Raw genomic sequence first — 458,860 nt, forward strand, 5'->3', positions numbered from 1 at the left:
CACCGGCCTGGTCGCCGGCTACCTGCTGCTGGTGCAGGTGCTGATGATGAGCCGCCTGCCGGTGCTGGAACGGTGGATCGGCGGCGAACACATGGCCCGCTGGCACCGGGACGTCGGCGCCACCCTGCTGGTCACCGTGCTGGCGCACATGTCGCTGATCCTCGTCGGCTACGCCGACCTGCGGAACCAGTCGATCCTCGCCGAGGTCGGCACGTTGCTCGGCGACTACGAGGACATGGTCTCGGCGTTCGTCGCCACCGGCATCATGATGCTCGTCGGGTTCAGCAGCGTCCGGGCGATCCGGCGGGCGTTGCCCTACGAGCTGTGGCACCTGCTGCACCTGTCCAGCTACCTGATCCTGCTGCTCGGCTTCGGCCACCAGTTCACCCACGGCGCGCAGCTGTACAAGCCCGGCCCGGTGCGCACCGGCTGGATCGCGCTCTACCTGCTGGTGGTCGCCGCCCTGCTCTGGGGCCGTGTGATCGCGCCGCTGGCGTTCAACCTGCGCTACAAGCTGCGGGTCGCCGACGTGGTCGCCGAGAGCACCGACACCATCTCCATCTACCTCACCGGGGAGCGGCTCGGTCGGCTGGCGATGCTCGGCGGCCAACACTTCCGCTGGCGGTTCCTCACCCGGGGCTGCTGGTGGCAGTCGCACCCGTTCTCCGTCTCCGCCGCCGCCAACGGCCGCTGGCTGCGGGTCACCGTCAAGGTGGTCGGCACCCACACGGCCGACCTGCGCGACCTGGAGCCGGGCACCCGGGTCTGGGCCGAGGGCCCGTCGGGCACCTTCACCGCCGCGCACCGGCTCCGCGAGCGGGCGCTGCTGATCGCCGGTGGCAGCGGCATCACGCCGATCCGGGCGATGCTGGAGGAACTGCCGCCGGGCGCCGCGCTGATCTACCGGGCCCGCACACCTGCCGACGTGCTGCTCAGCCGCGAGTTGGACTGGCTGGCCCAGGAACGCCACACCTCCGTCTGGTACGTCATCGGCTCCCGCGACGACCCCGGCCCCCGCCAACTGATGAGCCCGGACGGGCTGCGTCAACTGGTGCCCGACGTGGCCCGACGCGACGTCTACCTGTGCGGGCCGCCCGGTTTGGTGGAACAGTCGGTGCGTGCGCTGCGGCGGGCCGGCGTGCCCCGGCGGCAGATCCATCTGGCCACGTTCGAGCTGTAGGAAGGGCATCCCCATGCGTCGCGCGTTCCTCGCGATCACCGGCCTGGCCGCCAGCACCACCGCGCTCGTGGTGTTCAAGGGTTCCCCGGCCACCAACCAGGTCGCTCAGAACCTGCCGAGCTCCCAGCCGGTCAACCCCACCCCGCAGGAGGTCGAGCCGAGCACCGACCCGGCGGGCGTCGCGTCGACGCCGTCGGTCGCGCCCAAGGCGCCCACGTCGCCCAAGCCGACAAAGAGCACCGCCCGCCCGTCCGGCACCCGAACCACCACGAAGGCCGCACCCCGAACCACCACCAAGGCGCCCCAGTCGACCACCCGCCGGGTCACCGGCAACGGCTTCGAGAACGAGTACGGGTACGTGCAGGTGCAGATCGTCGTCTCGGGTAACCGGATCGTCGAGGCCGTCGCGTTGTCGCTGCCCAGCGGGGGTGAATCCGACATCCACAGCGGCGACGTCCGCAACCGCTACGACGGCCGCGGCGGCGAGGTGGTGCAGAAGCAGAACGCGAACCTCAACACCGTCTCCGGGGCCACCGAGACCAGCAACTCGTACAAGCAGTCGCTGCGGTCCGCCATCGAGCAGGCTTTCTGACGTGCGGGCCACGCTGACCCGACCCGGGCTGTGCCGGGTCGAACAGATCATGGGTACGGCCATCACTCTGGACCTCGCCGACGATCTGCCACCGTCGACCCTGCGCGAGCTGGCGGATGAGGTCTTCGCCTGGATGCGCGAGGTGGACGCGCGGTTCAGCACCTACCAGCCGGACAGCGAGGTGTGCCGCTTCGACAGGGGTGAGGTGCTGCTGTCCGAAGCGTCCGCGGACCTGCGGTACGTGCTGGAGACCTGCGCAGACCTGTGGGGCGCCACCGACGGGTTCTTCGACGCGTACGCCACCGGTCGGCTCGACCCGTCCGGCTTCGTCAAGGGCTGGGCGGCCCAGGTCGCCTCGGACCGCCTCGTCGCCGCCGGTGCGGTCAACCACTGCGTGAACGCCGGCGGTGACGTACGGGTGCGGGGCCTGTCGCCGTCCGGGGAGCCGTGGCGCATCGGTATCCGGCACCCGTGGGACGCGATGGCGGCGTGCCTGGTGCTGACCGGGACCGACCTGGCCGTGGCCACGTCCGGCGTGTACGAGCGGGGCCGGCACGTGCTGGACCCGCGTCGGGGCGCGCCGGCCAGTGGGCTGCGCTCGGTGACAGTGGTCGGCACCGACCTGGGGGTGGCCGACGCGTACGCCACCGCCGCCCTCGCCATGGGCACCCCCGGCCTCAACTGGCTGGCCCGCCTGGACGACCACACCCACGCGGCGATCACCGACAACGCCCGCCAGTACCACTCCGCCGACCTCCCGCTGACCGACTAGCGGAGGGGGCGGTGGGTGCCGGCCGGTCGGGAGCCGGTGGGGCGGGGGCGGCCGGGGCGGGAGCCGGACGGTCGGGTGCCGGCCCAGCGTCGCCCTGGGTGGCTGCGCCGGGGCGGCTCGGTGCCGCCGGGGTGAGGCGCTCTGTCGTTTGTGGACATGGTTCCCCCGTTCGTGGCGCGCGTTCGCGCTCTTCCCCTGTCAACGAGGACCGGCGTCCTGGCGACGCTGTCGGGCACCGGATCGAATCGTCGACCGGGCCGGTCTCACATGCCTCGTCGGGGCAGCGGCAGGTGACCGGGGAGCAGATCGGGGGCGAGCGTCACCCCGCTGGCGCGCAGCGCCCCGATCAACGTGTTCTGCACCAGGTACGAATCCGGAAGTTGCCAGCGGGCCTGCTCCGGGGCGACCGCCCACCGGACGGTGCCCTCCGGCAGCCGGGTGGGCGGCGCGGGGATCCACGAGCCCGGCCCGTGCCGGACCACGTGGAAACAGTGCTCCAACTCCGGTCGGAGCGGGTCGCCGGGGCGGACCAGGAACATCCACCGTCCGGTGGGCGTGACCAGCACCGGCCCGCGTACGCCGGTGCCGGCCGGGTGGATCTGGACCGCGTCGAGCACGTGCCGGCCGAGGTGGGCGGGCACCTCCAGCACGTCGAAGGCCCGGCCGGTGGGCAGCAGCACCCCGTGCGGTCGGCTCCGCCACCAGGTCGCGACCCGGGCCGGGTCGGCGCTGGCGGCCAGTTCCCAGTTCTCCAGGGCGGGGTGGCAGCCCACTGTGGGACAGCCGGCTCGGCCGCACACGAAGCGGCTGCGGGCCAGGCAGGCGCCCGGCGTGACCTCCCAGCCGTGGATGGCGTACCGGATGGCGACCCGGCGCAGCCGTACCCGTTCCAGCGGTGACAGTTCGGCAACGCGCGGTCCGACATTCCCCCACATATGTGCCAACTCCTCTCGTCGGGCCCGGCGTTCGCCAGGTCGTATGTCGAGCACCGTCACTGCCGTAACCCACGATCGTTGAGGTTGACGAACGGCCCGTGCAACTTGCACGAAAAGTACGAGGACTAGCTGTACGGCTGACGTACATCCTGTGCGACCAGCTAAAACCTGAAAATGAACGGCAGTCGCCGCGCCCGCAGACATCGCCCCGACTCGATTGGTCGTCGGTGGCAGGGGAGGATGGGGAGATGGACGAGCTACCCATAGGACGGCGAGTTGCCTACTGGCGGGGGCGCCGCAAGATGTCGCAGCAGGTCTTCGCGGACCGGCTGGGCAAGTCCAAGAGTTGGGTGGACAAGGTCGAACGCGGCGTCCGCCGGTTGGACAAGTTCTCCGTCCTCTACGAGATCGCCGACATCCTCCAGATGGACGTGCAGCTGCTGATGGGCAAGGACCCGGAGCGGCGCGCCGACGCCCTCAACTGCATCGACCAGGTCGAGGTGCAGGAGATCCGGGCGGCGCTGGAGCGCTACGACTCGATGAGCGCCTACTTCGACGCGGTGCCGTACCCGCCGCCGATGGACGACATGCGCAAGGCCGTCAACCATGCCTGGCTCACCTACCAGTACGGCCGCTACGGGATGCTCACCCGGGCGCTGCCGAAGCTGCTGCGCGACGCCCAGGCGGCCGACGCCGCCTACGGCGGTGAGCGGGCCGCCGAGGCGGCCCACCTGCTCGGCCAGGTCTACCAGATCGCCTCCTCGGTGCTGCGCAAGCTCGGCGAGTGCGAGCTCGCCTGGCTGGCCGCCGACCGGTCGATGGCGGTGGCCCAGCGGGCCGACGACCCGCTGCTGGCCGGGATCGCCACCACCCGGGTGTGCAATGCCCTGGTCGCGATGGGGCGGGCCCGTCCCGCGCTGGAGCTGAACGTCCAGATCGCCAACCGGCTGGCACCGGGTGGGAGCAACGAGGTCTCCCCGGCCCGCCTCTCCGTCTACGGGATGCTGCTGCTCCAGGGCGCGATGGCCGCGTCCCGCATCGGGGACTCGGCCAGCGTGGACGATCTGATCAATTGCGCGCAGGAGGCAGCCACCCTGCTCGGCGGCGACCACAACCACTACTGGACGTCGTTCGGCCCGACAAACGTCGAACTGCACCGGGCCGCCGCCGCGGTGGAGCTGGGCGACGGGGGACGGGCCGTTGAGGTGCACCAGCTGCGCATCGCGGAGCCCGCCTTCAACGCGCTGCTGCCCGAGCGCCGCGCCCACCATCTGCTCGACATCGCCCGCGGCTACGCCCAGATCGGTGACGTGGCGAACGCCGGCGAGATGCTGCTGCTCGGTGATCGGCTCGCCCCGTCGGAGATCCGTTGCCGGCCGATCGCGCACGAGGTGATGTCCGACATCCTTCGTCGCACACGTGGTGCGCCGCCTTCTCCGGTAGCGGAGTTGGCTGAGCACATGGGAGTAGGGGTATGAGCGCGGAGCCGGTCTGATGGCCGGTGCAGCGCGCAACAGCGGGCACCGCGAGGTGCTCTACGTCATCGCCTGCGGTTCGCCGCTGGCACGGCACGTCGGTCGTCTGGTCGACCTCGCCCAACAGGACGGTTGGGACGTCTGCGTGATCACCACGCCGGACGGGGCGAAGTTCGTCGACCAGTCGGCCCTGATTCGGCAGACCGGCCACCCGGTGCGGACGCACTACAAGAATCCCGGTGACCCGGACGTCCTGCCGCCCGCCGACGCCATGATCGTCTGCCCGGCCACCGTCAACACTGTCAACAAGTGGGCGGCCGGGATCACCGACACCCTGGCACTCGGGCTGCTGGTCGAGGCGCAGGGCAAGGGCGTCCCCATCGTGGCGGTGCCGTACACCAACGCGGCGATGGCCTGCCACCCGGCGTTTCGTGCCGGGGTGGCCCGATTGGCCGAGTGGGGCGTCACTGTGCTCTTCGGCGACGACGTGATCGCTCTGCATCCGCCCGGAACGGGGGAACAGCACACCCACGCCTTCCCCTGGGCGCTGCCGTTGGCCGCGTTGCAGACCGTCTCCTGGAGCGCCGCGTAGGGCATCCGGCAGATCTTCCGCCCGACGCGGCCGGGCCGGGTGTCACCGCCCGGTGGCCTCCACGCCGGTAAGCTGGCCCGCCGTGAGCACAAGCGGATCCGCCCCCACAGTCAGCGACGTGGTGGCCGTGCTGGAACGGCGCTTTCCGCCGGCCTGGGCGGAGGAGTGGGACCGGGTGGGCCTGGTGCTCGGCGAGCCGGCCGCCCCGGTCCGCCGGGTGCTCTGCGTGGTCGACGTGGTGCCCGAGACGGTCGAGGAAGCCCTCGCCGCCGACGCGGACATGATCGTCTCGCATCACCCGTTGCTGCTGCGCGGGGTGTCGTCGGTCGCCGCGACGACCTTCAAGGGGCGGATCATCCACCGGTTGATCCGGGCCGGGGTGGCGCTCTACGCGGCGCACACCAACGCCGACGTGGCCTCCCCGGGCGTCTCCGACGCCCTCGCCGCCCGCTTCGGGCTCACCGGACTACGCCCACTCCAGCGGCCCGCACCCGGGTCGCCCGCCCACGGCGACGACAGGGGTTTCGGCCGGATCGGCGAGCTGCCCCAGCCGATGACCCTCGCCGAACTGACCCGACACGCCGCCGCGGTGCTCCCCGTCACGTCCTGGGGAGTTCGCGCGGCGGGGGATCCCGGGCGTATGGTTCGTACCCTCGCCGTCAGCGGCGGGTCGGGGGACAGCTTCCTCGGCGCCGCGACCGCCGCCGGGGTGGACGCGTTCCTCACCGCCGACCTGCGGCACCACCCGGCCGGCGAGCACCTCGCCGCCGATGGTCCCGCCCTGATCGACGCCGCCCACTGGGCGACCGAACGACCGTGGCTGGACGACCTGGCCGCCTTCCTCCGGGAGGCGCTGGACGTCGAGACGCTGGTGTCCGACCTGGACACCGATCCGTGGACCGTGCACGCCGCCGCACCCGTTGTGGACGACAAGGAGCCCGACCGTGAAGGCTGACCCTCAGGTGCAGCGCCGCCTGCTCGACCTCCAGGCGATCGACACCAACCTCGCCCAGCTCGCCCACCGTCGGCGAACGCTTGCCGAGCGGGCCGAGCTGGAGTCGCTGGCCCGGGAACTGTCGTCGATGGAGGACGAGCGGGTGCGCGCCCAGGTGGCCGTCGACGACCTGGACCGGGACATCGCCCGGTTGGAGAAGGACGTCGAGCAGGTTCGGGCCCGCAAGGAGAAGGACGAGAACCGGCTGGCCGCCGGCACCGGTCCCGCCCGCGAACTGGAGGCGCTCCAGCACGAGCTGGTTTCGCTGAAGCGCCGCCAGGGTGACCTGGAGGACGCCGAGCTGGAGCTGATGGAGCAGCGGGAGACCGCGCAGGGCGTACTGGACGGCGTGGAGCAGCGGCTGGCCGAGACCCGGGACAAGCGGGCCGCGACCGAGCAGCGCCGCGACGACGCGATGGCCGAGATCGCCAAGGAGGAGGAGTTCAAGCGGGGCGCCCGTCAGCCGCTCGCCGCCGACCTCCCGAGCGAGCTGGTCAATCTCTACGACAAGATCCGCGCGGACACCGGGCTCGGCGCCGCGCTGCTCACCGCCGGCCGCTGCGGCGGGTGCCGCCTGGACCTGTCCGGTGCCGACCTGGCCCGGATCCGCAAGGCCGCACCCGACGACGTGGTCCGCTGCGAGGACTGCCGACGGATCATGGTCCGTACCAACGAGTCGGGCCTGTAGGTCGTGGCGCCGCGCGTGGTCTCGATGGAGGCCGACGGTGGGTCCCGGGGCAACCCCGGCCCCGCCGGCTACGGCGCGGTGGTCCGCGACCCGGACACCGGCGAGGTGCTCGCCGAGCGCTCCGAGTCGCTCGGCACGGCCACCAACAACGTCGCCGAGTACCAGGGCCTGATCGCCGGGTTGACCGCCGCCGCCGAGCTGGGCGCCGCCGAGGTGGACGTCCGGATGGACTCGAAGCTGGTGGTCGAGCAGATGTGCGGCCGGTGGCAGATCAAGCACCCCGGCCTGCGTCCCCTCGCCGCCCAGGCCGCCGCGCTGGTCGGCCGGTTCAGTGCGGTCCGGTTCAGCTGGATCCCGCGCGAGCAGAACCGGCACGCCGACGCCCTCGCCAACGCCGCCATGGACGCCGCCGCAGGTCGCCCTGCGACGGCTGCGGCCCCCGGCCGTCCTGCGACGGCCGCGCCCACCGGCCAGCCCGCGACGACGCCCGCCGCCCCGATCATCGGCAGCGACCCGGCGACCGCGCCGGCCTCCTGGGAGCCACGGCCGACCTTCACCGCCACCCGACTGATCCTGGTCCGCCACGGCGAGACCCCGTACACCGAGCAACGGCGCTACTCCGGGCGCGGCGACGTGCCGCTCTCCGAACGTGGCCGGGCCCAGGCCCGCGCCACCGGCGCCCGGGTGGCCGAGCTGGCCCCGACCGTCGCGGCCGTGCTCAGCTCACCGCTGTCCCGGTGTACGGCCACCGCGGCGTCGATCGCCGGGGCACTCGGTGACGTGCCGGTCCGCACCGAGGACGACCTGATCGAGTGCGACTTCGGCCAGTGGGAGGGGCGCACCTTCGCCGAGGTGCGCCAGCAGTGGCCGGGGGAGATGGACGCCTGGCTCGCCTCACCCCGGATCGCGCCGCCGGACGGGGAGTCGTTCACCCAGGTCGCCGAACGTGCGCACCGCGTCATCAGCGGGCTGCTCACCGCGTACCCCGGTGAGACCGTGGTGGTCGTCTCGCACGTCTCGCCGATCAAGCTGATGCTGCGCGACGCCCTCGCGGCCGGCGACGGCTTCCTGCACCGGCTCTTCCTGGACGCGGCCGGCATCTCGGTGCTCGACATGTGGCCCGACGGTGGCGTGGCCGTGCGCACTGTCAACGACACCGCCCACCTCTCCACCCTCGACTGAACCGCCGCACCCTCCGTTGCCAGGGCCGGTCGGGCGCGCCGTTCGGCGCATCCGGCCGGCCGTTCGGCGCAGCGCCCTCCGGGCAGGTCAGGTGACCGCCATCACAGAGTCGTAGCCTCCGGCCGTTACATCGAGAGCCACGACTCCCCGGAGGTGTGTCAGATGGCTGCACCCGAACCGGAGGCGCCCACCACGGCGCCGACCAGGGCGAAGGACCACAGCCCCTGGAACTGGTTGCTCTTCATCCCCATCGTGGTGCCGCTGATCCCGGTCTTCTTCAATGGCGACTCGCCCCGGGTCTTCGGCTTCCCGCGCTTCTACTGGCTGCAACTGGCCTTCATCCTGCTCGGCGTCGGTACCACCACGTTGGTCTACCAGATGACGAAGAAGCGAGGTGATTCCTAATGTGGCGCGACCATCTCACCGAGATCATCGTCTTCTCCCTGCTGTTCCTCCTGGTCAGCGCGATGGGCTTCGTGGCCGCCCGCTGGCGGGCGCCGAAGGACATGGCGCACCTGGACGAGTGGGGGCTGGGCGGGCGCAGCTTCGGCGGCTGGATCACCTGGTTCCTGATCGGCGGTGACCTCTACACCGCGTACACCTTCGTGGCGGTGCCGGCGTTGATGTTCGGTGCCGGCGCGGCCGGGTTCTTCGCCGTGCCCTACACCATCGTCATCTACCCGCTGGTCTTCCTGGTGCTGGTGCGGCTCTGGTCGGTGTCGCACCGGCACGGGTTCGTCACGCCCGCCGACTTCGTCCGCAACCGGTTCGACTCGCCGGTGCTGGCGCTGCTGATCGCCATCACCGGCATCGTCGCCACCATGCCGTACATCGCGTTGCAGCTGATCGGCATCGAGGCGGTGCTCAAGACGATGGGCGTCACCGGCGACAACGCGCTGGCCCGGCACCTGCCGATCATCATCGCGTTCGCCATCCTGGCCGCCTACACGTACCAGTCGGGGCTGCGCGCGCCCGCGCTCATCGCGTTCGTCAAGGACAGCCTGATCTACATCGTGATCCTGGTGGCGGTCATCTACCTGCCGTACAAGCTGGGCGGCTGGGGTGACATCTTCGCCGCCGCGGACGCGAAGTTCGACGCCTCGCCCAACCCGAACGACGGCATCCTGCTCAACGGCAACAACCAGCTTCAGTACGTGACACTGGCGCTCGGCTCGGCGTTGGCGCTCTTCCTCTACCCGCACAGCATCACAGGTGTGCTGGCCAGCAAGAACCGCGACGTGATCAAGCGGAACATGTCGGCGCTGCCCGCGTACAGCCTGCTGCTCGGGTTGATCGCGCTGCTCGGCTACATGGCCATCGCCGCCGGCGTGAAGCCGCTGCCCGGCAACTCGGCCGGCTCGGTGGACAACAACACGATCGTCCCGCTGCTGTTCGACCAGCAGTTCCCGGACTGGTTCGCCGGTGTCGCGTACGCGGCGATCGGCATCGGCGCGCTGGTGCCCGCGGCGATCATGTCGATCGCGGCGGCGAACCTGTTCACCCGCAACATCTACAAGGAGTACCTGAAGCGGGACGCCTCCCCGGCCCAGGAGGCGAACGTCTCGAAGATCACCTCACTGGTGGTGAAGGTCGGCGCGGTGGCCTGCATCGTGTTCCTCGACCCGCAGTTCTCCATCGACCTCCAGCTGATCGGAGGCGTGATCATCCTGCAGACGCTGCCGGCGGTGGCGCTGGGCCTCTACACCCGCTGGTTCCACCGCACCGGTCTCATCGTCGGCTGGGTGGCCGGCATGGGGTTGGGCATGTGGATGCTCTACCAGGTGGCCAGCCCGACCCGGAAGCACTTCGGCGGCTCGGCGTTCCCGCTGTCGGAGTTCGGGTTCGACACCACCCGGACGATCTACGTCGGCATCGTGGCGGTGGCGGTCAACCTGGCCGTCGCGGCCCTTGTGACGCTGGCGCTGCGGGCCGCGAAGGTCGACGAGGGAGTCGACGGCACCGAGCCGGACGACTACTTCGCCGACGAGGGTGACCCCCGAGTCACCCCGGGCACCGACCGCGACGCCGACTCGGCCCGCGAGCCGGTCGCCTGACCTCGAGTACGCCCGGGTGCCGACGTGGGTCGGTGCCCGGGCGTACCTGTATCCGGGTCCTTGCGTGCCTCGCGTCCTCGCGTGCCGCTCGTCCTTGCGTGCCGCGCGTCGATCTTGCAGTTATGGTGCCCGTTCGGTGTCGATTCGCCCCTGTTTATTCCCACCGTAAGTGCAAGATCGACGAGCTGGGGGCGGGCTGGGCGGGCTAACGGGGGCGGTTGCGGTTTATCAGGGCCTGGTTGAGGCGGCTCAGGAGGGTCGCCAGGGTGGAGCGGTCCTCGGTGCTCCAGTCGGCCAGCATGTCGCCGTAGAGCCGGGTGCGGGCGGCCTGCACGGCGGCCATCCGTTGCAGACCGGCCGTGGTGGGGGAGATGACGGTGCCGCGGCCGTCGGACGGGTCCGGGGTACGGGTGATCAGGCCGTCCCGCTGAAGCGCGGACACCTGCCGGGTGACTGTCGAGCCGTCCAGGTTGAGTCGGGCGGCGAGCGCTGAGACGTTCTGCGGGCCGGCGTCGGCCAGGTGGCGCAGGATGACGTACGCCGCGCGGTCCAGCACCCGGTGCTCGGCGGTGCCGGTGGCCCGCCGGGTGGCCTCGCCGAAGCGCATCAGCAGGGCCACCTCGGTCTCGATCCGGCCGAGGGTGCTCTCGTCATGGTCGTCGCTCATAGCTGTATCATACAGAATAACTACCTGTACGATACAGCTATCTGAGGAGTCGGAGTGGATCGGCGTTCCGAACCGAACCGCAGTGCCATCTACGCCACCACGCTGGTGGCCTTCCTCGCCATCGCCGGCATCGCCGTCGTCGACCCGATCCTGCCGGCCATCGGCGAGGCGATCGGCGTCACCGCCTGGCAGGTCGAGCTGCTGTTCACCGCGTACATCGCGGTCATGGCCCTGGGGATGATCCCGGCGACGCTGGCCAGCGGCCGGTTCGGCTTCAAGCCGGTGCTCATCACCGGCGTCTCCGTGGTCGGCCTCGCCGCGATCCTCGCCTCGTTCAGCGACAACATCGTGCAGCTGTCAGTGCTGCGCGGCGTCTGGGGGCTGGGCAACGCGATGTTCTTCGCTACCGCCATGGTGGTGCTGGTCAACCTGGCCGTCGACCGAGAATGGGTGGTGGGTCTCTTCGAGACCGCCCTGGGCTTGGGCTTCGCCGTCGGACCGCTGATCGGTGGCCTGCTCGGCGAGGTCAGCTGGCGGCTGCCGTTCTTCGTCTGCGGCGTCTTCATGGTCCTCGCCCTCGGCGTGGCGTCCCGCAAACTCCGCGAGCCCACCAACCGCCAGGCACCGGTACGCGTCGGCCAGATCTTCGCCACCTACCGCCGGCCGGCGTTCATCGCCCTCTGTGCGGTCACCGCCGCGTACAACTTCGTGTTCTTCGTGGTGCTCGGCTACACGCCGCTCTTCCTCGGCCTGGACGTCATCCCGCTGGGGCTCGCCTTCACCGGCTGGGGGCTCGGCCTGGCCGCCGGCATCATGGTGATCGGTCACCGGCTGGCCCACCGCATCGGCGCGGTACAGACCGTCGGCGTGGCCATCGCCGGGCTGCTGATCTGCATGGTCCTCTTCGCCACCTCCACCAGCACCGCCGAGGCGCTCGTGGTGCTGGTGCTCGCCGGACTCTGCATGGGACTGGCCAACGCCAACCTCACCGACCTGGCGCTCGGCCTCGGCTCCAGCGACCGGCGCGTCGCCACCGGCGCGTTCAACCTGGTCCGCTGGGGCGCCGCCGCTCCGGCACCGATCATCTCCGGCAAGCTCGCCGAGCAGTCGCTGTCGCTGCCGTTCTGGGTCGGCTTCGGGGTGCTCGCCGTCGGCGTGCTCGTCTACCTGGCCTTCGCGCACCTGATGGCCGCCGGCTACGGCGAGCGGGTCCTCTGGTCCCGCTGGAACCGCGCCGCCGCCGATACCGAACACGAGCCCGTCGGCGAAACCTACTGAGCGGCGCGGGCCAGTCCCCAAGATCCGCGCACCTTCGGGGAACCTGCTGCCTCCGGGCTCGCTGAGGCAGCGCTTTCCCCGATGTTGCGCGGATCTTGGCCTTTGACGCCGCTCAGTTCAGGGCGCGCCAGAGCAGGTAGAGGCCGATCGTCGTACCGAACACCACGATCACCGTCTTCAGCACCACCGGCGGCAGCCGGCGGACGAGCCGGGCGCCCGCGTACCCCCCAATCAGGGTGGCCGGCGCGACCACCGCGACCGCCGCCCAGTTCAAGGGGCCGAACAGGGCGAACACCACGAGCGTCGTGCACCCCACCACCGCGGAGAGCAGATTCTTGATCGCGCTCACCCGTACCAGGGTCGCGTCCAGCACCAGGGCCAGCCCGGCCACCAGCATCACGCCGAGCGCCGCACCGAAGTAACCGCCGTACACCGCGCCGACCGCGACCATCGTCTGGACGGCGACCGTCCGCTGGCGTGGCGACAGGTCCCGGGGGTGGCCGACCAGCCGGCGCAGCGGGTCCTGGAAGGCCAGGACCGCTGTCGCGCCGAGAACAAGAAAGGGTACGACCAGCTCGAACGCGCGGGCCGGAGTCGCCAGCAGCAGCAACGCCCCGACAATCGTGCCGACAATGGTGGTAGGCACGAGCGTGGCCAGCGCGCGGGGACGTGGCAGGTCCTGTCGGCTGCCCGCCACGCTGGCCAGGTACCCGGGGAAGACGGCGACGGAGTTGCTGACGTTCGCCGGCACCGGGGGCAACCCGATCGCGATCATCGCCGGAAAGGTGATCAGCGAACCACCACCGGCCACCGCGTTGACAGTGCCAGCGGCGAGACCGGCGGCGAGCAGCAGCGCGGCGTGGGAGAGATCCATAGCCCCACGAGGCTAGCCGTCGCCCTACGACAAGCATTCGCCGGACCAACCTTGAGCTGCGCGATCTTGCCCAGGCGGGGCGGCAATACCGGCAGCACGCTCGTCGTTAGGATGAGAGCGCGACGGACGAGTCGACCGGGCGGCCGCGTCGGCGGGCTTCGGCCCGCCGCCGAGGAACGTCCGGACTCCACAGGGCAGGGTGGTTGTTAACGGCAACCCGGGGCGACCCGCGGGAAAGTGCCACAGAAAACAGACCGCCGACCCCAACGGGGACGGTAAGGGTGAAACGGTGGGGTAAGAGCCCACCAGCACCCCGGGTGACCGGGGTGGCTCGGTAAACCCCACCCGGAGCAAGGCCAAGCAAGGGCCGTCACCGCAAGATGACGACCCGGCGCAGACGCTTGAGGGCTGCCCGCCCGATGTCTGCGGGTAGGCCGCTAGAGCCTGTCGGCAACGGCAGGCCCAGATGGATGGCCGCCGCCGGCGCAAACCCCTCGGGGTACGCGCCGGGCACAGAATCCGGCGTACAGGTCGACTCGTCCGTCGCCCACCAGGTCGGAGCCGTGATCGAGGCTCTGAGCTGGCCGTTTATCTGTTGTCGTTGGTTGACCTTGGTCATCGTTGGGTGGCGTTTGACGGCCTGGCCACGGCCCGGGACGGCCTGGCCACGGCCTGAGTGCTGACTCAGTTGACCTCGGCTTCGGTCCGGTTGCTGTGTCGTCGCGGCCAACTCTCGGCCGGCGTTCGGTGGTCCCCGGAAGTCGAGCTGGCGGCTGCGGGGGAGGGGCGGGCACGTCTTGGCGGTGGTGCTGGCGCCGCGACCCGGTGACTCGGTGGCAAGCCAGTCCCCGGGGTTGGACTGGCGCGGCAGCCGGAAGCCCCGCCGCCCGACCAGGCCGACCCGCTGGCTTCCGTAGCGATCTTGGTGGTCCCATTCGTGGATGAGGTGGGACGACTGCGTGCCGGAGCTGCTGGAGCACCTGGGGGAGATGGGCCTGATCGGGCTGGTCAAGATTGACGGGGAGCGGGAGCGTAAGTCCTGGACCGTTGTGATCTCGGGTCAGCGGCTTGACGGCGCGTCGATCAGGGTCGACGGTCACAGCCTCGACTACTGCCTGAAGCAGGCGATCGCCGCGCTTCATAAGCGCTTCCCGGACGAACTTGCGCTGAGCTGAGATCCGACCGTGGGGCGGTGTCCCGGCGGCTGTCGGTGGCTTACCGCCCCGGCGCCGTAGGCGGCCGGGGCGGCTTGCCGCTGGACGGGCTTGCCGCCCCGCACCGCGCGGAGCGCGGTGCCTTGATTCAAAAAGAAAAATTCGGCAATGATGATCACCACGCAGCCATCAAAGATCATCAAAGACCCGGTTGCTGTCACTGTTGCTGTAAGGCGGCCGCTGGTGCCGGGCTGGAGTGCCCGGCGCTCCTGCCGAGTCAGTTTGCGTCTCTCTGCAATGATGAGGTCCCCTACTCTTACCCCGGAAGCGGTCATGCACTACGTGCTGCGCCACATTAGTAAATCCGATCCCTATGCCTCTATTCTGGCATGGTGGGGAGAGCCGCTGACTATCGAACTGATTCGGCGTGTCGAGAGAGCGCCCGCCCAGCATTTCGCGCAGTTCCATCGAGACCATGCTGAGTATTCGCCGAGTGGCGATGTTGTCCCGCTCGATGAGGGGGAACTGCGTCCACTGATGCTACCTTCATATTTGCACGATAGTGATCGTGGATACGGACTGCCTGGCTCTCCGTCTGGGTTGCTCAACCGTTACTTCGGCGCAGCCATGACCCTCCTGCTGTACTCGCATCAGGTCATGATGCAAGACCCGCTCATGAGCGTCGATGGCACACCAAGAGAAATTAAGCGGCGGTCACTTGAGGTTTTTGATGTGTTGCTGACGGCGAAGCCGCTGGCAGACGCCAACGCCCTGATTTTTATACAAAAGAGGTCGATCGCGCAGCACCCGTCAACGGCCCTTGGGCATTTCAAGGATGCCGACTGGCAATCGCCTGCGGGGGTAAAGTGCGACCGAGAGCTGAATAGATTGCGTGCTCTAAGGGCTGACCCGGCGTCTATGACCAGGGATGTTTCTGCTTCGCAGACGCTGATTGGAGCGGGAATCAATGTTTCCAAAAAATGGCCTGGGTCCTGTAGTCTTCTCGCTCGAAGCTCAGTTGAAGATGCTTTGCTTCGATTTGTTTTCGAGCGAGCCGGCACGGTGATTGACGGCAGGGAGAGGAATTTGCAGAAGTTGGCAGCGATATCGGTCCCGAACATTTCGATGAATGTTAGAGACTTGACGTCCTTGCGGGCTTCTAGCGACGAGTTTGCCGAATGGCGTGAAGTCCTGGCGGCGACATTACGAGAGATACATGGACTCCCTGACGGTGATGATGGCTGGGCGAGGGAGGCCAGGGGTATCGTCTATGGGGAACTGGCTCCTGCCAGGGAAAGGCTTCAAAAGGCCGCGATACAGTCGCCTGCAATGGCTGCTGCCAAGAAGGGTGTAAGAGACTTCACCCTATCGGGTATCGGAACCCTGGGGGGAGCAGTAGCCGGCGGGAAGATTGCGCCGGCTTTGATTGGTGCCGCGACGGGGAAAATCGCTGAAGTGGCGTTGGAGTACCTGAAGGCGAAGCGGGCGCAGCGACAGGCCAGGGCGATCTTAGACATCACAGTAAGTTTTGTGCAGCAGGCTTAGTCAGGATATGTGGACGTGCTGCCGCCTCTAGGGACGTTAAATCCTGGCGGTCGGCATGACTCGCTGATCCTGCTGGCTGTAGGGGCGTCTGAGGAACCCGTCCGCGTTTCTGGCTATTCGGGGCACTTGACTCCGCCATGTCGATTGCGCTCATTGCGTGCAATGAATTGTGCGAGATTGCGGCTATCGCCCTTAGGCTTACATGTCTGTCGACTTTCCACGCTGCTGGTCTTTATGTACTCAATGGTGCGTGGATTCTGTGTGAGTAGAGCGGACCATCTCTCGTCCACACGAAGCACAACTCCGACGATCTGTTTGCCGTCGCTAGTCCTCACCAACTCAGTGGACTGCCAAGGGGTCGTGGATGAGACCTGCGAGATGATTGACGGGATTAGGGAAGAGGCAAGCATTAGCCAGACGTGACTGTTCCTAACGGCCCTGTACTGAGGAATGTTAAGCCGTTTACCCGTTTTCCTCGCCCGCTTTCGTCCTCTTCTGTCTGCATAGGAGTAGACGGCGAAGACTGCAATCGACGCAAGGAAGAAGTACCAAACTGAAAAATTGAATAGCAATAGCCCTAGTCCAATGAGTGCTATGTGGCTCCAGTTGAATGCTTGCGACACTGGATCACCGCTCGCCCGACTAATCTCCTTCGTCATCCCGCGATACTCGATCAAGTAAAGCATGCTGTAAAGAACGGCGCTCGGGAAAGTGTCGATAAGGATCGCCGCAATTGGAGCGGTGTAACCGGACTCTCTGAGAATTGACACCGCCAACCGGCCGTCGCCGCCAGCTACCCCTAGCAGCCTTAGAACTCCCAGGCTTACGGCTAGAGCCACTGCCGCCTGAGCGACACCGGAGATTCCGATAGGCTCAAAGCTGATTGAAGCAGGAGTGACCGTTGGACGTGGTTTAGGTATGGGCAAAGCGGGCTCTGCGGCTCCCGTTGTTCCGGTTGAAGCCTGGAGCGGCACATCCTCGGCACGTGCGTCGCTGGACAATCGTTTCCCCTAGAAACGTCGGTCGAGGCCACCCCGGTGGCTCATCGGGAGCGTAGCAAGGCACTGCATATTTCCGGGCCACGTCCGCTCTTGGTTGGGACCATGGCGGGTCAACCTCTCGGCAGGGCGAGATCTTCGGCCTGGGCGTCGATGACATCGACCTCGACTCGGGCTGGGTGCACATCGTCCGGCAGCTCAAGGTGGTCCGTTCCCGGCTAGTCTTCGGCCTGCCCAAGAACGATCGGGACCGCCGCGTTCCGCTCCTGACTCGGTGGCTCAGTCACTCAAGGAACACGCCGAGAAGTACCCCCCGCTCTCGATCACCTTGCCGTGGGAAGACCCGTTCAGCGGCGAGCGGGTGACGGTGCCGCTGATCTTCACCACCACTCGGCGGGGTGCGATCAAGCGGGCGACCTTCGACGGCAAGAGTTGGCGTCCGGCGGTCGAAGCGGCCGGCATCGTTCCGACCAGGGCGACCGGGATGCACGCGCTTCGTCACTTCTACGCCTCGGCGCTGCTCGACGCGGGGAAGAGCATCAAAGCTCTTGCCTCGTATCTCGGGCACTCTGATCCTGGCTTCACACTGCGGGTCTACACCCACCTGATGCCCGCCAGCGAGGAACGTACCCGACGGGCCATCGACGATCTCTTCGCGGACGGTGGGGGTTGACCCGTCCCAATGTTGCTGGCAGTTGCAGGCAGTCGCCATGCCAAGGTTGGGCATCTTAAGGCCGCGTTGCGGTTGAGGTCGGCGATTCCCACTCGACACCCGTACGGCGGGTTGCCAAGGTGTAATCATGGCTACTAACGAGTCGGATGCGCGGAGTCGAGTGTGGAGCCGCCTTCTGGCGACAAATCCTCCCCTTCGAGTCAAATCGATGCGAATCATCGAATCGGATATATTTGAAGAGCAAGTGATTGAATTTGATTCAGCGAATTGTATCGTCGGATCTCATGGATCAGGCAAGACGCTGCTTCTGAGAATTGTCGAGGCGGCCTTCGGATACAACAGCCGAACCCCACCATTTGTTGGTGGTGGGAAGCAATTGGAGCATGATGCTGAGCCGGTTGGTGGTGTTGTTGAGCTGGTGGTTGCGGAGGGCGTGAACGAAGTAGCGCGCAGGGTGATCGACTTGTCGATGGGCGAGAGTGATCGTGCTGCGGCTTGGCCAGCTGCCCTAAGGTCGGAATATTGGCCTTCATTTGCTAGCTCGGCAGAATTAGCGAACAACTTTATTTGGTACTATCAGCAACTCCCGTTCAGTCTGAGCCACGTGCTTAGCGAGCGCACATTCAAGGCGAATGAGTTGTCGGCTCTCAGGGCCATCCTCGGCAAAAAATATGACGCGGTTCGTGTGCAGACCATCCTTTTGGACGATGACAACGGTGACAACAACTGGTATTCCCAAGGGCCTTTCGTGGCTGCGATGGCTGGAGATGTGTACACGGACAGTACCAAATTCAGCCTTGGTGAACTGTGGGTTCATCAAGCTCTGTGGGAGCAGAGCAGGCTCAGTGCGGGATGCCTGTTCATGCTGGACGAGCCAGAATCTTTCCTGGCTTTGCGTGGGCATCGTCCTTTCGTTGACGAGGTAGCGCGCCGTGCGCTTGAACAGAAGCTTCAGGTCATGGTGGCGACGCATTCCCCGCAGGTGCTCTCTCGCTTTCCAGCTCCAAATATCCGCATGTGTGTCCGAGGCGCAGCGGGTAAGATCAGGGTTTTGAAGCCGGATTCTCTCGCGCAGGTGCAGCGGGTTGTAGGAGTTGAGATTCCCCTGGCGGGTGTTGTGCTAGTGGAGGACCCATTTGCTGCTTCGGTCCTCGCAGGAATTTTCGGCTCCCTGAATATTTCAAGTGCGAGCCTTGAGATCGTCATCGCAGGCGGCAAGAGTGAGGTTGTTGCAGGGGTACGAAGCCTTTCTGGTGCATCGCGTATACGTGTCTCTGGAGTGTTGGATGCCGACCAACGAGAATTGGCCGACAGTTCTCGGAGGCTATTTGCGTTGCCTGGGAAGCTGGATCCAGAGCAGGAACTTCTACTCTTCGCATTACGGGCTCCCGTCGCGGTGGCAGCCTCTCTAGGGCGCAGTGAAGATTCTTTGCTGGCAGCCTTAGATGGTTATGAGTTCTACGATCACCAGTATTGGCTTGGTCGTCTTGCTGATGAACTCGGGCTCGATAAAAGCTTCGTCACTAATGTGCTAATTCAGCTCTGGTTGCAACAGGAAGAGATACGTCAGCAGGCAGTTGAGCTGGTTGCTGCCCTCGTGTGAGGCGGCTTCTATGCCTACTCGTTGACGGCCTGGCGACGGCCTCCAGCGTCTGTCGCCAGATCCCGCCCCTGGCCAACCGGGGTGCGAGGATCTTAATCCGGCGTACAGGTCGACTCGTCCGTCGCTTATCAGGTATCAGGTCGCAGGTCGCAGCCGCGATCAGGCTGCGACCTTCTCGTCTGGGTCGCCCGCCAGCGGTTGGTCGGGAAGCGTTTTCAATCAGCAGTTCGGGCCTCGACGTGGCGATCGGGTCGGCTTCCGATCTCCTGTTCTGGGTGACCACGAACACGCTAGTGCGGGGGCGAGAGAGATTTTTGGACGAGCGTGAGCACGAGCGGAAGAACTTTAGCGTTTCCACCGACTGTCGCAGTGGAGTTTGCACTGTGTGGCGTTCCGTCGACGTCGACCAGCTGGGCGCCAGACTCTTTTGCGATCACGACGCCGGCAGCCGTGTCCCATGGTTTGTTGTTCAGCATGATAAATGCATCGATCTTGCCATGGGCGAGCCATGCCAGGTCGATTGCGGCCGATCCGTGCATACGTATCCGTTGAACATTCCGCACTAGTTGATGCGTGATAGCGAGCCGCTGAACATTCTTGGCTACCGCATCAGTTCCTACAGCGTAGTCTCCAATAGCGACGACGGAATCTTTCAAATTTTCTGTCTGACTGCAATAGATGCGCTCTCCGTTGGCGAAAGCACCGCACCCTTCGGCGGCTTGATAACGAGTGCCAAGGAATGGTAGATCAATGATTCCTAGGACTGACCTTTTCTTGTGGATAAGGCCGAGAGAAATGGCGCACAGGGGTGAGCCGTGCACGAAATTGACGGTGCCGTCCACCGGATCCAGTGCCCACATGAGTTCCGTGGCATCGCCGCTCAGGCCGTGCTCCTCGCCGAGGAAGCCGATGTCGGGTGCCTTGGCAGCCAGGAGTTCGCGGACCTGTTGCTCGATGGCGTAGTCCACCTCGGATGCCATGTCGCGGTCACCCTTGCTAGTGAGGGTGCCAGGCTGAAGGGTCCGCATGATGTGATGCGCCAAGTCGACAGCCTCGTTTGCCAGGGGCAGGAGGTGTGCGAAGTTGCTCATAGCTCGCGGCCGCGTTCCCACAGCGACGTGAACATCTCGTCGAACACCGTGTAGAGGCCGGGAGTGATAGCGGTGCGCTCGACGACCATAGTCGGGGAGTCAACTCCGCGTATCTGCGGTAGGTAATGCTGGACAACGCAGAGCCGGTCGTCAATCAGGAGCACGTTGACACGGATGGTTTCGTCGTACACGCGTATGGTCAAGCGTTCGCGGGCATCATTCGGGAGCCGATTTCGGATGCGCCCGGCGAGGTTCTGGATGTTGAGTTCGGTGAGCGCGCTGAGGTGTCCGTCTGGATAGTCGTCCTCACGCTCTTGCCTCCTTATTGCGTCGCCAGCGGGGTCGAGAAACAGGCAGCGAAGATGGGTGCCGGTGGCCAGGAGTTTGAGGAGCTGGTTGTCGGCATACTGCTGGCTGAGGATGTTGAGCGACAGGCCGGCGGCCCGGATGTCCTTAGCGTCTTCGAGGAGGACGTGTGGCGGCATCTTCGCGGTGAACTCCGACCGGCTCAAGTAGATCGCGGTGACGTCGGCGTACCGCTCTCGGCCATCTTCGTCAACCTGCCGGCTCCGGTCGGCGCATTCTGCGTCGGCGGAAATTGCCGATGTGCGGTTGCCACCGTCGCCGACAGGACGCTGTGTGGCCTGGGAGGGGTGTTCGCCGAGAAGTAGTGTCATCCGCGCATGACCGGGCACGGCAAGGCCGGTGCAGATGCGGGTTAGTACGTCGATGCTGCTGACCCGACGGGTGCCGCTGATGATCTCGCTGACCTGAGCCTGACTGAGGCCCGTGGCAACGCCGAGGTGGGTTTGGCTGGCGCGGGTTGCGCGCTGGACCAAGCGGAAGACGCGTGCAATGTCGCGGGCGGCCAAAGCGTCGATCATGTCGGTGGTGTCCCAAAGTGAAGCTGGCACGGTGAACGCTGTGGCTGCCCTGACGCTCATTCGTGTGGCTCCTTCCCAAACCTGGGGTGGTGGTCAGCTTATCCGGTGGTCATATAGCCGGAACTGATCGACATCCAACGTGGATGAAAGTTATCTGCTCGGTTACTACCCGCTGTGATGGATTGGCGGTTGCTGCGCCTGACATGTTCGGTGCATGTCAGGAGAGGGATCAGCTAAGCGGACCATCTGGCGGGGGTCGCGGTGATCGGGACGATGAAGGCCGGCGACGTGATCCTCTTGACCACCGCGGCGAGCGTCCAGTTCCTCCACCCGATCTTCGTGCGCGTCATCCGCGAGTTGCCCGAGCGGCACACGTACGACGGTTGGCTCTGGTTTGAGGGGTACCAGCTGAACGCGGCCGGCGACGCGGTGGCGCACCGCGAGTTGTATGTGATGCGTGCGGGCGTGCGGTTGCAGGACCTGCCCGTCCAACCGACCAGCAAAGCCAAACGCCGCCGGCATCCGGCGCGGGTCGGATGACCGCCCGCCCTCGCCCGCACCTGCCGATGCGCCCGGCGTGGCTGTGCCGCAACTGCGCCGCGCCCTGGCCGTGTGGCCCGGCTCAGCTCGCCCTCATCACCGAGTTCTACGGTCATTCGATCGCGCTGGCGTTCTACCTGGCTGCGTCGATGCAGGAGGCGATCGACGACGTGTACGGCTTGGGGCTGCGCCCCGACCCGTCCGCGATGCACGCCCGGTTCCTCGGCTGGTTGTCGCTGGCCCGCCGGTCCCGCCGACACTGAGACCCGCCAACAGACGAACCGGCCGGGTGGGTTGCCCCACCCGGCCGGTGTCCGGATCCCTGCGAACAGGTTCTAGTGCTTCTTGAACACCGGCATGGTGTCCAGCGTGGTGGTGATGTTCTGCGTGGTGCCGCCCCGGTACGTCTTCCCGGTGAAGATGTCGGTCCAGCTGTTGCCCGGCGGGAACCACACCGACGTCGTGGCGGTGGTGCCGGGCGTCGTCACCGGTGCGACCAGGTAGTCCGGGCCGTAGAGGTACTGCGAACCGGCGGTGGCGTACGCGGCCTGCTCATTCGGGTACGCCAGGTACATCGAGCGGACGATGGGCGTACCCGTGCGGGTTGCCTCCTTGGCGGCGGCGTAGGTGTACGGCAGCAGCTTCTCCCGCAGGTTCAGGAACTTCTTGGCCGACGCGTTGGCCGCCGGGCCGTACTGCCAGGGCAGCCGGTCGCTGTGGTTGGAGTGCAGCCGGTCGATCGGCTGGAACGTACCGAACTGCACCCACCGGGCGTAGAGGTCGTCGGGCAGCTTGGTGCTGCCCGGTTCGGTGCCCGGCTCCTGGAGGCCGCCGGTGTGCCCGCCGATGTCGTGGCTGACCGCGGCCAGTCCGGTCGCGGCCGACTCGCCCGGCGTGTAGCCGACCTCCATCTGCAGGGTCGACCAGTCGGAGGTGGTGTCGCCGGTGAAGTGCAGCGTGGTGCGCTTGTCGGCCCACGGGCCGGTCGACACCGGGGTCGGGCTGCTGTAGCCGCCGGCCTGCAACGAGCCGTACGCGCGGGAGAACGCGAAGCCGGTCTTGTCGGCGTACTGCTTGTTGATCCACGCGTCACCGGTCACCCCGGCGAGGGAGGACTTCGTGTTGTCGCAGCACCAGTCCAGCCACCAGAGGTCCGGGCCCTTGCTGCCCTTGGGGATCATCCCGTCGTGGAGCTGCATGTACGCAGTGAGCTGGTCCGGGTCGCCGAAGTCGAACGCGTAGCAGTCGGCGCCGCCGTTGCAGCCGACGCGCTGGAGCTTGCCCTTGGCGGTGGCCTGCGCCTGCGCGAACTTCGGGTCCGAGCCGAGGATGCTCGGGTGGATGTTGATGCCGGTGTGCAGGCCCTGCTTCTTGGCCCAGTCGAAGAACGCCTTCGGGTCGGGGATGCGGGTGGGGTCGATGCTCCAGCCGTTCCACTTGTCCGGCGCCTTGACGTCGGTGTCGAGGACGAGCACGTCCAGCGGCACACCCTCGGCCTTGGCCCGGGTCACCAGGTTCTGGAACTCGGTGGCGGTGCGGTCGTAGTACTCGGAGTACCACACCCCGTACGCCCACTTCGGCAGCAGCTTCGTGGGCCCGGTCAGGGTCGACAGGTCCTTGAGAGCACGGGTGAAGTGCTGCCCGTACGCGAAGACGTAGCCGTCCTGCTCGGCGGCGGGCCGGGGCTTGGTGGTGCTCAGGGCCGAGGCCGAGTCGTCGAGCAGGTACCAGCCGTCCTGGTAGAGCAGGCCCGGGGCGGTGAGCGCGGAACCGGTCACGCCGTCCAGGCCCCGGCGGTAGCCGCCGAGCGGCGCGTGCGGGGCGAGCACCGGGGAGCCCTTGCTCGTGACGGCGACCGTGTCGACGTTGACGTTGCAACTGGCGTCCGTGGGGCAGCCCAGCGTCACGGTGTTGGTGCCACGGTTGAGGTGGACCGGGACGGAAACGGTGTTCCAGTAGTCCCACCCGCTGGTCGGCGGAAGGGTCGCCGTGACCGGCGCCGCGGTTCCGGCCGTGACCGACATGGTGCGCGTCTGGCTCGGCTGGGCGCCGGCCTGACCGTTGGCATAGCGGATCTGCACCCGGTAGTCACCTGCGGACGGAACATCAGTCACGGTGAGCGCGACGGCCGAGGTGGTGCTTTCCAGGCCGGCCAGGAATCCCGTACCCGAAGCGCCGTTGTGGTCGTTCGCGGACCTCGCGCCGCCGGTCAGCGCGCCGGTCTCGGCCTCTCCCAGCGTGCCGAACCGCAGGGGCTGCGGCTGAGGCGTGGCCGGTGCCGGGAACGCAGCACCCGGGTTGACCACCGCGAGGCTGTCGACGTTTACGTTGCCAGAGTCGTTGGGACCCCGTACGACGCTGATCTCGTGTCGGCCGGAGGTGAGGTCGACCGGCACGTTGGCCAGGCCCCAGGTGTCCCAGTTGGCGGTGGGCGGCAGCGTCAGCGTGTGGCCGGCGTCGCCGTCGACCTGAACGGTCAGGGTGCGGTCCACGTTCTGGCCGTCGCCGCCGGTGCTGTTCGCGTAGCGGACGGTGAGCTGCTTCGTGCCACCCTCGGGAGCGTCGAGGGCGAACGTGACCGAGTCGCCGGACGAGGCGAAACCGGCCGCGAAGCCGCGCCCGGTGAATCCCTGGTGGTCGGTGGCCACGCCGGGACCGTTCAGTTGCAGCGATTCGGCCTCGCAGAGCGCGCCGAACGCGCAGGCCGGGGCGGTGTGGCCGGCCCAGGGCTGGCCCTGCACGGCCTGCTTGCCGGTCTTGAGCTGCACGGAGAGGTTGTCGGCGGTGAACGCGCCCGAGCCGACCCGGTAACGCAGTGTCATCTCGCCGGTGTCGATGGTGAGCCAGCCGTGCTCGACACGCTTGGTGAAACGCGTACGGGGGAAGTCGTCGCGCCCGATGGCGTTGAACGTGGCGGCGTCGGTGAACCTGCCGTCCTTCTGGTACTCGGTGCGGATCAGGGTCGGGGACAGCACCTCGAAACGTGCCTGGCCCGACCGTACGGCTCCGTCTTGCGCCCGGTGGTGGCTGGCCTGGGCCGGCGCGGACGGGGCGAGTGCCAGCCCCGTGATGAGAATGCCGGTCGCGGCGGCCGCTGTCGCGCGGCGGCGCTGTGAGTTCCGATAGAGCAAGATGCGCTCCTCGTCTCATATGGAGGAAATGAGTCGATGACAACGCTGTCACTCGCTCGAAACGCCTGTCAACGGATCTTGGAGGGTGTCCCTTCTCTCACTCGTCTGCGGCGAGGAGGGCGTGGGCGCGGATCGCCACTGTGATCCAGCGGTGCGTTAGCGGGCGAGTTCGTCCTCGACGAACGCGGGCCTGGCGAGCGTGATCGCCGGGATGGTCGCCACGAGGGTGACAGCGAGCAGGAACAGCAGCGGCAGGGTCCACCCGCCGCTCACGTCGTGCAGCAGCCCGACGAGCAGCGGACCGAGCGCGCCGAGCGCGTACGCGACCCCCTGGGCGAAGCCGCTCAGCGCGACGGTGCCGCCGTGGGTTCGGGTGCGAACGTTGATGAGCACGAGGCAGACCGGGAACAGGATCGACCCCGAGCCGATGAGCAGCACCCAGAGCAGTGTGAGTGTGGCGGGCGCGAGCAGCAGACCGAGGTAGCCGAACAGGAAGCTGGCGACACCGGCGGCGATCAGCCAGCCGACATTGCGCAGCCGCTCGACGAGTAGAGGCGCGATGAATGCGCCGGGCACGCTGATGATGCCGGTGACGGCGAGCAGCACACCGGCCTCGGTCGGCGTCGAGCCGGCGATGTCGCCGAGGATCTCGGGCAGCCACGCGAAAGCCGCGTAGGTAAGGATCGTGCTGGTCGAGAACACGACGGTGATCGACAGGGCAACCCGCGACCGCCACAGTCGCGTGACGAGGGCGGAAGGCGGGGACTCGACGGCGACGGCATCCGAGCGTCGCTGGCGGCGCTCCCGCGCGATGATGACCAGCCACGGAACGAGCGCGACTACCGAGGTCACCGACCAGGTGCCGAGCAGGAATCGCCAGCCGACCTGCTCGGCGACCGGAGCGGCGACCGCGGCGGGCACGGCCGTGCCCACGCCCACGACGCAGACGTAGACGGCGGTCAGCAGCGCTACCCGGTCGGGGAAGTAGCGCCGCACGATCGGCGGCAGTAGTACATTGCCGATGCCCGTACCGGCGAGCGCGACGACACTGCCGACGAGCAGCACCGCGAAGCCCGGGGCAAACGCGCGTACGAGATGGCCGAGGGTCATGAGCAGCAGCGCGAGCACGATGCCGCCGTCGAGGCCGAAGCCACGAGCGACGCGCGGCGCGATGAACCCGGATGCCGCCAACAGGATCGGTGGCAACGTGCCGAGCAGCCCGACGCCGATGTTCGAAATCGGGATGTCCACTCGGATGTCGCCGAGGATCGGCGATATCGTCGCAACTGCCTGGCGCAGGGTGAATGCGACGAGCACGATGCCCAGCAGCGCGGCAGTGCGTCCCGCCCACAGCGGAAGGCTGCGGTGCTCGGACACCCCCCGAGTCTAGTACTCCATCCGGGGATGTTGACCTTGGGTCAGCCGACACGTCGGGTGGCCACGCGCGAACTGCCAGCTCAGACGTACGGGCTCCAGGGCTCGGGCTGTTCGGCGTCCCAGCCCAGCTTGTCGAGTGCGCGCAGTACCGCGCCCGCGCGGGGAGTCCAGAAGAGCAGGACCTGGTCGCGCCCCTCGACCTCGAAGGAGACGGCGGTCGCCGGCAACGGGATCCGTCGGTGAAACGGATGGTGCGCCAGCACGGACACGTTGAAGTGTTCCAGGGTGTCCGATCCGGAACGCGCCGTGAAGGTCAGCGTGCTCTCGTCGGCGCGCAGCTTCACCGTCGGCCAGGCCAGCCGTCGGGCAGCCCTGAGCGTGTTGCCTCGGGTGAAGTCGAGGCGGTCAACGTAGGTGAGCCCGCCGCGCGCATCGAAGGTCTCCGAGATCATCGTCGGATGGTACGGCGGGTATCACCCAGGTCCCGAAGGCAGAACCTCACGGGAGCATGAAGCGGGAAACGCCCTACTCGATTCCCTGCGGAACTCTTGCGGCGCTGCGAACGCCCTCGATCTGCGGCAGCAGCGCACACCACAGGGCGGCTTCATCCCGGAGGCTGACGCCTGGCTCCTCCCCGGTCCGCTCCAGCCCTCCCGCTCGCGGCTCCTCGGCGAGGCGCGACGCCAGTTCGCGGCACATCTGAGTCAGCGCCCCCCGGGTGCCGTCCAGCCAGCTCCGCGCGGCGGATACCGCCCGCAGGTCGCCGCCCTCGCCGGCCCGCACCCGCTTGTTCTCCCTCAGTGCGCTGGCGAAGGTGTCGAGGTAACGCTGGAAATAAACCTCCGTCGAGCCGCCGAGCGATGCGGTGAAGTGGCGGAACACCAACTCCGGGTCGCGCACCGGGTCCCCGGCGCACTCGCCGAAGTAGTGCATTGCCGCGATGCAGGCAATCATCCGCCGAAGGGCGGTCTCGCCCACTCCGAGCGCCCGCAAAGCGGCGACGTCCAGGGACTCCACCAGCACAGACGCCCACTCGTCTGCGTCCACCCGCCCCGATTCCGCGCCCACCAGCGCGGACTGACCGACCGAGATTACCGCTGACCACCAATGCGGGTCGTCGGGAAGGTCGCCCCGCCGGATCAGATCCCGCATCTCTGCGGCCGACTCGATCCGGTGCACCTCGCCGAATGTCGGCACGGTCATTGGTCGGGACCCAACTGAGGCTCGAACCCATCGGCCTCCGCCATGTCCACCTCGTGGGTGAGCGGCGCGGCCCGTGCCGGCAGGGCGAACGACACAGGTACGGCGTTACGCCGGGTTGCCTCGGCTCCGCCGCGCGAACGCTTGGTCCATGACGTGCGAACCCACTGCACCACAGCATCCACAAGGCGATGTTCGGCCGCTACCTGTCCTGACGCAACCCAGATTCGCTCTGCACGCCATCCTCCTGTGTCGATCCGCCTGCGATGATCTGCTGCATGACTCGGCGGCGCACGGACACGTTGGCGGACGCGGTCGGTCTCGTGACGCTCGGCTTCGGTGTGGTGTTGACGATCATGCCGCGACGTAGCGCGGTAGCCCTCGGGCTGGGTGACCGGCCCGCACTGGCCCGAGCGGTCGGTATGACTGATCTCGTCGTCGGTTCTGGCGTCCTGGCCGGGCGTCCCCGTTGGCCGTGGATGGCGGCGCGGGCGGCCTTGAATCTCGTGCTGACCGGCTGCTACGCGGCGGAGGCCAGCCGCCCGGACGGCAACCGTCGCGCCCGAGCGGGAGCGATTGCCATGGCGTCACTCATCGTCGTGGACGCCACGTTGGCCGTTGCCCTGGCAGCCCAGCGGGACAACGAAGAATAGCCACGCGATGCACCGCGGAGCGGAACGTGATGAGTCAGCAGCGGGGGCGGTCGAGGGGAGCGGCGGCACCGGCGAGCGCTTCGACAGTCGCCGTCGGTGCGACCGACTCGGTCGGGGTCGGCGAGGGCGGGGCGGCGTTGGGGCTCGGCGGGGCCGCTGGTGAACTGCTGGGCGTGGGGGAGGCGCTGGCGAGGACGGCCGTGCTGCGTTGCACCTGCTTGGTGACCATGCGGATGCCGGTGGCGGTCGCCTGGCGCCGCCCGGACGGGCCGACGGGTACGCCCTCGCCCTATCCAGGGTCGCGGGGCCAGGTCATGACCCGCAGAGCTCCTGGTAGGGATAGGCGGACGGCAGTTGCTGCCGCCATTCCTGCTCGCGAAGGCCGCCCCCGACGAGTCGACAGGCGTAGTTGGGTGCCTCGACGACCATCTGGGCGAGCTCGCGGACGGACCATGCGGTCGCCCGGCGATTGCCGTCCGTGGCGGTGAGCAGCAGCCCGGTGTGATCGAACGCTACTGACGCCACACCGTCGAGCGGTCCGTGCAGTGTTCCCAGCAGGCGAGGCTCCATGGTGTCCGACGAGTCCCACAGGCTGATCGTGCCGCCGCTGTCGGCGGTGGCGAGCAGGGGCGTGGCAGCACTGTACGCGGCGGCTCGGATGTCGCGTTTGGCGCTTTCGAGCGGTACTACTAGCGGCGTTACCTCGGCGGGCGGCAGCGGCGAGGGTTCGGAGCGAGCTGTTGCGGCCGGCGTTGCGGCGGTAGAGGCCTGCGACGGGCTTGGCTGGCTGGTCGTAGCCGTTGGGGTGGGCGCAGGAGCAGCGGGGATCTCGGCGCTGCGGTAGATCCACAACGGGCCGTTGCTGCTACCGGCAAGAAGGGCACTGTCGTCCGGACTGAAGCGAAGCGCCCGGACGGTTCCCCCCGGCCCGGTCAGGTGGGCACGCAGCCTCGGCTTGTGTACGTCGGTGATGTCGTACACATAGATTCCGGATTTCTGCGTGCCGACGGCGAGCATTTGCCGATCGTGGCTGAGGGAGACCTGCTCCAAGACGAACGACGGCAGCGTGGTCTGGCCGGCATCGAAGACGACGCCGAGGAACGGGTTGACCGCACCGAGCTGCTGGGGACGCCGGGGGTCGGTGAGGTCGATCAGCGATGCTCTGCCGGTTTCCGTGCCGACCGCGAGTAGCGTGCCGTCGGCGGTGAGGTCGAGCGCGGTGATCCTGTCCTGGTCTTTCAACTCCGCCAGCAGGCGGTTGTCCGGTTCCGTGGTCCACACGCCCAGCCTGGTGCTGCCGGTAACCGTGAGGCGTTTCTGCGGCGCTTCGGTCGCCACGGTCGGTGGCCCGTCTTTTGGGTAGTACTTCAGGGAGCTGTGTCGAGTGGGGTCGGCCGGCATCCAGGTCAGGCGAGCGCCTTCTGGAAGCAGGACCGTCGTCACCCGAGTAGCGACGCCCTCAGTGCGGTAGCGGGCGATGGCGCCGTCGGGCTGCCGGACGTACAGCGTGCGTCCGTCGGCACTGAATGACGGCACAGCCGCAGTGTCCAGGCCAGCGTTCGCCAACGTGTTCACGCGCGTGGGCCGGGCCGGTTCCGCTACCTCCCAGATGCTGATTGTCTGGTCGGCGCCGGTCATCGCCAGGAAGCGGCTGTCGTCGCTGAACGACAGTGCCTGCACGTCGGGGTTGTACTCCCCGAACAGACCCAGCACGCTTGTCGGCTTGTGGAGGGATCCATTGCCGGTGGCCGCGACGAGCATGGCAGAGGTGCTTCCGCCGATCGCCACGCTCCTGCCGTCCGGTGCCAGCCGCATTGCCTTGACGACGGGTTCGTCCAAACCTTCTGTGCTCGGCCTCCCGGCCGTCGACAGCGGCGGCAAGAGGCGCGTCCCGCTCGGCCTGATCCGGCCGGCGGCAAACACCGACCACGTGGTGGCAGCCCCGGATATGACGGATGGCACCTGCCCGCCGTCGCGCCGGCGGGCCCTGTTGCCGGTGGTCAGGGTGACCAGGGTCCGACCATCGGGGCGAACCGCCATGTCGGTCACCGCGGGCGTGTCGGTGGTGCTGCTGACGCTCATGGAACCGCTGTCCATGCTCGTGCGAGTCCGAACCCTGACTGCAGGGTCGCTATGGCTGACGGACAGGCGTTCAGGCGCCGCCTCACGCTCGATGGTCCACGCCGACACCGCGCCGTGCTCATCCCCGAGGAAGAGCTGGTTTCCGTCTGGACCGGCGGCGATCGCAGTGATCCCGTCGTCGGTCGCCCGGGTACTGACCAGTCTGGGGTGTGCCCGGTCGGCCAGGTTCCATAGCCGCAGGGTCCCGGTCGACGACACCAGCGCCAGCAGCTTGCGGGGTGGGACAAATGTGGCGACGGCAAAGTCCTTCAGGTCAACCCCGAGATCGAACCGCCGTCCACGATCCTCTTCGTCTCGCAGGGCCACGGTGCCGTCGGTCTCGATCGTGAGTAGCCAGTTCTGGCCTCCTGCTCCCACCATCGTGTGTCGTTCGGCACCGGGCACTGGGCCGCGGTAGCTCGACGCGGCGAGTGACGTGACGAGTTCGCGGCGGGCCAGGTCGAGCTTGTCCCGCTGCCCATTGCTGTAGGCCCAGTATGCGGTGAGCCCCCACCTGACGGCCTCGCCGGGCCGGTCCAACCGGCGGGCTTCGGCTCCCTCGATCAGCAGGTCACCGGCTGCCCTGACCAGCTCGGCACGTTGTTGTTCAGCCTTCTGCGCCGTGATGATCCCGGTCGCGGCGATGCCCAGCGTGACGACAGCTATCGCGGCTGTGGCCATCCGTCCTCGTCGGCGCCGGCGATGGCGGCGGCTCTGGTCGACCAGAGCCGCGAGACCGGGCCGCAAGCCGCCGCGGGCGCGCCACTGCTCAGCCTCGCTCAGGCGCCGACCCGTCAGCAGGAGATCGCGGCCTCGCCAGCGCCGGAACTTCGACCCGGGCTGGGCTTGCGTGTGGGCGAGCCAGTCGGCGAGCGCCGGTTCCACGCTGTCCTGCCACTCCAAGAATCGCTGATGATCGGTCAGCCATCCCCGAAGCTGCTGCCAGTTGGTGATGAGCGAGTCGTGGACCAGATCCACTACTGCGTCGCCGGCCGCGTTACGACCGGTGCCGACGATCCGTCTGTGGGTCAGGAGGTCGAGAATTCGGGCGGCGTCAACTGGAGGCGAAGCAGCTCGTTCACGCCGCCAGGTACGCACCCGATGCGAGTCCCCGGCGCCGATCTCTTGCAACTCGGTCATCGGCCGGGGCCGGCGCACCATGGGCGCGCCGGTCAAGCGGTCAGGGGAGCGCACGAGCGCAGTCAGCATCCGGGCGGCAGCCGTAACCGTGTCACCCGGCATCTCGGCGATTTCCGCCATCGTGTCGTCGCACCAGCGGGCCAGACACCCGGTAACGCCACCGAGTGCCTCATAGCCGTCAAGGGTGAGTAGGCCGTCGCGACTCCGGTCGTACCGGTCGTGCCACAACGTGGTCAACGTGAACTCAAGCAAGGGCAGGACCGTCGTCGCGGCGACCCCGGCGACCCCAACCGCTGGGCAGGCTGCGATGGCATCGCCGACGACCCGCTCGACGAGGCCTGGCTCGACAAGCTCGGCGACGCCGTCACGGCCACCGACGATGGCAGTCAGCTCGGACCGGGTCAGCGCGGCCGCGATATCGACCTTGGCCCGCGTCAACACCGGCGCCGCCGCGGTCAACTGAGCATAGAAGTCGTCCCGGACGACGAGCAGGATCGTCACTGTCGGCGCCTGATCGGCGAGGTCGGACAGTTCGGCGAGGAACCGCGCGGCGTCACCATCGACCGGCTGCGCCAAGAGTTCCTCGAACTGGTCGAGCACGATCACCATCCGGTCGTGCCAGGGATGCGCCGCGAGCCAGGCCCGCGCGGCGGCGGCGAGGCCCTGCCCAGCTGGATTGTCCAGCCCAGCCTCGGCGAGTCGGGCATACGGATCGTCGGTAGTCCGGACGACGACTCGACCCCAGCTTGAGCTGCCTGGCAACCCGTTCTCGGCCAGAGCGTGGCACACACCGGCGAGCGCCAGCGAGGATTTACCGCTGCCGGACGGCCCGAGCAGCGCAAGGACCTGGCGGCTGTGCCCGAGCGCTGTCAGGACATCGGACACCGCTCTGTCGCGGCCGACGAACCAGGCCGCACGATCCTCGGTGAACGCGTCGAGACCGTTGAACGGAGAGTGCATCTCCGGGACCGACAGGCCAGGCCACAGCTCCACCAAGGTCTGCACGGGCGTGACGTACGCCGTGGTTCTTCCCCGGCCCAGCGGATCGCCCCCCGGCACGCTGTCGACCATCCCGATGACGCGGCCGGTGATGCTGTCAACCACGGGACCGCCGCTGAACCCGCTGGTGACCTCGTGGCAGCCAGTGAGCTGGAGCAGGCGCTGACCTGCGTTTCCCGTGACGTCACCGCCGACCGTGCCGAAGCCGTGGTGACCGCGGTCGAGCGCTTGCATCGGGAAGCCGAAGAGAAGCACGCTCCGGCCATCGGCGGGCCGTCCACGATCGAGCAGCAGCGGCAGCATGCTGGCGGGCGCCCCGGTGACGGTGACGAACGCGACGTCCTCGTCGTCTGGCCCACGCCATGACGCCGGGTCCACGACACCTGCCAACGTCGACGTAGCCGGATCAGCGGAGTGGGGGTAAGCGCGCAGGAGGATGTCCCGGCCCGGGCCGCCGCCAGCCTGCGTCACCACGTGCGCACAGGTCACCATCAAGCCGGGTCCTGCCATCCACCCGGCCCCGACGACGGCGCCGGCAGCGTCAATCACCTGGACCACCCCAGGACGTACGTCAAATGCCTGTCGGCCCGGCGGCGTTGTCGTCATCGGGCGGCGAATTTGGTTCGGTCCCATTGCACGGTCACTGTCAGGTTCGCCTCAGCGCTTATCTTGCTGAGGATTACCCCGGACTCGGCGGTGAATTTCACACCGAACGCCACGCTGATCTGCCCGGGATCGGACTCTCGCAGCTTGTCAGTAACGCCGGTGGCCATTCTGATAATCGGATCGAGCGCATCCTGGAGGGTCTGCGCCGCACGGGCGACAACCTGCTCCCGCCCTACCTTGACCGGCCCAACGTCGGGCTGATCGATCTCTACCAAGATCGTTGTACCATCGTCAAGCGGCACCTCGAGTAACAACAGAAACGCCCCCTCGACTGACGCCACTCGCCACCGTCATTGCGGATAGTTTCACAGCGCGGGCGGATACTGCGGGGGTGAGTCGGTACCCCGACACCGACATTCCGCTGTCACGCCAGCCGCCTCTGAATGCCGAGGTGCGGGACTCCTAATCGTTACCCGGCTTTCGGGTTATGGGGGTGGTGGCACTGACCGGCTTCCCGCTGAATCATCCGGCTTGATACGGGCCGGCTGTTATGGAAGGCGATTCACGTTGCACCTCGTCGCGTCCCGCTGAGCTGCTTTAGGGACTCTCCGCAATTCAGTTAGAGGAATTGTCGATCAGTGACAGGCTCTGGCCGTGCCGCGCAGGAACATCAGGTCAGCCATCGCTCGCCGACGCGGCGGCTCGGTCAGCAGCGGGGGCGGTCGAGGGGAGCGGCGGCACCGGCGAGCGCTTCGACAGTCGCCGTCGGTGCGACCGACTCGGTCGGGGTCGGCGAGGGCGGGGCGGCGTTGGGGCTCGGCGGGGCCGCGGCTGAACTGCTGGGCGTGGGGGAGGCGCTGGCGAGGACGGCCGTGCTGCGTTGCACCTGCTTGGTGACCATGCGAATGCCGGTGGCGGTCGCTTGGCGTCCGTACACGTCGGTGACCCTGATGCTGTACGGCCCGGGGCCGATCCCGTCCTCGATGGTCCAGTGGTTGTCGCTCTGCCGGGCGGCCTTGCGGAAACCGCCAGCCGGGCCCTTCGCCTCGACCGAGCGCAGCGGGTTGCCGTGGTTGCCGACCTGCACCGCGAACCAGTATTTCGAGGCGCCGCCCTTCATCCGGAAGGTCAGCCCTCCGTCGAGCGGCGGGTTCACCACCGCCCGGTACGTCACGGAGGCGATGCCCTGCGACCGGTCGGCGATCCTGGTGAAAGCCTCGGTGGAGAGGTCGATCTTGCTGGTTCCGCAGCCGCCGCACTGGTCCATCACCATGACCCGGACCTTGCCCTTCGGGCCGCTCACCTCCAGGTAGCTGCCGCAGGCCGCCGATCCTGAGTACTGGGATGCGCCGAGGGCCACGTAGAGCCGGTCCGCCGGAGGGCCCGGGAAGGAGCAGTTGCCGCCGGAGCGGCCCGCGTCGTAGAAGCTGGCCTTTCCCTTGTGGACGGCGTTGCCGGTGGGTGGCGCGGCGCAGGCGGGGGTGGCGCCGCCGCGGACGGCGAGGACGATCCCGAGTACGGCGGCCAGGACGGTGACCCCGGCACCGGCCAACCAGTGTCTGACCCGCCGACTCGACCGGAGCGTGCCGTTGTTGCCGGCCGGGGTGTCGTTGTCGGAGGCCGTGCCTGGTGCCGTCACGGCGCCTGATGTTGCCGCACGATGCTGCGGCAACGCAAAGCCGTCCCAGCGATCGTCACTCGCCGGATCGGCGGGGGCGCAATCCGTTGCGGGCGGCGCCGACGACGAGGGCGGCGTAGTCGGGGAGCGTGATGGCGTCCGCCTTCTGGAACTGCCGAGCGAGGATGCCGCGCATCGGCCAGTGCCCCATCATCCGCATCGACTGGTTCCGTGCCCAGATCATGAGCCGGCTCTGGGGCGCGAAGCCGCCGATTCCGCCGGGCGGCAACTCCTGGCACTGGCGGACGTAGTCGCGCATGGTCTCCTGGTAGCGCGCGAACGCCAGCCCGTGGTCGTCGCGGGCCGAGGCCATCTCGCCGGCGAGTACGTACGCCCCGACCAGCGCCATGCTGGTGCCCATGCCGGTCAGCGGTGAGCCGCAGTACCCGGCATCGCCGAGCAGCGTCACCCGTCCCCGCGACCAGTTCGGCACGTGCACCTGGCAGATGCTGTCGAAGAAAAAGTCCGGGGCGTCCGCCAGCGCGTCCAGCAGCGCCGGCACCCGCCAACCCACAGCGGCGAAGGCGTCGGTGAGCAGGCGCTGCTGCTGGCGTACGTCGCGCCTGTCGTACTCCAGCGGCGGGGAGGTGAAGCTCAGCATGGCCTTCGCGGTGCCGCCCCGCTCGGGGCGGATCCCCGCAACCCGCCCGCCGGGCGCGTTGTACATGAGGAACCAGTCGTCGAGGTCGCCCGGATCCGGGACGGTGAAGTACGCGGTGTACCCGCCGAGCGGCCGTACGTACTCGTCCTCGGATCCGAAGGCGAGCCGGCGTACGCCCGAGTGCACCCCGTCCGCGCCGACGACCAGGTCGAACGTCCGCACCGTGCCGCTGGCGAAGCGGACCCGTACCCCCGTGTCGCCCTGGTCGAGTTCGGTGATCCGGTCGGCGAAGAGGTACTCGACCTCGCCCGCGGTGGCGTCGTGGAGGATTCGGGTCAGGTCGCCCCGCATGATCTCGATCTCGGCCACGATGCCCTCGCCGCCGAAGAGGTCGGCGGGCATCCGCGCCACCCAGCGGCCGTTCGCGTCGACGTTGGCGACACCGCGCTCGTCGACCCGATCCTCGCGTACCCGGGGTATGAGCCCCATCCGCTCGACCACCTCGCGGCCGGCGCCGCGTAGGTCGACGGCCTGACCGCCGGGGCGCAGGCCCGGGGCGACCTCCACGACGGTCGGAGTGAAGCCGTGCCGGCGTAGCCAGTACGCCAGCGCCGGCCCGGCGATGCTGGCACCGGAGATGAGGACAGTTTCGTTGGCCATGGGTCGTTCCCCCCGTTCGTGTACGGTGTACGTCATGTCGTGTGCAGGCTATGCGGGTCGTTCGGCGCGAGGCAATGCCTGCCCTGGCCAGGGCGTTGAGGACCGGGGCTGTACTAGTACTACTGCTAGTGCAGCCCACCTGCGCGTCGGGCGGCTGCCGCGCCGTCGCAGTGAAGTACCCGACACTGGCGTACTAGTACAGCGGGTGCGGGGGTGAGCCGACCGGAGGCGCCGTACCTGCGCATCGTCGAGGAGATCCGGCGCCGCATCGCCGCCGCCGAGTTGCGCCCAGGCGACCAGGTGCCGTCCGCCCGCCGGATCAGCCAGGAGTGGGGCGTCGCCATCGCCACCGCCACGAAGGTGCATGCCGCGCTACGGCAGCAGGGACTGACCGAGGCACGCCCGGGCGTCGGTACCGTCGTGGCCAGCGCCCCGGAGCCCGCGCGTGTCCCGGCGGCCGAACGCGCCCGACGGCCCCGCGCCGCGGCGCGGCCGGGAGGCGAGGGCGAGCTGAATCGGGAGCGCATCGTCGCCGTCGCGATCGCCGTCGCCGACGCGGACGGCATGGCCGAGCTGTCCATGCGCCGCGTCGCCACCGAGATCGGCGTCGCCACCATGTCGCTCTACCGGTACGTGGCGAGCAAGGACGAGCTGCTGCTGCACATGATCGACACGGTTCTGGGCGAGGAGGAGGTGCCGCCGCGGAGCACTGAGGGCTGGCGGGCCGATCTGGCGGAGATCGCTCGGCTGGAGTGGCGCTTCTTTCGCCGCCACCCGTGGCTGGCCCCGGCCATGTCGATCACCCGACCCCAGCTCACCCCGAACACCGTGGCGATCACTGACGGGGTGCTGAACGCGCTGGACGGACTCGGCCTCGATTCGGAGACCGAGCTCTACGTGCACCTCACGCTCTTCAGTTTCGGGCGCGGGTTGGCGGTGGCGATCGAGCCGGAGATCGAGGCGCAGCGCGAAACCGGCCTGACCAACGACGAGTGGATGACGTTCCAGGAGTCGCGGCTGGCCGAACTGGCCGCCGGGGGTTCGCCGCTGCTGCGGATGGCCCTGCGCAACGACGTCGACTTCGATCTGGACAGGCTCTTCGAGTTCGGGCTGTCTCGCCTGCTGGACGGGCTGGCCGGGTTTCTGCCGGACGGCCGCAGCCCCTGAAGGGTCGTACCCCCGGAGCGCTACCGGGGGCGCAATCCGTTGAGGGCGGTGGTGACGACGAGGTCGGCGTACTCGGCGGTGAGCGGCCCACTGCGTTGCAACCAACGGTTGAGAATCGGCCCCCAGATCATGTCCACCGCCACGGCGAGGTCGACGTCCTCGGCGATCTGACCCGCCCGCTGGGCGCTGCGCAGGCGCTGCCGCTTGGCCTCCTTCAACGGCCCGTCCAACCGTTCGGCGTACGCCGCCGCCAGTTCGGGGTCGAGCGCGATCTCGGTGGCCAGTGCGCGCATCGGTTGCTCGTACCGGGGATCGTTCATCTCCTCGACCGTCGCGCGCAGCACCACTGTCAGGTCCGCCGCCAGGTCGCCGGTGTCCGGCAGCGTCGGCGGCCCACCCTCGGCGGCCTCGCTGAGCATGAGGAAGGCGTCGAAGATGACCGCGCCCTTCGACGGCCACCAGCGGTAGATGGTCTGTTTGCCGACGCCGGCCCGCGCGGCGATGCCCTCGATGCTGAGCTTCGCGTACCCCAGTTCCTGGAGCAGGTCGAAGGCCGCGGTGAGGATGGCGCGCCGGGAGGTCTCGCGCCGGCGGGCCGTGTTGGGGGTCATGGGCAGAACGATACCAGCGTACGAGACGAACCGTCTCGTCTTGACGGCGGCGGCTGCACGTCCTAGTCTTCCGTCATCGCGAGACGAACCGTCTCGTCTCGAAAAGGTTGGGAGACCCGCATGCGTACCTGGTTCATCACCGGCGCCAGCCGCGGCCTGGGCCGCGCCTTCGCCGACGCCGCACTCGACCGCGGTGACCGGGTGGTCGCCGCCGCCCGGACCATCGCCACTGCCGACTTCGACGAGAAGTACGCCGACCGGCTGCTGGCCCTGACCCTCGACGTGACCGACCGGGCGGCGGTCATCGCCGCCGTGAACACCGCCGTCGAGCACTTCGGCCAGCTCGACATCGTCGTCAACAACGCCGGCACCCTGTCCATGGGCATGATCGAAGAGTTCACCGAGGCCGAGGCGCGGGCCCAGTTCGAGGTCAACCTCTTCGGCGCGCTCTGGGTCAGCCAGGCCGTGCTGCCGCACCTGCGCGCCCAACGGTCCGGCCACATCGTGCAGGTCTCCAGCATCGCCGCGCTCGGTGGCTTTCCGAGCACCGGCCTGTACAGCGCGAGCAAGTTCGCCCTGGAGGGCATGAGTGAGGCCCTGGCGATGGAGGCGGCGGCCTTCGACATCACGGTCAGCATCGTGCAGCCGGGCGGCTACTGGACCGACCTCTACACCAGCGTGCGCGCCACCACCCCGATGGACGCCTACGCGCCACTACGCGCCGAGCTGGAGCGGCAGTGGGCGGAAGGCTCCATCGACAGCGAACCCCGGCTGGCCGCCGAGGCGCTGCTGCAACTGGTCGACAGCGACGACCCGCCGCTGCGGCTCCTGCTCGGGAGCATGGTGTACGACCTGGCGTTCGACATCGCCCGCCGGCGGATGGACACCTGGGCGAGCTGGGAGCGGGTCAGCCGAGCCGCCGAACACGCCGTCACGGCCCCCGGATCTGGCCAATGAGAGGGCTGCTCGTATCGCCACGAGCAACCGGTGCGGCGATCTAGGCTCCGAGATATGGCGGCGGCGTGCCTATCTCGTTGGCACATAAGTCCGGGCAGAGCCTTCACCCCATGATTTCTCCTCGCGAGGCGCAAACCTAGACGGAGAGGAAACACGCATGGCTGTCAAAACCAAGACTCGTCCGGGCACCACGGAGATTCGGCAGTTCTCGGTCGACATTCCTCAGGCCGACCTCGATGACATGAAGAGGCGCATCAAGGCCACCCGCTGGCCGGACAAGGAAACGGTGGACGACCAGTCGCAGGGCGTGCCACTCGCGACGATCCAGGCCGTCGCCCGCTATTGGGAGAAAGAGTACGACTGGCGCAAGGTCGAGGCGCGAATGAACTCCGTTCCGCAGTTCATGACAGCCATCGACGGGGTGGACATCCACTTCATCCACGTGCGTTCGAAGCACGAGGACGCGCTGCCGCTCATCGTCACCCACGGCTGGCCGGGGTCGATCATCGAGCAGATGAAGATCATCGAGCCGCTCACCGATCCCACGGCGCACGGCGGCAGCGCGTCGGACGCCTTCCACCTGGTGATCCCGTCGCTGCCCGGTCACGGTTTCTCCGGCAAGCCGACCGAGGCGGGGTGGAACCCGCAGAAGATCGCGACCGCCTGGACGGAGCTGATGAAGCGTCTCGGCTACAACCGGTTCGTCGCGCAGGGCGGCGACTGGGGCGCGGTCATCGTGGACCAGATGGGCATCCAGGCGCCTCCGGAACTGCTCGGCATCCACACCAACATGCCCGGTGCGGTCCCACCCGAGATCGACCTGTTGTTCCAGGGCGACACCACCGGCGCGAACAACGCCATGGGCTCGCTGCCGTCCGGTCTCTCCGACGACGAGATGCGCGCCACCGAGGAAGTCAACTACGTCTGGAAGCACGTCGCCTACGCCCTCATGATGGCGACGCGCCCGCAGACACTGACCGGGCTGGCGGACTCTCCGGTCGGCCTGGCGTCCTTCCTGCTCGACCACGACGCGAAGAGTCTGGCCCTGATCGCACAGGTCTTCGACGGGGCCCAAGCGGGCCTCACCCGCGACGACATCCTGGACAACATCTCGCTCTACTGGTTGACGAACACCGCTATCTCAGCGTCCCGTCTGTACGCGGAGAACAAGCTGTCGTTCTTCGCCGCCAAGGGAGTCAAAGTCCCGGTCGCCGTGAGCGTCTTCCCCGACGAGCTGTACGAGGCGCCGCAGAGTTGGGCCGAGCAGGCGTACTCCAACCTCATCTACTACAACAAGCTCGACGTGGGTGGGCACTTCGCGGCCTGGGAACAGCCGAAGATCTTCTCCGAGGAGCTTCGTACCGCCTTCCGGTCGCTTCGCTAGATGGCCGTGCACCTGCCCCCGCTGAACGGGGCGGCCGAGTGGCTCAACTCCGAGCCACTCGGCCCCGCCGACCTGGGTGGGCGCGTCGTCCTGGTCAACTTCTGGACGCTGACCTGCATCAACTGGTTGCGTCAGGAGCCGTACGTGCGTGCCTGGTCGCAGGCCTACCGCGATGACGGGCTGGTCGTCGTCGGGGTGCACACCCCGGAGTTCGCGTTCGAGCACGACGTCGACTGGGTGCGGCGGGCGGTCGCGGCCCGATCGATCGACTACCCGGTGGCTGCCGACAACGACTACGCGATCTGGAGCGCCTTCGACAACCACTACTGGCCGGCGCTCTACTTCGTCGACACCGACGGCGTCATCCGCGACGAACACTTCGGCGAGGGACGCTACGAGCAGTCCGAGCGGGTGCTCCAGCAACTGCTCGGCATCGAGCGGGACCCCGTACCCGTCAAGGGGGTCGGCCCGGAGGCGGAGGCCGACTGGAACAACCTGCGGACGCCCGAGACGTACCTCGGTTTCGGTCGCGGCGAACACTTCGCGTCGCCGGACGGCCCCGCCCTCGACGAACGCCGCGCCTACCAGGTGCCGGAGAGCCTCGGCCTCAACCAGTGGGCCCTGGCGGGGGAGTGGACGATCGGGTCGGAGAACGTCGTGCTCGACCGCGCCGGCGGCGGCATCGCCTTCCGGTTCCACGCCCGCGACGCGCATCTCGTGCTGGCCCCCGGGACGGGACAGTCGATCCCGTTCCAGGTTCTGCTCGACGGTGACGCTCCCGGCCCGTCACACGGCGTCGACATCGACGGGAACGGCAACGGCGTACTCCAGGACGGCCGGCTCTACCAGCTCGTCCGCCAGGACGGCCCGGTCCGTGAGCGGACCCTCGAAATCACGTTCGGCGAGCCCGGCGCCGAGGCGTACGCCTTCACCTTCGGATAGGGCGTGTGTCGAATCCTGGCCGGGGCTTCGACACACGCCTGGGCCGCTCAGCGGCGCAGGTCGACAATGCTGACGGTGCCGGAGACCGGCGAGACGCTCTCCACCCGGGAGCCGGGGCGGAGTCGGGCGTCGCTGGCGTACCGGTCGGTGAGAACCTTCTCCGCGGCCTCGTCGCCGTCGTCGGCGGCGAGCAGCAACGCGGCGATCTCATCCACGAGAGTGAGGTCGGCGGTGGCGACATCGTCGGTCATCGCGTCGAGGCTGTCCCAGAGCAGCAGCTCGTCCTTCTGCCGGTGGGCCAGCTCCAGCAGGACGTAGTCGTGGATGAACCAGTCGCCTCGGATCGGCAGCTCCGGGCTCACGCCGTACACCTCGGGGTCGATCGTCCCGGCCCGGTACGCCGACCACACCCGCGCGGCCGAGTCGAAGAGGCCGGCCTTCGGGTCGATGTCGTAGCCGTCGAACCCCCAGTCGCCGGCCGGGTCGAGCTCCGGGTCGGCCCAGACCCACCGGTCGCCGTTCCAGTACTCCACAAGCACGTGGTCGTGATGCCAGCCGGGCACGAAGTACGAGGCGAACCCGACCCGGCTGCGGCTGGGAATGCCGTGCTGACGGAGCACCGCCACCGAGAGCAGCGTGTGGTCCCGACAGCAGCCGGCCACCCGATCGACGGCCGGACGCTCGGCGGCCAGGGGCAGCGGAAATCGGGACTGGTCGGTGTCGAGGATGCGATCCACCCAGCGGCGGTTGACCTCCTCCAGCCGGTCGGTGGGCAGGTCGACGCCGCCGGCCCGATAGTGGACGATCACGTTCCGGGCGGTCGCCGCCACTGTGGGGATGTCGGGTGACACGGCGTCGAGGAGCCCGCCGTGGCGACCCGGGTCGCTGTAGGGGGAGTGTCTCCGGTAGTCATCGAGGTTCATGGGACCAGTCTCCGGTCCGCCACCGGGTCAGGGGTCAGGGGCAAGGCGCCTTTTTCGATAATGTTGACTGCTGTGACAACGCCTGAGATCACCCTCGCCACGCCAACGGACCGCGATGCGGTGCTCGCCACGCTGGTTGCCGCGTTCGTCAAGGACCCCATCCTGCGACATCTGTTCCCGGACGAGGACACCTATCCGCAGTACGCCGCCGTCTTCTTCGGGGACCTTTTCGACAAGCGGGTGCACAGGTCGTCGATCTGGACGATCGGCGGAGGCGCCTCGGTCGCCATCTGGGAGCCGCCGGCCGGGCAACCGGCCGGGCAACCGGCTGAGCCGCCGGCCGCCGGGCACGGGTCGCCGGAGGAAGCGCGATACCCGGCCGACGTGCTGGCCCGCGTGCGGGGCTACGGCGAGGCCGTGCACGCGGCCCTGCCGACGTACCCGTTCTGGTATCTCGGTGTCCTGGGCACCCACCCGGACAGCGCCGGACGCGGTTGGGGCCGTGCGGTCATGCGTGCCGGGCTGGCCCGCGCCGCCGCCGACGGCCTGCCGGCGATCCTGGAGACCAGCTACCCGGCCAACGTCGAGCTGTACCGCCGCGCCGGCTGGGAGGTGGTGACCTCCCTGTCGGAGCCTGTCCCCACCTGGATCATGCAACAGCCGCCGCGCTGAAGTCGGGCCGCCAGATCTTGGACACTTTCCGTTAGCTCGGAACGGAAACTGTCCAAGATCTGCGCGCGACCGTCGGGCGACCCGAGGTCATCCGGCGGCGAAGATGCGCTCGTAGATCTCGTCGATGACGGTGTTCTTCGCCAGGCTGTAGTCACGGGGTCGGTGCGCGGTGTCCCGCGCGAGGCGCCGCTTGGTCGCGGCGTACAACTCCCGGTCGTGGGGATGCGAGCGCAGCCAGTCGCGGAAGAGCCGGTGCCGGACGGGTTCCGGCGCACCCCTCGGCCAGACGTGCAGGTTGACGTCCTCGGCGGGGCTGACGAGCATCCGATGCCCGTGCCACCAGGGCTCCCGTAGGACGAGCCGGTACCCGAGCCGTTCCAGGGCGGGGAGATAACCGGACTCCTCCGCGGTGTCCTCGATGGTGAGATCGACATCGATGACGGGCTTGGCCGCGAGCCCCGGCACCGCTGTCGACCCGACATGTTCCACCCCGATGATCAGACCGCCCAGCGCGTCGGTGAGCGACGACCGAACGACGATGAACCGCTGTGCCCAAACCCTGTCGTACTCCTCGATGACGACTGACTCCCACGTCCGTGGCGGGTTGCCCACCAAGCCGGCGTCGACCTGCTCGGGGCTGCCGTGGAAACGTTGCACGACGTCCTGCGGATACTCGGCCACGTCAACCTCCTCAAGAAGCAAAGTCCGCCAGGCTACGACACGACGACCGTGCGGTCCCACCCGACCGATGCGGGCATCGGATGTCGGGTGGGCCACCGACCCCGCGACCTAGCGTCAGTGCTCGAAAGGGAAGGAGGCCCGGGTGCTGGATCGGCTCAACGAGGCCATGGCGTACATCGAGCGCCACCTCGACCAGAAGATCGAGGTGGCGGAGCTGGCGCGGATCGGGCTGACGTCGGAGTACCACTTCCGGCGGCTGTTCTCCGCGCTGGCCGGGATGCCGCTGTCGGAGTACATCCGTCGGCGGCGGCTCACCGTCGCCGGTGCGGACGTGCTGGCGGGGGAGCGGACGTTGCTCGACGTCGCGGTGCACTACGGCTACGGCTCGGCGGAGGCGTTCGCCCGGGCGTTCCACGCCGTGCACGGCGTGGGCCCCGGAGAAGCTCGGCGTACGGGGGCAGTGTTGCGCGCCCAGCCCCGGATGTCCTTCCGACTCACAGTCGAAGGGAGCGGCAGCATGGAGTACCGAATCGTCGACAAGGACGCGTTCGCGCTGGTGGGGCGCAAGGCCCGGGTTCCGCTGGTACACGAGGGGATGAACCCGGCGATTGTGGCGTTCATCAGGAGCATCGACAGGGAGACGACCGGGCGGATCGAGGCGCTCTCCGATCAGGAGCCGAAGGGGATCGTCAACGTCAGCGACAACCTCGCCGACAGCCGGCAGGAGGGCACCGAGCTGGACTACTGGCACGGCGTGGTGACCAGCGCCGTGCCGCCGGAGGACCTGGACGCGCTGCCGGTGCAGGCGGGGTCGTGGGCGGTGTTCACCACGTCCGGCGCGTTTCCGCAGGCGGTGCAGTTCCTGTGGCGTGACGTGTTCACCCAGTGGTTCCCGTCCAACCCGTACCGCAGCCGGCCGGGACCGGAGATCTCCCGGGTGCGGGTGTCCGCGGACGGCACCCAGGCGGACGCCGAGCTGTGGATCCCGGTCGAACGGGTCCCCACCCCTATGTAGAGTTCCGATACAGTGGCCGGATGCGGATGACGATTCCGGTCGCGAAGGTGCTCGCGGCGCTGCTCGCCGAGCCCGACGAGCAGCGCTACGGGCTGGACCTGATGCGCTTGACCGGCCTGCCCAGCGGCACCCTCTACCCGGTGCTGCACCGGTTGCAGGCGGCCGGCTGGCTGGCCGCCGACTGGGAGGCGATCGACCCGGTAGCGGCCGGCCGGCCGGCCCGCCGCTACTACCGGCTCACCGCCGAAGGCGTGACGCAGGCCCGCCAGGCGCTCGCCGACCTGCGTGCCGCGCTCCCCGACGGTCGCCGCTCGTGGGGCGGCACCGAGCCCACCGGGGCGCCGGCGTGGTGACCCGCCGGGCCGCCGAACTGTTGCTGGAGCTGGCCGCGCGCCGCTGGCCGGCCGAGGTCCGCGACGACCTACGCCGAGAATGGGCCGCCGAGCTGCACGTGCTCGCCGAGAGCGGTCGTTGGACGAAGATGGTGGGCTTCGCGCTGAGCCTTGCCGTCAGCCGCGCCGGCGCCCCACTCGTCGACCGCACAGTGATGCGTGGTCGGGCCGGCCGCACCGCCGCCGCGCTCCTGCTGTCCCCGATCGCCTGCGCCGCGATCGTGTTCGCCAGCGCGGTGCTGATGAACGTGGTCCTGAACTGGTTGCTGCTGCGGCCGCAGTTCCAGCTACCGCTCTGGTCGTTGTCGACCGTCGGGCTGGCGGTGATCCTGGCGGTGTGCGCCACACGCTGGGCCCGGCACACCGCGCTCGGCGGCCCGCTGCGCATCGCGCTCGGGGTGGTGCTCCCCATCGGTGCGGTCGTGGCCCTGGCCGCGTACAGCCTCAATACCACCGGCATCGTCGCCGCGGCACCCGGTCTGCTGCTCTGGCTGGCCGGCCTGACACTTGTCCTCTGGGCCGCGGCGACCCTCAGCGCGCGGGGGCGGGTCCGGGCAGCCTGGTGGCTGGGCATTCTCGGCGCGCTCGTCGTCGCCGACCTCGCCGTGATCCTCTTCGTGGTCGGGAACATTCCCGGCTACAGCCCCGTGATCGAGGGAACGGCGGGAGACGCCGTCGACCGGATCTCGGCACCGCTGTGGCTCTTCGCCTGCTGGACCGACTGGAACTTCGGCCTGCCCCGGCCCACCCGTTGGGAGATCTTCCTGATCACCGACGAGGTGCTGGTGGAACCGATGTTCTATCTGGCCTGCTCGCCCTACGCGCTCGCGTACGCCATCCGGGCGGCCCGGTCGGCGCCCGCCGCACCGGTCGTCCTCGCCGCGACCCCGGCGTGAACCTCAGTCGGGTACGTCGTCCCACGTCGTACCCGGCTCCAGGTAACCGGTCAGCTGGTTCTCGCGCAGCGCGTACGCGATGACCAGCAGGGCGTGCTTGTCCAGCTCGGGCAGCCGGTCCAACGGGAACCACCCCACGGCCAGCGACTCGTCGTCGTTGACCCGGGCGGTGCCGGCCACCAGCCGGCACAGGAACCCCAGGTTCAGGTATTCGCACTGGTCCCCATTCGGGTACGTGTGCGGGTGTGACACGGCGCTGGACATCCGCACCGGGGCGACGTCCAGGCCCGTCTCCTCGCGCACCTCGCGGACCAGCGCGGTGGCCGGCTGCTCGCCCGGCTCGACGAAACCGCTGATCACCGACCAGCGCCCGTCGTCGGCGCGCTGGCCGAGCAACAGTTCGCCGGCGTCGTTGCGGACCACCGCGCTGACGCTCGGCAGCCAGAGCAGGTCGTGGCCGACGTGCTTGCGCATCCCCACGATGTAGTCCGGTATCGCCATCCGGCGATCATAGATGCGACCACAGCGGGGCTCACCTGCGCATCTTCTGGAGTTCCAGTCCCACGCGTTTCGCCATTTCGGCCCGACGGACGAAATGCATATCTACTGTGGAGATCGTCGGCGACTTGTGCGATCCGGTGGCGGCCGGCCGGATCGCGGTGCACAGTGATTCCCATGAGCGACAGCGGACGTGGTGGGCAGTTCTACTGGTGCACCCGGCATCACCGGGTCGAGACGGACGGCAACGTGTGTCCGGCGAAGCATGTACTCGGCCCGTACGACTCGGCGGCCGACGCGGAGAACGCCCTGCAACGTGTGCAGGAGCGGAACGAGGCGTGGGATGCCGAGGACGCTCGTTGGGCCGGGGAGGACAGATAGGCGGCGCGGGACGGCTCGCGCCGAGGTATTTCGTGCTCCGCGAGGACGCACGCGAGAGCACGTCCCCCGAGGAGGGAACCACGATGGCCGAAGCACAGCAGGCCACCAAGCGCCCGGCCGCCCGACGCACCACCGCGAAGAAGACCGCCGCGGCGGAGCGGAACACGGCAGCGAGCCGGACCACCCCCGTGCGCAAGTCCACCACGGCTGCCGCGAAGGCACCGGCGCGCAAGGCCGCCGGCGCGGCGGGCCGCGCCCCGGCCAAGAAGACCACCACGGCGGCGAAGAAGGCCCCCGCGAAGAAGGCCACGACGAAGACCACCGCCGCGGCCAAGAAGGCCCCCGCGAGGACCTCGACGACCACCCGCAAGACGACCGCTGCCGCCAAGCGGGCCCCGGCGGCCACGGCTCGCAAGACCACCACCGCCGCGAAGAAGACCACAGGTACGGCGAAGAAGACGGTGAGCGCGGCCAAGAAGACCACCGCCTCGGCGGCGCGGAAGACCACCGCCGCGACCAAGGCTCCGGCGCGGAAGACCACGACCGCGGCGAAGGCTCCGGCGCGCAAGACCACCACCGCGGCGAAGGCCCCGGCGCGCAAGACCACCACCGCGGCGAAGGCCCCGGCGCGGAAGGTCGCGACCAAGGCGTCCGCCGCCAAGAAGACGGCGGCGAAGAAGACGGCCGCGGCGAAGAAGACCGCGTCCACCCGCCCCAGCGGCGGCGCCCGCAAGGCCCCGGCCAAGAAGGCCCCGGCCGCGAAGGCGACAGGCACCTCGTCGACCACCGCCCGCAAGGCTGCGGCGAAGAAGGCCCCGGCGAAGAAGACCGTCGCGGCCAAGGCGCCGGCCCGCAAGGTGACCGCCCGCAAGTCGCCGGCCCGCCCGGTCGCCGCCCGAGCCACCGCCCCGAGGGGTACGCGCAGCGCCGCCCGGAAGGCGACCAGCTGAGAGCGGGCCACCCCTCGCCGGGCGGATTTCTCGGCCGGTCACCGGAAGCGGATCACCGATGGCGCTGTCAGGATTGACCCGTGGTCATCCGACGCGTACTCGCGCCCCGCATCGACTTCGGCGCGCTGCGCCGCGAGCTCGGCCTGCTAGAAGAGTTCCCGGCCGACGCACAGCGTGAAGCCGACGAGGCGGCTGCGGCACCGCCGCAGCCGCCCGTCGACCGCACCGACATCCCGTTCGTCACTGTCGACCCCGCCACCTCACGGGACCTGGACCAGGCGATGCACCTCGCCCGCCGCCCCGGTGGGGGCTACCGGGTGCGGTACGCGATCGCCGACGTCGCCGCGCACGTCACCCCTGGTGGCGCGTTGGAGGCGGAGACCTGGCGGCGGGGGCAGACCATCTACCTGCCCGACGGAAACGTGCCGCTGCACCCGCGCACCCTCAGCGAGGGTGCCGCCAGTCTGCTGCCCGACGACGACCGGGCCGCGGTGGTCTGGACCATCGACCTGGACGCCGACGGCGGCACCGTGGCCGTCGAGCTGGAACGCGCTCTCGTCCGCAGTCGCGCCAAACTCGACTACACAGGGGTGCAGGCGGCAGCCGAGGCCGGGCGGCTACCCGACCCGATCGCGCTGCTGCCGGAGATCGGCGACCGACTGACCGCGCGTGGGTTGCGGCGCGGGGCCATCAACCTGCCGCTGCCCGAGCAGGATCTGGAGCCCGACGGTGAGGGCTGGCAACTGGTGCTGCGCGCGCCGATCCCCATGGAGGAGCACAACGCGCAGATCTCCCTGCTGACCGGGATGGCCGCCGCCGACATCATGCTGGCCGGGCGGGTCGGCCTGCTGCGGACGATGCCGGCACCCAAACCGGAGGCGGTGCAGCGGCTCCGGGCCGCGGCCGCGCCGCTGGGCGTGCACTGGCCGGACGACGTGGGCCCGGGTCAGGTCATCGCCGGTCTGGACGCCGCCCAGCCGCGTGCCGCCGCATTCATCGACCAGGCGGCCGAACTGATGCGCGGGGCCGCGTACACCGCCTTCGACGGGGAGCTGCCCGAGCAGCCGGAACACGGCGGCGTGGCGGCCGCGTACGCCCACGTGACGGCGCCGTTGCGGCGGCTGGCCGACCGGTACGCCACCGAGGTCTGCCTGGCCCTGCACGCGGGCCGGCCGGTGCCCGACTGGGCCCGCGCCGCGCTGCCGCGGCTGCCCGAGGTGATGGCGAGCACCGACCGGGTCGCCTCGGCGGCCGCTCGGGGCGCCGTCGAGTTGGCCGAGGCGGCGGTGCTGGAGCACCGGGTGGGCGAGACCTTCGAGGCGGCCGTCCTCGACGTCGACGCCCCGCCCAACGGTAAGTCCCGGCCCCGGCCACCCGGTGGCACGGTCGCGCTGGACGCCCCACCGGTACGCGCACGCTGCCTCGGCCAACTGCCGCTCGGCGAACGGGTCCGGGTCCGTCTGGTCACCGCCGACCCGGCGGCCCGCACCGTCCTGTTCGAGCTGGCCTGACTGTGAGGCTGGCGGGGTCGGTCCGCAGGTGATGGGCTGATGTCGGCGGCAGCGGGGATTGTCACAGTGCTCGGCGCTGCTGACCCGCAGAGCGGTTTGCGAGGATGAGGCCATGGCATACGACGCGAGCACGCTGCCCGACGTGTCCGGGCTGACGGTCGGCATCATCGGCGGCACCGGCGACCAGGGGCGGGGCCTCGCCTACCGGTTCGCGCGGGCCGGCCAGACGGTGCTGATCGGGTCCCGGTCGGCTGAGCGGGCCGCCGAGTCCGCAGCCGAGATCGCCGCCCTGCCCGGGGTGCCGGCCGGCGGCAGCGTCACCGGTGCGGCAAACGACGAGGTGGCCCGACGCAGCGACGTGGTGATCATCGCGGTGCCGTGGGACGGGCACGCCGCCACCGTCGCCGCCCTCGCCGAGCCGCTAGCCGGCCGCATCGTGGTCGACTGCGTCAACCCGCTCGGCTTCGACAAGCAGGGCCCGTACGCGCTGACCGTCGCCGAGGGCAGCGCAGTGCAGCAGGCCGCCGCGCTGCTGCCCGACTCCCGGGTCTGCGCCGCGTTCAACCACGTCAGCGCTCCGCTGCTCGCCGACCCCGAGGTCGACCGGATCGATCTGGACGTGCTGATCTGCACCGAGGACCGCGAACTGGTCGACATCGTCGGCGCGCTCGCCGCCCGGATCCCCGGCATGCGGGGCATCTACGCCGGCCGGTTGCGCAACGCCCACCAGATCGAGGCGTTCACCGCCAACCTGATCGCCATCAACAAGCGCTACAAGGCGCACGCCGGCATCCGCGTCACCGACCTCTAGGCAGACGTGCCCACGCCCAGGGGCCGGCGAATCCGCCGGCCGACACATACGGTCGGGCCATGAGCACCGACGACGCTGTGCGGGTCTGGCTTCGCCGGCAAGGAGCTGAGCGGATCGCGCACCCCGGGGGCAACCTGTACGCCCATCTGTGCCGAGTCAGCGAACGACTCGCGCTGCTTGGCTGTGGCAGTGACGTGCAGGCCGCGGGCCTGACCCATGCCGTCTACGGCACCGACGGGTTCGACCTCGCCCTGCTTGATCGGGCCGATCGTGCGGTGCTCCGGGATCTCGTTGGTGCCGACGCCGAGGAGCTCGTCTATCTCTACGGCGCCTGCGACCGTGGCCGCAGCTGGCGGGAGCTGGCACAGACCGGCCAGGTCTTCGACCGCTTCGTAGGTCAGGTGAGAACGCCGGATGCGGCTCACCTTCGGTCACTCATGGACCTGAGCATCGTCAACGAACTGGACGTCATCGAGCACGATTCCGCGGTGGCGGACCGCTACGGCGCCTACTTCCGGGACCTGTTCGCCTCCTGGGCGTCACTGGCCTCCGAGCAGGTCATCCGCGATGCGCAGCGGGTCTTGCGGCAGTGACACCCGAACCCTCGGCAGGGCCACCTTCGTCGGCACGCACCCCCGGTCGCGTACGCGTGCGCGCCGTCTACCCCGGCAGCTTTGATCCTTGCTGCTCGACGCTGGTCCGGCGTGACTGGGCCGTCCCGGTGAATGCTGCGCCGGTCTGACCAGGAGGAATGGCCGCCTCCGAAGTGCTCACGTTCGTCGGTGGTAGTGGTTGCGGCGGGGGAGTTGTGTGGGATCGAGCCAGGTGGGCGGGATGAACTCAGGGTGGCCGTCTCCGCCGAGTCGCACGGTCCAGTCGCTGTGGTGGAGGTGTCGGTGGTGGTGGCCGCAGAGCAGGACGGCGTTGGCCAGGCTGGTGTCGCCGCCGTCGGCCCAGTGCCGGATGTGGTGGCCGTCGCACCAGCGGGGCGGACGGTCGCAGCCCGGGAACGCGCAGCCGCGGTCGCGCAGGACGAGGGCGCGGCGGAGGGGCCCGGTGATGAGGCGTCGTTGCCGGCCGACGTCGAGTGGTTGGCCTGCGCCGCCGAGGATGGCGGGGAGGACGGTGGCGTCACAGGCGAGGCGGCGCACGGTGTCGGGGGTGAGCTGCAGGCCGGTGTCGAGGGCGCCGCTGCCCAGCTGTCGGGTCAGCTCGTCGTAGCTCGTGGTGACGACGACCTGGGCGACGTCACCGCCGTGCTCAGGTAGGTCGCCGGTGCGCAGAGCGAGTCGGCAGACGTCGGCAAGGGCGTCGTGGCGGCGTTGGCCCGGGGTGCGGGTGTCGTCCGGGCCGGACGGTGCTGTCAGCGGGTCGATGGCGGCGCGGAGCGCGGCGGCGGCTTCGGTGTCGAGGATGCCGGTGAGTCGGAGTCGCCCGTCGGGCTGTTCGTTGATGGAGACGTGCCGGTCGCGTGCGGCCCGCGACTCGGCCGCCCGCAGCGCGGCGTCGGCGGCAGCGTCGGCGACCTCGGGGGCGACGTGGTCGAGGATGCGGGTGCCGAGTTTGCGCAGCAGGCTGGCGTCGAACTGGGCTGCCCAGTCGACGAGGACGCCGACGGCCTTGTCAGCCGCTTCAGGCCCCGCGGTGGCGTGCACGGTGGTGATGGTGTCGCCGATGACACGGACCTGCTCCACGTCGACCGCCCCGCCGGTCAACGCATCGCGCACCCCGGGCGGCGCGCTGTCGAGGGTCGCGGCAAGCTCGACCAGGCGACGGGCGGCACCGACCCCGAGACGTAACCGGCCGCGCAGCCACACTGCCGTCGAGGATGCGCCGTGCGCGGTCGCGGTGCCGCGGCCGTCCACCTCGCGCACCAGCACCAGTTTGACCGCCGCGAGGCGTTGCTCAAGGCGGTGTGCGGCGTGGAGCGCGGTGATCAGGTCATGCTCGGTGAGGGCCCAGGCGGCGGCACTGATGCAGGCGGCGACCGCCTCCTCTGCCAGCGCCAACTCCTCAACCATGACCCGAGACTAGAACACACGTACGACGAAATTGGTTTTGCCGTGATCGATTGATTCGTCGTCGTCGGCTGGCCGCCGCGCCGGCTCGGACCAGTCCGTCCGATGGGCCAGCCCGGTCCGTGGACCGAGCTGGCCGGTGAGACCGGACTAGAAGGTGTGTTCGGCGGCGGGGAACTCGCCGCCGCGGACCTCGTCGGCGAAACGGCGGGTGGCGTCGGTGAGGGCGCCGGCCAGGTCCGCGTACCGCTTGACGAAGCGTGGCGCCTTACCGGTCCGCAGCCCCGCCATGTCCTGCCAGACCAGCACCTGCGCGTCGGTGTCCGGGCCCGCGCCGATGCCCACCGTGGGGATCGGCAGCTCGTGGGTGATCCGCTTGGCCACCTCGCCGGGCACCATCTCCAGCACCACAGCGAACGCGCCCGCCTCCGCCACCGCCCGTGCGTCGGCCAGCACCTCGTCGGCGGTGTCGCCGCGACCCTGCACGCGGTACCCACCCAGGGTGTGCTCGCTCTGCGGCGTGAAACCGATGTGCGCCATCACCGGAATGCCCGCGCCGACGATCGCGGCGATCTGCGCGGCGTTGCGGCGGCCACCCTCCAGCTTCACCGCGTGACAGCCACCCTCCTTCATGAACCGGACGGCGGTCCGCAGCGCCTGGGCCGGACCTTCCTCGTACGAGCCGAACGGCAGGTCACCGACGACCAGCGCCTGCCGGGTCGCCCGCACCACGGCCCGGACCAGCGGAAGCAGCTCGTCGGCGGTGATCGGCAGGGTCGTCTCGTAGCCGAACACGTTGTTCGCGGCCGAGTCGCCGACCAGCAGCACCGGGACACCGGCCTGGTCGAAGATCGACGCCGTGTACTGGTCGTACGAGGTCAGCATCGGCCACCGCTCGCCGCGCTCCTTGGCGGCCATCAGGTCGCGGGTGCGGACCCGTCGGGTGGCCGGGCCGCCGTACAACGCGGTCACCTCGTGCGGAGTGGACTCCACCATCTCTGTCTCCCTTCCTCGAGGCCGCCTGCGCGGTCCCCGGGTTCCGTCGCGATCGTCGCACCGTGAGACGGGGTGACGGCAGGGCCCAGTGCAAGATGTCACTCCACCAGCGCGGGAACGCCGCGCAACGCCACTCGGAGAACGGACCGCGCGGCGGCGCCGGGCCGCGCCACCGACCCGGCACCCCCAGGGGTACGGCTCAGCCGTGCTCGCGCCACCGGTTGGTGATCGGCAGACGGCGGTCCCGACCGAACGCCTTCATGGAGATCTTCGTGCCCGGCGCCGACTGCCGTCGCTTGTACTCGGCGGTATCCACCAGCCGCAGCACCTTGTCCACGATCGCCGGGTCGTGACCCGACTCGACAAGCCCGTCGCGGCCGAGGTCGCCGTCGACGTAGCCGATCAGGATCGGGTCCAGGACGTCGTAGTCGGGCAGGCTGTCGCTGTCGAGTTGGCCCGGGCTCAGCTCGGCGCTCGGCGGCTTGCCGATCGAGTTCTCCGGGATCGGGGCGGTCTCACCGCGCCGAGCCGCGTCCGTGTTGCGCCACTTCGCGAGCCGCCAGATCAGCGTCTTCCAGACGTCCTTGACCGGGTTGAAGCCGCCCACCGAGTCGCCGTACAGGGTGGAGTAGCCGACCGCCAGCTCACTCTTGTTGCCGGTGGTCAGCACCAGGTGGCCCTCCTGGTTCGACAGCGCCATCAGGATCACGCCACGGACCCGGGCCTGCAGGTTCTCCACGGCCACGCCGGACAGCGACAGATTCGCCAGGAAACCGTCGACCATCGGCTGGATCGGCTCGACGCGGTAGTCCAGGCCGGTGCGCTTGGCCAGGTCGGCGGCGTCCTCCCGGGAGTGCTCCGAGGAGTGCTGGCTGGGCAGCGACACCCCGACCACCCGGTCCGGCCCAAGCGCGTCGACGGCGAGCGCGGCCACCACCGCCGAGTCGATGCCGCCGGAGAGACCGAGCACCACCGACGGGAACCGGTTCTTGTTGACGTAGTCGCGCAGACCCAGCACCAGCGCCTGCCACACCTCCGCCTCGTCGGCCACCGGCTCGATCAGCCCGCCGGTGGCGGCCGGGCCGGACGGCGCGGCCGGAATGGCGTCCAGCGTGCTGTGCACGATCCGCATGCCGTCCGCCACCGTCTCGGCGGTCGGCGGGGTGGCGGCGGCCGGCAACTCGACGTCGTGCACGAGCAGGTGCTCGACGAACTGCGGGGCCCGGGTGAGCAGCTCACCGTCGGCGCCCACGATCATCGAGTCGCCCTCGAAGACCAACTCGTCCTGGCCGCCGGTCATGTTGACGTACGCGATGGTGGCGCCCGCCTCGGCGGCCCGGCGGCGCACCAGCGGCAGCCGGATGTCGTCCTTGTTCAGCTCGTACGGCGAGCCGTTGATGTTGACGACCAGGCCGACGCCGGCCCTCCGGGCGGCGGCGAACGGGCCGCCGGCCTGCCACAGGTCCTCGCAGATGGTCAACGCGACGTCCACGCCGCCGATCCGCACCACTGTCAGCGCGTCGCCGGAGATGAAGTACCTGTCCTCGTCGAAGACCCCGTAGTTGGGCAGGTGATGCTTGAAGTAGCGGGCGGCCACGACACCCCGGTGCAGCAGCGCGGCGGCGTTGCGGGCACCCCGGCCCGGCTCGGCGTCCCCGCTGACCTGCGGCGGCCCGTCGGCGTCCAGGTAGCCGACCACGACCGGCAACTCGCCGAGACCATCGGCGGCCAGGTCGGCGGCCAGCCGCTCCACGGCGGCCCGGGACGCGGCCACGAAGGAACGCCGGAAGACCAGGTCCTCGACCGGGTACCCGGTCAACATCATCTCCGGGAAGAGCACCAACTGGGCACCGGCATCGGCGGCCTGGCGAGTCCAGCTGCGGACCAGGTCGGCGTTTCCGGCGATGTCGCCGACGCTCGGGTTGACCTGGGACAGGGCGAGACGCAGGGTGGGCATGCCTTCATCTTGCCCCAGCCTCCGCGCGACAATCCGTACCCTCGGACGAGATTGCCGCCACCCGTGGCGGCGGGCGCTCGTCGGGCGGGACACGAGGGGACGGGCGGCGGCAGTTCGCGTAACGTCTGCGTAACCAGGCCCGGGAACACTGGGCGGTCAGGTCGGGTACAGCCCGACCAAGGCGGACAAAAGAGTTGTCGCGAGGGGTTGGGGAAGTGGACCGTCAGCAGGAGTTCGTCCTCCGCACGCTGGAAGAGCGGGACATCCGGTTCGTCCGGCTGTGGTTCACCGACGTTCTGGGCACGCTCAAGAGCGTTTCGGTGGCACCCGCCGAGCTCGAGGCGGCCTTCGAAGAGGGCATCGGCTTCGACGGCTCGGCGATCGAAGGCTTCGCCCGGGTCTTCGAATCGGACATGGTGGCCATGCCCGACCCGACCACCTTCCAGGTCTTCCCCTTCGAAGGCGGGGTCAGCGGCGAGAGCGCCCGGATGTTCTGCGACATCCTGCTGCCCGACGGCGGCCCGTCCTGGGCCGACCCCCGGCACGTGCTGCGCCGCGCGCTGTCCAAGGCAGCCGAGAAGGGCTTTACCTTCTACACCCACCCCGAGATCGAGTTCTTCCTGCTGGAGAACGGCCCGCAGGACGGCTCGGTGCCCACCCCTGTCGACACCGGTGGCTACTTCGAGCACACCACCCACGCCGTGGCCCGGGACTTCCGCCGGCAGGGCGTGCTGGCGCTGGAACGCATCGGCATCTCGGTGGAGTTCAGCCACCACGAGGTCGCGCCCGGCCAGCAGGAGATCGACCTCCGCTACGCCGACGCGCTGACCACCGCCGACAACATCATGACCTTCCGGCACGTGATCAAGGAGGTGGCGCTCTCCACCGGAGTGCAGGCCAGCTTCATGCCGAAGCCGTTCACCGACCAGCCGGGCAGCGGGATGCACACCCACCTGTCGTTGTTCGAGGGCGAACGCAACGCCTTCCACGACAGCGGCGACCCGATGAAGCTGTCCAAGGTGGCGAAGTCGTTCATCGCCGGCCTGCTGGTGCACGCCCGGGAGTACACGGCGGTCACCAACCAGTGGGTCAACTCGTACAAGCGGCTCTTCCCGCAGGCCCTGCCGGACCGGATCACCGAGAGCCCGGCGTACGTCTGCTGGGGTCACCTGAACCGGTCCGCGCTGGTCCGGGTTCCCGCGTACGGCAAGCCCAACTCGGCCCGGGTCGAGGTCCGCTCACTGGACTCGGCGACCAACCCGTACCTCGCCTTCGCGGTGCTGCTCGGTGCCGGCCTGAAGGGCATCGAAGAGGGGTACGAGCTGCCGCCGGGCGCCGAGGACGACGTCTGGTCGCTGACCAGCGCGGAACGGCGTGCCATGGGCTACGAGGCGCTCCCGGAGAACCTCGCCGAAGCGATCGACGTGATGGCCGAGTCCGAGCTGGTCGCGGAGGTGCTCGGCGAGCACGTCTTCGACTTCTTCCTGCGCAACAAGCGGGCCGAGTGGGAGCAGTACCGCCGCGAGGTCACCCCGTACGAGCGGCAGCGCTACCTGGCGCTGTAGACGCGGGGGCTGACGCGATTGCGCGCTGCCGCTATCGTCTCGATCACCGCGCCGGTACCCCTCCGGGCGGAGAGTCGGGAGGCAGTCGGTGCTGGAGGATCTGCTCAGCGGTGCCTGGCAGAGCGTCGTGTTCGGGATCGTCGGAGTCGGGCTCATGGCCGCCGGCTTCGGGCTCGTCGACCTGCTCACCCCGGGCCGGCTACGAGACCTGATCTGGGTCGAGCGCAACGCCAACGCCGGGTTGCTGCTCGCCGCCAACCAGCTCGGCATCGCCGGGATCGTCTTCACCGCGATCCTGACCAGCTACAGCGACTTCGGGAGGGGCCTCGCCTCCACCGTGGTCTTCGGGCTGGTCGGGTTGGCGATCATGGCGTTGGCCTTCGTGGTGCTGGACCTGCTCACCCCCGGCAAGCTCGGCGAGGTCATCTGCTCGCCCGAGCCGCACCCCGCCGCCCGGGTCAGCGCCGCCACCCACTTCGGGGCCGCGTTGATCGTCTGCGCCTGCATCGCCTGAGGCGGCTGTCCGCGTCGCTGTACGGGCTGGTTGCCTGCGTCGCTGTGCGGGTTGGTTGCCTGCGTCGCTGTGCGGGCGGGGCCCGGCGGGCGGTTGCTGGAGGGCGTCGTACCTCGGTCGTAGCGTGCTGGGCATGAACCGCACGGACCGTCTCTACGCGCTGGTCGAGGAGCTGCGGGCGGTGTCACCACGCCCCCGCAGCGCCCGCTGGCTGGCCGCGCGCTTCGAGGTGAGCAGCCGGACCATCGAACGGGACCTCGGCGCGTTGCAGGAGGCCGGGGTGCCGATCTGGGCCGAGCCCGGGCGCACCGGCGGCTACGTCCTGGACCGCGCCCGCACCCTGCCGCCGGTCAACCTGACCGCCGCCGAGGCCGTCGCGATGGCGGTGGCGCTACACCGGCTCGCCGGGACACCGTTCGCCGGGCCGGCCGCCACCGCGATGCGCAAACTGGTGGCGGTGCTGCCGGCCGCCGACGCCGCCGAAGCACACCACCTCGCCGGCCGCGTGCACCTGATCGGGGACGGGCCGGCCACGCCCGTCCCGGCCACCGTCGCCGACGCGGTCGCCGCGCGGCGCGTGCTGCGCATCCGGTACGCCGACCGCGCCGGCGCCGACTCGACCCGAGTTGTCGAACCGCTGGGCTACCTCGGCAACGCGCGGCACTGGTATCTGCTCGCCTGGTGCCGGCTGCGCGACGAGCTGCGCTGTTTTCGCACCGACCGGATCCGGGCGGTCCAGGCGCTGCCCGAGGTGGTGGCCCGGGAGCTACGCCTGACAGATCTCGACATCCCGCACGAACGGGTCCGCCCGCTGAGCCTGGTCTGAAACGGGCTCGGCGCGGCGGGCCCGGGTGGGTCTCGTCGCTGGAAACCCCGCCGGGTGATCCGGAAACACCGACAGGACGCTGTCGCCAACGGCCCCGAGACTGCTCCAGACGACGGCCGAACGGCCGGCACGGAAATTCTGGAGGCAGTAGATGACCAGCTCCACCACGCCCATCACCTGGTTCGAGATCGGCACCGACCGACCCGAGGATGCCGAGCGGTTCTACGGAGAGCTGTTCGGCTGGACCTTCGAGGAGCAGGGCTCGACCAACGGCGGGTCCTACCGCGTGACCGGGGCCGGAGGCGACACCGGGATCGGCGGGGCGATCCGGGCGACCGACGGGACGTCACCGAACTACGCAGTGTTCTACGCCGAAGTCGCCGACGTGGCAGAAACCTGCCGCCGGGCCGAAGCAGCCGGCGGCCGGGTGCTGGCGCCAGCGCGTACGGCACCGAGCGGTCTCACGTTGGCCCACCTACTCGACCCGGCCGGCAACCACCTGGGCGTGTTCGCGCCCCCGCCCCAGCAGCCCTGACGCCCACCAGGGCCGGGCCGATAGCCGGTCCCGGCCTGCGCTTCCGAACTGGGCTGGCCTGGCCCCGGCTGGGTCTGGCACTGGGTTGGCCTGGTCCTGGCTGGGTCTAGCACTGGGTTGGCCTGGCCTCGGCTGGCCTGGTCCTGGTCCTGGTTGGCCTGGTCCTGGTTGGCCTGGTCCTGGTTGGCCTGGTCCTGGTTGGCCTGGTCCTGGTTGGCCTGGCCTCGGCTGGCCTGGTCCTGGTCCTGGTTGGCCTGGTCCTGGCTGGTCTGGCCTCGGCTGGCCTGGCCCTGGGTCGTGCTGGTCCTGGGTTGGCCCGGCCCCCGGCTGGGCTGGTCCTGGCCGGGCCTGGCCGCGGTTGTGCCTGGCCCCGGCTGTGGCTGGTCCCGGAGTTGGCCCGGCTCTGGGCTGACATCCCGAGCCGGTTGAACGGCTGAGCCACCCGACGGCACGTCCCCGGGGCGGTGATCGACTCGATTTTCATGATGTCGGGGTGTTCGAGTGCGTCGGATACCGCGACTTCATGAAAACCGAGTCGATCAAGCCGAGGACGGGGGCCCGGGCCTGCTCCAGGGAACATAGAAATCAGCGCTGTCTGGATATATCGGGGCGCACCGCGTCTTGGATAAGCGGCCCTCCCGTTGGTCACTCGGCGCTGAGTAGGTCAACCCACGCTGCCTCGTCGATCATGGAGTTGTGGTGGGTGACAAAGTGCCCGAATGACCCTAAGTCAGGCACCACGTCTCCATGATCGACGAGGTTCAGCCGCGCCCTTCCGCGGATCTTGCACTTACTGTCGCGGCATAAGGGGCATTCCGTGCATCTCGGCGACCGAAACTGCAAGATCGACGCGGGCGGGGGAAGCGATCCAAGGAGCCTGGTCAGGTCATCGTGATTCCGGCCGGCCCCGGCCTGCTGGTGCCTGGCGGGGCCGTGTCCGCCGGGTTACTTGCCGGGCGTACCTTCGCCGTGGTGGTTGCCCGGACCGCGGTGGCCGCCGGGGCCGGGGAAGACGCCTGCCTCGACGGCCTTGGTGATGGCGTCGGCCTGCTCCTGGGTGAGCTTGCCGTCCTTGACTGCCTGGTCCAGGCGCTGCTTGAGCGCGGCCTGTCGGTCCTCGGCGGACGGGCGCTGCGGTCGGTCGGCCGGCCGGTGCTGCTCGCGGATCTTCTCCAGTGCGGCGGTCACCTTGTCGGTGGGCACGCCCAGTTCCTTGGCGAGCGCCTCAGCGAACTTGCCCTGCCGGTCGGCCTTCGCGCCGGGAGCCGTGCCCGGAGCCGCGTCGGGGGCGGTGCTGGCGCTCGGTGCCGGCGTGGGAGTGTCCGCGGCGAACGCGATCGTCGGGGCCGCGATCCCGACGCCGAGGACGCCGGCGGTGGCCAGGCCGGCCAGCAGGTGCTTCCTACGGATGGTGCGGGACATGGTGTCCTCCAGAGGTTCGGTCATCCTGCGCTGTCGTCACCGACAGTGACCGGGCAGTCTGGGCGGAAGCCGTGGCGACCCTGTCAGCGAGCTGACAATCCTGGCCGGTGGTGGGCGAAATCGGTTGTGCCGTCGCTGGCTGAGCGGTCAGGGTGGACGATCCACCGACGGAAGGACACCGCGGAATGACCGTCGAGATTCGGGAGATTCCACTCGCCGAGCCGGGCGTCGGGCCGTACGGCATCACGCCTGGCCCGGACGGCGCGCTGTGGCTGACGTTGGCCCATGCCGGCGGGATCGCTCGGTTGTCACCCGACGGCGTGGTCCGGACCTACCCGCTGGATTCGGCCGGCGGCCGCCCGTTGATCATCACGGCCGGGCCGGACGGGGCGCTCTGGTTCACCCGCTCCGGAGACGACCGGATCGGTCGGATCACCGTCGACGGCGAGCAGCGCAACACCGCCCTGCCGGCCGGCACCGGGCCATGCGGCATCGCGGCCGGCCCCGACGGCGCGCTCTGGTACGCCGGGATGACCTCCGACACGATCGGCCGGGTGGAGACCGACGGCACCCACACCGCATTTTCGCTGCCGGTGACCGGCGGATTCGCCTCGATGATCACTGCTGGCGCGGACCGGGCTCTCTGGTTCACCCTCAACCAGGCGAACGCGATCGGCCGGATCGACCTCGACGGCAGGGTGACGTTGTACCCGCTACCCACAGTGAACGCGGGCCCGGTCGGCATCGCCCTCGGCGACGACGGTGCCATCTGGTTCGTGGAGATCACGGCCGGTCAGCTCGGTCGGATCTGCCCGGATGGCGAGATCGTCGAGTTCCCGCTGCCAGACCGGGCGGCCCGTCCGCACGCGATCGTGGCCGACCCAGAGGGCGGCGCGTGGTTCACCGAGTGGGGTGCCAACCGGATCGGTCACGTTGATCGAGCCGGACGGATCGAGGGCTACGCCCTCCCCACCCCCAACGCCGAACCCCACGGCATCACCCGCACCCCGACCGGCATCTGGGCCGCCCTGGAGTTCGGCGCGATAGCCCACCTAACCCCATCCCCCTAACCCCTCCGACCTGGCGTTGATCATGAAGTTATTGCCACGACACGCCGTGGCGAGTGACAACAACTTCATGATCAACGGCGCAAAGCGGGGGGTGGGGGTGGGTGGGGTTAGTGGACTGCGGGGGGTGCTGTGAGGGTGGCTGTTGTGGTGTCCACTGTGGCTTTTGTGCCTACCGGGACTGTTAGTTGGTTGGGGCCGTGGCCGATGGGGAGGCCGCCGAGGACCGGTACGCCCAGGTCTCCGAGGCGTTCGTTCAGTACGTCGACGATCGTGGTGTCCCAGCCGTCGCCGCAGTCGGTGAACTGCCCGACCGCCACCCCGGCCAGTCCGTCCAGTGCGCCGGCCCGGCGCAGGTGGGTGAGCATCCGGTCGACCTTGTACGGGGGCTCCTGCACGTCCTCGATCAACAGCACCGCACCGGTCAGGTCGGGTAGGTCCGGGGTGCCGATCGACGCGGCGATCATGCACAGGTTGCCGCCGAGCAGGGTGCCGGTGGCGCGACCCGGGACGCGTACGCCGAAGGTTTCCTCGGTGGGGTCCGCGGTGATCGACACCGGTTCGGTCGTCATCAACGCCGCGTGCAGGGACTCGGCGGACCGCAGCGGCGTGCGCTCGTCGCGCCAGGCAGCCCCGGGGCCGTGCACCCCGGCCAGGCGGGCGCCCCGCCACAGCGCGAACTGCAACGCGGTGATGTCCGAGAAGCCGGCCACCACCTTCGGGTCACGGCGGACGGCGGCCATGTCGATGGCGTCCACGATCCGTTGGGCGCCGTAGCCGCCACGAGTGCAGATCACGCCGCGCACCTCCGGGTCGGCGAAGGCCGCGTTCAGGTCGGCGGCGCGCCTGTCGTCGGTGCCGGCGAGGTAGCCGTGGCGGGCGTACGCGTTCGGCGCCGGCACCGGGTGCAGGCCCCAGCCGGTGAGCAACTCCATGCCCCGGGCCACCCGTTCCGGCGAGGTCGGCCCGGACGGTGACACCAACAGCACAGTGTCACCGGGGCGCAGCACGGGCGGGCGTACGGCGGCGCTGTCCTCGCTGATCACAACCGCAAAGCCTAACGACCGGCCGTGGCCGGGACCCGCACACGGGCGGCGGGAGGCCCAGCACGGGCGGCGGGACGCCGAGCACGGCGGCGGGAGGCCGCGCGAGCCCGTGCCGGGGCGTGGTGCCGCACGGCGTACCGGCTAGCCTCGACCTGTGGCAACCGCGCTGGTGATCGAGAACGACCCGACGGACGACGCGCGCCGGCTGGGTGAGTGGCTGACCGAGGCTGGGCTGGAGCTGTGGGTGGTTCGCCCGCACGCCGGCGACGAGCTCCCCGCCGACCTGGAGGGGTACGCGGCGCTGGTGGTGCTCGGCGGCGACCAACAGGCGTACCCACTGTCGGACGGCTCGCCCGGCGCACAGTGGTTTCCGGCCGTGGAGGGCCTGCTGCGAAAGGCGGTCCGGTACCGGGTGCCGACCCTGGCGGTCTGCCTGGGCGCTCAGCTGCTCGCCACCGCGCACGCCGGGTTGGTGGAGCGCAGCCCGTCCGGGCCGGAGATCGGCCCCGGCGTGGTCGGCCGGCGCGACGCCGCCGAGAACGACCCGTTGTTCCGGTACGTGCCGTTGATCCCGGACGTGCTCCAGTGGCACTCCGACGAGATCACCGAGTTGCCCCGGGGCGCGACCCTGCTGGCCGCGTCCACCCGCTACCCGCATCAGGCGTTCCGCCTCGGTGACCGGGCGTGGGGGTTGCAGTTCCACATCGAGTGCGACGCCGCGATGATCGCCGACTGGGCCACCGACTCGACCCAACTCGCCGAGCTGGGCTACGACCCGGAGCTGGTGGTCGCGGCCTGCGCCTCGGTGCTGGCCGACGTCGAGGAGGTCTGGCAACCGTTCGCCGCGCGGTTCGCCGCGCTGGCCCTCGGCGAGTTGGACGACAGCACGATGCGGCGCGGCCTGCCGCTGCTCGGGCACTGATGAGCCGGCCGACCAGGGCACCGGGCCGGCTCGCCCGGTACGGCTTCGGCACCGCCGAGGGCGACGGCGGCGCGCGCGCCGCGGACCTGCTCGGCTCGGACGGACTGCGGCTGTGGCGGCCGGTCGAGCAGGAACCGGTCGACGAGGCCGCCGCGGAGCTGCTCGCTGCGCTGTCCCGGGCCGCCGACCCGGACCTGGCGCTACGCCAGCTGCACCGCATCGTGGAGGCCGAGGGCCGCACCAGGGAAGGCCGCGCCACGGAAGGCGGCACCGGATCCGCGCTGCTCGCGGATCTGCACAACGACCCCGGGCTGCGGCGGCGGCTGATCGCGGTGCTCGGCGCGTCGGCGGCGCTCGGCGATCACCTGGTGGCCCACCCCGAGCACTACCAGGCGCTGCGGACCGCTTCGGACGGGCTCGCCCCGACCGCCGAGGGGCGGCTGGAGCCGGCCGACGGCGGCAACGCGGTGGCGGCGCTGCGGACCGCGTACCGGCTGGCGTTGTTGCGGATCGCGGCGGCCGACCTGACCGGCGGTCGCGGCCTGGAGCAGACAATGGCCGCGCTCTCGGCGCTGGCCGACGCGACGCTGTCCGCGGCGTACGAGATCGCTGTCGCCGAGTTGGCGGAGGGCACCGAGCGGCCCCGGCTGGCGGTCGTGGCGATGGGCAAGTGCGGCGGCGGCGAGCTGAACTACGTCTCCGACGTGGATGTCATCTTCGTCGCCGCCGAGGACGCCGACCTGTCCGCCGCGACCCTGGTGGCGACCCGGCTGATCTACATCTGCGGGTTGGTCGCCTGGCCGGTGGACGCCGCGCTGCGCCCCGAGGGCAGCCGGGGCCCGCTGGTGCGGACCCTCGCCAGCCACCTGGCCTACTACCGGCGGTGGGCGCGCACCTGGGAGTTCCAGGCCCTGCTCAAGGCCCGCCCGGCCGCCGGTGACCTGCCGCTGGCCCAGGAGTGGATCGACCAGCTCGCGCCGCTGGTCTGGCGGGCGGCCGAGCGGCCCGAGGCGGTCGAGGACGTCCGCGCCATGCGCCGCCGGATCATCGACCACATCCCGCCGAAGGAGTTGGAGCGCGAGATCAAGCGCGGTCCCGGCGGGCTGCGCGACATCGAGTTCGCGGTCCAGCTGCTGCAACTCGTGCACGGTCGCGGCGACGAGACGCTGCGCCCGCCCGGCACCATCCCGGCGTTGCGCGCGCTCGTCGCCGGCGGCTACGTCGGTCGGGCCGACGGCGAGGCCCTGCTGCGCGGCTACCGCTTCCTGCGCAGCGTCGAGCACCGGCTGCAACTCCAGGGCCTGCGTCGTACGCACACAGTGCCCGCCGAGCCGGGCGCGCTGCGCTGGCTCGCCGCCGCGCTGGGTTTCACGGCCACGCCGGGGCGCAGTGCCGTGGAGAGCTTCCGGGCCGAGTGGGTCACCCACGCCACCGAGGTACGCCGACTGCACGCCAAACTGCTCTACCGGCCGCTGCTGGAGTCGGTGGCCCGGGTGCCGGCCGACGGGTTGCGGCTCACCCCGGAGGCGGCCAGGAACCGCCTGGAGATCCTCGGCTTCGCCGACCCGGCCGGGGCGTTGCGTCACCTCCAGGCGCTCACCGGCGGGGTGAGCCGCACGGCGGCCATTCAGCGCACGTTGCTGCCGGTGCTGCTCAGCGAGTTCGCCGACGCGCCGGAGCCGGACCGGGGGCTGCTCAACTACCGGAAGGTCTCCGACAAGCTGGGCAGCACCCCCTGGTATCTGCGACTGCTGCGCGACGGTGGCCCGGTCGCCCGTCGGTTGGCCCGGGTCCTCGCCCTGTCCCGGTACGTCGCCGACCTGCTCGCCCGCGACCCGGAGGCGCTGCGGCTGCTGGCCGAGGAGAACGAGCTGGCGCCACGCCCGCCCGAGGTGCTGCGGGAGGGGTTCCTGGCGGCGGCGGCCCGGCACACCGACCCGGTCGAGGCCACCAGCGCGGTGCGCGCGCTGCGACGTCGCGAGCTGGTTCGGGTGGCCTGCGCCGACGTGCTCTGCCGGGCGGGCGCGCTGGCGCCCAGCCCCACCCGGCCGGACGGCGTGAACCGGTCGGCCCCCAAGCTGTCCGACATCACAGTGGTCGGTACGGCCCTCTCCGACGTCACCGACGCCACCCTGACCGCCGCGTTGCGGGCCGCCCAGGCCAGCCAGCCGGCGCCGGAGGGGCTGCGGTTCGCGGTCATCGGCATGGGCCGGCTCGGCGGGTACGAGTCGAACTACCTCTCCGACGCCGACGTGCTCTTCGTCTACGACCCGCCGCCGGGCAGCAGCGAGAGCGCCGCCAGCGCCGCCGCGCACGCCGTCGCCGAGGAGTTGCGCCGACTGCTCGGCGTGCCCGCCCCCGACCCGCCGCTGGGCGTCGACGCCGACCTGCGGCCGGAGGGCCGCCAGGGTCCGCTGGTGCGCAGCCTCGCCGCGTACGCGCAGTACTACGCCCGCTGGTCGCGGGTGTGGGAGGCGCAGGCACTGCTGCGCGCCCGGTTCGTCTGCGGTGACGCCGACCTGGGCGCCGAGTTCGAGGCGATGATTCAGCCGGTGCGCTACCCGGCCGACGGGTTGACCCGCGAACAGGTCGTCGAGATCCGGCGGATCAAGGCCCGGGTGGAGACCGAGCGGCTGCCCCGTGGCGCCGACCCGGCCACCCACACCAAGCTGGGTCGCGGTGGGCTCGCCGACGTGGAGTGGGCAGTGCAACTCGTCCAGCTCCGGCACGCCGGCGCGAACCCGGCGCTGCGCGGCACGCGTACCCTCGACGCCCTCGCGGCGGCCGAGCGGGCCGGCCTGATCGACCCGACGGACGCCGCGGAGATGGCCGCCGGTTGGGCCCTGGCCGCGCAGGTCCGCAACGCGTTGATGCTGGTCCGGGGCCGGGCCGGCGACCAACTGCCCCGGCACGGGGTGGAGTTGGCCGGGGTGGCCCGGCTGCTCGGCCGGGACGACCCGGGGGAGTTCCTCGACGAGTACCTGCGCACCGGCCGCCGCTCCCGCGCCGCGGCCGAACGGGTCCTCGATGCCTGACGCGTCGCCGCGCCCCACCGGGCTACGCGTCGTGGGCACGGTGACCGGGGTCGCTGTGGTGCTCGCCGTCGCGTTCCTCCTCGCGCCGCCGATGGGCAACGACCTCGCCGCCCAGGTGGCCCGTGCCGGGTTCACCGAGCGGTACGGGGCCGCGCCTGTCGACTTCGGCTGGTACGGCGGCGTCAACCAGTACGGCTACAGCCTGTTCACGGCCCGGTTGGGCGCGCTGATCGGGGTGCGCCCGCTGGGTGCGGTCGCCGCCGTGGCCGGCGCGGCCGCGCTGGGTTGGCTGTTCACCCGCAACCGGGCCCGCCGGCCGCTGCTGGCCGGCGTCCTCGGCGCCGTGGTGCTGGTCGGCAACCTGGCGAGCGGTCGGATCACCTTCGCGGTCGGGCTGGCGTTCGGCCTGCTGGCGCTCTGCGCGGTCAGCGCGGAACGCCCACCGCGCTGGCTCCGGTTGACGCTCGCCGCCGGCTGCGCCGCCCTGGCGACGGCGGCCAGCCCGGTCGCCGGCCTGTTCACCGGGCTGGCCGGCGCGGCGTTGCTGCTGGCCGCTCTGCGTACCGGTGACGGGCCGGGCCGCCCGCTGCCCGGAGGCTGGCGAGCCGAGCGCCCACTGGCCGAGGGGTTCGTCCTGGCCGTGGCACCCGCCGTCACGCTCGCCCCGATCGCGTTCGTCTTCGGCAACGGCGGCACCCAGCCGTACTCGGCCGAGTCGATGCGCATCAACGTCGCGCTCGCGGTGCTGGTGGGAGTCGTGCTGCCGCGTCGCCGCCGGGTGTTGCGCATCGGCGCGGCGCTCACCGTGCTGCTCCTGGTCGGGGCGTACTACGTGCCCAGCCCCATCGGGTCCAACGCCCTGCGACTGCCGATGCTGTTCGCCCTGCCCGTGCTGGCCGGGTACGCCGCGTTGCCCGGGCCGTGGCTGGCCGGGCTGCTCGCCGCGACCGTGTGGTGGCAGTCCCCGGTGATGGTGAGCGACGTGACCCGGGCCGGCGCCCCGGAGAGCGCCAGGAGCTTCTACCAACCGCTCGTCGCCGAACTCGACAGGCGGCAGCCGGCCGGGCGGGTCGAGGTGGTGCCGCTGCGCGACCACTGGGAGTCCGCGTACCTGCCGCCGACCGTGCCACTGGCCCGGGGCTGGGAACGCCAGGTCGACAGCGACCGCAACGCGCTGTTCTACGACGGCAGCCTGACCGCGCAGACGTACGAGCAGTGGTTACGGCACGAGGCGGTGACCTACGTGGTGCTCGCCCCAAACGCCCCCGCCGACCGGTGGGGCCGCGACGAGGCCGCGCTGATCCGCGCCGGCCTGCCGTACCTGCGGGAGGTCTGGAGCGACCCGACCTGGCGGATGTACGCAGTGGTCGACCCGACCTCGCTGGTCGGCGCCCCGGGTCACCTCGTCGCCGCCGAGCGCGGCGCGGTTCGGCTGACCGCCACGCCCGGGAACGTGCCGGTCCGGGTGCGCTGGTCGCGCTGGCTCTCGCTGAGCGGCCCGGACGGCTGCCTGCGACCGGGCGAGGACGGGTGGACGGAGGTGCGGGTCCGCGCCGCCGGTGACTACTCGATCTCCAGTGCGCTGGCACCGACGCGCCACTGTTGACCGTGCCTGCCGTCGGCCGCACACCGTCGGGCTGGCAGCATGTCCGGCGTGCCCTCCCACCTCGCGCGCTGGACCGGCCTGGCCGGCTCGCTGCTGCTCGCGTTGTCCGCCTTCCTCGGCGGCGCGTTCCCCAGCGGCCCCCTGCGCAGCACCCCGGTCAGCATCTGGCAGGAGCCCAACGGCCCGCTGATCCTCGCCGCCTGGGCGGTCGGCACCGGCCTGATGGCGTACGCCTGGTGGGCACTGCGTGACGGGGGACCCTCGACGCGGTGGGCAGTGGTCACCGTCGGGCTCTGGCTGCTGCCACTGCTGATCGCGCCGCCCTTCGGCAGCCGGGACGTCTACGCGTACGCCTGCCAGGGCGCCAGCTTCGTCGGCGGCATCAGCCCGTACGAGCAGGGCGTCTCCGCACTGCCCTGCCCCTGGCTGGACACGGTCTCGGTCATCTGGCGCGACACCCCGGCGCCGTACGGGCCGCTGTTCGTGCTCATCGCGGGCGCCGTGGTGAAGGCCACCGGTTCGCTGACCGCCAGCATCGTGCTGTTCCGCGCGCTGTCGCTGGTCGGTGTGGTCCTCACCGCCTGGGCCCTGCCGGTGCTGGCGCGTCGAGCCGGTGTGCCGGCGAAGCGGGCGGTGTGGCTGGCGCTGGGTTCCCCCCTGGTCGCCGCGCACCTGATCGGTGGTCCCCACAACGACGTGCTGATGCTCGCCGCGCTGGTCGGTGGGCTGGCCGTGGTGGCGTCGCACCCGGGCCGGCGCGGAATGCTGCTGGTCGGCGGTCTGCTCCTCGGGGTCGCGGTGGCGATCAAGGTGACCGCCGTGGTGGTGGTGCCGTTCGCCGCGCTGGCGGCCACCGCCGGGCCGTTCCGGATCCGAACGCTGATCCGCGACGGCGGCTGGGTGGTCGGCGGCACGGTCGCCGCCGTGGTCGGCGTGACAGTCGCCGGTGGGCTGGACTTCGGTTGGGTCGGCGGGCTGTCCGGGGGTGGCGCCGCCATCGCCTGGACCTCCCCGTCGACAGCTGTCGGGCAGACGATCGGGTACGTCGCGGCGCCGTTCGGCGGTCACATCGACGCGCTGCCGGTCACTCGCGGGATCGCCGTGGTGCTCCTGGCCGTGCTGCTCGTCTGGCTCTGGTGGCGGGCGCGCACCCGCGACCCGCTGTACCACGCCGGGATCGCGCTCGCCCTCACCGTCGCGCTCGCCCCCGTGGTGCACCCCTGGTACTGGGCGTGGCCGCTGTTCGTGCTGGCGGCCACCGCCCAGCGGACCAGATGGTTCATCGTGGTCGCCCTTGTCGCGTCGTTCCTGGTGCTGCCCAACGGCACCGGGCTGCCCCGGTACACCAAGACGGTCGGGGCGCCGCTGATGACGCTGTTGGTGATCGTGCTGGTCATCCGGTTGGTACGGTCGGCTCGGGCGGCCCGTCAGCCGGTCGCCGCCGACTGAGGGAAGGTGCGCCGGTGACCACTCCCGGCCCGCCCGTTCCGCCGCCTGTGTCGTTGGCGTCATCGGGTGCCCGGTACGCGGGCCTGGCCGGCGCCGTCCTGCTCGCCGTGGCCGGATACCTCGGCGGGGCGCTGCCCGCCGCCCCGCTGGGCGGGACACCCGCGTCGATCTGGCGGGCCCCGGGCGGCCCGGCGACGCTCACCTGCTGGCTGGTCGGCACCGCACTGCTGGTCGGGGCGTGGTGGTCGCTGCGCGGGGGCGCCCCGTCGACCCGTTGGGCGTACGTCACCGCCGGGCTGTGGGCACTACCGCTGCTTGTCGCGCCACCACTGGGCAGCCGGGACGTCTACTCGTACGCCTGCCAGGGCTGGACGTACGCACACGGCGTCGACCCGTACACAGTGGGGGTGGCGGCGGCGGGCTGCCCCTGGCTGGACACGGTGGCCCCGATCTGGCGGGACACCCCGGCGCCGTACGGGCCGGTGTTCGTGCTGCTCGCGGCGCTCGCCGTCGGCCTCGGTGGTGGGCTCACCGGCACCATCGTGGCGCTGCGCGTCATCGCCGTGGCGGGGCTGCTGCTGGCCGCGCTCTGCCTGCCTGCTCTGGCGCGGGCGGCCGGGACGCCGCCCCGGCGGGCGGTCTGGTTGGCGCTGGCCGGTCCGCTGGTCGGCGTACACCTGGTGGCCGGCGCGCACAACGACGCCGTGATGCTGGGCCTGCTGCTGTCCGGGCTGCTGATCGTGGTCCGTCGACCGGGTCGGCCGGCGGCGTTGCTGCTCGCCGGAGCGCTGCTCGGGCTGGCGGTCACGGTGAAGGCCACTGCCGTGGTGGTGGTGCCGTTCGCCGTGCTGGCCGGGATTCCTGACCGCTACACGGTACGGGCGTTGCTGCGCCACGGCGGTTGGCTGGCCGGAGGGCTGCTCGCCGCGCTGCTGGTCACCTCGGCGGCGTCCGGTCTCGGCTTCGGCTGGGTCGGCGGGCTGACCCACAGTGGCGACTCCGAGCAGTGGACGTCACCACCCACCGCCGTGGGCTTCGTGGTGGACTACGCAGGCGCGCTGGTCGGCCGGGACCCGCAGGCGGTGCCGGGAGTCCGGGCGGTCGCGCTGCTGCTGCTCGTCGGAGTGCTGACAGCGCTCTGGTGGCGGGCCTGGCAGACCCTGCGGGTTGCGGGTCCCGAGATTGCGGGCCCCCGGGTGGCGCTGCACGGTGCGGCGTTGGCGCTGGTCGCCACAGTCGTCCTGTCCCCGGTCTTCCACCCCTGGTACGCGACCTGGCCCCTGGCGCTGCTCGCGCTCACCGCCGCCCGTACGACGTGGTTCGTGCTGCCCGCCGCGGCGGCAGCCTTCCTCGCCCTGCCCGACGGCACCAACCTGGCCCGCGTCACGAAGGCCCCGGGCGCCCTGGCGATGACCGCCCTGCTCCTGACCGTGCTCGTACGCAGCCGCCCGCCGCCGACGTCGTCGATCATGAGGTTGACGGGTGGCAATCCGGACGGAACGCCTCGCTAACCTCATGATCGTCATCGTCGTGCGGTCAAGATCGTGCTCGAACGTGGATGTAGTGGTGTCCGACGCGATCGAGACCACTACATCCAGGATCGAGCATGATCTTGGGGTGGGGTGGGGTGGGGTCGGGTCGGGTCAGGCTCTTGCGCCGCAGGTGGGGCAGGGTTGGCCCGAGGGCTGGGGGGTGGGGGTTCGGCGGGAGCGGAACAGGATGGTCAGGAGTAGGACGGCGGGGCCGGCGAGCGCGACGGCGACAGCGGTCACGGCCAGTTCCGCGAAGGTGGCGGTGCCGTATGCCGGGCCGAAGCTGTCGGCGAGGCCGGGCACCGCGAGGAAGCCGGCGGGGGTGAGCAGTGTGACGAGCGCCCAGCCGCCGCGGGCGTCCCCGCCCAGTGCCAGACCCATGGCCAGCAGAGCCCCGACGACCAGCAGCAGCCCGCCGACGGTGGGCAGGAAGACGTCCAGGGTGGTGCCGTAGTAGGTGAGGACCGGGTTCAAGCCCACCACGAATTCCGTCGCCACCACCGCCAACAACGCGGACAGCGCCGGCGCGAGGCGGATCACCCGGGAGGGTTGGTCGGGCAGGGCCAGCCCCAGCAGGCCCAGGACCACCTGCGGCAGCAGCACCATCAGCGGCGGTCGGAGCGCGTCGAACGCCGCTGCGACCGGTGGCAGCGCAATCGTGAGCAGGAGCGCGAGGGCGATGGCCCACCGGGCGACCCGGCTCGGCGCGACGGTGATCACCACCGCCGCCAGCAGCCACGCCACCCACGTGACGACACCGAGCGAGACGAACGGGCCGACGCGCGGGACGCCCCACTCCACGGGCGGTGGATGCAGCTCCGCCGTACCCCAGACGCCGGCGAGGGCGCTCGCGGTGACCAGGGCGAGCAGCGCCGCGAGGCGTACCCCAGGGATCAGGTCGGTGACGCCCGCGGCCCGCAGCCGCTGGCGAAGGCCGCCGCGCACCAGGTCCGCGGCGTCCGCCGGCGCCGGCCAGCGTTGGTCGGGGGCGGCCAGGTCGAGGTAGGTACCGACGATTTCGGCGCCGCGGGCGCGCCGGTAGTCGGCGGGGTACGCGCGCAGCAGCCGGAGGTAGCGGCGTTCCAGGTCGCTCATGCCAAGCCTCCGGCCGTGCGCGGGATGGTCGGGAGGGCGGCGCGAGTCCGCTTGGACAGCCGGGTGGTGGCGGCTTCGACGTTGCGGCGCAGCCGCTCGGTCTCGGTGCTCAACGTGGTCTCCCCGCTGGGGGAGAGGCGGTAGTAGCGGCGTAGTCGGCCGTCCACCACCTCCTCCCTGTCGACCTCGACGAGGCCGGCGTCGACCAGCCGGTCGAGCGCCCCGTAGAGCGTTCCGGGGCGTAGCGACACCTGGTTGTCGGAGAGGGCGGCGACCTCGCCGATCAGCCCGTAGCCGTGCATCGGCCGGGCGGCCAGGGCGGTGAGGATCAGGAAGGTTGGTTCGCGCAGTGGTGTGTCCACCGGAGCAATATATCGGACGCGAAGGTATGCCGGGGGGCGGCGCAAAGCGAGCCGGGCCGGCTCCGCGATGAGCGGAGCCGGCCCGGCCGGTGTTCGAGCGACTGCTCAGCAGTCGTGGTGCGTCAGACTGCCTCAGCAGTCGTAGTACATGGCGAACTCGTGCGGGGTCGGGCGCAGACGCACCGGGTCGACCTCGTTGGCGCGCTTCCAGTCGACCCAGGTGGAGATCAGGTCGGGGGTGAAGACGCCGCCGTCGAGCAGGTAGTCGTGGTCGGCCTCCAGCGAGTCGAGCACGGCCGGCAGCGAGCCCGGCACCTGCTTGACGTCGCCCCACTCCTCCGGCGGGAGGTCGTAGAGGTCCTTGTCGATCGGCGTCGGCGGCTCCATCTTGCTCTTGATGCCGTCCAGGCCGGCCATCATCATGGCCGAGAAGGCCAGGTAGACGTTGGCCGACGGGTCCGGGACGCGGAACTCGACGCGCTTGGCCTTGGCGTTGCTGCCGGTCACCGGGATGCGGGTGCAGGCGGAGCGGTTGCGCTGCGAGTAGACCAGGTTGACCGGCGCCTCGTAGCCCGGCACGAGGCGACGGTACGAGTTGACCGTCGGGTTGGTGAAGGCCAGCAGCGACGGCGCGTGGTGCAGCAGGCCACCGATGTACCAGCGGGCCATGTCGGACAGGCCGGCGTAGCCGGTCTCGTCGTAGAACAGCGGCTCACCGTTGAGCCAGAGGCTCTGGTGGGTGTGCATGCCGGAGCCGTTGTCGCCGAAGAGCGGCTTGGGCATGAAGGTCGCGGTCTTGCCGTTGGCCCACGCCTCGTTCTTCACGATGTACTTGAAGAGCTGGAGCTGGTCACCGGCGTGCAGCAGGGTGGAGAACCGGTAGTTGATCTCGGACTGGCCGGCGGTGCCCACCTCGTGGTGCGAGCGCTCCACGTTGAAACCGGTGTCGACGAGCCGGCGCACGATCGAGTCACGCAGGTCGGCGTAGTGGTCGACCGGCGGGACGGGGAAGTAGCCGCCCTTGTACGCGGTCTTGTAACCGAGGTTGCCGCCCGCTTCTTCGCGGCCGGTGTTCCAGGCGCCCTCGATCGAGTCGATGTAGTAGAACGACTGGTGCGCCGAGGTCTCGTGGCGGATCGAGTCGAAGATGTAGAACTCCGCCTCGGCGCCGAAGTAGGCGGTGTCGGCGATACCGCTCGCCGCCAGGTACGCCTCGGCCTTCTTCGCCACGTTGCGCGGGTCGCGGCTGTAGGCCTCGCGGGTGAACGGGTCGTGGATGAAGAAGTTGAGCGCGAGCGTCTTCTGCGCGCGGAACGGGTCGATGAACGCGGTGGCGACATCCGGGAGCAGGAGCATGTCCGACTCGTGGATCGCCTGGAAACCGCGGATCGACGAACCGTCGAACGCGAGGCCGTCGGTGAAGAGGTCGTCGTTGACGGACTCGACCGGCAGGTTGAAGTGCTGCATCACGCCGGGCAGGTCACAGAAACGAACGTCGACGAACTTCACGTCCTCGTTCTTGAGGTATCGCAGCAGTTCCTCGGGATTGGCGAACACACATCCTCCTGGCACGTCCACGGGGTGGCTAGGCTTCTGGCGACGCTAGGGCCAAGCGGTTGCCCGGCCATGTCTTCAGTGTTTCTGCCGTGTTACGTCCCTCGCGGAGCGTCAGCGACGCTCCTGTCCACGCACTCAGCCTGCGCGAACGCCGTACCGGCTGGGCCAGTGTAATGACATCTGATGGCTTTGGCCCGAATCGGCACGCAGTGGTGGCGACACCCGGCAGCCCCTCATCCGGGCGCGGATACCCTTGATCGCTGTGAGCAATCCGCAGGCCCCGGCAGCGCCGGCCACCGACCCCACCTTCGCCCCACCGAGCCTCGGCAAGCGGTTCGGTGCGCTGATCATCGACTGGGTGCTCTGCCTGCTGGTGTCCAACTTCTTCGCCGACCCGGTACGCGACGGCTGGGCCCCGGTGCTGGTGCTGGTCCTGGTGTACGGCATCTTCCTCGGCCTGTTCGCCCAGACGCCGGGCATGTACATCACCAAGATCCGCTGCGTGAACTGGCACGACGGCGGCCGGATCGGGGTGCTCCGAGGGCTGATCCGTGGCCTGCTGCTGGCCCTGGTCGTCCCCGCGCTGATCATGGACGAGCACCGGCGTGGCCTGCACGACCGACTCGCCGACTCGGTGATCGTCGACGCCCCGCGCGGCTGAGCCCACCCCAGCGCCCAACCAGCACCACCTCGCCGATCATGGAGTTGTGGTGGGCAACAAAACACCCGTAAATGGCCAAAGCGGGCACCACAACTCCATGGTCGCCGGGATCGGACTCGCCTGCTTGCCGATCTTGCACTTTCTGTCGCGACCTAACAGGCATTCCACCCATATTGACGACCGAAAGTGCAAGATCGGCGCGATCTGGCCCGAGGCGGGCGGCGCGTCGAGGGTGGGCACATGACGGTGTACGCGAAAGAGCCGGACCCGCACGGGTCCGGCTCTTTTACGCGTACACCTGGGGGGTCAGCGGCCCCGCGACTGGCGGAAGGCGCCTGGCGGCCGCATGTTCTTCGGGATCGCGCCCTTGGGCATCTGCGGCCGGGCGGTGAGCGCCTTGAGTCGCTTGTCCAGCGAGTTGACGTCCTTGCCGGAGAGGGCGCGGGGCAGGCGCAGCAGCGTCGTCCGGAGCTTGCGGATCGGCAGCTCGCCCTCCTCCTGCCCGATCACGTAGTCGTGCAGGGGAGCGGAGCCGATCACCTTGGACAGCCGCCGCTTCTCCTGGCCGAGCAGGCCGCGCACCCGCTGCGGGTTGCCCTCGGCCAGCAGGATCACGCCCGGGCGGCCGATCACCAGGTGGATCATGTCCATCTGGGTGGTCGAGCTGACCGCCGGGGTCACCCGCCAGTCGCCACGCATGTTCTCCATGATCTGCGCCGCCGCGCCGGGTTGCCCCTCGGCGGCGTTCATCATCGCCTTGTTGGACCGCAGGTTGAGCACGATCAGCACCGCGAGCAGGATGAACAGGATGCCGATCGGCAGCCAGATCCAGCCCCAGAGGATGACGGCGACCACGGTGAGCGCGAGCGGGAGCAGCACCGCCGCGGCGACCAACGGCGCGAACCACCGGTCCTGCTTGGCGGTGAACTGGAACACCATCCCGATCTGCTTCAGCCGCTGGCCGAACGAGACCTTCTCCTGGGGCTTTGCCATGCCGCAGAGTCTAGTGGTCGCCGCTGGCCCGGTTGATCCGCGTCCGGGTGCCGGGGCAGCTGAGTACCTTACGTCGCCGTACGCGTCCGGACCGGCCGGGTAAGGAGGCTGTGGGCGGGGAAGATGAGGCACAGTGCCCATGCCCGGGTGGGGCCTTCGCGCGGAGAGTCGTCAGCAGAAGACGACGACGCCACGAAGGAGCCCGACATGTTCGGCAACGACGCAGATTTCCTGCTCACCCTGCACCGTACCCACGCCGCCGAGCTGCGCGCCGACGCGGCCGCGGACCGGCTCGCCCGGTCGCTGTCCCGTCCGGTCAGCCGCGGGTGGTTGGGCCGGCGCAGGCAGGCCGGTCGCGCCAGCGACGCCCGCCGGTGACCGCGCCCACGGCGGCCGCCGCGTCCACCGCGCCCAGCGCGGCCGCCGCGTCCACCGCGCCCACGGCGGCCGCCGCGCCCGTCGGGCCGGCCGCTCGACCCGAGCCGACCCCGCCGCCCGGCCACCGGCCGATCGGCGGGGCCGGCGGAGCGGGCCGCCATGGCATGCTCGAACACGTGACCGTACGCGCCGCCAGCTCCGTCCTCGTCGGGCGCCACCGCGAGACCGCGGCACTGCGGGACGCGCTGGGTCGCGCCCGAGCCGGTGAGCCGACCACAGTGCTGGTCGGCGGCGAGGCGGGCGTGGGTAAGACCCGGCTGCTGGAGGAGTTCGCCGGCTGGGCCACCGCCGGCGCCGCGCGGGTGCTCGTCGGGCAGTGCCTGGAGCTGGGCGAGGCGGGCCTGCCGTTCGCGCCGTTCGCCGCCGCGTTGCGGGCGGTGCTCCGCGCCGACGGCCCCGAGGTCTTCGCCGGCTACGAGGCGGAGTTCGCTCCGCTCCTGCCGGAGCAGGGCCGCGCCTCCGCGACCCTTGCCGCACCGCGTTCGGTAGCACTCAGCGACGCCCCGCGCGGCTACCTGTTCGACCTGGTCGCCGAGCTGTTCCAGCGGCTGGCCGACGCTCGACCGCTGGTCCTGATCATCGAGGACCTGCACTGGGCCGACCGCTCCACCCGCGACCTGATCGGGTTCCTCGTCCGGGCGGCGCGGCCGGGCCGGCTGCTGCTGGTCTGCACCTACCGCACCGACGAGTTGCAGCGCGGGCACCCGTTGCGCCCGTTCCTCGCCGAGCTGGATCGGGCCCGGGGTGTGGAGCGGGTCGAGCTGGGCCGTCTGGACCGCGACGGCACCGCCGCGATCCTCGCCGACCTGCTCGGCGCCGAGCCGCTCGCCCGCGCCGTCGACGATGTCCACGACCGCACCCAGGGCAACCCCTTCTTCATCGAGGAGTTGGCCGTCGCCGGTGACCCGATCGGCTGCGCGGCGCTCCCCGAGACGCTGCGTGACCTGCTGCTGGCCCGGGTGGACCGGCTCCCCGAGCCGACCCAGCGGGTGTTGCGGATCGCGGCCGCCGGCGGCACCCGTTTCGCCCACGACCTGCTCGCCGAGGTCGCCCGGCTGCCCGAGGCCGAGCTGGAGGACGCGTTGCGCGCCGCCGTCGCCGCCCAGTTGGTGGTGGCCGACCGGGACGGTGACTACGAGTTCCGGCACGCGCTGGTCCGCGAGGCCGTCCACGACGAGTTGCTGCCCGGTGAGCACGCCCGGCTGCACGCCCGCTTCGCCGCCGCCATCGAGGCCCAGCCGCACCTGGTCGCCGCCGGCCGGGCCCCGGCCGAGATCGCCCACCACTGGTACGCCGCGCACGACCACCCGCGTGCCCTCGTCGCCGCACGAGCCGCCGCACGCGCCGCCGCCGACAGGTACGCGTACGCCGAGCAGCGCCGACTGCTGGAACGGGCGCTGGAGTTGTGGGAGTTGGTGCCGGACGCCGCCGACCTGCTCGGCATGGACCACCTGGCGTTGCTGGAGCAGACACTGGACGCCGCGGTCACCGCCGGCGACTTCAGTCGGGCCATCACCCTGACCCGGGCCGGGTTGGCCGAGGTGGACGCCGACGCCGCACCGCTGCGCGCCGCCCGCCTCCTGGACCAGCGGGGTCGACTGATGGCCCTGCTCGGCAAGAGCGACGGCAGCCGCGAGCTGGACGAGGCGTACCGGCTGGCCGCCGGTGGCCCGCCCGGCGCGGAGCGGGTCCGGCTGCTCGCCGACATCGCCACCCACCTGGTCAAGATCGACCCGCAGAAGGCAGCCCGGGTGGCAGCCGAGGCCGCCACCGACGCCGAGGCGTTCGGCGTGAACGTGGCCCTGCTGTCGACGCGGATCGCGCTGCTCTGCCACGGCGAGCGGGACCTGACCGGAGGGCTTGCCGAGTTGAGCCAGGCCGCCGCCGCTGCCCGCGCGGCGGGGGACGCGCCAACCCTGGTGCTCGCCATGGTGTTCGAGTCGGACATGCTCTGCGAGTTGGGCCGCTACGCCGAGTCCGCGCAGGCCGCCGAGGCGGGGGTGGCCGAGGCGCGACGGGTGGGGATCAGCCGCTCCACCGGGGCGTACCTGCTCTCCAACCGGGCCGAGGCGCTCATCGCGCTGGGCCGGTGGGACGAGGCCGAGGCGGTCTGCGCGGAAGCCGCCCGGATCGACCTGTCCGGTGTCACCGGACTGCACTGGCTCCAACTGGGCGCCGGGCTGCGGCTGGCCCGCGCCCATCCGGGCGCCGACGAGCTGGTCGACCGGGCGCTCACCTTCCTCGGTCGGCCGTACCTGTGGCCGAACCACCGCCTGCCCCTGCACGAGCTGGCGATCGAGGCCGCGTTGGCCGCAGACGACAAGGTCGAGGCGATACGGGCGGCCCGCGTCGCGGTGGCCGACGAGAGCCTGCCGCAGCTGCCCCGGGAGGGTTGGCCGGTGCTCAGCGCCGCCGCGCGTACCGCAGCCCGGGTGAGTGACCGGGAGCTGGCGGCCGCCGTGGCGGCGCTCGCCGCCGACCTGCCGGCGCTTCACCCGGCGGCCCGTGCGCACGCCGCCCAGGTCACCGCGCTACTGGCGGTCGGCGACCAGGCGCTGCCGGCCTGGCGTACGGCGGTCGACGCGTGGCGGGCCGACGGGCAGCCCTACCCGCTGGGCCGGGCCCTGCTGGCGCTGGCCGAGGCGACGGCCGCCGCCGGGGAACGCGACGAGACGGCGGCGGCGGTCACCGAGGCCAACGAGATCGGCGGACGGCTGGGTGCGGCGCCGCTGGTCGAGGCGGCTGCCACCCTGGCACGGCGGGTCGGCCTGCGCGGCGCGGCCGGGGGCGGGGCCGGCGCGGCCCTGCTGACCGCCCGAGAGCGGGAGGTGCTGCGGTTGGTCGCCGAGGGGCACAGCAACAGCCGGATCGCCGAGCGGTTGTTCATCTCCCCGAAGACGGCAAGCGTGCACGTCTCCCGGATCATCGCGAAGCTGGGCGTGACCAACCGGGTGGAGGCCGCCGCCCTGGCCCACCGCCTCGGCCTGCTCACCGAGGCCGCCGTGCCGCGCTGACGCTTGTCCAGCCGGGGAGATCAGCGCGGCAGGTAGATGCGCCAGCCCTCGATCGTGACCAGGTCGAGGCTGCCCGGCGAGACCCGTTGCCGCTCGTCGAGCACCTCCGCCAGCGGCGAGCCGGCCGGCGCGACCCAGGCCGGTGCCGCCGCGCTGTCCACCTCCCGCCGGTACGCGGGGTAGCGGTCGAAGCCGGGGCGCAGGGTGTCGTCGACGACCGCGCAGACCACCTGCTCCGCGCTGGCGAAGGTGAGCCGGTTGCAGGTCCAGTAGCCGGCGCGTACGTGTCGTACGCCGAGTTGACGCAGGGTGCTCACCAACTCGCTGTGCCGGGCCTCGGCGGCCCGGGTCGCCGGAACGGTCTCCGCTGCCCGCCAGGTGGCGTGGGCGGCGGTGCCCAGCGTGGCGGCGAGCGCCACCACCGCGACCGACCGGGTCAGTGCCGACCCGATGCCGTGCCGGCCGGTTCCCGACCGACCCAGCCCGTGCCGGGCCACCGTCCACACCGGCCAGAGCAGCGCCGGCAGGGAGATGAGCAGGCAGGACAGGTAGCGGGAACTCTCCACCGGGGTGAGCCCGGCTGAACTGCTCACTGTGTACGCGCCGATAGTGGCCACCGCGGCCAGCACGAGCGCCAGCCGGATCGCCGCCACCACCTGGGGCGACACCGCGCCGGGGGCGACAGGGCCAGGGTCGGGGGTGCGCAGGGCGCGCCAGGCGGCGACGCCGGCGAGGACCAGCAGCAGCGGCAGGACGAGCGCCCACCACAGCTGCCAGGTGGCGCACCGCCCGGGGGAGCAAAAGCCCATGCCCAGCGACGGGCCGAGCACCAGGCCGCCGTGCAGCCGGTCCGCCCAGCCGGCGCTGGCGTTCGCGCCGCCGGCCGCGAGCACGGCGTGCAGCGGGTTACGCCCGGTCAGCAGGCTGTGCAGCAGCAGCGGGGCCGCCCCCAGCGCGGCCGCCGCCCCGAGTAGCGCCCCGGCGGCACCCCACAGCTCCCGGCGGCAGAACCCGACGAGCACCGCGCCGATCGCCGCGACGTACGGCAGCACGAGCGGGTCGACCCAGAGCATCAGCCCGGCCAGGAACCCCCACGTCGCCCAGCGCGCCAGCCGCCAGCCGGGTCGCCTGGTGTCGGCCGACCGGCGCTCCGGCCGACCGGTGGCCAGGTCCACGGCGAGCAGGGCCAGCGCCGCTCCGGCCGCGTTCATCTCGGGGTAGCCGCCGCCGGCGATCAACTGGTTCTTGACGATCCGGTCGGAGCCGAGGGCCAGCAGCGCCACCACCAGCAGCCCGAACCACCGGTCCCCGGTCAGCCGCAGCGTCAACCGCCAGGTCAGTAGCAGGAACAGCGCGTACAGGGCCAGCGTGGGCAACCGCAGACCGAGCAGCGACGGCCCACCGGCCACAGCGAATACCGGCGCGGCCAGGTACGCCTCCAACGTGCCCATGTACTGCTGGCCGTAGAACCAGACCGGGAAGCCCTCACCCCGGGCGATGTGCAGCGCGGCCAGCCCCATGGTGGCCTCGTCGCTGTTCGTCGGCGGCGCGGCGTGCAGCAGCAGCCACAGCCGGTAACCCACTCCGGCGAGCACTGCCAACCCGGTGAGCCAACCGACCAGACCGGGACGTGCGCCGGGTCGCGGGCGGGGCGAGCCCGCGCCGCGCGGCTGCTCGCGTACGCCGACGGTCATCACAGGATCATGACACCCGGGCGCCGAACGGCCGTGCGGCGCTGCCGGCGGAGTCAGCCGGCGGTGACGACCGTGGCGGCGGCGCGGGCGTCGATGGCCTGCTGGTAGAGCCGACCGGCCCGGTACGACGAACGCACCAGTGGCCCGCTCATCACCCCGGCGAAGCCGATCTCCTCGGCCTCCTCGCGCAGCTCCACGAACTCCTCCGGCTTGACCCAGCGGGTCACCGGGTGGTGCCGGGGCGAGGGACGCAGGTACTGCGTGATGGTGATCAGCTCGCAGCCGGCGTCGTGCAGGTCGCGCAGCGCCTGCGAGACCTCGGCCCGCTCCTCGCCCATGCCCAGGATGAGGTTGCTCTTGGTGACCAGACCGTCGGCGCGGGCCTGCCGGATCACGTCCAGCGAACGGTCGTAGCGGAACGCCGGCCGGATGCGCTTGAAGATGCGCGGCACGGTCTCCACGTTGTGCGCCAGCACCTCGGGACGGGAGCCGAAGACCTCGGCCAACTGCTCGGGGACGGCGTTGAAGTCCGGGATCAGCAGCTCGACGCCGCAGCCGGGCTGGAGGGCGTGGATCTGTCGGACGGTCTCGGCGTACAGCCAGGCGCCGCCGTCGGGCAGGTCGTCACGGGCGACACCGGTGATGGTGGCGTAGCGCAGCCCCATCGAGACCACCGACTCGGCGACGCGGCGCGGCTCGTCCGCGTCGAACTCGGCAGGCTTGCCGGTGTCGATCTGGCAGAAGTCGCAGCGCCGGGTGCACTGGTCACCGCCGATGAGGAAGGTGGCCTCCCGGTCTTCCCAACACTCGTAGATGTTGGGGCAGCCGGCCTCCTGGCAGACGGTGTGCAGCCCCTCGCGCGAGACGAGCCCGCGCAGCTGGGTGTACTCCGGGCCCATCTTGGCCTTGACCTTGATCCACGGCGGTTTGCGCTCGATCGGCGTCTCGGCGTTACGCGCCTCGATCCGCAGCAGGCGCCGCCCCTCGGGGGCCGCCGTTGCGGTGCGCGCTGCCTGGCCGGTCGTCGGCGCGGAGTGCTCGATCGTCACGAAAACGAGCCTACGCCGGACGGCAGGTGTCTATGTGCGTCAGGCGACCGGCGTCACGCCCCGAACGTTGTGACGCCGGACACCGCTCGGTCAGAAAAGGGCGTCATAAAGCGGGGGATCGGGTGCTACGGTCGCCGGCAACAGCGACGACGGAGCCGAGTAGCGCACCGCCCCGCCAGTGCAGAGAGCCGCCGGTGCTGAGAGGCGGTCTGGCGCCGGGGCGCGAAGACCCTCCCGAGCTGCGGGAAGAACGGCCGCGGGCCCCCCGCGCCCAGTAGAGCCCGCCCGGCTGGCCCCGGTCATCAGGCGACGAACGAGGCCCCCGCTTCGGCGGGGGCGAAGGTGTGGTGGCACCGCGAGGTTCCCGCTCGCCCACACCTCCCTGGGGCTGATGCGACGCTTCGCTTCCCCAGGGCGGCGACGGCGTGGCGATCAACCGAGGAGCAGCCCGCCATGCAACGAACCCTGTCCCACCAACTGCCCGCCAGGATCGGCACGACAGTGCGGATCGCCGGCTGGGTGCACCGCCGCCGACTGCTCAAGTCGGTGGCGTTCCTGATCGTGCGGGACGCCGCCGGCCTGGCCCAGGTGGTCGTCACCGACCTGGCCGTCCGCGCCGAGCTGGAGAAACTCACCGAAGAGACGGTCGTCGAGGTGGTCGGCACGGCAACGCCCAACGGCACGGCGCCCGCCGGGGTCGAGCTGACCGACCCGACGGTACGTCCACTCGGGCCGCCCGCCACGCCGCCACCGTTCGACCTGTACCGGCCGGCGCTCACCGCGAGCCTGCCCACCCAGCTGGACAACGCGCCCACCGCGCTGCGGCACCCCACCCGGTCGGCCGCGCTGCGGATCTCGGCGGCCGCAGTGGCCGGGTTCCGGGCCACACTCGACGCCCACGACTTCGTGGAGATCCACACGCCGAAGGTGGTCAGCTCCAGCACCGAGAGCGGAGCGAACGTGTTCGCGCTGGACTGGTTCGGCCGGCCCGCGTACCTGGCCCAGTCACCGCAGTTCTACAAGCAGCTGATGGTCGGCGTCTTCGAACGGGTCTACGAGGTGGGGCCGGTCTTTCGCGCCGAGCCGCACGACACCGTCCGGCACCTCGCGCAGTACACGTCGCTCGACGCGGAGCTGGGCTTCGTCACCGACCACCGGGACGTGATGCGCGTACTGCGCGACACAGTGGCCGGGATGCTGGACGCGGTGAACGGGCGGGCCGGCAGCGCTCTCGCGACGCTCGGCGTCACGCCGCCGCAGGTGCCGGCGGAGATCCCGGCCGTGCACTTCACCGAGGCGCTGACCATCGCCGGCGCGCCCGCCGACGAGCCGGACCTCGCGCCCGCCCACGAACGGGCTCTGGGTGAGTGGGCCCTGCGCGAACACGGTTCGGACTTCCTTTTCGTCACCGGCTACCCGATGGCGAAGCGACCCTTCTACACCCACCCGGACCCGGCGCGGCCCGCGTACTCGAACGGTTTTGACCTGCTCTTTCGCGGTCTGGAGCTGGTCACCGGTGGGCAGCGGCTGCACCGGCACGCCGACTACCTGGCGGCGTTGGCGGCCCGGGGTGAGCCGGTCGAGCCGTACGTCGGCTACCTGGACGCGTTCCGGCACGGCATGCCACCGCACGGCGGCTTCGCCATCGGCCTGGAACGGTTCGTGGCCCGGCTGGTCGGCGCCGCCAACGTCCGGGAGGTCACCGCGTTCCCACGTGACCTGCACCGACTGACGCCGTGAGCGCGGTGGCCCCCGACATCGCCGTCGGGGGCCACCGCTCAGACCTCGACGAGGGTGGAGAGTCGGCGCTCGACCACCGGCAGCACGTCGGCGACGGTGATCGGGCGGCCCAGCTCGGCGGTGAGCGAGGTGACGCCCGCGTCCCGGATGCCGCACGGCACGATCCGGTCGAAGTACGTCAGGTCGCAGTCGCAGTTGATCGAGAAGCCGTGCAGGGTGACGCCCCGGGCCACCCGGATGCCGATGGCGGCCACCTTGCGGGCCGGCCCTCGGTCGTCCTCGGGCACCCAGACGCCGCTGCGCCCCTCGACCCGTCCGGCGGTCAGCCCGACCTCGGCGCAGACGTCGATGAGCAGCTCTTCGGTCCGGCGTACGTAGGCGACCACGTCCACCGGGTCGGGCAGACGCAGGATCGGGTAGCCGACGAGCTGCCCCGGCCCATGCCAGGTGATCTTGCCACCGCGGTCCACGTCCACGACCGGAGTGCCGTCCATCGGCCGGTCCCACGGCTCGGTGCGCTTGCCCGCTGTGTAGACGCTCGGGTGCTCCAGCAGCAGCACGGTGTCGCCGCGCTCGCCAGCCACCACCGACTCGTGCAGGCGCCGCTGCTCGTCCCAGGCGGCCTGGTAGTCGAGCAGGCCGGCACGGACGGCCGTCAGGCCGGGGGTCGTCGTTGTCACGGCATCCAGCCTAGTCCCGCTACCGGCGATCATCCCTGGTGAGCCGCCTCACCGGGCTCGGTCAGGCCGCTGGGATCCGCCAGAGCCAGACGTCGTCGACCCGTTGCGGCTCGCCGAACAGGGCGGTGCCGGTACGCAGCAGCGCCTCCTCGTCGACCTCGAACTTCGCGCCGTGCACCTCGTCGGCGAGCACCACCGTCTCGATGCGCCAGTGCCGCAGGTCCGACTTGACCTCCCGGATCGTCCCGTCGGTGACGATGGGGACCAGCCCGGTGCGGCCGGCCTGGTCCATCAACGCGCTCAGGGTGCGTGGCACCGGGCCGATCCGGCCCCGCCCGTCCGGCCCGCCGGGGCCGAGAAAGAAGCCGCCGGGGATCTCGAACTCGCCCTGCCGGTGCGACAACGCGTACGCCTGCCACCGTTGGCCGTCCGGGTAGATGTCCACGGTCAGCGGCACCGGGGTCAGCACCCCGTCGGGTGAGACGTACTCCCGCCACGTGCCGGAGGTGATGAACCGCGGGATCGGTTCCCGCTCGTCGGTCAGCAGCGGGGTGGGCAGCAGCGGCACCAGGGCCACCGCGAACCCGACCAGCCAGGCCAACTCGGTGGAGCGGTGCCGGGGTGGCGCGGCGCGCAACTGGTCGACGGCGTACGCCAGCAACAGCCCGATCACCGGCGCGACCACGAGCGCCAGTCGGGCCGGTAGGGCGGCGTTCACCACCGGTAGCTGTCCGACCAGGTCGAACGGCATGGGGAGGTCGGTGCGTCGGCCGTCGACCTTGGCGATCGGCCCGAAGGAGAGCACCGTGAAGATCAGCGCGACGACGCCCAGCGCCCAGAGGGTCGCCCGGCGATGAGCGTCGGCCCGCCGCCAGAGCGCGACGAAACAGATCACTGTGAGCACCAGCAGTGGGATGCCGAAGAACGAGTTCTCCTCGGTCGGGTTCGGTGCCAGCGAGGTGCCCAACCCGGCCTCGCCGGCCAGCGAGCGGCGCGGGAAGGCGGCGAACGCCGCGATGTCCTCGGAGTGGATCACCGGGTCGAAGCCGGTGCCGTGGAACCGTTGTGGCCCAGCGAAGTGCAACCACAACGGGTACGACAACAGCACACCGGCGACCACTGCGGTCACCCCGAGCCCGCGCAGGAAGGTGGGCAGCACGGCGCGTGCCTCCACGCGGTTGACCGGGTGCAGCGCCCAGATGGCGACGAACACGCCCAGCGCCAGCGCGGCGAAGAAGAGCCCCTCGGCGGCGATCGAGAAGGCCACCGCGACCAGCACGCCGAGGATCACCCCGTCGCGTAGCCAGTGCCCCGCGCGGCGCAGCGCGAACAGCCGCCAGATCAGCAGCGGCACGAGCCAGCCGGCCGTCCAGTTCAGGTGCGCGTTGGCGTGCGACACCATGCCGGGGGAGTAGGCGATGAACAGGGCGCCGACCCCGGCGGCCAGTTGGCTGCGGACCAGGTGCCGGGAGAGCAGCCAGTACCAGACCAGCGCGGTGGCGAGCAGGTTCAGGGTGAGGATCACCAGGAACGTCGCCGGCGGCCCGATCAGGTACGTGAGCGGGGCGAAGACCACCGCGTACACGGTGATCGTCGTGTTGACCGCGAGGTTCACGCCGTCCGGGACGTTGATCAGGTAGGTGAAGAGCGGGTTTTCCCAGTGGGTGACCGCGTGCCCGCCGAAGGCCAGCAGCCACTCGAAGAGCGCCTGGTCGCTGGAGTTGACGGTGATGGTGCGGACGTTCGGGTCCCGCCACAGCCCGCTTGTCACCCAGACGGCGAGCGCGAGGGCCACCAGCACGACGATCAGGTCGGCCCGGCGGTCCCGGACGGTGCGCGGCGGTGACGCGGGTGCGGGCCCGGTGGCCAGCGACGGGGAGGACGGCACGCAGCGGACGTTACCAACCGGACCTGGACGGGCCGGTCAGACCTGCAAGGACGGGACCGTTGGGGACGGATTCGGCCGCCATGTCGACGGTCTGGCGTACACAGCGTCCGTCGTGAATGTGTGACTGTGCCCCATGTCATAGCGGCGACACATCGTCGTAACGTCTCGGCAACTCGACCGTGACCCAGTTCACAGTCCGCCCCTCCAGGAGGCCGCCGTGCGCCGCTCCTCGTCCACCCTCACCCGGCTGCTCGGTGCGGTCGCCGGGCTCGCCCTCGCCGTAGCGGGCGCGGTCGCCGTCGCCGCACCCGCCCAGGCCGCCACCCTCACCCAGGTCACCGGGTTCGGCTCCAACCCCGGCAACCTCGCCATGTACGCCTACCGACCGGACGGCCTGCCGGCCAACTCCCCGGCCGTCGTCCTGCTGCACGGGTGCACCCAGAACGCCTCCGGCTACTTCGCCAACTCCGGCTGGCAGAAGTACGCCGACCAGTGGAAGTTCACCCTGATCGTCGCCCAGCAACCCTCCGGCAACAACGCCAACTCCTGCTTCAACTTCTTCGAGGCGGGAGACACGACCCGGGGTCAGGGTGAGGCGCTGTCGATCAAGCAGATGGTCGACCACGCCAAGGCGAACTTCGGGGTGAACGGCTCCCGGGTCTACGTCAGCGGGCTCTCCGCTGGCGGGGCGATGAGCGCGGTCATGCTGGCCACCTACCCGGACGTCTTCGCCGCCGGATCGATCATCGCGGGGATCCCGTACCGCTGCGCCACCAGCATGGTCAACGCGTTCAGCTGCATGAACCCGGGCGCGGACAAGACCCCCGTCGCCTGGGGCGACCTGGTCCGTGGCGCGTACTCCGGCTACAGCGGCCCTCGCCCCCGGGTGGCCATCTGGCACGGCACCTCGGACCCCACGGTCGCCCCGCTCAACGGCGCCGAGTCCCGCGACCAGTGGACCAACGTGCGCGGCGTGTCGCAGACCCCGACCAGCACCTCGTCCCTGCCGGCCAACACCAGCCTGGAGGTGTACGGCAACGACGACGTGCGGCTCTACCGCGTCTCCGGCATGGGCCACGGCACTCCGGTCGACCCGGGTTCCGGGGCCGACCAGTGCGGCACCGCAGGGGCGTACTTCCTGGACACCATCTGCTCGACGTACCGTGACGCGCTCTTCTTCGGCCTGAACGGCGGCGGGACCAACCCGACCCCCACCCCGACCGCCACCCCCACCCCGACCCCGACGGCCACGCCCACCCCCACGGCCACCCCGACCACGCCGCCGACCTGTGTGACGGCCAGCAACTACGCGCACGTGACGGCCGGTCGCGCGTACCAGTCCGGCGGCTACGCCTACGCCAACGGCTCCAACCAGCGCATGGGCCTCTACAACACCTTCTACACCAGCGCCCTCAAGCAGACCGCCCCCAACCACTGGGTGATCGGCTGCTGACCCACCCCACCCCCTGACCCCTGTTGATCATGAGGTTATTGCCACTCGCCTCGGCGTGTCGTGGCAATAACCTCATGATCAACCCGGGCGGGGCCGGGGTAGGCGAGGCTGCGGGGTGGGGGTTAGGGGTTAGGGGGTTAGGGCTGCTTTTAGGGCTTGGGGGAGGGTTTGGTGGTGGTAGGGGTAGGCGGCTCGGGCCAGGACGCCGGGGAGGACTCGGGTGCTGGTCAGGGCCTCGTGGGCGAAGCCGCCGAGGACCACCTTGAGCGCCAGCGCGGGGATCGGGACGATTGCCGGGCGGTGCAGCTGCCGGGCCAGCTCGCGGGTGAACTCGGCGTTCGTCACCGGGTTCGGCCCCACCACGTTGACCGGGCCGGCGATGTCACTGTCGAGCAGGAAACGGATCGCGTCCAGCCAGTCGGCCATCGAGATCCACGGCAGCCACTGCCGGCCGCTGCCCAACCGCCCGGCGATGCCCAGCTTGAACGGCAGCAGCTGCGGCTTGAGCATCCCGCCTTCGCGGTCCAGCGGCAGGCCGGTGCGGAGCCGGACCACGCGTACCCCGGCATCCTCGGCCGGTCGGGTCGCGGCCTCCCACACCCGGCAGACGTCGGCCAGGAAGCCCTCGCCGGCCGGCGCGTCCTCCTCGACCGCCCGGTCGCCCGTGTTGCCGTACCAGCCCACGGCCGATGAGTTGAGCAGCACCCGGGGTCGGTCCTCGGCGGGGAGCCCGGCGATGGTGGTCGCCAGCGTGGTGGTGCTGTCCACCCGGCTGGTCCGGATCAACCGCCGGTAGTCGTCGTCCCAGCGCTTGTCGCCGACGCCCGCGCCGGCCAGGTTGACCACCGCGTCGGCCTCGGTGACCACGGCCGGGTCGAGCTGCCCGGCGGCGGGGTCCCACCGCCGCTCCTGCGGGTCGCCCGGCGACCGACGGACCAGCCGGGTGATCTGGTGCCCGTCCGCCGCGAGCCGGTCGGCCAGCCGGGTGCCGAGGAAGCCGGACGCGCCGGCCAGAAGGATGCGCATACCCCCATCTTCGTCCAGAACGCCGCCGATGGATGCGCGGGGCGGCCGACGTCACCGGCAGGCGAAGAAATGTGCGCCGGCACGCCCGACAATGGGAAAGCCCAGGTCAACAGGTGCCCCAGGCGCAGAAAAAAGCTCCGGGGCGCATTCGGTGGTTGGCGCGTTTCGGCAGGTCAGAGCGAACGTGAATGCGGTGTTCGCGATTGCTTCCCGCATCGATCTGGCTGACCATGAGCCATCCGAGAGCGCTCCCGTTTGGCGGGGTCGGCTCACCGTGCCCACCGTCAGGCGATTCCTGAGGAGGAACCATGCCGATCCTGGTGACCGGAGCGACCGGAACCGTCGGAGGCAGCCTGGTCCGGCAACTGGTGGCCGCCGGCCACGACGTACGCGCACTGACCCGCGATCCCGCGTCACCGGCGGCAGCCGCGCTGCCCAGCCGGGTGGAGGTGCTGGCGGGCGACTTCGCCAGGCCCCACACGCTGGCGCCGGCACTGCGCGGCGTGACGCGCATGCACCTGGTCGCAATGGACGGGTCCGGACCGCTGACCACCGGTGCGGAGATCTTGGAGCTGGCCCGGAAGGCCGGCGTCCGTCGGGTCACCCACCTCGGTCACAACGATCCGAGCCGGGCCGACGACGACCCGATCGAGGCCCCGCACCGGCCGCTGCACCGGGCGATCGAGAACTCGGGTCTGGAGTGGACGCACGTGTTCCCCGGCGAGTTCATGGCGAACACCCGGGACTGGGCGCACGCCATCCGGGCCGAGGGGGTGGTCCGGGAGCCGTTCGGTGACTGGAACAGCCCACTGGTCCACGAGGCGGACATCGCCGCGGTCATCCTGGCCGCGCTCACCCGTGGCGGCCACGCGGGCCGGGTGTACCAGCCGACCGGGCCGGAGCCGGTCCGCCGCCGGGACGCGGTCGAGATGATCGGCGCGGCGATCGGCCGTCCGGTGCGGTTCGACGAGCTGACCCCGGAGCAGGCCCGCGAGCACTGGAAGGACACCTATCCCGCCGAGGTGATCGAGTGGTTCCTGGAGATGGGCAGGTATCTCGACGGCAATGCCTGGGTCGCCCCGGACGTCGAGCAGGTGACCGGCCGCCCCGGGCGCACGTTCCGGCAGTGGGCCGCCGAGCACGCGGACGACTTCCGGTGACGGCGCCCGGGGCGTGGACCGGCCTGGTGGTCAGGCTGCGGGGGCCGGGCGCAGGTCGGCGAGCAGTCGTTCCACCTCGGCGTACGACTCGGCACTCAGTGGGCCGAGCGTCAGGGTGGCCAGGTTCTCGTCGGCCTGGGCCACAGTGCGCAGGCCGGGGATCGGCACGGTACGGGGGCTGCGCGCCAGCAGCCAGCCGAGCGCGCCCTGGGCCAGGGTGCGCCCGTCGGCGGTGAGCGCCGCGCGGACCTCGTCGACCCGGGCCGCCCAGCGTGGTGTCGGTCGGCCGTCGGTGAACCACTCCAACCACTCCGGGGCGCGCCCGCGCACATCGTCCGCCCCGACCGCCCGGGTCGACCCGGTGAGCAGCCCCATCGCCAGCGGCCCACGGTTGAGGCTGGCCAGGTCGTGTTTGTCGCAGACCGCCAGCACCGCCGCGTTGTCGCGCAGCACCGACTCGTCGTGCTGAATCGCGGCGCAGTGCGGGCCGGCGGCCGCGAACGCCTCCGCCGAGGCCGGGTCGTCGGTGCTCCAGCCGTACGCCCGGATCTTGCCCTGGTCGACCAGGGCCTCCAGGGTGTCGACCAGATCGAGCGCGGCGGGCACCGGCAGTGCGTTGATGTGCAGTTGGTAGAGGTCGACGTGGTCGGTGCCGAGCCGGCGGAGCGACTCGTCCAGGCTGCGCACCGCGAAGGCCGGGCTGGTGTCGGTGCCGAGCGCCCGCCGGGTGGTCTCCTCGCTGACGTTGCCGAACTTGGTGGCGATCACCACGCTGTCCCGCCGCCCGGCCAGGGCTTGACCGAGGATCCGCTCGCTGTGCCCGGCGCCGTAGTTGCTGGCGGTGTCGAAGAGGGTCACGCCGAGATCGAGCGCCCGGTGGATGGTGCGGATCGACTCGGCGTCGTCCACCTCACCCCAGCCGAACGGCTGCCCGTCGTCACCCCAGAGCGGGCCGCCGATGGCCCAGCACCCCATTCCGATCGCGCTCACCGTGATGCCGCTGCGTCCCAGCGTCCGTGTCGTCGTCATGGTCACCAGCCTCCAACCTGGAGCGCGCTCCAGGTCAAGCACTACGATCTCGCGACATGAGCGGTTACGCCCCCTCGGAGGCCGCCCGCCGCAGCGGCTTCAGCCTGGACACTCTGCGGTACTACGAGAAGATCGGCCTCCTCGCGGACGTGGAGCGGACGGCAGGCGGGCAGCGGGTCTTCACCGACGACGACCTCGGTTGGCTGGTGCTGTTCCGCTGCCTGCGCGACACCGGGATGCCGATCGCGCAGATGCGCCGCTACGCGCAACTGGCCCGCGACGGCGAGCACACCGCCGACGAGCGGCACGAGCTGCTGCGGCACCACGCCGCACGGGTCGAGGAGCAGATGCGGCTGCTCCAGCACCAGTACGACCACCTGCGGGAGAAGATCCGCTTCTACGAGCGCCTGCCCGGTGCCGTGCCGGGGTCGGTGGCTGGCTAGCGGGGACCGGGCGCGGTCAGGCCGAGCAGGTCCTCGGTCGTCCCCTGCCGACCGGTGAGCGCGTTCAGGGCGGTGACCAGCCGCTTCTCCTCGTAGCGGAAGTGCGACTCGAGCAGGGCGGCCAACCCGCCCAACTCGGCGCGCACCTGGGCGACCGGCACCGCCGCGTCGCCGCCCAGCAGTGCCTCGACCCGTTCCAGGATCCCCGCCACCACCTCGTGATCGGTGATCAGGTTCTCGATGACCGGGCGCAGCTCGGGGGCTTCCTCGGCCAGCAGCCGGAACGCGCCAGCGTCCTCACCGGTGTGGTGTCGGCCGAGCACGGCGCAGAAGGTCAGGCAGTGCGCCCGCAGGTCCCGGGCCGGGGTGTCGAGGCTGGCCTGGAGCCGGGCCAGTTCCGCGCTGAGCCAGAGGTGGATTTCGATCATCTGATTGCCGACGGCGGCGAGCCGGCCGGCCGGTGAACCGGTTGGGTGCACGTTCGTCCCATGCTGTCCCCGCGCCTCCATGCCCACGGCGGCCTTCGTGCCGGGTACACCGCGACGCTGCGCCGGAGTTTACCCCGACGCGGTCACGGCGTGGTCGGCTCGTCGGTCTCCCGGACGTCGTGCCAGCGCGCACGCCAGGCGGCCTCGTGGGCCTCGTGGGTGGTCCGCTCATGGAAGACGGCGGCCCGCAGGGCGTGCCGGGACTGCGCCATCACCGTCACCTCCACGGCCACCAGCGCCACGCAGATCACTGTCGCGAGGGTGAGCGCGCCCAGCGCCGGCAGGTGCTGGCCGATCGGGAGGGCCGCCGTGAGCACCACGATGACGCCGACGCGGGTCCACATGACGGTGTGCAGGGTGCGTAGCTGGAACAGCAGGTTGACGGCGAAGTAGCAGATCAACCCGCCGAACAGCATCGGCACCGCCGGTCCCTCGACCTTCTCCGCGATCCCGCCGGAGGGGTCAGTGATCTTGTGGAGGACCTCCTCGTTGCCGATCGAGAAGAGGATCACCCCGGCGATCATCGGCAGGTAGAGGTACGCGTACGCGTCCCGGGCCATCGCCACCCGGGGGGCACCCTCCGCCGCGTGCAGGGCGATCCGGGCGGCCGGCCCGATGAAGTCGAAGTGCGCCCACCAGAGGGTCGCGGTGACCACGATGCCGAGCGCGGCGGCCGCCACCGCCGGCCAGGTGACCGGCTTGCCGAGCAGGTTGCCGCCCACTCCGGTGGAAATGATCGACTCGCCCAGCGCGATGATCAGGATGAGGTCGTAGCGCTCAGTCCAGTGCTCGGCGCTTGTCACCCCCCAGCCCCAGGTGCCGACGATGAAGCCGGTGGCGTACTGCACCACGATCACGGTGATCCACAGCCCGTCGCGCACCATGGCGGCCTGGTCGGGGTCGGTGATCTGCGGCGGGATGAGCGCGGCGGCCAGCAGCAGCACGATGCTCACCGCCAGCTCCGGTGCGAACCGCCGCAGTTGCCGCCGCTCCTGCGGGCTGTCCCGCACCACGTGCTGATAAAGGATCATGTGTACGGCCCGGACCACGACGTAGCTGATGGCCACCAGCATCGGGCCGGCGGCGCTCCCCTTCGGGTCGCTGAACGCCTGCGGCAGCGCCAGCGCGAACGCGAACAGGGCGACCATCGCGATCACCATGAGCACCGGGACGTAGCCCTCGCCGAGCCGGACCCGGGTGGCGACCAGGCTGTGTACCACCCAGATCCACCAGAGCACGGCGAGCACCAGGCCGGCGTGCAGCAGTTGGCGGCCGGAGATGTTCGCGGCGGTGGCCCGGGTGATGATGAAGAACGAGAAGACGAAGACCAGGTCGAAGAAGACCTCGAACTTGTCCACCCGGGCGCCGGGCGCGATCGGGACGGCCGGTCCCAGCTGTCCACCCCGCCGGTAGCCGCCCACGACCCCACTCTGGCAGCGTCCGGGCTGGTCGGAGGCCCGAACCGCGATGGCGACGGAGTCCGGCGTTACCTCCGGTCCGGGTCGGGGAAGCACCGGGACCCACTGCCTCCCGCAGCGGGCCGGCCGGTCCGCCCTACCCCGGACAAGGATGGACAATGACGACGAACAACCCGATCACCACTTCGTTCGCCCATCACTCCACGGCCATGGACGTGATCCGGGGCGTGGACCTCGTCCGGCGGCGGGCCATCGTCACCGGCGGGTCCTCCGGGATCGGCGTGGAGACCGCCCGTGCCCTGGCCAGCGTCGGCGCGGAGGTCACCCTGGCCGTCCGCAACCCCGACGCGGGCCAGCAGGCCGCCAACGACATCACCGCCACCACAGGCAACGACCGCGTCCTGGTCGCCCCGCTCGACCTCGCCGACCAGGGTTCGGTCGCCGACTTCGTGGCCAACTGGGACGGCCCGTTGCACATCCTGGTCAACAACGCCGGCATCATGGCCGCACCCCTGTCCCGGACCCCGCAGGGCTGGGAGATGCAGTTCGCCACCAACCACCTGGGGCACTTCGCGCTCGCCACCGGGCTACGCCCGGCCCTCGCGTCCGGCGACGGGGCCAGGATCGTCTCGGTCAGCTCCGCCGCCCACCTGCGCTCGCCTGTGGTCTTCGAGGACATCCAGTACGACAAGCGGGAGTACGAGCCGTGGCAGGCGTACGGGCAGTCAAAGACGGCGAACGTGCTGTTCGCCGTGGAGGCGTCCCGACTCTGGGCCGACGACGGCATCACTGCCAACTCGCTGATGCCCGGCGCGATCCGGACCAACCTTCAGCGCTACGTGAGCCAGGAGGAACTGGACCGGCTGCGCGCGGGCAACGCGGCGGCCTGGAAGACCGTCGAACAGGGTGCCGCCACCTCCGTGCTGGTCGCGGCCTCGCCGTTGCTCGACGGCGTGGGCGGGCGCTACTTCGAGGACTGTCAGGAGGCCGCCCCCGCCCAGCCCGGCGGGCGGACCGGCGTCGCCGACTACGCGTTGGACCCGGAGGCCGCCGAGCAGCTCTGGAAGGTCTCGACAGCGCTGCTCAAGAGCTGAGGACCGCAGACGAAAGGGCGCCCCGGTCGACGACCGGGGCGCCCTTTCGGCGTTGCGGGTGGATCAGGCCAGGCCCAGCTCCGACTCGAAGTTGCCGGCCTCCAGCCGCTCCTTGACCGCGCTCAGGAAGCGGGCCGCGTCGGCACCGTCGATCAGCCGGTGGTCGTAGGACATGGCCAGGTAGACCATCGACCGGACCGCGACGACCTCGCCCAGGTCCGGGTCGTTGACCACGACCGGACGCTTGACCACGGCACCCGTGCCGAGCATCGCCGACTGCGGCGTCGGCACGATCGGGGTGTCGAAGAGCGCGCCCCGGCTGCCCGTGTTGGTCAGCGTGAAGGTCGCCCCGGCCAGCTCGTCCGGGCTGATCTTGTTGGTCCGGGTCCGCTCGGCCAGGTCCGCGACCCGCTTGGCGATGCCGCCCAGGTTGAGGTCACCGGCGTTGTGGATGACCGGCACCACCAGACCCCGCTCGGTGTCCACCGCGATGCCGAGGTGCTCCGCTGCCGGGTAGGTGATCGTGCCGCCGTCCAGGTCCAACTGAGCGTTGACGATCGGGTACGTCTGCAGCGCCTCGACGGCGGCCAGGGCGAAGAACGGCAGGAAGGACAGCTTCACGCCGTGCCGCTGCACGAACGATTCCTTCGCCTGCGCCCGCAACTTGGCGATCCGGGTGACGTCCACCTCGACCACCGTGGTTAGCTGCGCCATCTCGTGCAGCGACTCGTGCATCCGCTTGGCGATGGCCTTGCGGATCCGGGGGAGCTTCTCGGTGGTGCCCCGCTTGCCACTCGGCTGCGGCTTCGCGGCCGGCTTGGCGGGAGCGGCCGACGGCGCGGCGGCCGGCTGTGCGGCCGGCGCAGGAGCGGCCTTGGCGGCCTTCGCCTTCTCGGCGGCCTCCAGCACGTCCTGCTTGCGGATCCGACCACCCACGCCGGTGCCGTTGAGCGCGGCCAGGTCGACGCCGTGCTCACTGGCCAGCTTGCGCACCAGCGGGGTGACGTACCCGGCGGCTTCCTCGCCGGCACCCGGTGCCGGGGCGGACGGACGTGGCGGCGTCGAGGTCGACGCGGCCGGCTGCGCGGCCTGCTCGGTCTTCGCCGGCTGCGCCGAGCTCTCGGTCTCCGCGGCGGGCTCGTTGTACGACATGCCGGGGGTCGGCTCCTCGACCTTCGGCTCCGGCTTCGGCTCGGCCTTCGGCGCCGGCTTGGCCTCCGCCTTCGGCTCGGGCTTCGGCTCGGGCTTCGCCGGGGCGGGGGCCGCGCCGGCAACGCCGATGATCGCGAGGTCGGCGCCGACCGCGGCGGTCTCGTCCTCGGCGACCTTGATCTCCAGCACCGTGCCGGCGACCGGCGACGGGATCTCGGTGTCCACCTTGTCGGTGGAGACCTCCAGCAGCGGCTCGTCGACCTCGATGGTCTCGCCGACCTGCTTCAACCAGCGGGTGACAGTACCCTCGGTGACGCTCTCGCCCAGGGCGGGCATCTTCACCGCGGTGCCCTCACCCGACGAAGCGGCGGCCGGAGCCGGCGCCTCGGCCGGAGCCTCGTCCTGGGCAACCTCGTCGGCGGTACCCTCGGCGGCGGCCGTCGGCTCGGCGGCCGGCTCGACCGACTCGGCCGGAGCCTGCTCCTGCGGAGCGGCCTCGCCACCGCCGGTCGACTCGCCCTCACCGGCGATGACGGCCAACTCGCTGCCGACCTCGGCGGTCTCGTCCTCGCCGACCACGATCCGGCTCAGCACGCCCGCAGCGGGCGACGGGATCTCGGTGTCGACCTTGTCGGTCGAGACCTCGAGCAGGGGCTCGTCAACCTCGACCGTGTCGCCCTCCTGCTTGAGCCAGCGAGTGACGGTGCCCTCGGTGACGCTCTCGCCGAGCCGGGGCATGGTGACCGATACCGGCATTTTCTGAGACTCCTTCATTCCCCTGGTGGGATCTTCGCCCGTCGCCGGACGCCGCGGTTTGGATGATCAGGCGTGCGCGTGCAGCGGCTTGCCGGCGAGGGCCAGGTGCGCCTCGCCCAGGGCCTCGTTCTGGGTCGGGTGGGCGTGCACGAGCTGGGCGACCTCGGCCGGGTACGCCTCCCAGTTGTAGATGAGCTGCGCCTCGCCGATCAGCTCACCCACCCGGGCGCCGATCATGTGCACGCCGACGACCGGACCGTCCTCGACCCGGACCAGCTTCACGAAGCCGGTGGTCTTGAGGATCTGGCTCTTGCCGTTGCCACCCAGGTTGTAGTTGTACGTCTTGACCTTGTCGGCGCCGTACTGCTCCTTGGCCTTGGCCTCGGTGAGACCCACCGACGCCAGCTCCGGGTCGCAGTAGGTGACGCGCGGGATGCCGACCTCGTCGATCACGGCGGGGGTCTGACCGGCGATCTCCTCGGCCACGAAGATGCCCTGCTGGAAGCCCCGGTGCGCGAGCTGGAGGCCGGGCACGATGTCGCCGACGGCGTAGACGTTCGGCACGCTGGTGCGCAGCCGCTCGTCGGTCAGCACGTAGCCGCGGTCCATCTTGACGCCCTGCTCCTCGTACCCGAGGTTGGCGGTGTTCGGGCCGCGACCAACAGCGACCAGCAGCAGCTCCGCCTCGACGGTCTCGCCGCCCTGGATGGTCAGCTTGACGCCGCTCTCGGTCTTCTCGACCTTCTCGAACGGCTTGCCGACCTTGAAGTTGATCTTCCGCTTGCGGAAGGCCCGCTCCAACGCCTTCGACGACTCCTCGTCCTCGGCGGCGACCAGCCGGGGCAGCGCCTCGACGATCGTCACGTCCACACCGAAGGACTTCCACACGCTGGCGAACTCGACGCCGATCACGCCGCCACCGAGCACGATCACCGACGACGGCACCCGGTCCATCGTGAGGGCGTGGTCACTGGTGATGATCCGCTCGCCGTCGACGTCCAGGCCGGGCAGGCTCTTCGCGTACGAGCCGGAGGCCAGGACGATGTTGCGGCCGGTGTAGCGCTTGCCGTCCACCTCGACCACGTTCTTGCCGACCAGCTTGCCGGCGCCCTCGACGATCGTGATCCCCTTGTTGCCCTTCAACATGCCCTGCAGGCCCTTGTACAGGCGGGAGATGACACCGTCCTTGTACGCGTTGACCCCGGCCATGTCGATGCCGATCAGCTCGGCCTTCACACCGAACTGCTCCGACTCGCGGGCCTGGTCGGCGATCTCGGCCGCGTGCAGCAGCGCCTTCGTCGGGATGCAGCCGTTGTGCAGACAGGTGCCCCCGAGCTTGCCCTTCTCGACCAGCGCGACCTTCAGGCCCAGCTGGACGGCGCGCAGCGCGGTCGCGTAGCCGCCGCTGCCACCTCCGAGAATGACAATGTCGAAGGTCGCTTCGTTCGGCTCGCTCACGTCCAACTCCCAGGTCGCGTCGCTGCATCGGGGGTCACGGGGATGTAACACGGACACACCCCACCTCGGTCATCTTGTCACCACTGGGCACAGGGTGCGTACTGAGGTGCCCAACGACACGTCATCGACACGTACCCTTGGCACCGTTGTCGATGACGCAGGGTGGGGGAGAGATCCGGTGGGCTTGTTCCGGCGCCGCAAACAGGCGGCTGTGCCGAGCCATGACCGTGCCGCCGATCGTGGCGATCTGGACCATCTGGAGAACTTCATCCGGAGTCGGCGCGGCGTCGAGGCGTACATCGAGCCCCGGACGACCGTGACGGAGACCACTGTCATCCTGATCGCCGACGACGGGGAGTGGACCCGCCGGCGGATCGACGGCCCGGACGGGGCTCGGCGCTTCGCCCACCGGCTGGGCATCCCCGTCTACGACGTCCGGCTGATGGGCTACCCGCAGCGGATGCGCGACTTCAACGAGCGCCGCAAACGTCGCCCCGAGCGGTACTGAGATACGCGAAGGGGCCCCCTGGACAGGGGGCCCCTTCGCGTATCCGTCAGCCGTTGGCGGCGACGTCCTCGACGAGCTGCACCAGCGTGCGGACCGGGACGCCCGTGCCGCCCTTGGTCCAGTAGCCGGTCGGCTCGCCCGAGTGGTAGCCCGGCCCGGCGATGTCGATGTGCGCCCAGGCCACGTCGTCGGTCACGAACTCGCGCAGGAACACGCCGCCCTGCAGCATGTGACCGGCCCGGTCCATGCCGGCGTTGACCTGCGAGATGTCCGCCACATCCGACTCCATGCCCTTACGGACGTCGTCGGGCAGCGGCATCGGCCAGGCCGGCTCGCCGACGGCGTCGCCGACCACCTTCACCCGGTCGCACAGCTCCGGGGTGCCCATCACGCCGGCCACCCGCTTGCCCAGCGCGATGACCTGGCCACCGGTCAGCGTGGAGGTCTCGAACAGGTAGTCGGTGCCGTCCGCGCAGGCGCGGGCGATGGCGTCGCCCAGGACCATCCGGCCCTCGGCGTCGGTGTTGAGCACCTCGACCCGCTTGCCGTTGAACATGGTGATCACGTCACCCGGCCGGTAGCTGGTGCCCGACGGCATGTTCTCCGCCATCGGCAGGTACGCGCTGACCGCCACCGTCGGCTTCAGCGCGGCGATCGCCAGCATGGCCGCGCCCACCGCGGCGGCGCCCGCCATGTCGGACTTCATCTCCCACATGCCCTGCGCCGGCTTGATCGAGATACCGCCGGTGTCGAAGGTGATGCCCTTGCCGACCAGCGCGACCCGCTTGCCGTTGCCGCCGCCCTGCGGGGTGTAGGTCAGCTTCACCAGCCGCGGCGGGGCCTCCGAGCCCTGCCCGACCGCGACGATGCCGCCGTACCCGCCAGCGGCCAGCGCCGCCTCGTCCAGCACCTCGACGCCGAGGCCCGCCTCGCGCGCCGCGCTGGCGACCGCGTCGGCGAACGACGGCGGACGCAGCTCGTTCGGCGCGGTGTTCACCCAGTCCCGGCTGAGCCGGACCGCGCCCGCCACCGCCTGCGCCCGCGCGATTTCCGCCTGCGCGCCCGCGTCGCCGGCGTCCGGAACCGCGATGAGCACCTCGGCCACCGGCTCTCGCCGGGTCGGCTGGGGCCGGGTCTTGTAACCGGCGAACCGGTACCCACCCAGCAGCGCGCCCTCGGCGACCGCGCGCAGCTCCGCCGACGCGTCCGCGTCGTCCGGCAGCGGCAGCGCCAGCGCGACAGTGGGTGCGCCGGCCAGGGCCCGGATCGCCGCACCGGCGGCCCGGCGCAGCATCTCCGGGGCCGGGGCGGCACCCGACGGCTCCGGGCCGAGCCCGACGGCGGTGACCAGCGGGGCGGTCACGGTGCCCAGGGTGGCCAGCTTGATGACCTCACCCGGCCCGCCGGTCGCGCCGAGCAGCGCGAGGGTCTCGGTCAGCTTGCCGTCGAACGCGGCCGCGATGCTCTCCGCGCCGCTGGCGAGCAGCAGGGTGCCGGCGAGGCCGCTGGTGGCGCCCTGCTCTCCGGTCTGGCTGTGCACGCCGATCACGATCGCGTCGACGGCGAGCTCGGCCGGGTCGGTGTCGACCAGGCTCAGGTTGGTGGTGCGGGGTGAAGTCACTGAAGCTACTCCGGGCGGGCCGGGCCGGTCGCGGCGTCGCGTACCAGCGGTGAAGGTCTCCGGCGGAACCTACCCGCCGGACGTCATGGCTGTCCCGCCGACAGCGCCAGCGGGCTCCCGCCGATGCTAACCAGCGACGTTGCCCCCGGTAAGTTGCCACCCATGACCGACGTGACCTCCGACGCCGCCGCGACCCGGCTGCGTCGTTCCCCGCTGCACGAGCGGCACACCGCCGCCGGAGCCAAGTTCGCCCCCTTCGGGGGCTGGGAGATGCCGCTGGAGTACGCCGGCGGCGGGGTGCTCAAGGAGCACACCGCGGTGCGTACGGCGGTCGGGGTCTTCGACGTGTCGCACCTGGGCAAGGCGCGGGTGAGTGGCCCCGGCGCGGCCGACTTCGTCAACTCCTGCCTCAGCAACGACCTGGGCCGGATCGGCCCGGGGCGGGCGCAGTACACGCTCTGCTGCGACGACGCCACCGGCGGCGTGGTGGACGACATCATCGCCTACCTCTACGCCGACGACCACGTCTTCCTCATCCCGAACGCGGCGAACACCGCCGAGGTGGTGCGCCGGTTGCGCGCCGCCGCGCCCGCGCAGGTGACAGTCACCGACGAGCACGAGGCGTACGCGGTGCTTGCCGTGCAGGGCCCCCGCTCGGCCGAGTTGCTGGCCGCCCTGGACCTGCCCACCGAACACGGCTACATGAGCTTCTCCGCCGCGAGCCTGGCCGGGGTGGAGCTGACCGTCTGCCGTACCGGCTACACCGGCGAGCTGGGCTACGAGCTGGTCGTGCCGGCGGAGCACGCGGTCGCCGTCTGGGACGCGCTCTTCGCCGCCGGCGCGGCGTTCGAGTTGCGCGCCTGCGGGCTGGCCGCCCGGGACACGCTGCGTACCGAGATGGGCTACCCGCTGCACGGGCAGGACCTCTCCCTGGACATCAGCCCGGTGCAGGCCCGTTCCGGCTGGGCGGTCGGCTGGGACAAGCCGACCTTCTGGGGCCGTGACGCGTTGCTCGCCGAGAAGGCCGCCGGCCCCCGGCGTACGCTGCGCGGCCTGGTGGCCGTCGACCGGGCCATCCCGCGCCCCGGCATGACCCTGCACGTAGGCGACACCCAGGTGGGCACCGTGACCAGCGGCACCTTCTCCCCAACCCGCAAACAAGGCATAGCGCTGGCCCTGCTCAACACCAACGCCAACCTAGCGGACGGCAACGAGGTCGAGATCGAAATCCGAGGCCGCCGAGCCCCCCTGAAGCTGACGAAACCCCCCTTCGTAACCCCCTCAGTGAAGTAACCCCCACCCCACCCCCACCCCACCCCCGCCCTCTCCGGCGTTGATCATGAGGTTGACGGGACGCTGGGAGATCAAATCCCCCGCTAACCCCATGATCAACTGGGGCCGGGGCCGGGGCCGGGGCCGGGGCCGGGGCTGGGGCTGGGGCTGGGGCTGGGGTTGGGGTTAGCGGGAGGGGGTTGGGGGTTCGCCTGAGTCCAGGACTGCTTGGGTCCAGCCGCCTTCTGTGACGCCTGTCGCGTCCAGGATGGCCCAGTCGACCACTCCGGACGCTTCCACCACGACCGGGGCGCCGATGCGCACCGACGGATCGGTGGCCGCGTCGCTGGCGCTCACGCCGACGATGCGCTCCGGGGTCTCCCACGAGGTGACGCCCGCCCAGACGTACTCCGGGCCGTCGTCTCCGGGCAGGCCGTACTTCACCACGAGCTGCGACTCGGTGGGGAGCTGGCCGGCGACGAACCGGGCCCGCGCGTCATCCAGCGCGGCACGGGCGGTGGCGACCGCACGGCTCATCGCGTCACCGGAGCGGGCGTAGCGCACGTCCGGCTGGATCCCGGAGAACAGGGTCGCGCAGGCGGCGGCGTAGTAGCGGCCGTCCGGGCCGGGGTGCCCGGCCGGCGGGCGCAGGCTGAGGAAAGAGTCGGCCTCCGGGTCGGTCGCCGGGTCCAGTTCGAGGCGCAGCAGCACCGGGGCGGTGGCACCGTGCTGTTCCGGGTTGCCGTACGCCACAGCGATGTCGTGCCCGGTGACCGTGGCCAGCACCGGCAGTTGCACGAACGCCGGCACCTCCTCGCCGGTGAGCCCGTCGGTCCAGTCCCGCAGCAGCCGGCGGGCCGCCCCGGTCATCACCGCACCCCAGGCGCGGGTGAGGTGGTCGGGCACCCCCTGGGTCTGCAACTCCAGCAGGCCGAAGCGGCGCAGCCCCTTGGTGGTGAACCACAGGCCCTCGGTGTCGGACGAATACGGCACCAGCACCCAGTCGACGAGTCGGATGCGGCCCTGCTCGTCGGGGAGGGAGCGCAGCGCTGTCGCCGGGTCGAGGAACTGGAGACCGAAGACGTCCACCACGTCGCTGTCGACGGATTCCGCCACGGCGGCCGCGACCGCCCGGGCGGCCCACTCGTGCGCGGGCGGCCAACCGGGCCGGTACTCGGCCTGCACGACCACCAGGTGCGTCGCCGCCGCCAGCCGGGCCAGCTGCTCCTCGGTGGCGCCGAACGCGGTGAGCAGGTCCGGTGGCAGCTCGGGGAACTCGGAGATCGGCCGGGTGTCGACGCTCATCAGCGGACTGTCGAGCATCTGCCGGGCCAGCCCGTGCACCGGCTCGGCCAGTCGGCCGGTCAGGGCCGCCACCGCGGTCTTCGCACTGACCTTCGGTAGCCCCGCCATCGGCACCAGATAGGTCGCGCTGAGCGACTCCGGCACCGGTACGGGCAGGAAGTCGTCCGTGATGAGCATTGTGGGTTCCCCCGGTGGCCGTGCCGGTGTTGTCGAGCCGAACGCTACCCGGCCCGCCGTGCCCGGTTCAGCCGGACAGCACCAGACCCAGGTAGACCAGCGTGGTGACCACCTCGACAGTCGCGCCGAGGACGTCGCCGGTGATCCCGCCGAGCCGGCGTACCACGTGGGTGAGCAGCAGGAGCGCGACGGCGATCGCGGCGACGACGGCCAGCGGCCCCTGCCACGGACGGCCCGGCACCGCGGGCACCGCCAGCAGCACGACGGCGACCGCGCCGGCGGCCAGGGCCACCGGGCCGACCGTGCCGGCGACCAGCGCGCCCAGCCCGTCCGGCCGGGCCGCCGGCACTCCCCGCCGGCAGGCCACCGTGACACCGAACCGCCCGGCTGCGGTCGCCGCGACCACCGCCGCGAGACACGCCGGCCAGGACCGACCCGCGAGGTCGGCGAGCGCCGCCGCCTGCACCAGGAGTACGACCACCAGGGCGACCACCCCGAACGGGCCGACGTCCGGCTTCTTCATGATCTCCAGGGCGGCGGCGCCCCGCCGGTACGAGCCGAGCGCGTCCACGGTGTCGGCCAGCCCGTCCAGGTGCAGCCCTCGGGTGAGCAGCGCGGCGACGCCGACCGTCACGCCGGCCGCCACCAGTGGGGGAGCGAGGGCGCCGGTCAGCAGCAGCACACCGGCCAGTAGCGCGCCGAGCAGCGCGCCGACCACCGGGGCGAGGGCCATCGCCGTGCCGGCGACCGGGCGATCGATGCGCCCGGCCCGCACCGGCAGCGTGGTGAACGTGGTGACCGCCAGCCGGGCTCCCGCGAGCAGCCGTGGCTCAGCCGGCACGCCAGCCCGACGCCGGCTGCTCGTCCGCCCGGGTGCTGGCGGGGCCCGGCCCGGCCGGCTCCGGCTCGACGAAGTCGGGCTCGGTCGAGTCGGGCTCGACGAAGTCGGGTTCGGTGAGATCCGGGTCGGCGTAGCTCGGGTCGGTGGACTCCGGCTCGTCGGCGCCCGGGTCGGTGTCGTCCCCGCCGTCCAGCGACGGGTGCGCCGGCAGCCCGGCGGACAGCGCCAGCACCGAGCGCAGCAGCGGCAGCGCGACAAGCGCGTTCGCGCCCTCGCCGAGATCCAACCGTAGGTCGAGCAGCGGGGTGAGGCCCAGCACGTCGGCGGCGAGCCGCACGGCCGGATGCCTGCCGTGGTCGGCCAGCAGGCACCAGTGCCGGGCCTGCCCGGCCAGGTCACGGCTCACCATCCCGGCGGCCAACCCGACCGGGCCGTCGAGCAGCACCGGCACCCGGCGGGCGGTGGCGCCGAGCAGCACGCCGGTGGCCACTGCCACGTCGCCGCCGCCCAGCTCGGCCAGGATGTCCTTGGCGCCGCGTGACGAGCGTCGGGTGCGGTGCAACGCGTCGCGTACCGCCGCGCAGCGGATCATCCACGCCGCGTCGTCGATCTCGCCGGAGTCGGTGATCACCCGGCCCAGCACGGCGGGCGGCTCCGCGCCCGCGGTCGCCGCGAGCACCGCCGCGGCGGCCGCCTCGGTGCCGGCGCCGCACGCCCCGAGCACCAGCAGCTGTACGCCGGCGTCGGCGGCCTGCTCGGCCAACCGCCAGCCGTAGCGCAGCGCGGACTCCACCTGGTCCGGCGTGAGGGCCGGCTGGTCCTCGATCGGCGCGGAGGCCGGAGTGTCCACCACCTGCAGACTGGCGCCGCTCTCGGCGGCCAGTCGTGCCAACGCGCCCTGGCCGGCGCGGGCCTGCGCGGCGCGGCGCGCCGACTCCCCGGCGACGGTGCCGGCCGACGCCCCGCCGGCGTGGTCGCCGTGCAGCAGCAGCACCCGCACCGAGTCCCAGGCGGCGGGGATCGAGGTGCCCTGGGTGGCGGCGGCGAAGCCCACCACCCGGTCCAGCACGCCCAGCCCGGCGCCCGGTACGTCAAGCGTGGCCAGCCGGTCCACCGCCTGCGGGCCCTCGTACTCGTTGGGCATCGGCAGCTCCATGCCGGGCTGGATGACCAGCCCGGTGGCCACCATCGGCAGCGCCATGGTCGGTGCGGCCCAGGGGTTGCCCGCCTCCTGGGGCGGGGTGGCCGGCGGCGTGTGGGTCAGCACGTCGGGCAGTTGCACCTCGGGGGTCGGCTCGGCGTCGGCCGGGCTCGCCACGACCGCAGCGGTGGCGGTGGCCGTCGACGTGGTCGCGGGTGCGGCCTGCTCGATCGCGGTGGCGGCCGGCTTGAGCCAGACCGGCTGACCGGCGACGACCAGCACCACCGCGTCGCAGGCGTCGGCGACCGCGCGGTTGGCCGCGCCCAGCGCGTCGGTGAACGCCCGGCCCAGCGGGGTGGTCGGTACCAGCGACAGCCCCACCTCCGGGCTCACCAGCACCACCCGGGCGGCACAGCCGCGGATCGCCTCGGCCAGCTCGGCGATCGTGGCCACGTCGTCGGCGGGCTGGTGGTCCGGGTCGAGCAGCACAGTCACCCAGCCGCCCAGGTCGTCGACGAGCAACATCTCGTTGGGCTCGGCGGACTCGAGCACGTCGGCCAGCCGGCGCGGGTCCTCGGTGGTCTCCTCGGTGGTCCAGCTGCCCGGCCGCCGGGCGCGGTGCGCCGCCAGCCGGGTCGCCCACTCGGTGTCCTCCGGGTCGCCCTCGGGCGCGGTGGCGACGTAGCGGACCACCGGCGCGTCGGTGACCAGGGACTCGGCGAACTCGGACTTGCCGGACCGGATACCGCCGAGCACCAGGACCGTGTTCCACCCGTCTACGGACATGCCCGTACCTTAGTTCTCATCCTTCGGTGCCGGGCACGTCGCCCCGACCCTGCCGAAGATCGAAAGTCCGTTCCGCGTCCATTGCGGGAAAGCGTCCAGTTCCCTTGCCTGGGCCAGATGGTCGGGTGCGGCGCGACCTCGGGCCGCTTCACCCGGCGCCGCTGGCAATCTTGGACACTTTCCGTCAGCTCGGAACGGAAAGTGTCCAAGATCTACCCTGCCAACCCCGGGCGGCGTCGCTGCGGGAGCGCGGCTGGTCGTGACGGGGCCGGCGCGGTGGTCAGTCGCAGTGTTCGAACCCGCTGCCGTAGCTGACCCCGCCGGTGGCGCCGCCCCATTTCACGCACGCGCCGGCGGCGGAGGCCCGCACCGGCCCCGCGTAGTAGTCGAAGGAGCCGCTGTCGGTGCTGCGGGCCCGCCCCTGCACCTCCAGGTACGCCGACACCGCCGATTTCGCGCCGACCGCGGTGTCCTTGAGGGTGACCACGCAGTTGTTGCCGTTGCCCGCGTTGTAGAGCAGGTAGACCCGGCCCTGGGGGCGGCCGGCACTGGTCAGCGTCGCCGAGTCGATCACCTGGTAGCCGCTGCCGCACGCCTGGGCTGCCGTGTACGGGTTGGGCCGGCTCGACGGGGTGCGGGTGGGCGTCGGTCGGCTGCTGGTCGTACCGGTAGGTGTGCTGCCCGGCGTCGCGGTGCGCGGGTCCGGGGTGGCGGTCGGCGCGTCGGTTCCTCCGGCGGAGCCGGTCGGCGCGGCGGACGCGCTGCGGCTGGGCCCCGGGGTGCCGCTGGGCGTGGGTCCCGAGATGCTCGCACCTCCGCCGTCGAGCGCGCCGCCGTCCGGGGCCGCCGCCGATTCGCCGGCCAGCGCGGGCGGACCGTCCGTCCCACCCGGCTCCCCGTCGGGCCGCAGGGCCGCCACGGCCACGGCGATCAGCGCCACGAGAGCGACCGCGCCGACCCCGATCAGCAGTTGCCGGCGCCGGCCGGACGACCCCGTCCGGAACGCCTCCTCCCGGGTCGAGCCCGGCCCGGTCACCGGCGAGGCCGCCGGCATGGGCACAGCGGCGGCCCCGACCGGCGCGGGTGGCCCGGTCGGCGTCGGCCCGGCCAACGGCGTCGGCCCGGCCAACGGCGTCGGCCCGGCCAACGGCGTCGGCCCGGCCAACGGCGTCGGCCCGGCCAACGGCGTCGGCCCGGCCAACGGCGTCGGTCCGGCCAACGGCGTCGGCCCGGCCAACGGCGTCGGTGTGGGTGGCGGCGCGGGCGTCGGGACGGGCGGCGTGGCGGCCGGGGTGACCGGAAGGGCCGAGGGTGTCCCGGGAGTGGGTACGGCCAACGCCCACGGTGGGCGGGCCGAGACCGGGATGCTCGCCAGTGTCGCGTCGCGGGCATCGGCGGCGGCAGCGGCCAACTCGGCGGCGCTGCCGAACCGGTCCTCCGGACGCTTGGCCAGCGCGCGGGCCACCACGGCCGCGACCGCCGGCGGGGTGTCCGCCGGCAGCGCCGCCGGTTCCTCCTGGGCGTGCCGGAGCGCCACCGCGAGGGGGTTGTCGCCGTGGAAGGGTGGCTGCCCGGCAAGGCAGAAGTACGCCACAGCGCCGAGCGCGTAGATGTCGGTGGCGGCCGAGACCGGCTGCCCGGTGGCCTGCTCGGGGGACATGTACGAGGCGGTGCCGAGCACCATGTTCGCGGCGGTGAGCCCGGCCATGTTGCGGGACCGGGCGATGCCGAAGTCGACGAGCACCACACTGCCGTCGGCCTTGACCAGCAGGTTGCCCGGCTTCACGTCCCGGTGCACGATGCCGGCGAGGTGGGCGGTGTGCAGCGCGTCCGCGGCCTGGGCCAGCACCGACATGGTGGTGGCCGGATCCAGCCGCCCCACCGTGCGCACCCGGGCGGACAACGGCTCGCCCTCGACGTACTCCATGACCAGGTAGTCGACCCGGCTGCCGTCGTCGAGCGCGGCCTGCCCCACGTCGTGCACCGGGACCACGCCGGGGTGCCGCAGCGCGGCCAGCATCCGCGCCTCGGCCCGGAACCGGGCGGTGAACTCCGGGTCGGCGACCAGCGACGGCAGCAGCACCTTCACGGCGACCTCGCGTTCCAGCAGCACATCCGTGCCGCGCCAGACCGCGCCCATCCCACCCGTCGCCACCCGCTCGCCCAGCCGGTACCTGTCGCCGAGCAGCACTCCCCGTGTCAGCACCGAGCCACCGTACCGGCCGGTGTCGATCGGATTGATCCACCCCGGGGGTCCCGCCGAGGCGAGCGAGCGGCCGTTACGCGTCGGGCCGACTACGCTGGCGAGGGTTCGTCCCACGGGGACTTCAGCGGCGAGGGGAGACGCGGCATGGCGTGGAGCTGGCGGTACGAGGGCACGGACGGCCAGACGGTCGAGGGACCGGCGGAGTCGTTCGGCAGCCAGGCCGACGCCGAATCCTGGATCGGTCAGACCTGGCGGGAGCTCGCGGCGTCCGGCGTCACCTCGGTCGCGCTCGTGGTGGACGACCGGGTGGAGTACCGGATGAGCCTGCTGCCCACGGCCGAGTGATGGCCTACGACCGCCCGGGCGGCGACCGGCTGGTCCTCGGCGTGCCCAGGGCGGCGTTCCGGCCCAGCCCGGTCTTCCTCGGCCTGGTCGCCCTCTTCGCGGTGAGCGGGGCACTGACCTGGAACGGGTACGGCAGCGTCCGGTTCAACGTGTTCCTCTTCGTGGTGTCCGGGTGGCTGGTGTCGCTCTGCCTGCACGAGTACGCCCACGCTGTGGTGGCCTACCGGGCCGGCGACCGGGACATCGCGCATCGCGGTTACCTGACGCTCAACCCGTTGAAGTACACCCACCCGTTGCTGTCGATCGTGCTGCCCGTGGTGGTGGTGCTGCTCGGAGGCATCGGCCTGCCGGGTGGCGCGGTCTGGGTGGACCGGCATGCCATCCCGGGCCGACTGCGGCACACCCTGGTCAGCCTCGCCGGCCCGGCGACCAACGTCCTGTTCACGCTGGTGTTGGTGGCGGCGGTGCGGCTCGGCGCCCAGTCGGGTGGGCCGATCGAGTTTTGGGCCGGGGTGGCGCTGCTCGCCTTCCTCCAGCTCACCGCCAGTTTCCTGAACCTGCTGCCGGTGCCCGGCCTGGACGGCGGCAACATGATCCAGCCGTGGCTCAACCCGCAGTGGCGCAAGATGTACGACCTGTTCGCCCCGTACGGCTTCATTTTGCTCTTCGCGCTGCTGTGGAACCCGCGCATCGGGGGCTGGTTCTTCGACGCGGTCTTCGCGGTCGGTGACCTGCTCGGTCTGCCGTCCTGGCTCTACGCCACCGGCCTGGAGCTGATCCGCTTCTGGCAGGGCTGAGTTGCTGACCTGACCTGACCGGTCCGGTCGACGCGAAACCCTCGCGCCGACCGGACCGGAACGGCGTCAGGGACGCTGCGCGGGGGACTCGGTCTTCGTCGGGTCCCGCTCGACGATCGGCTCGACGATGTCGTCGATCGCCTTGAGCAGGTCGGCGTCGAGCTTCACGCCGGCTGCCTTCACGTTGTCGTGCACCTGCTCCGGGCGGGACGCGCCGATGATCGCCGACGAGACGTTCGGGTTCTGCAGCACCCACGCCACGGCGAGCTGGGCCATGCTGAGCCCGGCCTGCTCGGCGAGGGGCTTGAGCTGCTGGACCCGGGTCAGCACGTCGTCGTTCATGAACCGGGAGATGAAGCCCGCGCCCGACTTCTCGTCGGTGGCGCGGGAACCTGCCGGCGGCGGCTGGCCCGGCAGGTACTTGCCGGAGAGCACGCCCTGCGCCATCGGCGACCAGACGATCTGCCCGATGCCCAGCTCCTCGCTGGCCGGCACGACCTCGGTCTCGATGACCCGCCAGAGCAGCGAGTACTGCGGCTGGTTGGAGACCAGCGGGATGTGCAGCTCCCGGGCGAGCGGGTGGGCGGCGCGCAGCTGGGCGGCGGTCCACTCGGAGACGCCGATGTAGTGCGCCTTGCCGGAGTGGACGACGTCGGCGAACGCCTCCATCGTCTCTTCCAGCGGGGTGCTGCTGTCGTAGCGGTGGGCCTGGTAGAGGTCCACGTAGTCGGTGCGCAGTCGGCGCAGCGAGCCGTTGATCGACTCCATGATGTGCTTGCGGGACAGACCACGGTCGTTGCGGCCGGGCCCGGTCGGCCAGTAGACCTTGGTGAAGATCTCCAGGCCCTCACGGCGCTCGTTCTGCAACGCCCGGCCGAGCACGTCCTCGGCCCGGGTGCCGGCGTACACGTCGGCGGTGTCGAAGGTGGTGATCCCCGCGTCGAGAGCGGCCCGGACGCAGGCGAACGCCGCGTCCTCCTCGACCTGCGAACCGTGGGTGATCCAGTTGCCGTACGAGATCTCGCTGACCATCAGGCCGGAACGGCCCAGGTGTCGGAATTCCATGTACCGACCCTAGCTCCAGTGGATCACCGGTGGCGACCGGCGACTCAGAGCACCGGGTTGGCGTCGGTGAGTAGCCGGTCGATCTCCTCCAACACCTCGGCGCGATCGCGGTGCACCGGGTCGATGAGCGGCACACCGCGCCGGTCCAGCGCACCCCACCGCCCGTTGCCGCTCTCGACCAGGAACGCCACCGGGTGGATGACCAGCGTCGGGTGCGCCGGCGGGACCAGCACCGTGCCGGTGCGATCCACCACGCCCCGCCGACCCGCCACGTCGACCACGGCGAGCCCTTCGTCGGTGAAACCGTCGATCTGCTGGCCGTCGGCCAACTCGGTGACGAAGCCGTGGTAGCGGGTGGGCACGACGATCCGGCCCGTCCGGTCGACCGCCCCCCACCCCTCGCGCCGCACCGCGGCCAGCCCACGCCGGAACGGTCGTACCTCGGCGAAGTTGGGGGCGACCTGCACCGCGCCGGTCGCGTCGATCGCCGTCCACCCGTTCTCGCCGACCACCCAGGCCAGGCCGTCGCTGAACGGACGCGCGGCCCGGAAGGACGGCGGGATCACCGTCGTACCGAGCAGGTTGATCAGCGACCAGCGGTCGGTGTCCGGCCGGCGGACCCAGGCCAGCCCGTCGTGGAAGGGCTGCGCCTCCGCGTACCGGGCGGGGACGACCACGTCACCGTCGTGACTGGTGTAACCCCACAGCGGTCCGTCCCGGTCCGGCAACGGGGGCCGGTCCCGGTCGAGCACCTCGTCCCGACCCCGGCGGTACGGCCCGAAGCCATCCGCCTCGGCCCGTACGGTGACCGCGTCGAGGGCCACCCGGACCCGGTCCAGCAGTTCGGCGTCGGCAGCGCCGCGCAGGTCGAGCGCCTTCTCGAAGTGCTCGCACGCCTCCATGAGCCGACCCTGGTCGTAACACGACCGCCCGGCGTGCTCGTGCAGCGCGGCCCGCAACCGGTCGGGCAACTCGATCGAGTTGGCCTGGGCGAAGAGCTGGTCCGCCTCGGGGAAGTCGCCGCGCCAGCGCAGCACGTGGGCCAGCCGGGCCTGGGCCAGCGCGGTCCGGCGCAGTTCGCCGGTGGCCTCCGCGTAGGTGAGGGCGAGCCGACCGTCGGCCAGCGCGTCGTCCAGGTCGCCGAGAATCCGCGAGGCCACCGCCCGCAGGCTGAGCAGCCGGGCCCGGGCGCGGTTGTCGACCGCCGAACCCAACTTCTCGGTCAGTCGTCGCCGGATGGCCCGCAGGTCGTCCGGCTCCGTCAGCTCCTCGCGCAGGGTGACCGGGTCCAACCGCCAGCGGTACGCGGCCAGCACCTGCTCCGGGTCGCCCGGGTCGGCCAGCGACGGGCGGGTCACCACCGGTGGTGCGTCGTCGGGTGGCGCGGACACCGGCACGTTCTCCCCGTCCGAACCGCTCCTCGGGGCGGGTACGGCCGAGGCGGGTGGCCCGGACGCCGGCTCCACCGACGCCGGTGGCGCGGAGACGGGTGCTACCTCGGGCGCCGGCGGCGCGGAGACGGGCGGTGAGGTCGAGGCTGGTGGCGCCGAGACGGGCGCCGCGGAGACGGGCGCTGCGGCGGGCGCCGGCGGCGCTGTGACGGGCGGCGCGGAGACGGGCGCTGTGGCGGGCGCCGGCGGCGCGGAGACCGGTGCTGCGGACGGCGCTGGCGGTGCGGAGACGGGCGCGGTGGAGAGGGGTGGCGCGGACACGGGCGCTGTGGCGGTCGCCGGTGGCGCGGATGCGGGCGGGGCTGTTACCGGCGGTGCCGGGGGAGCGGATACCGGTGTGACCGAGGCGGGCGGTGCGGAGACGGGTGGTGCGGAGATCGGCGGGTTCGTGTCGTCCGCAGATGTCATGGACAGCGCGGCGTCGACCGGCCACTCGTCGGCCCGCGAGCCATCCGTCGGGCTCGTGCTCCGACCGTCGGTCGCGTCTGCCGGCCCGCCACGGGGCGCGAGTTCGTCCGACGGGTCGTACTCGACCGGGTCGGCGTCCTCGTTCGGCGACGCTGCGGGGGGCCGCTGGTCGGCCTCGCCCTCGGCTTCGAGGTCGGCTTCGGCCTGCTGGTGAGGAATCGCGACGACAGGTGCGCCAGAGACGGCACCATCCGCGGTTCCCGTGTCGAACGTCGGCTGCGGGTCGTCGTCCAGGTCGTCCGCCCAGAGACGGGGAGCACCGGAGACCGGGTGGGCGGGCGGCGCGGAGACCGGGGCGAACGCGTCGTCCGGTGTCGACCCGCTGGCGTACTCGTCGGCCACGTCGAGGTGGGCGTCGGCCGTTGACGTTTCCGTGTCCGGCATGGCCGGTGTCGTGGAGAGGTCGGGGTCGCTGGACGTCGACTCGTCGTCGGCCGGGTCGAACGACTGCTGATCCGTCGCCGGCTCGTCCTGGTCGGATTCGCCAGGCTGAGCGGGGCTGAACCACGCTGCCGGACCGCGGACGCCGGGGACGTCGTCCGGCTCGCGAACGGGCGTCACCTGCTCTTCCGAGGGCGGCGGGGGCACGTAGCGGCGCGGCGTGCCCGGGGCCAGCGGGAGCGCCGGCGCGACGTCCTCCACCGGTGGCTGCGCGGCCGCAGGGGTCGGGGCCGTAGGCGCCGGGGCCGCAGGGGTCGGGTCAACCGGAGTCGGGTCGGCCGGGATCGGGTCGGGGCGGGTTGCCGGCGGCTCCGGCGCCCGCCAGGTGGGCGGCGGGGCGACCGACGGGCGTGCGTCCGCCGTCGGGGCCGCCCGCTCCGGCGAGTACGGGCGCAGCGGCGCGACCGGGCGCTCCGGCGAGTGCGGCGGATCGGCGGAGTGCGGCCGCTCTGGGGAGTGCGGCCGCTCTGGGGAGTGCGAGCGGTCAGGGGAGACCGGTCGGCGGTCGGTCGGTGGGGTGCCGGCCAGCGGGTCGCCGACCCGACGGCGATCCGGGCCCGGCTCCTCGCCGCGCCGCTGGTCGGCCGGGCGGTCCCCGGTGCCTGGGCCGGGATAACGCGGCGGCGGGGTGTGGCGCGCCCCGGACGTCGGTGGCGGGTCGGCCAGCGGCCGGCGTTCCGACGCTGGCGGGGGATCCGACCGCTCGTCGGCGCCGGGCGGGTCCACCGGCGCCGGCAGGTACTCCAGCCGCAGGCGCGCGGCGGGAGGCTCCGAGACGGGCCGGTCGAAGGCGGGAGAGACCGGGGCGGCGGACACCGGCCGGTCCCAACCGGGCGCGGCGGGCGAGACGGGTGCTGGTGACACCGGCCGTTCCGGGGCGGCCGACACCGGTCGGTCCCACCTGGGCGCGGCGGGGGAGACGGGCGCCGGCGGCACCTGCCGCTCCGGGGAAGCGGGGGAGACCGGGGCGGCGGACACTGGTCGGTCCCAACCGGGGGAGACGGGGGCCGGTGACACCGGTCGCTCCGGGGACACCGGTGGGGCCGGCATGGCACGACCGGAGGCGGGCGGCGCCGACGCGGCCGGGCGTACCTGTCGCTCGTCGTACCGCGTCGCCGGTCGCTCGTCGGGCCGGGACGGCGTGGCCGCCGGCCGTTCGGACCGGGCGGCCGGCCGCGCCGCGACGCCCGGCTCGGCGCTGCGGTACGGCTCCGTGGTGCGCTGCGGGTCGGGTCTGCGCTGCGGGTCTGCGCTGCGCTGCGGGTCGGTGCGGTGTGGATCCGCGGTGCGGTGTGGATCTGCGGTGCGGTGTGGATCTGCGGTGCGGTGTGGGTCGGCGCGGCGGTCCGGCTCCCGGGTGCGGTCCGGGGTGCGGTCCTGACGTACCGGACCCGGTGCCGGCCAGGGCAGACTGCCGTCCGACCGTTGGCCCGGCTGCGGCCGGGGCTCGCGGTACGCGTCCTCACGAGGCGCGTCCTCGCGGTAACCGGTCTCGCGGTACGTGTCCGGGCGGGCCTGCTCGCGGGGTCGCCGGTCCGGGTACGCCTCGGCGCGGGCCGCCGCCTCACGAGGCTGCTGCCGGTGCGGGTCGGTGTCGGGCCGACGCCGGGCGTCGTCGAGGCGGGGCTGGTCAGGCTGATCCGGCTCGGGTCGACGCCGTCGTCCACCGTTGGGTGAGGGCGCCGCGCCAATCTCCTCGTCCGCGCGGTAGCGCGGCTCTGGGCGGCGCAGGTCGTCGGCGACCCGGTCCGGGTACCCGTCGGCGCGGTATCGCGTCCGGTCATCCGCGCGTGCCCACGGGTCGACCCCGTCGGCGATCCGGCCGTCGTGGTCGCGGGTGGGTCGGACGCCGTACCCGTCGTCGGGGTGCCGTTCGTAACCGGCGGGTGTTCGCTCCGGTGTGCCGCGCCGGCGTGGTGGGTCGTCCGGCTCGGGCACCCAGCCGGGTTCGGGCCGGGGCGCCGGGGAGACCGGCGGCGTGCCCCGGTAACCCCGATCCCGCTCGGTGGGCTCGGGCCGGGGACGGCGACTGTCGTGCCGCTCGGGGGTGGGCTGGTCCCGGTGCCAGGCAGCTTCCCGCGCGGGTCCTCGTTCGTCGGCGGGGCGTCGGTCCGACCAGGCGGTACGCCGGTCGGACTCGGGGGAGCGGCGTTCGTCGCGGCGGGGTGGTTCGGGCAGCGGACGACGGTACGGCTCGTGGTCGTAGTGGCGGGAGTCGGCGCTGTCGGGTCGGCCGTAGGTCGACGTGTCCGCCGAGCGCTCGTCACTGCGGAGTCGGCCGTAGGCCGGTGTCTCGCCCGGCTCGTCATCCACCCAGGACCTGCCCGGGGGTGTCTGGTCCTCCGGTGGTTCGTCGGACCACGAACGGCCGAGGTAGGTGCCGTCCGGGCGGGTGGGCGCGAGTGGCGGCACCTCGGCGCGGCCGGACACCGTCGCCCGACCGCGCGGTGGCGGCTGGTGCGGCATGCCGATGTCGCCGGGGTAGCGCTGGCCGGGGAACTGGGGGTGCCATTCGGTGGTCGGTTCGACCACCCAGGACGGTTCGTTCGGGTCCGGCCACCGGTCGGTGTAGCGGCCGTTCATCCGTCGAGCCCGTCGCCACACCCGGCCGCTGGGCCGATCCTCGCCGGGGGTGAGCTGTCCGCAGCCGCCGCCGGGTGACCGCTGGGCGTCCGGTCGCCGCCTGCCACGCCCCGGTGGCCGGCTCGCGTCCGCTCGCTCACGCGTTGTCACCTCGTTGCAAATTGTCGCGCTGGGGCCGCACATGCCGGTCAGGTCGCCGCTCCGGCAGGCCGTGGCTGCGGATGGAGGGTAACGGCGTGGGCTCGCTCACCGCCACTGTGGTGCCGCCAACCGGGCAAACGTTATCCCATTGGTTTCGGACATTTGGTCCTATAACCGAATCTGTTCTCCGACCCTACCGCACTCGGCGATCACCTGGCTCCGGCGGGTTCGCAGCGCTCGTTCAGGGATGCTCCATGATGAGGACGGCGAACGTGCCGGGAGCGAGCGCCTCGTAACGGTGCGGTGCGTCGCCGGGGAACGTGGCGTAGTCACCGGGGTCGAGCTCGACAGGCGTCGCGTCGGGCCCCACCCGCAGTCGGCCGGCGGCGACCACCACGTGCTCGATGCTGCGGGGGGTGTGTCCGTGGCCGGCTCGGACCGCGCCCGGTTCCAGCCTGATCAGGTAGACGTCCCGGCGCAGGTGCGCCGCACCGGCGCTGAGCAGCGTTCCGCTGAAGTCGGCCTGCTCGGAGCGGACGTGGGGCCCGTCCCCGGCCCGGATGACCCGTACGCCGTCGTCGACGGGCTCCACCAGCCGGCTGAACGGCACACCCAGTGCGACGCCCAGGGCCCAGAGCGTCTCCACGCTCGGATTGCCGGTGCCCGACTCCAGTTGGGAGAGGGTGGACTTGGCCACCCCCGCCCGGCGGGCCAGTTCGGTCAGCGAGATGCCGACCCGTTCCCGCTCCCGGCGCAGGGCGGCGGCGATGGTGGCCAGCGGGGCAGCCGGTTCCGAAGGCATGCCTTCGCTCCATTGGGTCGAACGTTCGGTCTGGCGAACAACGGCAACCCGTTCAGCATGGTGAACGCATGCCAGGATCCGCGCAGTTACGGCGAAACTGCTGCCTCTGAGATGGCTGAGGCAGCAGTTTCGCTGATGTTGCGCGGATCTTGGGGTGCGGTGCGGAGCCCGGGGTCAGACCTTGTCGCCGAGCTTGACCTGGGGCGCCGGAGCGCGCATCCGCCGGAAGGTGATCGACCGCATGACCGCGTAGAGGAAAAGCGAGCCCATCCGCTGGCCGGTCTTCGGGAAACGCTCCCGGACCAGCCTGCTGATCTTGCGGCAGATCAGCACCGAGTCGACGACCACGCCGAGCGCCAGTGCGCCCCAGAGCACGTTGGAAATCAACCGGACCAGCGGCGGCATGGCCGCGTTCGACCCGATCAGCACGATCAGCGCGCCGCCGAAGAACCAGGTGCCGACGGTACGACGGGAGTCGACCACGTTGCGGGCCAGCAGCCGCTCCGGGCCACGGTCGCGGGGGCCACCCTCACGGCGGAACTCCGAAGCGGCCTCGGCGCGCAGCTGGCGGCGACGCTCCCGCTCCTCCTCCTTGGTGAGGGGGCGGGTGGGGCCGGCCGGGCGACGGCCGACGGTCGGCCGCTTGGGCGTCTCCCGACCCTTGGCGGGGGTGTAACCCCGGGAACGCTCAGCGGTCTCCTCGGGGGTCACCGAGGAGACGGCCTCGTCGACGAGGTCGGTGGACTTGCGGCGAAAGAGCGACGGCACGCGGCAAGGGTAGCCAACGTCCCGCGCCCGGTGCACATCGCGGTGCAATGGGCGACGGCCCCAGGTCGCAGGGTCGCGAGCTGGAGCCGTCGTGACGAACGAAGAGTGACTGAGGTTACGGACGCTCGGCGTGCGCGCCCAGGTCGGCGAGCTTCGCCTCGAAGTCCTCGTAGCCCCGGTTGATCAGGTCCACGCCGTACACCCGGGAGGTGCCCTCGGCCGCGAGCGCCGCGATCAGGTGGCTGAACCCGGCCCGCAGGTCCGGGATGACCAGGTCGGCGGCGTGCAGCTTGCTCGGCCCGGCGATCACCGCGGAGTGCTTGAAGTTGCGCCGGCCGAAGCGGCACGGGGTGCCGCCGAGGCAGTCCCGGTAGACCTGGATGTTGGCGCCCATCGAGTTGAGGGCCTCGGTGTAGCCCAGCCGCTGCTCGTAGACCGTCTCGTGGACGATCGACAGGCCACGGGCCTGGGTCAGCGCCACGACCAGCGGCTGCTGCCAGTCGGTCATGAAGCCGGGGTGCACGTCGGTCTCCAGCGCCACCGCGTTCAGCTCGCCACCCGGGTGCCAGAAGCGGATGCCACCCTCCTGGCCGGGGTCGCCCAGCTTCGGCGCGCGGGCGTCGGTGACCTCGTACTCGCCGCCGACCGAGCGGAAGATGTTCAGGAAGGTCATCATGTCGGCCTGCTGCGCGCCGAGCACCTCGACGTGACCACGGGTCGCCAGGGCGGCGGCCGCCCAGCTCGCCGCCTCGATCCGGTCCGGGATCGGCCGGTGGGTGTAGCCGTGCAGCTTGGGCACGCCCTGAATCTCGATCACCCGGTCGGTGTGGACCTTGATGATCGCGCCCATCTTCTGCAGGATGCAGATCAGGTCGATGATCTCCGGCTCCACCGCGGCGTTGCGCAGCTCGGTGACGCCCTCGGCCATCACGGCGGTCAGCAGCACCTGCTCGGTGGCGCCGACGCTCGGGTACGGCAGGGCGAACTTGGTGCCGTGCAGCCCGTTCGGCGCGGACAGGTGCAACCCCTCGGGCCGCTTCTCGACAGTGGCGCCGAACTCGCGCAGCGCCTGGAGGTGGAAGTCGATCGGGCGCGGGCCGATGTGGCAGCCGCCCAGGTCCGGGATGAACGCGTGCCCGAGCCGGTGCAGCAGCGGGCCGCAGAACAGGATCGGAATCCGGCTGGAACCGGCGTGCACGTTGATCTGGTCGGTGCTGGCGCTCTCCACGTTCGCCGGGTCGAAGACGAGCTCGCCGTCCTCGGCGCCGTCGGTGACCTTGACGCCGTGCAGGCCGAGCAGACCCCGGACCACCTCGACGTCGCGGATCTTCGGCACGTCGAACAGTCGGCTCGGGCTGTCGCCGAGGAGCGCGGCGACCATCGCCTTCGAAACCAGGTTCTTCGCGCCGCGCACGCGGATCCGCCCTTCGAGCGGAGTGCCTCCGTGAACGACCAGGACGTCGTCGGTCAACGCAACCTCCAGCGCGTCGGTGCTGCAGTGTTATTGGTGGGGCGCCTGAGCTTTCTCGCTACCCCGGATGCGGCCATATCGAAACGGCCCGCGTGTGTCGTCGCTTGGGCAGCATAGCCCTCGGTGACGAAAAAGGACTCGGTCACATCGGCGTGTGTGGCATTAATCGGTGATCCGGCACTTTTGCGTACCAAGAGCGCTACGGATCGTGATCAGGGCATCGTCGGCGGCGGAGTGTCCGCACCGGGCAGGGCGAGCATCTGATCCAGCGCGACCCGGGCGTGGTGCGCGGTGTCCGCGTCCACCGTGATCTGGTTGGCGACCCGGCCCGCGACCAGCTCCTCCAGTGCCCAGACGAGGTGCGGCAGATCGATCCGGTTCATCGTCGAGCAGTAGCAGACGGCCTTGTCCAGGAACATGATCTGCTTGTCCGGGTGCGCCAGCGCGAGCCGGCGGACCAGGTTCAGCTCGGTGCCGAGCGCCCACGCCGAGCCGGCCGGAGCCGCCTCGATCGTCCTGATGATGTATTCGGTGGAGCCGACGTAGTCGGAGGCCGTCACCACCTCGTGCCGGCACTCCGGGTGAACCAGGACGTTGACCCCGGGCACCCGCTCCCGTATGTCGTTGACGCTGTCCAGCGTGAACCGGCCGTGCACCGAGCAGTGCCCCCGCCACAGGATCATCTTCGCGTCGCGCAGCTGCTCCGGGGTGAGCCCGCCGCCGGGCTTGTGCGGGTCGTAGAGCACGCAGTCGTCCAGCGACAGGCCCATCTCCAGCACCGCCGTGTTGCGGCCCAGGTGCTGATCCGGCAGGAAGAACACCTTCGACCCCTGCTCGAAGGCCCAGTCCAGGGCGCGCTTGGCGTTGGACGAGGTGCAGACCACGCCGCCGTTGCGACCCACGAAACCCTTGATGTCGGCCGAGGAGTTCATGTACGTCACCGGCACGGTCTCGCCGGCGATGCCCAGCTCGGTCAGCGTGTCCCACGCGGCCTCGACCTGGCCCAGGACCGCCATGTCCGCCATCGAGCAACCCGCCGCGAGGTCGGGCAGGATCACCCGCTGGGTGTCGGTGGTGAGGATGTCGGCGCTCTCGGCCATGAAGTGCACGCCGCAGAAGACGATGTACTCCGCGTCCGGGCGGGCCGCGGCCTCCCGGGCAAGCTTGAACGAGTCGCCGGTCACGTCGGCGAACTGGATCACCTCGTCGCGCTGGTAGTGGTGCCCCAGCACGAAGACCCTGCTGCCGAGCTTCGCCTTCGCGGCGGTGGCGCGGGCCACCAGATCCGGATCGCTGGGCGCCGGCAGGTCGCCCGGACACTCGACGCCGCGCTCGGTGTCGGGGTCGCTGCCCCGGCCGAGGAGCAGCAGAGCCGTCGCCGTGTTGGAGGGTTCCACCCAGGTCGAAGTCACGTAGCCCATGGTCCCACAGCAGGAGCGCGACGCAGCTCCGCTCGGTGTGGGCTGCCACACTGCTCGGCATGCGCGTGCTGCTCTGCCCGGACAAGTTCGCCGGCACCCTGTCCGCACCGGAGGTGGCCGCCGCGGTCGCCGCCGGTTGGCGCACCGTCACCGACGGCGACGATCTGCTGATCCGGCCGCTCGCCGACGGTGGGCCGGGCTTCGTGGAGGTGCTCGCCGAAGCCCTCGGCGGTCGGCGGGTGCCGGTGCCGACTGTCGATCCGCTGGGCCGGCCGGCGGCCGGTGAGATCCTGCTCACCGCCGACGGCGCGACCGCCTATCTGGAGAGCGCGCAGGCGTGCGGCCTGCACCTGCTCTCCGCCGCCGAGCGCGACCCGAAGACCACCACCTCGTACGGGCTGGGTCTGCTGGTGGCCGCCGCGGTGGAGAGCGGCGCCCGCACGGTGGTGATCGGGCTGGGCGGCTCCGGCACCAACGACGGCGGCGGCGGAATGCTCGCCGCGCTGGGCGTGACCCCTCTCGACCAGGGCGGGGCGGCGCTGCCGTACGGCGGGGCGGCGCTCGCCGCGGTCGATGCGCTGGATGGCGCGCCCCGGCTGCGTGGCGTCCGGCTGGTCGCGGCCACCGACGTGGACAACCCCCTGCTCGGCCTGCACGGCGCGAGCAACGTGTTCGGCCCGCAGAAGGGCGCCGACCGCGCTGACGTGCTGCTGCTCGACGCGGCCCTGGAGCGTTTCGCGGCGGTGCTGGAACGGGACCTGGCCGGTTGCCCGGCGGGGCTGGGCACGCTGCCCGGAGGCGGGGCCGCCGGCGGCATCGGGGCGGCGCTGCTCGCCCTGGGCGGCGACTGCGAGTCGGGGATCGGCCTGGTCACCCGGGCCACCCGACTCGACGCCGCGTTGGACACCGCCGACCTGGTGATCACCGGGGAGGGGTCGTTCGACCACCAGTCGCTGCGCGGCAAGGTCGTCGCCGGGGTGGCCGGCGCCGCCCGCGACCGGGGAGTCCCCTGCGTGGTGGTGGCCGGGCAGGTCAGCACCGGCCGGCGGGAGGCCGCCTCGGCCGGGGTGACCGATGCGTACAGCCTGGTGGAGCACTTCGGCGGCGAGGAGAGCGGCGGGCTCGACGCCGCGCTGAGTCGGCCCGCGGAGGGGCTGCGCGAACTGGGCGTCCGGTTGGCCCGGCAGTGGAGCCGCTGAGCATCCCGACCGCCCGTGTGCCCGCCGCCACTGGGGCCGACCTGGGGCGGGGGTCACGCCACGCGGGTGAGCCCGGCCAAGGCGGCGTACGATCGGCTGAGGACCACAACCGGGAATCACTGGACGGCGCGCGACGTTGGCCAGTGCGTCCGGACCCAAACCGCGCAGGGAGACTTCCACGTGACCACGCCAGCGCAGACCGAGTCGACCGAGGCCCAGGCCCCTACTTCCGTCGTCCTCACCGACGTCGCGGCGCAGAAGGTCAAGGCCCTGATCGAGCAGGAGGGCCGCGACGACCTGCGGCTCCGCGTCGCCGTGCAGCCGGGCGGCTGCTCCGGCCTGCGGTACCAGCTCTTCTTCGACGAGCGTTCGCTCGACGGTGACGTCGTGACCGACTTCGGCGGTGTAGGGGTCGTCGTCGACCGGATGAGCGCCCCGTACCTTTCCGGCGCGACTATCGACTTCGCCGACCGGATCGACGCCCAGGGCTTCACCATCGACAACCCCAACGCGGGCAGCTCCTGCGCCTGCGGTGACTCGTTCAACTGAGTCACACCACACACCAGCGACGATGGGGCCGTTCTTCGGGACGGCCCCATCGCCGTACCGGTCGGCGGTCGCAGCGGCCCGGGAGCGATCCCGGAGGGTGCCGTGGCGGGCTGGTTGCCGTTGTCCGACCGAGCGGTGACCATCGGGTTGCCGTCCCGGTAGGCTGACCGCGCCCTGCTCCCGACCCCGAGGGTTGACATGAAGATCGCCGTCACCGGCTCGATCGCCACCGATCACCTGATGAGCTTCCCCGGTCGCTTCGCCGACCAGCTCATCGCCGATCAACTGCACAAGGTGTCCCTCTCCTTCCTGGTGGACGACCTGGTGCTCCGCCGCGGCGGCGTGGCGGCGAACATCTCCTTCGGGATGGGTCAGCTCGGGCTGCGCCCGGTGCTGCTCGGCGCGGTCGGCGCCGACTTCGCCGACTACCGCTCCTGGCTGGAGCGCCACGGGGTGGACTGCGACTCGGTGCACATCAGCGAGGTGGCGCACACCGCCCGCTTCGTCTGCACCACCGACACCGACATGTGCCAGATCGCCTCGTTCTACGCCGGTGCGATGAGCGAGGCCCGCAACATCGAGCTGGCCCCGGTCGCCGACCGGCTCGGCGGTCTGGACCTGGTGCTGGTCGGCGCGAACGACCCGGAGGCGATGCTGCGTCACTCGGCCGAGTGCCGCACCCGCGGGTACGCCTTCGCCGCCGACCCGTCCCAGCAGCTCGCCCGGATGCCCGGCGAGGACGTGGTGGCGCTGATCGAGGGCGCCGAGTACCTGATGACCAACGACTACGAGAAGTCGCTGCTGCAGAGCAAGGCGCAGCTGAGCGACGACCAACTGCTGGACCTGGTCAAGGTGCGGGTCACCACGCTGGGCAAGCACGGCGTGGAGATCGCCGGGCGTGGCATCGACCCGATCCACGTACCGATCGCGCGGGAGATCCGGGCGGTCGACCCGACCGGCGTCGGCGACGGCTTCCGGGCCGGCTTCTTCACCGCGCTCTCCTGGGGTCTCGGCCTGGAGCGCGCCGCCCAGGTCGGCTCGCTGCTGGCCACGCTGGTCCTGGAAACCGTCGGCACCCAGGAGTACGACGTCCGCCGCGACCTGTTCGTCAAGCGCCTGGCCGAGTCCTACGGCGACACCGCGGCAGAAGAGGTCCGCCCCCACCTCCTCCCGGCGTAGTCCCCCCACGCCCACCCCATCCCAGGGGGTCAGTGGGTGCGGCGGACGTCGTAGGCGGGGCCTTCGGGGCCGTTGACGGAGCCGAGGAACTCCTGGCCACGCATCCGGCACCAGGCGGGGATGTCGACAGCCGCCGCCGGATCGTCGGCCAGCACCCGGACCACAGTGCCGACCGGCACCTCGGGCATCCGTCGCGCCGCCGCGATCACGGGCAGCGGGCAGCGTTGCCCCCGACAGTCGATCACCTCGTCCGGCATCGTCACAGCCCCACCACCCCGGCCTCGGCGCGCAGCCCGGCGACGATCCCGGGCAAGTCGGTCAGGAACCGCTCCACGTCCGCCTCGGTCGTCTCCCGGTGCAGGCTGACCCGCACGTTGCCGTGCGAGAGCACCCCCATCGCCTCCAGGACGTGCGACGGACGCAACGTGGACGAGGTGCAGGACGAGCCGGACGACACGGCGAAGCCGCGCCGGTCCAGGGCGTGCAGCAGCGCCTCCCCGTCGACGTACAGGCAGGAGAAGGTGACCAGGTGGGGGAGCCGGAGCACCGGGTCGCCGACCACCTCCACGTCGGGCACCTCGGCCGCGACCCGCTCCCGGATCCGGTCCACCAGGGCGGCCAGCCGGGTCGCCTCGGCCGCCGCGTCGGCCGCCGCCGCGCGCAGGCTCGCCGCCGCCGCCACGACCGCGGGCAGGTTCACCACCCCGGGGGTACGTCCGCTCTCCCGCTCGTCGGCCGGCCAGGGTGACTCCCAGCGAGTGCCCTTGCGGACCGCCAGCACCCCCACCCCGGGTGGCCCGCCCCACTTGTGGGCGCTCGCGGTGAGCACCGACCAACCGGCCGGCAGGGGCACCCGGCCCACCGACTGCGCCGCGTCCACGTACAGCGGCACACCCACGTCGGCGCACGCGGCCGCCGCCTCGGCGACCGGCTGCACCGTCCCCACCTCATGACTGGCGGTGATCAACGCGGCCAGCGCGACCCCCGGGGCCCGAACGGCTGTCGACCACGCGGTCAGGTCCAGTCGGCCCAGCCGGTCGACCGGCACCGCGGTGGCGGTCCCGCCCGCGCCGACGTGCCGTTCCGCCGCGTGCAGCACCGCCGAGTGCTCGATCGCCGAGTGCACAAGCGTCGACCCGACCCGCCGCCGCCCCGCCAGGCCCCCGAGCACCGCGCCGTGGGCTGCGGTCGTACCGCTGGGGGTGAAGGACACCTCATCGGCGCGGACGCCGAGCGTCAGCGCGGTGGCCTCGCGGGCGGCGTCGAGCAGTTGCCGGGCCCGGCGGGCCTGCGTGTACAGCTTGCCCGGGTCGGCCCAGCCGTCGTCGAGCGCGGCCAGCAGCGCCTGCCGCGCGACCGGATGCATCGGCGCGGCGGTCGCCGCGTCCAGGTAGACCGGGGATGCACTCACAGGCCCGCCTTCGTTCGCGGCTGCGGGGCTCGCAACCCCGGCTCACTCCTCGCACTCACAGATCAAGACGCTATCGCGGCGGTATGCCTAGGATCCCCCCGATGGGGGTCGGACAGTGACCCCACCACGGCCGAGTCCGTCATGGTCGAGTAATCTGCGACCGTCGGTGACGCCTTTGCCGCCGGTGCTGACGAAGGACGCACCGCGGCGCGCTAGGGAGGCAGGACCAGGTGGTCGCAAGGAGTTCGGAGGTACGGCCGTCGGCCGTACGGCACAGCGCTTCCCCAGGGGTTGGTGGACGCCGGGGGCGTGGTGCTGGTCGCCTGACCGGGCTCGGTCTCGGTGGCGTGGCGTTGCTGGTTCTGCTCACGGGCTGTGACGTCGGTCAGACGTTCCACGGCTTCGGCTGGCCGCAGGGCGGCATCTCGCCGGAGTCCAAGCGGATGTACGACCTGTGGATCGCCTCCTGCATCGCCGCGCTCGCGGTCGGCGTCTTCGTGTGGGGCCTGATCTTCTGGTGCGTCGTGCGTTACCGCAAGCGTGGCAACGCGCTGCCGGTGCAGACTCGCTACAACATGCCGATGGAGTTCCTCTACACCATCGCGCCGATCCTGATCGTCTCCGTGCTCTTCTACTACACGGCGATCGTGCAGACCGACGTCGACAAGTTGTCGAAGAACCCGGACGTCACTGTCGAGGTCGTCGCGTTCAAGTGGAACTGGCAGTTCAACTACCGCGACGGCCAGGGCACGGAAGCCCGCACCACCGCGTCGACGCTCGGCACCAGTGAGGTCATCCCGGTGCTGGTGCTGCCGACCAACCGGTCCATCCGGTTCGAGGAGACCAGCCGCGACGTCATCCACTCGTTCTGGGTGCCGGAGCTGCTCTTCAAGCGGGACGTCATGCCGGGCAAGATCCGCAACGTGTTCGAGGTTTCCAGCCTGGACGCCGAGGGTGCCTACGTCGGGCGCTGCGCCGAACTGTGCGGCAGCTACCACGCGTTCATGAACTTCGAGCTGCGGGTGGTCTCGCCGGAGAAGTACGACCAGTTCCTCGCGGCCAAGCAGAGCGGCAAGTCGACCCAGGACGCGCTGTCCGCGATCGGTGAGCAGCCGTACGCGACGACCACGCAGCCGTTCGACACGCGGCGGACGCAGGACAACTTCAACCCGGACAAAGTTCCGGCCCGCACCGGAAGCTGAGGCAGCGGCATGAAGACCGAGTGGCGTATCTTCCTGATCATCGCCGGGTTCCTCTTCGGTGCCACGATCCTCTACGGCGCGTGGACGCACGGCGAGTCGGGCGGCGTCGAGTGGGTCGGCACCGTCGCCCTGCTGCTGTCGTTCCTGCTCTGCTCGATGTGCGGTGGCTTCTTCTGGTTCGTCTCCCGCCGCATCGACCTGCGCCCGGAAGACCGCCCGGATGCCGAGATCGCGGACGGCGCCGGTGAGGTCGGCTTCTTCAGCCCGGGCAGCTACTGGCCGTTCGGTCTGGCGCTGGCCGCCGCGATCGCCGCGCTCGGCATGGTGTTCTGGCAGTTCTGGCTGATCGGTGCCGGCCTGCTGGCCGTTGTCTTCGCCGCCTGTGGGCTCCTGTTCGAGTACTACAGCGGCACCCGGCGCACCGCCGAGCACTGACACCCCGGTCGCCGTCGCGACCGACCCCGCACGACGAAGGCCCGTTCCCCGAGTGGGGGAGCGGGCCTTCGGTCATGGTGCCGGCAGGTCGGCGGGGCTGTGGTCGGGTGGCGCCGGGGTCAGGCTGCGCGGCGGCGGGCGGGCTGGCGGCGGCGGTCGGCCAGCCGGGTGACCGGGATGGCGAACGCGCTGACCACCACGGCGGCGCCGCAGTCGGTGCAGATCAGCTCTGGACAGTCGGTGCCGTGGCCGTCGACGCAGGGCGGCGCCTCGAACAGCGCCACGCCCTCGCAGACGTCGCAGTAGAGCTCGCGATGCGACACGGGCGTCTCCTCTCGATACCAGGCGAACCGCCCCCGGATGCGACAGTGACGCACCGACGGCAGCAGAGAACTACTCAGCTGTAGTTTCCCAGACGGGTCCGACAAATCTCCGCGCACCGTCGCCCGCCCGTCGCCCGCCCGTCGGCGTCCGGCGGCGGTGGTGCGGTCAGGCGTTGGCGGTCTCGATCCAGCGGTCCAGGGTCGAGGCGGCCGAACCGGAGTCGATCGACTCGGCCGCGCGGGCCAGGCCGGCACGCAGCGCCTCGGTCAGGTCGCCGTCCAGCGGGCCCTGGGTGGCCAGCGCCGCCGCCGCGTTGACCAGCACCGCGTCCCGCACCGGGCCCGTCTCGCCGGCCAGCAGGCGACGGGCCACACCCGCGTTGTACGCGGCGTCACCGCCGCGCAGGTCCGCGATGGTGGACCGGGGCACCCCCAGGTCCGTCGCGTCCAGCACGGCCTCGCGTACGGTGCCGCCCTGAGCCGCCCAGACCCGGGTCGGCGCGGCGGTGGTGAACTCGTCCAGCCCGTCCTCGCCGCGCATCACGATCGCCGAGTCGCCACGAGCCGCGAACACGCTGGCCATCACCGGGGCCATCCGGAGGTCGAAGCAGCCGACCGCGCCGGCCATGGGGCGGGCCGGGTTGGTCAGCGGGCCGAGGAAGTTGAAGAAGGTGGGCACCCCCACCTCGCGGCGGACCGGGCCCGCGTGCCGCATCCCCGGGTGGAACCGGGCCGCGAAGCAGAACCCGATGCCGGCCTCCTCGACACAGCGGGCGACCTGCTCCGGGCCGAGATCCAGCGGGATGCCGAGGAACTCCAGCAGGTCGGCGGTGCCGCACAGGGAGGAGGCGGCCCGGTTGCCGTGCTTCACGACCCGGACGCCAGTGCCGGCGACCACCAGCGCCGTCATCGTGGAGATGTTGACCGTGTGGGCGAGGTCACCGCCGGTGCCGACCACGTCGAGCGCAGTGCGGCGCAGCTCCTCGGGGAGCGCCACCGGGACCGCGCGACCCAGCATCGCCTCCACCAGGCCGGCCAGTTCCGCGGGGGTTTCCCCCTTGGCCCGCAGCGCCACGGCGAAGGCGGCGATCTGCGCCGCGCTCGCCGAGCCGGTCATGATCTCGTCCATGGCCCAGGCGGTGTCGGCGGTGGAGAGTTCGTCACCGCGCAGCAGCGCGTTGAGCAGGTGCGGCCAGGTCCGATCGCCCATGGCGGGCCTCCCGAGCATGCGAAGTGCGGGTGGGCTGGAACCGGCGCCGAGGAGATCCGGCGCCGTGGGGGTGCCGGAGGAGCGTGGGACGTCAGGCGGGTGCGTGCGTCCGCAGCAGCTCGGCCACCGTGCCGCCGGTGGTCACCGGGTCGAGCGGGTGCACGAGCGTCGCGTCGACCTCGGCGTACGCGGCGAGCCATCGGTCGGCGGCGCGGGCGATCACCAGGCAGGTCGGGGGAGCGTCGTCCCGGTCGTCCTTGATCTGTCGGGCGATGCCGATGCCGCCGCCCGGGCTCGCCTCACCGTCGAGCAGCAGCAGGTCGATCTCGTAGTCGTCGACCAGCCGGATGGTCTCCGCGTAGGTCGACGCCTCGACGAACTCGATCTGCAGACCGGGCGCGGGACGGGTGCCGACAGCCATCCGCATCCGATCACGGACCTGCGGGTCGTCGCTGTAGAGCAACACGGTGCAAAGACGATCGGTCATGCCGGAACTCCCACCTCGTAGCTGCCCGCAGATCGTACCGGTCGGCGTGACGTAGCCGACATCCCGCCCGGGGTGACGGGTCGGGGCGTACCGTCCGGGCAGCTCAGGCGGGCGCGGCGTCGGCGGCGCGCTCGCGGGCCTCCTGACGGTCCAGCTCGCGGTCCACCCGGCGGGCCTCCCGCTCGGACTGCTTGACCCACTGCACGACCAGCACCGCGAGCATGGTCACACTGACGAATTCGCCACCGGCCCAGAGGATGCCGCCGGCGACCACCTGGTCCTGCCAGGGGTCGACCCAGCCGAGGTTGAGCGACGGGTACCAGTCGCCGCCGAAGAGCGTGCTGCTCTGCATGATGGTGAGACCGAGCACTGTGTGGAACGGCACGGAGAGCAGCATCAGCAGCGCACGCGCCGGGTACGGCCAGCGGCCCGGCAGCGGGTCGAGGCCGAGCAGCGGCCAGAAGAACACGCAGCCGGTCATGATGAAGTGCGCGTGCACCAGCTCGTGCGCCCAGGCGTGTTCGAGGGTGTAGCGGTACAGGTCACTGAAATAGAGCACGAACGGGTTGACCACGAAGATGGCGAACGCCACAAGCGGGAAGCTGTAGACCCGGGCGACGCGGCTGTGCACGATCGCGAGCAGGCGCTTGCGCGGCCGGACCGGCAGGGTTCGCAGGGCCAGGGTCATCGGCGCGCCCAGCGCCAGGAAGATCGGCGCCACCATGGACAGCACCATGTGCTGGATCATGTGCACGGAGAGCAGCGCGGTGTCGTACGCGTGCAGCCCGCTGACCGTGACCAGCGCGATGCCGCCCAGCCCGGGGCCGAGGAAGAACACGGTACGGACGATCGGCCAACGGTCGCCCCGCAGCCGCAGCCGGTACACCCCATAGAGGTACAGGCCGGCGGCGAGCACCAGGCCGAGGGCCAGCCAGCTGTCCAGCCGGGTCTCGGTCAGCACCGCGCCGACGGTGAACGGTGGCGGGGCCGAGGTGGCGGCGAAGATCGGATCGACGTGCAGCACGCTTTTCAGGCTAGGCCAGGCGAACCGGACCTTGACGGCCGGGCCACGGAAGGCGCAGGTTTGCCACCCCGCTGATCGCCGGCCCCGGTCAGGGGCAATAATGACGGCGTGACTGCGGCCCCAGCCATTGACAAGAGCCGGATCCACTCTCTGACCCGACCGAACATGGTCAGCGTCGGGACGATCGTGTGGCTCTCCAGCGAACTCATGTTCTTCGCGGCGCTGTTCGCGATGTACTTCTCGATCCGCGCGGCTGCGCCGGAGCAGTGGGAGAAGCACACCGAGGCGCTGAACATCCCGTACGCGACCACCTTCACGGTGATCCTGGTGCTGTCCTCGGTGACGTGCCAGCTCGGCGTCTTCGCGGCGGAGAAGGGTGACGTGCACGCGCTGCGGCGCTGGTTCACCGTCACCTTCGTGATGGGCCTGATCTTCGTCCTCGGTCAGCTGAACGAGTACCGGCACCTGGTCGAGGACGGCATCAAGATCAACGGAGACGGGTACGGATCGGTGTTCTACCTGACCACCGGCTTCCACGGCCTGCACGTGACCGGCGGTCTGATCGCCTTCGTCATCTTCATGGTCCGTACGACCATGGGCCGGTTCACGCCGGCGCAGGCGACGTCGGCGATCGTCGTGTCGTACTACTGGCACTTCGTCGACGTCGTGTGGATCGGGCTGTACGCCATGATCTACTGGCTCCAGTGATCTTGCGCGTCACATTCCGCGCTGCTGCTCCGTCCCCTGAGACAGGTCCAACCGGTTAAGGACACCGCTCATGACTTCTGACAACGACCGCCGACGCGGTCTGCTCGCGCGGTTGCGTGAGCGGCCCGCCGCGCGCAGCAGGGGCCGCCGCCGGCTGGGCGCCGCGGTCCGGCTGATCGCCGCGCTGATGCTCGCCGGCGGCGCCTACACCGTCTTCGCCCCGGGCGCCCAGGCGCAGGACAACCCGCAGCTGACCGGCGCCGCCGCAGAGGGCAAGGCGCTGTTCGACGTGAGCTGCGTGACCTGCCACGGCCGCAACGCCCAGGGTGTCGAGGGCCGCGGGCCGAGCCTGATCGGCGTCGGCGCGGCATCTGTCGAGTTCCAGGTCAGCTCCGGGCGGATGCCGCTGGCCCGCCAGGAGGCCCAGGCGCACCGTAAGCCCCCGGTCTTCACCGACGAGCAGACCCGCCAACTGGCCCAGTACATCCAGGAGCTGGGCGGCGGTCCGGTCGTGCCCGAGGGCGACGACCTCCGCGAGGACGGCAACATCGCGTCCGGCGGCGAGCTGTTCCGGATCAACTGCTCGCAGTGCCACGCCTTCGGTGGCGGCGGCGGCGCGCTCTCCTCGGGCAAGTTCGCCCCGAGCCTGCACCCCGCGACCGACCGCCAGATCTACGCGGCGATGTTGAGCGGCCCGCAGAACATGCCGGTGTTCGGCGACAACCAGCTCCGGCCGGAGCAGAAGGCCGACATCATCGCCTACATCCAGGAGACGCTGAAGCACGACCAGGACCCGGGCGGGTTGAACCTCGGGCGGTACGGCCCGTCCACCGAGGGCCTGGCGATCTTCCTGGTTGGCATCGTGGCGCTCGTCTTCGCTAGCCTGTGGATTGCGGGTAAGTCGTGATCGAGCAGGGCATCCGATTCAGTGCCGTGGTGCCGCTCGGCGCCACCCGTAGCGAGGTGACGGCATGAGCACCCACACCGAGCACCCGGCCCCGCAGGGTCAGGAGCCGCTCGACGTGAACGACCCCAAGCTGACCCGGTTCGACATCGTTCGTGAGGGCGCGCGCAGGGACGACATCGAGATCGTCCACTACGAGCCGCAGGTGCTTCCGGGCACCAAGGCGGAGCGTCGGCTGACCCGGGTTGTCGCCGGCTTCTTCCTGATCACCGGCCTGGCCGCGACCGCATTCCTGGCCATCTACATCTGGTGGCCGTGGCAGTACGAGGCGGGCAGGGGTGGCGACAAGTTCTACACCCCGCTGCTCGGCTTCACCCTCGGCGTGGCGCTGCTCGCCGTCGGCTTCGGCATCCTGACCTGGGGCAAGAAGTTGCTGCCCAAGGAGGTCTCGATCCAGGACCGGCACGAGGGTCAGGTGGACTCCGAAGGCCGCACGATCACCGGCCAGACCATGCTCTACATGGCGGACGAGCTCGGCGTGAAGCGTCGCCCGCTGCTCGGCATCTCGCTGCTGGCCGGTCTCGCGCCGGTCGCCGCGGTCGCCGCGGCACCGCTGGTCGGCGGGCTGATCTCGCAGCCGCACAAGAACAACCAGATGTTCACCACCGGGTTCGCCATGCCCGAGGGCGGCCAGCGGATCCGCCTGGTCCGCGAGGACGGCCGGCCGATCCGCCCGGCGGACATCAGCACCGGTGGGCAGCTGACCGTCTTCCCCGGCATCGACCACGGCGTGAGCAACAAGCACGCCGACTCGCCGACGCTGCTGATCCACCTCCGCGACTCCGACGCGCAGGAGTCGCGCCGGGCCAACGAGCGGGTCGGCCACGGTGACTACATGTGGGGCAACTACGCGGCGTTCTCCAAGATCTGCACGCACGCGGGATGTCCGGCAAGCCTGTACGAGCAGCAGACCAACCGGCTGCTCTGTCCGTGCCACCAGTCCCAGTTCCTGATCACCGACAACGCCCGGCCCATCTTCGGCCCCGCCAGCCGGCGGCTGCCGCAGCTGCCGATCGAGGTGGACTCCGAGGGCTTCTTCGTGGCGAAGTCCGACTACACCGAGACCGTCGGGCCTGATTTCTGGGAGCGGCCATGAAGCGTCGAAAGTTTGACCTTGCGGCGACGCCGGGCAAGGCCGCGGTGGGAGTGGACGACCGCTTCGCGGTGGCCACCCCGTTGCGCAAGCTACTGAACAAGGTCTTCCCGGACCACTGGTCCTTCCTGCTCGGCGAGATCGCGCTGTTCTCGTTCGTCGTGCTGCTGCTGACCGGTGTGTTCCTCACCTTCTTCTTCGAGCCGGCGATGACCGAGGTGGTCTACGACGGCAGCTACGCGCCGTTGCAGGGCACGCCGATGTCCGCCGCGTACGCCTCCAGCCTGGACATCTCGTTCGACGTCCGCGGCGGTCTGGTGATGCGGCAGATGCACCACTGGGCGGCGCTGCTGTTCATGGCCGCGATCGTCGTGCACATGCTCCGGGTCTTCTTCACCGGCGCCTTCCGCAAGCCGCGTGAGACCAACTGGATCATCGGTTCGCTGCTGTTCTGGGTCGGCTTCCTGGCCGGCTTCACCGGCTACTCGCTGCCGGACGACGGCCTCTCCGGCACGGGCCTGCGGATCGCCTCGGCGATCATGCTGTCCATCCCGGTGATCGGCTCCTGGGTCACCTCGTCGGTCTTCGGCGGCGAGTTCCCTGGCACGATCATCATCAGCCGGTTCTTCATCGCCCACGTGCTGCTCATCCCCGGTCTGCTGGTCGCGCTGATCAGCGTCCACCTGGGCCTGGTCTTCAAGCAGAAGCACACCCAGTGGCCCGGCCCCGGCCGGACCAACAACAACGTGGTCGGCGAGCGGATGTTCCCCCGGTACGCGCTGAAGCAGGGCGGCTTCTTCATGGTCGTCTTCGGCGTCATCGCGCTGATGGGCGGTCTGTTCCAGATCAACCCGATCTGGCTGTTCGGCCCGTACGAGGCGTGGGTGGTTTCGGCCGCCAGCCAGCCCGACTGGTACGTCATGTTCCTCGACGGGTCGACCCGACTCATGCCGGCCTGGGAGATTCCCATCCCGATCGGTGACGGGTACGTCATCCCGCCGCTGTTCTGGCCGACTGTCGTGCTGCCCGGCATCCTGGTGGGCCTGTCGACGATGTACCCGTTCCTGGAAGCCCGGCACCTGAAGGACCGCGAGAGCCACAATCTGCTCGAGCGTCCCCGGGATGCTCCGGCCCGGACCGCCGTCGGCGCCATGGCCGTCTCGTTCTACATCGTGCTGACGCTCTCCGGCGCCAACGACGTGATCGCGGACAAGTTCCAGATCAGCCTGAACGCGATGACCTGGGCGGGCCGGATCGGCCTGCTGGTGGTCCCGCCGCTGGCGTACTACGTCACCTACCGGCTCTGCCTGGGTCTGCAGCAGCACGACCGGGAGGTGCTCGCCCACGGCGTGGAGACCGGCATCATCCGGCGCATGCCGGACGGCCGGTTCGTCGAGGTGCACCAGCCGCTCAGCGCGTCCAACGGGCACGCGGACGGCCACGGCCAGTTGGACTACGTCGGCTGGGTCGTGCCGAAGAAGATGAACCGGCTGGGGGCCCTCGGCCCGGCCATCCGGGGCTTCTTCTACCCGATCGAGAAGCCGGTCGAGGCGCCGGTCTCGCCGGGGCACCCGCCGGTCGAGGCCCGACCCGAGCGCGAGGAGATCGGCAGCGGCGAGAGCCGCCGCTGACCGCCCATTCGCACCGTTACGTGGCGCCCGCCGGATTCCGGCGGGCGCCACGTCGTTTTCCACACCCCCCGCCCATCCGACCAGGAGTCGGACGGCCACGGCGGGACCGGTCGACCCCGTGCGACGGGCGATCGCAGGAATAACCCCGGTGAGCCGGGTATCCGTGCGGTCCAACGTCTCAAGGGGGGGAAGCATGTTGGGTATCAAACGCCTCGGCCTGTTGGCCGCGCTGGTACTTGTCGGTGTCGCGCCGGCTGCGGCCGCGCAGGCCGCGGCACAGCCGTCGACGCAGGACACCCAGTACCTGCAGGCGGTACACCAGGTCAACCTGTTCGAGATCACCGCTGGTGACCTGGCCCAGCAGAAGGGTCAGGACCAGGGGGTCAAGGACCTGGGCGCGATGCTGAAGACCGACCACACCCAGCTGGACCAGACGGTGCAGCAGACCGCTTCGCAGCTCGGGGTGGAACTGCCGAACGAGCCCAGCGCCGATCAGCAGGCGGTCATCGACAAGCTGAACAACGCCAGCGGTGCGGAGTTCGACCGGCTCTGGGTGACCAGTGAGCTGGCCGGTCACGTCCAGGCCATCCAGGCCACCCAGACGGAGATCTCGCAGGGCTCCGAGCAGTCGGTGGTCCAGTTGGCGCAGACGGCGCTTCCGACGCTGCAGACGCACTACGACGAGTTGGTGGCGCTCGCCAACAAGCTGGGCATCCCGGTTCCGCAGACCAGCGCCAGCGGTACGCCCAGCCCGGGCGGCACCGGCACTGAGTCGCCGGCTCCGGGCGGCACCGGCACCGAGTCGCCGGCTCCGGGCGGTGGCAGCACCGAGTCCCCGGCTCCGGGCGGCGGCACCACTGAGGTGCCGGCTCCCAGCGAGAGCTGACGTAGCCACAGCAGACGGCCGGTCCACCCAACGCGGTGGACCGGCCGCCCTGTGCGCGTCAGGCGCCGTCGTGGGGCCGGCACGGACCCCGAAACGGCGGGCGGGTCAGTCGGCGCTGGCCAGGCCGATCGCGAACGCCTCCTCCAGGTCGTGCTGGGAGTACGCCCGGAAGGCGATGTGCGACTCGGTGTTGAGCACGCCCGGGACCTTGGAGATGCTGCCTGCGATGACCTGGGCGATCTGGTCGAACTCGCGGACCCGGACGATGGCGATGAGGTCGACGTGCCCGGCCACCGAGTAGACCTCGCTGACACCGGGAAGGTTGGCCAGGTTTTCCGCCACCTCGGGGATCGCATCGGTGGCGCAGTCGATCAGCACGATCGCGGTGATCACGGGGCATTTCTCCGTTCGTCGGCGTCGTCGCCCATGCTAGATGTTTCGGTCCGAGACCGGAGGCGGGAGCCGTCGGTGCTCAGCCCTGGGCGGGGCAGGGCACGGTCAGGTCGTTCCCGGCCCGGATCACGTTCCGCAACCGCTCGCCGGCGCGTACTGTCGCGCCCGGCCACACCACAGTGCGGAACACGTCGCCGTGCACCCGCGCCCCCGCGCCGACCACCGACTCCACGCAACGGCCGGTCACCGTCGCGGACTCCTCGACGAGAGCGCCCCCGGACGCGGCGTGCAGGTTGGCCGCCAGGTAGTCGGCCGGGGTGCCGGTGTCGAAGAAGGTGCCCGGGTAGGGCACCACCGTCAGGGCGCCCGCGGCCTCGGCCGGCCGCCACACGGCGCGGACCAGGTCCGAGAAGGCGACCGGCAGGTCCCGGACCAGCCGCCAGGGCAGCAGCGAGAAGCCGGTGAAGCAGTGCCCGGCGAAGGTGCCCGGCGCCGCCGGGTCCGCGGCCGGCTGGCCGAGCAGGCGCACGCTGCGCCCGTCCCAGCCGTCGAGCAGGGCGGCCACGTCCGGGCCCGGGGGAGCAGCCGGGTCGGCGAGGTACGCGTCGGCGTTGCCGACCAGCACCGGCCGTCCGTCGATCCAGTCCCGCAGGTTGGCCACCCCACCCGCGGTGCCCAGTGGGTCGCCCGGCTCCACCGACAGGTGCGCGCGGTCACCGACGTGCGCCACCACCTGGTCGCCGAGGTAGCAGGCGTTCACCGCGACCCGGTTGGGACCGGTCAGCCCCAGGCCGGCCAGCCGCGCCAACGCCCGATCCAGCAGGGGCACGTTGCCGACCGGGCAGAGCGCCTTGGGCACCCGTTCGGTGAGCGGGCGCAGCCGGGTGCCCTCGCCGGCGGCGAGCACCACAGCGCACAACTCGGCCGGCGCGGAGGCCCCGCCGGTCATGGCAGGTCGTCGGGGATCGGGGGCGGGAACTGCCCGGCCAGCGGCCCGATGTCGTAGTAGGCGAGCAGCCGGGCGGTCGGCCAGGTCAGCTTGGGCAGGTCGTCCAGGGGGTGCCACGCGGCCTCGAAGACCTCCGCGCCGTCGACCGCCAGCTTGGTGTCGGACGCGGGCACCTCGGTCTCGAAGACCATGTCCACCCAGCCCTTGGCGTGCACGATCGCGTTCGGCACCGCCGGGCGTAACCGGGACGGGGGGAGTCGGACGCCGGATTCCTCGAACAGTTCGCGGGCCGCACCCACCACCGGGGGCTCGCCCCGATCCAGGAGACCGGCGGGCAGCGACCAGCCCTTACCTGGCGGTTGGCGCAGCATCAGCAGCCGGCCCGCGCCCGTCGCCTCGGAATCGCGGACCAGGGTGACCGCGCCGACGATGTACTTGGGCATCGCCAGCTTGACCAGGCGCCGACGCACCGGCAGCGGCAGCCGGTAGAAAGCCTGGTAGAAGACGGCCCGACCGGTGGCGCGGGAACGGGGGATCATGGCTCCAGGCTAGTGGTCGCGAATGTCCCTCGGACGCGCTGGGCCGCCAGGGTCACTGTCGATGGTCGACCAGGTCGATGAGCTGGCGGACCACGGTGTCCGGTTCGATCACCCGGTCGAAGACCGCGACCAGCAGGGTCTCCAGGTCGGGGTAGCCCAACTCCTCGGAGAGGCGCAGCAGTGGCAGGTCACTGGCGAGGCCCCGGTTGTGCTGGCGCAGGGCGAGCCCGATGGTGGCCCGGCCGAGGCGCACCTTGTCGCTGATCGTGATGCCCGGCTCGGTGTGCTCGGCGAACCACCTGTTGATCTGCATCTGCGCGTGCGGCGACTTGACGAAGCTCAGCCACTCCCGGCGGGGGCCGCGTGGCGCCACACCTGCCTCGAAGCCGTTGTCGCCGTCGTTCTCGGTGAAGATCTCCACCACGTCGCCCTCGTCCAGCTCCGAACTGAGCGGGGCCAGCCGACCGTTGATGCGGGCGGCCAGGCAGTGGTCGCCCCGGTCGTTGCCCAGCTCGTACGCGAGGTCGACAGGTGTGGCACCGGCGGGCAGCACGACCTGCCGCCCGTCGGAGAAGACCTGGATCTGCCCCTCGGCGAGGTCGCAGCGCAGCGATTCGAGGAACTGTGCCGGGTCGGCGGCGTCCGGCTCCCAGTCGAGCACCCGGCGCAGCCAGTCCAACTGCTCGGCGCGGGCCGCGGCGCTGCTGCTGCCCGAGCGGGGGAAACGGAAGTCGGCGGCGATGCCGTACTCGGCCGAGCGGTGCATCTCCTCCGTGCGGATCAGCACCTCCACAGTGCGGTCCTGGGGGCCGCAGACGCTTGTGTGCAGCGAGCGGTAGAGGTTGTTCTTCGGTGACGCGATGAAGTCCTTGAAGCGGCCGGCCACCGGTCGCCAGGTGCCGTGGATCGCGCCGAGCGCGGCGTAACAGTCGGTGGCCGGGCCGTCGACCACCACCACGATGCGGGGCAGGTCGTACGGGGCCGTGTGGCCGCCGGCGATGGTGTCCTTCCAGATCGAGTAGAGGTGCCGGGGACGAGGGGTCACCACGGCGTCGACCCGGCCGCGGCGCAGCGCCACCCGGGCCTGGGTGACCACCGAGTCGAGGTACGAGTCCCAGCCCGGCCGGTCGTGCACGTGCCGGGCCAGCCGGGCATGCTCGTCGGGCTCAAGGTGCAGCAGCACCACGTCGTCCAGCTCGCGCTTGAGGGTCTGGATGCCCAGCCGGTCACAGAGTGGGACCAGCACCTCCTGGGTCTTGCGGGCGATCCGTTCCCGCGACGACGCGGAGCGCACCCCGAGCGTGCGCATGTTGTGCAGCCGGTCGGCGAGTTTGATGATCAGCACCCGGACGTCCTTGGCGGCCGCGACGATCATCTTGCGGATCGTCTCCGCCTCGGCGGCCTTGCCGTAGAACGCCTTGTCGAACTTGGTCACCCCGTCGACCAGGTGGGCCACCTCGCCGCCGAAATCCTCGGAGAGCGCCTGGAGGGTGTAGCGGGTGTCCTCCACGGTGTCGTGCAGCAGCGCCGCGACCAGGGTGGTGGCGTCCATTCCCAGCTCGGCGCAGATCTGCGCCACCGCGAGGGGATGGGTGATGTACGGTTCCCCGCTCTTGCGGAACTGCCCGCGGTGCATGTTCTCCGCGATCGTGTAGGCACGGCGCAGCACCGCAGGGTCGGTGCCGGCGTGGATGCCCCGATGGGTGCGGACCAGCTGGGTGACCGGGTCGGAGTCGGTGGTCGGCCAACTGAGCAACGACCGTAGCCGGCGGGCGAGCGGCAGCTCACCTGGCTGTGTCGGCAGGGCGCCCCCCAGGGCGGCGCCGTGTCCGGCGTCGACGTCCACGAGGGACACCTCCTCACCCCGGCTCCGCGTCGCCGGAACCCCGGCGGCGGGAGCAGGCCCACGAATCGGGCAGGACTGCACTTCTCTAACAGCCTAAGCGAGTCGACGTAGTCCGATCGGTCAGTTGGTCATGAGCGTTCGGTCGAGAGTTGGTGGGACGCGCCGCCCTCGGCCTTCGCCAGCAGGTCACGGAACCGACCCGCACCACTCGCCGGAGAGGACCAACCGGAGGACATCTCGACGAGTCGGGTCTCCGGTCGCTCCAACCAGGACAGGATCCGCTCGGACTCCTCGGCGGTGGCGGCCGGCACCGGACCGTGCCCGCCCGACACCGTCTCCGCGGTGGCCCGGATCGTGGCCAACGTGGGACGCGGGTGCACGCCCGGCGGGGACACCCCCGCGCCGGCCAGCCGGCCGTGCCGGACCAGCGCCAACTCCCAGCCGCCCCGGGCGGCCGGCCGGGCCGCAGCCAGCTCGACGATCCCGGTCAGCGCGGCCAGCCGCTGCATCCGCACGGTGGCCCGCAGCACGGCGGCCAGCCGGGACCGCACCACGGCGGCCTCCTCGTAGCGCTGGTCACGAGAGAGCGCGTCGATCCGCGCGAGGAGCGCGTCCACCACCGGCTGGGGGTCGCTGGCCGTCGCGGTCCGGAAGGGCGCGGCGGCGCTGTCGTCGTACTCCTCGGGGGTGATCTTGTGCTCGCAGGGCGCCGGGCAGCGACCCAGCTCGGCCAGCGCGCAGGCCGGCGTGACGGTGCGCAGCGAGAGCCGGTGCGTGCACTGGCGCAGCGGCACCGCGTCGTGGAAACCGGCGGCGGCCAGCTCGGCGGCTCGCCGGGAGGTGAACGGCCCGAGGTACGCGGTGTCGGTGGGGGAGAGCTCGCGGACGATCGACAGCCGAGGGTACGGACCGTCGGTCAGCTTCAGCCAGACCATCCGTTCCGGGTATTTGGACCGGCGGTTGTACGGCGGGGCGTGGGCGGCGATCAACCGCAGCTCACGGACCTCCGCCTCCAACGAGTGGGCGCACTCCACCGCCTCGACCCGTTCGGCCGCGCCCAGCATCTCGGAGATCCGGGCGCGCTTCTCGCCGGCGGTGAAGTAGCTGCGCACCCGGGTGGCGATGTCGACGGAGGTGCCCACGTAGAGCGGCCGGTCGTCGGCGGCCCGGAAGATGTAGACCCCGGGGACCTTGGGCAGCCCCTCGGCCAGGTGCCGCTTGCGGCGCTGGGTCGGGGTGACCGCGCGGGCGAACTCGATGGCGTCGCCGACAGTGTCCACCCGGTGCCCGCCGAGCCGACCGATCAGCCCGTGCAGCACGTCGACTGTGGCCTTCGCGTCGTCCAGCGCCCGGTGCGTGGGCTGGGTGGCGGTGCGGAAGTAGGCGGCCAGGGTGCCCAGCTTGCGGTTGGGCACCTCGTCGCGGGTCAGCACCCGGCGGGCGAGCGCAGCCGTGTCCAGTACCCGGGGGTTGGGCCAGCGGTAGCCGTGCTTCGCGCAGGCGGCCTTGAGGAAGCCCACGTCGTACGGGGCGTTGTGGGCCACCAGCACCGCCTCGTCGATGAACTCCAGGAAGCTCGGCAGCACCTGCTCGATCGGTGGCGCCGGCACCAGCATGGCCTGGGTGATGCCGGTCAGCACGGTGATGAAGGGCGGAATCGGCTGCCCGGGGTTGACCAGGGTCGCCAACACCCCCAACTGCTCGCCACCGCGCACCTTGACCGCGCCGATCTCGGTGATGCCGCCGCCGTCCGGTGCCCCGCCGGTGGTCTCCAGGTCGACCACCACGAAGGTCGTCGCGTAGAGCGGCAGCGCCGGGTCCACCCCGCCCACCGCCGGGTCGAGACCGGCCAGTGACTCCTGGACGTACTCCGCCTGTGCCATCGGCGGCACGCTAGCGCCACGGTCCGACACTCCCGTCGCAGCCGTCCCATCCGTCACCATGGGGCTAGGATGAGAGATCGGCTCACTCACCGGGCGGTGGGCCCGGTCGCGGTGGGAGACTTGCCACATGCCCCTCACCGAGCCGTACGACGACCACCTCCCGCAGGAGGACACGGTCGCGCTCGACGGTGCTCTGGGCAACCCGGACGACAACGTAGTCAACAACACATCGGGCGCATCGGACCCGACAACGACGGGCGACGACCCCGGCGCCGAGCCGGCGCCGACCCTGCCCGAGCTGGAGCCGACCCTGCCCGAGCTGGAGCCGACCCTGCCCGAGCCGGTCCGGCAACGGATCGTGACGCTTACCGCGGCGGTGCTGCCCACCCTCCCTCCCGACGAGGTCCCCGTGCCGTTGCGCCGGGTGGCCAAGTTCGCCCCCAACCGGCGTGCCCGGCTCGGCGCGCCGGTCATCGCCGCCCAGCTCACCGCCGACCCGCTGTTCCGGCAGCGGGTCACCGCGCGGGTCCTGACCGACGCCGGTGACCTCGGTGCGGCAGTGGTCGAGGGCACCGCGCCGGCCGCCGCCGACCCGGTCGAGGTGGCCGCTCTGGCCTACCTGGCCCGGCCCCGTGGCTGGCGGGAGCTGATCGACGCCAGCGGCGCCGCCGTGCGCGCCGAGGCGGACAGCGCCGTCGTCGCCGAGTTGGTCCGCGAGGCAGAGCAGCGGGCCACCCGGGCCGAGCACGACCGCGCGGTAGCCCGGGTCGAGGCAGAGAAGCTCCGCGACGAGCTGGCCCGCGTCCGCGAGGAGCTGGGTCAGCTCCGCGAGGAGTCCCGGCAGACCGCCCGCACCCTGCGGGAGACCCAGGCCCGCGAACGGAAGGCCACCGAGCTGCTGGCCACCGAGCGCGGCCGGGCCGCACGCGCCAGCGCCGACGTGGACGCCGAGCTGCGCCGCGCCCGGGCCCGGCTGGCCGAGGCCGAGGCCTCCGCCGGGGTGGCCCGGGCCAGCGCCAAGGAGGCGCGTTCGGTCGACGACGCCCGGCTCTGGCTGCTCCTGGAGACCATCGGTCAGGCCGCCGTCGGGCTGCGCCGGGAGCTGGCGCTCGACCCGGTGGACAAACTCCCCGCCGACTTCGTCGCCGACGCGTTCGCCGAGCAGCCGGGCACCGCCCCGGCCGGCCCCGCCGCCCGCGCCCGCGACACCGACGACCCGGCCCGGCTCGACCAACTACTCGCCCTGCCCCGGGCGCACCTCGTGGTCGACGGCTACAACGTCACCAAGCGTGGCTTCGGTGAGATGTCCCTGGAACAGCAACGCAAACGCCTCATCACCGGGCTGGGCGGGATCGCCGCGCAGACCGGCGACGAGGTCACAGTCGTCTTCGACGGCGCCGAGCGGATGCACGGGCTGCCGCCCGCGCCGCGCGGCGTGCGGGTGCTCTTCTCCCGCAAGGGTGAGACCGCCGACGAGCTGATCCGGCGGCTGGTCCGCGCCGAGCCGGCAGGTCGGCCGGTGGTCGTGGTCTCGTCGGACCGCGAGGTCGCCGACGGGGTACGCCGGCACGGGGCGTACCCGCTGGGCGCGGACTCGCTGCTGCGGCGGCTCGCCCGCTCCTGACCCCGTCTTGGCCTAACCGGTTGTCGTACCCGAACGTTAGCGTCGCTGCTGTCGCTGACGGGAGGGAGTCGCCATGGCTCAGGACGAGGTCACGGTCTTCGTCGACAAGGACCTGCGGGGTGCCCGGTTCAACAGGTCGACACTGGCGGGTGCGGTGATGCGGGGCGTCGACGTGGATGGCCTGGACATCGACGCGCCGTGGCTGGCCGAGGGCACGCTCCTGGTCAACGGCGTCGATGTCGTGCCGCTGGTCGAGGCCGAGCTCAACCGACGGTTCCCCGGGCGCGATCTCCGGCTGGCCAAGGACCCGGACGACCTGCGCCTGGCGTGGACGGCGATCGAAGGAGCCTGGGCGTCCGTGGTCGACCGGGTCCGGTCCATGCCGCAGGGCGCGGTCGACGTCTCGATCGACGGTGAGTGGTCGTTCGCGCAGACCTTGCGTCACCTCGTGTTCGCCGCCGACGCGTGGTTGGGCAAGGCGATCCTGCGCCTGCCCCAGCCTTTCCACCCGCTCGGTCAGTCGCACGTCGAGTACGAGACCGACGGCTTCGACATGTCGGTCTTCGCCACCGGGCAGCCGACCTTTGAGGCGGTCCTCCAGGTGCGGGCCGAGCGACAGGCAATGGTGCGCGACTTCCTCGCGACGGTCACGCCGGAGCTGCTCGCCGAGTCTCGGCCGAGCGCCTGGTGGCCGGAGCACGTCGTTTCCGTCCTGCACTGCCTTCACGTGATCCTCGGCGAGGAGTGGCAGCACCTCCGCTTCGCCCTGCGTGATCTCGACGCCCAGGGCTGAGACGTCGCCCCAGCGGCCGGGGGTTCCGGTCGAGTGGGATACCCCGATTTCGCTGATCTGGAGTGGATCTAGCCCTGAAACGGGCGGTCGGACGGGGTTCCTGTCGTACCCGGTGGTTAGTGTCGATGTCACCGACGGTGCTCGGTCGGCGACGAAAGGGCGTTTACCGAGCACCGAGAGCCGATCAGGAGGCACGATGCTCATCGACTGCGACGGGTGCGCGAAGCGGGCCGACGGCTGTTCCGGCTGCCCGCTGACTGCCCTGTTCGACGAGACGTCCCCGGCGGCCGGGCTGGTCGCCGCCGAGGTCGAGGCCATCGAGGTGTTCGCCCGGGCCGGCTTCGACGTGGAGGTGCTGACCGCGCCGGCGCGCCCGGAGGCGGCTCGCCGTCGTGCCACCCGCCGCGTCGCCTGAGCGCGACACCGCGCCCGGAAGCGGGCTTTTCGCGGGCCATAGGATGAGCGGTCACGGCGGGAGGAGCGGTGCGATGAGCGGGGAACAACGGGCGGTGACGCGGTGACCCCGCGCGGCTGGGCGCTTGTGGCCCTGGCCGGGCTGACCGTCGCCCTGGTCGTGCTGGCCGCCCTGCTCATCCCGTGGCACCGCCCGCCGGCGCCCCGGGCCGACCAGCTCGCCGCGCTCGGTGACCTGCCGGCCGAGCAGGTGGCCAAGGGCCGGGAGTTCCGGTCCGCGCTGCGCCCCGGCGGCTATGCCGCGCTCGCCGTTGGGCTGCTGATCGCCCTCGCGCTCGGGTTGACCCCGCTGGGCAGCCGCCTGGTCGAGCTGGTGGGCCGGCCGTTCGGCGGGCACTGGGCCGCGCAGGCGGTGCTCGGCGGGCTGGCGGTGGTGCTCGTCGCCGACCTGGTGACGCTCCCGTTCGCCGCCTGGCGGCAGAGCGTGCTCACCCGCTACGAGTTGAGCACCAACGGCTGGAGCGGCTGGGCCGTCGACCTTCTCAAGTCGTACGCGGTCAGCGCGGTGATCGGCGCGGTGGCGCTGTTCGGGTTCTACGCGGTCATCCGACTCGCGCCACGCTGGTGGTGGGCGTTCGGCGCGGCCGGCGCCGCGGTGCTGGTGGTGCTGCTGTCGTTCGTGCTGCCGGTGCTGGTGGAGCCGGTGTTCAACAGGTTCACCCCGATGGAGCAGGGCCCGCTGCGCACCGAGCTGATGAGCATGGCCGCCCGCGACGGGGTGCCGGTGCGTGACGTGCTGGTCGCCGATGCCTCCCGCCGCACCAGAGCGGTCAACGCGTATGTCTCTGGTCTCGGGCCGACCCGGCGGGTGGTCGTCTACGACACGCTGCTGCGCGAGGCGACCCCGGCCGAGGTGACCGCCGTCGTGGCGCACGAGTTGGGGCACGCGAAGGACTCCGACGTGGCGGCCGGCACGCTGACCGGGGCGCTGGGTGCTGCGGCGGCCGTGGTGGCGCTCTACCTGCTCGGCTCGTGGGGGCCGTTGCTGCGGCTGGCCGGTGTCGACTCGGTAGCCCAACCGAGAGCGTTCCCGCTGTTGGTCGCCCTGGTCACGGTGGCCGGGCTGGTCGCCGCTCCGGTCCAGGCGCTGATGTCCCGACGGGTGGAGGCGCGGGCCGACGCGCACGCGCTCGCGCTCACCGACGACCCGGAGTCCTTCGAGTCGATGCAGCGCCGGCTCGGCTCGGTCAACCTCGGCGATCCCGACCCGCCCCGCTGGGAATACCTCTACTCGGCCTCGCATCCGTCCACCGTGGAGCGGATGGCCGCCGCCCGCGCGTACGCCCGGGAGGCCGGCCGATGAACCGCACCCTGCTGATCACCAACGACTTTCCGCCCCGCCCGGGTGGGATCCAGTCCTTTGTACACAATCTCGCGGTCCGTCAACCGGCCGGCTCGGTGGTCGTCTACGCGTCGAGCTGGCGCGGGGCCGCGAAGTTCGACGCCGACCAGCCGTTCGAGGTGATCCGGGAGCGCACCCGGGTGCTGCTGCCCACCCCGTTGATCGCCCGCCGGGCGGCCCGGTTGGCTCGCGCGTACGACTGCGACACTGTGTGGTTCGGCGCGGCGGCCCCGTTGGGACTGCTCGCGGCCGGCCTGCGGCGACGGGCCGGCATCCGCCGGGTGGTGGCCCAGACCCATGGTCACGAGGTCGGTTGGGCGGCGGTGCCGGCCGCCCGGCCGGCGCTGCGGCGCATCGGTCGGGGTGTGGACGTGACCACCTACCTCGGCGAGTACACCCGTAGCCGGTTGGCCCGCGTACTGGACGGGGTGACCGAGCTGCGCCGCCTCGCGCCCGGGGTCGACGTGGACACCTACCACCCGACCGTGGACGGTGAACAGGTCCGGGCCCGACTCGGGTTGACTGACCGGCCGGTGGTCGTCTGTGTGTCCCGGCTGGTGCCGCGCAAGGGTCAGGACACGCTGATCCGGGCCCTACCGGAGATCCGCCGCCGGGTGCCCGACGCGGCGCTGCTGATCGTCGGTGGCGGGCCGTACCGGGCGACCCTGGAGAAGCTGGCCCGCCAGACCGGTGTGGAACGGGACGTGGTGTTCACCGGCACGGTGCCGTCGGTCGAGTTGCCGGCGCACTACGCGGCCGGTGACGTCTACGCGATGCCGTGCCGCACCCGCAACCGTGGCCTCGACGTCGAGGGGCTGGGCATCGTCTACCTGGAGGCATCCGCGACCGGCCTACCGGTGGTGGCCGGTGACTCCGGGGGCGCACCGGACGCGGTCCGCGAGGGGGAGACCGGCTACGTCGTACGCGGCCGGGACGTCGCCCAGCTCGCCGACCGGGTCGCCCGGCTGCTCGCCGATCGGGATCTGGCCCGCCAACTGGGCGCGGCGGGCCGGGCGTGGGTCGAACGGGAGTGGCGCTGGGAGGCGCAGGCGGAACGCATGACGGCGCTGCTCGCCGGCTGATCGCCGCCCACGTTCAGCTCTCCCGGGCGGGCGCGTAGTGCGGCACGTACTCCTGGCCGGTGAGTTTCTGGATCGCCGCCATCACCTCGTCGGTGACCGTCCGGATGTCGCGCGGCCCGTTGATCCGCTCGGCGACCGGGATCGGCGGGCCGAACCGCAGGGTGATCGGGTGTCGACGGGGCAGCCGCGCGTCGACCGGCAGCACTTCGGCGGTGCCGGTCACGCCGACCGGGATGATCGGCACCCCGGCGTCGCGGGCCAGCCGGGTCATTCCGACCCGGCCCCGGTAGAGCCGCCCGTCCGGGGAGCGGGTGCCCTCCGGGTAGACGGCGACCAGGCCGCCGGCGCGCAGCACCGGTATGGCGGCGTCGAGGGCGCGCAGGGCGGCCCGGCCGTCGGCGCGGTCGACGGGGATGGCGCCCATGCCGGCGACGATCCGCCGGTTGAGCCAGCCGCCCGGACCCCGACCGTTGAAGTACTCGACCTTCGCCCAGAAGGTGACGTGTCGGGGTGTCGAGGCGACGAGAAACAACTCGTCGGCCACGGAGAGGTGGTTGCCGGCGAGGATCGCGCCGCCGTCCCGGGGCAGATGCTCCAGCCCCTCCACACGCGGTCGCCAGCCAAACCGCAGCGCGGTACCGACGGTCAGCTTGGTGACGTCGTACAGCAGGGGCACGTGTCCTCCGGGGTCGAGTTTCAGGCGGGTGCCGGGCCGAGGTGGGCCTCCAACGCGGCGCGCAGCAGGGCGTCGTCGTCGGTGGCCCCGGTGGCGAGCGGCAGGCTACCCCAGGCCCAGAGTTGGGCAATGCCGTGCAGGTTCGCCCAGAGCGCGCCGGCGAGCACCGCCGCGGGCGCGTCGGTGGGCCGGCGCGTCCGCGCCACCAGGTCGGCCAGGATGGCGAACAGCGGCAGGCTCGTCTCGCGTAGCCGCAGCCGGCCGCTGTCCAGCAGGTCGTGACGGAACATCAGCTCGAACATGCCGCGGTGGGCCGCCGCGAAGTCCAGGTACGTCCGGGCCAGCGCGGTCAATCGGGTACGCGGGTCGGCGTCGACGTCGCGCATCGTCTGCTCGACCCGGGCGGTGAGGTCGGCGAAGCCCTCCCGGGCGATGGCGGAGAGCAGGTCGACGTGGGTGGGGAAGTAGCGGCGCGGTGCACCGTGTGAGACGCCGGCACGGCGGGCGATCTCCCGCAGTGACACCGCCGACTGGCCCTCGCGCAGCACCAGATCCACGCCGGCAGCCACCAGCCGCCCTCGTAGCCCCGTCTCGTCCGCGCGCATAGACAGTGTCTACCAGCAACCGTAGACGCCGTCTACCTCGGCGGTGGGGTTGGCTTGAGCAGGCCTGTCCTCGGCGGCCTGCCGTGCCTTGCCGGGATCAGCGTGATGCCTGTGAGTCATCACGATGACTCACAGGCATCAGGCTCATCGGAGTATCAGGCCCCGCGCTGTCTGCTCGCCCCCGGGTTGGGGCGTGGGCGGGCCCGAGGGTCAGCGGATGCGGGCCAGGATGCGATCGGCGGGGGCCGGGCGACCGAAGTGCCAGCCCTGGGCGGCGTCGCAGCCGATCGCGCGTAGCCGCTCGGCCTGCCCGGCGGTCTCCACCCCTTCGGCGGTGACGGTCAGGTCCAGCGCGTGCGCCAGCGAGACCAGGGAGGCGAGGATCCGCTCGTCGGTGCGGCCGACGGAGGGCGACCGCAGGCCGGCCACGAACTCGCCGGCCACCTTCAGTTCGGTCACCGGCAGGTCCCGCAGGTACGCCAGGTTGCTGTATCCGGTGCCGAAGTCGTCGATGGCGATGCGTACGCCGAGGTCGGCGAGGACCCGCAGGGCGCGGACCGGCTCCTCGGCGGTGCTCATCATCGTGCTCTCGGTGATCTCCAGTTGGAGTCGCTCCGGCGGCAGGCCGGTCTGCCGCAGAAGGGCACGGACCTCCTGCACCAACCCGGGCCGGTGGACCTGCCGTACCGCCAGGTTGACGCTGACGAAGGGCGCGGCGGCACCCCCGGCCGACCACGCCTCGGCCTCACGGCAGGCCTCGGCCAGCACCCAACCGCCCAACTGGATGATCAGGCCGGTCTCCTCGGCCAACCCGATGAAGCTGTCCGGGCGCAGCACCCCCAACTCGGGGTGCCGCCAGCGGACCAGCGCCTCCACGCCGACCAGGCTGCCGTCGCGGAGTGAGGTCAGCGGCTGGTAGTCGAGGTAGAACTCGCCCCGCTCCAAGGCCGCCGGGATGGCCGCGGAGAGCGCGTAGCGGGCCAGTTCACGTTGGTTGCGCTCGGCGTCGTAGAGCGCCCAGCGCGCCCCACCCGCGGACTTCGCCCAGTGCAGGGTGCTGTCGGCGGCCCGCATCAGGTCCGTGGGGTTGGCCCCGGCCACCTGGCGCTCGACGATGCCGATGCTCGCGGAGATCTGCAGCTCGTGCCCGTCGACAAGCGCCGGTGTGCGTACCGCGGCGAGCGCGGTCTCGGCCACCGCGACCATGTCGTCGGTGCCGGCGGTGCGTTCCACCAGGATGACGAACTCGTCGCCGCCGAGCCGGGCGACCAGGTGCTCACCCATGGCTTTGCGCAGCCGCTCCGCCACAGTGGCCAGCAGCAGGTCGCCGATCTGGTGCCCCAGGGTGTCGTTGACCACCTTGAAGCGGTCCAGGTCCAGGAAGCACACCCCGACCCGCTGCGCGCCCCGGCCCGGTTCGTTGAGCGCGGCGGTGAGCCGCTCGGTGAACAGCGTCCGGTTGGGCAGGCCGGTGAGCGGGTCGTGGGTGGCCTGATGCCGGAACCGGGCCTCGCTGGCCCGCAGCGCCCGCTCGGCCTGTGTGCGGGCCCGCATGGCGGCGCGGCGGATCGACTCCTGCTCGTCGAGCGTCCGGTCGCGCAGCGCGCGGGCGTAGCCGGTCGCCACGGCCGCCAGCAGCCGGGCCATCCGGTCCTCGACGTCCTCGGCCACCAACCCCAGGTCGCGCACCAGGCGGAGCTGGATGACCTCGACGGTACGACCCAGCCCCTCGGCGGAGGCGATGTGCGCGGCGACCAACTCGGCGCCGACCCGGTGCCCGGCACGCAGGTCGAACGGCTCGGTGAGCAACGCGCCGGCCAGTTGCCCGGTGAGCCGGTCCAGCAGGGACTCCAACTGGGCCTGGGTCATCGGTAGGTAGCTGGTGCCGGAGACAGCCTTCGCCCAGGCCCGAGCGAACGTGCCCGGGTGGGACGTCGCCCCCGGCGACTCAGTCACCGAGGCGCCCGACGCCGCCCATGAAGACCGCGCGCTCGGCGTCCTCCGCGCTCTCCGGAGTGTCCGGTCGCCACTCGGGCACCCAGACCACGCCGGGGTCGAGCAACTCGAACCCGTCGAAGAGCGCGGTCAGTTCGGCGCGGCTGCGTATCGACAGCGGGCTGTCGGTGCGCCGGTAGACCCGCTCCGCCTCGGCGCGTTCGTCCTCGCTGCGCCCGTCGTCGCTGGCCTGCGACAGCACCAGATAGCTGCCGGGCGCCAACGCGTCCCGCAGCGTCCCAAGCAGTTCCGCCGGTCGGTCGTCGTCGGAGACGAAGTGCAGGACGGCCACGACCATCACGGCCACCGGTTGGCTCAGGTCGAGCAGCTTGCGGACGTCCGGATGGGCCAAAATCGCCTCCGGGTGACGCAGGTCCTCCTGCACCACGGCGGCCTGCTCGTTGCCGGCGAGAATCTCGCGGCTGTGCGCCACCGCCACCGGGTCGACGTCCACATAGACCACTCGTGACCGCGGGTCGAGCTGCTGGGCGATCTCGTGCACGTTGCCGACCGTCGGGATGCCCGAGCCGATGTCCAGGAACTGCCGGATCCCGGCCTCGGAGAGGTGGTGCACGGCCCGGCGCAGGAACGCCCGGTTGGCCTGGGCCATCAACGGCGCCTCGGGCACCGCGGCGACCATCGCCTGCGCGGCAGCCCGGTCCGCGGCGAAGTTGTGCGAGCCGCCGAGGTAGTAGTCGTACATCCGCGCGACGCTCGGGCGCTCGATGTCGATGGTGTCGGGTGCCCAGTCCGGCCGCTGCATGCGTTTCACCCCTCGTGTCCGCGACGCGAGCATCGTCGCCCGCGCGGGTATTGTGCACCCGCCACGCACGCCAGACCATAGCGCGGCGGAGGTTGCCCGCAGACGTCGGTCGATGCGCGACGGTCCGCGCCGGCCGAAGCTGGCGCGGACCGTCGGTCGCGACGTCCCGCTCGACGAGCGGGAGACCTGTCAGAACTTCGGCGCGTCCGGTGCCTCGAGCAGGCCGAGCCGGAGTGCTGTCATCAGGGCCTGAGCCCGGTTGGCCGCGCCGAGCTTCTCGTAGAGCTTGGAGATGTGCGTCTTGGCCGTGGACTCGCTGACGAACAGCTGCTTGGCGATGCCCGCCACGCTCATCCCGTCGGCGAGCAGCCGCAGCACCTGCCCCTCCCGGGGAGACAACTGCGGACCGGACGGGGCGAGCCGGCGCTTCATCGCCTCGGCCAGGTCGGCCGCGGTGAACGCGCTGGGGGAGGAGGCGGCGTGCCGTGCGGCGGCCACCACCTCGTCGGCCGGTGCGGTCTTCGGCACGAAGGCGCTCGCGCCGGCCTCCAGAGCGCCGAAGAGCTGGTCGTCGCCGGCGTACATGGTCAGCACCACGATGCCCATCGACGCGCTGGACTTGCGCAGCGCGCGGGTGGCCTCCAGGCCGCTGCCGTCGGGCAGCCGCAAATCCATGATCACCACGTCCGGCTGCAGGGCGCCGGCCTGGCGTACTCCTTCCGCCGCCGTAGCCGCCTCACCGACGACCTCGAACTGGCGGTCGCGCTCGAAGGCGTGCCGCAAACCCTTGCGAATCAGGTCATGATCGTCGACAAGGAGGACCTTGGTACGGGTGGCCGGTATCGGACTTGTGGTCATCCTCGGGTTACTCCCCTTCTGGTGCTGCGCTGCCGCGCACGTTATCGCGCCGGGCTGAGGTGCCGAGAACCACCGCCACGGTTGTGCCGCTGGGTTGCCGCGGCCTGATCTCCAACCGGCCCCGGATACGTTCCGCCCTCTCGGCCATGATCGCAAGACCGTACCGCCCGTCCGGGCGCTGGTCAGCCATCCCCTGACCGTCATCCGACACTTCTATTTGCGCGTACGGGGGGTCGACCTCACACGTGACCCACAAATTCGACGCCCCGGCGTGCTTGCGCGCGTTGGTCACCGCCTCCTGCGCGATGCGCAGCAACTCGGCCTCGGTGGCGGCCGGCAGCCGCGCGGTGGACTCGTCCAGCGACAGGTGCACCCGCAGTCCGCCGGACGCGCCCACGGTGCGCGCGTACTCGGCGATCGCCGCGGCCAACCCACCCTGCCGGTCCACCTCGCTGCGCAGCTCGAAAAGGCTCAGCCGCAGCTCCTGGATCACCCGGGTCACCTCGCCGCGCAGCGTACGGAGGGCCTCGGCGGTCTCGTCGGCGTCGTCGAAGACGGTGGCCAGGGCGTTGTCGATGCCGTAGCCGACCATCACGAGTTCCTGTGCCACCCCGTCGTGGATTTCCCGGGCCAGCCGCTGCCGCTCCTCGTTGGTGGCCAGCGAGCGCACCTCGTCGAAGAGCAGCGCGGCCTCCAGCCGCAGCGCGGCCGGGCGGGTCAGCGCGGTCACGCGGGAAACCACCGGCGGCGGGTACGCGTGCGCGACGTCGGCCTCCAGTACCACCAGCCCCACCGTGCGCACCCCGGCGGCCAGCGGAACGATCAGCGCGGAGACGTCGCCGCCACGGTGTGAGCGGGACTGCGACCGGGCGGCAGTGGTGGCCTGCTGGGTGGCCCAGGCGTCGGCGATCGCCGAATCGGCGTCCAGCGTCGTCTCCCAGTCGACCCGGTCGACGCCGGCCTGGGCGAGCACCACGAGCCGACCGCCGCCGCTGGCCGACAGCACCGCGCCCCGGTCGGCCCGGGCCACCGTGCGCAGCTCCTCCAGCAGGTGCTCGGAGATGCCGCCCGGGTCGAGGGTCGCCCCGGGCAGCTGCCGGGCCACCGTACGCAGCTGGGTCAGCAGCCGGGTGGCCTCGGCGTACGGCTGGGGTTTGCCCTCACCGCGGACCGCCATCACCCGGTGCAGCGTGCCGGCGGCGTAGAGCCCCAGCGCCGCCAGGATCAGCCACTGCGCGCAGACCGCGAGGTAACCCAGCTGGCCGAGCTGGGGACCGCCGTCGACCTGGGTGAGCGCGCCGCTGACCAGCAGGGTGGCGGCGGTGACCACGAGCAGCGCGGCGCCCTCGGGGAAGCGGCGGCGCAGCGCGGTGACGGTCACCGGGACCGCCAGGTAGGGCAGTACCGCCGACGCGCCGAGGCCGTCGACAGTGCCGCCGATGGACGCCACCGCGGCGACGTGGCTCGCGGCCAGCCCCAGCGCCACCACCTCGGCCACCCGGCTCAGCGGGCCGATCACCCGGTGCTGCGGTGCCAGCAGCGACGGCAGCCCGGCCACCGCCAGCAACGCGATCCACCAGAGCTGGGCGACGTCGCGGGTGGCGAACAGGGTCAGGACGGCGACCAGCGCCAGCATCACCAGGCGAGCGGCTGCGGCGAGGGGATGCGGGCGCGGTGCGGTGGCTGTGGATGCGGGCACGTGACGGATGGTAGTCAGCCTCGGTAGATATCGGCGATCTCCGCCGCGTACGTCTTGTGGACAACCTGGCGCTTGACCTTGAGCGACGGGGTCAGCTCGCCGGTCGCCTCGGTGAAATCGTGGGGCAGGACCCGGAACACCTTGATCGCTTCGGCCTTCGACACGGCCTGGTTCGCGGTGTCGACCGCGGCCTGGATCTCCTTGCGGAGGCCCTCGTGCTCGCGCAGCTGCTCGATGGAGGTGTCGAGGGGCAGCCCGGCGTTCTCCAGCCAGGTCGGCAGCGCCTCCTCGTCGACGGTGACCAAAGCCGCGATGAACGGCTTCCGGTCACCGACCACGACACACTGGCTGATCAACGGATGCGCCCGGACCAGGTCCTCCAGCACCGCCGGGGCGACGTTCTTGCCGCCGGCGGTGACGATCAGCTCCTTCTTGCGGCCGGTGATGCTCAGGTAACCGTCGGAGTCGAGCTGGCCCAGGTCGCCGGTGCGGAACCAGCCGTCGGCGCTGATCGTCTCGGCCGTCGCGGTCTCGTTGCGCCAGTAACCCTGGAAGACCAGCTCGCCGGAGATCAGGATCTCGCCGTCGTCCTCGATCCGGACTGTCACGCCGGGCAGCGGACGGCCGACGCTGCCCATCCGGGTGCCGGTGGGCAGGTTCGCCGCGGCGGCGGGCGAGGTCTCGGTGAGGCCGTAGCCCTCCAGGACCGTCACGCCGATACCCCGGAAGAAGTGGCCGAGCCGGGCGCCGAGTGGCGCGCCGCCGGAGATCGCGTCCCGACACCGTCCGCCGAGCGCGGCGCGCAGCTTGCGGTAGACCAGCCGGTCGAAGACCACGTGCTGGGCGCGCAGCGCCAGGCCCGGCCCGCCCGGGGTCTCCAGAGCCTCGCTGTACGCGATGGCGACCTGCTCGGCGCGGGCGAAGACGCCGCCCTTGCCGTCCGCCTCGGCCTTCTGTTTGGCGGCGTTGTAGACCTTCTCGAACACCCGGGGTACGGAGAGCACGAAGGTCGGCCGGAACGCCTGCAGCTCGGCGACCAGGTTCTTGGTGTCGGCGCAGTGCGCCATGGTGGCCCGCGCCTGCACGACGCCGATCTGGATGAGTCGGGCGAAGGCGTGCGCCAGCGGGAGGAAGAGCAGGGTGCTCGCGCCGGCGTTGAACAGGTTCGGCAGCACCGGCACCGCGTTGGCGATGTCGGCGTACATGTTGCGGTGGGTGAGCACGCAGCCCTTGGGTCGGCCGGTGGTGCCGCTGGTGTAGATGATGGTGGCCAGGTCGCCGGCGCGGACGGCCTTGCGCCGCCGCTCGACCTCGGCCAGCTCGACAGTGGCGCCGGTGGTGACCAGCTCGTCGACCCCGCCGCTGTCGATCTGCCAGACCTGACCCAGCTCGGGCAGCCGGTGCCGGACACCGGCGATCAGGGCGGCGTGCGCGTCGGTCTCGACCACGACGGCGACCGCGTTGGAGTCCTCGAGGATCCACGCGGCCTGCTCGGCGCTGGACGTCTCGTAGATCGGCACGGTCACCGCGCCGACGGCCCAGATGGCGTAGTCCAGCAGCGTCCACTCGTAGCGGGTCCGGCTCATCAGCCCGACCCGGACACCTGGCTCGATGCCGGCGGCGATCAGTCCGCGGGCCACGGCGGCCACCTCGTCGCGGAACTCGAGGCAGGTCACCTCGGTCCAGGCGGTGAGGGTGCCGTCGGCGCCGGGGGTGGGGCGGGCGAACTGGACGCTGTCGGGCGCGACTTCAGCGTTGTCCCAGACCGGATCGGTGAGGTTGGCCGCATCGCCAACGGTGACGATCGGTGGGACGGAAAACTCGCGCACCTGCACTCCTTCGTGCTCGCACTGGCCGGACGGCCGCCGCCGTGGGCGTCGGCATGTGTCGAAACCTACCCGGCGGGCGGTCGGGGTGAGACAACCAGGAGGCGGGTAGCCTCCCCCCATGGCGGACTCCTCCACCCAGTCGATCATCGTCGGCGCCGCACCGGATCAGGTGACGGCGGTCATCTGCGACTTCGCGCGCTACCCGGAATGGACCGAGGCGGTGCGTCGGGCCGAGGTCGTGGAGGAGTACGAGGACGGTTACGCCAGTCAGGTGCGTTTCACCATCGACGCCGGGGTGATGGCCGACGAGTACGTGCTCGCCTACGAGTACGCCGAGGACCTGTCCCGGATCGAGTGGCACCTGGTCGCCCCCTCGAAGATGCAGAAGGCCCAGCGTGGTTCGTACGACCTGGTGGGTAACCCGGACGGCAGCACCACGGTGACCTACACGCTGGAGGTCGACCTGTCGGTCGGCATGCTCGGCATGTTTCGGCGCAAAGCCGAAAAAATGATCATGGATACCGCGTTGAAGCAGCTCAAGCGCCGGGTAGAAGCAACCGGCGCGGCGCAGTGACGTGTCCGGTGGCACGGTAGAGGAGCCGACGGTGGGCGGTACGGATCCGGGTTCGGCCCGGGAAGAGGCGGAGCGGCTGGTCGCCACCCTGCTGGCGGGAGCGCGACTGGCTTCCGCCGGCTCGGCGAGCGGCGCGTTCGGCTCGTTGGGCGGCATGCTGTCCGGTGTCCTCGGTCACAGCGCGGGCCCGGACGGGCGCCCCGGCGCCGGTGGTGGTTTCGCCACCGGTTCGGCCGAATGCTGCGTCTGCCCGGTCTGTCGGGGCATCGCCGCGTTACGTGATCCGAGTCCGGAATTCGCCGAACGTCTCGCGACCGGCGCTGGTGACCTCGCCGCAGGGGTCGCCAGCCTGCTCCGCGCGTTCTCCCCGGCCGAACCGACCGCGCCGACCCCCGCCGATCCGGCCACCGAGCCGAACGCTTCGCCGTCGCCGGCACCCACCGCGAGCACCGACGACGTGTTCCCCGAGCCATCCCCGAGCACCCCGTCCACCGCAAGCGGCGACAACCACGTGTGGCGCGATGCCACCCGTACCGGGCATGATTCTCAGCCGGCGCCGGAGCGGGATGTCTGGTCGGTCGCCACCCGGACGGCGGACCCACTCGCCCCGGCCGCCGTACCACCCGTCGACGAGGCCGGGCCGGCGACCGTACCGGCACCGACCACCCGTCCCGTGGTGCCCGCCTCGCGGGTGCCCGATGACGCCGACGCGGACGCATCGGGCGACGGCGCCTGAGCGCGGGACCTTCCGACCCGGACCGGCACTGGGCCGGGACCTGGTCGGACAGCACAGTTGAGGGGGGCGGTAGCGGTGACGCTGACCATCGGAGTCGACGTCGGTGGCACGAAGGTGGCCGGCGGTGTCGTGGACGACACCGGCGCGGTCCTCGTGCAGACCCGACGGGACACTCCCGCCGATGACGTCGCGAAGACCCGCGACGTCATCATCGAGTTGGTCGGCGAGTTGTCCGCCGGGCGGACCATCGAGGCCGTCGGCATCGGCGCGGCCGGTTGGATCGACGCCAGCCGTTCGACAGTGCTCTTCGCCCCCAACCTGGCCTGGCGCGACGAACCGCTACGCGAGTACGTCAGCGAGGCCGTCGGCCTGCCCGTGATCGTGGAGAACGACGGGAACGTCGCCGCGTGGGCCGAGTTCCGCTACGGCGCGGCCCGCGACGCCGACGACTCGATGATCATGTTCACCATCGGCACCGGTGTGGGCGGCGGAATCGTCCTCGGTGGCGATCTGATGCGCGGCGCGCACGGCATCGCCGCGGAGCTGGGCCACATGCTGGCCGTGCCGGACGGACACCAGTGCGGCTGCGGCCGGCTGGGCTGCATCGAGCAGTACGCCAGCGGCAGCGCCCTGGTCCGGTTCGCCCGGGCCGGCGCCCGGCAGGAGCCCAACCGGGCCACCGCCCTGCTGAAGTTGGCAGGCGGTGAGGTCGAGGCGATCACCGGCCCGATGGTGACCGCCGCCGCCCAGGGCGGCGACCCGGTGTCCGCCGAGGCGTTCGCCCAGATCGGCCGGTGGCTGGGCACCAGCCTCGCCGACATGGCGCAGATCCTCGACCCGCAGACCCTGGTCGTCGGCGGCGGTGTGATCGACGCCGGTGACCTGCTGCTCGGCCCCACGCGCCGCTCGTACCTCGACGCGCTCGCCCAGCGCGGTCGCCTGCCGGTGGCCGAGGTGCTCCCGGCAGAGCTGGGCAACAGTGCCGGGGTGATCGGCGCCGCCGACCTGGCCCGCCGGATCTGAGGCGGTCCGGGATGGGTGTGCCGCTGCGCGTGGTGTCGTACAACATCCACAGCCAGCGCGACGACACCGCCGCGCTGGCGGCGGTGGTCCGGGCCGCGACGCCGGACGTGGTGATCGTGCAGGAGGGGCCGCGCCGGTTCCGGTGGCGGCAGAAGTCCGCCACGTTGGCCGAGTCGTTCGGTCTGGTGGTGGCCGCCGGTGGGCTGCCCGCCCTGGGCAACCTCCTGCTGACCAGCCTGCGGGTCCAGGTGCGGGGCACCCGCTGCCAGCGCTTCCCGCTGACCCCCGGCCGGCACCTGCGCGGCGCCGCGTACGCCGACTGCCGGATCGGTGACGCCCAGTTCACCCTCGCCGGCTCCCACCTCTCCACCGACCCGGCCGAGCGGCCCGCCCAGGCCGCCGAGTTCAAGCGCGGCCTGGACGCGGCGACCAGCCCGGTGCTGGCCGGGGCGGACCTCAACGAGGGTCCGGACGGGCCGGCCTGGGCGACCGTGTCGCGCGGGTTGACCGACGCCGCGGTGGCGGCCGACCGGGCCGAGCGGCTCACCTACTCCTGCGTCGACCCGCGTCGACGCATCGACGCGCTCTTCGTCGACCCGCGGATCACAGTTGTCGACTACGACGTGGTGGACACCCCGCAGACCCGTCGGGCCAGTGACCACTTCCCGGTCCTGGTCGACCTGCTCCTGCCCGCCACCGGCTGACCCCCGCCGCCGGCTCGACAGTCGACGCGTCCGTTCCAGGACTGGACATCCGGCTCGGTTGTGGAGAGGATTTCGCGGCGACCGGCACGCCTGCCGTACCAAAAGGAGATCTCCCCGGTGTCCACCTCCACCGACCACGGCCGGCCCGACCCGGAGGCGACCTCGCCCGCGGCGAACAGCGACGGCCGCCCGGTCTCCGACCGGGGCGACACGGTCTGCGTCATCGGGGCCGGGGCCAGCGGCCTGACGGCCATCAAGAACCTGCGCGAGCACGGCTTCGGCGTGGACTGCTACGAGCGGGAGACGGGCGTCGGCGGCGCCTGGAACTGGCGGCACGACCGCAGCCCGGTGTACGCCAGTACCCACCTGATCTCGTCGAAGCCGTTCACCCAGTTCCCCGACTTCCCGATGCCGGACTCCTGGCCGGACTACCCGCACCACGGTCAGGTGCTGTCGTACTTCGAGCGGTACGCCGACCACTTCGATCTGCGCTCGCACATCTGGTTCGGCACCGAGGTGATCCGGGTCCAGCCCGTCGAGGGGGATCGGTGGGACGTGACCACCCGCTCCACCGGCGGGTACGGCCCCGAGCGCACCGCCCGGTACGCCGCCGTGGTGATCGCCAACGGCCACAACTGGTCGCCGAAGCTGCCCCGCTACGAGGGCCTGGAGGAGTTCCGCGGCGAGATCATGCACGCGTCGTCCTACAAGGACCCGGCGCAGCTGCGGGGCAAACGGGTGCTGGTGGTCGGCGCCGGCAACACGGGTTGCGACATCGCCGTCGAGGCCGCCCAGCAGGCGTCGCGCTGCTGGCACTCCACCCGGCGCGGCTACTGGTACGCCCCGAAGTACGTTCTCGGTCGCCCCGCCGACCAGGTCAACGACACCCTGCTGGCGCTGCGGGTGCCGCTGCGCGTGCGGCAGTGGCTCTACCACTGGACGCTGCGGCTGACCGTCGGCGACCTGACCCGCTTCGGCCTGCCCAAGCCCGACCACCGGGTGTACGAGACGCACCCGATCGCCAACAGTCAGCTCGTGTACTACGTGGGCCACGGCGGGATCGGCCCGGTGCCGGACATCGCCCGGTTCCACCCGTACGCGGTGGAGTTGGCCGACGGCCGCGAGATCGACCCCGAGGTGGTCGTCTTCGCCACCGGGTACCTGCCGCGCTTCGAGTTCCTCGACGCGTCGGTGTTCGGTGACAGCGCGGGCGCGGGCCGGCCCACGCTGTGGCTCAACGCGTTCACGCCCGGGCATCCGACCCTGGCCGTCGCCGGCCTGCTGCAGCCGGAGTCCGGGCTGTTCACCCTGTCGCACTGGCAGACGGTGCTCTTCGCCCGACTGCTACGGGCCCGTCGGGACCGGCCGGAACGGGCTGCGGCGTTCGCGCAGCGGGTGCGGGAGCGGGCCGGGGAGCGGTACTCCGGGCCGGTCAAGGAGAGCAGCCGGCACTGGTTCGAGGTCGGGCACGCCGACTACCTGCGCGCCATCCAGCGCGCCCTACTCGACCTGGAGGGTAAGTGAGCGCGAGGAGTGAGCTTGCGAGCCCCGCAGTCGCGAACGAAAGGCTGGCACGGTGAGCGCGAGGAGTGAGCTTGCGAGCCCCGCAGTCGCGAACGAAAGGCACACCAGTGACTGACCTGCGGATCATGCGGGGCCGGGAGTGGTCGCGCCCGGTCCGGCCGGCCCGGCGGGAGGTGCTCAGCGCGATCCCCGAGCTGGAGGAGGGGCGTCCGCCGCTGCTCTTCGTTCCCGGGTTCGGGCACGGCGCGTGGGCGTTCGCCGAGCACTGGTTGGGTCACGCGGCGTCGCGGGGGTTCCCGGCGTACGCGGTGAGCCTGCGCGGGCACGGTGGCAGCGAGCCGGCGCCGGAGGCGACGCTGCGGGCGTACACCCACGATGTGGTCCAGGTGGCCGCGAGCCTGCCGCGGCAGGCGGTGCTGGTGGGGCACGGCGCCGGGGCCCTGGTGGTGGCGCACGCGTTGGCCCGCTATCCGGCGCGGGGCGCGGTCCTGGTGGCACCGGTCTTCGGTGGCTGGGGAGTGCTGGGCGCGGCGTTGCGCCGCAACCCCGCCGGTACGCTGCCGGCGGTGTTCGGCGGGCCGTTGCGGCTCAACCGGGGGCAGTTGTTCAGCCGCGAGTTGCCCGACGAGGAGGCCCGGCGGTACGTCGGACGCCTCGGTCGGGCTGGTCGACGGGCGCAGTGGGCGCTGCTGGGTGAGCCGGAGGCCGAGGCGGCCGTGGGCGCGCCCCCGGTGTTGGTGCTGGGCAGCCCGGACGACCGGGTGGTGCCGGCGTCGACGTTGACCCGGGTGGCCCGCAGGTTCGGGTCGGCGCCGCTGCTCTTCCCCGGGATGGGCCACGACCTGATGCTTGACGCGCGGTGGGCGGAGCCGATCGACGCGATCCTGGACTGGCTGGAGAAGGAGCCCGCGGCGCACTGAGCAGCCAGGCCGACGGCCGGTCAGCCGCCGGCCTGTTGCACGGCCGGGCTGCCGGTCGTGGTGGCCGGTCGGGGCACCCGTACGGGCGCGTCGGAGCCGGCGTCGGTGCTGCTCAGACGACCGACCAGGGAGCCGCCCTCGTCCAGGGCGCGGAGGTAGGAACGGGCCCAGGCCCGGATGTCGTGCTGGTGCAGGTGGGCGCGCATGGCCCGCATCCGCTGGGTGGTGTCGGCCGGGCTGGCCCGCAGGGCCGCGCGCAGGCCCTGCTTGAGCCCTTCCAGGTCGTGCGGGTTGACCAGGTACGCCTGGGACAGCTCGGCGGCGGTGCCGGCGAACTCGCTGAGCAGCAGGGCGCCGGTGTCGTCGACCCGCGCGGCCACGTACTCCTTGGCGACCAGGTTCATCCCGTCGCGCAACGGCGTCACAGCCATCACGTCGGCGACCCGGTAGAGCGCGGCCAGTTCGGCCCGGTCGAAGGGTTGGGTGAGGTAGTGGATCGCCGGCTCGCCGACCCGACCGAACTCGCCGTTGATCCGGCCGACCTCGCGTTCGATGCGCTCGCGCAGGATCTGGTACTGGCCGACGCGTTCCCGGCTCGGCATGGCGACCTGCACCAGCACCGTGTCGCGGACCTTGACGTCGCCGCTGGCGAGCAACTCGCTGTACGCCTTGAGGCGCTGCTCGATGCCCTTTGTGTAATCCATCCGGTCCACGCTGAGGACTACCTGCCGGGGATCGCCGAGGTCCTGACGGAGCCGGCGGGCCCGAGCGGCCACGTCCGGGCGGTCGGCGAGCGCGGCCATCTCGGCGGTGTCGATGGAGACCGGGAACGCGCCGATGCGGACGACCCGGTCGTCGACGCCGATCCGCCGGTCGGTGGCCGGCAGCTCCAGCACCCGGGTCACCAGCTGGGCGAAGTTGTGCGCCGCCTGCACGCGCTGGAAGCCGACCAGGTCGGCGCCGAGCATGCCGCGCAGCAGTTCGGCCCGGCGGGGCAGCTGCATGAAAAGCTCCGGCGGCGGGAACGGCACGTGCAGGAAGAACCCGATGCGCAGGTCCGGGCGGAGCGCGCGCAGCTGACCGGGGACCAGTTGCAGGTGGTAATCCTGCACCCAGACCACCCCGCCGGGCTCGGCCGCCTCCGCGGTCGCCTCGGCGAAGCGCTGGTTGACCCGCTGGTACGCCTCCCACCACCGGCGGTGGTGCTGCGGCTGCTCCACCGAGTCGTGGTAGAGCGGCCAGAGGGTGGCGTTGGCGAACCCCTCGTAGTGGTCGCGCAGGTCCTCCGGGCTGAGCGCGACGGTGTGCATCCGCACGCCGTCCACGTCCGGCAGCGAAGGGGCCGGCCCGGTGCCACCGGCCCAGCCGACCCAGGTCGCCGGGGTGTGCCGCAGGAGGGGGTGCAGCGCGCTGACCAGCCCACCTGGGCTGCGCCGCCACTCGCAGGCCCCGTCGGGGGCCTGGTTGTCGTCGATGGGGAGGCGGTTGGCCACCACCACGAGAGAACTCTGTCGCATCTCGGGCATTCCGATCAGCAGAGGACTGACCGCCGCGAGCAAGGGAAAACCGGTCAGTCAGCGGGGGAAGTGACGTACAGCGGTATTCCTACTGACAGTAAGTTACACCACTGTTACGCCCCCGGCGGGGCGCTGCCGTCCCGGGATGCGGGCCGACCTCAGACGACGGCGCCGTTGTCCGGGTCGTCCTCGTCCTCGTCGCCGGGGCGCAGCCGCCAGATCAGCGTGACGAAACCGGCCAGGATGCCGGTGAACCCGAACAGTGTGACCGCCGAGCGGTCGATCGGGAGCAGCCACGGGAAGAGGAACAGCACGAACCCGACGACCACCCCGAGCACGCCGATCACCGCGTACTTGCTGACCCGCGGCAGCGGCGGCGGTGGCGGCGGGTGGTAACCCTCGTCGTCCTCGTCGTCGGGCAGGTCGGCGCCGAAGGTGTCCAGCCCGTCCAGCAGCGAGGGCTCGTCCGGTCGGGTGCCACGCCCCACCGAGATCCCGGAGATGTCCGTCGCGGACGGTAGCCGGCGAACGTCGGTGGCGGTCGGGCCGGGCTCGTCGGCGCCGGAGCGGGTCAGCGTCCCGGAGGTCGACTCGTCCCGGTTGTCCCGTTCGTCCACGTCCTCCGAGGCCGGCCACGGGTGGTCACCGGGCGTGGAGGTGGTGTGGAAGCCCGCCACGATCCGCGCCCACTCGGCGTCGATGTCCGGTTCGTCGCGAGCCGGCGGCTGCTCCGGAGCGGTCTCGTCGGCGAGTTGGGTCAAATAGTCCCGTGCGGTGGTCAGGTGCGAGCGGTCGACGTAGAGCCGGTCGACCGGCCGGGCCGGCACGGTGGTGGTGCGGGTGACCGGGTTGAGGTCGGCGGAGGGCTGGAGGTAGGCGGCGATCCCGCCGGCGGCCAGCACGTCGAGCAGGTGCTCACCGACGCGCGGATCGACGTCGCCGACGACGGCGTACTCGTTCGCGTCGAGCCCGTTGTCCCGCCGTCCCCGGCGGGCCCCACCCGCTGACACCCGGACATCCCCCTTAACGCGCCTTCCGGCGCGGCCACCTCTGCCCCTCGGCGCCCGTCCGCACGCCGTGCTCTGAATCGTGACACGTCAGGGCATGGTTCCGGGAGTGCGTTGTGTCGCGTCTTCCAAAGTCACGGCTGCTCCCGCAGGTCGCGGCGGGGCTCCTTTGTCCGTTCTTGCGCGACAAGTGCGATCTCGGTGATCGTCGGCAGCGGGGGTTTCGTCCGTTGTGGTGAGAGCGCTCGCTTCGTAGGCTCGGCGGCGACGACGGCTGGCGCTGTCGCGGGCACACCATGGAAAGGACGCCGGTGCTCTACTGGCTGCTGAAGTACGTCATCCTCGGTCCGCTGCTCAAGCTGATCTTCCGCCCGCAGGTGGAGGGCCTGCGCAACGTGCCCGCGACCGGTCCGGTGATCCTGGCGAGCAACCACCTCTCCTTCTCCGACTCGATCTTCACGCCGTTGATCACCGCCCGGAAGGTCACCTTCGTCGCCAAGGCCGAATACTTCACCGGCAAGGGAATCAAGGGCTGGCTGACCAAGATGTTCTTCGTCGGCACGGGCACGATTCCGGTGGATCGCTCCGGCGGCCAGGCCGCGCGTGCCGCACTGGACACCCAGTTGCAGGTGCTGCGCGCCGGGGGAGTGGCCGGCATCTACCCCGAGGGCACCCGCTCCCCGGACGGGCGGCTCTACCGGGGCAAGACCGGGGTGGCCCGGCTCGCCCTGGAGAGCGGCGCGGTGGTGGTGCCGGTGGCGATGCTCAACGCCGACAAGATCCAGCCGCCGGGCAAGCTCATCCCCAAGATCGACCGGGTGAAGGTCCGGTTCGGGCCGCCGCTGGACTTCTCCCGCTACGCCGGCCTGGCCGGCGACCGGTTCGTCGAGCGCGCGGTCACCGACGAGATCATGTACGAGTTGATGGAGCTATCCGGTCGGGAGTACGTCGACATCTACGCCCAGAAGCTCAAGGAGCCGGTCCCGGCGCCACTGGCCGCCTGACCGCCGCCGTGCTGCGCCGTCGACGGTCAGGGCAGGTGGAGCAGGGTGGGGGCCTGGTGACGGGTGGCGAAGTCGTGCAGGCGGGCGCGGGTCGCCGCGGCGGCCGGTGGGTTGGTCTCGGCCAGCGGGCCGATCGCCAGCGCCAGCGTGATGACCTCGTCTGTCACGTCGGTCATCCGGGCGTAGCTCGCCGCCGCCTCGCGCAGCAGGTTCGCCGCGGTCGAGGCATCCCCGGCGTGCCGGGCCAGCGTGGCGTCGGCGACCTGACCGGCGGCGTGAGCCCACGGGGTCATCCGGGGCGCCCGGTCGAGCATCTGCCGGACCAGCCGGGCGGCGTCCGCGCCGAGCACCCCGGCGACGTGCCCGACGGCCGGCACCCACTCAGCGAACGGAATCATCCGGGTCCGTCGCCAGTCCTCGTCCAGTTCGGTGAGCAGCGCCATCGCCTCGTCGCGACGGCCCTGCACCGCCCGGCACAGCGCGGCGTGCGCCAGGGTGGAGCGCAGCACCCGGTGGAATCCGCTGCGCCGCGCCGCGACTAGCGCCTGCTCGACCAGATCCCCACCCGTTCCGTCCGGCCCCGCGGTTCCGTCGGGCCCCACCGTTCCGGCAGGTCCGGCGGTCGCGACCAGCTCGGCCCCGGCCAGCCCGCGCATCCAACCCGAGACCGCCACGATGTGCAGATCCCACTCCGCGGTCGGCCGTCGGGTCGACTCCGCAGCCATCGCCAGCGCCGCCGTCCAGTCACCCGCGTAGTACGACCGCGCCCACTGGTCGGCGAAGCTGGTGGCCAGGCTGTGCTCCCCGCCCAGGTCGAGGGTGAGCTGCTCGTCGACCAACCGGGCCGAGCCGGCCAGGTCGCCCTCCTCCTGCAACGCCCAGGCCAGGTTCTGCACCGCCCGGCGTCGACTGGTCAGCCGTTCCACCCGGCAGTGCTCGGTCACCTCCGCCAGCTCCGGGAACGCCGAGGCGGAGCCGGCCAGGTAGCGCGCCACGGCCAGGGTGATCCGCGCGTTGGCCTGGACCTCGCGCAGCTGGAGCCGCTCGGCCAGGGACGCCGCCGCCCGTGCCGCGGTGCACGCCGGCTCGGTCTCCGCGTTGAGCATGTGCACCCGGGCCAGCTCCAACAGGGCGCCCGCCTTCTCCTGGCTGTCCGGTAGGTCGCTGTAGATGCCGATCGCCTGGTCCAGGCAGTGCAGCGTCGCCGAACGGTCGGCCCGACTCCACGCGGCGGTGGCGAGCAGGGTCCAGGCGCGTGCCGCCCCCGTCCGGTCGCCGCTCGTGGCGAGCCGCTCGGCCAGCCCGGTGAGAGTGCCCGTGCCACCCGCCACGAGGAAGGCGTCCCCGTCCCGGTAGAACGCCAGCTCGGCGTCGAACAGCTCCAACGCCGGGTCCGGCCCGACGTCCAGGGCCAGCGCCCGGCCGACCAGCGCGGCGGCGGTGTCCAGCGCGTGCAGCTCGTACGCCCGGCGGGCCGCCCGGTGCAGCGCGGCCCGCGCCGGCGGGGCGTACGGGGCGGTGTCCAACCCGACGGTCCGGGCGATCTCGTGTGCCGCCCAGCGATGGTGGGCCAGCACCTCGGCCAGGTCGTACTGCCGGCCGTCGGTGAGCTGCGCCATCCAGTCGGCGGTGCGTTGGTGGCGCAGCACCCGCTCGGCCCGGGGCAGCCGCTGGTAGCAGACGTCGCGCACCAGGATGTGCCGGAACCGGTACTCCGGCTGGCCGGGCATCGTCGACGTGCTCTGCTCGTACACCAGGTCGCGACGTTGCAGGCGGTCTAGCGCACGCTCCACCCACTCCACCGGCCGCCCCAGCGCCATCGCCACCGGCGCGGCCCAGAACACCACGCCGACCACGGCGGCGGCCTGGAGCACCGCCCGATCGGCCGGGTCCAGCAGGTCGAGCCGGTTCGCGATGACCGCCTGCACCGTGCGGGGCATCTCCGCGCCACCGTCGAGGTCGGGACGGGCGGCCGAACCGACCGCGTCGAGCAGCCCGCCGTCCAGCAGCATCCGGGCGTACTCCTGGGCGTAGAGCGGGTTGCCGTCGGCGAACTCGATCAGCGGGGTACGCGAGCCGGAGGGCAGCGTCGACTGCCCGAGGAGCAGCGAGTAGAGCGTGTCGATGTCGGTGTCGTGCATCGGCGGCACCGAGATGGACATCGCGCCACTGATCGTGCCGGTCCAGGCCGGGTGCCGTTCCCGCAGCTCCGGCCGGGCGGTCGCGACGACCAGCAGCGGCACGCCGCGCGCCGTCGCGCCCAACTGCTCGACGAAGGCGAGCATCGCCTGATCCGCCCAGTGCATGTCCTCGAAGGCCAGCACGGTCGGGCCGGTGGCCGCCAGGGCGAGCAGGAATCGCCGCCAGGCGGCCTCGGTCTCGCCGGGGGTGAGCCGCTCGCCGGGTACGCCGATCAGCGGCCCGAGCGCCTCGGCCAGCCGGGTCGCGTGCGGGTCGGCGAGCTGCCCCAGACGGGCCCGCAGCCGTTCGCGCAGCGCGGCCGGGTCATCGACCTCCGGCACGCCCACCCAGGTCTTCACGATGTCCGACAGCGCGGCCCAGGTGACGTTCTCGCCGAACGGCGGGCACTGCCCGACGAGCCAGGTGACCGGCGGGCCGGGCATGCTGCCGGCGTGCCGGGCCAGCTCGCGCAGCAGCCGGCTCTTGCCCACGCCGGCCGGGCCGAACACCGTCACCAACTGGGAGGTCCGCTCGGTCACCATCCGGTGCAGCGCGTTGACCAACAGGCCGCGTTCGTGCTCCCGGTCCACCATCGGGGTCAGCTCGGCGCCGCGCGGGTCCCGATGCGGTCGAACCTGGACAGCCAGCCAGATCCGGCTCACCGCGGACCGGCCGCGCAGGGTGACCGGTGGTTGGTCGGCGTACTCCATCTCGTGTCGAGTGGCCGACCAGGTGCTCTCGTCGACGACGACACCGCCCGGTGGGGCGAACCCCTGCAGGCGGGAGGCCGTGTTGACCACGTCTCCGGTCACGAAGGCCTGCCCGCCGTCGCGGGTGGCGGAGAGGTCGACCAGGGCCTCGCCGGTCGCGATGCCGACCCGGAAGCCGAGTGGCGGCTGTGGACCGGCGGGCTGGCGGGCCAGGTTCCGCTGCAGCTCCAGGCCGGCGCGGACGCACCGCAACGCGTCGTTGTCGGTGGCCACCGGCGCGCCGAACAGCGCCATCGCCGCGTCGCCGATGTACTTCTCGACGACCCCGCCGTACTGGTGCACGATCCGGCGCACCGTGGCGAAGTAGGTCTGCTGCAGGCCGCGGGCCTGCTCCGGGTCGGCCTGCTCCGCGTACCTGGTGAAGTCCACTATGTCGACGAAGAGCACGCTGACCTGGCGCCGGTCCTCCTGCACCGCGACGACGTGGTCCCGCAGCGGTTGGCCGCAGCTGGTGCAGAAGTTGACCTCGGTGCTGTTGGCGTGCCCGCAGTGCGCACAGTTGACCCCGAGCGGCTGGCCACACCCGCCGCAGAAGCGGTCGTCCGGCCCGGCCGCGCGTGCGCAGTGTCCACACTTGAGGTCGATGTTCAGCTCCGTGGGCGAAAGAGGTCAGTATCGCTTCCGGCCTGCCCAGTCGGGTACCCGACGTGCGGACGGGCAACGTCATCGATCGGTCGGGGTTAGTGTTCCGTACCAGGAAGTTTCATGTCAGGGAGAGTGCCGTGCAGGTACGACTGTCCGCCTCGTGGACCGATCCGGGTGGCACGCTATGGGCTCCGGGCGACACGATCGACGTCGATGCGGTCACTCTCGCCGAACTGGAGGAGCAGGGCATGGTGGAAGAGCCTGAGGGCCAGTCGGGCGGGTCGGGGGAGACCACGACCACCTCGTCGAGCACGTCCACGGCCGGTAAGCCGACCGACCCGAAGAAGATCGGTCCGGGGCCGGGTGCGCCGCCGGCCGACGGCAAGGAGAACTGATCGCCCGGGTGCGGCGGCGGGCCGACGGTCCGCCGCCGCACCCGTCGGGCCGCCTCACCCGTTGGCCGCCGCGAACCTGCCCGGTGTCGGCAGCCGCAGCCCCAGGGCCCGGGTGAGCAGGGGAGCGATCAGCCCCAGGGTGGCCAGCACCCCCAACCCCGAGATGACCAGCACCCATCGTGGCCCGACCACCGCCAGCAGCGGTGCGCCGACGGCATAGGCCAGGGCCTCCGCCGCGTACGGGAACATGTAGACGGTGCCGAACACCACGCCGAGCCGTTCGGCCGGCACGTTCTGCTGGATGAGGGTGTCGGCGGCGACGTTGTGCCAGCCTGCACCGACACCGGCCACCGCCTGACCGGCGATGGCGAGCGCGATCACCGGGCTGAGTCCGGTGACCAGCGTTCCGGCCCCGAGCGCCAGCAGGGCGCCGTAGAGGACCAGGTCCATCCGGATGCGTACGCCGGTTCTCGCCAGACACAGGGGACCGAGCACCATGCCGATGCCGTAGGCGGTGCCCAGCAGACCGATCGTGACCTCGGTGGCGCCCAGTTCGGCGCGTCCGAGGGGGACGATGGCGAGGTTGTCGAGCGCGGCGAACATCACCATCACCAGGAACCCGACCGAGACGGCGCGGACCACTCGGTGCCCCCGGACCACTCGCAGCCCTTCGCGCAGCACCGTGTGCAGTGGCTCGGGCCGGCGGCTGGCCCCGGTCGCCGAGAGCGTCCGGACTCCGCCGATCAGCAGCGCGGAGAGCACGAAGGTCGCCGCGTCCACGAGCAGCGTGGCGGTCAGCCCGAGGGTCGCGAGCAGGAGGCCGCCGAGGGCCGGCCCGGCAGCGATGCCGATGTTGACGCCAGTGGCGAGTTGCGCGTTCGCCGCGGGCAGTTGTTCGCGTTCGACCAGGCGGGGTAGCAGGCTGCGCCCGGCGGGAGTGAACGCGGTGGCAGCAGTGGTAGCCGCGGTGATCAACGCCAACAGGACGGGCAGGGGCGGCGCGAGCAGCGCGATGGCGAGGTAGGTCAACGCCTGGGCGGTGTCACAACCGATCATCAGTCGGCGCTGGTCGAACCGGTCGGCCAGAGCGCCGAGTAATGGTCCGAACAGCCGGGGCACCGTGGAGGCCAGCAGCAGCAGGGCGACCGCCGCGCCGCCGTGCCGGTCGTAGACGGCGATCAGCAGCGCCGTCCGGGCCAGCTGGTCACCGGTGTACGACACCAGGCGCGCGGACCAGTACCGACGAAATGCGACATTGCCGCGGAGTAATGACATGACCGGTGGCTCCTCACTGCTGCGGGTATGTCGGCACGGGCCCTGGAACAGGGGTGGGCGCGGCAACCTTGTCAGCGCGGCGGGGAGGCCAACAACAGCTCTTCAGCCAGTGATTCATGTCGATTTGTCCTATTTCGTCCCAACGTTCTACGCCGTAGCGTCCTCGGCAAGACAGGCACGACAGGCACCACAATCGACCAGGGGGACGACATGGCGACCACGACGACGACCACCACGACCGCGAGCGGCTGGGCCGGGCCGGGCATCTGGGCCGGGCCGGGATTCTGGGCGGGCCCCGGCTACCAGTCGGCCGCGGCCCGTTGGCCGGGCGCGACCCGCTGAGCCCGACGCGCTGAACCGCGAGAACGGTGACGCCGGCTGCCAATGGCAGCCGGCGCAGCCGTGCGTACGGGTGGAAGAGGAAGAGCGGGTGGCGGCGGGTGACGCGTGTCCAGATCGGATGCCCGACCGGCGACGAACCGGGCGGGCCGGTCGCTCAGCGGTCGGCCATGCCGGCGCGGCGACGCAGCGCGGCCACGTCGGTCACCACGATCCGGCGGCCCTCGGTACGCAACCAGCCACGGCTCGCGAACGAGCCGATCGCCTGGTTGACGCTCTGCCGGGAACCACCGGCCATCTCGGCCAGCTGGCTCTGATTGAGCTCGATCGTGATCATCGGCGCCTGGCTCTCGCCGGCCAACCGAACCAGCGTCTTCGCCACCCGACCTGGCAGGTCGAGGAAGACGTGGTCGGCATTCTGCTCGGTGAGCCGACGGATCAGCCCGCCCAGTGAGCGCATCACCGCGTCCAGGATGCGTGGGTTGGAGTGCACCAACTCCATGAACGCGCCCCGCGAGAGCGCGAGCGCCGCGCAGTCCTCGATGGCCTCCGCCGAGGCGGACCGGGTGGACGCGTCGAGCAGGGAGACCTCACCGAGCACGTCCGGTGGACGGATAACCGACAACACGGCCCGCTCGCCGGTGGGCGCGGTGCGGAACACGGCCACCGCGCCACGGCGCAGCACGATCAGCGACTCGCCGGGGTCGTTCTCCACGAAGAGCAGTTGGCCCTTGCGGTAGGTGCGCGGAACTGCGGCCGCGATGACGCGTTGCCGCACCTCGGGCTCCAGCCCGGCGAACATCTCAACACCCGTGAGCGCGTCACCCGGCTCTGGCAGGCGAACCTCCACGGCCCAACCCCTCCCCCGGTCATGGACCACAACTCGCTCACCGGGCGAACCTGATGGGCCCCGACAAGGTGAACTGACACCGATTCGGCGTCCGGTAGCGGTACACATCAGATCATGACGGTCCGGTCGCTTGCTGTACACCCCTCGAAGCACTTCCGTGACCGTCACGAGCTGCGACGTACCGTTCACGAGGTGTCGCTGCGGCTCCGCCCACCCTGGGGTGGGCCCCGCCGGGCACGGCCGTGCGGCCGTGGGCGAAGATGCCCGGAATGGTCTACCGCTACTTCTACGACTGCGAGTTCATCGAGGACGGCACGACCGTCGACCTCGTCTCGATCGGTGTCGTCGACGAGTACGGCCGCGAGTTCTACGCGGTCTCCACCGAGTTCGACGACTCCCGCGCCGTGCCCTGGGTTCGACGCAACGTGCTGGACAAGTTGCCCTCCCCGGCGGACCGGGCCTGGCGCTCGCGTGAGCGCATCCGCGACGACCTGTACGACTTCCTGATGGAGCCGATTCGGGACCGTCCGGGGGAGCAGTTGGAGCTGTGGGCCTGGTTCGCCGCGTACGACCACGTGGTGCTCGCCCAGCTCTGGGGTGCGATGCCGGCGCTGCCCCGGGAGATTCCCCGCTACACCAAGGAGCTGCGGCAGCTCTGGGACGAGCGCGGTCGTCCCCCCCTGCCGGACGCGGACGCGGCCCGGCACGATGCCCTGGTCGACGCCCGGCACAATCTGGCCCGCTGGCGGGCGATGACCGCCCGTTGAGTGGTGGCCGCGCCGCCGTAGGTTTGACCGGTTCTGTCCCGGGCAACGGTTCGACCAGCCGAGCCGAGGGAGATTGCCATGAGTGACCAGCCGACCAGCGCCGCGGAGGCACGCGCCCGGGTCACCGGCCTGGCCCGGGCCGCGCGGATCTGCATGCTCACCACGACTGCTCTGGACGGGCGGCAGGTGAGCCGGCCGATGGGGCTCCAGGAGGCCGAGTTCGACGGCGAGCTGTGGTTCTTCGCCTACGCCGACTCGGCCAAGGTCCGCCAGATCCGGGTGAACCCGGAGGTCAATGTCGCCTTCTCCGACCAGAAGCACAACGCGTGGGTGTCGATCTCCGGTACCGCCACCGAGGGGTTCGACCGGGCCCGCGCCGAGCAGTTGTGGAACCCGCTGCTCAAGGCGTGGTTCCCCGACGGGCTGGACACCCCCGGCCTGACGCTGATCAAGGTGCACACCAGCTCCGCCGAGTACTGGGACTCGCCGAGCAGCACCGTGGTGAACCTGCTCGGCTACGCGAAGGCCGCGGTCACCGGTCGGCCTCCGAAGGCCGGCGAGAACCACGAGGTGACCTACTGACCGGGGGTGGGTGGCCGGGGCGCGCTGTCGCCGTACCGGCGGGCCGACTACAGTTCGCAGTGACGGCCCGCCCCGGGCCGGCAACGGCGCCGATGGTCTGACCTGACACATATCCTGGGGCATATCGGGCTTTACCTGATGCTCCAGGAGGATGCGGATCATGCGTATCGGCGTGCTCACCGGCGGCGGCGACTGCCCCGGTCTCAACGCGGTCATCCGGGCGGTGGTCCGCAAGGGCGTCGCCACTTACGGTCACGAGTTCGTGGGCTTCCGGGACGGCTGGAAGGGCCCGCTCGAGGGTCTGTCCCGGCCCCTGGGTATCGCCGACGTCCGCGGCATCCTGCCCCGCGGCGGCACCATCCTCGGCTCGTCCCGGACCAACCCGTTCAAGATCGAGAACGGCGTCGAGCGGATCAAGGACAACCTTGCCGCCCAGGGCGTGGACGCGCTGATCGCGATCGGCGGCGAGGACACCCTCGGCGTTGCCACCAAGCTCTACGAGCTGGGCGTGCACGTCGTCGGCGTGCCGAAGACGATCGACAACGACCTCGGCGCCACCGACTACACCTTCGGTTTCGACACCGCGGTCAACATCGCGATGGAGGCCATCGACCGCCTGCACACCACCGCGGAGAGCCACCACCGCACCCTGGTCGTCGAAGTGATGGGCCGGCACGCCGGCTGGATCGCCCTGCACGCCGGCCTGGCCGGCGGCGCCAACGTGATCCTGCTGCCCGAGCGCCAGTTCGACGTCGACCAGGTGGCCGGCTACGTCGAGAAGCGCTTCCAGCACCAGTACGCCCCGATCGTCGTGGTCGCCGAGGGCGCCCAGCCGCTCGACGGCCAGATGGTCCTCGCCAACCAGGAGCTCGACTCGTTCGGCCACGTCCGCCTCGGCGGCATCGGCCAGTGGCTCGCCGAGCAGCTGGAGGCCAAGACCGGCAAGGAGGCCCGCACCGTGGTGCTGGGCCACATCCAGCGCGGTGGCACCCCGACCGCCTTCGACCGGGTGCTCGCCACCCGCCTGGGCCTGCAGGCCATCGACGCCGTCAACGACGGCGACTGGGGCAAGATGGTCGCGATGCAGAGCACCGACATCGTCCGGGTGCCCCTCGCGGAGGCCACCCGCGAGCTGAAGACCGTGCCGCTGGAGCGGTACGCCGAGGCCGAGGTCTTCTTCGGCAGCTGATCGAACGTCGGCGGCGCGGCGGGCCTGCGGGTCCGCCGCGCCGCGACCCAATGCGAGGGGGTACGGGCCGACATGTCAGCCGGGGTGCACACAGTCGCGGTGATCGGCGCGGGCAAGATCGGTGAGCTGATGCTCTCCGGTCTGCTGCGCTCGGGATGGCCGGTGGACCGGCTGCTGGCCACCGCCCGTCGGCCCGCTCGCGCCGAGGAGCTGACCGCCCGTTACGGCGTACGGGTGGTCGACAACCTGATCGCTGTGGACGAGGCCGCGGTGCTCGCCGTCTCGGTGAAGCCGCAGGACGCCGCCGCGCTCCTCGACGAGATCGGCCCCAAGGTGCCGGCCGACAAGCTCGTCATCTCGCTCTGCGCCGGTCTGCCCACCAGCTTCTTCAGTCGCCGGTTGCCCGAGGGGACCCCTGTGGTGCGGGTGATGACCAACACCCCGGCGCTCGTCGACCAGGCGATGACCGCGATCTCCGCCGGCGCGTACGCCACCGGGGAGCACCTGACGTTGGCCGAGGAGATGTTCAAGCCGCTCGGCCAGACGATCCGGGTGCCCGAGTCGCAGCAGGACGCGGTCACCGCGCTCTCCGGCTCCGGCCCGGCCTACTTCTACCTGCTGGTCGAAGCCATGATCGATGCGGGGATCCTGCTCGGGCTGCCCCGCCAGGTGGCGCACGAGTTGATCGTGCAGACCGCGATCGGGTCGGCGGTGATGCTGCGCGACTCCGGCGAGCACCCGGTCAAGCTGCGCGAGGCGGTCACCTCGCCGGCCGGCACCACCATCTCCGCGATCCGTGAGCTGGAGAAGCACGGCGTACGCGCGGCGCTGCTCGCCGCGCTCGAGGCCGCCCGGGATCGCGCCCGCGAGCTGGCGGCACAGGCCGACTGAACGTTCGGGCGCATCGCGCTGAACCGTTCCGGGCACGTTGCGGGGCCGTGCGTGCCGCATACTGGCCCGGTGTTCACACTTGCCCAGGCCCGGCACCTGGTGGCCACTCTGCAGCCGCGCGTCGACGAGTTGATCCGGGTCCGGGCCGACCTCGCCGAGCTGCGCGTCGACCTGGCCGACCACGGCATGAGCACGCTCGGCGGGCTGGCCGAGGTGAAGGCGCTGGAGGCTCGGCTGCACGCCGTCGTCGACGAGCTGCACCAGCACGACATCCAGGTCAAGGGCATCGCTCCGGTGCTGCTCGACTTCCCCGGCGAGCGGGACGGCCGTGCCGTGCTCTGGTGCTGGCTGGAAGGCGACTCCGACGTGCGCTGGTACCACCGGGCCGAGTGCGGCTTCGCCGGCCGCCGCCCCCTCTGACTCAGCCAGCCGCGGACGTCGGCAGGATCGGGTCGGGGGCCTCGGTCACCGCGAAAACCACCACGTTGTCGACGTAGTGGCCCCGCCGCCGGTCGAAGTCGCCCCCGCAGGTGACCAGGCGCAGCTCCGCGCGGGGCGTCGGCCCGTAGACCACGTCCGTCGGAAACCGGTCCTTTCGGGTACGCAGCGACCCGGTCACCCGGAACGACAACCGCTGCCCGCCGCGCCACACCTGCACGAGGTCGCCGGGCCGTAGCTCGCCGAGCCGGGCGAAGACCGCCGGGCCGCGTCGTGAGTCCAGATGCCCGGCGAGTACGGCCGGGCCGGTGTCGCCCGGTGCCGGGCCACCGCCGTACCAGCCAGCGGTGTGGAAGTCGGTCGGCGGGATCAGCACGCCGGCGCGGTCCAGACCCAGCACGGTGAGCGGTGAGTCGACGTCGATGCGCGGTACGCGTACCCGCGTGGGTGGACCCTGTGGCGCGGGCACGGCGGCCACCGACGGGCAGTCGTCGTCGCAGCCGGGGTGCCAGCTCGCCACCGGCGGTGGTGGGCCGGTGGTGGTGGCCAGCCCGACCCCGGTGCCGGCGGCCAGGCAGACCGCCGCGCCGGCCGCGACCAGCGCGGCCAGCGGTATCCGACGGTCACGGTGCCGCCGGATCGACGGGTCCGGCCCGGCGCTCACCAGGTGGTGCGCCGCCGCCGACGCCAGAGCAGCAGGGCCACCGCGCCGGCCGCCGCGGCCAGACCGCCGGCCACCAGGGGATACGCGTCGAGCCCCGCCCCGGCGATGCCACCGGCGCCGGTGTCCACCCCGCCGGCCGGGACGACTGTGCCGCCCTCGGCGTCGCGGCGCAGTTCGGCGGTGAGCCCGCCCTGCTTCGCGTCGAGCACCAGCAGCGAGTAGACCGCACCGCCGGTGAGCCGCACCTCGGCGTCGGTGCTCGGCCCGCCGGCACCGGTCAGCTTCAGCCGCCAACTGCCCGGCTCGACCTGCTGGTAGTCGGTCGTGGTGGCGAACTGCACCCCGTCGGCGATCATCGGGCCGTCGGCGGCGGCCACGTCGAGCACCGGGGTCCGCACCGACGCCTGCACGACCCGCACCTTGGCGCGGCCGTCCGTGGGGGCGCTGAGGTCGTCGTTGAGCACCCGCAGGCCGAGGTCCGCGTGCCGGCCGACACCGGCGACGGTGTAGGCGTCGCCGCTGGTCACCGCGACCTCGGTGGTGAGCACCGGGGGATCGCTGGCGGGTGCGCCGGCCTCGCGCATGGCCACCGCGTACCGGCCCGGAGCGAGTTCGAGGTAGTCGGAGACCACGCCGTAGCCGACCCCGGGAAAGACCCGCGGCTTCGCCTCGCCGGGTGCGGCCAGGTAGACGTCCACCGCCGGGGTGTCCGGGGAGAGGTGCGCGAGCCGGACGTATCCGACGGTGTCCGCGCCGGTCGCGGCGTTCGCAGGGATCGGAATGGCGGCGGTGGCGAGGGCGGTGCCGAGCAGGAGCGCGCCGGAGCCGGCCAGCAGCCGGCGGGGCACGGTACGGAGCGTGTGCATGTCGCCTCCGGGGGCACGTTCGGTGAGCGGGCGGCAACCCAGAGAACAGGGTCCCGTGAACAGGACTGCGGCGCAAGTTGCCACAGCGATGTTTTTGCCGGCTGTCGTTACCGATCTCAAGGAGCGAGGAGGCCGAACAGGTCGGGGACTCCGCCGGGCCCGGACGCGGCCGCTGACCCCCGGACGCCGCTCGGGGCCATCGCGGACGTCGTGCTCGTCTATTCTCGGGCGATGCGGGATCGCCGGGTGGCCCTGGCGTGGGCGGCCTTCGTCGTCGTCGCGCTGGTGTCCGGTGTGTTCGTTCTGCATCGGCCGGATCGCCTCTCCGACCTGCACATCTACTACGGTGCGCTGTCCGACCTGCGCGCCGGCAAGCCGCTGTACGGGTATGAGGCGGAGAACGGCGGTCCGTTCACCTATCCGCCGTTCGCCGCTCTCGTGCTGTGGCCGATCACCTTCGTCAGCGAGGGCGTACTCCAGGGGATCTGGCTGGTGGCGACGTGCGCGACGGTCGTCGCCATCGCCGGGTCGGTGGGTGTCGCGCTGACCACCCGACGTTCCCGGCGCCCGCTCGTCGTGGCGCTTGCGGCCACCGCGCTGATGCTCTCCGCGCCGGTGCAGAGCAACCTGCGCTTCGGGCAGGTCAGCATCTTCATCGTGTTGATGGCCCTGCTCGACGGGCTGGGCGTCGTCCCACCCCGGCTGCGCGGGACGCTGGTCGGGGTGGCCGCGGCGATCAAGCTCACCCCGCTGCTGTTCGTGGTCTACTTCCTCGCCGTCGGGCGCTACCGCGACGCCGGCCGGTCGGCGGCCACGTTCGTGGCCTGCGCGGGGCTCGCCGCGATCGTGCTGCCCGGGGAGAGTTGGTCCTACTGGACCGAAACCGTGCGGCAGACCTCGCGAATCGGCAACCTGGCGTCGCTGGGCAACCAGTCCCTGCACGGAATGTTGCTGCGCGTCGGTGTGGACGAGACGGCGCTGCCAGTGCTCTGGGCGAGCCTGGTGGCACTGATCTGCGCGGCGGCGTTGCTGCGGGCCCGACAGTTGACGCGGCAGGGCCGCCCCGGGCACGCCGCCGTGCTCGTCGGCTGCGCCACAGTGGCCGCGTCCCCGGTGTCCTGGACCCACCACCAGGTGTGGCCGGTGCTCGCCGCGATGCTGCTGATCGGCGCGTCCGGCGTCACCCAGCGGGCGTCCGGCGCGGCGCTGCTCGCCGCCATGGTCGTCTCGTTGGGCGCCGTGCTCAGCCCGATCTCGACGCGGCCGGGGGTGCAGTTCCTCTTCGAGAACGCCCGTGCCGTCGGGGTGTGCGTTCTGTGCCTCGTCGGCTTCGGCGGGGTCGCGGTTGCCGCCCAGCGCACGAGCAGACGACCGGCTGCCGGCCGTGCCTGGCTGCGGGTGGGCGTCACGGCCACTGTGGCGCTCGCGTTCTTTGCCGTGCAGCCACTGCCGGCCGGAGCCGACCCCACCTTCAAGGCGTACACCCTCGACGACGTGGCCAACCCGCGATACTTCTTCGTCTGCCGTGGTCCGGCCGAATGCGCCGCCTACGCCACCGACGTGCCGGTCACCTTCGGCACCCGCGCCGAGAAGACCAAGGTCCGGGTCAACGGCGTGGTCGCCCCACAGGTGACCCGCCTGGAGTACTACTCCGCGCCGGGTGGAGCGCCCCGGGCCATTCCGCTGCTCGCCGCGTACCCGGGTTCGCGTACCTTCTCGTTCCGGTCCGCGACGATGGCCCACGGTCGGCTCGTCGCGTACGCCTCGGACGGACAGCCGATCGCCAGCTTCGACGACGAACTCGCCGCCGCCCTCCGCACGACCGCCCGGTAGGCGATCGCGGGCAGGGCGGCGGCTGGCGTTGCTCAGCGGGTGGCGGCGGCTAGGGCGGCGCGCAGTTTCGCTGCGTCGCCCGGGGCCGGGTGCTCCCAGTCGGTCGGGCTGGCGGAGTAGAGCGTGCCGTACGCCGGCGTGTCCGGCTGGTAGCGCCACCCCTCGGCCAACGAGCCGGCGTCGACCGCGTCGTAGCCGATCCGGTCCAGGAAGGCGGTCACCTCGGCCTTCGCGGCGGCATCGTCGCCGGCGATCGCGAGGGCGCTGCGGTCGGCCGCACCGGATGGCCGGGGGAGCGCGGCCAGGCCCTTGAAGTAGATGTTGTTGAAGACCTTGACCACCCGCGACTCCGGCAGGTGCCGCTGGAGCAACTCGCTGCTGGTGACCTCGCCCGAGTCCAGTTCCGGGAAGGTCCCATCGCGCTGCGGGTAGTAGTTGTTGGTGTCGATGACGACCTTGCCGACCAGCGGCTCCACGGGCACCGCGCGGTACGCCTTCAGCGGCACACTGACCACCACCAGGTCGCCGACCTGCGCCGCATCCTGCGTGGTGCCGGCGCTGGCGTGCTCGCCCAGGGTCTCGACCAGGTCGGTGAGGGTTTCCGGGCCCCGCGAATTGCTCAGCACCACGTCGTAGCCCGCGTCGACGGCCAGCCGGGCCAGGGTGCCGCCGATGTTGCCGCTGCCGATCAGTCCCACAGTTGTCATGCTCGTCCCCAACTCAGTCCACCCACGACGTATTCCCGACCAGGCTGGTGGGTTATTAGGTTGTCCGCCGCCGGGCGGCTGCGTGGGCTGCTCGCGACCTTCGCCGTCCCGGCGGGTGCCTGGCGGCGCCGCGAGCCCGTCCTGCACAACGTACTGCTCACGCTTGTCGCCGACCGGCTCTCCGGGGACGTGCCACTCGCCGGTGACGAGCGGTTGGTGCGGCCACTACATCCATGTCCGAGCGTGACCAGGGCGGCGCGGTAGAGCGCCCCGGGGTGTCAGGGGGTGGGGAGGGTCTTCTCGATGGCGACGCGTAGGTCGTCGGAGTCGGGCGCGACAGTGGGGGCGAAGCGGGCGGCGACCGAGCCGTCCGGGGCCACCAGGAACTTCTCGAAGTTCCATCGCACGTCACCGGAGTGACCGTCGGCGTCCGAGGTGTCCACCAGCGCGGCGTAGAGCGGGTGCCGGTCGCCGCCGTTGACGTCGATCTTCTCGGTCAAGGGGAAGGTGACCCCGTAGTTGACCTGGCAGAAGTCGCTGATCTCGGCGGCGCTGCCCGGCTCCTGCCCGGCGAACTGGTTGCACGGCACGCCGAGCACCACGAGGCCCCGGTCGGCGTAGGAGTCGGCGAGCGTCTGGAGGCCGGCGTACTGCGGGGTGAGGCCGCAGCGGGAGGCCACGTTGACGACCAGCAACGCCTTGCCGCGGTAGCGGGCCAGGTCGGCGGGGCCGCCGTTGAGGGCGTCGATCGGGATGTCGAAGACGGTCATGGGCCGAGGCTACGCGCCGGCGGGGCGTCGGCCCGGGGTGGGCGCAGCGTACGCACTCCGTGCACCAGGAGAAATCGAAACATGCGCATCTTGACGAACTGATGACGGCGTGAGTACCGTCTCAGCATCTCTTTTGGAAAGTTTCCTAACAGTTCAGGAGACGCCGCATGAAAAGATCGCTCCGCCGGGCCCTCTGGGCCGGTGCCGTGGTCGCCGTGACCGTCGCAGCGGTGCCGGTGACCACCGCGTTCGGCGCCGGCACGGTCACCACCACCTTCACCAAGGCGCAGGACTGGGGGACCGGTCACGAGACGAGGGTGACCGTCACCAACGGTTCGAGCGCCACCGTCACCACCTGGCGCATCGAATTCGACCTGCCGTCGGGCACCACCATCAGCAGCGCGTGGGACGCCGACGTCACCAGCAGCGGCAACCACTACGTCGCGGTCAAGAAGAGCTGGGCCGGCGGCATCGCCCCCGGCGCCTCGTTCAGCTGGGGCTACAACGGCAGCGGCGCCTACAAGGCCCCGCTGAACTGCACCATCAACGGTGCCGCGTGCGGCGGCGGAACGACCCCGCCGACCACGACTCCGCCGACCACCACCCCACCGACGACGACGCCGCCCACCACCCCTCCGCCGACCACGCCGCCGCCGACCACCAACCCGCCGAACCCGGGTGGCAAGAAGGTCGTCGGCTACTTCGCCGAGTGGGGCGTCTACGGGCGCAACTACCACGTCAAGAACATCCAGACCAGCGGCTCGGCCGCCAAGCTGACCCACATCCTGTACGCCTTCGGCAACACCACCGGCGGCCGTTGCGCCATCGGTGACAGCTACGCCGACTACGACAAGGCGTACACCGCGGCGGAGAGCGTGGACGGCGTCGCCGACACGTGGGACCAGCCGCTGCGCGGCAGCTTCAACCAGCTGCGCAAGCTCAAGCAGCTGAACCCGCACCTCAAGGTGATCTGGTCGTTCGGCGGCTGGACCTGGTCCGGCGGCTTCACCCAGGCCGCGCAGAACCCGGCCGCGTTCGCCGAGAGCTGCTACAACCTGGTCGAGGACCCGCGCTGGGCGGACGTCTTCGACGGCATCGACGTCGACTGGGAGTACCCCAACGCCTGCGGTCTGAGCTGTGACAGCAGCGGCCCGAACGCGTTCAAGAACGTGATCAGCGCGTTGCGGTCGAAGTTCGGGTCCAGCGCCCTGGTCACCGCCGCCATCACCGCGGACGGCAGCAACGGCGGCAAGATCGACGCCACCGACTACGCCGGGGCCATCGGCAACCTCAACTGGCTGATGCCGATGACCTACGACTACTTCGGCGCCTTCGCCGCCCAGGGTCCGACGGCACCGCACTCCCCGCTCACCTCGTACACCGGCATCCCGCAGCAGGGCTTCAACTCCGACGCGGCGATCCAGAAGCTCAAGAGCAAGGGCGTCCCGGCCAACAAGCTGCTGCTCGGCATCGGCTTCTACGGTCGGGGCTGGACCGGTGTCACCCAGGCCGCTCCGGGCGGCAGCGCCACCGGCGCGGCGCCGGGCACCTACGAGGCCGGCATCGAGGACTACAAGGTCCTGAAGAACACCTGCCCGGCCACCGGCACGGTCGCCGGCACCGCGTACGCCAAGTGCGGCAGCAACTGGTGGAGCTACGACACCCCGTCGACCATCAACGGCAAGATGACGTACGCGAACAACCAGGGCCTCGGTGGCGCGTTCTTCTGGGAGCTCTCCGGTGACACGAGCAACGGCGAGCTCATCGGCGCCATCAAGGGCGGCCTCGGCTGAGCCGAGGGCCGACGCACCACCCACACGGCGGGAAGGGGCCCGCACCGTCCCTTCCCGCCCGTGACACAGCGGCCCGGTCGACGCCCAGCGTCGACCGGGCCGCCGCCGTTGGGCTCGATCAGCTGGATGTGGCAGACTCGCGGCTCGGCACGTCTCGATCTCACCGCCGACGGAGGTGATCATGAGCCTGACCCACCGCAGGCTGGTGGCGACAGCCGCCGGGCTGATGCTGCTGCCGGTTGCCCTGGTCGGCTGCGGAATCGGCGGCGGGGACGAGGACGAGTCCGCCGCGAAGCCGCCCCGAGTCCCCGCCGAGGAGGCCGCCACCCGCTCCCGTGAGCGCGTGCAGGCGTACCTCGACGCGATGACGGCCAAGGACGTCGCCGCCGGCCGCAGCCAGCTCTGCGCCCTGCTGCACGACGGCTTCGACCTGGGTGCCACCGGCCCCAACGGTGACTTCGCCGACCACTTCCAGGTGCCGAAGGCGGCCATCACCGACGTCCGGTCCGGGCCGCTCGGGCAGGAAGTCCGCGTCTCGGTCTCCGTCGCGGTAGGCAAGCGCACCGTCACCCGGCCACTGGTCTTCACGGTCACCCGGGACGGAAGCGACTGGTGCATCGCCGGGGAAGCGCCGGGCACCGCGCCTGCCGCGCCTGCCGCGCCGCCGCCGACCGGCGCCTTCGTACCCGAGTAACCTGACCAGCGCCCGGCAGATTGATCTCCCATCTGCCGGAACCGTCCCCCTCGCCGCCAGGGCGCCTCGACAGTCGCCGTACGCTTTCTGTCATGCGCCATGAGTGGCATCAGCTGAGCCATCCCGCGGTGGGCAGCCCGGGCCTGCAGACCAGCCGACCGACCGTCGACTCCGCGGAGGACGCCGCGCTCGGCCTGGACCGATGGCGGGAGCTGCCCCGCGAGCAGGTCCTGCCGTGGTCCGACCCGGCAGCGGTCGCCGCGGTCTGCAAGGTCCTCGACACCGTGCCCTCGGTCGTCGCGCCCTACGAGGTGGACCAGCTCCGGCAGAAGCTCGCCCTGGTCTGCGAGGGCAAGGCGTTCCTGCTGCAGGGCGGTGACTGCGCCGAGACGTTCGTGGACAACACCGAGAGCCACCTGCTGGCCAACGCCCGCACCCTGCTCCAGATGGCGATCGTGCTCACCTACGGCGCGTCGCTGCCGGTGGTCAAGGTCGCCCGGGTCGCCGGGCAGTACACGAAGCCCCGTTCGCTGCCGACCGACGCGCGCGGCCTGCCCGCGTACCGCGGCGACATGATCAACTCACTGGAGGCCGACCCGGCCGCCCGGGTCGCCGACCCGCAGCGCATGATCCGCGCGTACGCCAACTCGGCGGCGGCGATGAACATGCTCCGGGCCTACCTCGCCGGCGGGCTCGCCGACCTGCACGCCGTGCACGACTGGAACAAGGGCTTCGTGAAGAACTCCCCGGCGGGGGAGCGTTACGAGGCGATCGCCCGGGAGATCGACCGGGCGCTGGCCTTCATCCGGGCCTGCGGCATGACCGACGACGAGGCGCTGCGCACCGTCACGCTCTACTGCTCCCACGAGGCCCTCGCCCTGGAGTACGACAGGGCGCTCACCCGGGTCTCCGACCGTCGGGCGTACGGGCTCTCCGGGCACTTCCTCTGGGTCGGCGAGCGCACCCGGCAGATCAGCGGCGCGCACATCGACTTCATCTCCCGGATCGCCAACCCGATCGGGGTCAAGCTCGGCCCGACCACCTCCCCGGACGAGGCGATCGAGCTGTGCGAGAAGCTCAACCCGGACAACGTCCCCGGCCGGCTCACCCTGATCAGCCGGATGGGCAACCACCGGGTACGCGACGCCCTGCCGCCGATCGTCGCCAAGGTCACCGCTGCCGGCGCCAAGGTGGTCTGGCAGTGCGACCCGATGCACGGCAACACGCACGAGTCGTCCAACGGCTACAAGACCCGGCACTTCGACCGCATCGTCGACGAGGTGCTCGGCTACTTCGAGGTGCACCGGGGGCTGGACACCCACCCCGGTGGCCTGCACGTCGAATTGACCGGCGAGGACGTCACCGAATGCCTCGGCGGTGCCCAGGGCATCGAGGATCTCGACCTGCCCGACCGGTACGAAACCGCCTGCGACCCGCGACTGAACACCCAGCAGTCGTTGGAGTTGGCGTTCCTCGTAGCGGAGATGCTCCGTGGCTGAGCGCGCGAACCCGCCCGCAGCCGGCCGCCGAAGGGAAGAACATGCCTGATCTGTTCGTGGACCTGCGGTCCGACACGGTGACGCGACCCACCGCCGGGATGCGGGAGGCGATGGCCACCGCCGAGGTCGGTGACGACGTCTACGGCGAGGATCCGAGCGTCAACGCGCTGGAGGCCGAGGTCGCCGCGTTGTTCGGGCACGAGGCGGCGCTGTTCGCCCCGAGTGGGTCGATGGCGAACCAGATCGCCCTGCAACTGTTGGTGCCGCCCGGGGACGAGTTGCTCTGCGACGCCGACGCGCACGTGGTCACGTACGAGATCGGCGCCGCGGCCGCGTACGGCGGGATCTCCTCGCGGACCTGGCCCGCGGTGGGCGCGGACATCGACCCGGAGGTGGTGGCCGGGATGATCCGGCCGGACGGCTACTTCGCTGTCCCCACCCGCGCGATCGCCGTCGAGCAGACTCACAATCGCGGCGGTGGCGGGGTGATTCCGCTGGCGACCCTGCGGGATCTGCGCGGCGTCGCCGACGAGGCGGGCGTCGCGCTGCACTGTGACGGCGCCCGAATCTGGCACGCGCACGTCGCCGACCGGGTGCCGCTGATCGAGTACGGCCGGCTCTTCGACACGCTGTCGGTGTGCCTCTCCAAGGGGCTCGGCGCGCCGGTCGGTTCGCTGGTCCTGGGCAGTGCGGAGAAGATCGAACGTGCCCGGCTGCTCCGCAAGCGGATGGGCGGTGGCATGCGCCAGGCCGGCATTCTCGCCGCCGCCGGCCGGTACGCGCTCGCGCAGCACATCGACCGGCTGGCCGACGACCACGCGAAGGCGGCCCGGCTCGCCGAGGCGGTCGCGCCGTTCGGTGTGCTGGCCACCACGGTCCGTACCAACCTGGTCGCGCTGGACCTCACCAAGCACACCCTGGACGCGCGGGCCCTGGCTGCCGCGGCACGGGCCGAGGGCGTACTGATCTCGGTGCTCGGCCCCCGTACCGCCCGCCTGGTCACCCACCTGGGCCTCAGCGACGCGGACATCGACCGCGCCCTGGCAGCCCTACCCCGCATCCTCGCCGCCGCCTAACCCACCCCTGGCCCCCACACCCCAGCCCCACCCCCGGTGATCATGAAGTTATTGCCACTCGGATCGGCGTGTCATGGCAATAACTTCATGATCACCGGGGTGAGTGGGGGACGCCGGGGAGGGGTGGGGGTGGGCGTGGGGGTGGGCGTTAGGGGTGGGACAGGCGGGTGAGGGTCGTGATGTCGGCGGCGTGGCCTACGTGCTTCTCGCTGGGGGTTTCCACGACGATCGGGACCCCGGCGGTTGCCGGGTGGGCCATCAGCTCGGCGAAGGCCGGCTCACCGATGGTGCCCTTGCCGATGTTCTCGTGCCGATCCCGGGTGGAGCCGCGCAGATCCTTCGAGTCGTTGGCGTGGACCAGCCGCAGCCGGTCCGCACCGACAGTGGCCACCAGGGTGTCCAGGGTCGCCGTCATGCCACCCTCGGCCGCCAGGTCGTGGCCGGCCGCCCAGGCGTGGCAGGTGTCGAAGCAGACCCCGAGCATGGGGTGCCGGTCCACCGCGTCCAGGTAGGGGCCGAGCTGCTCCACCCGGGAGGCCAGTGACCGGCCTCCGCCGGCGCTCGGCTCGACCAGCAACATCGGCCCGCCAGCGTCGGCGGCCCAGTCGAGCAGCGGCAGCAACACCTCGCGGACCTGTCGCATCGCCGCCTCAGCGTGCCCTTCGTCCACCGAACTGCCCGCGTGGAACACGACCCCCCGCGCGCCGATCGCCACACCCCGACGCAACGCGTGTTCCAGCGTCTGGGCCGACTTCTCGACAGTGGCCGGGGTGGGTGAGCCGACGTTGACCAGCAGCGCGGCATGGATGAACGCGGGAATGCCCCGCTCGGCGCAACCGTCGCGGAACAGGGCGTCCTGCACGGGGTCGCCGTTGGGCAGGGCCCAGCCTCGCGAGTTGGAGACGTAGACCTGCACCACCTGCGCACCGGTCGCGTCAACGTACGGCAGGGCAGCCTTCGCCAGCCCACCCGAGGTCGGAGTGTGCGTGCCCACCGACCGCGCGGAGATCGTCGGCATCAGAAGCACGTCAGGGTGACCGGGGTCCCGGGCGCCACCTGCGAATTCTCGCCCGGGAGCTGGATCCGGACCACGGCGTTCGGGTTGATCGCCACCGTCACCGGGAAGCCCTGGCCCTCCAGCGCCTGCTTGGCCTGCTGGCAGGGCAGGTCGACCACCCGCGGCATGGCGACCAGCGGTGGCCCCTTGCTGACGTCCAGCTTGACCTGGGTGCCCTTCTCCACGCCGGCACCGTCGGCCGGGCTCTGGCCGAGGATCTCGTCCCTCGGCTTGTCGGAGTCCTTGTAGGTTTCCACCAACGTCAGGTTGAGCTGGGCCAGGGTCGTCCGGGCGTCGGTCAGGCTCTTGCCGACCAGGTTCGGCACCGTCACCGGCGCCCTGCCCCGGCTCAGAATGAGGGTGATCTTCGCACCTGGTTTGACCTCGGCACCCACCTTGGGGGAGCTGTCCACCACGACCCCGGCCGGCAGGCTGTCGTCGTAGCGGGCGGTGCCCTTGGCCACCACCAACTTCACGTTGACCAGGTCCGCCTCGGCGAGCTCGAACTCCTTGCCGATGATGTCCGGTACGGGGAAACGCTCCGGGCCGAGGGACAGGGTCAGGGTGATCGTGCCACCCTTGACGATCTTGGCAGCGGACGCCGGGCTCTGCTCCAGCACGCTGTCCTTCGGGGCCTTCTCGTCGAAGCGCGGCTCAGCGTACTTCAGGATGAGCCCAGCCCGGTCGGCCTGCGCCTGCGCCTGGGCATTGCTCAGGCTCACCAGCTGCGGAGCGTCCGTGTAGCGGCCGACGCCGAACCACCACCCCCCGATCGCGGCGACCAGGCCCAGCGTCACCACCACGGCCGCTACGGCCAGCCGGCCACGGGGGTTGCTCAGCATCGTGCCGCGCAGCGCGGCGAGCCGGGCGCCCAGGCCCTCCGCCGGCTCCGGAGCGGCCCGACGGCGGCCCGGCCCCTGGCTGCTGGCGCCCTCGGGCAGTCGTGCCCACGACGGGCGGTTGGGCGGCTGGACCGTCGCGACCATCATGGTCGGCTGGGAGAGCGAGGGTTCGTCGCTGACCGGGCGGAGTACTGCGGTGTGGCTGTTGGCGTCACCCAGGCGATCCCGGGCGACCTGCACCTCGGCCAGCAACGCGCCGGCGTCCGCGGGCCGGGCGCCGGGATCACGCCGGGTGGCCCGCTGCACCAGGTCGTCGAGGACCGACGGCAGGCCCGGCACCAACGTCGAGGGCGCCGGCACGTCCCGGTCGACGTGCTGCCAGGCGACGTCCACCGGGCGGTCCCCGTCGTATGGCACACGACCGGTGAGCATCTCGAACAGCACGATGCCGGCCGAGTAGACGTCGGTGCGCGGATCGGCGCGGCCCTCGGTGACCAGCTCCGGGGCGACGTACGCCACGGTGGCCATCAGCTGGTTGCCCTGCTCCTCGTCGGCGCTCGCCTCGACCGCCCGGGCCAGCCCGAAGTCGGCCACCTTCACGACGCTGTCGACCAGGTTGGCGACGCCACCGGTAGGCGCCTCCGCGACCAGCACGTTCTCCGGTTTGACGTCGCGGTGCACGAGACCGGCCCGGTGCGCTGCGGCGATCGCGGCGAGCATCTGCTCGGCGATGGCCAGCGCCTCGTCCGGGTTGAGTCGACGTCGCTCGGCCAGCACGTCGCGCAGCGTGCGGCCACGGACGTACTCCATCACCAGGTACGGCAGGCCGGCGTGCGTGCCCTGGTCGTAGACCGCCACCACGTTCGGGTGGGTCAGCCGGGCGATGGTCTTCGCCTCGTCGGTGAACCGGGCCACGAAGTTGGCGATCCGGGCCCGTGCTTCGCTCGCCTGGGTCGGGTGAATGATCTTGACAGCGACGGTGCGCTCAAGGCGTTCGTCGGTGGCGGTGTACACGGTCGCCATGCCACCACGGGCCACGCGACCGCGAATGCGGTAGCGCCCGTCGATCAGCGAGCCCAGCAACGTGTCGGCGACCTGAGTGTCCATCGGTAGGCAGTCTATGTGTCCAGGGGGTGAAGGATGAACAGGATGCTACAGCCGTACGCCGAACTAGTCCGTCCTGCCGTGCTCACCGCCCCTCATTCGCTGGTCAGCGGCGGTCAGGAGAGTGGGCGTCGGTGGGTCGCCCGGGGTGCCGGTGGCTCGTCGCGGCGGCGGCGTGGCAGGGTGGTCGGGTGACCGAACCCGTACCCGACCAGGCCGCACCCGGCCTGGAGCTCGCCGGACCCACCGACCCGGCCGGCTGGTTGACCCTGCCCGACGTCGCCGAACGCCTCGACGTGTCGATCAGCAAGGTGCACCAGATGATCCGTGACCGGGAGCTGTTGGCGGTCCGCCGCGACGGCATCCGCCGTATCCCGGCGGACCTGGTTGCCAACCAGACCGCGCTCAAGCACCTGCCCGGCGTGCTCAACCTGCTCGCCGACAACGGCTACGACGACGAGGCCGTCCTGCGCTGGCTCTACGAGCCGGACGACACCCTCCCCGGCGCCACCCCGGCTGCCGCCCTCTCCGGCGACCAGGCCCGCGAGGTAAAACGCCGAGCCCAAGCCCAAGGCTTCTAACCCCGCTCCGCCCCTGTCCGCTTCCCCCGCGTTGATCATGAGGTTAGCGGCGCGACACGCCGAGGCGAAGGTCGCTAACCTCATGATCAACCCTGAGGGTGGGGGTGGGGGGAGGGGGCAAGGGGGGTTAGTCGGCTCGGCGGGTTGCGGCTATGGCCAGGTCTACCAGGGCTTGGCGGGCCTCGGTGTCCAGGTCGACGGCGGTCAGGGCGGCCAGGGCGGTGTCGGTGAGTGTGACGATCCGCTGTTCGGTACGGGCCAGCGCCCCGCTCCCCGAGATCACCTCGCGGAGCCGGGCCACCCCCTGCTCGTCCAGCTCCGGGTCGCCGAGCCGGCTGAGCAGCAGCTCGCGGCCCGCGTCGTCGGTGGCCTCCACGGTCGCCGCCACCAGGTAGGTCCGCTTGCCCTCGCGCAGATCGTCCCCGGCCGGCTTGCCGGTCAGCGTCGGGTCGCCGAAGACCCCCAGCACGTCGTCGCGGAGCTGGAACGCCTCGCCCAGCGGCAGCCCGTACGCCGAGTAGGCCGTCCGGACGTCCTCCGGCGCGTCGGCCAGTGCGGCGCCGAGCAGCATCGGACGCTCGACGGTGTACTTCGCGGACTTGTACCGGGCGACCTTGCTGGCCCGTTCCACCGAGGTGTCCCCGGTGACCTGCGTCAGCACGTCGAGGTACTGCCCGACGGTGACCTCGGTGCGCATCTCGTCGAAGACCGGCCGGGCCCGGGCCAACGCCCACAGGTCCAGGCCCGCGGAGTGCAGCAGCTCATCGGACCAGACCAGGCACAGGTCCCCGAGCAGGATGGCCGCGGCGTCGCCGAAACCGTCCGGGTCGCCGCCCCAGCCGGCCTCCCGGTGCCGGGTGGCGAACCGTCGGTGTACCGCGGGCTCGCCGCGACGGGTGTCGGAACGGTCCATCAGGTCGTCGTGGATCAGGGCGCTGGCCTGGACGAACTCCAGCGCGGCCAGGGCGGTGAGCACCTGGTCGCCGTCCACCCCGCCGGCCCCCCGGAACCCCCAGTACGCGAATGCTGGACGCAGCCGCTTGCCGCCACCGAGCACGAACGCCTCGATCGCCTCGGCCACCGGACCCAGCGCGTCGTCCACGGCGGCGAGCCGGACCCGTTGGCCAGCCAGGAACTCGGTGAGAGCCTTGTCGACCCGCTGCCGTAGGCCGGCGCGGTCGACGGGGGACACGGGAGCAGCGTGGGTCACGCCCCGACGCTAGCCGGTCGTCATGGCTCGTGCTCCACCGCCACGCGTAGTCCCGCCGGTGCGGCCGGGACCCCTCCGCCCAGCCGGTCGCGCGCCGGCCAGCGCGGCGCGGCCCGGCCCGGTGGCCCGTGTCGAGCCGGCCCGACGGGTGGCCGCGGCGGCCTCGGCGAGCGCCACCAGCGGCACGTCCAGGACGACGGCGAGCCAGCCGAGCCAGAACCCGCCCGGCACGCGACGCTGTCGTTCCCACCGGGAAATCTCGTGCCGACTCAGCGTCGGCACCCCGGCGGCGGCACACAACTCGGCGGCGGCTCGCTGCTGGCTCCAGCCCCGGGCCAGTCGGTACCGGGCCAGCAGCGGCCCGAGCTGCGCGGGGCGCGGCGATGCGGGCGGGATCATGGGTCCTCCTGGCGGGCGTCGGTGCGGTGACGACCCACCCGCCCGACCGGACGGGACCGGCGTCACCGCTCGGTTGCTGACCCCCGCGCAGGACCCCGGGCCACCCCCGCCGCCCCTCCCGCACCACCCATTCCTACCCCGGAGGTACGACGTCTTTCCGCACGCCGGACCGGGGCGCTCGGGCACGCCGGACCGGGGCGCTCGGGCACGCCGGACCCGGGCGCACCGGACGGTGCCGGACGCTGGGATGGGAAGGGCCTGGGTCCTGGTGGCATCGACAGCTAGAGTCGGGTCGTGGCGCTCGGTCTTCCCTCGACACTCCCCAATCCGCAGCCGGCGATCGGGGAGCTCATCCGTGAGCGCCAGCCGACCTTCTCGTTCGAGTTCTTCCCGCCCAAGACCGAGGCGGGGGAGCAGCTGCTCTGGCAGGCCATCCGCGAGTTGGAGTCCCTGCGCCCGTCGTTCGTGTCGATCACGTACGGCGCCGGCGGCTCGACCCGGGACACCACCGTGGCGGTGACCGAGCGGATCGCCACCGAGACCACACTGCTGCCGATGGCCCACCTGACCGCGGTCAACCACTCCGTCGCCGAGCTGCGGCACGTGGTCGGCCGGCTCGCCGGGGTGGGCGTGCGCAACGTGCTGGCCGTTCGTGGCGACCCCCCGGGCAACCCGGGCGGTGAGTGGATCCGTCACCCCGAGGGCGTGGACTACGCCGAGGACCTGGTCCGGCTGGTGCGCAACGCCGGTGACTTCAGCGTCGGCGTGGCGGCCTTCCCGTACAAGCACCCCCGCTCGCCGGACGTGGCCAGCGACACCGCCCAGTTCGTCCGCAAGTGTCGGGCCGGCGCGGAGTTCGCGGTCACGCAGATGTTCTTCGACGCCGACGACTACCTGCGGCTACGTGACCGGGTGGCCGCTGCCGGCTGTGACACCCCGATCCTGGCCGGGGTGATGCCGGTGACCCAGTTCAGCACCATCGAGCGGTCGGTGCAGCTGTCCGGTGCGCCGTTCCCACGGGTGTTGGCGGCCCGCTTCGAGCGCGTCGCCGACGACCCGGACGCCGTCCGCCGGCTCGGCATCGAGCAGGCCAGCGAGATGTGCCGCCGGCTGCTGGACGAGGGCGTGCCGGGAATCCACTTCATCACCCTCAACCGCTCCACCGCGACCCGTGAGGTCTGGCAGAACCTGAAAGCCGGCGCCCGCGTGTGAACGCTGCGCCTGCGACACCTGTTGCCCGGCACGACGGTTGATCCGTGGTGGGCACACAGCTGAACTGGGATCAGTACGCCACGGCGTGGGCGCGGTTGCACGGCGGGTTCGACCCTCGGGTCGCGGCGCCGGTGGTGCGCGCCTGGCTGCGATTCGCGTACCACGTCGGATATGTGCTGGGCCGGCTGCGGGTCAGCCCCACCGCGGTCACCGTGGCCGGGGTGCTGCTCTGCTTCTGCGTACCGTTGCTGGTGGGCCGGCCGGGGGACGGGCCGTTCCTCGGCGCGCTGTTCGTGCTGCTCGCCGCCGTGGCGGACAGCGTGGACGGTGCGGTGGCGGTCGCCACCGGTCGCACGACCCGGCTCGGCTACGTCTACGACTCGGTCGCCGACCGCCTCGGTGAGGTGGCGTGGCTGCTGGCGTTCTGGCTGTTGGGCGCGCCGGGTGGGCTGGTCGTGGCGGGCGGCGCGCTGTCCTGGCTGCACGAGTACGTCCGCGCGCGGGCGGTCGCCGCCGGCATGCGGGAGATCGGCGCGGTGACGGTGGGCGAACGCCCCACCCGGGTCTCGGTGGCGCTGGCCGGTCTGCTGGTCGCCGGGCTGGCCGGGCTGATCGAGCCGGACCTGGCCGCCGGCACCATCACCATGGCGACAGCGGTCTGGGTGCTGCTGGCCGGCTTCGGCCTAGGGCAACTGCTCTCCAGCATCCGCCGCGCCCTGCTCGACGCCGGCTGAGCGGCCCATCCCGACGCCGACCGGAACAGGCACGGACCGGTATAGGCACGGACCGGTCTACCAGGCCGGGCCGATCTCGTCGGCGACGATCTGCGCGGAGAGGGTCACCATCGGCAACCCGCCGCCCGGGTGGGTCGAGCCGCCCACCAGCCACAGCCCGTTCGCCGGGCCCCGGTTGGCCGGGCGGAGCAGCCCACCGGCGGTGCCGTAGATCGAGCCACCTGGCGCGCCGGTCGCCGCGTCCAGGTCGGCGGGGGTGCGGATCTCGCGGAACAGCAGCCGGTCGCGCACGTCCACGCCGCGCCGCGCCAGAACGTCCAGGATCCGGTCGGCGTACGCGTCGGCCAGCCCCGGGCGTCGCCAGTCGACAGCACCCGCCGCGCTGCCCTGCCGAGGGGCGTTGACCAGCACGAACCACGCCTCGTGTCCGGCTGGGCGGACCATCGGGTCGTCGGCCACGGTGACGAACACCGCCGGGTCGGCCGCCGGCCGGGCCCGTACGCCCCGCCCGGGGTCACCGAAGACCGCGTCGAACTCGGCGTCGTAGTCGTCCGGGAAGAAGACGTTGTGGTGGGCCAGCCCGGTGTTGCCGGAGACGCCGAGCAGCAGCACGAAGCCGGCGAGGCTGCGGTCGGTCAGCCCGGCCAGCCGACGCGCGTGCGGCAGCAGGTCACGGTAGACGGTGAGCGCGTCCACGTTGGCCACCACCACGTCGGCGGGCACCGGGGCGGTGACGCCGGCGAGGCGTACCCCGTGCACCCGGCCGCCGGTGGCGTCGATCCGGGTGACAGTGGCGTCGGTCTGCACGACCACGCCGAGGTCCAGGCAGCGCGTGAGCAGCGCGTCGGCGAGCGTGCCCAGCCCGCCGCGCAGGTACCAGCCGCCGAAGGTCAGCTCGGCGTAGGGGACCGCGACCAGCGCCGCCGGTGCCCGGCGTGGGTCGGCGCCGGTGTAGGTGGCGTACCGGTCCAGCAGCATCCGCAGCCGCGGGTCGGACAGGTGCCGGCGGCCCAGGCCGCGCAGGCTGCGGCCCGGGGCGATGGCGGCCAGGTCGCCGACGCGCCAGGCCAGCGACGCGAGGTCGCGGGGAGAATCGACGGTACGGCGCAGGATGTCCCGCGAGGAGGCCTGCCACACGCGTGCCGCCCGCCGCCACAGCCGCTGCCAGTCGGCTGCCGCCCGGTCGCCGAGGGCGGCCCCGATCCGGGCGGTGAACTCCACCGGGTCGGCGCACGAGTCCAGGGTCGGGCCACCGTCTGGAAAGACGTGCCGGACGATCGGGTCCAGCGGGACCAGGTCCAGGTATTCGTCGAGCTTCGCCCCGGTCGCCTCGAACAGGTCGTGGAAGACCTCGGGCAGGGTGAGCAGGCTCGGCCCGGTGTCGAAGTGGAACGACCCGGCCGGGGTGTCGTGCGCGTACCGGCCGAGCTTGCCGCCGACAGTGTCGGCCCGCTCGAAGACGGTCACCTGGTGCCCGGTGGCGGCCAGCCGGGCGGCGGTGGCGAGGCCACCCACCCCGGCGCCGACGACCACGATCCGCGCCATGCCGCGCCTCCCTAGCTGACCGGGCGGCCCCGCCAGGTCAGGCGGCGTCGCTTTCGCAGATGGTACGACCGCAGGGTCAGCCAACCGAGGACCACGACCGACACGGGGTGTGCGAGCGCGTCGGGCCACCACCGGCCTCCGGTCGCGCGGGCGGTGAGTACTCGTCCGGCCACCCCGAGCAGGTACGCGCCGAGCGACACCATTGACACCCGGGGAGCTGTCGAGGCGAACCCCAGCGCGATCAGCGGTGGGGCGGTGTAGAGCAGCAGCAGCGCCGTCACCACGGCCGCCGCCGTGCCCGGGTGCCCGAACGACGCCCAGAGCGACTTCGAGTACCCGTCGCGCAGTTGCGGCCAGTCGTCGTACATCCGGCAGGTGGCCAGTCGGGAACCGTCGGCCAGGGCGATCCGCCCGCCGGCCCGCTTGACCGTCCGGGCCAGCTCGACGTCCTCCAGGATCTTGTCGGCGACCGCGGCGTGCCCGCCGGCGGCGGTGTAGCCGGCCCGGTCCACCACCAGGAACTGCCCGCCCGCCGCGGCCAGCGACGGCCGCGGCGAGCGTTCCATCGCGCGCAGCGGCAGGAAGGTCAGCCAGAGCCACTGCAACAGCGGCTGCACCAACCGGTCGGCCGCCGTCGCCACCACGATCCGGGGGTACGGCGACAGCAGCGTCACGCGGGCGGCGCGCAGTTCGGTGACGGCAGCGGCCACGGCGTGCGGGGCGAGCACCACGTCGGCGTCGACGAAGACCAGCGCGGTGGCGTCCGGGTCGGCCCGGGTGGCCAGCTGCCAGCAGGCGTGCGGCTTGCCCAGCCAGCCCGGCGGTGGGGCGACCCCGGTGAGCAGCGTGACCCGGGGGTCGTCGCCGGCCACCGCGCGGACCACGTCGGCGGTGCCGTCGGTGGACCCGTCGTCGAGGACCACGACGCGCAGCCCGGGTACGCCGCGCTGGGCGAGCAGGGCGCGCAGGCAGGGCGTGACCCGGGTGGCCTCGTCGCGCAGCGGCAGCAGCACCGCCACCGGCTCGTCGACCTCGTCGGGCCGGTCGGCGGGCCGGCGCAGCCAGCGGGCGGCGTTGAGCCAGGTGTGCCCGGTCAACGCGGCGACGGCGATCAGCAGGGCGAGCAGGACGGTCATCGGGTCGCGTCGACGCCGGGGCGGTGTGGCTGGTGGTCCTCCCGACCGGGGTCACCGCCCCGGCGGGCACGCAGGAGGGTCACCACCAGGGGTACGGCGGTCACCGACATGCCGGCGGCGCCCCAGAGCGCCGAGGCGGGCAGGTCGAGGAAGACGGCGTGGGCCAGGATGCTGGAGAAGTACGTCCACAGGTAGAGCGCGACCATCGGGTGGTCCCGCCGATCGGTGTGCTCGACGGCAGGCCCGGCCAGCGGGCGCAGCGCGCTCATCAGCAGCACCGCGAAGAGCAGCCAGCCCAGGTAGTTGCTGACCGGGATGCCGGCCAGGCCGGGCAGGGCCGGGGTGGCGTCGCGCCAGACCCAGTAGCCCTCGGCCACCATCTGCGGGTCGAGGAAGAGGTCCCAGGCGGCCAGCCCCACAGTGGCCAGCGCGATCCGCCCCACCCATCGACCCACCGTCGGCCCGCTGCCGCCGGCCGTCGGCCCGCCGCCACTGGCCGTTGTGGCGTTGCCGCCGGTCAGTCGGACCGCTGCCAGCCACGCCGGCCAGGCCATCCAGGTCCAGGCCAGCGGAATGATCAGTGGCACACCGGCCAGCTTGGGGCCCAACTCGCCGGAGTAGTCGTAGCTGCCGAACGGCACGCCGGTGGCCACCCCGACCGCCTCGATCGCGAACCCGCCGCCGGTGGCCACCGCGACCAGCGCCGCCGCCACCCGTGGGCCCCGGCTGAGCAGCGCGTGGCCGACCGAGAGCAGCCAACCGAGGACGACGGTGGCCACTGTGAGCCCGGCCCGGGCGGCGCCGGTGGTGAGCGGGTAGCAGATCTGGGCGAACACCAGGACGGCGAGCAGCGTCCAGGAGATCCGCCGGGTCATGACGCCGGTGGCTCGAGCGGCAGGTCCCGACCGAGTACGCCGAACGGCCGCTCGTCGCCGGGGAAGTGGAAGTCGCGCAGCACGTCGACGAAGCCGAACCGTCGGTACAACCGCCAGGCCCGCGAGGTCTGCTCGTCGGCCTCCGGGGTGGACAGCAGCACGGTGTCGCCCTCCGCCATGCCGAGCAGCGCGCGCAGCTGACCGGTGCCCAGGCCGTGCCCCTGCGCCGGTGGCCGGACGTGCAGCTCGACCACCTCGAAGCAGTGGGTGAGCCAGCGCGTGCGGGTCGGGGCGTCCAACGCACGGTGCACCTGGTCGTGCCACCACTGACCGGAGGCGCCCAGGTAGCCGTAGCCGAAGCCGGCGAGGTGACCCTCGCTGGTCAGGCTGGCGACCGCCCGGAAACCTGGTCGGCGGACGTGGGTGGCGATGTAACCGCGTCGAGCCTCCAGCAGGTCGGTGCGGTATCCCATCGCCTCGCCGTAGACGGCCACCACGTCGTCCAGCCGCCGGACGAGATCGTCCGGCGTCCAGCGCACCAACCTCATGCCCGTCCACCCTTCATCATTTCCGGGCCACCCTCGGCGACCCACCCGAGCACCGACCGGTCGCCGACCACGTCGCGCACCTCGAACCGGGCGAACAGCTCCTCGGCGTACCAGCCCGCGGTGGGGGTTCGCATGATCGCCGCCCGATGCTCCGGGTGACGGTACGCGAACGCCACCAGGTCCGTCGGATCACGCCACACGCTCACCGTGCCCTGCCAGCCCAACGGCGCCTCTCCGACCCCGAAGCGGGCCAGCAGCCCGGGCGCGTCGCGCAGGGCGGCGGCCACCGGCGGGATCGCCCGCCAGAAGGTGGCCGCCCGGCGGGCCCGCAGCCGAGCCCTGGTCAGTGCCAGCACCGGGCCGGTGACCTGGCCGCCCGACGGGTCGCCGAACGGCTGCTGGCCGGACCACTCGCCCCGACTGGTCAGCGGGCGCAGGTCGATCCGGGCCTGGGCGTGGGCGATGCGGGCCCAGGCCCGCCCGACCGACGAGTCGTCGAAGCCGGCCGCCGCGGCGGGGGAGTCCCAGACGGTCAGCGCCGCCCACCGGGTCAGGTCGGCGTCCCTCGGCCCGAAGTCGGTGCCGGTCCCGGTGCCCAGCAGCTTGCCGAACCGAACGCCCGGGAGGGCCCGCAACCGGCGTGGATCCAGTGCCATCCGGGTCAGCGCCCGGGTCAGCGCGCCGCGGGAGGTCCGCCACACGTGCAGCGTGACCAGCTCCGGAACCGTGCTGCTGGTTCGCTCGCTCACGCCACCTCGGCCGGGGTGCCGGCGGTGACCCGCAGCAGTTCGGCGTAGGTGGTCGGGAAGACCGCCTGGGGTACGCCACCCGCGGCCCAGATCTCCGGGTACGCCGCCAGCGCGGTGTCCACCAGGGTGCGCAGCGGGTGCGGGTGCCCGAGTGGGGCGACCCCGCCGATCGGCTGTCCGGTGTGGGCCCGGACGAACTCCGGGGTGGCCCGGCGTAGCCGGGTGACGCCGATCGATGCCGCCAGGCCGGCGGTGTCGACCCGGTGCGCGCCGGAGGTGAGGACGAGCAGCGGCGTGTCGTCCGCGTCGAAGATCAGTGAGTTGGCGATCTGACCGACCTCGACGTCGAGCGCGTCGGCGGCGGCCGCGGCGGTGTGCACCGCGTCGGGCAGCAGACGGACCATGCTGGGCTCGCCCGCGCCGTCGAGCGTGCCGGCGGTGGTGAGCGCGTCCTGCACCGCTCGTACGTTCGGGTGTGGCTGCATGTCGTCATTCTTCCCGGTTCGCCGGTGTGGGTTCACCCGGCCGGCACGCTCAGCGCGTCACACGTTGCATTTTCGTCGGAGGGGAGGTGTACTGTCAGCAGCAGTTAGAACGAGTGTTCGATTGCCTCGAACGCCCGTTCCAACCAGCCGGAGCGCGGCGTTTCGCGGCGCCACCTCCGGGCGGTGTGGCTCCGCGGGCCGCACCAGGGTTTCCGGGCAGTCGCGAGCCTGGTCCCAACAGGCAGGAGCGTCGCCCGCCGCCCACGACCCCCGGGCAGCGGGCGACGCACCCGCCGGTCCGCCGGCCGGGTGTGGTGTGGGGAAGCATCCACACCCGGCCGGCCACACCCGGTGCGTCTTCCTCCGCACCACCCGACCTCGGCGTCTCGTCGGCGGCATCAGCCGCCGGAGTGACGTCTCGGCCACGTGGAGGAGAGACATCCATGCCGACCAACCCGGCTCAGGCACCGACGGTGCCGGCGCACGTGCTGCCGCACCGCACCCCCGCCCAGCTCCTCACGTTGGCCCGCCGTGGGCTGGTCGAGGCCGGCCAGACCCGACCTGACGGCCTGCGCTACGCGGCTGCCCACCTGGCGGCCCTGCGCGCGGCGGCCGCCCTGCTCGCCGCCCGGGCCCGCCCCGCGCCGAGTCGGCGCAACCGGATCACCAGCGTCTGGGTTCTCCTCTGCGCTGTCGCTCCAGAGCTCGACGAGTGGTCCCGGTTCTTCGCCGCGGGGGCCAGCAAGCGCGCCGCCGCCGAGGCCGGAATCCCCCGGGTGGTCAGCGCCCGGGAGGCCGACGATCTGCTCCGCGCCGCCGAACAGTTCGTCACGGTGGTGGAAACCGCGCTCGGCGTGGCTCACCAACCGGCCCTGGACGGCCTCGCCGCCTGATCCCGCCGTGCCACCGGCCGTCCCTCGGGGGGAGCCGGACGGCCGGTGGCACGGCGTGCCGGTCCTGATCTGATCCACAGCAACGACGGGGGAGTTGGTCCAATGGCGGGCCGCATGGTGGTCGGTTCCGCCGCGCTGGCCGATCTGGTGCGCCCGGCGAGCGCACCCGACCCGGTCGGTGGGCACCGGGTGCTGCCGGTGGTGCCCGAGCTGACCGGTCTGCTGCCCAACCGGGGCCTGCGCCGGGGCAGCACCATCGCGGTCGCCGCCGGCCAGCCCCGCCGCAGTGGTGGCACCTCACTGATGTTGGCCCTGCTCGCCGAGGCGTCCCGGGCCGGCTCGTGGTGCGCCGTGGTCGGGGTGCCGACGTTCGGCGCGAGCGCCGCCGCCGAGCTGGGCATCGCCCTGGACCGGCTGGCCCTGGTGCCGAACCCCGGCCCCGAGTGGGCCACCGTGGTCGCCGCGCTGATCGACGGGGTGGACGTCGTGGTCACCACAGTGCCGGCCTCGGTCTCCGCCTCGGTCGCCACCCGGTTGGCCGCCCGGGCCCGGCAGCGCGGCAGCGTGCTCGTCCCGTACGGCCGGTGGGACGGCGCGGACGTGACGCTGCAGGTGGTCCGTGGAGTCTGGGAGGGGCTCGGGCTGGGCCGGGGGCGGTTGCGCCGCCGGGAGATCACCGTCTCGGCGCGCGGGCGCGGGGCGGCCGCCCGACCCAAGGAGATCAAGGTCTGGCTCCCGGGTGACGAGCTGACCCGGGTGATCCCTCGTACGCTGCCGTCGCCCATGGGCCGATCGGCCGCGCCACTCGCCCTGGTTGGTCGGGGGTGACCGGCGCGCCGGCACGAACTCTGCTGCTGTGGTGCCCGGACTGGCCGGTGCTCGCCGCCGAGATCGTCGACGGGGTGCCGGCGACCGGCCCGGTCGCCGTGCTGCACGCCAACCGGGTGGTCGCCTGTTCCGAGCGGGCTCGGGCCGAGGGGGTGCGTCGAGGGCTGCGCAAGCGGGAGGCACAGGGTCGCTGCCCACAGCTCACCGTCGTGGAGTACGACCTCGGCCGGGACGCCCGGGCGTTCGAGCCGGTGGTCGCCGCGGTGGAGGAGCTGGTCGCCGGGGTCGAGGTGGTCCGTCCGGGTGCCTGCGCGGTGGCCGCCCGGGGGCCGGGCCGTTACCTCGGCGGCGAGGAGGCGGCCGCCGAGCGGATCATCGAGCACGTGGCCCAGTCCTGCCTGGTGGAGAGCCAGGTCGGCATCGCCGACGGGGTGTTCGCGGCCGGGTTGGCCGCTCGCGCCGGCCGGGTGGTGGCGCCGGGCGGGACACCGGAGTTCCTGGCCGGGTTGCCGGTCGAGGCGCTCGGCCAGTCGGCGTTGGCCGATCTGCTGCGCCGGCTGGGGGTGCGAACCCTCGGCGACTTCGCCGCGTTGCCGGCCGGCGACGTGTTGGCCCGGTTCGGGTTCGACGGTGCGCTGGCCCATCGACTGGCCGGCGGGCGGGACCACCGCCCACTCGCCGTCCGGCAGCCGCCGGCCGACCTGACGGTGACCGCGGAGCAGGACGAGCCGATCGACCGGGTCGACGCGGCGGCGTTCGTGGCCCGGGCGTTGGCCGAGCAGCTGCACGAGCGGCTGGCCGGGCACGGGCTGGCCTGCACCCGGCTCGGCATCGAGGCGGTCACCGAGCACGGGCAGGAGCTGCACCGGGTGTGGCGGCACGATGGCCTGCTCACCGCCGCGGCCATCGCCGACCGGGTGCGCTGGCAGCTCGACGGGTGGCTCTCCGGCAGCAACGGCCGCGCCGGCGCCCGACCGTCCCGACCGACGGCCGGCATCATCCGGCTGCGACTGATCCCGGACGGGGTGATCGCTCAGGCCGGTCTGCAGGCCGGCCTCTGGGGGGAGACCGGCGAGGAGCGGGAACGCGCGCACCGGGCGTTGAGCCGGGTGCAGGGCATCCTCGGTCCGGAGGCGGTGGTCACCGCGGTGCTCGGTGGTGGGCGTTCCCCGGCCGACCAGGTGCGACTGGTGCCGTGGGGCGACGAACGACTTCCCGCCCGCCCCGACGCTCCGCCGTGGCCGGGTCGGCTCCCGGCGCCCGCACCGGCGGTGGTGCTGCCCAGTCCGCTCGCGGCGACGGTGCACGACGCCGCCGGTGAGCCGGTGGTGATCAGCGCGCGGTTGGTGGTGAGCGCCCCACCGGCCCGGCTGGTGGTCGGCACCGGCCAACCGGCGGAGATCGTGGGCTGGGCCGGCCCGTGGCCGGTGGACGAGCGGTGGTGGGCGCCGGTCGAGGCCCGTCGTCGGGCCCGGTTCCAGGTCAGCCTGGCCGACGGTGCCGCCCTGCTGCTGGCCGTCGAGGCCGGGCAGTGGCTGGTGGAGGCGATCTATGACTGAGCTGGTGTTTCCCAGGTCGGAGGCGGATGCTCGATGAGCTTCCGCAACTCGAATATGCCCTGGTCGGAGCTGGAGCGGGTGCTCTCCGGCCGGGCCGGTGGCGGCTCCGGCCGGTCGGGCGGGCGGTCCCGCGAGGAGCGGCACCTGCACGTGGTGGACCCACTCGCGGTGGACGCCGATGGCGGCGACTCCCCGGCCTGGAGCCGCCGCCGCGAGCAGTACCAGCCGCCGGAGCTGACCCGCCCCGACGGCGTGGTGCCCTACGCCGAGCTGCACGCGCACACCAACTTCAGCTTCCTCGACGGCGCCAGTCATCCGGAGGAGTTGGCCGAGGAGGCAGCCCGGCTGGGGCTCACCGCGCTCGCCGTCACCGACCACGACGGCTTCTACGGGGTGGTCCGCTTCGCCGAGGCGGCTCGTACGTTGGGCCTGCCGACCATCTTCGGTGCGGAGCTGTCCCTCGGCCTGCCCGGCCCGCAGAACGGCGAGCCCGACCCGCGCGGCGCGCACCTGCTGGTGCTCGCGCACGGTCACGAGGGGTACGCCCGGTTGGCCACCACCATCGCCCGCGCCCAGCTACGCGGCGGTGAGAAGGGCCGCCCGGAGTACGGGGACCTGGAGGAGGTCGCCGCCGAGTTGCGTGACCACGTGCTGGTGCTGACCGGCTGTCGCAAGGGGCACGTGCCGGGGGCGCTGCTCACCGAGGGTGTGGACGCGGCGGCCCGTGAGCTGGACCGGCTGACCGCGCTCTTCGGCGCGGAGACGGTGGCCGTGGAGCTAACCGACCACGGCCATCCCGTCGACGCCGACCGCAACGACGCACTCGCCGATCTGGCCGCCGCGGCCGGGTTGCCGACGGTGGCCAGCAACAACGTGCACTACGCCAGCCCCGGCCGGCGTCGGCTGGCCACCACCGTCGCCGCGGTCCGGGCCCGACGCAGCCTGGACGAGATCGACGGCTGGTTGCCCGCGGCGGCCACCGCCCACCTGCGCAGCGGCGCGGAGATGGCGGCCCGGTTCGCCGCGTACCCGGGTGCGGTGGCGCGGGCTGCCGAGTTCGGCGCCGAGTTGGCCTTCGACCTCCAACTCGTCGCGCCGCAGCTACCGGCGTACCCGGTGCCGCCGGGGCACACCGAGATGAGCTGGCTGCGGAAGCTGACCGCTGACGGTGCGCACGAGCGCTACGGGCCGCCGCAGGCGCACCCGACGGCGTACGCGCAACTCGACCACGAACTGAACATGATCGAGGAGCTGGGTTTCCCCGGCTACTTCCTGGTGGTCTACGACATCGTCACGTTCTGCCGCGACCAGGACATCTACTGCCAGGGTCGGGGTTCGGCGGCCAACTCGGCGGTCTGCTACGCGTTGCGGATCACCAATGTGGACGCGGTCCGGCACCAGTTGCTCTTCGAGCGGTTCCTCGCCCCGGAACGGGACGGCCCACCGGACATCGACGTGGACATCGAGTCCGACCGCCGGGAGGAGGTGATCCAGCACGTCTACACCCGCTACGGCCGGGAGCACGCCGCCCAGGTCGCCAACGTCATCTCCTACCGGCCCCGGTCGGCCGTGCGGGACGTGGCCAAGGCGTTCGGCTACTCGCCGGGGCAGCAGGACGCCTGGAGCAAGCAGATCGACAGGTGGGGCTCGGTCGCCACTGTCGATGTCGAGAACATTCCCGAGCAGGTGGTGGAGTACGCCAACGAGTTGCAGACGTTCCCACGGCACCTGGGCATCCACTCCGGCGGCATGGTGATCTGCGACCGGCCGGTGATCGAGGTGTGCCCGGTGGAGTGGGGGCGGATGCCCGGGCGCAGCGTCCTGCAGTGGGACAAGGACGACTGCGCCGCGGTGGGCCTGGTCAAGTTCGATCTGCTCGGCCTGGGCATGCTCTCCGCCCTGCACTACGGCTACGACATGATCGGGTCCCGGCTCGACCTGGGCGACATGACACTGGACGACCCGGAGGTCTACGACATGCTCTGCCGGGCCGACTCGGTCGGGGTGTTCCAGGTGGAGAGTCGGGCCCAGATGGCCACCCTGCCCCGGCTCAAGCCCCGCGAGTTCTACGACCTGGTGATCGAGGTGGCGTTGATCCGTCCCGGCCCGATCCAGGGCGGTTCGGTGCACCCGTTCATCCGGCGCAAGAACGGCCAGGAGCCGGTGACCTTCGCGCATCCGCTGATGCGCAACGCCCTGGAGAAGACACTGGGTGTGCCGTTGTTCCAGGAGCAGCTGATGCAGCTCGCCATCGACCTGGCCGGCTTCGACGCGGCCGAGGCCGACCAGCTGCGCCGGGCGATGGGCGCCAAACGGTCGGTCGAGCGGATGAACCGGATCGCCGACCGGCTCTACGCCGGGATGGCCGAGCGGGGCATCGCCGGTGAGCTGGCCGACGACGTCTACCGCAAACTCACCGCGTTCGCCAGCTACGGCTTCCCGGAGAGCCACGCGATGAGCTTCGCCTACCTGGTCTACGCCAGTTCCTGGCTCAAGCGCTACCACCCGGCGCCGTTCCTGGCCGCGCTGCTCAACGCCCAGCCGATGGGCTTCTACTCGCCGCAGACCCTTGTCGACGACGCCCGTCGGCACGGGGTGGAGGTCCGTCGTCCGGACATCAACGCCAGTGGGGCGAAGGCGGTGCTGGAGTCCACCCCGGAGACCCGGTGGGGCAGTGGGCCGGGGGAGCCACCGCACGCCTGGGGGTTGGGCGGCCCCGCCGTCCGGCTCGGCCTGTCCAGCGTGCGGACCCTCGGCGCCGACGTGGCCGAACGGATCGAGGCCGAACGGGTCGCCGATGGGCCGTACCGCGACATGCCGGACCTGGCCCGGCGACTCGGTCTCACCGCCGCGCAGCTGGAGGCGTTGGCCACCGCGGATGCCTTCGCCTGTTTCGGGTTGACCCGGCGGCAGGCGCTGTGGGCCGCCGGTGCGGCGGCGCAGGACCGGCCGGGTCGGCTGCCCGGCACGGTGACCGGCGCGGCGGCGCCCACGCTGCCCGGGATGGAGGCGGTGGACCGGCTGGTCGCCGACGTGTGGGCCACCGGGTTGTCGCCGGAGAGCCATCCCGCCCAGTTCATCCGGGGTCAGCTCGACGTGCTCGGCGCGGTGCCGATCGCCCGGCTCGGCCGGGTGGAGCCGGGGCAACGGATCCGGGTCGGTGGCATCGTCACCCACCGGCAACGCCCGGCGACCGCGGGCGGGGTGACCTTCCTCAACCTGGAGGACGAGACGGGGATGCTCAACGTCACCTGCTCGCCGGGGCTGTGGCAGCGCTACCGGCGGGTGGCGCGGACCAGCGCCGCGCTGGTGGTGCGGGGGCGGTTGCAGCGGCACGAGGGGGTGACCAACCTGGTCGCCGACCGACTGGACGCCATCGAGCCACCGGTGCGTTCGGCCTCCCGTGACTTCCGCTGATTCAGTGATCCACATTACGGTTTCCCGAGCCGTCGAGCGGGAGACTCGTTCCGAGCGGGCAGAGCGGCCCGTGATCCGTGAGGGGGAACGACAGTGACGGGAAATCACGCGTACACCGGTGGAATCGCCAACGCCCGGCGGACCCGACTGGGCACCGGCTGGGTGCCGTCGCACCTCGCCGACCCCCGCGAGTACGAGGTGACGAACGGTCCGGTGGCCAACGAGCGTCGGTCCCGGGCGGAGGACGAGGCCGAGGGCACCGAGGTCTGACCGACCGCCGCACCACGCACCGATCGGGCGTGTGGTGGCGCGCCCGCCACACGCCCGCACCGCCACTGGGCCGGGTGACTAGGCTCGGCCGGGTGGAGCAGACCCGAGGCAGGTTCGCCGAGCCGCCGCTGACACCCCGTACCGCAGTGATCTGGTCGGTGCTCCGCGCCGAGCTGGACCGGCGCGGCGATGCCGAGCTCACCGTGCTGGACGTGGGCGGCGGCACCGGCGGTTTCGCCGTTCCGCTGGCCCGCGCCGGGCATCGGGTCACCGTCGTCGACGCCAGCCCCGACGCGCTCGCCGCGCTCACCCGCCGCGCCGCCGAGGCCGGGGTGGCCGACCGGATCGCCGCCGTGCAGGGCGACGGTGACGCCCTCGCCGGGCTGGTCGAGCCGGCCGGCGTCGACCTGGTGCTCTGCCATGCCGTGCTGGAGGTGGTCGACGACCCGACGCCGGTGGTGGCCGCGCTGGCCACCGCGCTGCGCCCGGGCGGAGCGGCCAGTGTGCTGGTGGCCGGCCGGGCCGCCGCCGTGCTGGGCCGCGCGATGAACGGGCACCTGGACGTCGCGACCACCCTGGCCGCCGATCCGGCCGGCACCGCGGGACCGCGCGACATGCTGCGCCGACGTTACGACGCCGCCGGCGCCGCCGCGCTGCTCGGCGCCGCCGGGCTGGTGGTCGAGGAGATCCACGGGGTACGCGTGCTTGCCGACCTGCTGCCGGCCGCTGTCGCCGACGGGCAGCCGGCCGCCCTGGTCGAGTTGGAACGTGCGCTGGCCGGCCAACCGCCGTACCGGGATCTGGCCGCCCAACTGCACCTGTTCGCCCGCCGGCCGGCATGAGCGACTCGCCACCTGTGGCGCCGCTGGAGATCCTCGGGCCGGACCACGGCGGCGGCCGTCTCGCCGACGTGCTGCCCAGCGCGCTGGCCGTGCTGGGCGTGCCCGGTTCGCCCGATCCGCTCGGGATCGTGCCCGCGTTGGCCGGGGTACGCCGGATCGCCGTGCTGCTGGTCGACGGGCTCGGGTGGTACCAGCTGCCGACCGCCGCGCCATACGCGCCGACCCTCGCCGGGCTCGCCGCGACGGTTGCCCGGCCGCTCATCGCCGGTTTCCCGTCCACCACCCCGACCAGCCTGGTGTCGCTGGGCACCGGTGTCGCGCCGGGCGCGCACGGGGTGCTCGGCTTCACCGTGCGGGTGCCCGGCACCGATCGGGTGCTCACCCACACCGACTGGGCCGCCGATCCGTCGCCACTGCGCTGGCAGCCGGTGCCCACCCAGTTGGAACGGGCCCGCGCCGCCGGCGTGACGACGACAGTGGTGAGTCGGCCGGAGTTCGGCGGCAGCGGGTTGACACTGGCCGCCAACCGGGGTGGCGACTTCCGGGGCGCCGCCGGCGGGGACGCGGTGGCCACCGCCATGCTCGCCGCGCTGGCCGCCGGCGCCGGGCCCACACTGGTCTCCGGCTACCACGCCGACCTGGACCGGCACGGCCACCTCAGCGGCGTCGACTCGGCGCCCTGGCGGGTCGCCGCCACCGAGGTGGACGCCCTGGTCGCCCGGCTGGTCGACGGGCTGCCGTCGGACGCGGCGCTGCTGGTGACCGCCGACCACGGGCAGCTCGACATCCCCGCCGCGCACCGCTTCGACCTGGACACCGATCCGCGACTGCGGGCCGGGGTGCGGCTGGTGGCCGGCGAGGCCCGGGTGCGCTACCTGCACGTCGAGCCGGGCGCGGTCGAGGACGTGCGGGCCACCTGGTCGGAGGTGCTGGGCGCCGCAGCCCGGGTACGCACCCGCGCGGAGATGGTGGCCACCGGCTGGTTCGGGCCGGTGCCCGAGGAGCACCTGGGCCGGATCGGCGACGTGGTGGTGACCTGCAACGACACGTACGCGGTCATGGCCAGTCGCACCGAGCGGCCGATGGCGTCGAAGTTGGTGGCCTACCACGGGTCGGACACCGCCGCCGAGCTGACCGTGCCGCTGTTGGTGGTCCGGGGCTGATCCGGGGACGGTTCGGCACGCTGGCCGATGGTGGTGTCGTACCCCCGGGTTAACCTGCCGGGATGGGCCGCAGTCAGTCGTTGCCCCGGGGCGACGATCCGCGCTTCGGGCCGGACGCCGACGACTCCGCCAGCCCGATCCTGCACGTCGACATGGACGCCTTCTTCGCCGCCGTCGAGGTGCGCCGCCGCCCCGAGCTGCGCGGCCAGCCGGTGGTCGTCGGCGGCGTCGGGCCGCGCGGGGTGGTCAGCTCGGCCAGCTACGAGGCCCGCCGGTACGGCGTACGCAGCGCGATGCCGACCAGTCAGGCCCGGGCCCGCTGCCCCCACGCGGTCTACCTGCCACCGGATTTCTCCGCCTACACGGCCGCCTCCCGGGCCGTCATGCAGATCTTCCGGGACGTCACGCCGCTGGTCGAGCCGCTCTCCCTCGACGAGGCGTTCCTCGACGTGACAGGCGCCCGTCGGCTCTTCGGCTCCCCGGCCACCATCGCCCGGCTGATCCGTCGCCGGGTCGCCGACGAGCAGGCGCTGACCTGCTCGGTAGGGGTGGCGCCGACGAAGTTCGTGGCCAAGCTGGGCTCCACCCGGGCCAAGCCGGACGGCCTGCTGGTCGTGCCCCCGGGGCAGGTGCTCGACTTCCTGCACCCGCTGCCGGTGGACGCCCTGTGGGGGGTGGGGGAGCGCGCCGCCGAGGCGCTGCGCCGGCTCGGCCTGACCACAGTCGGCGACCTCGCCGAGGCGCCGGTGGGCATGCTCCGCCGAGCTGTCGGTGCCGCCTCGGCGTCGCACCTGCACGAGTTGGCCTGGGGGCGCGACCCGCGCGGGGTCAGTCCCGAGCACGTCGACAAGTCGATAGGCGCCGAGGTGACCTTCGACGTCGACGTGGCCGACCCGCTGGAGATCCGCCGTGCGTTGCTCGCGCTCAGCACGAAGGTCGGCGTCCGGTTGCGCGGCTCCGGTCAGGTCGGGCGCACCGTCTCGCTCAAGGTCCGGCTGGCCGACTTTCGCACCGTCAGCCGATCTCGCACCCTGGACGTTCCCACCGACACCGCCCGCGAGATGTTCGAAACGGTCTGGGCGCTCTACACCGCCTTGGACCCGGGTGAGCGGATCCGACTCGTCGGTGTCCGGGTGGAAGGGCTCTCCTCGGCGCAGGGTGCTCCCCGGCAACTCACCCTCGGCGCGCCCGAGCGCGGTTGGCGCGAAGCGGAAGCTGCCGCGGACGCCGCCGCTGCCCGTTTCGGGCGGTCCGTCATAGGTCCGGCCAGTCTGATGGGCGACCGTGACGCCCGTCGAAACGAAAATCCACCCCGCCCATAGGTCGTCCCGCTTTCCGACGCGCGACCCCCCTCGTAGACTTGCGGGTAAGCAGCCGGTTGGCTGCCACGGTCTGTCGGCCCGAGTGGGCCCGACCAACGTGACCGGGGAGGAGTGCCGTGCCGCTCTCGGAGCACGAGCAGCGGCTGTTCGAGCAGATCGAGCGGTCGCTTGCCGAGGACCCCAAATTCGCCTCGGCCGTGCGCGCCAGCGATCCGCGCTTCCATGCGCGGCGTCGCCTGCTCGTCGCCGCCGGCGTCATCATCGCTGGCTTGGCTCTACTGGTCTATGGCGCGGTGATCAAGACTCCACCGCTGGCGGTGGCGGGCTTTGTCGTCATGCTGGCGTCGGCCGCGTTCGCGGTGCAGTCGCACCGGCGGGCGCAGTCACCCGACCTGCACGTGGTGGGCGGCACGACGAGTCGTCGTCGTCCCCGCGGCGGTGGCCGATCCGGTCGCCGGTCGTCAATCCTGGACCGCATGGAGGACAGGTGGCGGCAGCGCCCGGAGGGGCACCGCTGAGCCGGTCCCGCCGCTGAGGCGGGCCGTACGCCGCGACGAGCGGTCGCCGGGCACCAGCCCCGGCGACCCCTGTCGTATCCGCGCGCCCTTCTCCGCCGCGCCCCCTCCCGCATGATCGTGCTCGATCCTGGAAGTAGTGGCATCGCGCGCGAGGCGAAGGGCCTCTTTCCTGGATCGAGCACGACCTTGGGTGGCCCGCCCGGTAGTCGCTGAGCCGCCGCGCCCCCGGTCGCATCCGCGCAGGACGACGTCGACCCGACGAACCCAACCCCACCCCGGCGCCGGGGTGGGGTTCGGTCAGCGAGCGGCCCGGTCGGCCAGCAGCCGTCGAGGGTTCCACCGCAGCAGCCGGTACCGGGTCCGCCCGGTGAGCGCCACCATGAGGCCGGACCTGTCCGCCAGGCTGGTACGCCAGCGCAGCAGCACCGAGGGCGGCAGGACGGCGGCGAGCAGCCGGGTCCGTCGATCCGCCCGCGTGGCGAGTGCCCCACGGACGGCGCGTAGCGCCGGCAGCAACCGCTCACCGGTCAGCGGATCCCGCGCGTAGCGGGCCCGCTCCTCCGCCCGGCCGAGCAGCCGCGCCGACCCGATCGCGTCGTCGTCGTCGAGGGTGTCCCGGACCAGCCGGTCCGCTGTCGCCCTGGGCGTCTCGGTCGGATCGACCGGGACCCGGAAGTCCACGAGCGTGTCGAGCAGCTCCGCCCAGGCGGCGTGCGCGTCCGCGCGGGCCCGGCTGGCGTCCACGCCGACCACCACCTGTCGCGCCCCCGGCTCGCTGTCGCCGTCGACCCTGGCGGAGGTCATCGCCCCGCTCACCACGCGGCCACCCCGTCGACGGCGCAGGGCCATCCGGCGCAGAGCGGGCACCGCGAGCAGCGCCAGCAGGGCCACCAGGCCCGCCACCCACCAGGGCCAGACCGGTGGCTGCTCGTTCGGCGTCGTCCCACCGAGAGCAAGCCCGTCGTCGGTGTCCCGGTCGGCGTTGTCCGGGCTGGTCGGCCCGGCCGAGGCGCCCGGGTCCGACGGGGTGTCCGTGACGCCGGTGCCCGGGGTGGACGGCTCCGGCGCGTCAGTGTCCGGTGCCCAGGCCGACCGGGTGGAGCCGGGCACCCCGTACGCCGGGGTGGCGTCGAACGGCACCCAACCGGCCCCGTCGAAGTAGACCTCGGTCCAGGCGTGCAGGTTGAGGTTGGTCAACGTGAAGGTGTCACCGTCGCGCTTGCTGCCGTTGGTGAACCCGAACGCCACCCGGGCCGGGATGCCAGCCGCGCGGACCAGCCAGGCCATCGCGGCGGCGTACTGCTGGCAGTAGCCGACCTTGTTCGTCAGAAAGTTGACGATGTCCTGACCGCTGCTGCCGCTCTCGGTGCTCAACCGGTAGCTGAACCCGTTGTCCGCCGAGAAGTGCTGGTAGATCGCCAACACCCGGTCGTAGTCCGTGCGCTTGCCCTGGACCAACCCCTTGACCAAGTCCTCCACCTCGGGCACCGCCCCGGGAGTGGCGGTCATCTGTCGGCGTACCGGATGGTCGGTCGGCAGTGGTTGCGCGCCCCGCAGCGAGGTGGGCGTGAAGGTCGAGCGGACGTAGTCGAAGGAGTACTTCCGCCCCCGGGAGTTCTCCCGGTTGGAGAAGACGACCTGCTGGTTGGTGTCGTAGAGCCAGTTGTCGCTGAGGTTGTCGGTGCGGGTCGGCTCGGCGTACACCGGCATCAGCGACATGTTCAGGTTCTTGGTGACCTCGACGGTCGCCTGGTAGGTGGTCTGCTTCACGCCCTGGCCGGCGCGGTCGGCCGGATCCGGGAGGTCCCGGTTGACCGACCGGCCGCTGGGGTTGCGCGCCTGGAAACCATTGGGGCGCAGCTCGTCGGCGACCGCGTAACGCAGGTAGAACGGGCTCTGCTCGGACGTCTTCACCTTGACCAGGTCGGCTACCTGGGACTGGTTGAGCTGGCCGGCGAGCGAGGCGAACAGGTCGATCCGACCCGACGTACCGCCCGAGCCGGCCCCGTTGCCGTTGCCGTTGCCCGGCGCTCGGCTGAGCGAGTCGAGCAGCCCGCCGGTCATGCCGGGCACCGCCAGCGGCAGCACCACCGCCAGGGCCACCCCGACCGCCGCGAGCCGGCGGCCGGCGGACGCCAGCGGTGAGGACTCCCACACGTCGACGTCGCGGCCGTCACCTGTGAAACGGCGCCCGAAGCGGCGTACCCGGTCGACGTTGTCGGTGACCAGCAGCCAGAGGTAACCGGCGGCGCCCACCACGAACGGCGCCGCGGGGACGCTGTCCACGTAGACGGCGACCGGCACCGAGTAGATGGCGAGCATCGGCAGCCCCGCCAGCGCGGGCCGGCGCAGCCCCACGGCCAGGACGTCCACCAGTACGGCGACCCCGCCGACGCCGAGCACGGCGATGAACAGCAGCGGGTCCGTGTCCGGGACCTCGACCCCGTACGAGCGCATGTCCTGCATGGAGCCGGCGAGCAGATCGCCGAAGTACGCGAACGTGCCCGGGGTGGGCAGGATCGCGAGCAACTCCTCACCGCTGGGGAACAGCCAGGTCAGGGCGAGCATCAGGCCGGCCAGCATGCCCAGCACCTGACCCCACAGCGGTGCTCGGGCGAGGCGGGTCAACGCGGCGACCCCGGCCACCACGGCGACCGCGATGATGGACTCGATCAACCACGTCCAGCCCTGGAAGATGGCCGACAGCGGCGCGGCGGCCAGCAGCGTGGCAGCGGCCGCCACCACGCCGATGTTCCGACTGCTGATCATGAGGGGAGCCTTCCGTTCATCGCACACCACCGGCGACCGTCTCGGCCAGCGCGGCCCGCAGGGCGAACCCCTGGGCACCCCGGCCGACCTGCGGCCACAGCGTCGGCAGCCGGCCGCCGTGGTCGACGCCGACCACCCGCCAGCCGCTCTGCAGCATGGCGAGGACGGCGGCGGCGTGGGCGTGCTCCGCCTCGGCCCGGGCCTTCTCCGGCAGGCTGAGCCAGGTGGAGCTGTTCAGGAGGAAGCCGACGCAGGTGGCGCCGTTGCCTCGCAGCCCGGCCAGCAGCTCCGCCTCGGCCACGCTCACCGTGCCGAACAGGCCGATGATCAGACCGCCGTCGGCGCGTTGGCGGACCCGCTGCACGAGGCCGGTGAGTTCGGCGCGCTGATCCAGTCGTACCTCCGCGAGGTGGTCGAGCAGCGCGCCGTCCCCGCCGGCCTCCGAGGCGTCCACATCCGCCCCCGAGCCGGTGACCAGGCGCAACTTGTAACCGGCCTGCCGCAGGTGGACGGCGATGCTCGCGGCGGCCGAGACCGACCACTCGAAACTGGCCGTCGGCCCCTCGCCGCGGTGCCCGTACGCCCGGGTGTCCAGGACGACAGTGGCCCGGCTCTCCCACGGTTGTTCCTCGCGGCGCACCATCAGCTCGCCGGTGCGGGCCGTGGACTTCCAGTGCACCCGGCGCAGGTCGTCGCCGCGCCGGTACTCCCGGGTCGCCGCGTCGTCCTCGCCGTGCACCGCCACCGAGCGGGCCCGGCTGTCGCCGCTGCCCGCGTACTCCCCGGGAAGCCGGACCGACGGCAGCGGGGTGACCTGCGGGATGACCGTCAGGTGGTCGGTGCTGGGGAAGGAGCGGGTGAGCTCGCAGAGACCGAACGGGTCGGTCATCCGGACGACCAGCGGGCCCACGTCGTAGCGGCCCCGCACGTCGGCCCGCACGGTGTACGCCACGGAGCTGGCCTGGTGGGCGCCGAGCCGCTCCAACACCACCCGGGGCCGGCTGCCCAGCGCGTAGGGCAGCCGGTCCTCCAGGAGCAGGGTGCCGGTCGGCAGCCGGGAGAGGTTCTGCAGGCGCAGCACCACCCGGGAGTTGGCGCCCACCGGAACCCGGTGCGGGTCCAGCGAACGGTTGCAGGCCAGCTTGTAGCGGCTCCGCCCGACGTAGGCGGCGGCCAGCAACGGCAGGATGGCCAACAGGACGGCCACCCGGAGCAGGTCCTTCTCGCCGAGGATGCCGGCCGAGATCGCCGCCGCGACCGCGGCGGCGAGGAAGGACCGCCCGCGGGTGGTCAGCCCGCGTAGCCCGGCACGCACGTCATGGCCTCCGCGGCTCGTAGGGTGCGCGACCGTTGCCGGTGGCGGGGGGCCGGGTGTCGTACGGGTTGCGCTGCCGATCGTGGGGCAGCGGCAGGCGGTGCACCAGCTCGGAGACGATCGCGTCGGTGGTGCGCCGGGCGAGCTGCGCGTCGGCGGTCGGGATGATCCGGTGGGCGAGCACCGGCACCGCCAGGGCCTGCAGGTCGTCGGGGAGGACGTAGTCGCGCCCCTCCAGGGCGGCGACCGCCCGGGCGGTGCGCAGCAGTTGCAGGGTCGCCCGGGGGGACGCGCCGAGCCGCAGGTCGGGGGCCTCACGGGTGGCGGTGACCAGGTCGATCGCGTACTGCTTGACCGCGTCGGCGACGTGCACCTGCCGGACGGTGGCGATCAGCTGCCGGACGATGGCCGCGTCGGAGACCGCGCGCAGCTCGTTCAGCGGGTCGGTGGCGCCGTGCCCGTCGAGCATGGCCAGCTCGGCGTGGGAGTCCGGGTAACCCATCGCGATGCGGGCGGTGAACCGGTCGCGCTGCGCCTCCGGCAGCGGGTAGGTCCCCTCCATCTCGATCGGGTTCTGGGTGGCGATCACCATGAACGGGGTCTGGAGCTGGTACGTCACCCCGTCGACGGTGACCTGCCGCTCCTCCATGCACTCCAGCAACGCCGACTGGGTCTTCGGCGAGGCCCGGTTGATCTCGTCGCCGACCACCAGGTTGGCGAACACGGCACCGGGGCGGAACTCGAAGTCGTGCGTCTCCTGGTTGTAGACGCTGACCCCGGTGACGTCGCTGGGCAGCAGGTCGGGGGTGAACTGGATGCGCCGCACGGTGCAGTCGATGGACCGCGCGAGGGCCTTGGCCAGCTTGGTCTTGCCGACACCCGGGACGTCTTCGATCAGGAGGTGACCCTCGGCGAGCAGGACGGCCAGGGCGAGCCGCACGGTGGCGGTCTTACCCTCGATGACCTGCTCGATGTTGGCCACGATGGCCTCGCTGGCGGCGCGGAACTCGTCGTGCGGCAACAGGCCGCCCACCTCGTCCCAGGTCTGTTGTGTCACGGGCCTCCTCCTCGTCGCCGTCACGGCAGCTCTCTAGAGAGCACCTGGACCCGCCGTTGGGTTCGCGACGTCGAGCCTCGTTTGCCGCAGGAATCTCACTGGTCTCTCAGGCTAACCATGTTTGTCGTTATCGCCGACCCCCGCAGGTAGTCCGTCGGTTACGCACCGATATTCGCCAGCTCGGGGGAACGGGGTTCGCCCGACGCGGGGGCCGGCAGGACGATCCGTGGGCAAGGTACACTGCGGGGCATGGCCGGAGTCTTCCTGCTTCTTACCGGGCCGTGCTGATGCGCTGAACGCAGCGACAGCACGGCGGCCCCTCCTGCGCGAGGGGCTTTTTTGTGCCCGCCGCCGGCCCGGCCCGGTGGTGCCGAGACGAAGCGAAGCGAAGCGAGGAGAGACGATGAGTGAGGCAGCCGCACCGGCGGGCGACATTCCCCCGTTCCGGTACACCGCGGCCCTGGCCGACGAGATCGAGATTCGTTGGCAGGACACCTGGGCGCGCGAGGGCACCTTCCACGCACCGAACCCGACCGGCCCGCTGGCCGACCCGACCCACCCCCGCGCCGGCGCGGAGAAGCTGTACGTGCTGGACATGTTCCCGTACCCCTCCGGGGCGGGCCTGCACGTCGGCCACCCGCTGGGCTACATCGGCACCGACTGCTACGCCCGCTACCAGCGGATGGCCGGCCGCAACGTGCTGCACGCGATGGGCTTCGACGCGTTCGGCCTGCCCGCCGAGCAGTACGCGGTGCAGACCGGCACCCACCCCCGGACCACCACTGTCGCGAACATCGAGCGGTACAAGGCGCAGCTGCGGCGCCTGGGGCTGGCCCACGACGAGCGCCGCTCGGTGGCCACCATCGACACCGACTTCTACCGCTGGACCCAGTGGATCTTCCTGCAGATCTTCAACTCCTGGTACGACCGCGACGCCGGCCGGGCCCGTCCTATCGCCGAGCTGATCGCCGAGTTCGAGGGCGGTAACCGGTCCACCCCGGACGGCCGCGCCTGGGCCGAGCTGAGCGTCGCCGAGCGCCGCCAGGTCGTCGACGACCACCGCCTGGCGTACGTCTCGCAGGCGCCGGTCAACTGGTGCCCGGGGCTGGGCACCGTGCTGGCCAACGAGGAGGTCACCGCCGACGGCCGCTCCGACCGGGGCAACTTCCCGGTCTTCAAGCGCAACCTGAAGCAGTGGAAGATGCGGATCACCGCGTACGGTGACCGGCTGCTGGACGACCTGGACAGCCTGGACTGGCCCGAGCCGATCAAGCTGATGCAGCGCAACTGGATCGGCCGCTCCACGGGCGCCCACATCGACTTCCCGACCAGCGCGGCGCCGGTGCGGGTGTTCACGACCCGCCCGGACACCGTCTTCGGCGCCACCTACATGGTGCTGGCGCCCGAGCACGAGCTGGTCGACACGCTGGCGCCGGGAACCTGGCCGAACGGCACGAGGGACGCCTGGACCGGCGGGCACGCCAGCCCCCGGGAGGCCGTCGAGGCGTACCGCAAGGCGGCGGCCGCCAAGACCGACGTCGAGCGGCAGTCCGACACCAAGGAGAAGACCGGCGTCTTCATCGGCGCGTACGCCACCAACCCGGTCACCGGCGGGCAGATCCCGATCTTCATCGCGGACTACGTGCTGGCCGGCTACGGCACCGGCGCGATCATGGCGGTGCCGGCGCAGGACGAGCGGGACTGGGCGTTCGCCGAGGTCTTCGAGCTGCCCATCGTCCGTACCGTGCAGCCGGCGGAGGGCTTCGACGGCAAGGCGTACACCGGGGACGGTCCGGCGATCAACAGCGCCGCGCCCGAGCGCGGCCTGGACCTGAACGGCCTGGGGGTCGCCGACGCCAAGGCGGCGATCATCGCCTGGCTGGAGGCGAACGGGCACGGCACCGGCGCGGTGACCTACCGGCTGCGCGACTGGCTGTTCTCCCGGCAGCGGTACTGGGGCGAGCCGTTCCCGATCGTCTACGACGAGACCGGCGCGGCCATCGCCCTGCCGGAGGAGATGCTGCCTGTCGAGCTGCCGGAGGTGGACGACTTCTCCCCGAAGACGTTCGACGCCGACGACGCCAACAGCAACCCGGAGACCCCGCTGTCGCGGCGGCACGACTGGGTCGAGGTCGAACTGGACCTGGGTGACGGGCCGAAGCGCTACACCCGGGAAACCAACGTGATGCCGCAGTGGGCGGGCTCCTGCTGGTACGAGCTGCGCTACCTGGACCCGACCAACAGTGAGCGGTTCGTCGACGCGGAGAACGAGCGGTACTGGATGGGCCCGCGCGCCGAGGGTGACTGCGGGGGCACCGACCTGTACGTCGGTGGCGCCGAGCACGCCGTGCTGCACCTGCTGTACGCGCGGTTCTGGCACAAGGTGCTGTTCGACCTGGGGCACGTGTCGTCGTTCGAGCCGTTCCGCAAGTTGTTCAACCAGGGCATGATCCAGGCGTACGCGTACACCGACTCGCGCGGCAGCTACGTGCAGGCCGAGGAGGTCTTCGAGCGCGACGGCGCCTACTACGTGGGCGATCTGGCGGTCAACCGCGAGTACGGCAAGATGGGCAAGTCGCTGAAGAACGTGGTGACCCCCGACGACATGTGCGCCGCCTACGGCGCGGACACCTTCCGGGTGTACGAGATGTCGATGGGCCCGCTGGAGGTGTCCCGACCCTGGGAGACCCGGGCGGTGGTCGGTTCGTACCGGTTCCTGCAGCGGGTGTGGCGGGTCGTCGTCGACGAGCAGACCGGCGACCTGCGGGTCACCGAGGACCCGGCCGACGAGGCGACCCGCCGGCTGCTGCACAAGGTGATCGACGGGGTCCGTGGCGACATGGACGACATCCGGTTCAACACCGCGATCGCCAAGCTGATCGAGCTGACCAACGGGCTGACCCGCCTGTCGGCCACGCCTCGCGAGGTGGCCGAGCCGCTGGTGCTGATGGTGGCGCCATTCGCCCCGCACCTGGCCGAGGAGCTGTGGCGCAAGCTGGGCCACGACACCTCGCTGACGTACGCGGACTTCCCGACCGCCGATCCGGCGCTGCTGGTGGCCGACACGGTGACCTACCCGGTGCAGGTCAACGGCAAGGTCCGTGGCCGCATCGAGGTCCCCGCCGACGCCTCCGAGGAGGCCGTTCGCGCGGCCGCCCTGGACGCGGTGGCGGCGACCCTGAACGGCAAGGAACCCCGCAAGGTCATCGTGGTCAAGGGCCGGATGGTCTCGGTCGTCGCCTGACCCCGCCCTCCAACCCCCGCGATCTTGCACTTTCTGTCGTCGACTTACCCCCTTCGAGGGGAATGTCGGTGCAGAAAGTGCAAGATCGCGGGGTGGGTCGTCGGGTTAGACGGGCATGGTGCGGCGGCGGCGTTCGGCGCGCCACCACTTGTGGACGAGGACCAGGCTGGCGATCAGGCCCAGGCTGGCCGGGGCGGCGGCGTACCAGTTGACGTGGCCGGGGGAGCTGACCGCCGCGCCGATCGCCGCGTACCCGAAGGCGGTCGGCGCGGACGCGATCACGCTGCCGGCCAGGAACGGCAGCACCCGTGCGCCGGTCGTGCCGTAGCCGTAGCTGACCAGCCCGAAGCCGGCGATCGGCAGCAGCCGGACGGTGACCACACCGAGCACGCTCTGCCGGGCGAACCAGCCGTCGAGGCGGGCCAGGCGACCGCGAACCCGTTCGGCCACGAACTCCCGACCGAGCAACCGGCCGACAGTGAACCCGATCGCCGCGGCCACCAGCGCGGCGCCCAGGGCGTACGCGGCACCCTCCACGGGACCGAAGATCGCGCCCGCGGCAAGCGTGATGAAGGTCCGGGGCACCAGCGCGACAAGCAGCAGCGCGCCCCCGAGGATCGCCGCCACCGGGGCGAGGTCGCCCAGCCGGTCGGCGACCAGCGGCAGCTGCGCCGGGTCCGGCCGGGGCACCAGGAGCAGCAGTAGCCCGCACCCGCCGATCAGCAGCACGAGCAGGGCGAACCGCGCGGCCGACGGCTGCCGGAGCAGCCGCCGGACGGCACGGATCATGCCCGGGCGGCGGCCACCGCGGAGCGGCGCTCGTTGCGGAGCCGGTCCGACCAGGTGTCGTCCAACGGCGGGAGCTGGTGTGCCCCGGTGGCCCAGCGCAGCAGCAGGTCGGCCAGGGCCGGGTTGCGAGCCAGCGCCGGCCCGTGCGAGTAGGTGCCCAACAGCTTGCCGCGCCACGCGCCCTCGGTGGCGCCGTCGTTGCCCACCCCGGCGGTGACCCGGGCCAGCGGGGAGACCTCCGGGCCGAGGTGGGTGCGGCCGCCGTGGTTCTCGAAGCCGGTCAGCGGCGGCAGGCCCAGCCGAGGGTCGATCTCACCGGCCAGCTCGCCCACGGCCCGGCTCTCGCCCCGGTCGGACTGCAGGTCGAGCAACTCCAGCCCGCGGCACTGCACGCCCTTGGCGAAGAACGAGGTGCCGAGCAGTTGGTAGCCGGCGCAGACGCCGAACACGACCGAGCCCTGGGCGACCGCGCGGTGCAGGCCGCCGTCGGCGAGCAGCCGCTGGGCGCCGAGCGCCTGCGGGCCGTCCTCGCCACCGCCGACCAGGTAGATGTCGGCGGTCGCGGGCAGCCGCTGGTCGGAGCGGACCTCCAGCACCTCGACAGGCATCCCGCGTTGACGGGCCCGGCGGGCGAGGATCAGGGCGTTGCCCCGGTCTCCGTAGGTGGAGAGCAGGTCGGGGTAGATCCAGACGATGCGCAGACTCTCAGATGACACGGTCCAACTCCGCTCGGATGTCCTGGAACGCGGTGTAGTTCGCGATGACCTCCAGCCGCCCGGGCGGGACCGACCGGAGCGCGTCGTCGAACGTGCGGACGTGCTGGAACGGGACGTCGTTGACGTCCAGCCGGACAGCCAGGTCGTACGCCCGGTCGCCGGTGATCAACACCTGTCGGCCGCGGAGCGGGGCGAAGTCGACGTCGTACAGCCAGGAGGTGTCCAGACCGTCGGGGTCGCGCGCGTTGATGGAGAGCAGGGTCGGCGCGTCGTCGGCCATGTCGAACGCCTCCAGCCAACTGGCCGGGTTCTTGGCCAGCAGCAGCCGGATGTTGCGCCCGTCCTTGTCGACCTGCGCGTAGCGGCCGGCCACCGAGGTGACGATGCCGAGGCGGGACACCGCGTCGACCGGGCGGACGCCGAACTCGGCGGCCACCGCCAGCGCGGTCGCCGCGTTGCCGAGGTTGACCTTGCCGGGCAGTTGGAGGGAGACCTTGTGCCAGGCGCCGGTGGGGTCGAGCACGCCCTCGTCCTCGACGACCCAGTGCGGCTCCGGTCGGCGCAGCGGGCAGCCGGTGCACCACCACTGCTCGCCGGAGCGCTGGATCGTGGAGCCGCACTCCGGGCAGACCCAGGAGTCGTCGTGCCAGCGTTGGCCGGCACTGAACCACGTCACGTGCGGTGGCTTGATGCCCCGGGCGGGGTCGCCCGGCGGTGTGGCGGCCCACACCACCAGCGGGTCGTCGGCGTTGGCCACCACCCGTACGTCGGTGTGCCGGACCAGCGCCGCGCGCCAGAGCTGCGCCATCATGGCGACCTCCTTGGCGCGGTCGAGCTGGTCGCGGGAGAGGTTCAGCAGTGCGACCACGTGTGGCTCGGTCGCCTCCAGCACCTGGGCGAGGTAGTGCTCGTCGACCTCCAGCACCGCGTACGGGGTGCTGCCGGCCTTGGCCAGCGCCGAGGTGTGCCCGCTGGGCATGTTGGCGCCGAACGAGTTGGTGGCGACCCGGCCGAGCACGCCGACCGCGGCGGAGGTCAACCGGGTGGTGGTGGTCTTGCCGTTGGTGCCGGAGACGAGCGCGATCGCGCGCCCGGCCGACAGGTGGGCCAGCAGGTCCGGGTCGATCTTCAGGCCGATCCATCCGCCGATCACCGAACCGTCGCCACGGCCGGCGGCCCGGGAGAGCGCCGCGGCGGTCCGTGACACGGAGCTGGCCACCTTGGCCCGTAGGGGCATTTTCGCGTCCGTCACGCGAGCGAGGTTACCGGACCGCCGGCCCCACCAGATCGCCGCCGACTGTGAACCGTTCGGCCGTGGTGGCTGCGCGGGCGGCCGGGTCGGTGTCACCCGGACGGAGTCGATCTATGTCGGAAAGCGGACCACGCCGAGGGGCGGTCGGAGCCCTCCACTCCGCTCCACCCCTTGTGACGTGCGGTTTTGTCGCCGGGTCAGCCGCGCCACGCGGGCGAATTTGGTTGCGGGTGGAGGGAAGTGGAGTAGAGTGGGGACCAATGGTGAGGCCGGGAGGGCTCACCGGCCCGGGGGGTCAGCGGCGCCGCGAACGCCGCTCAGGGGCGAGGGGGTTGGGCCGATGTTTCTCGGCACCCACACTCCGCGCCTGGACGAAAAGGGCCGGTTGATCCTTCCGGCCAAGTTTCGGGATGAGCTGGCGGGGGGTGTCGTGGTCACCAAAGGGCAGGAGCGCTGCCTCTACGTCTTCCCGACCCCTGAGTTCCAGCGGATCGCGGAGCAGTTGCGCGCACAGCCGATGACACACAAGGCGGCCCGGGCCTACAGCCGGGTCTTCTTCGCCAGCGCGCACGACGAGGTTCCGGACAAGCAGGGTCGGGTGACCATTCCGGCCCACCTGCGGGCCTATGCAGCGCTCGACCGCGAGTTGGTGGTGATCGGCGCGAGCACGCGGGTGGAGATCTGGGACAAGGTCGCCTGGGAGACCTACCTCGCCGACAGCGAAGACGACTTCGCCGACATCGAGGAGGGGGTGCTGCCCGGCGGTCTGTAGGGCGGTAACGGCGCCCGACGTACTGCGAGATCTCCAGCCGCTTTCGAGTTCCTGGCATCACTTCCCCGGTGCCAGGCGCACGATCCAGTCATTGGGCGACGGTCCGGTGTCAGGCGGGAGCGGATGGGGATCTGGCGGTACGACGGCAGCGCCGTCCGACGACAGGCGCACGAGAAGAACGGACGTTTCAACCAGTGGGGGTCAACATGGGGGAGTTGCGCGGCACGCACGTGCCGGTGCTGCTCGAGCGGTGCCTCGAGCTGCTGGCCCCCGCGCTGGGTCGAGGCGGCCGGACGGTCTACGTCGACGCGACGCTCGGTCTGGCCGGGCACGCGGAGGCGGTGCTTGAGGCGCATCCGGAGACGGTCCTGATCGGGCTCGACCGGGACACCGAGGCGCTCGCCCACGCGCGGGTCCGACTGGCCCGGTTCGCCGATCGGGTGCACCTGGAGCACGCCGTCTACGACGAGTTGCCGGACGTGCTGGACCGGCTGGGCTATCCGGCCATCGACGGCATCCTGTTCGACCTGGGTGTCTCGTCGTTGCAGCTGGACGCGCCCGACCGCGGGTTCGCGTACGCCCAGGACGCGCCGCTGGACATGCGGATGGACCAGACCCGGGGGGTGACCGCCGAAGAGGTGGTCAACACGTACGGGCATCCGGACCTGGCCCGGGTGCTGCGGGTCTACGGCGAGGAGAAGTTCGCCGGTCGGATCGCCTCGGCGATCATCCGGCAGCGGGAGCGGGCCCGGATCACCTCGTCCGCGCTCCTGGCGGAGTTGGTTCGGGACTCGATCCCGGCACCAGCCCGACGAACGGGTGGGCACCCGGCAAAGAGAACGTTTCAGGCTTTACGGATCGAGGTAAACAGAGAGCTGGCAGCGCTGGAGACAGCGTTGCCATCGGCACTCGACGCACTGACCGTGGGCGGTCGCATGGTGGTCCTGTCCTACCACTCGCTGGAGGACAGGCTCACCAAGGCGGCCCTCACGGACCGGGTCCGCAGTAAGGGCCCGATCGACCTCCCGGTCGAGCTTCCCGGGTCCGGTCCGACGTTCCGGCTGCTCAGCCGGGGCGCCGAACTGCCGGGGGAGGCGGAGGTCGCCGTGAACCCGCGGGCCGCCTCGGTGCGGCTGCGGGCCGCGGAGCGACTCGACCCGAACGCGACAGAGCAGGGGCGGACCGACCGCGAACGGTCTCGCCGACGGGTGAAGGGAATGCACCAACCGGGCACCGGGTCCGCCTGATCCGTGGGGGGTCAGGGGCACCGGGGACGGCAGAGGGACGGATGTTGAGGGGGAGGGGACATGAGCATTGACAAGCGCGACCGCCGGGACGTCACCGGCGGCGGGCAGCGCGCACCGCGGTCGGGGGGCCGGACCGCGGCGGAGCGGGCTCCGCGCCTCGGGAACGGTACGCCACGCATCGATCGAGTGAAGCAGCAGGGGGAGACTCGCGCCCGGGGGGCGCGCGAGTTCCCGACCCAGGGCACCGCCGCGCTGCGGCCGGTGGAGAAGGCGGCCAGCGCCACCAGCGCGCGCCCGCCGCGGCTGCGGGTGGCGCCGCCGCCGCCGATCTCGGTGCCGCGTGCGCCGTTCGCGGCGCTGATCGTGGTGCTGGTGGTCGGTGGGGTGCTGGGCATCCTGGCGGTCAACACCAAGATCAATGAGAACGCGTTCCGGCTGGAGCGGTTGCAGCAGCAGCAGGCTCGACTGGACCTGGAGAAGCAGCAACTGGACAAGCAGATCGCCGACGCCGAGGCGCCGGGCAACCTGACCGCCAACGCGAAGCGGCTGGGCCTGGTCGACGCTGGCGAGCCGGGCTACATCCGGCTGCCGGACGGCAAGACCATCGGTGTGCCGCAGCCGGCGGACGGCCAGCCGTCGGTGACCAGCCAGGGTGCGGGAGGCTGACCGGTGCCACCAAGGTCGGACGAGCCGCGCCGGGACCCTACGGGGTCCCGGCGCGGTTCTGCACGTGATGCCGGGCCCGCCGACGGCGAGCCGCGCACCGGTGAGCCCGGCATCGGGGGCATCTCCGGCGCCCGGGCGTACACCCCGAGGGGTCGGACCGTCCGCGAGGAGCGCGGCACGCCGGCGCGTGGTCAGGGCGCCGAGCAGCGGCGTACGCCGCGCAGCACCCGGTCCGGTGACCCGTTCCGGCCGGCGTTGCAGGTGCTCGACGGTGGCCGGGCCGCCGCCAGGGTCGGCCGGCGTGATGCGCCGGCCGCCGGACGCGGTCAGGTGGTGCGCACCGTCACGCCGCGTACCCCCCGTGGCCCGGGTGGGGACGAGCCGCCGCCGCGTCGCCGGGCCACGCCGGGCGGACCGCGTCGCGCCGACCGCCCGGCGGCCCGGCGGCCGTCCCGCAAGCCGCGACGTCCGCCGAAGCTTGCCGACTCGCGGCTGCGGCTGCGGCTGGGCACCGTGCTCGCCCTGACGCTCTTCGCCACCATCGGGATCCGGCTGATCTTCCTCCAGACCGTCGACGCCCCGGCGTACGCCGGGGGCGGCGTCACCGACCGCCTCCGCACGGTCGAGCTGCCGGCGCCGCGCGGCGCGATCTACGACAGCATCGGCGCGCCGCTGGCCCGCAGTGTCGAGGCCCGGTACGTGTACGCCGACCCGACCGAGGTGGAGGCCCCGGCCGACGTCGCCAAGGCGCTCTCCCCGCTGCTCGGCATCGCGGCCTCGAAGCTCGTGGAGTTGATGAAGCCCCGCAAGCTGGAGGACGGCAAGATGTCCCGGTTCGTGTACCTGGCGCGGGGAGTGGAGATCTCGACCGCCAAGCGGGTTCAGGCGCTGGAACTGCCCGGCATCGGGGTGCACCGCGACGAGCGCCGTGAGGTGCCCGGCGGTGACCTGGCGGCCAACCTGATCGGCTTCACCAGCCAGGACATGGTCGGGCTGGAAGGGCTGGAGGCCCGCTACGACGACGTGCTCGCCGGTCAGGACGGCAAGCGGGTGTACGAGGCCGGCCTCGGCGCACCGATTCCGGGCGGTTACAGCCGGACCACGCTCGCCAAGCCGGGTAGTTCGCTCGCCCTCACCATCAACCGCGACCTGCAGTTCCGGACGCAGCAGATCCTCAGCGCCGGCATGGCCCAGGTGCCGGGGGGCACCGGTGCGGCAGTGGTCATGGAGATCCCCTCCGGCGCGGTGCTGGCGCAGGCCAGCAACCCCACCTACAACGCGGCGAAGCCGACGCCCAGCGACCCGGTCGCCCGGGAGGACGCCGCGACCAGCTTTGTGGTCGACCCCGGCTCGGTGCACAAGGCGATCACCTACGGCGCGGCGTTGCAGGAGGGCGTGATCACCCCCGACACCACGCTGCCCATCGCCAACAGCATCAAGATGGGCGACACCTGGTTCCACGACACGCACCCGGCCAACGGCAAGCGGATGAGCGTGCCGGGGATGCTCGCCTTCTCGTCCAACGTCGGCACCATCACGATCGCCGACAAGCTCGGCCGGGACCGGCTGATCGACTACCAGAAGCGGTTCGGGCTGGGTAAGCCCACCGGCGAGGGGATGCCCGGGGAGGCCAGCGGCCGACTGCTGCCGGCCGACGAGTGGAGCGGCTCGTCGTACGGGTCGGTGCCGATCGGGCACAGCGTCGACGCCACACCGCTGCAGATGGCCGCCGCGTACGCCGCCATCGCCAACAACGGCACGTACGTGCAGCCGCACCTGGTCAAGGAGGTGATCGGCCCGGACGGCAAGCGCACCCCCGCGCCGGCCCCGGTGACCCGGTCGGTGCTCAGCCCGCAGAACGCGGCGGCCCTGCGCACCATGCTGGAGGCGGTCACCACCGTCGACGGCGCCACCGGCGTCACCGCCGCGGTCCCCAGCTACCGGGTCGCCGGCAAGACCGGCACCGGGTGGCGGCTGGTGAACGGCAAGAAGCAGCCCGGCGAGGTGTCCTCCTTCATCGGGATGGCTCCCGCCGAGAACCCCCGCTACGTGATCGCCGTCTTCGTGTACGCGCCCAACGGCGGGGGCGCGGCGATCGCCAATCCGGCGTTCCGCGACATGATGCAGTTCACTCTGCGTCACTATCGGGTGCCACCGTCCACCGGTGGATCCGCGCCCAAGTTCGTGGTCTATCCGCGCTGAGCAGCGATGGCGGGACATCATCGGTGAGTGCCGACGAACCACCGGGGCGGCTGTGCGGCCGGAACCGGACGACCGGGTAGGGTCTGACGCCGTGCCCGGCAATCCACGTCCACGTACCGTGACCGGAGTCCGGCTCGGTGATCTCGCCGTCCGGCTCGCCGTCGACCTTCCGGCGGAGGCCGCCGCGGTGGTCGTCACCGGGGTCACCCATGCCAGCCAGGAGGTTCGCGCCGGCGACCTGTACGCGGCGCTGCCCGGCACCCGTCGGCACGGCGCGGAGTTCGCCGCCGGCGCCGCCGAGGCGGGTGCCATGGCCCTGCTGACCGACGCGGCGGGTGCGGAGCTGGCGGCGGAGACCGGTCTGCCCGCCCTGGTGGTGCCCGACCCGCGCGCCGTGCTCGGCGAGCTGGCCTCGGCCGTCTACGGCGATCCGACCGCCGATCTCACAGTGATCGGGGTGACCGGCACCGCGGGCAAGACGTCCACCGCGTACCTGATCGAGTCGGGGTTGCGGGCGGCCGGACACACCACCGGACTGGTCGGGACGGTGGAGACCCGGCTCGGTGACCTGGTGATCGACAGTGTGCGCACCACCCCGGAGGCGACCGACCTGCACGCGATGCTGGCCACTGCCCGCGAGCGTGGGGTCACCGCAGTGGTCATGGAGGTCTCCAGCCACGCGCTGGCCATGGGCCGGGTGGGCGGTGTGCGGTTCGCCGTCGGGGGTTACACCAACTTCGGCTCCGACCACCTGGACTTCCACGCCGACAGCGACGACTACTTCGCCGCGAAGGCCCAGCTCTTCGACGGGCGCTGCGGGGTCGAGGTGCTCAACCACGACGACCCGGCGTTGAAGCCGCTGCTCAAGCCGACCACCGTCACCTACTCGGCGGCCGGCGACCAGGGCGCGACCTGGTGGGCCGACGGTGTGGGCGGCGAGGGGTACGCGCAGCGGTTCACCGCGCACGGCCCGGACGGCGTGGCAGTGTCCGCCGGTGTCGCGTTGCCCGGCCGGCACAACGTGGCCAACGCGCTGCTGGCCATCGCCGCGCTGGTGGGCGCCGGGGTGGACCCGGTGACCGCAGCGGCCGGTGTGACCGCCTGCGGTGGGGTCCCGGGCCGGCTGGAGCTGGTCGACGTGGCCGCGCCGGTGCGCGGGGTGGTCGACTACGCGCACAAGTCGGACGCGATAGTGGCCGCGCTGGCCGCGCTGCGCGAGTTGAGCGCCGGCCGACTGATCTGTGTGATCGGCGCCGGCGGGGACCGGGACCGGGGCAAGCGGCCGGTGATGGGCGCCGCCGCGGCGGAGGGAGCCGACGTGGTGCTGGTGACCGACGACAATCCGCGTACCGAGGACCCGGCGGAGATCCGCGCCGAGGTGCTCGCCGGGGCGTACCGGGCCGGCACGGCCGCGCGGATCATCGAGGTGGCGGGCCGTCGCGCCGCGATCGACGAGGCGGTTCGGCTGGCCGAGCCGGGCGACGTGATCGCGCTGCTCGGCAAGGGGCACGAGCGCGGCCAGGAGGTGGCGGGCGAGGTGCTCCCGTTCGACGACAGTGTCGAGTTGGCCGAGGCGCTGCGGGCCCGCTTCGGGGACCTGGCGGGTCAGCGGTGATCAAACTGAGCCTGGCCGAGGTGGCCGCTGCGGTCGACGGACGGCTGGTGGCCGCCGACCCGGCCGCCACCGTCACCGGTTCCGTGGAGTTCGACTCGCGCAAGGTGGGGCCCGGTTCGCTCTTCGTGGCCTTCCCGGGGGAGAAGGTCGACGGGCACGACTACGCGGCGACGGCGGTCCAGGCCGGCGCGGTGGCGGTGCTCGGCAGCCGCGAGGTGCCCGGGGTGCCGATGGTGCTTGTCGACGACGCGCTGACCGCGATGGGCCGACTGGCCCGCGCCGCGGTGGACCGGCTGCCCGGGCTGACCGTGATCGGCGTGACCGGCTCGTCCGGCAAGACCACCACGAAGGATCTGATCGGCCAGTTGACCGCCCGACTCGGGGCCACTGTGGCGCCGCCCGGCTCGTTCAACAACGAGCTGGGGCACCCGTACACCGCCCTGCGGGCCGACCCGGACACCCGCTACCTGGTGATGGAGAAGGGTGCGCGCGGGGTCGGACACGTGCGTTACCTGTGCGAGCTGGTGCCGCCCCGGATCTCCGTGGTGCTCAACGTCGGCACCTCACACATCGGCGAGTTCGGCTCGCAGGAGGCCATCGCGCAGGCCAAGGGGGAGCTGGTCGAGGCGCTGCCGCCGGACGGGCTGGCCGTGCTGAACGCCGACGACCCCCGGGTGGACGCGATGGCGAGCCGCACGCGGGCCCGGGTCGTCCGCTACGGCGAGGCGCCCGACGCCGACGTGCGCGCCGAGGACGTCACGCTCGACGAGCGAGGGCACGCGTCGTACACCCTGGTCACCCCGGAGGGGCGCGCGCCGGTCCGGCTCCGGCTGGCCGGCCGCCACCAGGTCTGGAACACGCTCGCGGCGGCGGCGGTCGCCCGGGAGCTGGGCATGCCGCAGGCCGAGCTGGCCACGGCGCTCGGCGAGCTGGGGCTGGTCTCGACCCGACGGATGGACGTCTTCGACCGCCCCGACGGGGTGACGGTGATCGACGACTCGTACAACGCCAACCCGGCCTCGATGGCGGTCGCGGTGCGGGCGCTCGCCAGCATGGGCCAGGGGCGGCGTACCGTCGCGGTGCTTGGTTACATGGCCGAGCTTGGCCCGTTCGAGTACGACGGCCACGCCGAGGTCGGCCAACTCGCGGCCGAGCTGGGTGTCGACCGGCTGCTCGTGGTGGGTGAGCCGGCTGCGCCGATCCACGAAGGCGCGACAGCTGTAGCAAACTGGGGAGGAGAGTCGGTGCTGCTCACCGATCAGGCGGCGGCCGTCGAGGTGCTGCGGAGCGAGCTACGACCGGGTGATGTCGTCCTGGTCAAGGGTTCCCGGTACCGGACCTGGGAGGTGGCCGACGCCCTGCGCGCCGACACCGGTGGGGAGCCGACCCGATGAGGGCTGTCATCGTCGCCGTCGGGGTGGCCTTCCTCGTCTCGCTGTTCGGCACCCCGATCGCGATCAAGTTGTTCACCCGGCTCAAGGCCGGTCAGCCGATCCGGTCCGACGGCCCCGCGATGCACCAGGGCAAGAAGGGCACGCCCACGATGGGTGGGGTGGTCTTCATCCTGGCCACGGTGATCGCGTACGTGGCCGGGCACCTGGCCCTGACCAGCCTGCCGGACCAGCAGATCGCCCAGGTGGAGCCGACCATCACCGCGCTGGTGCTGCTGGGGCTGATGGTCTTCTCCGGCGCTGTGGGTTTCCTCGACGACTTCCTCAAGGTGCGCAAGCGCAACAGCGCCGGGCTGAACAAGCGCGGCAAGTTGCTCGGCCAGATCCTGGTCGGTGCGGTCTTCGGGGTGATCGCGCTGTGGTTCCCGAGCACGATGACAAACGGTTCGGGCCTGGCGACCAACACCGAGACGGTGGGCAGCACCACGCTGAGCTTCATCCGGGACATCGACTTCCTGGAGGTCAGCAAGGTCGGCGCGGTGATCATCTTCATCTTCGTGGTGATGGCCGCGACGAACGGCGTCAACCTCACCGACGGCCTGGACGGTCTGGCCACCGGCGCGTCGGTGATGGTGCTCGCGGCGTACGCGTTGATCGCGTTCTGGCAGTACCGGCACTGGTGCGCCGACCCGAACTACACCCAGCCGTACTGCTACGAGGTCCGCGACCCGTTGGAGATCGCGCTGATCGCCGGGGCGGCGGCCGGGGCCTGTGTGGGCTTCCTGTGGTGGAACACCTCCCCGGCGCGGATCTTCATGGGTGACACCGGGGCGCTGGGGCTGGGCGGTCTGATCGCCGGCATGGCGATGTCCACCCGCACCATCCTGCTGCTGCCGATCATCGGCGGGCTCTTCGTGATCATCACGATGTCCGTGGTGATCCAGATCATCTCCTTCAAGACCACAGGCAAACGGGTGTTCCGAATGTCTCCGCTCCAGCACCACTTCGAGTTGGCCGGCTGGAGCGAGGTCAACATCGTGGTGCGCTTCTGGATCATCGCCGGCATCGGCGTGGCCATCGCCCTGGGCCTGTTCTACAGCGAGTTCCTCGCCAACATGACCTGATCCGCGGGGCCGACACGCCCGAGGGGGCGTTCTGGGGGTGTCGGGCGTGTTTAGCGGTGATGATGTCGGGGTGGGGGAGGACATCGGCACTGAGGGCAGGGCAGGCGGGCGGGCGCGGCGGTCGCCGGGCGTGGCGGGGCGTACCGCGGAGGCGGTACCAACCGACGACGCGCGGGGGCCGGAACCGGGCGCGTCGCCGCGTGCGGAACCGGCGGCACCGGTGCCGCTGCGCGGTATCGACGCCGCCGGCGGGCTCGCCGCGTTGCGCGGCCTGCTGGACCGGCCGCTGACCTCGTACTACCTGCTGCTGTCCTGCGCCGGCCTGCTGTTGCTGATCGGGCTGACCATGGTCTTCTCGGCGACCAGCGTGAAGGACTACGCCGAGGACGGCAACGCCTCGGCGTCGGTGACCAAGCAGGCCATCTTCGCGATGATCGGCATCGGCGCGTTCTGGGTCTGCCAGCGCCTGCCGGCCAGCACCTACCGGTCGCTGGGCCGGCCGTTGCTGTTCACCTCGATCGGGTTACTGCTCCTGCTCAACCTGCTGCTCGCCTACGCCCGCCTGACCGACCAGGACTCGGGGCGGATCGGCCCGATCGAGGCGCGACTGAACTGGCTGTTCGTCGGCGGGATCCAGCTACAGCCCTCCGAGTTGGCCAAGTTCGCGATGGTGCTCTGGGGTGCCCACCTGGTCGCCCGCAAGGGCGCCGCGCTGGGCTGGTGGCGCGAGCTGGCCACCCCGCTCTTCCCGGTGGTCGGCCTGCTCTTCGTCCTGGTCGGCTACAACGACACCGGCACCATGCTCTGTCTGCTGGCCCTGGTCGTGGGCCTGCTCTGGGCCGCCGGCGTGCGGATGCGGGTCTTCGGCGCCCTGGCCGCGGCCGGTCTGGTCGGGATCGGCCTGCTCGTCGCGGTGGCCTCGCTGGGCGCCGGCTCCGGCGAGCGCGGCGAGGACAACTACCGCTTCGCCCGGCTGGCCATGTTCTTTAATCCGCCGGACCCGGAGACCTGCAAGCTCGGCGACTGTCTCCAGTTCTACCAGGGACGGCTGGCCATCGAGCACGGTGGCTGGTTCGGTGTCGGGCTCGGCAAGGGCAGCCTGAAGTGGGACTGGCTGCCCGAGGCGCACAACGACTTCATCTTCGCGATCATCGCCGAGGAGTTGGGCGTGATCGGGTGCGTCGTGGTGCTCAGCCTGTTCGCTGTCATCGCGTACACCGGGTTCCGGATCGCCCGGCGGGTCGACGACCCGTTCCGCCGGCTCGCCGCCACCGCCGTGACCACCTGGCTGGTCAGCCAGGCTGTGATCAACATCGGTGGGGTGGTCGGGCTGCTGCCGATCACCGGTCTGCCGCTGCCGTTCATCTCCGACGGCGGAAGTGCCCTGGTAGTGACGTTGGCCGGCATCGGCATGCTGGCGTCCTTCGCGCGCGCCGAACCCGATGCGGCCAGAGCACTGCATGCCCGTCCGCCGGCCCGGTGGGTCCGACTACTCTGGGCCCCGTTGCCGCCGCTTCCCGGCCGGCGTCGCCGACCGGCGACGCCGCCCGCTGGCCGAGGGTCCGTGCCCCGGTCCCGCGAGCGGCGCCACGACGATCAGGCCGCGCCGCGCGGGGTCCGACAGGACCGCAGCCGCAAGGGTACGGCGAGCGAGAGGAGACGCTGATGGGTCCGCTGCGTTCGGTGGTGCTCGCGGGAGGTGGCACCGGGGGGCACGTCTACCCGCTGCTCGCCTTCGCCGACTGCCTGCGCCGACACGACCCGGGCGTCCGGATCACCTGCCTCGGCACACCCCGGGGCATGGAGAACGACCTGATCCCGCCACAGGGCTACGACCTGCGGCAGATCCCGGCGTACCAGCTGCCCCGCTCGGTCAACATGAACCTGGTCCGCACCCCGGGCCGGATGTGGACCGCGGCGCGCGCCGCGGGCAAGGTGATCGACGAGGTGCGCGCCGACGTGGTCGTCGGCTTCGGCGGGTACGTCTCGGTGCCGGCCTACCTGGCCGCGTGGCGTCGTGAGCTGCCCATGGTGATCCACGAGGTGAACGTGCCGCCGGGCGTGGCCAACAAGCTGGGCATGAAGTTCACCAAGAACGTGGCGGTCGGCTTCCCGAACCAGCCGAGCCAGGCCGAGTCACTGCGGGACGCCACAGTCGTCGGTGTGCCGCTGCGCCGCAGCATCGCCGGTCTGGACCGGTACGCGTTGCGTAACGCCGCCCGCGCCCACTTCGGGCTCCGCCCGGACCTGCCGGTGCTCTTCGTGTCCGGCGGTTCGTCCGGCGCCCGCTCGATCAACCTGGCGGTCTCCGGGGCGGCCAAGGAGTTGGCCCGCAACGGCGTGCAGGTGCTGCACGTGATGGGCGCCCGCAACGAGCCGGTGCCGATCCCCACCGACCTGCCGGTGCCGTACGTGACGCTGCCGTACCTGTCCGAGATGGAGCTGGGCTACGCCGCCGCCGATCTGATGCTGGCCCGGGGCGGGGCGATGACAGTCGCCGAGGTGGCCGCGATCGGGCTGCCCACGATCTACGTGCCGTACCCGCACAGCAACCAGGAGCAGCGGCGCAACGCGCTGCCCGTGGTGGAGGCCGGCGGTGGGCTGCTTGTCGACGACGGGGAGCTCACCCCGGACTGGCTGGAGCGGACCGTCATCCCCCTCATTCGGGACCCGCAGCGGCTCTACAACATGGGTGCCGCCGCCGCGTCGTACGGCCGGCGCGACGGCGACGAGGCGCTGCGTTCCTTCGTGCTGGCGGCGGTGGCCCGATGACGGCGCAGTTCACGCCGGCCGGCACGCTCACGGCCGAGGACCTGGGCGCCGTCCACCTGATCGGAGTGGGTGGGGTGGGCATGCTCGGCGTGGCCCGCCTGCTGCTCACCCGCGGCATCCGGGTCTCCGGCAGCGACCTGCGGGAGTGGCCTTCGCTGGCGGGCCTGCGGGCGCTCGGCGGCACCATCCACCTCAGCCACGAGGTGACCAACCTCGACGGTGTGGACACCGTCGTCTACTCGTCGGCAATCCCGCAGGACCACCTGGAGCTGGTCGAGGCGCGTCGGCGCGGCCTGCGCGTGCTGCACCGCTCGGAGGCGCTCGCCGCGGCGATGACCGGCCGTCGGGCGGTGGCGGTCGCCGGCACGCACGGCAAGACCACCACCACCTCGATGGTGACGATGGTGCTCCAGCAGGCAGGTGTGGACCCGTCGTTCGTGATCGGCGGGGAGATCTCCGAGGTCGGCTCGGGCGCCCACCACGGCACCGGTGAGCACTTCGTGGTCGAGGCGGACGAGAGCGACCGCTCGTTCCTCATCTACCGCCCGTACGTCTCGATCATCACGAACGTCGAGGCGGACCACCTGAACACCTACGGCGACTACGCGACGCTGGAGGCGGCGTTTGTGGAGTTCGCCGGCCTCACCGACCCGGACGGGTTCATCATCACCTGCGCCGACGACCCGGGCGGTCGGCGGCTGGCCGAGAGCCTGCGGTCCGAGGGACGACGGGTGTACACCTACGGCGAGGCGGCCGACGCCGACCTGCGGTTGACCGAGATGGTCTCCTCCGCACGTGGGGTGCGCTACCTGGCCGCGATCGACGGCCGGTCGCTCGGCGAGTTCCGGCTGCCGGTGCCGGGGCGGCACATGGGGCTGAACAGCGCCGCCGCGGTGCTGGCCGCGTACCTGCTGGAGCTGCCGCTGGAGGCGGCGGAGGCGGCGTTGGCGGTCTTCCCCGGCGTGCGGCGGCGCTTCGAGCGCAAGGGTGTCGCGGACGGTGTGCTGGTCTACGACGAGTACGCCTACCACCCGACCTCGATGACCCTGGCGAACCAGACGTTGCGCGAGGTCGCCGGGGACGGCCGGCTGATCGTCGTCTTCCAGCCGTACCGGCTGTACCGCACCCGCGACAACCAGGCGGAGATCGCCAAGGCGCTGGCCATCGCCGACGAGGTGGTGTTGTTGGAGGTGTTCGGGCCGGGTGAGTTGCGTCAGCCCGGCGAGGGCTCGGCCGCGCTGATCGCGGCGGTGGATCTGCCCGCCGACCGCAAGGTCTTCGTGGAGTCGTGGGAGCAGGCCCCGGTCGAGGTGGCCCGTCGCGCCCGCTCGGGAGACGTGGTGGTCACCATGGGCGCCCCGCCGATCTCGCTGATGGGCGACGAGCTGCTGGCCGCCCTGGGTGAGCGTACGGCCGGCTCGGCGCCGACCTCGACTGTCGACCCGGTGGCCACCACCCCGGCGATCGGTGATCCGGTGCCGGGTGGGGCCACGTCCGGTGGCGACGGCGCGGCTCTCGGTGGCACCGCCGTGCCCGGCGGCTCGGCGCCCGCGGCCGGATGAGTCCCGGCCCGGCCCGAGGGCGGACCAGCGCCGCCGACGGCGGCGCCCCGCGCCGAGGTCCGGCCCGGCGGTGGCAGCTGGTCCGGGCCGGCCGCGACGCGGTACCGCCCTCGACCCGCCGGTTCATGGCCCGTGCCCGGCAGCGTCGCATGCGTGCGGCGCTGCCGTGGGCGGTGGCCGCCGGGGTGCTCGCCCTGGCCGGGCTGGTCGCCTGGACGGTGCTCGGCACCGGCCTGTTCGGCGTGCGCGAGGTACGGGTGGAGGGCGCCGACCTGGTCACTCCGGTGCAGGTGCACGACGCGGTAGGCGTTCCGGACGGGGTGCCGCTGGCCCGGGTGGACCTGGCCGCCGCCGCCCGGCGGGTCGGCGCGCTGCCGGCGGTCGAGCGGGCCACGGTGTCCCGGGACTGGCCCGGCGCGTTGGTGGTGCGGGTGACCGAGCGGACCGCTGTGGCGCTGGTGCCGCAGGGCGAGGCGTTCGCCCTGATCGACCGGAGCGGGGTGGCGTTCCGGACGGTGGAGCGACGCCCCGCCGGGCTGCCGCAGGTGACGGTGGCCCGTCCGGCCGCCGACGACCCGGGCACCCGGGCCGCGCTGGAGGTGCTCGTCGCGCTGACGCCGCAGCTGCGCGCGGAGTTGGTGGACGTGAACGTGGAGGGGCTGGCCCGGATCAGCCTGCGGTTGCGGGGGGATCGGACGGTGGTCTGGGGCGACGCGAGCCGGGGCACGGACAAGGCCCGGGTGGCCACCGCGCTGCTCGGCGAGGACACCGACCGGATCGACGTGAGCGCGCCGGATGTGGTGACCTTTCGTTGATCGGTGAGCGTGCGGGACGTGACAGGTCACGCTCCGCTCGGCGACACGCCGTCCGGGTCCTTGGCTCATCGGGCGGTGGCGCTTACGTTGCCCCGAAGAGCTTCAGTGGTTGACATAACTGTAAGCCTCTAGTAGAGGGTTAGGGTTCACCCCTGATCCTCGTTGGTGACAGCTGTCGTCGGCCGCTGGTCTGGCCACGCCGTACCCGGTCGGCCGAAGCCAATCTCGAAGGAAAGGACCGGAGATGACACCTCCGCACAACTACCTGGCGGTCATCAAGGTCGTCGGCATCGGGGGTGGCGGCGTCAACGCCGTCAACCGGATGATCGAGGTTGGGCTCAAGGGCGTCGAGTTCATCGCGATCAACACCGATGCCCAGGCGCTGCTGATGAGCGACGCCGACGTCAAGCTCGACGTCGGCCGGGAGCTGACCCGTGGCCTGGGGGCCGGGGCCAACCCGGACGTCGGGAAGAACGCCGCCGAGGACCACCGCGACGAGATCGAGGAAGTGCTCAAGGGCGCCGACATGGTCTTCGTGACCTGCGGTGAGGGCGGCGGCACCGGCACCGGTGGCGCGCCCGTGGTGGCCAACATCGCCCGCAAGCTCGGCGCACTGACCATCGGTGTGGTGACCCGGCCGTTCTCCTTCGAGGGCAAGCGCCGTCAGGTGCAGGCCGAGACGGGGATCGACGAACTCCGCAACCAGTGCGACACGCTCATCGTCATCCCGAACGACCGGCTGCTGGCCCTGGGCGATCGCAACATCAGCATGATGGACGCGTTCCGCACGGCCGACCAGGTGCTGCTCTCGGGTGTGCAGGGCATCACCGACCTGATCACCACCCCGGGTCTGATCAACCTGGACTTCGCCGACGTCAAGAGCGTGATGAGCGGCGCCGGCAGCGCGTTGATGGGCATCGGCAGCGCCCGCGGCGAGAACCGCGCGGTCGAGGCGGCCGAGGCGGCCATCTCCAGCCCACTGCTGGAGCAGAGCATGGACGGCGCGCGGGGTGTGCTGCTCTCCATCGCCGGCGGCTCCGACCTGGGTCTGTTCGAGATCAACGACGCCGCCCAACTGGTCACCGACGCGGCCCACCCGGACGCCAACATCATCTTCGGCGCGGTCATCGACGACGCGCTCGGTGACGAGGTGCGGGTGACGGTCATCGCGGCCGGCTTCGACGGCGGCACGCCCGCGTACAAGGCGGCCGAGCCGACCCGCAAGTCCAACACCAACCAGCCGGCACCGCAGAGCACTCCGGCGCCGGCGCCGGCCACCAACCCCACTCCGGCCCAGTCGCCGCGTCGCGTGCTCTTCGACGACGTGGACGTTCCCGACTTTCTCAAGAACGGGTCCTGAGCACCGCCGATGACCGACAGCTCAGCCACGGTACGACCGGATCGGCACGCCGAACTCGCGGCCGGTCTGGCGCAGGTTCGGTCCCGGGTCGATGATGCCTGCGCGCAGGCCGGCCGGGACCGCGCCGACGTCACGATGATCGCGGTGACGAAGACCTACCCGGCCAGCGACGTGCTGGCGCTGGCCGGGCTCGGGGTGACCGACATGGGGGAGAACCGCGACCAGGAGGCAGCCGGCAAGGCCGCCGAGGTGGCGGCTGCCGGGGTGCGTCCCTGCTGGCACTTCATCGGCCAGTTGCAGCGCAACAAGGCCCGCTCGGTGGTCCGTTACGCCGACGTGGTGCACTCCGTCGACAGTGTCCGGCTGGCCCGGGCGTTGGCCACCGCGACCGCCGACCGGCAGGCGCCGCTCGACGCCCTGATCCAGGTGAGCATCGACGGCGACGCGGCCCGGGGCGGAGCACTGCCCGACTCCGCGGATCCGGGCGCGGGGTTGGAGCCGGTGGCCGAGGCTGTCGCCGACGCGTCAGGGCTGCGTCTGGTGGGTCTCATGGCGGTCGCTCCGCTGGGGTGGGAGCCGGAGCGGGCGTTCGCCCGGCTCGCGGAGGTTGCCGACGCGTTTCGGGCAGTCCATCCGGGAGCCATCGCGCTCTCCGCCGGTATGAGCGGAGATTTCGAAATCGCGATCCGTTACGGCGCGACACATGTCCGCGTCGGTAGCGCGTTGCTCGGAATGCGTCCCACGCTGCGGTAGCCTGACCGCGAGACATGCAAATTACATCAGTGTTGTTTCAGGGGCGGGCGTCTCCTAGTCGGGGGTCGTGGCGCGCGACGCGAATCGCGCGCCGGGGGGATTGCCGTTCCGGTCCGATGGGCATGGTTGTCCACTCGCGACGGGCGACATGGCACGGGGGCGCGTGCCGCACGGCGGACGGAAGGGCGCGGGATGGGTGCACTGCGCAAGGCGGGGGTCTGGCTCGGTCTGGTCGAAGAAGACGACGAGCGGGCCTACGACGACGGTGGCTACGAAAAGGGTGGCTACCGCGACTCGCGTTACCGGCAGAGCCGGTACGCCGAGGAGTTCGCCGACGACGACGAGGACGACAACGAGGAGCCACCGGCTCCCCGGCCGCGCGACAGCGGGCGGGGTCGACTCTCCGAGCGGCCGAGCGGGCGGTTGAGCGAGTCGGAGCGCGGTGACGGTGAGCGTCCGGAGCGGGTCGAGCGGTCCAGCGTACGGTCGATCACCAGGTCGTCGGCGGGTGAGACCTCCGGCGCGCTGACCTACCACACGCGGGACAACCTTGCCCTCGCGCCGCAGGTCACGTCGCGTGAGCGGGCCCTGCCCGAGGAGGAGCAGCGTTACCAGATCACCACGCTGCACCCCACCACCTACCGGGAGGCGCGCACCATCGGTGAGCACTTCCGCGACGGGGTCCCGGTGATCATCAATCTCACCGAGATGGATGAGGCCGATGCCCGCCGTCTGGTGGACTTCGCCGCCGGACTGGCGTTCGGCCTGCGCGGTACGATCGAGCGCGTGACCAATCGGGTGTTCCTGCTCTCACCGGCTAACGTCCAGGTCACCGCTGAGGACAAAGCCAAGATCGCTGAGGGCGGCTTTTTCAGTCTGAGTTGACCCCGCCCGACCCGAGGGACGTCGCTGACCGTGTTGTCGATCTTACTGCAAGTGCTGTACCTGATCCTTTATGTCTTCCTGCTCCTTCTTCTGTCCCGGTTCGTGTTGAGCGCCGTTCTGCAGTACGGCCGTCGCTGGCAACCGGGGCGTGGAGCATCGGCAGGATTGGAATCCGTGTGGAGCGTCACTGATCCCCCTCTCAACGCGTTGAGGCGTGTGATCCCTCCGCTGCGAATTGGTACCGTGAGCATCGACCTGGCCTCCCTTGTGCTCCTGGTTATCCTGTTCGTGCTGATGGAGTTCGTGTTAGGGCCGTCGATCAGGGCATCTGCCTGATGACCGACGCGCTTTCGCGGCCGCAACTGACCCGAGGAGTTTCGATGCCGCTGACCCCGGCCGACGTCCACAACGTCGCCTTCAAAAAGCCGCCGATCGGCAAGCGGGGGTATGACGAGGAGGAGGTCGACGCCTTCCTGGACGAGGTCGAGCGCGAGCTCGCCCGTCTCATCGAGGAAAACAACGAGCTGCGCGCCCAGGTGGAGCGCGGCGGCCGCGGCGGTGCCCCCGCGGGCCCCGGCGGCGACGCCCGACTGGCGGCGGAGCTCAACGACGTCAAGGCCCAACTGGACCGCGTGCAGCGCGACAAGTCGGCGGCCGAGCAGGCTGCCCGCGCGATGCAGGCCGAGCTGGAGCAGGTCCGCGCGACCGGCGGCCCGGCCGGCGGCGTCACCGGTGACGGTGAGCAGCAGGCCCTGCGCGTGCTGATGATGGCCCAGCGCACCGCCGACGACCACGTGTCCGACGCTCGCCGCGAGGCCGACCAGCTGCTGTCCGAGGCTCGCGGCAAGGCCGAGGAGGTGACCCGGGAGGCGCGCGCGAAGGCTGACGCCCTCGAGCGGGACGCCCGCCAGCGGCACCAGGAGGCCATGGGCGGCCTGGACGCCAAGCGCACGGCGCTGCAGAAGCACATCGAGGAGCTCAAGCAGTTCGAGCGCGAGTACCGCACCCGGCTCAAGGCGTACCTGGAGAGCCAGCTGCGTGACCTCGACGGTCGTGGCCAGGGCCTCGAGGCCGAGATGACCCGCTCCGAAGCCGGCCGGGTCGCTGGCGGCAACGGGCTGGCCGCAGCGGGCCTCGCTGGTTCATACGGCGGCGGCGGGCGCTCCGGCGCCCTCGAAGCCGGACGCTGAGCACCGGCCGGCGATCGCTGTCCGCCAATGGTGACGGTCGCCGGCCCTGCCTGGACGGTTCGACGCGGCGGGGGTGAGCCGTGATAGTCGCAAGTCTTCTGCTCATCCTCGTCGCGGTGGTGCTGCTGGTGCTCGGCCTGGCCGGTGGCTCCAGCTTCTTGTTGGTCATCTCCATCGCGGCCAGTCTGCTGGCCGCCGTGGCGTTGGTGGTGGGCGCCCGCCAGGCAGCCGCCAATCGCGCCATGGCGGATCCCGGCCGGCCCGACCGGCGACACCCCGACGCACCCCGCACGGCCAGCCAGGCCACGCCGGGTGTCGCGTACGGGCCGCCGCTGGTCGAGCCGGAGGTGCCGGTCCAGCACGTGCCCACGACGTTTGGTACCGGCGGCACCGGGTGGCGGCAACCACCCGTGCCGCCGGTCGACCATGCGCCGCCGGTCGACTCGGGTGACGATGACGTGTCGCCGCGCGTCGACGAGGCGTCGCCGTACAACAAGGGGTCGTCGTTCGCGACTGCGGCGGACGAGGCGCCTTCGCGGGCCCGGCCGGTCAGCCCGGCGTCGCCGGTCGCGGCGTCGACCGACGACGTGTTCGACCCTGCGGTTTCGGCGGTCGACGAGCCGGCTGTCCAGCAGATCACGGCCGCCGAGGCGGCCCGGGTGGCGCGACTGCTCGACGCCGTCGAGGTCGTCGACGGCCGCCCGCGCTACCACCTCGACAGCTGTCCCCACCTGGTTGGCTGGCAGCCCGAGACGCTGCCGGTCGCCGAGGCCGTGGAGCTCGGCTTCACTCCGTGCGCGCACTGCGCGCCGGCGACCGCTCTCCTCGCCGACGCCCGGCCGATCTGAAGCGGCGCCGGTGCCCGCGCAGGACACGCTCACCGTGGCGGTACGGGTGAAGCCTGGTGCCTCCCGGGGCCGGGTGGGTGGCCGCTTCGACGGCCCGCACGGGCCCGCCCTCGTGATCGCGGTCCACGAGCCGGCCGTCGACGGTCGCGCCACCGAGGCGGCCCGCCGGGCGTTGGCCGGCGCGTTGGGCGTCCGACCGGCCGCGGTGTCACTGCGTACCGGCGCGGCCAGCCGGGACAAGCTCTTCCTCGTCGATCGGCCCGGCCCGGAGATGCCCGGGGTGCTGCGCCGCCTGCGCGACGGATCCGCCGAGTGAGGACAGCCCAGGCAAGGCAGCCGTGACGCCCGGGTTGGATATCGCGCTGCTGCTCGGTGCGGCCGTGCTGCTGGTCGCCGTCGGCGCGGTGCGGCTCTCCACCCGGCTCGGCGTGCCCAGCCTCCTGGTCTACCTGGCGTTGGGCGTGGCGATCGGCGAGGGCGGGTTGGGCATCCGTTTCGACGATGTCGAGCTGACCCGGACCCTCGGCTTCTGCGCGCTGATCGTGATCATCGCGGAGGGCGGCCTCACCGCCCGGTGGAGCACGCTGCGCCCGGTGCTCGGGTTGGCCTCCGCGCTCTCCACGGTCGGCGTGATCGTCAGCATCGTGGTGGTCGGCGTCGCCGTGCACCTGCTGCTGGGGCTGGACTGGCGGTTGGCGCTGCTCTACGGCGCGGTGCTCTCGTCCACTGACGCGGCGGCCGTCTTCGCCACCCTGCGCCGGCTGCGGTTGCCGCCCCGGCTGGTGGCGACACTGGAGGCCGAGTCGGGGATGAACGACGCCCCGGTGGTGCTGCTGGTGGTGCTGCTGTCGCACCAGGGCTTTGCGCACCCGTGGTGGTACGAGCTCGCGCTTGTCTGCTACGAACTGGGCGTCGGTGCGGCGGTGGGCGTGGCCGCGGGCGTTGCCGGCACCTGGGCGCTGCGCCGGGCGGCGCTGCCCTCGGCCGGGCTCTACCCGATCGCGGCGGTGGGCATCACGGTGCTGGCGTACGCCGCCGGGGCGGTTCTGCACGCCTCGGGGTTCCTCGCCGTCTACGTGGCCGGGGTGCTGCTGGGCAATGCCCGGCTGTCGCACCGGCAGGCGATTCTCGGCTTCGCGGACGGGCTGGCCTGGCTCGCCCAGATCGGGTTGTTCGTCCTGCTCGGGTTGCTGGTCTCGCCGGGACGGCTGGACGCGGCGGTGCTACCCGCGGTGGTCGCCGGGCTGGCCCTGGTGCTGCTGGCCCGGCCGCTGTCGGTGGCCGTCACGGCGTTGCCGTTCCGGGTCGGCCTTCGAGAACAGGCGTTCCTGTCCTGGGCCGGGTTGCGCGGGGCGGTGCCGATCGTGCTGGCCACCATTCCGCTCTCCGAGCGGGTGCCCGGCGCGGAGCGGCTCTTCGACGTGGTCTTCGTGCTGGTGGTGATCTTCACGCTGGTGCAGACCGGGACGCTGGGGCCGTTCGCCCGCCGGTTGGGGGTGACCGCGCCGGCTGAGGCCGCCGAGATCCACGTGGAGACCGCGCCGCTGGAGCGGATGCGGGCGGACCTGCTCCAGGTGGAGGTGCCGCCGGGCTCGCGACTGGCGGGCGTGCACGTGGACGAGCTGCGGCTCCCGCTGGGCGCCTCGGTGACCCTGGTGCTGCGTGACGGCGTGGGCTTCGTGCCCGCACCGGACACCCGGTTGAAGACCGGCGACAGTCTGCTGATCGTGGCGACCGCCGGGGTACGGGACGCTGCGGAACGGCGGTTGCGGGCGGTCAGTCGGCGGGGTCGTCTGGCCCGATGGTTTGGTGAGTACGGGGATGAGGCGGTCGATTGATCTGCTAGCGTTCCCTTTGCCCCAGTTAGGCAGGGCTAGGGGCTGTTAGACGGTGCGACGGTGCGGCACGTTGTCGGACGCCTGTACGTTCCGTATTCTTGCCAATCTCCGGAGTGCGCGGCCATCGTCGCCGCGCGCCCCTTTTCGTACATAGGGGACGCCTGGTTGGCGCCCCCTGACCCAGGCGCCGCGGACCGCGCGGTTCCCCGGCCGAGGGAGCGACCCATGGCGAAGCCATCCGACACCAGGACCGCCGGGCGCAAGCCGGCGGCCAAGCCGGTGGCCAAGGCCACCCGCAGCACTGCGGAGACCGAGAAGATCCGGGCGGCACTGGCGGCGCGTCGGGACGAGCTTCGTGCCGAGTACGATCAGACGCTGAGTGAGATCACCGAGCTGCAGCGCGATCGGCTGACCGACTCGGCCGGGGACGACCAGGCCGACACGGGCACCAAGACGCTCGAGCGGGAGCAGGAGATCTCTCTCGCCAACAGCATTCTGGAACGGATCACGCAGGTGGAGCGCGCTCTGGAGCGCCTCGACGAGGGTGGTTACGGCTGGTGCGAGCGGTGCGGCAACCCGATCCCGGTCGAGCGCCTCGCCGCCTTCCCGTCGGCCACCCAGTGTGTGACGTGCAAGCAGCTGGAGGAGCGGCGCTGAGGTCCGTTCCCCGGCGGCGATGAGACGGTGAGCGATCACCGCCAAGACTGTCGATGGGGAGCGCATGACCGCAGTACCGTCCGCCGAACCCGGCCGCACCGACCCGGGTGGCGGCACACGCCGACCCCGGGCCGTCGCGATTCTCGCCGGGGTCGCCCTGGTGGCCCTGCTGGCCGACCTGGTCACCAAGCACCTCGCGCTGGCCGCGCTGACCGACCGGGAGCCGGTCCGGCTGCTCGGCGGGTTCGTCTACCTGAGCCTGACCCGCAACAGCGGCGCGGCCTGGAGCATCGGCGCGGACCACACCTGGGTCTTCCCGCTGATCACCATCGGGGTGGTCGGCTGGATCGTCTGGATGGCTCTGCGTCTGCGCTCGCTGCCCTGGGCGATCTCCCTCGGCCTGGTGCTGGGCGGCGCGTTGGGCAACCTCGTCGACCGGATCTTCCGGGCGCCGTCCCCCTTCCACGGGCACGTGGTCGACATGATCAGCCTCTTCGACCCGTACGGTCAGGTGTGGCCGGTGTTCAACCTGGCCGACAGTTCACTGGTCTGTGGCGTGCTGCTGGCCGTCCTGTTGGAGCTGACCGGCCGCCAGCGTGACGGGCGGCGGGCGGGACGCGACGGCGACCCGGCCACGACGGACGCCAAGCCGGGCGCCGAGCAGAGGGAGCGGGCATGACCTCCGCGTTCGCCGCTGGCGGCGACCACCGTTCCCTTCCGGTCCCGGACGGCCTCGACGGCATGCGCCTCGACCAGGCGGTCTCCCGCCTGTTCGGGCTCTCGCGCACCGCCGCCGCAGCCCTGGTCGACGCCGGAGACGCGCTTGTCGACGGCTCCGCCCGACCCAACTCGCACAAGGTGAAGGCCGGCTCCTGGCTGGACGTCACGCTGCCCGCCCCGGTCGCACCGCCGACAGTGGTGCCACAGGCGGTGCCCGGCCTGCGGGTGGTCTACGCCGACGACGACATCGTCGTGGTCGACAAGCCGGTGGGGGTGGCCGCGCACCCCAGCCCCGGGTGGACCGGGCCGACGGTGATCGGCGCGCTCGCCGCGATCGGGCACCGCATCTCCACCAGCGGCGCCGCCGAGCGGCAGGGCGTGGTGCACCGGCTCGACGTGGGCACCACCGGGATCATGGTGGTGGCCAAGAGCGAGCAGGCGTACACGGCGTTGAAGCGGGCCTTCAAGTACCGCGAGGTCGACAAGGGCTACCACGCGGTGGTGCAGGGTCACCTGGACCCGCTGCGCGGCACCGTCGACGCGCCGATCGACAGGCACCCCACCCACGACTACCGGTGGGCGGTCGTCTCCGGCGGCAAGCCGAGCATCACCCACTACGACACCCTTGAGGCGTTCCCGGCGGCGAGCCTGGTCGACGTCCGGCTGGAGACCGGCCGGACCCACCAGATCCGGGTGCACTTCTCCACCCTGCGGCACCCCTGTGTGGGTGACCTCACCTACGGCGCCGATCCCACCCTCTCGGCCCGTCTCGGCCTGGCCCGACAGTGGCTGCACGCCCGCGAACTGAGCTTCTTGCACCCCCGAACGGGGGACGAGGTCCGGTTCGTCAGCGACTACCCTGACGATCTGGACCGTGCGCTCCAGATCCTGCGTGACTGAGCGGCGACCACCCGACACCGTTCCACAGAGGGGATCCCGCCCGTGCGCGCCGGCAACCTGCTGCGGCAGCTGGACCAGCGGCTGCTGCCGCCGCTGACCCGGGCGGTGGCCCGGCTGGGTGACCGGTCGGCGCGGTCCGGCGTGCTCAGCTGGGCGGCCGTGCTCTCCGCGGCGGCGGTGCTGGGCACCGCGGTCTGGGCCGTCGACGACACTCCGGTCGGCGACCGGACGGTCGGCGAGGTGACCCGGGTCGGCGTTGCCGACGGCGACTCCGTCCCCGGCTACCTGCTGTCGGCCGCGGCCGACCTGGCCGCGCTGCCCGCGTCCGCCCCGGCCGCCGAGGGCGGGACGTACGCGCTGGTCACGCTCGAGGCGTACCTGCCGCCGCAGCGGCTGGCGACGGTGCTCGGCGACGTCGGGGTCTCGACCGTCTTCGGGCGGGTTCCGCTGCCCGGCCGACAGACCGAGATCGTCAAGATCCCCGCGCTGCGGGTGCCCGACGACGTGGTCGCCGGGATGGAACAGGTGGCGGCCCGCAAGGAGACCGAGGCCGCCGACTACCGGGCCAGGGCCGCCGCGGTCGACGGCGACGGGGCGGGCGAGCGGGAGCTGCGGGAGCAGTACGCCAGCGGCGCCGAGGTGGCCGCCGCCGAGGCCGCCGCGTACCGCACCGGCTGCGCCTGCGTCTACGCGGCGGTGGTACGCGCGACCCCGGTGGCGCTGCGCGGCGTCGCGGCCCGGCCGGATGTGCGGGCGGTCGACCCCGCCCCCGAGGTGTACCGGCTGGACCGCACGGTCTTCACGCCACCCCTGCCCGAACAGCGCGACGTGGTGCGCCCGCCGGCCGACACCGGGCCGAGCGCCGCACCGACCGAGTCCGAGCGGCCGGTGCCGGTGATCAGCGCACCGGTGCCCTCCGCTTCCGTGGGCGAATCGTCGGAACCCGCACCAGTCGTGACGATTCCGTCACCCGAACCGTCGAAGCCGGTGCCCACCGAGTCGGCGCCGTCGAGCGTCACCACCTCGCCGAACGCCACCGTCGCCGAGCCGTCGTCGTCGCCGTCGCCGTCGTGATCTGCGCCGGCTGGTGTGCGCTCTGAGGTGTGGTCCGAATAGGGTTGGGTTCGTAGCCTGTCAGACGGAGATCGATGGCGCTGGGAGGGCGGGCCGTGGAGGGCAGTGAGACCGGCTGGGGCCGGCCGGCCGAACCAGCGCCGCGGTGGCGCGCGTTGTTGGACCGTGCCCGGCTGGGCGGTCGCGGCGCGGAGCAGACCGAGCCGGAGCGGCACGCCGACGAGCCGCCGCCGGACCCGCTGCCACGGCGTGCGGCCCCCAACGGCTACGCCGGGCGGGCGCCCGCCATTGGGCATCCGGCCGACCTGTCGTACGGCGCGGAGCCCGGTTACCGGGCCGAGGCGACCTACCGGGTCGACCCCGCGTACCGGGCTGAGCCCGCGTACCGGGCCGAGCCGGACTATCGGGCCGAGCCGGCGTACCGGACCGAGCCGAGTTACCGGGCCGAGCCGGACTATCGATCGGAGCCGGCGTACCGGACCGAGCAGCCGGACTACCGTGCCGAGCCGGACTACCGCGCCGAGCCCAGCTACCGGGCCGAGCCGGAATACCGGGGCGAGCCCGGCTACCGCGCCGAGCCGGACTACCGCGCCACGCCCGGCTACCGGGCCGAGCCGGACTACCGGGCCGAGCCGACGTACCGGGCCGAGCCCGAGTCGCCGCCCCGCGGCCCCGACCCGGTCCCGTCGCGCTACGCCTTGCTGGACAACGGCTACCGGCCCGGCGACCCACCGGTGGAGTCGCGGTACGCCCTGTTGGAGACCGGCTACCAGCCGGAGACCGGCTACCCTGCGGTCCCGTCACCGCCCCCGCCGGTCGCGCCGCCGCCGGCCATCCCGCCGGTCGCCCCGCCACCCGCGCCACCGGTCGCCCCGCCGGTTCCGCCGCCACCCGCCCCGACGGTCGGCTCGGCGGTCGCCGAGCGTGCCTACCCGACCCGGATCGAGTGGCGCCCACCGGCCGTCGACCAGGAGCAGGAGCGCGCCAACGGGGTGCTCCAACGGGACCTGGGCACGCCCCGGGTGTTCGCCTTCGCCAACCCCAAGGGCGGGGTGCACAAGACGACCGCCACCGTGCTCGCCGCGGCGACGGTCGGCAGCGTCCGCGGCAAGGGCGTGCTGGCCTGGGACGACAACGAGCTGCGTGGCACCCTCGGCCTGCGTGCCGGCAGCGCCCGGCACGCCCGGACGATCCGGCACCTGATCAGCGACCTGGCCCAGATCGAGATCCTGGAGGGCGCGACCCTGCTGGACCGGCTGGACGACTACCTGCGGCACGCCTCCGACGGCTCGTACGACGTGCTGGCCGGCGAGGAGAGCCCGCGGTTCGCCCAGCGACTGGACCAGTTCACCGTCCGACGTGTGCTGGAGTTGCTGCGGCGCACCCACGACGTGGTCTGTGTGGACACCGGCAACAACGTGGAGAGCCCCAACTGGCGCACGGTGATGCAGGCCGCCGACCAGTTGGTGGTGACCACAGTGCCCCGGGAGGACGCGGCGTTCAGCGCGGACTGGATGCTCGACCTGCTGCACGAGGAGGGCATGGGGGAGTTGGCGGACAACGCGATCACCCTCATCTCCTGCCCGACCCCGGGTCGCTCGACGCTCCAGGACGACCTGGAGCGGCACTTCGCCACCCGTACCCGTGGTGTGGCAGTCGTGCCGTACGACCCGGCTCTGGAGACCGGGTCGTCGATCGAGTACCACCAGCTCCAGCCGGAGACCCGGCAGGCGTGGCTGCGGGCCGCGGCGATGATGGTGGAGCCGTTCGCCCGGTGAGCTGGTCTGCCGCCACCGGAGCCCCAGCCTCGCACCGGGCCTGAGAGGATCATCGGGTGAGCCCGGACAACCCCGACCCTGAGCGGCCCGTCGACGAGCCCGACCAACCCGCGCCACCCCGCACGCCGGACGCGAAACCGCTGGAGGCCGACCCGTCGGCCGAGGCGGCGTCGGGCGGGTTCGGCCCGGGTCAGTTGCCGGCCTCGGGGGCGTACCAGAGCTCGCTGGAGCTTCGGTTCGACGAGCCGCGCCGTCCGCTGCGTGCCGTGGCGACGGTGCTGGGCGCCGTGCTCGCGCTGGCCGCGCTTGGTGTCCCGCTCGGGCTGCTCTGGGCCGCGCTCGCGCCGGACACTCCGGTGCTCAAGACCGCCGAGGGGGCCATCTACGCCGAGCCGCAGCCGGAGCAGCCGATCGCCGCCGACGGCTGGTTCAGCCTTCTCGGGCTGGCCTTCGGGCTGATCGTGGCGCTCGCCCTGTGGTTCGTCCTGCGTCGGCGGCGCGGCCCGGTCGGGCTGCTCGCCGCGGTGCTCGGCACGCTGGTCGCCGCGCCGGTGGCCTGGCAGGTGGGCCGGCGGATCGGCCTGGCCACCTTCGACCGGTTGCTGGCCACCGCCCCGGCCGGGCAGGCCTTCAGCAAACCCGCCGACCTGCGCGCCGGTGGGGTGGACTGGCTGCTCGGCGTGCTGCCGGTGCCGCACGGCAACCTGCTGTTGCCGGCGTTCGGGGCCGCGGTCATGTACACCCTGCTGGCCGGCTGGTCGCGGTGGCCGGGGCTACGCCCGGAGCCCGAGCCGGGGGAGTTCAGTTGGGTGTCGGCGGGGACGCCAGCTCCGACAGCGGCACCGGAACCGCCCGCACCTGACGCAGCAGAGCCGCCTCGCGGTTGAGCAACCGCAGCTCGGCGCGGAGCCGGGAGGCGGTGTCGTCGATCGCCAGCAACCGTTGCCGGTCGTCGACGGTGAGCGCCGCGGTTGCCGCCACCAGGTGCGAGAGCACCGTCGGGTCCTCCGGCAGCTGCTCGGAGATCTCCTCCGGGTCGGAACGGATCAGGCCGAGGTACTGCCGGAACACCGCGATCACCCGGGCGGCCAGCAGATCGGCCACCTCGTCCGGGCCGCCCGGGTCGGGCAGCCACTCGACGTCGGCGGTCAGGTAGGGCTCGGCGCTGTCGTCGACCTCGGCGATCCGGAAACGACGGCGGCCGACAGTGACGATGTCGAAACCACCATCGGCCAGCTCGGTCACCTGGCGCAGCTCGGCGGTGCAGCCCACCTCGTGCAGGGTGACCTCGCCGACGCTCGGCGTCGCCCGGCCGCCGGGACCGGCGGGCGCGACCTCCCAGCCGGCCTGGATGGCCACCACGCCGAACTCACGCGGGGCGCCCTCGGGCAGGTCGACAAGGTGTCGGACCAGCGCCCGGTAGCGCTCCTCGAAGATGTGCAGCGGCAGCACCAACCCGGGAAAGAGCACCGTTGCGAGCGGGAACACCGGCAGCCGTGCGGTCACATGGTCGAGCCTAACCAATCTCGCCCCCGGGGGCGTGGCCCGGCTCACCGTCCCGGCGGGCGGGCGGCTCGGGTGGCCGTCGGGCCGGCCGCCTAGACTCGCAAGGGTGCTGAATCGGATCGACCTGCGCGACGGTCTCGGTGACCCTCGCCGCCTGCTGCCCCGTGCCCAGCTCGACGTGTCCGTCGCCGTCGAGCGGATCCGGCCCCTGGTGGAGGCGGTCCGTGAGCATGGGTACCCGGCGATCCGGGAGGCCAGCGAACGGTTCGACGGCATCTCCCCGGAGGTGCTGCGGGTGCCGGTCGAGGCGATCACCGAGGCGGAGGGGGTGCTCGACCCGGCGGTGCGTGCCGCGCTGCTGGAGTCCATCGCCCGGGCCCGTCGGGTGCACGCCGACCAGCGGCGCACCGACCACACCACCCAGGTGGTGCCCGGCGGCACCGTCACCGAGCGGTGGCTGCCGGTCGACCGGGTCGGCCTCTACGTGCCCGGTGGCCTGGCGATGTACCCGTCGACAGTGGTGATGAACGTGGTGCCCGCCCAGGCGGCCGGGGTGCGCTCGTTGGTGGTGGTCAGCCCGCCGCAGAAGGACAACGGCGGCCTGCCCGACCCCCGGGTGCTCGCCGCGTGCGCGCTGCTCGGCGTGGACGAGGTGTACGCCGTGGGCGGGGCCCAGGCGGTGGCGATGCTGGCGTACGGCGCGGCGGTGGACCCGGCGGGTGAGCTGCGGTGCGACCCCGTCGACCTGATCACCGGCCCCGGCAACATCTGGGTGACCGCCGCCAAGCGGCTGCTGCGGGGCGTGGTCGGCATCGACGCCGAGGCCGGGCCGACCGAGATCGCCATCCTGGCCGACGACACCGCGGACCCGGCGCACGTGGCCGCCGACCTGATCAGTCAGGCCGAGCACGACCCGCTCGCCGCGAGCGTGCTGGTCACCCCGTCGGTGGCGTTGGTCGAGGCGGTCGAGGCCGAGTTGGCCCGGCAGGTGCCGGCGACCAAGCACACCGAGCGGGTCACCACGGCGCTGACCGGTGAGCAGAGCGGCGTGGTCCTGGTCGACGACCTTGAGGCGGGGCTGCGGGTGGTCGACGCGTACGCGGCCGAGCACCTGGAGATCCAGACGGTCGACGCCCGGGAGTGGGCGCTGCGGGTCCGCAACGCCGGGGCGATCTTCGTGGGTGCCTGGTCGCCGGTGTCGCTCGGCGACTACTGCGCCGGGTCCAACCACGTGCTGCCCACCGGCGGTTGTTCCCGGCACTCCTCCGGCCTGTCCGTGCAGTCCTTCCTGCGCGGCGTGCACCTCATCGAGTACACCGAGGCGGCGCTGCGCGACGTGGCCCCGCACGTGGTCACCCTGGCCAACGTGGAGGACCTGCCCGCGCACGGCCAGGCGGTCCAGGCCCGTTTCCCCGGAGGAGGACCGGCGTGACCAGCCTGGATGATCTGCCGATCCGTGCCGACCTGCGAGGGCTGTCGCCGTACGGGGCGCCGCAACTGGACGTGCCGGTGCGGCTCAACACCAACGAGAACTCCCACCCGGTGCCGGAGCCGGTGGTCGAGGCGATCGGCAAGGCGCTTGCGGCCGAGCTGCGCGAGCTGAACCGCTACCCGGACCGGGACGCGGTGGCGCTCCGCGCCGACCTGGCCGACTATCTCGGGCACGGGCTCACCGCCGAGCAGGTGTGGGCGGCCAACGGCTCCAACGAGATCCAGCAGCAGCTGCTGCAGGCGTTCGGCGGGCCGGGGCGCAGCGCGCTCGGTTTCGTTCCGGCGTACTCGATGCACCCGCTGCTGGCCCTCGGCACCAGCACCCGGTGGGTGCCCGCCGAGCGCGGCGTGGATTTCGGGCTGACCGCCGAGGAGGCTGTCGCCCAGGTCCGCGAGCACCAGCCGGACGTGGTCTTCCTCTGCTCGCCGAACAACCCCACCGGCACGGCACTGGACCCGGCGGTGATCGCCGCGGTGCTCGACGTCGCGCCCGGCATGGTGGTCGTCGACGAGGCGTACGCCGAGTTCGCCCGGCCCGGGACGGTCAGCGCCCTCGCGGTGTTGCCCGGCCACCCGCGGCTGGTGGTCACCCGGACGATGAGCAAGGCGTTCGGCTTCGCCGGCGGCCGGCTGGGTTACCTGGCCGCCGACCCGGCGGTGGTGCGGGCGGTGCAGCTGGTCCGTTTGCCGTACCATCTCTCCGCGCTCACCCAGGCCGCCGCACGCGCGGCGGTGGCCCACCGCGATGCCCTTCTCGGTACGGTGAGCGCGATCATGGCGCAGCGGGACCGGATCGTGGCGACGCTGCGCGAGCGGGGGTTGCGGGTCGCCGACAGCGACGCCAACTTCGTGCTCTTCGAGGTGGGCGGCGACCAGACCGTCGTCTGGAACGCCCTGCTGGCGCAGGGGGTGCTGGTCCGTGACGTCGGCCTGCCCGGCTGGCTGCGGGTGACCGCTGGCACCGCCGCCGAGACCGACGCCTTCCTTTCTGCAATGGAGACCTCGCAATGAGTCGGACCGCCCGGGTGGAGCGGATCACCAAGGAGACCAAGGTCCTCGTCGAGATCGATCTCGACGGCACCGGCGCCGCCGAGATCAGCACCGGCGTCGGCTTCTACGACCACATGCTGCACCAGATCGCCCGGCACGGCGGCTTCGACCTGACCGTGCGCACCGTGGGTGACCTGGAGATCGACGCGCACCACACGATCGAGGACACCGCGCTCGCCCTGGGCGCGGCGTTCGACCAGGCGCTTGGCGACAAGGCCGGCATCCGGCGGTACGGCTCGGCGACCGTGCCGATGGACGAGGTGCTGGTCCGGGCGGCGGTGGACCTCTCCGGTCGGCCGTACGTCGTGCACGACGAGCCGGTGCTCACCCCCTACATCGGGCCGGTGTACGCGACAAGCATGACCCGGCACATCTGGGAGTCCTTCGGCCAGGCGGCCCGGGTCACGCTGCACGTCGACGTCCTGCGGGCGGCTCGGCCGGGCGGTCACCCGGATGCGCACCACGTGGTGGAGGCGCAGTTCAAGGCGGTCTCCCGCGCGTTGCGCGAGGCCACCTCGATCGATCCGCGTTCGGCCGGGGCGATCCCGAGCACGAAGGGCGCTCTCTGATGAGCGCGAGGAGTGCAGCGCAGCGGAGCCCCGCAGTCGCGAATGGAAGGCGGCTCTGATGGGTGGCGCGTTGCCGACGTTGTTGCTGATCCTGGCCGGGGTGCTGGTGGGTGGCACCTGGTCGCTCTACCGGCAGGGTGCGCCGAAGGCCGCCGTGCTGGTCACCGCGGCGCTCGCGGTGCTCGCCACGGTTGCCGGGGTTCTGCGGCTGCTGCCGGAGAACGGGTGATCGGGGTGACGACGTGAGTGACGTGGTGGTGCTCGACTACGGCTCGGGCAACCTGCGGTCGGCGGAGCGGGCGCTGGCCGCCGCCGGAGCGGACGTCCGGGTGACCGACGACCTCGCCGCGGCGGCTGCCGCCGATGGGCTGGTGGTGCCGGGTGTGGGAGCGTACGCGGCGTGCATGGCGGGGATCGAGGCGCTGGGCGCCGGCCCGGTGATCGCCGAACGAGTGGCTGCTGGCCGGCCGGTGCTCGGCATCTGTGTGGGCATGCAGGTGCTCTTCGAGCACGGCGACGAGCACGGCGTGGTGACCAAGGGGCTGGGGTTGCTGCCTGGCGGGGTGACCCGGCTGGCCGCGGCCCGGTTGCCGCACATGGGTTGGAACACGGTCCGGGCGCCCCGGGAGTCGGTGCTGTTCGCCGGGTTGACGCAGCAGAGTCGGTTCTATTTCGTCCACTCGTACGCCATGGGTGACCCGGCGGCGCTTGCCGCTGCCGGTGCCACGGTGACCACCGCCCACCACGACACGGACTTCGTGGCAGCGGTGGAGCGTGGCTCGTTGTCGGCGGCCCAGTTCCATCCGGAGAAGTCCGCCGACACCGGTGCCGCGCTGCTGCGCAACTGGCTCGCCACGTTGCCCAGCGGTGGCTGAGCGTCGTCGCGCGGCGTCCGATCGGCGGGCGTCGCGGTGAGCCGGGAGCGCGCCCGCCGACGGGCGGTGCGGGAGGCGGAGCAGGCCCGGGAGCGGGCGGTCCGGCAGCGCCAGGTCGCTCGCCGGCAGCGCCGTCGCGCGGTGGTCCGCGGGTTGACGCCGCGGCTGCGGCGGGGTCGCTCCGGGCGGCTGGCCCGGCACACTCGGGGTGAGCGGGCCGCGATCGTGCTGCTCACCGGCGCGGCGTTGATCCTGATCTGGACGTTCGTCGACAACCTGGCGTTGCGTATCGCGCTGATCGTGCTCTTGCTGCTCGTACTGCCGGCGATCGTCGTGATCGCCCTGGACCGTCGTACCTGATCGAGGAGAAGACCTTGAGCCTCACCCTGTTACCCGCCGTGGATGTCGCTGACGGCCGGGCCGTCCGGCTCGTGCAGGGCGCCGTCGGAAGCGAGAGCATCTACGGTGACCCGTTGGACGCGGCGCTGGCCTGGCAGCAGGACGGCGCCGAGTGGATCCACCTGGTCGACCTGGACGCGGCGTTCGGTAGGGGCACCAACGCGCACCTGCTCGCCGAGGTGGTGCGTCAGTTGGACGTGAAGGTGGAGCTCTCCGGGGGCATCCGTGATGACGAGTCGCTGCGCGCGGCGCTGGGCACCGGGGCGGCCCGGGTGAACATCGGGACCGCCGCCCTGGAGGACCCGGTCTGGTGTGACCGGGTGGTCGCGGAGTACGGCGACCGGGTGGCCATCGGGCTGGACGTGCGGGGTCACACGCTGTCGGCGCGGGGTTGGACCCGGGACGGCGGTGACCTGTACGAGGTGTTGGAGCGGCTGGACAAGGCGGGCGCGAGCCGGTACGTGGTCACCGACATCACCAAGGACGGCACGATGCGCGGGCCGAACCTGGATCTGCTGCGCGAGGTGTGTGCCCGTACCGACCGGCCGGTGATCGCCTCCGGTGGGGTGTCCACCCTGGACGACCTGCGGGCGTTGGCGACCCTGGAGTCGGCCGGGGTGGAGGGCGTCATCGCCGGCAAGGCGCTCTACGCGGGTGCCTTCACGGTGGCCGAGGCGTTGCGGACGCTGGCCGAGGCGTGACGACGACCCGGCTGGGGTCGGGTGGCCCGTGGGAGCAGCGTTACGGGTACTCCCGGGTGGTCCGGGCCGGTGAGCGGGCCTGGACGGCCGGTTGCACCGCGACGGTGGACGGTCTGGTGGTGCACGTCGGTGACGCGGCCGCGCAGACCGCGCAGGCGTTGCGGATCGGGCTGGCGGCGCTCGCCGAGGTGGGCGCGGAGCCGGGTGACGTGGTCCGGACCAGGATGTACGTGACGGACCGGCTGCACGCTGACGAGGTGGGCCGGGCGCACAACGTGGTCTTCGGCGCGGTCCGGCCGGCGGCGACCCTGGTGGTGGTGGCCGGTCTGCTGGACCCGGAGCACCTGGTCGAGGTGGAGTTGGAGGCGTACCTCGGCGATCGCTGAGGTACGCCGTCGGACGGCCTGCCGGTCGGTCCGCGGCCCGACAAGTTGTGCACAATTTAATTGTGGGCTACGGTTCAGCGGTGACCGATGACCTGGTGCTGCGCCGGCAGGTGTGCTTCGCGCTCTACGCCGCGTCGCGCGCACTTACCGACGTCTACCGGCCGATCCTCGACGAGGTCGGGTTGACCTACCCGCAGTACCTGGTGCTGCTCGTGCTCTGGGAGCGCCCCGACGACGCACCCACGGTGTCCGAGCTGGGCGCCGAGCTGCGGCTGGACTCCGGCACGCTCTCCCCGCTGCTCAAGCGGCTGGAGGGGGCGGGTCTGGTGGTGCGGCGGCGGTCCGCCCGCGACGAGCGGCGGGTCGAGGTGGGCCTCACCGAGCAGGGTCGGGCGCTCCGCGAGCAGCTCTGCGACGTCCCACTGCGGATCGCGCAGGCCACCGGGCTGGGCCTCGGCGAGCTCGTCGCGCTGCGCGACACCCTCACCCGGGTCACCGACACCATCCACCGACAGAAGGAGCAGTGACCATCATGCAGGTTCTCTACACCGCGTCCGCGACCGCCACCGGCGAAGGCCGGGACGGTCACGTCGAGACCTCCGACGGCACGCTCGCGCTCGACCTGGCCGTGCCGAAGGAGATGGGTGGCGCCGGCAGCGCGGCCAACCCCGAGCAGCTCTTCGCCGCCGGCTACGCGGCCTGCTTCCACAGCGCCCTGCGGGTGGTGGCCCGCCGGGCCAAGGCCGACGTGACCGGCTCCGTGGTCACCGCCGAGGTGGGCATCGGCCCGAACGGCAGCGGTGGCTTCGGGCTCACCGCGCAGCTCGTCGTCGACCTGCCCGCCGCGCCCCGCGAGGTCGCCGAGCAGCTGGTCGAGCAGGCCCACCAGGTCTGCCCGTACTCCAACGCCACACGTGGCAACGTCGACGTCACGCTGACCGTCCGCGAGACCCTGCCCGCGTGACGTCGCCTCCCCAGGCCCCCACCCCGGACGAGAGGACGACCACCCCGTGACCAGCAACCGCGAGATCCACCTGGCCAGCCGCCCCGTCGGCTGGCCCACCGAGGACGACTTCCGGCTCGTCGAAACCGACGTTCCGACGCCCGGGCCGGGCCAGATCGTGGTCCGCAACCAGTACCTGTCCGTCGACCCGTACATGCGCGGACGGATGAACGACGTCAAGTCGTACGTGGCGCCGTTCGCGCTCGACGCGCCGCTCGACGGCGCCGCGATCGGCGAGGTGGTGGCCAGCGAGGCGGCGGACATCGCCGTCGGGGCCACCGTCCTGCACGGGCTGGGCTGGCGGGAGTACGCGCTGCTCGACGCCACCGCCGCCCGCCCGGTCGACCCGAGCATCGCCCCGGTCAGCGCATACCTGAGCGTGCTCGGCATGACCGGCTTGACCGCGTACGCCGGGCTGCTGGAGGTGGCCGCGATGAAGCCCGGTGAGACGGTCTTCGTCTCCGCCGCGGCCGGCGCGGTGGGCAGCCTGGTCGGCCAGATCGCCAAGCTCAAGGGCGCCGGCCGGGTGGTCGGCAGCGCCGGCTCGCCGGCCAAGGTCGAACGGCTGCGGGCGCTGGGCTTCGACGCCGCCTTCGACTACCACGACGGGGTCCGCGAGTCGCTGCGGGCGGCCGCCCCGGACGGCGTCGACGTCTACTTCGACAACGTCGGCGGCGACCACCTGGAGGCGGCGATCTCGGCCATGAACCTGCACGGCCGGGTCGCCATCTGCGGCATGATCGCCCAGTACAACGCCACCGAACCGTCGGCCGCGCCGCGCAACCTGGCGCTGGTCATCGGCAAGCGGCTCACCCTGCGCGGCTTCCTGGTCAACGATCACAACGACGTGCGGGCGGCGTTCGTGCGCGACGTCGCGGGCTGGCTGCGCGACGGCACGCTGTCCTACGACGAGACGATCGTGGACGGCGTCGAGAACGCCCCGGCCGCGTTCCTCGGCCTGCTGCGCGGCGACAACCTCGGCAAGATGCTCGTCAAGGTGTGACGTAGACCTCGTGCGCGGCGGTCGACCCGATCGGGTCGACCGCCGTCGCGGGTGCGGAGGATAGGCTCGCGGCATGACGGTGGCGGTACGGGTGATCCCCTGTCTGGACGTGGACGCCGGGCGGGTGGTCAAGGGGGTCAACTTCCTCGACCTACGTGACGCCGGTGACCCGGTGGAACTGGCCGCCGCGTACGACCGGGCCGGCGCGGACGAGTTGACCTTCCTCGACGTCACCGCGTCCTCCAGCGACCGGGGCACCATGCTCGACGTGGTGCGCCGCACCGCCGAGTCGGTGTTCATCCCGCTGACCGTCGGCGGCGGGGTCCGGCAGGTCGCCGACGTCGACACGCTGCTGCGCGCCGGGGCGGACAAGGTCGGCGTCAACACCGCCGCCATCGCCCGTCCGGAGCTGATCGCCGAGATCGCCGACCGGTTCGGCCGGCAGGTGCTCGTGCTCTCCCTCGACGTGCGTCGGTCGTCGAACGGCGGCACGCCCAGTGGCTTCGAGGTCACCACGCACGGCGGTCGGCGCGGCACCGGCATCGACGCCGTCTGGTGGGCACACCGGGGCGCCGAGTTGGGCGCGGGGGAGATCCTGCTCAACTCGATGGACGCCGACGGCACCAAAGCCGGCTTCGACCTGGAGTTGATCGCCGCGGTGCGAGCGGTCGTGGACGTACCGGTGGTGGCCAGTGGGGGCGCCGGCGAGGTGGCCCACTTTCCGCCAGCGATCGGCGCCGGCGCGGACGCGGTGCTCGCCGCCAGCGTCTTCCACTTCGGTGAGCTGACCGTCGCCCAGGTCAAGGACGCGCTGCGCCACAGCGGGCACCCGGTGCGCTAGCCAGGCGGGGCCGCCGTCCGCGCCGGGCCCAGGTGGTACGCGTCGTGCGCGATCAGATTCGCGAACGCTCCCGCCCATGCCCAGCACCGGGCGCAGGTGCCGCAGATCGGACATCGCCCGTGTCGCTGCTCATGCTCGGTCAGAACCCGCCACCATCGGGCCAGTTGTTCCGGGGTGGGCGCACTCACCGGGCTCCATCCGTGTTCGCGAGGATCGCCGCGACCGACACCTGCGCCTCGAAGCACCACCCGCCGGCACAATCCGGTACGGGGCCAGCGCACGTGTGCCCCCGCAACCGCACCATGCCGCCGACATGCTGCGGGTCCACCACCACCGCCCACACCAGTTCGTCGCGGTTGGTCGGATTCGGGCTGATCTCCCACGCCAGCAGGTGCAGCAGGGTGCCCGCAGGCACCTGAAGGCTGTCGGTCATGTTCGGCTCCGAGGGCAAGGGGTGTCCGCCTTTCCGGTGATGTCCACAGTTCCCGTCGATCCCGTCGGAAGCTGCTGCGCCAGATGGACTGATACGTCGAGCGTGGCCGATAAGCTGGGCCTACGGCAGGCGTGCGCGGTGTGCACACGCTCCTGCACACGCTGGGGGTCGGAGATGGACACCTTCGGGCAGCTACTCAGACGGCATCGCGAGAGCGCCGGGCTGTCCCTGCGGCAGCTCGGTTCGCTCATCCACTTCCAGTACAGCCACATCGCTCAGGTGGAGCGTGGTGGACGCCGTCCCACCGATGCGCTGGCCGCGGCCTGCGATCGGGCCTTGGACGCTGACGGCGCGCTCGTCGAGGCGTACCGGACCGACCGAGCCGGTGCCACCGACATGCACAGACGCACCATGCTGCGGGCCATGACCACCTTGGCCGCCGCCCCCGCCGTCGCGCCTCTGGCAGGGTTCGAAGCCCTTCGCCACGGCCTCGGCGACGCGGTGACGCCCGACCACGACGAGTGGGAGCAGATCGCGGCCGAGTACGGCCACAGCTACTACCGGCAAGCCCATCCCGCGCTGATGGCCCAGCTGAGAGCCGACCTAACCGTGCTGCAACACCAGGTCGCAGCCGACACTGGTAGGCGCCGACCTGGTCTCCTGCGGGCTGCCGCGCACCTATCCGTCATCGTCGCGTTGAGCCTTGTCGCGTCGGGGCAGACCGTGATGGGTCGCCGCTGGTGGCAGACCGCCCATCGCGTTGCCGGCGAATCCGGGGACACCGACACCCGAATGTTGGTGCGGGCGTGGGATGTGGTGAACGGCTGCTACGACGGACGCCGACCGTCGGCGATCGTCGCCCTGTCGGACAAGGCATTGCCTCTGCTGGGCCGAGAGGCCACGTCGGCGGCGTGCGGGTTGCTCGCCGGCCGGTCCCAAGCCCTGTCGTTGGCCGGGCGGCATGCGGAGGCGGTGGCGACGGTGCGGCAACTCGCCGACCTGGCCCAGCAGCTACCAGCCGCGATCGCGGGCGACGTGGAGTCGTTGTGGGGGTGGCCGGAGCATCGGCTTCACCACACCGAATCGTGGGTGTACACGCACGCCGGCCGTCTGGTCGACGCGGAGGCCGCGCAGGAGCGGGCCCTCGACCTGTACCCGGCGTCGCAGGTGCGGTTACGTGCGCAGGTGCAACTGCATCAGGCTGCCCGGCTGATTCGGGGCGGGCACATTCCCGACGGGTTGCGGCATGCCGCCGACACCCTCGACGCGCTGCCGGTTCGCCTCCACAACCACCTGCTGCGGTCGGTGGCCGCCCAGGTCACGGCAGCCGTACCCACGACCGAGCGGTCAAGGCCGGCGTTCGCGGATCTCGCCGACCGGGTTCGGGCCTAGGCTCATCCGCTATGCCGGTGACGTACAGCGTGCACACCGCCGAATCGGCCACGGCGGTGTTTCCGGCGCTGGTGCGTCTGTACGCGGTCGTCTACGCCGAGCCACCGTACGCCGAGGGACCGGAGCAGGTGGCCGGCTTCGCCAATGGTTTGCCCGACGAGACGCGACGCGACGGGTTCACTCTCGTCGTGGCCGAGGACGGGGAAGTGCTGGTCGGTGCGGCGTACGGGTGGAGGTTGCCAGCCGGCCGTTGGTGGACGCGCGCCGACACCGAGCCTTCTAACGATCTACGGGCCGCCGACAAGTTCGCGGTGATGGAGTGGATTGTGCATCCCGACCGGCGCGGTGCGGGCATCGGTGCGGAACTCATCCGTCGGCTCCTCGACGGGCGGCCCGAGCGGTGGGCAACTCTCGCGTCCAACCCGGCAGCGCCGGCCCGTGCCGTCTACCAGCGCGCGGGATGGCAGCAGGTCGGCGGGTCAGCGATGCCCGACGGCACGCCCATGCACCTGCTGGTCCTGCCGCTGCCCGTTGCGCCGGTCCGGCGTCGCTGATCCCCGGCCGCCTCCGCCGCGCCGAGCATCACGACGACAGAGGTCAGCGCTCGCCGGAGTGTCCCTCCGGTGACCGACGCGGGGTGGGGATCGAACGGACCGCGTACTCCTGGACGGCCGCCGCGTGGTCGGCCTCGTCCAGGATCCAGTCGGCGCTGCCGGGCGCGTGCCGGCGGGTCAACACACCCTGCACGGTGTCCACCATGGTCGCCACACCCGCGCGTGGGCGGGTACGCCACAGCTGCTCACCGTCGGCGGTGATCCGGAACCAGCCGTCGGCGACGCTGATCAGACCGGCGCCGACCAGCCGCTGGACCGCGGCCTCCACCTCGTGTCGCTGCGGGATCGCGTGGTTGAGGTGGTCGGCGGTGGAGAGCACGTCGGTCAGGCGGACGCCCTCCGGCCGTCGACTTGTCGCCGAACGACGGTGCCGTCCGGCCCCGCTCGCGATGACGAGCGACACGAAGATCCAGGCGTCCGTCCAGCGCCAACCGTTCTCCCCCATGCAGAGATGATGACGGCGCGCGTCGCGGAAGGGAACACCCACCCTCCAACCGGTACTCAGCACCACCAGGACGTACCGGTTCGCGGACGGTCGGTGAGGGTTCAGCCGGCGGGGGCGGCCGGCGCGGCACTGGCGGGCGGGGGAGCGGCGCTGTCGGGCGGGAGCGCGGCGCTGTCGGGCGGGAGCGCGGCGCTGTCGGGCGGGAGCGCGGCGCTGTCGGGCGCGGTTTCCTCCGGCACCGCGAACAGCGGGATGAAGAACTGGGCCAACGGGCCGATGGCCAGCGCGTACGCGACGGTGCCCAGGCCGACCGTGCCGCCGAGCAGCCAGCCCAGCGCCAGCACGATGACCTCGATGACGGTGCGCACCAGTCGGACCGACCGGCCGGGTCGACGGGCCACGTACCCGGTCATCAGGCCGTCGCGGGGGCCGGGCCCCAACCGGGCACCGAGGTAGAGAGCCGTGGCGGCGCCGTTGGCGACGATCCCGCTGATCAGCATGGCGATCCGGACGCTGAGCGGGCCACCTGCTGGCAGCAGGGCCACTGTGGCATCCACCACCAGGCCGATCACCACGACGTTGCTGACCGTGCCGAGGCCGGGCCGCTGCCGCAGCGGGATCCAGAGCAGCAGGACCAGAGCGCCGACGCCGATGGTGACCGTGCCGAAGGAGAGCCCGGTCAGCTTGGAGAGCCCCTGGTGGAACACGTCCCACGGGTCAAGGCCCAGGTGGGAGCGGATCATCAGAGCCATGCTGACGCCGTAGAGCGCGAGACCGAGGTAGAGCTGGACCAACCGTCGAACCGGCCGGTGCCGCAGATTGCCAAGCAGTGCCATGCATGCCACCCTAGGTGCCAATCCTCATCGAGGAAGAAGCCAATATCCGAGGAGTGGCTATGACCGGGCAGGTGCGCGGAGTCCAATTGGCCCGTCTGCTCGGGCAGTGGCATGCCCTACCGGGCCGCCGCCGCAGCCCGGACTACGCCGCTCTGGCCGGATCGGTGCGCGGGCTGCTCGCCGACGGCCGGCTACCGCTGGGCGTCCGCCTCCCGGCCGAACGGGAGTTGGCCGAGGCGCTCCGGATCAGCCGGACCACTGTCACCGCCGCCTACCGGCAGCTGCGCGAGACCGGGCACCTGGCCAGCCGTCGGGGTGCCGGCAGCTGGACGATGCTGCCCGGCAACCACCGGGTGGCCAGCACCGGCCTGTGGACCCCGCTGGACGACCGGGAGATGCTCGACCTCGGCGTCGCGGCACTGGCCGCCCCGCCGCAACTGCTGTCGGCCGCCCGGGCCGCCACCGAGGACCTGCCCCGCTACCTGACCGGGGCCGGCTACCACCCGACCGGCATCATCGAGCTGCGCGAGGCCGTGGCCGACGCGTACACCGCCCGGGGTCTGCCCACCTCGGCCGACCAGATCATGGTCACCAGCGGCACCCAGCACGCCCTGGACCTGGTGTTGCGACTCGCTCTCGCCCCCGGCGGCAGCGTCCTGGTCGAGTCCCCGACCTATCCCAACGCGCTCGCCGCGCTGGCCGGCCGACGCGCCCGGATCACCACCCACGGCCTGGCCGCCGATGCCGGCGGTTGGGAACCCGACCTGCTGCTGGGCAGCCTCCGGCAGACCCGGCCCAAGCTGGCCTACCTGATCCCGGAGTTCCAGAACCCGACCGGGCACCTGATGCCCGCCTCGCTGCGCGAGCGCGTGGTGGCCGCCGCACACGCGGTCGGCACCGACCTGATCATCGACGAGTCCTTCGTGGATCTGTCGATGGACGGCACCGAGCCGCCACCCCCGGTCGCCACCTACGACCGGCACAGCCGGGTGATCAGCATCGGCGGGATGAGCAAGCCCTACTGGGGTGGCCTGCGGATCGGCTGGGTGCGCGCGTCCGCGCCGCAGGTGCAGCGGCTGGCCGCCGTGCGGGTCGGGGTCGACATGGCCAGCCCGGTGCTTGACCAACTGGTCGCGGTGCACCTGCTCGCCGACGCCGAGGCCATCGTCGCCGACCGCCGCGTCCAGTTGGCCGTCCAGCGGGACGCCCTGCTCGGCGCGCTGGCGGACCGACTGCCGGAGTGGCGGGTCACCGTGCCACGGGGTGGCGTGACGCTCTGGGCCGAGTTGGACGGCCCGATCTCGAGCGCGCTGGCCCGGGCCGCGGAGGAGGTCGGCGTACGGCTGGCGCCCGGCCCCCGGTTCGGTCTGGACGGCACCCTGGAGCGCTTCCTGCGGCTGCCGTTCACACTGCCCGCGGCGGATCTCGTGGAGGCCGTCGGGCGGATCGCGGCGATCCGCTACGACCTGGACCGGGCCGGCCGCCAGCGGTGGCGCGAGCCGGCCGTCATCGCCTGAGCGCCGGTGCCACGAACGCCGGTGGCCCCGCACCCCAGCGGGTACGGGGCCACCGGCGCCGCGTCAGAGCTCGGCGAGGGTGCCGGCGTACATCTTGTCGATCTCGGTGGCGAAGTTGTTCTCCACGCCACGCCGCTTGATCTTCAACGACGGGGTGATCTCGCCGTCCTCGATCGTCAGGTCACGCGGCAGGATGGCCACCTTCTTGATCGTCTCCCAGCGGTTGAGCTTGGCGTTGAGCTGGGCGACGTACTCCTCGACCATCGTCTGGGCCTCGGCCGAGGCGACGATCTCGGTGTAGCCGCGCCCTTCGAGGGGGCCGCCGGCGACCCAGCCCCGGATCGCGTCCGGGTCCAGGGTGACAAGCATCGTGCAGAAGTTGCGGGCCTGACCGACGACGACCGCCTGGGAGGTGTACGGGCAGATGGCCTTGAACATCCCCTCGATGTGCGACGGCGCGATGTACTTGCCGCCCGAGGTCTTGACCAGGTCCTTCTTGCGGTCGGTGATGCGTAGGTAGCCCTGCTCGTCGAGGGTGCCGATGTCACCGGTACGGAAGAAGCCGTCCTCGGTGAACGCGGCGGCGGTCTCCTGCGGCAGGTTGTGGTAGCCGCGCATCACCGGCCGACCACGCAGCAGGATCTCGCCGTCGGTGTCGATCTTGCACTCCAGGTCGCCCATGGCCAGGCCCACCGTGCCGATCCGCAGCCCGTCCGGCGGGTTGACGAAGTTGCCGGCGCTGGTCTCGGTCAGGCCGTAGCCCTCGGAGATCGGCAGGTTCGCGGCGGCGAAGAAGGTGGCGATCTCCGGGCTGAGCGGCGCGGCGCCGGACACCAGCACCCGCATCCGGCCGCCCAGGCGGGCCTGGAGCTTGCTGAACACCAGCTTCTCCGCCAGCCCGTAGCGCAGCTTCAGCCCGGCCGGCACCGGCTTGCCGGCCTGCTCCAGGGTGACCTTCTCCTTGCCGACGCCGACGGCCCACCCGAAGATCTTCGCCTTCGCGCCCCCGGCGCCCTGCGCGGTGGTGACGGCCTTGTTGTAGACCTTCTCGAACACACGGGGGGCGCCGCACATCAGCGTCGGACGGATGACCGAGAGGAGGTCGACCAGCCGATCCACCCGTCCGTCGACGTAGGTGGGCAGGCCGACGTGGATGGCGCCGCAGAGCAGGGTCTTGCCGAACGAGTGGGCCAGCGGCAGCCACAGGTACTGCAGGTCGTCGTCGCGCAGCAGCCCGACCTCCGCCTGCGCCACCGCCTCCCAGCACCAGCCGCCGTGCAGCAGCTCGACGCCCTTGGGTTGGCCGGTGGTGCCGGAGGTGTAGATCAGGGTGGCCAGGTGGTCCGGGCCGATGCCGGCCACGAGCATGTCGATCAGATCCGGCTCGGCGGCCAGCGCCTGGGTGCCGCGCTCCTCCAACTCGGCGAGCGTCAACTGGGCGATCGCGGCGGTCGGGTCGACGGCGCCGTCGAGGAGCACCACGTGGGTGAGCGCGGGCAGGGTCGCGCCGGCGATCTTCGCCGCCTGGGCCGGGTTCTCCGCGAACAGCACCTTCGACCCGGAGTCGGCGATGATGTACGTCGCGTCCGCCGGCTCGGTGGTCGGGTAGACGGTGGTGGTCGCGCCGCCGGCGCACATGATGCCGAGGTCGGCGATCACCCACTCCAGCCGGGTGTTGGCGAGGATCGCGACCGGATCCTCCTGGCCGACGCCCAGGCCGTGCAGGCCGGCGGCGACCGCCTTGGCGCGCTGCCCGGCCTGCGCCCAGGTCACCCAGGCAGGCCCCGAGTCGTCGGAGTTCGGGGACGCGAACGCGTTTCGGTCGGGGGTGGCCGCCACACGCTTGAGGAACATGTCCGGGATGGAGCGGTACGGTACATCGAGAGCCATCGCTGTAGCCGCCTTCGGGGGTGGTGGCGTGACGGTCGTCACGTCATGATGGTTACCGAAGAGTATTGCCTGTCGCCGTGCATCGGCTAGCCCTGGTGATCGTCCGGCCGTCCCAACCCACCGACCGGTACGGTCGATCAGGCGTACCGGGCGGCCACCACCGACCAGTCGTAGGTGGCCCGGACCCAGTTACGTCGAGCGGCCAGCGCGTCGCGGATCCCGTCGCCACCGGCGGCACGGAGCGCCTCCTCCGCGTCCAGGTACGTCGCCAGCCCCTGGTTGAACCGGTGTGCCGCACTCCGGAGCGAGGTCACCTCGTCCGCGTCGCTGTCCTGGGCGATCACCGTGACCAGGTTGTGCGCGTCCGGGTCGGTCTGGCTCTCCTTGCCGTAGGAGAACAGGTCGTTGCACCAGCAGACCAGGTCCACCGCCAGCAGGTCCAGGGCGACCAGCCCCGGGTCGGCGCGCTGGGTCGGCCCGGAGGGCCGCGTCGACGCCAGGTCGGTCAGGGTGAGGCAGGGGTGCACGCCTCCGATGTGCCGGCGCAGCTGCACGTACTCCGCCACCTCGGGGACGCGCCGACGTTCCCGGTTGCCCGCCTCCCAGAGCAGCGCCAACAGGTACTCCCGCATCTGGCTGACGAATCGCAGCAGCAGTCCAGCCTGATCGCGCAGCCGGGTCCGGCGGCAGAGGTCGTGCAGCGCGTCACCCAGCGGACCGACGGCGGGCGGTACGACGTCCGGGTCACCGCACCGGTCGAGCACGTCGAGCAGGGTGCTGATCGCCGGGCCCAGCCGGACCGGGTCGGCACCGAGGCCGTCCTCGTCGCAGGCGTCGTCCATCACGAAGAGCCAGCTGATCAGGTCGGTGAGCAGCCGCAGCCCCTCCACCGAGCCGTCCGGGCAGGCGCGGCCGGCCAGGCCGGCGGCGTCGGCCCGTTCCAAGCGGTGCACACGCTGGCTGGAATCGACCAGCCCGAACGTGCGCGCCCACTCGAGGCTCTCACCCGCCACCTGGTCCGTGGCCCCATGGCGCCCCGTGGGGAACGGGGGTTCCCGCAGCGCCGAAATCGCGAAGTCCCGCACAATGTGCCCCCACTTCGTGCCGCCCGGCGCGGAGCGGCGCGGTGAAGCGTACGGGAGGAGGTATCAGCGTGTTTCGCTGGGTGTGGGAAATTCCACAGTTATTTGTGACCGTTTACGCACACACCGTCACATGCCCAGGTTGGCGGCGCGCAGTCGCCGAGCAGCCTCCGCCGAACCGTTCAGTTGGACCCGGGCCACCCGTTGCCGGCCGGAGAAGAACAGCACCAACTCGGCCGGGGCGCCGACCAGGCGCAGCGGCTCACCACCGCGACCGACGGAGACCTCACCATGGCCGGGTGCCTGCACGTAGAGGTCCGCCGGGAAGCGGCGCAGTGCCAGCCGGGCCATCGGTGCCGCACGTTTCCACAGCGCGCTCTGCAGGCCGGTGGACAGATCGCGCGGCTGCCACCCGGAGCCGGCCCGCCGGACGTCCTCGTGATGGATGAAGAACTCCATCGTGTTGGCCAACTCGTCGGTCACCGGGTTGCTGACCGGGCTCCACAGCGGCGGTCGCCGGACCTGCGCCACCAACTCGGGGTAGGGCCGTGCGGCGAGTCGCCGACGGACCCGCTCGGCGTAGCCGCGCAGCGGCGGCAGCAGGATCCCACCCGCCGCGTCCGGACGGCGTTCCCGCAGCACCAGATGGGCGGCGAGGTCACGGGTCGCCCAGCCCTCGTTGATCGTCGGGGCGGCCGGCCCGAGGGCCAGCAGAAGATCGGCCAGCGCCTCGCGCTCGGCTCGGGCGTACCGCGGCATGGCCCGATCGTAGGCCCGGTGACCCGCCGACGCGCGACAGCGGACGCCGGTCGGTGGCAGCGGCACGCCGCCGCGCGGTACGTGATGGTCGACATATCCGCTCAGGGTCGGCGGCACTGGCCCCGACCGGTAAGGATGAGGGAGATAATTGTGGCTTACGGCGGGGGAGAGCGTGGCGAGCAAGACAAGTCGGGACGTTCTCAGCCGAGGGCTGGGGGTCCTGCGGCAGGCGATCCGTGAGCAGCCGCGGATCTTCGCGGTGGCGGTCGTCGGCAGCGTGCTCTTCGGTGGGATGATCATCGTCAGCGCCCGGGTCGTCGGGTCGGTCATCGGTGAGGTGGCGCTTCCGGCCATCGAACGCGGCGAGGTGGGCGCAAGCACCCTGGCACTGGCCGCGGCCGCGTTGTTCGGGATCAGCGTGCTGCGGGTGGCCGGCATCTTCGGCCGCCGCCTCGGCGCCGGCTACATGCAGTACCGCCTCCAGGCCTCCTACCGTCGCAGGGTCACCCGTCGGTACCTGGAGCTGCCGCTGTCCTGGCACCACCGCAACTCCACAGGCACGCTGCTGTCCAACGCCAACTCCGACGTGGAGGCGGCCTGGTACCCGATCGCGCCGCTGCCGTTCGCCGTCGGCACGTTGGTGATGCTGGTCGGCGCGATCGTGTCGCTGTTCGCCACCGACTGGGCGCTCGCCCTGGTCGGCCTCGCGGTCTTCCCCGCGCTGTTCGCGCTCAACGTCGTCTACTCCCGCCGGATGGCCCCCCGGCAGGCCCGCGCGCAGCGCCTGCGCGCCGAGGTCAGCGGGATCGCCCACGAGAGCTTCGACGGCGCCCTGGTGGTCAAGACGATGGGCCGCGAAGCCCAGGAGACCGCCCGGTTCGCGGGCCGCGCCGGCGAGCTGCGCGACTCGCTGATCGCGGTCGGCCGGCTGCGCGGCATCTTCGACCCGCTGCTGGAGACACTGCCCAGCCTCGGCACCCTCGCCGTACTGGTGGTCGGGGCGTTCCGGCTGCGCCAGGGCGCGATCAGCGTGACCGAGCTGGTCAGCGTGGCCTTCCTCTTCACCGTGCTGGCCTTTCCGGTGCGGGCCATCGGTTGGGTGCTGGCCGAGCTGCCGCGCAGCGTCGCCGGCTGGGACCGGGTCCGCCGGGTGCTCGACGCCACCGGCGAGATGCCGTACGGGCAGCGGGTGCTCGACCCGACCGGCTCCGGCCCGGCCACCCTCACCTTCAGCGACGTGCACTACTCCTACCCACCTGCCGAGGCGCACCCGCCCGGCGCGCAGGTCCTCGGCGAGGTCGGCTTCACGGTGCCGTCCGGTCGGACAGTGGCACTGGTGGGGCCCACCGGCGCCGGCAAGTCCACCATCGTGTCGCTGGCGGTGCGCCTCGTCGACCCGGACTCCGGCACGGTGATCCTGGACGGCGTGGACGTGCGCGAGCTGACCTCCGCGTCGCTGGCCGGCACGGTCGCCCTGGTCGCCCAGGTGCCCTTCATCTTCGACGACACGGTCCGCGCCAACATCGCCCTCGACCGGCCCGGTGTCGACGACGAGGTGGTCTGGGCGGCGCTGCGGCTGGCCGAGGCGGACGGTTTCGTCGCCGCGCTGCCCGAGGGTCTGGACACCATGGTCGGCGAGCGGGGCACCTCGCTCTCCGGCGGTCAGCGGCAGCGGCTCACCCTGGCCCGCGCACTGGCCGGTCGACCGCGCCTGCTGGTGCTCGACGACGCGACAAGCGCTGTCGATCCTCGAGTGGAGGCGGCCATCCTGGCGGGACTACGGTCGTCGACCGCGGAGGCGGGGGTTCCGGCCGCGTCGATCCTGGTGGTGGCGTACCGCCGGGCCACCATCGCGCTCGCCGACGAGGTCATCTACGTGGAGCAGGGACGGGTGATCGCCCGGGGCACCCACAGCGAGTTGTTGGCGACCGTGCCCGGGTACGTCGACCTGGTCACCGCCTACGAGCAGGCCGAGGTCGAGCGCGCGCAGGAGAGTTCGTACGGCGACGACGTGGCGCCGCTGCCCTCGGGCCTGGAAATCGAGGTGGACCGGTGAGCGCGAGGAGTGCAGCGAAGCGGAGCCCCGCAGTCGCGAACGAAAGGCCAGCCCGGTGAGCGCGGTTACGGAAACGAGTGACACGCAGGAGGCGCGGGAGGAGACGACCTGGCAGACCCTGCGTCGGGGTCTGGCGCTCTCGCCGGAGCTACGGATCGGTCTGGCCGGCACGTTGGGCCTGGCCCTGGTCTACATGATCGGTCGGGTCGCCGTGCCGGTCGCCGTGCAGCAGGGCATCGACAGGGGTCTCGTCGGTGGTCTGAATCTGAACGTGGTCTGGTCGGTGGTGGCGATCACCACGGCGATCCTGACGATCACCACGATCTGCGGCTACCTGATGATGCGCCGGCTGTTCACGGTCAGCGAGACGGCGCTGGCCAATGTCCGGACGCGGGCGTTCCGACACGTGCACGACCTGTCGATGTTGCACCAGCAGTCGGAGCGGCGGGGTTCGCTGGTTTCGCGGGTGACAAGCGACGTCGACCAGATCACCCAGTTCCTCCAGTGGGGCGGGGTGATCCTGCTGGTCAACCTCGGTCAGCTGGTGGTCACCACGGCCGTCATGCTGGCGTACTCCTGGCAGTTGACACTTGTGGTGCTTGCCGCGTTCCTGCCGGCGGTGTTCGTCATCCGGCAGTTGCAACGCCGCCTCGGCAGCGCGTACGCGACGGTGCGCCAACGCACCGGGACGCTGCTGGGCGCGATCGGCGAGAGCGTGGTGGGCGCCCCGGTTATCCGGGCGTACGGCATCGCCGGGCGTACCGAGCGGCGGCTGGACGAGGCGATCGACAGGCAGCGTCTGGCGCAGCAGCGGGCGATCCGGATCAGCATCGTGGGCAGCTCGGTCGGGGAGTTGGCGGCGGGGCTGGCGCTGGCCGGGGTGGTGGTGCTCGGTGTGTTGTTGGGGGTGGACGGCACGTTGTCGATCGGCCAGCTGACCGCGTTCCTCTTCCTGGTGACGCTCTTCATCCAGCCGGTGCAGATCGCCACCGAGGTGCTCAACGAGGCGCAGAACGCGATCGCCGGCTGGCGTCGGGTGCTGGATGTGCTGGACGTTGCCCCGGACGTGGCCGACCCGGGGGAGCAGGGGCGGAAGCTGCCGGGCGGGCCGCTGGACATCCGGTTCGACGGTGTGCGGTTCGCCTATCCGGGTGGTCCGTCGGTGCTGCACGACATCGACCTGGAGATCCCGGCGAAGAGCCGGGTGGCGGTGGTCGGTGAGACCGGCAGCGGCAAGACCACGTTCGCCAAGTTGCTGACCCGTCTGATGGACCCGTCGGCCGGGGCGGTGCTGCTGTCCGGGGTGCCGTTGACGGACGTCCGGTTCGACTCGCTGCGCTCCCGCGTGGTGATGGTGCCGCAGGACGGGTTCCTCTTCGACGCGACGGTGGGGGACAACGTCCGGTTCGCCCGGCCGGAGCTGACCGACGAGCAGCTGAGCGCCGCCTTCACCGAGCTGGGCCTGTCGGACTGGCTGGAGGGTCTGCCGGCGGGCCTGGACACTCCGGTCGGGGAGCGCGGCGAGGCGCTCAGTGTCGGGGAGCGCCAGCTTGTCGCGTTGGCCCGCGCGTACGTGGCTGACCCGGACCTGCTGGTGCTCGACGAGGCGACAAGCGCGGTGGACCCGGCGACGGAGGTGCGGTTGCAACGCACGCTGGACGCGGTCACCCGAGGTCGGACGACCCTTGCGATCGCGCACCGGCTCTCCACCGCGCAGGCTGCCGACGAGGTGATCGTGGTGGACCGGGGTCGGGTGGTCCAGCGCGGCCCGCACGACGAGTTGGTCCGCGACGCCGACTCGGTGTACGGCCTGCTCTACGCCTCGTGGCTGGAGCAGACCCGATGAGGTGCGGCGGAGTGGTGGACGTCGGCGGGCGGGTGCTCTAGGCTCCGGCTTAGGTAAGCCTAACCTCTGAAGGAGGTCGCGCCCATGCGGCCCAACTCCGCCGAGATCGTCCGTACCCTCGTCGCCGGCCGCCTGCCCGGTCTCGTGCACCTGGCCCACCGGCCGGGCCCGCACCACGCCCGGCACGTCACCGACGTGGACGGGAGGGTGCTGCTGCTGGTGCCGGTGGCCAGCCACCTGGCCGCCGCCCTGCAACCGGCCGCCGGGGGCAGTGACGTCGCGGTGGTCCTCGACGTGCTCGACCTGCCGCCCGCCGCCGGCGCGCCCGGCCTGGGTCGTGCCTGGGTGTCCGGCTGGGCGGCCGAGCTGCGCGGCGACGAGGCCCGCCACGCGGCCGTCGACTTCGCCGCGGTGGAGCCGACCGGCGACCTGCTCGACCTGGGCACCCGGTTCCGGTTGTTCCGCTTCGAGGTGGTCGAGGTCCGCTGGGAGCGGGCCGGCGTCGTGCACCGGATCGACCCGGTGGAGTACGCCGAGGCCGAGCCGGACCCGGTGCACCCGGTCGAGGCCCGTCTGCTCGCCGACCTCGCCGAGTGTCACGGCGCCCAGGTGACGGAGTACCTGCGCCGGCAGCTCGGGTTGACCGAGCAGACCCCGGACGGGCCGCCCCGGGTGGTGCGCATCGACCGCTACGGGCTGGTGGTGGCCCTCGGCCGCCCCGGTGCCCGGCGTCGGGTCCGGCTGGCCTTCCCCGGCCCGGTGGCGGACCCGGCCGAGCTGCCCCGGCTGCTACCGCCCCTGCGCCCGACAGCCGACGCCCGCCCACCCCGCTGACCAGGTGCCGCCGCCGCGCTGACCGGCCGCCGCCGTCGGGTCAGGTGGGCAGCGGGTCGATGAGGTAACGCTGGATCGTGGGACCGATCGCGGCCACCAGGGTCTCCGGGTCCGCCGAGGCGACCGGCTCGAGGCGTACCACGTGGCGCATCATGGCCAGGCCGATCATCTGGGTGGCCACCAGGGAGCCCCGCAGCGGCAGCTCGGCCGGGTCGACGTCGAGGTTTTCGAGCACCCGGCGCAGCACCTGGGTGGTGACGAACTCACGCAGCAGTCGAGCGGTCCACTCGTTGCTCACCGCGGAGCGCAGCAGCGCCTGCGCGGCGCTGCCGACCGGGGAGTCCCAGATGCCGAGGAAGGTGCGCACCAAGCGTTCGCCGACGGCATCCCGGTCACCGGCGAGCACCTTCGGCACCAGCTGACCGGGGTCGAACGGGAAGTTCATCGCGGCCAGGAACAGCTGGTCCTTGCTGCCGAAGTAGTGGTGCACCAGCGCCGGGTCGACCTCCGCGGTGCCGGCGATGCCCCGGATCGAGGCGGCGTCGAAGCCACGTTCGGCGAACGCCGACCGCGCCGCGTCGAGAATCGCCTCCCGGGTGCCTGGTTTGCCGGGTCGCCGGCCGGTTCGCCGCGTCATCGCCGCCCTTCGTTCGTCCGCCTGGGCACATCGCGGGCCGGCCCGACCCACGACGGGGTCGGCGGCCACGCTGGCCGCCGCCCCCGTCGCTGACGGTCAGCCGCTCCGTCGGCGCAGGGTGGCCGCCGCGAGCACCAGCGCCAGCACCACAGCGCCGAGCATCACCACCACGTCCCGCCACATCCGGCCGGTCGGCTCGGCGTGGGCGCCGACCTCCTGCAACGCCTCGATGGCGTACGACAGGGGGAAGGCGTCACTGAGCGCCTGGAGCCAACCGGCCATCTGGTCGCGGGCCACGAACAGCCCGCAGAGCAGCAGTTGGGGGATCACCACGACTGGCAGGAACTGTACTGCCTGGAACTCGGTGCGGGCGAAGGCACTGCACAGTAGCCCGAGGGCGACACCGAGCACGGCGTCGAGCACCGCGATCCCGATCACCAGCCCGATGCTGCCGGCGGTGTTCAGATCGAAGATCCAGTACGCCACGGCGGCGGCGATGGCGGCCTGCACGGCGGCGGCCAGCCCGAACGCGATGCCGTACCCGAAGAGCAGGTCGAGCTTGCTCAGCGGTGTGGTGAGCAGCCGCTCCAACGTGCCCGAGGTGCGTTCCCGCAGCATGGCGACGCTGGTCACCAGGAACATGATCACGAAGGGGAAGATGCCGAGCACCACAAGTGCGATCCGGTCGAAGGCCGTCGGCTGGCCGGGCGGGGTCGGCTGGTCGGCGTACATGTAGTTGACCAGGGTGAGCAGGGCGGCCGGCACCACCACGAGCAGCGCGATGGTCCGCCGGTCGTGCCGGAGCTGACGCAGGATGCGGCCGGTGGTGGCGGCGAGGATTCGCGCGTTCATGCTGTCTCCCGTGCGGCTGTCGCGTCGGTGCTGGTGGGGGCGGCCTCGCTGGCCCGGATGAGCCGCAGGAACGCCTCGTCGAGGTCATCCACACCGGCGGTGGCGCGGATCGCGGCCGGGGTGTCGTCGGCGATCAACCGCCCCTGGCGGATCAGCAGCAGGCTGTCGCAGCGCGCCGCCTCGTCCATCACGTGGCTGGACACCAGCAGGGTGGTGCCGGCGGCGGCCATCGCGTGGAACCGGGCCCACAGGTCGGCCCGCAGCACCGGGTCCTGACCGACGGTCGGCTCGTCGAGGATGACCAGCTCCGGCTCCCCGACCAGGGCGCATGCCAGCGATGCTCGGCTGCGTTGACCGCCGGAGAGGGTGCTGACCAGTTGGCCGGCCGCCTCGGCCAGCCCGACATCGCTGATCGCCCGGTCGGCCTCGGCGCGCCCACGCCCGTACAGGGCCGCGAAGTAGCGGGCGTTCTCCCGGACGGTCAGGTCGGCGTAGACGCTCGGCGCCTGGGTCAGGTAGCCCACCCGGTGCCGCAGCGCGGGGGTGCCCGCCGGTTGGCCGAGCACGGTGACCGTCCCGCCACTGAGCAGCTGCACCCCGACCACCGCGCGCATGAACGTGGTCTTGCCGCTGCCGCTGGGACCGAGCAGCCCGGTGACCGCGCCGCGCCGGACATGGCAGCTGATGCCGTCCAGCACCCGCCGTCCACCCCGGTCGACGACCAGGTCTCGGACGACTATCGCATCGTCCATCATGCACCTCCAGAGAAACTCAACATCTGTTGAACTCAACGCTAGATGAAATACTGCGCCGGGCGCAACGCCCGGATCGGTGGCCGGCTGTCGGCCGTCGCACGGTGCGCGAGAACGGGCAGTAGGCTCCGGACCGGACACGAAGTCCGCCAACGGGCATTGCGCCCCGATCGGACGTACGGCACGATGGCGCGGTGGGTCACGCTCCGTTACCGGATAGCGGTTTTCTCGAGGATTGGGCCGCGCGGTTGCGGCAGGCCGCCGAGCGGCCGGTCGTCGGCATCCTGTTGCGCGGCAGCCACGCCCGGCGCGCCGCCACCGCACACAGCGACGTCGACCTCGACGTGCTGGTCGGCGGTGCCCCGTACGCGGCCCGGCGGGCCTACCTGGCCGAGTCCGCAGGCCAGGTCACCCACGTCTCGGTGGCCGCCCGGGACGTCCGGTCCTGGGTGCACCGCCTCGGCGAACCGGCCGACTGGGCGTTCGGACTGCCGGTCACCGCGCCCGCGCGGCTGCTCTGGGCCGACCCGCACTGGCGGCCCCGGATCGACCTGCCGGTGCTCTGTCAGCCCGCCGAGCCACCCCGACTGGAAGAGATGATCGCCACTCTGGGTAAGGCTGCCGCCGCCCGCGCGGCCAACGACCGCCTCGGGGTCCGGCTCGCCGTCGCCGACCTGGCGCGCCTCTGCCCCTCGGTGCTGCGCCCGGCCAACCCGTTCGTGCGGGTCCACTCCCGCCGGGCGGCCTTCGCGGCGGCCCTGGAACTGCCGGTGGCCCCACCCGGCTACCGCGCGGACATGCTGCTCTGCCTCGGGCTGCGCCCCGGCGCCACCGGGCAACTCTGGGCCGCCGCCGTACGACTGGTCGCCGGCACGCTGCCGTTGATCCGGCCGTACGCCGAGGAGATCGCCGACACGGCCGGCGCGGACCTGGCCGCCGCCCTGGTCGACGGCCGGCTGGACCGCTATGTCGCCCAGCTGGCCCGGCCGGCCGGGCCCTCGCCACAGCCCGGGCCCGCGGGGCCTCCGCCGTCGCCCTGGCGGGAGCGGTCGGCGGTGCCCGCGCCGCGTGCGGGAGAATTGGTGACTGTGCCCGTACCTGACCCGCCGGTGACCGGCGTCCCCAGCGATCCGAACGAGCTGGCCGCGCCCGCGCCGGCGCACCCGTCCCGGCTCGACCCGGCCATCGCGGCCCAGCTGCGCCGCACCGCCGACGGTCTGGTCGCCGCCGTGGTGCGCGCGCACGACTCCGGTGAGGTGTTGATGGTCGCCTGGATGGACGACGAGGCGTTGCACCGCACCCTCACCACCGGCCGGGCCACCTACTGGTCGCGCAGCCGACGCGAATACTGGGTCAAGGGCGCCACCTCCGGGCACCACCAGTACGTGCGGTCGGTCGCCCTGGACTGCGACGGGGACGCGCTGCTGGTGAGCGTGGACCAGGTCGGCTCGGCCTGCCACACCGGGCACCTGACCTGCTTCTTCACCGAGCTGCCCGTCACGAGGACGGAGGCCCCCCAATGACCGACGGCGCCCTCAGCCCCGACCTGGCCACCTTCACCGCGCTGGCCGCCGACTGGCGGGTCGTGCCGGTCACCCGGCGGCTGCTCGCCGACGCGGAGACCCCGGTGGGGGTCTACCGGAAGCTGGCCGGCGGACCGGGCACGTTCCTGTTGGAATCGGCCGAGCAGGGCGTCGGTTCGGCCGGCATGGCCTGGTCGCGATACTCGTTCATCGGCGTACGCAGCAGCGCGACCCTCATCGAACGCGACGGCGTGGCGACCTGGCTGGGCCAGCCGCCGACCGGGCTGACCACCGAGGGTGACCCGGTGCGGATGCTGCGGGAGACGGTGGCGGCGCTGGCCGGCCCGGTCGGGGACCCGTCCGACGGCCTGCCGCCGCTGACCGGGGGCATGGTCGGCTATCTCGGCTACGACCTGATCCGGCGCTTCGAGCGGTTGCCGGAGCTGACCGAGGACGACCTGGGCGTCCCGGAGCTGGGCATGATGCTCGCCACCGACCTGGTGGTGCTCGACCACTACGACGGCTCGGCGATCCTGGTCGCCAACGCGGTGCTGCCGCCGTTGGACGCCCCGGACCGCGCCCCGCAGGTCGCCGCCGCCTACCACCACGCGGTGGGCCGGTTGGACGCGATGACCACGGCGTTGTCCCGGCCCATCCCGCCGATGATCTCCACCGTCGAGCGTCCGCCGGCCGGCGAGGTGCTCTGCCGTACGCCCGACGGGGGCTACCCGAAGGCGGTGGAGGCGGCCAAGGAGGCGATCCGGGCCGGTGAGTGCTTCCAGATCGTGCTCTCCCAGCGCTTCGAGCGGGCCACCCACGCCGATCCGCTGGACGTCTACCGGGTGCTGCGCACCAGCAACCCCAGCCCGTACATGTACCTGCTGCGCTTCGACGGGTTCGACATCGTCGGCTCGTCCCCGGAGGCGCACCTGAAGGTCACCGGGGCCACGGATGGGCGACGTCGGGCGTTGCTGCACCCGATCGCCGGCACCCGGCCGCGGGGCGGCACCGCCGTCGCCGACGCCGCGCTCGCCGCCGAGCTGCTCGCCGACCCGAAGGAACGGGCCGAGCACGTGATGCTTGTCGACCTCGGCCGCAACGACCTGGGTCGGGTCTGTCAGCCCGGCAGCGTGGAGGTGCCCGAGTTCGCGACCATCGAGCGGTACAGCCACGTCATGCACATCGTCTCCACCGTCACCGGCACGCTGCGTGACGACCAGACCGCCTTCGACGCGCTGGCCGCGACCTTCCCGGCCGGCACGCTCTCCGGGGCGCCCAAGGTGCGCGCCATGGAGATCATCGAGGAGTTGGAGCCGGTCCGTCGTGGTCTCTACGGCGGCACCGTCGGCTACTTCGGCTTCGGCGGTGACCTGGACATGGCGATCGCCATCCGGACCGCGCTGATCCGCGACGGCCGCGCCTACGTGCAGGCCGGGGCGGGGGTGGTCGCCGATTCGGACCCGGCCGCCGAGGACCAGGAGACGCGGAACAAGGCCGCGGCCGTGCTGGCCGCGATCGCGGCCGCCGAAACGCTCCGGCCAGCCCGTTGAGCGGCGGGGCGCGGTCCGTCGTGGGTCGGCGGGCGTTGACGTACGCCGTGCTGCTCTGCCTGGCCGGCGCGGGCCTGGCGCTGTGGGCCGCGACGCGCAGTTGGTCGGTGGAGCTGACGGTACGTCCGGCGCCGCTGCCGCCGGTGCGCGACGCCCGCAGCGGTGCGAGTCTGCTGCCGTGGCTGCCGGCGTTGGCCCTGGTGACCCTGGCCGGGGGTGGCGCGGTGCTGGCCACCCGGGGCCGCCTCCGTCGGGTGCTCGGTGTGCTGCTCGGCGTGCTCGGTCTGGCCGTGGCTGCCGGCGGCGGGTATGGGCTGGTCGCCGACGTGGGCGGCGCGGTGAGCCGGCAGTGGCCGGCGCTCTGCCTGCTCGGCGGCCTGCTGGCCGCTGTTGGGGGCTGGTGGACGGCCGCGCGTGGCGGTGACTGGCCGGCGATGGGGGCACGTTACGAACGGCCGGCGCGGACCGCTCCGGAGGCCGCGTCGGCGCAGAGCGACCCGGGCGGGCCGCCGACGCCGTTGGCGGGGCGACGGACCACCGAGGCGTGGGACGCGCTGGACCGGGGCGAGGACCCGACGGCCGACTGACGCGGTGGCCGCCGTGGCCGCGGTGGCTGGCGAGTGGTCAGCCGACCGGCTGGCGTTCCCATTCGGCGCGGTTACTGGCGGCACGGGCGGCGGTCAGTTCGGCGACCAGGCGGTTCAGCTCGGCGCGTTGGTCGGCGCGGGCCCGGTCGGCGCAGACGGCCTCCCAGGCGTTGCCTCGTGCCGTCCGCATCCGTCCCTCGCCCACCACGGCCCGTTCCACGCTGTGCACCACACCGACGGCGAGTGACGCCACCGTCCGCGAGATGGTGGTCAGTCCGATGGTCGGGTACGGCTCGGAAATGCTCATGGTCACCTCGCACGAGGAGTTGCGGCGGTCGGGGCAGGCCCGCCATCGAGTCTGCCCGAGGACGATGCTCACCCGTCGACGTTTCGCCGCGGTGACCGCCCGGTCAACTGTCCCGCTTCGGCCGTGACCAGGGGCCGTCCGTTCGGCCTTGAGCTTGCTCACAGCATCGACCGGCATCGCTGCCATCGGGCGCGGAACGGAAACTGGTGGCATGATCGATGGATCGGCCCGGTCCGACCGCGGCCGTCAGGCTCCATACCGCGTGACGCTGGTCGATGCCGGAGGTGGCGCTGCGTGACAACCCGTTCACGGCAAGTCGGCCATTATGCCGCAGCCCTTTTCGTGAGCAGCGCCATACCCCCGGCATTCGGCGTCGGTCGGCTGCCCCTAGCATCGGCCCATGACGCCCGGAGAGGGGAGTCCGTTCGTGACTGCTGAGCATGCGCACGCGGAGGGGGACGAGGCCGGCCAGGCAGCGTCCGTAAGCGTGCTCGACGAGATCCTGGCTGGCGTACGTGAAGACGTCGCCCGACGCCAGGAGCAGGTTCCGCTGGAGCGGATCCGTGAACTGGCAGCGGCGGCGCCGCCGCCGATGGACGCGTACGCGGCGCTGCGTAAGCCCGGCGTGGCCGTGATCGCCGAGGTGAAGCGCTCGTCACCGTCCAAGGGTCGGCTGGCCGAGATCGCCGATCCGGCCGACCTCGCTGTCGACTACGCGGCCGGTGGAGCCCGGGCGATCAGCGTGCTGACCGAGGGGCGCTGGTTCGGCGGTTCGCTGGACGATCTGGCGGCCGTCCGTGCCGCGGTCACCGTGCCGGTGCTGCGCAAGGACTTCGTGGTCTCCAGCTACCAGATCCACGAGGCCCGCGCGCACGGCGCCGACCTGGTCCTGCTGATCGTCGCCGCACTCGAGCAGAACGTCCTGATGGGTCTGCTGGAGCGGATCGAGTCGCTCGGCATGACCGCTCTGGTCGAGGTGCACGACGAGGAGGAGGCCGACCGCGCGCTGGAGGCCGGCGCGCAGGTGATCGGGGTCAACGCCCGTGACCTGCGTACCCTTGAGGTTGACCGGTCGGTGTTCGAGCGGATCGCGCCCGGCCTTCCGAGCAGCGTCGTCAAGATCGCCGAATCCGGCGTTCGTGGCCCGCATGACCTGATCCGGTACGCCTCCGCGGGCGCCGACGCGGTCCTCGTGGGCGAGGGTCTGGTCACGCAGAAGAGCCCCCGCGAGGCGGTCGCCGAGTTGGTCAACGCCGGCAACCACCCGGCAACGCCCCGGCCGGTGCGCTGATCCCGCGCCGGTCCGACGTCCCAACGAGAGGATTCCCGATGAGCGCCGACGCGCTGGCCCCGGTGGCCGGCCCGCAGCCCGACTCCGCCGGCCACTTCGGCCGCTTCGGCGGTCGGTTCGTTCCCGAGGCCCTGGTGGCCGCGCTGGACGAGCTCGACGGGGCATGGCGTACGGCGATCGCGGACGAGTCCTTCCGGGCCGAGTTCGGCGCGCTGCTGCGCGACTACGCCGGCACGCCGTCGTTGCTCTACGAGGCCCGGCGGTTCTCGGCGAAGGTCGGCGCGCGGGTGCTGCTCAAGCGGGAGGACCTCAATCACACGGGTGCGCACAAGGTGCGCAACGTGCTCGGCCAGGCGCTGCTCACCAAGCGGATGGGCAAGACCCGGGTGATCGCGGAGACCGGCGCCGGGCAGCACGGTGTCGCCACCGCTACCGCCGCCGCCCTGTTCGACCTGGAGTGCGTGGTCTACATGGGCCAGGTCGACACCGAGCGGCAGGCCCTCAACGTGGCCCGGATGCGGATGCTCGGCGCGACGGTCGTCCCGGTCACCAACGGTTCGCGCACCCTCAAGGACGCGATGAACGAGGCGATGCGCGACTGGGTGGCCAACGTCGACGAGACGCACTACCTGATCGGCACCGCCGCGGGCCCGCACCCGTTCCCGGCGATGGTGCGCGACTTCGTCCGGGGCATCGGTGACGAGGCCCGACAGCAGTGCCTGGACCTCACCGGCGGGCTGCCGGACGCCGTCACCGCCTGCGTCGGCGGCGGCTCCAACGCGCTCGGCATCTTCCACGCGTTCGTGGGCGACGAGGCCGTGCGGCTGTACGGCTTCGAAGCCGGGGGCGACGGGGTGGACACCGGCCGGCACGCCGCGAGCATCACCGGCGGGTCCGCCGGGGTGCTGCACGGCACCCGCACCTTCGTGCTCCAGGACGCCGACGGGCAGACCCTGGAGTCGCACTCGATCTCCGCAGGCCTGGACTACCCCGGCGTCGGGCCGGAGCACGCGTGGCTGCACGACACCGGCCGGGCGAGCTACCTGCCGGTCACCGACGACGAGGCGATGGCCGCGTTCGAGCTGCTCTGCCGCACCGAGGGCATCATCCCGGCGATCGAGAGCGCACACGCGCTCGCCGGCACCGTCGCGCTGGCCCCGAAGCTCGCCGCGGAGCTGGGCCGGGAGCCCACCATCGTGGTCAACCTGTCCGGGCGCGGCGACAAGGACGTGCACACCGCGGGCGACTACTTCGGCATCCTCGACAAGGAGCGGTGAGATGAGCCGGATCGGGGTGGCCTTCGACAAGGCCCGTGCCGACGGACGGGCACTGCTGGTCGGCTGCATGCCGGCCGGGTTCCCCACCGTCGAGGGCAGCATCGCCGCGATGACCGCCATGGTCGACGCCGGCGTCGACGTCATCGAGGTGGAGATCCCCTACTCCGACCCGGTGATGGACGGGCCGGTGATCCAGCGGGCCAGTGACATCGCGCTGGCCGGGGGCGTACGCACCGCGGACACGATGCGCATCATCGAGGCGGTGGCGGCCACCGGCGCTCCCGTGGTCACCATGACCTACTGGAACCCGGTCGAGCGTTACGGCGTGGACGTCTTCGCCCGTGACCTCGCCTCCGCCGGCGGCACCGGCCTGATCACCCCGGACCTCATCCCCGACGAGGCCGACGAGTGGCTGGCCGCTTCGGACGCGCACGGGTTGGACCGCACGTTCCTGGTCTCGCCGTCGTCCACCGACGCCCGGCTGGCGATGACGGTGGGGCACTGCCGTGGCTTCGTCTACGCGACCGCCGTGATGGGGGTGACCGGTGCCCGGGCGCGTACCTCGGACGCCGCCCCGACGCTTGTCTCCCGTGCCCGCGCGGTCACCGACCTGCCGATCGGTGTCGGCCTGGGTGTGGGCACCGGCGCGCAGGCCGGCACCGTCGCCGGTTACGCCGACGGGGTGATCGTGGGCAGCGCGCTGGTCCGGTGCGTGCTCGACGCGCCCACCGAGGCCGAGGGGCTGGCCGCTCTGCGGACCCTCAGTGCCGAACTCGCCGAGGGCGTCCGTAACCCCACCCGCTGATCGCTGTCGAGTCGTCGGGTCGGGTAGCTCTTCCCTGGTGAGCGTGATGTCGGTGAGTCATCACGATGACTCACCGACATCAGACTCGATCGCCGTGACGGCCACCGGGCCCTCGGCTCCAGGACGGCGGCGGGCCCGTCGCTGCCTCGCCGCGTTGCTCCGGTGGCTGCACCGTGTCGGGTACGCAGGGGACGTCGCGGAGCACACCGGAGCGGCCGGCGGTCGCGTCGGTGACGGCGGCCCGGGTGAGCGGGGTGACCACCTCGGGCAACGCGTCGGGGGAGTGCCAGGACAACCGGCAGCCCGGCGGTGGGTCGGCGGCGGGTCGGACCCCGGCCGCACGGGCCCGGAACACGTGCACGAGGACGTCTGGCAGCGGCCCGGCGCGCCCGGGCGCGGCCTCCCCCGGAGGGCCGGTCAGGTGGTAGACGCCGACCAGGTCGACCAGCTCGATGTCCCAGCCGGTCTCCGCGCGAATGTCCCGTAGGGCGGCCCGCACCGGGCCCTCGGCCGGGCGCAGCCGCCCGCCGGGCAACGCGTAGCGACGCGCGCCCCGGCCCTGTTGGCAGAGCAGCACCCGACCGGTGTCGTCGGTGACGACCGCGGCGACCGCCCAGGTGAGCGCGCTCATGGACAAAGAGCGTACGGCGGTGCAAACCAGAAGTCACCGGGATGCGCGCTCCAGCGGCCCGGGGTGCCGCTGCGGGGGTGTGCAGCGGTAGCGTGTGCACCCGTGACCCTCGCCTCGCTCTCCCCCCAGGCGGCCCTGCCCAGTCCCAGCACCGCGGTCTGGCAGCTCGGGCCGGTGCCGATCCGGGCTTACGCGCTCTGCATCATCGCTGGCATCGTGCTGGCCTGTTGGGTGACGGAGCGCCGGCTGCGGCAGCGTGGCGTCGCGCCCGGCGCGACGCTCGACATCGCCGTCTGGGCGGTGCCCGCGGGCATCATCGGCGCCCGGATCTACCACGTGGTCACCTCACCGGAGAAGTACTTCGGCGCCGGTGGGGACCCGATCAAGGCGTTCGCCATCTGGGAGGGCGGTCTCGGGATCTGGGGCGCGGTCGCCGGTGGCGCGATCGGTGCCTGGATCGCGGCCCGGCAGCTCGGCATCCCGTTCGGTGTGGTGGCCGACGCGCTGGCCCCCGGGCTGCCGCTGGCCCAGGCGGTCGGCCGGATCGGCAACTGGTTCAACAACGAGCTCTTCGGCGGCCGGACCAGCCTGCCGTGGGGCCTGCAGATCCATCGGATGGACCCGGACAACCCCGGGCACGCGCTCCGGGACGACGCCGGGCAGCCGATCCTCGAACCGGGTCTCTACCAGCCCACCTTCCTCTACGAGGCGCTGTGGAACCTCGGCGTCGTGGCCCTGGTCCTGGTCCTCGACCGCCGGCTCAAGTTGGGCCGGGGCCGGGCGTTCGCGCTCTACGTGATGGGTTACACCGTCGGCCGGTTCTGGATCGAGCTGATGCGCACCGACGAGGCCAACCAGATCCTCGGTGTCCGACTCAACGTCTGGACCGCCGCCCTGGTCTTCCTCGGCGCCCTGATCTACTTCGTACGGGTGCGCGGCCCTCGGGACTACCTGATCCCGCTCGGGCCGACGGCGACGACGACCACGCCCCCCACCTCCGACCTGTCCCAGGTCGACCTCTCCGAGCGGGAGACCCCCGCGCGGGCCGCTGCGCCGGAGGGCTACCGGGTGGTGAGCGAGGAGCAGTACGCCGCCTGGCAGGACACCGGTGTCGTACCGCCGGCGACCGACGGCGACTCCCGACCGGATGACGGCGAACTGTCCGGGGACACCTCGGCCGGCGACCTCCCGGAGACCGCCGATCTCGCGGCGAGCGGCGACGAGCCGGCGGACGATCCGTCCGCCGCGCGCACCGACCGGGCCGACGCCACGGGCGCGCGTCCCGCCGACCGGGACAGCTGAGCGGGGGCGGCACCGATGCGAAGCGCGGTGGTGGTCGGCGCAGGGGTCGGTGGCCTCGCGGTGGCCGGCGCGCTGGCCCGTTCCGGCTGGCAGGTCACCCTGTTGGAACGCGCCGAACGGGTTCGCCCCGAGCGGACCGCCGTGGTGCTCTGGCCCAACGGCGTCCGCGCACTGCAGGCCCTCGGCCTCGGCGCCGGCCTGGCCGCCATCGCCACCCCGTTGCCCGACGGCGGGGTCCGTCGCCCGGACGGGCACTGGCTCGTGCAGCCCCGGCCCACCCCGGCCGACCGGATGCCGGTCGTGGTGCACCGGGAGGATCTGCACGACGCGCTGATCGCCGGCCTCGGCGACCGGGTCGAACTGCGTACCGGGGTGACCGTGCGCCACGTCCGCGTGGACCCGGGCGAGCGACCGGGAGTCAGCGACGGTCGGCACACCATCGAGGCCGATCTGGTGGTCGCCGCCGACGGCACGGACAGCGGCATCCGCCGCCAACTCGCGCCCGAGTCCCGGGTGGTCAGCTCCGGCTGCGCCGCCTGGCGGGCCGTCATTCCCTGGTACCAGGCACCTCGACTCCCCGACGATCAGCCGTTGGCCGGCGAGATTCTCGGCGCGGGCTACCGGTTCGTGGCCACGTCGCTGGGCGAGCGTGGCTCCTCGGGCGGGTCCACCCGCGGCGGCATCTACTGGGTGGCCACCGCCGCCGGTGCGCCACGCCCGGAACCGCCGGAGACCCAGCTGGCCCTGCTGCGCCGCTGGTACGCGGACTGGCCCGCGCCGGTCGGCGCGCTGCTCGACGCCACCGACCCGGCCGACCTGGTCCAACAGGAGGTTCGCGAGCTGCGCCCGTTGCCCCGGGCGTACGGCTTTCCGGTCGGGCCCGGTGGGGTGGTGCTGCTCGGCGACGCGGCGCACGCCATGCCGCCGCACCTCGGGCAGGGCGCCTGCCTGGCGTTCGAGGACGCCGCCACGCTCGCGTCGCTGCTGCGGGAGGCCCGGCTGCCCGACGCCGTTCAGGCGTACGACCGGGTGCGCCGCCCCCGGGCGGCGACCGTGGTCCGGCAGACTCGGCGGATGTCGGCGGTGCTCCAGACTCGGGGCCGGTTGGCGCTGCGCGCCCGGGACGCCGCGCTGGGCACGATCAACGGGCGACTGCTATCCAGTGCCGCAGCCTCCGCCGCCCAGTGGCGTCCACCGACCTGACCCCGGTAGCCGGGCCGGTCAGGCGATGAGGGCGGCGGGTTCGGCGATGCAGGCGGTGCCGATCCGGCGGAAGCCGACCCGCAGGTAGACCCGCGCGATCTCCTCGCTGCCCGCGGACAGGAAGACCAGCTCGGTGCCGGCGGCCAACAGTTCCCGGGCCAGGGTGGCGGTGAGCGCGGCGCCCAGCCCGCGTCGCCGGGCGGACGGCAGGGTGGCCACCCCGGCGATTTCTGCGACGTCGTCCACCCGCATCGCCATGCCGCTGGCGAGGGCGCCCTCGGTCGGCGTGCCGGCCAGCGCGGAGATCCGGCGGCCGTCGGCGATCCGGGCCCGTTCCTCGTCGAGCGCGGCCAGTTCGAGTTCGGTGACGGCGGCGTCGCGTTCGGCCGGGCCGGCCTCACCGGGCGCGGTGCCGGCGGCGGCGAACGACACCGCTGCCACCGCACGCCGCGCGGCGACGTCGGCGGCGAAGTCGGGGGAGTCCGCTGCCAGCACTCGCACCGCCGCGTCGGACAGCGTCGCCGGGTCGGGCAGCGCGCTCGGGTCGAGCACCATCAGCGGCGCCTCCAGCACGTTGAGCCCCGCCGAGCGGGCCACCGCCAGCAGCTCGGGGCTCGTCTCGTGCACCCACTCGAAGGCTTCCGGCAGGCCCAGCCTCCGCTGGCGCTCGCGGACCGAGGTAACGTCGGCAAGCGACGGTGGCTCGGTGGCGTCGATGCGGGGGCGGGCGTAGAACGGCCAGCCGGCACCTTCGCGGACGAACAGCACCAGCCCGCCATGATCCTCCGCACCGGCGGCGTCGCGGGGCACCGCGTCGTAGAAGCGTTCCAACCGGTCGAAGACGTCCTTGTGTAGCGGATCCACCGCGCGAGACTACACGTCCCAGCCAGTGGACGGTGTGATCAATCTCGGGTGGCCGTGCGACCCCGGCCCTAACGTAGACTCAATAGACCCACGGGCCGACGTCGTCCCCACCATTGTTCCAACCTGAGTGACGACAGGAGGCCCGGTGGCTCAGCCGTACGCGGACACAGAACAGCGGCACCCGCACAGCCCGCAGGCGTCCCCGACGCCCCACGCCCGTCCGTCCGCCCAGGGTCTGTACGACCCAGCGCAGGAGCACGATGCGTGCGGCGTGGCCTTCGTGGCGGACCTGCACGGCCGGCGTTCACACTCGGTCGTCGCCAACGGGCTCGGCGCGCTCTGTCGGCTGGACCACAGGGGCGCCCGTGGTGCGGAGCCGAACACCGGCGACGGCGCCGGCATCATGATCCAGGTGCCCGACGCGTTCCTGCGCGCGGTCGCCGACGTCGAGCTTCCCCCGGCGGGCGAGTACGCCACGGGGCTGGTCTTCCTTCCCGACGACGATGCCGCCGAGGCGCGTGCCCGCCGGGTGGTCGAGAAGTACGCGCTGGTCGAGGGCGCCGACCTGCTCGGCTGGCGGGACGTGCCGATCGACCCGAGTGACCTGGGCGAGACCGCCCTGGCGGCGATGCCCCGGGTCCGGCAGCTCTTCGTGGCCGCGCACCGCCTGACCGACGCCCCCGGCGGGCCGGCCGGCTCCCCGTTGCGCGGCATCGAGCTGGACCGGGTGGCGTTCTGTCTGCGTAAGCAGGCCGAACGGGAGACCGCCGAGCGGGGCGTGCCGGCGTACTTCCCGTCGCTGTCCAGCCGCACCATGGTCTACAAGGGCATGCTCACGCCCGACCAGTTGCCGGCGTTCTACCCGGACCTGCGCGACGAGCGGGTGGACAGCGCGATCGCGCTTGTGCACTCCCGTTTCTCCACAAACACCTTCCCGTCCTGGCCGCTGGCGCACCCGTACCGGTTCATCGCCCACAACGGCGAGATCAACACGATCCGGGGCAACCGCAACTGGATGCAGGCCCGCGAGGCGCTGCTGCGCTCGCCGAACGTGCCGGGCAACATCCGGCGGGTCTTCCCGGTCTGCACCCCTGCCGCCTCGGACTCGGCGAACTTCGACGAGGTCCTGGAGCTGCTGCACCTGGCCGGGCGGAGCCTGCCGCACGCGGTGCTCATGATGATCCCCGAAGCCTGGGAGAACGACCCGGGGATGGACCCGGCCAAGCGTGCCTTCTACCGCTTCCACGCCAGCCTGATGGAGCCGTGGGACGGTCCGGCGTCGGTGGCCTTCACCGACGGCGAGATCGTCGGCGCGGTGCTGGACCGCAACGGGCTGCGCCCGGGGCGCTGGTGGCAGACCGACGACGGGCTCGTGGTGCTGGGCTCCGAGGCGGGCGTGCTCGACCTCGACCCGGCCCACGTGGTCGCGAAGGGGCGACTCCAGCCGGGCCGGATGTTCCTGGTCGACACCGTGGCCGGGCGGATCGTGCACGACGAGGAGATCAAGTCCGAGTTGGCCGCCGCCCAGCCGTACGGGGAGTGGCTGCACGCCGGGCTGATCGAGCTGAACGATCTGCCGGCACGCGAGCACACCGTCTACACGCACGACTCGGTGCGTCGCCGGCAGCAGACCTTCGGCTACACGGTGGAGGAGCTGAAGATCCTGCTCGGGCCGATGGCCCGCACCGGCGTCGAGCCGCTCGGCTCGATGGGTACGGACACCCCGATCGCGCCGCTTTCCACCCGGCCCCGGCTGCTCTACGACTACTTCCACCAGCTCTTCGCCCAGGTCACCAACCCGCCGCTGGACGCCATCCGCGAGGAGTTGGTGACCAGCCTGGCGTCGACCATCGGGCCGGAGGGCAACCTGCTCGACCCGGGCGCCGCGAGCTGCCGGCAGATCGTGCTCCCGCACCCGATCATCGACAACGACGAGCTGGCGAAGATCCTCTCCATCGACGAGGACGGCGACCTGCCCGGTTTCAAGGCGGTCCGGGTCTCCGGGCTGTACCGGATCCGGGAGGGCGCCGCCGGGATCAAGGCACGGCTGACCGAGATCTGCCGGCACGTCTCCGAGGCGATCGAGGACGGCGTCCGCATCCTGGTGCTCTCCGACCGGGATTCCAACGCCGACCTGGCGCCGATCCCGTCGCTGCTGCTCACCGCCGCCGTGCACCAGCACCTGGTGCGCGAGCAGACGCGTACGCAGGCGGCGTTGATCGTCGAGTCCGGCGACTGCCGGGAGGTGCACCACGCGGCGGTGCTGATCGGCTACGGCGCGGCGGCGGTCAACCCGTACCTGGCGTTCGAGTCGGTCGAGGACATGATCCACACCGGCGCACTGGCCGGGGTGGAGCCGGCCGCCGCGGTGCGCAACTACGCGAAGGCGCTCGGCAAGGGCGTCCTGAAGATCATGTCGAAGATGGGCATCTCGACGGTCTCCTCGTACTGCGGGGCGCAGGTCTTCGAGGCGGTCGGCCTGGACACCCGGCTGGTCGATCGCTACTTCCGGGGCACCCCCAGCCGCATCGGCGGGGTCAGTCTCGCGGGCGTGCACACCGAGGTGGCCGCCCGGCACGCGCTGGCCTGGCCCCCGGCCGGCACCGCCAGCTCCGACCGGCTGGAGGTCGGTGGGGAATACCAGTGGCGCCGCGAGGGTGAGCTGCACCTGTTCAACCCGGAGACCGTCTTCCTGCTGCAACACGCCACCCGCAGCCGGCAGTACGACGTCTTCCGGCAGTACACCGCCAAGGTCGACGCGCTCGCCGCGCAGGCCGGCTCCCTGCGCGGGCTGTTCACACTGCGCACCGGGGTCCGCCCGGCGGTGCCGATCGAGGAGGTCGAGCCGGCCACCGAGATCGTCAAGCGGTTCGCCACCGGTGCCATGTCGTACGGGTCGATCTCCGCGGAGGCGCACGAGACGCTCGCCATCGCCATGAACCGTCTCGGCGGCAAGTCCAACACCGGTGAGGGCGGCGAGGACGTCGAGCGGCTGCACGACCCGGCGCGCCGTTCGGCGGTCAAGCAGATCGCCAGCGGCCGATTCGGTGTGACGAGCGAATACCTGGTCAACGCCGACGACCTCCAGATCAAGATGGCCCAGGGCGCCAAGCCGGGCGAGGGCGGTCAGCTGCCTGGTAACAAGGTCTGGCCGTGGATCGCCCGGACCAGGCACGCCACTCCCGGCGTGGGTCTGATCTCCCCGCCGCCGCACCACGACATCTACTCCATCGAGGACCTCGCCCAGCTGGTGCACGACCTGAAGTGCGTCAACCCGGCGGCCCGGGTGCACGTCAAGCTGGTCAGCGAGGTCGGCGTCGGCACTGTCGCCGCCGGGGTGGCGAAGCTCAAGGCGGACGTCATCCTGATCTCCGGCCACGACGGCGGCACGGGCGCCTCCCCGCTGAACTCGCTCAAGCACGCCGGCACGCCGTGGGAGCTGGGGCTGGCCGAGGCGCAGCAGACGCTGTTGCTCAACAAGCTGCGCGACCGGGTCACCGTGCAGGTCGACGGCCAGCTCAAGACCGGCCGGGACGTGCTGGTCGCGGCGCTGCTCGGCGCGGAGGAGTTCGGCTTCGCGACCGCGCCGCTGATCGTCGAGGGCTGCGTGATGATGCGGGTCTGCCACCTGGACACCTGCCCGGTCGGCATCGCCACCCAGAATCCGGTGCTGCGGGAGCGCTTCACCGGCAAGCCGGAGTTCGTGGAGAACTTCTTCCTCTTCCTCGCCGAGGAGGTCCGGGGTTACCTGGCCGAGTTGGGCTTCCGGTCGATCGAGGAGGCGATCGGGCAGTCCGAGCTGCTCGATGTGGCCCCGGCGTTGACGCACTGGAAGGCGCACGGGTTGGACCTGGCGCCCGTCCTGCACCTGCCGGAGCTGCCCGCCGGTGCGGCCCGACGTGGGATCCGCGCGCAGGATCACGGCCTGGAGCAGGCACTCGACAACGAGCTGATCGCGCTGGCCCGTCCGGCTCTGACGGATGGGGCGCCGGTGCGGGTCGAGGTGGCGGTGCGCAACGAGCACCGCAGCGTCGGCGCGATGCTCGGCGGTGAGGTGACCCGTCGGTTCGGCGGCGCCGGCCTTCCCGAGGACACCATCGAATTCGTGCTGCACGGCACGGCTGGGCAGTCGTTCGGCGCGTTCCTGCCGCGCGGGGTGACCCTGCGCCTGCACGGCGACGCCAACGACTACGTGGGCAAGGGACTCTCCGGGGGCCGGCTCATCGTCCGTCCGGACGCCGCCGCGCCGTTCCTCGACCCGGACGCCGAGCCGGGGCGGCGGGCCGAGGATCAGATCATCGCCGGCAACACCATCCTGTACGGGGCCACGGCGGGCGAGGTCTTCCTGCGTGGCCGTGTGGGGGAGCGGTTCGCGGTGCGCAACTCCGGCGCGGTCGCCGTGGTCGAGGGCGTCGGTGACCATGGCTGCGAGTACATGACCGGTGGCACTGTGGTGGTGCTCGGCGCGACCGGCCGGAACTTCGCCGCCGGCATGTCCGGCGGGACGGCGTTCGTGCACCATCTGGATCGGGCCCGGGTCAACGCGGAGCTGGTCGACCTGATGCCGCTGGGCGAGCAGGAGCAGTCGCTGTTGCACGAGCTGGTCCAACGGCACGTGGCCGAGACCGGGTCGGCGGTCGCCGAGGAGCTGCTCAAGCGGTGGCCGGAGGCGGTGGCCGAGTTCACCGCTGTGGTACCCCGGGACTACCGCCGGGTGCTGGAGATCATGCGGGCCGCCGAAGCAGCCGGCCGCGACGTCGACGACGCGGTGATGGGCGCGCTCAGCGCGCCCGGCGCGCCGGTGCCGCCCGCCCCGCGGGTGGCTGCCCAGGAGGTGGCACGTGCCTGACCCGAACGGTTTCCTGCGCTACGACCGGCGGCTGCCGGCCCGCCGCCCGGTGCCGGTGCGGATCAGCGACTGGCGGGAGGTGTACCCGCCGGCCGGCGAGGAACTGGTCCGTGAGCAGGCCACGCGATGCATGGACTGCGGCATCCCGTTCTGCCACGACGGCTGCCCGCTGGGCAACCGCATCCCGGACTGGAACGACCTGGTGCGTACCGGCAACTGGGACGCCGCTGTGGAGTCGCTGCACGCCACCAACAACTTCCCGGAGTTCACCGGTCGGCTCTGCCCGGCGCCCTGCGAGGCGGCCTGCGTGCTCGGCATCTCTGGCGGTCAGCCGGTGACCATCAAGCAGGTCGAGGTGGAGATCGCCGACTTCGCCGCAGCGCGCGGGTTCACCCCCCGCCCGGTGCCGGCGCCGTCGGGTCGGTCGGTCGCCGTCGTCGGCTCCGGGCCCGCCGGTCTCGCCGCCGCCCAGCAGTTGGCCCGCGCCGGTCACGCGGTGACGGTGTACGAACGCGACGACGCGATCGGTGGCCTGCTCCGGTACGGCATCCCGGACTTCAAGTTGGAGAAGCGGCACATCGATGCCCGGGTGGCCCAGCTCACCGCCGAGGGGGTGCGCTTCCGCACCGGCGTGAACGTCGGGGTGGACGTCACCGCCGAGCAGTTGCGCGCCGAGCACGACGCGGTGCTGTTGGCCGGTGGGGCGTTGCAGGGCCGGGACACCCCGGAGACCCCGGGGCGGGCGCTTCGGGGCGTACACCAGGCGATGGCGCACCTGGTCGCGGCGAATCGCGCGGTCGCCACCGCGGCCACCGATCAGGCCGGCGTCGTGGCCACCGACGAGCGCCGGTTGGCGCGGGCGGTGTTGCCGGACGGCACCCCGATCGACGCGGCCGGCAAGCATGTGGTGATCATCGGTGGCGGTGACACGGCCGCCGACTGTCTCGGCGTCGCGCACCGGCAGGGCGCCGCAGGCGTGCACCAACTCGACCTCTACCCGCAGCCGCCGCAGGAGCGCGACGAGGCACGGGACCCGTGGCCGACCTGGCCGTGGGTCCTGCGCAGCTACCCGGCGCACGAGGAGGGTGGCGAGCGGGTCTTCGCCGTGGCGGTGCAGGAGTTCGTTGACGACGGCACCGGCCAGGTGCGGGCGGTGCGGATCGCCGAGGTGACAGTGGAGAAGCGCGACGGTCGCCGGGTCGTCACAGTGGTGCCGGGGTCCGAGCGGGAGCTGCCGGCCGACCTGGTGCTGCTGGCGATCGGCTTCGAGGGCACCGAACAGCAGCCGCTGCTGGCCCAGTTCGGTGTGGCCCGCAACCCTCGGGGCGCCATCGACGCCCGCGACGACTGGCAGACCGTCGCCGACGGGGTGTTCGTGGCAGGTGACATGCACCGGGGTGCGTCGTTGATCGTCTGGGCCATCGCCGAGGGGCGGGCGGCCGCCGCCGCCATCCACGGCTATCTGGGCGGTGTGGGTGCGTTGCCGGCCCCGGTGGGCGCCGACACCCAGCCCCTGGCAGTGTCCTGATCCGAAGGCGGGTGGCCAGGCGGAAGACTGGATTCGTTCCGCCTGACCACCAGCCGTCGGCTGGAGCCGGGTGTGACGGTCGCCCTGCGCGGGGGGCGGTCAGCCGGCTATGCGGCGAACGCCGTCGTGCCGTCGTGCATGCCCAGCCCGCCCTCCCGGTCATAGCCGCCGGTCTCGCCCGGCCGAGCACACTCGTGCGCGTACAGCCGGACCAGCTCGTGGATCCGGAACCGTGCGGCATCGCTCGCCGGCTGCTCGGCCACGTCGAGCAGTCTGATCTCGACCAGCTGTTCGAGGAGACTGTGCGGGATTGAGGCGTACTGCTCGACACCGAGAGGATGCCATGGCCCCGCGTTGGGCGGAGTGGTGGCGCCAAGCAAGCGGAACGCGCTTTGAGCGTCGTCGGGCAGCGCCCGGTAGGCAGCGGTCATCCCGGCCCGCACCGCCAGCCCCTCGGTCTGCAACTCGTCGAGGCGCTGCCGCTCGTCGCGCATCCGCTCGGCCAGTTGCCGGATTGGTCGGTGTGGGTAGGAGGCCAGACGCGCGCCAACTATGCGCACTGCCAGTGGCAGGCCGGCGCATGCTGTGACGAGGGCATCCACCGCCAACGGATCCATCGCGAGGCGGTCGACTCCGGCGATCCGGCTCAACAGGAGCCGCGACTGTTCATGGGTCAGCATCGGCACCTCGACCCGGTGGGCGCCGGGCACGGTGGCCAGCCTTGCCCGGCTCGACACGATGAGTGCGCTGCCCGGTGACCCGGGGGCCAGCCAGCGGACTGGTTGAGCATTCGGAGCGGCGTCCAGCACGAGGAGGATCCGTTGCTGACTCAGGACGGCACGGTACTGGCTGAGGCGGTCCTGCACCGTGGTGAGCTGACCGACGTCGGCGACTCCGAGCGCCCGCAACGCCCGCCCGAGCGCCTCCATCGGGTTGTCACTCCAGTCGCCCATCTGCACGAATATCTGCCCGTCCGGGTAGTGACCGCGTAGGAGATGCCCCAGTCGTACACTCAGCGCCGTCTTCCCGACCCCCGACGGCCCAGAAAGGATGATCACCGAGGGGCGCCGGCCGGCGGACTCCTGCTGCTGCGCCAGCACCCTTTTGATGATCGTCTCGGCGCCCACATAATCGGGCAGGTCGGCCGGCAGTTGACAACCCGGTTTGACCACCGTCGCAACCCCGGGCTGCTCGTGGTGCTTGCGCCCTGGTCTGGCGTTCGGGGGCAGCTCTTCTCGGTGCGAGGCGCCTGCCGAACCCGCTCCGCCGGCGACGACCGGCTCGCCGCGCAGGATGGTGCGATGCAGCTCCTGCAACTCCCGGCCCGGTTCGACGCCCAGTTCCTCGATCATGTGCCGTCGGCAACGGGTGAACTGCTCAAGGGCTTCAGCGCGTTGGCCGTTGAGGTAGAGGGCACGGATCAGTCGGGCCGATGCGGCCTCGGCGAGTGGGTGCTGCGCGACGGCGTGCGCGAGCCGGGCCACCACCGGTGCCGCCTGGCCCACCGCCAGCTCGGCGTCGGCCCACTCCGTCAGGTTGCCGAGCATCAGTTGCTGGAGTTGCTGCCGAACCCCGGCGGCCCAGGCGCCGGGCAGGCCCGCCAACGGCTCGTCCTGCCACAGCCGTACGGCGCGACGGAGCAGGTCGATCCGGCCCTCGTCGGACCGGTCGACGGCATTGACCCGGGCCAACGCCCTGTGTACGCGGTGTACGTCGACCCATTGTGGCGGGATGTCCAGAAGGTAGCCGGTGGGGCGACGCAGCATCCGGGCGGGTGGACTGCCAGGTGATTGGGCGTCGGCCAGGATCCGCCGCAGCCGGGTGACGTACGAGTAGAGCACGGTGCGTGCCTTGTCTGGTGGGTCGATGCCCCAAATTCGGTCGATCATGGTGTCTATCGGAACGCAGCTGCCCGCGTCGAGCAGCAGTGCTGCCAGTACCAGTCGCTGTTTGCGGGGGCCGATCTCGATCGGCTGGCTGTTCGAGAACAGCCGTACTTCCCCCAGAATTCGAAAATCCAACACTACCCCCGTGGTGAACGATCGGCGTTCCGCCGGTTGACGCCTACTGCTTTTCAGTAATCTTCAAGCTTTTCTCCCTGGGTCATCTGGCATCGTCTCCGCTGGCCGGGCCATCCAAAGTTGGCGGTTATCAATCGTTCGTGGAAGGTCTCGAAAGAACCCGCAGCTCGCCCCGATGTCGGCCAGTTTGACGGCCTGGCTCGGCCTTTACCCTACCCGGCAGGATGTTCGGCGATGCGCTCGTCGGATCAACGTGGACAAATGGTGCGCAGCCATCGAACTGAACCATCCGTCGTCGTTCGCTGATTTCACAGAGGAGAACTGTTGTTAGGTAATCTCGTACGAGGCTTCATCGCGCGAGTCTCCGCGGCGGTGGCCATCGGTCTCGTGGTGCTGACCGCTGCGAGCCTGGGTGCCGTGGGCGCTCAGGCAGCCGGTCTCCGACCGTTCTTTCAGTTGCCCGTCGCCTGCGGTGAGACGTGGAATCTCAGCACGTACGTGGGTCATGACGACTACGACATCGACATGACTCCGACCTCCGGAAACCGCTGGGGTCGTCCGATCCTGGCCTCCTTCGGAGGTCGCGTGGAACGGTCCGGCATCAGCGGCACCCTGGGTGACCGCACCCCCTCCAACCCGAATGGGCCACAGGGGACCGGCGGCGGTTACTACGTGAAGATCGACCACGGCAACGGCTGGCAGACGCTCTACCTGCACATGCTGGAGCCACCCATGGTGAAGGTCGGGCAGCGCGTGACCATCGGGCAGCAGCTCGGCAAGGTCGGCAGCACCGGCGATTCCAGCGGACCTCATCTGCACTTCGAGCAGTTACGCGATGGCGCGAAGATCGAGTCGTGGTTCAACGGTGTGCCCTCCGGCATCACCCACGACAACTCCGAATACACCGTCCAACGGCAGAGCGCGAACTGCGGTTCTACCCCGGTGCGGCCGGTGGACCGGCTCGCCGTGGCACCCAACGCTGACGGCCGGCTGCAGGCCTTCGCGGTCCGCGACGGCGGCGCGGTGAAGAGCACCTGGCAGAGCAGCGTGAACGGCCCGTTCGCTCCCTGGGTCAGTCTCGGAGGCAACCAGCTGAGAGCGCCCGTCGTCGCGCCGTCGAGCGATGGTCGGCTGGAGATGTTCGCTATCGGTGGCGACCAGAAGCTCTACCACAAGTGGCAAACCACCCCCAACGGATCCTGGTCGGGTTGGCTCAGTCGGGGCGGCACGGACCTGACCAGCGAGATGTCCATCGGACACAACGCGGACGGTCGTTTGCAGGTCTTCGTGGTCGGTGGGAATGGCGCGATCTACTCGATGTGGCAGACCAGTGTGAACGGCCTGTGGTCCGACTGGCTGAACCTGGGCGGCAGCGAGTTGCAGGCGCCGGTGGTGGGTTCGTCGGCGGACGGCCGGATGGAGCTGTTCGCGATCGGCGGCGACGGCAAGCTCTATCACAAGTGGCAGACCAGCCCGAACGGCCCGTGGTCGGACTGGCTCAGTCGCGGAGGGACCAATCTCACCAACGAGCTGACGGTCGGGCGCAACGCTGATGGACGGTCGCAGGTGTTCGTGATCGGTGGTGACGGCTCGGTCTACTCCATGTGGCAGAGCAGCGCGAACGGCCCGTGGTCGGACTGGCTGAAAATGGGTGGCAGCGAGCTGAAGACGCCGGTGGTCGGTTCCTCGTCGGACGGCCGGATGGAGCTGTTCGCGATCGGCGGCGACGGCAAGCTCTATCACAAGTGGCAGGCCAGCCCGAACGGCCCGTGGTCGGACTGGCTCAGCCGCGGCGGCACCGACCTCAGCGGAGACCTGGTTCTCGGCTCCAATGGCGACGGCCGTTTGCAGGCCTTCGTCATCGGTGGGAATGGCGCCCTGTACTCGATCTGGCAGACGTCCGTCAACGGGCCCTGGGGTGACTGGATCAGCCTCAGCTAGCTGGCGACGCCCTTTTTCACACCGGCCGGTCGCCGCATCCCTGATCCGGCGGCCGGCCGGCCCCGGCCGGTGAACCGGCCCTCAACCTCAACCCAGGAGTGTGTCTGTGAGCAGAACACTGCGCCATGGTCTTGCTGTGGCCGCGTTGACGGTCGCCTCGGTTGTCGGCCCCGTGCTGGCCACTCCGGCGGCGCACGCCTCGATTGTGCCCAACTGCACCGTCGCCAGCCCGACCGCCGCCGATGCTGCCTTCGCAGCTCGGGTCAACCCACTGCTGAACGGGAAGCTGGCGGGCTATCTCGACGCGACGCGCGCGGCCTGCGTGCGCGTGATCGTCTCGGTGGTGAAGGCCGAAAACCTGCCAATGCGCGCGGCGACCATTGCGATCACCACCACCATCGTCGAGACCGGCATCCGCAATCTTGACTACGGCGCTGACGACAGCCTCGGCCTCTATCAGCAACGCCCCAGCCAGGGCTGGGGCTCGTCGGCTCAGGTCATGGACCCGATCTACTCCACAAAGAAGTTCCTCAGCGCGATGCGGACCAAGTACCCGAACAACGGTTGGCTGACGGCTCCGATCGGTGAGATCTGCCAGCGCGTACAGATTTCGGCCTATCCGGATCGCTACGCCGAGCAGGCAGCTGACGGTGCGACGATCGCGCTTGCCGCCTGGGGCCAGGATCGCGTCGAGGACGAGCTTGCGGTGGGTGCGAACGCGGACGGGCGGCTCCAGGCGTTCGCGGTGCGCGGCGCCGGCGCGGTACACAGCCTGTGGCAGACCGCGCCGAACGGCGGTTTCGGCGACTGGGTGAGTTTGGGTGGTTCGGCTCTGCGGCATCCGGTGGTGGATTCGGCTGCGGATGGTCGGATGGAGTTGTTCGTTGTCGGTGGTGACGGGAAGCTGTATCACAAGTGGCAGCAGAGCCCGAATGGGCCGTTCTCGGAGTGGGTGAGTCGGGGTGGTAGTGATCTGAGTGCCGATCTGGCGGTGGGTCGTAATGCTGATGGTCGGTTGCAGGTGTTCGTGGTGGGTGGCAACGGGTCGTTGTATTCGACGTGGCAGACGACGGCGAATGGTGCCTGGGCCTCGTGGGTGAGTTTGGGTGGTTCGGCTCTGCGGCATCCGGTGGTGGATTCGGCTGCGGATGGTCGGATGGAGTTGTTCGTTGTCGGTGGTGACGGGAAGCTGTATCACAAGTGGCAGCAGAGCCCGAATGGGCCGTTCTCGGAGTGGGTGAGTCGGGGTGGTAGTGATCTGAGTGCCGATCTGGCGGTGGGTCGTAATGCTGATGGTCGGTTGCAGGTGTTCGTGGTGGGTGGCAACGGGTCGTTGTATTCGACATGGCAGACGACGGCGAATGGTGCCTGGGCCTCGTGGGTGAGTTTGGGTGGTTCGGCTCTGCGGCATCCGGTGGTGGATTCGGCTGCGGATGGTCGGATGGAGTTGTTCGTTGTCGGTGGTGACGGGAAGCTGTATCACAAGTGGCAGCAGAGCCCGAATGGGCCGTTCTCGGAGTGGGTGAGTCGGGGTGGTAGTGATCTGAGTGCCGATCTGGCGGTGGGTCGTAATGCTGATGGTCGGTTGCAGGTGTTCGTGGTGGGTGGCAACGGGTCGTTGTACTCGGCCTGGCAGACGACCCCGAACGGACCCTGGGCCGCCTGGTTCAACCTTGGCTGACCGGGCCTGACAGTTGGTCCTGCCGATGGCGTGCTGGGTCGATCATGATCGCTACGCCGTCGGCGGGGCCGGTGTCACCTCGGGAGCGTGAGGTGCCAGTACCTACGACCAGGCATTCCCGCTGGTGAAGCCGCTCACAAATATGGGCAAAAAGGTTTAAGCCGGCAAGACTTGCCGGCTGCCGAACCGCGCCGCGATCGGTGTGAATGATCATGCTGCCGATCGCTGGAGGTTCGTCGTGGCCAGAGGTGCCACCTTCGCCGCGATGCGCCACCGCAACTACCGAATCTGGGCGCTCGCCGGCTTCGTCTCCGTCATCGGCACCTGGATGCAGGTCCTCGGGGTCAACTGGTACGTCCTGAAGGAGACCGGCTCGGCGACGTCCATGGGCTTCGCCGTGCTGCTCCAGGCGGCGCCCACGTTGCTGCTCAGCGTCTTCGGCGGCGTGCTGGCCGACCGGCTGCCGGCCCGCCCGTTGCTGATCGCCGCCCAGGGCGCCCACGCCGCGCTCGCCGCCGGACTGGCGGCGGTCGCCCTCACCGGGGTCGGCGGCCTACCGCTGATCTTCGCGATCTCCCTGGCCACAGGTGCCGTCTCGGCGATCGAAGGCCCGGTGATGGGGCGCTGGGCCGCCAGCCTCGTCGACCGGGAGACGCTGGGCAACGCCCTGGCGCTCGGCTCGCTCACCAACTCCGCCGGCCGCATCCTCGGCATGAGCCTCGGTGCCGTGGTGGTCGCCGCCGTCGGCCCCGCCCTGCTGTTCGGCATCAACGCGGCAAGCTTCGCCGCCGTGGTGGTGGCGCTGTTCGCCGTACGCCCGGGAGCCGTGCCCGGCCTCGCGGCACCGAACGCCGGTCGGGCCCGGGGCGGCGTCCGGGCCGGGTTCGCCTACCTGCGCGGGCAGCCGGTGCTGCTCCTCGCCCTCGCCCTGTCGTTCGTGCTCGGCAGCCTGGGCCGCAACTACCAGGTGACCATGGCCGCGATGAGCGACGGGCCGCTGGACGCCGGCGCCTCCGGGTACGGCCTGCTGTCGACAGTGTTCGCGGTCGGGACGGTGGTGGGTGCGCTCGTCGCGGCCCGGCGACGATCCCTGGGCTACCGGACGCTTGTCGTCGCGGGCCTGCTCGCCAGCGGATTGCAGATCGTCGCCGGCCTCGCACCGGGAGCCTGGAGCTTCGCCGCGGTGATCCTGCCGATCGCCGCCGCCGCGGTGGTCATCGACACCACCGTCGGCACCCGCGCCCAGCTCGACACCGACTCCGCGATGCGGGGCCGGGTGCTCGCCGCCCTGGCGGTCACCGGCTCGGTGTCCGCCGCGGTCGGCGCCCCGCTGCTCGGCTGGCTCGCCGAACACGCCGGGCCCCGGCAGACGCTCGTCCTCGCCGGATCGGCGGCGGCGATCGCCACGGCGGCGGCGGGCGTCGCCCTGGACCGGCAGCGTGGCCGCGTGGCGACCCTCGCGCTCGTCGTTCCGAGACCGCGCCATCCGGTACGACGGGCGGCGTTCCGGGCCGCCCGCATCGTCCGGCCCACCGGTGCGATCTGCGTCATCGTGCCCGCCGAAGCCGGTGCGGTCCGGTCGGGCGGGGTCCGGCTCCGGGAGTTGGTCACCGCCGGGCCGGTGGCGAACCGCTGAGACAGCTGTCACCCCTCGCCGGCCCGCTTCCGGGGCAGGACGACACGAAGATCATCGTTACGCTGCGATCATGGAGATCGAGGAGCGCCTACGGCGAACCCGCCGGTGGCTGTGGATCGTGCTGATCGGGCTGTTTCTGAGCGGTGTCACAGCGTTTCCGCTGGAGATCGAGGTGCGCTGGCTGCTGCGCGTGCTGGATCCGCTCGCCGGCCAACTGCCCGCCCTGGTCGCCTGGATCGAGCGGGTGCACACCGGGCTGGTGACGGCCGGCGAGGACTACCCGTTCCTGCTCTACGGCACCGACTGGCTGGCCTTCGCCCACCTGGTGCTGGCGGTGGCGTTCTGGGGGCCGCTGCGCGACCCGGTGCGCAACGTCTGGGTGGTGCAGGTCGGCATGATCGCCTGCGCGGGCATCGTCCCGCTGGCGTTGATCTGTGGCCCGATCCGGGACATCCCCTGGTTCTGGACGCTCGTCGACCTGTCCTTCGCGGTGGGGGCGTTCCCGCCGCTCTGGTTCGCGTACCGGCACATCCGCGCCGTCGAGGCGAGCACGGCGCCTTCCTGAGTCCCTGACCAAGATCCGCGCAACAACAGGGAAAGCGGTGCCTCGGGTGCTACGGAGGCGCCTGGATCCCTGAAGTTGCGCGGATCTTCAGCCCGGCCGAACTCCTAGTGCGACATCAGGTGGTGGGCCTCGCGGATCTTCGCCCAGGACTTCGGCTCGGTTGGCGGGGCGGCCTTACGGGCGGCCGTGGCCACGTCGGGTCGGCCGGCGGTGAACAGCCAGGTGGTGAACAGGTCGTCCAGGTCCAGCCCGGAGATCCGTTCGGCCAGGGCCTGGAACTGCTCGATGGTGCCGTTGCCGTACCGGCGCTCGGCGGTCCAGGTCGGCAGGATCTCGAAGAACGCGTCGTCGCCGACGGCCAGCCGCAGTTGGTGCAGGGTCATCGCGCCCCGGTCGTAGACGGCGTTGTCGAAGACCCGAGCGGCACCCGGGTCGCCGGGCAGCACCTGCCAGAACCCGTCGTCGGCCGGGTAACTGGCGTAGGTGAAGTCGAAGACCTCCTGGGCGGTGCCCTCGCCCTGCTCCTCCGACCAGAGCCACTCGGCGTACGAGGCGAAGCCCTCGTTGAGCCAGATGTTGCGCCAGTCGGCCACCGAGACCGAGTCGCCGAACCACTGGTGGGCCAACTCGTGCGTCACCACGTAGGTGTTGGCGCCGCGCCGCCAGAAGCCCGGCCCGTACACCGGTCGGGTCTGCGTCTCCAGGGCGAAGCTGATGCCGTCCACCGGCCCGGCCACGCCACCCTGCGCCTCGAACGGGTACGGGCCGAAGATCCCGCTCTCCCAGTCGACGATCTCGGCGGTCCGCTCGATGCTGGCCCGGGCGGCCGGCCCGAGCGCGCCAAGCGAGGTGCTGTACGCGTTGATCACCGGCTGACCGCTCGGGGTGGTGTCGGTGACGATGTCGTACTGGCCGATGGCCATGAAGGCCAGGTAGGTGGCCGTGGGGGACGTGGTCCGCCAGATCCACCGGGTGCGGTTGCCGGCCTCGGCCAGCGGCGGCCTCGGCTGTACGCCGTTGCTGATCACCTCGACGCCGGTGGGCACCGACACCGAGATGTCGTAGGTGGCCTTGTCCAGCGGGTGGTCGTTGCTCGGGAACCACCACCACGCGGACTCGGGCTCGTTGACGGCGAGCGCGCCGTCGTCGGTACGCGTCCAGCCGGTGTAACCGTCGACCAGGGCCTCCGACGGGACGCCGGAGTAGCGCACGACGATGGTGAGCTGTTGACCCCGGGTCACCGTGCGGGCCGGGGTGACCACCAACTCGTGGGCCCCCGCGGTGCTGGTGCTCGCCGCCCAGCCGTTGACCCGGACCGACTCGACGTCGAGCAGGAAGTCCAGATTGAACGTCGAGAGGTCCTGTGTGGCGGTGGCGAGGATTGTGGTGGTGCCGGTGAGCAGGTCGGTGGCCGGTTCGTAGCGCAGCCGGACGTCATAGTGCTCGACGTCGTAGCCGCCGTTGCCGTAGTCGGGGAAGTAACTGTCGCCCAGTCCGGGCGCGCCGGGTTGCGGCGCGGCGGAGACGACCGGACGGCCCCAGGCCGTCGGGGCGGCCTGGCCGGGGGTGCCGGCGAGCATGGTGCCGGCGGTCGTGAGGGTCAGGGCGGTGGTGGCCGCCGTGAGGACTCGTCGCACGGGGTGGACTCCCTCCATCGGGTGTTCGCCACGCCAACCTAATCGACAACTGTGAACGTCGTCGGCCCGCCACACCCATGGTCGGGCGCCGGCCTCTGGCGTGCGTTGCGCCGCAAGGTCACACTGTGTGGATCGGAGGTGACGCGTGCGGCGCTCGGAGTTGCCCAAGCGGGAGTTGATCGGCCAACGGCAGTCAACCGCAGTCAGGGAGCGGCTGCCGGCCGGCGCGTTGGAGTTGTTCGCGCTGCTCGCCCGGCTGCTGCGGCGACCCCGTCGCGGTGACCGGCGGCTGCCGTTGCTGTGGCTGGTCCGCTCCGACACCGCGGATCTGATGGTGCCGCTGCGCCGGTTCCTCGGCCAGGGCCCCCGACGGCGGGTCCCGCACGCCGTGCTGGACGCCGACGCGCCACCCGGCGCCGGGGACGTGCCGGCGCTGCTGCGCGAGCTGCACCGGCAGCTCTCCCTGGAGGCATTCGGCGCCGCCCGGCTGCGCTTCCAGCACTATCCGCTCGCCGACTGGCTGATGCAGCAGAGCCTCAACCTGGGAATCGACGCCGACGACAGCCGCGCGGCACTGGTCCGCCGGCTGCGCGACCGCAAGGGCCCGCGTACGCCGGAGGCGGCGCCCGCCGGCGGTGACGCCGTCAGCATCGTCTCGCAGGTGCTGCTCTGGGTGGTCCGTCGCGCCGTGCCGGGGGTCGTCTTCCGGGCCGCCGTCTCCGGTCGGGTGCCGGTGCTCGGACGGCACTACAACTGGTTCATGCGCCAGCAGTATCTGGCGCCCCGGCAGTCGGTCACCTTCCTCGGCTTCGCCGAGCGCCTCACCGCGGGCTGGCGCGACGGGGAGCAACCCGACCAGGTCAACAAGCTGCTGCTGCACGCGTTCCTGGAGGACCTGCGGCAGGCGTACCGGCGTCGGCCGTGGCGTCCGTCGGACTGGCGGCGCACCGCGTACCCGGCGCTGCTGCTCGATCACGTCGCCCCCGGCAACGTCGGCGGGGAACTGGTCCGCCTGATCGGCGACGTCCGCACCGAGACCGGCCGCAACGACCCGCTGCTCGTCATCGCGTCCGGTGGGCAGCCCCCGCCGGAACTGCCCGAGCCGCACCCGTTGACCGAGGCCGACGAGGCATTCGACGAGTGGGTCGAGGCGCTGCCGGAGATGCGCCGGCTGCGCCGCCCGGCCGCCTGGCTCGTGGCGCTGCGCCCCGACGACACCGACACCGGCCCACCGTCGCGTGCCGGGGTGCGCCCCTTCTCCGCGCCCGACCCGCCGTGGTGGTCGCGACGCTTCCTGCCGACGGCGCTCTGCCTGGTGCTGGTGGCGGTGCTCGGCCTGTGGGTGGCCAGCCGGTGGGGACCGGGCTGTCACCCCTCGCTCACCGGCCAGGTCTCGGTCGAGGTGGTCGGCAAAGGCGAGTGTGTGGGCTACAGCGACAGCGCCGCCCAGGTGTTCAACAACGACCCCGGCCAGGACCGGCTGCGCGCCGTTCAAGAGCGCATCTTCGCGCAGAACCGCGCCGCCGAGGAGGTCTGGCAGCGCAGCGACCGACGACGGCCCTTCCTCACCCTGGTCTACCTCGGCACCCTCACCGGCAACCTGACCCGCGCGGACGAGGAGTCGTACGTCTCCGAGCGCGAGGAACTCGAAGGCATGGCCACCGCCCAGTACGCGTTGCTGAAGGAGTCGGCCGGCGCCGACGGGGCCGCGCTGCTGCGGATCGTGGTGGCCAACGGCGGCCGCCAGATGATCTACGCCGACCGGGCCGTCGCGATGCTTGCCGAGCTGGCCCGGGACGACCCCACGGTGCTCGGGGTGGTCGGTCTGGTGGAGAGCCGGACCAGCACCGCCCGCGCGTTGCGCGAACTGAACCAGGTCGGCCTGCCGGTGCTGGCGCCCACCCTCTCCGCCGACAAGATGGACGTCAACTCCCGCCTCTACCTCCAGATCTCCGCGCCGAACGTGGATCAGGTGAAGTTGATCGACGCGTACGCCCAGCAGGTGCTGAAGGTCAACGAGGCGCACGTCTTCTACACCACCCTGGAGGGCAGCTCGATCACCGAGGACCTCTACGTGGGGACGCTCGTCGACGGGCTCCGACAGCGGTTCGGCAGCCGGATCACCCGCCTCGACGAGTGGAGCACCGGGCAACGGCTGACCGGCGAGTGCGGCTACCCCGGGCTGCTCTTCTACGCGGGCCGATGGTCCGACTTCGACGGTTTCCTGCGGGCGCTGCGCGAGTGCGGCGGCAACCCGCCCCGACACCTCGTCGCCGACGACTCGGCCAACCGCTACATGGCGAATCCGGGGCTGCGCGCCGCCGCGCCCGGCAACCTGCCCGTCACGTACGTCTCGAAGGCGGCCCTGGCCACCTGCGTGGCGCTGCGGGCCGCCGAGGACCGGCGCGACGCCGCCCGGGCCAGCTTCCTGTCCTGGATCCAGGCCGACGACCTGCTCGACCCGCCGCGCTGCCGGCCGGGTTCCGAGGAGCAGGTCGGCGAACGGGTCAGCCTCGCCTACGACGCGGCGATGATGTTGGTCCGGGCGGTGGAGAGCCTCGCCGCCCGGCTGCACCACGCCGACCCTCGGCAACGCTGGGAGCCAAACTCGGTCAACCCGGTGGGCGTGCACGCGGAGGTGCTCCGGCAGAACGCCGGTCAGGGCTACCCGGGGGTGTCCGGGCTGATCCGGTTCACGCCCGACTCGGGGGAGCCGGTCGACAAGCGGCTGGCCCTGATGCGGGTGGAGCAGGTGCCCGACGTGGCGAGGGCGCCGGTGGAGGTGTTCCGCTGCGGGGTGGCCGACGTGCCCGGCCCGGCGGCGTGCGGCCCGGCCTGACCGGTCCGGCGTGACACGTCCTCGCAGGACTGTCCGGGTGCCACAGGTGTCCGTTAGGGTTCCTGGGACCAGGCGGTCGTCGGCGTTGGGGGCAGAGGGTGGGCAGGCTCGCGTCGGCGTACGGACAGGCGGTCAACTCCCACCGGGCGGCGCGGGCGCATCTGGACAATGCCCGCAGCGTTCTGGGTGCGGCGCCGACCGCCGCCGCGCCGGTCGGCGCCAACGACCTCGTGGCCCGCCTCGCCCGCCTCGGCGGCACCCTGGCCACCCCCGCCCCGGGCGTCACGCCGCTGACCGACGCGCCGGCCGCGGTGCGGATCGGCGAGGCGTCCACAGCGGACGGCGGCTTTCCGGTGCTGGTCCCGCTCGGCGGCGGCCACCACCTGGCCCTGGACACCGACGCCCGGGACCCGCAGGTCGCCGGGCTGCTGCGGGCGCTCGTGCTGCGGCTGGTCGCCACCGCGCCACCCGGTCAGGTCCGCGTCGCCGGCATCGACACCGCCGCCCTCGGCGCGACCTTCGGCCCGCTGCGCCCACTGCTCGACGCCGGGGTGCTCGACCCGCCGGCCACCGGCGAGGCCGAGGTGGCCGCGCTGCTGGACGCCGCCGAGCAGCACGCCCGCGCCGCGCAGCACGGTCAGCCGGCCGCCCGACGCCTGCTGGTGGTGGTCGCCACCGCCGCGCCGCCGCCACGCGAGCTGGCCCGGCTCGCCGCGCTCACCCACGCCGGCCCGGCTGCCGCCGTGTGCGTGCTGCTCGCCGGCCACCCGTCCCGGCTGCCCGGCGAGACCCCGCCGCCGCTGGGCGGCACCACAGCGGTGCGGCTCAGCCAGGGATACGCGCACGTCGGTGACCCGCCCGGCACCCCGTTCAGCCCCGACGGCAGCGGGCTCGCCGCGCCCGTCCTGCTCGATGGCGACCCGCCGCCCGCCTCGGTACGCGCGCTCGCCGAGCACCTCGGCGCCGCCACCCGTCGCGCCGACGCGTTGCCCTTCACCGACCTGCTGCCCGAACGGCGTTGGGCCGAGTCCGCCGGCAACGGTCTGCGGACGGTGATCGGCCGGGCCGGCGGCGCCTCGACGGTGGCCGTCGACACCGCGCTGACGCTCGCCTTCGACGACGCCACCCCGCACTGGCTGGTGGGCGGGCGCACCGGCGCCGGCAAGACCGTCTTCCTCCTCGACGTCCTCTATGGGCTGGCCGCCCGCTACTCGCCGGCCGAGTTGCAGCTCTACCTGCTCGACTTCAAGGAGGGCGTGAGCTTCACCGAGTTCGTGCCCACCGGTCGGGACCCGTCCTGGCTGCCGCACGCCCGTGCCGTCGGCATCGAATCCGACCGTGAGTACGGTCTCGCCGTGCTGCGCGAACTGCGCCGGGAGGCGCAGCGCCGGGCCACAGCGCTCAAACGGCACGGCGTCACCAAGCTCGCCGACCTGCCCCCTGACAATCCGCTGCCGCGCATCGTGACTGTCATCGACGAGTTCCACGTGCTGCTCGCCGGCAACGACGCGTTGGCCCGCGAGTCCGTCGACCTGCTGGAGGAGTTGGCCCGCAAGGGCCGCTCGTACGGCATCCACCTGGTGCTCGCCAGCCAGAGCATGACAGGCATCGAAGCCCTCTACGGGCGGGCCGAGGCGATCTTCGGGCAGTTCGCGTTGCGGGTGGCGCTGCCCGGCGGTGGCGGGGTGCTCGACCAGCTCAACGACGCCGCAGCGGCCCTGCCGATCGGTTCCGCCGTGGTCAACACCGCAGCCGGCGCGGTCGGCGCCGACACCGTGCTGCGCTTCCCCGACGCCCACGCCGCCGCGGCGGACCTCGCCGCGTTGCGCCACGACCTGTGGCAGGCACGCCCGCCGGGCTCGCGGGCACCAGCGGTCTTCAAGGGGTACGAAGCGGCGCGGGTCGAGGACGACAGCACCTTCGGCGGCCTGCGCCCCGGTGGTCGACGCCCGATGGCCCTGGTCGGCCGAACCGTCGACGTGCACGGCACCACCGCACTGTTCCTGATGGACACCACCCCCGGCCGGCACCTCGCCGTGGTGGGCACCGCACCGACCGGCGCGGACGTGCTGCGCGCCGCGACGCTCAGCCTGGCCCGCCAGCACACCCCCGGCGACGCGCGGTTCCACCTGGCCTGCCTGGTCACCGTCGCCGACCCGGTCGCCGACGACACCGAAACGCTGCTGCGGGCCGCCGGCCACCCGGTGCAACGCCTCGACGCGGCCGGGCTGCGCGACCGGATCGTCGCGTTGGCCGCCGAGCCCACCGGCCGCGAATACCTCGTGGTGTTCGGCATGGACGCCGCCGCGCCCGTCCTCGGGGCCACCGACCCCGGCACGTTCCGCTCCGGCCTGGACGACCTGCGGACCGTCCTGCGCCAAGGGCCCGCGCAGGGGGTGCACCTTCTCGGCTGGTGGCGAGGGCTCCGCCGACTCGCCGACGACCTCGGCGGCACCCAGAACCGCGACGACGTCGCCTGCCTGGTCGCGCTCAACGTGCCCGGCGCCGAGTTGGCCCTGCACCTGGGCGTGCACGACCTGACCTACACGCCCCGCCCCGACCGGGCGCTGCTGATCGACCGGCACGACCAGCGCACCCGGCTGATCGTCCCGTTCGTCGGCGACGGGCACGACCCGGACGGGGAGCGGTGACAGTGTCCTTCGAGGAGTACGCGGCGCTGGCCCGACAACTCTCCGACCAGCACCGCGCCGGGGAACAACACGCCGCCGCCGAATCCGCGCGCCGCCGCGACCTGCACGCCGCCGTCGACTACCTCCAGCAGCGGCTGACCGCCCAGGGGCAGCGCCTCGACCAGCTCGGCCGCGCCATCGGCATCGACCAGCCACCCGCCGCCCCTGGCCCTGGCCCGGGGACGCCGGGTGAGACCGCCGCCTGGCCCGGCCCACCGACCGGCGTCGGGTCGCCCACCGCTCCCAGCTCCGGCCCGCCCTTCGCTGCTGGCGCTCCCACCGCGCCCGGAACCGGGGACGGGGGATCCGCCGGCGCAGCCGGCGTGCCGGGGCGGGCGGGGGTCGGGGCGTACCCCCAGTTGCCGGTAGGGGAGGCGCGGCTGGCGCTGCCGACGGCGGTGAGCCCGGCGGGCGGCGGGGTGCCCGCGCAGCGCACGGCGGCGGCCGACCCGGTGGTGGAGTTGGAGCTGGCCCGGCGAATGGCCGACGAGGCCGACCGGCACGGGCAGCAGGCGGAGCTGCTGGCCCAGCGGCCCGTGCTGCTGCCGACGTTGTCGCCCCTGGCCCGCGCGGTCGCCGTCTACGCAGCGTGCGGGGCTGCCGCCGGGGTGCTCGTGCTGATCCTGGTGCTCGCCTCCGGGGTCGGTCTGGTCGACGGCTTCACCCTCGGCGCGTGGATCTGCGCGGGGTTGCCGGCGGTGGCGTTCTTCGGCGGGTACCTGGTGCTGGGCCGGTGGGGGCGGCCCGCGATGGTCGCCGGCACCCCGCCGCGGTACCTGCCGCTCGGGTTCCTGATCTGCTTCCTGTTGGTGCCGATGGCCTACTGCGCCTACCTGCTGCTGGTCCGCGGCCTGCGCTGACAGTTCGAGGGGGCTGCTCGTGTCCCGGCCCTCCACTGTGTTCGCGTCGGTGCCGTAGTCTCGCGCCCCGAGCGCGTGTCGGTACGAAATCGGCTCGCCGAGGCTCTGGATCGTCGCGCCTCGACGTCTCGTGAGCGGTAGGTCGAAAGGTTGGTCAGAAAATTGCAGGGACAGACGTCCATCCACGTTGAGCCGACGTCGGCAGGGGACGGGCTCGCCGTTTCGCCGGTCAACACCGAGGCTCCCTCGACGCCTCGCTCCGAGCAGGAGCCAGGGCTGTCGGTCGTCACCGCGTCGCAGCAGGCCGGCGCGGGCGCGGTGGTTGCCGGTTTCGGGCTGATCGCCGTCGGGGCCGCCGCCGGCTGGATGATCTGGCGCAGCGGCGCCTCCGCCGCGAAGATCCAGCCCGAGGACACCACAGGCGTCTTCCTCACCCTGCTGGTCTTCGCCGCGGCGGTCGAGCGGATCCTGGAACCGTTTTCGCGGTGGCTGCCGGGGCGCGCCGCCGAGGCCGCGTTGTCCCAGACGGTGGCCAACGTGAACAGCCGGGTCGACGGCCCCTCGGACAGTGACCGCGAGGCGGTCGCCGTGGCCACCGCCAAGGTCGCGCGGGCGAAGGCGAACCGCACCATCGTCGCGTGGGGTCTCGCCAGCGGGATGGCCACCGTGGCGTCCAGCGCCGGCGGGTTCTACGTTCTGCACGCGGTAGCCGGCGCCGACTGGAACGGGGTGGCGGTTTGGGTCGACGCCGTCGTGACCGGTGTGATGGTCGGCAGCGGCACCAAGCCGTTGCACGATCTCATCACCCGGGCACAGAGCGGCCCGCCGTCGCCGTAACGCCCCGCCCCGCCTGGCCCGCCGGGCTGGCCTGCCCGGTCCGGCGGCAGGGCGTGATCCACTCGGTTTCATTGAAGTCGGGGTGTCCGTGTCAGCGGGATACCCCGACTTCAGCTATCTCGTGTCGATCTTGCGCTCTGTCGCGCTCACCGCCCGTCGGATTCGGCCCGTGCGCCTGCCGGTCGCCGGTCCGCGTCGTGCGCAGAGTCGTCGGCAGCGCCTGCGGCGGCCACGAGGATCTCGTCGAGCTCACGGTCGGTGAGACCGTCGTCTTCGAGCAGGCCGAGCAGCAACACCGTCCGCGCGACGATCGCCGCTGCGTCGTGGGGCACGGGCGGACGCTCACCGAGCGCCGCCCACACCAGCGCCTCGGCCAGCACCGGGTCGACGTCGCGCCCGGTCGCGTCGTAGCGTTCCCGAGCGGACGCCACGAACCGGATCACCGGCGCCCGATCCTGCCCCGCGACGAACCGCCGCCGTACCGCCACCAACAGCGCACCGGCCAGCAGGTCCGCGTACCGCAGCCAGTCCGACTCGGCGAACCGACCCAGCCGCCGTTCGTGGCCGCGCAGCCGCCCAGTCAGCAGGCCGCGCAGCGCCGCATGCGGGTCCGTCACCATCGTCGCTCCCTGATCATCGTGAGTGCCCTCCGGTGCGGGCGTGGCCTGGTCAATCGATGCCGCCTGGTGACCAGAGCACTCGCCGCCCGGCAGCCGCAGGCGATCACCTCGGCGCTGCCGGCGGCGCCGACCCTGTCGTTGTCGTGGTCGGCCTCGTTGTCGTGGTTGGGCCGGTTGTCGTGGTCGGCGTCATGGTCGGTCTGGTTGTTGTGGTCGGTCTGGTTGTTGTGGTCGGCCCCGTTGTCGTGGCTGGCCCGGCTGTGGTGGTCGGCGTCGTTGTCGTCGCTGGTGGGCCCGGGCGGCGAGGGCTGGGCCGGTGGCTCTCCGGTAAGTGCCGCCACCGAGCGATCGATCCGGCATCCCCCAACCGCGAGCCGGGCAACGACCAGGTCCAACCGGGTGATCGCCGCCGCGAGCTGCCGGGCTGCGACCACGTCCGCCACGTCCCGGGTACGCCGCATCCGGTCCTCGGTCGCCCCCAACCGCCAGCGGACACGAGCGGCCAGCGCGGCGGCCCGGTACGCGTCGAGCCGAGCAGCGTGTAGGCCGGCGAGCAGGTCCCCGACCGAGTCACCCGCTGACTCCCGATCGGCGGCCAAGCCGGCGTAGACCAGGCTCAGCGCCCGCCAGCACTCCGTGACCGCGTCCTGCCAGGGCAGCCGCCGACCGGGCGGTCCAGCCCCGTGCAACTGCGCCCCGGCCCGATCGGCAGCGGAGATGGTCGCCAGCCAGGCGGCACGGAGATCATCCAGAGTGTCGGTGCTCATTCGCCCGCCTCGGCACTGGACTTGACCAGGAGAGCGAAGCGCACCTCGGCGCAGGGGTAGTCGACGCCGCACTCGCAGAGCCAGCGACGCACCACCCGGGGCGGATGGGAGAAGAGGACGTCATCGGCGTCCTCGACGTCCTGATCGGACGCAAGGCGTCTTTCTGCTGGCGCCGGCGCTGGCGGGTCGGTGGGGGATTCGTCGGGTCGATCGGGCATCGGGGGGCTCCCGTCGGGTCGTCTCCTAGCTGCTCACGGCACTTGCGACGTCGGGGCGGCGTGCGGGCACGCCCCGGCACGCCCGGCCGAACGGGGGGACCGAGCGACCGGGCGCTTCCTGCGCGGTGGGAACGAACCAGCTCCGGGTTGCAGACCTGGGAGCCGGTCGGTTCGAACTTTACACAACTAGTCACAGATAGCAAGCACGACAACACGTTACTTGTCACGAGTAGTAACGCGTGATCAAATGGCGGGGCAGACCTGGGAGTCCATATGCCCGTCAAACCGAAGTGGGAACGGCTCGCGGACCACATCCGGGGCCAGATCGAGTCAGGAGAGCTTGCACCGGGGGACCAGTTGCCCTCCACGGTGCAGCTCAAGGCTCAGCACGGCGTTTCGACGACCGTGGTCCGGCAGGCCATCCTGGTCCTTCAAACGCAGGGCTGGGTGCAGGGTGTTCACGGGCTCGGCGTGTTCGTCGCCGACCGCTGAACCCGTGGACGCCACGAGATCTTGGAAGGAAAGTGCCCCTAGAGGGGCCGAATTCGTCCAAGATCTACCGCGGTGGGGTCGCTGATGCGCGATCAGGCGGTCGCGCTGGGTGCGCGGATCTCGTACGCTCCCATGTGGTCTCTGCCGGTGCGGTGGTGGAGGCGATGGTCCATCACGGGGAGGTGCGCGTGAGCGCAGCACAGATCATCGCGAGGTTGGCGGCGGCGTCGCAGAAGCTGGACGAGGCGAAGGCCAAGACCGCAGCGGCAGCACAGGACGCCGCCGAGGCGCGAGCACTCGTCGCCGGTGCGTTGGAAGGCGTAGCCGCCGGTCCGCTGGTCGGCATGATCGATTCGTACCGCCAGGCGCTTGCGCAGGCGTCCCAGGGTGGCGACCCGGCAAAGCAGCACGTGCAGGAGACGATCGCCAAGGTCCGAGCGCTGGGAAACTGACCACGGGTGGTGGCAGCGCAATCCACCAACCACCCGCGGCAGCCGGCGTCACCTTGCGCCCTGCGGTCCCACGATTAGGGTCGGCGCTCCCGGACCGCGACGGACGACGTGAGGCGCGGAGCCGAGAGAGCCGGGAGGCGCCGCAGCCCACCAGACGCAGGAGCGTCGGCCCAGAGGCAATTGCTGTTGGCGGGTCAGCGGCGGCGACAGCATGGGCGACGGTTTCGGAGTTCTTGCCGGCTCTGCCGAAGGCGGTAGCCGGCGTCGTCCTCGGGGCCGTGGCAACCTGGGGATCCCTCAAGGCTTACAAAGCGAGATCGCAGGATGGCGGAGGTTCCGTTGAAGATCGATGAGCGAGTTGAGCAGCTCGTCCGTGACGCGTTGCACTGGGCCGTCAAGCGGCAACCGGTTGAGTTTGATGAAGCGCTCAAGGCGTTTTCTGACGCATACCTGCGACAGTCCGCCCTGGAGTTGCTGGCTGCCATCACGGCCTTCGTCAGTGCGGACATTTGCCAAGGCAGGCCGTCGACTGAGCAGATCAAGCAGTTGGCCGAGGAGGTTGCCGACGCAGAAGGTTGGAGCTCGGCAACCTCTCCCGAGGTCGAAGCCTTCCTCGATGCTGTTGTGACCGGTCGACCGTTGTCAGGTGTGCTGCCAGCCGACAGCGCAGTCGTCCTGGCTTTCGTGGTAGCCGCAAGTCTCCTGTCTTTTCGCCCTAAGAGTGAGGGCGAGTGGTGGTTCAACTACCTGGACAGGGTGGAGGCAGCCATCGAGGCGGCGGGGTGACCGGCGTGCCTGAGCCGGTCGTCCAAGACGGTGGCGAGCTGGACGGCTTCCGCATCGGCTATCTGCCGCCGGACGTTGCTGACCTGGTTTCGGACTTCGCCTCCGAGTGGGAGGACGTCACTTTCACCACGCGGGTCTGGGAACGTCAAGTTGAGGACGGCCACCGAGTCGACCTGCGGGTACACGTGCTCCGGGGCGACCGGCTGGGCGCCCTCGCCGAGCTACGCGACTTCCTGGCCGAGTATCACGAGCGCGATAACGCAGACTGGGCACTCACCGACTTTCAGCATGGCGAGGATCCCGGCCTCATCGGTGCCGCCGAGGCGTTTTGGCTGGCCGCGCCTGGGGTGGCCGTCAACGTGCTGGTCGATCCGGAGCGGTTCCCCGCGGACACCTTGCGGGCGATTACGCAGCGGATTACAGCAGCCGCCAGCCCCCGGGCTTAGGGGATCCGCTCGGCTCCGGCAGCCAGGCCCCGGCGGCATGACGAGTCCCGACACGCCGTCGGTCCAGCTGATACTGGACCGGTCCGCGCTGCTTGCCTACGTGGCCGGGTCCATGGATGTCGCCGAACCCATCCACGAGGTGGCCCACGACGGGGCCCGGTTGGGTGTGCCGGCTGTGGTCGCGGCCGAAGTGCTGGCGGTGGTGGAGCACGATGCCTCGGTGCTGACCAACGAGGGTACGGCGTACGGCGATGGCGGCGACCTTCCGGTCATCCGCTTTCCTGGCTAGCGCCCTCGACCGGTTCAGCGCGTGATGCGGAACGTCTGCTCGAACCGCGGTCCGCCACAGCCCACGTCGCCGCACAGGTCGAAGCCTCCGCTGATCAGGGCCACACCGGGCTTGATGACGAGGCCGCCACCCTCCACCCACGCCCGCCCGGTCGCGATCTGCGGCTGGCCGGTGCAGTGGACAGGACCCCAACCGGAGGCGTACGCGACCCTGTCGCCCGACCGTTGTCGGATGATCAGCTCGACGCCACCGGACAGGCCGGATTGGCAGGTCACGGCGACGCTGACGTCCACGGCGACGCCGCGCGCGACCAGGGTCGCGGACGTGATCTCGCCGTCACTTGCCGCGCTGGCCGGCGTGGGCGCCAGCACCACGAACAGTGACAGGCCGAGTAGTGCGATGGTGGTGATGATGCGGCGCACGACGGTCCTCCTTGCCGGAGTGGGTGCTTACCTGGAGTCACCCTAGCCCTCCCCGGCACTGAGAGATATCAATCGATCGTGGGTTCGCGTTCGATGACGACGACCGGGATCTCGCGGTCGGTCTCCTTCGCGTAGCGGGCGTACGTCGGGAAGACCTTCGTCATCACCGGCCACAGCCGGACGCGCTCCTCGCCGGTCGCGGTCCGGGCCCGGCCGACGATCCGCTCGGCGCCGACCTGGATCTCCACGGTCGGGTCGGCGGTGAGGTTCAGGTACCAGGCGGGGTGCGTGACCGCGCCGCCGTTGGACGCCACCAGCAGATGGTTGTCGCCGTCGCGTCCGTACATCAGGGCCGTGCGGCGCAGCTTGCCCGATCGGCGTCCGCGGGTGGTGAGCAGCAGCGAGGGTACGCCGTGGAAGGTGCCGCCGTCGGCGCCGTCGCTCCGCACGTAGCGCCGGATGTGGCTGGCGACCCAGCCAACCGGGCTGTCCTCGACCGTCTCGTTCTGCTCGTGTGTGGTCACGCCATCGCCTCCATCGTCGAGCCCGGACGGTCGAACGGACGCGTCGACCATACGTCGGGGTCAGGGCGCCCGGATCAATCAGTCGCGCGAGCGCGGCAGGCAGCACTTCTTGTACTTGGCGCCGGACCCGCACCAGCAGGTGTCGTTGCGGCCGGGTGGCCAGGCGGTCACGCCGGCTTCGTCGAGGCTGTCGGCGTACTCGTCGAGGGTTTCCTCGCTGGTGGGGTCGCTTCCGGTGGGTTCGGCGAAGGCCGCCAGCCCGGCGGCGGTGCCGACGACCACCCCCAGGTCGGCGCCGCCCAGCCCGGATGCCTCGACGAGGGCGCGTTCGATCTGGGCGCGGTGCTCGTCCCAGGTGGCGGGGTAGCTGTCAGCGAGGGCGGGCCAGCGCAGCAGCAGCGCGGTGAACTCCGCCTGCGGCCAGAACAGCAACGTCGCCGGGCCGTCGTCGAGGGCGCCGAGCGCGTGGTCGCTCGCGGCGCGCAGCCGGTCGGCGAGGTTGTCGTACTCGTCGTGGGGTAGGCCCTGCTCCTCGCGCAGGTCGTGCCGCTGCTGGGCCAGGCCGTAGATCATGGCGGCGGCCTCGTCCTGGGCGTCCTCGGATTCGTGCTGCTGGGTGCGGGTGCGTTCCAGGATGGCGTCCAGCGCCCCGGTGAGCCATTCCATCGCCGTGTCGCCGTGGCCGGACTCGACCAGCTCGTCGATCAGGTACATGGACTTGGGGTTGGTCTCCAGCAGCGGACGCAGGGCGGTCAGCTCGGCCATGCCCTCGTCGGTACGTCCGAGGCGCAGCAGCAGGCCGCCGCGCACCCCTCGCGCGTACGCGTTGTCGTCCGGCTGCTCGGCGACGGCGCGGGTGGCCAGCGTGAGCGCGTCGGCCAGGTCGCCGGCCTGCTCCAGGATGTCCGCGGCGACCAGCAGGGCGAACCCGATGTCGTCGGGATCCGCGACGCGCCCCTCGTCGACGGCGCCCACCAGTTCGGCGACGAGCGCGGCCGGGTCGGGGCTCTTGGAACCCAGGTTGCCGATCTCATCGATGCGGTCGGCGGTCAGCAACTCGGACATGGGCGCATCCTGAAAGACGACGGACGGTGGGTGGGGAAGCGGCCAGCGTACTCCTGGATATGCCGCAGCCCGGGCGGCGAACCGCCCGGGCTGCGCCACGTTCCCTCAGCGGGTCGCTGGCATGGTGGCGAACTCGCCGGCTAGCTCCGACTCGACGATCGTCGTGGCGGACGGCCGGCGACCGGCCGACGCCCGCCGGGCGGACGGGACGGCGAGGGCCGCGAGCGCGGCGGCCAGGGCGATCGCGGTGAGGACGAGAAACCCCATCGTGAAGCCGGCCTCCCTGGGTAGGCCGTTGGCCTGCGGGTGCGCGGTGATCACGCCGCTGACCACGGCCGCGCCGATCGCGCCGCCGATGGTGCGGATGTTGGCGTTCATGCCGGTCGCCACGCCGGTCTGGCTGGCCGGCACGCTGGCGACGATCAGGTTGGCCATCGAGGCGAAGGCCAGGCCGATGCCGAGCCCGACCAGGCCACCGGCGACGGCGACCTGCCACCGGGTGTCGTGCGCGGTGGCGAGCATCGCGGAGGCGGCCACGTTGAACGTGGCGCCGGTGGCGAGCTGCGCCTTGGCGCTGAAGACGGCCTGGAGTCGCCCGGCGATGATGCCGGCGACGAACATCGCGCTGACCATCGGGAGCATGAGCAGGCCGGCCTGACTGATGCTCGCCCCGAAGCCGTAACCGGCGGCGGTCGGGGTCTGCAGGAACTGGGGGAGGAACGCGTACACGGAGAACATCGACGCGCCGTAGAGCAGGGCGACGAGGTTGGTGGTCCAGACGCCGGGCAGGCGCATCATCCGCATGTCGATCAGCGGATTCTTCGACCGCAGTTCGGTCACCAGCCAGCCGACCAGCAGCACCACGGCGAGCGCCAGCAGACCGAGCACCCGGGCGGAGGTCCAGCCCCAGGTGGCGCCCTGGCTGATCGGCAGCAGCAACGCGACAAGCCAGCCGGAGAGCAGCAGTGTGGCGCGCCAGTCGATGCGACCGGGGGTACGGACCGGCGACTCGGGCACGAACAGGTGGGCGGCCACGGCGGTCAGCCCGACCACGACCATGGGGATCCAGAACAGCCAGCGGTAGTCCAGCGTGCTGACGATCGGGCCGGCCAGCACGATGCCCAGGCCGCCGCCGACGGCGACGATCGCCGAGATGGCGGCCACGGCGGTGGAGACCCGCGCGGCGGGGAACTCGTCGCGGATGATGCCGAACGACAGCGGGAAGACCGCTCCGCCGATGCCCTGGACGACCCGGGCGAGGATGAGGACGCCGATGTTCGGCGCGATGGCGGCCAGCAGGCAGCCGAGGGCGAGGGCGGCGAGCGAGACGACGAGCATCCGCTCCTTGCCGATCATGTCGCCGACGCGTCCGAGGATCGGCGTGAAGATCGACGCGCTGAGCAGGTAGGCGGTCAGGACCCAGGTCACTGTGTTCTGGGAGGTGTGCAGGTCCTGCTGGATGGTCGGCAGCACCGGGGTGATCAGCGACTGGAGCATCGCGAAGAACCCGGCGCCGGCCGCGAGCACGGTGAAGGTGAGCCGACGCGAGCTGCGTCGGGAGGTCACTGCCACGAGAGAAAACTCCCTGAGTACGTACGGGAATGAGGCTTGTCACCCGTCGTCTGGGACGGGGTGGTCTGTCGGGGTCCGGGCGATCGGGGTGGCCAGGCGGCGATCGGGCGGGTCCCGAGGTAAGGTAACCGGAGGCAGGCCTCCGGGATTCCGGAGGGGTGCCTCCACTAAGCTAACGGAGGGTCCCCTCCGGATGCAACCAGGGTGAGGTGACGCACGTCATGACCGGTGCGAGGCAGGCGCCCGAGGTCTTCGCCCAGCGGCCCAAGCGGGCCGACGCGCGGCGTAACTACGACGCCCTGATCGTGGCGGCCCGTGAGGCGTTCGCCGAGCACGGCGCCGCAGCCTCCCTGGAGGACGTGGCCCGCCGGGCCGGCGTGGGCATCGGCACTCTCTACCGCAACTTCCCGACCCGTCGGCACCTGTTCGAGGCCGTGTACGTCGAGGAGGTCCGGGCTCTCTGCCACTCCGCCGAGGGCCTGGCCGAGCTGCCACCCTGGGACGCGTTCGTCGCCTGGCTGCACCGCTTCGTCGCGTACGTCGCCACCAAGCGGGCGCTCGCCGAGCAGTTGCTGCACGACTCCGAGATCTTCGCCAGCTGCCGCACGGAGATCTTCTCCGCCGGTGAGCCGCTGATGCGTCGCGCCCAGGCCGCCGGTGTGGTCCGTGACGACATCGGCTTCGACGACGTGGTGCGGCTGATCAGTGGCCTCACCATGGCCCAGTTCCCGTCACCCGAACAGCGCGACAGGGTGCTCGGCGTCGCCCTGGACGGCCTGCGACCACCGGCCGCGTCGCGCTGACGCCCGTCCGGCCGGTCAGCTGTCGACAAGCAGCAGCCACTCGTCGTCGAGGCGCTCCACAGTGGTGCCCGCCGGCCAGCGGTGGCCAGGATCGGCCAACGCCCGAGCCTGCTCGACCTGCGGCGGCCGGCTGAACTGCGTGTCGCGGAAGCTGGTCATGCTGTGGAACCGGGCTCGGCCGAAGTTCGCGGCGTCGAGAAAGCGGGCCCGGTCGAACAGCGCCTCCGCGCCGAACACGGTCCAGCGGAACAGCGCCATGTTCGTGAAACGGACGGCGTGGAAGCCGGCCGATCGGCCGAACTCGGTGTGCTCCATCGACAGGGCGCCGTCGAAGACGGCCTCCCGAAACGTGGCGGCGTCCTCGAAGCGGGTCGCGTCGAAGCTGGTCGGCTGACCGAAGGTCACCCGACGAAACGAGGTCAGGCCGGCGAAGCTGGCACGCCGGCAGGACAGGCCGCCGACGAAGGTGGCGTCGTCGAAGCTGGCTCCACCGCCGACGCGAATGCCGTCCAGGATGACCTCGCCGTCGGCCGCGAGCCCTTCGAAGACCACGTCGTCGACGGTCGCCGCCGTGAGCAGCAGCCGCCCCTGCGCCGTCGCGCCCGCGAAGGTGGTCGTGCCGGTGAACACCGCGCCGGTGAAGTTCGCGTCGACGAGCGTGCAGCCGGCGGCGTCGAAGTCGACAAGCGTGGCGCCGGCCAGGTCGAGCCTCAGCTCCGGCCAGTGGGTCGCGTCGTCCGCGCGCAGGTGCCGGGTGAGCACGCGCTGCGCGCTGCGCCGGACCTCCGTCTCGCGCGGCTCGCCGTCGGGCGCCGGCATCCGCAGGTACGCGCAGAGCACCGCAGCGATGGTCGGGCGCTGCCCCGGATTGTCCTGACCGAGGCGCTCCAGAGCGTGCAGGCCGCCGAGGCGTACCGCCGCGCTGTCGTTGCCGAGCAGCTCGACCGCGCGGGTGTAGAGCTCGGTCAGCCGACGCTCCGCCGCGTCGTGCTCGGCGGCTCCGGACTGGCGGTCCTGGTGGCGCTGCGCGGCCTCGGCGACCGTCTCGGCGTGCGCCTGCACCCGGTCGCGGTGCACCTGGTCCCGTGCGGCGACGCTCTCCTGGTGCCGCTGCGCGCGTTCGGTGATCCACTGGCGGCGGGCGGCGAGCAGCAGCGCGAGCCCTCCGCCGGTGCCGGCGACGACAGTCAGTCCGGTGCGGATCGCGTCGATGCGCAGCGTGGCGCGGGTGTCGGGTTGGCTGGCGCGGCCGGCCTCGGTGAGCAGCAGGTCCAGCACCAGCCAGCCCAGCGCGACGGCGGCCAGTAGGCCGACCAGGACCAGCCACCACGGCATCACCCGCAGCTCGCGCTCGGTGGGTTCGTCGACAGCCACGACCACAGCATGCCAGTCACCGATGGTGTCCGATATGGAGCGTGGCGCTATGACCGTTTACGCCCCCGCCGGAACAACGGGTTACCGGCGCGTAACAAGTCATTGACGTTTCTAAATTGTTAAGGGCATCATCGTCGCACGGTCGACCGGACACCCCCACCCACCTGCCCGGTTCGCCGGGTGCCTCCCCCCGGAGGTGCAGCGATGCTGCTCCGAAAGACCGCCCTCGTCCTGGCCCTCGCCACCGCCGCGCTGCTCACGTCCGCCGCCACGGCGACCGCCGCCCCGGCCGCTGTTGCCCCCACAACGCCATTCGCCGCCGCGGCGGTCAATCCCGTCATCGTGGTCGGCGGGCTCAGCGGCGTCGCCGTCGCGTACGAGCCGATCGCCGCCCGCCTACGCGCCGACGGCTACCGCACCTTCATCTACCAACTCCCCGGACTGGGCCTCGGTGACATCCCCACCTCGGCCCGCGCGTTCGCCACCTACGTCGAGCAGGTACGCGCCAACACCGGCGCGGCGACTGTCGACGTCGTCGCCCACTCCGAAGGGGGCCTGGTCAGCCGGTACTACCTCAAGCGGCTCGGCGGCACCGCCACCGTCGGCCGGTACGTCAGCCTGGGCACACCGCAGTACGGCACGTACGTCGCCAACATCGCGGCGTTCCTGGGCCTGGGCAGCTGCGCCGGCATCGTGGCCTGCCAACAGATGACCATCGGCTCGGCGTTCCTCGCCGACCTCAACGCCGGCGACGACACCCCGGGCGCGGTGCGCTACACCACCGTCCGCACATTGCAGGACGAGTTGGTCCGGCCGACCGGGAACGCCGCCGTCAACGACGGTGCGACGAACGTGCTGATCCAGGCGTACTGCCCGCTGCGGGTGGTCGGGCACCTCGGTCTGGTGCTCGACGGCACGGCGTACACCATCGTGCGCGGCGCTCTGGTCGACGGCCCGGTGCGACCCAACTGCCTCGCGCTCTGACCCGGTCTGCGTGCGGCGGTCCCGGAGGGGACCGCCGCACGCAGACCGCGCGGTGGGTCAGCTCGCCTTGGCGAGCGCCTCGAACTCGTCGTCGGTGAGCCGCACGTCGGCCGCACCCACGTTCTCCTCCAGGTGCGCCACCGAGGACGTGCCGGGGATCGGCAACATCACCGGCGAGCGGCGCAGCAGCCAGGCCAGCGCGAGCTGCGCGGGCGACGCGCCGTGCGCGTTGGAGATGGCGTCCAGTGGGCCGCCCGGCCGGGCCAGCTCACCTGTCGCGATCGGGTACCACGGGATGAACGCGAGGTCGTTGCGCTCGCAGTACTCCAGCACGTCCTCGGCGCTGCGGTTGGCGAGGTTGTACAGGTTCTGCACGGACGCGATCGTCGTGATCGCCCGGGACTCCTCGATCTGCGCGACGCTCACCTCGGACAGCCCGATGTGCTGGATCTTGCCCTCCTCCCGCAGCAGGGCCAGCTCACCGAGCTGATCGGCGAGCGGCACCTTCGGGTCGATCCGGTGCAGCTGGTACAGCGGGATGCTGTCCAGGCCGAGGTGGCGCAGGCTCAGTTCGCACTGCTGGCGCAGGTACTCCGGGCGACCCACCGCACGCCAGTCGCCAGGCCCGGACCGGGTGAAACCACCCTTGGTCGCGATGACCAGATCATCGGCGTACGGGTGCAGGGCCTCCCGGATCAGCAACTCCGACACGAACGGCCCGTACGAGTCGGCGGTGTCGATGAACGTCACGCCCAGCTCGATCGCACGGCGCAGCACGCGAACCGCCTCGGCCGGATCCTTCGGGTCACCCCAGACCCCCGGGCCGGTGATCTGCATGGCCCCGTAGCCGAGCCGGTTGACCGTGACGTCGCCGCCGATCCGGTACGTGCCGGACGCCTTCGCGGGCTGTTCACTGATGTTTGTCGCCATTGCCCGATCCCCAATCGTCTCGTCGTGGCGGGCGTGGACAGCGCGGGCGTGAAGAGCCCACCCGCCACCGATGGATCATCCCCCGGAACTCCACCGCCATGCCGCCGGTCGGCCGAGTGTGGGCGCGGACACGCCATGGGCGCGTGAGCCGAGTTGCCGGGAAGCGCCCGGTACGACCGGGGTGTCCATGCGACGCTGGCCGGAGCCGGTGCGTTCCGGCGCAACGGCGGAGGGAGCACCCATGGGAGTGCCGCAGGTCAACTTCGCGCTCGACACGTACGAGTGCATCGTGATCTATCCCGGCGCGGCCGGGCGGGCCCTGCCCCCGGAGACCGTGCAACGGTTGCAGGCCGAGCACGCCGAGCACATGCAGGCGTTGCAGCGCCGCGGCATCGTCCTGGTCGCCGGCTCAGTGGACGGGCCGGCGCGCGAGCCGGATCCGCCGATCGGCTTCGGACTGGCCCGCACCGGCAGCGTCGACGACGTCCGCAGCGTGCTGGAGGCCGACCCGGCGGTGCAGGCCGGGCTCTACCGGGTGGAGGTGCTGACCTTCCTCTGCCCGGCCGGATCCCTTGAGTTCCCGCTGGTCAAGGCCGGCAGCTGAGTCGCCGATCCATCGGTGGCTGTCGTGATGACGACGGCGTTCGCCCGCACCCGGAGTGAGTCGCCGCCGGGAGCACCCCGACAGCGCACGCCAGCGGAGGCGTACGATTCCCGGCGCGCGGTCGCTGATGCCCGTCGCCACAACGTTCCCGGTGCGGTTCCGCCCCGCCGGCCCGACGCGCGCCGCGCGTCGTTGGACACCTGTTCCGCTGCCTGCAAGGGGTCGGCCACGAGTCCGACCTGAAGGAGAGACTAGCCTGATGGGCGTGACACGCCGCGTAAAGATCGTCTGCACTCTGGGTCCCGCCACCTCGTCCCCGGAGCGCATCCGGGGTCTTGTCGAGGCCGGCATGAACGTGGCGAGGCTCAACTTCAGCCACGGCAGCCACGAAGACCACGAGGCGGTCTATCGACTGGTCCGGGAGGCGTCGGAGGCGGCAGGTAAGCCGGTGGCCGTCCTCGCCGACCTGCAGGGCCCCAAGATCCGGCTCGGTAAGTTCGCCGACGGCCCGCACGAGTGGCGCACCGGCGACTCGGTCGTGATCACCGGCGACGACATCATCGGCACCAAGGAGCGGGTCTCCTGCACCTACACCAAGCTGCCGTACGAGGTGAAGCCCGGTGACCGGCTGCTGATCGACGACGGTCGGGTCGCTGTCGAGGTCACCGACGTCACCGGCAACGACATCCGCTGCCTCGTCACCGAGGGCGGCCCGGTCTCCAACAACAAGGGCGTGTCGCTGCCCAACGTGGCGGTCAGCGTGCCCGCCATGTCGGACAAGGACGCCGAGGACCTGCGTTTCTCCCTGGGTCTCGGCGTTGACCTGGTCGCGCTGTCCTTCGTCCGCTCGGCCGAGGACATCAAGCTCGTCCACAACATCATGGCCGAGGAGGGCGTCTTCCGGCCGGTGCTGGCCAAGGTCGAGAAGCCGGAGGCGGTGGAGCACCTGGAGGCCATCGTGCTGGCCTTCGACGGCGTGATGGTCGCCCGCGGTGACCTCGGCGTGGAGATGCCGCTGGACGAGGTCCCGCTGGTGCAGAAGCGCGCCGTGCAGCTGTGCCGGGAGAACGCCAAGCCGGTCATCGTCGCCACCCAGATGCTCGACTCCATGATCGAGAATTCCCGCCCCACCCGGGCGGAGGCGTCCGACGTCGCCAACGCGGTGCTCGACGGCGCGGACGCGGTCATGCTCTCCGGCGAGACCAGCGTCGGCAAGTACCCGGTGCTCACCGTCAGCACCATGGCCAAGATCGTGACGACCACCGAGGCGGGCTCGATCGGGGTGCCGCGGTTGCAGCACGACCCCCGCACCCACGGTGGCGCCCTCACCGTCGCCGCCTCGTCGATCGCCCGGGCCATCAACGCCAAGGCGCTCGTCGCCTTCTCGCAGACCGGCGACACCGTGCGACGGCTGTCCCGCCTGCACTGCGACCTGCCGCTGCTGGCCTTCACGCCGGTCCCCGAGGTGCGCGACCAGCTCGCCCTCACCTGGGGCGTGGAGACCTTCCTGATGCCGTTCGTGCAGCACACCGACGACATGTTCCGCCAGGTCGACCAGGCGCTGCTCGGCCTCGACCGGGCCAACCCCGGTGACTACGTGGTGATCGTGGCGGGTAGCCCGCCCGGCACCCCCGGCTCGACCAACACGCTGCGCGTACACCAGCTCGGCTCGCTCGTCGACGCCGCGTCGGCGCGGGCGCTGCAGTGAGCGACGGTCGGGTCGCGGTCGGCCAGGCGGCGGTAGACCAGCTGCTGGAAGTGCTCGACCTCGACCCGACCGGGGAGATGACCTTCCGGGGGATGAGCCCTCCGGTCGGCCCACAACGGGTGTACGGAGGCCAGGTCGCCGGCCAGGCCCTGGTCGCCGCCGGTCGCACCGTCGACCCGGAGCGCTTCGTGCACTCGCTGCACGGCTACTTCGTCCGCCCCGGCGACCCGGTCGAGCCGATCGCGTACGAGGTGGAGAACATCCGCGACGGCAGGTCCTTCTCGGTCCGCCGCTCGGTAGCCCTCCAGCACGGCAAGCCGATCTTCTTCATGTCGGCGTCGTTCCAGCGGGCCGAGGAGGGCCTGGACCACCAGGCGCCGGCCCCGCTGGACGTACCCCCGCCGCAGGACGTGCCGACGATGACCGATCGGCTCTCCCGCTACCCGGAGCGGCTGGGCATCTGGGGCCAGATCCCCCGGCCGATCGACGTGCGCTACGTGGGCGAGCCCGGCTGGGTCCGCCCCGGCGACCGACCCGCCGACCCGCACCAGCGCGTCTGGATGCGCATCGACGGCAAACTGCCCGACGACCCCCTGCTGCACGCCTGCGCGCTCACCTACGCCTCGGACCTCACCCTGCTGGACTCGGTGCTCTCCGTGCACGGCGAGGTGTGGGGGCCGGGCGGGTTGGTCGGCGCGAGCCTGGACCACGCGCTCTGGTTCCACCGGCCGTTTCGGGCCGACGAGTGGTTCCTCTACGACTGCCTGAGCCCGTCGGCGTCCGGCGCGCGGGGGCTGGCCACCGGCCGGATGTTCACCACGGACGGCCGGCAGATCGCCAGTGCCGTCCAGGAGGGTCTGCTGCGCCGCGTCGGCGCCTGACGTTGTAGCCCCATCTCCGCCTGACGCTGTCGCCCGTCCCCGCCAGGCACCTGGCGGGGACGAGGTGGGTCAGGCCTGGTGGATGGCCTCTCCGGCGATCTCGATCTGCACCGTCTTGCCGACCAGCACCCCGCCGCTCTCCAGGACGACATTCCAGAGCAGCCCGTAGTCCTCGCGGTTCATCTCGGCCGTCGCGCTGAAGCCGAAGATGTTCTGCCCGTACGGATCACGACGTGCGCCACCGAAATTCACCTCCAGGTCGACGGCCCGGGTGATCCCCTTCACGGTCAACTCACCGGTGAGGACGAATCGCCCGGGAATGCCGTCGGACTGCGGCGGAACAATGTGACTCCGGCCTCTTCCGCCCAGCCGATGGTTGCGCAGACGCGCCCACTGGAATATGGGATCCTCGTTGCCCTGCCATTTGATGCCGGTGCTTCGATATTCGAGAGTGGGAAAGCGCTCCACGTCGAGGAAGTCGGCACTCTTCAGATGCGTGTCCCGGTCGACGCTCCCGGTGGTGATGCTGGCCGACATGATGGTGGCCGTCACCGAGGAGAGCAGCGGGTCCTCCGCCACGAAGATCTGCGCCGTGGCCTCGGCGAACTCGCCGCGCACCGGGCTCACCATCATGTGCCGGGACAGGAAACCGATCCGCTTGTGCGCCTGATCGAGAAGATAGGTGCCGGCGACCGGGATGGTCATGCCATCCCAGGTGCGTGTGGCGACATCGGTCATCGTGATGCCTTCCCCCCGAGCACGCCCGGGTGTTTATCAATATGCTGCTGGCGGCCGTGTAAACGGCCAGACATTCGTACTCCCGCCCAGCATAGGGACGCTCCGGAACGGCATTTCGGCCACCACCGTGCGGTGGATCATGACGTACCTCACCGGCCCCTACCGGCGGCCGTCCACCGGACCCTGCCGGCCAGCCGGACCAGCGCCGGCGGCGATCCTGCCCATCAATGCGTGGCCGATCGGCCGAGGGTCGCCCGCCCGCCCGGTTGACCAGCGACTAACCTTGCCGACATGCGCCTCTCCGCACGGGTCGACTATGCCCTCCGCGCGGCCGCCGAGCTTGCCGCGACGGCCAGCGGCCCCGGGCGCGGCCGGCCGGTCACGGCCGACCAGATCGCCCGCGCCCAGGAGATCCCGCCGAAGTTCCTGGAGAGCATCCTTCTCCAACTGCGCCGCGGCGGCATCGTGCACGCCCAGCGCGGCCCGGAGGGCGGCTACTGGCTGGCCCGCCCCGCCGAGGAGATCTCCCTCGCCGAGGTCATCCGGGTGATCGACGGGCCCCTCGCCCACGTACGCGGGCAACGCCCCGAGCAGCTCGGCTACCACGGCCCGGCGCACGCCCTCCAAGAGGTCTGGATCGCGCTGCGGGCGAGCGAGCGGGAGATCCTGGAACTGGTCAGCGTCGGCGATGTGGCCGCCGGCACCCTGCCCGCACGCGTCACCGAGCTGGCCGCCGACCCACGCGCCTGGATCTGAGCGCCGGCTCGCCGCCCGGCTCCGCGTCACCCGGCGGGCCTGGGTCTGCGTGGCGGCTCGCTTTCCCGGCCTCGCGCCATCTGCCGCTGACCCGGCGCACCGCCCCCGGGCGTCCCATCCACCGATCGGGGGCTTGACCCCGGCTGCCCAATCCCGCATTGTCGACCAAGTCGATAGGAGATGCCGAAAAGTCAGGGGGCGCTCGTGCGCAAGCTGTTGGTCCTCGCTCTGGTCGGGCTCGTCGCGCAACTGATCGATGGTTCGCTCGGCATGGCGTACGGCTTGACCTCGTCCACCCTGCTGTTGGTCGCCGGGGTTGCCCCGGCTGCCGCCTCGGCCTCGGTGCACCTGGCCGAGATCGGCACCACGCTCGCCGCCGGGGTCGCGCACTGGCGGTTCGGCAACGTCGACTGGCGGGTGGTGACGCGCATCGCCCTACCCGGCGCGGTCGGCGCCTTCGCCGGCGCCACAGTGCTCAGCTCGATCTCCACCGAGGCCGCCGCGCCGTGGATGGCCGGCATTCTCTTCACCCTCGGCGCGTACCTCCTGATCCGCTTCGCCCGACCACTGCGCACCGACCGGGTCGGCGGGCGGCTACGCGGTCGTTTCCTCGGCCCGCTGGGCCTGGTCGCCGGCTTCGTCGACGCCACCGGCGGCGGCGGATGGGGCCCGGTGGCCACCCCGGCGCTGCTGGTCTCCGGCCGCATGGAGCCCCGCAAGGTGATCGGCTCCGTGGACACCGCCGAGTTCGTCGTGGCCGGCGCGGCCAGCATCGGCTTCCTGATCGGGTTGGGCACTGAGGGATTCCTGCTCCCCACCGTCGCCGCGCTGCTCATCGGCGGGCTCATCGCCGCCCCGCTGGCCGCCTGGCTGGTGCGAATCGTGCCCGCCCAACTGCTCGGCGCGGCAGTCGGCGGCGTCATCGTGCTGACCAACGCCCGCACCCTGATCCGCTCCGCCGAACTGGACGGTCCGCCCCGCCCCGCCCTGTACGCCCTGCTGGCCGTCGGCTGGCTGGCCGCCCTGGTGTTGGCCGTGCGCGCCCTGCGCCGTACCCGCCGCGCCCGCGCCGAAGCCGCGAGCGCTTCCCCCGCCGCCGCTGCCGGCGCGCCCGCCGAGGCCGCCGATGTTGCTCCCGCCGACGAGGTCCCAGCCGATCTGGCGGCAACGGGTACGCCCGCCCCACGCTGAACTCCGTCTCACCCCGCCCCGCCCCGCCCCGCCAGCCCTGCCCCGCGCCCCCCCGGAGGGGCCGCCCCGCCCCGCCCCGCCCCGCCGTCAGCCTGCTCGCTGGCTCCACGGGAAAGACACCGCGCCCGCGCCGACGCCCCCGTCGATCATGGAGTTGTGGTGGGATGAATGTCGCTGTCAATGCGGTTTGTCGGGCACCACGACTCCATGATCGACGCGGGCGCTGCGCGCGGGTGCTGCGCGGGGGTGCTGTGCGGTGGTGGGGTGCGCGGAGGCGTGCGGGCCGGAGCGCGGCGATGCCTCGTCGAACGTCGTGGTTGCCGAGGCTGAACCACCCAAGATCGTGCTCGATCGTGGATGTAGTGGCATCCCGGCGCTTCGTGGCCACTACATCCACGATCGAGCGTGACATTGACGGCCGCGGGCACCCAAACCCCGCTCCCGGCCTACCGGCGACGACGTTCGTCGGCACGATCCGCAATATCAGGGATGTTGCTGTCTCTCGCGCGTCGGAGGCAGCAACATCGGGGAAGTTGCGTAGATCTTGGGGCGGGGCGGGGCGGGGCGGGGCGGGGCGCGGCGGGGCGGGGCGGGGCGCGGCGGGGTTAGGGGGTGGGCGGGGCGGGGCGGGGCGGCGGGGTTAGGGGGTGGGCGGGGTGGTGGCTGCCTCGGAGAGCAGGGTCCACGCCTCGTCGATGTGCGCTTCGGTGGTCTGCGGCGCGCCGACCGCCAGCCGCAGCGTGTAACGGCCGGCGACGCGGGTGTGCGTCAGGTACACCCGCCCGGTGGCGTTCGCAGAGGCCAGCAGCGCCGCGTTGGTGTCGTCGTCGGCGCGCAGTCGGAAGCAGACAAGTGAGAACGGGTGCGCCGCCGCCAACTCGAACCGGTCGTCGGCGCGGATCCGCTCGGCGAACCGCTCGGCCAGCGCCACTGAGGAGCGGATGTGGGCGCGCAGCCCTTCCGCGCCGTACCAGCGCAGCACGAACCAGAGCTTGAGTGACCGGAATCGCCGGCCCAGCGGCACCTGCCAGTCCCGGTAGTCGATCACCGCGCCGGATTCGGTGGCCGCGTTGCGCAGGAACTCCGGCAGTACGGTCAGCGCCTCGATCAGTTCGGCGCGGTCGGCCACCCAGAACGCGTCGCAGTCGAAGCCGGTGAGCAGCCACTTGTGCGGGTCGAAGCAGTAGGAGTCGGCGTACTCCAGGCCGGCGTGCGTCCACCGCAGTTCGGGGCAGACGGCGGCGGCGCCCGCGTACGCGGCGTCCACGTGCAGCCAGATTCCGTACTCGGCGCAGATCGCCCCGATCTCCGGCAGCGGGTCGATGGCGGTGGTGGAGGTGGTGCCGATGGTCGCCACCACGATGGCCGGCGTGTCGCCGCTGGCCAGGTCGGCCTCGATCGCAGCCCGCAGTGCGCCCGGCAGCATCGCCTGGGTGTCCGGGTCCACCTCGATCGAGCGGATCCCGTCGCTGCCCAGCCCGGCGATCCGTACCGCCTTCTCGATGGAGGAGTGCCCGTGCAGGGAGGCGTACGCGCGGTAGCGCCGGTCGATGCCACTGTGGCGCCAGCGGCCGCCGCTGGCCCGGTGCAGTGCGGTCAGGGTGGCCACCAGTGTCGCCGAGGAGGCCGAGTCCTGGATGACCCCACCGCCGGCGCCGGTGGAGCGAAACCGCGGTGGCAGGTCCAGCAGCTGGGCCAGCCAGTCCATCAGCACCGTCTCCAGCTCGGTGCAGGCTGGGCTGGACGCCCACAGCATGCCCTGCACGCCGAGCCCGGAGCTGACCAGGTCACCGAGCACGCTCGGGCCGGAGGTGTTGGCCGGGAAGTAGCCGAAGAAGCCCGGGTGCTGCCAGTGGGTCAACCCCGGTACGACGATCGAGTCCAGGTCGGCGAGGATCGCCTCGACCGGTTCGCCGCCGGTTGTGGGAGGCGTGCTGGGCAGGGCGGCGGCCACCGTGCCGGGGGGATCGGTAGGGGCGATCGGTAGTTGTTCCACTGTCGCCCAGTAGTCGGCGATCCAGTCGATGACGGCGTGGCCGGCGCGACGGAATTCGTCAGGGTCCATGTGGTGGGCGCTCATCCGAACGAGTTGACCAGCCATTGATCGCGGGGGCAAGACCCCGACCAAGTAACGGTCGTCGATGTTGCGCGTCGGAAAGCGCTTGCCTTACGATGCGCGGGGAGTCGGATCCGTGAGTTCCAGGGCGTTTCACCCCCGATCAGATCGCCGGCCGCCGCCGTCGCGGCGGGGTCGGTCCACTGTGCTTCCCCGGGCAGGGTCGGTGGGCCGCAGCGATCACCACCGGATCCCCGGAGGCAGTGCATGCACCCGTCCAGACATCGGCTGATCCTGCTCGCCGCCACGACGGCGGCCACCGTCGTGGCCGGCACCCTCGGCACGGTCGTCGCCTCGGCCGCCGCCGTCGGCTGCCGGGTCGACTATCAGATCACGAACCAGTGGCAGGGCGGCTTCGGCGCCAACGTCACAGTCACCAACCTCGGCGACCCGGTCAACGGGTGGGCCGTCACCTGGTCGTACGCCGCAGGTCAACAGGTCACCCAGGCGTGGAACACCGCCGTCACCCAGTCCGGTGCGCAGGTCACCGCGCGCAACGTCGACCACAACGTCGCCATCGCCACGAACGGCAGCGCCTCGTTCGGCTTCAACGGTTCGTGGACCGGCAGCAACCCGGTGCCGAGCAGCTTCGCGCTCAATGGCACGACCTGCACCGGCGCCCCACCCACCGAGGAGCCGACCACCCCGCCACCCACCGAGGAGCCGACCACCCCGCCACCCACCACGCCTCCGCCGTCGGCCGGGGTGGTGCAGATGGAGGACCTGGACCGGGGGCTGGTCAGCGTCCGCTCCGGCAGCGGCAACCTGGTGTCCTGGCGACTGCTCGGCACCGAGACCTCCGGGGTGGCGTTCAATCTCTACCGGGGTTCCACAAAGGTCAACGCCAGCCCGATCACCGGCGCCACCAACTACCTCGACAGCGGCGCGGCGGCCGGCTCGGCGTACACCGTGCGGCCCGTGGTGGGCGGCGCCGAGCAGGCGGCGTCGGCGCCGGCGTTGCAGTTCGGCGCGGGTTACCTGGACGTGCCGTTGCAGGTCCCGGCCGGGGGCAGCACCCCGAGCGGCGAGAGCTACTCCTACAGCGCCAGCGACGCCTCCGTCGGTGACCTCAACGGCGACGGCACCTACGAGATCGTGCTCAAGTGGGAACCGTCGAACGCCAAGGACAACTCCCAGTCCGGCTACACCGGCAACGTCTATGTCGACGCGTACACCCTCGCCGGCACCCGGCTGTGGCGGATCGACCTGGGCCGCAACATCCGGGCCGGCGCCCACTACACCCAGTTCCAGGTGTACGACTACGACGGCGACGGCCGCGCCGAGGTGGCCATGAAGACCGCCGACGGCACCCGCTCCGGCACCGGTCAGCTCATCGGCTCGTCGTCGGCGGACTACCGCAACTCCAGCGGCTACGTGCTGTCCGGCCCGGAGTACCTGACCATGTTCAACGGTCAGACCGGCGCCATCGCCTCCACCGTCAACTACGACCCGCCGCGCGGCACGGTGTCGTCCTGGGGTGACTCGTACGGCAACCGGGTGGACCGGTTCCTCGCCGGCACCGCGTACCTGGACGGGCAGCGCCCCTCGCTGATCATGGCCCGGGGTTACTACACCCGCGCGGTGATCGCGGCCTGGGACTTCCGCGACGGCACGCTGCGCAAGCGGTGGACGTTCGACTCGAACTCCTCCGGCAACGGCGCCGCCGCCGGTCAGGGCAACCACCAGCTCTCCGTCGCCGACGTCGACGCCGACGGCCGCCAGGAGATCGTGTACGGGGCCGCCACCATCGACGACAACGGCCGGCTGCTCCACTCGACGGGCAACGGCCACGGCGACGCCATGCACGTCGGGGACCTGGACCCGGGCCGCACCGGCCTGGAGGTGTTCAAGGTCGACGAGGACGCCAGCAAGCCCAGCTCCTACTTCGCCGACGCCCGTACCGGTCAGGTCCTGTGGTCCACGCCGGCGTCCGGCGACAACGGGCGGGGTGTCTCCGCGGACATCTGGGCGGGCAGCCCCGGGGCGGAGTCGTGGTCGTCAGCGGTCGCCGGACTGGCCAACACCAGGGGGCAGAACGTCGGCCGCAAGCCGTCCTCGGCCAACTTCCTCGCCTGGTGGGACGGTGACCCGGTGCGGGAACTGCTCGACGGTACGAAGATCGACAAGTACGGCACCGGTGGTGAGACCCGGCTGCTGGACGGCAGCGGGGTGGCGTCCAACAACGGCACCAAGTCCACGCCGACGCTCTCCGGCGACATCCTGGGCGACTGGCGTGAGGAGGTGATCTGGCGGACCACCGACAGTCGGGCGTTGCGCATCTACAGCACACCCACCCCGACCAGCACCCGGATCTACACGCTGATGCACGACCCGCAGTATCGGGTGGCGATCGCGTGGCAGAACACCGCCTACAACCAACCGCCACACCCGGGGTTCTTCATCGGCAACGGAATGGGCACCCCACCCACGCCGGATATCCACCTACGTTGATGCAACCCCTGGCGGTCCCGAGTGGGGTCGCCTAGGGTGGCAGGCACCGGGCCGCAGCCGCGGAATCCGCTCAGCTCCGGCCCGGTGCGCCACACCGCGGCATTCCCAACCCGTCCCGACCGGGAATGCCGTACCACCACCGGAACCAACATTAGGCACCGTCCGGGTCGGCAGGGTGACGCTGACGTGAAGATCGTGTTTCACGCGCTCCGGCGCAGACCGCCCGCCACCTGCTCGGCGATCAACTCGTACGACCGCACCCGGTCCTGCACGTCGTACACGAGCGTGGTCAGCATCAGCTCATCCGCGCCGGTGCGCTCCACCAGCTCGGTCAGCTGCCGACGCACCGTCTCCGGCGAGCCCATCGCCTGACCGTCGCGGCGCGCCACGACGAACTCCCGCTCGATCTCGGAGTACGGGTACGCCGCCGCCTCGTCGGGCGTCGACAACGGCTCCGGCCGCCCGGAGCGCAACTTCAGGAACGACAGGGCGCTCGGCCCGGCCAACCACTCGGCCCGCTCGTCGGTCTCCGCGCACACCGCGTTGACCGCCACCATCGCGTACGGCTTGTCCAGCCACTGCGACGGCCGGAAGTTCTGTCGGTACAGGGCCAACGCCGGCAGGGTGTTCTGCGAGCTGAAGTGGTGCGCGAAGGAGAACGGCAGACCGAGCAGGCCGGCGAGCTGGGCGCTGAAACCGCTGGAGCCCAACAGCCACACGGCCGGCTGCTCACCGCGGCCCGGGGTGGCGATGATCTGCCCCGGCTTCTCCCCGCTGAAGTAGTTCATCAGGTCCGTCAGCTCGCGCGGGAAACCCTCCGCCGACAGGCCCTCCATGGTGCGCCGCAACGCCAACGCGGTCACCTGGTCGGTGCCCGGCGCCCGCCCGATCCCCAGGTCGATCCGACCGGGGTGCAGCGCCTCCAGGGTGCCGAACTGCTCGGCCACCACCAGCGGCGCGTGGTTGGGCAGCATCACCCCGCCCGACCCCAACCGGATCGTCGACGTGTTCGCCGCCAGGTGCGCCAGCAGCACCGCGGGGGCGGAGCTGGCGATCGCCGGCATGTTGTGGTGCTCGGCCACCCAGAACCGGTGGTAGCCCAACTCCTCGGTGCGACGGGCCAGCTCGGTGGTGGCCTGCAACGCCGCGCCAGCGGTGGTGCCCTTGGCAACCGGAGCAAGATCAAGAACAGACAACGGTACGGTGATCACACGGTCAGCCAACCCGTCGCCGGCCGGCTTTGTTCCGGGATACGGGTTTTCGTCGGCCACCTCACCCGCCGCTCAACCCATCCCGCGCGCCTGCTCGAAGATCAGGCTGGTCTGCGTGTGCTGCACCACCGGGTCGACCGCCAGGTGGTCCAGCACGAAGTCCCGCAACGCGTCGCCGGACGCCGCCCGCACGTGCAACACGTAGTCCTCCGCACCGGCCACGTGGAACACCGACACCACCCCCGGCAGCCGCACCGACCGGGCCCGGAAGGCGTCCACCGCCGCCCGCTCGTGCGCGGTCAACCGCACCGACACCAACGCCTGCAACGGCAGACCGAGCGCGGCCGGGTCCACCTCGGCGTGGAAACCACGGATCGCACCGCGCTCGCGCAACGCCCGCGTACGCGTCAGGCACGTCGACGGCGCCACGCCCACCCGCTCGGCGAGCGCGTTGTTCGGCAGACGGCCATCCGCCGCCAGTTCGGTCAGGATCGCGCGGTCCACCTCGTCCAGGGCCGGATACGGCCGCACATCATTCGGCTCAGGGGACATTCCGCCATCCTCGCCCGAACCCAACACAGAAACAAGCATGATTCACAGAATCATCTGCCGAGCCATTGCTCCCTGACCGCCAGATGTTCGACGCTTCAGCCATGACAACGATGGACACCCGGGCCGTGCACGCCGGCCGCGACGACCTCCGCACCCTCGGCGTGCACGTACCACCCATCGACCTGTCCACCACCAACCCACTGCCCTCCGTCGACGACGGCGGCGCCGCGTACGAGCAACTCGCCACCGGAGGCACCCTCCCCACCGACGGCAGCGCCGTCTACCAACGGCTCTGGAACCCCACGGTCGCCCGCTTCGAAACCGCCCTCGCCGAACTGGAAGGCACCGCCCAGGCCGTCGCCTTCGCCAGCGGAATGGCCGCCCTCACCGCCACCCTGCTCGCCGCCGCCCGCGACGACCACCGGCACGTCGTCGCCGTCCGACCCCTCTACGGCGGCACCGACCACGTCCTCGCCACCGGCCTGCTCGGCACCACAGTCACCTGGTCGCGGCCCGACGAGGTCGCCACCGCCATCCGCCCCGACACCGCACTGATCATCGTCGAGACACCCGCCAACCCCACAGTCGACCTGGTCGACATCGCCGCCCTCGCCGCCTCGGCCGGCGACATCCCACTACTTGTCGACAACACCGTCGCCACCCCCGTCCTGCAACAACCCGCCCGCCACGGCGCCACCCTCGTCCTGCACAGCGCCACCAAGAGCATCGGCGGACACGGCGACGTCCTCGCCGGCGTCGTCGCCTGCGACGACACCTGGGCCGCACGCCTACGCCAGGTCCGCGCGGTCACCGGCGCGATCCTGCACCCCCTCGGCGGCTACCTCCTGCACCGCGGCCTGCAAACCCTGCCGCTGCGAGTCCGCGCCCAACAGGCCACCGCCGAGAAACTCGCCGGCTGGCTCGCCGACCACCCCGCCGTACACCGGGTGCACCACCCCTCGGTGCACGACCCGGCGGCGCTGGTCGGACGGCAGATGGCCGGACCCGGCAGCCTGCTCGCCTTCGAGGTACGCGGCGGCGCGCCCGCCGCGGCCGCCGTCGCCGACGCCTGCCGCCTCATCACCCACGCGGTGTCCCTCGGCGGCGTCGACACCCTCATCCAGCACCCCGCCTCACTCACCCACCGACCGGTCGAGGGCGACGCCAAACCCGCCGCCGCCCTGCTGCGCCTCTCGGTCGGCCTCGAGGACCCCGAGGACCTACGCGCCGACCTCGCCCACGCCCTCGACACGATCGCCTGACCGGTCAGCGCAGCTCGCGGTTGCCCAACACCCGGACGGGCGAACCCTGCCGAGCCACCCGCAGCATCGCCCGGCCGATCCCGTCGGTCGTGGTGACCTGGTTCGGCAGCAACCGACTCAGCACCGGAAACAGCGGACGCGTGACCGCGTACCCGAACCGGTACCACCGCGTCTTCGACACCGCCCCGTACGTCGGCTGGATGAACCCCGGCCGCGCCGCGTAACCGTTGGGAAGCAGATCCATGACCGCGTTCTCGGCGCGACCCTTGACCCGCGCCCACATCACCCGACCCCGACCCGACGAGTCGGTGCCCTGACCCGAGACGTAGACGAACGTGACAGGCGGGCTCACCTCCGCGAACAACCGCGCCGCCGCCATCGGGTAGTCGTAGCTGACCCGCGTGTACGCGGCCTCGTCCAGGCCCAACGAGGACACACCCAGGCAGTAGAAACACGCGTCGACACCTGTCAACTCGGCGCGCACCCCGTCCAACTCGCCCACGTCCGCGACCGTGAGCTCCCGCAGCTTCGGATCCTGCCGGCCGGTCGGCCGCCGACCGACAGTCAGCACCTCCCGCACGTCATCGGCGAGCAGGCACTCGCGCAACACGCCCTGACCGACCATGCCGGTCGCACCGAAGACAACCACCCGCATCGGAACCCACCCCTGTCGCCGCCCACCGCCACCGGCCATCCGCCCGCGCGTCAGCCAGGCTCCCACGGTCGACGCGGTCCGCGCGGTAGCGGTCAGGACTTCGGGCCGACGTGCCGGTCCAGCGTGGCGACCGCGGCGCGCCGCGCCACCGACAGCGAGTTGCGTCGGTTCATCCGCCAGGCGACGCCGAGCAGGTCGAGGCTCCACTGGCAGAGCGCCATGATGTCCGCCGACTCGTTGACGAACATGTAACCCGGGTAGACGTAGTGCCGCCCTCGGGTGGTGACCCGGTTGGCGACGCGGCAGCCGTCGGAGTGGAACAGCCCACGCAGGAAGTCGCCCGGGTGCCGTTCGAGGATCGGTCGCTGCCAGTCGGCCAGGACGATCGGTCGCTCGTGCTTCTTACCCGGGCCGTGCTGCGGGAGCAGGCACGGCCAGTGGGTGCCGCTGCTCTCCACCGAGATGCAGCCCTGCTTGGGGATCCGCTGCACACGGGCGGCGAGCACGGCGAGCATGGCTTCCTCGCACGCGTCGATGAGGTTCGGATAGATGGCCGTGCAAGCGACCCGAAGCACCGGCACCTTCGGTGAGACGGCGAGATGACCGTCGCCCAGGTAGAGACCGAGCAGGTAGGCGTAGGCGGCGGGGTCGGTCGGATTCTCGACACCTTCGCGGCAGCGGAAACACCGCAGCTGCGTGCCCTGGAGCTTCGTCTCCGGCCGGTCGTTGCACCAGTGCCAGACCGTCCGATAGGGCAGACCGACAGCCCGAGCGGTGTCGGCGACAGAACCTCCCGCGAGGAAGAACTGTCGTGCAAGAGCACGGATCTCAGGTGGATGCACATGACGATTTTGGAACAGCCGTACGACACTTTTGGTGCCCCCGGTGGGAGTCGAACCCACACTGTCGGAGGTTTGAGCTCCGCTTCTCTGCCGGTTGGAATACGGGGACGCTTGGCCGAATGCTCTGGTGGCCTCCCATAGGTTACCTACTACGCTGAGGGCGGCGACACCCGGTCGGGTTGGTGTCGGCTTATGACTGGTGGGGGTAGGGCTGGTGGCTGAGATGCCGACGGATGCCGAGCGTAGGCGCGTACTGATCGCCGAGGACGAGGCGCTGATCCGGCTGGACCTCGCCGAGATGCTGGTCGAAGAGGGTTACGAGGTGGTGGGGGAGGCCGGCGACGGCGAGACAGCCGTGCGCCTCGCCGAGGAGTTGAAGCCCGACCTCGTCATCCTCGACATCAAGATGCCGATCATGGACGGGCTGGCCGCCGCCGAGCGCATCGCCGGTGCCCGGATCGCTCCGGTGATCATTCTGACCGCGTTCAGCCAGCGTGACCTGGTGGAGCGGGCGCGGGCGGCGGGCGCGATGGCGTACCTGGTGAAGCCTTTCCAGAAGAGCGACCTGGTTCCGGCAGTGGAGATCGCGCTGTCGCGTTACTCGGAGGTCGCGGCCCTGGAGGCGGAGGTCGCGAGCCTGACCGACCGCCTGGAGATCCGTAAGTCGGTGGAGCGCGCCAAGGGCGCGCTGATGACCACGTACGGGATGACCGAGCCGCAGGCGTTCAAGTGGATTCAGCGCACGGCGATGGACCACCGGATGACCATGAAGGAGGTCGCCGAGCGGATCCTCGCGGAGACCGCCGGCGGCGAAGTGACCCTGCCGGCACCCTGACCGGCGTCGATCCGCGTCGCGGCGGGTAGGGGCGCTGCTCTCGGCGCTCCGCCGTGTTGGTGGCCGCCCGCGGGTCCTTGGTCGGCCCGAGAGGGCGAGGCCGCGGTCGGCGGCGTGGCCCGGCTGACGGCGGCCGCCGCGCTGGTGGCCGCCCGCGGGCGGAGTGTCGAACGGTTACCTGAAACGGGGACCGTCACGGACCGTGGCTCTCGGTCGATGCGGGTGATTCATGGCGGGCGATGGCCGCGCTTTGGCCGGTTTCGGACAGTGGGGACACGGCCGGCGCGGCGTCCGTACCTGAAGATCGACTGCTGATGGCGACGGGCGGTGGGAAAACGCCGCGTGCCTGGTGGCTGCCGTTGTCAGACCTCGATCGGTAACGGACACCTAGCTGTTGATCAGTTACCGAAGAAACAAAGGCGAAGCCGCCTCGCGGCCGACGGTTCTTACAGGGATGGGTTCTGATCCGCCACGGTGTGTAACGGTTCGGTCAACCCGCTCCGGTGGGGCTTACGTCACAGCTCCACGGTGGGATAACGTCCGGCCCCAGACCGGCGACGACGGTCTGGTTCGTCCGCCCCCGCAAGTGCCAATAGCCAGCGGGTGGTTCGGACCATGGGACGAGGAGGGTTCGGGCCTTGAGGCAGAAGCTCGCGCGCGTTATCGGTGGGGTCGCCATGGTGGCGCTCGTCGCCGGTGGAACCGCATGCTCCAGTGGCGACGACGCGGCAGGCGGCGGTGACGCCTGTGGCAGCAAGATCGCATTCTTCGGCGCGTTGACCGGCAGCTCGGCCGCGCTCGGCATCAACGAGAACAACGGTGTCAAGCTCGCCGTTGACAAGTACAACAAGGAAAACGCCGACTGCAAGGTCGAGCTGGCGTCCCTGGACTCGCAGGGCAGCCCCGACCAGGCACCTGGTCTGGCGCAGAAGGCGATCGACGACACCAAGATCCTTGGCGTCGTCGGCCCGGCCTACTCGGGTGAGTCCGAGGCCGCCGGCCCGCTGTTCAACGAGGCCGGCCTGGTGACCATCACCCCGTCCGCGACCCGGCCCAGCCTGGCCGACCAGAAGTGGAAGACCTTCTTCCGCGCGGTCGGCAACGACTTCAGCCAGGGCCCGGCGGCCGGTAACTACATGAAGAACGTGATGAAGGCCGACAAGGTCTACGTCATCGACGACCAGTCCGCGTACGGCGCCGGCCTGGCCGACGAGGTCAAGAAGGTGCTCGGCTCGGCGGTTGTCGGCTCGGACAAGGTCCAGGGCGAGGGCAAGCAGACCGAGTTCTCCGGCGTGGTCACCAAGGTCAAGGCCGCCAACGTGAAGGCGGTCTTCTACGGCGGTTACTACCAGGAGGCCGGCCTGATCCGTAAGCAGCTCACCGCTGCCGGGGTCACCGCGCCGCTGGTCGCCGGCGACGGCGTCAACGACGGTGCGTACATCACCTCCGCTGGTCAGGCGGCGGCCGAGGGCACCATCCTCACCTGCCCGTGCCAGCCGGCCGCTGAGGCCCGGGGCACCTTCGTGCAGGAGTTCAAGGCGCTCAACGGCACCGAACCGGGCACCTACAGCGACACCGCCTACGACGCGGCGAACATCCTGCTGGCTGGTATCAAGGCTGGCAAGAACACCCGTGAGGGTCTGCTGGAGTTCGTGAAGGGTTACAGCGGCGAGGGTGTCTCGGCGAGCTACAAGTTCACCGAGACCGGCGAACTGGACCCGGCTCAGGTCAAGGTCTGGGCCTTCAAGGTCACCGGCGGCAAGGTTGTCCCGGACCAGGAGATCCCGAAGTCCTGATGTTGGTCGCTGCTTCGGCGATTGAGTTGTGATCGCGGGTGCGGCCGGGAGCTGCTCGCTCCCGGCCGCACCCCAATTTTCTCTCCAGACGTGATGGAGCGTCCCTCCCTTGGACTTCAATGGACTGTTCTCCAACTTCGGGGAACTCACCACGACCGGCCTGACCCAGGGCGCGATCTACGCCCTGGTCGCGCTCGGCTACACGCTGGTCTACGGCGTGCTGAGACTCATCAACTTCGCTCACTCCGAGGTCTTCATCGCCGGCGCGTTCGCAGCGATCTGGACCTGGAACGGCTTTGGACTCGACCAGAACTCGCAGGTCAGCGGGATCGGCTCGATCCTGTTCTACCTGCTGGTGGCGATGATCGTCGCCGCCATCGCTTCGGCGGGCACCGCGACGGTGATCGAGCGGGTGGCGTACCGGCCGTTGCGTAAGCGCAACGCCCCGCCGCTGGCCTTCCTGATCACCGCGATCGGCGCCTCGATCGCGATCTCCGAGGCCTTCGGCATCTGGACCCGCCGACTGCCGGAGGGCGCGCCCAGTCTGGTGAGCAGCAAGCCGCTGTTCCACCTCTTCGGCGTGCCGATCGACTCGATCCAACTGCTGACGATCGGCGCGGCGCTGCTGATGATGGTCCTGTTGGACCTCTTCATCAACCGCAGCCGTACCGGCCGGGGCATCCGGGCCGTGGCCCAGGACGCCAACACCGCCGCGTTGATGGGCGTGAACAAGGACCGGATCATCCTGATGGTCTTCATCACCGGTGGCGCCATGGCCGGCGTGGCCGGTCTGCTCTACGACGTGCGGATCCAGACCCTGACCTACAGCGTCGGCTTCCTGCTGGGGCTCAAGGCGTTCACCGCCGCCGTGCTGGGCGGAATCGGCAACCTGCGCGGCGCGCTGATCGGTGGCCTGCTGCTGGGCGTGGTGGAGAACTACGCCGCCGGTCTGTTCGGCAGTCAGTGGAAGGACTTCGCCGCCTTCGCGGTGTTGGTGGTGCTGCTGATGTTCCGGCCGACCGGTCTGCTGGGCGAATCGCTGGGGAGGGCACGAGCATGACGACCGTCCTGGAGAGGGTGCGCTCCGGCCGCGAGGCGGCTGGAGAACGGTGGCGCGGCGCGCCACGCTGGGTGCGCTGGGCGCTGCTGGTCGCGGTGATCGCGTTCTTCTACGCGCTGCCGAACAGGGAGTTCTACCAGTATCTCGGGCCGATCCCGACCCCCGGTGCGAACTTCACGCAGGTGCTCTTCACCGTCTCGATCTACGTGCTGCTGGCCGTCGGGTTGAACATCGTGGTCGGTTTCGCCGGCCTGCTCGACCTGGGCTACTTCGGCTTCTTCGCCGTCGGCGCGTACACCGTCGCGGTGCTGACCTCGCCGAGCAGCAACGTCAAGACGCTCTGGCCGTGGCTGCTCGTGGTGCCGCTGGCGATCGGGCTGACCATGCTCTCAGGCGTGATGCTCGGTACGCCGACGCTGCGCCTGCGCGGTGACTACCTGGCGATCGTGACGCTCGGCTTCGCCGAGATGATCCGGATCGCCGCGGTCAGCTCGGACTTCCTCAAGGGCCAGCGGGGTTTCAACCAGATCCCGCACCCGCCCGGCAAGTACGCCGACGGCAAGCCGTTCTTCGGCGTGCTGGACGCCCGGCCGTACTACTGGCTGGTGCTCACGCTGATCATCCTGGTGGTGATCGGTGTGCGGAACCTGACGCACAGTCGCGTCGGTCGGGCCTGGATCTCGATCCGGGAGGACGAGGACGCCGCGCAGCTGATGGGTGTGCCGACGTTCAAGTTCAAGCTCTGGGCATTCGCCTCGGGTGCCGCGATCGCCGGCCTGGCCGGCGCGCTCTTCGCGGGCAAGCAGAACTTCGTCAACTCGCAGAACTTCGAGCTGCTCAACTCGATCATCATCCTGGCGGCGGTGATCTTCGGCGGCTCGGGCAACATCGTCGGCGCGATCGTCGGCGGTGGCCTGGTGGCGTACATGATCGAGCGGTTCCGCGGCATCGAGCTGTTCGGCGTGGAGCTGTACGAGTACCGGTTCCTGATCTTCGGCCTGGTTCTCGTGGTGATGATGATCTTCCGGCCGGAGGGCCTGATTCCGAACCGACGACGGGCGGCGGAGTTCAAAGACCGTCGCAAGGAGGTGATCGTCGGTGAGTGACACCGATCAGACGCCGGCTGTTCCGGCGCAGGCCGGCGCGCCGGCGATGGAGGCGGTCCCCAGTCGGGAGCCGCTGCTGGAGGTCGACAACGTCACGCTGCGCTTCGGCGGCGTGGTCGCGCTCGACAACGTCAACTTCACCCTCTACAAGGGGGAGATCCTCGGGCTGATCGGCCCGAACGGGGCTGGCAAGACCACCTGCTTCAACGCGATGACCGGCATCTACCAGCCCACCCAGGGCGAGATCCGGTTCCGTGGCGGCAAGATCAGCGGGAAGAAGCGCCACCAGATCACCCAACTGGGCATGGCGCGGACGTTCCAGAACATCCGCCTGTTCCCGGAGATGACCGCCCTGGAGAACGTCCAGGTCGGCGCGGACGCGCACCACAAGACCAGCGTGCTCTCCGCGCTGTTCCGGTTGCCTCGGCACCGGCGCGAGGAGCGTGAGGGTCGGGAGAAGGCCGAGCGGCTGCTGGAGTTCGTCGGCATCCGGCACCGGCTGCACGAGTTCGCCCGCAACCTCTCCTATGGGGAGCAGCGGCGGTTGGAGATCGCTCGGGCGCTGGCCACCGATCCGGTGCTGCTCTGCCTGGACGAGCCGGCCGCCGGCTTCAACCCGGCGGAGAAGGAGGAGCTGCTCCAGCTCATCCGGCAGGTCCGGGACACCGGCGTGACCGTGCTGCTGATCGAGCACGACATGCGCCTGGTCATGGGCGTCACCGACCGGATCGTCGTGCTGGAGTTCGGAAAGAAGATCGCCGAGGGGCTGCCCGCCGAGGTGCGGGACAACCCGAAGGTGGTCGCGGCGTACCTGGGGGTCCCGGACGATGTTGCTTGAGATCGACGATGTGAGCCTGCTCTACGGGCGGATCCAGGCGTTGCACGGCATCAGCCTGACCGTGGCCGAGGGTGAGATCGTCGCGCTGATCGGCGCCAACGGCGCCGGGAAGTCGACCACCATGCGGGCGATCTCCGGGATCCGGCCGATCGCCACCGGCAGCATCCGGTTCGAGGGCGAGGACATCTCCAAGCTCCGGGCGGACCTGAGGGTCCGGCGGGGGCTCTGCCAGGCGCCCGAGGGTCGGGGGATCTTCCCCGGCATGTCGGTGCTCGAGAATCTGGACATGGGGGCGTACACCCGGCGTGACCGGGCCGGGATCGCCCAGGACCTGGCCCGGGTGCTCGACCTCTTCCCGCGGCTGGCGGAGCGACGTAAGCAGGCCGGCGGTACCCTTTCCGGCGGCGAGCAGCAGATGCTGGCGGTCGGTCGGGCGTTGATGAGCCGGCCGAAGCTGCTGTTGCTCGACGAGCCCTCGATGGGCTTGGCGCCGATGCTGATCCAGCAGATCTTCGACATCATCAAGGAGATCAACGAGCAGGGCACCACAGTCCTGCTGGTGGAGCAGAACGCGCAGCAGGCGCTGGCCCGAGCGCACCGGGCGTACGTGCTCGAGACCGGCAGGATCGTCAAGAGCGGCACCGGCGCCGAGCTGCTGCACGACCCGGCGGTCAAAGAGGCATACCTCGGCGTGGCCTGAGCGGCCGTCACACCCCTCACGCAAGGAGTGCAGAGACATGTTCAATACCAACGGTGCCCGCCGGGCGGCGCTCGGTGCCGCCAGTGCGGCGCTGCTCGCCCTCTCGCTCACGGCGTGTGGGGAGAAGGAGAACACCGCCCCGCCCGGTGCCGGTCCGACCGTCACGGCGGCGGCCGACTCGGCGTTGGCCGGGAAGGTGCCCGACGCCATCAAGGCCGACGGTGTGATCAAGGTCGGCACCGACTCGACGTACGCCCCGGCGGAGTTCCTCGACGCCGACGGCAAGACGGTGGTCGGCTTCGACGTCGAGCTGTTCAACGCGGTGGCGCAGAAGCTCGGCCTCAAGGCCGAGTACGAGTCGTCGCCCTTCGACGCGATCCTGCCCGGTGTCGACTCCGGCAAGTACGAGATCGGTGTGTCGTCGTTCACGATCAACGCCGAGCGGCTCAAGAGCGTCAACATGGTGAGCTACTTCTCCGCCGGCACCCAGTGGGCGACCAAGGCCGGCAACGCGGGCAAGATCGACATTGAGAACGCCTGCGGCAAGAAGATCGCCGTGCAGACCGGCACCGTGCAGTTCGACGACATCACCGCCCGGTCGAAGAAGTGCACCACCGGCGGCAAGCCGGCGATCACCATCGACCAGTACCAGGCGCAGAGCGACGCCACGGCCGCCGTGTTCAGCGGCAAGAACGACGCCATGCTGGCCGACTCGCCGGTCGGGGCGTACGCGGTGAAGCAGAGCAACGGCGGGCTGGAGCTGGTCGGCGACATCTACGAGTCCGCCCCGTACGGCTACGCGGTCAAGAAGGACCAGACCGCCTTCGCCGAGGTGCTCAAGGAGGCCGTCCAGGCGGTCATCGCCGACGGCACGTACCAGACCGCGTTGAAGAAGTGGGGCGTCGACGGCGGCGCCATCACCTCCTCGGCGCTGAACCCCGCCAACTGACGCATGTCGTCAGAAACGGACACAACCGAACGGGCACGGCCGGAACCCATCCAGGCCGTGCCCGTCCGGCATCCCGGGCGTTGGGTGGCGGTCGCCGTGATCGGGGTGCTGGTGGCCATGTTCGTCCACCTGCTGGTGACGAACAAGGCGTTCAACTGGGCGTTCATGGTCGACGAGATGTTCCGGCCGCCGATCATGGAGGGGCTGCGCGGCACGCTCGCGCTGACCGTTCTGGCGATGGTGATCGGCGTCAGTCTCGGCGTCGTCATCGCCATCATGCGGTTGTCGGAGAACCCGATCCTGCGCGGCGTCTCCTGGGCGTACACCTGGTTCTTCCGGGCGGTGCCCCGGCTGGTGCTGGCGATCCTCTTCGGCAACCTCGGCATCCTCTGGGCCCGGATCGAGTTCGGGCTGCCGTTCGACCGGCAGCTCGGCGCGCTCTTCGGCATTGACAACTTCGAGGCACGTCTCTTCGGCTTCTCCGCACTGGAGATCCTCACGGGATTCGTCGCCGGCATGCTGGCGCTCGGGCTCTCCGAGGCGGCGTACATGGCCGAGATCGTCCGGGCCGGGATCCAGTCGGTGGACGAGGGGCAGACCGAGGCTGCGCAGGCGCTGGGCCTGAGCCGTACCCAGATCCTGCGGCGCATCGTGCTGCCGCAGGCGATGCGGGTGATCATCCCGCCCACCGGCAACGAGACCATCGCGATGCTCAAGGACACCTCGCTGGTGGCCTTCGTGCCGGTCTCCACCGAGCTGTTCTTCCAGCTCAAGGCCGTGGGTAACCGGACCTTCCAGGTCTTCCCGATGTACGTGGCGGCCTGCCTCTGGTATTTGCTGCTGACCAGCGTGCTGCTCGTCGGGCAGTACTACCTGGAGCGGCACTTCTCCAAGGGGTTCGGGAAGAGCGCCCAAGCGAAGATCAGACTGCGCGGGATCGCCGCGGAGGCCGGCGGTAGCGCGAGCGAGGCGGGTCGGTGATGACGCAGGTGACGACACCAGCGGAGGCCGCGGGAACGGCCGGCGACGGCGTGATGGTCCGGGCCGAGCAGGTGCACAAGTCGTTCGGGTCGGTGGAGGTGCTCAAGGGCATCGACCTGGAGGTCCGCAGCGGCGAGGTCTGCTGTCTGCTCGGGCCCTCCGGCTCGGGCAAGTCGACGTTCCTGCGCTGCATCAACCACCTGGAGAAGATCAACGCCGGCCGGATCCGGGTGGACGGCGACCTGATCGGCTACCGGGAGCGCGGCGGCAAGCTGCACGAGATGCGGGAGAAGGAGATCGCCGCCCAGCGCCGCGCGATCGGCATGGTGTTCCAGCGGTTCAACCTCTTTCCGCACATGACCGCCCTGCAGAACGTCGCCGAGGCTCCGGTGCTGTTGGGCCGGGAGCGCAAGGCCGCCGCCCGGGACCGGGCCGCCGCGCTGCTCCAGCGGGTCGGGCTCGGCGACAAGCTCGGCAACTACCCTGGGCAGCTCTCCGGCGGGCAGCAGCAGCGGGTGGCCATCGCCCGGGCGTTGGCGATGCAGCCGAAGCTGATGCTCTTCGACGAGCCCACCAGCGCGCTGGACCCGGAGCTGGTCGGCGAGGTGCTCGACGTGATGAAGGACCTGGCCCGCGACGGCATGACGATGATCGTGGTGACCCACGAGATCGGCTTCGCCCGGGAGGTCGGCGACTCGCTGATCTTCATGGACGACGGGGTGGTGGTGGAGTCCGGCGCGCCGCGCGAGGTGATCGCCAACCCCCGGCACGACCGGACGAAGGCGTTCCTGGCCAAGGTGCTCTGAGAAGGTGCTCTGAGCCGGTATCCGGCGCGGCCGTCCGACGGCCGCGCCGGGCGCCGTGCCGGTGTCCCGTCCTGTCGTACTGGCGGGCTAGAGTCGCTGCCGTGACAGCTACGACACCGCGCCTGCTTCTCGTCGACGGACATTCCATGGCATACCGGGCTTTCTTCGCCCTGCCTGTGGAAAACTTCTCCACCACGACGGGGCAGCCGACCAACGCGGTGTACGGCTTCACCTCGATGCTGATCAACGTGCTGCGCGACGAGCAGCCCACCCACATCGTCGTGGCCTTCGACGTCTCCCGCCACTCCTTCCGCACCGACAAGTACGCGGAGTACAAGGCCGGCCGCAGCGAGACCCCGACCGACTTCAAGGGCCAGGTCAGCCTGGTCAAGGAGGTCCTGGCCGCGCTGCAGATCCCGGTGGTCGAGAAAGAGGGCTTCGAGGCCGACGACGTGATCGCCACGCTCGCCTGCCAGGCTCGCGACCAGGGCATGTCGGTGCTGATCAGCAGCGGTGACCGCGACGCGTTCCAACTGATCGACGATCAGATCACCGTCCTCTACCCCCGCAAGGGCGTCTCCGACCTGGCCCGGATGGACCCGGCGGCGGTCGAGGCGAAGTACGGCGTCCCGCCACAGCAGTACCGGGACCTCGCCGCGCTGGTCGGCGAGACCAGTGACAACCTGCCCGGCGTCCCGGGCGTCGGCCCGAAGACCGCAGCCAAGTGGATCACCACGTACGGCGGGGTGGAGGGCGTGATCGCCCGGGCCGACGAGATCAAGGGCAAGGCCGGCGACAGCCTGCGGGAGCGGCTCGCCGACGTGATCCGCAACTACGAGATCAACTGCCTCGTCTCCGACCTGGAGCTGCCGCTGCGCCCGGAGGACACCCGCTGGACGGGTTGGGACCGGGAGGCGGTGCACCAGGTCTTCGACACCCTGGAGTTCCGCATCCTGCGCGACCGTCTCTACCAGTACCTCGAGGCGGTCGAGCCGGAGGCCGAGTCCGGCTTCGACCTCGTCGGCGAGGTGCTCACCGAGCCCGGCGCGCTGGCCGGCTGGCTGACCACACACGTCCCGACCGGCACCCCGGTCGGGTTGGCGGTCAAACTCGACACCGGCCCCAACCGCCGGCACACCGCCTCGATCACCGGTCTCGCGCTGGCCACCGCCGGTGGCGCGGCGGCCTGGGTCGACCCGGCTGGGCTCGACGCGACCGACGAGGGCGCCCTGGCCGGCTGGTTGGCCGACGCGGAGCGCCCCAAGGTGCTGCACGACAGCAAGCCGGCCGTGCTGGCCAGCGCCGCGCACGGCTGGCAGCTCGCCGGCATCGTCCGGGACACCCAGATCGCCGCGTACCTGGCCCGCCCCGACCAGCGGTCCTACGACCTGACCGACCTGGCGTTGCGCTACCTGCACCGGGAGCTGCGGGTGGACGTCCCGGAGTCCGGCCAGCTCACCCTGGACGGCCTCGGTGACGAAGGGGTGGTCGAGCAGAACCTGATGCTCCAGGCCCGGGCCACCCTCGACCTGGCCGACGCGATCGACGCCGAGCTGTCCCGCGACGGCGAGCAGTCCGCCCGGCTGATGGCCGGCGTGGAGCTGCCGTTGATGCGCGTGCTGGCCACCATGGAGAGCACCGGCATCGCCGCCGACACCCACTATCTGTCCGAGCTGGAGGCCCACTTCGCCGCCGAGGTGAAGGCCGCCGCGCAGGGCGCGTACGAGGCGGTGGGTCGGGAGTTCAACCTCGGCTCGCCCAAGCAGCTGCAGGAGATCCTCTTCACCGAGCTGGGTCTGCCGAAGACCAAGAAGATCAAGACGGGTTACACCACCGACGCCGACGCCCTGCAGTGGCTCTACGCGCAGCAGCCGCACGCGGTGCTGGCCCACCTGCTGCGTCACCGGGACGTGGCCAAGCTCAAGTCGACAGTCGACGGGCTGCTCAAGTCGGTCTCCGACGACGGCCGGATCCATACCACCTTCAACCAGACCGTGGCGGCCACCGGTCGGCTCTCCTCCACCGAGCCCAACCTGCAGAACATCCCGATCCGCACCGAGGAGGGCCGTCGGATCCGACGGGCCTTCGTGGTGGGGGAGGGCTACGAGTCCCTGCTCACCGCCGACTACAGCCAGATCGAGATGCGCATCATGGCGCACCTCAGCTCGGACGACGCGCTGATCGACGCGTTCAACTCCGGCGCCGACTTCCACGCCGCCACCGCCTCGTCGGTCTTCGGGGTGCCGCTCGACGAGGTCACCCCCGACCAGCGCCGCAAGATCAAGGCCATGAACTACGGCCTGGCGTACGGGCTCAGCGCCTTCGGCCTGTCCCAACAGCTCACCATCAGCACCGAAGAGGCGCGCGGGCTGATGGAAAACTACTTCGCCGGCTTCGGTGGCGTGCGCGACTACCTGCAACAGGTCGTCGCCCGGGCCCGCCAGGACGGCTACACCTCGACCATCCTCGGTCGGCGCCGCTACCTGCCCGACCTGGTCAGCGACAACCGGCAGCGCCGCGACATCGCCGAGCGGATGGCGCTCAACGCGCCCATCCAGGGCTCCGCCGCCGACATCATCAAGGTGGCGATGCTGCACGTCGACACCGCGCTGCGCGAGGCCGGGCTGCACTCACGGATGCTGTTGCAGGTGCACGACGAGCTGGTCTTCGAGGTCGCTCCGGGTGAGCGGGAGGCGTTGGAAGCGCTGGTCCGGCGGGAGATGGGCGGGGCGTACCCGCTGTCGGTGCCGCTGGAGGTGTCCGTCGGTCTGGGCCGGGACTGGAACAGCGCTGATCACTGATCTGTGGTTGCGGTGTGGGGTTCCGGGGCTGCCCCGGAACCCCTGACTGGGTCGCCCTGCTCGCGGCCGTTGGGGTGGTGGATCAGGGTGGCCGGGCTGCGCCGGCTACTTCAGGGGGTCGCGGCCCCAGTTCATGAGGGACCAGCGCCACCTGGTGTCGCGGACGTTGCCGGAGGGGCGCTGCGCCATGTGCCGGCGTACGTAGCCGACGACCTTGCGCATGTGCTTGTAGTCACCCTCGGACAGGTCACCGCGTTTGCGGCGGAGAAGATTGATGATCTTCCGGCCGGATTCGTGCCCGACGGACTCGCCACCACCAGCGTGGCCGCCCTTGTGCCAGCCGACCTGCTTCGACTCGTCGGTCTCCAGCCACGTGGACAGCTCGCCGGGCTTCATGTTCACCGCTTCGGTGAACTCCCGGTAGGTGTCCCGGCCATCGTCACCTCTGCTCATGATGCAGCGCCTCGGGGCGGTGGGCATGGTCGCCCTGGTGGAATCCCTGCTCGGCCATGGTCCTCGGCTACCCGCCGCGGTCGGGGCGAAACGACTACGGAGTGATCTCGGCGATCGGCAGCTTGATGTCGAACGGCTCGGCCAGCTCGATCACGTCGGGCCCGTCGGCGACCAGCTCGTACTGCCCCTCCCCGCCCGGCCCCACCCGGTCGCCGATCCGGTACGCGTACACGTGCACCGGGTCCTGCTCGATACGCCAGTAGAACGGGATGCCGGCGGCGGCGTATTCACCAGGCTTCGCGAACCGGTCGATCCGTCGCGTGCCCGGCGAAACGATCTCCACGGCGAGCACGACGTCTGACGGCCGCAGAGTGGACCGGTCGGATGGCACGTCGGCGCGGCACAACAGGACATCCGGGCGCCGGCTGGTGTTGTCATCGAGTTCGACCGCGACGGCCTGGGTGGCCCGGATGTCCGACGGTGCGTGGCAGCGCAGCCACGTGCAGAGCAGCCCGGAGATGTCCTGGTGACCGAGGGTCGGAAAGGGCGTCACCCGGAGGGCTCCGTCGACGAGTTCGACGCGCGGGGAGTCGTCGTCTGGCAGGTTCGACAGGTCGGCGACCTGATAGTCGGCCCGCTGCTGTCGTGCCGGGTCCGGAAGCCAGCGGCCCGGTGGTGTCGGGTTCGGCCATGCGCTCACCGGCGGACCGTAGCGTCGGTGGCGTGCGGGGCCGTCGCACTCCGCGTGCGACGCGCTCAGTCGGTGCGCTTCTCGGTGACGAAGATGGCGGTGCCGGGAAAGAGTCGTCCGCGCAGCGGGCTCCACTGCCCCCAGATTCCCTCGTGTCCCTCCGGCCATTCCGGCTCCACCAGGTCCAGCAGTCGGAACCCGGCGCCGACCAACTCGCGGATCCGGTCGCCGAGGGTGCGGTGCTGCTCGACGTAGGTGGCCACGCCTGTCTCGTCCTGCTCCACGTAGGGGGAGCGGTCGAAGTACGAGTGCACGGCCGTCAGGCCGCCCTCGCCGGGGTCGTCGAGGAAGATCCACCGCATCGGGTGGGTCACCGAGAACACCCACCGGCCGCCCGGTCGCAGCACCCGGTGCACCTCGGCGAGCAGCGCCGCGGAGTCGTCCACGAACGGGATCGCGCCGAACGCGGTGCAGGCGACGTCGAACGACCGGTCGGCGAACGGCAGGGCGAGCGCGTCGGCCTGCACCAGCGGTACGCGTACCCCGCTGCGGTCGGCGGCCTCGGCGGCGTGCCGCAACATGCCGGCGGACAGGTCGAAGGCGACCGGCCGGGCGCCCTGGGTGGCGAGCCAGCGGGCGGCGGCCGCGGCGCCGGCGCCCACTTCCAGCACCCGCCGCCCCGACACGTCGCCGAGCAGCCGGGCGTCGGCCTCGCGCAGGCCCTCGGGACACCACACGAAGTCCACGTCGCCGAGGAACGCGCCGTGTTCGGCCTGGTAGTCGTCGGCGTCGGTGTCCCACCAGCCGCGGTTGGCGCGCCGGGCCTCGGCGTCACCCACCCGGCGCCGGGTAACCCGGCTGTCGTCATCCACGCGCCCACGCTAGGCCCCACCCACCCCCTTGGGTACGGCGGCGCGTCCACGATCTGCGTGGCTGACGCCGGGAAACCGAGTCGATCACGCGCGGCGCGGCGGCGGCGCGGGCCGGCGGCGCGCCTGGGTCTGCTGTGACGCAGGAGACAGCAGGGGTGTTTTCCGGGCGATTGTTCGGCTTTCGCAGGTCATCGCACGAAGAGAACCCGGGAGGGCTTGCACGCTGTGGTAATGCGCACGGTAGGCTAGACGATGCGCTCGCGGATCGCGTTGCCTCGGCAGGGAGCAGGTGCGCGGTCGACGGAGCCACATCATGATCTCACTAGGCGATCGTTCGGTGTGCCCGGCGACGGATCCGCTGGCGCGAACAGGTCACTGCGACACACCAGCCTGCTGTGACAACCCACCGACCGGAGCAACCGCCCACATGACGAGCAGCATCGAGGCCCCCTCGAGCGCCACCCGGGTCACCCACGACGATCTCGGTTCCGAGGAGGCATTCCTCGCCGCGATCGACGAGACCATCAAGTACTTCAACGACGGCGACATTGTCGAAGGCACCGTCGTCAAGGTCGATCGGGACGAGGTCCTGCTCGACATCGGCTACAAGACCGAGGGTGTCATCCCCTCTCGGGAGTTGTCGATCAAGCACGACGTGGACCCCGCCGAGGTTGTGACGGTTGGCGACCACATCGAGGCCCTGGTCCTCCAGAAGGAGGACAAGGAGGGTCGTCTGATCCTCTCCAAGAAGCGGGCACAGTACGAGCGGGCCTGGGGCACGATCGAGAAGATCAAGGACGAGGACGGCGTCGTCCGCGGTTCGGTCATCGAGGTGGTCAAGGGCGGCCTCATCCTCGACATCGGGCTGCGCGGCTTCCTGCCGGCGTCCCTGGTCGAGATGCGTCGTGTGCGCGACCTGCAGCCGTACGTCGGGCGCGAGCTCGAGGCCAAGATCATCGAGCTGGACAAGAACCGCAACAACGTGGTCCTGTCCCGCCGGGCCTGGCTGGAGCAGACGCAGTCCGAGGTGCGCACCGAGTTCCTCAACAAGCTGCAGAAGGGCCAGGTCCGCAAGGGCGTCGTGTCCTCGATCGTCAACTTCGGCGCCTTCGTGGACCTGGGCGGCGTTGACGGTCTGGTGCACGTCTCCGAGCTGTCCTGGAAGCACATCGACCACCCGTCCGAGGTCGTCGAGGTGGGCCAGGAGGTCGAGGTCGAGGTCCTGGACGTCGACCTGGACCGCGAGCGGGTCTCGCTGTCGCTGAAGGCGACCCAGGAAGACCCGTGGCGGCAGTTCGCCCGCACCCACGCGATCCAGCAGATCGTGCCGGGTAAGGTCACCAAGCTGGTGCCGTTCGGTGCGTTCGTCCGGGTGGACGACGGCATCGAGGGTCTGGTCCACATCTCCGAGCTGGCCGAGCGCCACGTGGAGATCCCGGAGCAGGTCGTCCAGGTCGGCTCCGAGGTCATGGTCAAGGTCATCGACATCGACCTGGAGCGTCGGCGGATCTCGCTGTCGCTCAAGCAGGCCAACGAGGGCTTCGTCGAGGGCGAGGAGCACTTCGACCCGACCCTCTACGGCATGGCCGCGACGTACGACACCGAGGGCAACTACATCTACCCGGAGGGCTTCGACCCGGAGACGGGCGAGTGGCTCGAGGGGTACGACAAGCAGCGCGAGACCTGGGAGAGCCAGTACGCCGAGGCTCGTCTGCGCTGGGAGGCCCACACCAAGCAGGTGCAGACCTCTCGGGCCGCCGACGCCGAGGCCGCAGCCAACCCGACTCCGGTCGTCCCGGCCGCTGCCGGCGGCGGTGGCGGTGGCACCACCTCTTCGTCCAGCCCGGCGCCGAGCCGGCAGGCCGAGGAGCCGGCAGGCACCCTGGCCACCGACGAGGCGCTCGCCGCACTGCGGGAGAAGCTCGCCGGCGGTAAGTGACCCGCTGAACGACGACGGGCCCCGTCCCCGCGATCTCCGGATCGCTGGGGGCGGGGCCTTCGCCGTACCCGCTGTGCCCCGCCCTAGCTGTGGGCGAGGAGTTGCCCGGCGAGTTGCGGGCTCGGGTGCCCCAGGCGAGTTGTGGGCGCGGCGCTCCGGTAGGCCGGGGCGCCGCTGTGGGCGCGGCTGCGCGGCTGGCGTCGACCGCCCAAGATCGCGCTCGATCCATGATGGAGGGGCCTCCCGGGCACCGAACACCACTACATCCTGGTTCGAGCGCGATCTTGGCGGCCCGTGGGCGCCCGAACCCTGGTCGCGGTCTGTCGGGGCGGCGTTTGTCGTCAAGATCCGCGCAGTATCGGGGATGTTGCTGTCTCCTGCGTGTCGGAGGCAGCAACATCGGGGTAGTTGCGAAGATCTTGGCGCGGGGCGCGGGGCGCGGGGCGCGGGGCGCGGGGCGCGGGGCGCGGGGCGCGGGGCGCGGGGCGCGGGGCGCGGGGCGCGGGGCGCGGGGCGCGGGGCGCGGGGCGCGGGGCGCGGGGCGCAGGGCGGGGTGGTTGGGAGGTCGCCGGGCCGTGGGCGGGTTTGGCGGCGGGCTTGTGGATCCGGTTGACTGTTCGGGTGCTGAGGGTGGGGTTGACCGGCGGGATCGGGTCGGGCAAGAGTGCGGCGGCCGCGCGGCTCGTCGAGCGGGGCGCGGTGCTCATCGACGCCGACCGGGTGGCCCGGGAGGTGGTGGCGCCGGGTACGGACGGGCTGGCCGAGATCGTTGCCGCCTTCTCCGACGCGGTGCTGGACGACGACGGCGCACTGGATCGTGCCGCACTGGGAGCTGTGGTGTTCGCCGACGAGACCGCCCGGCGTCGGCTGGAGGCGATCACCCACCCCAGGGTGCGGGCCCGCACCGCGGAACTGGCCGCCGCGGCGGCACCCGACGCGATCGTCGTCAACGACGTACCGCTGCTGGTCGAGGTGGGTCTCGCGCCGACGTACCACCTGGTGGTCGTGGTGCAGACGGCCGTGCCGACCCGACTGGAGCGGCTGGCGCGCGACCGGGGGATGGGTCGCGCGGAGGCCGAGCGGAGGATCGCCGCCCAGGCCGACGACGCCCGCCGCCGGGCGGCGGCGGACGTGGTGCTGACCAACGACGGGAGTCTGACGGCGCTGTACGACGCCGTCGACGTGCTGTGGAGGCAGCGACTGGTGCCCTACGAGGACAACCTGCGCCAGCGGCGGGTGGTCCTGCCGGACCCGACCGAGCTGGGCGGGGCCGACGGGAGTTGGCCGGAGCAGTACGCGCGGCTGGCCGCCCGGATCCAGCACACGCTCGGTTCGGACGCCCTGCGGATCGATCACATCGGTTCGACGGCGGTGCCCGGCCTGGCCGCCCAGAACGTCATCGACGTGCAGGTGGCGGTCTCCAGCCTCGCCGACGCCGACGGGCCGATGGCCGATCGGTTGGCCACCGCCGGGTTCCCGCGGGTGCCGGGACAGTGGTGGGACGACCCGCGCCCGGCCGGTAGGGGCCGGTGGGAGAAGCGGCTGCACGGCAGTGCGGACCCGGCCCGCCCGGTTCGCCTGCACGTGCGGGTGGCGGATTCGCCGGGTTGGCGGTACGCGCTGCTGATGCGCGACCACCTGCGTGCCGACCCGGATCAGCGGGCCGCGTACCTGGTGCTCAAGCGGGACCTGGTCGACGCGGCGCCGGAGGTCGGCGATTCCGGCACGGCCCGGAACCCGTGGTTCGACGAGGAGTACCTGCGGGCCGAGCAGTGGGCCGCGCAGACCGGCTGGCGCCCCTGAGGGAACCGGTCAGCGGGCGCCGGGCCGAGGGGCCGACGACCGAGGGGCCGACGGTCGAGGGGTGGCGGGCCGAGGGTTGGCAGCCAGTCGGGGCACGACGGCGGGCTGGAGATCCAGGTGTGCCCACGCGCCGGCGTCGGTCCGCAACTCGAGCCGGCGCAGCGACCCGTCCCGGCCGATCCAGTAGCGCAGCCGCGCGTCGGCCGGACCCGACTCGATCACGTCCACGGTCCGTGCGGCGACGACGTCCTCGCGTACCCGCACGGCCGCGCCGCGGTGCCCGACGGACCCGGCGGCCACCGCGGCGTCGACAAGCACGCCCAGGTCGTCCCCGCCGGGTCGGGAGGCCCGCCAGGTCCCGGCCGGGGGTGGCAGCGGCGGCCGGGCCGGCGCCTCCGCGGTGCCGCCACCAGCGGCGGCCGCCGGCAGGTCCGTCCGGGCCAGACCGGCGGCGTCGCGTCGCAGCAGGGTCCGGCGATCCGGTACGCCAAGGTCGGCGACCGCGAGGTACGCGGTACGCGCGGTCCAACTCAACCAGCCGGAGCCCCGCAGGTTCGTGTCCGTGCCCATCGGCGCGGTAAGCGTCACCGTGGCGCCACCCTGAGCCCGGAGCCGGGTCGGCAGCCGGTCCAGCCGACGCTGCTCGGCGTCGGTCAGCGCGCGGGGCAGACCGGGCCGGCCGCCCAGGGCGTCGACCGGACGTAGTGTCGGCCGGTCCGCCCGGTTGAAGATCATCGTGACCGGGCCAACACCGGGCAGCTGGGTCACCAGCTTGTGCAGCCGGGCGTCCTGGTCGAGCCAGTATCGGGTCTGTTCGTCAGGGACGGGCGTCGCGGCGCCGGGAGTGCCGGGCGCCGTGCTGGCGGCCGGCGCGCCGGTGGACAGCGGCGCCTGTATGACGTCCAGTGGGCCGGCCGGCACGGTGTCCCGGGCGATCCAGCGCGCCTCGCTGGACGGAGCCGTCCGGGTCGTGTCCGGGCGGTCGGCGGCGAGATCGAGGAGCAGGTCGAGCACCGGTGCCAGGTGCGCCCCGGGTGCCAGTCGGTGCAGCCGCCACCGATCCGCCGGGGGCACCAGTGGCGGTGCGGCGGGAGTGGGCACCGCCGCCGGATCGGGCCGGATCACCAGCACCGTGCCGCTCTTCTGCAACAGCCCGCGTTCGGCGCCCGCGCCCGGCCCACCCACGTCGAGATAGAGCAGTGAGCGGGACCAGTCAACCCAGCCCACCAGTTCGATGCGGGCGGCGCCCGTGCCGGCCGTGACGCGTACACCGGCGCGCAGGTCCCGCAGGTTGGTGACCCGCACGGCGGCCAGCCGCTCGCCCTCCGTCACTGTCAGCGGCCGGGCCGGCTCGGGCGGGTCGGGCGCCCAGCTCAGCAGCCCGAGCACCAGCGCCGTCGCGGACGTCACCGCCGTCAGACCGAGCAACATCAGCACCGTACGCCGACGACGGCCGGCCGGGACCGGCCCGGTGGTGTCGGTGGCGGCGGCGGTGTCCGGGCCGGTGCGGTGCCGCCCATTGCCCCGGGCCGAGCCGCCGCTGCCGCCCGGGTCGGCGCCGGTGTCCGCGTCGTCCGGGCGGGGTGTGGCAGTGCGGGCGGTGTCGGGCGCCGGGGTCGGAGAGGTGTCCACGGCTGTGAAACGGGCGGGGAGGCGCCGGGGTGACGAGCAGGGGCGCTCGCGGCGGCCGGTCTGCGCCTCGAGCGCGACCACACGGGTGCGCACGCCGGACGAGCCGGGTGCTGCGACCGCAGTGCCGGGGGTGACCGGCCGTGATGTTGGCCTGGCCACCGGCCCGGTCGGCCGCCGCGAGCGGCCTACATGAAGAGGGTAGTCCCGGTGACATGGGCCACACAATGGGAATATTGAAGCTGATCACGTACCTGGCGTGACGGCGGTTCCTGTCGGACCTCCGGCGTACCGTTGACGGCATGGCGCTCGACATTCCCCGGCTGGACAGCCGCTTCCAGGTCGTCAGTGACTTTCAGCCGGCCGGCGACCAACCGGCAGCCATCGACGATCTTGAGCGTCGGGTTCGGCGCGGCGACCGCAACACCGTGCTGCTCGGCGCGACCGGCACGGGCAAGAGCGCCACCACGGCGTGGTTGATCGAGCGGCTGCAGCGTCCCACCCTGGTGCTCGCCCCGAACAAGACGCTCTGCGCGCAGCTGGCCAAGGAGTTCAGCGAGCTGCTGCCGCACAACGCCGTCGAATACTTCGTGTCGTACTACGACTACTACCAGCCCGAGGCCTACATCCCGCAGACCGACACCTACATCGAGAAGGACTCCTCGATCAACGAGGAGGTGGAGCGGCTGCGGCACTCGGCGACGATGTCGCTGCTCACCCGCCGCGACGTGATCGTGGTGGCGACCGTCTCGGCGATCTACGGTCTCGGCACCCCGGAGGAATACCTCAACCGGGCGGTGAAGGCGCAGGTCGGGCAGGAGCTCGACCGCGACCAGTTGCTGCGCCGGCTGGTCGACATCCAGTACACCCGCAACGACATGGCCTTCCAGCGGGGCACCTTCCGGGTCCGCGGCGACACGCTGGAGATCATCCCGGCGTACGAGGAGCTGGCGATCCGGATCGAGCTGTTCGGTGACGAGGTGGAGAAGCTCTACTACCTCAACCCGTTGACAGGTGACGTGGTCCGCGAGGTCGACCAGCTGGTGATCTTCCCGGCCACCCACTACGCGGCCGGTCCGGAGCGGATGGAACGGGCGATCCGTGACATCGAGGTGGAGCTGGCCGAGCGCCTCGCCGAGCTGGAGCGGCAGGGCAAGCTGCTGGAGGCACAGCGGCTGCGGATGCGCACCACCTACGACATCGAGATGATGCGGCAGGTGGGCTTCTGCTCCGGCATCGAGAACTACTCGATGCACATGGATGGGCGGCTGCCCGGCAGCCCGCCGCACGCCCTGCTCGACTACTTCCCCGACGACTTCCTCACCGTGGTCGACGAGTCGCACGTGACCATCCCGCAGATCGGCGGCATGTACGAGGGCGACGCGTCACGCAAGCGGATGCTCATCGACCACGGCTTCCGGCTGCCCAGCGCGGCCGACAACCGGCCGCTGCGTTTCGACGAGTTCCTGGAGCGGGTCGGCCAGATGGTCTACCTCTCCGCGACCCCCGGCACCTGGGAGATGGAGCAGGCCCAGGGCGAGTTCGTCGAGCAGGTGATCCGACCCACCGGTCTGATCGACCCGGAGGTCGTGATCAAGCCGACCAAGGGCCAGATCGACGATCTGATGCACGAGATCAAGCTGCGCACCGACCGGGACGAGCGGGTGCTGGTCACCACGCTGACCAAGAAGATGGCCGAGGACCTGTCCGACTACCTCCTGGAGAACGGCATCCGGGTGCGCTACCTGCACTCGGAGGTCGACACGTTGCGCCGGGTGGAGCTGCTGCGCGAGCTGCGTAAGGGCGACTACGACGTGCTCGTCGGCATCAACCTGCTCCGCGAAGGTCTGGACCTGCCCGAGGTGTCGCTGGTGGCGATCCTCGACGCCGACAAGGAGGGCTTCCTGCGCAGCGGCCGGTCGCTGATCCAGACCATCGGGCGGGCCGCCCGTAACGTCTCCGGTCAGGTGCACATGTACGCCGACAAGATCACCCCGTCGATGGCGGCGGCGATCGACGAGACCGATCGGCGTCGGGCCAAGCAGATCGCGCACAACGAGGCGCACGGCATCAGCCCGGAGCCGCTGCGCAAGAAGATCCACGACATCCTCGACGACATCTACCGCGAGGCGGAGGACACCGAGAACTCCCGGGTCGGCGGCGCGGTGCGTCAGCTTTCCCGAGGCAAGGCGCCGGTCAAGGAGACCCGCAGCCGCAGCCGGTCCGCCGCCACCATCACCTCGCGGGAGGGGATGGCCCGCGCCGACCTCGCCCAGCTCATCCAGGAGCTCAGCGACCAGATGTTGGCCGCCGCCCGCGAGCTGCAGTTCGAGCTGGCGGCCCGGATCCGTGACGAGGTCTCCGACCTGAAGAAGGAGCTGCGCGGCATGGACGCCGCCGGCGTGAAGTGACGGCCACCCGGTCGGCCACGTCCAGGGTTCAGCTCGGGCCCGGCCGACCGGGGTACGCGAAGGGCGGGCACGGGTGACGGCGCCGATCGGCGAGATGGTCCTCGGGCTGCCCGACGCCGTCCTGCGTCCGTTCGTCGACAGGTACGTGGGGTACCGGGAACGGGCGGACGTGCCACTGCTCCGCCGGGAGTCGGCGGGCGTCTTCGTGGTGCTGATCATGGGTTGGGGCGCTCCGCTGGACGTGACCGACCCGCGCAGCGCGGAGCGCGGCGTCACAGCTGTCGACTCGTTCGTGGCCGGCACCTTCGACAGTTGGTGCACCACGCGCACTGTGGGTGTGGGGGAGGGCGTCGAGTTGCTGCTCGCCCCCCTGACCGCCCGCCGGCTCCTCGGCCTGCCGCTGAGCGAGCTGACCAATCGGGCCGTCGGCGTCGGGCAGCTCCCGGGCCGTTGGTTGGAGCGGCTGCGTGACCGGCTCGCCGAGGCCCCCAGCTGGCCGGAGCGGTTCGCCCTGCTCGACAGGGTGCTCGCCGCCCGGCTGGTGGCGTCCCCGCCGGTGGACCCGCGTCTCGACTGGGCGTGGCGGTGGCTGGTCGGCAGCGGTGGGCGGGTGAGCGTCGGTGTGCTCGCCGACGAGCTGGGCTGGAGCCGGCGGCACCTCGCGTCCCGGTTCCGGCAGGAGGTCGGGCTGCCGCCCAAGATGGCCGCCCGACTGCTGCGTTTCCAGCAGGCGCACGCCGCGTCGGCTCAGGCCGGCGCGACCGGGCGGTCCGTCGACTGGGCCGCGGTGGCGGCGAGCTGCGGTTACTACGACCAGTCCCACCTGATCCGGGACTTCCACCAGTTCGCGGGGGCGACGCCGGCCGCGCTGCTCGCCGCCCGGTGACGACGGCCGGCTGACCCGCAGTCGCGACGGCGATCCGCAGTCGGTTCGGCTGCCCGGGGCAGCGGAGGTCACATTCGTCCAATCCGGATCCGCGCCGTCGGCCGCAGAATGGGCTCATGCGAACCATCTATCCGATCTTCCGTTATTCCGATCCCCGTGCCGCGATCGACTGGCTCGGTGCCGCGTTCGGTTTCCGGGTGCATGCCGTGCACGAGGCGCCGGACGGCACTGTCGCGCACGCCGAGTTGGTCCTCGACACCGGCATGATCATGCTCGGTGGTCGGGCCGACGCCGCGCGACGGCCGGCCGAGGACGACTGGTCCGTCTACGTGGCCGTGCCGGACGTCGACGTGCACTGCGCCCAGGCCCGCGCGGCCGGCGCCGAGATCATCCGCGAGCCGTTCGACACCGACTACGGCTCCCGTGACTACGCCGCCCGCGATCTGGCCGGCAACGTCTGGTCCTTCGGCACCTACCGACCCTGAGCCCGTCCCAGCCGACCGGGGACTCGCGCCCCGCCGGGGTGGGGCTTCGCGGCTCGCGACCGCCGCTGAACTGCTTAAACGGCAGGTTCGGGTCGGCCCGGCCGGTCGACGCACCGAATGCACTGATTGCGGTGTGCGAGCGAGCTATTGCACTGGGTGATCGTCCTGCGTAGTCTCCCACGGTGGGGAGGCCGGGATGCCGCTGCCAACAAGTCCTGTCATTCGACGTGCACGTCTCGGCGCAGAACTGCGCCAGCTCCGTCGGCGCGAGTCGCTGACCCTGGAACAGGTCTGCGACCGGTTGGGCTGGGCCTCGACGTCGAAGCTGTCCCGCATCGAGCTGGGCCAGAGTCGCCCGGACCTCGCCGACGTGCTCGATCTGCTGGACGTCTACAAGGTGCCGACGCCCGCCCGGGAGGCGCTGATCGTCATCGCCCGGGACGCGGCGACCAGTCGAGGCTGGTGGAAGACGCTGGGCGAGATGAGCGAGCGGCAGCGTACGTATGCCGAGTTGGAGGCGGGCGCCGCCGACATCGTCGAGTACCAGCCGTCGGTGGTGCCGGGGCTGCTCCAGACGCCCGCGTACGCCCGGGTGCTGGTCGCGGCCGGCGCCCAGCTCACGCCTGAGGTCGACGTGGAGTCCGAGGTGCGCGCCCGGGCACTGCGGCAGGAGGTGCTGCGGCGGGCCTATCCGCCGCGCTACACGGCGGTGCTCGCCGAGGCCGTCTGCGACCCGGGTGACCTACCGGTGGCGGTCTGGCGTGAACAGCTGCGGCACCTGGTCGCCGTGACCGGGCTGTCCCACGTCACGGTGCGGCTGTTGCCACGCGGGGCGGCCGGTGGCGGGCTGCATCCGCTCACACCGTATTCCTGCTATGCCTTTCCCGACCCGGCGGACCCGCGGACGGTGATGATCGAGGCGTTGACCACCGACGTCCGGTTGGCCACCGTGCTCGACGTCGACCGCTACGAGCGGATGACCGAGGCGCTGCTGGCCGCGGCGCTGTCCCCGGAGGAGACGATCACCGTGCTGGCCCGCCGCGTCGGCGAGTGACTGTCGCGGGTGCCCAGGGTGACGCGCCGCGCGGCCACCGGGCCCGGCGCCCCCGAGCCCGTCGGGACCGGCGGCCGGCGCGTGCGCCCGGCACCATAACCGTGGGGTACGACAGCTCGGCTCAGGCCGGCACGTCGAGGAAGTGTTCGACCACTGGCGGACCCGCGAAGTGGGGCCCGATCAGCGCCCGCCACTGCTCGAACCGTTCGGTGGCCCGGAAGTTCTCCTCGTGCGCCTCGACCGAGTCCCATTCGACGAGCAGCACGAAGCGGGTCGGTGACTCGATTCCTCGGGTCATCCGCACGGACCGGCAGCCGGTCGCTCCGGCGAGCACCGGGTGACCCTCGGCGTACGCGGCGGCGAACGCGTCCTCGTGTCCGGGTAGTACATCGATCAGCGCGACCTCAAGCACCATGTCGGACAGCCTCCCACGGCGGTCGGGGCGGCCGGTGTCGCGGGGTCTGTTCCGACGCCGGCGACGCCCCTAGGGTGTCCTGATGATCATCGACTGGCTCACCGGCACCGCGTTTCGGGTGGCCGGCACGGGCACCACCTGGGCGGAGCTGCTGGGGTTCGCGACGGGTGTGCTCAACGTGTGGCTGGTGGCCCGGCAGAAGATCGCCAATTGGCCGATCGGCATCGCCAACGTGCTGCTGCTCATGCTGTTGTTCTGGACCGCCGGGCTGTACGCCGACGCGGGGCTCCAGGTCGTCTACGTCGCACTCGGTTGCTACGGCTGGTGGCACTGGCTGTTCGGTGGCGAGCGGCGCACCCGGCTCACGGTCAGCCGGACGGGGCGACGGGAGTGGCTGGCGCTGGCCGCCGCCGGGGTGCTGCTCACCGGCGCCCTCTGGGTGTTGCTGGACCGGGCCACCGACTCGACAGTGCCGTTGCCGGACGCGTTGACCACGGCGCTGTCCCTGCTGGCCACGTACGGGCAGACCCGCAAGCGGGTGGAGAGTTGGTGGCTCTGGATCGCCGCCGACCTGATCTACATCCCGTTGTACGCGTACAAGGGGCTGCACCTGACCGCCGTCCTCTACCTGGTCTTCCTCGCCCTGTGTGTGCTCGGGTTGCGCGCCTGGCGGTCCGACATGCGTCGGGCCGACCGACCGAGCGCGGTCCCGCCCGGCCCGGCCCCGGTCACCGCGTGAGCGCCGAGACGTCAGGCCGTGCGCCGCAGCCACGCGTGTCGGCGCGCTCGACCGCCGCGGAGTTCGGGCACGGGATGGTGGTGGGCAAGTTCTATCCACCGCATGCCGGGCACCACGCGCTGATCGGGGCCGCCGCCGCCCGCTGCGCGGAGGTCACAGTCGTCGTGGCGCCCTCGCGGCGGGAGTCCATCCCGCTCCCGCTGCGCCTCGACTGGCTGCGGGAGGTGCATGCGGACACGCCGTGGGTCCGTTTCGTCGGCCGGTACGACGACCATCCGGTGGACTACGCCGATCCGGCCGTCTGGGACGCGCACTGCGCGGTGTTCCGCGAGGCGGTCGGGTCGGGGCCGGTGGACGCGGTCTTCTCCTCCGAGGCGTACGGCGTCGAGTTGGCGCGCCGCTTCGACGCCGTACCCGTGTCGGTGGATCCGGATCGGCGGGCCACGCCGGTGTCCGGGACGGCCGTGCGCGCGGACCCGGCGGCTCACTGGCGGTGGCTGAGCCCGCCGGTACGGGCGTGGTTCGTCCGGCGGGTGGTGGTGGTCGGGGCCGAGTCGACCGGGACCACGACGATGGCGGCGGCGCTGGCGGGGCACTACGGCACGTCCTGGGTGCCGGAGTACGGCCGGGAGTTGACCGCCCGCAAACTGGCCCGGTTGCGGGAACGGACGCCGGAGGCGACCGTCTTCGACGTCACCTGGGATCGTGACGACTTCCGCGCCGTGGTCCGCGAGCAGCAGGCGGCCGAGGACGCGGCGGCCCGGACGAGCGGGCCGTTGCTGGTCTGCGACACCGACGCGCGGGCGACGGCGGTGTGGGAGGAGCGCTACCTGGGCACCGCGTCGGGGGAGGTGCGGGCGGCGGCCCGCCGGCCGGCGCTGTATCTGCTGACGGATCACCGGGGGGTGCCGTTCGCCGATGACGGTCTCCGTGACGGTGAGCACCTGCGGGCCTGGATGACCGAGCGGTTCCGGGCCGAGCTGGCCGGGTGCGGGGTGCCGGTGGTGGAGCTGATCGGGTCGCACGCCGAGCGGTTGGCCCGGGCGGTGCGGGCCTGCGACGACCTGCTCGCGGCCGGCTGGTCGTTCACGGACCCGATCGCCGCACCAGACCTGCACTAGCCTCCTAGGAAGCCGTAACGAGTGTGACGTCGGCCGGGTGTCCAGCGCCACCGGGTGCCCGGGGTGTGATCACGGGGCGTGGTGGGCAACAATGGTCACCGAGGAGGGGAGTATTCCCCCGCAACGGAGTCGTCAGCACGGTCGATCGCCGGAACCACGGCGTCCCGACCCGGCCCCGTAGGTCGCCGCCCCATTCCGGGGCGACGGCGGAAGAGACCTCCGACAGTCACCAGAGTGAGCGACAGCGGCACGCCGGCCCTCGCGGGGGCGTACGGTGTGCCCGACGCCGCGTGTCTGCCGGAGGAATGAACGTTGGACGTGTCCGGATTGGTGTGGGCGGGAACGCTTGTCGCACTGACTGCGGTCCTGCTCGTCGACCTGTTGATCATCGGTCGGCGCCCGCACGAGCCGAGTGTGCGGGAGTCGAGCCTCTGGGTCGCCTTCTACGTCGGCCTTGCCCTGATCTTCGGCGTGGGTGTCTGGCTGACCTCCGGGGCCAGCGCGGCCGGCCAGTTCTATACCGGCTGGCTCACCGAGTACAGCCTCTCGGTGGACAACCTCTTCGTCTTCGTGATCATCATGGCCCGCTTCGGGGTGCCTCGGCAGTACCAGCAGAAGGTGCTGCTCGTCGGCATCGTGCTGGCGCTTGTGATGCGCGGCGGCTTCATCGCCGCGGGTGCGGCGCTGATCACGCAGTTCTCCTGGGTCTTCTACATCTTCGGCGCGTTCCTGATCTACACCGCGGTGAACCTGGCCCGGCAGGGTGAGCCGGACGAGGACGAGTTCTCCGAGAACGTGCTGATCCGGTGGAGCCGCAAGGCGCTGCCGATCTCGAAGGACTACGACGGCGCGAAGTTGACCACCCACGCGGCCGGCAAGCGGCTGTTCACCCCGATGCTGATCGTGATGATCGCGATCGGCACCACCGACCTGATCTTCGCACTGGACTCGATCCCGGCGATCTTCGGCATCACCCAGGAGCCGTACCTGGTCTTCACCGCGAACGTCTTCGCGTTGATGGGCCTCCGGCAGCTCTACTTCCTGCTCGGTGGCCTGCTCGACCGGCTGATCTACCTGAGCTACGGCCTGGCCGTCGTGCTCGGCTTCATCGGGGTCAAGCTGGTGCTGGAGGCGCTGGCCGACAACCAGGTGCCGTTCATCAACGGTGGCGAGCACGTCGGCTGGGCGCCGCACATCCCGATCTGGTTGTCGCTGCTGGTCATCATCGGCACCCTGGGCATCGCCACCGCCGCCAGCCTGATCAAGTCCTCCCGGGACCGGCGTCGCGAGTTGGCCGACGCCCGACGTTGACCGGTCACCGGCCGGGTGCGGACACGCGCCCGGCCGGTAAAGGGCGTGTGTCGGAAGAGCTGGCCGGCCCTTCCGACGGCACACCTAGACCCGGTGCGCGCCCACCAGCGTGGCGGTGCGGTCGGCCGGTAGCGGCTCCTCGATGACCCGTCGCCGCCGGTAGCAGGCGTGCAGCATCCGGCGCTGGCCGCCGTCGCCGGGCGTGGCCGTGACGATGCCGATGTGGTGGATCTTGCGGCCGGGTCGGGCGAAGAAGTAGAGATCGCCGGGGCGTTCCGCGCCCAACGGCAGTGGGGTGGTGGCAACGGCCTGGTCGTCCGCGTCGCGGGGCAGCAGCACCCCGAACCGCCGCCAGGCCAGGTGCACCAGCCCCGAGCAGTCGATGCCGTGCGCGGAGAGGCCGCCCCAGATGTAGACCACGTCCAGCAGCCGCTGTGCCACCGCGAGGGCCTGCTCGGCGGTCGGCGACGTGGCCGGCGCCGGGACCAGGTGGGCGTCGGGCAGCCAGAGCGGCGTGGCCCGGCCGGGGACGTGCACCGGCCGCCAGTCGCCGCGCGGGGGACCGGCGGGGATGAGGCGGGTGCCGACGACGACGCCGGGCAGCACCACCGGCCCGTTCGGGGTGGCGTGCAGCCCGGTGACCGTGGCGTCCACGACCAGCGGGTGGTCGGTGCTGGTGTGGGCCGGGTCGGGGACTGCCAACTGCCCGGCGGGGAGCCAGCCCGGGTAGCCGAGGGGGTCCAGCTTGGCGGCTGGTTGTTCGACGGCGACGACCCGGGCCCAGCCGTCGGCGCGTAGCTCGCTGACGAGGACCCGTTCGCCGAGCAGGAGTTGGCTCAGCACGCAGTCGCCGACCTGCTGCTCGGTGTCCATTCCGGAGACCCAGGTCGGGATGTCGACGCCGGCGGTCAGCGCTGGGCAGTCGATCGGGCGAACCGCCTCGGGCGAGGTCCACAGCGTCGCCACGGCGACCCGGACGACGGCCTCACGGCCCGGTTGCAGCTCCACGTCAACCCCCAGATCGTGTCGGCTGTCCAGGGCGAACTCTATGAAAGAAACCGACGGCCATCAACCATGAGCCTGCACTTTTGCTTCAGCGAGACCGGAGATTCCCAGGCCAGGGGCATCCGGCAGCACCACGGTCGCCCCGTCGTAGCGTATCCCGCCCTGCACCGGTGACCAGGCCAGCCACCAGGCGGCGTCCAGGTCGGCGACCGCCGTGGTGCCGTACGCGGCGACCAGGCTCGCCGCCGCCCCGATGCCGACCTGACTCTCCATCATCGAACCGACCACCGTGCCGAGCCCGTGGGCGGTGGCCAGGTCGAGGAGGGTACGGGCCGGGTGCAGCCCACCGCACTTGGCCAGCTTGACGTTGACCAGGTCGGCGGCCCGGCGGCGGATCACCTCCACCAGGTCGCGGACCCCGAAGACCGCCTCGTCGGCCAGGATCGGCACGGACACCCGGTCGCTGACCCAGGCCAGCCCGTCCAGGTCCCAGCGGACCACCGGCTGCTCGACCAACTCCACGTCGAGCCCGGCGTCCTCGATGCCGCGGATCACCCGGACCGCCTCCCGGGGCGTCCAGCCCTGGTTGGCGTCCAGCCGGATCCGGGTGCCCGGGCCGACGGCCGCCCGCACCGCTCGTACCCGGTCCAGGTCACCTGCCGCGTCGGTGCCGACCTTCAACTTGAGCACGCCGAAACCGTCGGCCTGCCGCTGCCGTGCCGCGGCGGCCAGGTCCACCGCGTCGCCCGCGGCGAGGGTGACGTCCGTCGGGACCCGCAGCGTGGTGCCCCCGAGCAACCGCACCAGGGGTACGCCCAGCCGCCGCGCGGCGAGGTCGTGCAGGGCGACGTCCACCGCCGCCTTCGCGGCCTCGTTGCCGACCACCGCGCGCTGCACCTCGGCGCAACGGGTCACCAGGTCGTCCGGGTCACGGCCGATCAGTTGCGGGCCGAGCAGCTCGTGGACGCACGCCTGCGCCCCGGCGACCGACGCGCCGGTGACCTGCCAGACCTGGGGCGCCTCGCCGAAGCCGGACCGGCCGTCGCTGTCGACGAGTTCGACGACCAGGGTGTCCACTGTGGTGGTGCGGCGCAGTGCGGTGACGAACGGGGTGTGTAAGGGGGCGGAAACCCGGTGGGTGCGTACCGCCGAGATCGTCATGTGAGGCACCCTATAAGAAGGTTCACGGTGGGAGGGGAGACCGGATGACCGGGCAGGGCTGGGAGCTGGTGGGCGCACCGAACGCGCGTGACCTGGGTGGGCTGGTGGGCGCGGACGGGCGGCGGGTCCGCGTCGGGCAGTTGATCCGCACTCCGGCGCTGGGTCGGTTGACCGACGAGGACCTACCGGTGCTGGCGAAGCTGGGGCCGGCGTGCGTGGTCGACCTGCGCGCCACCACGGAGATCACCGTCGCCCCGGAGGACCGGTTCGCCGGTGAGCCGCGGGTGGTGCGCCTGCCGGTGCACGATCCGGAGCACCCGGTCTTCACGTACGTCTCGGCGGTGCTGCTCGGTCACGACCTGGACGCGTACGCGGAGCTGGCTCGGCAGGGCACCGCGGGGGCGATGGCGGCGATCTACCGCTGGTTCGTCACTGGTGAGTCGGCGCGGGTCGGTTTCGCCGAGGCGGTGCGGCTGGCGGCCCGGCCGGAGAATCTGCCGCTGCTCTACCACTGCTCCGCCGGCAAGGACCGCACCGGTTGGCTGACCGTCATCCTGTTGACGGCGCTCGGGGTGGACGAGGCGGCGATCCGCGCCGACTACCTGCGCAACAACGAGCTGACCGACAGCCTGCGGGCGGTGATCGTCGAGGCGATGCGCCGGCGGAATCCCGAGCTGGACGTGGACGCGGTGCTGCCGGTGCTGGAGGTTCGCACCGAGTACCTCGACGCCGGCTACGCCGAGGTGCGTCGGGTGCACGGCTCGTTCGACGTGTACCTGCGCGACGGGCTGGGGCTCACCGACGCCGACCTCACGGCGCTGCGGGCGCAGCTGCTGGAGTGACAGGTGCGCCGGTGGGTGTGCGGGCGCGGGCGACCCAACCGGTGACGATCAGCGCCTGGCCGGCGGCGTAGGTCGCCATGACCAGCACCGGCGCGCCGGGTGGCTGGGCCACCTCGGCCACCCCGGCGGCGATCAACAGGTCGGAGCCGAGGAACAGCGCGGCGCCGAGACCGACCCGCCAGCCCTGGGTGGTGGCGGTGCTGGCCATGGCGGCCAGCGCGAGCGCGTAGCCGGCCACCGGCACGGCCAGGCCGGCGTCGGTCAGCCCCGCCCACATCCAGGTCAGGGCGACGACGGTCAGCACCGCGTACCCCAGGGGGACGGCGACCAGCGGCGGGCGGCGCAGCGCGGTCGCGGCGCCGTGGCGGGTGAACGCCGCGAGGTAGCAGAGGTGCGTGCCGAGGAAACAGGCCATGCCGGCGAGGAACCAGTAGGTGCCGTCGATCATGAGGGCGATGTCGCCGCCGGTGGCGAAGGCCAACCCGGCGAGGACCAGCCGGTCCGGTCGCGCTGCGCGTTCGGTGCTGGCCCGCCAGAGGTACGCGGCGAGCAGCGGCATCAGCAGCGGCTTGGTGAGCAGGAAGGCCAGGCCACCGCCTGTGGCGTTGGCCAGCAGGTTCGCCGCCGTGACGACGAGGAAGGCGATCAGCACGGTACGACTGCGGGGCATCGGCGGCTCCGGGGTGGGGTGCGAGCAGCCTAGCCGGAGTCGGCGGCGCTGGCCTCGCCGTCGAGGCTGTGGGTCAGAGCTGGTGGCGGGCGGCCCAGACCTGCGCCGAGATGTGCGCGAGCAGCAGGCAGGCGTCGTCCTCCACCTGGTCGTCGCCGCCGGCCAGGTCGGTGGTGGTGCAGACGGCGATCAGGTACGGCGGGGCGTCGTCGGGCAGGACGACGCCGGCGCCGTGGCGGACGCCGCGTACCCAACCGTTCTTGTGCGCGATGCGGGTGCCCTCGGGCAGGCCGGCGGCGAGGTCCTCGCGGTGTTCCTGGGCGAGCAGGACGTCCAGCATTGTGGTGCAGGCGGCCGGCGAGGCGAGTCGGCCGGGGGTGTTGGCGCCGGCGGCCAGTGCGCCGAGCAGGGCTGCCAGGTCGGCGGCGGTGACCGTGTTGGTGATGCCGGCCTCGCGGGCGGCGAAGTCCTCGATGCCGCGGCCGGTGCTGCTGTTGCGGGCCCCGGCGAGCGCCCAGACCTCGGCGACCGCGGGCAGCCCGACATGCCCGAGGACGAGGTTGGTGGCGAGGTTGCTGGAACGCACGATCATCCGGTCGGCCAGCCAGCGCAGCGACGCGGTGCCGCCGATGCGGTCCCAGACCGCGTCGTCGTTGTCGTAGGGCCGCGCGTTGGCGAAGCGGGGTGCGCCGGGCTGGGCGGAGTCGAACTCGTTGACGACCGGGACCGGGGCGTCCAGGTCCAGGGTGCCGGCCTCTGCGGCGCGGTGCAGGGCGGCGAGTACCGCCACCTTCATGGTGCTCGCGGCGTAGTGGGCGGCGTCCGCGTGGCGGGTGAAGGCCGGCGGCGCGTCGAGCCGCCCCACGTACGCCGAGACGGTGCCGGGCACCCGGTCCAGGTGGGCGTCGAGATCATCCCAGGTCATGCCGGTGACCGTAGCCGATCAGGGGTGGGCGGGCTCGCGTACCCGTCGGGGGGAAAAGCGACGGGCGCGCCGGCCGCAAGCGGCCGACGCGCCCGGTGTCGGGTGCTGGTGGGGTCAGCCCGCGTGCTTGCGGCGGGCGGTGGCCCGGCCCCGCAGCTGCTGGTCGAGCACCACCTTGCGGATGCGCACCGTGGCCGGGGTGACCTCGACGCACTCGTCCTCGCGGCAGAACTCCAGCGCCTGCTCCAGGGTGAGCTTGCGCGGCGGGACCAGCTTCTCGGTCTCGTCGGAGGTCGACTGCCGCATGTTGGTGAGCTTCTTCTCCTTGGTGATGTTGACGTCCATGTCGTCCGAGCGGGAGTTCTCCCCGACGATCATGCCCTCGTACACCTCGGTGGTCGGCTCGACGAAGAGCTGACCGCGCTCCTGCAGGTTGGTCATCGCGAAGGCGGTGACCGCGCCGGCCCGGTCGGCGACCAGCGAGCCGTTGTTACGGGTACGCAGCTCACCGAACCACGGCTCGTACGACTCGAAGACGTGGTGCAGGATGCCGGTGCCCCGGGTGTCGGTGAGGAACTCGGTGCGGAAGCCGATCAGGCCACGCGCCGGAACCAGCCACTCCATCCGGATCCAGCCGGTGCCGTGGTTGACCAGCTGCTCCATCCGGCCCTTGCGGGTGGCGAGGAGCTGGGTGATCGCGCCCAGGTATTCCTCCGGGGCGTCGATGGTCAGCCGCTCGACCGGCTCGCAGATCTTGCCGTCGATCGTCCGGGTGACCACCTGCGGCTTGCCGACGGTCAGCTCGTAGCTCTCCCGGCGCATCTGCTCGACCAGGATGGCCAGCGCCAGCTCGCCGCGGCCCTGCACCTCCCAGGCGTCCGGGCGCTCGGTGGGCAGCACCCGCAGCGACACGTTGCCGATCAGCTCCTTGTCGAGCCGGTCCTTGACCATCCGCGCGGTGACCTTGGAGCCCTTGAGCCGACCGACCAGCGGCGAGGTGTTGGTGCCGATGGTCATCGAGATGGCCGGTTCGTCGACGGTGATGAGCGGCAGCGCGACCGGGTTCTCGACGTCGGCGAGAGTCTCACCGATCATGATCTCAGGGATGCCGGCGACGGCGATGATGTCGCCCGGGCCGGCGGTCTCGGCCGACGTGCGCTCCAGGCCCTCGGTCATCAGCATCTCGGAGATGCGGACCCGCTGGGTGCTGCCGTCGGTGCGGCACCAGGCCACCGTCTGACCCTTGTTGATGGTGCCCTGGCGGACCCGGCACAGCGCGAGCCGGCCGAGGAACGGCGAGGCGTCGAGGTTGGTGACGTGGGCCTGCAGTGGCGCGCCGTCCTCGTACGAGGGTGCCGGGATGGTGTCCAGCAGGGTACGGAACAGCGGCTCCAGGGAGGTGCTGTCTTCGGGCACCGAGCCGTCGGCGGGCTGGGTCAGCGAGGCGATGCCGTCGCGGGCGCACGCGTAGACGATCGGGAAGTCGATCTGCTCCTCGTCGGCGTCCAGGTCGAGGAAGAGCTCGTAGGTGTCGTCCACGACCTCCTTGATCCGGGCGTCGGGCCGGTCCACCTTGTTGATCACCAGGATGATCGGCATCCGGGCCCGCAGGGCCTTGCGCAGCACGAAGCGGGTCTGCGGCAGCGGGCCCTCGCTGGCGTCGACGAGCAGCACCACGCCGTCGACCATGGTCAGGCCGCGCTCGACCTCGCCGCCGAAGTCGGCGTGGCCAGGGGTGTCGATGATGTTGATGGTGACCGGGTCGGAGCCGTCCGCCGGCAGGTAACGCACACCGGTGTTCTTGGCCAGGATCGTGATGCCCTTTTCCCGCTCCAGGTCTCCGGAGTCCATCACCCGCTCGGTGTTCTCGCCGCGGGCGCCGTACGCGCCGGCCTGCCGCAACATGGCGTCGACCAGGGTGGTCTTGCCGTGGTCGACGTGAGCGATGATGGCGACGTTGCGGAGGTCGGTGCGAAGCTGCATACCCTCTATCCTTCCGCCTGCGCTCGCGCAGGCTGCGTCGGGGTCACCCCCAGGTGCCCCTGATCTATGGTGAAACCGCTGTGCCGGTGGTTCGTCCGGCTGGCATGCTGGCTCCCGTGTCCCGGGGGCCTGAGTGCACGACCTGCTGACCTGGGTGCAGGGTCTGCCCACCCTGTGGATCTACCTGGTCGCCGCGCTGATCGTGGCGGGCGAGACCGCGGTGATCTTCGGCCTGCTCGTGCCGGGTGAGGCTACCCTGCTGCTCGTCGGCTTCCTCACCTACAACGGTACCTTGCGGCTCGGGCCGGCGTTGCTCGCGATGATCGTCGCGGCGGTCCTCGGCGATGGGCTGGCCTTTCGCGCCGGGCGGCGGTACGGCCCTCGGCTGCGCGCCGGACTGGGTCACCGGGTCGGGCCGCAGCGGTGGGCCCGCGCCGACGCCATGCTCGCCCGCCTCGGTGGGCGGGGGGTGTTCGCCGCCCGATGGGTGGCTTTCGCCCGCACCCTGGTCCCCCGGCTGGCCGGTGCGGCAGACATGCCGTACCGGCGGTTCGCCCTGTGGAACCTGGCCGGGGTGGCGACCTGGGTGAGCGGCTCGGTGCTGCTCGGTCACCTCGCCGGTGAGTCGTACGACACGGTCTCCCGGCTGCTCGGTCGGGCCACCGGGGTGGCGTTCCTGCTGCTGGCCGGCCTGCTGGGTGTGGTGCTCGTCGGCCGCTGGCTGGGGCGTAACCCCGATCCGGTGCGTGCGCTGCTGTCCCGGGCGGGAGCGGTGCCGCCGGTGCGGTGGCTCACCGCCCGCTACGGGGTGCTGTTCTTCCTGGTGGCCATGCGGATCGGCCCGGCCTGGACGCTGCTGCTCAATCTGGCCGCCGGGCTGCTGCTGTTGTTCGCCGCCGGGCTCGCCATCGCCGGTCTGCTCGCGGTGGCGGTCCGCAACAGTGGGTTGGCCGCGCTGGACGGGGCCATCGCGGGGTGGTTCGCCGCCCGGCGTACCCCGGACGCCGCCGACGCCACGCTGGTCGTGGTGTCGGTGGTACGTGGGTCGGTGCTGATCCTGCTGGTGGCCGTGGTGGCGGCGGTGCTGGCGTGGCGCAACCGACCTTGGCGGACGGATCTGCTCAGCGTGGTCGGCACGGTCGGCGCGTTCGTGCCGTTGGTGGTGCTGGCCGTGGTGGCCGAGGTGACCGGCCCGAACGGGACCGCCCCGGGCGGCGGTGAGGTGGGCCCGCTCTCGACCCAGAACGCAGTGGTCGCGGCGAGCTTCTGCACCCTGGCCTGGCTGGTGTCGCGGGGCGCCCACTGGCCGGTGGCCGTGGCCGCCTGGACCACCGCCGCGGCGGGGGTGCTCGGGATCGGCGGCGCTCGGCTCTACCTCGGCCTGGAGACGGCGAGCGGGACCGCCGCGGCGGTGCTGCTCGGGGTGCTCTGGACTGTGGTGTTCATGGTCGCCTGGGCGACCCGGGACCGGGCGGTGGGGGATGGTCAGCCGCCGGTGGACCAGTCCCGGCGGCCGTCGGAGGGGCACCGCCGACCGGTCGAGCCTTGTTAGGGTGCGGCGACAATCACACCGGGGGAGGCAACGGCATGGTTCGACGGACCGATCGGCTGGGCGCCGCGGTGCTCGCCGGGCTCCTGCTGGCGAGCGCCATGGTCGGCTGCGCCGCCAAGGGGGAGAGCCCGCAGGACGTGGCCGCGCCGGTCGCCGTCACCGACGGGCCGACGGATGCCCCGTCCGACGAGGTCAGCGCGGAGCCGAGCCCGTCGGTGAGCGCCGTGGAGTCGATGGGCGCGGCGCCGAGTCGTAGCGCGACCCCGAAGCCGACGAAGAAGCCGACCCGGGCACCGAAACCGCGCGCGGTGCCGAAGCCGCCCACCGAGACCGAGGTTCCGCCGGCGCCCCCGAAGCCGGCGCCGAGTTCCTGCAAGCCGACCTACAAGGGCACCAAGGCGACCCGGGCCGAGGTGAAGGCGGCGCTGACCGACGCGGCCGACCGCACCTACTGGCCGGTCTCGGCGCCGGACATCAAGATCCCGCTCACCCTGCTGAAGGCGACCGCCTGGCAGGAGAGCGGCTGGCAGTCCAACATCTACGCCTGCGACGGTGGGGTCGGGCTGTTGCAGGTGATGCCGGCCACCGCGAGCTGGATGAACCAGCGGTTCGAGAAGAGCTACAAGATCGATGCCTACCAGGACAACGCCTACCTCGGCGCCACCTACCTGGCCTGGGCGACGAAGTACATCGGCGACATGTACTTCGAGTCCGACTTCCGCCTCGACCCGGCACTGTGCACCAGCGCGCTGAATTCTTGCCTGCTCAACGCGGTCATCGCCGCGTACAACTTCGGGCACGGCGCGGTGGCACAGGAGGGGAAGCCGCTGGCCATCCCCAACCCGTCGTATGTGCGCAACGTGCGGGCGCTGATGAACGAGTGCGTCTGCCTGGCGTACTGACCTCGTCGGGGCCGTGACGGATACGCCACGGCCCCGACGCGTCGGTCAGTCGTGCGCGGCGACCGGCTCGGGCGACCGCGGGGTGGCCTCCACCGGGTCGCGGGTGATGCGGCCGGGCCACCAGAAGCGGTCGCCGAGCAGGAACGCCAGCGCCGGCACCAGGACCGTACGGACCAGCAGGGTGTCGAGCAGGACACCGATGCAGACGATGATGCCGATCTGGGTCAGGGTGATCAGCGGCAGCACGCCGAGCACGGCGAAGACCGCGGCGAGCAGCACACCGGCGCTGGTGATGACGCCGCCGGTGACCCGCAGGGCGGAGAGCATCCCGGCGCGGGTGCCGGCGGTGCGGGCGTCCTCCCGGGCCCGGGTGACCAGGAAGATGTTGTAATCCACCCCGAGCGCCACCAGGAACACGAAGGCGAGCAGCAGGACACCGCTGTCCAGGGCGGGGAAGCCCAGCACGTGGTCGAAGAGCAGCCAGGCCGCGCCGAGGCTGGCGAAGAACGACGCGATCACGGTGAGCACCAGCAGCAGCGGCGCGAGCAGGCCACGCAGCAGGAGCACGAGCACGCCGCCGACCAGCAGCAGGATGATCGGCAAGATGAGTCGCAGGTCCCGGTCGTTGGCCTCGTCGGAGTCGTAGGTGGCGGCCACGGAGCCACCGACGATCGCCCCGGACGGGGCGTCTGCGCCGGTGGCGGCCGGCGGCGCGGAGTCGGGAACGGCGGCGACGGCCTGGCGCAGCGCCTCGATCGCCCGGTCCGAGGCGGTGGTGCCGGGTTCGGCGTCGAGGACCACGTCGACCTGGGCGACGGCCGCGCCGGCGTCGCCGGGGCGCGCCGAGGCGACACCGGGTACCGCGGTGGCGGCGTCGGTGACCGCCCGCACCGCCGCCGGGGTGGTGATCACCGCGACGGGTTGGGTGCTGCCGGCGGGGAAGGCCCGCGCCAGGGTCTGCGCCCCGGTCACCGCCTCGGGTTCGGCGCGGAACTGTTCGGTCTCGGACAGGCCGGTGCGGATGCCCAGCCCACCCAGTGCCAGGCCGCCGAGCAGCACTGTGGCCAGCGTCGCGACCACCACCGGGCGGCGTCGCACGGCGGCGCCGAGTCGACCCCAGAGGCGGCCCTCGCGGACCGGGCCGCCGACCCGGGGTACGAACGGCCAGAACAGGCCGCGACCGAAGAGCACCAGCACGGCGGGGAGCACGAACAGGGCCGAGAGCATGGCGAAGACCACACCGGTGGCGCAGGCGACCGCCAGCGCCCGGTTGGTCTCCTGCTCACTGAGTAGCAGGGTGAGGACGCCGAGCACGACTGTGCCGCCGCTGGCCAGGATGGGCTCCGCGGTGCGGCGCAGCGCGGCGCGCATCGCCGCGAACCGGTCCTCCTCGCGGCGCAACTCCTCCCGGTAGCGGGCGATGAGCAGCAGCGCGTAGTCGGTGGCGGCGCCGAAGACCAGCACGCTGGCGATGCCGGTGACCTGACCCTGTTGGAGGTTGATGCCGACGCCCGGCACGATGACGTCCACCGCGCGCAGGGTGAGCTGCTCGGTCGCGGCGACGACGGCCAGCGGCACGATCCACAGGAACGGGCTGCGGTAGGTGATCAGCAGGAGCAGCGCGACCACGGCGGCGGTCACCGCGAGCAGGGTGACGTCGGCGCCGTCGAAGACCGAGGACAGGTCGGCGGTGAAGGCCGGGGCGCCGGTCACCTCGACGGTCAGGCCGTCGGGCAGGTCCGCCAGGGCGGTGCGTAGCTGGGTCACCGTGTCGGTGACGACCTCCTGCCCGCCGGCGGTGTCCAGCGGCACGGCGACGAGGGCCACCGCGCCGTCCGGGGAGACCTGTGCGGGGCTGACCTGCCCGCCCACGGCGAAGCGGCGCAGGTCCTGGGCGCGCGCGCCGACGGTGGCCCGGTCGGCTTGGCTCAGCGCGCCGCCGTCGCCCCGGCTGACCACCACGATGGCCGGCTGCACGTCGCGCGACGGCAACTGGTCCTGGAGACGCTGCACCTGGGTCGACTGCCAGCGCACGGACAGTCCGGTGGCAGAGACCGGCGCCGGGTTGTCCGGCTGGGGCGTTCCGAAGACGGCCGCGCCCACGACGATCGCGGTGGCCACGGTGAGCCAGGCGGCCAGCCGGCCGCGAGCGACTCTGGTGAACACGGACATCAGGGAACCCCAAGGTCTTTCGCTAGTCGAGTATCTTGATAGCCGAGATTATCGAGGGCTGTTCTATGCTGCAACCCGGGGGACCGACGACGGGAAGAGCGGCGCGAGGTGGCGACTCACGGCATGTACCGACGGCGCGACACGCGCCGCGAGCAGCTGGTCGCGGAGATCACCAACAACCTTCGGCGGTACGCGGTGGACGCCCAACAGGTCGGCCACGCCTTCGCCAACCTGCACGGCCTGAACCCGACCGACCTGCAGGCGTTGATCGCGGTGATGGACGCCGAACTGCTCGGTGACCCGATCACCCCCGGCCGCCTCGGTGAGCAGCTGAACCTCTCCTCCGGCTCGGTCACGGCCCTGATCGACCGGCTGGAACGGGCCGGACACATCCGCCGTGACCGGGACACCGTCGACCGGCGCAAGGTGCTGCTGCACTACGCCGACCAGGGCGCCGCCCTGGCCATGGAGTTCTTCCAGCCGCTGGGCGCCCGTACCGACACGGTGATGGCCCGCTTCGCCGAGGACGAGCTGGAGATCGTGCACCGCTTCATGGCGGAGATGAGCGAGTCGCTGCGGGGGCACCGGGACGCGGTGCGCGCGGCCCGGCCGGAGCCACCCCGCCGCCCGACGGGCTGACCGGTGCCGGCCCGGCTCGTCACGCACCTCGCCAGCGCCGCGTTGCGCCTGCCTCCCACCCGTCCCGGCCCGGTGCGGGTCGGTCGGGACCTCCCGGTGCGGACCCGCGACGGTGTGGTGCTGCGCACCGATCACTACGCCCCGGGCGACCGCGACGCGCCGACCGTGCTGATCCGCACCGCCTACGGGCGGGGCGGACCGCTGCGACTGCTCGGTCGGCTGCTCGCCGCGCGAGGTTGCCACGCGGTGATCCAGTCCTGTCGGGGCACCGGCGGCTCCGGCGGGACGTTCGCCCCGCTGGTGCACGAGCGCGACGACGGCGTGGACACCCTGGACTGGCTGCGTCGCCAACCCTGGTGGTCCGGGCAACTCGGCATGTTCGGGGTCAGCTACCAGGGCTTCGCGCAGTGGGCGCTGGCCGCCGACGCCGGCGAGGAACTGCGGGCGATGGTCGCCGTGGTGACCGCCTCGGCCACCCGGGACTCGACGTACGCGGGGGAGTCCTTCGCCCTGGACACCGTGCTGACCTGGGCGGAGCTGCTGCACGCGCAGACCGTGCCGTGGCTGGCCCGGCAGTGGGAGCTCAAGCGGGGGCAGCCCCGGCTGGCGGCCGCGCTGGAGCACCTGCCCCTGGCCGACGCCGACCGGGTGGCCACCGGCGTGACCATCCCGTTCTTCCAGGAGTGGCTGCGCCACCACACCCCGCAGGCCGCGTACTGGCGGACCCGGGTCTTCGGCGACCAGGTCGCGAAGGTGCGGGCGCCGGTGGTCATGGTCACCGGTTGGCACGACATCTTCCTGCCCGCCCAGCTCGACGACCACGCCGTTCTGCGCGCCGCCGGCACCCCGCCGCGCCTGGTGATCGGCCCGTGGACGCACGGCAGCCCCGGACTGTTCGTGGCCGCGCTGCGCGAGGGGTTGGCCTGGCTCGACGAGCACCTGCCCGCCGTGCCTCGGCGGCGCGGACGGGCGCGGCCCACCGCGGCGCCCGTCCGGCTGTACGTCAGCGGCGCCGGCGGTGGCTGGCGGGACCTGCCGGACTGGCCACCACCGGCGGTCGAGACCGCCTGGCACCTGCAACCCGGTGGCGCGTTGGCGGCGCGCCCGCCGGTCGTGTCGACACCGGACGAGTTCCGCTACGACCCCGCCGACCCCACCCCGTCGCTGGGCGGGCCACTGCTCGTCGCCCAGCGGGCCGGCCCGGTGGACAACCGACACGTCGAGGCCCGCCCCGACGTGCTGACCTACACCAGCGCCCCGCTGACCGGGCCGATCGAGGTGATCGGCCCGGTCCGCGCCGAGATCCACGTCCGCAGCGACCTGCCGTACCTGGACGTCTTCGTCCGTCTGTGCGACGTGGACCGCCGAGGTCGTTCGTGGAACGTGTGCGACGGTCTGGTGCGGGTCACACCCGAGCGCTTCCCGGCCGACTCTTCCGGGGCGCTGCGGATTCCGGTGCCGCTCTGGCCGACCGCGTACCGGTTCGCCGCCGGGCACCGACTGCGGGTGCAGGTGTCCGGTGGCGCCCATCCACGGTGGGCCCGCAACCCCGGCACCGGGGAAACTCTCGGTACGGCGGTGACGCTGCGTGCCGGCTGGCGGCAGGTTCTGCACGATCCGGCTCACCCCTCGGCGCTGCTGTTGCCGATCGTCCACTCTGCCCCGCCGCAGCCTCCAATCTGAACGGACCCATCCTGAGCTGGGCATTTGCCGAAAATGCGGGCTATGGTTGAGTCAACGCCCGGCGCCGTGCATCAGTAGGCCGGGTTCGTCAAAAGCCCAGCACCGCGTACGCGGTGTGACGTCGTGCCCGGTCCCCGCCTTTCGGAAAGGGGGACCCCATGACGCGGGCCCCGGCTAATCTTCTGGCCGTCCGAAGCCTCCTCCTCACTCACCTCGACAACGCCCCCGGGCCGGACGACCTGGATCCGGGCGAGGTCGGCATCGTCGGCGACCCGGCCCACCGGGGCGGCTACCACTGCGGATCGGACCGGGTGGTTACCAACGACTACTCGGTGGTCGAGTCGCCCCGGGACCGGGCCGGGCTGACCCTCGACGCGGCGGCGCTGGACGTCGGCATGTTCGATGTCCGCTCCGGTGGCCGTACGAACACCCTGGCCAGCTTCTCGGCGTGGTGCGTCGCGCAGTGCGCCGCGAACGCGGCCGACACCCGGGACATCCGGGAGATCATCTACAGCCTCGACGGCAGCACGGTGAAGCGGTGGGATCGCCTCGGCAAGCGCACCAGCGGCGACAGCTCACACCGCTGGCACACCCACTTCAGCTTCTTCCGCGACGCCATCAAGGCGGGCCGCGACCAGCGGCCCTTGTTCCGCCGCTACCTCAGCTCCATCGGACTCCTGGAGGACGACGACATGACCCCCGAAGAGCACAACTGGCTGGCCACCGTCCACAAGAACCTCACAGTGCTGGATGGCCGCAACCCGGTCGGGCAGATCTACACCCGGATGGCAATGGGTGAGGATGCCACAGTCCCGAACTTCGTCTCGGCGCACCCGACGCTGACGTCGCTTGGCGTCCAGCTGACCGCCCTGCAGGCCGCGCTGACGGCGTTGTCCAACCGGGACTTCACCGACGAGGAGGCGATCATCCAGGGCGTGCTGGCCGGGCTGACGCCGGAGGAGATCGCGGCCGCGATCCCACCCACGATTGCCAAGCAGGTGGCCGACGAGTTGGCCCGGCGGCTCGTCGCCTGAGCGAGGGGCGGCTCGTAGCCGCCGGGCCGCCCCTCTTGACGCAATCCGCAACGGCTGTTGAGCAATAGATGTTGCGCAACAGTCGTTGCGGGTGTCAGGCTGTCGGCATGGACAGACCTGACGTACGCCAGATCACCGACTCCCGGGTGCTGGCCGCCATGTCCCACCCGCTGCGCCGCCGGCTGATGGACGTGCTCAAGGTGCACGGGCCCTCCACCGTCGGGCTGCTCGCCGAGCGCACCGACCAGGCCCCCGCGAACGTCAGCCACCACCTCAAGGTCCTCGCCGCCGCGGACCTGGTCACCGAGGCGCCCGAGTTGGCCCGGGACCGGCGCGAGCGGTGGTGGCGCCTGGTCACCCGGGCGCTGCGCTGGTCCAACGTCGACTTCGACGCCGACCCGGCCGACCGAGCGGTCGCCGACGCCGCCACCTCGCTCAACCTGGACCGGCACGTCGCCCTCGCCCGGGCCTGGCACGCCGCCGACGAGAGCACCCAGGCCACCTGGAACGACGCGCCGTTCTCCACCGACCACTGGCTGCGACTCACGCCCGAGGAGTTGGCCGAGCTGAGCCGCGAAATGATCGATCTCCTCAGGCGCTGGGCCGACCGGGACCTGCCCGACGACGACGCCGACCGCAGGACGGTCTTCGTGTTCGTCCACGGCGTACCGGCCCGACCGTGACCACCGCCACCCGCGACGACACCACCGACGTCCGGCCGACCGGGGGGCTGCTGCGCCACCGCGACTTCCGGCTGCTCTTGGCCGGCCAGGCGGTCAGCAGCGTCGGCAGCAACGTCACCACTGTCGCGTTGCCCCTGGTCGCGGTCGCCGTCCTCGACGCCGGCACCTTCCAGGTGGCGGTTCTCACCGCCGCGGCCTGGCTGCCCTGGCTGCTGATCGGCCTGCCGGCCGGCGCGTGGGTCGACCGGCTGCCCCGTCGGCCGGTGATGGTGATCTGCGACCTGCTCTGCGCGGTGGCCTTCCTCAGCGTGCCGCTGGCCGCCCTGCTGGACCGGCTCACCGTCGCGCAGCTGCTGGTGGTCGCCCTCAGCGCGGGCGCCGCGCGGGTCTTCTTCGAAACCGCCGACCAGGTCTACCTGCCGGTGCTGCTGCGACCCGGGCAACTGCCGGAGGGCAACGCCAAGCTCCAGGCGACCCAGACCGCGAGCTACGTCGTCGGGCCCGGCCTCGCCGGCCTGATCGCCCAGCTCACCGGTGCCGTCGCCGCACTGCTGCTGGACGCGCTCACGTTCCTGCTCTCCGCGGTGTTCCTGCTGCGCATCCGCACCCGCGAACCGCGCGTACGCCCGTCCGAACGGTCCCGATCCCTGCGCCGGGACATCACCGAGGGGCTGCGCTTCGTCGTCCGGGACCCGTACCTGCGGGTGCTCACGGTCTTCGGCGCGGCCAGCAACATCGGGTTGACCGGTTACCAGGCCGTCCTGGTGGTCTTCCTGGTCCGCGAACTGCGTCTCGAACCGGGCCTGGTGGGCGGGCTCGTCGGGGTGATGAGCGCAGGCGGGATCATCGGCGCGCTGCTCGCCACCACGGTGGCCCGGCGCTGCGGCACCGCACGGGCCCTACTGATCGCGGCGATGCTCACCGGCCCGCCAGCGCTGCTCATCCCGCTCGCCGCACCCGGCGTCGGGCTGGCCTGGCCGGCCCTCGGCGGTCTGCTGATCGGCCTGGGGGTGGCCATCGGCAACGTGGTCAAGGGCGCCTTCCGGCAGACCTACACGCCGCACCACCTGCTGGGCCGGGTGACGGTGAGCATGCACCTGCTCAACTACGGCACGATCCCGGTGGCAGCCGTGCTGGCCGGTGCGATCGGCGCACGCTACGGCGTCGAGACAGCAATCGTCGGGATGACCGCCTGGCTGGCGCTCACCCCGTTGATTCTGTTGGTCGGGCCAATCCGGAGGCGGCGGGACCTGCCCGCCGCCCCGGCGGCGTCTTGAGTGCGCTGCGACGGCGGCCGGAAACCGACCGCCGTCACCGGCACGGAGCTACATCGGGCGGACGTTGTCCGCCTGCGGACCCTTCTGCCCCTGGGTCACCTCGAACTCGACCTTCTGGCCCTCGTTGAGCTCCCGGTAGCCGCTCGAAGCGATGGCGGAGTAGTGGACGAACACGTCCGGCCCTCCACCGTCCTGCTCGATGAAGCCGAAGCCCTTTTCCGAGTTGAACCACTTAACCGTGCCGGTTGCCATGCATCTCTCCCTGTTCAAAGCGGCTGACCCTCGGCCTCTGGCCGATGATCGCCCGTACCTGTTCGACAGTAACGGGCAAAACCCCAATCCGCTGGCCGAAGTGCCGTAGGTCTTTTAGTGAACTCGGGTGAACTCTGCGCGGCGGCATGCGAAACCCGCCCCGACCAACCTCCGCTGGGGCATGCTTGCGCCGATGAGAGGTGCCGCAGCCGACGCGCTGACCGAGCTGGAACGCGAGATCGACGCACCCGGCGCCGGTCTGGACCGGCTCCGGCTGATGCCCACCCCGTTCGTCCCCGAGGTGCGGTTGCACCTGGCCGAGGACGCGATCGTCTGGTGGGCCCGGATGGAGGCCGCCGCCGGGCACGCGCTGCCGGCGCCGTACTGGGCCTCCGCCTGGGCCGGAGGGCAGGCCCTGGCCCGCCACCTCCTGGACCACCCCGAGTTGGTCGCCGGTCGCCGAGTGCTCGACCTCGCCGCCGGATCCGGGCTGGTGGCCATCGCCGCCGCGCTGGCCGGCGCCGCGGAGGTGATCGCCAACGACATCGACCCGTACGCCGTCGCCGCCGTCACCATCAACGCGCGGGCCAACCACGTCGCCGTCGACGCCACCGGGGACGACCTGCTCGACAGCACCGAGGCGAAGGTCGACCTGGTGGTCGCCGGAGACGTCTTCTACGACCGGGCGATGGCCGACCGGATGCTGCCCTTCCTACAGCGGGCCGCCGCCGCAGGCGCCGACGTGCTGGTCGGCGACCCCGGCCGCGGACACCTACCGGCGGACCGCCTGACCGTGCTGGCCGACTACCCGGTGCCCACCACCGAACCGTCGGTCGACTCGTCGCTACGCCACGTGCAGGTGTTGCGCCCCGCTTGAGCCGGGGTCCCGACTCAGGGGCGACCCCGAGGTGGATACCAGGGGTGACTGGGGGCTACGACCCGATGTCCGAAGTGGCGCGCCGGCCATAGCGTCGACGCATGACGCAATGGCTGGCCCAGATCGGAGAACTACCGGTTCTGCTGCTGATGGGTGTGCTCGGGCTCGTCATGCTCTTCGACGCCGTACCCCTGCTGGGAGTCCTCATCCCCGGCGACATCGCGATCCTCGCCGCCGTCGGGGTCGGCCGCCCGAGCACCGGGCTGGCCACCTTCACCGCAGTGCTGATCGGCTGCCTGGCCGGCTGGTCGCTGAGCTTCCTGATCGGCCGTCGCTACTCCGACCGACTGCGCCACAGCCGCGTCGGCGGCTGGATCGGTGAGACCCGCTGGACGGCGGCGGAAGGAATCCTGCGCCGCGGCGGCGGCCGGATGATGGTCGTGGCGCCGTTCCTGCCCGTCTTCAACGCGCTGCTGCCACTGGCCGCCGGCGGGCTGCGGATGTCGTACCGCCGATTCCTCGGCTGCGCGACGATCGGCGCGGCCGCCTGGGCCGGTCTCTACCTCGCCCTGGGCACCGCCTCACGGTCGGTGGCCGGGCTGCTGCCGGGGAACCCCAGCCCGCTGCTGGTCACGATGGGAGTCGGGCTGGTGCTGGCCTCCGTCGCGTTGCTGGGGGCGCGGCGGCGGTTGTTCTCCGTCGTTGGCTGATCTGGGGGGCGTGGGGGCGCTGGGGCCGGGTTGCGGTGGGTTGGGGGCGGGGGCCCGCCGTGCCCGGCTCCGGGCGGTCAGGCTTGATCCCTGCGCCGGGCACGGCGGGCCCCCGCCCCCGTCGTGGTTCCGGCTCGCGTTGGGGTGGCGCCGCCGTCGGTTTGGTTGTGATCTTGGTGGTGAACGGTCGACGGTTGGTGATCTTCCTCGGGGTGGGGTTACCAGCCTCTTGCTTTCCACTGGGGGAGGGCGGGGCGTTCGGCACCCAGGGTGCTGTCCTTGCCGTGGCCCGGGTAGAACCAGGTGTCGTCCGGCAGTTGGTCGAACAGCTTGTGCTCGACGTCGCCGATCAGCGCCGCGAAGCGCTCCGGGTCCTTGTCGGTGTTGCCCACGCCACCGGGAAAGAGACTGTCGCCGGTGAACAGGTGCGGGGTGCCGGCCGGGTCGCGGTAGAGCAGCGCGATCGAACCCGGGGTGTGCCCGTTGATGTGGATGACCTCCAGCGCGCAGTCGCCGACCGCCACGGTGTCGCCGTCGGCCAGCCGCTCCGCCTCGATCGGCAGCCCCGTCGCGTCATCGGCGTGCACCAGAACCCGGGCGCCGGTCTTGGCGACGACCTCCTCCAGCGCGACCCAGTGATCCATGTGCTGGTGGGTCGTCACCACGGCGGTGAGCCCACCGTCACCGATCAGGTCGAGCAGCCGGGGCGCCTCGTTGGCGGCGTCGATCAGCACTTGGTCACCGGTGCCCGTGCAGCGCAGCAGGTAGGCGTTGTTGTCCATCGGGCCCACCGACAGCTTGCTGATGGTCAGCCCGTCCAGCTCCCGAACCGCCGGTGCGCCGCCGTGCGTGACGTCTCCGCTGTATGTCATGACGTTTCTATATCCATTCCGGTGGAGTAGGCAGGGGGCCGTCGGGGGTGACGGAGAGCGGGGCGCCGTCGGCACGGCCGATCAGCCAGGCGGCGAGGTCGGGGGCGGGACCGGCGACGATCGGGGCGCCGAACCGCTCCCCGATCACCACCTCATGCCCGTTGCCGTCGAGGCGGAGCACCACTGACGGCGGTGTCGGCCCCGTGGCGTGATGGCTGGCCGCCTCGCGCAGCAGGCGGTGGGCGAACGTCTCCGACCAGTCCGCGGCCCGATAGTCGGCGGCCAGATCGAGGTGATGCACCTCGATCTCGCGCAGCCGGCCCCAGACGAGCAGCGCGGCCGGCCACGGGCCCTTCCGCGCCTGCACCGTCGCCGCCCAGGCCTCGGCCGGCATCGCCGCGACCGCCTCGGAGAACAGGTCCGCGGTGCGGCGCAGGTCGTCCAGGTGCGCGGCCGGTGGCCGGCTCGAACCAGCTTCGATGTCCGCCGTGCGGGCCTCCAGCGAGGCGTACATCGGTAGCGCCTCCCCGGTGCGGGCCGCGGTGAGCAGGTTGACGAAGCCGTCGGCGTTGCGGGCCAGATGCGCCAGCACGTGGCCGCGCGTCCAGCCGGGCAGCAACGACGCGGCGGCCAGGTCCGCGGCGTCGAAAGAAGCGGCGGTACGGAGTAGTCGGCTGGTGGCCGCGTCCACCTCGCCCATCAGCAGCAGCGGATCCGTGGTCACCCGTCGACCCTAGCGGTCCGCCGCCCGCGCCGTCGCCGGGGAAATCGCTTTCGGCGCGTCGGCGCGCGACCTACCGTCAGCGGCAGACGCGGCACCGGGACATCGGACGGAGGTGGTGATCATGCCGGACGTGGCACGCGTGTTCCGCCATCACCAGCTTCGACACCGATGAGGATGCCATGACGATCGATCTGACCGCGCTCGGCTGGGACGCCGAGCGGACGGCGTACGCCGCGCGCCGCGGCGAGCACCAGCCGGGCCGGGTGGCCCGCGTGGACCGGGGGGTCTGCACGGTGCTCACCGCGCTCGGCCCGGTCCGGGCCAGCCTGGGTGGGGCGGTGCTGACCGCCGCCGCGCGGGACCCCTCCGCGCTGCCCTGCGCCGGGGACTGGGTGCTGCTCACCCACTGGCCGGACCGCCGCGTCACAGTGGAGGTGGTGCTGCCGCGGCGGGCCGCGCTGATCCGGCGTACCGCTGGCAAGGACGCCAGCGGCCAGGTGTTGGCCGCCAACCTCGACGCCGCCGCGGTGGTTGAGCCGGTGCACCCCGAGCCGGATGTGGGCCGGATCGAGCGGCTGCTCTCCCTGGTCCACGAGTCCGGCGCCCGGCCACTGGTCGTGCTGACCAAGGCGGACCTCGCGGCCGACCCGACCGCGTTGGCCCGCCAGTTGGCCGCTGTCGCTCCCGGGGTGCCGGTGCTACCGGTCAGCGCCGAACGTGGCCTCGGGCTGGACCCGCTGCGCGCCGAGGTGGCGCCCGGCCGCACGCTCGGCCTGCTCGGCCCGTCCGGTGCTGGCAAGTCGAGCCTGGTCAACGCCCTCGTCGGGGCGGTGATGATGCCCACCCAGGCGATCCGGCGCGTCGATGGCAAGGGACGGCACACCACCACCTGGCGGGCTCTCGTACCCATCCCCGGTGGCGGCGCGGTGATCGACACGCCCGGCGTGCGGGCGGTCGGCCTGCTGGACGGCGCGGCCGGGCTCGACCGGGCGTTCGCCGACATCGTCGGGCTGGCCGAGGGCTGCCGGTACGCCGACTGCGGCCACGACGGCGAGCCCGCCTGCGCGGTCCGGGAGGCGCTGCACACCGGCGAGCTCTCCACCCGTCGGTGGGAAAGCTGGCGGCGGCTGCAGGGCGAGGTGACCCACGAGAGCCGACGGCGGGAGGCCCGGGTGGCTGCGGAGCGGCGCGGCGGGTGGCGTTCGGCCCGCCGTCGGGCGGCCCGTCCGCCGACGCCGGGCGGTTACTGACCGGGCGCCCACCGGTGCCGCGCGGGCGGGCTTTCGGAGGGCGCGGCCGACCGGGCTGAGCTGGGGGAATGTGCGGGCGGGGAAAACTGTCATACCTCGGGGCTAGAGTTGCCGAGGCGTGTTTTCCGCGCCCGCACGACCGCTCAAGACCACCCAGAGCGGGACACATCCTTCGCTTCGTCTTCTCCCGGGAGTACACGCACCGTGGCCGACCGACTGATCATCCGTGGCGCGCGCGAGCACAACCTGCGTGACGTCAGTCTCGACCTGCCCCGGGACGCACTCATCGTGTTCACCGGGCTGTCCGGGTCGGGCAAGTCGAGCCTGGCCTTCGACACGATCTTCGCCGAGGGGCAGCGCCGCTACGTCGAGTCGCTCTCGTCGTACGCCCGGCAGTTCCTCGGCCAGATGGACAAGCCAGACGTCGACTTCATCGAGGGCCTGAGCCCGGCCGTCTCGATCGACCAGAAGTCCACCTCGCGTAACCCGCGTTCGACAGTCGGCACCATCACCGAGGTCTACGACTACCTGCGCCTGCTCTACGCCCGCATCGGTGAGCCGCACTGCCCGGTCTGTGGCGAGCAAATCTCCCGGCAGAGCCCGCAGCAGATCGTCGACCGGGTCCTCGCCATGGCCGAGGGCACCAAGTTCATGGTGCTCGCCCCGGTGGTTCGTGGCCGCAAGGGCGAATACGTCGACCTCTTCGCCGAGCTGCAGGCCAAGGGCTACGCCCGGGCCCGGGTCGACGGCGTGGTGCACCCGCTGACCGAGCCGCCGAAGCTCAAGAAGCAGGAGAAGCACACCATCGAGGTGGTGATCGACCGGCTCACCGTCAAGCCGAGCGCCAAGCAGCGGCTCACCGACTCGGTCGAGGCCGCCCTGGGCCTGTCCAGCGGCCTGGTGCTGCTCGACTTCGTCGACCTTCCCGAGGACGACCCGGACCGCGAGCGCCGCTACTCCGAGCACCTGGCCTGCCCCAACGACCACCCGCTCGCCATCGAGGATCTCGAGCCTCGGGTCTTCTCCTTCAACGCGCCCTACGGCGCCTGCCCGGAGTGCACCGGCCTGGGCACCAAGAAGGAGGTCGACCCGGAGCTGCTGGTCCCCGACCCGGAGCGCAGCCTGCGCGAGGGCGCCATCCAGCCCTGGTCCACCGGGCACAACCTGGAATACTTCCTGCGCCTGCTGGAGGCGCTCGGCGAGGCCCAGCACTTCGACATCGACACCCCGTGGCGGGCGTTGCCGGCGCGGGCGCAGAAGACGATCCTGCACGGCTCCGACGATCAGGTGCACGTGCGCTACCGCAACAAGTACGGCCGTGAGCGCTCCTACTACACCGGCTTCGAGGGCGTGGTGCAGTGGATCGAGCGCCGGCACTCCGACACCGAGTCCGAGTGGTCCCGCGACAAGTACGAGGGCTACATGCGTGACGTGCCGTGCGCGGCGTGCGGCGGCGCCCGGCTCAAGCCCGAGGTGCTCGCTGTCACGTTGGCCGGCAAGAGCATCGCCGAGGTCTGCAACCTGTCCGTGGGGGAGTGCGCCGACCTGCTCGCCGGCATCGAGCTGACCGACCGGCAGAAGATGATCGCCGAGCGGGTCCTCAAGGAGATCAACGCCCGCCTGCGGTTCCTGCTCGACGTCGGCCTCGACTACCTCTCCCTGGACCGGCCGGCCGGCACGCTGTCCGGCGGTGAGGCACAGCGAATCCGGCTGGCCACCCAGATCGGCTCCGGCCTGGTGGGCGTGCTCTACGTGCTCGACGAGCCGTCGATCGGGCTGCACCAGCGTGACAACCACCGGCTGATCGAGACCTTGATCCGGCTGCGCGGGCTGGGCAACACGCTGATCGTGGTGGAGCACGACGAGGACACCATCCGCACCGCCGACTGGATCGTCGACATCGGGCCCGGCGCGGGCGAGCACGGCGGCAAGATCGTGCACAGCGGCTCGGTGCCGGCGCTGCTGAAGAACAAGGAGTCGATCACCGGGGCGTACCTGTCCGGTCGACGGTCGATCCCGACGCCGACGGGTCGCCGCCCACAGGACCCGGCCCGGGAGCTGGTGGTGCACGGCGCGCGGGAGCACAACCTGCGCAACCTGACCGTCTCGTTCCCGCTGGGCCAGCTGATCGCGGTCACCGGGGTCAGCGGCTCGGGTAAGTCGACGCTTGTCAACGACATCCTGTACGCGGTGCTGGCCAACCAGATCAACGGCGCCCGGCTGGTCCCCGGCCGGCACACCCGGGTCTCCGGTCTGGAACACGTGGACAAGGTCGTCGGCGTGGACCAGTCGCCGATCGGCCGGACGCCGCGCTCCAACCCGGCCACCTACACCGGTGTCTGGGACCACGTCCGCAAGCTCTTCGCCGAGACGACCGAGGCGAAGGTGCGCGGGTACGGCCCGGGGCGGTTCTCCTTCAACGTCAAGGGCGGCCGCTGCGAGGCGTGCTCGGGTGACGGCACCATCAAGATCGAGATGAACTTCCTCCCCGACGTGTACGTCCCCTGCGAGGTCTGCAAGGGCGCCCGGTACAACCGGGAGACCCTGGAGGTGCACTACAAGGGCAAGACCGTCTCGGACGTGCTGGAGATGCCGATCGAGGAGGCCGCCGAGTTCTTCTCCCCCATCCCGGCCATCCACCGGCACCTCAAGACGCTCGTCGACGTCGGCCTGGGCTACGTCCGCCTCGGTCAGCCCGCGCCGACCCTCTCCGGTGGTGAGGCGCAGCGGGTCAAGCTCGCCTCCGAGCTGCAGAAGCGCTCCACCGGGCGGACGGTCTACGTGCTCGACGAGCCGACCACCGGTCTGCACTTCGAGGACATCCGCAAGCTGCTGATGGTGCTGGAGGGGCTGGTCGACAAGGGCAACACGGTGATCACCATCGAGCACAACCTCGACGTGATCAAGACGGCGGACTGGCTGATCGACATGGGTCCCGAGGGCGGTCACCGCGGCGGCACCGTGCTCGCCACCGGCACCCCCGAGGAGGTCGCCGAGGTGGCGGAGAGCCACACCGGCGAGTTCCTGCGCCAGGTGCTCAAGCTCGACGGCGAGGCCAAGGGTGCGGCTGCCGCCACCACCCGGGCCGCCAAGGCCAACGGCGCAACCAAGGCACGGGCCAGCCGTAAGGTGCCGGCCGGCGCGCGCTGATCTCTCGGTACGTGTTCGCGGGGCGGGTCGGTTGACGACCCGCCCCGTCCCATTTGCCGGTCGGACGAATGCCGCGGTGAACCATCCGGCACAGTTGCCCGTGTGGAGAAGTGTGGCCGGCTCTTGACCGGCCCAGCGGGCTAGAGAGAGGCGAGGCATGAGTGACGATCAGGCACTGACCGGTCCGGGTACGCAGACACGTCGTACCCTGCTCACCGGCGTCGGCGCGGTCGGCGCGGCCGTCGTCCTGGCTGCCTGCGGCAGCGACGACGGTGGCAGCGGCAGTGACGCACCCACAAGTGGTGGTCCCGCCGTGCCCAGCACCGGCGACGCTGGCGGCGGCGACCGGCAGAACGCCCAGTCGTTGGCCACCACCGCCGACATCCCGGTCGGAGGCGGCAAGGTCCTCGCCGCCGAGGGCGTGGTCATCACCCAGCCCGCGGCGGGCCAGTTCAAGGGCTTCAGCCCGATCTGTACGCACCAGAACTGCCCGGTGACGAACGTCGACGGCGGCACCATCAACTGCACCTGCCACGGCAGCAAGTTCTCGATCGAGGACGGCTCGGTGAAGGCCGGCCCGGCCACCAAGCCGCTGCCGCCCAAGAACATCAAGGTCACCGGCGACCAGATCTCGCTGGCCTGATCCGACCTCGGGCCGGCGGGCTGGCCCGGCCGCCTTTCGCTGACCGGCCGGCCCGGCGTCGCAGGAGCGACTCGCGTTTCGGGAAGTCGGGGTGTTGGCGGTGTGCCGACACCCCGACTTCCGGGACGCCGAGTGGATCACGCGCCTGCGGTGGGCTGTCGGTGCTGCGGACTACGCTTGTTGGCGTGGCTGACCCCTCGACCTACCGCCCCGCACCCGGCACCATCCCGGAGCTACCGGGGGTCTACCGCTTCCGTGACGGCACCGGCCGGGTGATCTACGTCGGCAAGGCGCGAAATCTGCGCAGCCGACTCAACTCCTACTTCGGCGACGTCTGGAACCTGCACGAGCGCACCCGGCAGATGGTCACCACCGCCGAGTCGGTGGACTGGATCACCGTCGGCACCGAGGTCGAGGCGCTCCAGCAGGAGTTCACCTGGATCAAGCAGTACGACCCCCGCTTCAACGTCCGCTACCGCGACGACAAGTCGTACCCCTATCTCGCCGTGACCCTCGACGAGGAGTACCCACGGCTGCAGGTGATGCGCGGCGCCAAGCGCAAGGGCGTGCGTTACTTCGGTCCCTACTCACACGCCTGGGCGATCCGGGAGACCCTCGACCTGCTGCTGCGGGTGTTCCCCGCGCGCACGTGCTCCGCCGGGGTGTTCAAGCGGGCCGGCCAGGTCGGTCGTCCCTGCCTGCTGGGCTACATCGGCAAGTGCTCGGCGCCGTGCGTCGGCACCGTCTCCGCCGACGAACACCGGGCCATCGTCGACGGGTTCTGCGACTTCATGGCCGGGCGCACCGACACCATGGTCCGCAAGATCGAACGCGAGATGACCGAGGCGAGCGAGCAACTGGAGTTCGAGCGGGCCGCCCGGCTGCGCGACGACGTGGCCGCGCTGCGCCGGGCCATGGAGAAGCAGACAGTGGTGCTCGGCGACGGCACCGACGCGGACGTCGTCGCGTTCGCCGACGACCCGCTCGAGAGCGCCGTTCAGGTCTTCCACGTCCGCGACGGCCGGGTCCGCGGCCAGCGCGGCTGGGTGGTGGAGAAGACCGAGGATCTGACCACCGGGGACCTGGTGCACCACTTCTGCACCCAGGTGTACGGCGGCGAGCACGGCGAGGCCGACGTGCCCCGGGAACTGCTGGTCCCCGAGCTGCCCGCGGACGCCGACGCGCTGGCCGAATGGCTCTCCAACCATCGAGGCAGTCGGGTTTCGCTGCGGGTGCCGCAGCGTGGCGACAAGCGCTCACTGATGGAGACGGTGGAGCGCAACGCCAAGGACGCGCTGTCCCGGCACAAGCTCAAGCGCTCCGGTGACCTGACCACCCGGGGCAAGGCACTGGACGAGATCAGCGAGGCACTGGGCATGAGCACCTCGCCGCTGCGCATCGAGTGTTTCGACATCTCCCAGATCCAGGGCACCGACGTGGTCGCCAGCATGGTGGTCTTCGAGGACGGGTTGCCCCGCAAGAGCGAGTACCGGCGGTTCATCGTCCGGGGCGCCACCGATGACCTCTCCGCGATGTCCGAGGTGCTCCGCCGCCGCTTCGCCCGCTACCTGGACGCCAGGGCCGAGACGGGCGAGGTGGGCGTCGAGTCGGCCGACGATGCGGCAGCCCCTCAGGACGCGGTCGAACCACAGGTCGGTGTCCTGATCGATCCGACCACCGGCCGGCCCCGAAAATTCGCGTACCCGCCGCAGCTGGTGGTCGTCGACGGCGGCGCCCCACAGGTCGCGGCCGCCGCGCAGGCCCTCGCCGACCTGGGCATCGACGACGTGGCCCTGTGCGGGCTGGCCAAGCGGCTGGAGGAGGTGTGGCTCCCGGACGACGAGTTCCCCGTCATCCTCCCGCGCACCTCGGAGGGGCTCTACCTGCTGCAACGGGTGCGTGACGAGGCCCACCGGTTCGCCATCACCTTCCATCGGCAGCGCCGCTCCAAGCGGATGACCGAGTCGGCACTGGACCACGTACCCGGCCTCGGCGAGGTGCGGCGCAAGGCGCTGCTGCGGCACTTCGGCTCGCTCAAGCGGCTCTCGGCCGCAACTGTCGAAGAGATCACCGAGGTGCCGGGAGTGGGTCAGCGCACCGCCGAGGCGATCCTGGCTGCCCTCGACAAGGACACAAAGGCCGGCGACAGCGCGGAGGCCAAGCCCACCACCTGAGCGCTTGTCGTCGCTCGCCCGGCCGGAGGCGGCCACCGGCTGACGCTGGCTGTGCTTGCTCGCCCCGTTGGTGGGCGGTCGCGCCCCCATGATCGTGCTCGATCCTGGATGTAGTGGCCTCGTTGCACTGGGTGGGGCCTGTTTCCTGGATCGAGCACGATCATGCGGGCCGCGAGGTTCCATACGGCGCGCTGCCCCTGGCCGGGCTAGCCGTACGGCGCGCTGCCCCTGGCCGGGCTAGCCGTACGGCGCGCTGCCCCTGGCCGGGCTAGCCGTACGGCGCGCTGCCCCTGGCCGGGCTAGCCGTACGGGGCGCTGCCCCGTGCGTCGGGCCGATCCGCGCCTCGCCCCGTCCCGCCTTCGACCGGTCCGGGCGCGCGAACGGGGCGGACGGGCATGATCCACTCGGCTTTCATGATGTCGGGGTGTCCCCGGCCTCCGGACACCGCGACTTTCAGGAACCCGAGTGGATCACGTCGCCGTGGCCGCCGTGTCGGGTTCGGTGGGCCCGCAGGGTGCGTCGTTTGTCGGGTTTGGCCTCACGTGTCGGGTGGTCGGGGCCACCCTCGTGGCGGAATCGGCGGCCGGGCCGGGTCGTTATACCTGGCAGACCACCGCAACAGACCGGGTCACGGTTGCGCCGACCCCGCCGGGAACCAGCCGCCAGGCCCTCCCCGCGGGAAACAGCCGCCGGGAACATCCGCCAGGCCGCCCCGGTTACATCCCCCGCACCGTCGAGCACCACAACGGCCCGGGCATGGCAGCCGCCGGGAACATCTGGCAGGCCGCCTCGGTTACGTCCCCCGCACGGCCGAGCACCACAACGGCCCACCCCCTGCGGGTAGGCGGAATGACGCGCCACCGCGAACGGTTACACGCTGTCCCGACGCCGACCCCTTTCCGCGGGTCACCGGGCGCAAATCTTCCCCGCACCACCACACCCCCCGAGGTGGTGCGGGCACCCCCGATGCAGAGGAGCACGCCACCATGCGTACCGATCTGATCCGTAAGACCGCCCTCACCGCTGCTGGTCTCGCCTTCACCGGCGGCGCCATCGCCGGCCCCGTCACCACCGCCTTCGCCGCCCCCACCAGCGGCAAGCCGGTCACGCAGACCCACACCGACCGCAAGGGCCACGGCGAGCGGGAACTCGGCGTGCGCTACGAAGCCCAACCGAACTTCTACTACTGCGGCCCCGCCGCCACCCGAAACGCCCTGTCCGTGCAGGGCAAGAACATCAACGTTGATGACATGGCCAAGGAAATGGGCACCACCGAGGCCGGCACCAACTCCATCAACGACATCACCCCCGTCCTGAACAAGGAAACCGGCAAGACCGACGCCTACCGGTCGGTGGAGATCAGCACCCCCGACGCCGACGCGAAGCAGACCGACACGCTGCGCGCCGACGTGGTCAAGACCGTCGACGACGGCCGCGCCGTGGTCGCGAACATCGCCGGGACCAGCACCGACACCGACGGCACCACCCACTCCTACGAGGGCGGGCACTACATCAGCGTCGTCGGCTACCGCGACAACGGCAACACCGTCACCATCGCCGACTCCGCCGACCCCAACCAGGCCGCCTACCAGATCAGCGTCGAGCACCTCGCCGACTGGATCGCCACCCGCGGCTACGCCACCAGCTGACCCCAGCACCACACACACACCGAAGGGCCGGACCCCACCACGGGGCCCGGCCCTTCGGCATGACCTCAGTCGGTGGCGAGGACGGCCAGGATCTGCTCGCCGTACTTGGCGAGTTTGTTCTCGCCGACCCCGCTGACGCGGGACAGGTCGGCCAGGGTGCTGGGCGCGTCGCTGGCGATCTGTCGCAGCGTGGCGTCGTGGAAGATCACGTACGCCGGAACGCCCTGCTCTTTGGCGCTGGACGCACGCCAGCCGCGCAGCCGCTCGAACAGTGACGCGGCGGCCGGGGTCAGTTCGGCGACGACTGTGGACGAGCCGCGCGGCTTCGATGAGCGGCTCGATGCCGGCTTCTCCGGTTCGCGGCGCAGGGTGACCGTGCGGCGGCGACCGAGGACGTCGGCGCTCGCCTCGGTCAGCGCGAGGGTGCCGTAGTCGCCCTCCACGGCGAGGAGCCCTTCGGCGAGCAGTTGTCGGACCACGCCCCGCCACTCGGCCTCGCTGAGCTCGGAGCCGATGCCGAAGACGGTCAGGGAGTCGTGACCGTACTGGCTGATTTTGTCGTTCTGTTTGCCGAGCAGGATGTCGATGCAGTGCCCGGCGCCGAAGCGCTGGTTGCGTTCGCGGTCGAGGCGGAAGACGGCGGACAGCAACTTCTGGGCGGCGACGGTGCCGTCCCAGGACTCGGGTGGGGTGAGGCAGGTGTCGCAGTTGCCGCAGGCGGCCGTCGTCGTCTCGCCGAAGTATTCGAGCAGTTGGACCCGCCGGCAGCGCACCGTCTCGCAGAGGGCGAGCATGGCGTCCAGGTGCGCGGCGAGGTTGCGGCGGTGGGCGAGGTCGCCGTCGGAGGTCTCGATCATCTTGCGTTGCTGGACCACGTCCTGCAGCCCGTACGCGAGCCAGGCGGTGGACGGCAGGCCGTCGCGGCCGGCGCGGCCGGTTTCCTGGTAGTAGCCCTCGACGGACTTGGGCAGGTCGAGGTGGGCGACGAAGCGGACGTCGGGCTTGTCGATGCCCATGCCGAAGGCGATGGTGGCCACCATGACCAGGCCGTCTTCCCGCAGGAAACGCTGTTGGTTGCGAGCGCGGGTGCCCGCGTCCAGCCCGGCGTGGTACGGCAGCGCGGCGACCCCGTTGGCGGTGAGGAACTCCGCCGTCTTGTCGACCGAGGCCCGGGACAGGCAGTAGACGATGCCGGCGTCGCCGGGGTGCTCGTCGCGCAGCAGCGTCAGCAGTTGCTTGCGGGGCTCGCGTTTGGGCACGATCCGGTACTGGATGTTGGGCCGGTCGAAGCTGGCCACGAAGTGCCGGGCGCCGTCGAGGTTGAGTCGGGTCGCGATCTCGGTGCGGGTGGCGCTGGTCGCGGTGGCGGTCAGCGCGATGCGGGGCACCTCGGGCCAGCGTTCGTGCAGCATCGACAGGGCGAGGTAGTCGGGGCGGAAGTCGTGCCCCCACTGGGACACGCAGTGCGCCTCGTCGATCGCGAACAGGGAGATGCGCCCCCGGTCGAGCAGGGCGAGGGTGGACCGGACGCCGAGCGCCTCCGGGGCCAGGTAGAGCAGGTCCAACTCGCCGGCGACGAAGGCGGCTTCCACCCGCCGTCGGGCGTCCAGGGTCTGGGTCGAGTTGAGGAAGCCGGCGCGTACGCCGACCGCGGTGAGGGCATCGACCTGGTCCTGCATGAGCGCGATCAGCGGGGACACGACGACGGCGACGCCGTCGCGGACCAGGGCCGGGATCTGGTAGCACAGGGACTTGCCGCCACCGGTGGGCATCAACACCAGCGCGTCGCCGCCGGCGACCACATGGTCGATCACGTCCTGCTGGAAACCACGGAACGCGTCGTAGCCGAAGACCCGGCCCAGCACGTCCAGGGCGTCGGAAGCGGCACGCAGGTCGGTGGGAGAAGCCATCCGCGGAGTCTACGAGCCCACCCCGACAGCACCCGTCCGGCGCACCCGGGTCGGGTGGGCCACGTTGAGCGTATTGACAATTACTGATCGTCATCAAGTGGGCTCGGTGTCGGGAGAGCGACCGTCGACACGGTCCGCGGGCACCGTCCGGCCACGGGTGCCGGGCCACGACCCGGCGGCGGGATAGAGTCGCTGATTGACCAATCGCGGCCGAGGGCGGCCGCGGCGCCACGGCTTGGGGGTACGGGTGAGCGAGGCGCGCACAACCGGTGACCGGATCGACGGCCCGGATGCCAATGACGAGCAGCTGGCGGCCGAGTCGGAGACCACCCTCGTGGTGGTCACCGGCCTGTCCGGGGGTGGCCGGAGCACTGTCGCCCGGGCGTTGGAAAACGTCGGCTACTACGTCGTGGACAACCTGCCACAGGCCCTGATGCTGGACATGGCCGAGTTGGCGTTCAAGGCGGGCGGCGCAGCCCGGCGTACCGCGATGGTGCTGGACGTGCGGTCGCGGGCCTTCTCGACGGACCTGGTCGGGGCGATCCGGGAGCTCAAGGAACGCGGGTTCTCGCCCCGGGTGGTCTTCGTCGACGCCGACGACGAGGTGCTGATCCGGCGGTTCGAGAGCGTTCGGCGTTCGCACCCGTTGCAGGGTGACGGGCGGCTGGCCGACGGCATCGCCGTGGAGCGTGGTCTGCTGGAGGAGGCGCGCGACCAGGCCGACGTGATCATCGACACCAGCCACCTGAACGTCAACCAGCTTCGGCGGCGCATCGAGGAGCTGTTCGGCGGCGAGGACGCCCGCCGGCTGCGGGTCACCGTGCTGTCGTTCGGCTTCAAGTACGGCCTGCCGCCGGACGCCGATTTCGTGTTGGACGCCCGCTTCCTTCCCAATCCGTACTGGGTGCCGGAGTTGCGGGAGCACACCGGGCGGGAGGAGGCGGTCAGCGCGTACGTGTTGGGCCAGGAGGGTGCGGACGCCTTCGTCGCCTCGTACGCCGACCTGGTCAACGCCACCACGACCGGCTTCGAGCGGGAGGGCAAGCGGTACCTCACGGTCGCCGTGGGCTGCACCGGCGGCAAGCACCGCAGCGTGGCCATCGCCGAGGAGTTGGCCAGCCGACTGCGTCACTCCGGGCTGGCGGCGAACGCCCAGCACCGCGACCTGGGGCGGGAATGACGGCCCGGCGGGTGGTGGCGTTCGGCGGCGGGCACGGGCTGTCCGCCTCGTTGCGGGCGCTGCGCCACTGCGCTCCCGAACTCGACCTCGACATCACAGCGGTGGTGACTGTGGGTGACGACGGCGGCTCCAGTGGTCGGCTGCGGGCCGAGCGGGGTGGCCTGCCGCCGGGAGATCTGCGCCAGGCGCTTGTGGCGTTGGCCGGGGATCACCCGGCCACCCGGCGCAGCGCCGGGCTGTTCCAGCACCGCTTCGCCGCCGTACCGGTGGGCGTACCCCGATCGGGGGCGACCGACAGGAGCCCGGCGGCGGGCGACGACCCGGACCGGGACGGCGCGGCCCCGCGCGGCACCGACGGGGCGTCGGCCGGCACCGACGGTCTGACCGGGCACGCGGTGGGCAACCTGGTGCTCTGCGGCCTCATGGAGCTGCTCGGCGACCCGGTGGCCGCGCTGGAGCACGCCGGCGCGATGCTCGGCGCCGTCGGCCGGGTGTTGCCGATGTCCCGCCAACCGGTCGGCATCGAGGCTCGGGTACGCGGCGTCGACCCGGCCGCCCCCGACGAGGTGCGTACGGTGAGTGGCCAGCACCAGGTGGCCGTCACGACCGGGCGGGTCGAGTCGCTGCGGCTCACCCCGAGCGCCCCACCGGCCTGTGCCGAGGCCATCGAGGCGATCCGGGCAGCCGATTGGTTGATCTTCGGGCCGGGCAGCTGGTACACGAGTGTGCTTCCGCACCTGCTGGTGCCGCAGTTGGCCGACGCGATCGTGTCCACCTCGGCGCGGCGGTTGGTCACGCTGAACCTCGCCGCGGAGAAGGAAACCCTCGGGCTTTCGGTCGCCGACCATCTCGCGGCCCTGCACTGGTACCTGCCCGAGCTCAAGGTGGATCTTGTGCTCGCCGATGCCAAGGCGGTGGGTGACCCCGAACCGGTCGAACGTGCGGCAGAATCGCTGGGTGCCCGCCTGGTCCTCGCCCCCGTCGCCGTTGTCGACGGGACTCCCCGCCATGATCCGGCTGCCCTGGGCGCCGCGCTGGTGCCTGTACTGGGTGCCGATCGTTAGACACGTACGTAATCTCCGGCGACACGCCGGAACAGGTCCGTGAGGGGACGCACAATGGCGATGACGGCCGCGGTCAAGGACGAGCTGAGTCGGGTCGACGTGCCCAAGCCCTGCTGCCGACGGGCGGAGATGGCCGCTTTGCTGCGCTTCGCCGGCGGGCTGCACATCGTCTCCGGCCGGGTGGTGGTGGAGGCTGAACTGGACACCGGGGCGGTGGCCCGGCGGCTGCGCCGAGAGATCGCCGAGGTCTACGGCTACCCCAGCGAGATCCACGTGCTGGCCTCCGGAGGGCTGCGCAAGGGCAGCCATTTCATCGTGCGGGTGGTCAAGGACGGCGAGGCCCTCGCGCGGCAGACCGGCCTGCTCGACGTGCGGGGTCGCCCGGTGCGAGGGCTGCCCCCGCACGTGGTGGCGGCGAACGTCTGCTGCGCGGTCTCCGCGTGGCGGGGCGCGTTCATGGCCCACGGCTCGCTCACCGAGCCCGGCCGCTCCAGCGCGCTGGAGATCACCTGCCCGGGGCCGGAGTCGGCGTTGGCGCTGGTCGGCGCGGCCCGCCGCATCGGCATCACCGCGAAGAACCGCGAGGTACGCGGGGTGGACCGGGTGGTCGTCAAGGACGGTGACGCGATCGCCGCGCTGCTCACCCGGATCGGCGCGCACTCGAGCGTGCTGGCCTGGGAGGAGCGTCGGGTACGCCGCGAGGTGCGGGCCACCGCCAACCGGCTCGCCAACTTCGACGACGCCAACCTGCGCCGTTCGGCGCGGGCGGCGGTCGCCGCCGCCGCCCGGGTCACCCGCGCGCTGGAGATCCTCGCCGACGAGGCGCCCAACCACCTGACCGACGCCGGGCGGCTGCGCCTGGAGCACCGGCAGGCGTCGCTGGAGGAGTTGGGGGCCCTGGCCGACCCCCCGCTGACCAAGGACGCCATCGCGGGGCGGATCCGCCGGCTCCTGGCGCTGGCCGACAAGCGGGCCCGCGACCTCGGCATCCCGGATACGGAAGCAGCCGTCACGCCCGACATGCTCGTGGTCTGATAGGACGGTGGGGCCGCACGGTGCGCCCGGGAGCACGACCCGGCGCAGCGTGGTCTCGCACGCTCGGATAGGGTCGCTGAGTACGGCAAGGGGGCCGACACCGGCACTTCTCGTCGTGCCCACCGCCTCGGGGCGGTCAGGTCCTCAGACCGCGCGGCGGGGTGGCCGAGTTGAACCGTCGACGGCCGGCTCCAACGGTCGGCGCACACCATTCCCGCCGGCCCGTTGTCTGAAGCCGGCGGACCAGAACGCGAGGAGATGGGACCTGTGACCACCCGGGTTGGCATCAACGGCTTTGGCCGAATCGGCCGTAACTTCTTCCGGGCAGTGCTGGCGTCTGACGCCGACATCGAGATCGTGGCGGTGAACGACCTGACCGACAACGCCACGCTCGCCCACCTGCTCAAGTACGACAGCATCCTCGGTCGCCTGCCCTACGAGGTCAAGGCCACCGCCGACGAGATCACCGTCGGTGGCAAGACCATGAAGGCGTACGCCGAGAAGGACCCGTCGAAGCTGCCGTGGGGCGAGCTCGGCGCCGACGTCGTCATCGAGTCGACCGGCTTCTTCACCGACGCCACCAAGGCCAAGGCGCACGTCGACGGCGGGGCCAAGAAGGTCATCATCTCCGCCCCGGCGAAGAACGAGGACGTCACCGTCGTCATGGGTGTCAACCACGACACCTACGACCCGGCGAAGCACACCATCATCTCCAACGCCTCGTGCACCACCAACTGCCTCGCCCCGATGGCGAAGGTCCTGCACGACACGTTCGGCATCCAGCACGGTCTGATGACGACGATCCACGCGTACACCCAGGACCAGAACCTTCAGGACGCGCCGCACTCGGATCTGCGTCGGGCCCGGGCCGCCGCGCTGAACATCGTGCCGACCTCGACCGGCGCCGCCAAGGCGATCGGCCTGGTCCTGCCGGACCTCAAGGGCAAGCTCGACGGGTACGCCCTGCGGGTGCCGATCCCGACCGGCTCGGTCACCGACCTCACCGTCAACGTGGGTCGTGAGACCACCGTGGACGAGGTAAACGCCGCGCTGAAGGCCGCCGCGGACGGCCCGCTCAAGGGCATCCTGGTCTACAACGAGGACCCGATCGTCTCCACCGACATCGTGACCGACCCGGCGTCGTGCATCTTCGACGCGCCGCTGACCAAGGTCGTCGGCAACCAGGTCAAGGTCGTCGGCTGGTACGACAACGAGTGGGGCTACTCCAACCGGCTGGTCGACCTGGTCAAGTTGGTCGGTTCGTCGCTGTGAGCGCGAGGAGTGAGCTTGCGAGCCCCGCAGTCGCGAACGGAAGGCTAGCTCTGTGAGTGCCCTCCGGACCCTCGACGACCTGCTCGCCGAGGGGGTGTCGGGTCGGCGCGTGCTGGTGCGCGCCGACCTGAACGTCCCACTCGACAAGCAGACCGGTGCCATCACTGATGACGGCCGGATCCGCGCGGTGCTGCCGACCCTCGGCGCGCTGGTCGAGGCCGGCGCGAAGGTGGTCGTCTGCTCGCACCTGGGCCGCCCGAAGGGCGCTCCGGACCCGCAGTTCAGCCTGGGCCCGGTCGCCGGGCGGCTCGGTGAGCTGCTCGGCGCGCCTGTGCACTTCGCCACCGACACCGTTGGTGATTCCGCCCGCTCCACCGTGGCCGGCCTGGCCGACGGCCAGGTCGCCCTCCTGGAGAACCTGCGCTTCAACGCCGGTGAGACCAGCAAGGACGAGGCCGAGCGCGGTGCCTTCGCCGACCAGCTCGCCGCGTTCGGCGACGCGTACGTGGACGACGCGTTCGGTGCCGTGCACCGCAAGCACGCCAGCGTCTTCGACGTGCCGGCCCGGTTGCCGCACGTCGCGGGCCGGCTGGTGCTGCGTGAGGTCGAGGTCCTCTCCAAGCTCACCGCTGACCCGGCGCGCCCGTACGTGGTGGTGCTCGGTGGGTCGAAGGTGTCCGACAAGCTCGCCGTGATCGAGGCTCTGCTGCCCACTGTCGACCGGCTGCTCATCGGTGGCGGGATGTGCTTCACCTTCCTCAAGGCCCAGGGCCTGGAGGTGGGCACCTCGCTGCTGGAGAAGGACATGGTCGAGACCTGCCGTAACCTGCTGGAGCGGTCCGGCGGCAAGATCATGCTCCCGGTCGACGTGGTGGTCGCGGACGCGTTCGCTCCGGACGCGGCGCACGACACGGTCCGGGTCGACGGCATCCCGAGCCACCGGCTCGGCCTGGATGTCGGTCCGGACACGGTGGCCGGCTTCAGCGCCGCGCTGTCCCAGGCGAAGACGATCTTCTGGAACGGCCCGATGGGCGTGTTCGAGATGCCGGCGTTCGCGGCGGGCACCCGGGGGATCGCCGAGGCGATCACCAAGGCCGACGCGTTCAGCGTCGTCGGCGGCGGCGACAGTGCGGCGGCCGTCCGTGCCCTGGGTCTGGACGAATCGTCCTTCGGGCACATCTCCACCGGTGGTGGCGCCTCCCTGGAATACCTTGAGGGCAAGACCCTCCCCGGCATCGCGGCCCTGGAGAACTGAATGTCGAGCACGACCCGCCGGCCGTTGATGGCCGGCAACTGGAAGATGAACCTCAACCACCTCGAGGCCAACCTGCTGGTGCAGAAGCTGGCGGCGAGCCTCACCGAGAAGCAGCTCACCGCCGTCGAGACTGTCGTGTTGCCGCCCTTCACCGACCTGCGGACCGTGCAGACCGCGGTGGACGGCGACAAGCTGCTCATCGGCTACGGCGCGCAGGACCTCTCCCCGCACGCGTCCGGCGCGTACACCGGGGACATCTCCGGGCCGATGCTGGCGAAGCTCGGCTGCACGTACGTGGTGGTCGGGCACTCCGAGCGGCGGGCCTACCACAACGAGGACGACGCGCTGGTCAACGCCAAGGTCAAGGCGGCGCTGACGCACGGCCTGACGCCGATCCTCTGCGTGGGGGAGGGGCTGGACATCCGCGAGCAGGGCACCCATGTGGCGCACTGCTCCGACCAGCTCGACGGGGGCCTCGCCGGGCTCACCGCCGAGCAGGTGCGGCAGGTCGTGATCGCGTACGAGCCGGTCTGGGCGATCGGCACGGGCAAGACCGCGACCCCGGACGACGCCCAGGAGGTCTGTGGGGCGGTGCGTCAGCGGCTGGCGGAACGCTTCGACCAGGAGACCGCCGACCAGGTTCGGGTCCTCTACGGCGGCTCGGTCAAGGCGTCCAACATCGCCTCGATCATGGGCCAGGCGGACGTGGACGGGGGCCTGGTGGGGGGCGCCAGCCTGGACGCGGAGGAATTCGCTCAGATCTGCCGGTTCCCGGAGCACCTCGCCCGCTGATCGCTCGGTATCCTTGACACCGCCCGTCCGCCGGTCGGTGCCGCCGTGCCCGATCAGACCGGGCGAGGATCGCTACGAGAGGAACTGACCCCAGCCATGCCGATCTGGTTCGCATACACGTTGATCGTGTTGCTGGTCATCACGAGCATTCTGCTCACCATGCTGATCTTGCTGCACCGCGGCAAGGGCGGCGGTCTGTCGAGCATGTTCGGCGGTGGCGTCAGCTCCAGCCTCGCCGGCTCCTCGGTCGCGGAGAAAAACCTGGACCGTTACACCGTTCTGGTGAGCGTCGTCTGGTTCGCCGCGATCGTCGGGCTCGGGCTCTGGCTGCGCCTCCAAATGAACAGCGGCGCCTGAGCAGGCTCAGTAAGTCGTACAATCTGCGCGCGGTTCGTCACTCGACGGGCCGCGCGCAGGCTTTTCTCCGCTGCACCGCGTCGCCCGCCGCTCCACCCCCGAAGACGGCGGGTCCCCTCCGACGACAGGAGCGAGCAGCCGTGCCGAGTGGCAACGTTATCCGGGGAGCCCGGGTCGGGTCCGCACCCATGCGCCCGGACGAGCGGCACCAACCCGCCCCCCGACAGGACGTCACCTACTGGTGCCGTAACGACCACCGGGTCGACATCCGGATCGCCGCGGACGTCGAGCCGCCACCCCTGTGGGACTGCCCCCGCTGCGGCCTGCCCGCCGGCCGGGACGCCGAGAACCCGCCGGGCCGGGTCCGCGCCGAACCGTACAAGAGCCACCTGGCGTACGTGAAGGAGCGGCGCACCGCCGAGGAGGGGGAGGCTCTGCTCGCCGAGGCGCTCGCCGCACTACGCCGTCGACGCGGCGAGTAGCGGGCTGCTCCTCGCGCTCAGCGCAGGCTGCGCAGTCGGGCGGGTACGTCGGCTGCCGCCGTCCGGTCCAACAGCCAGCGGGTGCGGCCCACGCCGCGCACACCGGCGGCCGGCAACTGCACCGGCCCGGCGCCGGCCAACGCCATACCCACCGCGCGAGCCTTGTCGGCGCCGGCGGCCACCAGCCAGACCTCCTCGGCGGTGTTGATCGCCGGCAGGGTGAGGGTGGTCCGCGTCGGCGGCGGCTTGGGGCTGCCCCGCACCGCGCTGACCGGCCTGGTCTCGTAGCCGACCGGGTGCTCGGGGAAGACCGACGCCACGTGGCCGTCCTCGCCGACGCCCAGCATCAGCACGTCGAAGTGCGGCAGTGTGGCGTGCCCGGGCCGGGCGGCGCGTGCCAACTCGTCCGCGTACGCGGCGGCCGCCGCCTCGGGGTCGTTGCCGGCCGGGCCGTCCGAGGCTGGCATCGCGTGCACCCGGGCCGGGTCCAGCGGCACCGCGTCCAGGAGGGCGGCGCGGGCCTGGGTCTCGTTGCGGTCCGGATCCCCGGCGGGCAGGAACCGTTCGTCGCCCCACCACACGTCGACCCGGGACCAGTCCACCGCGTCGCGGGCCGGCAGCGTCGCCACCGCCCGGTACACGGCCGCGGCGACCCGCCCTCCGGTGAGCACCACCGAGGCTTCGCCCCGATCGGCCTGGGCGTCGAGCAGCTTCACCAGCAACCGGGCTGCCACGGCCTGCGCCAACAGGTCGGCGTCGGCGTGGACGGCGACACTCGCCTCACTCATGGTTGCGCCTTCGTTTCCCGACCGCGAGGCGGTCGCTGTCGTGCCCGGGGCGGTGTGCCCGAGGTGGTTGGGGCGGAAACCCCGGAGATTGCGGGGCAGGGCCGGTGCGTACCGGCCCTGCCCGACGTCCTGCCCCGGCTGGGCTCAGCCCTCGCCGCTCGTGCCAGTGTGCGCGGTGACCCCGGCCTCGGCGCGCTGCGCGGTGGCCGGATCCTTCCAGACGTGGACTCGCTGCGGAGGGCGCTGGTCCAGCCCTCGCAGCCCCGCCGTCGCACCCAACGCCTCCGCGTACACCTGGTCGGCGTCCAGACGCCGTAGCTCCTCGGCCAGCTCGTCGCCGAGCGGGCGACGGACCAGCGGCAGGGCCCGGTCGTCCTGGCCGGTCCGCCGGAACACGGCCATGCTGTCCTCGCGGGTCAGCGTCAGCTGGTCGCCGTTGGCGCAGCTGAGCTGCACCTCCCGCATCCGAGGGAACTCGTTGCTGTCCACCCGGCGTGGGGTGATGCCGAGCCGGCTGGACAGCCAACCCGCCATCAGCGCCGCCGTCGGGTCGGTCGGCGGCGCGACGATTGTCGCCTCGGTGACCCGGTCGCTCGTGGTGTCGAACGCCCCGGCGACCAGGGTGCGCCACGGGGTGATCCGGGTCCACGCCAGGTCGGTGTCGCCAGGGGCGTAGTCCCGGGCACGCTGCCGCAGCGCCTCCACCGGGTCGGCGGCCTGCGCGGAGTCGGTGATCCTCCGGTCGGCCACCACCCCGAGGAAGTCGGTGGCGATCTCCGCCGGCGGCTCGCCGTGCCACCAGGTGACCACCGGCACGTCGGGAACGAGCAGCGGCATCACCACCGACTCGGCGTGCAGGGACAGCCGGCCGTACATCCGGGTGACCACCGCCTCGCACGGGCCGAGCCGCCCACCGACGACGATCTCCGCGTCCAGGCGGTTGCGGTCCCGTTCGATCTCCGAGCGCACCACCACCACGAGCCGGCACGGGTGGGCGGCCGCGGCGATCGTCGCCGCCGCCTCCGCCTCCCGGACCCGCTTCTCGTCCACGACCACGATGAGGGTGAGCGCCATGCCGCTGGCGACCCCACCGGCGCTGCGCCGCTCGGCGGCGAGCGCCTTGACCACCTCGTTGCCGGTGGTGTCCCACAGCCCGATCATGCTCTTCTCCAGGCGCGGCCCTCGCGGGCCAGCATCTCGTCGGAGGCCCGTGGGCCCCACTCCCCGGCCCGGTACGGCTCCGGGGTGGTGCCCTCCCAGGCGTGCTCCAGCGGATCGATCACCTGCCAGCTCTGCTCGACCTCGGCCGCGTCCGGGAACAGGGTGCGATCGCCGATCAGCACGTCCAGGACCAGACGTTCGTACGCCTCGGGGCTGGACTCGGTGAACGCCTCGCCGTACTGGAAGTCCATCGCGATGTCGCGGACCTCCATGGTCGTGCCCGGCACCTTCGAGCCGAACTTGAGCACCACACCCTCGTCCGGCTGCACCCGGATGACCAGCTGGTTGTTGCCCAGCGACTCCATGTCGGCGTCGTTGAACGGCAGGTGCGGCGCCTTCTTGAACATGATGGCGACCTCGGTGACCCGCCGGGGCAGCCGCTTGCCGGCCCGGATGTAGAACGGCACCTCCGCCCAGCGGCGGTTCTGGATGCCCAGCCGCACCGCCACGTACGTCTCCGTGGTGGAGTCGGTGGGGACGTCCCGTTCATCCAGGTAACCGACAGCGCGTTCGCCGCCGACCCAACCGGGCAGGTACTGGCCGCGGACAGTGTCCCGGGTGACGTCCTTGGGCAGGGTGATGGCCTTGAGCACCTTCAGCTTCTCGGTCCGGATCTCGTCGGCGTCGAAGCTGGTCGGCTCCTCCATCGCCACCAGGGCGAGAAGTTGCAGGAGGTGGTTCTGCAACACGTCGCGGGCGGTGCCGACGGTGTCGTAGAAGCCGGCGCGGGTGCCGATGCCGACGTCCTCCGCCATGGTGATCTGCACCGAGTCGACGTACTTGGAGTTCCACAGCGGCTCGAACAGGTTGTTGGCGAACCGCAGGGCGAGGATGTTCTGAACCGTCTCCTTGCCCAGGTAGTGGTCGATCCGGAAGACGTCCTGCCGGGTGAACACGTCGTCGACGAGGTCGTTGAGCGCCTTCGCCGACGGCAGGTCGTTGCCGAACGGCTTCTCCACCACGACCCGGCGCCAACCGCCGGACTTGTCGTTGTCGGCCATTCCGGTGCGGGCCAACTGCTTGAGCACGACCGGGAACGCCGCCGGCGGGATGGAGAAGTAGAACGCCGCGTTGCCGGTGATGCCGTGGGTCTGGCGCAGATCGTCAAGCGTCGAGGCGAGCTGGTCGAAGGCGGCGTCGTCGTCGAACGACCCACCGACGAACTTGATGTTGCCGGCCAGCCGCGCCCACACCTCGTCCCGCCACGGGGTGCGGGCGTGCTTGCGAGCAGCCTCGCAGGCCAACGTCTCGAAGTCGCCGTCGCCCCAGTCGCGGCGCGCGAAGCCGAGCACCACGAAGCCCGGCGGCAGCAGCCCCCGGTTGGCCAGGTCGTAGACCGCGGGGAGCAGCTTCTTGCGGGCCAGGTCCCCGGTCACCCCGAAGATCACCAGAGCGCAGGGCTCGGGGATCCGGGGCAACCGGCGGTCCTGCGGGTCGCGCAGCGGGTTCACCGAGCCACCACCTCCTCGATCCGCTTCACTCACGTCGTCCATCCTCACGCCCGCAGATCACCTGCCGCGTCCAGTAGTTGGGCGACACCGGCGGCCCGGTCGGTCAGGTGCAAGCGCAGCAGCGGCCGCTCCCGACCGGCGAGGGCCTGCCGGTCCCCGGCGGCCTGCGCCGCCTGCAGCTCACCGAAGGTGTACGGCTTGCCCGGCACCGCCAGGTCCTCGGCGACCGCGCCGGTCACCTGGAGGTAGCTGCCCACCTGCGGACCGCCCTTGTGGTACTGGCCGGTCGAGTGCAGGAACCGCGGACCCCAGCCGAAGGTGACCGGCCGCCCGCCCGCCTGGGCCAGCAGCGGCCGCAGTCGGGCCGCGTCGGCGTCGGCGAACCGATCGAGGTACGCCATCACCGCGAGGTAACCGTCGTCGCCCAGCCCGTCGAGCAGCCAGCGCAGCACGCCGGCGAGGTCCCCGGGGGCGCCCTGCGGGGCGTACACCTCGATCGCGCCCTCGGTGAACGACGGCGTCTCCGCCGGCAGGCCCGAGGCCAGGATCTTGTTGGTGTTCTCCTTGGACTCGGTGACGTTCGGCTGGTTGAACGGGTCGATGCCGAGCACCACGCCGGCCACAGCGGTGGCGTACTCCCAGGCCAGGAAGTGCGCGCCCAGCGGGCCGTTGACGGCCACGTCCGGGGCGGCGCCGCCGCCCGGCACGTCACCCGGGGCCAGCGCGCCGCCGTAGCTGACGGTCAGCACGTCCGCGCCGGTGGCGCCGGGGCTCTGCGGAGACTCCACGACCACCGGGAGGATGCCCACCCCGGCCTTGCCTGTCGACTCGGCGATCAGCTGCTCGGCCCAGTCGCCGAGTCCGTCGATGCCGGTGCCGTCGGAGACCAGGGCGACCTTGTCCCGGGCCAGCGTGGCCGCGGCGCCCAGGGCGGCACCCAACGCCAGCGCCGGGTTGTTCTGGTCCGCGCCGAGCGACGTGGCGAGCGCGTCCGCCTGGTCGAGCAGCTCCGCGACCTCGACCCCGGCCAGCGCCGACGGCACCAGACCGAAGGCGGTCAGCGCCGAGTACCGGCCGCCGACGTTCGGGTCGGCCAGCACGGTGAACGCGCCCATCTCGGCCGCGGTGGTCTCCAGCGGCGAACCCGGGTCGGTGACGATGACGAAGTGCCGGCCGGCCTCCGCCTCGGTCATCCCGGCGTCCAGGAACGCCTGCCAGTAGGCGCGCCGGTGGCTGTCGGTCTCCACCGTCGAGCCGGACTTGCTGGCCACCACCACGACGGTGCGCTCCAGCCGGTCAGCGAGCGCCGCCCGGACCTGGCCCGGGTCGGTGGTGTCCAGCACGGTCAGCGGGCGACCCAACGTCTGGGTGATCACCTCGGGCGCGAGCGACGAGCCGCCCATGCCGGCGAGCACCACATGATCCAGGTCGGCCAGCTCCGCGGTCAGCTCGGCCAACTGCACGAGCAGCTCGCGGCTGCGCCGGTGGGTGTCCACCCAGCCCAGCCGGATCTTCGCCTCGGCCTCGGCGTCCGGACCCCACAGGCTCGCGTCCTTGCCCGCCAGCTTGCCCGGGACGCCGGCCTTCACCAGCGCGTCCCGGGTCGAGGCGGGCGCGGCCTTGTCGACCGCGTCCGCGCCGTACACCGCGAGCCCGGCCGCTGCCTCCACCGGCCCTGCAAGAAGGTCGCTCATGCCGTCACTCCGCTTCGCTCGCTCATGCGCCACCGGTCTTCTCGGCGGCCTTGGCGTTGCCCTTGGCCGCCTTGTTCGGAGCGCCCTTGCCCTTCGCCGCCGCCTCCAACGACTTGCGGACCCCGTCGAGCAGCTCCTGCCAGCTGGCCTCGAACTTTTCCACACCCTCGCGCTCCAGGGTGTCGATCACGTCGTCCATGTCCACCCCGACCGACTTCAGGTCGGCGAAGACCTTCCGGGCCGCGTCGTAGGCGCCGGTGATGGTGTCGCCGCGGGTCTCGCCATGATCGGCGTACGCGTGGATGACCGACTCCGGCATCGTGTTGACCGTGCCGGGGGCAATCAGCTCCTCGACGTAGATGACGTCCCGGTAATCCGGGTTCTTCGTCGAGGTGGACGCCCAGAGCGGCCGCTGCGGGTGCGCGCCGGCGCCGGCGAGCGCCTTCCAACGGTCGGAGGAGAACACCTCGGAGTAGCGCTCGTACGCCAGCTGCGCGTTGGCGATGGCGGCCTTGCCCTTCAGCGCCTTCGCCTGGTCGGAACCGACCTTCTCGAGCCTTTTGTCGACCTCGGAGTCGACGCGGGAGACGAAGAACGACGCCACCGAGCCGATCTTCGACAGGTCGTGGCCGTTCGCCTTGGCCTGCTCTAGGCCGGCGAGGAACGCCTCCATGACCGCCGAGTAGCGGTCCAGACCGAAGATCAGCGTGACGTTGACGCTGATCCCCTCGGCCAGGGTGGCGGTGATCGCCGGCAGGCCGGCCTCGGTGGCCGGGATCTTGATGTAGAGGTTGGGGCGGTCCACCAGCCACCACAGCGCCTTGGCCTCGGCCACGGTCTTGTCGCTGTCGTGCGCCAGCCGGGGGTCCACCTCGATGGAGACCCGACCGTCCACGCCGTCGCTGCCGTCGTACGACGGGCGCATCACATCGCAGGCCCACCGCACGTCGTACGTGGTGAGCATGCGCACCGACTCCTCGACCTCGACGCCACGGGTGGCGAGGTCGTGCAGCTGCCAGTTGTACTCGTCGGCGTCGCTCAGCGCCTTGGCGAAGATCGTCGGGTTGGTGGTGACACCGGCCACGTGCTTCTCGCGGCGCAGCTGGTCCAGCCCGCCGGAGCTCAAACGTACCCGGGAAAGATCATCGAGCCAGACCGCCACGCCCGCGGCGGTGAGCTCATTCAGCTTGTCCGTCATGCCGTCCACGCTCCCTCAGTTGCCGGTCGTGAAACCGGTGATGTCGCCCACCCGGGCCAGCGAGGCGTGTGCCGCCGCCACGATCCGGTCGGGGGTGAACCCGAACTGCTCGAAGAGCACGGTGTGCGGGGCGCTCGCTCCGTAGTGCTCCAGGCTCACGCTCTCGCCGAGGTCACCGACGACACCGCGCCAGGACATCGCGATGCCCGCTTCCACGCTCACCCGTGCCTTTACCCCGCGCGGGAGCACCGACTCCCGGTACGCCTCATCCTGCTCGTAGAACCACTCCTGGCAGGGCATCGAGACGACCCGGGTCGGGGTGCCGTCGGCCTCCAGCCGCTCCCGGGCGGTCAGGCAGAGCTGCACCTCGGAACCGGTGCCGACGATGATCACCTGAGGCTTGCCGTTGGACGCCTCGGCCAGCACGTAGCCGCCCTTGGCCACGCCGTCCGCGCTGCCGAGGACGTCGCGGTCCATGGTCGGCAGCGGCTGACGGCTCAACGCCAGCGCGGTGGGCCGGTCGGTGTGCTCCAGCGCCTGCCGCCAGGCCCAGGCGGTCTCGTTGGCGTCCGCCGGCCGGACCACGTCCAGGCCCGGGATGGCGCGCAGCGCGGTCAGGTGCTCCACCGGCTGGTGGGTCGGGCCGTCCTCGCCGAGGCCGATCGAGTCGTGCGTCCAGACGTAGGTCACCGGCAGCTTCATCAACGCGGCCAGCCGCACCGACGGACGCATGTAGTCGCTGAAGACCAGGAACGTGCCGCCGTACGGGCGGGTGCCACCGTGCAGGGCGATGCCGTTGAGGATCGCGCCCATGGCGTGCTCACGGATGCCGAAGTGCAGCGTGCGGCCGTACTCGTGACCGGGGAAGTCCTTGGTGGCGTGCGTAGCCGGGATGAACGACGGCTCGCCCTTCATCGTGGTGTTGTTGCTCTCGGCCAGGTCGGCCGAGCCGCCCCACAGCTCCGGGAGCACCGGCGCGAGCGCCTCCAGGACCTTGCCGGAGGCGGCCCGGGTGGCCACACCCTTGGCGTCCGCGGGGAAGACCGGCAACGCGTCGGTCCAGCCGTCGGGGAGTACGCGGCCGGCCAGCCGCTCGTAGAGCGCGGTGCGCTCCGGGTTGGCCTTCTTCCAGGCGTCGAACGCCGTGGTCCACTCCTGCTCCGCGTCGGAGCCGCGGCTCATCACCGTGCGGGCGTGGCTGAGCACCTCCTCGTCGACCTGGAAGGTCTGCTCCGGGTCGAAGTCGAGGATCCGCTTGGTGGCCTTCACCTCGTCGGCGCCGAGCGCCGAGCCGTGGATCTTGCCGGTGTTCTGCTTGTTGGGCGCGGGCCAGCCGATGATGGTGCGCAGCGCGATGAAGGAGGGGCGGGCGGTCTCCGCCCTGGCGGCCACCAGCGCCGCGTACAGCGCCTCGGCGTCCTCGTGGTAGTCGCCCTGGTCGGCGTCGCCGCTGCGCCAGTCGACGGTCTGCACGTGCCAGCCGTACGCCTCGTAGCGGGCGGCCACGTCCTCGCTCTTGGCGATCCGGGTGTCGTCCTCGATGGAGATCTCGTTGTCGTCGTAGATCACCGTGAGGTTGCCCAGCTGCTGGTGGCCGGCGAGGGCGCTGGCCTCGTGGCTGATGCCCTCCTCGATGTCACCGTCGGAGACGATGCACCAGATGCCGTGGTCGAAGACGGACGCGCCGAGCTCGGCCTCGGGGTCGAACAGGCCGCGCTCGCGGCGGGCCGCCATGGCCATGCCGACCGCGTTGCCCAGACCCTGCCCGAGCGGGCCGGTGGTGGTCTCCACGCCCGGCGTGTGCCCGTGCTCGGGGTGCCCAGGCGTCTGCGAGCCCCACTGCCGCAGCGACTTCAGGTCGTCCAGGCTCAACGGGTAACCGGAGAGGAACAGCTGGATGTAGAGCGTCAGGCTGGAGTGCCCGGCGGAGAGGACGAACCGGTCGCGTCCCGGCCAGTTCGGGTCGGCCGGGTTGTGCCGCATGACGCGGTTGAAGAGGAGGTACGCCGCGGGCGCGAGGCTCATCGCGGTGCCCGGGTGGCCGTTGCCGGATTTCTCAACGGCGTCCATGGCCAGCACGCGGACGGTGTCTACGGCCCGGCGATCGAGGTCGGACCAGTTCAGTGCGGAGTGCTCGGGTCGTTTAACAGCCACGATGGTTGTGCTCCTCGGCAGATGGGCGGAACCCTCACTGATGACCTTATCGAGCGTCCCTAAACGCGCGCCCGGGGATCTGTGCATGGTGTGCGCTACGTGACCATCCGGATGCTCGGTTCAACCCGGTGGTGTGACGGCCCGCACCGTTGTCGGGTCGGCCGGGCAGCCAAAACGACGACGCGTAGTGTGTGGGTCGGTATGCGGACCCGTTGTGGTCCCGACCAATCCGATCTCCCCGTGCCCGATGCCGGAAGGTGGCAATCCGTGAGCATGATCACCGAGCGCCCCGCGAGCAACCCGGCCGGGCAACACCCGGCGCGGGCGGCAGAGGGCCCGGTGGCCCGGCGGGACGTACGCGCGGTCCTCTCGTCGTACGTGGCGCTCACCAAGCCGCGGATCGTCGAGTTGCTGCTGGTCACCACCATCCCGGCGATGATGCTCGCCGAGGGCGGGCTTCCGTCGCTGTGGCTGATGGCCGTCGTGCTGATCGGTGGTTCGCTCGCCGCCGGCGCGGCCAGCGTGCTCAACTGCTACATCGACCGTGACATCGACCAGTTGATGCGGCGTACCAAGCGCCGGCCGCTGCCGGCGCACACCGTGTCGCCGCGAAGCGCGCTGATCTTCGGTCTGGTGCTGGCGGCGGTGTCGATCGTCCTGCTGGCGGCGTTCACCAATCTGCTGGCCGCCGGGCTGACCCTCGCCGCGATCGTCTACTACGACCTCGTCTACACCCTGTGGCTCAAGCGCTCCACCCCGGCGAACACCTTCTGGGGTGGCGCCTGCGGTGCGGCACCGGTGCTGATCGGGTGGGCGGCGGTGACCGGCTCGCTGTCGCCGGCCGCCTGGGGGCTCTTCGCGGTGGTCTTCTTCTGGCAGATGCCGCACTTCTACCCCCTCGCGATGAAGTACAAGGACGACTACGCCCGGGCCGGCATCCCGATGCTGCCGGTGGTGGCCTCGGTCCGCCGGGTGAACGCCGAGATCCTGATCTTCGCGTGGCTCACCGTGCTCACCTCCCTGGCCGTCTGGCCGCTGGGCCTCAGCGCGATCTACGGGGTGCCGACCCTGGTGGTGGGCGCCATCTTCCTGGTCGAGGCTCACCGGCTCTGCCGGCGCGCGACGCGCGGCGAGGCGGTCAAGCCGATGCGGCTGTTCCACTGGTCGACGACGTACCTGACGATCGTCTTCGTGGCCGTCGCGCTCGACGCGCTGATCTGACCCGTCCCGCACGCCACGGCTCTGCCCGTCGGCTCTGCCCGTCGGCTCTGCCGGCCGGCGAACGGTAGCCGTGATCTAGTGACTAATCATGGACGTGGATGAGTTGTCCGGGTTTAACGTCACATCAGAGTAACTTTCGGCATGAGTCGGATCGGCTCAACTCGGGGCGGTTCGGAGTCGATTTGCCAGCGTGGTTTGACGGTAAAAGTCAGTAAATAAGCGGACAGCAAACCTGTGGTCATCCTTAAACCTGTAGGTAATTGGCATCACAAAAGGTTCATGGTTCTCGCCCGACCGGGTGCGACTCTGCTTAGGCTTCGCGTCATGGCAGATGGTTCCGATACGACGCTGACGGCCGAGCAGACCACCGGCGAGCAGGCGCCCCACGGCCTGGTCGCGGGCCTCAAGGCGTTCGCCGCCGGACACGGCGGCGCGAAGGCGGTCATCGAGTACGTCGGCAAGCGTGGCGCGCGGATCGTCCTCGTGGGTTCCGATGGTGAGTGGGGCGACCAGTTCGCCGACGACACCGTCACCGCCCGGGAGGCGTGCGCCAAGGCGGGAGTCACCGTCGAGAACGCCTGGGAGCGCGAGCTGATGGATCAGATGCGTCCGAGCAACGACCTCTGGCGGTCGATGGCCCGCCGCACGATGTCCCGCTGAAACAGACAGCTGAATTGACCACATATCACCAGTCGACCCGGGGGGAACCCCGGGTCGCTCTCGTCACCTGCGCCGACCTGGCCGACCTCGACCCGGACGACCGGCTGGTCCTCGCCCCGCTCGCGGCCCGTGGCGTCGCCGTCCAGGCCGTCATCTGGGACGACCCCGACGTCGACTGGTCGTCCTACGACCTGGTCGTGCTCCGCTCACCCTGGGACTACGCGCTACGCCGCGACGAGTTCGTGTCCTGGGCGGCCACCGTGCCGACGCTGGTCAACCCGGCCGACGTGGTCCGCTGGAACACCGACAAGCGCTACCTCGCCGAGCTGAGCGCCGCCGGGGTGCCAACCGTGCCAACGTCGTGGATCGGGCCGGGGGAGAGCTGGCAACTGCCCGCCGAGACCGGCGAGTACGTGCTCAAGCCCGCGGTCAGCGCCGGCAGCCAGGACACCGGCCGGTACGACCTGGCCGACCCGGAACACCGGGACCTGGCCGCCGCACACGTTCGCCGGCTCTCCGAGGCCGGCCGGGTGACCATGGTCCAGCCGTACCTGCGTGCCGTCGACACCGAGGGCGAGACGGCACTGCTCTTCCTGGCCGGCCCGGACGGGCTCGAGTTCAGCCACGCGATCCGCAAGGGTCCGATGCTGGCCGGGCCGGACCTCGGCCCGGACGGGCTCTACAAGGCCGAAGAGATCACCGCGCGCACCGTCCGCCCCGAACAGCTGGCGGTGGCCGAGCGGACCCTCGCGGCGATACCCGGTGGCACCAGACAGCTGCTCTACGCCCGGGTCGACCTGATCCCCGGCCCGGACGGCGAGCCGGTCCTGGTCGAGCTGGAGCTGACCGAGCCGTCGCTCTTCATCGGGTACGCGAACGAAGCCCCCGACCGCCTCGCCACCGCGATCACCACCCACCTGACCCGCCGCGCCTGACCTCCCGCTGCCCGCCCCCGCAACGAGCGTCCCCGCAACGAGCGTCCCGCAGCAACGGCCGTCCGCGTCCGTCCGGGGCGGGGTTCGTCGTCAAGATCCGCGCAGTTTCGGGGATGTTGCTGTCTCACGGCGTGTCGGAGGCAGCAACATCGGGGTAGTTGTGGAGATCTTGGCGCGGGGCGCGGGGCGCGGGGCGCGGGGCGCGGGGCGCGGGGCGCGGGGCGCGGGGCGCGGGGCGCGGGGCGCGGGGGGTCGTCAGGTGGCCAGGGCGCGTCAGGCGGTGACTGGTACCGGGGTGGCGGCGTCGGCCGGGGCGGCCTGGGGGACCGGCGCGACGGGGCTGCGTTCCCGGGTGGACCACTGCACCGCCAGGGCGGCCAGCAGCACCAGGCAGGAGCCGAGCATGTGCGCGCCGACCAGGATCGCCGGCACGTGGGTGAAGTACTGCACGAAGCCGATCACGCCCTGACCCAACTCCACGGCGAGCAGGATGATCGCGGCGCGGGTGGCCCGCTGCGCACCGACGGCGCGGAACGCGAAGATCAGCGCCACCGAGAGGCCGATCAGCAGGAAGACCCCGTCGGCGTGCACCTGCGAGATCGTCTCCGGGTCGAGCCCGTTGCGGGCGGCGCCGTGGTCGCCGGCGTGCGGGCCGCTGCCGGTGACCCAGGTGCCGATGACCAGCACCGCGACGGTGACGCCTGTGGTGATCCGGGCCAGCGTGCGCAGAGGTGCGGGCACCACGGCCACGGTCGGGCCGTCGGGGTCGCCGATGCGTCGCCAGAGGGCGTACGCGGCGGCGATCACCGCCATCGAGGCGAGGAAGTGCAGGCCGACCACCCACGGGTTGAGGTTGGTGAGCACGGTGATGCCCCCGACCACCGCCTGAGCGGGAATGCCCAGGAACACCGCGACCGCGAGGGGCAGCAGCCCGGGTCGGCGCGGCCGGTGCAGCAGTACGGCCAGCAGGGTGGCCAGCGCGATCAGGCCCACCGCGAAGGTCAGCATCCGGTTGCTGAACTCGATCACCCCGTACACACCCATCTCGGGGGTGGTGACGTACGAGTCGTCGGTGCACCGGGGCCAGGTGGGGCAGCCGAGGCCCGAGGCGGTCAACCGGACGGCCCCGCCGGTGACAACGATCGCCACGTTCGAGATGATCGAGGCGAGCGCGAGACGGCGCAGCAGGTTGCCGGAGACCGGACGGACGATTCGGTTCACGGCGCAAATCCTACGCACTGTAGTGATCGAGGTTCGTCCGACTCCGCCGGCTCGGTGGTTCGGATCACCGGGGCCCGGGTTTGCGACCCTCCGGGTAATTACGTAACGTTGGCGTTGTGAAAAACGCGGCGGCGCTCTCCGGGCACCAACCGACGGCCGTACCGGCCCTCGGTGCGCCCGTCTCCGCGCCCGCCGTGACCACGTCGACCGGCCTCGCCGGGTCGGCAGCGGCCGAGATCTCCACCCGGGATCGGGTCACCCAGTTGCTGCTGGAGCAGGGTGCCACCACCGCCGCGCAGCTTGGCGCGGCGCTCGGGCTCAGCCCGGCGGCGATCCGCCGACACCTGGACGCGATGCTCGCGGACGGTGACGTGTACGCCCGCGAGCAGACCGTGCAGGGCAGTCGCGGTCGGGGGCGCCCGGCCAAGGTGTTCCTGTTGACCGAGGCCGCCCGGGTCCGCTGTGGCACACACCACTACGACAACATGGCCACCGCCGCGCTGCGCTGGATCGCCCGCAGCGGCGGTTCGGGCGCGGTCGAGGCGTTCGCCACCGAGCAGGTGTCCGCTCTCGAGTCCCGTTGTCGGACGGCCATGGAGGACGCCGGCGACGAGCCTCTCGCCCGAGCCGAGGCACTCGCCGCAGCGCTCACCGCCGAGGGTTACGCTGCCAATGCGACCACGATCGCCTCCGGTGGCCAGCTTTGTCAGCACCACTGCCCGGTGGCGCACGTGGCCGCCGAGTTTCCCCAGCTGTGCGAGGCCGAGACCGCGGTTATCTCCCGTCTGGTCGGCACCCACGTGCAGCGTCTGGCCACCATCGCGCACGGCGACGGGGTGTGCACAACGCACATCCCGACCCAGCCGAGCCGCGTTCAATCCGGTAATCCCGTCACCACTGTGAGGACAGATAGATGACCGAGCAGATCGTCCAGCCCCTGACCCAGGAAGAGCAGCTCGCCGCCCTGGGCCGGTACGAGTACGGCTGGTCCGACCCGGACGCCGCCGGGGCGGTCGCCCAGCGCGGAATCAACGAGGCGGTGGTGCGGGACATCTCGGCCAAGAAGAGCGAACCGGCGTGGATGCTCGACCTGCGGCTGAAGGGCCTGCGGCTGTTCGGCCGTAAGCCGATGCCGGCCTGGGGCGCGGACCTCAGCGGGATCGACTTCGACAACATCAAGTACTTCGTGCGGTCCACCGAGAAGCAGGCCACCAGCTGGGAGGACCTGCCCGAGGACATCAAGAACACCTACGACCGGCTGGGCATCCCGGAGGCGGAGAAGCAGCGGCTGGTCGCCGGTGTCGCGGCGCAGTACGAGTCGGAGGTCGTCTACCACAAGATCCGTGAGGACCTTGAGGAGCAGGGCGTCCTCTTCCTGGACACCGACACGGCGCTGCGCGAGCACGAGGACGTCTTCAAGGAGTACTTCGGCACGGTGATCCCGGTCGGCGACAACAAGTTCGCCGCCCTGAACACCTCCGTGTGGTCCGGTGGGTCGTTCATCTACGTGCCGAAGGGCGTGCAGGTGGAGATCCCGCTGCAGGCCTACTTCCGGATCAACACGGAGAACATGGGCCAGTTCGAGCGGACGCTGATCATCGTCGACGAGGGTGCGTACGTGCACTACGTCGAGGGCTGCACCGCGCCGCTCTACTCCTCCGACTCGCTGCACAGCGCGGTCGTGGAGATCATCGTCAAGAAGAACGCGCGTTGCCGCTACACGACCATCCAGAACTGGTCGAACAACGTCTACAACCTGGTCACCAAGCGCGCCGTCTGCCACGAGGGCGCGACCATGGAGTGGGTCGACGGCAACATCGGCTCCAAGGTGACCATGAAGTACCCGGCGGTCTACATGACCGGCGAGCACGCCAAGGGCGAGGTGCTCTCGGTGGCGATGGCCGGCGAGGGTCAGCACCAGGACGCCGGAGCCAAGATGGTGCACGCCGCGCCGCACACCTCCTCGAACATCATCTCCAAGTCGATCGCCCGTGGCGGCGGTCGCACCTCGTACCGGGGTCTGGTGCAGGTGCTGGAGGGTTCGCACCACAGCCGGAGCACTGTCAAGTGCGACGCGCTGCTGGTCGACACCATCTCCCGCTCGGACACCTACCCGTACGTCGACATCCGCGAGGACGACGTGTCGATGGGGCACGAGGCGACCGTCTCGAAGATCAGCGATGACCAGCTCTTCTACCTGATGAGCCGGGGTCTGAGCGAGGACGAGGCGATGGCCATGATCGTGCGTGGCTTCATCGAGCCGATCGCCAAGGAGCTCCCGATGGAGTACGCCCTGGAGCTCAACCGTCTGATCGAGCTTCAGATGGAGGGCGCGGTCGGCTGACGCCGCCCGCCCTACCGAGCACCTGACACCGTCGTCGTAGAACAGACCAAGGAAGAAATGACTACCCAGGCTTCCGCGCCGCCCAGCACCAAGTCGCAGGCGCTGCGCTCGTACGACGTCGCCGACTTCCCGGCCCTCACCGGCCTGGAGGAGGAGTGGCGCTTCACCCCGCTCAAGCGCCTCCGCGGCCTGACCACCGAGGCGCCGGCCGCGACCGGCGCGGTCCGACACGAGTACGGTGACCTGCCCGAGGGCGTCGCCATCACCCGGGTCGGCCGTGACGACGAGCGGGTCGGCAGCGTGCTGACCCCGGTGGACCGGGTCAGCGCGCTGGCCTACGGTGCCGCCGCGGACGTCCTGCTGCTGCGGGTGGCTCCCGACGTGGTGCTCGGCGAGGCGGTGCGTCTGCGGGTGGTCGGCGAGGGCGTCGAGCAGCCGTCGTTCGGTCACACCTTCGTCGAGGTGGGCCGGTTCGCCGAGGCGACAGTGGTTCTGGAGCACGTCGGGTCGGCCACCCTGGCCGACAACGTCGAGGTGGCCGTGGCCGACGGCGCGAAGCTGACGCTGGTCACGGTCGCCGACTGGGCCGACGACGCGGTCCAGGCCCAGCACCTGAAGATCAAGCTGGGTCGGGACGCCAGGGTCATCCACATCCAGGTGTCCCTGGGTGGCGATCTGGTCCGGCAGTTCACCAGCGTGGAGTACGCCGGGCGCGGTGGCGAGGCCGAGCTGTACGGCGTCTACTTCGCCGACTCGGGTCAGCACCTGGAGCACCGGCAGCTGGTCGACCACAGCGTTCCGGACTGCCGCAGCTACGTCGGCTACCGGGGTGCCCTGCAGGGCGAGAGCGCGCACACCGTCTGGGTGGGCGACGTCCTCATCCGGGCCGAGGCGACCGGCACCGACACGTACGAGATCAACCGGAACCTGCTGCTCACCGACGGCGCGCGGGCGGACTCCGTACCCAATCTGGAGATCGAGACCGGCGAGATCGCCGGCGCCGGCCACGCCAGCGCGACCGGCCGCTTCGATGACGAGCAGTTGTTCTACCTGATGGCCCGGGGAATTCCGGAGAGTGAGGCCCGCCGGCTGGTGGTCCGTGGCTTCTTCGCCGAGCTGATCAACAAGATTCCGGTGGAGTCGCTGCGCGAGAGCCTCGGCGACGCGATCGAGGCCCGGCTGACCAAGGCGGGCGCTTGATGATCCGAATCTGCTCCACCGAGGACGTGCCGAAGGGCACCGCGATCAGCGCGGACGTCAACGGTACGCCGATCGCCCTGGTGCACGGCGAGGACGGCGGCTTCTACGCCGCGTACGACGAGTGCTCGCACGCCTCGGTCGCGCTCTCCGAGGGTGAGGTCGATGGCTGCACGCTCGAGTGTTGGCTGCACGGCTCGCGCTTCGACCTGCGCACCGGTGAGCCGACCGGCCTGCCCGCCACCGAACCCGTCCCCGTCTACCCCGTCGAAGTCCGCGACGGCGACATCTACCTCAGCCTGACGCCGAGTAATGGAGTGACCCGATAATGAGCACCCTGGAGATCCGCGACCTGAAGGTGTCGGTCAAGCTGCCCGAGGGTGAGCTCAAGCCGATCCTGCATGGGGTAGACCTGGAGGTGAAATCCGGTCAAACCCACGCGATCATGGGGCCGAACGGTTCCGGCAAGTCCACCCTGGCGTACTCGATCGCCGGTCACCCCAAGTACGAGATCACCGGCGGCACGGTGACCCTCGACGGCGAGGACGTGCTGGCCATGACGGTCGACGAGCGCGCCCGCGCCGGCCTCTTCCTGGCCATGCAGTACCCGGTCGAGGTGCCCGGTGTCTCGGTGGCGAACTTCCTGCGGACCGCGAAGACCGCCATCGACGGCGAGGCGCCGAAGCTCCGTACCTGGGGCGGCGAGCTGCGCGGCGCGATGGAGCGCCTCCAGATGGACCCGGCGTTCGCCCAGCGCAACGTCAACGAGGGCTTCTCCGGTGGTGAGAAGAAGCGGCACGAGATCGTCCAGCTGGAGCTGCTCAAGCCGAAGATCGCGATCCTCGACGAGACCGACTCCGGTCTCGACGTGGACGCGCTGCGCGTGGTCAGCGAGGGCGTCAACCGGGTCCGCGACAACGGCGACACCGGCGTGCTGCTGATCACCCACTACACCCGGATCCTGCGCTACATCAAGCCGGACTTCGTGCACGTCTTCGTGGCCGGCCGGATCGTCGAGCAGGGCGGCCCGGAGCTGGCCGACAAGCTTGAGGCCGAGGGCTACGAGCGGTACGCCGCCGGGGCCGGCACGGCCAAGGCCTGAGCGGGAGAGGCGCTGCCGAGATGACCAGCATCGCGATCCCCTCGGGGATGCCGCAGTACGACGACGTGCCGCGTTTCGACGTGGCCCGGGTGCGCGCCGACTTCCCGATCCTCGATCGGGAGATCAACGGGCACCCGCTGGTCTACCTCGACAGCGCCAACACCTCGCACAAACCGCGCCAGGTGCTCGACGTGCTCGACGAGCACTACGCGCGGCACAACGCCAACGTGTCGCGTTCGGTGCACACCCTGGGCACCGAAGCCACCGAGGCGTACGAGGGGGCGCGGGCGAAGGTCGCCGCGTTCATTTCCGCGCCGAGCGTCGACGAGGTGGTGTTCACCAAGAACTCCACCGAGGCGATCAACATCGTGGCGTACGCCTTCTCGAACGCCTCGCTGCGCCCGGACGCCGACAGTCGTTTCCGGCTCGGTCCGGGCGATGAGGTGGTGATCTCCGAGATGGAGCACCACTCGAACATCGTCCCGTGGCAGCTGCTCTGCGAACGGACCGGCGCGACCCTGCGCTGGTTCCCGGTCACCGACCAGGGTCGGCTGGACGAGTCGGGCCTGGAGGATCTGGTCACCGAACGGACGAAGATCGTCTCGTTGGTGCACATGTCCAACATCCTCGGCACCGTCAACGCCACCTCCCGGATCACCGCGCGGGTCCGCGAGGTGGGCGCCCTGCTGCTGCTGGACTGCTCGCAGTCGGTGCCGCACCTGCCCATCGACGTGGTCGACCTGGACGCCGACTTCATCGTCTTCACCGGCCACAAGATGTGCGGTCCGACCGGAATCGGCGTGCTCTGGGGTCGGGGTGAGCTGCTGGCGGCCATGCCGCCGGTATTCGGCGGCGGCTCGATGATCGAGACGGTCACCATGGCCCGGTCCACGTTCGCCGCGCCGCCGGCCCGCTTCGAGGCGGGCACCCCGCCGATCGCCGAGGCTGTCGCGCTCGGCGCGGCGGTCGACTACCTGACCGGCATCGGGATGCCGGCCATCCAGTGGCACGAGAAGGAGCTGACGGCGTACGCGCTGGACGCTCTCGGCTCGGTACCGGACCTGCGGATCTTCGGCCCGACCGTGCCGGTGGGCCGGGGCGGCACCATCTCGTTCGCGCTGGGTGACGTGCACCCGCACGACGTGGGGCAGGTGCTCGACTCGCTCGGCGTGCAGGTGCGGGTGGGTCACCACTGTGCCAAGCCGGTGTGCAGCCGGTTCGGCGTCCCGGCCATGACCCGGGCCTCGTTCTACCTCTACACCACCACCGAGGAGATCGACGCTCTGGTGGCAGGTCTGGAGCAGGTGCGGAAGGTGTTCGACTGATGCAGCTCGACCAGCTCTACCAGGAGATCATCCTGGACCACTACAAGCGCCCACACGGGCGTGGCCTACGCGACGCCGACGACCCGGGCGACCAGGTCGCGGAGGCGCACCACGTCAACCCCACCTGCGGTGACGAGGTCACCGTCCGGGTGGCCACCGACGGCACGGTGCTGCACGACATCTCGTACGACGGGATGGGCTGTTCGATCAGCCAGGCCTCGGCGAGCGTGCTGCACGAGTTGCTGCGGGGTCGCGGCGCTGGGGAAGCATTCGAGGTGCACGAGGCGTTCGTGGAGTTGATGTCCGGCCGTGGTCAGGTCACGCCGGACGAGGACGTGCTCGGTGACGGGGTTGCTTTCGCGGGTGTGGCCCGTTACCCCGCCCGGGTCAAGTGCGCGCTGCTGCCGTGGATGGCGTTCAAGGACGCCGCGGCACGCGCCGGTGTGGGCGTGAGTCCGGAGGTGAAGGCGTGACGGTGCGTCAGCGAGCCAATGACACAGTGGTGCCCTGTGGCATCACACAGCGATGCGGAGGGACGGCATGAGCGAGAACACCGCTACCGAGGCGACGCCGGAGGCCGGTGACACCACAGTGGTGCCGCAGACCGACGCCGCGACGACCGATGGCACCGGTGACGCCGCCGCCCCTGCGGGCGGCGTCAGCAAGGCCATGATCGCCGACATCGAGGAGGCGATGAAGGACGTCGTCGACCCGGAGCTCGGCATCAACGTGGTCGACCTGGGCCTCGTGTACGGCGTACACGTCGACGACGAGAACGTCGCCACCCTGGACATGACGCTCACCTCGGCGGCCTGCCCGCTGACCGACGTCATCGAGGACCAGACCCGGCAGGCGCTGACCACCGGCCCCGGCGGCGGCCTGGTCAACGACATCCGGATCAACTGGGTGTGGCTCCCGCCGTGGGGGCCCGACAAGATCACTGACGAGGGTCGGGACCAGCTCCGTTCCCTCGGCTTCAACGTCTGACCCGACTTCGTCCCACAGTCGTCGAGCGCGGTGCCCGTTTGGGCGCCGCGCTCGATCTGTTGTGCCTCGATGCGAATCAGTAGTGGAACGGATCGTTCCGGTCTGCTAGTCTGATTGCAGAACGGAGCGGAACATTCCGTTCGCAAGCGAGTGGGTTCGCTCGCTTGGCGGGGTCGGCGGAGAGGGTCGGGACAATGGGTGAGATGGCAGCTGGACAGTGGCGGGTCGTGCTCGACGAGGCGTACAAGGCACTCCGGACGACCGCCGAGGGAATCCCGGCCGACGCCTGGGACCTGCCCACCCCGTGCGAGCGGTGGACGGTCACGCAGGTGCTCCAGCACGCGACAGGTGACCAGACCGCCTTCGCGGCGGCGATCGTCGGCGGGGCGGGGCCGTCGGAGGACCCGTTCGCCCCCTCCGGTCGGATCGAGGGCGACAAGCTCAGCGGGCTGCGCGCCGCCCTCGACGCGTCTGCCCACGCCTGGGCGGGCGTCGCCGACGACGATCCGCAGGTACGGACGCCGCTACCCCAGGGTGCGCTGCCGGCCGAGGTGGGTGCCGTCGCGTGCGCCCTCGACGCGGCGGTGCACGCCTGGGACATCGCGGTGGCCACCGGTCAGCCGTCCCCGCTCCACGACGACCTGGCCCGCCCCCTGCTGGAGGTCGCCCGGCAGATCGTCGAGCCGTTGCGGAACTACGGCGCGTACGCCCCGGCGCTCGACGCCGGCGCGGAGGCCGACGACGTCAGCGCCCTGCTCTCCTACCTCGGCCGCGACCCCCGGTGGGCCGGCGTGCGGCTCTGATCGGTCAGTCGACCTGAGATCGCGCTCGATCATTGATGTAGTGGCCTCGGTGCGTTGCCGAGGCCACTACATCCTGGTTCGAGCATGACCTTGGCGGCCGTGGGCACCCCAAACCCCGCTCCGGGTCCGTCCGGGGCGGGGTTCGTCGTCAAGATCCGCGCAGTTTCGGGGATGTTGCTGTCTCTGGCTTGTCGGAGGCAGCAACATCGGGGTAGTTGCGGAGATCTTGGCGCGGGGCGCGGGGCGCGGGGGCGCGAGAAATTCGGTGGCGGGGGCGCGGGTTTCGCGCGCAGGATGCGCGTGTGATTGAGGCGTACCCGATGCAGGTCCCTGTCCGTGCGGCGACTGCCGTGCGTCGACAGCGGCCGCTCCGGGGACGAGCCTCGACCCGCCACCGACGTCCGTGACCGGGGCGTTCCTCGCCGGCTTGGTCGCCGGCTACGGCGTCGCCATCCCGGTTGGCGCGATCGCGATCCTCATCCTGGGGCTCAGTGCCCGTACCTCGTTCCGGGTCGGTGCGGCCGCGGCGCTCGCCGTGGCGACGGCCGACGGGCTCTACGCGGCCGTTGCCGCGCTCGGCGGCGCTGGCCTGGCCGACGTCATCGCGCCGGTCGCCGGGCCGCTGCGGGTGGTCGCCGGCGTGGTCCTGTTGGGGCTCGCCGGGCACGGCCTCTGGCGGACGTGGTCCGCGCACCGCTCGCGGCGGCCGCCGACGGCACGCGCCGGTCGGGGCATGAGTACTCCGGGGCGGGCCTACGCGGCGCTGCTCGGGTTGACCCTGCTGAACCCGATGACGGTGCTCTACTTCACCGCGCTGGTGCTCGGCCGTCGGGACACGGCCGACTCGGGCATGCTCCCCGTGGCGCTGTTCGTGGCCGGTGTCTTCCTGGCGTCGGCGAGCTGGCAGTTGGTCATCGCCGGCGGTGGCACGGTGGTCGGTCGGGCGCTGACCGGGCCGCGTGGCCGGCTGGTCACCGGCCTGCTCTCCAGCGCGCTCATCGCCGCGCTGGCGGTGGCCGCGGTCCTGCCGGGCTAACCGTGCTGGATCCGCGTGCCGCCCGGGGGTCCGGACGGGCCCGCTGTGCCGTACGGTCGGGCGATGACCAGTCGACCCGCAGCCGGCGGAGGCCGGTGGGTCGAGGTCGACCCGACCCGCGTCGGCCGCTGGGTGGAGGGCTTCGCCGACCGGCACGGCCCGCCCATCACCAGCGCGCGGGAGTACGGCCTGCTGCTCGCCGCCCCGGACGGGGCAACCGCTGAGCTGTACGCCCCACCGGGTGCGCCGGCCGGCGTGGATGTGGCCGGGTTCGTGGCCGCCGCCGTCATGCCCCGCCGGATCGGCCTGCTGCTGGCCCGCAAGGGCGCGGTGGCGATCGGGGTGGCCGCGGGCACCGACCTCGTCGTCTCCAAGGTGGACACCCGGTACGTGCAGGGGCGCACAGCGGCGGGGGGATGGTCGCAGCACCGGTTCGCCCGTCGGCGCGACAACCAGGCGAAGGCTGCGCTGGGTGACGCGGCGGACCTGGCCGTACGGCTGCTGTTGCCGGAGGCGGCGAAGCTCGCCGCGCTGGTCTGCGGCGGTGACCGGCGGGCGGTGGACGGGGTGCTGGCCGACCGGCGGTTGGCGCCGCTCCTGCCGTTGCGGGCGGAGCGGTTGCTCGACGTGCCGGAGCCCCGGCACGTGGTGCTGGTCGCGGCGGTGGGCGCGGCCCGGTCGGTGCGGATCCTGGTGCGTGACCCCGACTGACCTCGGCGTTCGCCGGCGGTGTCGGAGGGGAGACGACGGCCACGCGAAACGGGGTTCCCGGCGTGCCGCCCGGCCGGTGGTCGGAGGATGGGCGCGTGGAGTTTCTGGTTGACATGGTGACGACGGCGCCGCGGGGAACCTCGGACGACGGGGTCGCCGACATGCGCGGTCGTGAGGCGGCGCGTTCGGCCGAGCTGGCGGCGCAGGGCAGTCTCCTGCGGCTGTGGCGGCCACCGCTGGGGCCGGGGGAGTGGCGTACGTGGGGGCTGTTCCAGGCCGACGACGCCGATGAGTTGGAAGTCGTACTCGCGTCGATGCCGCTGCGCGCCTGGCGGCGCGAGACCGTGACGCCGTTGACGCCGCACCCGAACGACCCGGGTCAGCCGCCTCGCTGAGTCTGGAAGGCTCGCCGGCCCGACAGGCACGCAACGGGGCACGTCCGTCAGCAGGGAGGTCATCATGTCCGAGGCGCAGATTCTGCGTACCGTTCTCGACCGGTGGAAGTCTGCGGTCGACGCCCACGAGCCCGATCGGGTCGCGGCGTGCTTCACGGACGACGCGATCTTCCAGGGGCTGCAGCCGTACACGGTCGGTCGTGCCGGCGTCGCCGCGTACTACGCCGGGCAGCCGCTCGGCCTGACCGCCGCGTACGGCATCCGGGAGATCCGCCGTCTGGCCGAGGACGTGATGCTCGGCTACCTGGAGGTGGAGTTCGGCTTCACCGACCGTCCGGCCCTCATCGTCAACCTCGGTGTGCTCCTGCGGCGGGTCGACGGCGACTGGCTCATCGGCCACTACCAGGTCTCGCGGCTCACCTGATCCGCCACGAATGACGATCGTGGCAGGCCCACCGAGGGGCCTGCCACGATCTCGGGGCGAGGTCAGAGCTGGTCGGTGCCGAAGGTGTCGCAGGTCTTCGGGTCACCGCGGTCGTAGCCCTGGGTGAACCAGCGCTTGCGCTGTTCGGACGTGCCGTGGGTGAACTGGTCCGGGTTGACCTGCCCGCCGGAGCGCTCCTGGATGGAGTCGTCGCCGATCGCCTCGGCGGCCTGCACGGCCCCGTTGATGTCGGCCTCGGTGATCGACTTGAACAGCGGCTCTCGGCCGGTCTTGTCCTTGCTCTCGGTGGCGTGCTTGGCCCAGGCGCCGGCGTAGCAGTCGGCCTGCAACTCCAGCCGCACGGAGGCGGACTTGGGGCCGCTCTGGTCGCCCTGGCCGGCCTTCGCGTTGGTGCCGAGCAGGTTCTGGATGTGGTGGCCGTACTCGTGGGCGAGCACGTAGGGCTGGGCGAACTCGCCCTTGGCGCCGAACCGGGACGCCAACTCGTCGTAGAAGCTCAGGTCGATGTACACCTGCTTGTCGGCGGGGCAGTAGAACGGGCCGACACCCGAGTCGGCCTGGCCGCAGCCGGTGTTCACGGCGACCTGGAAGAAGTTGGTGTCGGTCTGCTGGTACTTGCCGTTGCCCAGCTCCGGGTACGCCTCCTGCCAGTAGGCCTGGATGCTGTTGACGAAGAGCAGGTTGCGGCAGCGCGCGTCGTCGAGCCGGTCGGGGTTGGCGGTGGAGCACACCTGCTCCAGGTCGCTGCCCCCGGCCTGGCCGCCCTCGTCGCCGTTGGTCATGGCGTTCAGGCCGAACCCGCCGCCGAGCAGCGCGACGAGCACGGCGACCACGATGCCGATGATGCCGCCCCTACCGCCGCCGCCGGGGATGGGGATGCCCATGCCGCCGCCCCCACCGCCGGATCCACGCCCCAGGTCGTTGGCCTGGGAGGTGTCGAGCTCGGCCCGCTCGTTGAGTTCCATGCTGACCCCGATCGCCGTATGCCGGTGAGTGTCTTTTGTGTGTCGTTTCGTCCATCGAGTGCCGGACGGGGTCCGGACAGGCGTTCCCGTACCCGATGATCTTGATCGGTAATCCGGGCGGACCGCCCTGCGGCGCCCGGTACACTTGTCGGGTGCTGCGCTGCGAAGGCTGAACCGCCCCGCGCCGTCGGGCCCCTTGAGCCCGCCGGCCGTTTCGCGTGCCCCGAGTCAGCCTTCCGAACCCCGAGAGCGAGCCCGCAAACATGATCACTGCCACCGGCCTGGAACTGCGTGCCGGTTCCCGGATCCTGCTGTCCGACACCACCCTGCGCGTGCAGCCCGGTGATCGGATCGGCCTGGTCGGTCGCAACGGCGCCGGCAAGACCACCACGCTGAAGGTGCTCGCCGGCGAGGGGCAGCCGTACGGCGGCCAGATCGACCAGCGCAGCGCCATCGGCTACCTCCCGCAGGACCCGCGCACCGGTGACCTGGAGGTGACCGGCCGCGACCGGGTGCTATCGGCGCGCGGCCTGGACGTGTTGATGTCCCAGATGCAGGAGGTCGAGGCCCGCCTCGCCGAGGACGCCAGCGACAAGCTGGTCCGTCGGTACGGCGCGCTGGAGGACCAGTTCGCCGCCCTCGGGGGGTACGCGGCCGAGGCTGAGGCCGCGAGGATCTGCGCCAACCTCGGCCTACCGGACCGGGCGCTCGCGCAGACCATCGGCACCCTCTCCGGTGGTCAGCGTCGGCGCATCGAGCTGGCCCGGATCCTGTTCCGCGACGCGGGCGAGAACGGCGGCGGCATCCTGCTGCTCGACGAGCCCACCAACCACCTCGACGCCGACTCGATCACCTGGCTGCGGGGCTTCCTCGCCAGCCACAAGGGCGGCCTGATCGTGATCTCCCACGACGGCGCGCTGCTGGAGTCGGTGGTCAACAAGGTCTGGTTCCTCGACGCCACCCGGTCGGTCATCGACGTGTACAACCTGGGTTGGAAGGCGTACCTGGAGGCGCGCGAAACCGACGAGCGGCGCCGCCGTCGGGAGCGGGCCAACGCGGAGAAGAAGGCCGGTGCGCTGATGGCGCAGGCCGACAAGATGCGGGCCAAGGCCACCAAGACCGTGGCCGCGCAGAACATGGCCCGTCGTGCCGAGAAGCTGATCTCGGGCTTGGAGGAGGTGCGGGTTTCCGACCGGGTGGCCAAGGTGCGTTTCCCCAATCCCGCCCCGTGCGGCAAGACCCCGCTCACGGCGACCGGCCTCTCCAAGTCGTACGGTTCGCTGGAGATCTTCACCGACGTCAACGTGGCGGTGGACCGGGGCTCCCGGGTGGCGATCCTCGGGCTCAACGGCGCCGGCAAGACGACGCTGCTGCGGATGCTCGGCGGGCTGCTCAGCCCGGACGCCGGCGGGGTGCACGCGGGGCACGGCCTGCGGCTGGGCTACTACGCCCAGGAGCACGAGACGCTGGACGTGGAGCGGACGGTGTTGGAGAACATGCGCGCCGCCGCCGTCGAGCAGTCCGACACCGACCTACGCAAGATTCTTGGCGCGTTCCTCTTCTCCGGTGACGACGTGAACAAGCCGGCCGGCGTGCTCTCCGGTGGTGAGAAGACCCGGCTGGCGCTGTCCACCCTGGTCTGTTCCGGCGCCAACGTGCTGTTGCTCGACGAGCCGACGAACAACCTCGACCCGGTCAGCCGGGAGCAGGTGCTCGACGCCATCGCCAACTACCCCGGCGCGATCGTCCTGGTCACCCACGACCCGGGTGCGGTGCTGGCGCTCAAGCCGGACCGGGCCATCCTGCTGCCCGACGGCGACGAGGACGCGTGGAGCGACGACCTGCTCGAACTGGTCGAGCTGGCCTGAGCGAGGAGGCTCGGCCTGCTCTCAACCGAGCAGGTCGGCCAGTCGGCCGAGCACACCGGAGCTGACCAGGATCACCAGCCCGATGGCGACGAAGATCGTCGGCACCAGCCAGGCGCCGGCCCGCTCGACCAGGCGGACGACCCTCCGGTGCCCGCCCAGCCAGGCCCCGGCCACGCACCACAGGGCGATCAGCAGCACGAAGACCAGCAGGAACACCGCGCTGTCGGCCACGCCAAGGGCCCGGAAGACGGGTACGTAGACCGCGACGTTGTCGGCGCCGTTCGCGATCGTCACCCCGGCCACGCCGAGCGCTCCGGTGACGACCGCGGGCGTCTGGTCGTCGCCCGAACCCCGCAGTGCGCGTACGCCGAGCGCGATCGGCAGCAGGCCGAGCAACCCCGTCCACGGGTCGGGCACCACCAGGAGTCCACCCGCGATCACCGCGCTGGCCAGCGCGAGCGCGCCGATGCCGAGGTATTGTCCGGCGACAATTTCCCAGGTGCGGGGTTGGCCGGTGGCGCGGGCTGCGACGAAGAACAGCGTCAGGATGACGATGTCGTCGATATCGGTGGCGGCGAAGACCACCGCCGCCGCGCCGGCGGTGCTCAACAGGTCGATCACGACCGAAGGCTACGGGTCGTCGACAGCCGCCAGCTCGCGGCGGTGGTACGCCCGGACGCCACGGCGGACCCCATCGCCAGGATCACTCTATCGGGAAGCTGACATTGCATAGCGTGTCGGTTGGCGAAGAGTTGATATCTGGCGCATGATCGTCCGAGGCGGTCTAATAGGTGGGACCGTATCCGAACCGCACAGTCTGGGACGTGAGGACACAGCATGGCAGCCACTGGCACAGCCACCAGCACTGAGAAGGGTCGCCGGATCGTCGGAGCCGAGCGTCAGACGCTCGCCAAGGACCTGGTAAAGCGGTACACCTCGGGGGAGAGCATCCGCGCGTTGGCGGCCTCGACCGGCCGTTCCTACGGGTTCATCCACCGAGTGCTCACCGAGTCCGGGGTGCAGCTGCGTCAGCGCGGTGGTGCCCGGCGCCGCAAGAAGGCGTGACCCGCCCCTCAGCGTCGTTCACCAGCGCCGCGCCCCGGGACGTCCGGTGACCGCCGAGGCGACCGGGGTTCGGCTGACCTGCGACGGGCCGGTGGCCACGGTGACGTTGTGCCGGCCCGACGTGCTCAACGCCCAGACGCCCGCGATGTGGCGAGCGATGAGCGACTTCTCCCGTGACCTGCCCGGCGATGTGCGGGTGGTCGTGGTCCGTGGTGAGGGTCGTGCGTTCTCGGCCGGCCTCGATCTCGCGGTGGCGGGCGCCTCCGGCCCGGGGTCGTTCGCCGAGTTGGCCGCGCTGTCCGAGCAGGAGTGCGCCGAGCGCATCGCGGATTTCCAGGCCGGTTTCACCTGGCTGCACCGACCGGACGTGGTCTCCGTCGCGGCCGTGCAGGGCCACGCGATCGGCGCCGGCTTCCAGCTCGCGCTCGCCTGTGACCTGCGAGTGCTGTCCTCGGACGCGAAGTTGTCGATGGCCGAGGTGACCCTCGGCCTGGTGCCCGACCTGGCCGGCACGAAACGTCTCGTCGAGTTGGTCGGCTACGCGCGGGCGTTGGAGATCTGTGCGACCGGCCGCCGGTTGGACGCCGCCGAGGCGGACCGGATCGGGCTGGCCACCCTTGTCGTACCCCCGGCCGAGTTGGACGGCGCGGTGCGGGACCTGACCGCCGGCCTGCTCTCCGGGGCCCGCGACGCGGTGGTGGAGATCAAGGCGTTGCTCGCCGGCGCGGCCGGGCGGTCGCACGCCGACCAGCAGCGCGCCGAGCGGGAGGCGCAGACCCGTCGGCTGCGTGACCTCGCCGGCACTGGAGAATAGGTAAGGACCGCACGGGAAGAACCGGGTTACGGCCGAGGTTGTCACACTCGTCGGGAGAATTGACCTGACGGTGCGGTCTGCCCGGCGACCCGGAGGTGAGCGATGTCCAACCCGATGTCCGGCGGTGGCATGGTCGGGTGGAGCATGCTCCGGTCGATGCGCAGCCGCGACGAGGTCTCCGCCCACCGGCTCAAGCGCGGGGTGGCCCGCCGCATCGTCGCGTTCGCCCAGCCCTACCGGCGCGACATCATCGTCTTCCTGGCCACCGTGGTGTTGGCCGCCATCATCGGCGTGGCCACTCCGGTGCTCGCCGGTGACGTGATCAACGCGATCAACCGGGGCGGCACCGAGGCCGGCCGGCTCGTGGTGCGGCTGGCGCTGTTCATCGCCGCGCTGGCGGTCGCCGACGCGCTGCTGTCGCTGGCCCAACGATGGTATTCCGCCCGCATCGGCGAGGGCATCATCTTCAACCTGCGCACCCGGGTCTACGACCACGTGCAGCGGATGCCGTTGCAGTTCTTCACCCGTACCCAGACCGGCGCCCTGGTCAGCAGGCTCAACAACGACGTGCTCGGCGCCCAGCGGGCGTTCACCTCCACCCTGTCCGGTGTGGTCAGCAACGTCATCCAGTTGGTGCTCACCGCGGCGGTGATGTTCACCCTCTCCTGGCAGATCACCGCGCTCTCACTGGTGCTGCTGCCGATCTTCATCATTCCGGCGCGCCGGGTCGGTCGGCGGCTGGCGGACATCACCCGCGAGGCGTACAACCTCGACGCCAAGATGAGCGCCACCATGACCGAGCGCTTCGGGGTGGCCGGCGCGCTGCTGGTGAAGCTCTTCGGCCAGCCCGAGATCGAGGCCCGCCGGTTCGCCGACCGGGCTGAGCGGGTGCGCGACATCGGCATCCAGTCCGCGATGTACTCGCGGACGTTCTTCGTGGCGATGCTGCTGGTCGCCTCACTGGCGCAGGCGCTGACCTACGGTCTCGGTGGCTGGCTCGCGGTGACCGGCGGCGTCAGCGCCGGCACCGTGGTGACGCTCGCGCTGCTGCTCACCCGCCTGTACGGGCCGCTCACCGCGCTGTCCAACGTGCGGGTGGACGTGATGAGCGCGCTGGTCTCCTTCGACCGGGTCTTCGAGGTGCTCGACCTCAAGCCGGGCATCGTGGAGAAGCCCGACGCGGTGCGGGTGCCCCGGTGCGCCGGCCGGGTCGACTTTCGCGACGTGCGTTTCCGCTACCCGAGCGCCGCCGAGATCTCCCTCGCCTCGCTGGAGGAGGTCGCCACGCTCGACCGGACCGTCAACGAACCGGTCCTCAAGGGGGTCTCGTTCAGCGTCGAGCCGGGGCAGATGGTCGCGCTGGTCGGCCCGTCCGGGGCCGGTAAGTCGACACTGTCGATGCTCATCTCCCGGATCTACGACGTCAGCGACGGGCAGGTGCTCGTCGGCGGGGTGGACGTACGCGACGCGACACTCGCCTCCCTGCGCGACGAGATCGGTGTGGTCACTCAGGATTCGCACCTGTTCCACGAGACGATCGCCGAGAATCTTCGCTACGCCAAGCCGGACGCCACCGACGACGAGATCTGGGCCGCACTGGCCGGTGCGCAGGTGGCCGACCTGGTCCGGGCGCTGCCCGACGGTCTGGACACCACAGTGGGGGAGCGCGGCTACCGGTTCTCCGGCGGCGAGAAGCAGCGCATCGCGATCGCGCGACTGCTGCTCAAGGCCCCGTCGATCGTGATCCTCGACGAGGCGACCGCACACCTGGATTCGGAGAGCGAGGCGGCGGTGCAGCGGGCGCTGTCGGTGGCGCTGGCCGGGCGTACCGCCCTGGTGATCGCACACCGGCTCTCCACAGTGCGCGACGCCGACCAGATCCTGGTCCTCGACGGCGGCCGGATCGTCGAGCGGGGTCGGCACGAGGAGCTGGTCGCGGTCGGCGGGCTCTACGCCGAGCTGTACCGGACCCAGTTCGCGGTCGCCGACTCGCCCACCCCGTTCGTCGACGCGACCGGCCCGGAGCCGGTGGTCATGCCGCTGGGCACCTACCGCGCCGACGAGGTGCTGCCGCCCGCCGCCGCCAACTGACGTCGCAGAGTCGATCAGCGGGCCGGTAGCTCCGTCGCGACGCGCAGCTCGGCGAAGGCCAGGCCCAGGGTGACCGGGGTGAAGTGCGCGTTCAGGCCGCTCGGGTTGGGCAGCACCCAGAGCCGGGCGCCGGCCAGGGACTCCGGCTGCGGCCCGAATGTGGCTTTCGGTCGTTGAAAACCGATCCGGTACGCGGTCACCCCCACCACGGCCACCCAGCGCGGCCGGTACCGGGCCACCTTCTCGGTCAGGATCGCCGCGCCGTCGAGGAGTTCCTCGGCGCTCAGCTCGTCCGCGCGGGCGCTGGCCCGGGCGGCCATGTTGGTGATGCCGAGCCCGAGCGCGGGCAACTCGTCCTGTTCGCTGGGGTGCAGCAACCGCTGTGTGAACCCGCCCCGGTGCAGGGCGGGCCAGAACCGGTTGCCGGGCCGGGCGAAGTGCCACCCGGTCGCGGCCGACCAGAGGCCCGGATTGATGCCGACGAAGAGCACCGCCAGCCCCGGCGCGAGGACGTCGGGGATGGTCCGGTCCGTGGCCGCCGCCAGGTCCGCCCGGGTCGGCCGGACCCCACCTGCCGTCACAGGCCGCGCAGCGCGCCGCCGTCCACCGGCAGGGTGATCCCGGTGAGGTAGCTCGCGGCGGGGGAGAGCACGAACGCGGCCACACGGCCGAACTCGGCGGGGTCGCCGAGGCGGCGCAGCGGGATGGTGGCCTCCGCGTCGGCGCGGGCGCGATCCGGGTCGCCGGTCGCGGCGAAGAGTTCCCGGTTGCGGTCGGTCAGGATCCGGCCGGGCAGCAGCCCGACCACCCGGACCCCACGCGGGCCGTAGTCGTCGGCGATGTCCTTGGCCGCGCCGACCAGGCCGGGCCGCAGGCCGTTGGAGATGCCCAGGCCGGGCACCGGGCCGCGGGCCGAGGTGGAGAGCACCAGCCCGATCGCGCCGCCCTCGGGCAGTACGGCGGCGATCGTGCGGACCGCCCGGATGGTGCCGAGGAAGACGGTTTCGAAGGAGAGCCGCCACTGCTCGTCGGTGATCGCCGCGGCGTTGCCGGCCGGTGGGCCGCCGACCGAGATCAGCGCGCCGTCGAGCCGGCCGAAGTGCTCCTGGGCGGCGGCGACGAGCTGCCCCGGGGTTTCCGGGTCGGTCAGGTCCGCGGTCAGCCCGACGGCGTGCTCCGGGCCACCCAGCTGCTGTGCGGCGGTGGCCACCGCCTCCGGGTCCCGAGCCGAGAGCACCACCCGCGCGCCGTCGGCGACAAGGCTCTGCGCGGTCGCGTAACCCAGGCCGCGAGATGCGCCGGTGAGGACGTAGACGCGGTCGGTCAGTCCGAGATCCATAACTTCGATCCTGCCGCATCCGGTAGGCCGTCGCCAGGAGGGGTGGGTACCCGTGGGGCGGGCCGTAGCAGGCGTACCCGGCCGGCGATCTGGACTGCGACGGCGCCGCCGGCGCGGCCCACCGCCGGCACTCGGCGCGGACGCGGCGCCCGAAGCCCGTCATAGCGCAGGCGCGCCTCCCGGACGGCCAACTCCTCGGCGGCCGCCGGGGGGAGCGCGTGCTGGTCGTGCAACGCACGGGCCAGGTCCCAACCGTCGCGCAGTGATCCGGCGGTGGGTCGCCGGGCGGCCCAGTCGGCGAAGGTCCTCGACCACCCGGCGCCGAGGCCGGCGGCGAGCAGTGGCCAGTGCCGGGCCACCTCGCCGGCCCGCTTGCGCAGCAGGGCCGCGCGGGTGGCGGCCAGGGGGCCCGGCGCGAACCCCGCCGGGGGTGGCCCTCCGGCGACCAGCGCCGCCACCAGTTCGGCCTGCCGTTCGGCGAGCCCTGCCCGGGGCGTGGGCACGAGGTCGCCGTCGGGTGCGCCGGTCATGTCACGGCCGGGAAGCCCGCGGCGGCGGCCAGGGCGTCCAGTTCGGCGCGGAGTTCGGCGGCCGGCGGGTAGTGGCCGTCGCGCTCCAGCAGCAGCGCCGGCGGTCGCCGCCGGGCGCAGAGCGCGCCGACCAGCTCCAGCACCTCCGCCGGCACCGGGTCGGTGTGGGTGTCGTGGTAGAAACCGCCGTGCTCGGCGCCGCCGGCCACGTGGGCGTACGCGACCCGCTCCAACGGCAGGCGGTCCAGCAACGTGAGCGGGTCGGCGCCCCGGTTGCGGGCGTTGGCGTGCACGTTGGCCACGTCCAGCAGCAGCAGTGCCCCGGTCCGGTCGAGGATCTCGGTGAGGAAGTCCGCCTCGTCCAGCTCGTCGTCGGGCCAGTCCACCAACGCGGCGATCGGTTCCAGCGCGATCGGCACCGGAAGCTCGGCCTGTGCCCGCGCCACGTTGGCGCAGACCGCGTCGACGGCTTCCCGGCTGCGCGGCAGCGGCAGCAGGTGGCCGGCCTCCAGTCCGCCCGCCCGGACGAACGCGATGTGCTCGCTGACCAGCGGGGCGTCCAGGCGTTGCGCCACCGCGGCCAGGTGGGCGACCCGGGCCCTGTCGACCGGCTCGGTGCCGCCGAGGGAGAGCCGCACCCCATGCGGTACGACTGTCACCGCGCGTTCCCGCAGCTGGGTCAGGCCGGACGGGAGCGGCCCGGACGCGGGTACCCCCTCGGCCACCACCTCGACGAAGCGCAGGCCGGGCAGCTCGGCCACGAAGCCGGCGATCTCCGGACGCCAGCCGATGCCGACGCCGGACGGGCCGGTCATCCGCCGCACCCGCCGCCGCCCCCGCACCCGCCGCCTCCACCGCCGCCGCAGGAGCTGCCGCCGTCTCCACCGGAGCTGTCGCCTCCGCCACCGGACGATCCGTCGGAGCCGTCCGTCCAGCCGCCGTTGCCGGAGAGGGCCTGGCGCTGAATCTCGGCCTGCTCGGCGAAGCCCGGGTCGAGTGCCCAGAGCGAGGCGGTGCCGTACAGCGCCACGCCCATCGCCGCGCCGGCCGCTCCGTAGGTGGCGTAAGCGGGCGCGGAGGCGGGCGCGAGGTGGGTGTGTTCGCGGCGGACGGAGCGGAGGGCGGTGCGGCCGGCCCGGGTGCGGACGGGCGCGCGGCCCAGCAGCAGGGCCGCGCCCAGGAGGCCCGCCAGGGTGAGCAGCAGGTAACCCACCGGGCGATCGCTGAACAGGCCGGAGAACAGCCGGAGCACGCCGAGACCCAGCAGGGCCAGCAGGACCTGGTTCCAGAGGCGGGCGCGGGCGCGCTGCGTGTCGTTCGTCAGCAGCCCGCGCTGCTCCAGGCCGTTGCGGATCTGCTGCAGCGCGGTGCGTACGCGCTCGTCCTGCGGCAGGTCCCGGACGCGCGAGTGCCGGTGGGCGGCCCAGTGGATGGCCTGGTCCAGCGGGGTGAGCCCGGACGGGGCGGCACCGACGGTGGTCAGCCGGCGGTCCGGGCGCACGCCGACGGCGCCGCTGCCGCGCAGCCCGCCCAGGGCGGCGTGTACCGCGAGCTGGGGACCACCGTTGAGGTACGCGACCTGCTGTGGTCCGAGTGGATCGAGTGTGGTCTGCGCCGGGGCGGCCAGCAGGCGGATCCGGTGGTACGCCACGGTCGCCACCACCACGATCGCCGCCGCGAGGTAGTACCGGAGGAAGGTCGGGCCGGAGATGCCCCAGGTATCGCCGGAAGCGGCGTGGACGATCATCGACTGCTCCTGTCACCGGAGGGATCGGCGGCCCCATTGTGGAGCAGCGTCGCCACGGGCGACCGACCGGTGTCCGCGTGGTCAGTGGCGGCGGACCGCCTCCTCGACCAGGTCGAGCACCGGGCCCAGGTCGCCGGCCGGTCGGCCCATGGCCAGGTGCAGCACCAGGCCGTCGTAGGCCAGCTCCAGGAACTGGGCCAGCACGTCGATCGGTACGTCCTCGCGCAGCACCCCGGCGTCGCGCTGGCGGGCCAGCCGGTCCCTGGTCGCCTCGGCGATCGCGGCGGACCGCTCGGCCCACCGCTTGGCGAACGCGGGGTCGGTGCGCAGCCGCCGGGACACCTCCAGTTGGCTGCCCAGCCAGCCGGTGGTGTCCGGGGAGACGGCGCGGGCGAGCAGATCGCGCATCACCTGCACCAGACCGTTGCGGGCCACCGTCTCGACCATGGCCGCGGCGTCGTCCTCGGCGACGGCCAGGAAGAGTGAGTCCTTGTCGCGGAAGTGGTGGAAGATCGCGCCACGGGACAGGCCGGTGGCCTCCTCGAGGCGGCGTACGGTCGCCCCCTCGTAGCCGAGCCGGGCGAAACACGCCCGGGCCGCGGCGAGGATCTCCTGCCGGCGGGCGTCGAGCTGGTCCTGGCTTACTCTGGGCACACGTCGATCGTCGCAGGTCACCCCGGGGCATGCAAACCGTACGTACGGCTTGGGATGTCGCCGATTACCATCGCCCGGTGACCCAGCCCCGCACCGTGCCCAGCTCCCCGCTGACAGTGGCCACCGTCCAGGCCACCCCCACGCCGGGCGACGTCGTCGGCAACGTGGTCGTCGCCGCTGACCTGGTGCGCCAAGCCGGCGAGCGGGGCGCCCGGGTGGCAGTCCTGCCGGAGTTGTTCCTCTGCGCGTACCACCCGCCGGCCCTCGCCGCCGACCCGGCCGGCACGGACGTCGCGGCCGATCCGGCCGGGATGGTCGCGGATCCCCGGCTCGACCCGCTGCGCGTCGCGGCGCGCGAGGCCGGCGTCACCGCGCTGGTCGGCGCGGCCGTCCGGCACCCGGACGGCCGGCGGACCATCGCGGCGCTGGTGGTCGACCGGGCCGGCGAGGTGCGGGTCGGGTACGACAAGCAGCAGTTGTGGGGCGACGAACGGGAGCTGTTCACGCCCGGCGATCGGGGTGCCACGCTGCTCGTCGACGACTGGCGGCTCGGGCTGGGCATCTGCTACGACGGGTGTTTCCCCGAGCACGGCCGGGCCGCCGCCCTCGACGGGGCACACGCCTACCTCTGTCCCAGCGGATACCTGGCCGGCTCCGAGCACCGCCGGGATCTCTACTACGCCGCGCGTGCCCTGGACAACACGATGTTCGTGGTCTTCGCCAACTCGGTCGGCGGCGTCGACCCGTGGCGGTTCAACGGCGGCGCGGCCATCTACGACCCCGAGGGGCGGGTGCTGGCCCGCGGGGCCGACGACGGCGCGGCGGTGCTCGTGGCGACGCTGGAGCCCGCCGTGCTCGGAGCCACCCGGGCGGCCCACTCGATGCTCGTTGATCGGCTGTCGGAGCAGGGCGGCCCGCGCGCGTCGATGCCTGGCTGAGCCCTTCGACAGGTCGATAGCCGCCGCATCTGTTGGCGGACACGTCGGTCCCGTAGGGTGCCCGAGTGCCACTGCTCCTGCTGGACCTGGACAACACCCTGCTGGATCGGGCCGGGCCGTTCCGCCGCTGGGGTGAGCGCTTCCTGGACAGCATCGGCGCGCCCCACACCGACATCGACTGGCTCGTCTCGATCGACGCCGACGGTCTGACCGACCGCTGGGACCTCGCCGACGCCATCCGGGACCGCTACGAGCTGCGCATTCCCTCGATCGATCTGGTGGAGGAGCTGCACGACGGCGTGGTGGCGCAGACCCGGCTCGACCCGCTGACCGCCTGCGCGCTGCGGATCGCCGACGACGCCGGCTGGGTGCCGGTGGTGGTCTGCAACGGCACCGTACGCGTCGAGGACGCCAAGATTCGCCGGACCGGGCTGGACCAGTACGTCGCCGACTGGGTGATCTCCGAGGAGGCCGGCGTCAGCAAGCCCAACCCGAGAATCTTCGCGCTCGCCGCCCAGCGGGTCCGGATGCCACTGCGGGGGGCGTGGGTGATCGGTGACAGCCCGGAGGCGGACATCGGCGGCGCGGCGGCCGTCGGGCTGCCCAGCGTCTGGCTGCACCGCGGGCGCACCTGGTCGGACGTCCGGTTCGCGCCGAGCCGCACCGTGGACGGGTTGATCGCCGCGGTCGCCACCGTCCTGGCCCGCTGAGGGTTCCCGCCCTGGAGGTCGCGTTCAGGCGGCGGCTCGGTAATTCGGTTGACCGCCTGTCGTGGTGGTACGAGCATTGTCCGCGCATGGTGCATCCCGGGCGTGTGCCCGGTTGAGGAGAGGGGGTCGGTCATGGCCGTCTTCGCAGGTCGCTTCCAGCCGCCTATCTCAGCCTCGACCAAGGGAACCTCACCACAGTGCGCGATCATGACCTTCCGGCGCTGGAGCGCCGCAGCCGCGGCAAGAGCCGCTTCGACGACGACGAACCACAGTTTCTGAAGCGCGGGCGGCCCACCGAGCCGCTCGCGGACCCGGACAGCGAGCCCGACCCGGCCACCGGCGAGCGCTGGTCGTCCTGGGACGACGCCGTGCACGGGCCACAGCCCCACCCGGCCTGGCTGGTCACCGAGTTGGCCGCCAAGGACACCGAACTGGGTGTGCTGAAGACCGGCAAGGAGGCGGACGTCCACCTGGTCCGTCGGGCGGTGCCCGACACCGACCGGTCCTGCCTGCTCGCTGTGAAACGCTACCGCGATCCCGAGCACCGGCTGTTCCACCGCGATGCCGGCTACCTGGAGGGCCGTCGGGTCCGCCGGTCCCGGGAGAACCGGGCGATGGCCGGTCGGACGGCGTTCGGCCGGCAGATGATCGCCGGGCAGTGGGCCGCGGCCGAGTTCGCCGCGCTGAGCCGGCTCTGGGAGATCGGCGCCGGGCACGACCGGATCGCCGTGCCGTACCCGGTGCAGGTGCGGGGCACCGAGCTGATGCTGGAGTTCGTCGGTGACGCCGAGTCGGGGGAGGCGGCGCCCCGACTGGCCCAGCTACGACCCGACCCGGCCGAGCTGCGTGACCTGTGGGCCCAGCTGGTGGAGGCGCTGCGGGTGCTGGCTCGGGCCGGCTACGCGCACGGCGACCTGTCGCCGTACAACCTGCTCGTGCACCAGGGTCGGCTGGTCGTGATCGACCTGCCGCAGGTGGTCGACGTGGTGGCGAACCCACAGGGGCCGGAGTTCCTGGCCCGCGATGTGCGGGTGGTCGGCGCCTGGTTCGCGGCTCGTGGTCTCCCCACCGAGCAGGTCGATCCCGGCGTGTTGACCGGAGAGCTGCTGCACGAGGCGGGCCTGCGCTGATCGGAGCGGGTCGGGCGGCGACACCGCCCGACCCGCCGCGTCGGCTATTGCAGGTAGCGCTCCACCTCGGGCTTGGGGCGTTCGCCCTGGGCGTCCGGGTCGCCGTGGGTCTCCCGGGCGGCCCGTCGGCGGCGCAGCAGGTCCCAGCACTGGTCGAGGGACTCCTCCAGCGCACGCAGTCGCTCGCTGGCGTCGCCCTCGGTGCCCGACTCGTGGGCCTGGGCGTCGGCACGCAGCTTGTGTTCCTCGTCGACCAGCTCGGAGATCCGGTTCAGGATGGTCTTGTCGTCCATGCCACAGAGCCTGGCACAGGGTGCCGGGCATCGCCCGGATTCGGGGGTACCGGTGCGTCAGGGGTCACCGACCCGCACCGGCCAGCTCCGACGCGCCCGCCTGGTGCCGATGCCGTGGCCGGTCGGTGGCACGCGGCCCTTGCGCCCGTCGCGCTGGTTCGTCGGCCGGCCCGGCGTGGCACCGCGCCTGACGATCCATTCAGGATTCCCGTAGAGCGGGACATCGATACACATGCGTTGGCTTAGACGGAAATTGCGCTGTCCGCAAGTCTGGAGGTGCCTCTCGTTTGGTGAGATGCTTCCGTCGGCCCAGAAGGTGAAAGTTTCATCAACCTGCCCGACCGAAGTGGACCGCTGCGGTCGCCGGGACGACGAGGAGAAGTGGTTCGATGTCGCAGGTGTTCGAGGCACGCCCCGCCACCGTCAGCACCGAACCCCGGACGATCCCGTTACGACGCGCTCTGCCCGCACTGGTCCGTGACCCGCTGGGCGCGCTCGTCGACTTCGCGCAGGCCGCCGACGGCGAGGTCATCCGGCTGAACCTCGGCTCGTTCCGCCCCTACCTGGTCAGCCATCCTGAGCACCTGCAACGCGTTCTGCGGGACAACGTTGCCAACTACACCCGGGACGGCGACGGGTTGCTCTGGCGACCCGTTCGTCGGATCGTCGGTGACGCCATCCTGGTCGCCGAGGGTGAGGTCTGGGAGTCCAGCCGAGGCGCTCTGCAACCGTTGTTCACCGCCAAGCGGGCCGAGACGCTCGTCGACAAGATGGCCGAGGCGATCAACGAGGCGGTCGACGAGTGGCTCGAACCGGCCCGCGCCGGTCGCCCGATCGACGGCGGCGCCGAGCTGACCCGGATCGTCCTGCGCACCACCATGCGGGTGCTCTTCGCCGACCGGATCTCGGTCCCCGACGCGCTGCGGATCAGCGCCGCGCTGGACACCGTCACCACCGCGATGCTCCCCCGGCTGCTGATGCCCGCCGTGCCGTACGCGGTGCCGATGCCCGGCGACCGGCGCTTCCGCGAGGCGGTGCGCACCATCGACGAGGTGGTACTGCCGATCATCCGGGAGGCTCGGGCTCACCCCACCGACGGCGAGGACATCATTTCCACCCTCTGCCGGCCGCGCGCCGACGGCAGCGAACCCGACGAGTACGCGATCCGCGGCGACGTGGTCGCGATGTTCTCCACCGCCACCGAGACCACAATCGCCCTGCTCTCCTGGCTCTGGCCGGTGCTGGCGTCCCGGCCCGACGTGGCCGAGCGGATGACCGACGAGATCGAGCGGATGGTTGGCGCCGAACGGGTCGGCCGCGAGCACCTGCCCCAGCTGCGCTACGGCCGGATGGTGCTCGACGAGATGCTGCGGCTCTACCCGGCCGGCTGGATGATCCCGCGCACCGCGGTCGGCGACGACGTGCTGGGCGGGGTACGGATCAAGGCCGGCGGCACCGTGCTGGTCAGCCCGTACGTCACCCAGCGGATGTCGACGTTCTGGGACGACCCGGCGCTCTTCGACCCGGAGCGGTTCGCGCCGGAGCTGCCCCGACGGCGCTACCGCTACTCCTACTTCCCGTTCGGCGGAGGCCCGCACCAGTGCCTCGGGCAGTACCTGTTCCTGCTGGAGGCCCAGCTCATCGTCAGCACCGTGCTGAGCCGCTACCGCTTCCAGCTCCGCGAACCGGTCGACCTCACCCCTCGGATGGGCGCCTCGCTGCAACCCAAGCAACGGGCCGAGCTCATCCTCACCCCGGTCGAGCGCACGGCCGCATCGTGACGGAGACCCCGCGACCGGCGCGGGCCGGTCAGGACGCGGTCGCCGAGCAGGGCCGGGTGTGCGCACTCGCCGTGCGGGGCGTACGCGACCTTCAGGAGGTCACCGCCGCCCACCCCGAGCTGTTCGACGCCGCGCCGTTCGACCCGGCGCTGCTCAGCTCGGTGGCCACCGCCATCGCCTTCACCGCGCCGTGGCACTCCGCCGCGGAGCTGCGGATCACCACTCGTACGCTGCTCTGGGTCTTTGCCGCCGACTGGCAGGTCGACTACCTCGCGCGGTCCGTCGACGACGTCCGGGAGGTGGTGACCGACTGCCTCGCGGTGGCCGACGGCGCTGCGGCGCCACCGGGACGGCACCTGGCGCGGCTGCTGGCCGACCTGCGCGACGAGTTGACCACCGTGCCGGCCTTCGCCCGGCTGCGGCCGATCTGGCGCGACGAACTGGCCCGGATGCTCGCCGCCGTGGCGCGGGAGTGGGACTGGAAGAACCTGCCGACCGACCCGACCACCGGGCGGCGCCTGCCCGACCTGGACCGCTACCTGGACAACGCCGACAACCTCGCCTGCTCCTTCGTCAACGTCACCCACTGGATCGCCACCGGCGACGATCGGACCCTCGCCCAGCTGACCGACCTGCTCGACGCCGGTCGTGGCGTGCAGCGCGTACTGCGGCTGGTCAACGACCTGGCCACCCACGGTCGGGACGCCGAGTGGGGGGACCTGAACGCGCTTCTGCTGGTCGACGACCCGGCGCAGGTGCACGACCGGCTGGCCGAGCTGACCGCCAGGTCCCGGGGGGACCTGGCCGCCCTGGCGGAGCGGTGTCCCCGCCAGGCGGACTACCTCAACCGGCAGATCTCCTTCACCGGCGGTTTCTACCAGCTGTCGGACTTCTGGGGGGCACGCGATGAGTGACCGCGCCACCCGGGTGTTGGCCGACGCGCCGACCACCGCCGACCCGGTCGCCGACGCCGCCCGCGAACTGATCGCCGGTCTCGGCCTGCGGCCGTGGGGGCAGGTCGCCGCGTCGGTGTACGAGACCGGGCGTCTGGTCGCCGTCGCACCCTGGCTGACCGGGCACGACCAGCGGATCGCGTTCCTGGTGCGCAGTCAGCGCCCGGACGGGGCGTGGGGCCCACCCGAGGGGTACGCCCTGGTGCCGACGCTGAGCGCCACCGACGCGCTGCTCGCCGCGCTCGCCGACGGCAGGGCCGGGACGGAGCTGCTCGCCCCGGTGGCCCGCGCGCTCGGTGCGCTCGTCGGCACGCTGCTCCGCACCGACGCACGGACCCTGCCGGACACTCCCGCGCTGGACCTCATCGTTCCGGCGCTCGTCGACACGATCAACGACCGGCTCGCCGGGCTGGAGCGGGCCACCGCCGACCGACTGCCCCACCCGCCGTTGCCGCTGCCGGCCGGGCTCAACCGGGACCGGCTGCGCGCCGTGCGGTCCGCGGTGGCCGCCGGGGCGGCGCTGCCACCGAAGCTGGCTCACTTCTACGAGATCCTGGACGCGGCACCCGCGGACGCCGGCCCCACGCTCACCGCGGTCGGCGCCTCGCCCGCCGCGACAGCGGCCTGGCTGACCGCGGCCGGCCCGGCCGCCGGCCCCACCGCGTACGCCTTCCTGCGGGCGTTGATCCGCGACGAAGGCGGCCCGGTGCCCTGCCCGGCACCGATCACCGTCTTCGAGCGGGCCTGGGTGCTGAGCGGCCTGAGCCGGGCCGGCATCACGATCAACCCGCCGAACTCCGTCGTGGAGACCCTGACCGCCGCCACCGCCGGCCAGGGCATCGCCACCGGTGAGGGCCTGCCGACCGACGCCGACACCACCTCGGTGTCGCTCGACGCGTTGGCCCGACTCGGCCGTCCGGCCGACCCGGGCAGCCTGTGGGCGTACGAGACGGCTGACGGCTTCTGCACCTGGCCGGGGGAGGACGGCTTCTCCGTCACCACAAACGCCCACGTGCTGGACGCCTTCGGTCAGCACCTGAGCCGGCACCCGGACGCGGACGCGCGCTATCACCGGGCGGTCGACCGGCTGAGCGTGGTGCTGCCCGGGCACCAGCGCGCGGACGGCGCCTGGCAGGACCGCTGGCACGCCTCGCCGTACTACGCCACGGCCTGCTGCGTGCTGGCACTTGCCGAGTTCGGGCGGGGTGCGGCCGCCGCCGAGGCGGTGGACCGGGCGGCCGGCTGGGTGCTGAACAGCCAACGCGCGGACGGGTCGTGGGGGCGGTGGAGCGGCACCGCCGAGGAGACCGCGTACGCCCTCCAGGTGCTGCTGACGGTGCCGACGACGGTGCCACGGGTCGACGACGCCGTGGCTCGTGGGCACGCCTACCTGCACGAATCCGCCGCCCGGGAGCACCCTCCACTGTGGTACGGCAAAGAGCTGTACTGTCCGACCGTGATCGTGCGCGCCGCAGTGCTCGCCGCCTGCCAGCTGGTCGGCGTTCGTGCCTCCGGCGTGGACCGATCGGTGGTGGATTGCGGTTACCGGTCAACAAAAACAACAACTTGAGGGGTTGTGTGGACACTGCTAGCGTACGCAGAGCCTCAGCCCCGGATGCCCCGCTGCGGTGGGACGTCGCCCCCTCTGATCACCCGTTGATGAGCTGAGTCAACGCCCGGCCTGGGACGGTTCAATGCGTTCTCGCGGTACGAGTATCCGCACCAAGATTGTCGCCCTGCTGCTCTCCCTGGTCGCGCTGTGGATGTTCGCGGCCTGGGTGACCCTGCGGGACGGCTTCAACCTGCTCGGTGTCCAGTTGCTCAACAGCAAGGTCTACACGCCGAGCGAACCGCTGTTGCAGGAGCTCCAGGTGGAGCGGCGGTTGACCCAGGCGTACCTGAGCAACCCCGACGCCGCGCAGCGGACGGCTCTGGAGGCCGAGCAGCGTAAGGCCGCGGACCTGGCCGGCGACTTCGCTGACTCGGTGCGCAACTGGCAGGTCGACATCGCCGGCAGCTCCGCACTGGGCACCCAGCTCGGCATGACGATCGCCCAGATCGACGCGTTGGAGCAGACCCGCGCCGAGGTGCTGGACCGCAAGATCGACCGGATCGCCGCCGCCGAGGCGTACACCGGCGCGATTGAGTCGATCTTCCAGATCTACGACGTGACGGGCAGTCTGGACGACAAGCAGATCGCCGCCGAGGCGGCGGCCCTGATCCAGCTGAACCGGACGAAGGAGCTGATCTCGCAGGAGGACGCGCTGCTCAGCGGCCTCTTCGGCAACGGTCGGATGAGCGGCGCCGAGTACGCCCGCTACGTCGCGTTGGTCGGCTCGGAGCGCTTCCTCGGTGAGGAGACCCGGGTCCGGCTCGCCGACGCCGACCAGCGCCGTTACCAGCAGCTCGTCGAGGGTGAGGCGTTCACCCGGCTGCGCGCCGTGCAGGACAGCATCATCCGCGAGGGCCGGCCGTCGACCCAGCTGCCGATCGGCGCCGAGCAGTGGCGGGGCACCGTCGAGCCGGTGCTGGTCGAGGTGAACAACGCCGTGACCGCGGGCGGCGAGGGCATCGTGGGTCGGGCCACCGGCGTGGCCGTGATGGTCGTCGTCCGACTGGTGCTCGCCACCGGTCTGGGCCTGCTCGCCGTCATCGCCTCCGTCGTCATCTCGATCACCACCGCGCGGAACCTGTTGCGCCAGTTGGACCGGCTGCGTGAGGCCGCCTGGCAGTTGGCCGACGAGCGGCTGCCCCGGGTGGTGGAGCGGCTCGGGCGCGGCGAGGAGGTCGACGTGGCCACCGAGGCGCCTCCGCTGGAGTTCGGCACCGACGAGATCGGCCAGGTCGGCAAGGCGTTCAACGCCGTGCAGGAGACCGCCCTGCGGACCGCCGTCGAGCAGGCCGACCTGCGTCGCAACGTCCGCGAGGTCTTCCTGAGCCTGGCCCGACGCACGCAGGCACTCGTACACCGCCAGCTCACCCTGCTCGACTCGATGGAGCGCCGCGAACACGACGCGGAGGAGCTGGAGGACCTGTTCCGGGTCGACCACCTGGCCACCCGGATGCGGCGCAACGCGGAAAACCTCATCGTGCTCTCCGGCTCCACCCCCGGTCGGGCCTGGCGGCGCAACATCCCGATGGTCGACGTGGTGCGTGGTGCCGTGGCCGAGGTGGAGGACTACACCCGGGTCAACGTGCTTCCGCTCGGGCCGGTCTCCCTCGCCGGCCGCGCGGTCGGCGACATCATCCACCTGCTGGCCGAGCTGATCGAGAACGGCCTGTCGTTCTCCCCGCCGCACACGACCGTCGAGGTCCGCGGCCAGCTGGTCTCCAACGGGTTCGCCATCGAGATCGAGGACCGGGGCCTCGGCATGAGCGAGGAGGACCTCGCCGCAGCGAACCACCGGATCGTCGACCGGTCCGAGCTGAACCTCGCCAATGCCGCCCGCCTGGGGCTCTACGTGGTGAGCCGGCTGACCGAACGGCACGGCGTGCGGGTACGGCTCAAGGAGTCCGCGTACGGCGGCACCACAGCTGTCGTGCTGATTCCGCTGGACCTGGTCACCGAGGCCGGCGCCTCCCCGGAGGACTCGGGCTCGTTCCGGGCCGGTTCGGCCATCCCGATGCCGTCGGCGCCCACCGCGGACACCGGCCGTCCGGCGTCCCTCGCACCTGTCGCGCTCGCCGCGCCGACGACCACCACGCCGGACGTGCCCGCGACGTCGGCGGTGCCGGTGACGTCGGCGGTGCCCATGTCGACCGACACCACCACCCCGACGACGGACGAGGAGGCCGAGGCGGACACCGTGCTCCCCACCCGACAGCGGACCACCCCGGCGTCCGGCACACCCGACCTGCCCACCCGCGCCCGGCGGGGCCCGGGTCAGCCCGCCCTGGAAGCCCCGACCGTGCCCACTGGCCTGCCCGCCGTCGAACGCGTCCGCCCGGAGGCCCGCGACGCGGAGCCGGTCGCGGCCGGCGACGGTGGTCCGATGCCCGCCCGCGCCGAGACGGACCGGACCGACTCCGGTCTGCCCGTCCGGGTCCGACAGGCGAGCATCGTTCCCGAGTTGCGAGACGACCCGGCGATGTCGGAGACCGACGACGAGGATGTGGTGCGCCCACCGGAGCAAGTTCGCCGGATGATGAGTTCCTACCAGACCGGCACCCGGCGTGGGCGGACCGACGCGGCTCGGCTGCTCGGCGGCGCCTCCGGCGCCCCGGCGGCGACGCCGTCCGAGCCGACCGACGAGGATCCACAAGCGACCTGACCGAGCACCGATGACGCGGGTTTCCACGCGGTGTGACGGTCAAGCCCCAGACGAACACGGCGCACAGCCGGGCGAGAAGAGGACGACGAAGTGACCCAGAAGACGGCTTCGAGCGCCGACCTGACGTGGTTGCTGGATGACCTGGTGGGCCGGGTGAAGCAGGCCGAGCACGCGGTCGCGCTCTCCACCGACGGCCTCATGATGGCCTCCTCCCAGGGGTTGAGCCGGGACGACGGCGAGCACCTGGCAGCGATGGCGGCCGGCATCCAGAGCCTCGCCCGGGGCGCCGGCAAGCGTTTCGGTGGCGGGCAGGTGCAGCAGACCATCATCGAGATGCAGTCGTCGTTCCTGTTCGTCACGGCGGCCGGCCGCAACGCCTGCCTGGCGGTGCTGGCCACCGAGGACGCCGATGTCGGCCTGATCGCCTACGAGATGGCGATGCTTGTCACCCGGGTCGGCAAGTACGTCGCGTCGCCGTCGCGCGGCACCGATCAGCAGGTCGGCGAGAGGTAGCGGCGATGACGGTCCAGGGGGAGTCCGCAGACCATCAGTGGGTGGATGACCATGCGGGTCCGGTGGTGCGTCCGTACGCGGTGACGCGCGGTCGGGCCCGCCCGGTCACCGGCACATTCGACCTGATCTCCCTGGTCACGGCGACCCGAGCCGAGGTCACGCCCGAGGTCGGTCTCGGTCCCGAGCATTTGGCGATCGTCGGGCTGTGTCAGCGCATACAGTCCGTCGCCGAGATCGCCGCCCATCTCGACCTGCCGGTGGGCACCATCCGGGTGCTTCTCGGTGATCTGGCGGCCCGCAGCCTGGTGCAGGTCCGCGAGCCGCAGACCACGGCCGGTCTTCCCGACAACAGCATCTTCGAGGCGGTAATCAATGGACTACGGGCACTCTGACCGGCCGGCGGGAGCGACGCCACTGCCCACCGCGATCAAGATCCTGGTCGCGGGCGGCTTCGGCGTGGGCAAAACGACAATGGTTGGCGCGGTCAGCGAAACCCGGCCGTTGCGCACCGAGGAGGTGCTGACGGAGTCGGGGGTCGGCATCGACGACCTGTCCGGGGTGGAGGCCAAGACCACCACCACGGTGGCCATGGACTTCGGCCGGATCACCATCAGCGACGACCTGGTGCTGTACCTGTTCGGTACGCCGGGGCAGGACCGGTTCTGGTTCGTGTGGGACGAGCTGGCGTTGGGCGCGATCGGCGCCGTGGTGCTGGCCGACACCCGCCGGCTCGCCGACTGCTTCCCCTCGATCGACTACTTCGAGGGTCGGGGCACGCCCTTCGTGGTGGCGGTCAACTGCTTCCAGGACGCCCGGAAGTACCGGCTCGACGAGGTGCAGGCCGCGCTGAACCTGGACCCGGGTGTGCCGGTGCTGCTCTGCGACGCCCGGCAACGTGAGTCCAGCAAGGAAGTGCTCGTCACGCTGATGGAGCACGCCATGAAGACCCGCGAGGCCCGCCGCCGCGCCGCCAGCGGAGACTGACAGAAGTTTTTCGGGGGAGGGTGTCCGGAACACCGTCGGCCGATCGTCATGCTGGCGACACCCCGAGAAACCAGGGAGCGACCAGATGAAGTACATGATGTTCGTTTGCAGCGACACCGAGCCGGACACCGACCCCACCGAGCTACCCGACATCCACAAGTGGGTGGCGGAGAACGATTCTCAGGGCCGCCGCCTGACCGGCAACGTGCTGGGGTCGACAAGCGCGGCCACCACCGTGCGTGTACGCGACGGTGAGCTGCTCGTCTCCGAGGGGCCGTTCGCGGAGACCGCCGAGGTGATCGTGGGCTTCGACCTGCTCGACTGCGCCGACCTGGACGAGGCGATCGAGGTGGCCCGCACCCACCCGATGGCCCGCCAGGGGCGACTGGAACTGCGCCCGTTCGCGGACCTGTCCGACTGACGGAGTTGTCGACTTCGCAGCGCCGGCCGATGCCCACCCGGGCACCGGCCGGCGCCGTGGCGGCGGCGGAGGCCGTCGCCGCCGCCGGCGTCGAGGCGTACCCCCGGATCGTCGCGACCCTGATCCGGGTGACCGGGGACTGGGCGTTGGCCGAGGACTGCGCCCAGGAGTCGTTGACCGTCGCCCTGGAGCGCTGGCCCGCCGACGGCGTGCCGACCAACCCGGGCGGCTGGCTCATGACGGTGGCCCGCAACCGGGCGATCGACGTGCTGCGCCGGGCCACTGTGGAGCGGCGCAAGCTGCACGACCTGGCCTTGCTCACACCGGACGACGCGTCGCCCGAGCCGCAGGTGGGGCAGGACGTGGTGGACGACCGGCTGCGGCTCATCTTCACCTGCTGCCACCCAGCGCTCGCGCTCGAGGCCCGGGTGGCGTTGACGTTGCGAACGGTCTGCGGTGTGCCGACCGCCGACATCGCCCGCCTCCTGCTGGTCAGCGAGTCGACGATGACCCGCCGGCTGACCCGGACGCGCACCCGCATCGCGCAGGCCGGCATCCCGTACCGGGTGCCGAGCGGGCCGGCGCTGACCGAGCGGCTGCCCGGCGTCCTCGCCGTGCTGTACCTGCTGTTCACCCGGGGCTACGTCGCCGACGGCGAGCCCGCCTTCGCCGACGAGGCCGTCCGGCTGGCCCGGCTGCTCGACCGGCTGATGCCCGAGCAGTCCGAGGTCGCCGCGCTGTTGGCGCTGTTCCTGTTCCAACACTCCCGTGCCGACGCCCGCCGCGACGCCGCCGGCACCCTGCTCACCCTGCAACGGCAGGACCGCGACCGGTGGGACCGCGAGGCCATCGCCGAGGGCCTGGCCGCCCTCGATCGGGTACGCCACGACGGGCCGTACGCCTGGCAGGCTCGGATCGCCGCCTGCCACGCCACCGCCGCCTCGGCCGACGACACCGACTGGCCGACGATCGCGCGGGCCTACGACGCGCTGGCCGACATCCGCCCCTCGCCGGTGATCGCCCTCAACCGTGCGGTCGCGCACGGCTACGCGTACGGGCCGGCCGCCGGGTTGGTCCTGCTCGACGCGGCGCGTGCCGGGGGTGGGCTGGACGGCTACCCGCTCAGTGTGGCGGTCGAGGCCGACCTGGTGGCCCGGCAGGGTGACCGGCCGCGCGCGGCCGGACTGTTCCGGGAGGCGGCGGCAGCGGTCGGCTCAGCCGCCGAACGCCGCGCGCTGCTCGACCGGGCCGGCGAACTCGACCGGTAGCGGAGCGGCCGAACGCCACCAGGAGCGGTACGTCGGTCATCTGGACCGGCGCCGCCTCGCCGATCACGGAGTTGTGGTGGGCGACAAAGCCCCCGTGAATTGCCAAACCAGGCATCACCACTCCATGATCGACGGGCCGGGTCTGCCCCCGCTCCGCGATCTTGCATTTTCTGTCCCGACACAAGGGGCATACCCGCTCATGTCGACGACCGAAACTGCAAGATCGGCGCGATCTCTCGCTCGACACACGTTGGTCTACCTGCACAGTAGGGCCGCATGGTCGACCGCGGGGAGGGTCAGCGGCGCTTGGCCATTGCCACGAACCGGGTCCAGGCCGCCGGGTCGAAGGCGAGCGCCGGACCGGCCGGGTCCTTCGAGTCACGTACGCCGATGACGCCCGCGAGGTTGTCGGCCACCTCGACGCAGTCGCCGCCGTTGTTGCCACTCTTGCTGCTCTTGCGCCACCGAGCGCCGGTCAGGTCCATGATGCTGCCGCTTCTCTGATGAGGCTGAGGGACTGAGCACGCGACAGGGCACCGTCGCGAATGCGTTCCCACCGTCGATCGAGCGTAGCAACGTCGGCAACCTTGTCGATGAGCTGCGCCTGCGCCTGGCTGTCGACGTGCGCGACCCGCGCCCCGTCCGGCATCTCGGCCACCGTGAACGGGCCACCGAGGCCCGGATACATGCCGACGTCGACGGGCACGACGAACAGCGACACGTTCGGCAGCGTGGCCTGCTCGGCCAGCCGCTCGCACTGCTCCCGCATCATGGCCCGGTCGCCGTCGAGGGTGCGCCGCAGGACTCCCTCGTCGAGGACCGCGACGAGCAGCGGCGGGCGTTCCCGACGCAGGATGGCCTGCCGGCTCAGCCGCGCCTCGGCGAGGTCGTCGGCCTCGGCCGGTGTCAGCGCCTCGCCGACCAGCGTCGCCAGCGCGTACGCCTTGGTCTGAAGGAGGCCCGGTATCCACGCGAGCTGAAACGACCGCAGCGACAGCGCCTCGCGCTCGATCTCGGCCCACTGTCGGAACCAGGCCGGCGTGCGGCGCTTCAGCGCGTCCGGCCACAGCTCGTCGACGTTCCGGCCGAGCAGCTCGGCGACCCGAGCGCGATGACGTGTCTGCGGGATTCGTTCCGTGCTCGCCCACTTGGCGGCCGTCTTCGGATCAACACCAATCTGAGCAGCGAGACTGTCCGCTGTGTGGCCCCTCTCGGTCATCGCCGCCTGTACTGCTCGATTCATCTCCAGCCCTTCCAGAACGTTCCAGACGTCGGAAAGAAATACTTCTACGCGGTGTGATCGCTTGGCAACCCTCGGCAGGGTGCTGTGTAGACAGCATCGACGAGGGAGCACCGGATGCCCGAGGACAGGTCCTGCAACCGCCCACACCGGCCAGGCAATCGACCGGTCCAGCCGGCCTCGCCCCGCGTGAACGTCACCGGCTCGACCGGGCCACGGCACCCTCCGTACCGTGGCCCCGGTCGCGCGGAAAACGTCGTACCCGAATCACGCTGGCGGTCCCGGTGCGGCCCGCCGGTCGCGCATACCGCCGCCGGCCCCCTGTGGACGTGCGACGCCTGCGGTTGGGACTGGCCCTGCCCTGCGCTGCGAGCGACCCCGACGGACGCCGCCCGCCGGGCGACCCTGATCCCCGAGTTCTCCCGGATCACCCGCCGGGCAATCCGCGACCTGCGCGGCCAGCCGGGCGGCCCCGATCCGGTCGCCATCGTCCGCCGTTTCCTCTGGTTCCTGCCGCTCACCGACGAGGAGGCCCGCGCTGTCGCGCTGCGGCTGCGCTGAGCGTTCACCCCGACGGGTGCCGGGCCCTCATCGACCGGGTCGACGACCTCATCAGCGAGCGAGCGAGAGTCACGCCACCAGGATCTGCAACGCCACCTCCAGGTCACCGGCACGGTGTGGGGTGCAGGGTCCCGGGCGGCGTCGGTACGTCGTACTTCTGGATGCGGTCGTCCCGGGTGACCAGGGTCAGCCCTTCGTGCAGGGCCTGCGCGACCAGCATCCGGTCGACGGGATCCCGGACGCAGGCTCTGTCCCGCCGAGGGCGGGGCGGAGCCTGGTGACGTCGCACCCCGTCGCCAATCCCGTCGGCGCGACCGGTGACCGATATGGTGGCCGCATGGAATTGCCGTTCGTGGTTGCTCTGCGCGGTTATGACATGCGTCAGGTCGAGAGTCTCTTCGCCGAGGTCGATGGGGCTCTGGCTACTGACAGCGCTGTGGCACGGGCTGCCGCGCGAGACGCGCTGCGGGCGGCCACCCTGCGACGGCGGTTACGTGGCTACGACGTCCGGCAGGTGGATGCGGCGATAGACGAGCGACTCCGGGCGCTCTGACCGCAAGCCTTCCTCGGTGTTGACGGCGAAGGCCGCCCCCGCCGAAGCGGGAGCGGCCTTCGATCAGCCGTACGCGATCAGTTGGCGATCATGCGGCGCAGCACGTACTGCAGGATGCCGCCGTGCCGGTAGTAGTCCGCCTCACCGGGGGTGTCGATCCGCACCACGGCGTCGAACTCGACGCCGGTGTCGGTGCTGACCAGCACGGTCTGCGGGGTATCACCGTCGTTCAGGGCGGTCACCCCGGTGATGGTGAACGTCTCCGTGCCGGTCAGGCCGAGAGACGCGGCGGTGACGTCCACCGGGAACTGCAGCGGCAGCACGCCCATCCCGATGAGGTTGGAGCGGTGGATCCGCTCGTACGACTCGGCGATGACCGCCCGGACGCCCAGCAGCATCGTGCCCTTGGCCGCCCAGTCCCGCGACGAGCCCGAGCCGTACTCCTTGCCGGCAAGCACGACCAGCGGGATGCCGGCCTCCTGGTAGGCCACCGAGGCGTCGTAGATCGAGGTCTGCTCGCCGGTGAGGTGGTTGACGGTGAAGCCGCCCTCCACCCCCGGCACCAGCTGGTTGCGCAGCCGGATGTTGGCGAAGGTGCCCCGGATCATCACCTCGTGGTTACCCCGACGGGAACCGTACGAGTTGAACTCGTGGCGCGGCACGCCGTGCTCGGCGAGGTACGTGCCGGCCGGGGAGTCCGCCTTGATCGCGCCAGCGGGCGAGATGTGGTCGGTGGTCACCGAGTCACCCAGCTTGGCCAGCACCCGGGCAGCGGAGATGTCGACGACCGGGCTCGGCTCCTGCTGCATGCCCTCGAAGTACGGGGGCTTCCGCACGTAGGTGGAGTCGCTCTCCCACGCGAAGGTGTCGCCGGTCGGGGTCGGCAGCGACTGCCACCGCTCGTCGCCGGCGAAGACATCGGCGTACGCGGCGCTGAAACCGGTGGCGCCGATCGCCTGGGCGATGACGTCCTGGATCTCGGCGCTGTTCGGCCAGATCTCGCGCAGGTAGACCGGGTTGCCCTCGGTGTCCTCACCGATCGGCTCGTTGGCCAGGTCGATGTCCATCGTGCCGGCCAGGGCGTAGGCGACCACCAGCGGCGGAGACGCCAGGTAGTTCATCTTGACGTCCGGGTTGATCCGGCCCTCGAAGTTCCGGTTGCCGGAGAGCACCGAGACGACCGACAGGTCGTGCTCGTTGACCGCGGCGGACACCTCCTCGGGCAGCGGGCCCGAGTTGCCGATGCACGTGGTGCAGCCGTAGCCGACCAGGTTGAAGCCGAGCTTGTTCAGGTACGGCGTGAGGCCGGCCCGCTCGTAGTAGTCCATGACGACCTTCGAGCCCGGGGCCAGGGTGGTCTTCACCCACGGCTTACGGGTCAGGCCCTTCTCCACGGCGTTGCGGGCCAGCAGCGCGGCACCGATCATCACCTGCGGGTTGGACGTGTTGGTGCAGGAGGTGATCGCGGCGATCACCACGGCACCGTGGTCCAGCTCGTACTCGACGCCGTCGGCACCGGTCACCCGGATCGGGTGGCTGGCCCGGCCACCCGCGCCGACCGCCGCGGTCTCCAGGTCACGCGGCTCGTCGGCCGGGTCGCTGAACTCGTTGGCCGGCGGGTCGCTGGCCGGGAACGACTCGGCACTGGCCTCGTCGGCCGGGCCGTTGGCGCCGCGCGGCAGCTCCTCGCGGGGCACGCCCGGCTTGAGGTCACGCTCACCGACGGAGTCGTCGGCCACGTAGTCGGTCAACGCGGAGCGGAACAGCGTCTTCGCGGCGCCCAGCGGCACCCGGTCCTGCGGGCGCTTCGGGCCGGCGAGCGACGGCTCGATGGTGCCGAGGTCCAGCTCAAGGCGCTCCGAGTACTCCGGCTCGTGGTCCGGGTCGTGCCAGAGGCCCTGCTCCTTGGCGTACGCCTCGACGAGCGCGACCTGCGCCGCGTCGCGACCGGTCAGCTCCAGGTAACGGATCGTCTCCGCGTCGATCGGGAAGATCGCCACCGTGGAGCCGTACTCCGGGGACATGTTGCCGATGGTGGCCCGGTTGGCCAGCGGTACGGCGCTCACGCCGGGGCCGTAGAACTCGACGAACTTGCCGACCACACCGTGCTTGCGCAGCATCTCGGTGATGGTCAGCACCAGGTCGGTGGCGGTGGTGCCGGCCGGCATCTCACCGGAGAGCTTGAAGCCCACCACCCGGGGGATCAGCATGCTGACCGGCTGGCCGAGCATCGCGGCCTCGGCCTCGATGCCGCCGACGCCCCAGCCCAGCACACCCAGGCCGTTGACCATCGTGGTGTGCGAGTCGGTGCCGACCACCGTGTCCGGGTACGCCTGGCCGTTCCGTTCCATGATCGTGCGGGCCAGGTACTCGATGTTGACCTGGTGCACGATGCCGGTGCCCGGCGGGACGACCTTGAACTCGTTGAACGCGCTCTGACCCCAGCGCAGGAACTGGTAGCGCTCCTTGTTGCGCTCGTACTCGAGCTCGACGTTGCGGGCGAACGCGTCCTCGCGGCCGAACAGGTCGGCGATGACCGAGTGGTCGATGACCAGCTCGGCCGGGGCGAGGGGGTTGACCTTGCTGGCGTCGCCGCCCAGGTCGCGTACGGCCTCGCGCATGGTGGCCAGGTCGACCACGCAGGGAACGCCGGTGAAGTCCTGCATGAGGACCCGCGCCGGGGTGAACTGGATCTCCACGCTCGGGGCGGCGGTGGAGTCCCACTCGCCGAGCTGGCGGATGTGGTCGGCGGTGATGTTCGCGCCGTCCTCGGTCCGCAGCAGGTTCTCCAGCAAGACCTTCAGGCTGTACGGCAACCGGGCCTGGCCGTCCACCTTGTCGATCTTGAAAATCTCGTAGCTCGCGTCTCCGACGCGTAGCTGGGTCTTCGCACCGAAGGTGTCGAGGCTCGCCACGTCGTACTCCTTCACACCAGCGACCGTGAGTAGTCCTGAGCAGTCTGTCGCACCGGCCGGGGTGCCGCCGAGGTTAGGTGACACTTACCGCCCGATTCCGCTTCCAACAAAACCGTACGTCCGTCTTGCTATCTGCGCAACCCGGCGTCAGGAGCTGGGCGGCCCACGACCGCGCCGCGTCGTCGGGGCGGCGGGGTAGGGTCGGGGCCGATCGGAAGGGGTGCCGAGTGATAGACGTTCAGCACTGGCTCTCGGCGCTGCCTCCGGGCGTGATCTACCTGATCGTCGCCGGGGTGATCGGCGTGGAGAGCATGGGCGTCCCGCTGCCCGGCGAGATCGTCCTGGTCAGCTCAGCCCTGCTCGCCGCCACAGGCGTCGTGGAGCCGGAGTGGGTGGCCAGCGCTGCGGCGTTCGGCGCCATCGTCGGCGACTCCGTCGGGTACGCCATCGGCCGACGCGGTGGTCGACCGCTGCTCGCCCGGCTGGGCAGACGATTCCCCAAACACCTGGGCCCGGCGCAACTCGCCCGCGCCGAACAGAGCTTCGCGCGGCACGGCGTCTGGGCGGTCTTCTTCGGCCGGTTCGTGGCACTACTGAGGATCCTGGCCGGGCCGCTCGCCGGCGCCCTGCACGTGCCGTACCGCCGCTTCCTGCTGGCCAACGCGGCCGGCGGGCTGGTCTGGGCCTTCGGCACGACCTACCTGCTCTACTCGGTTGGCCGCGCGGCCGAACACTGGCTGAAGGACATCTCCTGGGCCGGGCTGGTCATCGCGGTGCTCGCCGGGCTCGGCAGCACCTGGTGGCTACGCCGACGCGCCCACCGCATCGAGGCGGCCGACAGTGCCTCCGGCTTGGCCGAGCCCGAGCCGGCTTCCCAGTCTGCTGGGGCGGCGTCGGTCAGTGAGTCTGGTGCGGTGGCCTCCGGCGGTCAGTCTGGTGCGGTGGCCCCCGGCGGTCAGTCTGGTGCGGTGGCTTCGGGCGGTTAGTCGACTGCGGTGGTCGCCCTCGGCATTGAGCAGATCCTGGCCGTCGTCGCCACCGACTGAGGTCATGCCGAAGGGCCGGGCCCCGTGGTGGGGTCCGGCCCTTCGCTTGGTGTGTGGTGCGGGTGTCAGCTGGTGGCGTAGCCGCGGGTGGCGATCCAGTCGGCGAGGTGCTCGACGGTGATCCAGTAGGCGGCGGTGTTCGGGTCGGCGGAGTCGGCGATCTTCACGGTGTTGCCGTTGTCGCGGTAGCCGACGACGCTGATGTAGTGCCCGCCCTCGTAGGAGTGCGCGTTGCCGTCGGTGTCGGTGCTGGTGCCGGCGATGTTGGCGACCACGGCGCGGCCGTCGTCGACGGTCTTGACCACGTCGGCGCGCAGGGTGTCGGTCTGCTTCGCGTCGGCGTCCGGGCTGCTGATCTCCACGGACCGGTAGGCGTCAGGCTTGCCGGTTTCCTTGTTCAGGACAGGGGTGATGTCGTTGATGGAGTTGGTGCCGGCCTCGGTGGTGCCCATCTCCTTGGCCATGTCGTCGACGTTGATGTTCTTGCCCTGGACGGACAGGGCGTTTCGGGTGGCGGCGGGGCCGCAGTAGTAGAAGTTCGGCTGGGCTTCGTAGCGCACGCCGAGTTCCCGCTCGCCGTGGCCCTTGCGGTCGGTGTGGGTCTGCGTGACCGGCTTGCCGCTGGTGGGGGCGGCGAAGGCGGTGGTGACGGGGCCGGCGATGGCGCCGCCGGTGAAGGCGAGACCAGCGGCGGTGAGGGCGGTCTTACGGATCAGATCGGTACGCATGGTGGCGTGCTCCTCTGCATCGGGGGTGCCCGCACGGCACTCAACGGGGGGCAGTGCGACCGTGCGGGGAAAGTTCGAGGGGTTCTGCCCGGTGACCCGGTGAGGGGGTCGGCGTCGGGACAGGGTGTAACGGGTGCCGGTGGCGGATCATTCCGCCCACCTGCGGGGGCCGGCCGGTTGTGGTGCTCGGCCGTGCGGGGGGTGTAACCGGGGCGGCCTGCCGGGTGTTCCCGGCGGCCGCCATGCCCCACGACCTGGACAGTCGCGGTGGCCTGCCAGGTATAACGACCCCGGCCGGCCGCCGATTCCGCCGTCGGGATGGCCCCGGCCACCCGACACCCGTAGCCAAACCCGACAACCCGCCCAGCCCTGCCCAACCGCCCAGCCCTGCCCACCGGACGGAGCCGACACGGCGGCCGCGCCGTCGTGATCCACTCGGGTTCACGGAAGTCGCGACCACGTCCCAAGATCGTGCTCGATCATGCGGAACGGCCGCTTACGAGTCGACTACCTGGTCCACGACGCACTGCCACCGGGCAACATCTAGGCTCTGACCGAGAGGGGTGGATCATGGACGCTGCAACGTGCCGGGCTCTGGCTCCTTCCCCGCCCGGGGTCGGCCGATGAGCGCAGTGGCATTCCTGAACATCGCCATGCACGGGCACATCAACCCGACATTGCCCGTTGTGGGCGAGCTTGTTCGTCGTGGTCACTCCGTCACCTATCACACGACGCCGGCCTACGCCGAGCAGATCGCGGCCACCGGGGCGCGGGTGTTCCTCTACCCCGGGGAGGACCTACCGCTCTCCGGCCCGCCGACGCCCGTCACGGTGATGGAGCAGCTTGCGCGTACCGCCGTACGCGTGCTGCCCGCCGTCCTCACCGACCTGCGGGGCGCCCGGCCCGATCTGATCGTGCACGACTCCCTCTGCCCCTGGGGGCCGGTGGTCGCCCGGGAACTCGGCGTGCCGCCGGCATCGTCGTTCACCACGTTCGCCTTCAACCGGCACGTGCCCAGCCCGACCCGCGGCTCCTGGGAGTTGCTCAGCGCGGCCGCGGCCCTTCCCCGCTCCACCGTCGGGTACCTGAGATCGCGGTGGGAGCTGCGCCGCCGGTACGACACGCGCGCCTTGCCCCTGATCGACCTGGCGAACATCCGTCAGCCGCTCAACCTGGTCTACACCTCGCGGGCGTTCCACCCCGAGGCGGACAGTTTCGACCAGTCCTACCAGTTCGTCGGACCGAGCATCGGTGCCCGCCGCGCGGACTCGTCGTTCCCGGTCGATCGATTGCGGGACCCGGTGATGTACGCCTCGATGGGCACGGTGTTCGACGCCCCGCAGTTGCTGCGCACCTTCGCCGACGCGCTGGCCCCGCTGGGTGGCACCGTGGTCATTTCCACCGGACACACCGATCCCGCCGCGCTCGGCCCGCTACCGGGCAACGTGCTCGCCTACGGTGCCGTACCGCAGTTGGAGGTGCTGGCCCGTGCGGCGCTGTTCATCACCCACGGCGGGGTGAACAGCGTCAACGAGGCCCTGTACGCCGGCACCCCGATGCTGGTGGTCCCGCAGGGCGCTGACCAACTGCTGGTGGCTTCCCGCATCGTCGAGCTCGATGCCGGCCTGTCGATCCGCACCGAGGACGTCACGGTGGAGGTTGTGCGGGCCCTCGCCCAGCGTCTGCTCGACGAGCCGCGGTTCCGGGCCGCCGCGAGCACCTTGCAGGTCGCCCAGCGTCAGGCGGGCGGCTACGCGCGTGCCGCTGACGTACTCGAGCACTTCGTGCAGCAGACCGGCTCGGTCGCTCAGCCGGGCTCTGCCGATCTGCCGCCAGCAGGCTGACCGATGTCTCCCATTGTCGCCATCCTGCTGCTGGTCGCCGGGCTGTCCGAGGCCGCCGGGCGTCTCCTGCCGGTGGTGGCACGTCTGTCCGGCGTGTCGCACGTGCGGGTGGTCGGGTTGTTGCTGGCGGGCGCGCTCGTCGACGGCGCGGTGTTCGCGCTCTGGCCGCTGTCCGCCTGGGCCGTTGCCGGTCTGGTGTTGCCCACCGCACCGTCCGACGCACTGGTCTGGACACCAGGCCTGGCTGTTCCGCTCGTGCTTGCCGGGGTCCTTGCGTTCCCGCTGCTCGGGCCACTGCTGCACCTGTTGCTCATGGTGGGAGTGGGGGCCGGCCTCGCCGGTGCTCTCGCCATGGTGGCCGGAATTGACTGGTGGGAGGCCGCCGGCTGCGTGGCGATCGCGGGGGTCGGGCTCGGCGTCTCCGTCGAGGCCGTCCGCCGCCTTGTCGTGAAGCTCAACACCAGACGAGCACCGGAGCCGGTCGCGTGATCGGACTGGCACTCCTGCTGCTGCTCGGCGGGCTGGGACTGGTGCTGATCGCCGAGGCCCTGCTCGCCCGGTACGAGGTGCTGGTCTACGCCGCCGGCTGGCGCACACCCACCATCTCCCGCCCCGAGGGCATGTCCTACGCCAGAGGGGCGGATCCGGACCGCCCTCCGGACGCCTACCTGGTCTATCTGGACGGCATCGGGAAGCGCCGTTTCCACGACACCCGCGATGGTGGCCGACTGGTCAAGGCCCTGATCAACCGAGCGCCGGAGCTCCGGGTGCTGGGCCAGGTGCAGCCCTACTCTCCGCTCGCCGTGCCGCTCGCCGACCGGCCGGTCTGGACCTGGGTGCGCCGCCGCATCGGCCTGCTGCTGTTCCTGCACAACGTGATGCAGATCTTCGTCGCCGCCGACCGCCGCTACCGTCCCCTGTACAACCGTGCCGTCGGTGCGCAGATCGCCACCGAACTCCAAGTCGCCGGTTACCGGCCGGACAGCGGCATACCCGTGGTGTTGCTCAGCTACAGCGGTGGCGCCCAGGTCGCCAGCGGTGCGGTGAACGAACTGTGGGCCCAACTGCGTACCCCGCTCTGGCTGATCACTCTCGGCGGGTTCCACAACGGCGCCAACGACATCACCCATGCTCAGCACCTCTACCAGCTCACCAGTGCCGGTGACTGGATCGAACGAGTCGGCACCCGGATCTTCCCGCAGCGGTGGCGGCTGTTCCGCTGGAGCGGATGGAACCGGGCCGACCGCGAAGGCAAGATCACCGTGCACCGGCTCGACCCTGCCACGCACATCGGTCCCCGCAGCTACATCTCCCCGGACGCCCGCCTGCCTGATGGGCGCAGCCACCTCGACCGGACCACCGACACTGTGCTCGCGCTGATCCGGGATCGCCTCAGCCTGGCGGCCGATTCCGACGGCCCGCTGCCCTGAACGCTCACACGTCGGCGTTCAAACCGGCCTGCTGATTCGCCTCCGTCTGGGGGAGCCCGGAGATCTGGAGCAGTTGACTGACGACAACGCGCAGTTGCGAGACGACGACAGCCCCGGAGGACCCGACACCCTCGGCGCATGCCTCGTTGATGTCACTGATCACCTGCATCGCTCGCTCCCGCGCGCGGTCCGGCTCCCGTCCGGCCAGGAAGTCACGATGCAGGAGCCTGAACGCCTGGCCGAAGTGCTCGATCGCCGTGGAGAGGCCGGCCGGTAGCGTCTCCCGGGCATGTAGCGCCGATACCGCCCACTGCACCATCTCGCGGCTGCTGGTGTAGGCGAGTTCAAGGTGTTCGGCCGCCCGCGCGTACCGACGCATGATGCCCAGCCGTCTCCTCCGCCACGGTGAGAGGATCGCGACTTCGCATGCTGCGGCGACCACGTCGGCCGTGTTCCGTCGCGCCGCCTCTGCCGCACGCAGTCGCTGTAGGGCATCCTCGGCCTGCCGCACGTCGCGGTGAGCCAGCGCATTGGCGATGGCGGTCATCTCCTGGGCGATGGCATCGACTGTCGGACCAGCGGCGCGGTGCACGATCCGCACCGGATTGAGCGGCAGGATCAGCAAGGCCACCACGATGGCCACCACTACACCGACCAGGGCGTTCGCCGTCCGGGGCACGGCCAGGTCCGGCCGGTCCGGAGAGACTGTGCCGAGCAGGACGGCGGTGCTTCCCGCCTGCACCATGACGGCTCCGGTGCCGCGAAAGACGGCTGCCGCCGAAATCGCCAGCGCCACGACGACACCGGTCTGTATTGGTCCCGCCCCGATGAACCGTATGATCCCGTTTCCGACCAGCACCCCCAGGAACACCCCGGCGAGAAGTTCGAGGGTTCGACGGGCCCGATTACCAATGGCCGCCGCGATGGTGCCGACCGCGGCGGCGGGTGCGAACAACGGCTGCGGATTGTGCAGCACGTCGCTGGCGACAAACCAGGCCAACCCGGCGGCCACCCCCGCCTGCACCGCGAGAATGAGGTAGGTGCGAAGCCGTTCGTAGGCCTCCCGGCCCTCGTGCAGCGCACTCTCCGCCGGTCGGGCACCCCGACGTCTGCCGCGCACCTCTCACCCCCCACCACCGATCGGCTCTCTGACGATCGTCGTACGGCGGCGAACCTCGGGTGCGAGAGATCCCCAATCTGATGCGGCACCGACGGAAGCCTGCGCATCCGCGCGCGCAGGAGTATTCGGCCGTCGGAGTGGATCAGCGGGCGTCGAGCAGCTCCAGGACCGCGTCGCGGGCGGCCAGCACGGCTGCCTCGGACTGCGGGCCGGGGTTGAGGATGTCGAAGGAGTGCTGACCGTCCGGCACCTCGATCACCCGCATCGGCCAGCCCTGCGCGGGTCAGCACCAGCGGCACGCCCGTGCCGGCGCTGAGCGCTTCGACCGGCAGGATCCGAGCGTCGACCTCCCAGCCGGGGAACGGAATGAGCAGCGGGTACGTCAGTGCGATTCCGCGTAGCCATGGCGGCGGGACACGGAGCCAGTCGGCCGCGAAGAGGCCGCCGCCGGAGAAGAACCACAGCACCACCCGCTCGGGGTCGACCCGTGTATCGGCGCGGACCTGTTCGATCATCGCGGCTATGTCGTCGGCTGCGGCGGGCAGCGCCGACAGCTCGGACACCTGGTAGCTGACCAGCGCGGTGACCACGCCGCTCGCGGCGAGCAGTGCGCTAGCCGCGGTAGAGCAGCCAGTCGCGGGGATCGGCCGCGTCGGGTGGCAGTGGAGCGCCGTGCACCACCACGACAGCGGGCGCGGGGCCGCTGTGGGTGGGCAGGTGCAGGTCGACGTCGCCGTGTCGTTCGATCGGCGTGGCCGGGGTGGACAGGACGAAGGGCCGTTGTGCGACGGGCGTCGTCATGGCCTCGTCATATCGATCTTCAACCTGCCCGGCTGCCCCGACCAAGATCTACAGGGGACTGTCAGTCAGGCCGGGTCGCCGGGCTTCGCGGTCTCGCCGGCCTGGGCGTGCCGTTCCAGTAGCCGCTGCCGGATCTCCTCCGGGGTGTACGCGCGCCGACGCCGTTCGGCCCGCGCGATGACCACGCCGGAGGCCGCGACGCCGGCGAGCCCGGCCAGCCCGAGAACCTTCCACCACCGCATTCGTTGCCGCATCGGCCTAGGCTAGACCCTCATGAGCATCAGCCTGGATGAGGCCGTCGAGTTGACCCGCACCGGTGACGTGTGGGTTTTCCGGGGTCGTAGCGTGCCGGACCGGGCGATCCAGTTCACCACCAACAGCCCGGTGAACCACGTCGGGATGGCTGTGGTGTTGGACGACATGCCGCCGCTGATGTGGCACGCGGAGTTGGGCAGGTCGTTGCCGGACCTGTGGTCGGGCACCCACCATCGCGGCGTCCAGCTGCACGACCTGCGGGACGCGGTCTGCGTCTGGGCCAACCGATACGGTCAACGGGCCTGGCTGCGGCAGCTCGACCCGCCTGCCGACGGGGAGATGGAGCAGGCGGTGCTGCGGACGATCGCGCGGTTGGACGGTACGCCGTTCCCGTCGACCGCGCAGTTGGCGTGGCGCTGGGTGCGTGGTCGGGTGCCGGCACTGCCGCGCCCCGGTCGGCTTCCCGCGCTGCCGCAGCTCGGTCGGCTGTCGGCGCTGGCGCGCCTCGGCCACCCGACCGACCGCGCCAACCAGACCGACCGCGCCAACCCGGTCGGCTCGGCCCGATCGGCGAGGGAGCGGGACCGGGCACTGGAGACGGCGTACTGCGCCGAGGTGGTGGCGGTGACCTATGAGGCCATGGGGTTGCTGCCGGCGGGCCGGCGTCCGAACTGGTATGACCCGGGGCGGTTCTGGAGTGGGGACGACCTTGGGCTGGGCGCCGACGCCCGGTTGGGTTCGGAGATCGAGGTGCGGGTGCCGCCGCGCTGAGGTTTGACCTGGGCGGTGACCGGCAATTGCTGTGACCGTGAACGCCTCCACGGATCTTGACACGTTGGCCGACTTCTTCGACCGGTACGGCGTGGCGTTGACCTCCGGCGATCTGCCGGCCATCGCCGGCTGTTACGCCCTGCCGGGGTTGGTGGTGGCCGACACCTACAGCTTCTCGTTCACTACCCCGGCGGCGGTGGCGTTGTCCTTCGTGGGCGCCGCACCTGACTACCAGAGCCGGGAGTTGGTCGCGGCCCACGCCCGGATCGAGGACGTGCAGCAGGTGTCCGCGCTGTTGACGATGGTGGCGGTGGAGTGGGAGTTCCTGGACAGTCGGGGGCAGGCGGTGCCGGGGGAGCGGTACCGCTACCTGCTGCGTATCTCGGATGATGGACCACGGATCTGCACGGTCGTCCGGACGGGCTGACTGACCGGGGCCGGTCGGCCCGATCCGTACCCGCCCGGTTCCCGGCCCGTGCGGCGCTGGCTACGCTGTCGCGTCGGTGGGGACGAGGGGAGACCTGATGGCGGTGCGGCCGGACGGTGCGGCAGGTTCGCGGGCGGCGCGGGTGTTGGCGTCGATGCCGTGGATCGTGGTGCTGCTCGGTGTGTGCGCGCTGGTGGTGCTCCTGGTGATTGCGCTGTTGTCGTTCCGGACCAGGGAGCGGGATGCCGCGCCGCAGGCCGCGCCTCCGGCGTTCCTGCCGACCGTGCCGGCCGCCGCGTCGGCCACCGGTGGGCCGACCCCGGCCGCTGTGGAGCGACGCTCGGTGTCGCCGCGACCGTCGCGCAGCAGTCGGACGCCGTCGCCGCGGGTCACCGTGACCGGCTCGCCGGTCTCGCCGGCTCCGGGGCGGACGAGCGCCCTGATGGCGCCGCCAGTTCCGGTGGACGACACGGTCAGCGCCGGATACCAGGTCGGTACGAACGGCTGGGACGGGGACGCGGCGGTGCTGTCGATCGCCAACAAGTCGAGTCGGTCGGTGGACTGGCAGGTGGAGTTGACTCTCGACGACGACACGTGGGCTCTGCGAGTTGTCGATGACTCGGGCGTCTCGGTGCGGGGGCGCGGGCACGGGGAGTTCGTGTTGCGCGGCACCCGTTCGCTGGGACCGGGCGACTCTCGGACGCTGCGGCTGCGCGTCGGCTGGGGCGAGTCGGCGCAGCGACCCCTGAAGTGCACGATCAACGGGGTCGACTGCCGGATCGGTTGAGCTGGCGCCGGGTCGGTGGTGTCGGTGGTACGGCGGGCGTTGCGCCGTCAAGGCTTTCCGGCTCGGGCCGCCGATCGCTAGGCTGCGCGGACGGTCCGCTGAAGGAGGTACATGTCCGGCATGCGCCGTTCTCCGCGCCCGCCACACGGTCCGGTCGCGATCGCATCGTCGCCCTGGATCGTGGTGGGCGCCGGTGTCGTCGTGATGGTGGTCCTGGTCTTCGTGGCCATGGGCGCGTACCGGGGACGTAGCCCCGTGCCGGAGGGCGCGCCACCGCCGGCGCTGCCGGTGCCGTCGGCGGTGGTGGCGCCGAGCGTGCCCACGTCGGTGCCGTCTCCGGTGCCGGTGCTGCCGGGGCTGTCCGGGCGTGCGAGCGGACTGCCGCCGAGCGCCGCGGCCCTGTCGGGTTCACCCTCGGCCGGGCCGACGGTCGGTGCGACCGGGAGGCCGACGCCGGCGCGGTCGCCGAGCCGGGCGGCGCAGGGGCAGCCGGCGATGAGCGGGCGGTACCGGGTGGTGCAGAGCTTCGACGGCGGTTTCATCGGCGAGGTGGCGATGGTCAACGCGTCGGCCCGGAGCCGTGGTTGGACTGTGCGGTTGGAGTTCTCCGGTGGGCGGCTGGTGACCGCCTGGGTGGAGGGTGTTCCACAGGGGACGATCCATCAGTCCGACGACGGTTTCACGTACGTCAGCGGGGTTGAGGTGTCGCCCGGCGGTTCGGTGTCGTTGCGGTTCCACATGGAGCGGGCGTCCAGCACGCCACGTGAGTGCACGGTGGACGGGGTGCGCTGCGGGGGTTTCTGAGCGGCGCTTCCGCAAGGATGCTGCTTTGTTGCGACCATGTTTGCAAGACATTGCAGAATGTTTCGGCAAGGGTTAGCGTGCGGCCAATCAGCGACCAGAGGAAGGCGTCGATGAAACCCACGCCGATACCGCGCAGCGCCCTGCTGGCCCTTGCCTCCCTGCTCACCGCCACGCTCGTCGGCGCTCCGGTCGCCGTGCATCCCGCCGCCGCGGGCCCTCGGCCGTCCGACCGCGCCCCACTCGTGATCGGCGGCGCGACTCAGTGGCGTGACGAACCCACCGCCGAGGCGCTGCTGAAGGCCGGCGGCAACTCCGCCCGAGCCGAGCAGTTCTACTTCGTCCTGCCGGACCGGTTCGCCAACGGAGACCCCCGCAACGACCGGGGTGGCCTCACCGGTGACCGGCTGCGGACCGGCCTCGACCCGACCGACAAGGGCTTCTACCACGGCGGCGACCTCAAGGGCGTCATCGACAAACTGGACTACATCCAGGGGATGGGCACCACGGCCATCTGGCTCGCCCCGATCTTCAAGAACCGGCCGGTGCAGGGTGCCGGCAACGACATCTCGGCCGGCTACCACGGCTACTGGATCACCGACTTCACCCAGGTGGACCCGCACTTCGGCACGATGGAAGAGATGAAGCGGCTGGTCAAGCTCGCCCACCAGCGTGGCATCAAGATCTACCTCGACGTGATCGTCAACCACACCGCCGACGTCATCAAGTACGCCGAAGACAAGTACGCGTACGTGGACAAGGCGACCTCGCCGTACACCGACGCGCAGGGCCGGGCGTTCGAGGACCGCAACTACGCCGACGGCAGCCGCGCGCTCCCGCCTGTCGACAAGGAGTCCTTCCCGTACACGCCGACGTTCGCGGAGCCGGGGGACGCGAGCGTCAAGGTCCCCGCCTGGCTGAACGACGCCACCATGTACCACAACCGGGGTGACTCCACCTTCGCCGGCGAGAACAGCGAGTACGGCGACTTCTTCGGCCTCGACGACCTGTGGACCGAGCGTCCCGAGGTGGTCCGGGGGCTGACCAAGGCGTACGGGGACTGGATCGGTGCGACAGGCGTGGACGGGTTCCGGTTGGACACCGTGAAGCACGTCAACATGGACTTCTGGCCGCAGTTCAGCCAGGGCATCGAGCGGGCCGCCGAGAAGGCCGGCAAGAAGGACTTCTTCATGTTCGGCGAGGTGTACAGCGCCGACCCGGAGATCAGCTCCAGCTACGTCCGGCAGGGTGGCCTGCCGGCCACCCTCGACTTCGCCTTCCAGGAGGCCGCGCGAGGTTTCACCGCCGGCGCCGGCTCCGCGAAGGCGCTCGCCGACGTGTACGCCCGCGACGACCTCTACGCGGCGCGGAACACCGACGCGGGCCGGTTGCCCACCTTCCTCGGCAACCACGACATGGGCCGGATCGGTTCGTTCATCGCCGGTGGTGGCAGCGACCCGGCCAGCCACCTGCGTCGCGACCAGCTCGCGCACCAGTTGATGTTCCTGACCCGTGGCCAGCCGGTGGTCTACTCCGGCGACGAACAGGGCTTCACCGGTCCGGGCGGGGACAAGGACGCCCGCCAGGACATGTTCGCGTCGACGGTTCCCGACTACCTCGACGACGACCTGCTCGGCACCGACCGCACCCACGCCAGTGACCAGTTCGACACGGCCCACCCGCTGTACCGGACCAT

Annotated in this window: 421 protein-coding genes, 1 tRNA gene, 1 other RNA gene and 4 pseudogenes (2 of these 427 running past the window's edge); 264 read left to right on the forward strand and 163 right to left on the reverse strand. The window is 71.6% G+C overall.

From position 1 onward, the window contains the following. The 3 genes in view from IW248_RS00840 to IW248_RS00850 are tightly spaced (at most 49 nt apart) and all read left to right on the forward strand, a layout consistent with a single transcriptional unit that may run on beyond the window. Positions 1–1,180, forward strand: the 3' portion of a protein-coding gene (locus IW248_RS00840; RefSeq protein ID WP_196925245.1) for a ferredoxin reductase family protein. Its footprint begins 239 nt before the window's first position; 1,180 of the gene's 1,419 nt are visible here — the last part of the coding sequence; its start codon lies off the left edge, out of view; its stop codon occupies positions 1,178–1,180. Between the two features lie 13 nt (positions 1,181–1,193). Beyond that, entirely contained in the window at positions 1,194–1,772 is a 579-nt protein-coding gene (locus IW248_RS00845; protein WP_196925246.1) for an FMN-binding protein, read from the forward strand. Between the two features lie 49 nt (positions 1,773–1,821). After that, entirely contained in the window at positions 1,822–2,544 is a 723-nt protein-coding gene (locus IW248_RS00850; protein ID WP_196929982.1) for an FAD:protein FMN transferase, read from the forward strand. A 263-nt stretch (positions 2,545–2,807) separates the two neighbouring features. Here the strand turns inward: IW248_RS00850 and IW248_RS00855 are convergent, their stop codons facing one another. Continuing rightward, positions 2,808–3,479, reverse strand: a complete 672-nt coding sequence (locus IW248_RS00855; RefSeq protein ID WP_124819132.1) for a bifunctional DNA primase/polymerase — start codon at positions 3,477–3,479, stop codon at positions 2,808–2,810. Positions 3,480–3,727: 248 nt separating this feature from the next. Here IW248_RS00855 and IW248_RS00860 point away from each other — a divergent pair, with 248 nt between their 5' ends. The 7 genes from IW248_RS00860 to mctP all read left to right on the forward strand — a co-directional run bounded on the left by IW248_RS00860 (position 3,728) and on the right by mctP (position 10,464). Then, positions 3,728–4,957, forward strand: coding sequence for a helix-turn-helix domain-containing protein (locus IW248_RS00860; RefSeq protein ID WP_196925247.1), 1,230 nt, complete (start codon positions 3,728–3,730; stop codon positions 4,955–4,957). A 16-nt stretch (positions 4,958–4,973) separates the two neighbouring features. Then, positions 4,974–5,546, forward strand: coding sequence for a flavoprotein (locus IW248_RS00865; RefSeq protein ID WP_196925248.1), 573 nt, complete (start codon positions 4,974–4,976; stop codon positions 5,544–5,546). Positions 5,547–5,664: 118 nt separating this feature from the next. Then, positions 5,665–6,501 (forward strand): Nif3-like dinuclear metal center hexameric protein, encoded by an 837-nt coding sequence (locus IW248_RS00870; RefSeq protein ID WP_372432752.1) that lies wholly within the window; start codon positions 5,665–5,667, stop codon positions 6,499–6,501. Next, positions 6,491–7,228, forward strand: a complete 738-nt coding sequence (locus IW248_RS00875) for a zinc ribbon domain-containing protein (protein ID WP_196925250.1) — start codon at positions 6,491–6,493, stop codon at positions 7,226–7,228. Before IW248_RS00870 ends, IW248_RS00875 begins: the two co-directional genes overlap by 11 nt. A gap of 3 nt (positions 7,229–7,231) precedes the next feature. Then, a complete protein-coding gene (locus IW248_RS00880) occupies positions 7,232–8,410 on the forward strand; it encodes a bifunctional RNase H/acid phosphatase (protein ID WP_196925251.1) in 1,179 nt (392 codons plus the stop codon). A gap of 162 nt (positions 8,411–8,572) precedes the next feature. Continuing rightward, positions 8,573–8,815, forward strand: a complete 243-nt coding sequence (locus tag IW248_RS00885; RefSeq protein ID WP_124822819.1) for a DUF3311 domain-containing protein — start codon at positions 8,573–8,575, stop codon at positions 8,813–8,815. Then, a complete protein-coding gene (gene mctP, locus IW248_RS00890) occupies positions 8,815–10,464 on the forward strand; it encodes a monocarboxylate uptake permease MctP (protein WP_196925252.1) in 1,650 nt (549 codons plus the stop codon). Before IW248_RS00885 ends, mctP begins: the two co-directional genes overlap by 1 nt. A 205-nt stretch (positions 10,465–10,669) precedes the next feature. Here mctP and IW248_RS00895 read toward each other — a convergent pair whose 3' ends face one another. Beyond that, a complete protein-coding gene (locus IW248_RS00895; RefSeq protein WP_196925253.1) occupies positions 10,670–11,131 on the reverse strand; it encodes a MarR family winged helix-turn-helix transcriptional regulator in 462 nt (153 codons plus the stop codon). A 54-nt stretch (positions 11,132–11,185) separates the two neighbouring features. Between IW248_RS00895 and IW248_RS00900 the strand changes: the two genes are divergently transcribed. Continuing rightward, a complete protein-coding gene (locus tag IW248_RS00900; RefSeq protein WP_196925254.1) occupies positions 11,186–12,409 on the forward strand; it encodes an MFS transporter in 1,224 nt (407 codons plus the stop codon). Positions 12,410–12,521: 112 nt separating this feature from the next. On the opposite strand, the gene IW248_RS00905 is transcribed toward IW248_RS00900, so the two are convergent. Next, complete coding sequence (locus tag IW248_RS00905) at positions 12,522–13,283, reverse strand: sulfite exporter TauE/SafE family protein (protein WP_124822815.1); 762 nt, start codon at positions 13,281–13,283, stop codon at positions 12,522–12,524. Positions 13,284–13,410: 127 nt separating this feature from the next. On the opposite strand from IW248_RS00905, the gene rnpB reads away from it, so the two are divergent. The 3 genes from rnpB to IW248_RS00920 all read left to right on the forward strand — a co-directional run bounded on the left by rnpB (position 13,411) and on the right by IW248_RS00920 (position 15,982). Then, positions 13,411–13,826, forward strand: an RNA gene (gene rnpB, locus IW248_RS00910) — RNase P RNA component class A. A 416-nt stretch (positions 13,827–14,242) separates the two neighbouring features. Then, entirely contained in the window at positions 14,243–14,458 is a 216-nt protein-coding gene (locus IW248_RS00915) for a hypothetical protein (RefSeq protein WP_307787602.1), read from the forward strand. Between the two features lie 312 nt (positions 14,459–14,770). Beyond that, positions 14,771–15,982, forward strand: coding sequence for a hypothetical protein (locus tag IW248_RS00920; RefSeq protein ID WP_196925256.1), 1,212 nt, complete (start codon positions 14,771–14,773; stop codon positions 15,980–15,982). 113 nt (positions 15,983–16,095) lie between these two features. On the opposite strand, the gene IW248_RS00925 is transcribed toward IW248_RS00920, so the two are convergent. Next, entirely contained in the window at positions 16,096–16,983 is an 888-nt protein-coding gene (locus IW248_RS00925; protein WP_196925257.1) for a hypothetical protein, read from the reverse strand. 271 nt (positions 16,984–17,254) lie between these two features. On the opposite strand from IW248_RS00925, the gene IW248_RS00930 reads away from it, so the two are divergent. Further along, positions 17,255–17,653 carry a tyrosine-type recombinase/integrase gene (locus IW248_RS00930; RefSeq protein ID WP_307787603.1) on the forward strand — a complete coding sequence of 133 codons (399 nt, stop codon included), beginning with the start codon at positions 17,255–17,257 and terminating at the stop codon, positions 17,651–17,653. Between the two features lie 208 nt (positions 17,654–17,861). Continuing rightward, positions 17,862–19,256 carry an ATP-dependent nuclease gene (locus tag IW248_RS00935; RefSeq protein WP_196925258.1) on the forward strand — a complete coding sequence of 465 codons (1,395 nt, stop codon included), beginning with the start codon at positions 17,862–17,864 and terminating at the stop codon, positions 19,254–19,256. A 290-nt stretch (positions 19,257–19,546) separates the two neighbouring features. Here the strand turns inward: IW248_RS00935 and IW248_RS00940 are convergent, their stop codons facing one another. Next, on the reverse strand, positions 19,547–20,347 hold the full coding sequence (locus IW248_RS00940) for an inositol monophosphatase family protein (RefSeq protein WP_196925259.1): 801 nt from the start codon (positions 20,345–20,347) through the stop codon (positions 19,547–19,549). Next, the gene (locus IW248_RS00945) at positions 20,344–21,291 is read right to left on the reverse strand and encodes a DUF5919 domain-containing protein (RefSeq protein WP_196925260.1); all 948 of its coding nucleotides are present in this window, start codon (positions 21,289–21,291) and stop codon (positions 20,344–20,346) included. Before IW248_RS00945 ends, IW248_RS00940 begins: the two co-directional genes overlap by 4 nt. Positions 21,292–21,504: 213 nt before the next feature. On the opposite strand from IW248_RS00945, the gene IW248_RS00950 reads away from it, so the two are divergent. Further along, positions 21,505–21,771, forward strand: a complete 267-nt coding sequence (locus IW248_RS00950; protein ID WP_231396561.1) for a hypothetical protein — start codon at positions 21,505–21,507, stop codon at positions 21,769–21,771. After that, positions 21,768–22,034: a hypothetical protein gene (locus IW248_RS00955; protein WP_196925261.1), complete on the forward strand. Its 267-nt coding sequence runs from the start codon at positions 21,768–21,770 to the stop codon at positions 22,032–22,034. The genes IW248_RS00950 and IW248_RS00955 overlap by 4 nt, the downstream gene beginning before the upstream one ends. Before the next feature lie 72 nt (positions 22,035–22,106). Here the strand turns inward: IW248_RS00955 and IW248_RS00960 are convergent, their stop codons facing one another. The 4 genes from IW248_RS00960 to IW248_RS00975 form a co-directional block, all read right to left on the reverse strand. Continuing rightward, a complete protein-coding gene (locus tag IW248_RS00960; protein WP_196925262.1) occupies positions 22,107–24,902 on the reverse strand; it encodes a TIM-barrel domain-containing protein in 2,796 nt (931 codons plus the stop codon). A 156-nt stretch (positions 24,903–25,058) separates the two neighbouring features. After that, complete coding sequence (locus IW248_RS00965) at positions 25,059–26,279, reverse strand: MFS transporter (protein WP_196925263.1); 1,221 nt, start codon at positions 26,277–26,279, stop codon at positions 25,059–25,061. An 80-nt stretch (positions 26,280–26,359) separates the two neighbouring features. Continuing rightward, on the reverse strand, positions 26,360–26,731 hold the full coding sequence (locus IW248_RS00970) for a hypothetical protein (protein ID WP_196925264.1): 372 nt from the start codon (positions 26,729–26,731) through the stop codon (positions 26,360–26,362). A gap of 73 nt (positions 26,732–26,804) precedes the next feature. After that, the gene (locus IW248_RS00975) at positions 26,805–27,458 is read right to left on the reverse strand and encodes a hypothetical protein (RefSeq protein ID WP_196925265.1); all 654 of its coding nucleotides are present in this window, start codon (positions 27,456–27,458) and stop codon (positions 26,805–26,807) included. Between the two features lie 299 nt (positions 27,459–27,757). Between IW248_RS00975 and IW248_RS00980 the strand changes: the two genes are divergently transcribed. Then, the gene (locus IW248_RS00980) at positions 27,758–28,132 is read left to right on the forward strand and encodes a hypothetical protein (protein WP_196925266.1); all 375 of its coding nucleotides are present in this window, start codon (positions 27,758–27,760) and stop codon (positions 28,130–28,132) included. Positions 28,133–28,166: 34 nt separating this feature from the next. Here IW248_RS00980 and IW248_RS00985 read toward each other — a convergent pair whose 3' ends face one another. The 5 genes from IW248_RS00985 to IW248_RS01005 form a co-directional block, all read right to left on the reverse strand. Then, positions 28,167–28,361, reverse strand: coding sequence for a hypothetical protein (locus IW248_RS00985; RefSeq protein ID WP_196925267.1), 195 nt, complete (start codon positions 28,359–28,361; stop codon positions 28,167–28,169). A gap of 83 nt (positions 28,362–28,444) precedes the next feature. Continuing rightward, positions 28,445–32,941, reverse strand: coding sequence for an nSTAND1 domain-containing NTPase (locus IW248_RS00990; protein WP_196925268.1), 4,497 nt, complete (start codon positions 32,939–32,941; stop codon positions 28,445–28,447). A 53-nt stretch (positions 32,942–32,994) separates the two neighbouring features. Then, the gene (locus tag IW248_RS00995) at positions 32,995–33,339 is read right to left on the reverse strand and encodes a CU044_2847 family protein (protein ID WP_196925269.1); all 345 of its coding nucleotides are present in this window, start codon (positions 33,337–33,339) and stop codon (positions 32,995–32,997) included. 365 nt (positions 33,340–33,704) lie between these two features. Further along, on the reverse strand, positions 33,705–34,637 hold the full coding sequence (locus IW248_RS01000; RefSeq protein WP_196925270.1) for an expansin EXLX1 family cellulose-binding protein: 933 nt from the start codon (positions 34,635–34,637) through the stop codon (positions 33,705–33,707). 55 nt (positions 34,638–34,692) lie between these two features. Then, complete coding sequence (locus IW248_RS01005; protein WP_196925271.1) at positions 34,693–35,937, reverse strand: FAD-dependent monooxygenase; 1,245 nt, start codon at positions 35,935–35,937, stop codon at positions 34,693–34,695. A gap of 213 nt (positions 35,938–36,150) precedes the next feature. On the opposite strand from IW248_RS01005, the gene IW248_RS01010 reads away from it, so the two are divergent. Further along, complete coding sequence (locus IW248_RS01010; protein WP_196925272.1) at positions 36,151–37,104, forward strand: TetR/AcrR family transcriptional regulator C-terminal domain-containing protein; 954 nt, start codon at positions 36,151–36,153, stop codon at positions 37,102–37,104. A 20-nt stretch (positions 37,105–37,124) separates the two neighbouring features. Here the strand turns inward: IW248_RS01010 and IW248_RS01015 are convergent, their stop codons facing one another. Next, positions 37,125–37,715, reverse strand: coding sequence for a TetR/AcrR family transcriptional regulator (locus IW248_RS01015; protein ID WP_196925273.1), 591 nt, complete (start codon positions 37,713–37,715; stop codon positions 37,125–37,127). 120 nt (positions 37,716–37,835) lie between these two features. Here IW248_RS01015 and IW248_RS01020 point away from each other — a divergent pair, with 120 nt between their 5' ends. The 3 genes from IW248_RS01020 (at position 37,836) to IW248_RS01030 (ending at position 40,998) form a co-directional block, all read left to right on the forward strand. Next, entirely contained in the window at positions 37,836–38,672 is an 837-nt protein-coding gene (locus tag IW248_RS01020; protein ID WP_196925274.1) for an SDR family oxidoreductase, read from the forward strand. A 157-nt stretch (positions 38,673–38,829) separates the two neighbouring features. After that, positions 38,830–40,056, forward strand: coding sequence for an epoxide hydrolase family protein (locus tag IW248_RS01025; protein WP_196925275.1), 1,227 nt, complete (start codon positions 38,830–38,832; stop codon positions 40,054–40,056). Beyond that, entirely contained in the window at positions 40,057–40,998 is a 942-nt protein-coding gene (locus IW248_RS01030) for a redoxin family protein (RefSeq protein ID WP_196925276.1), read from the forward strand. Positions 40,999–41,045: 47 nt separating this feature from the next. On the opposite strand, the gene IW248_RS01035 is transcribed toward IW248_RS01030, so the two are convergent. Then, positions 41,046–41,921 (reverse strand): transglutaminase-like domain-containing protein, encoded by an 876-nt coding sequence (locus IW248_RS01035; protein ID WP_196925277.1) that lies wholly within the window; start codon positions 41,919–41,921, stop codon positions 41,046–41,048. 72 nt (positions 41,922–41,993) lie between these two features. Here IW248_RS01035 and IW248_RS01040 point away from each other — a divergent pair, with 72 nt between their 5' ends. Continuing rightward, the gene (locus tag IW248_RS01040) at positions 41,994–42,593 is read left to right on the forward strand and encodes a GNAT family N-acetyltransferase (protein ID WP_372431656.1); all 600 of its coding nucleotides are present in this window, start codon (positions 41,994–41,996) and stop codon (positions 42,591–42,593) included. Positions 42,594–42,680: 87 nt separating this feature from the next. On the opposite strand, the gene IW248_RS01045 is transcribed toward IW248_RS01040, so the two are convergent. Continuing rightward, positions 42,681–43,274 carry a GrpB family protein gene (locus IW248_RS01045; RefSeq protein ID WP_196925279.1) on the reverse strand — a complete coding sequence of 198 codons (594 nt, stop codon included), beginning with the start codon at positions 43,272–43,274 and terminating at the stop codon, positions 42,681–42,683. 142 nt (positions 43,275–43,416) lie between these two features. Between IW248_RS01045 and IW248_RS01050 the strand changes: the two genes are divergently transcribed. The 3 genes from IW248_RS01050 to IW248_RS01060 are packed head-to-tail and all read left to right on the forward strand — an operon-like array spanning position 43,417 to position 45,577. Then, positions 43,417–44,289 (forward strand): AraC family transcriptional regulator, encoded by an 873-nt coding sequence (locus IW248_RS01050; RefSeq protein ID WP_196925280.1) that lies wholly within the window; start codon positions 43,417–43,419, stop codon positions 44,287–44,289. A 20-nt stretch (positions 44,290–44,309) separates the two neighbouring features. Then, on the forward strand, positions 44,310–44,642 hold the full coding sequence (locus IW248_RS01055; protein WP_196925281.1) for a PadR family transcriptional regulator: 333 nt from the start codon (positions 44,310–44,312) through the stop codon (positions 44,640–44,642). Further along, positions 44,603–45,577: a hypothetical protein gene (locus IW248_RS01060; protein ID WP_307787607.1), complete on the forward strand. Its 975-nt coding sequence runs from the start codon at positions 44,603–44,605 to the stop codon at positions 45,575–45,577. The genes IW248_RS01055 and IW248_RS01060 overlap by 40 nt, the downstream gene beginning before the upstream one ends. A gap of 3 nt (positions 45,578–45,580) precedes the next feature. Here the strand turns inward: IW248_RS01060 and IW248_RS01065 are convergent, their stop codons facing one another. Further along, positions 45,581–46,078, reverse strand: coding sequence for an NUDIX hydrolase (locus IW248_RS01065; RefSeq protein ID WP_196925282.1), 498 nt, complete (start codon positions 46,076–46,078; stop codon positions 45,581–45,583). A 174-nt stretch (positions 46,079–46,252) separates the two neighbouring features. Here IW248_RS01065 and IW248_RS01070 point away from each other — a divergent pair, with 174 nt between their 5' ends. The 5 genes from IW248_RS01070 (at position 46,253) to IW248_RS01090 (ending at position 50,321) form a co-directional block, all read left to right on the forward strand. Continuing rightward, on the forward strand, positions 46,253–46,456 hold the full coding sequence (locus IW248_RS01070; RefSeq protein ID WP_124818259.1) for a hypothetical protein: 204 nt from the start codon (positions 46,253–46,255) through the stop codon (positions 46,454–46,456). 83 nt (positions 46,457–46,539) lie between these two features. Further along, positions 46,540–47,406: a histone gene (locus IW248_RS33360; protein WP_269155049.1), complete on the forward strand. Its 867-nt coding sequence runs from the start codon at positions 46,540–46,542 to the stop codon at positions 47,404–47,406. Positions 47,407–47,486: 80 nt separating this feature from the next. Beyond that, positions 47,487–48,917 carry an RNB domain-containing ribonuclease gene (locus IW248_RS01080; RefSeq protein WP_196925283.1) on the forward strand — a complete coding sequence of 477 codons (1,431 nt, stop codon included), beginning with the start codon at positions 47,487–47,489 and terminating at the stop codon, positions 48,915–48,917. A 112-nt stretch (positions 48,918–49,029) separates the two neighbouring features. Further along, the gene (gene npdG / locus IW248_RS01085; RefSeq protein WP_091409546.1) at positions 49,030–49,728 is read left to right on the forward strand and encodes an NADPH-dependent F420 reductase; all 699 of its coding nucleotides are present in this window, start codon (positions 49,030–49,032) and stop codon (positions 49,726–49,728) included. Positions 49,729–49,787: 59 nt separating this feature from the next. After that, positions 49,788–50,321, forward strand: a complete 534-nt coding sequence (locus IW248_RS01090) for a DUF6817 domain-containing protein (RefSeq protein ID WP_196925284.1) — start codon at positions 49,788–49,790, stop codon at positions 50,319–50,321. A 177-nt stretch (positions 50,322–50,498) separates the two neighbouring features. Here IW248_RS01090 and IW248_RS01095 read toward each other — a convergent pair whose 3' ends face one another. The 3 genes from IW248_RS01095 to IW248_RS01105 all read right to left on the reverse strand — a co-directional run bounded on the left by IW248_RS01095 (position 50,499) and on the right by IW248_RS01105 (position 54,699). After that, complete coding sequence (locus IW248_RS01095; protein ID WP_196925285.1) at positions 50,499–51,749, reverse strand: HNH endonuclease signature motif containing protein; 1,251 nt, start codon at positions 51,747–51,749, stop codon at positions 50,499–50,501. Between the two features lie 147 nt (positions 51,750–51,896). Continuing rightward, positions 51,897–52,742, reverse strand: a complete 846-nt coding sequence (panB, locus tag IW248_RS01100; RefSeq protein WP_196925286.1) for a 3-methyl-2-oxobutanoate hydroxymethyltransferase — start codon at positions 52,740–52,742, stop codon at positions 51,897–51,899. A 199-nt stretch (positions 52,743–52,941) separates the two neighbouring features. Beyond that, the gene (locus IW248_RS01105; RefSeq protein ID WP_196925287.1) at positions 52,942–54,699 is read right to left on the reverse strand and encodes an NAD+ synthase; all 1,758 of its coding nucleotides are present in this window, start codon (positions 54,697–54,699) and stop codon (positions 52,942–52,944) included. A 215-nt stretch (positions 54,700–54,914) separates the two neighbouring features. Here IW248_RS01105 and glnA (IW248_RS01110) point away from each other — a divergent pair, with 215 nt between their 5' ends. The 5 genes from glnA (IW248_RS01110) (at position 54,915) to IW248_RS33365 (ending at position 58,568) form a co-directional block, all read left to right on the forward strand. Continuing rightward, positions 54,915–56,264, forward strand: coding sequence for a type I glutamate--ammonia ligase (gene glnA / locus IW248_RS01110; protein WP_124818271.1), 1,350 nt, complete (start codon positions 54,915–54,917; stop codon positions 56,262–56,264). Positions 56,265–56,352: 88 nt separating this feature from the next. Then, positions 56,353–56,778, forward strand: a complete 426-nt coding sequence (locus IW248_RS01115) for a DUF350 domain-containing protein (RefSeq protein WP_124818273.1) — start codon at positions 56,353–56,355, stop codon at positions 56,776–56,778. A 133-nt stretch (positions 56,779–56,911) separates the two neighbouring features. Further along, positions 56,912–57,604 carry a helix-turn-helix transcriptional regulator gene (locus tag IW248_RS01120; protein WP_196925288.1) on the forward strand — a complete coding sequence of 231 codons (693 nt, stop codon included), beginning with the start codon at positions 56,912–56,914 and terminating at the stop codon, positions 57,602–57,604. 151 nt (positions 57,605–57,755) lie between these two features. Continuing rightward, a complete protein-coding gene (locus IW248_RS01125) occupies positions 57,756–58,139 on the forward strand; it encodes a VOC family protein (RefSeq protein WP_124818277.1) in 384 nt (127 codons plus the stop codon). A gap of 117 nt (positions 58,140–58,256) precedes the next feature. Then, on the forward strand, positions 58,257–58,568 hold the full coding sequence (locus IW248_RS33365) for a hypothetical protein (RefSeq protein WP_196925289.1): 312 nt from the start codon (positions 58,257–58,259) through the stop codon (positions 58,566–58,568). A 516-nt stretch (positions 58,569–59,084) separates the two neighbouring features. Here the strand turns inward: IW248_RS33365 and IW248_RS01135 are convergent. Beyond that, a complete protein-coding gene (locus IW248_RS01135; protein ID WP_196929987.1) occupies positions 59,085–59,561 on the reverse strand; it encodes a hypothetical protein in 477 nt (158 codons plus the stop codon). 185 nt (positions 59,562–59,746) lie between these two features. On the opposite strand from IW248_RS01135, the gene IW248_RS01140 reads away from it, so the two are divergent. Then, a complete protein-coding gene (locus IW248_RS01140) occupies positions 59,747–60,631 on the forward strand; it encodes a Vgb family protein (protein ID WP_196925290.1) in 885 nt (294 codons plus the stop codon). Between the two features lie 107 nt (positions 60,632–60,738). Here IW248_RS01140 and IW248_RS01145 read toward each other — a convergent pair whose 3' ends face one another. Further along, positions 60,739–61,674 (reverse strand): S66 peptidase family protein, encoded by a 936-nt coding sequence (locus IW248_RS01145; RefSeq protein ID WP_196925291.1) that lies wholly within the window; start codon positions 61,672–61,674, stop codon positions 60,739–60,741. Between the two features lie 154 nt (positions 61,675–61,828). Between IW248_RS01145 and IW248_RS01150 the strand changes: the two genes are divergently transcribed. The 5 genes from IW248_RS01150 to mptB (IW248_RS01170) are packed head-to-tail and all read left to right on the forward strand — an operon-like array spanning position 61,829 to position 70,197. Beyond that, a complete protein-coding gene (locus tag IW248_RS01150) occupies positions 61,829–62,596 on the forward strand; it encodes a type 1 glutamine amidotransferase (protein ID WP_196925292.1) in 768 nt (255 codons plus the stop codon). After that, positions 62,596–65,631: a bifunctional [glutamine synthetase] adenylyltransferase/[glutamine synthetase]-adenylyl-L-tyrosine phosphorylase gene (locus tag IW248_RS01155; RefSeq protein WP_196925293.1), complete on the forward strand. Its 3,036-nt coding sequence runs from the start codon at positions 62,596–62,598 to the stop codon at positions 65,629–65,631. The genes IW248_RS01150 and IW248_RS01155 overlap by 1 nt, the downstream gene beginning before the upstream one ends. Then, entirely contained in the window at positions 65,624–67,237 is a 1,614-nt protein-coding gene (locus IW248_RS01160) for a hypothetical protein (protein WP_231396129.1), read from the forward strand. Before IW248_RS01155 ends, IW248_RS01160 begins: the two co-directional genes overlap by 8 nt. A 48-nt stretch (positions 67,238–67,285) precedes the next feature. Next, positions 67,286–68,686: a polyprenol phosphomannose-dependent alpha 1,6 mannosyltransferase MptB gene (gene mptB, locus IW248_RS01165; RefSeq protein ID WP_196925294.1), complete on the forward strand. Its 1,401-nt coding sequence runs from the start codon at positions 67,286–67,288 to the stop codon at positions 68,684–68,686. A 14-nt stretch (positions 68,687–68,700) separates the two neighbouring features. After that, positions 68,701–70,197 (forward strand): polyprenol phosphomannose-dependent alpha 1,6 mannosyltransferase MptB, encoded by a 1,497-nt coding sequence (gene mptB / locus IW248_RS01170; protein ID WP_307787610.1) that lies wholly within the window; start codon positions 68,701–68,703, stop codon positions 70,195–70,197. A 132-nt stretch (positions 70,198–70,329) separates the two neighbouring features. Here mptB (IW248_RS01170) and IW248_RS01175 read toward each other — a convergent pair whose 3' ends face one another. The 3 genes from IW248_RS01175 to glnA (IW248_RS01185) all read right to left on the reverse strand — a co-directional run bounded on the left by IW248_RS01175 (position 70,330) and on the right by glnA (IW248_RS01185) (position 73,232). Then, the gene (locus IW248_RS01175; protein WP_196925295.1) at positions 70,330–71,313 is read right to left on the reverse strand and encodes a hypothetical protein; all 984 of its coding nucleotides are present in this window, start codon (positions 71,311–71,313) and stop codon (positions 70,330–70,332) included. Further along, positions 71,310–71,675, reverse strand: coding sequence for a PadR family transcriptional regulator (locus tag IW248_RS01180; RefSeq protein ID WP_196925296.1), 366 nt, complete (start codon positions 71,673–71,675; stop codon positions 71,310–71,312). The genes IW248_RS01175 and IW248_RS01180 overlap by 4 nt, the downstream gene beginning before the upstream one ends. A gap of 132 nt (positions 71,676–71,807) precedes the next feature. Then, positions 71,808–73,232, reverse strand: a complete 1,425-nt coding sequence (gene glnA / locus IW248_RS01185) for a type I glutamate--ammonia ligase (RefSeq protein WP_124822537.1) — start codon at positions 73,230–73,232, stop codon at positions 71,808–71,810. Positions 73,233–73,494: 262 nt separating this feature from the next. Between glnA (IW248_RS01185) and IW248_RS01190 the strand changes: the two genes are divergently transcribed. After that, positions 73,495–73,893 carry an RDD family protein gene (locus IW248_RS01190; RefSeq protein ID WP_196919012.1) on the forward strand — a complete coding sequence of 133 codons (399 nt, stop codon included), beginning with the start codon at positions 73,495–73,497 and terminating at the stop codon, positions 73,891–73,893. Between the two features lie 306 nt (positions 73,894–74,199). Here the strand turns inward: IW248_RS01190 and IW248_RS01195 are convergent, their stop codons facing one another. After that, on the reverse strand, positions 74,200–74,886 hold the full coding sequence (locus tag IW248_RS01195; RefSeq protein WP_196925297.1) for a DUF4191 domain-containing protein: 687 nt from the start codon (positions 74,884–74,886) through the stop codon (positions 74,200–74,202). Positions 74,887–75,093: 207 nt separating this feature from the next. On the opposite strand from IW248_RS01195, the gene IW248_RS01200 reads away from it, so the two are divergent. Beyond that, positions 75,094–75,264 carry a hypothetical protein gene (locus IW248_RS01200; RefSeq protein WP_196925298.1) on the forward strand — a complete coding sequence of 57 codons (171 nt, stop codon included), beginning with the start codon at positions 75,094–75,096 and terminating at the stop codon, positions 75,262–75,264. Beyond that, positions 75,261–78,338 carry a helix-turn-helix transcriptional regulator gene (locus tag IW248_RS01205; protein ID WP_307787611.1) on the forward strand — a complete coding sequence of 1,026 codons (3,078 nt, stop codon included), beginning with the start codon at positions 75,261–75,263 and terminating at the stop codon, positions 78,336–78,338. Before IW248_RS01200 ends, IW248_RS01205 begins: the two co-directional genes overlap by 4 nt. A 20-nt stretch (positions 78,339–78,358) precedes the next feature. Here the strand turns inward: IW248_RS01205 and IW248_RS01210 are convergent, their stop codons facing one another. After that, entirely contained in the window at positions 78,359–80,032 is a 1,674-nt protein-coding gene (locus IW248_RS01210) for a hypothetical protein (RefSeq protein WP_196925299.1), read from the reverse strand. 53 nt (positions 80,033–80,085) lie between these two features. Then, positions 80,086–81,081 (reverse strand): lipoyl synthase, encoded by a 996-nt coding sequence (lipA, locus tag IW248_RS01215; RefSeq protein WP_196925300.1) that lies wholly within the window; start codon positions 81,079–81,081, stop codon positions 80,086–80,088. 453 nt (positions 81,082–81,534) lie between these two features. Here lipA and aspS point away from each other — a divergent pair, with 453 nt between their 5' ends. Then, positions 81,535–82,821, forward strand: coding sequence for an aspartate--tRNA(Asn) ligase (gene aspS / locus IW248_RS01220; protein WP_196925301.1), 1,287 nt, complete (start codon positions 81,535–81,537; stop codon positions 82,819–82,821). Positions 82,822–82,859: 38 nt separating this feature from the next. Here the strand turns inward: aspS and lipB are convergent, their stop codons facing one another. Then, positions 82,860–83,501 carry a lipoyl(octanoyl) transferase LipB gene (gene lipB, locus IW248_RS01225; RefSeq protein WP_196925302.1) on the reverse strand — a complete coding sequence of 214 codons (642 nt, stop codon included), beginning with the start codon at positions 83,499–83,501 and terminating at the stop codon, positions 82,860–82,862. Positions 83,502–83,562: 61 nt separating this feature from the next. Then, the gene (locus tag IW248_RS01230) at positions 83,563–85,389 is read right to left on the reverse strand and encodes a DUF6311 domain-containing protein (protein WP_196925303.1); all 1,827 of its coding nucleotides are present in this window, start codon (positions 85,387–85,389) and stop codon (positions 83,563–83,565) included. A 217-nt stretch (positions 85,390–85,606) separates the two neighbouring features. Between IW248_RS01230 and IW248_RS01235 the strand changes: the two genes are divergently transcribed. Beyond that, positions 85,607–86,842: an extracellular catalytic domain type 1 short-chain-length polyhydroxyalkanoate depolymerase gene (locus tag IW248_RS01235; protein WP_196925304.1), complete on the forward strand. Its 1,236-nt coding sequence runs from the start codon at positions 85,607–85,609 to the stop codon at positions 86,840–86,842. Between the two features lie 129 nt (positions 86,843–86,971). Here IW248_RS01235 and IW248_RS01240 read toward each other — a convergent pair whose 3' ends face one another. Then, a complete protein-coding gene (locus IW248_RS01240; protein WP_196925305.1) occupies positions 86,972–87,868 on the reverse strand; it encodes a TIGR01777 family oxidoreductase in 897 nt (298 codons plus the stop codon). 308 nt (positions 87,869–88,176) lie between these two features. Here IW248_RS01240 and IW248_RS01245 point away from each other — a divergent pair, with 308 nt between their 5' ends. After that, entirely contained in the window at positions 88,177–89,028 is an 852-nt protein-coding gene (locus IW248_RS01245) for an NmrA family NAD(P)-binding protein (protein WP_196925306.1), read from the forward strand. 30 nt (positions 89,029–89,058) lie between these two features. Here IW248_RS01245 and IW248_RS01250 read toward each other — a convergent pair whose 3' ends face one another. Further along, positions 89,059–90,057 carry an aldo/keto reductase gene (locus IW248_RS01250; RefSeq protein WP_196925307.1) on the reverse strand — a complete coding sequence of 333 codons (999 nt, stop codon included), beginning with the start codon at positions 90,055–90,057 and terminating at the stop codon, positions 89,059–89,061. 56 nt (positions 90,058–90,113) lie between these two features. Between IW248_RS01250 and IW248_RS01255 the strand changes: the two genes are divergently transcribed. Beyond that, on the forward strand, positions 90,114–90,500 hold the full coding sequence (locus tag IW248_RS01255) for a MerR family transcriptional regulator (RefSeq protein ID WP_196925308.1): 387 nt from the start codon (positions 90,114–90,116) through the stop codon (positions 90,498–90,500). On the opposite strand, the gene IW248_RS01260 is transcribed toward IW248_RS01255, so the two are convergent. Together IW248_RS01260 and IW248_RS01265 are read right to left on the reverse strand one after the other, a co-directional pair. Then, positions 90,497–90,979 (reverse strand): hemerythrin domain-containing protein, encoded by a 483-nt coding sequence (locus tag IW248_RS01260; RefSeq protein ID WP_307787615.1) that lies wholly within the window; start codon positions 90,977–90,979, stop codon positions 90,497–90,499. The genes IW248_RS01255 and IW248_RS01260 overlap by 4 nt on opposite strands. A 92-nt stretch (positions 90,980–91,071) precedes the next feature. Further along, positions 91,072–92,409 (reverse strand): low temperature requirement protein A, encoded by a 1,338-nt coding sequence (locus IW248_RS01265; protein ID WP_124823060.1) that lies wholly within the window; start codon positions 92,407–92,409, stop codon positions 91,072–91,074. Positions 92,410–92,564: 155 nt separating this feature from the next. On the opposite strand from IW248_RS01265, the gene IW248_RS01270 reads away from it, so the two are divergent. Beyond that, positions 92,565–93,500, forward strand: coding sequence for an SDR family NAD(P)-dependent oxidoreductase (locus IW248_RS01270; protein WP_124823059.1), 936 nt, complete (start codon positions 92,565–92,567; stop codon positions 93,498–93,500). Between the two features lie 63 nt (positions 93,501–93,563). Here IW248_RS01270 and sucB read toward each other — a convergent pair whose 3' ends face one another. Then, the gene (gene sucB, locus IW248_RS01275; protein WP_196925310.1) at positions 93,564–95,408 is read right to left on the reverse strand and encodes a 2-oxoglutarate dehydrogenase, E2 component, dihydrolipoamide succinyltransferase; all 1,845 of its coding nucleotides are present in this window, start codon (positions 95,406–95,408) and stop codon (positions 93,564–93,566) included. Positions 95,409–95,474: 66 nt separating this feature from the next. Next, the gene (lpdA, locus tag IW248_RS01280) at positions 95,475–96,866 is read right to left on the reverse strand and encodes a dihydrolipoyl dehydrogenase (protein ID WP_124823057.1); all 1,392 of its coding nucleotides are present in this window, start codon (positions 96,864–96,866) and stop codon (positions 95,475–95,477) included. Positions 96,867–97,044: 178 nt separating this feature from the next. Between lpdA and IW248_RS01285 the strand changes: the two genes are divergently transcribed. After that, entirely contained in the window at positions 97,045–97,374 is a 330-nt protein-coding gene (locus IW248_RS01285; protein ID WP_124823056.1) for a hypothetical protein, read from the forward strand. A gap of 46 nt (positions 97,375–97,420) precedes the next feature. On the opposite strand, the gene IW248_RS01290 is transcribed toward IW248_RS01285, so the two are convergent. Beyond that, a complete protein-coding gene (locus IW248_RS01290) occupies positions 97,421–98,995 on the reverse strand; it encodes a leucyl aminopeptidase (RefSeq protein WP_196925311.1) in 1,575 nt (524 codons plus the stop codon). Between the two features lie 162 nt (positions 98,996–99,157). Here IW248_RS01290 and gcvT point away from each other — a divergent pair, with 162 nt between their 5' ends. After that, a complete protein-coding gene (gene gcvT, locus IW248_RS01295) occupies positions 99,158–100,288 on the forward strand; it encodes a glycine cleavage system aminomethyltransferase GcvT (protein ID WP_196925312.1) in 1,131 nt (376 codons plus the stop codon). A 165-nt stretch (positions 100,289–100,453) separates the two neighbouring features. On the opposite strand, the gene IW248_RS01300 is transcribed toward gcvT, so the two are convergent. The 4 genes from IW248_RS01300 to IW248_RS01315 form a co-directional block, all read right to left on the reverse strand. Continuing rightward, the gene (locus IW248_RS01300) at positions 100,454–101,749 is read right to left on the reverse strand and encodes a DUF2314 domain-containing protein (RefSeq protein ID WP_196925313.1); all 1,296 of its coding nucleotides are present in this window, start codon (positions 101,747–101,749) and stop codon (positions 100,454–100,456) included. A gap of 67 nt (positions 101,750–101,816) precedes the next feature. Further along, positions 101,817–102,590: an adenosylcobinamide-GDP ribazoletransferase gene (locus IW248_RS01305; protein ID WP_196925314.1), complete on the reverse strand. Its 774-nt coding sequence runs from the start codon at positions 102,588–102,590 to the stop codon at positions 101,817–101,819. Beyond that, complete coding sequence (locus IW248_RS01310; protein ID WP_196925315.1) at positions 102,580–104,517, reverse strand: bifunctional adenosylcobinamide kinase/adenosylcobinamide-phosphate guanylyltransferase; 1,938 nt, start codon at positions 104,515–104,517, stop codon at positions 102,580–102,582. The genes IW248_RS01305 and IW248_RS01310 overlap by 11 nt, the downstream gene beginning before the upstream one ends. A gap of 280 nt (positions 104,518–104,797) precedes the next feature. After that, positions 104,798–106,723: a serine/threonine protein kinase gene (locus tag IW248_RS01315; RefSeq protein ID WP_196925316.1), complete on the reverse strand. Its 1,926-nt coding sequence runs from the start codon at positions 106,721–106,723 to the stop codon at positions 104,798–104,800. Between the two features lie 144 nt (positions 106,724–106,867). Here IW248_RS01315 and IW248_RS01320 point away from each other — a divergent pair, with 144 nt between their 5' ends. Together IW248_RS01320 and IW248_RS01325 are read left to right on the forward strand one after the other, a co-directional pair. Continuing rightward, entirely contained in the window at positions 106,868–107,068 is a 201-nt protein-coding gene (locus IW248_RS01320; protein WP_124823263.1) for a hypothetical protein, read from the forward strand. Continuing rightward, positions 107,068–107,865 carry a site-2 protease family protein gene (locus tag IW248_RS01325; RefSeq protein WP_196925317.1) on the forward strand — a complete coding sequence of 266 codons (798 nt, stop codon included), beginning with the start codon at positions 107,068–107,070 and terminating at the stop codon, positions 107,863–107,865. Before IW248_RS01320 ends, IW248_RS01325 begins: the two co-directional genes overlap by 1 nt. Positions 107,866–107,931: 66 nt before the next feature. Here IW248_RS01325 and IW248_RS01330 read toward each other — a convergent pair whose 3' ends face one another. The 6 genes from IW248_RS01330 to nadA form a co-directional block, all read right to left on the reverse strand. Then, on the reverse strand, positions 107,932–108,930 hold the full coding sequence (locus tag IW248_RS01330; RefSeq protein WP_196925318.1) for an aldo/keto reductase family protein: 999 nt from the start codon (positions 108,928–108,930) through the stop codon (positions 107,932–107,934). A 44-nt stretch (positions 108,931–108,974) separates the two neighbouring features. Beyond that, positions 108,975–114,023, reverse strand: coding sequence for a WG repeat-containing protein (locus IW248_RS33600; RefSeq protein WP_307787617.1), 5,049 nt, complete (start codon positions 114,021–114,023; stop codon positions 108,975–108,977). Between the two features lie 232 nt (positions 114,024–114,255). Continuing rightward, a complete protein-coding gene (locus IW248_RS01340; RefSeq protein ID WP_124820729.1) occupies positions 114,256–114,816 on the reverse strand; it encodes a helix-turn-helix domain-containing protein in 561 nt (186 codons plus the stop codon). Positions 114,817–114,990: 174 nt separating this feature from the next. Beyond that, positions 114,991–115,584 carry a DUF3043 domain-containing protein gene (locus IW248_RS01345; protein ID WP_196925319.1) on the reverse strand — a complete coding sequence of 198 codons (594 nt, stop codon included), beginning with the start codon at positions 115,582–115,584 and terminating at the stop codon, positions 114,991–114,993. 115 nt (positions 115,585–115,699) lie between these two features. Then, on the reverse strand, positions 115,700–117,055 hold the full coding sequence (murA, locus tag IW248_RS01350) for a UDP-N-acetylglucosamine 1-carboxyvinyltransferase (RefSeq protein WP_124820727.1): 1,356 nt from the start codon (positions 117,053–117,055) through the stop codon (positions 115,700–115,702). Between the two features lie 212 nt (positions 117,056–117,267). Next, entirely contained in the window at positions 117,268–118,467 is a 1,200-nt protein-coding gene (gene nadA, locus IW248_RS01355; RefSeq protein WP_196925320.1) for a quinolinate synthase NadA, read from the reverse strand. Between the two features lie 68 nt (positions 118,468–118,535). On the opposite strand from nadA, the gene IW248_RS01360 reads away from it, so the two are divergent. From IW248_RS01360 to IW248_RS01370, 3 genes are all read left to right on the forward strand, one after another. Next, entirely contained in the window at positions 118,536–119,675 is a 1,140-nt protein-coding gene (locus IW248_RS01360) for a glycerate kinase family protein (RefSeq protein ID WP_196925321.1), read from the forward strand. Positions 119,676–119,855: 180 nt separating this feature from the next. After that, positions 119,856–120,224, forward strand: coding sequence for an iron-sulfur cluster insertion protein ErpA (gene erpA, locus IW248_RS01365; RefSeq protein ID WP_124774267.1), 369 nt, complete (start codon positions 119,856–119,858; stop codon positions 120,222–120,224). Positions 120,225–120,422: 198 nt separating this feature from the next. Further along, complete coding sequence (locus IW248_RS01370; RefSeq protein WP_124820724.1) at positions 120,423–121,403, forward strand: carbohydrate kinase family protein; 981 nt, start codon at positions 120,423–120,425, stop codon at positions 121,401–121,403. 29 nt (positions 121,404–121,432) lie between these two features. Here the strand turns inward: IW248_RS01370 and IW248_RS01375 are convergent, their stop codons facing one another. Both IW248_RS01375 and IW248_RS01380 read right to left on the reverse strand, forming a co-directional pair. After that, complete coding sequence (locus IW248_RS01375; protein WP_124820720.1) at positions 121,433–121,666, reverse strand: sulfurtransferase TusA family protein; 234 nt, start codon at positions 121,664–121,666, stop codon at positions 121,433–121,435. Next, positions 121,663–122,814: a cysteine desulfurase family protein gene (locus IW248_RS01380; protein ID WP_196925322.1), complete on the reverse strand. Its 1,152-nt coding sequence runs from the start codon at positions 122,812–122,814 to the stop codon at positions 121,663–121,665. Before IW248_RS01380 ends, IW248_RS01375 begins: the two co-directional genes overlap by 4 nt. Before the next feature lie 230 nt (positions 122,815–123,044). Between IW248_RS01380 and ctaC the strand changes: the two genes are divergently transcribed. Both ctaC and IW248_RS01390 read left to right on the forward strand, forming a co-directional pair. Continuing rightward, entirely contained in the window at positions 123,045–124,016 is a 972-nt protein-coding gene (gene ctaC, locus IW248_RS01385; protein ID WP_196925323.1) for an aa3-type cytochrome oxidase subunit II, read from the forward strand. Positions 124,017–124,025: 9 nt separating this feature from the next. Continuing rightward, positions 124,026–124,451, forward strand: a complete 426-nt coding sequence (locus IW248_RS01390; RefSeq protein ID WP_196925324.1) for a cytochrome c oxidase subunit 4 — start codon at positions 124,026–124,028, stop codon at positions 124,449–124,451. A 119-nt stretch (positions 124,452–124,570) separates the two neighbouring features. On the opposite strand, the gene IW248_RS01395 is transcribed toward IW248_RS01390, so the two are convergent. The 4 genes from IW248_RS01395 to IW248_RS01410 form a co-directional block, all read right to left on the reverse strand. After that, positions 124,571–124,774, reverse strand: a complete 204-nt coding sequence (locus IW248_RS01395) for a hypothetical protein (protein ID WP_196925325.1) — start codon at positions 124,772–124,774, stop codon at positions 124,571–124,573. A gap of 166 nt (positions 124,775–124,940) precedes the next feature. Then, positions 124,941–125,984: an anthranilate phosphoribosyltransferase gene (gene trpD / locus IW248_RS01400; RefSeq protein ID WP_196925326.1), complete on the reverse strand. Its 1,044-nt coding sequence runs from the start codon at positions 125,982–125,984 to the stop codon at positions 124,941–124,943. Between the two features lie 91 nt (positions 125,985–126,075). Then, positions 126,076–126,471 carry a helix-turn-helix domain-containing protein gene (locus IW248_RS01405; RefSeq protein ID WP_196925327.1) on the reverse strand — a complete coding sequence of 132 codons (396 nt, stop codon included), beginning with the start codon at positions 126,469–126,471 and terminating at the stop codon, positions 126,076–126,078. A 103-nt stretch (positions 126,472–126,574) separates the two neighbouring features. Continuing rightward, positions 126,575–127,495, reverse strand: a complete 921-nt coding sequence (locus tag IW248_RS01410; RefSeq protein ID WP_372431672.1) for a cytochrome c oxidase assembly protein — start codon at positions 127,493–127,495, stop codon at positions 126,575–126,577. Positions 127,496–127,603: 108 nt separating this feature from the next. On the opposite strand from IW248_RS01410, the gene ctaE reads away from it, so the two are divergent. The 5 genes from ctaE (at position 127,604) to IW248_RS01435 (ending at position 132,777) form a co-directional block, all read left to right on the forward strand. Next, positions 127,604–128,203: an aa3-type cytochrome oxidase subunit III gene (gene ctaE, locus IW248_RS01415; protein WP_196925328.1), complete on the forward strand. Its 600-nt coding sequence runs from the start codon at positions 127,604–127,606 to the stop codon at positions 128,201–128,203. A gap of 70 nt (positions 128,204–128,273) precedes the next feature. Beyond that, on the forward strand, positions 128,274–129,110 hold the full coding sequence (gene qcrC / locus IW248_RS01420) for a cytochrome bc1 complex diheme cytochrome c subunit (RefSeq protein WP_196925329.1): 837 nt from the start codon (positions 128,274–128,276) through the stop codon (positions 129,108–129,110). Between the two features lie 64 nt (positions 129,111–129,174). Then, positions 129,175–130,263: a cytochrome bc1 complex Rieske iron-sulfur subunit gene (qcrA, locus tag IW248_RS01425; protein WP_196925330.1), complete on the forward strand. Its 1,089-nt coding sequence runs from the start codon at positions 129,175–129,177 to the stop codon at positions 130,261–130,263. Next, complete coding sequence (gene qcrB / locus IW248_RS01430) at positions 130,260–131,891, forward strand: cytochrome bc1 complex cytochrome b subunit (RefSeq protein WP_196925331.1); 1,632 nt, start codon at positions 130,260–130,262, stop codon at positions 131,889–131,891. The genes qcrA and qcrB overlap by 4 nt, the downstream gene beginning before the upstream one ends. A gap of 193 nt (positions 131,892–132,084) precedes the next feature. Further along, positions 132,085–132,777: a DUF4142 domain-containing protein gene (locus IW248_RS01435; protein WP_124820709.1), complete on the forward strand. Its 693-nt coding sequence runs from the start codon at positions 132,085–132,087 to the stop codon at positions 132,775–132,777. Positions 132,778–132,882: 105 nt separating this feature from the next. Here IW248_RS01435 and IW248_RS01440 read toward each other — a convergent pair whose 3' ends face one another. The 5 genes from IW248_RS01440 to IW248_RS01460 form a co-directional block, all read right to left on the reverse strand. Then, complete coding sequence (locus IW248_RS01440; protein ID WP_074313163.1) at positions 132,883–133,170, reverse strand: Lrp/AsnC family transcriptional regulator; 288 nt, start codon at positions 133,168–133,170, stop codon at positions 132,883–132,885. A gap of 79 nt (positions 133,171–133,249) precedes the next feature. Further along, entirely contained in the window at positions 133,250–134,119 is an 870-nt protein-coding gene (locus IW248_RS01445; RefSeq protein WP_196925332.1) for a nucleotidyltransferase family protein, read from the reverse strand. After that, positions 134,116–134,658 (reverse strand): NUDIX hydrolase, encoded by a 543-nt coding sequence (locus tag IW248_RS01450; RefSeq protein WP_196925333.1) that lies wholly within the window; start codon positions 134,656–134,658, stop codon positions 134,116–134,118. Before IW248_RS01450 ends, IW248_RS01445 begins: the two co-directional genes overlap by 4 nt. A gap of 52 nt (positions 134,659–134,710) precedes the next feature. Next, complete coding sequence (locus IW248_RS01455; protein ID WP_196929992.1) at positions 134,711–136,504, reverse strand: RelA/SpoT family protein; 1,794 nt, start codon at positions 136,502–136,504, stop codon at positions 134,711–134,713. Positions 136,505–136,632: 128 nt separating this feature from the next. Then, the gene (locus IW248_RS01460) at positions 136,633–138,387 is read right to left on the reverse strand and encodes a DEDD exonuclease domain-containing protein (RefSeq protein ID WP_196925334.1); all 1,755 of its coding nucleotides are present in this window, start codon (positions 138,385–138,387) and stop codon (positions 136,633–136,635) included. Positions 138,388–138,514: 127 nt separating this feature from the next. Between IW248_RS01460 and IW248_RS01465 the strand changes: the two genes are divergently transcribed. From IW248_RS01465 to IW248_RS01485, 5 genes are all read left to right on the forward strand, one after another. Beyond that, positions 138,515–140,011, forward strand: coding sequence for an NYN domain-containing protein (locus IW248_RS01465; RefSeq protein ID WP_196925335.1), 1,497 nt, complete (start codon positions 138,515–138,517; stop codon positions 140,009–140,011). A gap of 73 nt (positions 140,012–140,084) precedes the next feature. Beyond that, positions 140,085–140,804, forward strand: a complete 720-nt coding sequence (locus tag IW248_RS01470) for a DinB family protein (RefSeq protein WP_196925336.1) — start codon at positions 140,085–140,087, stop codon at positions 140,802–140,804. A gap of 196 nt (positions 140,805–141,000) precedes the next feature. Next, positions 141,001–141,219: a hypothetical protein gene (locus IW248_RS01475; RefSeq protein WP_196925337.1), complete on the forward strand. Its 219-nt coding sequence runs from the start codon at positions 141,001–141,003 to the stop codon at positions 141,217–141,219. A gap of 102 nt (positions 141,220–141,321) precedes the next feature. Then, on the forward strand, positions 141,322–142,581 hold the full coding sequence (locus IW248_RS01480; protein WP_196925338.1) for a M48 family metalloprotease: 1,260 nt from the start codon (positions 141,322–141,324) through the stop codon (positions 142,579–142,581). Then, positions 142,578–143,702: a glycosyltransferase family 4 protein gene (locus tag IW248_RS01485; protein ID WP_196925339.1), complete on the forward strand. Its 1,125-nt coding sequence runs from the start codon at positions 142,578–142,580 to the stop codon at positions 143,700–143,702. The genes IW248_RS01480 and IW248_RS01485 overlap by 4 nt, the downstream gene beginning before the upstream one ends. Before the next feature lie 13 nt (positions 143,703–143,715). On the opposite strand, the gene IW248_RS01490 is transcribed toward IW248_RS01485, so the two are convergent. From IW248_RS01490 to IW248_RS01520, 7 genes are all read right to left on the reverse strand, one after another. Beyond that, positions 143,716–144,378 carry a lysophospholipid acyltransferase family protein gene (locus IW248_RS01490; protein WP_196925340.1) on the reverse strand — a complete coding sequence of 221 codons (663 nt, stop codon included), beginning with the start codon at positions 144,376–144,378 and terminating at the stop codon, positions 143,716–143,718. A 20-nt stretch (positions 144,379–144,398) separates the two neighbouring features. Beyond that, entirely contained in the window at positions 144,399–144,983 is a 585-nt protein-coding gene (locus IW248_RS01495; RefSeq protein ID WP_196925341.1) for a TetR/AcrR family transcriptional regulator, read from the reverse strand. A gap of 210 nt (positions 144,984–145,193) precedes the next feature. After that, positions 145,194–146,852: a putative bifunctional diguanylate cyclase/phosphodiesterase gene (locus IW248_RS01500; RefSeq protein WP_231396592.1), complete on the reverse strand. Its 1,659-nt coding sequence runs from the start codon at positions 146,850–146,852 to the stop codon at positions 145,194–145,196. Between the two features lie 79 nt (positions 146,853–146,931). Further along, a complete protein-coding gene (locus IW248_RS01505; RefSeq protein WP_124821170.1) occupies positions 146,932–147,741 on the reverse strand; it encodes an SAM-dependent methyltransferase in 810 nt (269 codons plus the stop codon). Positions 147,742–147,930: 189 nt separating this feature from the next. After that, a complete protein-coding gene (locus IW248_RS01510) occupies positions 147,931–148,599 on the reverse strand; it encodes a response regulator transcription factor (RefSeq protein ID WP_030337723.1) in 669 nt (222 codons plus the stop codon). A 7-nt stretch (positions 148,600–148,606) separates the two neighbouring features. Continuing rightward, positions 148,607–150,298, reverse strand: a complete 1,692-nt coding sequence (locus tag IW248_RS01515; protein WP_196925342.1) for a sensor histidine kinase — start codon at positions 150,296–150,298, stop codon at positions 148,607–148,609. 14 nt (positions 150,299–150,312) lie between these two features. Then, positions 150,313–152,127: an AMP-dependent synthetase/ligase gene (locus tag IW248_RS01520; RefSeq protein ID WP_196925343.1), complete on the reverse strand. Its 1,815-nt coding sequence runs from the start codon at positions 152,125–152,127 to the stop codon at positions 150,313–150,315. Between the two features lie 118 nt (positions 152,128–152,245). On the opposite strand from IW248_RS01520, the gene IW248_RS01525 reads away from it, so the two are divergent. The 6 genes from IW248_RS01525 to IW248_RS01550 all read left to right on the forward strand — a co-directional run bounded on the left by IW248_RS01525 (position 152,246) and on the right by IW248_RS01550 (position 157,608). After that, the gene (locus IW248_RS01525; protein ID WP_196925344.1) at positions 152,246–152,701 is read left to right on the forward strand and encodes an SRPBCC family protein; all 456 of its coding nucleotides are present in this window, start codon (positions 152,246–152,248) and stop codon (positions 152,699–152,701) included. A gap of 31 nt (positions 152,702–152,732) precedes the next feature. Beyond that, positions 152,733–153,437: a hypothetical protein gene (locus IW248_RS01530; RefSeq protein ID WP_196925345.1), complete on the forward strand. Its 705-nt coding sequence runs from the start codon at positions 152,733–152,735 to the stop codon at positions 153,435–153,437. A 75-nt stretch (positions 153,438–153,512) separates the two neighbouring features. Next, positions 153,513–154,460: an ROK family glucokinase gene (locus IW248_RS01535; protein ID WP_124821165.1), complete on the forward strand. Its 948-nt coding sequence runs from the start codon at positions 153,513–153,515 to the stop codon at positions 154,458–154,460. Positions 154,461–154,471: 11 nt separating this feature from the next. Next, a complete protein-coding gene (locus IW248_RS01540; protein WP_372431681.1) occupies positions 154,472–155,164 on the forward strand; it encodes an endonuclease/exonuclease/phosphatase family protein in 693 nt (230 codons plus the stop codon). A 117-nt stretch (positions 155,165–155,281) separates the two neighbouring features. After that, a complete protein-coding gene (locus tag IW248_RS01545; protein WP_196925346.1) occupies positions 155,282–156,688 on the forward strand; it encodes a flavin-containing monooxygenase in 1,407 nt (468 codons plus the stop codon). A 125-nt stretch (positions 156,689–156,813) separates the two neighbouring features. Continuing rightward, positions 156,814–157,608 (forward strand): alpha/beta hydrolase, encoded by a 795-nt coding sequence (locus IW248_RS01550; protein WP_124821181.1) that lies wholly within the window; start codon positions 156,814–156,816, stop codon positions 157,606–157,608. A gap of 20 nt (positions 157,609–157,628) precedes the next feature. Here IW248_RS01550 and IW248_RS01555 read toward each other — a convergent pair whose 3' ends face one another. Continuing rightward, positions 157,629–159,125, reverse strand: a complete 1,497-nt coding sequence (locus IW248_RS01555; RefSeq protein WP_231396596.1) for an alpha,alpha-trehalose-phosphate synthase (UDP-forming) — start codon at positions 159,123–159,125, stop codon at positions 157,629–157,631. A 158-nt stretch (positions 159,126–159,283) separates the two neighbouring features. Then, complete coding sequence (locus tag IW248_RS01560) at positions 159,284–160,135, reverse strand: DUF308 domain-containing protein (RefSeq protein WP_124821161.1); 852 nt, start codon at positions 160,133–160,135, stop codon at positions 159,284–159,286. A 308-nt stretch (positions 160,136–160,443) separates the two neighbouring features. On the opposite strand from IW248_RS01560, the gene IW248_RS01565 reads away from it, so the two are divergent. Beyond that, positions 160,444–161,136 carry a lysophospholipid acyltransferase family protein gene (locus IW248_RS01565; protein ID WP_196929994.1) on the forward strand — a complete coding sequence of 231 codons (693 nt, stop codon included), beginning with the start codon at positions 160,444–160,446 and terminating at the stop codon, positions 161,134–161,136. A 26-nt stretch (positions 161,137–161,162) separates the two neighbouring features. Here the strand turns inward: IW248_RS01565 and IW248_RS01570 are convergent, their stop codons facing one another. Then, positions 161,163–164,678 carry an AAA family ATPase gene (locus IW248_RS01570; RefSeq protein ID WP_231396597.1) on the reverse strand — a complete coding sequence of 1,172 codons (3,516 nt, stop codon included), beginning with the start codon at positions 164,676–164,678 and terminating at the stop codon, positions 161,163–161,165. A 131-nt stretch (positions 164,679–164,809) separates the two neighbouring features. Here IW248_RS01570 and IW248_RS01575 point away from each other — a divergent pair, with 131 nt between their 5' ends. Further along, positions 164,810–165,067: a hypothetical protein gene (locus tag IW248_RS01575; protein WP_196925348.1), complete on the forward strand. Its 258-nt coding sequence runs from the start codon at positions 164,810–164,812 to the stop codon at positions 165,065–165,067. A 54-nt stretch (positions 165,068–165,121) separates the two neighbouring features. Here the strand turns inward: IW248_RS01575 and IW248_RS01580 are convergent, their stop codons facing one another. After that, the gene (locus IW248_RS01580) at positions 165,122–166,342 is read right to left on the reverse strand and encodes an MFS transporter (RefSeq protein ID WP_196925349.1); all 1,221 of its coding nucleotides are present in this window, start codon (positions 166,340–166,342) and stop codon (positions 165,122–165,124) included. Positions 166,343–166,552: 210 nt separating this feature from the next. On the opposite strand from IW248_RS01580, the gene IW248_RS33370 reads away from it, so the two are divergent. Then, a complete protein-coding gene (locus IW248_RS33370; RefSeq protein ID WP_269155050.1) occupies positions 166,553–166,684 on the forward strand; it encodes a hypothetical protein in 132 nt (43 codons plus the stop codon). Positions 166,685–166,838: 154 nt separating this feature from the next. On the opposite strand, the gene IW248_RS01585 is transcribed toward IW248_RS33370, so the two are convergent. Then, positions 166,839–167,531, reverse strand: coding sequence for a Crp/Fnr family transcriptional regulator (locus IW248_RS01585; protein ID WP_091407574.1), 693 nt, complete (start codon positions 167,529–167,531; stop codon positions 166,839–166,841). A gap of 269 nt (positions 167,532–167,800) precedes the next feature. Here IW248_RS01585 and IW248_RS01590 point away from each other — a divergent pair, with 269 nt between their 5' ends. The 5 genes from IW248_RS01590 to IW248_RS01610 all read left to right on the forward strand — a co-directional run bounded on the left by IW248_RS01590 (position 167,801) and on the right by IW248_RS01610 (position 171,380). After that, positions 167,801–168,298, forward strand: a complete 498-nt coding sequence (locus tag IW248_RS01590; RefSeq protein WP_196929996.1) for a polyadenylate-specific 3'-exoribonuclease AS — start codon at positions 167,801–167,803, stop codon at positions 168,296–168,298. A gap of 78 nt (positions 168,299–168,376) precedes the next feature. Next, positions 168,377–168,880 (forward strand): pyridoxamine 5'-phosphate oxidase family protein, encoded by a 504-nt coding sequence (locus tag IW248_RS01595; RefSeq protein ID WP_196925350.1) that lies wholly within the window; start codon positions 168,377–168,379, stop codon positions 168,878–168,880. A gap of 160 nt (positions 168,881–169,040) precedes the next feature. Then, entirely contained in the window at positions 169,041–170,069 is a 1,029-nt protein-coding gene (locus tag IW248_RS01600) for a 6-phosphofructokinase (protein ID WP_110564192.1), read from the forward strand. Positions 170,070–170,141: 72 nt separating this feature from the next. Further along, a complete protein-coding gene (proC, locus tag IW248_RS01605) occupies positions 170,142–170,960 on the forward strand; it encodes a pyrroline-5-carboxylate reductase (RefSeq protein ID WP_196925351.1) in 819 nt (272 codons plus the stop codon). A gap of 69 nt (positions 170,961–171,029) precedes the next feature. Then, positions 171,030–171,380, forward strand: a complete 351-nt coding sequence (locus IW248_RS01610; RefSeq protein ID WP_196925352.1) for a DUF2203 domain-containing protein — start codon at positions 171,030–171,032, stop codon at positions 171,378–171,380. 1 nt (position 171,381) lies between these two features. Here the strand turns inward: IW248_RS01610 and IW248_RS01615 are convergent, their stop codons facing one another. Next, positions 171,382–172,062, reverse strand: a complete 681-nt coding sequence (locus tag IW248_RS01615; protein WP_307787624.1) for a class F sortase — start codon at positions 172,060–172,062, stop codon at positions 171,382–171,384. After that, positions 172,059–172,928, reverse strand: coding sequence for a DUF4397 domain-containing protein (locus IW248_RS01620; protein WP_196925353.1), 870 nt, complete (start codon positions 172,926–172,928; stop codon positions 172,059–172,061). Before IW248_RS01620 ends, IW248_RS01615 begins: the two co-directional genes overlap by 4 nt. Before the next feature lie 231 nt (positions 172,929–173,159). Here IW248_RS01620 and IW248_RS01625 point away from each other — a divergent pair, with 231 nt between their 5' ends. Continuing rightward, positions 173,160–174,761 (forward strand): glycosyltransferase 87 family protein, encoded by a 1,602-nt coding sequence (locus IW248_RS01625; protein ID WP_196925354.1) that lies wholly within the window; start codon positions 173,160–173,162, stop codon positions 174,759–174,761. 32 nt (positions 174,762–174,793) lie between these two features. On the opposite strand, the gene IW248_RS01630 is transcribed toward IW248_RS01625, so the two are convergent. After that, on the reverse strand, positions 174,794–175,468 hold the full coding sequence (locus tag IW248_RS01630) for an NADPH-dependent F420 reductase (protein ID WP_196925355.1): 675 nt from the start codon (positions 175,466–175,468) through the stop codon (positions 174,794–174,796). A gap of 60 nt (positions 175,469–175,528) precedes the next feature. Here IW248_RS01630 and IW248_RS01635 point away from each other — a divergent pair, with 60 nt between their 5' ends. After that, positions 175,529–175,732 (forward strand): hypothetical protein, encoded by a 204-nt coding sequence (locus IW248_RS01635; RefSeq protein WP_196925356.1) that lies wholly within the window; start codon positions 175,529–175,531, stop codon positions 175,730–175,732. 14 nt (positions 175,733–175,746) lie between these two features. On the opposite strand, the gene IW248_RS01640 is transcribed toward IW248_RS01635, so the two are convergent. Then, positions 175,747–176,238 carry a glutathione peroxidase gene (locus IW248_RS01640; RefSeq protein WP_196925357.1) on the reverse strand — a complete coding sequence of 164 codons (492 nt, stop codon included), beginning with the start codon at positions 176,236–176,238 and terminating at the stop codon, positions 175,747–175,749. A 167-nt stretch (positions 176,239–176,405) separates the two neighbouring features. On the opposite strand from IW248_RS01640, the gene IW248_RS01645 reads away from it, so the two are divergent. The 4 genes from IW248_RS01645 to IW248_RS01660 all read left to right on the forward strand — a co-directional run bounded on the left by IW248_RS01645 (position 176,406) and on the right by IW248_RS01660 (position 181,300). Continuing rightward, the gene (locus IW248_RS01645) at positions 176,406–178,031 is read left to right on the forward strand and encodes a glycosyl hydrolase family 18 protein (protein ID WP_196925358.1); all 1,626 of its coding nucleotides are present in this window, start codon (positions 176,406–176,408) and stop codon (positions 178,029–178,031) included. A gap of 181 nt (positions 178,032–178,212) precedes the next feature. Further along, complete coding sequence (locus IW248_RS01650; protein ID WP_196925359.1) at positions 178,213–178,725, forward strand: nuclear transport factor 2 family protein; 513 nt, start codon at positions 178,213–178,215, stop codon at positions 178,723–178,725. A 92-nt stretch (positions 178,726–178,817) separates the two neighbouring features. Continuing rightward, positions 178,818–180,224: a class II 3-deoxy-7-phosphoheptulonate synthase gene (locus IW248_RS01655; protein ID WP_196925360.1), complete on the forward strand. Its 1,407-nt coding sequence runs from the start codon at positions 178,818–178,820 to the stop codon at positions 180,222–180,224. 41 nt (positions 180,225–180,265) lie between these two features. Further along, complete coding sequence (locus IW248_RS01660) at positions 180,266–181,300, forward strand: threonine aldolase family protein (RefSeq protein ID WP_196925361.1); 1,035 nt, start codon at positions 180,266–180,268, stop codon at positions 181,298–181,300. 148 nt (positions 181,301–181,448) lie between these two features. Here IW248_RS01660 and IW248_RS01665 read toward each other — a convergent pair whose 3' ends face one another. Then, positions 181,449–182,318, reverse strand: a complete 870-nt coding sequence (locus IW248_RS01665; protein ID WP_196925362.1) for a deoxyribonuclease IV — start codon at positions 182,316–182,318, stop codon at positions 181,449–181,451. Next, a complete protein-coding gene (gene pknB / locus IW248_RS01670) occupies positions 182,318–184,306 on the reverse strand; it encodes a Stk1 family PASTA domain-containing Ser/Thr kinase (RefSeq protein ID WP_196925363.1) in 1,989 nt (662 codons plus the stop codon). The genes IW248_RS01665 and pknB overlap by 1 nt, the downstream gene beginning before the upstream one ends. A 188-nt stretch (positions 184,307–184,494) precedes the next feature. Here pknB and IW248_RS01675 point away from each other — a divergent pair, with 188 nt between their 5' ends. After that, a complete protein-coding gene (locus IW248_RS01675; RefSeq protein WP_196925364.1) occupies positions 184,495–184,884 on the forward strand; it encodes an Rv2175c family DNA-binding protein in 390 nt (129 codons plus the stop codon). 127 nt (positions 184,885–185,011) lie between these two features. Here the strand turns inward: IW248_RS01675 and IW248_RS01680 are convergent, their stop codons facing one another. Beyond that, positions 185,012–186,094 carry a polyprenyl synthetase family protein gene (locus tag IW248_RS01680; protein WP_124816381.1) on the reverse strand — a complete coding sequence of 361 codons (1,083 nt, stop codon included), beginning with the start codon at positions 186,092–186,094 and terminating at the stop codon, positions 185,012–185,014. Between the two features lie 9 nt (positions 186,095–186,103). Beyond that, positions 186,104–186,493, reverse strand: a complete 390-nt coding sequence (locus IW248_RS01685; protein ID WP_196925365.1) for a helix-turn-helix domain-containing protein — start codon at positions 186,491–186,493, stop codon at positions 186,104–186,106. Positions 186,494–186,787: 294 nt separating this feature from the next. On the opposite strand from IW248_RS01685, the gene metF reads away from it, so the two are divergent. Then, the gene (metF, locus tag IW248_RS01690; RefSeq protein ID WP_124817707.1) at positions 186,788–187,705 is read left to right on the forward strand and encodes a methylenetetrahydrofolate reductase [NAD(P)H]; all 918 of its coding nucleotides are present in this window, start codon (positions 186,788–186,790) and stop codon (positions 187,703–187,705) included. A gap of 44 nt (positions 187,706–187,749) precedes the next feature. After that, complete coding sequence (locus IW248_RS01695) at positions 187,750–188,439, forward strand: CDP-alcohol phosphatidyltransferase family protein (RefSeq protein ID WP_124817706.1); 690 nt, start codon at positions 187,750–187,752, stop codon at positions 188,437–188,439. Positions 188,440–188,496: 57 nt separating this feature from the next. Here the strand turns inward: IW248_RS01695 and IW248_RS01700 are convergent, their stop codons facing one another. The 6 genes from IW248_RS01700 to IW248_RS01725 are packed head-to-tail and all read right to left on the reverse strand — an operon-like array spanning position 188,497 to position 193,777. Then, positions 188,497–189,984, reverse strand: a complete 1,488-nt coding sequence (locus tag IW248_RS01700) for a phytoene desaturase family protein (RefSeq protein WP_196925366.1) — start codon at positions 189,982–189,984, stop codon at positions 188,497–188,499. An 11-nt stretch (positions 189,985–189,995) separates the two neighbouring features. Further along, positions 189,996–191,120 carry a glycosyltransferase family 2 protein gene (locus tag IW248_RS01705; protein ID WP_196925367.1) on the reverse strand — a complete coding sequence of 375 codons (1,125 nt, stop codon included), beginning with the start codon at positions 191,118–191,120 and terminating at the stop codon, positions 189,996–189,998. Next, a complete protein-coding gene (locus IW248_RS01710; RefSeq protein ID WP_196925368.1) occupies positions 191,117–191,995 on the reverse strand; it encodes a carotenoid biosynthesis protein in 879 nt (292 codons plus the stop codon). The genes IW248_RS01705 and IW248_RS01710 overlap by 4 nt, the downstream gene beginning before the upstream one ends. Further along, entirely contained in the window at positions 191,992–192,543 is a 552-nt protein-coding gene (locus IW248_RS01715) for a GNAT family N-acetyltransferase (protein WP_124817698.1), read from the reverse strand. Before IW248_RS01715 ends, IW248_RS01710 begins: the two co-directional genes overlap by 4 nt. Beyond that, entirely contained in the window at positions 192,540–193,292 is a 753-nt protein-coding gene (locus tag IW248_RS01720) for a monooxygenase (RefSeq protein ID WP_196925369.1), read from the reverse strand. The genes IW248_RS01715 and IW248_RS01720 overlap by 4 nt, the downstream gene beginning before the upstream one ends. Next, positions 193,289–193,777, reverse strand: a complete 489-nt coding sequence (locus IW248_RS01725; protein WP_124817694.1) for a YbaK/EbsC family protein — start codon at positions 193,775–193,777, stop codon at positions 193,289–193,291. The genes IW248_RS01720 and IW248_RS01725 overlap by 4 nt, the downstream gene beginning before the upstream one ends. A gap of 443 nt (positions 193,778–194,220) precedes the next feature. Here IW248_RS01725 and IW248_RS01730 point away from each other — a divergent pair, with 443 nt between their 5' ends. The 9 genes from IW248_RS01730 to IW248_RS01770 all read left to right on the forward strand — a co-directional run bounded on the left by IW248_RS01730 (position 194,221) and on the right by IW248_RS01770 (position 204,589). Continuing rightward, the gene (locus IW248_RS01730) at positions 194,221–194,670 is read left to right on the forward strand and encodes an SAV_6107 family HEPN domain-containing protein (RefSeq protein ID WP_007463070.1); all 450 of its coding nucleotides are present in this window, start codon (positions 194,221–194,223) and stop codon (positions 194,668–194,670) included. A 102-nt stretch (positions 194,671–194,772) separates the two neighbouring features. Continuing rightward, entirely contained in the window at positions 194,773–195,498 is a 726-nt protein-coding gene (gene imuA', locus IW248_RS01735; RefSeq protein ID WP_196925370.1) for a DnaE2-dependent mutagenesis accessory factor ImuA', read from the forward strand. After that, positions 195,495–197,057 carry a DNA polymerase Y family protein gene (locus tag IW248_RS01740; RefSeq protein WP_196925371.1) on the forward strand — a complete coding sequence of 521 codons (1,563 nt, stop codon included), beginning with the start codon at positions 195,495–195,497 and terminating at the stop codon, positions 197,055–197,057. The genes imuA' and IW248_RS01740 overlap by 4 nt, the downstream gene beginning before the upstream one ends. Before the next feature lie 33 nt (positions 197,058–197,090). Further along, complete coding sequence (locus tag IW248_RS01745; RefSeq protein WP_196925372.1) at positions 197,091–200,474, forward strand: error-prone DNA polymerase; 3,384 nt, start codon at positions 197,091–197,093, stop codon at positions 200,472–200,474. A 93-nt stretch (positions 200,475–200,567) separates the two neighbouring features. Next, on the forward strand, positions 200,568–200,744 hold the full coding sequence (locus tag IW248_RS01750) for a hypothetical protein (protein ID WP_196925373.1): 177 nt from the start codon (positions 200,568–200,570) through the stop codon (positions 200,742–200,744). A 74-nt stretch (positions 200,745–200,818) separates the two neighbouring features. Next, entirely contained in the window at positions 200,819–201,586 is a 768-nt protein-coding gene (locus tag IW248_RS01755) for a methyltransferase domain-containing protein (RefSeq protein ID WP_196925374.1), read from the forward strand. Beyond that, a complete protein-coding gene (locus IW248_RS01760) occupies positions 201,583–202,749 on the forward strand; it encodes an alkaline phosphatase family protein (RefSeq protein WP_196925375.1) in 1,167 nt (388 codons plus the stop codon). Before IW248_RS01755 ends, IW248_RS01760 begins: the two co-directional genes overlap by 4 nt. 62 nt (positions 202,750–202,811) lie before the next feature. After that, the gene (locus IW248_RS01765) at positions 202,812–204,071 is read left to right on the forward strand and encodes a DNA polymerase IV (protein WP_196925376.1); all 1,260 of its coding nucleotides are present in this window, start codon (positions 202,812–202,814) and stop codon (positions 204,069–204,071) included. Between the two features lie 116 nt (positions 204,072–204,187). After that, positions 204,188–204,589 carry an SCO2097 family morphological protein gene (locus IW248_RS01770; RefSeq protein ID WP_124817678.1) on the forward strand — a complete coding sequence of 134 codons (402 nt, stop codon included), beginning with the start codon at positions 204,188–204,190 and terminating at the stop codon, positions 204,587–204,589. 297 nt (positions 204,590–204,886) lie between these two features. On the opposite strand, the gene IW248_RS01775 is transcribed toward IW248_RS01770, so the two are convergent. Genes IW248_RS01775 through IW248_RS01785 form a run of 3 tightly spaced genes read right to left on the reverse strand, consistent with a single transcriptional unit; the run spans position 204,887 to position 209,730 of the window. After that, on the reverse strand, positions 204,887–207,358 hold the full coding sequence (locus tag IW248_RS01775) for a transglutaminase TgpA family protein (protein WP_196925377.1): 2,472 nt from the start codon (positions 207,356–207,358) through the stop codon (positions 204,887–204,889). A gap of 16 nt (positions 207,359–207,374) precedes the next feature. Further along, complete coding sequence (locus IW248_RS01780) at positions 207,375–208,673, reverse strand: DUF58 domain-containing protein (protein ID WP_124817674.1); 1,299 nt, start codon at positions 208,671–208,673, stop codon at positions 207,375–207,377. Position 208,674: 1 nt separating this feature from the next. Then, a complete protein-coding gene (locus IW248_RS01785) occupies positions 208,675–209,730 on the reverse strand; it encodes an AAA family ATPase (protein WP_124817672.1) in 1,056 nt (351 codons plus the stop codon). 403 nt (positions 209,731–210,133) lie between these two features. On the opposite strand from IW248_RS01785, the gene leuS reads away from it, so the two are divergent. Next, positions 210,134–212,974, forward strand: a complete 2,841-nt coding sequence (leuS, locus tag IW248_RS01790; RefSeq protein WP_196925378.1) for a leucine--tRNA ligase — start codon at positions 210,134–210,136, stop codon at positions 212,972–212,974. Positions 212,975–213,079: 105 nt separating this feature from the next. Here the strand turns inward: leuS and IW248_RS01795 are convergent, their stop codons facing one another. The 3 genes from IW248_RS01795 to IW248_RS01805 are packed head-to-tail and all read right to left on the reverse strand — an operon-like array spanning position 213,080 to position 215,716. Beyond that, positions 213,080–213,763: a TVP38/TMEM64 family protein gene (locus tag IW248_RS01795; RefSeq protein ID WP_196925379.1), complete on the reverse strand. Its 684-nt coding sequence runs from the start codon at positions 213,761–213,763 to the stop codon at positions 213,080–213,082. Then, positions 213,760–214,479 (reverse strand): type 1 glutamine amidotransferase, encoded by a 720-nt coding sequence (locus IW248_RS01800; protein WP_196925380.1) that lies wholly within the window; start codon positions 214,477–214,479, stop codon positions 213,760–213,762. The genes IW248_RS01795 and IW248_RS01800 overlap by 4 nt, the downstream gene beginning before the upstream one ends. Beyond that, complete coding sequence (locus IW248_RS01805) at positions 214,469–215,716, reverse strand: MurT ligase domain-containing protein (protein ID WP_196929998.1); 1,248 nt, start codon at positions 215,714–215,716, stop codon at positions 214,469–214,471. Before IW248_RS01805 ends, IW248_RS01800 begins: the two co-directional genes overlap by 11 nt. A gap of 355 nt (positions 215,717–216,071) precedes the next feature. Between IW248_RS01805 and mraZ the strand changes: the two genes are divergently transcribed. The 25 genes and pseudogenes from mraZ to IW248_RS01930 all read left to right on the forward strand — a co-directional run bounded on the left by mraZ (position 216,072) and on the right by IW248_RS01930 (position 242,787). Then, positions 216,072–216,503, forward strand: coding sequence for a division/cell wall cluster transcriptional repressor MraZ (gene mraZ / locus IW248_RS01810; RefSeq protein ID WP_124817664.1), 432 nt, complete (start codon positions 216,072–216,074; stop codon positions 216,501–216,503). A 206-nt stretch (positions 216,504–216,709) separates the two neighbouring features. Next, a pseudogene (gene rsmH / locus IW248_RS01815) lies at positions 216,710–217,814 on the forward strand (16S rRNA (cytosine(1402)-N(4))-methyltransferase RsmH). Beyond that, positions 217,811–218,416 (forward strand): cell division protein FtsL, encoded by a 606-nt coding sequence (gene ftsL / locus IW248_RS01820; protein ID WP_196925381.1) that lies wholly within the window; start codon positions 217,811–217,813, stop codon positions 218,414–218,416. The pseudogene rsmH and the gene ftsL overlap by 4 nt, the downstream one beginning before the upstream one ends. 3 nt (positions 218,417–218,419) lie before the next feature. Continuing rightward, a complete protein-coding gene (locus IW248_RS01825) occupies positions 218,420–220,618 on the forward strand; it encodes a peptidoglycan D,D-transpeptidase FtsI family protein (protein ID WP_196925382.1) in 2,199 nt (732 codons plus the stop codon). Positions 220,619–220,670: 52 nt separating this feature from the next. Continuing rightward, entirely contained in the window at positions 220,671–222,233 is a 1,563-nt protein-coding gene (locus IW248_RS01830) for a UDP-N-acetylmuramoyl-L-alanyl-D-glutamate--2,6-diaminopimelate ligase (RefSeq protein ID WP_196925383.1), read from the forward strand. Next, positions 222,230–223,627: a UDP-N-acetylmuramoyl-tripeptide--D-alanyl-D-alanine ligase gene (locus IW248_RS01835; RefSeq protein WP_196925384.1), complete on the forward strand. Its 1,398-nt coding sequence runs from the start codon at positions 222,230–222,232 to the stop codon at positions 223,625–223,627. The genes IW248_RS01830 and IW248_RS01835 overlap by 4 nt, the downstream gene beginning before the upstream one ends. After that, positions 223,624–224,748, forward strand: a complete 1,125-nt coding sequence (mraY, locus tag IW248_RS01840; protein ID WP_124815347.1) for a phospho-N-acetylmuramoyl-pentapeptide-transferase — start codon at positions 223,624–223,626, stop codon at positions 224,746–224,748. Before IW248_RS01835 ends, mraY begins: the two co-directional genes overlap by 4 nt. Before the next feature lie 235 nt (positions 224,749–224,983). Further along, a complete protein-coding gene (locus tag IW248_RS01845) occupies positions 224,984–226,414 on the forward strand; it encodes an FtsW/RodA/SpoVE family cell cycle protein (RefSeq protein ID WP_372432753.1) in 1,431 nt (476 codons plus the stop codon). Further along, the gene (murG, locus tag IW248_RS01850) at positions 226,414–227,520 is read left to right on the forward strand and encodes an undecaprenyldiphospho-muramoylpentapeptide beta-N-acetylglucosaminyltransferase (protein ID WP_124821632.1); all 1,107 of its coding nucleotides are present in this window, start codon (positions 226,414–226,416) and stop codon (positions 227,518–227,520) included. Before IW248_RS01845 ends, murG begins: the two co-directional genes overlap by 1 nt. Beyond that, the gene (gene murC, locus IW248_RS01855; protein WP_196925385.1) at positions 227,517–229,082 is read left to right on the forward strand and encodes a UDP-N-acetylmuramate--L-alanine ligase; all 1,566 of its coding nucleotides are present in this window, start codon (positions 227,517–227,519) and stop codon (positions 229,080–229,082) included. Before murG ends, murC begins: the two co-directional genes overlap by 4 nt. After that, on the forward strand, positions 229,079–229,897 hold the full coding sequence (locus tag IW248_RS01860) for a cell division protein FtsQ/DivIB (RefSeq protein ID WP_196925386.1): 819 nt from the start codon (positions 229,079–229,081) through the stop codon (positions 229,895–229,897). The genes murC and IW248_RS01860 overlap by 4 nt, the downstream gene beginning before the upstream one ends. A 244-nt stretch (positions 229,898–230,141) precedes the next feature. After that, positions 230,142–231,257 (forward strand): cell division protein FtsZ, encoded by a 1,116-nt coding sequence (gene ftsZ, locus IW248_RS01865; protein WP_124820044.1) that lies wholly within the window; start codon positions 230,142–230,144, stop codon positions 231,255–231,257. Positions 231,258–231,266: 9 nt separating this feature from the next. Then, the gene (locus tag IW248_RS01870) at positions 231,267–232,010 is read left to right on the forward strand and encodes a YggS family pyridoxal phosphate-dependent enzyme (RefSeq protein WP_196925387.1); all 744 of its coding nucleotides are present in this window, start codon (positions 231,267–231,269) and stop codon (positions 232,008–232,010) included. 192 nt (positions 232,011–232,202) lie between these two features. Continuing rightward, positions 232,203–232,895, forward strand: coding sequence for a cell division protein SepF (locus IW248_RS01875; RefSeq protein ID WP_196925388.1), 693 nt, complete (start codon positions 232,203–232,205; stop codon positions 232,893–232,895). Positions 232,896–232,925: 30 nt separating this feature from the next. Continuing rightward, positions 232,926–233,231 (forward strand): YggT family protein, encoded by a 306-nt coding sequence (locus IW248_RS01880; RefSeq protein WP_030334503.1) that lies wholly within the window; start codon positions 232,926–232,928, stop codon positions 233,229–233,231. A 44-nt stretch (positions 233,232–233,275) separates the two neighbouring features. Beyond that, a complete protein-coding gene (locus tag IW248_RS01885; protein WP_124820047.1) occupies positions 233,276–234,085 on the forward strand; it encodes a DivIVA domain-containing protein in 810 nt (269 codons plus the stop codon). 80 nt (positions 234,086–234,165) lie between these two features. Next, positions 234,166–234,558, forward strand: a pseudogene (locus IW248_RS33960) (hypothetical protein); the annotation flags it as partial. A gap of 385 nt (positions 234,559–234,943) precedes the next feature. Then, positions 234,944–235,249: a DUF167 domain-containing protein gene (locus IW248_RS01895; RefSeq protein WP_196925390.1), complete on the forward strand. Its 306-nt coding sequence runs from the start codon at positions 234,944–234,946 to the stop codon at positions 235,247–235,249. 22 nt (positions 235,250–235,271) lie between these two features. Next, entirely contained in the window at positions 235,272–236,771 is a 1,500-nt protein-coding gene (locus IW248_RS01900; protein ID WP_196925391.1) for a potassium/proton antiporter, read from the forward strand. 225 nt (positions 236,772–236,996) lie between these two features. Beyond that, positions 236,997–237,428: a TraR/DksA family transcriptional regulator gene (locus tag IW248_RS01905; protein ID WP_196925392.1), complete on the forward strand. Its 432-nt coding sequence runs from the start codon at positions 236,997–236,999 to the stop codon at positions 237,426–237,428. A 64-nt stretch (positions 237,429–237,492) separates the two neighbouring features. Continuing rightward, positions 237,493–238,107 (forward strand): signal peptidase II, encoded by a 615-nt coding sequence (gene lspA, locus IW248_RS01910; RefSeq protein ID WP_124820052.1) that lies wholly within the window; start codon positions 237,493–237,495, stop codon positions 238,105–238,107. After that, the gene (locus IW248_RS01915; protein WP_091407730.1) at positions 238,104–239,048 is read left to right on the forward strand and encodes an RluA family pseudouridine synthase; all 945 of its coding nucleotides are present in this window, start codon (positions 238,104–238,106) and stop codon (positions 239,046–239,048) included. Before lspA ends, IW248_RS01915 begins: the two co-directional genes overlap by 4 nt. A 42-nt stretch (positions 239,049–239,090) precedes the next feature. After that, positions 239,091–240,122 carry a hypothetical protein gene (locus IW248_RS01920; protein WP_196925393.1) on the forward strand — a complete coding sequence of 344 codons (1,032 nt, stop codon included), beginning with the start codon at positions 239,091–239,093 and terminating at the stop codon, positions 240,120–240,122. A gap of 74 nt (positions 240,123–240,196) precedes the next feature. Further along, positions 240,197–241,900, forward strand: coding sequence for a MinD/ParA family ATP-binding protein (locus IW248_RS01925; protein WP_231396135.1), 1,704 nt, complete (start codon positions 240,197–240,199; stop codon positions 241,898–241,900). Between the two features lie 56 nt (positions 241,901–241,956). After that, entirely contained in the window at positions 241,957–242,787 is an 831-nt protein-coding gene (locus IW248_RS01930) for a DUF2567 domain-containing protein (RefSeq protein WP_196925394.1), read from the forward strand. On the opposite strand, the gene IW248_RS01935 is transcribed toward IW248_RS01930, so the two are convergent. Continuing rightward, positions 242,702–243,406 (reverse strand): LON peptidase substrate-binding domain-containing protein, encoded by a 705-nt coding sequence (locus tag IW248_RS01935; protein ID WP_196925395.1) that lies wholly within the window; start codon positions 243,404–243,406, stop codon positions 242,702–242,704. The two genes, IW248_RS01930 and IW248_RS01935, sit on opposite strands and share 86 nt — an antisense overlap. Before the next feature lie 106 nt (positions 243,407–243,512). Between IW248_RS01935 and hisD the strand changes: the two genes are divergently transcribed. The 12 genes from hisD (at position 243,513) to hisF (ending at position 251,724) form a co-directional block, all read left to right on the forward strand. Next, complete coding sequence (hisD, locus tag IW248_RS01940; protein WP_196918893.1) at positions 243,513–244,838, forward strand: histidinol dehydrogenase; 1,326 nt, start codon at positions 243,513–243,515, stop codon at positions 244,836–244,838. Beyond that, positions 244,835–245,908, forward strand: a complete 1,074-nt coding sequence (locus IW248_RS01945; protein WP_196925396.1) for a histidinol-phosphate transaminase — start codon at positions 244,835–244,837, stop codon at positions 245,906–245,908. The genes hisD and IW248_RS01945 overlap by 4 nt, the downstream gene beginning before the upstream one ends. Next, complete coding sequence (hisB, locus tag IW248_RS01950) at positions 245,905–246,516, forward strand: imidazoleglycerol-phosphate dehydratase HisB (protein WP_196925397.1); 612 nt, start codon at positions 245,905–245,907, stop codon at positions 246,514–246,516. The genes IW248_RS01945 and hisB overlap by 4 nt, the downstream gene beginning before the upstream one ends. Positions 246,517–246,574: 58 nt before the next feature. Continuing rightward, entirely contained in the window at positions 246,575–246,745 is a 171-nt protein-coding gene (locus IW248_RS01955; RefSeq protein ID WP_196925398.1) for a CG2302 family histidine operon protein, read from the forward strand. A gap of 13 nt (positions 246,746–246,758) precedes the next feature. Beyond that, complete coding sequence (hisH, locus tag IW248_RS01960; RefSeq protein WP_124823226.1) at positions 246,759–247,391, forward strand: imidazole glycerol phosphate synthase subunit HisH; 633 nt, start codon at positions 246,759–246,761, stop codon at positions 247,389–247,391. Between the two features lie 36 nt (positions 247,392–247,427). After that, complete coding sequence (locus tag IW248_RS01965) at positions 247,428–247,751, forward strand: hypothetical protein (RefSeq protein ID WP_124823225.1); 324 nt, start codon at positions 247,428–247,430, stop codon at positions 247,749–247,751. A gap of 14 nt (positions 247,752–247,765) precedes the next feature. Beyond that, entirely contained in the window at positions 247,766–248,491 is a 726-nt protein-coding gene (gene priA, locus IW248_RS01970) for a bifunctional 1-(5-phosphoribosyl)-5-((5-phosphoribosylamino)methylideneamino)imidazole-4-carboxamide isomerase/phosphoribosylanthranilate isomerase PriA (RefSeq protein WP_091407754.1), read from the forward strand. Then, positions 248,488–248,877: a RidA family protein gene (locus tag IW248_RS01975; protein WP_124823224.1), complete on the forward strand. Its 390-nt coding sequence runs from the start codon at positions 248,488–248,490 to the stop codon at positions 248,875–248,877. Before priA ends, IW248_RS01975 begins: the two co-directional genes overlap by 4 nt. A gap of 80 nt (positions 248,878–248,957) precedes the next feature. After that, complete coding sequence (locus IW248_RS01980) at positions 248,958–249,404, forward strand: MarR family winged helix-turn-helix transcriptional regulator (protein ID WP_030334465.1); 447 nt, start codon at positions 248,958–248,960, stop codon at positions 249,402–249,404. A gap of 5 nt (positions 249,405–249,409) precedes the next feature. Beyond that, positions 249,410–249,841 (forward strand): organic hydroperoxide resistance protein, encoded by a 432-nt coding sequence (locus IW248_RS01985; RefSeq protein ID WP_231396621.1) that lies wholly within the window; start codon positions 249,410–249,412, stop codon positions 249,839–249,841. A gap of 46 nt (positions 249,842–249,887) precedes the next feature. Then, a complete protein-coding gene (locus IW248_RS01990; RefSeq protein ID WP_196925400.1) occupies positions 249,888–250,883 on the forward strand; it encodes an NADP-dependent oxidoreductase in 996 nt (331 codons plus the stop codon). Between the two features lie 73 nt (positions 250,884–250,956). Next, the gene (hisF, locus tag IW248_RS01995; protein ID WP_196925401.1) at positions 250,957–251,724 is read left to right on the forward strand and encodes an imidazole glycerol phosphate synthase subunit HisF; all 768 of its coding nucleotides are present in this window, start codon (positions 250,957–250,959) and stop codon (positions 251,722–251,724) included. 184 nt (positions 251,725–251,908) lie between these two features. On the opposite strand, the gene IW248_RS02000 is transcribed toward hisF, so the two are convergent. Next, positions 251,909–252,157, reverse strand: a complete 249-nt coding sequence (locus IW248_RS02000) for a hypothetical protein (RefSeq protein ID WP_196925402.1) — start codon at positions 252,155–252,157, stop codon at positions 251,909–251,911. A 174-nt stretch (positions 252,158–252,331) separates the two neighbouring features. Here IW248_RS02000 and IW248_RS02005 point away from each other — a divergent pair, with 174 nt between their 5' ends. Together IW248_RS02005 and IW248_RS02010 are read left to right on the forward strand one after the other, a co-directional pair. Next, complete coding sequence (locus IW248_RS02005) at positions 252,332–253,549, forward strand: helix-turn-helix domain-containing protein (protein WP_196925403.1); 1,218 nt, start codon at positions 252,332–252,334, stop codon at positions 253,547–253,549. 11 nt (positions 253,550–253,560) lie between these two features. After that, complete coding sequence (locus IW248_RS02010; protein WP_196925404.1) at positions 253,561–254,103, forward strand: GNAT family N-acetyltransferase; 543 nt, start codon at positions 253,561–253,563, stop codon at positions 254,101–254,103. Between the two features lie 43 nt (positions 254,104–254,146). On the opposite strand, the gene IW248_RS02015 is transcribed toward IW248_RS02010, so the two are convergent. Together IW248_RS02015 and yczE are read right to left on the reverse strand one after the other, a co-directional pair. Beyond that, positions 254,147–254,608 (reverse strand): hypothetical protein, encoded by a 462-nt coding sequence (locus tag IW248_RS02015; RefSeq protein ID WP_196925405.1) that lies wholly within the window; start codon positions 254,606–254,608, stop codon positions 254,147–254,149. 101 nt (positions 254,609–254,709) lie between these two features. Continuing rightward, the gene (gene yczE, locus IW248_RS02020) at positions 254,710–255,444 is read right to left on the reverse strand and encodes a membrane protein YczE (protein WP_231396137.1); all 735 of its coding nucleotides are present in this window, start codon (positions 255,442–255,444) and stop codon (positions 254,710–254,712) included. 59 nt (positions 255,445–255,503) lie between these two features. Between yczE and yczR the strand changes: the two genes are divergently transcribed. Then, positions 255,504–256,961 carry a MocR-like transcription factor YczR gene (gene yczR, locus IW248_RS02025; protein WP_196925406.1) on the forward strand — a complete coding sequence of 486 codons (1,458 nt, stop codon included), beginning with the start codon at positions 255,504–255,506 and terminating at the stop codon, positions 256,959–256,961. Between the two features lie 63 nt (positions 256,962–257,024). Here yczR and IW248_RS02030 read toward each other — a convergent pair whose 3' ends face one another. The 3 genes from IW248_RS02030 to IW248_RS02040 form a co-directional block, all read right to left on the reverse strand. Next, entirely contained in the window at positions 257,025–258,851 is a 1,827-nt protein-coding gene (locus IW248_RS02030) for an AMP-dependent synthetase/ligase (RefSeq protein ID WP_196925407.1), read from the reverse strand. Positions 258,852–258,988: 137 nt separating this feature from the next. After that, a complete protein-coding gene (locus IW248_RS02035) occupies positions 258,989–259,864 on the reverse strand; it encodes a terpene synthase family protein (protein WP_307787632.1) in 876 nt (291 codons plus the stop codon). A gap of 198 nt (positions 259,865–260,062) precedes the next feature. Next, the gene (locus IW248_RS02040; RefSeq protein ID WP_196925409.1) at positions 260,063–260,692 is read right to left on the reverse strand and encodes a TIGR03085 family metal-binding protein; all 630 of its coding nucleotides are present in this window, start codon (positions 260,690–260,692) and stop codon (positions 260,063–260,065) included. A gap of 172 nt (positions 260,693–260,864) precedes the next feature. Between IW248_RS02040 and IW248_RS02045 the strand changes: the two genes are divergently transcribed. The 3 genes from IW248_RS02045 (at position 260,865) to IW248_RS02055 (ending at position 265,428) form a co-directional block, all read left to right on the forward strand. Further along, positions 260,865–262,748, forward strand: a complete 1,884-nt coding sequence (locus IW248_RS02045; protein ID WP_124822311.1) for an ABC transporter ATP-binding protein — start codon at positions 260,865–260,867, stop codon at positions 262,746–262,748. A gap of 55 nt (positions 262,749–262,803) precedes the next feature. After that, entirely contained in the window at positions 262,804–264,594 is a 1,791-nt protein-coding gene (locus tag IW248_RS02050) for an ABC transporter ATP-binding protein (protein WP_196925410.1), read from the forward strand. An 84-nt stretch (positions 264,595–264,678) separates the two neighbouring features. After that, the gene (locus tag IW248_RS02055; protein ID WP_124820400.1) at positions 264,679–265,428 is read left to right on the forward strand and encodes a DUF2470 domain-containing protein; all 750 of its coding nucleotides are present in this window, start codon (positions 264,679–264,681) and stop codon (positions 265,426–265,428) included. A 40-nt stretch (positions 265,429–265,468) separates the two neighbouring features. Here IW248_RS02055 and IW248_RS02060 read toward each other — a convergent pair whose 3' ends face one another. The 3 genes from IW248_RS02060 to IW248_RS02070 all read right to left on the reverse strand — a co-directional run bounded on the left by IW248_RS02060 (position 265,469) and on the right by IW248_RS02070 (position 267,669). Further along, entirely contained in the window at positions 265,469–266,065 is a 597-nt protein-coding gene (locus tag IW248_RS02060) for a TetR/AcrR family transcriptional regulator (RefSeq protein WP_196925411.1), read from the reverse strand. Between the two features lie 96 nt (positions 266,066–266,161). Beyond that, positions 266,162–266,917, reverse strand: a complete 756-nt coding sequence (locus tag IW248_RS02065) for an ABC transporter permease (RefSeq protein ID WP_124820402.1) — start codon at positions 266,915–266,917, stop codon at positions 266,162–266,164. After that, the gene (locus tag IW248_RS02070) at positions 266,914–267,669 is read right to left on the reverse strand and encodes an ABC transporter ATP-binding protein (protein WP_196925412.1); all 756 of its coding nucleotides are present in this window, start codon (positions 267,667–267,669) and stop codon (positions 266,914–266,916) included. Before IW248_RS02070 ends, IW248_RS02065 begins: the two co-directional genes overlap by 4 nt. 596 nt (positions 267,670–268,265) lie before the next feature. Here IW248_RS02070 and IW248_RS32780 point away from each other — a divergent pair. The 4 genes and pseudogenes from IW248_RS32780 to IW248_RS02085 form a co-directional block, all read left to right on the forward strand. Next, positions 268,266–268,544 (forward strand): annotated as a pseudogene (locus IW248_RS32780) (phosphoribosyl-AMP cyclohydrolase); the annotation flags it as partial. A gap of 213 nt (positions 268,545–268,757) precedes the next feature. Beyond that, positions 268,758–269,192, forward strand: coding sequence for a phosphoribosyl-AMP cyclohydrolase (hisI, locus tag IW248_RS32785; protein ID WP_307788355.1), 435 nt, complete (start codon positions 268,758–268,760; stop codon positions 269,190–269,192). After that, a complete protein-coding gene (locus IW248_RS02080; RefSeq protein ID WP_196925414.1) occupies positions 269,189–270,742 on the forward strand; it encodes an anthranilate synthase component I in 1,554 nt (517 codons plus the stop codon). Before hisI ends, IW248_RS02080 begins: the two co-directional genes overlap by 4 nt. Then, positions 270,739–271,329: a Trp biosynthesis-associated membrane protein gene (locus IW248_RS02085; RefSeq protein WP_196925415.1), complete on the forward strand. Its 591-nt coding sequence runs from the start codon at positions 270,739–270,741 to the stop codon at positions 271,327–271,329. Before IW248_RS02080 ends, IW248_RS02085 begins: the two co-directional genes overlap by 4 nt. A gap of 37 nt (positions 271,330–271,366) precedes the next feature. On the opposite strand, the gene IW248_RS02090 is transcribed toward IW248_RS02085, so the two are convergent. Then, on the reverse strand, positions 271,367–271,636 hold the full coding sequence (locus IW248_RS02090; protein WP_196925416.1) for a hypothetical protein: 270 nt from the start codon (positions 271,634–271,636) through the stop codon (positions 271,367–271,369). Positions 271,637–272,123: 487 nt separating this feature from the next. Here IW248_RS02090 and trpC point away from each other — a divergent pair, with 487 nt between their 5' ends. From trpC to trpA, 3 genes are read left to right on the forward strand one after another with little or no spacing between them, the layout of a single operon-like run. Then, a complete protein-coding gene (gene trpC / locus IW248_RS02095; RefSeq protein WP_030334428.1) occupies positions 272,124–272,927 on the forward strand; it encodes an indole-3-glycerol phosphate synthase TrpC in 804 nt (267 codons plus the stop codon). A gap of 38 nt (positions 272,928–272,965) precedes the next feature. Further along, entirely contained in the window at positions 272,966–274,204 is a 1,239-nt protein-coding gene (gene trpB, locus IW248_RS02100) for a tryptophan synthase subunit beta (protein WP_196925417.1), read from the forward strand. Position 274,205: 1 nt separating this feature from the next. After that, positions 274,206–275,009, forward strand: coding sequence for a tryptophan synthase subunit alpha (gene trpA / locus IW248_RS02105; RefSeq protein ID WP_196925418.1), 804 nt, complete (start codon positions 274,206–274,208; stop codon positions 275,007–275,009). Positions 275,010–275,088: 79 nt separating this feature from the next. Here trpA and IW248_RS02110 read toward each other — a convergent pair whose 3' ends face one another. Continuing rightward, on the reverse strand, positions 275,089–275,640 hold the full coding sequence (locus IW248_RS02110) for an NUDIX hydrolase (RefSeq protein ID WP_196925419.1): 552 nt from the start codon (positions 275,638–275,640) through the stop codon (positions 275,089–275,091). A gap of 102 nt (positions 275,641–275,742) precedes the next feature. Between IW248_RS02110 and lgt the strand changes: the two genes are divergently transcribed. Together lgt and IW248_RS02120 are read left to right on the forward strand one after the other, a co-directional pair. Continuing rightward, the gene (gene lgt / locus IW248_RS02115; RefSeq protein WP_196925420.1) at positions 275,743–276,942 is read left to right on the forward strand and encodes a prolipoprotein diacylglyceryl transferase; all 1,200 of its coding nucleotides are present in this window, start codon (positions 275,743–275,745) and stop codon (positions 276,940–276,942) included. 15 nt (positions 276,943–276,957) lie between these two features. After that, positions 276,958–278,145, forward strand: coding sequence for an FAD-dependent oxidoreductase (locus IW248_RS02120; RefSeq protein ID WP_196925421.1), 1,188 nt, complete (start codon positions 276,958–276,960; stop codon positions 278,143–278,145). Positions 278,146–278,163: 18 nt separating this feature from the next. Here the strand turns inward: IW248_RS02120 and IW248_RS02125 are convergent, their stop codons facing one another. Beyond that, positions 278,164–279,009 carry a GNAT family N-acetyltransferase gene (locus tag IW248_RS02125; protein ID WP_196925422.1) on the reverse strand — a complete coding sequence of 282 codons (846 nt, stop codon included), beginning with the start codon at positions 279,007–279,009 and terminating at the stop codon, positions 278,164–278,166. A 145-nt stretch (positions 279,010–279,154) separates the two neighbouring features. Between IW248_RS02125 and gltB the strand changes: the two genes are divergently transcribed. After that, a complete protein-coding gene (gene gltB / locus IW248_RS02130) occupies positions 279,155–283,858 on the forward strand; it encodes a glutamate synthase large subunit (protein WP_196925423.1) in 4,704 nt (1,567 codons plus the stop codon). Further along, on the forward strand, positions 283,851–285,386 hold the full coding sequence (locus IW248_RS02135; protein WP_196925424.1) for a glutamate synthase subunit beta: 1,536 nt from the start codon (positions 283,851–283,853) through the stop codon (positions 285,384–285,386). The genes gltB and IW248_RS02135 overlap by 8 nt, the downstream gene beginning before the upstream one ends. A 107-nt stretch (positions 285,387–285,493) precedes the next feature. On the opposite strand, the gene IW248_RS02140 is transcribed toward IW248_RS02135, so the two are convergent. Continuing rightward, the gene (locus tag IW248_RS02140; protein WP_307787634.1) at positions 285,494–287,410 is read right to left on the reverse strand and encodes an AfsR/SARP family transcriptional regulator; all 1,917 of its coding nucleotides are present in this window, start codon (positions 287,408–287,410) and stop codon (positions 285,494–285,496) included. Between the two features lie 321 nt (positions 287,411–287,731). On the opposite strand from IW248_RS02140, the gene IW248_RS32790 reads away from it, so the two are divergent. The 4 genes from IW248_RS32790 (at position 287,732) to IW248_RS02160 (ending at position 293,230) form a co-directional block, all read left to right on the forward strand. After that, the gene (locus IW248_RS32790; RefSeq protein WP_231396140.1) at positions 287,732–289,348 is read left to right on the forward strand and encodes a DUF8189 domain-containing protein; all 1,617 of its coding nucleotides are present in this window, start codon (positions 287,732–287,734) and stop codon (positions 289,346–289,348) included. Between the two features lie 106 nt (positions 289,349–289,454). Beyond that, positions 289,455–291,029: a PLL family lectin gene (locus IW248_RS02150; protein WP_196925426.1), complete on the forward strand. Its 1,575-nt coding sequence runs from the start codon at positions 289,455–289,457 to the stop codon at positions 291,027–291,029. A gap of 238 nt (positions 291,030–291,267) precedes the next feature. After that, complete coding sequence (locus IW248_RS02155; RefSeq protein ID WP_196925427.1) at positions 291,268–292,665, forward strand: MFS transporter; 1,398 nt, start codon at positions 291,268–291,270, stop codon at positions 292,663–292,665. Between the two features lie 70 nt (positions 292,666–292,735). Continuing rightward, positions 292,736–293,230 (forward strand): hypothetical protein, encoded by a 495-nt coding sequence (locus IW248_RS02160; protein ID WP_124820415.1) that lies wholly within the window; start codon positions 292,736–292,738, stop codon positions 293,228–293,230. Positions 293,231–293,334: 104 nt separating this feature from the next. On the opposite strand, the gene IW248_RS02165 is transcribed toward IW248_RS02160, so the two are convergent. Then, positions 293,335–294,867, reverse strand: coding sequence for a M1 family metallopeptidase (locus tag IW248_RS02165; protein WP_196925428.1), 1,533 nt, complete (start codon positions 294,865–294,867; stop codon positions 293,335–293,337). A 145-nt stretch (positions 294,868–295,012) separates the two neighbouring features. Here IW248_RS02165 and IW248_RS02170 point away from each other — a divergent pair, with 145 nt between their 5' ends. The 4 genes from IW248_RS02170 (at position 295,013) to IW248_RS02185 (ending at position 302,093) form a co-directional block, all read left to right on the forward strand. Further along, positions 295,013–297,706, forward strand: coding sequence for a hypothetical protein (locus IW248_RS02170; protein WP_307787636.1), 2,694 nt, complete (start codon positions 295,013–295,015; stop codon positions 297,704–297,706). Between the two features lie 98 nt (positions 297,707–297,804). Then, the gene (locus IW248_RS02175) at positions 297,805–300,357 is read left to right on the forward strand and encodes an FtsK/SpoIIIE domain-containing protein (RefSeq protein WP_196925429.1); all 2,553 of its coding nucleotides are present in this window, start codon (positions 297,805–297,807) and stop codon (positions 300,355–300,357) included. Beyond that, positions 300,354–301,256 (forward strand): hypothetical protein, encoded by a 903-nt coding sequence (locus tag IW248_RS32795; protein ID WP_307787638.1) that lies wholly within the window; start codon positions 300,354–300,356, stop codon positions 301,254–301,256. The genes IW248_RS02175 and IW248_RS32795 overlap by 4 nt, the downstream gene beginning before the upstream one ends. A gap of 162 nt (positions 301,257–301,418) precedes the next feature. After that, positions 301,419–302,093, forward strand: coding sequence for a hypothetical protein (locus IW248_RS02185; protein ID WP_196925430.1), 675 nt, complete (start codon positions 301,419–301,421; stop codon positions 302,091–302,093). 146 nt (positions 302,094–302,239) lie between these two features. Here IW248_RS02185 and IW248_RS02190 read toward each other — a convergent pair whose 3' ends face one another. Genes IW248_RS02190 through IW248_RS02200 form a run of 3 tightly spaced genes read right to left on the reverse strand, consistent with a single transcriptional unit; the run spans position 302,240 to position 303,698 of the window. Beyond that, positions 302,240–302,710, reverse strand: coding sequence for a hypothetical protein (locus IW248_RS02190; protein ID WP_196925431.1), 471 nt, complete (start codon positions 302,708–302,710; stop codon positions 302,240–302,242). After that, entirely contained in the window at positions 302,707–303,480 is a 774-nt protein-coding gene (locus IW248_RS02195; RefSeq protein ID WP_196925432.1) for a hypothetical protein, read from the reverse strand. Before IW248_RS02195 ends, IW248_RS02190 begins: the two co-directional genes overlap by 4 nt. Next, a complete protein-coding gene (locus IW248_RS02200; protein WP_196925433.1) occupies positions 303,477–303,698 on the reverse strand; it encodes a hypothetical protein in 222 nt (73 codons plus the stop codon). The genes IW248_RS02195 and IW248_RS02200 overlap by 4 nt, the downstream gene beginning before the upstream one ends. Positions 303,699–303,971: 273 nt before the next feature. On the opposite strand from IW248_RS02200, the gene IW248_RS02205 reads away from it, so the two are divergent. From IW248_RS02205 to IW248_RS02225, 5 genes are all read left to right on the forward strand, one after another. After that, complete coding sequence (locus IW248_RS02205) at positions 303,972–304,190, forward strand: winged helix-turn-helix domain-containing protein (protein ID WP_196925434.1); 219 nt, start codon at positions 303,972–303,974, stop codon at positions 304,188–304,190. 188 nt (positions 304,191–304,378) lie between these two features. Further along, positions 304,379–304,642 (forward strand): DUF6244 family protein, encoded by a 264-nt coding sequence (locus IW248_RS02210; protein ID WP_030489032.1) that lies wholly within the window; start codon positions 304,379–304,381, stop codon positions 304,640–304,642. A gap of 339 nt (positions 304,643–304,981) precedes the next feature. Further along, complete coding sequence (locus IW248_RS02215; protein WP_196925435.1) at positions 304,982–305,428, forward strand: hypothetical protein; 447 nt, start codon at positions 304,982–304,984, stop codon at positions 305,426–305,428. Beyond that, positions 305,425–305,874, forward strand: coding sequence for a hypothetical protein (locus IW248_RS02220; RefSeq protein WP_307787640.1), 450 nt, complete (start codon positions 305,425–305,427; stop codon positions 305,872–305,874). The genes IW248_RS02215 and IW248_RS02220 overlap by 4 nt, the downstream gene beginning before the upstream one ends. A gap of 37 nt (positions 305,875–305,911) precedes the next feature. Next, a complete protein-coding gene (locus IW248_RS02225) occupies positions 305,912–306,163 on the forward strand; it encodes a hypothetical protein (protein ID WP_196925436.1) in 252 nt (83 codons plus the stop codon). A 14-nt stretch (positions 306,164–306,177) separates the two neighbouring features. On the opposite strand, the gene IW248_RS02230 is transcribed toward IW248_RS02225, so the two are convergent. The 4 genes from IW248_RS02230 to IW248_RS02245 form a co-directional block, all read right to left on the reverse strand. Continuing rightward, positions 306,178–306,585, reverse strand: a complete 408-nt coding sequence (locus IW248_RS02230; RefSeq protein WP_196925437.1) for a hypothetical protein — start codon at positions 306,583–306,585, stop codon at positions 306,178–306,180. 68 nt (positions 306,586–306,653) lie between these two features. Then, a complete protein-coding gene (locus IW248_RS02235) occupies positions 306,654–307,109 on the reverse strand; it encodes a nitroreductase family deazaflavin-dependent oxidoreductase (RefSeq protein WP_307787641.1) in 456 nt (151 codons plus the stop codon). Between the two features lie 78 nt (positions 307,110–307,187). Next, positions 307,188–308,174 (reverse strand): SEC-C domain-containing protein, encoded by a 987-nt coding sequence (locus IW248_RS02240; protein WP_196925439.1) that lies wholly within the window; start codon positions 308,172–308,174, stop codon positions 307,188–307,190. A gap of 105 nt (positions 308,175–308,279) precedes the next feature. After that, positions 308,280–309,746 carry an MFS transporter gene (locus IW248_RS02245; protein ID WP_196925440.1) on the reverse strand — a complete coding sequence of 489 codons (1,467 nt, stop codon included), beginning with the start codon at positions 309,744–309,746 and terminating at the stop codon, positions 308,280–308,282. A gap of 221 nt (positions 309,747–309,967) precedes the next feature. On the opposite strand from IW248_RS02245, the gene IW248_RS02250 reads away from it, so the two are divergent. Further along, a complete protein-coding gene (locus IW248_RS02250) occupies positions 309,968–310,549 on the forward strand; it encodes a TetR/AcrR family transcriptional regulator (protein ID WP_196925441.1) in 582 nt (193 codons plus the stop codon). Between the two features lie 15 nt (positions 310,550–310,564). On the opposite strand, the gene IW248_RS33605 is transcribed toward IW248_RS02250, so the two are convergent. Further along, complete coding sequence (locus tag IW248_RS33605) at positions 310,565–311,923, reverse strand: pentapeptide repeat-containing protein (protein ID WP_196925442.1); 1,359 nt, start codon at positions 311,921–311,923, stop codon at positions 310,565–310,567. Between the two features lie 204 nt (positions 311,924–312,127). Between IW248_RS33605 and IW248_RS02260 the strand changes: the two genes are divergently transcribed. Further along, on the forward strand, positions 312,128–312,907 hold the full coding sequence (locus IW248_RS02260) for an esterase/lipase family protein (protein ID WP_196925443.1): 780 nt from the start codon (positions 312,128–312,130) through the stop codon (positions 312,905–312,907). Between the two features lie 57 nt (positions 312,908–312,964). On the opposite strand, the gene IW248_RS02265 is transcribed toward IW248_RS02260, so the two are convergent. Next, on the reverse strand, positions 312,965–313,837 hold the full coding sequence (locus IW248_RS02265) for an aldo/keto reductase (protein WP_196925444.1): 873 nt from the start codon (positions 313,835–313,837) through the stop codon (positions 312,965–312,967). A 241-nt stretch (positions 313,838–314,078) separates the two neighbouring features. Between IW248_RS02265 and IW248_RS02270 the strand changes: the two genes are divergently transcribed. From IW248_RS02270 to IW248_RS02280, 3 genes are all read left to right on the forward strand, one after another. Further along, the gene (locus tag IW248_RS02270) at positions 314,079–314,441 is read left to right on the forward strand and encodes a YciI family protein (RefSeq protein WP_196925445.1); all 363 of its coding nucleotides are present in this window, start codon (positions 314,079–314,081) and stop codon (positions 314,439–314,441) included. Between the two features lie 259 nt (positions 314,442–314,700). Next, on the forward strand, positions 314,701–316,149 hold the full coding sequence (gene pyk, locus IW248_RS02275) for a pyruvate kinase (RefSeq protein WP_124822510.1): 1,449 nt from the start codon (positions 314,701–314,703) through the stop codon (positions 316,147–316,149). Then, positions 316,146–317,030, forward strand: coding sequence for an acyl-CoA thioesterase (locus IW248_RS02280; protein WP_196925446.1), 885 nt, complete (start codon positions 316,146–316,148; stop codon positions 317,028–317,030). Before pyk ends, IW248_RS02280 begins: the two co-directional genes overlap by 4 nt. Before the next feature lie 69 nt (positions 317,031–317,099). Here IW248_RS02280 and IW248_RS02285 read toward each other — a convergent pair whose 3' ends face one another. Continuing rightward, the gene (locus tag IW248_RS02285) at positions 317,100–317,768 is read right to left on the reverse strand and encodes a YceI family protein (protein ID WP_196925447.1); all 669 of its coding nucleotides are present in this window, start codon (positions 317,766–317,768) and stop codon (positions 317,100–317,102) included. A gap of 291 nt (positions 317,769–318,059) precedes the next feature. Between IW248_RS02285 and IW248_RS02290 the strand changes: the two genes are divergently transcribed. Continuing rightward, positions 318,060–318,524 (forward strand): RrF2 family transcriptional regulator, encoded by a 465-nt coding sequence (locus IW248_RS02290; RefSeq protein WP_196925448.1) that lies wholly within the window; start codon positions 318,060–318,062, stop codon positions 318,522–318,524. A 204-nt stretch (positions 318,525–318,728) separates the two neighbouring features. Beyond that, the gene (locus IW248_RS02295) at positions 318,729–319,715 is read left to right on the forward strand and encodes a sulfite exporter TauE/SafE family protein (protein WP_196925449.1); all 987 of its coding nucleotides are present in this window, start codon (positions 318,729–318,731) and stop codon (positions 319,713–319,715) included. 640 nt (positions 319,716–320,355) lie between these two features. On the opposite strand, the gene IW248_RS02300 is transcribed toward IW248_RS02295, so the two are convergent. After that, positions 320,356–321,780, reverse strand: a complete 1,425-nt coding sequence (locus IW248_RS02300) for a pyridoxal-dependent decarboxylase (protein WP_196925450.1) — start codon at positions 321,778–321,780, stop codon at positions 320,356–320,358. 258 nt (positions 321,781–322,038) lie between these two features. Here IW248_RS02300 and IW248_RS02305 point away from each other — a divergent pair, with 258 nt between their 5' ends. Then, the gene (locus IW248_RS02305) at positions 322,039–324,282 is read left to right on the forward strand and encodes a rhamnogalacturonan lyase family protein (protein WP_196925451.1); all 2,244 of its coding nucleotides are present in this window, start codon (positions 322,039–322,041) and stop codon (positions 324,280–324,282) included. 200 nt (positions 324,283–324,482) lie between these two features. On the opposite strand, the gene IW248_RS02310 is transcribed toward IW248_RS02305, so the two are convergent. Beyond that, positions 324,483–325,493 (reverse strand): LLM class flavin-dependent oxidoreductase, encoded by a 1,011-nt coding sequence (locus IW248_RS02310; RefSeq protein WP_238671665.1) that lies wholly within the window; start codon positions 325,491–325,493, stop codon positions 324,483–324,485. A 72-nt stretch (positions 325,494–325,565) separates the two neighbouring features. Continuing rightward, positions 325,566–326,045, reverse strand: coding sequence for an Lrp/AsnC family transcriptional regulator (locus IW248_RS02315; protein ID WP_124815755.1), 480 nt, complete (start codon positions 326,043–326,045; stop codon positions 325,566–325,568). A gap of 83 nt (positions 326,046–326,128) precedes the next feature. On the opposite strand from IW248_RS02315, the gene IW248_RS02320 reads away from it, so the two are divergent. Next, positions 326,129–327,307, forward strand: a complete 1,179-nt coding sequence (locus IW248_RS02320; protein WP_196925453.1) for a trans-sulfuration enzyme family protein — start codon at positions 326,129–326,131, stop codon at positions 327,305–327,307. Between the two features lie 4 nt (positions 327,308–327,311). Here the strand turns inward: IW248_RS02320 and IW248_RS02325 are convergent, their stop codons facing one another. From IW248_RS02325 to IW248_RS02335, 3 genes are all read right to left on the reverse strand, one after another. Then, positions 327,312–327,962 (reverse strand): Rossmann-fold NAD(P)-binding domain-containing protein, encoded by a 651-nt coding sequence (locus tag IW248_RS02325; RefSeq protein WP_196925454.1) that lies wholly within the window; start codon positions 327,960–327,962, stop codon positions 327,312–327,314. 92 nt (positions 327,963–328,054) lie between these two features. After that, entirely contained in the window at positions 328,055–328,804 is a 750-nt protein-coding gene (locus IW248_RS02330) for a transcriptional regulator (protein WP_196925455.1), read from the reverse strand. 32 nt (positions 328,805–328,836) lie between these two features. Further along, positions 328,837–328,913, reverse strand: a tRNA-Leu gene (locus tag IW248_RS02335). Positions 328,914–329,018: 105 nt separating this feature from the next. Here IW248_RS02335 and IW248_RS02340 point away from each other — a divergent pair. The 10 genes from IW248_RS02340 to polA all read left to right on the forward strand — a co-directional run bounded on the left by IW248_RS02340 (position 329,019) and on the right by polA (position 340,676). Further along, positions 329,019–329,639, forward strand: coding sequence for an ANTAR domain-containing response regulator (locus IW248_RS02340; protein WP_112582684.1), 621 nt, complete (start codon positions 329,019–329,021; stop codon positions 329,637–329,639). A gap of 638 nt (positions 329,640–330,277) precedes the next feature. Continuing rightward, positions 330,278–331,435, forward strand: coding sequence for a branched-chain amino acid ABC transporter substrate-binding protein (locus IW248_RS02345; RefSeq protein WP_196925456.1), 1,158 nt, complete (start codon positions 330,278–330,280; stop codon positions 331,433–331,435). A 109-nt stretch (positions 331,436–331,544) separates the two neighbouring features. After that, the gene (locus IW248_RS02350) at positions 331,545–332,495 is read left to right on the forward strand and encodes a branched-chain amino acid ABC transporter permease (protein ID WP_124815745.1); all 951 of its coding nucleotides are present in this window, start codon (positions 331,545–331,547) and stop codon (positions 332,493–332,495) included. Next, the gene (locus tag IW248_RS02355) at positions 332,492–333,601 is read left to right on the forward strand and encodes a branched-chain amino acid ABC transporter permease (protein WP_124815743.1); all 1,110 of its coding nucleotides are present in this window, start codon (positions 332,492–332,494) and stop codon (positions 333,599–333,601) included. The genes IW248_RS02350 and IW248_RS02355 overlap by 4 nt, the downstream gene beginning before the upstream one ends. A 46-nt stretch (positions 333,602–333,647) precedes the next feature. After that, a complete protein-coding gene (locus IW248_RS02360) occupies positions 333,648–334,439 on the forward strand; it encodes an ABC transporter ATP-binding protein (RefSeq protein ID WP_167492923.1) in 792 nt (263 codons plus the stop codon). Further along, on the forward strand, positions 334,429–335,139 hold the full coding sequence (locus tag IW248_RS02365) for an ABC transporter ATP-binding protein (RefSeq protein ID WP_124815740.1): 711 nt from the start codon (positions 334,429–334,431) through the stop codon (positions 335,137–335,139). The genes IW248_RS02360 and IW248_RS02365 overlap by 11 nt, the downstream gene beginning before the upstream one ends. Before the next feature lie 37 nt (positions 335,140–335,176). Next, positions 335,177–336,088: an ABC transporter substrate-binding protein gene (locus tag IW248_RS02370; RefSeq protein ID WP_196925457.1), complete on the forward strand. Its 912-nt coding sequence runs from the start codon at positions 335,177–335,179 to the stop codon at positions 336,086–336,088. Positions 336,089–336,091: 3 nt separating this feature from the next. Continuing rightward, the gene (locus tag IW248_RS02375; RefSeq protein WP_196925458.1) at positions 336,092–337,069 is read left to right on the forward strand and encodes an amino acid ABC transporter permease; all 978 of its coding nucleotides are present in this window, start codon (positions 336,092–336,094) and stop codon (positions 337,067–337,069) included. Beyond that, a complete protein-coding gene (locus IW248_RS02380; RefSeq protein WP_124815735.1) occupies positions 337,069–337,875 on the forward strand; it encodes an amino acid ABC transporter ATP-binding protein in 807 nt (268 codons plus the stop codon). Before IW248_RS02375 ends, IW248_RS02380 begins: the two co-directional genes overlap by 1 nt. A gap of 101 nt (positions 337,876–337,976) precedes the next feature. Continuing rightward, a complete protein-coding gene (gene polA / locus IW248_RS02385; RefSeq protein ID WP_196925459.1) occupies positions 337,977–340,676 on the forward strand; it encodes a DNA polymerase I in 2,700 nt (899 codons plus the stop codon). A 108-nt stretch (positions 340,677–340,784) separates the two neighbouring features. Here the strand turns inward: polA and IW248_RS02390 are convergent. The 3 genes and pseudogenes from IW248_RS02390 to IW248_RS02400 all read right to left on the reverse strand — a co-directional run. Then, positions 340,785–341,129: pseudogene (locus IW248_RS02390) on the reverse strand (DUF3140 domain-containing protein); the annotation flags it as partial. A 94-nt stretch (positions 341,130–341,223) separates the two neighbouring features. Beyond that, a complete protein-coding gene (locus IW248_RS02395) occupies positions 341,224–341,829 on the reverse strand; it encodes a Uma2 family endonuclease (RefSeq protein ID WP_196925460.1) in 606 nt (201 codons plus the stop codon). A 56-nt stretch (positions 341,830–341,885) separates the two neighbouring features. Beyond that, a complete protein-coding gene (locus tag IW248_RS02400) occupies positions 341,886–342,692 on the reverse strand; it encodes a class I SAM-dependent methyltransferase (RefSeq protein ID WP_196925461.1) in 807 nt (268 codons plus the stop codon). 427 nt (positions 342,693–343,119) lie between these two features. On the opposite strand from IW248_RS02400, the gene rpsA reads away from it, so the two are divergent. Further along, on the forward strand, positions 343,120–344,631 hold the full coding sequence (gene rpsA, locus IW248_RS02405) for a 30S ribosomal protein S1 (RefSeq protein WP_196925462.1): 1,512 nt from the start codon (positions 343,120–343,122) through the stop codon (positions 344,629–344,631). Positions 344,632–345,252: 621 nt separating this feature from the next. Beyond that, positions 345,253–346,434: a dephospho-CoA kinase gene (gene coaE, locus IW248_RS02410; RefSeq protein WP_196925463.1), complete on the forward strand. Its 1,182-nt coding sequence runs from the start codon at positions 345,253–345,255 to the stop codon at positions 346,432–346,434. 9 nt (positions 346,435–346,443) lie between these two features. On the opposite strand, the gene IW248_RS02415 is transcribed toward coaE, so the two are convergent. After that, the gene (locus IW248_RS02415; protein ID WP_231396144.1) at positions 346,444–348,159 is read right to left on the reverse strand and encodes a hypothetical protein; all 1,716 of its coding nucleotides are present in this window, start codon (positions 348,157–348,159) and stop codon (positions 346,444–346,446) included. A gap of 206 nt (positions 348,160–348,365) precedes the next feature. Here IW248_RS02415 and uvrB point away from each other — a divergent pair, with 206 nt between their 5' ends. The 4 genes from uvrB (at position 348,366) to IW248_RS02435 (ending at position 352,899) form a co-directional block, all read left to right on the forward strand. Beyond that, positions 348,366–350,474, forward strand: coding sequence for an excinuclease ABC subunit UvrB (uvrB, locus tag IW248_RS02420; RefSeq protein WP_196925464.1), 2,109 nt, complete (start codon positions 348,366–348,368; stop codon positions 350,472–350,474). A 73-nt stretch (positions 350,475–350,547) separates the two neighbouring features. After that, positions 350,548–351,360, forward strand: coding sequence for a helix-turn-helix transcriptional regulator (locus IW248_RS02425; RefSeq protein ID WP_307787647.1), 813 nt, complete (start codon positions 350,548–350,550; stop codon positions 351,358–351,360). A 116-nt stretch (positions 351,361–351,476) separates the two neighbouring features. Continuing rightward, a complete protein-coding gene (locus IW248_RS02430; protein ID WP_124816691.1) occupies positions 351,477–351,845 on the forward strand; it encodes a VOC family protein in 369 nt (122 codons plus the stop codon). Positions 351,846–352,041: 196 nt separating this feature from the next. Next, positions 352,042–352,899 (forward strand): helix-turn-helix domain-containing protein, encoded by an 858-nt coding sequence (locus IW248_RS02435; RefSeq protein ID WP_124816689.1) that lies wholly within the window; start codon positions 352,042–352,044, stop codon positions 352,897–352,899. Positions 352,900–353,020: 121 nt separating this feature from the next. Here the strand turns inward: IW248_RS02435 and IW248_RS02440 are convergent, their stop codons facing one another. Continuing rightward, positions 353,021–353,314 carry an antibiotic biosynthesis monooxygenase family protein gene (locus IW248_RS02440; protein ID WP_088949279.1) on the reverse strand — a complete coding sequence of 98 codons (294 nt, stop codon included), beginning with the start codon at positions 353,312–353,314 and terminating at the stop codon, positions 353,021–353,023. 82 nt (positions 353,315–353,396) lie between these two features. Here IW248_RS02440 and pnuC point away from each other — a divergent pair, with 82 nt between their 5' ends. The 3 genes from pnuC to IW248_RS02455 all read left to right on the forward strand — a co-directional run bounded on the left by pnuC (position 353,397) and on the right by IW248_RS02455 (position 356,485). Further along, positions 353,397–354,053, forward strand: a complete 657-nt coding sequence (gene pnuC, locus IW248_RS02445; protein ID WP_196925465.1) for a nicotinamide riboside transporter PnuC — start codon at positions 353,397–353,399, stop codon at positions 354,051–354,053. A 35-nt stretch (positions 354,054–354,088) separates the two neighbouring features. Beyond that, positions 354,089–355,174 (forward strand): AAA family ATPase, encoded by a 1,086-nt coding sequence (locus IW248_RS02450; protein ID WP_307787649.1) that lies wholly within the window; start codon positions 354,089–354,091, stop codon positions 355,172–355,174. 312 nt (positions 355,175–355,486) lie between these two features. Continuing rightward, the gene (locus IW248_RS02455; RefSeq protein WP_196925466.1) at positions 355,487–356,485 is read left to right on the forward strand and encodes a TerC family protein; all 999 of its coding nucleotides are present in this window, start codon (positions 355,487–355,489) and stop codon (positions 356,483–356,485) included. A gap of 84 nt (positions 356,486–356,569) precedes the next feature. On the opposite strand, the gene IW248_RS02460 is transcribed toward IW248_RS02455, so the two are convergent. After that, positions 356,570–357,493, reverse strand: coding sequence for a C40 family peptidase (locus IW248_RS02460; RefSeq protein ID WP_196925467.1), 924 nt, complete (start codon positions 357,491–357,493; stop codon positions 356,570–356,572). A gap of 60 nt (positions 357,494–357,553) precedes the next feature. Then, positions 357,554–358,651: a mandelate racemase/muconate lactonizing enzyme family protein gene (locus IW248_RS02465; protein WP_124816683.1), complete on the reverse strand. Its 1,098-nt coding sequence runs from the start codon at positions 358,649–358,651 to the stop codon at positions 357,554–357,556. Between the two features lie 44 nt (positions 358,652–358,695). On the opposite strand from IW248_RS02465, the gene IW248_RS02470 reads away from it, so the two are divergent. After that, on the forward strand, positions 358,696–359,493 hold the full coding sequence (locus tag IW248_RS02470) for a tyrosine-protein phosphatase (protein WP_196925468.1): 798 nt from the start codon (positions 358,696–358,698) through the stop codon (positions 359,491–359,493). Here IW248_RS02470 and IW248_RS02475 read toward each other — a convergent pair. The 3 genes from IW248_RS02475 to typA all read right to left on the reverse strand — a co-directional run bounded on the left by IW248_RS02475 (position 359,462) and on the right by typA (position 363,071). Continuing rightward, positions 359,462–360,163, reverse strand: coding sequence for a lysoplasmalogenase (locus tag IW248_RS02475; RefSeq protein WP_196925469.1), 702 nt, complete (start codon positions 360,161–360,163; stop codon positions 359,462–359,464). The two genes, IW248_RS02470 and IW248_RS02475, sit on opposite strands and share 32 nt — an antisense overlap. 73 nt (positions 360,164–360,236) lie before the next feature. Then, positions 360,237–361,088, reverse strand: coding sequence for a serine hydrolase (locus IW248_RS02480; protein WP_124816678.1), 852 nt, complete (start codon positions 361,086–361,088; stop codon positions 360,237–360,239). Positions 361,089–361,202: 114 nt separating this feature from the next. Continuing rightward, complete coding sequence (gene typA, locus IW248_RS02485; RefSeq protein WP_196925470.1) at positions 361,203–363,071, reverse strand: translational GTPase TypA; 1,869 nt, start codon at positions 363,069–363,071, stop codon at positions 361,203–361,205. A 133-nt stretch (positions 363,072–363,204) separates the two neighbouring features. Here typA and IW248_RS02490 point away from each other — a divergent pair, with 133 nt between their 5' ends. Both IW248_RS02490 and IW248_RS02495 read left to right on the forward strand, forming a co-directional pair. After that, complete coding sequence (locus tag IW248_RS02490; RefSeq protein ID WP_196925471.1) at positions 363,205–364,623, forward strand: DedA family protein; 1,419 nt, start codon at positions 363,205–363,207, stop codon at positions 364,621–364,623. Positions 364,624–364,658: 35 nt separating this feature from the next. Beyond that, positions 364,659–365,525, forward strand: coding sequence for a lytic transglycosylase domain-containing protein (locus IW248_RS02495; RefSeq protein ID WP_196925472.1), 867 nt, complete (start codon positions 364,659–364,661; stop codon positions 365,523–365,525). Positions 365,526–365,570: 45 nt separating this feature from the next. Here the strand turns inward: IW248_RS02495 and IW248_RS02500 are convergent, their stop codons facing one another. Then, on the reverse strand, positions 365,571–367,697 hold the full coding sequence (locus tag IW248_RS02500; RefSeq protein ID WP_196925473.1) for an MMPL family transporter: 2,127 nt from the start codon (positions 367,695–367,697) through the stop codon (positions 365,571–365,573). A 123-nt stretch (positions 367,698–367,820) separates the two neighbouring features. Between IW248_RS02500 and IW248_RS02505 the strand changes: the two genes are divergently transcribed. The 5 genes from IW248_RS02505 to IW248_RS02525 all read left to right on the forward strand — a co-directional run bounded on the left by IW248_RS02505 (position 367,821) and on the right by IW248_RS02525 (position 373,013). Next, positions 367,821–368,336 carry a MarR family winged helix-turn-helix transcriptional regulator gene (locus tag IW248_RS02505; RefSeq protein WP_196925474.1) on the forward strand — a complete coding sequence of 172 codons (516 nt, stop codon included), beginning with the start codon at positions 367,821–367,823 and terminating at the stop codon, positions 368,334–368,336. 3 nt (positions 368,337–368,339) lie between these two features. Further along, a complete protein-coding gene (locus tag IW248_RS02510; protein WP_196925475.1) occupies positions 368,340–370,019 on the forward strand; it encodes a CocE/NonD family hydrolase in 1,680 nt (559 codons plus the stop codon). 158 nt (positions 370,020–370,177) lie between these two features. Then, positions 370,178–371,053, forward strand: a complete 876-nt coding sequence (locus IW248_RS02515) for a hypothetical protein (protein ID WP_196925476.1) — start codon at positions 370,178–370,180, stop codon at positions 371,051–371,053. Positions 371,054–371,160: 107 nt separating this feature from the next. Continuing rightward, positions 371,161–371,736 carry an ArsR/SmtB family transcription factor gene (locus IW248_RS02520; RefSeq protein WP_196925477.1) on the forward strand — a complete coding sequence of 192 codons (576 nt, stop codon included), beginning with the start codon at positions 371,161–371,163 and terminating at the stop codon, positions 371,734–371,736. Then, the gene (locus IW248_RS02525) at positions 371,733–373,013 is read left to right on the forward strand and encodes an MFS transporter (RefSeq protein WP_196925478.1); all 1,281 of its coding nucleotides are present in this window, start codon (positions 371,733–371,735) and stop codon (positions 373,011–373,013) included. Before IW248_RS02520 ends, IW248_RS02525 begins: the two co-directional genes overlap by 4 nt. A gap of 48 nt (positions 373,014–373,061) precedes the next feature. Here IW248_RS02525 and IW248_RS02530 read toward each other — a convergent pair whose 3' ends face one another. Then, entirely contained in the window at positions 373,062–373,265 is a 204-nt protein-coding gene (locus IW248_RS02530; RefSeq protein ID WP_007462771.1) for a cold-shock protein, read from the reverse strand. A 193-nt stretch (positions 373,266–373,458) separates the two neighbouring features. On the opposite strand from IW248_RS02530, the gene IW248_RS02535 reads away from it, so the two are divergent. Together IW248_RS02535 and IW248_RS02540 are read left to right on the forward strand one after the other, a co-directional pair. Then, positions 373,459–374,142, forward strand: coding sequence for a class I SAM-dependent methyltransferase (locus IW248_RS02535; protein ID WP_307787653.1), 684 nt, complete (start codon positions 373,459–373,461; stop codon positions 374,140–374,142). A 101-nt stretch (positions 374,143–374,243) separates the two neighbouring features. Next, on the forward strand, positions 374,244–374,852 hold the full coding sequence (locus IW248_RS02540; protein WP_196925480.1) for a DedA family protein: 609 nt from the start codon (positions 374,244–374,246) through the stop codon (positions 374,850–374,852). 218 nt (positions 374,853–375,070) lie between these two features. Here IW248_RS02540 and IW248_RS02545 read toward each other — a convergent pair whose 3' ends face one another. Beyond that, a complete protein-coding gene (locus IW248_RS02545) occupies positions 375,071–375,724 on the reverse strand; it encodes an MBL fold metallo-hydrolase (RefSeq protein WP_196925481.1) in 654 nt (217 codons plus the stop codon). Between the two features lie 7 nt (positions 375,725–375,731). Continuing rightward, positions 375,732–376,448 carry a maleylpyruvate isomerase family mycothiol-dependent enzyme gene (locus tag IW248_RS02550; protein ID WP_196925482.1) on the reverse strand — a complete coding sequence of 239 codons (717 nt, stop codon included), beginning with the start codon at positions 376,446–376,448 and terminating at the stop codon, positions 375,732–375,734. 179 nt (positions 376,449–376,627) lie between these two features. Here IW248_RS02550 and rsgA point away from each other — a divergent pair, with 179 nt between their 5' ends. From rsgA to IW248_RS02575, 5 genes are all read left to right on the forward strand, one after another. Next, positions 376,628–377,698, forward strand: a complete 1,071-nt coding sequence (gene rsgA, locus IW248_RS02555; protein WP_196925483.1) for a ribosome small subunit-dependent GTPase A — start codon at positions 376,628–376,630, stop codon at positions 377,696–377,698. Positions 377,699–377,902: 204 nt separating this feature from the next. Then, complete coding sequence (gene uvrA / locus IW248_RS02560) at positions 377,903–380,848, forward strand: excinuclease ABC subunit UvrA (protein ID WP_196925484.1); 2,946 nt, start codon at positions 377,903–377,905, stop codon at positions 380,846–380,848. Positions 380,849–381,005: 157 nt separating this feature from the next. Beyond that, positions 381,006–381,491: a Rieske (2Fe-2S) protein gene (locus IW248_RS02565; protein WP_124816434.1), complete on the forward strand. Its 486-nt coding sequence runs from the start codon at positions 381,006–381,008 to the stop codon at positions 381,489–381,491. A 185-nt stretch (positions 381,492–381,676) separates the two neighbouring features. Continuing rightward, positions 381,677–383,665 carry an excinuclease ABC subunit UvrC gene (gene uvrC / locus IW248_RS02570; protein ID WP_196925485.1) on the forward strand — a complete coding sequence of 663 codons (1,989 nt, stop codon included), beginning with the start codon at positions 381,677–381,679 and terminating at the stop codon, positions 383,663–383,665. Between the two features lie 987 nt (positions 383,666–384,652). Continuing rightward, positions 384,653–385,315 (forward strand): C39 family peptidase, encoded by a 663-nt coding sequence (locus IW248_RS02575; protein WP_196925486.1) that lies wholly within the window; start codon positions 384,653–384,655, stop codon positions 385,313–385,315. 65 nt (positions 385,316–385,380) lie between these two features. Here the strand turns inward: IW248_RS02575 and recQ are convergent, their stop codons facing one another. Next, a complete protein-coding gene (recQ, locus tag IW248_RS02580) occupies positions 385,381–387,225 on the reverse strand; it encodes a DNA helicase RecQ (RefSeq protein ID WP_196925487.1) in 1,845 nt (614 codons plus the stop codon). A 277-nt stretch (positions 387,226–387,502) separates the two neighbouring features. On the opposite strand from recQ, the gene rapZ reads away from it, so the two are divergent. From rapZ to IW248_RS02620, 8 genes are all read left to right on the forward strand, one after another. Next, complete coding sequence (rapZ, locus tag IW248_RS02585; RefSeq protein WP_196930007.1) at positions 387,503–388,405, forward strand: RNase adapter RapZ; 903 nt, start codon at positions 387,503–387,505, stop codon at positions 388,403–388,405. Further along, a complete protein-coding gene (locus IW248_RS02590; protein WP_196925488.1) occupies positions 388,402–389,469 on the forward strand; it encodes a gluconeogenesis factor YvcK family protein in 1,068 nt (355 codons plus the stop codon). Before rapZ ends, IW248_RS02590 begins: the two co-directional genes overlap by 4 nt. Positions 389,470–389,523: 54 nt before the next feature. Then, positions 389,524–390,504 (forward strand): DNA-binding protein WhiA, encoded by a 981-nt coding sequence (whiA, locus tag IW248_RS02595; protein ID WP_030337350.1) that lies wholly within the window; start codon positions 389,524–389,526, stop codon positions 390,502–390,504. A 267-nt stretch (positions 390,505–390,771) separates the two neighbouring features. Continuing rightward, positions 390,772–391,776, forward strand: a complete 1,005-nt coding sequence (gene gap, locus IW248_RS02600) for a type I glyceraldehyde-3-phosphate dehydrogenase (protein WP_196925489.1) — start codon at positions 390,772–390,774, stop codon at positions 391,774–391,776. A gap of 52 nt (positions 391,777–391,828) precedes the next feature. After that, positions 391,829–393,031 carry a phosphoglycerate kinase gene (locus IW248_RS02605; RefSeq protein ID WP_196925490.1) on the forward strand — a complete coding sequence of 401 codons (1,203 nt, stop codon included), beginning with the start codon at positions 391,829–391,831 and terminating at the stop codon, positions 393,029–393,031. Next, entirely contained in the window at positions 393,032–393,823 is a 792-nt protein-coding gene (gene tpiA / locus IW248_RS02610) for a triose-phosphate isomerase (RefSeq protein ID WP_196925491.1), read from the forward strand. It begins immediately after the preceding gene. Positions 393,824–393,919: 96 nt separating this feature from the next. After that, positions 393,920–394,180 (forward strand): preprotein translocase subunit SecG, encoded by a 261-nt coding sequence (gene secG / locus IW248_RS02615; protein WP_124816438.1) that lies wholly within the window; start codon positions 393,920–393,922, stop codon positions 394,178–394,180. Between the two features lie 140 nt (positions 394,181–394,320). Next, positions 394,321–394,662 (forward strand): RNA polymerase-binding protein RbpA, encoded by a 342-nt coding sequence (locus IW248_RS02620; RefSeq protein WP_124816419.1) that lies wholly within the window; start codon positions 394,321–394,323, stop codon positions 394,660–394,662. A gap of 17 nt (positions 394,663–394,679) precedes the next feature. Here IW248_RS02620 and pgl read toward each other — a convergent pair whose 3' ends face one another. The 6 genes from pgl to tkt form a co-directional block, all read right to left on the reverse strand. Beyond that, entirely contained in the window at positions 394,680–395,450 is a 771-nt protein-coding gene (gene pgl / locus IW248_RS02625; RefSeq protein WP_196925492.1) for a 6-phosphogluconolactonase, read from the reverse strand. A gap of 144 nt (positions 395,451–395,594) precedes the next feature. Next, positions 395,595–396,611, reverse strand: a complete 1,017-nt coding sequence (locus IW248_RS02630; protein ID WP_196925493.1) for a glucose-6-phosphate dehydrogenase assembly protein OpcA — start codon at positions 396,609–396,611, stop codon at positions 395,595–395,597. Further along, positions 396,608–398,164, reverse strand: coding sequence for a glucose-6-phosphate dehydrogenase (gene zwf, locus IW248_RS02635; RefSeq protein ID WP_196925494.1), 1,557 nt, complete (start codon positions 398,162–398,164; stop codon positions 396,608–396,610). Before zwf ends, IW248_RS02630 begins: the two co-directional genes overlap by 4 nt. A gap of 2 nt (positions 398,165–398,166) precedes the next feature. Continuing rightward, positions 398,167–399,816, reverse strand: coding sequence for a phosphoglucose isomerase-related protein (locus tag IW248_RS02640; protein WP_196925495.1), 1,650 nt, complete (start codon positions 399,814–399,816; stop codon positions 398,167–398,169). Positions 399,817–399,838: 22 nt separating this feature from the next. After that, a complete protein-coding gene (gene tal / locus IW248_RS02645; protein WP_196925496.1) occupies positions 399,839–401,014 on the reverse strand; it encodes a transaldolase in 1,176 nt (391 codons plus the stop codon). A 15-nt stretch (positions 401,015–401,029) separates the two neighbouring features. Then, positions 401,030–403,168, reverse strand: a complete 2,139-nt coding sequence (tkt, locus tag IW248_RS02650) for a transketolase (protein WP_196925497.1) — start codon at positions 403,166–403,168, stop codon at positions 401,030–401,032. A 267-nt stretch (positions 403,169–403,435) separates the two neighbouring features. On the opposite strand from tkt, the gene IW248_RS02655 reads away from it, so the two are divergent. The 3 genes from IW248_RS02655 (at position 403,436) to IW248_RS02665 (ending at position 405,984) form a co-directional block, all read left to right on the forward strand. Further along, complete coding sequence (locus tag IW248_RS02655; protein WP_124816407.1) at positions 403,436–404,389, forward strand: heme o synthase; 954 nt, start codon at positions 403,436–403,438, stop codon at positions 404,387–404,389. Positions 404,390–404,713: 324 nt separating this feature from the next. Next, complete coding sequence (locus tag IW248_RS02660; RefSeq protein ID WP_030337329.1) at positions 404,714–405,049, forward strand: hypothetical protein; 336 nt, start codon at positions 404,714–404,716, stop codon at positions 405,047–405,049. Between the two features lie 14 nt (positions 405,050–405,063). After that, entirely contained in the window at positions 405,064–405,984 is a 921-nt protein-coding gene (locus tag IW248_RS02665; RefSeq protein WP_196925498.1) for an ATP-grasp domain-containing protein, read from the forward strand. 273 nt (positions 405,985–406,257) lie between these two features. Here IW248_RS02665 and IW248_RS02670 read toward each other — a convergent pair whose 3' ends face one another. After that, a complete protein-coding gene (locus IW248_RS02670; RefSeq protein ID WP_196925499.1) occupies positions 406,258–407,223 on the reverse strand; it encodes a COX15/CtaA family protein in 966 nt (321 codons plus the stop codon). A 98-nt stretch (positions 407,224–407,321) separates the two neighbouring features. Between IW248_RS02670 and IW248_RS02675 the strand changes: the two genes are divergently transcribed. From IW248_RS02675 to IW248_RS02735, 13 genes are all read left to right on the forward strand, one after another. Further along, a complete protein-coding gene (locus tag IW248_RS02675) occupies positions 407,322–408,122 on the forward strand; it encodes a helix-turn-helix transcriptional regulator (protein ID WP_372431739.1) in 801 nt (266 codons plus the stop codon). Continuing rightward, complete coding sequence (sufB, locus tag IW248_RS02680) at positions 408,119–409,549, forward strand: Fe-S cluster assembly protein SufB (protein WP_124821558.1); 1,431 nt, start codon at positions 408,119–408,121, stop codon at positions 409,547–409,549. The genes IW248_RS02675 and sufB overlap by 4 nt, the downstream gene beginning before the upstream one ends. Before the next feature lie 57 nt (positions 409,550–409,606). Further along, positions 409,607–410,749, forward strand: a complete 1,143-nt coding sequence (gene sufD / locus IW248_RS02685) for a Fe-S cluster assembly protein SufD (RefSeq protein WP_196925500.1) — start codon at positions 409,607–409,609, stop codon at positions 410,747–410,749. Beyond that, positions 410,749–411,075 carry a non-heme iron oxygenase ferredoxin subunit gene (locus tag IW248_RS02690; RefSeq protein WP_196925501.1) on the forward strand — a complete coding sequence of 109 codons (327 nt, stop codon included), beginning with the start codon at positions 410,749–410,751 and terminating at the stop codon, positions 411,073–411,075. The genes sufD and IW248_RS02690 overlap by 1 nt, the downstream gene beginning before the upstream one ends. Then, positions 411,075–411,848: a Fe-S cluster assembly ATPase SufC gene (sufC, locus tag IW248_RS02695; RefSeq protein WP_124821556.1), complete on the forward strand. Its 774-nt coding sequence runs from the start codon at positions 411,075–411,077 to the stop codon at positions 411,846–411,848. The genes IW248_RS02690 and sufC overlap by 1 nt, the downstream gene beginning before the upstream one ends. Before the next feature lie 20 nt (positions 411,849–411,868). Beyond that, positions 411,869–413,173 (forward strand): cysteine desulfurase, encoded by a 1,305-nt coding sequence (locus IW248_RS02700; RefSeq protein WP_124821555.1) that lies wholly within the window; start codon positions 411,869–411,871, stop codon positions 413,171–413,173. Beyond that, positions 413,173–413,646, forward strand: a complete 474-nt coding sequence (sufU, locus tag IW248_RS02705) for a Fe-S cluster assembly sulfur transfer protein SufU (protein ID WP_091403700.1) — start codon at positions 413,173–413,175, stop codon at positions 413,644–413,646. Before IW248_RS02700 ends, sufU begins: the two co-directional genes overlap by 1 nt. A gap of 67 nt (positions 413,647–413,713) precedes the next feature. Beyond that, entirely contained in the window at positions 413,714–414,160 is a 447-nt protein-coding gene (locus IW248_RS02710; protein ID WP_124821554.1) for a metal-sulfur cluster assembly factor, read from the forward strand. Positions 414,161–414,363: 203 nt separating this feature from the next. After that, the gene (locus tag IW248_RS02715; RefSeq protein ID WP_231396148.1) at positions 414,364–414,963 is read left to right on the forward strand and encodes a TIGR03086 family metal-binding protein; all 600 of its coding nucleotides are present in this window, start codon (positions 414,364–414,366) and stop codon (positions 414,961–414,963) included. A 403-nt stretch (positions 414,964–415,366) separates the two neighbouring features. Continuing rightward, complete coding sequence (locus IW248_RS02720; RefSeq protein WP_196925503.1) at positions 415,367–415,999, forward strand: LysE family transporter; 633 nt, start codon at positions 415,367–415,369, stop codon at positions 415,997–415,999. 63 nt (positions 416,000–416,062) lie between these two features. Continuing rightward, positions 416,063–416,710: an acVLRF1 family peptidyl-tRNA hydrolase gene (locus IW248_RS02725; RefSeq protein WP_196925504.1), complete on the forward strand. Its 648-nt coding sequence runs from the start codon at positions 416,063–416,065 to the stop codon at positions 416,708–416,710. Between the two features lie 95 nt (positions 416,711–416,805). After that, positions 416,806–417,105 carry a muconolactone Delta-isomerase family protein gene (locus IW248_RS02730; protein WP_196925505.1) on the forward strand — a complete coding sequence of 100 codons (300 nt, stop codon included), beginning with the start codon at positions 416,806–416,808 and terminating at the stop codon, positions 417,103–417,105. Between the two features lie 64 nt (positions 417,106–417,169). After that, a complete protein-coding gene (locus IW248_RS02735) occupies positions 417,170–417,529 on the forward strand; it encodes a YybH family protein (protein ID WP_196925506.1) in 360 nt (119 codons plus the stop codon). 62 nt (positions 417,530–417,591) lie between these two features. Here the strand turns inward: IW248_RS02735 and ypfJ are convergent, their stop codons facing one another. Beyond that, the gene (ypfJ, locus tag IW248_RS02740; protein WP_196925507.1) at positions 417,592–418,515 is read right to left on the reverse strand and encodes a KPN_02809 family neutral zinc metallopeptidase; all 924 of its coding nucleotides are present in this window, start codon (positions 418,513–418,515) and stop codon (positions 417,592–417,594) included. 263 nt (positions 418,516–418,778) lie between these two features. On the opposite strand from ypfJ, the gene IW248_RS02745 reads away from it, so the two are divergent. Continuing rightward, complete coding sequence (locus IW248_RS02745; RefSeq protein WP_196925508.1) at positions 418,779–420,383, forward strand: ABC-F family ATP-binding cassette domain-containing protein; 1,605 nt, start codon at positions 418,779–418,781, stop codon at positions 420,381–420,383. 21 nt (positions 420,384–420,404) lie between these two features. Here IW248_RS02745 and IW248_RS02750 read toward each other — a convergent pair whose 3' ends face one another. Next, positions 420,405–421,004 carry a cadmium resistance transporter gene (locus IW248_RS02750; protein ID WP_196925509.1) on the reverse strand — a complete coding sequence of 200 codons (600 nt, stop codon included), beginning with the start codon at positions 421,002–421,004 and terminating at the stop codon, positions 420,405–420,407. A 216-nt stretch (positions 421,005–421,220) separates the two neighbouring features. Between IW248_RS02750 and IW248_RS02755 the strand changes: the two genes are divergently transcribed. The 3 genes from IW248_RS02755 (at position 421,221) to IW248_RS02765 (ending at position 424,353) form a co-directional block, all read left to right on the forward strand. Continuing rightward, positions 421,221–421,448, forward strand: a complete 228-nt coding sequence (locus tag IW248_RS02755) for a helix-turn-helix domain-containing protein (protein ID WP_007462679.1) — start codon at positions 421,221–421,223, stop codon at positions 421,446–421,448. Between the two features lie 46 nt (positions 421,449–421,494). Next, positions 421,495–422,262, forward strand: coding sequence for an enoyl-CoA hydratase/isomerase family protein (locus tag IW248_RS02760; protein WP_196925510.1), 768 nt, complete (start codon positions 421,495–421,497; stop codon positions 422,260–422,262). Positions 422,263–422,376: 114 nt separating this feature from the next. Beyond that, positions 422,377–424,353 (forward strand): ABC transporter ATP-binding protein, encoded by a 1,977-nt coding sequence (locus IW248_RS02765; RefSeq protein ID WP_196930008.1) that lies wholly within the window; start codon positions 422,377–422,379, stop codon positions 424,351–424,353. A gap of 14 nt (positions 424,354–424,367) precedes the next feature. Here IW248_RS02765 and mug read toward each other — a convergent pair whose 3' ends face one another. The 6 genes from mug to IW248_RS02795 form a co-directional block, all read right to left on the reverse strand. Next, positions 424,368–424,934, reverse strand: a complete 567-nt coding sequence (gene mug / locus IW248_RS02770; RefSeq protein WP_196925511.1) for a G/U mismatch-specific DNA glycosylase — start codon at positions 424,932–424,934, stop codon at positions 424,368–424,370. Then, positions 424,931–425,692 carry an SDR family oxidoreductase gene (locus IW248_RS02775; protein WP_196925512.1) on the reverse strand — a complete coding sequence of 254 codons (762 nt, stop codon included), beginning with the start codon at positions 425,690–425,692 and terminating at the stop codon, positions 424,931–424,933. The genes mug and IW248_RS02775 overlap by 4 nt, the downstream gene beginning before the upstream one ends. Further along, positions 425,677–426,222, reverse strand: a complete 546-nt coding sequence (locus tag IW248_RS02780; protein WP_196925513.1) for an SCO6045 C-terminal-like domain-containing protein — start codon at positions 426,220–426,222, stop codon at positions 425,677–425,679. Before IW248_RS02780 ends, IW248_RS02775 begins: the two co-directional genes overlap by 16 nt. Further along, positions 426,219–427,037 (reverse strand): MbnB/TglH/ChrH family RiPP precursor modification enzyme, encoded by an 819-nt coding sequence (locus IW248_RS02785; RefSeq protein ID WP_196925514.1) that lies wholly within the window; start codon positions 427,035–427,037, stop codon positions 426,219–426,221. The genes IW248_RS02780 and IW248_RS02785 overlap by 4 nt, the downstream gene beginning before the upstream one ends. Then, positions 427,034–427,969, reverse strand: coding sequence for a TIGR04222 domain-containing membrane protein (locus IW248_RS02790; protein ID WP_196925515.1), 936 nt, complete (start codon positions 427,967–427,969; stop codon positions 427,034–427,036). The genes IW248_RS02785 and IW248_RS02790 overlap by 4 nt, the downstream gene beginning before the upstream one ends. A gap of 81 nt (positions 427,970–428,050) precedes the next feature. After that, complete coding sequence (locus IW248_RS02795; RefSeq protein WP_030337284.1) at positions 428,051–428,623, reverse strand: TetR/AcrR family transcriptional regulator; 573 nt, start codon at positions 428,621–428,623, stop codon at positions 428,051–428,053. Positions 428,624–428,700: 77 nt separating this feature from the next. Between IW248_RS02795 and IW248_RS02800 the strand changes: the two genes are divergently transcribed. The 3 genes from IW248_RS02800 (at position 428,701) to IW248_RS02810 (ending at position 431,401) form a co-directional block, all read left to right on the forward strand. Next, positions 428,701–429,561 carry a carbon-nitrogen hydrolase family protein gene (locus tag IW248_RS02800; RefSeq protein ID WP_307787661.1) on the forward strand — a complete coding sequence of 287 codons (861 nt, stop codon included), beginning with the start codon at positions 428,701–428,703 and terminating at the stop codon, positions 429,559–429,561. Between the two features lie 65 nt (positions 429,562–429,626). Further along, positions 429,627–430,271, forward strand: a complete 645-nt coding sequence (locus IW248_RS02805; protein WP_124821981.1) for an HAD family hydrolase — start codon at positions 429,627–429,629, stop codon at positions 430,269–430,271. Positions 430,272–430,468: 197 nt separating this feature from the next. Beyond that, positions 430,469–431,401 (forward strand): serine protein kinase RIO, encoded by a 933-nt coding sequence (locus IW248_RS02810; protein WP_196925517.1) that lies wholly within the window; start codon positions 430,469–430,471, stop codon positions 431,399–431,401. A gap of 44 nt (positions 431,402–431,445) precedes the next feature. On the opposite strand, the gene IW248_RS02815 is transcribed toward IW248_RS02810, so the two are convergent. Then, positions 431,446–431,694 (reverse strand): DUF2630 family protein, encoded by a 249-nt coding sequence (locus IW248_RS02815; RefSeq protein WP_124821979.1) that lies wholly within the window; start codon positions 431,692–431,694, stop codon positions 431,446–431,448. 443 nt (positions 431,695–432,137) lie between these two features. On the opposite strand from IW248_RS02815, the gene IW248_RS02820 reads away from it, so the two are divergent. From IW248_RS02820 to IW248_RS02860, 9 genes are all read left to right on the forward strand, one after another. Next, positions 432,138–433,475, forward strand: a complete 1,338-nt coding sequence (locus IW248_RS02820; protein ID WP_196930009.1) for a cytochrome P450 — start codon at positions 432,138–432,140, stop codon at positions 433,473–433,475. Next, the gene (locus IW248_RS02825; RefSeq protein WP_196925518.1) at positions 433,472–434,389 is read left to right on the forward strand and encodes a terpene synthase family protein; all 918 of its coding nucleotides are present in this window, start codon (positions 433,472–433,474) and stop codon (positions 434,387–434,389) included. Before IW248_RS02820 ends, IW248_RS02825 begins: the two co-directional genes overlap by 4 nt. Next, positions 434,382–435,998 (forward strand): prenyltransferase/squalene oxidase repeat-containing protein, encoded by a 1,617-nt coding sequence (locus IW248_RS02830; protein ID WP_196925519.1) that lies wholly within the window; start codon positions 434,382–434,384, stop codon positions 435,996–435,998. The genes IW248_RS02825 and IW248_RS02830 overlap by 8 nt, the downstream gene beginning before the upstream one ends. Positions 435,999–436,122: 124 nt before the next feature. Next, a complete protein-coding gene (locus IW248_RS02835) occupies positions 436,123–438,699 on the forward strand; it encodes a sensor histidine kinase (protein WP_196925520.1) in 2,577 nt (858 codons plus the stop codon). Positions 438,700–438,789: 90 nt separating this feature from the next. Beyond that, positions 438,790–439,212: a roadblock/LC7 domain-containing protein gene (locus tag IW248_RS02840; RefSeq protein ID WP_124821974.1), complete on the forward strand. Its 423-nt coding sequence runs from the start codon at positions 438,790–438,792 to the stop codon at positions 439,210–439,212. 5 nt (positions 439,213–439,217) lie between these two features. Beyond that, positions 439,218–439,604 (forward strand): DUF742 domain-containing protein, encoded by a 387-nt coding sequence (locus IW248_RS02845; RefSeq protein ID WP_030337267.1) that lies wholly within the window; start codon positions 439,218–439,220, stop codon positions 439,602–439,604. Beyond that, entirely contained in the window at positions 439,585–440,196 is a 612-nt protein-coding gene (locus IW248_RS02850) for a GTP-binding protein (protein WP_196925521.1), read from the forward strand. Before IW248_RS02845 ends, IW248_RS02850 begins: the two co-directional genes overlap by 20 nt. An 85-nt stretch (positions 440,197–440,281) precedes the next feature. Then, positions 440,282–440,617 carry a YciI family protein gene (locus IW248_RS02855; protein WP_196925522.1) on the forward strand — a complete coding sequence of 112 codons (336 nt, stop codon included), beginning with the start codon at positions 440,282–440,284 and terminating at the stop codon, positions 440,615–440,617. Between the two features lie 29 nt (positions 440,618–440,646). Continuing rightward, positions 440,647–441,885: an RNA polymerase sigma factor gene (locus tag IW248_RS02860; RefSeq protein ID WP_196925523.1), complete on the forward strand. Its 1,239-nt coding sequence runs from the start codon at positions 440,647–440,649 to the stop codon at positions 441,883–441,885. Positions 441,886–442,181: 296 nt separating this feature from the next. Here IW248_RS02860 and IW248_RS02865 read toward each other — a convergent pair whose 3' ends face one another. Then, positions 442,182–442,370, reverse strand: coding sequence for a DUF397 domain-containing protein (locus tag IW248_RS02865; RefSeq protein WP_124821970.1), 189 nt, complete (start codon positions 442,368–442,370; stop codon positions 442,182–442,184). Beyond that, positions 442,361–443,128 (reverse strand): helix-turn-helix domain-containing protein, encoded by a 768-nt coding sequence (locus IW248_RS02870; RefSeq protein WP_196925524.1) that lies wholly within the window; start codon positions 443,126–443,128, stop codon positions 442,361–442,363. Before IW248_RS02870 ends, IW248_RS02865 begins: the two co-directional genes overlap by 10 nt. A 114-nt stretch (positions 443,129–443,242) precedes the next feature. Here IW248_RS02870 and IW248_RS32805 point away from each other — a divergent pair, with 114 nt between their 5' ends. Then, a complete protein-coding gene (locus IW248_RS32805) occupies positions 443,243–443,686 on the forward strand; it encodes a hypothetical protein (RefSeq protein ID WP_231396150.1) in 444 nt (147 codons plus the stop codon). Between the two features lie 103 nt (positions 443,687–443,789). On the opposite strand, the gene IW248_RS33835 is transcribed toward IW248_RS32805, so the two are convergent. Beyond that, on the reverse strand, positions 443,790–443,975 hold the full coding sequence (locus tag IW248_RS33835) for a PIN domain-containing protein (protein ID WP_372431752.1): 186 nt from the start codon (positions 443,973–443,975) through the stop codon (positions 443,790–443,792). 48 nt (positions 443,976–444,023) lie between these two features. On the opposite strand from IW248_RS33835, the gene IW248_RS02880 reads away from it, so the two are divergent. After that, positions 444,024–444,239, forward strand: coding sequence for a hypothetical protein (locus IW248_RS02880; RefSeq protein WP_196925525.1), 216 nt, complete (start codon positions 444,024–444,026; stop codon positions 444,237–444,239). 77 nt (positions 444,240–444,316) lie between these two features. Here IW248_RS02880 and IW248_RS02885 read toward each other — a convergent pair whose 3' ends face one another. After that, positions 444,317–447,169 (reverse strand): aconitate hydratase, encoded by a 2,853-nt coding sequence (locus IW248_RS02885; protein ID WP_196925526.1) that lies wholly within the window; start codon positions 447,167–447,169, stop codon positions 444,317–444,319. A 212-nt stretch (positions 447,170–447,381) separates the two neighbouring features. Between IW248_RS02885 and IW248_RS02890 the strand changes: the two genes are divergently transcribed. Beyond that, entirely contained in the window at positions 447,382–448,140 is a 759-nt protein-coding gene (locus tag IW248_RS02890) for a DedA family protein (RefSeq protein ID WP_196925527.1), read from the forward strand. A gap of 125 nt (positions 448,141–448,265) precedes the next feature. On the opposite strand, the gene IW248_RS02895 is transcribed toward IW248_RS02890, so the two are convergent. Further along, complete coding sequence (locus IW248_RS02895) at positions 448,266–448,928, reverse strand: C39 family peptidase (protein ID WP_196925528.1); 663 nt, start codon at positions 448,926–448,928, stop codon at positions 448,266–448,268. A gap of 623 nt (positions 448,929–449,551) precedes the next feature. Here IW248_RS02895 and IW248_RS02900 point away from each other — a divergent pair. From IW248_RS02900 to IW248_RS02910, 3 genes are read left to right on the forward strand one after another with little or no spacing between them, the layout of a single operon-like run. Beyond that, entirely contained in the window at positions 449,552–450,772 is a 1,221-nt protein-coding gene (locus tag IW248_RS02900; protein WP_196925529.1) for a macrolide family glycosyltransferase, read from the forward strand. A 3-nt stretch (positions 450,773–450,775) separates the two neighbouring features. Beyond that, positions 450,776–451,261 (forward strand): hypothetical protein, encoded by a 486-nt coding sequence (locus IW248_RS02905; protein WP_196925530.1) that lies wholly within the window; start codon positions 450,776–450,778, stop codon positions 451,259–451,261. Continuing rightward, on the forward strand, positions 451,258–452,202 hold the full coding sequence (locus IW248_RS02910; protein WP_196925531.1) for a hypothetical protein: 945 nt from the start codon (positions 451,258–451,260) through the stop codon (positions 452,200–452,202). Before IW248_RS02905 ends, IW248_RS02910 begins: the two co-directional genes overlap by 4 nt. A 4-nt stretch (positions 452,203–452,206) precedes the next feature. Here IW248_RS02910 and IW248_RS02915 read toward each other — a convergent pair whose 3' ends face one another. From IW248_RS02915 to IW248_RS02925, 4 genes are all read right to left on the reverse strand, one after another. Then, entirely contained in the window at positions 452,207–453,322 is a 1,116-nt protein-coding gene (locus IW248_RS02915; protein ID WP_196925532.1) for an FUSC family protein, read from the reverse strand. Between the two features lie 142 nt (positions 453,323–453,464). Beyond that, the gene (locus IW248_RS33375; RefSeq protein WP_269155051.1) at positions 453,465–453,587 is read right to left on the reverse strand and encodes a hypothetical protein; all 123 of its coding nucleotides are present in this window, start codon (positions 453,585–453,587) and stop codon (positions 453,465–453,467) included. Between the two features lie 347 nt (positions 453,588–453,934). Beyond that, positions 453,935–454,123, reverse strand: a complete 189-nt coding sequence (locus tag IW248_RS32810; protein ID WP_231396151.1) for a hypothetical protein — start codon at positions 454,121–454,123, stop codon at positions 453,935–453,937. Between the two features lie 65 nt (positions 454,124–454,188). After that, entirely contained in the window at positions 454,189–454,377 is a 189-nt protein-coding gene (locus IW248_RS02925) for a hypothetical protein (RefSeq protein ID WP_196930465.1), read from the reverse strand. Positions 454,378–454,396: 19 nt separating this feature from the next. Here IW248_RS02925 and IW248_RS02930 point away from each other — a divergent pair, with 19 nt between their 5' ends. The 5 genes from IW248_RS02930 to pulA all read left to right on the forward strand — a co-directional run. After that, on the forward strand, positions 454,397–455,149 hold the full coding sequence (locus tag IW248_RS02930) for a hypothetical protein (protein WP_196925533.1): 753 nt from the start codon (positions 454,397–454,399) through the stop codon (positions 455,147–455,149). A gap of 37 nt (positions 455,150–455,186) precedes the next feature. Continuing rightward, positions 455,187–455,576 carry a DUF6841 family protein gene (locus IW248_RS02935; protein WP_124821962.1) on the forward strand — a complete coding sequence of 130 codons (390 nt, stop codon included), beginning with the start codon at positions 455,187–455,189 and terminating at the stop codon, positions 455,574–455,576. A 97-nt stretch (positions 455,577–455,673) separates the two neighbouring features. Further along, complete coding sequence (locus IW248_RS02940) at positions 455,674–456,363, forward strand: hypothetical protein (RefSeq protein ID WP_196925534.1); 690 nt, start codon at positions 455,674–455,676, stop codon at positions 456,361–456,363. 111 nt (positions 456,364–456,474) lie between these two features. Then, the gene (locus IW248_RS02945; RefSeq protein ID WP_231396152.1) at positions 456,475–457,167 is read left to right on the forward strand and encodes a cellulose binding domain-containing protein; all 693 of its coding nucleotides are present in this window, start codon (positions 456,475–456,477) and stop codon (positions 457,165–457,167) included. Positions 457,168–457,277: 110 nt separating this feature from the next. Continuing rightward, positions 457,278–458,860, forward strand: the 5' end (the start) of a protein-coding gene (gene pulA / locus IW248_RS02950) for a pullulanase-type alpha-1,6-glucosidase (RefSeq protein ID WP_196925535.1). The gene runs 3,913 nt beyond the window's last position; the window shows 1,583 of its 5,496 coding nt (coding positions 1–1,583); its start codon is at positions 457,278–457,280; its stop codon lies beyond the right edge, outside the window.

It is taken from the genome of Micromonospora ureilytica (assembly GCF_015751765.1).
GTDB lineage: Bacteria > Actinomycetota > Actinomycetes > Mycobacteriales > Micromonosporaceae > Micromonospora > Micromonospora ureilytica.

Bases quoted from the DNA above. Each gene is read 5' to 3' on its own strand.
- yczE (WP_231396137.1), bottom strand. From the start codon at position 255,444: ATGGCACTGCTTGGCAATCTGCGGCACCGGCCGGTTCGACGGTTGGTC.
- pknB (WP_196925363.1), bottom strand. From the start codon at position 184,306: ATGGACACTCAGGTCGCCGACACGTTGCTGGGCTCGCTGATCGACGGG.
- IW248_RS01660 (WP_196925361.1), top strand. From the start codon at position 180,266: ATGCCTGATCTGTTCGTGGACCTGCGGTCCGACACGGTGACGCGACCC.
- IW248_RS01510 (WP_030337723.1), bottom strand. From the start codon at position 148,599: ATGACCACAAGTCCGATACCGGCCACCCGTACCAAGGTCCTCCTTGTC.
- IW248_RS02240 (WP_196925439.1), bottom strand. From the start codon at position 308,174: ATGTCCGAGTTGCTGACCGCCGACCGCATCGATGAGATCGGCAACCTG.
- IW248_RS32810 (WP_231396151.1), bottom strand. From the start codon at position 454,123: ATGACGACGCCCGTCGCACAACGGCCCTTCGTCCTGTCCACCCCGGCC.
- IW248_RS01625 (WP_196925354.1), top strand. From the start codon at position 173,160: ATGCGGGATCGCCGGGTGGCCCTGGCGTGGGCGGCCTTCGTCGTCGTC.
- IW248_RS02745 (WP_196925508.1), top strand. From the start codon at position 418,779: ATGATCACTGCCACCGGCCTGGAACTGCGTGCCGGTTCCCGGATCCTG.
- leuS (WP_196925378.1), top strand. From the start codon at position 210,134: ATGAGTGAGGCAGCCGCACCGGCGGGCGACATTCCCCCGTTCCGGTAC.
- IW248_RS01005 (WP_196925271.1), bottom strand. From the start codon at position 35,937: ATGGCCAACGAAACTGTCCTCATCTCCGGTGCCAGCATCGCCGGGCCG.
- IW248_RS01985 (WP_231396621.1), top strand. From the start codon at position 249,410: ATGCAGGTTCTCTACACCGCGTCCGCGACCGCCACCGGCGAAGGCCGG.
- IW248_RS02895 (WP_196925528.1), bottom strand. From the start codon at position 448,928: ATGCGTACCGATCTGATCCGTAAGACCGCCCTCACCGCCGCTGGTCTC.
- qcrA (WP_196925330.1), top strand. From the start codon at position 129,175: ATGAGCACCCACACCGAGCACCCGGCCCCGCAGGGTCAGGAGCCGCTC.
- yczR (WP_196925406.1), top strand. From the start codon at position 255,504: ATGACCGGGCAGGTGCGCGGAGTCCAATTGGCCCGTCTGCTCGGGCAG.
- panB (WP_196925286.1), bottom strand. From the start codon at position 52,742: ATGGTGGAGTCCACTCCGCACGAGGTGACCGCGTTGTACGGCGGCCCG.
- IW248_RS33370 (WP_269155050.1), top strand. From the start codon at position 166,553: ATGGCGACCACGACGACGACCACCACGACCGCGAGCGGCTGGGCCGGG.
- tal (WP_196925496.1), bottom strand. From the start codon at position 401,014: ATGACGGACAAGCTGAATGAGCTCACCGCCGCGGGCGTGGCGGTCTGG.
- IW248_RS01665 (WP_196925362.1), bottom strand. From the start codon at position 182,318: ATGCCGACGATCTCCGCGCGGTCGGTGGGCACGCACACTCCGACCTCG.
- qcrC (WP_196925329.1), top strand. From the start codon at position 128,274: ATGACTTCTGACAACGACCGCCGACGCGGTCTGCTCGCGCGGTTGCGT.
- IW248_RS02850 (WP_196925521.1), top strand. From the start codon at position 439,585: ATGGACTACGGGCACTCTGACCGGCCGGCGGGAGCGACGCCACTGCCC.
- IW248_RS01600 (WP_110564192.1), top strand. From the start codon at position 169,041: ATGCGTATCGGCGTGCTCACCGGCGGCGGCGACTGCCCCGGTCTCAAC.
- IW248_RS02945 (WP_231396152.1), top strand. From the start codon at position 456,475: ATGTCCGGCATGCGCCGTTCTCCGCGCCCGCCACACGGTCCGGTCGCG.
- IW248_RS02265 (WP_196925444.1), bottom strand. From the start codon at position 313,837: ATGGCGACAAACATCAGTGAACAGCCCGCGAAGGCGTCCGGCACGTAC.
- IW248_RS02575 (WP_196925486.1), top strand. From the start codon at position 384,653: ATGCGTACCGATCTGATCCGTAAGACCGCCCTCACCGCTGCTGGTCTC.
- IW248_RS01475 (WP_196925337.1), top strand. From the start codon at position 141,001: ATGCTCATCGACTGCGACGGGTGCGCGAAGCGGGCCGACGGCTGTTCC.
- IW248_RS01070 (WP_124818259.1), top strand. From the start codon at position 46,253: ATGAGCGACAGCGGACGTGGTGGGCAGTTCTACTGGTGCACCCGGCAT.
- IW248_RS02015 (WP_196925405.1), bottom strand. From the start codon at position 254,608: ATGGGGGAGAACGGTTGGCGCTGGACGGACGCCTGGATCTTCGTGTCG.
- IW248_RS01745 (WP_196925372.1), top strand. From the start codon at position 197,091: ATGAGCTTCCGCAACTCGAATATGCCCTGGTCGGAGCTGGAGCGGGTG.
- IW248_RS01245 (WP_196925306.1), top strand. From the start codon at position 88,177: ATGCCGATCCTGGTGACCGGAGCGACCGGAACCGTCGGAGGCAGCCTG.
- IW248_RS02370 (WP_196925457.1), top strand. From the start codon at position 335,177: ATGTTCAATACCAACGGTGCCCGCCGGGCGGCGCTCGGTGCCGCCAGT.
- IW248_RS01255 (WP_196925308.1), top strand. From the start codon at position 90,114: ATGAGCGGTTACGCCCCCTCGGAGGCCGCCCGCCGCAGCGGCTTCAGC.
- IW248_RS01505 (WP_124821170.1), bottom strand. From the start codon at position 147,741: ATGCAGCGGCCGGACTGGGCACCCGACACCATCGACATCGAGCGCCCG.
- IW248_RS02040 (WP_196925409.1), bottom strand. From the start codon at position 260,692: ATGCCGCGGTACGCCCGAGCCGAGCGCGAGGCGCTGGCCGATCTTCTG.
- IW248_RS01775 (WP_196925377.1), bottom strand. From the start codon at position 207,358: ATGATCAGCAGTCGGAACATCGGCGTGGTGGCGGCCGCTGCCACGCTG.
- IW248_RS01870 (WP_196925387.1), top strand. From the start codon at position 231,267: ATGACCGACAGCTCAGCCACGGTACGACCGGATCGGCACGCCGAACTC.
- IW248_RS00845 (WP_196925246.1), top strand. From the start codon at position 1,194: ATGCGTCGCGCGTTCCTCGCGATCACCGGCCTGGCCGCCAGCACCACC.
- IW248_RS01095 (WP_196925285.1), bottom strand. From the start codon at position 51,749: ATGGTTGAGGAGTTGGCGCTGGCAGAGGAGGCGGTCGCCGCCTGCATC.
- IW248_RS02755 (WP_007462679.1), top strand. From the start codon at position 421,221: ATGGCAGCCACTGGCACAGCCACCAGCACTGAGAAGGGTCGCCGGATC.
- IW248_RS01030 (WP_196925276.1), top strand. From the start codon at position 40,057: ATGGCCGTGCACCTGCCCCCGCTGAACGGGGCGGCCGAGTGGCTCAAC.
- IW248_RS02305 (WP_196925451.1), top strand. From the start codon at position 322,039: ATGCACCCGTCCAGACATCGGCTGATCCTGCTCGCCGCCACGACGGCG.
- IW248_RS02000 (WP_196925402.1), bottom strand. From the start codon at position 252,157: ATGACCGACAGCCTTCAGGTGCCTGCGGGCACCCTGCTGCACCTGCTG.
- uvrB (WP_196925464.1), top strand. From the start codon at position 348,366: ATGGCGCTCGACATTCCCCGGCTGGACAGCCGCTTCCAGGTCGTCAGT.
- sufD (WP_196925500.1), top strand. From the start codon at position 409,607: ATGACTACCCAGGCTTCCGCGCCGCCCAGCACCAAGTCGCAGGCGCTG.
- IW248_RS02285 (WP_196925447.1), bottom strand. From the start codon at position 317,768: ATGACCGATGTCGCCACACGCACCTGGGATGGCATGACCATCCCGGTC.
- IW248_RS02765 (WP_196930008.1), top strand. From the start codon at position 422,377: ATGTCCGGCGGTGGCATGGTCGGGTGGAGCATGCTCCGGTCGATGCGC.
- IW248_RS02775 (WP_196925512.1), bottom strand. From the start codon at position 425,692: ATGGATCTCGGACTGACCGACCGCGTCTACGTCCTCACCGGCGCATCT.
- IW248_RS00865 (WP_196925248.1), top strand. From the start codon at position 4,974: ATGGCCGGTGCAGCGCGCAACAGCGGGCACCGCGAGGTGCTCTACGTC.
- IW248_RS01485 (WP_196925339.1), top strand. From the start codon at position 142,578: ATGAACCGCACCCTGCTGATCACCAACGACTTTCCGCCCCGCCCGGGT.
- IW248_RS02535 (WP_307787653.1), top strand. From the start codon at position 373,459: ATGAGAGGTGCCGCAGCCGACGCGCTGACCGAGCTGGAACGCGAGATC.
- IW248_RS01445 (WP_196925332.1), bottom strand. From the start codon at position 134,119: ATGACCGGCGGGGCCTCCGCGCCGGCCGAGTTGTGCGCTGTGGTGCTC.
- IW248_RS02790 (WP_196925515.1), bottom strand. From the start codon at position 427,969: ATGATCGTCCACGCCGCTTCCGGCGATACCTGGGGCATCTCCGGCCCG.
- IW248_RS00950 (WP_231396561.1), top strand. From the start codon at position 21,505: ATGAAGGCCGGCGACGTGATCCTCTTGACCACCGCGGCGAGCGTCCAG.
- IW248_RS02715 (WP_231396148.1), top strand. From the start codon at position 414,364: ATGGCAGCTGGACAGTGGCGGGTCGTGCTCGACGAGGCGTACAAGGCA.
- IW248_RS00860 (WP_196925247.1), top strand. From the start codon at position 3,728: ATGGACGAGCTACCCATAGGACGGCGAGTTGCCTACTGGCGGGGGCGC.
- IW248_RS02480 (WP_124816678.1), bottom strand. From the start codon at position 361,088: ATGACCTGGGATGATCTCGACGCCCACCTGGACCGGGTGCCCGGCACC.
- IW248_RS02260 (WP_196925443.1), top strand. From the start codon at position 312,128: ATGCTGCTCCGAAAGACCGCCCTCGTCCTGGCCCTCGCCACCGCCGCG.
- IW248_RS01125 (WP_124818277.1), top strand. From the start codon at position 57,756: ATGACCAGCTCCACCACGCCCATCACCTGGTTCGAGATCGGCACCGAC.
- IW248_RS02005 (WP_196925403.1), top strand. From the start codon at position 252,332: ATGGACACCTTCGGGCAGCTACTCAGACGGCATCGCGAGAGCGCCGGG.
- IW248_RS02205 (WP_196925434.1), top strand. From the start codon at position 303,972: ATGCCCGTCAAACCGAAGTGGGAACGGCTCGCGGACCACATCCGGGGC.
- IW248_RS01465 (WP_196925335.1), top strand. From the start codon at position 138,515: ATGCCCCTCACCGAGCCGTACGACGACCACCTCCCGCAGGAGGACACG.
- pnuC (WP_196925465.1), top strand. From the start codon at position 353,397: ATGATCATCGACTGGCTCACCGGCACCGCGTTTCGGGTGGCCGGCACG.
- IW248_RS02860 (WP_196925523.1), top strand. From the start codon at position 440,647: ATGCCCACCCGGGCACCGGCCGGCGCCGTGGCGGCGGCGGAGGCCGTC.
- IW248_RS02030 (WP_196925407.1), bottom strand. From the start codon at position 258,851: ATGGCTCTCGATGTACCGTACCGCTCCATCCCGGACATGTTCCTCAAG.
- IW248_RS01705 (WP_196925367.1), bottom strand. From the start codon at position 191,120: ATGACCGTCCTGCTCGCCCTGCTGATCGCCGTCGCCGCGTTGACCGGG.
- IW248_RS01210 (WP_196925299.1), bottom strand. From the start codon at position 80,032: ATGACCGTCGGCGTACGCGAGCAGCCGCGCGGCGCGGGCTCGCCCCGC.
- IW248_RS01590 (WP_196929996.1), top strand. From the start codon at position 167,801: ATGGTCTACCGCTACTTCTACGACTGCGAGTTCATCGAGGACGGCACG.
- pgl (WP_196925492.1), bottom strand. From the start codon at position 395,450: ATGAGTGAGGCGAGTGTCGCCGTCCACGCCGACGCCGACCTGTTGGCG.
- IW248_RS02640 (WP_196925495.1), bottom strand. From the start codon at position 399,816: ATGAGCGACCTTCTTGCAGGGCCGGTGGAGGCAGCGGCCGGGCTCGCG.
- IW248_RS00920 (WP_196925256.1), top strand. From the start codon at position 14,771: ATGCACTACGTGCTGCGCCACATTAGTAAATCCGATCCCTATGCCTCT.
- IW248_RS02590 (WP_196925488.1), top strand. From the start codon at position 388,402: ATGACGGCCCGGCGGGTGGTGGCGTTCGGCGGCGGGCACGGGCTGTCC.
- IW248_RS02200 (WP_196925433.1), bottom strand. From the start codon at position 303,698: ATGCCCGATCGACCCGACGAATCCCCCACCGACCCGCCAGCGCCGGCG.
- IW248_RS02270 (WP_196925445.1), top strand. From the start codon at position 314,079: ATGGGAGTGCCGCAGGTCAACTTCGCGCTCGACACGTACGAGTGCATC.
- IW248_RS00905 (WP_124822815.1), bottom strand. From the start codon at position 13,283: ATGGATCTCTCCCACGCCGCGCTGCTGCTCGCCGCCGGTCTCGCCGCT.
- sucB (WP_196925310.1), bottom strand. From the start codon at position 95,408: ATGCCGGTATCGGTCACCATGCCCCGGCTCGGCGAGAGCGTCACCGAG.
- IW248_RS01300 (WP_196925313.1), bottom strand. From the start codon at position 101,749: ATGCTCATCACGGACGACTTCCTGCCCGTACCGGTGCCGGAGTCGCTC.
- secG (WP_124816438.1), top strand. From the start codon at position 393,920: ATGCCGATCTGGTTCGCATACACGTTGATCGTGTTGCTGGTCATCACG.
- IW248_RS00850 (WP_196929982.1), top strand. From the start codon at position 1,822: ATGGGTACGGCCATCACTCTGGACCTCGCCGACGATCTGCCACCGTCG.
- IW248_RS01435 (WP_124820709.1), top strand. From the start codon at position 132,085: ATGTTGGGTATCAAACGCCTCGGCCTGTTGGCCGCGCTGGTACTTGTC.
- IW248_RS00970 (WP_196925264.1), bottom strand. From the start codon at position 26,731: ATGATCTCGGAGACCTTCGATGCGCGCGGCGGGCTCACCTACGTTGAC.
- IW248_RS00955 (WP_196925261.1), top strand. From the start codon at position 21,768: ATGACCGCCCGCCCTCGCCCGCACCTGCCGATGCGCCCGGCGTGGCTG.
- IW248_RS02565 (WP_124816434.1), top strand. From the start codon at position 381,006: ATGAGTGACGATCAGGCACTGACCGGTCCGGGTACGCAGACACGTCGT.
- proC (WP_196925351.1), top strand. From the start codon at position 170,142: ATGTCAGCCGGGGTGCACACAGTCGCGGTGATCGGCGCGGGCAAGATC.
- IW248_RS02065 (WP_124820402.1), bottom strand. From the start codon at position 266,917: ATGAACGCGCGAATCCTCGCCGCCACCACCGGCCGCATCCTGCGTCAG.
- IW248_RS02865 (WP_124821970.1), bottom strand. From the start codon at position 442,370: ATGGACCTGACCGGCGCTCGGTGGCGCAAGAGCAGCAAGAGTGGCAAC.
- npdG (WP_091409546.1), top strand. From the start codon at position 49,030: ATGGCATACGACGCGAGCACGCTGCCCGACGTGTCCGGGCTGACGGTC.
- IW248_RS00935 (WP_196925258.1), top strand. From the start codon at position 17,862: ATGCGAATCATCGAATCGGATATATTTGAAGAGCAAGTGATTGAATTT.
- IW248_RS01320 (WP_124823263.1), top strand. From the start codon at position 106,868: ATGGCGTGGAGCTGGCGGTACGAGGGCACGGACGGCCAGACGGTCGAG.
- IW248_RS01135 (WP_196929987.1), bottom strand. From the start codon at position 59,561: ATGTCCCGCACCATCCGTAGGAAGCACCTGCTGGCCGGCCTGGCCACC.
- IW248_RS02070 (WP_196925412.1), bottom strand. From the start codon at position 267,669: ATGGACGATGCGATAGTCGTCCGAGACCTGGTCGTCGACCGGGGTGGA.
- rsgA (WP_196925483.1), top strand. From the start codon at position 376,628: ATGACGATCGATCTGACCGCGCTCGGCTGGGACGCCGAGCGGACGGCG.
- IW248_RS02290 (WP_196925448.1), top strand. From the start codon at position 318,060: ATGCGCCTCTCCGCACGGGTCGACTATGCCCTCCGCGCGGCCGCCGAG.
- IW248_RS33360 (WP_269155049.1), top strand. From the start codon at position 46,540: ATGGCCGAAGCACAGCAGGCCACCAAGCGCCCGGCCGCCCGACGCACC.
- IW248_RS01555 (WP_231396596.1), bottom strand. From the start codon at position 159,125: ATGCGACAGAGTTCTCTCGTGGTGGTGGCCAACCGCCTCCCCATCGAC.
- whiA (WP_030337350.1), top strand. From the start codon at position 389,524: ATGGCGATGACGGCCGCGGTCAAGGACGAGCTGAGTCGGGTCGACGTG.
- IW248_RS02225 (WP_196925436.1), top strand. From the start codon at position 305,912: ATGACGAGTCCCGACACGCCGTCGGTCCAGCTGATACTGGACCGGTCC.
- IW248_RS02380 (WP_124815735.1), top strand. From the start codon at position 337,069: ATGACGCAGGTGACGACACCAGCGGAGGCCGCGGGAACGGCCGGCGAC.
- aspS (WP_196925301.1), top strand. From the start codon at position 81,535: ATGCAACGAACCCTGTCCCACCAACTGCCCGCCAGGATCGGCACGACA.
- IW248_RS01885 (WP_124820047.1), top strand. From the start codon at position 233,276: ATGCCGCTGACCCCGGCCGACGTCCACAACGTCGCCTTCAAAAAGCCG.
- IW248_RS01025 (WP_196925275.1), top strand. From the start codon at position 38,830: ATGGCTGTCAAAACCAAGACTCGTCCGGGCACCACGGAGATTCGGCAG.
- IW248_RS02475 (WP_196925469.1), bottom strand. From the start codon at position 360,163: ATGCCCCGCAGTCGTACCGTGCTGATCGCCTTCCTCGTCGTCACGGCG.
- IW248_RS01730 (WP_007463070.1), top strand. From the start codon at position 194,221: ATGCCGACCAACCCGGCTCAGGCACCGACGGTGCCGGCGCACGTGCTG.
- IW248_RS02855 (WP_196925522.1), top strand. From the start codon at position 440,282: ATGAAGTACATGATGTTCGTTTGCAGCGACACCGAGCCGGACACCGAC.
- IW248_RS01710 (WP_196925368.1), bottom strand. From the start codon at position 191,995: ATGACCCGGCGGATCTCCTGGACGCTGCTCGCCGTCCTGGTGTTCGCC.
- IW248_RS01200 (WP_196925298.1), top strand. From the start codon at position 75,094: ATGTTCGGCAACGACGCAGATTTCCTGCTCACCCTGCACCGTACCCAC.
- IW248_RS02505 (WP_196925474.1), top strand. From the start codon at position 367,821: ATGTACCGACGGCGCGACACGCGCCGCGAGCAGCTGGTCGCGGAGATC.
- IW248_RS01650 (WP_196925359.1), top strand. From the start codon at position 178,213: ATGAGCCTGACCCACCGCAGGCTGGTGGCGACAGCCGCCGGGCTGATG.
- IW248_RS02690 (WP_196925501.1), top strand. From the start codon at position 410,749: ATGATCCGAATCTGCTCCACCGAGGACGTGCCGAAGGGCACCGCGATC.
- IW248_RS01700 (WP_196925366.1), bottom strand. From the start codon at position 189,984: ATGGCGCGGATCGTGGTCGTCGGCGCCGGGGTGGGTGGCCTCGCCACC.
- IW248_RS01065 (WP_196925282.1), bottom strand. From the start codon at position 46,078: ATGGCGATACCGGACTACATCGTGGGGATGCGCAAGCACGTCGGCCAC.
- ftsL (WP_196925381.1), top strand. From the start codon at position 217,811: ATGAGCATTGACAAGCGCGACCGCCGGGACGTCACCGGCGGCGGGCAG.
- IW248_RS02785 (WP_196925514.1), bottom strand. From the start codon at position 427,037: ATGACCGGCCCGTCCGGCGTCGGCATCGGCTGGCGTCCGGAGATCGCC.
- IW248_RS02870 (WP_196925524.1), bottom strand. From the start codon at position 443,128: ATGAATCGAGCAGTACAGGCGGCGATGACCGAGAGGGGCCACACAGCG.
- mraZ (WP_124817664.1), top strand. From the start codon at position 216,072: ATGTTTCTCGGCACCCACACTCCGCGCCTGGACGAAAAGGGCCGGTTG.
- murC (WP_196925385.1), top strand. From the start codon at position 227,517: ATGACGGCGCAGTTCACGCCGGCCGGCACGCTCACGGCCGAGGACCTG.
- IW248_RS01120 (WP_196925288.1), top strand. From the start codon at position 56,912: ATGAACCGCACGGACCGTCTCTACGCGCTGGTCGAGGAGCTGCGGGCG.
- IW248_RS02010 (WP_196925404.1), top strand. From the start codon at position 253,561: ATGCCGGTGACGTACAGCGTGCACACCGCCGAATCGGCCACGGCGGTG.
- IW248_RS02830 (WP_196925519.1), top strand. From the start codon at position 434,382: ATGAGTGACCGCGCCACCCGGGTGTTGGCCGACGCGCCGACCACCGCC.
- IW248_RS01360 (WP_196925321.1), top strand. From the start codon at position 118,536: ATGCGCGTGCTGCTCTGCCCGGACAAGTTCGCCGGCACCCTGTCCGCA.
- IW248_RS01860 (WP_196925386.1), top strand. From the start codon at position 229,079: ATGAGTCCCGGCCCGGCCCGAGGGCGGACCAGCGCCGCCGACGGCGGC.
- IW248_RS02375 (WP_196925458.1), top strand. From the start codon at position 336,092: ATGTCGTCAGAAACGGACACAACCGAACGGGCACGGCCGGAACCCATC.
- recQ (WP_196925487.1), bottom strand. From the start codon at position 387,225: ATGGCTTCTCCCACCGACCTGCGTGCCGCTTCCGACGCCCTGGACGTG.
- IW248_RS02120 (WP_196925421.1), top strand. From the start codon at position 276,958: ATGCGAAGCGCGGTGGTGGTCGGCGCAGGGGTCGGTGGCCTCGCGGTG.
- IW248_RS32805 (WP_231396150.1), top strand. From the start codon at position 443,243: ATGCCCGAGGACAGGTCCTGCAACCGCCCACACCGGCCAGGCAATCGA.
- IW248_RS02735 (WP_196925506.1), top strand. From the start codon at position 417,170: ATGTCCGAGGCGCAGATTCTGCGTACCGTTCTCGACCGGTGGAAGTCT.
- IW248_RS02320 (WP_196925453.1), top strand. From the start codon at position 326,129: ATGTTCGACGCTTCAGCCATGACAACGATGGACACCCGGGCCGTGCAC.
- IW248_RS02470 (WP_196925468.1), top strand. From the start codon at position 358,696: ATGACCGGGCAGGGCTGGGAGCTGGTGGGCGCACCGAACGCGCGTGAC.
- IW248_RS02815 (WP_124821979.1), bottom strand. From the start codon at position 431,694: ATGGACGACAAGACCATCCTGAACCGGATCTCCGAGCTGGTCGACGAG.
- IW248_RS00855 (WP_124819132.1), bottom strand. From the start codon at position 3,479: ATGTGGGGGAATGTCGGACCGCGCGTTGCCGAACTGTCACCGCTGGAA.
- hisF (WP_196925401.1), top strand. From the start codon at position 250,957: ATGACGGTGGCGGTACGGGTGATCCCCTGTCTGGACGTGGACGCCGGG.
- IW248_RS01765 (WP_196925376.1), top strand. From the start codon at position 202,812: ATGGGCCGCAGTCAGTCGTTGCCCCGGGGCGACGATCCGCGCTTCGGG.
- hisB (WP_196925397.1), top strand. From the start codon at position 245,905: ATGAGTCGGACCGCCCGGGTGGAGCGGATCACCAAGGAGACCAAGGTC.
- IW248_RS01580 (WP_196925349.1), bottom strand. From the start codon at position 166,342: ATGTCATTACTCCGCGGCAATGTCGCATTTCGTCGGTACTGGTCCGCG.
- IW248_RS02925 (WP_196930465.1), bottom strand. From the start codon at position 454,377: ATGCGGCAACGAATGCGGTGGTGGAAGGTTCTCGGGCTGGCCGGGCTC.
- IW248_RS02355 (WP_124815743.1), top strand. From the start codon at position 332,492: ATGACGACCGTCCTGGAGAGGGTGCGCTCCGGCCGCGAGGCGGCTGGA.
- IW248_RS01620 (WP_196925353.1), bottom strand. From the start codon at position 172,928: ATGCACACGCTCCGTACCGTGCCCCGCCGGCTGCTGGCCGGCTCCGGC.
- imuA' (WP_196925370.1), top strand. From the start codon at position 194,773: ATGGCGGGCCGCATGGTGGTCGGTTCCGCCGCGCTGGCCGATCTGGTG.
- IW248_RS02440 (WP_088949279.1), bottom strand. From the start codon at position 353,314: ATGGTGCTTGAGGTCGCGCTGATCGATGTACTACCCGGACACGAGGAC.
- IW248_RS01160 (WP_231396129.1), top strand. From the start codon at position 65,624: ATGCCTGACGCGTCGCCGCGCCCCACCGGGCTACGCGTCGTGGGCACG.
- IW248_RS01270 (WP_124823059.1), top strand. From the start codon at position 92,565: ATGACGACGAACAACCCGATCACCACTTCGTTCGCCCATCACTCCACG.
- IW248_RS01725 (WP_124817694.1), bottom strand. From the start codon at position 193,777: ATGCAGCCACACCCGAACGTACGAGCGGTGCAGGACGCGCTCACCACC.
- IW248_RS02060 (WP_196925411.1), bottom strand. From the start codon at position 266,065: ATGACGCGGCGAACCGGCCGGCGACCCGGCAAACCAGGCACCCGGGAG.
- IW248_RS02195 (WP_196925432.1), bottom strand. From the start codon at position 303,480: ATGAGCACCGACACTCTGGATGATCTCCGTGCCGCCTGGCTGGCGACC.
- sufU (WP_091403700.1), top strand. From the start codon at position 413,173: ATGCAGCTCGACCAGCTCTACCAGGAGATCATCCTGGACCACTACAAG.
- IW248_RS02530 (WP_007462771.1), bottom strand. From the start codon at position 373,265: ATGGCAACCGGCACGGTTAAGTGGTTCAACTCGGAAAAGGGCTTCGGC.
- IW248_RS01155 (WP_196925293.1), top strand. From the start codon at position 62,596: ATGAGCCGGCCGACCAGGGCACCGGGCCGGCTCGCCCGGTACGGCTTC.
- IW248_RS02360 (WP_167492923.1), top strand. From the start codon at position 333,648: ATGGAGGCGGTCCCCAGTCGGGAGCCGCTGCTGGAGGTCGACAACGTC.
- IW248_RS01090 (WP_196925284.1), top strand. From the start codon at position 49,788: ATGAGCACCGACGACGCTGTGCGGGTCTGGCTTCGCCGGCAAGGAGCT.
- IW248_RS02500 (WP_196925473.1), bottom strand. From the start codon at position 367,697: ATGTCCGTGTTCACCAGAGTCGCTCGCGGCCGGCTGGCCGCCTGGCTC.
- IW248_RS02435 (WP_124816689.1), top strand. From the start codon at position 352,042: ATGCCGCTGCCAACAAGTCCTGTCATTCGACGTGCACGTCTCGGCGCA.
- IW248_RS01645 (WP_196925358.1), top strand. From the start codon at position 176,406: ATGAAAAGATCGCTCCGCCGGGCCCTCTGGGCCGGTGCCGTGGTCGCC.
- qcrB (WP_196925331.1), top strand. From the start codon at position 130,260: ATGAAGCGTCGAAAGTTTGACCTTGCGGCGACGCCGGGCAAGGCCGCG.
- IW248_RS01310 (WP_196925315.1), bottom strand. From the start codon at position 104,517: ATGTCCGTAGACGGGTGGAACACGGTCCTGGTGCTCGGCGGTATCCGG.
- IW248_RS02630 (WP_196925493.1), bottom strand. From the start codon at position 396,611: ATGATCGGGCTGTGGGACACCACCGGCAACGAGGTGGTCAAGGCGCTC.
- IW248_RS01540 (WP_372431681.1), top strand. From the start codon at position 154,472: ATGGGTGTGCCGCTGCGCGTGGTGTCGTACAACATCCACAGCCAGCGC.
- IW248_RS01460 (WP_196925334.1), bottom strand. From the start codon at position 138,387: ATGGCACAGGCGGAGTACGTCCAGGAGTCACTGGCCGGTCTCGACCCG.
- IW248_RS02495 (WP_196925472.1), top strand. From the start codon at position 364,659: ATGGTTCGACGGACCGATCGGCTGGGCGCCGCGGTGCTCGCCGGGCTC.
- ypfJ (WP_196925507.1), bottom strand. From the start codon at position 418,515: ATGGAACTCAACGAGCGGGCCGAGCTCGACACCTCCCAGGCCAACGAC.
- IW248_RS01470 (WP_196925336.1), top strand. From the start codon at position 140,085: ATGGCTCAGGACGAGGTCACGGTCTTCGTCGACAAGGACCTGCGGGGT.
- IW248_RS02465 (WP_124816683.1), bottom strand. From the start codon at position 358,651: ATGACGATCTCGGCGGTACGCACCCACCGGGTTTCCGCCCCCTTACAC.
- ftsZ (WP_124820044.1), top strand. From the start codon at position 230,142: ATGACACCTCCGCACAACTACCTGGCGGTCATCAAGGTCGTCGGCATC.
- IW248_RS02250 (WP_196925441.1), top strand. From the start codon at position 309,968: ATGACCGGTGCGAGGCAGGCGCCCGAGGTCTTCGCCCAGCGGCCCAAG.
- typA (WP_196925470.1), bottom strand. From the start codon at position 363,071: ATGCAGCTTCGCACCGACCTCCGCAACGTCGCCATCATCGCTCACGTC.
- IW248_RS01340 (WP_124820729.1), bottom strand. From the start codon at position 114,816: ATGCCTTCGGAACCGGCTGCCCCGCTGGCCACCATCGCCGCCGCCCTG.
- IW248_RS01405 (WP_196925327.1), bottom strand. From the start codon at position 126,471: ATGACCGATCGTCTTTGCACCGTGTTGCTCTACAGCGACGACCCGCAG.
- IW248_RS01640 (WP_196925357.1), bottom strand. From the start codon at position 176,238: ATGACCGTCTTCGACATCCCGATCGACGCCCTCAACGGCGGCCCCGCC.
- IW248_RS01325 (WP_196925317.1), top strand. From the start codon at position 107,068: ATGGCCTACGACCGCCCGGGCGGCGACCGGCTGGTCCTCGGCGTGCCC.
- lspA (WP_124820052.1), top strand. From the start codon at position 237,493: ATGACCGCAGTACCGTCCGCCGAACCCGGCCGCACCGACCCGGGTGGC.
- pyk (WP_124822510.1), top strand. From the start codon at position 314,701: ATGGGCGTGACACGCCGCGTAAAGATCGTCTGCACTCTGGGTCCCGCC.
- IW248_RS02660 (WP_030337329.1), top strand. From the start codon at position 404,714: ATGGCAGATGGTTCCGATACGACGCTGACGGCCGAGCAGACCACCGGC.
- IW248_RS01630 (WP_196925355.1), bottom strand. From the start codon at position 175,468: ATGACAACTGTGGGACTGATCGGCAGCGGCAACATCGGCGGCACCCTG.
- IW248_RS02160 (WP_124820415.1), top strand. From the start codon at position 292,736: ATGGAGATCGAGGAGCGCCTACGGCGAACCCGCCGGTGGCTGTGGATC.
- IW248_RS01240 (WP_196925305.1), bottom strand. From the start codon at position 87,868: ATGCGCATCCTTCTGGCCGGCGCGTCCGGCTTCCTCGGCACCCGGCTG.
- IW248_RS01105 (WP_196925287.1), bottom strand. From the start codon at position 54,699: ATGCCCACCCTGCGTCTCGCCCTGTCCCAGGTCAACCCGAGCGTCGGC.
- IW248_RS00895 (WP_196925253.1), bottom strand. From the start codon at position 11,131: ATGAGCGACGACCATGACGAGAGCACCCTCGGCCGGATCGAGACCGAG.
- IW248_RS01370 (WP_124820724.1), top strand. From the start codon at position 120,423: ATGAAGATCGCCGTCACCGGCTCGATCGCCACCGATCACCTGATGAGC.
- IW248_RS01140 (WP_196925290.1), top strand. From the start codon at position 59,747: ATGACCGTCGAGATTCGGGAGATTCCACTCGCCGAGCCGGGCGTCGGG.
- IW248_RS02515 (WP_196925476.1), top strand. From the start codon at position 370,178: ATGACGCGGGCCCCGGCTAATCTTCTGGCCGTCCGAAGCCTCCTCCTC.
- IW248_RS01250 (WP_196925307.1), bottom strand. From the start codon at position 90,057: ATGACGACGACACGGACGCTGGGACGCAGCGGCATCACGGTGAGCGCG.
- IW248_RS01875 (WP_196925388.1), top strand. From the start codon at position 232,203: ATGGGTGCACTGCGCAAGGCGGGGGTCTGGCTCGGTCTGGTCGAAGAA.
- IW248_RS01055 (WP_196925281.1), top strand. From the start codon at position 44,310: ATGCGGATGACGATTCCGGTCGCGAAGGTGCTCGCGGCGCTGCTCGCC.
- IW248_RS02055 (WP_124820400.1), top strand. From the start codon at position 264,679: ATGCGGCCCAACTCCGCCGAGATCGTCCGTACCCTCGTCGCCGGCCGC.
- IW248_RS02300 (WP_196925450.1), bottom strand. From the start codon at position 321,780: ATGGACCCTGACGAATTCCGTCGCGCCGGCCACGCCGTCATCGACTGG.
- zwf (WP_196925494.1), bottom strand. From the start codon at position 398,164: ATGGACGACGTGAGTGAAGCGGATCGAGGAGGTGGTGGCTCGGTGAAC.
- IW248_RS01550 (WP_124821181.1), top strand. From the start codon at position 156,814: ATGCGGGGCCGGGAGTGGTCGCGCCCGGTCCGGCCGGCCCGGCGGGAG.
- IW248_RS02710 (WP_124821554.1), top strand. From the start codon at position 413,714: ATGAGCGAGAACACCGCTACCGAGGCGACGCCGGAGGCCGGTGACACC.
- IW248_RS01915 (WP_091407730.1), top strand. From the start codon at position 238,104: ATGACCTCCGCGTTCGCCGCTGGCGGCGACCACCGTTCCCTTCCGGTC.
- IW248_RS01495 (WP_196925341.1), bottom strand. From the start codon at position 144,983: ATGCGCGCGGACGAGACGGGGCTACGAGGGCGGCTGGTGGCTGCCGGC.
- sufC (WP_124821556.1), top strand. From the start codon at position 411,075: ATGAGCACCCTGGAGATCCGCGACCTGAAGGTGTCGGTCAAGCTGCCC.
- IW248_RS02325 (WP_196925454.1), bottom strand. From the start codon at position 327,962: ATGCGGGTGGTTGTCTTCGGTGCGACCGGCATGGTCGGTCAGGGCGTG.
- IW248_RS02080 (WP_196925414.1), top strand. From the start codon at position 269,189: ATGACCGACGGCGCCCTCAGCCCCGACCTGGCCACCTTCACCGCGCTG.
- IW248_RS01450 (WP_196925333.1), bottom strand. From the start codon at position 134,658: ATGATCCCCCGTTCCCGCGCCACCGGTCGGGCCGTCTTCTACCAGGCT.
- IW248_RS01020 (WP_196925274.1), top strand. From the start codon at position 37,836: ATGCGTACCTGGTTCATCACCGGCGCCAGCCGCGGCCTGGGCCGCGCC.
- IW248_RS02845 (WP_030337267.1), top strand. From the start codon at position 439,218: ATGACGGTCCAGGGGGAGTCCGCAGACCATCAGTGGGTGGATGACCAT.
- IW248_RS01685 (WP_196925365.1), bottom strand. From the start codon at position 186,493: ATGATCCCGCCCGCATCGCCGCGCCCCGCGCAGCTCGGGCCGCTGCTG.
- IW248_RS33375 (WP_269155051.1), bottom strand. From the start codon at position 453,587: ATGCGGGTGATCGAGGTGCCGGACGGTCAGCACTCCTTCGACATCCTC.
- IW248_RS02090 (WP_196925416.1), bottom strand. From the start codon at position 271,636: ATGAGCATTTCCGAGCCGTACCCGACCATCGGACTGACCACCATCTCG.
- IW248_RS02110 (WP_196925419.1), bottom strand. From the start codon at position 275,640: ATGAGCGCGCTCACCTGGGCGGTCGCCGCGGTCGTCACCGACGACACC.
- IW248_RS01035 (WP_196925277.1), bottom strand. From the start codon at position 41,921: ATGAACCTCGATGACTACCGGAGACACTCCCCCTACAGCGACCCGGGT.
- trpA (WP_196925418.1), top strand. From the start codon at position 274,206: ATGAGCCGGATCGGGGTGGCCTTCGACAAGGCCCGTGCCGACGGACGG.
- IW248_RS02725 (WP_196925504.1), top strand. From the start codon at position 416,063: ATGACCAGTCGACCCGCAGCCGGCGGAGGCCGGTGGGTCGAGGTCGAC.
- IW248_RS01015 (WP_196925273.1), bottom strand. From the start codon at position 37,715: ATGACCCCCAACACGGCCCGCCGGCGCGAGACCTCCCGGCGCGCCATC.
- IW248_RS01500 (WP_231396592.1), bottom strand. From the start codon at position 146,852: ATGACCCAGGCCCAGTTGGAGTCCCTGCTGGACCGGCTCACCGGGCAA.
- mraY (WP_124815347.1), top strand. From the start codon at position 223,624: ATGAGGGCTGTCATCGTCGCCGTCGGGGTGGCCTTCCTCGTCTCGCTG.
- IW248_RS01525 (WP_196925344.1), top strand. From the start codon at position 152,246: ATGGCGGACTCCTCCACCCAGTCGATCATCGTCGGCGCCGCACCGGAT.
- tpiA (WP_196925491.1), top strand. From the start codon at position 393,032: ATGTCGAGCACGACCCGCCGGCCGTTGATGGCCGGCAACTGGAAGATG.
- IW248_RS01925 (WP_231396135.1), top strand. From the start codon at position 240,197: ATGGCGCTGGGAGGGCGGGCCGTGGAGGGCAGTGAGACCGGCTGGGGC.
- IW248_RS01655 (WP_196925360.1), top strand. From the start codon at position 178,818: ATGCGCCATGAGTGGCATCAGCTGAGCCATCCCGCGGTGGGCAGCCCG.
- IW248_RS00940 (WP_196925259.1), bottom strand. From the start codon at position 20,347: ATGAGCAACTTCGCACACCTCCTGCCCCTGGCAAACGAGGCTGTCGAC.
- IW248_RS02520 (WP_196925477.1), top strand. From the start codon at position 371,161: ATGGACAGACCTGACGTACGCCAGATCACCGACTCCCGGGTGCTGGCC.
- IW248_RS01175 (WP_196925295.1), bottom strand. From the start codon at position 71,313: ATGAGCGACCTGGAACGCCGCTACCTCCGGCTGCTGCGCGCGTACCCC.
- IW248_RS02315 (WP_124815755.1), bottom strand. From the start codon at position 326,045: ATGTCCCCTGAGCCGAATGATGTGCGGCCGTATCCGGCCCTGGACGAG.
- IW248_RS02430 (WP_124816691.1), top strand. From the start codon at position 351,477: ATGCGAACCATCTATCCGATCTTCCGTTATTCCGATCCCCGTGCCGCG.
- IW248_RS02905 (WP_196925530.1), top strand. From the start codon at position 450,776: ATGTCTCCCATTGTCGCCATCCTGCTGCTGGTCGCCGGGCTGTCCGAG.
- IW248_RS02940 (WP_196925534.1), top strand. From the start codon at position 455,674: ATGGCGGTGCGGCCGGACGGTGCGGCAGGTTCGCGGGCGGCGCGGGTG.
- IW248_RS00885 (WP_124822819.1), top strand. From the start codon at position 8,573: ATGGCTGCACCCGAACCGGAGGCGCCCACCACGGCGCCGACCAGGGCG.
- IW248_RS00980 (WP_196925266.1), top strand. From the start codon at position 27,758: ATGACTCGGCGGCGCACGGACACGTTGGCGGACGCGGTCGGTCTCGTG.
- IW248_RS01955 (WP_196925398.1), top strand. From the start codon at position 246,575: ATGGGTGGCGCGTTGCCGACGTTGTTGCTGATCCTGGCCGGGGTGCTG.
- IW248_RS00985 (WP_196925267.1), bottom strand. From the start codon at position 28,361: ATGGTCACCAAGCAGGTGCAACGCAGCACGGCCGTCCTCGCCAGCGCC.
- IW248_RS01760 (WP_196925375.1), top strand. From the start codon at position 201,583: ATGAGCGACTCGCCACCTGTGGCGCCGCTGGAGATCCTCGGGCCGGAC.
- IW248_RS02780 (WP_196925513.1), bottom strand. From the start codon at position 426,222: ATGACCGGCGCACCCGACGGCGACCTCGTGCCCACGCCCCGGGCAGGG.
- trpD (WP_196925326.1), bottom strand. From the start codon at position 125,984: ATGGGCGATCGGACCTGGCCGCACCTGCTCAACGCGCTGCTGCGCGGT.
- rpsA (WP_196925462.1), top strand. From the start codon at position 343,120: ATGACGAGCAGCATCGAGGCCCCCTCGAGCGCCACCCGGGTCACCCAC.
- IW248_RS02900 (WP_196925529.1), top strand. From the start codon at position 449,552: ATGAGCGCAGTGGCATTCCTGAACATCGCCATGCACGGGCACATCAAC.
- IW248_RS01905 (WP_196925392.1), top strand. From the start codon at position 236,997: ATGGCGAAGCCATCCGACACCAGGACCGCCGGGCGCAAGCCGGCGGCC.
- IW248_RS01715 (WP_124817698.1), bottom strand. From the start codon at position 192,543: ATGAGGTTGGTGCGCTGGACGCCGGACGATCTCGTCCGGCGGCTGGAC.
- IW248_RS01390 (WP_196925324.1), top strand. From the start codon at position 124,026: ATGAAGACCGAGTGGCGTATCTTCCTGATCATCGCCGGGTTCCTCTTC.
- IW248_RS01795 (WP_196925379.1), bottom strand. From the start codon at position 213,763: ATGATCCGTGCCGTCCGGCGGCTGCTCCGGCAGCCGTCGGCCGCGCGG.
- IW248_RS02540 (WP_196925480.1), top strand. From the start codon at position 374,244: ATGACGCAATGGCTGGCCCAGATCGGAGAACTACCGGTTCTGCTGCTG.
- IW248_RS02930 (WP_196925533.1), top strand. From the start codon at position 454,397: ATGAGCATCAGCCTGGATGAGGCCGTCGAGTTGACCCGCACCGGTGAC.
- IW248_RS01195 (WP_196925297.1), bottom strand. From the start codon at position 74,886: ATGGCAAAGCCCCAGGAGAAGGTCTCGTTCGGCCAGCGGCTGAAGCAG.
- IW248_RS02700 (WP_124821555.1), top strand. From the start codon at position 411,869: ATGACCAGCATCGCGATCCCCTCGGGGATGCCGCAGTACGACGACGTG.
- sufB (WP_124821558.1), top strand. From the start codon at position 408,119: ATGACCGAGCAGATCGTCCAGCCCCTGACCCAGGAAGAGCAGCTCGCC.
- mctP (WP_196925252.1), top strand. From the start codon at position 8,815: ATGTGGCGCGACCATCTCACCGAGATCATCGTCTTCTCCCTGCTGTTC.
- IW248_RS00945 (WP_196925260.1), bottom strand. From the start codon at position 21,291: ATGAGCGTCAGGGCAGCCACAGCGTTCACCGTGCCAGCTTCACTTTGG.
- trpB (WP_196925417.1), top strand. From the start codon at position 272,966: ATGAGCGCCGACGCGCTGGCCCCGGTGGCCGGCCCGCAGCCCGACTCC.
- IW248_RS01595 (WP_196925350.1), top strand. From the start codon at position 168,377: ATGAGTGACCAGCCGACCAGCGCCGCGGAGGCACGCGCCCGGGTCACC.
- gcvT (WP_196925312.1), top strand. From the start codon at position 99,158: ATGACCGACGTGACCTCCGACGCCGCCGCGACCCGGCTGCGTCGTTCC.
- IW248_RS02835 (WP_196925520.1), top strand. From the start codon at position 436,123: ATGCGTTCTCGCGGTACGAGTATCCGCACCAAGATTGTCGCCCTGCTG.
- murG (WP_124821632.1), top strand. From the start codon at position 226,414: ATGGGTCCGCTGCGTTCGGTGGTGCTCGCGGGAGGTGGCACCGGGGGG.
- IW248_RS01805 (WP_196929998.1), bottom strand. From the start codon at position 215,716: ATGCCCCTACGGGCCAAGGTGGCCAGCTCCGTGTCACGGACCGCCGCG.
- IW248_RS02365 (WP_124815740.1), top strand. From the start codon at position 334,429: ATGTTGCTTGAGATCGACGATGTGAGCCTGCTCTACGGGCGGATCCAG.
- IW248_RS02880 (WP_196925525.1), top strand. From the start codon at position 444,024: ATGGAATTGCCGTTCGTGGTTGCTCTGCGCGGTTATGACATGCGTCAG.
- IW248_RS01330 (WP_196925318.1), bottom strand. From the start codon at position 108,930: ATGGAATTCCGACACCTGGGCCGTTCCGGCCTGATGGTCAGCGAGATC.
- IW248_RS02545 (WP_196925481.1), bottom strand. From the start codon at position 375,724: ATGACATACAGCGGAGACGTCACGCACGGCGGCGCACCGGCGGTTCGG.